Source organism: Streptomyces sp. NPDC025793 (assembly GCF_055558375.1).
Genome location: NZ_JBVHMR010000004.1, coordinates 112,558 through 499,794 on the forward strand (window position 1 = coordinate 112,558; position 387,237 = coordinate 499,794).

Consider the following 387,237-nt stretch of genomic DNA (forward strand, 5'->3'; position numbering starts at 1 on the left):
ATCCGCGGGCGTTGTCGATGCACACCGCGGCCCGGGCGGCCAACTCGCCGGCGAGGAAGGCATCGTCGTCGTCGAAGGGCACCGGGTTGCGGGTGCGGACGAGGTCGAGGGCGCCCAGGACTTCGCCCCGGGCCAGGAGCGGCACGGCCAGATAGGAGTGAACGCCGCCCGCGGCGAGGGCGGAGGCGGCCTCGCCGTGCCGGGCGATGCGCTCCAGATCCTGACGGGTGGTGTGGGGCACCAGCACCGGTCGGCGAGTGCGCACGCAGCGGGTGATCAGGCGGTCGCTGTCGTAGGTGGCGAGTTCCCCCGGCGGGTCGGCCGCGTGGACCGCCTCGGTGGCGTGGGCCGCGCTGACCGCGAGGGCGCGGAAGCGGGCGGGTCCCTCGTGCGGCGCGCTCCGGCAGTCGAGGGCGCTGTCGAGTACGTCCACGGCCGCCACGTCGGCCAGGTCCGGTACGACGACGTCCGCGAGCTCGCGCGCCGTCGTCTCCAGATCGAGGGTGGTACCCACACAGGCGGAGGCTCTGGCGATCAGTGCCAGCCGTTGCCGGGCCTGTGCCGCCTCGGCGGCGGCCCGGTGACGCTCGGTGACGTCGATGACGGAGTAGGCCAGTCCCAGCACCCGCCCGGCGGAGTCCTCCAGCCGGTAGTACGAGACGGACCAGGCATGCTCGTGGTCCGGGTCGCCGGGCGGATGACAGACGATGTCCCGGTCCACGACCGACTCGCCGGTCTCCAGGACACGGCGCAGACGTGCCTCGGGGTCCGTGTCCAGGAAGGTCAGGACCTCGCCGGCCGACCGGCCCAGACGCTCGGCGGCGGACTGGCCGGTGATGCGTTCGAGAGCAGGGTTCACGGCCAGGTACCGCAGGTCCGGGTCCAGAATGGCCAGCCCGACCGGGGACTGGGACACCAGGCGCATGGCCAGGGCGGCATCCCGCTCGACCCGCTCCACGGCGGCCTGGTCCGCGATGAGGCCCAGGGCGTAGACGTCACCGAGGTCGTCCAGCAGCCGCATGTTGCGGAACTCCACCAGGCGGGTGCTGCCGTCCTTGCGCCGGATCGGGAACGCCCCCGCCCAGTCGGTGCCGGACTCCATGATCTCGGCGAACACCTTGATCACCGCGTCCCGGTGCTCCTCGTGGACGGTGAGCCGAGCCGCGTGCTGACCCAGCGCCTCCATCGCGGTGTAACCGAACAGTTCCTCGGCCTTCGGGCTCCAGAAGACCACCTGGCCCTGCGCGTTCAGCACCACCGCGGCGACGCTGAGCAGATCGAGCAGGCCGCTCGGGGGCGCGGCGGGACCCGCCACCGACCGGCCATGGCCTGCTCGGGAGGAGTCCATCGTGCCCATGCCTCATCGTCCTTCCCGCTCGGCGCCTCGGCGCTTGCCGTACCGGCGGGTGTGCTGCCTTCATCCATCGTCGGCCCAGAACCCGCCGACACACACCTGGACCGGCTGCCGCGGCCGGTGGCACCGGCGGCAGCCGGCGTCTCAGGGGCCGTCCGGCCGGGCGACGGCCCGGCGGAGCCGGTCCAGCGAGGGCAGGCCGAGGACACGGCACGACAGACTCGGTTCCTCGCCCGGGCGGGCGAACGGATCGGTGCCGTCACCCAGCAGCGTCGGTGAGCCGTGCATGCCCAGGTGCTCGGCCTCCTCCGGGTCGGTCACCTCGCGCCAGGTGACGGTGACGTCGTCACGCCCCTCCAGGGCGAGGGTCAGGCGCTCGCGCAGCGGCGCGGTGTGCGGGCACGCCGGCACGACCAGGACCGTCAGTTCCATGACCGCAGCGTAGCTCCGCGCGGGAACGCCGCTCACGGGTGCGTATCGGACCGCTCGTCCGCACCGCCGCCGGCACCGGCACCGCAGGTGGTGTTCCCCGACCAGCGGGGCGCTCGCCCACATCGCGCCCGGCACCCAGCACGCCCGCGGTCCGGGCCAGGAGGAGGACGGCGACGCAGACGGTGGTGATCAGGACGAGTGGAGCGTGCAGATTTGCCATGCCTCCAGGCTGCTCCGCGGCACCGCCGATCACCACAACCCACGGGTCGATGGAGAGGCCTCCACCGGTCTGCGTCCACGGGTGGAGAGTCCCTGAGCACTCGGCCAACTCCCCCCGCCGATCACGGCGGTTCGGGCGTGTCCCGGTGACGCCGCTGCTAGCCTGCGCGCAGAGGCCCCGGGCGGCGCCCGAGCGGAACCCGCGTGGGGCAGGGAGGAGCTGACCGCCGTGGTCCAAGCGTTCGCCGTGTACCGGGACGCCCTGCGCGAGGCGTGGGGCGACTGGTGGCTGACCTGGCCCCTGCTCCAGGACGTGGCCGTCGGGGACGTCCTGCACGACGCCCGGGGTTCCGTCCGCACGGCCGGGACGCTGGGCGACCGGCGGATCACGTACGAGGAGACGGCACCCGCGCCCCGGGGCTCGTTCGTGTACGACGCCGGGGGCGGGATCGACCTGCGTTTCAAGGCGTCCGGCGCCACCGACCCGCTGTTCTCGGCCCTCGTCGACGCGGACGCCGGTGTGCTGCTGCGGTTCGCCCGGGAACGGGCGGCGCTGGTGGCGTACCGCGGCATGACCGGCAGCGGGGTCACGGACACCCGTGCCCTGGCCCGCGCGCTCGTGCGCCGCTACTGGGAGGGCCGGTGGGACGCCGAGCTGCTCGCCGTGACCGAGGTGGTCCGGGCCGAGGCCGCCGCCGTGCTGGTGGCCGCCGGTGCGGGAGCGGCCGTCGAGCTGCGTGTGACCACGTCCGCGGGCGTCGGCCCGCTGTCCCTGCTCGACCTCGCCGGCACGGCACGGATCGCGGGCAGCCGGCATCTGGGCTTCCAGTGGATCGGCGCGTCCGTCACGCCGCTCCACCGCGTCGTACGGCTGCGGACCACCTGGCTCGGCGGGGTGCGCGAGGAGTACGGGCCGGTCCAGCCCGGGCGCGGCCTGGACGCGGAGCCCGTACCGCCCCTCCTGCTGGAGCAGGCCGGCGACGACCCCGCCGCCGTCCTCGAATCCCCGCCCCAGCCCCTCCCGGCGGCGGAACCGACGACGGCCCCGGCCCAGGACGCCCCCTGACCTGCCCCGCCCGGCGCGCCGCCGTCCGTGAGCACGCCGTCGCCGGGCTGGAGGCGGAGCTGCGTCAGTGGGAGGCGGTGAGCCGCGCGGGCGGGCCGCTGGAGAAGCACCGCAGTCAACTCGACGCGGTCGGCGTGCTGTTGGGTGCCGCGGTGGCCGACGTGCGCGTCCGGCTCACGGACGGGCGCGCCCGCGAGGTGCCGGGCCGGGTGCTGGACCTGCACCACGTGTGGGACTTCTACCGCACCCGGTTCCTGCTGCGCCACGTGCGCGCGTACCGCCGCTTCCTGGACGTCGCCGACGAGCTGGCCTGGGAGACGTACGGCCCGGTCGTACGGCTCCCCGGCGCCCGGCCCAAGGAGCCGCCGCTCGTCGGCTTCAGCCGGTCGGCCTCGCCGCGGGCCCACCGCAGGGGCGGCGCGTACCACGATCTGCTGCCCCGGGGTGGCCTCCACACGCCCTCGGGCCGGGCGGCCGCGGCCCGGCTGCCGTTCCCGGTGATCGACGTGCCCTGGTCCTTCGGCTCCCATCTGCCCGCCCTGCTGACCGTGGCACACGAGGCCGCCCACCACATCGACGACGACTGCGGCCTCGGCACGGAGATCGGCGAGCGGGTCGCGGGCGCCCCGCTCGCGCCGGAGCGCCGCGCGCACTGGGTGCGCTGGGCGGGCGAGGCGTTCGCCGACGTGTGCGCCGCCGTGCTGTGCGGCCCCGCCTACGCCGCCGTACTCGCCGACCTGCTCGACAGCGGCGACGACGAAAGCGGCGTGGACGAACGGGACTTCGACGGCCCGCACCCGCCCCCGGCAGCGCGCCTACGGCTGGCCGCTGCCGCCGCCCGCCTCGCCGGACACCCGGACGCGCAGGTCGGGGATGTCGAGGACGACAAGGACAACGGGTACGGCCAGGAAGCGGCCGTCGTGGCGCGGGCGTTGACGACGGGCGGCTGGTCCGGGCTGCACGGGCTGTCGCTCGCCGGACTGCTCGTCCCGGAGCGCGCGTCCGCCGGCGCGACCGTGTCCGAGGGGGCCCGGCGGCTGCTGGCCGGGGGCCCGTCCCGGTGCTCCTCGGCGGCCGGGGTGCTGGCCGCGGCCGCCCTGGCCTTCCGCTGCGACCCGACCGCGTACGACCGGCGTGACGTCGGCGAGCGCGCCGTCACCGAGGTGCTGGCACTGCGGGCGTCCGGCACCCGTGCAGGCGCCGGCCCGGAACCACCGGACGAGCAACGGCACAGCAGCGCGCACCGGACGGCGGGCCTTGCCGTGCTCGCCGCACTCGACGCCACGAGCCAGCCGACTCATGGCTGACGAGGCACCGACACCACGGACCACCGGCACCCGTGCAGGCGCCGGACCGGAACCGCCACCGGGGACCGGGACGAGCAACGGCACAGCAGCACACACCGGCCGGCGGACCCCGCCGTGCTCAACGCACTCGACGCCACGAGCGAGCCGACTCATGGCTGACGAGACACCACGGAGCACCGGCACCCGTGCAGGCGCCGGACCGGAACCGCCACCGGGGACCGGGACGAGCAACGGCACAGCGGCGCACACCGGGCGGCGGACCCTGCCGTGCTCGCCGCGCTCGACGCCGTGGAGGAGTCAACTCGTGCTCGATCATGGCAAGTTGGCGGGACATAAGAGGTACGCTGGCGGTGGTGTGCCGACCGGACGGGGGGGGCGGCGGATGGGGATGCGGTGGACACCGGCGGTCCTGCAGCGCGAGCGGCGCGGGAGGGTGCAGTGCCTGCTGTGTCCCTTCCGGTGTGCGCTCAAGGACGGCGAGACGGGGCTGTGCGGGGTGCGCCGCCGCTCCGGTGACCGGCTGGAGACGGCGACGTTCGCGTCGTCCGTACGGCACTGGGACACCGTCGAGCGCAAGCCGCTCTTCCACTACCGCCCGGGCACACCCTGTCTCACCCTGGCGGCGCCCGGCTGCACCTTCGCCTGCGACTACTGCATCAACCACCGCATGTCCCAGTACGGCCGCGAGGACTCCGTCCGCTGGGACGCCGAGCCGGTCGACCCCGAGGACGTGACCGCGGAGGCCGCCGCGCGCGGGGGCTGTGTCGCGATCTCGTACACCGAGCCCTCGCTGGCCATCGAACTCACGGCCGCGCTCGCCGAGTCGGGCCGCCCGCTCGGGGTGGACGTGGTCTGGAAGAGCAACGGCTTCCTCACCCCCGAGGCCGTCGACCTCGCGGCGCGCCATGTCGCCGCCGTCAACGTCGACGTGAAGACCCTCGACGAACGCGACCACCGCGAACTCACCGGCGCCCGGCCCGGACCCGTCCTCGACGCCCTCGCGGGCCTGCGGGAGCGCGGGGTCTGGGTGGAGGTGTCGACCCCGCTGATCCCCGGCCTCACCGCCGGGCCCCGCACGCTGCGCCCGATCGCCCGGGCGCTCGCCGCGCTGGACCCCGCGATCCCCTGGCATCTGGTCCGCGCCACCCCCGCCCACCGCCGCACCGGCCACGCGCCCACCCCGGTGGCCGACCTGGCGGCCGGGGTGCGGATCGGACACGAGGCGGGGCTGCGGCACGTGTACGTGGAGCGGGCCCTCGGCGCGGACGGCCGGGCCACGCGGTGCGCGGGATGCCGTACGACCGTGGTGGCCCGGGACGTCTGGGCGCTGGGCCGGAACGTTCTCGACGACGGCAGGTGCCCGCGGTGCGGCACCGTGGCGGAAGGACGATGGTGAGGCGATGACCGAGTACCGGATGGTCGAGCACATCCCCGACCTGATCCAGCCCGAGGAGTACGAGGAGCATCCCGAGGGGCGACTGGTGCGGATCAGCATCCGTGTCGACGGCGACGGGGTCCAGGTGCTCGGCGACGCCTTCCGGCCCGAGGTGCTGGAGCAGTTGCTGGAGCGGCTGGGCCCCGACGCGATCGAGCAGATGCTCTGCGGCTGAGCGGCGGCACGGGACTCAGTCGTCCGACAGCAGTGCCGTCAGCGCCGCCCGCAGTTCCTCCGGGGCGGGTTCGGGCGCCAGGACCTGGCGGTGCCGGGCCGGCTCGCGCCACGGGACGCCCGGGTAGTGCACGCGCAGTTCGCGCAGTCCGGGCCGGGGCACGGGCCGTAGGTAGGGGTGCGACAGCAGGACCATCCGGGGCGGCCCGGACAGGTCGGCGGTGAGCCGGGCCGCGACCACCTCTGCCTCGCGGAACGCGGTCGGCACATCACCCGCCGACAGCGGTCCGGCGGCCCACACATGGACCAGGTCCTCCGGGCCGAGCAGCAGCCGGGACCGCCAGGGCTCACCGAGCGGAACGAGCGCGCAGGGCCGGCCGAGCCGGAGCACCGTGACGGCCATCAGATGGGCGGCCAGCCGCAGCACGGAGCCGACCTTGCCGTGCGTGGCGGGGGTGTCGTCCAGCACCAGCACCAGCCCGTGCGGATCGCGTGGCAGCCGGCCGCTGCTGGTGCGGTACAGCAGCTCGTCCCGGGCGTGCCGGGCCCGCAACAGGTCGGTGGGCAGGGCGAGTTGGGTGGGCAGCAGCCGGGTGGCGGGGCCGTGCCGGGCCAGTCCGGAGCGGCCGCTGCCGCCGGCGCCGCCCATGGCGAGCCCGGTGTCGCCGTCCAGGAGACGCAGGCCGAGCAGCGCGCGCTGGGCGGGTCCGGGCGGGGTGAGGGAGAGCCGCAGCCGGCGCATCCGGGCGGGCAGTGTGGGATCGACGGCGACCGCCTCGGGGCCCAGGATGCGCAGGAGGGCCACGAGCCGGTCGTCCACCGTGCCCAGGGCGGCGGTCAGTTCGGTCAGCGCCGGTGCGGAGGCGCGGGCGGGGATCGAGGAGCCGGTCAGCGCCCGGCCCAGCGCCTGGGCGAGGTCGGCCGGGGTGACCTCGGGCGGGGCCAGGTACGCCGGGGCGGCGGGCAGGTCCGCCACCAGCAGCAGCGCCAGTCCCGCCAACGCGGGCCCCGGCCAGCCCAGTTCGCGCAGCGCGTGCAGGCCGCGGTGGTCGGCGAGGGCGCGCAGCCGGGGCGGGACGGTGCCGCGCAGCAGGGCCAGGACGTCGCCGAGGAGGTCCAGCGGTACGCCGAAGCCGTGGACGGCCGCCAGCACCCCGAGGCGTACCAGTTCCTCCTGGCCGTTGGGCGCGACCGGCGCGGCGGCGGTGCGCGGGCCGCCGGTGAACAGCTCCCACAGGACCGCGGCGCCCGAGTTGTAGGTGGCCGCGAGCTGGTCGCCGACCGGTGACCAGCGCAGCGTCCACAGATGCCCGCCGACCCCGTCCGGGGGCACGAGCACGCGGATGCGGCGTGGCTCCTCGGTGTCCCAGACCTCGGCCACGGAGTCCTGTTCGGCGGTGGCGAAGGCCAGCAGCCGGGAGTCGGCGCACCAGGACAGCGCGGGCGCCCAGTCCCGGCCGCCGGCCTCGCCGAACGTCCGCAGGCGCTGCCAGGTCCCGGTGTCCCAGAGCACCACCGGGCCGCCGGCGCTGCCCGCGGTCGCGGCGAGCCGGCTGCCGTCCGGGGACCAGGCCACCCGGCACACCAGGGCCCGCGGGTCGGGCCAGTCGAGCACGTGCACCCGTCGGCAGCGGCCGCCCGCGCCGACGCCCCAGACGACGACACGGCCGCGGGTGCCGGCGGCGAGCAGTCGGCCGTCCGGGGACCAGGCGGGCCGGCGCACCCCGTCCTCGACGGGCAGCCGCTGCGGTCCGCCGGCGCCCGGGCCGAGGTCGTGCACCTGCAACGTCCGCGGGTCGGCGCCCGGTTCGGGCACCGCCCAGCGCAGCGGGCGCACCGGGTCGGCGCTGACCGCCTGCCCTGCGGTGCGCTCGGCGAGCACGGTGCCGTCGCGCGGGTCCACGAGGCGGTTGACGCCCTGTTCGTAGTGGGCGGCCAGGACCAGCACCGGGCGGTCGCCGGCCAGGCAGGCGGCGTCGTACCAGCCGTGCGGGTAGCTCGGCACCGGTGCCGAGCCGTGCGGTTCGGTGGCGTCGGCGGCGTAGGCCAGGATGCGGCCGGGGCCGGACTCGCACCAGTGGCCGGCGCCGTCGGGCGACCAGACCAGGGCGGGTGCGACACAGCCGGTACCCGCCTCGGGCAGCCGCAGCGCGCGCAGCACGCCCGGGGGCCGTTCTCCGGTGCGGGTGTGGACCTTGCCGACGGTCACGCCCATCGCGTTGGCCCAGCGGTGCAGCGCGGCCGGGGCTCGGCGCCGGTGCGAGCGCGGTACGGCGCCGGTCGGCTCCCACACCGCGACCGTGTCGGGATCGAGCCGCGCGGCGAACAGTCCGCTGACGGACAGGCTCAGTTCGCCGGGGCCGGTGACCCGGCCGGGCAACTGTCCGAGGAGGTCCAGGCGCGGGCCGAGGACGCGCAGGCCCTCCAGCGCGGAGCCGGCGATCAGCAGGGAGCCGTCGTGGCTGAACGTCAGCGCGTTCATCCGGTACGGCACGAACTCGCGGCCCAGCTCCCGGCCGGAGCCGGGATCCAGCAGCCGCAGTCCCGCGTAGTCCTCGACGGCGATCGTCCGGCCCTCCGGGGAGCAGGCGACCCGGCGCAGGCCCTCGAACAGCCCGCCGAGGGTGCCGGTCATGGTGGCGCCGCGCGGTTCCCACAGCTGCGCGGAGGTCGCGGTGGCCACGCACAGGGTGTCCTGGCGGCCCGGGATCCAGCACACCTCCACCACGGGGTCGACCCCGCGCAGCCGGGTCACCGTGCCGTCGGCGCGGCCGAGCAGCAGCACGTCGCCCGAGCCCAGCCCGGCCGCGAGGTGCCGGGCGTCGGGCGACAGGGCGAGGGCCGTGATCTCGCCCTCGGTGTGCAGCGCGGCGGGGAGTTCCACGGCGTCGCCGGTGTCGGCGTCCAGGAGGACCGCGCGGCCCGCGCCGAGCAGGAACAGGCGGTCACCGTCGGGGCTCCACACGGCCGCGTCGGTGCCGGAGTGCCGGATGGTGCCGGGGGTCGGGCCGGGCCAGGGCAGCCGCCACACGACGCGCCCCTCGTCGTCGTAGCGCACGACGTCCTCGGCGTGCACCACGACGAGTCCGGTGCCATCGGGCGACAGGCACAGGCAGCGGGCGTCCGGCGCGGGCACGGTGAGGATCTGCTGGGCGTTCCAGGCGCCGGCGGCCGGTGTGCTCACCGGCCCTCGCCCAGCTCGGCGGCGGCCCGCTCGTACATCTGCGCGGCGCGCTGGAAGTGGCCCGCCTGTTCGAGGAGTTCGGCGGCCTCGCGGTATTCGCCGCGCAGGGAGTGCTCCATGGCGGCCTGGTTGAGCCGGCGCCGCTCGGCCTCGGGGGTGCGGGGCGCGGCCGGGGCGGCGGGCTCGGGGACGGGTACGGCGGCGGCGACCCGGTCCAGCAACTCCCGTGCGGGGCCGGACAGTCCGGCGGCGAAGGCGGGCGGTTCGGGCACCCACAGGTGCCAGGCCGGCCGTACGTCCTCCAGGCGCAGCCGCCAGGCGCCGTCCCGGCACAGCACGGTGACGACGTCGGGGCCGAGGCCGAGCACCTCGTCGCGCGCGGTGTCGGGCAGCGGCGGGTTGAGGACGCAGCCGCTCTCCAGGTACAGGGCGCCGGGTCCGGCCTGGTAGACGGGGACGCCGAAGGGCAGGGTCTGGCAGAGTCCGGGGGGTTCGGTCACCAGGTGGCGGCCCGGTCCGAAGGCGATCACGGCGGTCTCGTGCAGTGGCCGGGAGCGCAGGAAGCGGCGCAGCAGGGCGAGTTCGGCGTCCGCGATCAGCACGGCGTCGACCCGGTGGGGGGCGCGGGCGCTGATCACCAGGCGGACCGGCACGGCGGGGCCGAGGGGCGGCACGGGCACGGAGGTGCGCGCGGGCTCTCCGGTGGCCAGCACCGGGCGCGCGTCGAGGAGTTCGCCCGGCCGCTCGTCGTCGCTGGGCCGCCACTGCCACGGCATGCCGGACCCGGCGCGCTCCACGACGAGGTGCCGTCCGAGCGGGATGTCCTCCAGCAGCACGGCGTCGTCCAGGGGCAGTCGCAGCCGCAGGTCGATCAGGAGCCGGCAGTCCGGGTCGGCCGCCCGGCAGGCCACCGTCCCGGGCAGTCGGCCGCACGCCTCGACCAGTCCGGCGGGTACGGCGCCGGACGGGGCGCTCAGCCGCAGCAGCAGCCAGCCCGGGTCGCGCCCGCCGTCCCGGCCGATCCGCTCCACGGGCTGGAAGGTGATCGCCACCCCGGTGGCCAGGCAGCGGCGCAGCAGCCAGCGGGCGAGGGCGCCCGGAGCGAGGACCGTGACCTCCCTGAGCCCGGGGGGCGGGGTGTCCTCGGGGCTGTGCGCGGCGAGTTCGGCGAGGCCGAACTTGTCCCATCCGGCGACGGTGGACAGGTGCTCGACGGCTCGTGCGGACCGTCCCGCGGGTCCGTCGTGGCCGTGCGCCGTGTCATGGCCGTGCGCCGTGTCATGGCCGGGCGCCGAGCCGTGCCCCGGCAGCCCGTCGGGCCACAGCAGGCCGTCGGTGTCGGCGTGGCAGGCCAGGCCGCCGTAGGCGGGAGCGAGGGCGAGGGCGGGCTGTTGCCCGGGGTGGAGCAGGGTCCACACGGAGTGGTCGTGGGGCGATCTGCGCAGCGCCCGCGGGCCCAGTTCCACCGTGGCCGCGACATGCCCGAGGGCGGCGCGGGCGGAGGGGAAGCGGACCGCGACCGACCAGTCCGGGGGTTCACCGCGCTCCCCCGGGTCGGCGGAGGGGGGGTCGTCGGGCGGCGCGGGCGGCCCGTCGTGACCGCCGGGGGTCACGGGGACCGCGGTGAAGCGGGGCGGCGGCACCTCCGCGGGCCCGGCGGGCGGTGGCGGCGCGGACGGCTGGGGCGGCGCGGACTGCTGCGCGGGAAAGACGAACGGGAACGGACGCTTCTTGCGCCGCCAAGGAGTGGTCATGGGTCCCCCGATGAGTGGATCTGGTGCTGCCGCCGCGCGCGCTGCCTAAGCCGGGACCGGGTGCGGTACCGGGTGCGGTACCGGGTCCGGCGGTGCGGTTCCGGTGGGTACGCCGGTGGTGTCGCCCAGGTGCTCCGCGGCCCAGTGCTGCCAGCGCTCGGCGCAGCCGCCGACACCGGCCCGGTAGGAGGCGGCGAAGACGAGGGCGCCGAGGTCCGGGCGGTGGATCAGGCCGGCCGCGACGACCGCCCAGCGCTCGACGTCGGCCCGTTCCCGGGCCGGGGTGAGCGTGCCGATGCGCTCCGGCACCTCCGCCAGGGTGTGCAGCAGGGGTCCGCTGTCGCCGTAGGCCCGGGCGGCGGCGAGCTGCCGGCCGAGCCGACGCCGCAGTTGCTCGCCCGGGGTCTGCGCCCGCGCGGTGGCGAACAGCTGCTCGGCGGTGGCGAAGGACCGGGTGAGGGTGACCAGGGTGAATCCGGCGCGCAGCAGGTCGCCGCCCGCCTCGAAGCACGCGGCGGCCTCCTCGTAGCGGTGTGCGGACAGCAGGCACTCGGCGGCCCGGGTCGGCCGGCCGGCGCGCTGCCAGCAGTCGGCGGCGCGCGTCACGTCGCCCGCCTGCTCCCACAGTTCGGCCGCCTTCAGCGGGTGGCCCGCCTCGTCGTGGCAGCGGGCCGCCTGGGCGTAGTCGCCGGTCTGCTCGTAGCAGTGGGCGGCGCGCACCAGCAGGTCGGGCGGTCGCGTCCTCACTGGAGGCGTTCCCGCTCGGGGGGCGCCTCGCCCGGCTCGTCCCGCTCGTGTGGCCGTGGCGGCTCGGGCACGGGCTCCCGGCCGGGTACGACCTCCTCGACACCGGGCCTGCGGTCCAGCACCCGGCCGATGCCGTGGGCGATCTCGTCGTGGGTGGCGTCGTGGTCGCCGACCCGGGTGGCGCGGCCGATGTCGTCCACCCGGAACAGCTCGACCTCGCCGGTCTCGGCGTTGTACCGGAACTCGACCCTGACCCGCATCGCTCAGGCCTCCATCTCGAACTGGATGTTGAGCATCCCGTCCGACTCGTCGACCCGCAGGTCCTGTACGCCGTGTTCGCGGGCGTACGTCACGATGGCGTCGCGGTAGGCCACGGCCAGCACCTCGTGCACGGGGCGCAGGAGGCCGGTGCGGGTGTCGCGCAGCCGGACCGCGGCGTCGCGTTCGAGTTCCTCGCGGCGCCGCCCGGCGTCGGCGGCGGCCCGGCGTTCGGCCTCGGCGCGGGCCTCGGCGTCGATGTCGTCGCGCTGGTCGGCGAGTTGGCGCTGTCCGGCGAGGCGCTGCTGTTCCTCCTCGCGCGCGATCTGCTCGGCGGCCTCGCGGTCGGCACGTTCCTGGGCCTGCATCCGGGCGGTGCGCTCGGCCACCGACCGGCTCAGGCCGCCCCAGCTGTCGTCGTAGTAGCGCGCGCTCTCCTCGGCGACGGCGTTCACCTCCACGGTGCCCCGCAGGGTGCGGGTCACCTCGGCTTCGGCGGTGACGACGTCGGTGAGCCGGGCGCTCATCTCGATCTCGCCGGTGGCGAGGTGGTAGACGACGGTGCCGTGGTCCGTGTCGAGCCGGTAGGCGTCGTCCTGCCAGGTCCAGCGGGTGTCGGCGCCCAGCGCGGACTCGAAGGCCCTGCGGGCCGGGACACCGAGCAGGGTCCCGAACTCCTGGCGCAGGGTGGCCTCCGCGGCCACCTCGGTGCTGGCGCTGGCCGTGCGGCTGATCTCCTCCTGCCACATGCGGGTGAGCCGGCTGGAGGCCCGGACGCGGACGCGTCGGGGATTGCACATGGTGGGGTACCCCCTTGGGTGTTCCCGCCCTCACTCGAACTGGTCGAGCAGGGCGTTCACTTCGGCAATGATACGAGACAGCTCTGCCTCGGTCCCGGTGTTCACCGGCGGATGTTCTCGCAACTCCCGTGCCAGGTCGGCGAGTTTGTGCAGTCCTTCGACGACGCTCCACTCACTGGGCTGCCGTTCGCTTCTGAGCGGCGCGCCGATCTCGCGGGCGTCGAGCAGGATCTCGTGGTCGGAGCGGCGGCGCCGGGCCGGCTCCCCGCCGTGCTTCTCGACGACGGCCTGGACGGCGTCCTCGACGGTGGTGCGGTCGGCCGAGTCGGTCCAGATGTGGGCCAGCGGCCACAGGTCGGCCGGCGCGGCGGTGCGCGACTCGCGCAGCAGCGCGGCCGCGGCGACCAGCTTCAGGCTGCGCACCAGCCGGCGGTCCGAGAGCCGTACGCCCTGGATCAGCAACTGCCGTACCAGTTCCCGGTGTTCGCCGAGGACGGGGTCCAGGTCGACGTCCCGCAGCCGGAGGGTGAGGCGGCCGAGCCGTTCGACGGTGAGCGTGCCCGAGCCGCCGTCGGTACCGGCCGGGACGGGGCCGCCCGTGCGCCGTGCCTCTTCGGCCGTGTGCACGGCCTCGGTGAAGCGGCGGGTCTCGTGGCCCCAGCCCACCTGGAGCAGCCGTTCCAGGTCGGTGCCGCCGACCGGTTCGACCTGGAGGCGGAGCAGGAAGCGGTCGGAGAAGGCGGTCAGGCCCGGGTCGTCCGGTATCTCGTTGGTGGCGCCGAGCAGGCTGATCAGCGGGGCGCTCTGGGCCGCCGCGCCGTTGTGGTAGCGGCGCTCGTTGAGCAGGGTCAGCAGGGTGTTGAGGATGGCGCTGCTGCCCTGGAACACCTCGTCCAGGAAGACGAGTTCGGCCGTCGGCAGCATGCCTTCGGTCCGCACCTGGTAGGTGCCCTCGCGGAACCGCTCGAAGTCCAGCGCGCCGAAGATCTCCGACGGTTCCGTGAACCGGGTGAGCAGATAGCTGAACCGGCGGGCCTCGACGTGCCGGGCGAGGGCGGAGATCAGCTCGCTCTTGGCGGTGCCGGTGGGGCCGAGCAGCAGTGCGTGTTCCCGGCAGACCACGGCGAGTTGCAGCAGTCGTACGGCCCGCTCACGGCCGACGAACTCGTCGCCGAGCCGTCGCCGTACGTACTCCAGGTCCCTGATGGTGTCGACGGTGTCCTGGCCCCAGCTCACCGCGCCTCCTGCCTCGTGTCCCTCGTGTCCGTCACGGTGTCAGCGCCTGCCCGAGCGGCGCTGCTCGCGCCGTTTGCGCTGCAACCGGCCGACGATCTGGCCCAGTTGCTCCGGGGTGGGCGGCACCGGCGGGTCCTGGAAGTGGGCGGCGACGAAGGCGTCCCGGAAGACCGAGTGGATGTCGTCGCCGTTGCGTCCGCGCAGCGCGGACGCGATCAGTTCGTCGACGCCGCCGCCGACGTCGATGCCGAACTTGGCCGCGTGCAGGCTGATCATCTTCAGCCGGGCCTCGTCGTTGGGCAGGTCGATGGCGATGGACTCGAAGCGGCTGGGCCGCAGCAGGGCCTCGTCGATGAGGTTCAGCCGGTTGGTGGTGCCGATCACCAGGGTGGGCACCTCGGGCCGGAAGCCGTCCATCTCGGTGAGGATCTGGGCGACCACGGCGTTGCCGGCCCGGGTGCCGCCGTCGGAGTGTTCCGAGCGGCGCGAGGCGATGGAGTCGAACTCGTCGAAGACCACGACCGAGGGGGCGTTGCGCCGCGCCTCGGCGAAGATCTCCCGGACGTTGCGCTCGCTCTCGCCGACGTAGGTGCCCATGACCTCGGGGCCGGAGACGACGAGGATGGTGGCGTTCATGCGGTTGGCGATCGCCTTGGCGAACAGGGTCTTACCGGTGCCGGGCGGACCGTGGAAGATGAAGCCGCGCGGGATCAGCTTGGTGCGCAGGTGGTCGAACTCCTGCGGCAGCCGGTGGTGGCCCATCACGATGTCGATGGCCCGCTGGATGTGGGCCTTGACCTCGTCGTAGCCGGCGATGTCGTCGAAACCGACGTCCGGCACCTCGAAGTTGCTGGACATCTGGGCCTTGAACGCCCGGATCGTGGCGTACAGGTCGCGGGCGACGGGGGCCGGGTGGTCCCGGTGGACGCTCATCGCGTAGCGCAGGGCCTGGCGGAGCAGCACCGGGTTCATGCCGGCGACGTGTTTGTAGAACTCGACGGGGTCGTAGCGCTCGAAGCGCGCGGACTCGCCGACCGTCACCAGAGCCCGGCCCAGCGGCTGTTCCTCCTGGTCGTCGCGGAACCAGACGGTGCGCGGGACGCCGGTGATGGTGACGCGGGTGCTGAACCGCTCGCCCAGCACCTCGGGCACGGACAGCGAGGGGGCGGCGAAGGCGAGCATCACGCGTTCGGGCGCCCCGTGCAGCAGCTCGGTCACCTCGCGGGCCTCCGGCGAGAGCTGCCCGTCGGAGCCGCCCGCGAGCAGGTCGAGGTGCTGGACGACGAGCACGGTGTCGTCGTTGAGGGCGCGCACCAGCTCGCGCAGCCGGCCCAGCAGACGCTGGCGCGGGTTCTGCTGCACCGGGATGAGCGGCTCCCCGCCCGGCGGCTGGTCCTCGGCCCCGGTGTCGTCGCCGTCCGGGGGCTCCTCCAGGACCTCGGCGCGCAGTCCGGCCCGGGTCGCCATCTCCCGCCACAGGTGCGGCACCACCGGCTTCTCGGCCACGACCAGCACGGACAGCCCGGCCCGCAGCAACGAGGAGACCTGGGCGATGTCCCGGCCGTAGGCGAGGACGGTGGCCTCGTCCTCGTGGAGTTCGACGGGCTGCGGGTGCCGGTGGACGGGCGCCTCGGGCGGAGCCTGCTCGCGCGGCGGCGGGTCCTCGCTCCGGGGGGCCGGCGCCTTGGTGAGGTCCGGCCGGGCCGAGGCGTACGTCGGCGGATAGAGCGGGGTGCCGGGCGAGAGGTCGGCCTGGAGGAGCAGTTCGGCCGAGACGGTCTCCCAGGCCAGCAGGTCCCAACCCCGCGGGAGCGGCAGGAGCAGCATGTACGGCCCGGAGGCCAGCGCCTGTTCGACGGTGACATGGGGCGGCTGCCGGCGCAGGGCGGCCCGGGAAGGCTCGTCCGGCGCGACGACGGAGATACGGCGCACGCTCGTGGTCATGCGGGACTTCCCCCTCTTGCTTCCAGCCGTTCCACCTGCCGGTACAGGCGTACGCCCGCCAGGTACTCCTTGCCGATGCCGGAGCGGGCGCGCAGCAGCTGCCGGTGCGAGCGCTCCAGCCGGGCCAGCGCGGCCCACCAGCGGGCGACGGGGCGGGCCGCGTCCAGGTCGGGCGGCACGGCCAGGCCGATGCGCGCCCGGCGGATCAGTGCCAGGTGGGCCGCGGTGTGGCGCAGCAGGGCCGCCTCGTACACGTCGATCACCAACTCGCGGTCATTCATGCGGAGTTGGTCGAGCAGTCGGCCGCGCCACAGGGCCTGGGCCGGGGAGGCCGGGGCCTCGCAGTAGACGGTGGTGATCAGTCGTCGCCCTTGGGGGTGCGTCAGCAGTCGGTCCTCCAGGAGGAGTTCGGCGTCGCTCTCGCCGACGGGGTCGGGCCGGTCGAGCAGCGCGGTGAGCGGCGAGGCGGCGCGCAGCCGCCCGGCCAGTGTCGGGTCGGCGATGTGCGGCAGGGCGGGTGCGACGACGGCGTGGTGGGCGAGCACGTCCCACAGCGAGCGGGCGGGCGGCACCGCCCGTACCGTCTCGGCCGCGAGACGGGCCCGGTCCCGGCCGCCGACGGCGGCGGCGAGCAGCAGGGCGCCCACGCCGACCGGACGCCGCTCCCCCGACGCCAGTGCGTCCAGCCGGAGCCGGGCCGCCGTCTGCGCGGCCAGCCGGACGACGGCCGCGCCGACGTCCGGCGGCGGCACGGCCAGTTCCTGAGGATCCGTCAGTTCGCCTTCGGGCGGGGCCGGGGCCGCCGCCGTGCCGTCAGTCGTCGTCGACCACAGCAGCACGCGCGAGGCGGTATCGACCGCGGTCATCTTTCACCCACTGTTCGCATTCGCGTACCGAGTCGCCGCGACGGGCGTAGAAGCGCAGCAGACGCTCGTCGCCGGAGAGGTTGATCAGTCCGGCCACCTGCCAGGGCTGCCGGAAGGTGCCGAGGTGCAGGTCGACGTCGATGCTGGAGAGCCCCGAGTCGTTCCCGGAGAACAGATGGGTGTGGTACCAGCCCATCAGCTGGCGGTCCTGTCCGGAGGCGGTGATGCGCTGGTTCATGTCGCGGAAGGAGTCGCCGGTGAAGGTGAAGTGCAGCGCTCCGGCGCCCGAGTGCTCGGCGGGGGTGACCTCGGTGATCTCCACGAGATAGCGGTCGGCCGGTGCCTCGCCGTCGCCGCCGTCCGCCGTCGCCCGGTCGGGGCGCAGGACCCTGAGGACCTTGCCGAGCAGGAAGCCGCCCTCCTCCAGCCGGCGGGAGAGCTTCATCTCGTGCAGATAGCCGTGGAGGTCGGCGGAGAGCAGGACCGTCACCGGGCCGAGTCCGGCCGCGTCGATGCCCAGCGTGTCCGGGTCCAGGCCGGGCATCGGCGGCTCGGCGACCTTGCGCACGGTGAAACTGCGCCTGCTCTCCCGCAGGTTGAGGTCCATGGTGCCCTCGACCTCGGGGGTGGAGCGGCCGAGGGCGACTCCGCTGAGCGAGGGGTGGTCGAGGCAGAAACCCCACACCTCCTCGTCGGGATCGATCTGCTGGACCACGTGCTGGAGGACCGGGCCGAGCAGTTCGCGCACCGGGAACTCGCCGTCGACCACCTTCTCCGAGCCGCGGGTGACGGTCAGTGCCAGTCTGCCGATCTGGCTGCGGAGGTTGTGGATCGTGCGCGGGCCGTCCGCCAGCCGGGGGTCCGGCCGGCGCAGATAGCGGATCTCCAGGACCAGTTGCTCGTCCGGGTCGCCGCCGGCCAGTTCCCTGCGCACCGCCTCGACCAGCAGTGAGGAGAGGGTCATCTTGCCGACCAGTTCGAAGGAGGTGCCCTTGTAGAGCAGCACCATGGCCGCGCCGGCGCGGGCTTCGTCACTCATCCGGGCTCGCTTCCACGCGCTCGACCTGAAGGAATCGGGAGCGGTCGGTCCGCTCGGTCAGACCGGCCCGGGTCAGCCAGGTGGTGCCGCCGATCTCCTTGATGCGTTCCTGGCCCTCCCAGGAGAACGCCCAGGCGGCGGCGTCGGCGTCGAGGTACTCGCCGCGCTGGAGGATGTCCTGCACCAGGCTGTCGTAGTCCCGGGCCATGCGATAGTCGTGCGGCAGGATCTCGTAGTTGCGGTAGCGCACCATGTCGATGAGCATCTGGCACAGGGAGTACATGCTGAGGTCGGGGGTGTAGTCGGTCATCAGCGGGCCGAGGCACACTCCGCCCTTGTGGTCCTTGTCGCGGGCGATGTTCGGGTGGAACACGTCCGACTGCCAGCGCACGCGCGGCGCCTGGATGGGGAACTCGGCGGGCATCCAGACGATCAGCTCGTGCCGGTCGATGCGCTGCGGGTCCGGCGGCCAGGCCTCCAGGTCCTCGGGCGGGGCGAAGCCGGGGACGTGCAGCTCCACCGTGTACTCCAGCGGCAGCCTGTCGTCGTCCATCTCGACGAGCGTGAACTCCGGGTGCTCGGCGGCGAAGTCGACGATGTCGTCGCGGGCCCGGGCGAGGGCCTCCAGCCGCAGCCAGCTGTCGACACCGGCGGTGGACTCGGCGGACATCTGCAACTGTCCGCCGTCCCGGACCCCTTGGTTGTGCAGCGGTTCCTCGGGGTCGAGCCGGTGGGCCTCGCCGTTCTCGTCGCGGTAGTCGACGACGGCGCGCAGCAGATGGCCGTTGGCGTCCTGGGCCACCTCGGGCCGGTACTGCGCCCAGACGGCAGGGACGAGTTCGCCCGGCAGGGTCGTGTTGGGCACGTACGGGATCTCGAACTGCTGGCCGTCGGGGCCCATGACCTCCAGGCGCGTGTACAGGGTGGGCCGGAAGTCGTACTCCCCGTAGAGCACTTCGACGCCGGGGGCGATGCGCGCGGCCCGCTCGCGCAGCTCCTCCAGCCGCTCGGCGGGCATGGCGGCGATACGGAAGGCGGCCTGCCGGTGGCCGGCGTAGAGCTGGACGGCGTCGGCGTCGAGCAGTTCGCGCACGAGTCTGAGCAGTTCGGGGTAGGCCTCGCTGCCCACGAACTCCACCGTGCGGTACAGGGTGTCGGCGTTTCCGCCGCCGCCCTCCTGTTCCTGCTCCTGCGATTCGAGGAAGCCGCGGATCTTGGTCAGGTCCTGGTTGCCGGGCCAGCGTCGCAGCACCGCGTCCACCAGTTGCCGGACGCCGTCGCGCTGGAGGGCGCCCAGCTCCAGGGCGCGCACCACCTGCCGCCAGTAGGCGGCGACCTCCTGGGCCGCGTCCCAGCGGGGCCGGGTCAGCGGCGGGAAGTCCATGTCCTCCAGCAGTTCCTCGGCCTGGCCCTGGGTGCGGTAGATGTCGGCCAGCGTGTCGACCAGGACGCGTTTGATCTCGCCTGGCAGCTTGCCCGTGTCGTAGCTCATCGGGGCGTTCCTTTCCCGCCGGCCCCGGAGAGTTCCAGGTAGCGGATTCCGCGGGTGCGGCCGGCCTTGACGACCGGCAGGATCTCGCGTGGGGCCACGCCGAGATCGGCGAGCCGGGCACACGGGGGCGCGTCGGCGAGCCGGGTGGATTCGCGCGTGGGCGCGGTACCGGGCAGCGGCGCCCAGGTCATCACGGTCTCCTCGGGGGCGAGTCGGCCGGTCAGGTCGGCCGCGGTGGACTGTGCCGTGCACGGGACGGCGCAGACGAGGTCGGCGGGGATACGGCTGTGCAGCGGGCAGCCGGGGTCGCGGCGCGCGGTGACCGGGGTCGCCGTACCGCCGGCGGCGTCGACCCGGACCACGCCGGGCGCGGGGCCGGCGCCGCACAGCTGCCGTACCGCGGTGACCGCCAGCCAGGAGCCGATGAGCGCGGAGACGGGTGCCGAGGCGCCGGCCTCGGGGACGACGGCGTCCGTGCAGGACCAGGGGTCGTCCTGGGCGGCGCGGTCGCGGGCGGTCAGACCGCAGCCGAAGCAGGGGCCGTCCGGCTCGTACAGCCGTATCTCGCCGCCCCAGGCGCTGGTGCCGCCGTCCAGCAGGGCCGCGCCCACCTGGAGGCAGCGGCCCGCGAGTTGGAGCCGGGCCGCGAGGCTGTCCAGGCAGCTGACGACCAGAGAGGCGTCCCGCAGTTCCGCGAGGCCCACCCCGCTGACCAGGGGGGCGGTGCGGGCGTCGACACGGGTCACCGGGGACAGCTCGGCGAGGTACCGGGCCGCGACGGCCGCCTTGGGCGCGCCGATGTCGGCGGCGCGGAACAGCGGGGCGCGGCTGAGGTTCGACTCCGAGACCGTGTCGGGGTCGCACAGCACCAGCCGGCCCACGCCGGCGAGGGCGAGGGCCTGCGCGCACTGGCTGCCGAGCGCGCCCGCTCCGCACAGGACGACGGTGGCCCCGGCGAGCCGTCGCTGGTCCCAGCCGGCGATCAGGGCGTGCCGGTCGAAGCGTCCCATGGCTACTCCCGCCTCAGGGTGCGGAAGTTCATCGGGCACTGTTTGACGGTCAGTTCGCTGCGCCACTGCTCGAAGCAGCCGAGGCCGCGCGCCGGGTCCTGGTGGACGGCCTTGCGGCAGCCGGGTGCCTCGGGCGAGCAGGGGCAGACGACGACGGTCTCGAACAGCCGGAAGGTGTGGGTGCACACGAAGCAGGCGTTGCGCCGGCCGGGGCGGCCGAGCACCGGGTCGCCGGGCATCAGCCGGACGGTGTGCAGGGTGTCCGGGCGGGGGTCGGTGTCGTCGACGCCGTGGAAGAACGCGGCCTGCGCGTCCGGGTCGGGCGGTCCGGACGCCGCCGGGGCCTCGCCGCTGCACGGCAGGTTGCGCAGATGGTGGGTGACGTCGGCCAGTCTGCCGTCCTCGGCGTGGCGCAGGTACACGGTGTCGTCGAGCCGGAAGGTGTGCCCGCACACCCGGCAGGGGGCGCGGCGCGGGGAGCCGGGCCGCCGCCAGGTGCCGAGCCAGCGGGAGTCCAGGGTGGTGGAGGCCGGGCCGTCGGCGCCCGCCACCTGCGGGTTGTCGCCGCGCTGGAGCCCGCGCTCGAAGGCGCTGGCGACGTCGGCCGGGGCGGAGGTCCCGGCGGGCGTCTCGGGAGTCGTCATGCGGCGCGGCTCCTTCGGGAGCACTGGTGCACCTCGTCCGGTGCGTGGCCGGCGAGGGCGAGGGCCGCGCGGGCGGCGTCGCACGCCCGGTCGACGGCGGTGGAGTGGGCGAGCGAGCCGTAGAAGCCCTCGGCGAAGACGAGCGCGGCGGCGTCGTCGAGCGCGCCGCGGGTGCCCACGACGGTGTCGGCGCAGTCGAGCAGGCCGTCCGCGTACGCCCCCGACCAGCAGGAGTTGAGGACCACGCAGACGAGGGGCGCGGACAGGGCGAGCGCGGCGGCCAGGGCGCGCACCGGGACCGGTGCGGAGGTGCCCGAGTCGTCCTCCAGGAGGAGGCGCCCGTCGTCGGTACCGTGCCCGGCGAAGTGCACGAGGTGCGGCCGTGCCGTGCGGAGCCGGGGAAGGAGGTCGGAGATCCGGACGGCCGGGTGGACCGTCACCGTCAGCCGGCCGGCGGAGCGGGCCGCCGCGTCCTGGATGACGCGCTGCTCGGCGCCGAGGCGCAGCCTGGCCTCGTCCAGCGGCGCGGCCATCAGGCACAGCACCCGCAGGCCGGCCGACGCGCCGTGGCCGGCCGGGCCGGCGAGGGCGGTGAGGCCCTCGTGTCCCGGGAAGAGGGCGGCCGCCGCGGTGACGAGGTCGCCCAGGGTGATGGCCGCGAAGCGGCCCTGGTCGACGGTGCGGCACACCGCGCGCCACCAGGAGGCGGCGGGCAGGGGCCCGCCGAAAGGCGGCAGCAGGGCAGGGCTTATTCCCACGTCTTCGAGAAATGCGTGACCGCTGAGCATGTCCGGAAACAATTCGCCCAGTGTTTCGAATGCGCCGGCGTCGCGCAGACGTTTCCATGTCGGACTGGCCATCCGTCGTCCCCCGAGACAACTACCGTTGCTGCACAGGCCCTTGGGGAGAAGAGTACGCGCAGTGGCGCCCGACGGGTGTAGTTTCGGATTCCGCAGCACACTTATCGGGGGCGGGTTTGATCGAGCGTCTGGAAATGATCACCTGTGGTGGCCGCGAAGCCGGAAAGTCGATCTTCGAGATCGACTTTGATCAACAGGGAGAGAGTTCCCGCGGCGGATTCCGGGAGCGGCACGGCGTACTGGTGCACGGCGGCGGCCAACACGTCGTGCAGCGCATCGCGCACACCGACGGGGCACGCCGGGAACTGGAGCGCACCGTGCGCACCGCCGACGTGCTGGTCCGCCGGCTCGGCGTCACCCGCTACCCGCCCGAGCTGGGCCGGGTCATCGGCTACCGGCCGGACGACCGGGCGCCCTTCCTGGTGGCCACCCGGCGCGGCCGCCCCCTCGCCGAACTGGCCGACCTGCCGCTGCCGCCCGACGAGCTGTCGGCCGTCACGGGCGGCGTGCTCACGGTGCTGCGGCACCTGAACGACCTGCGCCTGGTGCACCGCGACATCCGGCCCGCCACCCTGTGGTGGGACGGCACCACCGTGCAGCTCGCCGACTTCGGTCTCACCCTGGACGAGGGCGATCCGCGCGGCGGCCCGGCCGGCACCGACCCGTGGCGCTCCCCGGAACAGGCGGACGGCCGGGGCCGCGCCGACTGCCGCGACGACGTGTACGCCGCCGGCGCCGTCCTCTTCCACCTCACCACCGGCGAGGAGGTCACCACGGCGGCGGAGATGCGGGACCGGGTGCGCTGGCTCGACCCCGGTCTGCGCACCCTGCTGGACGGGGTCTTCACCGACGAGGCCCGCCACCGCGTCACCGGGTACACCCTCCAGCTGCGCCACGACACCCGGACCGGCCACGTCACCGCACAGGGACCGGGCGTGCGCCGCGTGCCCGGGATGGCCGAGCGGGAGCAGGAGGCCCGGCAGCACTTCCGGGACCTGCGCGCCCGGCAGCACGCCTTCCACCAGGCCTCGCGCAGACCGGCGTACGACCCCGGCGGCGCCCCGGGGCCCGCCGGCCGGACCGTCCGGCCCCCGGACCCGGGCCCCCGCCGGTGGCAGACCGTCGTCGTGTACACCGTCCTGGCCGTCGCCCTGATCGCCGTGGTCGCCGCCGTGGTCGCGGTGGCCTGACAGGAGGAGTGACGTGACAGACCACGTGAGGTGCCCCATCTGCCTGAGCACCGTCGACTGGGCGCAGGCCGAGACCGTCACCCTCAACGCCGACGGCCGGCCCGAACCTCTCGTCCGGCTGCCCGACGAGGACGACGTGCGCTGGAACCACCGCCGCCTCGACGCCTACCGGCTGTGCGCCGGAGGCGGCGGCGAACCGCATGTCCTGCCCGGCCGCTACGGCGACTTCGGTGAGCCCCTGGTCATCGGGGTGGTCGGCGAGTCCGCCGCCGGAAAGAGCCATCTGCTCGCCGCCATGCTCGGCATGCTCTCCGACGTCGACCGGATGGCCCGGCTCGGGCTGGTCGTCGGCGGCCTCGACCTGAAACTGCACCAGCGCTATCTGAAGGACGTCGTCCGCCCCTTCCTCGACCAGGGGCTGGGCCTGGCGGGAACCCCCGCGCAGCCGCCGGAGTTCACCGACGCGCTGTGGATCCACAACAGCAACACCGGCCGCAGTTTCGCCGTCGCCTTCTTCGACGTCTCCGGCGAGTGGCTCGCCGACCACGACGCGGAGGTGCCGTTCCTCGGCGCGGTCAGCGCGCTGGTCTTCGTGGTCGATCCGACCCGGATCCGCGGGCTGACCGCGGCCGGCGGCAGCGTCACCGGCGACCCGTCCTTCGGAGTCGTCCTCGACAAGATCGCGCGGCTGCGCGGGGTCGACGGCTCCCAGTTCCTGCCGCTGCCGGCCGCCGTCGTGATCGGCAAGTGCGATCTGCTGCGGCATCACGAGAACCTCGTCGACCGCTGGTTCCAGAACGCCTCGCCCGACGAGGAACTGCACCTCGCCACCGTGGAGGAGGAGAGCGAGGACGCGTACGCCTTCCTCAGCTCCCGGGAGGCCCGCGGCTGGCTCGCGCCCTTCGTCCGCTGCGCCCACTCCACCCTGCACTTCGCCACGGCGACCGGCCACAAGGCCGTCGAGGCGGACGGCGTCCAGCGCTCCCCGCACGGGAGCTTCGCGCCCCGCCGCACGCTCAAACCCATGCTCGCCCTCTTCGCGATGTGCGGGGTGCTCGGCCCCACCGACCTCGGCCAGGGAGCTACCGGATGACGACGGTCGACCAGATCCTCTTCGGCTGGGCCGAACGGGACCACGAAGGCAACGCCGGGGTACGCCCCGTCGCGCACTCCGGGCTGCGCACCATCGACCGCTGGGCCAAACGTCTCCAGTACGTGTGGGCCACCCAGGACGGCCAGGGCGACCAGCCGGAGGCGTCGGCCAGCCTCGTCCACCTGGTGTTCGAGGACGAGGCGGCCGTCCTGCGCAAGCTGCCCTCCCGCAATCCGCACGGCCGGGGCGGCGCCACCCTGACCCATGTCCTCGTCGGCGACCCCCGCGCGATCGACTCGCGGCTCGCGCTCGGGCTGCACGACTGGCCGGGTTGGCAGGACCGCGAACCGGACGGCACCCGCGCCGCGCTGGCCCCGCTCGACCTGGCCGGACTCGAACAGGCCGCGCGGCCGGGGCTGGCCGCGCTGCGCGAGGAGGCCGCCGGGATCCCAGCGGACCAGCTCACCACGCTCGTCGCCCGGGTGCTCGCCGACCCGGCGGAGGACTTCAGCGTCATCGCCCGGCCGCAGCTCGCCCTGCCGATGATGACGGCCCTGCTCGACATCGTCGGACCGGTCGCCGGCCGCCCGTGGACCTTCGCCGGCCGGGAGTCCACCGACAAGGGCAGCCATCAGCCCCGGGTGGTGTTCCTCGCCGCCCGCCCGCCCCAGTCGATGTACATCAACCAGCGCCTGCGCGTCGACGTCACCGAACCGCCGCCCGCGTCGGAGACCGCCCGCTTCGCCGCCCAGCTGGTCGAGCTGTACCGGACGGCCGGGCACCCGGCCCTGGAGCGGATCCGCCCGCGCCGGCCGCTGACCGACGCGGTCGACGTGACCGCCTGGCGGCGGTCGGTACCGATCGTGGACGGCCGGATCGCCGACCCGCGGCCCGGACCGGACGTCTTCCTCGACGACGTCCTGCTGGAGCAGGCCGCCGCGCGCGGCGCCCTCGTGTCCGGACAGGCCGATCTCGCCGGGGAGTTGAGACGGCAGCCGGCGGACTGGCTGGCCGCGGCACTGCGCCGCTGGCGCCGCCTGGAGCAGCGCGCGATACGCCGTCACGAACTGCGGGACCTCCTGGTGAGCGAGGCCGTCGAGGCATGTCTGGACGGCGGGCCCGACGCGCTGGTGTACGCGACGGCCGACGCGGAGCCCCCGGCCCCGACGGTGGCCGCCGCCTTCCTGCGGCACGTGCCGGACGAGGGCCTGGACCTGAGCGGGGCCGCGCACCGCCGGCTGCTGGTCGTGGCCCTGCACCTCGGCCTGCCCGCCGGCACACTGCACCACGGCGGCCTCCTCGCCGCCAGCCCGGCGGACGAACTGCTGGACTTCGTCGCCCGCCACGCCGAGCACTTCCCGGACGCCGCGCACCTGGTGCTGCGCCACCTCGCCGACGCCGGGCACGGCCCTGACACCGCACGGCTGTGGTACGGCCACGGGCTGCTGCTCGGCCCGGTCGACCGGATCGCCGCCGGCGACCGCGCCAAGGAGACCGACTGCTTCCGTCACCTGCTCATCGCCGCCCACGGCCCGCGACTGGACCGCACGGCCGCCCGGGAACTGGTCGAACGCGCGGGCGTCCAGGCACCGCTCGGGCTCTACGCCGCCGCGCTGGAGCTGGCGGCCGACGACGCGGCCCAGCAGCCGATCCGCCACGAGCTGTCGGAACAGTTCCTGCGCGACCACGGCTACGCAGGGCCCGTCACGGGATCGGCCTCCGCTTCCGCGTACGGCACCCGGCCGCGCGGACCGGTGACCAGCGCACCCGCGACGCACACCCCGCCCGCCGCACCGGCCGCGCCCTCCGCGCGCCCGGCCCCCGCCCCGGCGGCCCGGCCCCAGCCGTACGCCACGCACGCACGCACGCACACGCGCACGCACACCGAGTGGGCGCATCCCGTCGCCGCCGACGCGGCCCACCCCACGCAGCGGGTCGACCCGGACCCCGCGCACTGGGACACGCCCGTGCCGCCCCGGCAGCCGGCCAACGGTCCGGGCGATCCGCGCATCGGGACCGGCCCGCAGTCGCCACCGGACGACGGCGGCCGCCGGGGGCTGGACCGCCTGGGGCTCGACGGGGTGACCGTGTTCTTCCTGGGCGCGCTCGTCCTCATCCTGGTCGGCGCGCTCGGCTACGTCCTGCTGAACTCCATGCTCTGACCTCCCCCGCCGGACGACACGAATGACGCCGCATGACATCCACTGAAGAGTCAACGCCGCCGCCCCCCAGGGCGGTTCCCGCGCAGCGCACCGGCACCGATCCGGAACTCGACCGGATCGCCGGACGCATCCGTGCCCTGGCCCAGCGGGGCCGCGCCGACGGGTCCGACACCCGGGTGCTGGACCGCGTCGTCGAGGACCTGGAACGGGGCGGTGCCACGCTCGCCGGCACCGACCTGGTCGCCGCCTATCCGCCCGAGGTGCTGCTCCCGGACGCCACCGCGAGGGGCCGCAGCACGCTGGAGGGCTGGCTCGGCGTCGCCCGTGACGTGCTGGTCTTCGCGCCGATCGCGCTGACCTGGTGGCGGCTGCGCGGCGCCCTCAGCGCCTACCAGGCCAGCCGCAGCGAGGAGCCCTTCCTGCTCGGCTGGGCGCGCGGCTTCCCGCAGGGCAGCCCGGCCGAGGCGACGACGGTGACGCTGGGCACCTCCGCGCTGCATGTCACCCTGCTCATCCTGGTCGTCGTCGCGCTGACGCTGGCGGTGCACGCCCTGCACCAGAACCGGGAGCGGAACCTGTCCCGCGAGCAGGAGCGCCACCAGCTCGCCGCCGAGCTGGCCCTCGCGACGTTCCTGCTGGCCACGCCCGCACGCCCGGCCGGCAAGCCGCTGGACAGCCGCAGCGCGGACCGGCTGGCCGCCCAGCTCAACGCCGGTACGCAGCAACTGGAGACGGCGCTGCGCCGGACCTCCGAGGAGATCCAGGCCGTCCTGGAGACCGGCCCCGGCAGCCGGATCCAGACCGCGCTGGACGGCTGGACGAAGACGGTGGACGAGCTGACCCGGCTGATCCGGGCGCTCACCCCGCCGAGCCAGCTGGCCCAGGACCTGATCCGGATCCGGGAGCAGACCGCCGAGGACGAGGCGAAGCTGCGGGCCGCCATCGAGACGCTCGTCGGCGATCTGCGGCGGGCGCAGGAGGCGACCGGGCAGGAGATCCACCGGCACGACCTCGCCGTCGCCGGGGTGCGTGACCTGGCCCGCAGCCTCGGCGAGACGCTGGTGGTGTTCACCGAGCGGGCGGAGAACCTGGTCGACTCCACCCGGGGGATCTGGCAGCTGGTCGACCGGCTCGACACCCGCTCGGGCCAGCTGCCGCCCGCCGGCCTGGACAACGCCGACCCGCCGCCGTACCGGGGGCGGCCGTGAAGGGGCTGCCGCCACAGGGCGCGGCCGGGCGTACGGTCCTGCTGGCCGGGTGGCTCTTCGCCGACCTGCTTCTGCTGCTGCTCGTGATCGCACTGGGCTCCCTGCCGCGCGAACAGCGGGCGGACGCGCATCCGTCGCCGACGCCGAGCGACTCGGCCGGGTCGCCGAGCAGCCAGCCGGCCGAGCGCGGACTGGTGCTCAAGCCGTGCAGCTTCACCGTGCGGACGGGCAGCGACGCGTCGGTGCGGCAGCAGTTCGGCGCACAGCTGCGCGGGGCGGGGGTGGCGAGCCGTACGGCGGGTTTCGTGCTGTCGTTCGGTACGGCGCCGGACCCGGGGCCGGGCCAGGACGCCGCCAACAAGGTCAACTCGCAGATCACCAAGGGGTTCTCGCACTTCAAGCACGCTCCCAAGCGCGGTTACTGGAAGGGCGGTGCCTCCGGCACGGTCCGGATCGACGTGTTCTTCCTCGCCGCGCCGGACGGCGACACCGCGTTCCCGAAGGGCTGTCACGACGAGGGCGACTGACCCGGCGGTGGGGTCTGGACACCGGGGCGGAACTTCGGGAGGCGGAGGGTGATCTTGGTGCCCGCGCCGACGCCGGTCTCGATGGCGAGGCCGTGGTCGTCACCGTAGACCTGGCGCAGCCGGCGGTCCACGTTGCTCAGGCCGATGCCGGTGGCCGCTCCGGCCGTGCCGCGCAGGATCGCGCGCAGCCGTTCCGGGTCCATGCCGACGCCGTTGTCCTCGACGACGACCCGGGCCTCGGTGCCCTCGTCCTCGGCGGTGAGGGTGATGACGCTGCGCTCCAGGGACTCCTCCAGGCCGTGTTTGAGGGCGTTCTCGACCAGGGGTTGCAGACAGAGGAACGGCAGGGTCACGGGGAGCACCTCGGGGGCGATGCGCAAGGTGACCTTGAGGCGGCGGCCGAAGCGGGCGCGGGCGAGTTCCAGGTACTGCTCGATGGAGCGCAACTCCTCGGCGAGGGTGGTGAAGTCGCCGTCGCGACGGAAGGAGTAGCGGGTGAAGTCGGCGAATTCCTGGAGGAGTTCACGAGCGCGCTCGGGGTCGGTGCGGACGAAGGAGGCGATGCTCGCGAGGGAGTTGTAGATGAAGTGCGGGGAGATCTGGGCGCGCAGGGCACGCATCTCGGCCTCGTGCGCGTCGGCGCGGGCCCGGTCGAGGTCGGCGAGGTCGAGTTCCAGCGAGAGCCGGGCGGCCGCCGCCTCGGCGCCCCGGGCGTGGGCGCCGGCGTCCGTGGCGGCGCACACGACGAGCGCGCCCACCGGCCGGCCGCCGGCTGTCAGCGGCGCCAGGACGCCCCAGCGGACGGGACAGCCGTCGTCGTCGCAGGCGAGCGGGAAGGTACGGCTGTGGGGCGGGCCGGTGAGCTGGGCTGCGAGTTGGTCGCGGTGATGATCGGCGGCGCCGTCCCAGGCGAGGACGGAGGTGCCGTCGGTGAGGGCGAGGGCGGGGACGGCGAGCAGGGGCCGCAGCCGCCGCGCCGCCCTGCGGGCCGTGTCCGGGCCGAGCCCGCCGCGCAGGGGCGCCGCGGCGAGCCCGGCGGAGTGCAGGGCGCGCGCAAGCGCCTCCTCGCTGTCGGCCGCGTGCTCCTGCTGCCGCCGCGCCGCCCCGTGCCCGAGACCGGCCCCGAGCACGAACACGGCCAGCCCGACGAGCACGAGGGCGACGGTACCGAGGACGGTCATGGGCGGGCCCCGGGGTTCGGTGGCGGGTGGGGGCCCGGTGGCCGGCGGATGCCTGACGGCGTCGACGGCCGACCCGGCCTCCGGTGACTCCAAGGACCTTACAGACAGGGCAAGTTGCCCGACAGAACCGGCCCCACACGGCTCCTCGACCGAAGCGGGACCGCGCCCACACCGCCCGCCGGACAAAGCGGGACAGGGCCCACACCGCTCCTCGGCCGGAGCAGGACCAGGCCCACACGGCCCATCGGCCGGAGTGGGGCCGGACGGCCCGCCGGCCGGACCCGGTCGGGGCGGTGCCTGGACCGCCCCGGCCCCAGACAGCACGGCGACCAGGCCCGGCCGAGACAGCCCGGCGCCCACCTCGCCCCGGGCAACCCGGCGCCCACCCCGCACCCGAACGCCACGGCGACCGCGCCCAGGCCCGACAGCCCGGCGCCCACCCCGCACCCGACCACACGGCGACCGGGCCCGGCCCACACGGCGCAGCGACCGCAGCCGCCCGCGCGGTCCGCTGGCCGCACCCGGACCGGGCGGCGCCCCGGGTGGTCCTGGGCGGTGAGGTGAGCGGGGGCGGCGGACCTCCCGGTCAGTTGGGAGGAGGGCCCGGTGGGGGTGGTTCCGGGAGGTGGAGGCGGGTCATGGTGGTGGCGGTGCCGGGCGGGACGCGGTCGCGGGTGGCCAGTGAGGTGAGGATCATCGCCGCGAAGCCGGCCGGGACGGACCACACCGCGGGCCAGGCCAGCAGGGTGTGCGGCCAGCCGGAGTCGGCGCCGCCGGCGATGGTGGCCGTCACCGCGGTCAGCGCCGAGCCGCCGCCCAGGAGGAGTCCGGCGATCGCGCCCGGCGGGGTCAGGCCGCGCCACCAGATGCCGAGGACGAGCAGCGGGCAGAAGGAGGAGGCCGAGACGGCGAAGGCCAGTCCGACCGCGTCGGCCACGGGCAGGTCGCCGACCAGTGCCGACGCGGCCGTGGGCACCGCGATCGCGGGCAGCGTGGCGAGCCGGAAGTGGCGTACGCCGAGGGTCGGCAGGACGTCCTGGGCGAGCACGCCCGCGACGGACATGGTGAGTCCGGAGGCGGTGGACAGGAACGCCGCGCAGGCACCGCCGGCGACGAGCGCGCCGAGCAGGTTCCCGGCGGCCCCGCCGATCAGCCGCTGCGGCAGGACGAGGACGGCGGCGTCGGTGTCGCCGGTCAGCAGCAGGTCGGGGGCGTAGAGGCGGCCGAGCATGCCGTACAGCGGCATGAGCAGGTAGAAGGCGCCGAGCAGGCCCAGCACGCTCACGGTGGTGCGGCGGGCGGCGCGGCCGTCGGGGTTGGTGTAGAAGCGCACGACGACGTGGGGCAGGCCCATGGTGCCGAGGAAGGTGGCGAGGATCAGCCCGTAGGTGGCGTAGAGGCCGTGCTGTTCGCGGGACGAGGACAGCGGCTCGGCCCACCCCGCGGAGGCGCGGTCGGCGGTGCGGTCGGGCAGCGGGACGACGGCGCCGGCCGGGAAGCGGACGGTCGTGTCCGCGCCGAGCCGGTGCCGGCCCTCGTCCAGCCGCAGCGCAGCCCCGTGCACCGTACGGCCGTCGACGGTTCCGGAGGCCGTCACGCCGACCGGTTCGCGCACGGTGACGGTGAGCGGGCGGTCGATACGGACCTCGGTGGAGCGGTGGAAGACGGGCCGCTGGTCCCAGACGGGCGCGGGGGCCCGGTCGGCGCGCCAGGCGAGCAGCAGGAACAGCACGGGCACCAGCAGGGCGGTGAGTTTCAGCCAGTACTGGAAGGCCTGGACGAAGGTGACGCTGCGCATGCCGCCCGCGGCCACGGCAACGGTCACCACGACGGCGACGACCAGCCCGCCGAGCCAGCCGGGGGCGCCGGTGAGCAGCCTCAACGTGAGCCCCGCGCCACGGAGTTGAGGCAGCAGGTAGAGCCAGCCGATGCCGACGACGAGCACCCCGGCGACTCTGCGGACCGCCCGGGACTCCAGCCGGGCCTCGGCGAAGTCGGGCAGCGTGTAGGCGCCGGAGCGGCGCAGCGGGGCGGCGACGAAGGCCAGCAGCACCAGGAAGCCCGCGGTGTACCCGATGGGGAACCACAGCATGTCGACGCCCTGGGCGAGCACGAGCCCGGCGACGCCGAGGAAGGAGGCGGCGGAGAGGTATTCGCCGCTGACCGCGAAGGCGTTGAGGCGGGGGGCGACGGTGCGCGAGGCGACGTAGAAGTCGGAGGTGGTGCGGGAGATGCGCAGGCCGAGCGCGCCGACGAGGACCGTGGCGAGGACCACGGCCGTCACGCCCGCGATGCCGTACGTCTGGTTCATTGTCAGGGGCGTTCCGGACGGACCCGGGCGGCCGGCTCGGTCTCGTTGCGCTCGGCGCGGCGGACGTACCAGGCGCCGATGGCCAGCAGCACGGGGTACGGCGCCACGCCCAGCACGAGCCAGACGGCGAGCGGGACGCGCGGCGCCGTGGTGGCGAGCGGCAGGAGGCGCAGGAGGACGGGGAGCAGGCCGAGCAGGACCGCGAGCAGGGCGCTCACGAGGAGGGCGGCACGCAGCTGACGGTGCATCATCCGATGTGTCACGGCATCGTGTTGGGGCAGGACGGCCGGACGTGCGCCCGACGCGGCCGGCGGGCGCTGCGCCGCGTGGTCCGGGTGCTGCGGGTACCGCGGGTGCTCCGCGGTCCGCGGCCGACCGGTGACCACCTCCCTGCGCGGGACGGACTCCGCACCCATGACGTACTCCCCGAGTCCGCGCTGATCACCTGGTGTGCGGCGAGTGTACGCAGCGCGCGACGCGCTCGACAGCCGCCGGACGTGACCGGACGAGAATCGCCACACGGCCGTCACGTCCGTCACGGTCGTCAGGTCCGGCGGGCCCCCGCCGCGTGACGGGCCAGCAGGTCGCGCAGTTCCCGGGCGTTGCGGCGGCTGACGGCGAGGGTCCGGTCGCCGACGCGGACGGTCACGTTGCCGCCGTCCAGGCGGAGTTCCTCGATGCGGCCGAGGGCGACGAGGCGGCTGCGGTGGATGCGGACGAATCCGCGCTCGCGCCACTGTTCCTCCAGCGTGGACAGCGGGATGCGCACCAGGTGGCTGCCGCGCCGGGTGTGCAGTCGCGCGTAGTCGCCCTGGGCCTCGACGTAGGTGATGTCGGCGATGGGCACGAACCGGGTCACCCCGCCGAGCTCCACGGGGACGTGGTCGCCGGGGCCGGGTGCGGGGCGGGCGGCAGGGGTGGTGGCGGGGCGGGGTCCCTGTCCGGCGCGCACGAGTTCGTCGGCCCGTCGTACGGCCTCGGCGAAGCGCTCCTCGCGCAGGGGCTTGAGCAGGTAGTCGACGGCCTTGAGGTCGAAGGCGCGGACCGCGAAGTCGTCGTGGGCCGTGACGAAGACGATCAGCGGCGGTGCGGCGAAGGCGCCCAGCAGGCGGGCGAGTTCGAGGCCGTCGAGGCCCGGCATGTCGATGTCGAGGAAGACGACGTCGACGGCGTCCCCGTCGGCCGCGCCGAGCCGGCGCAGTGCCTCCGTGGCCGTGGTCGCGGACAGCACACGGCCGACCCGCGGGTCCTGCCCCAGGAGGTACAGCAGTTCCTCCAGCGCGGGTTCCTCGTCGTCCACCGCCAGCACACGCAAGGGGACATCGGTCGGGGTCATCCGCGAGGCTCCTTTCCACGGCGGTCGCGTCGGCACCAACTGGTGGCCACTTCAACCTTATTCCGGCAGGACCAGGCGGGCCGTCTCGCCCGGAACGACGGGGATCACCTCGTCCCACAGGCGCACGCCGATGGGCGAGCGGTCGGAGGAGGGGACGGCGATCTCCAGCAGGCCGCTGCGCAGGCGCACGTGGACGCCCCAGTGGCCGTGGTAGCGGAGCGGGAAGCCGTAGGAGGAGAGTTCGGGGAGCGGGACCGGGTCGAGGCTCAGGACGCCGGCCCGGGTCTCCAGACCGGTCAGTCCGCGCTGGACGAGGTCGAGGGTGCCGGCCATCGCGCCGAGGTGGATGCCCTCGCCGGTGGTGCCGCCCTGGAGGTCGGCGATGTCACCGCGCAGCGCCTCCTGGACGAAGGCCCAGGCGTCGGCGCGCCGGGCGCGGGCCAGGATCCAGCCGTGGACCAGACCGCTGAGCGTGGAGCCGTGGCTGGTGCGGTGCAGGTAGTGGTCGACGGTGGCGGCCCAGGTGTGGTCGTCGAGGTGGTAGCCCAACCGGGAGAAGAGGGAGCGGAGTTCGGGCGCCGAGAAGAGGTAGCCGAGCATGAGGACGTCGGCCTGTTTGGACGCCTTGTACCGGTTGACGGTGTCGCCCTCCGCCTCCAGGATCCGGTCCAGGCGCCGGATGTCGTCGTACCGTTCGCGGTAGGCGGCCCAGTCCAGCTCGGCGAGGTGGCCGTAGCCCTCGAACTGGCTGATCACGCCGTCGTGGTAGGGCACGTGCAGGGTGCGGGAGACCTCGTCCCAGCGGGCGGGCTCGTCCTGCTCCAGGCCGATGCCGTCGGTGAGTTCGCGGCGGCGCGGCTCGGGCAGGGCGTTCAGCAGGTCCAGGGCGCGGGCGAGCACCCAGGCGGCGGTGACGTTGGTGTACGCGTTGTCGTCCAGACCGGGGGTCCGCGCGCCCGGGTAGGCGTCGTGGTACTCGTCGGGTCCGACCACGCCCCGGATGCGGTGCCGGCCGAGGCGGGGGTCGTAGTCGGCCGAGTCCGCCCAGAAGCGGGCGATGTGCAGCAGCATCTCGGCGCCCTCGCCGTGCAGGAAGTCGGTGTCGCCGGTGGCCTCGCAGTACTGCCAGACGTTGTACGCCACCGCCGAGCCGACGTGGTGCTGGAGGTGGGAGTGATCCGGCAGCCAGCGCCCGGAGCGGGGGTTGAGGTGCAGCTCCTGGGTCTCCTCGCGGCCGTCGCTGCCGCTCTGCCAGGGGTAGAGCGCGCCGCGCCGGCCGAGTTCCCGGGCCGCGTGCCGGGCGGCGTCCAGGCGCCGGTGCCGGTAGCGGAGCAGGGCGTGGGAGACCTCGGGAAGGTGGAGGTTGAGGTAGGGCAGGACGAACAGTTCGTCCCAGAAGACGTGGCCGCGGTAGGCCTCGCCGTGCAGTCCGCGCGCGGGGACGCCGACGTCGAGGTCTGCGGTGTGCGGGGAGAGGGTCTGGAGCACATGGAACAGGTGCAGGCGCAGGATGCTGCCCGCCTCCCCGGGGACCTCCAGCGCGCAGCGCCGCCACAGCTGCTCCCAGGCCGCGGCGTGCGTCTCGCGCAGCGCGTCGAAGCCGGGGGCGGCCTCGACCCGCTCGACGGCGGCGTGCCGGGGGTCGCCGATGGCGGGGTCGCGTGAGGTGTGCAGGGCGACGGTCTTGTCGACGGTGACGGTACGGCCCGGCGCGAGGTGCAGGTGCACGCGCTGTACGGCGCGGTGCGCCTCGTTGGCGTGGGTGACCGGCGCGTCGACGGTCAGCCGGTGGGCCAGCCCGATGCCGATGTCGGAGGCGCGGGTACGGCAGTGCAGCCACACCGTGGAGGGTGCGGCGGTGCCGGTGTCGAAGCGGGTGAGGTGTCGGCCGTCCAGCTCGCGGTAGCGGGCCACGCCGGAGTTGGTGACGCCGCCGTCGAGCGCGGCCTCCGCCTCCAGGCCGACGGCGCGGCCCTCGACGGTCAGCTCCGTGCGCAGGGCGGCGAGATGCGGGTCGGCCAGGTGGACCAGGCGCAGCTGGCGCACCTGGAGCGTGCCGCCGCCGGGCAGGCCGTAGCCGGTGCGGCGCTCCAGCAGGCCGGGGTCGAGGTGGAGGACCTGGTGGTGTGCGGTGACGGGCGCGGTGTCCGGGGTGAGCCAGTCCCCGCCCGCGAGGCGGAAGCGCAGCGGCAGCCAGTTGGGCAGGTTGACCATGTCCTCGTTCTCGACCCGCCGCCCGGCGACCTCGGAAATGAGGCGGTTGTAGCAGCCTGCCGCGTAGGTGCCCGGGTAGTGGACGTCGTCGGCGGCGCACTCGGGCAGTGCGCCGCGGGTGGCGAAGTAGCCGTTGCCGAGGGTGCACAGGGACTCCCGCAGCCGCTCCTCCTGCGGCCGGTAGCCGTCGTACTCCCAGGTCGGCCCCGTCACCGCCGCCCCTTGGCCAGGGGACTCCAATCGAACGTGCGAACGATCCAAGGCGCCGTGCCGCCCCGGCCGGGCGGGTGCACGGCGCCCCGGCCCCGGTCCCGTCGCGCCCTGCCGGTGTACGGCTCCATGGGGCGATTGTGCAGCGACGGGACCGGGTGGGGTGTCCTCTGACTAGGCCGGACGGGGGACGGTCAGGGGTAGCCGACCAGGTCCGCCACGTTCGACGACGCGTTCGACGGCCCTCCCCTGTCGTTGATGACATGGCTGATGGTGCCGGTGCCGCCGAGGGAGACCGTCACCATGCTGGTGAAGCGGACGTTCGGGTTGTCCGGCGCCTCGATGGCGTGGTCGGCCGTCACGCTCGGGTCGGCACTGAAGTAGCAGTAGCTGCCGAGGCCGTACGCCTGGTGGCTGGTGACGGAGTCGGCGACCTTGTAGGCGGCGTAGCCCAACGCGTCACCGTTCATCCAGGAGGACTGGTCCGGCGGGTCGTACGGCATCTCGTTCTGGAAGAAGTAGGTCCGCCCGCCGTTGCCGTTCCAGATCACCTGGTCCTTCTGGAAGTGCTCCACGAACAGCCCGTACATGGTCACGTCCGCGCCGTTGACCACCAGCCCGGTGTCGGCGGTGTTGCTGGTCCAGCCGACCCCGCTGCCGTGGTCGGCGCGCCAGAGCCACATGTGGTCGCCGATGACGTCGCTGCTGTTGACGACGAGGCCGGTGGCCGCCTTGCCGACGCCCGCGCCGCCGATGCGGACGTAGACGTCGTGCAGGGAGGTCGGGTCGGCCGCGTGGGAGGCGGCGGAGCCGGCCGGCCCGACCTCGACCAGGGTCTTCGAGCTGGTGGTGCCGGCGTCGAAGAGCAGGCCCGCGAGCTGGACGCCGTCCACGTCGGCCACGGTCATCGCGGTGACGCCGTTGTCCGGCACGAGGGTGGCGAGCCCGAGGCCGAGGACGACGGTGTCGGGGCGGGTCACCTTCAGGGTCTGGTCGAGGTGGTAGACCCCGGGCGTCACCAGCAGGTTCTGCCCGGCCGCGAGGGCCGCGTTCATCTGCGCGGCGGTCGCGCCCGGCTTGACGACGGAGAACCGGCTCAGCGGCAGCGAGGTGCCGGCCGCGCTGCCGCTCGCCCAGCTGGTCCCCGAGGTGTCGGTGCGCGCGGACGGCACGAACACCTGGTAGCTGCCGTCCCCGTCGACGTACAGGAACGGTTTCTCGCGGGTGACCGGGCTCTGCGCGACGCTGGTGTACGGCGGGTTCGGGAAGCTGGTGGACGGCACGCCCTGGCTGCCGCTGAACACCATGTTCCAGTTGGACCCGGTCCAGCTGCCCAGCTGGGAGTTGCGGGTCATCCACTGCTGCTGGGTACCGGAGTCGACCTGCCCGTCGATCCTGCTGTCGGCGAGATAGCCGCCGGACGACCAGCCGCCGTCGTCGAGGGCGAGGTTGCCCCGCAGATGCATCCGCCGGTACGGCGCCGCCTGCGAGACCGCCCAACGGTCCTGCCCGCCCGTGGGGTTGACGGAGAGGTTCTCGGCGCCGCGCCAGAAGTTCTGGGTGGCGTTGCCCTGGAACCAGTCGGCCTCCGCGTGCACCGCGCCGTTGACGGACACCGCGTCCGGGGTCAGCCCGAGGCCCAGCACCTGGGTGTAGAAGCCGACGTTGACGTCCGCGCTGTAGGCGCCGGGCTTGAAGAGGACGGCGTAGCGCTGGGAGCCGAACTGGTTGGTCTCCTGCTGCTTGAAGATCGTGTCCAGCCTGCTCTGGATGGTGGAGGCCGGCATCGACGGGTCGAAGACGACGACGTTCGGGCCGAGGTCGGGGTCGTTCGCGGACGACTGGGTGACGGGGACCACCTGGAAGCGCTGGGCGGCGGTGCCGTTGCACGTGTACTGCTGGAGCTGGGTGCCGTCGGCGAGCGAGGCGCCCGGAACGTCCAGGCACTTGCCGCTGTTCCGGTTCACGAAGTGGAAGGCGCCGCCGCCGTCGTCCACGGGCTGCCACTGCTGGTTGGCGCCGCCGCCGTAGCTCCACAGCTGGACGGGCGCGCTGTCGGCGGTGGAGACGTCGGTGACGTCCACGACCTGGCCGGTGTCGTTGGCGTTGTCGATGCGGACGTATCCGTTGCCGGCGTCGGTGAAGCTCCACCGTTGGGCGGTGGTGCCGTTGCACGCGTACTGCTGTACGACAGTGCCGTTGGCGGTGGCCGCGGCCTTGGCGTCCAGGCACTTGCCGCTCGCCGCGTCGAGGACCGTGGCGAAGCCGGTGGGCAGGGCCGTGGCGGCGTGCGCGGGCGTGGCCGCGAGCAGGGGCGTCGGGGCGGCGGTGAGCACACAGGCGGCCGCGGCGCCGACGAGGGCGACCACCGCGGAGCTGCGGCCACGCGGCGTTCGACCGCGGGAAAGGGGAGGCACGGGGTTCTCCTTCGGGGCCGGGGGTCAGCCGGTGTAGCCGGCGAGGACGCGGGTGTAGTCCCAGTCGGACTGGCTCACTCCGGAGCAGCTGTCGGCGGGGCCGCCGGTGCACGGACGGTCGCGGTTGGCGGACCAGAAGGTGAGCCGGGCGAGGTGGTGCTGCTGGGCGTAGCCGAGGATGGTCCGGAAGTCGTTCACCGTGACGGTCTCGTTGTTGTCGGTGATGCCGTTCATGGACGAGATGCCCATGTCCCGGTAGGCCTGGTCGTCGCCGTAGCCGTACGCCGACTTCAGCGCGCCCTTCAGACCCTCGGCGGCCTGGATGGTGAGGTTGCCCATGTTCTGTCCGGCGCCGCCGAAGTCGAACGGCATGATGGTCCAGGCGTCCACGGTCAGCCCGGACGAGGCGGCCCGGTCGATGAGGCCGGTGTCGGGGCCGGACTGTCCGGTGCCGATGGTGACGTACACCTTCAGGCCGGGGTTGTCCGCCTTCACGGTCTTCAGCGCGTCCACGGTCCGCTGCTGCACGGTCGCGCTGCTGTAGGCGTCGGCCTCGATGTCGATGTCGATCGCCTTCAGGCCGTAGGCGTCGATCACCTTCTGGTAGGCCCCCGCGAGTTCGCCCGCGCTGTTGCAGGAGCTCTCCAGCTTGTTGCCGCTGTAGCCGCCGAAGGACGGGACGATGTCACCCCCGTTCGCGCGCACGGTGGTGACCGTCTGCTGGTCCACCCCGCCGGTCAGCGGGCGGCTGCCGTCCCACTGCGGGTCGCAGTAGCCGTTGCTGAGCACGAAGGCGAGCGTGAACCACTTCACGCCGGTGGCCTGGGTGATGGTGGTGGGGTTCGGCGGGCTGCCCCAGCCGTTGTAGAGGTACGGCGCGACGGCCATCGGCGCGGCCGGGGTGGTGCCGCCGTCCGAACCGGGCGCGGTCCACTTCTGGTTGGCGCCGCCGGTGCAGCTCCAGATCTGCGCGCGGGTGCCGTTGGCGGAGTTGTCGCCGGTGACGTCGAGGCACTTGTTCGCCTGCGGGTTGACGATGTCGTGGGCCGCGGTGACGGTCCACTTCTGGTTGGCTCCGCCGGTGCAGGACCACAGCTGCGCCCGGGCGCCGTCGGCGACCGAGTTGCCGGTCACGTCGAGGCACTTGCCGAGGGCGCGGATCGTGCCGTCGCCGCCGACCGTCCACTGCTGGGCGTTCGTGCCGTTGCAGTCGTAGAGCTGGACGGGGGTGCCGTCGGCGGAGTTGGCCCCGGCGACGTCGAGGCACTTGCCGGCGAGGCCGGTGATGGCGCCGGTGGCGGCCTGGGCGGGGGACGCCGTGAGCAGGCCGGCGGAGAGTGCGACGACACCGACGGCGACCGCGGCGGGGAGTGGTTTGCGCATGCGGGGGCGGCCTTTCGGTGGGGGGACGGAGGCAGGCCAACACCGTTGGTGACACAGGGCGTTGAGTGCGTCCGGAGTCTTTGATTAAGGCGTGAAGTTAAAGGTCCGGACCACTGACGTCAAGAGGGTGGGCAGCGACCCCGTCGCCGCCCACCCCGCCCGCCGCGCCCGCTCAGGCCGGCGCCACCTCGTCGTCCCGCTCGGCGAACTGCGTCCGGTACAGCTCGGCGTACCTGCCGCCGGCCGCCAGCAGCTCCTCGTGCGTGCCGCGTTCCGCGATCCGGCCGGACTCCACGACCAGGATCTGGTCGGCGGCCCGGACCGTGGACAGCCGGTGGGCGATGACCACGGCGGTACGCCCCTGAAGGGCCTCGGTGAGCGCCTCCTGGACGGCCGCCTCGGAGGTGTTGTCCAGGTGGGCGGTGGCCTCGTCCAGGATGACCACGCGCTGGCGGGCCAGCAGCAGCCGGGCGATCGTCATGCGCTGGCGCTCCCCGCCGGACAGCCGGTAGCCGCGCTCGCCGACGACCGTGTCCAGGCCGTCCGGCAGGGACCGTACGACACCGTCCAGGCGGGCCCGGCCGAGGGCGTCCCACAGCTCCGCGTCCCCGGCGCCGGGGCGGGCCAGCAGCAGGTTGGCGCGGACGGTGTCGTGGAAGAGGTGGCCGTCCTGGGTGACCATGCCGAGGGTGGCCCGCAGCGAGGCGGCGGTCAGGTCGCGGACGTCGCTCCCGCCGATGCGCACCGCGCCCGCGTCGACGTCGTACAGGCGCGGCAACAGCTGGGCGATGGTGGACTTCCCGGCGCCGGAGGAGCCGACGAGGGCGACGGTCTCACCGGGTTCGGCGCGGAAGGAGATGCCGTGCAGGACCTCGGCGCCGCCGCGCGTGTCGAGGGTGGCCACCTCCTCCAGCGAGGCCAGGGAGACCTGGTCGGCGGCCGGGTAGGAGAAGCGGACGTCGTCGAACTCGACGGCGACCGGGCCCTCGGGGACCTCGACGGCGTCCGGCTTCTCCTCGATGAGCGGCGTGAGGTCCAGCACCTCGAAGACCCGCTCGAAGCTGACGAGCGCGCTCATCACCTCGACCCGGGCGCCGGCGAGCGCGGTGAGCGGGGCGTAGAGCCGGGTCAGCAGGAGGGAGAGGGAGACGACCGCGCCCGCCTGGAGGGTGCCGTGCAGCGCGAACCAGCCGCCGAGGCCGTAGACGAGGGCGAGCGCGAGGGCGGAGACCAGGGTGAGGGAGGTGATGAACACCGACTGGGCGGTGGCCGTGCGCACCCCGATGTCGCGAACCCGGGCGGCGCGCGCCGCGAACTCCGCGGACTCCTCCTCGGGCCGGCCGAACAGCTTGACCAGGGTGGCGCCGGGCGCGGAGAACCGCTCGGTCATCCGGGTGCCCATGGCCGCGTTCAGCGCCGCCGCCTCCCGCTGCATCCGGGCCATCCGGCTGCCCATGCGGCGGGCGGGGAGCACGAACACCGGCAGCAGCACCAGGGCGAGCAGCGTGATCTGCCAGGACAGGGTCAGCATCACGGCGAGCGTGAGCACCAGCGTGACCAGGTTGCTCACCACGCCGGACAGGGTGTTGGCGAACGCCCGCTGGGCGCCGATCACGTCGTTGTTGAGTCGGCTGACCAGCGCGCCCGTACGAGTCCGTGTGAAGAACGCGACCGGCATGCGCTGCACATGATCGAACACAGCCGTTCTGAGGTCGAGGATGAGTCCCTCCCCGAGCGACGACGACAGCCGCCGCCCGAGGACGCCGAGCCCCGCCTCCGCGAGCGCCACGAGCGCGATCAGCAGGGACAGCCGTACGACCTTCCCGGAGTCGTGCCCCGCCACGATCGCGTCGACGACGCGGCCGGCGAGCACGGGGGTCGCGACGGCGAGCAGGGCGGTCACCACCCCGAACAGGACGAACCGGATGATGCCCGCGCGGTGCGGCCGGGCGAAGGCGGCGATACGGCGCAGGGTGGCGCGGGCGAAGGGACGGCGGTCGTCCTGGGCGTTCATGACGCTGTGCAGCTGCGTCCATGCGGTGGTCTCCATGCTCATGTGCAAGAACGTAGAACCTCAAGCTTCGTTGAGGTCAATGTCCGCCGCATTTCACTCCCGAAGGCCCCGATGACCACAGCCTGTAAACCGCCGTCCTCGAATCCGCCACCCGCCGTTGGGACGGCACGGAAAGCCTCTCCGGGTGTGACCGCGCCCCACTTCCCCGCCCTGCGCACGGGCCGCCTGCCGGCGCTCGCCCGGCGTCTGCCCGTGCGGCAGATCCTGTGTCTGCTGCCGCTCGTGCTCGTGACGGTCGTCGCCGTGCAGAACCGGTCGGTGCTCGTCGAGGGCTTCGGCCGGCTGCGCACGGCCTCGTGGCCCTGGCTGCTGGCGGCGGGCGGCGCCACGTGTCTGACCTGGGTGGCCGCCGCCTTCACCCGGCAGGGCGCCGTCATCCAGCCGCTGCCCCGGTGGCGGCTGCTGGCCACGCAGTTCGCGGCCGGTTCGGCGAACCACCTGCTGCCGACGGGGCTCGGCGCGGGCGCGGTCAACCTGCGGTTCATGACCGTGTGCGGGGTGCCGCTCGCCCGCTCCTCCGCCGCGCTCGCGCTGTATCTGCTCGCCGAGTCGGTCGGCCGGCTGAGCCTGCTGGCCGCGCTGCTGTTCGCCTTCCCCGACGCGCTGCGGATCGGCACCCTGATCCCCGCCGGGGCCGTCGGCCCGCTGCTGGTGATCGCGGGGGCGGTGCTGGTGGTCGCGGCGGCCGCGCTGGCGCTCGTACGACGGCTGCGCACCGCCGCGCTCGGCTTCGTCCGCACCGCCCTGGGCGAGGCCCGCTCCGTGCACACGCGTCCGGCCCGGGCGCTCGCCCTGTGGGGCGGCTCGCTCGCGTTCCCGGCGCTGCAGGCCACCGGTCTGGTGGCGGTCGGGCAGGCGCTGGGGCTGCCGGTGCCGCCCGCGCACATGGCGCTGGCGTACCTGGCCGCGACGGTGGCGGTGGCGCTGGTGCCCACGCCGGGCGGCATCGGCTCCGTCGAGGCCGCGCTGATCGTGGCGCTGGTCGCGGCGGGCGGCCCGGTGGCGGTGGCCACGGCGGTGGTGCTCGCCTACCGGATCATCACGGTGTGGGTGCCGCTGGTGCCCGGCGCGCTGACGCTGGGGGCGCTGGTGCGACTCAAGGTCATCTGAGGCAGAGTGGCCCTCCCAGCCAGACGAGGGAGTTCACCGTGCCGGTCCGTGTGGAGCGCGAGGGGTACGTCACGACGGTCGTCCTGTCCCGGCCCGGGTGCCGCAACGCGGTGGACGGCCCCACGGCCGCCGAACTCACCGCCGCCTTCCGGAAGTTCGAGGCCGACGGCAGCGCCCGGGTGGCGGTGCTGTGGGGCGAGGGCGGCACGTTCTGCGCGGGCGCGGACCTGAAGGCGATCGGTACGCCGCGCGGCAACCGCGTGGCCGAGGACGGCGACGGCCCGATGGGGCCGACCCGGATGCGGCTGTCCAAGCCGGTGATCGCGGCCGTGGCCGGGCACGCGGTGGCGGGCGGCCTCGAACTCGCCCTGTGGTGCGATCTGCGGATCGCCGAGGAGGACGCCGTCTTCGGCGTGTTCTGCCGCCGCTGGGGCGTGCCCCTGATCGACGGCGGGACGGTGCGGCTGCCCCGGCTGGTCGGCGCGAGCCGGGCCATGGACCTGATCCTGACCGGCCGCCCGGTACCGGCTCGCGAGGCGTACGAGATGGGCCTCGCCAACCGCGTGGTGCCGAACGGGTCCGCCCGCGCCGAGGCGGAGGCGCTCGCGGCCGAGATCGCCCGGTTCCCGCAGGCGTGTCTGCGCAGCGACCGCGCGTCCGTCCTCGACCAGCAGGGGCTGACCGAGGAGGCGGCACTGCGCACGGAACTCCGCCATGGAATGGGCGTGTTGGCGCAGAGCACGCAGGGCGCCGCCCGCTTCGCCTCGGGCGCCGGACGGCACGGCTCGTTCGACGGGATCTGAGCGCGCGGCACCGGTCCGGGCCCGCCGGTGTGCCGGCTCGGCGCGGTACGTCCCGGAAGCGGGCCGGGAGGACCGCGAGACACGGCCCGCCCGGCCCGCTCAGCCGCGGCTCACCCGCACCTCGCCGCCTTCGGGATCGACCCGGTCGTGCCAGCCGGCGGTGAGGGTCAGGGGGTGGTGGGGCAACACCGCCCCGGGCCGGCGGCGTTCGCGGTGCAGCAGGCGGCCGTCCTGATGGACGTGCAACACGACGGGCCCGCGCGACGGGGCGTCGTCGCGCAGGACGTAGCGCTCGGGCCGGGCCGCGGGCGTGACGCGGTTCGGGGCGATCCAGCGCAGCGGGGCCTCGACAGTGAGCGGGACACCGGGACCGGGCCAGGCGCTGCCCGCGAGGAGGTCCAGGACGGCGCGCGCCGCCCGGGCGCCCTCCCGGGCGGCGGTGCCGGCGGGTTCGACGGCGTGCAGGACGTTCCCGGCGGCGAACACCCCGGGCCGTGAGGTGTGCAGGGCGCCGTCGACGGCGGGGCCGCGGGTGCCCGGGTCCAGCGCGAGGGCGCCGCGGCGGGCGAGTTCGTGCTCCGGGACGAAGTCAGCGGTGAACACGACCGTGTCGCAGGCCAGCACGGTCGTACGGCCGCCACGGTGACGGACGCGGACCCCCGACAGACTTCCGTGGCCGAGGAGTTCGGTGACCGTGGTGTCCGTCAGCAGCGGGATGCGGTGCCGCAGCCGGGCCGACTGCGCCTGGAACGCGGGGGCGTGGGCGCGGGGCAGCTCCGTGACCAGGGCGACGACCTCGGCACCGGCCGCGCGCACGGTGTCGGCGGCCGCATAGGAGACGCCCTCGGCACCGACGACGACCGCGCGGGTGCCGATGCGCTGCCCGAACAGGTGGACGGACTGCTGGAGTTCACCGGTGGTGTAGACACCGGCGGGACGGGTGCCGGGCACCAGCCGGGCCGCGCGCGGCCGCTCCCGGGCGCCGGTGGCGAGGACGACGGCCCGCGCCTCGACGGTCTCGGGTCCGCCGGGGCCGACGGCGGTGAGCACCGGGCGGGCGGCGGCGCACACCGCACCGGCCACGGACGCCGTGGTCCCCCAGTCCAGGACGGTCACCCCGGTCCGGATCACGGCGCCCGCCCGCGCGGCGGCCTGCGTCAGCAGCCGGGCGTACGCGGGGCCGGTCAGCGGGTGTGCGCGCGTGCCGAAGCCGCCGTGGGCGCAGTGCCGGGGCACTCCCCCGGCCGCCTGCTCACGCTCCAGCACCTCGACCCGGCCGGCACCGGACGCGGCCAGGCTGGCGGCGGTCGCCAGACCCGCGGGTCCCGCGCCGACGACGAGGACGTCGACCCGGCGGACCGGTGGACCCGGCGCGCCTGTCTCAGCGGTCATGGCCGTACCCCCGCTCCTCGCCCCGCGCCGTCTCGAACAACTCCCGTACCGCCGCGCCGCAGTAGAACCCCTGGCAGCGGCCCGCGCGAGCCCGGGTGCGGCGGCACAGGCCCTCCAGGCTGCGCGGTGGGACCGGGCTCGCCAGCGCGTCGCGGATCTCGCCGCGGGAGACACGCTCGCAGTGGCAGACGAGGGTGCCGTACTCGGGGTCGGCGGCGATGAGCTCGGGCCGCTGGTAGGGGCGCGGGAAGGCCTCGCCGAGGTTGGGCATGGTCAGCGGCGCCAGGTCCCGGACCGGGCCCAGGCCGAGCCCGGTGTCCGTCAGCAGGCCGGTGACGTGCGCGGCGATGGCCAGGGACGCGGTCAGGCCGGTGGAGCGGATGCCGCCGACGGTGACGTACCCCTGCTCGGGGTGGGCGGCGATGCGGTAGTCCTCCCGGCCGGTCGCCGCGCGCAGCCCGGCGTAGACGGCGGTGACCTCCTCGTCCAGCAGGGCGGGCAGGATGCGGCGGCCCTGCTCCCTGAGGCCGGCGAGGCCGTCGGCGGTGGAGCCGGTGGCCCGCTTGTCGTCCAGGTCCTCGGCGGTGGGGCCGAGCAGGACGTTGCCGTAGACGGTGGGCGCGACCAGGACGCCCTTGCCGAGCGCGGTCGGGACGGGCAGCAGGATGTGCCGCACGAGGGGCCGGGCGAGCTTGTCGTGGACCAGGAGCTGGCCGCGGCGCGGGGTGACGGTGAAGTCCTCGTGGCCGAGCAGCCGGTCGAGGGTGTCGGCGTGCAGTCCGGCAGCGTTGACCAGGCGGCGGGCGCGGAGGGAGCCCCGGGAGGTGCGGAGACGGTGGCCGTTTCCCCAACTCACCTCCTCCACCGTGGCGTTGAGGTGCAGGTCGACTCCGGCGCGGACCGCCTGGGTGGCGTACGCGAGGGTCGTCGTCCAGGGGCAGATGATGCTCTCGCCGGGGACGTGCAGGGCGCCGAGGGCGCCGGGGCCGAGGTGGGGCTCGCGGGCGTACACCTCGTCGGCGGGCAGCAGGCGCGCCGCGTCGTAGCCGTTGCACGCGGCCTTGTCGGCCAGCCGGGGCAGGGCGGCCCGCTGTTCCTCGTCCCAGGCGACGAGCAGGGCGCCGACGCGTTCGACGGGGATGCCGGTCTCGGCGGCGTAGGCACCCAGCCGCTCGTACCCCTCGCGGACCAGGCGGGCCTCCAGGGTGCCTGGCGCCGCGTCGAAACCGGTGTGCAGGATCGCGGTGTTGGCCTTCGACGTGCCCTGGCCGACGTCGTCCTGGGCCTCCAGCAGGGCGATGCGGAGCTCCGGGTGGCGGGCGAGCTCCCGGGCGATGGCGCAGCCGACGACGCCGGCGCCGACGATCGCCACGTCGTACGGCTTCGCGGGCAGCGGGCCGTGTGCGGTGACGGTGACCGTGCCGGTCATGAGTCGAGCAGGGCCCGGACGGCGGTGCGGAAGCGGGCGCGGCGTTCGGCGGCCCGGTCGGCGCTGATGCGGGGTTCGTACACGGCGGCGGGCTTCCCCTCGGGCAGCGCGTGGCCGACGTCCAGCGTGCGGTCCGCGCCGAGGCGGGCGAGCGTGGCGGCGCCGAGGGCGGTGGCGTCGGGCAGCGCGGACACCTCGACGGGGCGTTGCAGCAGGTCGGCCTGGGTCTGCATGAGGAGCGCGGAGCGGGTCAGGCCGCCGTCGACGCGCAGCAGGTCCAGGCCGGTGCCGAGATCCTCGGCGGCGGCGTCGGCGAGTTCGGCGACCTGGGCGGCGATGCCCTCGCACAGGGCGCGCACGACGTGGCCGGCGGTGGTGTCGAGGCCGAGTCCGGTGAGCGAGCCGCGCAGGTCGCCGCGCCACCAGGGGGCGGCGAGTCCGGCGAGGGCGGGGACGAAGGTGACGCCGCCGCTGTCGGGGACGGCGCCGCCGACGGCGTCGAGGTCGGCGGCGCCGGAGATGACACCGAGGTCGGTGAGCCAGCGGACGGCTGAGGCGGCCGCGAAGACCTGGCCGTCGAGGCAGTAGCTGGTCGTGCCGGCGATCCGCCAGGCGACGCAGGTGACCAGGCCGGAGCCGCCGCGCCGAACCCGCTCGCCGGTGTGCGCGAGCAGGAACGCGCCGGTGCCGTAGGTGCACTTGGCGGCGCCGGGGCGGGTGACGCGCTGGGCGAGCAGGGCGGCCTGCTGGTCGACGGCCAGACCGGTGAGCGGGATCTCGGGGCCGAAGGCCGTGGTCGTGCCGATGTGCTGGGCGTTGTCGCTCACCTGCGGGAGCCGTTCGTCCGCCAGGCCGTAGATCTCCAGCGCGCGCGGCGACCACCGCGCGCTGTCGAGGTCGAGGAGCTGGGTGCGGCCGGCGGTGGCGGCGTCGGTGGCACAGACTCCGGTGAGGCGGTGGACGAGCCAGGCGTCGGAGGTCGTGACGACGCCCTCGCGGGTGAGCCGGCGGCGGATCCAGGCCATCTTGGGGGCGGCGAAGTACGGGTCGAGGGGCAGACCGGTCAGGTGCCTCAACTCATCGGCGTGTTCGGCGAGTTCGGCGCAGATCGAGTCCGCGCGGCGGTCCTGCCAGACCAGGGCGTCGGTGAGCGGGCGGCCGGTGGCCGGGGCCCAGGCGAGGACGGTCTCACCCTGGTTGGCGAGGCCGAGCGCCACGACCGGCTCGGCGGCCTCGGCGAGCGCCTGGCGCCCGGCGGCGAGCACCGAGTCGTACAGCCCGTCGGGGTCGGCCTCGACCAGGCCGCCGGGCAGGTACCGGGGGCGGACCTCGGCGAATCCGGTGCCGAGGACGCCGCGCTCGGGGCAGACCACGAGGGCCTTGGTGCCGGACGTGCCCTGGTCGACGGCGAGCACCGGCCCGGTCATCGCACCTTCTCCCGTCGCGCGTCGAAGATCACACCGCGTCAGCCTGCCGTCGCGCCGCGTCCGGAGTCAAGCAGCGACGGACCGTCGACATGGCCGGACAGTTGGTTGAGTTGACAACAATGGTGGGCCGGTACCTGCCCCTCTATAGTGACCGCCGACCACCGCCCCGCGCCCAACCCCCGCCCCTTGGAGCGCTGTTGCCACGCCACCCCGCCACCTCGCCCGTGCGCCAGTGGCCCCGGACCGACGGCTGATGGCCGGAGAAGGAGCACGTCCCGCCTACGACCCGGCCGGCCCCGACCGCGCGCTGCGTGCCACCCTCCAGGATCTGCGCACCGGCCGCTGGATGGCCATGCGCGCCCTGCTCGCGGACACCGCGGACTGGTGGCACTGGACCCAGCGCACCCAGGTCCTCGCGGCGGCCGCGGCCGGCTCCGACGTGGTGCGCGCGTGGCTCGCCGAGGAACCGGGCAGCGCCCACGCGTCGGTGATGCACGCCCGGGTCGCGGTGGAGCGGGCCCTGCGCGCCCGGCGGGAACGGCATCTGCGGACCCACGAACTGTGGATCGAGGCCTGGGACGCCGCCCAGTGCGCCACCGGGGCCGCGCCGCACGACCCGGTGCCCTGGGTGTGCCTGGTGGCCCTCGCACAGCTGGACCCGGAGCAGCGCTGGGAGGAGCACCGGCAGCCCGCGCCCGGGCCGATGCTGCCGCCGGGCCCCTGGGGGCTGCTGGCCGAGGCCGGCAAGCGCGATCCGCACAACCGCGAGGCCCACCACCGGATGCTCCAGTTCCTCTACGCGCGCGGCGGCACGGGCACGCTCGCGCAGGCCGCCGGCTACGCCCAGTGGGCCGCCGCGCAGGCCCCGGCCGGCTCCGCGCTGCACGTACTGCCGCTGTACGTCCGGGTCGAACGCTACCGGCGCGAGAGCGGCGGCGACGCGGCGCTCGACCTGCACTGGGTCGCGGAGGACGCGGCCCGTGAGGCGCGGCACGCCCTGCGCTCCTGGTTCGAGCACACGCACCGCGGCGAGCGCTCGCTGCTGGACCTCAACCACCTGGCCCACGCGCTGTGGGGCTCGCTCCAGTTCCCGGACGCGGCCCGGGTGTTCGACGCGATCGGCCCGTACTTCACGCCCGCGCCCTGGATGTACCGCGCCCCCGGCCGCGACCGCGCCGTGGAGGTCTTCCTCCGGGCCCGGGACCGCTGCCGGGCGGCCCGCCCCTGAACGCAGCGCCCCCCGTCCGCACCGCTGTCGACCGGAGGTCCCCCGTATGTCCGCCACCCCCGATCCATCGCCGTCGCTCTCGTCGGCCCTTCCCCAGCAGGACGAGGAGCGGCGGCTGCGCGAACTCGGCTACCGACCGGTGCTGGCCCGCCGCATGGGCGGCTTCGGCAACTTCGCGATCAGCTTCTCGGTGATCTCGATCCTGTCGGGCTGCATGACGCTGTACGGCTTCGGCCTGAACACCGGCGGCCCCGCCGTGATGCTGTGGGGCTGGGCGGGCGTCGGTCTGTTCGTCCTCTGCGTCGGTCTCGCGCTCGCCGAGGTCACCAGCGCCTATCCGACCTCGGGCGCGCTGTACTACATGGCCGACCGGCTCGGCGGCCGGCGCTGGGGCTGGTACACGGGCTGGCTGAATCTGCTCGGTCTGCTCGGTGCCATCGCCGGTATCGACTACGGCGCCGCCCTGTTCACCGGGGCGTTCGCGAACCTCCAGTGGGGCTTCACGCCGACGCCCGGCAGGACCATGCTGATCTTCTGCGCCGTCCTGCTGCTGCACGCGGTGCTGAACCTGTTCGGCGTCCGCCTGGTGAGCCTGCTCAACTCCGTCAGCGTCTGGTGGCACCTGGCGGGCGTCGCGGTCATCGTCGGCGCGCTCGCGATCGTCCCCGACCACCACCGGTCGGCGTCCTTCGTGTTCACGAAGTTCGTCGACGAGACGGGCTGGCACAACCCGGTCTATGTGGCGGCGATCGGCCTGCTCCTCGCGCAGTACACCTTCTCCGGCTACGACGCCTCCGCGCACCTGTCCGAGGAGACCTCGCAGGCCTCGGTGGCCGCGGCCAAGGGCATCGTGCGGTCCATCTGGGCGTCCTGGCTCGCCGGCTTCGTCCTGCTCGCCGGGCTGACGTTCGCCATCCAGGACTACGACGCGACGCGCACCACCGCCACCGGTGTGCCGCCCGCGCAGATCCTGCTCGACGGCCTCGGCTCCGACGGCGCGAGCGCCCTGCTGCTGGTCGTGATCATCGCCCAGCTCTTCTGCGGCAACGCCGAGGTCGCGGCGGCCAGCCGGATGGTGTTCGCGTTCAGCCGGGACGGCGCGCTGCCGGGCTCGCACCTGTGGCGCAAGGTGAGCGGCCGCACCCAGACGCCGGTCGCCGCCGTGTGGCTCGCGGTGATCGTCGCCTGTGTGCTCGCCCTGCCCTCGCTGTACTCGGCGACCGCGTACAACGCCGTGACCGCCATCAACGTCATCGGCATCACGCCCGCCTACGCCATCCCGGTGCTGCTGCGGCTGCGCGCGGGCGACCGGTTCCGGCCCGGGCCGTGGCAACTGGGCCGCTGGAGCAGGCCGATCGGCTGGATCGCGGTGGTCTGGGTGGCCGGTGTGACGGTGCTGTTCTGCCTGCCGCAGGCCTCGCCGGTCACCGTCGACACGATGAACTACGCCTCGGTGGCGCTCGTCGCCGTCCTGGTGCTGGCGAGCGTCTGGTGGTACGTCGCCCGCCGTTCGTACGGCACGCCCACCACCGCGGCGTACGGCGACGACCGCGACCAGGCCGAACTCGCGGAGGGCATCGTCTGATCCGCCCGCCCGCGGGGCACCGGTCCTGGTACGAACGGGTGTTCCGGATACGGCAGGATGAGCGGTCGCGCCGGTCACCGCAGTTCGGGGCCGGCGCGCTCGCACATCCCGCACATCGAGCAGGTGATCACGTGACGCGTCCTCCCCACCCCGCAGCCGCCGCGAGACCCGGAGGTGACCGGTGAACCGCGCGCTGACCCTGGACGACCTCGTCCTCGCCGGCATCTCGCTCGCCGCGGGCCTGCTGCTCGCCTTCCTGTCGCGCGCGGTGCTGCGCTGGCTCGCCAAGCACGCCAAGCGGACCAAGTGGAGCGGCGACGACGTCATCGTGGACGCGCTGCGCTCGGTCGTGCCGTGGGCCGCGATCGCGGGCGGCGCGGCGGTCGCGGCGGCCGCGCTGCCCCTGACCCGCACGGTCCAGCACCACACCGACCAGGTCCTCCAGGTATGGCTGATCTTCGTGGTGACCCTGTCCGCGGCCCGGGTGATCGCCGGCCTGGTCCGCACGGTCACCCAGTCCCGCTCGGGCGTGGCGGGCTCGGCGACCATCTTCGTCAACATCACCCGCGTCCTGGTCCTCGCGATCGGCTTCCTGATCGTCCTGCAGACGCTCGGCATCTCCATCGCACCCCTGCTCACCGCCCTGGGCGTGGGCGGTCTGGCGGTGGCCCTCGCCCTCCAGGACACGCTCGCCAACCTCTTCGCGGGCATCCACATCCTGGCCGCCAAGACCGTCCAGCCGGGCGACTACATCCGGCTCAGCAGCGGCGAGGAGGGCTATGTGGTGGACATCAACTGGCGCCAGACGACGGTCCGCCAGCTCTCCAACAACCTGGTGGTCATCCCCAACGGCCAGCTCGCCAAGGCCAACATGACCAACTTCACGCGCCCCGAGCAGCGGCTGACGGTGCTGGTGCAGGTCGGGGTGGCGTACGACTCCGACCTGGAGCACGTGGAGCGGGTGACCTCGCAGGTCGTCGCGGCGACCATGCGCGAGGTCCCCGGAGCGGTCCCGGAGCACGAGCCCGCCGTCCGCTTCCACACCTTCGGCGACTCCCGCATCGGCTTCACGGTGATCCTCGGCGTCGGCGAGTTCAGCGACCAGTACCGCATCAAGCACGAGTTCATCAAGCGCCTGCACCGCCGCTACCACGAGGAGGGCATCCGCATCCCGGCCCCGGCCCGCACGGTGGCGCTCCAGCAGGGAGCGGTGGTGATTCCGCAGCAGCGCAGCGGGGAGGACGTGATCCCGGCAGCCACGGATTAGCGCATACGTTCGACATGACGGAAGCGTCCCGGCCGGCGGCACCGGGAGATCGGAAAACGCCGGCCCGATCGCGGACCCCTGTCGAGCCGACCCCGATCACGAGATATCTTGATGTCGAGCAATGTTGCAGACGTGGAGCGGAGCACCCGGTGACTGACTCGACCATCATCTACACCTACACAGACGAGGCCCCGGCCCTGGCGACGCATTCGTTCCTGCCGGTGATCCAGGCGTACGCCTCGCAGGCCGGTGTGCCGGTCACGACGCGCGACATCTCGCTGGCCGGGCGCATCATCGCCCACTTCCCGGAGTACCTGGCCGAGGACCAGCGCATCCCCGACGCGCTGGCCGAGCTGGGGGAGCTGGCCAAGACCCCCGCGGCCAACATCGTCAAGCTGCCGAACATCTCGGCGTCCATCCCGCAGCTGAAGGCCGCCGTCGCCGAGCTCCAGGGCAAGGGCTACGCGCTGCCGGACTACCCGGACGACCCGAAGACCGACGAGGAGCGCGAGATCCGCGCCCGCTACGACAAGGTCAAGGGCTCCGCCGTCAACCCGGTGCTGCGTGAGGGCAACTCCGACCGCCGCGCCCCGGCCTCGGTGAAGAACTACGCCAAGACCCACCCGCACCGCATGGGCGCCTGGACCGCCGAGTCCAAGACGAACGTGGCGACGATGAGCGAGAACGACTTCGCCTCCACCGAGAAGTCCGCGGTCATCGCCGAGGACGGCACGCTCCGCTTCGAGCTGGTCGGCGCGGACGGCACCGCCACCGAGCTGCGCGAGCCCCTGAAGGTCGTCGCGGGCGAGGTCGTCGACGCCGCCGTGCTGCGCGTCGCCGCGCTCAAGGAGTTCCTCGCCGCGCAGGTCGCCCGCGCCAAGACCGAGGGCGTGCTGTTCTCCGTGCACCTGAAGGCCACGATGATGAAGGTCTCCGACCCGATCATCTTCGGCCATGTCGTCCGCGCCTTCTTCCCGAAGACCTTCGCGCAGTACGGCGAGACGCTGGCCGCCGCCGGCCTGTCCCCGAACGACGGCCTCGGCACCATCCTGGGGGGCCTGGCGAACCTGCCCGAGGGCGACGCGATCAAGGCCGCCTTCGAGGCCGAGCTGGCCGACGGCCCGGCCCTCGCCATGGTCGACTCGGACAAGGGCATCACCAACCTGCACGTGCCGTCCGACGTGATCGTGGACGCCTCGATGCCAGCGATGATCCGCACCTCCGGTCACATGTGGGGTCCCGACGGCCAGGAGGCCGACACCCTCGCCGTCCTGCCGGACCACAGCTACTCGGGCGTCTACCAGGCCGTCATCGAGGACTGCCGCGCCCACGGCGCCCTCGACCCGTCGACCATGGGCTCGGTCCCGAACGTCGGCCTGATGGCGCAGAAGGCCGAGGAGTACGGCTCCCACGACAAGACCTTCGAGATCCCTGCCGACGGCACGGTCCGCCTGCTCGACGCGGCCGGCGACGTCGTCCTGGAGCAGGCCGTCGCCAAGGGCGACATCTTCCGCGCCTGCCAGACCAAGGACGCCCCGATCCGCGACTGGGTCAAGCTGGCCGTCACCCGCGCCCGCGCCACCGGCGACCCGGCGGTGTTCTGGCTGGACGAGACCCGCGGCCACGACCGCGTGATCATCGAGAAGGTCAAGGCGTACCTGCCCGAGCACGACACCGAGGGCCTGGACATCAAGATCCTCTCCCCGGTCGAGGCCGCCAAGCTGTCGCTGGAGCGCATCCGCCGCGGCGAGAACACCATCTCGGTGACCGGCAACGTGCTGCGTGACTACCTGACCGACCTCTTCCCGATCCTGGAGCTGGGCACCAGCGCCAAGATGCTGTCGGTCGTCCCGCTGATGGCGGGCGGCGGCCTGTTCGAGACGGGCGCCGGCGGTTCCGCGCCGAAGCACGTCCAGCAGCTGGTCAAGGAGAACTACCTGCGCTGGGACTCCCTGGGTGAGTTCTTCGCCCTGGTGCCGTCCTTCGAGCAGTACGCCGAGGCCACCGGCAACGCCCGTGCCAAGGTCCTCGCCGACACCCTCGACCGCGCCACGGCGACCTTCCTCAACGAGGACAAGTCCCCGACCCGTCGCGTCGGCGGCATCGACAACCGCGGCAGCCACTTCTACCTGTCCCTGTACTGGGCGCAGGAGCTGGCCCGGCAGACCGACGACGCCGACCTGGCCAAGGCGTTCGCGCCGTTCGCCGAGTCCCTCGCGGCCGACGAGCAGAAGATCGTGGACGAACTGAACGCCGTCCAGGGCAGGCCGGCCGACCTCGGCGGCTACTACCAGGTCGACCAGGCCAAGGCGGACGCGGTCATGCGCCCGTCGGCCACCTGGAACGCGACGCTCGCGTCCCTGAGCTGACCGCTCACGGCGGCCGGTCCGCCGTGCCGCACTCCGCCCCGACCGGTACCTCCCGGCCGGGGCGGAGCCGTTTCCATGACCTGCGACCTCGTCACCCGGCCTCCGGAGTCACGCGTGCCCTCCTTCGAACTGCTCCCCGGCGCCCCCGACTCGCCCGTCCTGCTGCACGTGCCGCACTCGGCGCGGGCGATCCCGGCGGACGTGCGCCGCGACATCGTCCTGGACGAGGCCGCGCTGGAGCGGGAGCTCGACCACATCACGGACGCCCACACCGCCGAACTCGCCGAGCGTGCCGCCGCGTTGGCCGGGCTGACGCCGTGGCGGTTCGTGAACCGGCTGTCCCGGCTGGTCGTGGACCCGGAGCGGTTCCCGGACGAGCGCGAGGAGATGGCGGCCGTCGGCATGGGCGCCGTGTACACCCGGACCACGCACCAGGGCGAGCTGCGACGGCCGGACACCGATCCGCAGCCCCTGCTGGAGCGCTGGTTCCGGCCGTACGCGCGCGCCATGACCGAGGCGGTGGCGGACCGGCTGGCGTCGACCGGGCGGGCCGTGATCATCGACGTGCACTCCTACCCGACCGCACCGCTGCCCTACGAGCTGCACGCCGCGGGCCCGCGTCCCGCGGTGTGCCTGGGCACGGACGCCTTCCACACGCCGCCGCGGCTGGCCGAGGCCGCCCGCGAGGCGTTCGCGGCCTGCGGGGAGACGGGGCTGGACAGCCCGTTCGCCGGGACGTACGTGCCCCTGGAGTTCTACGGCGGGGACAGCCGGGTCGGCGCCCTGATGGTGGAGATCCGCCGGGACACCTACATGACGGAGCCGGGCGGGGCGGCGGGGCCGGGGCTCAAGCGGCTGGCCGAGGCGCTGGCCGCGCTCGTCGACACCGTCTGACACGCGTCTGGCACCCCGCCTGGAGCACTCCCGCAGGACACCGCCCCGCCCCCCGTACCAGGCTGGAGTGCATGACCGAGGAGACCACGCTCACCGGCCAGGCCCCGCCGCCCGTGCGGGACTGGTCCACACCCGACCTGGACGGAACGGACTTCGACCCGTGCCTCGCCGGCCTCATGCGCGAGGGGCCGCTGACCCGGATCCGGCTGCCGTTCGGCGAGGGCTGGGCGTGGCTGGCGACCCGCTACGACGACGTGAAGCTGATCACCAACGACCCGCGGTTCAGCCGCGCCGAGGTGACCCATCGTCAGGTCACCCGCATGGCACCGAACTTCGCGCCCCGTCCCGGCTCGCTCGCCTGGGCCGACCAGCCCGACCACAACCGGCTGCGCAAGCCGGTGGCCGGCGCCTTCACGGTGAGCGCCATGAAGCGGCTGCGGCCCCGCGCCCAGGAGATCCTGGACGACCTGGTGGACGGGGTCGTACGGGACGGTCCGCCCGCCGAGCTGATCGAGCGGGTGCTGGAACCGTTCCCCCTCAGCGTCGTCAGCGAGGTGATGGGTGTGCCCGCCGCCGACCGGGGGCAGGTGCACGCCTGGACCCGGGAGATCATCTCCACCAACGGGGTCGAGGCGGCGGGGCGGGCCAAGGAGGGCCTGTACGGGTGGATCACCCAGACCATCCGGGCCCGGGCCGCGAGTCCGGGCGAGGACGTCTACTCGATGCTCGGCGCGGCCGTGGCGCGCGGGGACGTCCGGGAGGAGGAGGCCGTCGGGCTCGCCGGACCGCTGCAGATCGGCGGCGAGGCCGTCACGAACAACTGCGGCCAGATGCTGTACCTGATGCTGACCCGGCCGGAGCTGATGGAGCGGATGCGGGCGCGTCCCGAGGCGCGCGGCCCGGTGCTGGACGAGTTGTTCCGGTGGATCCCGCACCGCAGCTCGGTCGGGCTGTCCCGGATCGCGCTTCAGGACGTGGAGATCGCCGGCCACCGGATCGCCGCGGGTGAGCCGGTGTACGTCTCCTACCTCGCGGCCAACCGCGACCCGGCCGTCTTCCCCGACCCGGACCGCATCGACCCCGACCGCGAGCCGAACCCGCACGTGGCGTTCGGCAACGGCCCGCACTTCTGCACCGGTACGCTGCTGGCCCGGCTGCAGACCGAACTGCTGGTCGACACGCTGCTGGAGCGGCTGCCCGGACTGCGGCTCGCCGTGCCGCCGGAGCAGGTGCAGTGGCGGCACCGGACGATGATCCGCGGCCCGCGGACGCTGCCCGTCACCTGGTCCGGCTGACCGCGCGGGCCCGGGTTCAGGCCCGCAGCCACTCGGTGACGATCACCTCGGCGCCGGTCCGCAGCCTGAGGGCGAACGGGCCGGCCGGGGGCGTGTCGCTGGTGAAGCGGCCGAGCGTGTCGACCATGACCGGGCGGGCGGTCTGCGGGCCGCCGAGCACCTCGATGCGCGCCGACCCCGCCGGCATCACCTGCCCGATCAGTCCGCCCTCGGTGACCTCGACGTCCACGGTCACCCCGCCGGACCGGAACGTCAGCATCCGCGGCGGATCCGTGACGCCCCTGATGGGCAGCGCGTCCACCAGCGAGTCGAAGGTCAGCTCGGCGATCTTCGCGTCCAGGTCGTGCAACGCGTAGGCGTCCAGCGCCAGTTGGCGCAGGGTGTCCGGGACGGGGTCCAGGACGGCGGCCGCCTGCCGCAGCTCCTCCTCCAGCAGCGCCATCGCGAACCCGCCGTCGCCCGCGTCCTCGTCGGACGACACGCCCTCGTCGCCCGCGCCCGCCGGGGGGAAACCGTCCGCTTCGTCCGCGCCCTCCGGGGGCACGCCGTTGCCGTCATTGCCGCTCATGCCGCACCTCGTGCGTCCATTCGCGCCCGCAGCCGGCGCAGACAGCGCTGGCGCAGAGGCCCGATGCTGCCGACCGCGATACCGAGCGCGGCCGAGATCTCCACATAGCTGGGCGGCGGGGACGAGACCAGCACGCGCAGCAGCTGCCGGCAGCGCTCGCCCATCCCCTCCAGCTCCTGCCACAGGCGGCGCACCCGCTCGGCACGGTCCGCCGCCTCCTCCGAGTCGATCAGCGACTCCTCCGGTGTCCGGTCGTCGCTGGCCCGGTCCAGCACCTGCGGATCGTCCGTCAGGGTCAGCCGCGTCAGGCTCTTGAGCACCTTCAGGCACTCGTGCCGGGCCGTGCTGGCCAGCCAGGAACCGGCCTTGTCCGGCTCGCGGATCCGCCCCAGGTTCTGGGCGAAGCGGAACCAGACGGTCTGGTAGACCTCATGGGCGTCCGCGTCGGAGAGCCGGTGTGCGCGCACCACCGACCACACCAGCGGACTCATCCCCTCCACCAGCGCCTTCCAGGCCGCGGCGTCCCCGTCGACGGCGGACTGGACCAACCCCCCGACCTCTGCACGGTCCACGGCTCCACCCCTCGTGTACGGCACGTCATCGTACGCCGTGGAGTGGAGCGTTCCGGACCTCATACCGGTACCGCCGGGTCGACGACGGCGGCCGGGCGCCAGGTGGGCGGCCTGAGCACCGGGACGCGCGCTCCGCGCACCTCCGCGCTGCCGGTGGCCGCCGCGAGCAGCGCGTCACGGGCGGCGCGCGGATCGCGTTCCCCGTACGCCGCCATGTGCGCGGCGACGAGGCCCGCGACGACCGGGGTGGCGAACGACGTGCCGCTCCACTGCGCGAGCCCGTCGAACATCACCTGGTGCGGCTTGGCACCGGTGCTCTCCCGGCTCTCGCTCAACGCGCCGGTGTGGCGCGGGAACTGGCAGGTGCAGGCGTAGTCGTAGTCGAACCGGCAGGCCTCGTAGGTGGAGTGCTGGTAGACGTACGGCACGGGCGTGTCGAAGCCGGTGAGGGCGCTGGTGAGGCGCTCGCCCGGGGCGAAGACCTGCACCCAGGGCCCGTGGTTGCTGAAGCAGGCCTCGCACTCCCCGTCCGCGCTCAGCGCGCCGACCGACAGGACGCTGTCCCGGTACGCGGGCAGGCCGGCGTAGGCGGCGGGCCAGAACGGCGCGTGGCTGGAGTTGTTCCCGGCGGCGGCCACCAGCAGGGTGCGCTGCTCGCGCAGTTCCGCCATGAAGGCGTCCAGGCCGATGAGGCCGTCGGTGACGCCCTCGGTGGTGGTGCCGGCGGAGAGGCTGATGATGTCGGGCCAGCCGCCGCCGTCGACCGCGTCGAAGAGCCGGGCGCCGAACTCCGACTCCAGGATGGCGCCCGCGTCGCTCAGCGTGTTGCGGACGGTCACCTCGGTGTGGGGCGCGACGGCCGCGAGGATCCCGGCGATGAACGTGCCATGGCCGACGTACTGGCGCAGCACCCCGTCGGCGCCGGTCTCGGCCGGCTGGTCGTCGCCCGTGGTGTGGGCGAGCGGCGGGTAGGCCGCGTGGTCGTGCACGAGGCCGGTGTCGATCACGAGGACGCCCACGCGGCCGTCCTCGCTCCGCGCGCCGTGCCGGTCCTCGGCGACGGCCGGGTTGGCCTGCCGGGTGCGCGCGACGGGCACCGGCTCGTCGCCGGGGCAGGCGTTGACCGCGATGTGCACCACGTGGTTGCGGCTCACCAGCCGCCGGCCGTGGCGGCCCTCGGCCTCGCGCAGGGCGCGCAGGGCGTGCGGCACGGCGTCGTCGCCCTCGGCCGGGTCGCCGATCCGGATACGGGTGACGCCGGTGCGGTTGGTCTGCGGGCCGTCCCGGCGCACGTGGTCGGGGACGAGCCCCGCGGTCACCGTGAAGTGGGCGCGCACGGTGTCCTCGACGAGCCGGGCCTCCTCGCCGTCCCGGGCGAGGACGACTCCCCGCTCGTACAGGAAGTGCCCGGAGTCGTCCGGACCCATCGCCAGGGCGGTGCCGGGCATGGACCGCTGGATGTGGTCGAACTGCTCATGGAAGCGCTGTGGTGCCATGGTGTCTCCTCCCCCGACAAGACGGTGCTCGACAGTGAGAGTCCCGAGCACACCGTCTGATACAGCTGGCCACTACCATGCGAGACGTGACGCCGGGAAGCGAGTCAGTTTCCGAATTGCTGCCCCTGGTCTTCGCCGACCCGGGCGAGGCCCGGGCGCGCGCGGAACAGGTGCTGCGAGCCGGGCCGCCGCCGCTGCACGCCAGCGTCGCCCACCAGGTCCTCGGCATCTGGCAGCGGGACTTCGGCGACCTGCGGATCGCGCTCGGGCATCTGCGCCGCGCCCGGGACCTCGCCGCCCGCGCCGACTCGGCCGACCGGGAGGCCGACGTGCTCGCGACCCTCGGGGTCGCACTGGTGCACGCGGGGCGCACACGGCAGGGGCTCACCTCCTTCGAGCGCGGGGTCGCCCGGGGCAGCGGACACACCCGGGCCCGGGTGCTGTACCGGCGGGCGTACGTGTGGTGGGTACTGGGGCATCACCGCGAGGCGCTGGAGGACGTACGACGGGCGCTGCCGGTGCTGCGGCAGGTCGGCGACGACATCTGGACCGCGCGGGCGCTGACCCTGCGGGCCACCGTGCACCTGGCGCTCGGCGCGGTGGACCGGGCCGTCGCGGACTTCACGGCGGCCGAGCGGCTGTGGGACACCACCGGCCAGGAGCACGACAAGGCCGACGCGGTGGAGAGCCGCGGCCTCGCCGCCTTCCGCTCCGGGGACATCCCGGCCTCGCTGCGGCTGCTCGACGAGGCCGAGGAGCGCTACGCCAAGCTCGGCACGCCGACGTACATGCTGTCCATCCGGCGCTGCGAGGTGCTGATGGCGGCCGGCCTCGCCCCGGAGGCGCTGGCCGAGGCGGACGCGACGATCGCGCTGCTGGACCGGATCGGCGGGCAGTCCACCCGCAAGGCCGAGCTGCTGCTGGCGGCGGCGCGCGCGGCCCGCTCGGCCGGGGACCCGCACACCGCCGTGGCCCGCGCCGCCGTCGCCGTACGGCTGTTCGCGGCCCAGCGGCGGATGTGGTGGGAGACGCATGCCCGGCTGGTGCTGACCGAGGCCCGGGTGGCGGCCGGGCGCAGCTCGGGGCGCCTGGTCGCGGACGCGGCCGCGGTCGCCGAGAAGCTCGCCTCCTTCGGTTCGCCCGCCGCGCCCGAGGCCTCGCTGCTCGCGGGCCGGATCGCGCTCGCGCTGGGCTGGACGGCGGACGCCGAACGGCACCTGGCGGTGGCCGCGCGCAGCCGGCACGCCGGGCCGCCGCCGGCCCGGGTGACGGGCTGGGCCGCCCAGGCTCTGCGCGCCCGTGCCGCCGGGTCCCGGCGCGGGGTGCTGGAGGCCTGCCGGCGCGGCCTGGACGTGCTGGACGACCACCGGATGACGCTCGGCGCCTCAGAGCTGCGTGCCCGCACGACCGCGCAGGGCGCCGAACTGGCGGCGCTCGCCCAGGAGGTGAGCCTCGCGCAGGGCGGCCCGCGGCGGCTGCTGGAGTGGAGCGAGCGCTGGCGGGCCACGGTCCTGTCCACGCCGCCGACCCGGCCGCCGGCCGACCCGGCCCTGCTCAGCGGCCTGACCGCCTACCGGGAGATAGCGGCCCGCGCGGAGGAGGCCCGCATGGAGGGCCGCCCGGTGCCCGCGCTGGAGCGGGAACAGCGGCGTCTGGAGCGGGAGATCCGCTCCCGTACCCACCACATCCGCGGCGCCGCGTCCGACGAGGGGGACCGCTTCGACACGGTCCGGCTGCTGGCGCGGCTCGGCGACGCCCGCCTGGTCGAACTCGCCGTCGTGGACGGCCGGGTGCACATCCTGCTGTGCGGGCAGGGCCGGGTACGGCGGTTCGCCGGCGGGGCGCTGACGGAGGCACTGGCGGAGGCCGAGTACGTCCAGGCGGGGCTGCGCCGTCTCGCCCATCCCGGCGCCGAGGCGCGGCTGCCGATGGTGGAGGCGGGCGGGCGGCGGCTCCAGGAGCTGCTGCTGGGCGGCGCGGCCGAGCACCTCGGCGGCGCTCCCGTGGTGATCGTGCCGCCGGGCGCCCTGCACCGGGTGCCGTGGGCGCTGCTGCCCGCGCTGCGCGAGCGCGTGCTCAGCGTGTCGCCGTCGGCGAGCAGTTGGCTGCGCGCCCGCGAGACCGAGCCGCCGCCGGGCGGCCGGCACGTCCTGGTGCGCGGCCCCGGCCTCGCCACCGGCGGCGCGGAAGTGCCGGAAGTGGCCGACCGGTACGGCACGGCGACGGTGCTGGAGGGCGCCGGTGCCCAGGTCCCCCGGGTCCTGGAACACCTCGACGGCGCGGCGCTCGCGCACCTCGCGGCACACGGCACGTTCCGCGCGGACAGCCCGCTGTTCAGCAGCCTGCGGATGGCCGACGGCCCGCTGATCGTGCACGACTTCGAGCGCCTCGCCCGCAGCCCGTACCGGATCATCCTCTCCAGCTGCGACACCGCCCGCCTCGCCTCGGTCGGCGCCGACGAACTCCTCGGCCTGGTCACCGCGTTGCTCCCGCTGGGCACGGCCGGTGTGGTGGCGAGCAGCGCCCCGGTCAACGACGCGGCGGTGGTCCCGCTGATGCTCGCCCTGCACAAGGGCCTCGACACCGGTCTCTCCCTTGCCGAGGCCCTGCGCGACGCCCGCACGACCCTGCCGAACGACCCGCTCCACCAGGCGACGGGCTGGGCGTTCGCGGCCTTCGGGGCGTCGTGAGGACCGCCGGGGCCTGCGGGCCCTAGGTCCTGTCGTCAAACTCCCGCCGTCCGCCCGAAGGGCGGGCCGCGCGGGGTCCGGTGCGTGCTCTGGGGTCCCTCCCCCGGCCGAAGGCTGGGGGAGTGCCGGGCGTGCATGGCGTCGCGGGGCTGGGAGCACCTCCCGGCCGAAGGCTGGGGGAGGGAGTTTGACGACAGGCTCTAGGCCGAGACGCACTCCGGCAGTTCGACCAGCCACGGCAGCGCGCCGCGGTCGCCCGTGCCGAGGCGGGTGTACGCGCTGTACAGGTGGTTGCCCACCGTCCGCACGGACAGCGTCAGCCGCTCGGCGATCTCGCGGTTGCTCAGCCCGGCCGCGGCGAGGGTGACGATCTGCCGTTGCCGGGCGGTCAGTTCGCCGAGCACGAGCCCGTCCAGCGCGGGCGTCCGCGCCCCCTGGCAGCGGCGTGCGAGCGCGACGGCCCGGGTGCGGGAGAGCCGTGCCGCCCGCGGATCCCGGTGCGCCCGTACGGCCTGCGCGTACGCCTCGGCCGCGAACAGCAGGAACCCGCGCTCCTCCAACGCCTCGGCGGCCCGGTCCAGTCCGCCTCCGTCACCGCGCCGCAGCGCCTCGGCGTGACGCGCGAACACACTTCCTTCGGGCAGCCGCCCCACCGCCCGCCCGGGCTTCCCCGAGCGCACCGCCGCATACACGGCGAACACGCCGTCCGAGTCATGGGCCGCCAACTCACCGTCGGTCAGCCGGAGTTCCGCCTCGCAGGCCGCATCGCCCGGTGTCTCCCGCATCCCCTCGCACGCCCAGGCGGCAGCGTCCCGTACCTCGCCCCGCAGCCGCGCGAACCGCGCCCGTACGGCGGCGTACCCGGCCGGCACCGGCATGCCCTCCGCGACCAGCCACTCCCCCACCGGGGTGGGCACCGGCCGGACGTCCAGCCGCTCGATCCCCCGTGCCAGGGCGCGCCGTTCGGCCTCCAGTGCGGGGCCGAGGTCGCGCGGCGCACGCGTCAGCCGGCGGGCGCGCAGCCGGCCGGTCACGGCCCGCAGGGCCGGGCCGTGCAGGGGGTGGGCCAGCGTGACGGCGGCCGCCCGGTCGTCGACCTGGATGAGGCCGTCCGCCTCCAGTCGCTCCAGGGCGTCGAGGTCGAGGCCGTCCAGCGGCAGGGCGAGCGGCTCGGCGAACGCGAGGCGTTCCAGCGTCTCCCGTTCGCCGGGGCCGGAGCGCTCCAGCAGCGGGGCGAGCCGATCGCGCACGGCCGGGGTGACCGGCAGCGGGCCGCGCCCTCGCTGCTCGCCGGTGCCGGGAAGGGACGTCAGCAGGCCGACGGCCGGCGCGGCGACCAGGTCCCGCAGCAGCCGCAGATCGCCCAGGCACACATCGTGCAGGCGGCGCACGGTGAGCGGTTCCAGTCCGCAGGGGGCGAGGAGCTGCACGACGTCCTCGTACGGCAGCGGCGCAAGGGCCAGCCGGGGCAGCAGTTCGCCGGTCCACAGCCGGGAGACCGCGCCGGGCGTGGGCACCCCGTCCACCGCGGCCACGACGAGCCGGGTACGCCCGTGCACGGCGAGCTGGTGGACCAGGGCGGCCGAGGCCTCGTCCAGCAGATGGGCGTCGTCCACGACGAGGAGCCGTACCCCGGACAGGATCTGGACCGCGCGCTGCGGCGAGACGGCGTCGGGCAGCAGGTGCGCGAAGGCGGCGAAGGGCAGCTCCCGGGCCTCGGGCGTGCCGGTGACCAGGGTGTGGTCGGTGCCCCGGACCGCCTCCGTGATCAGCCGGGTCTTTCCGTGACCGGCCGGTCCGGTCACCACGATGCCCCGCCGGCCGGCCGCCCATGCGCCGCGCACCCGCTCCAGCTCGTCGTCCCGGCCGGTGAACGGCCAGGGCGGCCGAGGGGTCGTCGCGTCCTGTTCGTAAGTCGTCACATCATCAGGAGCGCGCGTACTCAGGTTTGATACAGGGTGACTTGAGTAGACCCCGACTCAGGCGCCCGGCCGCGGCCGACGGGCACTCTGGGCACATGACCCGACGCCTGTGCTCGCTACCGCGGCAGCCGGCCCCGGACTTCGCACCGGGGCTGACAGCCGAGCGGCTGGGCGCGCTGCTCGCCGGGCGGCGGATGTGGGTCAACGGCACGGTCCTGCACTACTGCTTCTACGACCACGGCTCCGACGCCTCCGTGATCCCGGTTCCCGGGACCGGGGAGCTGCGCCGGGTGCCGTGGGCCGGTGGGGAAGCACAACGGGACGCGGTTCGCGACGGTCTGCGCGAGTGGCAGGAGCTCGGCATCGGTGTCACGTTCACCGAGGTCGGCGACCGGCACGAGGCGGAGCTGCGGATCGGGTTCCAGCATGGCGGCGGTTCCTGGTCCGCGGTGGGCCGGGAAGCGCTGTCGGTCGGCCGGGGCGAGCGCACCATGAACCTGGGATGGGATGTGACGGGGCCCCAGGAGCGCGGCACGATCCTGCATGTGATCGGGCACGCGCTCGGCATGGTGCACGAGCACCAGAGCCCGTACGCCGGGCTCCACTGGGACGACGAGGCCGTGTACGCCGAACTGGCGGGCCCGCCGAACTTCTGGAGCCGGGAGACGACGGACACCAACGTCCTGCGCGCGCTCGACGCGGGCGAGGCGACCGGATCCGTGTGGGATCCGCAGTCGGTGATGACGTTTCCGTTCGGGCCTGGGCTGGTGCTGGAGCCGGAGCAGTACCGCGGGGGACTGCACCCCTCCGGTGCTCCGTCCCCGGCCGACAAGGAGTTCGTGCTCCGCTGGTATCCGCCGGCCGGTCCGGCCGGTCCGACCGCGCTGGTGCCGTTCCGTTCGGCGCCGCTCGGGCTCGGACCGGGCGAGCAGGCCGACTTCACCGTCGAGCCGCCGGAGACCCGCGAGTACACCGTGGGCACCTTCGGTGACGCCGACACCGTGCTCGTGGTCTTCGAGGAGCGGGACGGGGAGCCGCGTTTCCTCGCGGGGCACGACGACGGCGGCGGGCCGGACAACGCCGCCGTCCGCGTCCGGCTCGTCAAGGGCCGCCGCTATGCCGTCCGGGTCCGGTCGTACTCGACCTGGGGTTCGGGAGAGACAGCGGTCATGTGCTGGTGACGGCACGGGGACGACGACAGCCACAGTCCGGCGCCGGGGGAGCGGCCGCGGACGTCACCTACGGGGGAGGTGACGTCCGCGGCCGCGCCGTTTCTCCGCCGCACGGCGTGCGTCACCCGGCGTGCGTCATGAGGCGGCCCGTTCGCCCAGGGCCGCGTCCGGGTGGGTGAGGCCCAGGTGGTCGCGCAGGGTCGTGCCCTCGTAGTCGGCGCGGAACACGCCCTGTTCCTGGAGGAGCGGTACGACCTTGTCGGCGAACGGGTCGAGGCCGGTCGGGGTGATGTGCGGGACGAGGATGAAGCCGTCGGAGGCGTCCGCCTGCACGAACTCGTTGATGGTCCGCGCGACGGTGGCCGGGGAGCCCACGAAGGTCTGCCGGTTGCCGGTGTTGATGACCAGGTCGCGGATGGACCACTTGTTGGCCTCGGCGAGCCGGCGCCACTCGCGGGCGACGGCTGTCGGGTCCCGGTACATCCGCACCTGGGTGCGGCCTCGCGAGATGTGCTCCTCCCCCACCAGCGGGTCGACGTCGGGCAGCGGGCCCTCGGGGTCGTACGCCGACAGGTCGCGGTTCCAGACGAACTCCAGGTGCTTGAGGGCGGTCGCGCCGCTGACCTGCAACCGGCATACCTCGTGGGCGAGTTCGGCGGCCTCCTCGTCGGTGTCGCCGAGCACGAAGGTCGCGGCGGGCAGGATGAGCAGGTCGGCGGGGCGGCGGCCGTACTTCGCGAGGCGGGACTTGACGTCCGTGTAGAAGGCCTGGCCCTCCTTCAGCGTGGAGTAGCGGCTGAAGATGGCGGCCGCGGCGGCGGCGGCGAACTCCCGGCCCTCGTCGGAGTCGCCCGCCTGGAAGATCACCGGGCGGCCCTGCGGGGAACGGGGCACGTTGAACCGGCCGTGGATGTCGAAGTGCTGCCCCCGGTGGACGAAGGAGCCGGCCCGGGCGTCCGTGAGGAAGGTGCCGGTGGCCTGGTCGGCGAGGATCTCGTCGCCGTGCCAGGAGTCGAAGAGCTCGTGCGCCGTGGTGAGGAACTCCTTGGCGCGGGAGTAGCGCTCGTCCTGCGGCAGGAAGCCGCCGCGGCGGAAGTTCTCGCCGGTGAAGGCGTCCCACGAGGTGACCACGTTCCAGGCGGCGCGGCCGCCGGAGAGGTGGTCGAGGCTCGCGAACTGGCGGGCCACCTCGTAGGGCTCGTTGAACGTGGAGTTGATCGTGCCGGTCAGCCCGAGCCGGTCGGTGACGGCGGCCAGCGCGGCCAGCACGGTGAAGGTGTCGGGGCGGCCGACGACGTCCAGGTCGTAGATCTCGCCGCCCTGTTCGCGCAGCCTGAGTCCCTCGGCGAGGAACAGGAAGTCGAACTTGGCGCGTTCGGCGGTCCGCGCGAAGTGCGCGAACGAGCTGAACTCGATGTGGCTGCCGGCGGCCGGGTCGCTCCACACGGTGGTGTTGTTGACGCCGGGGAAGTGCGCGGCCAGGTGGATCTGCTTCAGGGGCTTGCTCATGGCGGTGTCGGTCGTCCTCTCCGGCTGCTCAGGCGGACACGGCGGCCGTGGCGGACACGGCGTTCGCGGCATAGCGGTTGGCGGGGCGGGCGAGACCCAGCAGGCCGCGCAGGGTGCCGGCCTCGTAGGCGCTGCGGAACCGGCCCCGGCGCTGGAGCTCGGGCACCAGGTCACGGCTGACGCGGGGCAGGTCGTGCCCGGCGACGGCGGGCCGCAGCCGGAACCCGGTCAGCCCGGCGGAGGCCAACTCCTCCAACAGGTCGGCGAGTTGCTCCGCGGTCCCGGTGAAGATCGGGGCGTCACTCGTGTACGGCGCACCCGCGAGCCCGTCCAGCCGCTCCCGCCGGGCCCGTGCCTCGGCCCGGCTGTCGTCCAGGAGGACGACCAGGTCGCCGAAGACGTGCAGGGCGTCCCCGGCCCGGCCCGCCGCCTCCTGTTCGGCGCGGATCTCGGCGACGATGGCGCGGGCCTCGTCCGCGTCGTGCGCGGTGACGTAGCCGACGTCGGCCTGCCGGGCCACGAGCCGGTACGGCACCGTCCCGTGAGCCAGCGCGGTGACCAGGGGCTGGCCCTGTGGCGGGCGGGGGGTGATCGAGGGGCCCTTGACACTGAAGTACCGGCCCTCGAAGTCGATGTAGTGCAGCTTGTCCCGGTCGACGAAGCGGCCGGTCGCCGCGTCCCGGATCTCGGCGTCGTCCTCCCAGCTGTCCCAGAGCCGGCGCACCACCTCCACGTGGTCGGCGGCCTCGTCGAACAGCTCGGAGACGATCTCCCGCGCGGCCGGGCTGTCGTAGGCCTCGATCCGGCCGACGGTGCGGCGCCCGAAGTGGGCGGCCTCGTTCGGCCAGCCGCTGACCTGCACGCGCAGACCGGCGCGGCCGGTGCTGACGTAGTCGAGGGTGGTGATCGCCTTGGAGATGTGGAACGGCTCGGTGTGCGTGGCCACGACGGTCGGGACCAGACCTATGTGCCGGGTGAGCGGGGCGACCCGGGAGGCGATGAGCACCGCGTCGAGCCGGCCGCGGACCTGGTCGGTGCGGTCGTCGGGATCAAACAGGTGCGAGGACTGCGGGCCGAGGCCGTCCTCGATGGTCACGAAGTCGAGCAGGCCGCGCTCGGCCTCGGCGACCAGGCCGGCCCAGTATCCGGCGGTGAACAGGTCCCGGGGGCGGGCGGCCGGCTCACGCCAGGAGGCCGGGTGCCAGCCGGTGCCGTCCAGCGCGACGGCAAGGTGGAGGGGAGAAGCGGGAGTTGGGGACACGTCGGTGCCTTCCTTGACGTCTGTACGAGGGTGGGGCACGGCGAACACCGGCTCGCGGGGCCGGGCGTCGGCGAGGGCCGGTGCGGCAGCGCAGAACCCGGGCCCGGAAAGGCTCCGGGAGAAGGTCAGTGGCGACAGAGCGCGGCGGACACGCGCTGGAGATCTATGTGCGGCCGGGAGTGGAGACGGACGGACCGGTACGCGTGCGGGGCGCACGGCGGGTGTACGCGTGTCACGGCCGTCACCTCCGTACGTGCTGCCCGGCGATTCCCCTCAACACCCACAACGCGCCGCCGGCTTCGCTTGTTCCCGCTGCTCCCGCTGTTCCCACGCTGCGGACGCGCACGATCCGTGAGCGGCGGCGCAGGGTGAACCCAAGGGACTCGTAGAGCCGGATCGCGGGGGTGTTGTCGGCGGCGGCGTGCAGGAACGGGGTGTCCCCGCGCTCCCGGATGCCCCACGCGACCGCGCGCACCAGCCGGGTGGCGAGCCCCCGGCCGCGGTGTGCGGGGTCGGTGCACACGGCGCTGATCTCGGTCCAGCCGGGCAGCCGCAGCCTCCCCCAGCCTCCGGCCGGGGGACCCCCATCTCGCTTCGTGCGCCCGCCATCGCGATCAGCCGCCCGTCGTGCCGGATGCCGAGGTAGGTGCCCATCTCGACGGTCCGCCGCAGATACGGCCCGGGCCGGGTGCGGGCGACGAGGTCGAGGAGGTCGGGGACGTCGCCGGGCCCGAGCCGTACGGCCTCCGGCGCGGGTTCGGCGCGCAGCGCGGTGTCGACCAACTGCACGCCCTCCCCGGCCCCTTGGAGCAGCCAGCCGTCGGGCACCCGGTCGACGGGTTTGATCCGTACGGTGGCTCCCGGCCCGACCAGGGTGCGCAGGTCGTGCCAGGTACCGCTCTCACCTGCGGGAAGCATCCTCGGCGTCGGCGGCGTGAGCCGCCCAGTCCAGGATCTGGACGGCTGCCCCGGCGGCCTCCAGCCCCTGGCAACGGCCGTGGTGGCGGCGGGAGATGCCGTCGAGGTCGAGATGCCGGCCGAAGGCGGGACGCGCGGCCAGCCGACGGGCCCAGGCCCACAGGACGCGGTGGCCGGCGATGCGGTGCACGGCGGAGGCGTCGAGGTGGCAGCGGTGGACGGTGTCGAGCTGGACCAGGGTCACCCACAGTTCGACGTCGGCGGCAGTGAGCCGGTCGTCGACCAGGTACTCCTCCCCCGCCAGCCGGTTCTCCAGCCGGCCCAGCGCGTCGAGCAGGACGTCGAGGGCGGCGGCGCGCCCGTCCGGGTCGCCGCCCGCCTGTCCGGCCCGCTGCGCGGCCTCCTCGATGTCGTCGCACATCCCCTCGACGGCCTCGATCACGGACTCCTGGCCGCACGGGTACAGCGAGGCGTGCCCTTCGTGCGGGAAGCGGTCGAGGTCGCGCAGGATCTCGCGGGCCCGGGTGCTGACGATGCGGCCGGACCAGTCGTCGCTGAGCACGGGGGCGAGCGCGGGCCCGGTGTAGTGGTGGGCGCTGGCCTCGTACAGCGGGCGCAGCGCGGCGTGGCCGCCGCCGGGACGGTCCGGGACGGCGGGCAGGAGGGTGACGGGACACCTGTCGCCCAGACCGAGGACGTCGTGTCCGACGGCGAGGCGCAGTCCGTCGGGACAGGCGGTGGACAGGTGGAGCCGGTAGCGGTGGGCCACGGCGTAGTGGCCGCTGCGGGCGTCCCGGCCGATCCGCCCCCGGAAGACGGGAGCGGCGCGGTGGACGGACGGGACGGCGGCGAGCGGAGTGCTGGACATGCGTCTCCCCGGGTGGTGGGTGTGCGGTGGGGCGCGCCGACGGACGGCGTCGGCCGGTGGGCGCGCGGGGGCCCTGCTCAGCGGAGCGGGCCGATCGCGCTGCACACACGCAGCAGATCGATGTGGCGGCGGGAGGTGAGCAGGGGGGCGCGGAGCGGCGTACGGCCTGCGCGGCCGGGGACCGTTTCGAGGCGCGCCATCATTCCCTACCAATTCACTAGGATTCCCGTCCTGAAGTGTCGATCCGGCTCCGTGCGACGTCAAGAGGGGGTCCACGAGCCGGTCGGCGCGCGATGCGGCCGAGCGTGTCCGAGGTCTCCTCAGACAGTGCGCCATGTGACATAGTACTGCTGTGGCAAAGCGACTGACCTGCGATGTCGTGGTCGTCGGAGCCGGCATGGTCGGCGCGGCCTGCGCCCTGTACGCCGCGCGGGCCGGCCTCGACGTACGAGTGGTGGACCGGGGGCCGGTGGCCGGCGGCACCACCGGGGCGGGCGAGGGCAACCTCCTCGTCTCGGACAAGGAACCGGGCCCGGAGCTCGAACTCGCCCTGCTGTCGGCCCGGCTGTGGGAGCGCCTGGCGGACGGGCCGGGTGCGGCGGCCGAGTACGAGCCCAAGGGCGGCCTGGTGGTCGCCCGGGCGCCCGCCGCCCTGGCCGCGCTGACGGACTTCGCGGCCGGACAGCGCGCCGCCGGTGTCGTCGCCGAGCCGGTGGGCGCGGCCGAACTGCCCCGCCTGGAGCCCCACTTGGCCCCGGACATGGCGGGCGGGGTGCACTATCCGCAGGACGCCCAGGTCATGCCCGCCCTGGCCGCGGCGCATCTGCTGCGCGCCTCCGGCGCCTCGCTGCACACGGGCTGGACCGTGACCGGGGTGATCCGCAGGGCGGACGGCACGGTCCGCGGCGTCCGCACCGACCGGGGCGAGCTGTCCGCACCGGCGGTGGTGAACGCGGCCGGCACCTGGGGCGGCGACCTCGCGGCACTCGCGGGTGTCCGGCTGCCGGTCCTCCCCCGGCGCGGCTTCGTCCTCGTCACCGAGCCGCTGCCGCGCATGGTCCGGCACAAGGTGTACGCGGCGGACTATGTGGCGGACGTGGCGAGCGACTCGGCCGCCCTGCGCACCTCGCCGGTCGTGGAGGGCACGGCCGCCGGGCCCGTGCTGATCGGCGCGAGCCGGGAGCGGGTCGGCTTCGACCGCTCGCTGTCCCTGCCCGCCGTACGGGCGCTCGCGGCCGGGGCGATCGGCCTGTTCCCGTTCCTGCACCGGGTCCGCGCGCTGCGCACGTACGCCGGCTTCCGGCCGTATCTGCCCGACCACCTCCCGGCGATCGGCCCCGACCCCCGGGCGCCCGGGCTCTTCCACGCCTGCGGGCACGAGGGCGCCGGCATCGGACTCGCCACCGGCACCGGCCGGTTGATCGCCCAGGCGCTCACCGGCGGGACACCGGAGCTGGACCTCACCCCGTTCCGCCCGGAGCGGTTCGACTCGGACGGAGGCGACACGCCGTGAATCCCCTGGAGTTGGCCCGGGCCCGGCCGGGCGAGCCCTTCACCGTCACCCTGGACGGGCGCCCCGTCGCGGCGCTGCCCGGGCAGACCGTCGCGGCGGCACTGTGGGCGGCGGGCGTGACGGCCTGGCGCAGCACGCGCGGTGCGGGCCGGCCGCGCGGGGTGTTCTGCGGGATCGGGGTGTGCTTCGACTGTCTGGTGACCGTCAACGGCCGTGCGAACCAACGCGCTTGCCTGGTCCCGGCGCACCCGGGCGACGTGATCCGCACCCAGGAGGGGACGGGGCGAGGCGATGAGTGAGCGCGTTCGTCTCGCCGTCGTCGGCGCGGGTCCGGCGGGCCTCGCCGGGGCGCTGGCGGCGGCTTCCCGGGGCGTGCACGTCACCCTGGTCGACGCGGCCGCCCAGGCGGGCGGCCAGTTCTACCGGCAGCCCGCCCCCGCCCTGAACGCCCGCCGCCCACAGGCCCTGCACCACCAGTGGCGCACCTGGCGGCGACTCGCGGACGGCCAGGCCCGGCACACCGAGGCCGGGCGCCTCACACACCTGACGGATCATCATGTGTGGTGTGTGCGGCGGGAGTCGGACTCCTTCGCGGTGCACGCCCTGCTCGGACCGGAGCAGGAGGAGGGCGTCACCGTGCGCGCCGACGCCGTCCTGCTCGCGACCGGCGGTTACGAGCGTGTGCTGCCCTTCCCGGGCTGGACACTGCCCGGAGTCGTCACGGCGGGCGGCGCGCAGGCCATGCTCAAGGGCGGCCTGGTGCTGCCGGGCCGTACGGTCGTGGTCGCGGGCACCGGACCTCTGCTGCTGCCGGTGGCCACGGGGCTCGCCGCGGCGGGGGCGCGGGTGGCCGCGCTGGTGGAGTCCGCCGGCCTCGAAGCCCTGCTGCGCCGCGCGCCGGACCTCGCCGCGCAGCCCGGCAAGCTCGCCGAAGGTGCCTGGTACGCGGGGCTGTTGGCGCGGCACCGGGTGCGCGCCCTGGCCCGGCACACGGTGGTGGAGGCGCACGGCACGGACCGGCTGACGGCGGTCACCGTCGCCGCGCTCGACCGCACCGGCCGGATCCGGCCCGGCAGCGCGCGCCGCATCCCCTGCGACACCCTCGCCGTCGGCCACGGCATGCTGCCGCACACCGACCTCGCCGAGACCCTCGGCTGCGCGCTCGCCGGAACGGCCGTGCGAGTGGACGCGGAGCAGCGCACCGACGTGCCCGGGGTGTGGGCCGCCGGCGAGGCCACCGGCATCGGCGGCGCGGCCCTCGCCCTCGCCGAGGGGCACATCGCCGGCCGCTCGGCGGCCGCCCGCATGCGGGGCACCGCCCCCGACCCGCACGCCTGGGCCGCCGCCGACCGGGCCAGGACCCGGCACCGGGCCTTCTTCGCGGCGCTCGACACGGTGTACGCGCCGCCCGCGGGCTGGGCGGAGCGGATCCCGGACGACACGGTGGTGTGCCGGTGCGAGGAGGTCACCGCCGGCGAGGTCCGTGCGGCCGCCCGGACGCTCGGGGCCACCGACCTGCGCTCCGCGAAGCTGCTCACCCGGGCCGGCATGGGCTGGTGCCAGGGCCGGATGTGCGCGCCCGCGGTGGCCGGCCTGACCGGCTGCCCGCTCACGCCGGGGCGCCGCCCGTTCGCACGCCCCGTCCCGCTCGGCGTGCTGGCGGGCCTGCCGGACGACGAGTCACCCGCACCGCAGTGATATGTCACATACTCATGGATAGGGGATCGCTCATGACCCACCCGGAGAACCGCCCCTGGCGCGGCGTCCTCGTCGCCACCGCGCTTCCGCTGCGCGCCGACCTCTCCGTCGACCACGACCGCTATGCCGAGCACTGCTCCTGGCTGGTCGACAGCGGCTGCGACGGCGTCGTGCCCAACGGCTCGCTCGGCGAGTACCAGGTGCTCACCCCCGAGGAGCGGGCCCGGGTGGTGGAGACGGCGGTGGCGGCGATCGGCGGGCGGCGGGTGATGCCGGGCGTCGCGGCGTACGGCTCCGCCGAGGCGCGGCGCTGGGCCGAGCAGGCGGGCGAGGCGGGCTGTGCGTCGGTGATGCTGCTGCCGCCCAACGCCTACCGTGCCGACGAGCGCTCGGTGCTCGCCCACTACGCGGAGGTGGCCCGCTCCGGCCTGCCGGTGGTGGCGTACAACAACCCGATCGACACGAAGGTCGACCTGGTGCCCGAACTCCTCGCCCGGCTGCACGGCGAGGGCCACATCCACGCCGTCAAGGAGTTCTCGGGCGATGTCCGCCGCGCCTACCGCCTCGCGGAACTCGCCCCGGAACTCGACCTGTTGATCGGTGCCGACGACGTCCTGCTGGAGCTGGCGGTGGCCGGTGCCAAGGGGTGGGTGGCGGGCTACCCCAACGCGCTGCCGCGCGCCTCGGCGCAGCTGTACCGCGCGGCCGCGGCCGGCGACCTCACCACCGCGCTCCCCCTGTACCGGCAGCTGCATTCCCTGCTGCGCTGGGACTCGCGGACGGAGTTCGTGCAGGCGATCAAGCTGTCCATGGACGTCGTCGGCCGGTACGGCGGCCCGGTGCGCCCGCCGCGCGTCCCGCTCCTGCCGGAGCAGGCGGCCGCGGTCCGCGCGGCCACCGAGAAGGCCGCCGCCGCGGGCCTCGCGTAGGCACCCACACACGCAGGAGGTAGTCGGACCATGCGCAGCAAGCTCATCCTGCACGCCGTCGACTCGCACACCGAGGGCATGCCGACCCGCGTGATCACCGGCGGGATCGGCACCGTGCCCGGCGCGACGATGAACGAACGGCGGCTGTACTTCCGTGAACACCGTGACGGGATCAAGCAGTTGCTGATGAACGAGCCGCGCGGCCACTCCGCGATGAGCGGCGCGGTCCTCCAGCCGCCGAGCCGTCCCGACTGCGACTGGGGGGTTCTCTACATCGAGGTCTCGGGATATCTGCCGATGTGCGGGCACGGCACGATCGGGGTGGCGACCGTGCTGGTCGAGACCGGCATGGTGGAGGTCGTGGAGCCGGTGACCACCATCCGGCTGGACACCCCGGCGGGGCTGGTGGTGGCCGAGGTGGCGGTCGAGGACGGCGCCGCGCGGCACGTGACCCTGAGGAACGTGCCCTCGTTCGCCGTCGCCCTGGACCGCGAGATCGCCCTGCCGGACGGCCGTACGGTCACCTACGACCTCGCCTACGGCGGCAACTTCTACGCGATCCTCCCCCTCGACGCCTTCGGCATCCCCTTCGACCGCGCCCGCAAGGACGACATCCTCGCGGCCGGTCTCGCGCTGATGGAGGCGATCGACTCCGAGGCGCAGCCGGTGCATCCCGAGGACCCGTCGATCCGCGGCTGCCACCACGTGCACCTCTACGCGCCCGGCGCCACCGCGCGGCTCTCGCGGCACGCGATGGTCATCCACCCGGGCTGGTTCGACCGCTCACCGTGCGGCACGGGTACGTGCGCGCGCATGGCGCAGCTGCACGCGCGCGGCGAACTGCCGTTGCACACCGAGTTCGTGAACGAGTCCTTCATCGGCACCCGGTTCACCGGACGCCTGCTCGGCGAGACGGAGGTAGCCGGAGTCCCGGCCGTGCTGCCGAGCTTCACCGGCCGCGCGTGGATCACCGGCACCGCGCAGTATCTGCTCGACCCCACCGACCCGTTCCCGGAAGGCTTCGTCCTCTAGACTTCGCCGGTGATGCGTGACATGGCACAGGAACAGCACAAGCCCGACCCGGACCTGGGTCTGCCGGCGCTCCCCCGGCTCGGCGGCCGGCGCAGCAGCTACCGCGAGCGGGTCGCCGACGCGCTGCGCGCCGCGCTGATCGCGGGTGAGCTGCGGCCGGGCGAGGTCTACTCCGCGCCCTCGCTCGCCGCCCGCTTCGGTGTCTCGGCGACGCCGGTGCGGGAGGCGATGCTGGACCTCGCGAAGGAGGGCCTGGTCGACACCGTGCCCAACAAGGGCTTCCGGGTCACCGCCGTCTCCGACCGGCAGCTGGACGAGTACACGCACATCCGCGCGCTGATCGAGATCCCCACCGTGGCCGCCCTGGCCCGCACGGCCGACCGGGTCTCCCTGGAGGCGCTGCGGCCGGCGGCCCGGGAGATCGTCACCGCGGCGGCGGCCGGCGATCTGATCGCCTACGTGGAGGCCGACACGCGCTTCCACCTCGGCCTGCTCGCCCTCGCCGGAAACGCCCACCTGGTCGAGGTGGTCGCCGACCTGCGCGGCCGCTCCCGCCTCTACGGTCTGACCGCCCTGGTGCGGGCGGGCCGGCTGCTCGCCTCCGCCCAGGAACACCTCGAACTCCTCGACGCCCTCCTGGAGCGCGACGAACGGTCCGTCCACGAGATCATGACCCGGCACCTGGGACATGTCCGCAGCCTGTGGGCGGCGGGCGAAGACAGCGACTAGGCACTGCCGCATATTTCACGGCCCTGACGCTCTTGATCTGCACTTTTTACGTCATCGACCCGACCGGACACCAGAACGACCGCCAATTTTGCGGTGGGTGGGAGCTTCCCGGACCATACTCCCGTTCCGGCGATCCCGGGACATCTGTTCGATGAGAGGCAGACCACCCACATGGCCACGGCCGTCGACACGACACACGCCGACACCACGGACACCGCGGACACCACGGACCCCTCCGGCACCAGCAAGCACGCCCGGAGCTTCGGCCTCCCGGTCGCCACCGCGCTGGTCATGGGCAACATCATCGGCGGCGGGATCTTCACGCTCCCCGCCTCCATCGCCCCCTACGGCACGGTCAGCCTGATCGCCTTCGGCGTGCTGACCGTCGCCGCCATCGCCCTGGCCCTGGTCTTCGGCCGCCTCGCCGCCCGCGACCCGCGTACCGGCGGGCCGTACGTCTACGCCCGCGAGGCGTTCGGTGACTTCGCGGGTTTCCTGACCGCCTGGTCGTACTGGATCACCGGCTGGGTGTCGAACGCCGCGCTCGCCGTGGCCGCCGTCGGCTATCTGAACGTGGTGCTCCCGGTGGGCGGCAGCCACCGGTCCGCGTGCCTGGCCGCCCTCGTCCTGCTCTGGCTGCCGGCCGTCGCCAACTTCGCCGGCACCCGGTACGTGGGCGCCGTCCAACTCGTCTCCACGGTGCTGAAGTTCGTGCCGCTGCTGCTCGTCGCGGTCGGCGGGCTGTTCTTCCTCGACCCGTCCCGCATGGGGCCGTTCAACTCCAGCGGTCACGGTCCGGTGGGCGCGGTGTCCGCCTCCGCCGCCCTGCTGCTCTTCTCCTACCTGGGCGTGGAGTCCGCCGCCGTCAGCGCGGGCGAGGTCAGGGACGCCCGCCGCAACGTGGGCCGCGCCACCGTCATCGGCACCACGGGCGCCGCCGTGGTGTACCTGCTGGGCACCCTGTCCGTCTTCGGCACGGTCCCGCACGACCGGCTGGTGCACTCCACCGCGCCGTTCTCGGACGCCGTGAACGCGATGTTCGGCGGCGGCTGGGGCGGTACGGCGGTGGCGGTGGCGGCGGTGATCTCGATGACCGGCTGCCTCAACGGCTGGACGCTGCTCAGCGCCCAGACCCCGTACGCCGCCGCCAAGGACGGCCTGTTCCCGGCCGCCTTCGCCTGGCGCCGCCGGGGCGTGCCGACCTTCGGCGTCGCCGTCACGGCCGTCCTCGCCTCGCTGCTCACGGCGTACAACTACCTGTCCGGCTCGACGAGGGTCTTCGACGTCCTGGTCCTGGTCACCACCTTCACGGCGACCGTGCCCTACCTGCTGGCGACGGCCGCGCAGCTCTTCCACCTGATCTCCGGCAAGGGCGAGTCGGTGAACCACGCACGGCTGGTGCGGGACGCGGTGATCACCACGGTCGCCGCCGGCTTCTCCCTGTGGCTGATGGCGGGCGCCGGATACGCGGCGGTCTACCAGGGCACGCTGTTCCTGTTCGCCGGCGTCCTCGGCTACGCGATCCTGGCGGCCCGCCGCCGGCGGAACGCGTCGTAGGACGCGGAGGCCGATCGGGGCAGGCAAAAGGCGCCGTACCGGAGAGATCCGGTACGGCGCCTTCCCGCGTTTCGCAACGTCGGGACGACAGGATTTGAACCTGCGACCCCTTGACCCCCAGTCAAGTGCGCTACCAAGCTGCGCCACGTCCCGTTGCGATCCGCGCGGGGTGTCCCGCGTGATCACGCAGGTCAACCTTACCGCACCCGTGCCGGTGCCCGTGTCACCCCTGTCGCGGCGGGTGCCGACGCGTGGCCGGGGCGGCGGGCCGGGACCAGGAGGGCGGCGCCGGCCGCGGCCAGGCACAGGAGGGCGAGCAGGGTCCAGCCGTGGGTGTAGCCGGAGGCGTAGGGCAGGCCGGAGGGCTGGAGGCGGCCGGTCACCAGGACGCTGGTGAGCGCGGCGCCGATGGAGCCTCCGATGGTGCGGATGTTGGCGTTCATGCCGGTCGCGGCGCCGGTCTGCTCGGGCGGGACGCTGCCGACGATCAGGTGGGCCATGGAGGCGAAGGCGAGGCCGATGCCCAGGCCGAAGAGGCCCGCGACCACGGCTATCTGCCACGGGGCGTCATGCCAGAGGGTGAGGACACCGCAGGCCAGCGCGCCGAGCGCGGCACCCGTGGTGAGAAGCGCCTTGGCGCCGACGCGGGGCTCCAGACGGCCGGAGAGGATGCCGGAGAGGAACATCGCGAGCAGCATCGGCAGCATGAGCAGCCCGGAGGCGGTGACGCTGGCGCCGAAGCCGTATCCGGCCGCGGCCGGGGTCTGGACGAAGCCGGGCAGGAAGGACCAGATCGCGTACATGCCGGCGCCGAAGAGCAGGGCGGCCGCGTTGGTCGTCCACACCGCCGGCAGCCGCATCACGCGCAGGTCGATCAGCGGGCTGCGGGAGCGGGCCTCGGCGGTCAGCCACGCGGCGAACAGCACGACGGCGGCGGCGATCAGGCCGAGCACCCTCGGCGAGCCCCAGCCCCACTGCCCGGCCTGGCTCAGCGGCAGCAGCAGGGCCACCAGCCACGCGGAGAGCAGCGCGGCACCGGCCCAACTCACCGTCCCCCGGGCCCGCTTGGGGGATTCGGGGACGTAGCGCACGGCGATCAGGACGGTGGCGGCGACGATCGCCACGGGGATCCAGAAGAGCCAGCGGTAGTCGAGCGCGGAGACGATCGGGCCGGCGGCCACCATGCCGACCCCGCCGCCGGCGGCGATCACCGCGGAGAGGTTGCTGATGCTGCCGCTGACCTCGGCCGCGGTGAACTCGTCCCGGAGGATGCCGAAGGACAGCGGGAAGAGGGCGCCGCCGACGCCCTGGACGACCCGGGCGACGATGAGCACACCGATGTTCGGCGCGAGCGCGGCCACGAGGCAGCCGGCGAGGACGGTCAGCAGGACGGCGACGAGCGTGCGCTTCTTGCCGACGAGGTCGCCGATGCGGCCGAGGATCGGGGTGAAGACCGAGGCGGACAGCAGATAGGCCGTCATCACCCAGGTCGCGGTCGACTGGGAGGTGTGCAGGGCGTGCTGGACGGTCGGCAGGGCCGGCGCGATCAGCGACTGGAGCATGGAGAACACGCCCGCACCGGTCGCGAGGACCGCGAAGGTGAGGCGGGTGGACGTGCGGGGCATGAAGGAGCCTCTCCGGAAAACCGGGACAGGGAAGTGTGGAGTGCACGAGCGATTGCTAAAGTGGAGGTGCACCTCCACTCTAACGGAGGAAGCCCTCCGTTTCAAGATGCGGAGGTGACCCTCCAGATCGCTGGATCGTCCACGTACCCCAGGAGGCAGCCGTGACGGCCACGCCGTTCCCCGTCGGCGCATTCGTGGCGGCCCGCCGGCCGCACCGCAAGGACGCCGCCCGCAACTACGACGCCCTGCTCGCGGCCGCCCGCGAGGCGTTCGCCGAGCACGGCTCGGACGCCTCCCTGGAGGACATCGCGCGCCGCGCGGGCGTCGGCATCGGCACGCTGTACCGCAACTTCCCCACCCGCCGCGATCTGTTCGAGAGCGTCTACGCCGACGAGGTCGACGCCCTGTGCACGGCGGCCCTGGAGGTCGCGGACCGGGAGCCGTGGGAGGCGTTGACCGCCTGGCTGGACCGGTTCGCCGGGTACATGGTCACCAAGCGCGCGGTGCGCGAGGCCCTCAACGACGAGTCGGAGATCTTCCAGTCCTGCCGCGACTCGATGTACGCCGCCGGGGGCCCGCTGCTGGAGCGCGCGCAGCAGGCGGGCGTGGCCCGGCCGGACATGGACTTCACCGACCTGCTGCGGATGGTCGCCGGGATCACGGCGACGGTGTTCGACGACGACGCCCAGCGCGACCGGGTCCTCGCGATCGCCCTGGACGGCGTGCGCACCGGCCGCTGAGCCCGCCGCGGGCGCCCTACTTGATCACCGCGTTCGCCACCACCACGATCGCTCCGAGCAGCGCGTCCCCCAGCCCCATCAGGATCGCGGTGGGCCAGCGGCGGGCCGACCAGCGGGCGGTGATCAGGCCGAGGGAGAAGAGGATCACGATGTTGAGGAGGAAGGCCGGATACTCCAGCCCCTTCGGGGGCCACCAGCCCCAGCCCGCGCCCGCGAGGATGAAGACCGTCGGCAGGACGGCCGTGACCAGCGGCCACTCGTCCCGCAGGGTGCGCAGGACGTCCCAGCGGCGGGTTGGGGCACGTTCGGCGATGTAGTGGGCGTAGCCGTGGGCCAGGGCGGAGGCCAGGGCGGTCACCAGCAGCCAGACGGCGTCGTAGCGGCGGCCGGCCTGGGTCGTGCGGCCGTACTGGGAGAGCGCGGCGACCATCGAGCTGGCGAGGACGGCGCCGTAGACCCCGCCGAAGAGGACCGCCTCGCGCGTGCCGTGCTGCCGGTGCGGCTGCGGCGCGCCGGGCTCGGCGGCGGCCGCCGTGGAGTCAGCCATGCTCCCCACGGTCCCCCGGGCCCGGCACGGCCGCCAGCGGTGGCGCCCCGACGAAGTGTCCCGTGACCGGCCCCGATGCCCCACACCCTGTCGCCCCCGGCCCGCCCGGCGTGCTGGCTAGGGTCGCCTCATGACGCACAGCTTCGCGCTCCACATCCCGGACGCCGACCTCGAACCCGAGCCCCTCGATCCGGAGCAGATCGTCTCCGGGAACCCGGAGATCACCGGGAAGGTGGTCTGGGAGTCGCCGGACGGCAGGCAGATCCGCGGGATCTGGCAGATCACGCCGGGCGTGGTCACGGACACGGAGGCGGACGAGGTGTTCGTGGTGGTCAGCGGCTCGGCGACGATCGAGGTGGAGGGCGGGGCGACGCTGCGCGTGGGGCCGGGGGACATGGCGGTCCTGCGGGAGGGGGACCGTACGCGGTGGATCGTGCACGAGACGCTGCGCAAGGCGTACGCGATCAGTCTGTGAACTCGGCCGACAGGTCGGCGCGGTCCCCCGAGCCCCCGTGGCCCAGCGCCTCGACTCCCGCCGCCAGCGCCTCCACCACCGCGTCCGGCGGACGGTTCGTGTCGCCGCTCGTGCGGGCCAGCAGGGGCAACTCGACCTGGACTCCGCCGAGTCGGGTCAGGTTGACCGGGTTCCTGGGGTGGACGCCGCGCAGGTCGGACGGGATCGCCGTGAGGTCGGTGACCGCCGGGAAGTGCGGGGCGCGGGCGGCCAGCGCCTCGCCCACCACGCGGGCCGCCGCCCGGTTGCGGCCGCCGAGGAAGACCGTGCGCGCCGCGCGCATGTGACCGTGCAGGGACACCGTGAGGGAGACCCGCGCCAGGAACTCCCGCAGCAGCGCGCAGTGTTCGGCGGCCATGCGCGGCGACGTGATGTGCACCGGTCGCGGGTTTCCCGGCTGGGTGAAGACGAGGCTGGTGGCACCGCAGCGCCGGGCCAGGATCCCGGCGAGTTCGGCGGTGCCGCCCTCGTTGCTGCCGTGCAGCGCCAGCAGCCCGACGCCGTCGCCGGGAACGAGGGTCGCGAGCAGCGCGACCCCCTCGATCGTCACCCGCTCCACGCGTGCGGTTCGCGTCACCGTTCTCCTCGTTCCCCCGGCTGTGCCGGCATGTTGTACGGCGTGACGACCTGGATCGCGGACGGCGGTGGCGGAGCGGCCGGGGGCAGCGCGCCGTGTGCCCGCATGACCAGGTGGCAGGCCTCGCGCAGGTCCTGGCGCAGATCGTGGTGGAGCACGGCGGACAGCCGGTGCTCGCGCAGCAGGCGGATGTTCTCGTGGTCCAGGTCGTGGGCTATGAACACCGCGCACTCCCGGCCGAGGTCGGCGAAGGCGCGCAGCGTGGCGTCGTTGCCGCCGCCGATCGAGTACACGGCGCGGATCTCGGGGTCACGTGCCAGCGCGGCGCGCACGAGGTCGTACTGGGTGGCGTCCAGGCCCTGTCCCTCGGCTGTCTCCACCAGGGTCCGCTCGGGGTACCGGGCCCGCATGAGGCTGCGGAACCCCATCTCCCGCTCCTCCTCGTTGCGGAAGAATCCGCTGCTGAGGCTGGTGAGGACGTTGCCCGGGCGGTCGCCGAGCCACTGGCCCATCAGGTAGGCGGCGGTGGCGCCGGCGGCGCGGTTGTCGCTGCCGACACAGCCGAGCCGGCCGCTCGCGGGCAGGTCGGTGACCAGGGTGACGACGGGGATGCCGGCCGCCGTGAGCCGGCCCACGGCGGCGGTGACCTCGGGGACGTCCGGCGCCTTGAGGATCACACCCTGCGAGCCGCGCCGGGCGATCCGGTCCAGCGTCCTGACCTGCTCGGCGGCCGGGCCGGTCTCGCGGAAGTGGAAGCGGGAGCGCAGCACCGCGGGGTGCAGCGAGGGCAGCTCGGCCTCCAGGGCGGCGCGGACGGCGGTCGAGAACCGCTCGGGCGCCTGCACCACGATGTCGACCATGAACGTACGGCCGACCAGCCGGACCTGGGTGCGCTGCCGGTCGAGGTCGGCGATGGCCCGGTGCACCTCCTGCGCGGTGCTCTCGCGCACCCCTCCCCTCCCGTTCAGCACACGGTCCACGGTGGCCTCGCTGAGGCCCGCCTGACGTGCGATCTCCCGGATCGGGAACGGATGGCCCATGCTCCGGCTCCTTGAGGGGTTTTTGATGGCTGGCTGCTGGTTGTTCGAGGGGTTTGTCATGACAAGAATGACAGGACCGAGCCGCTCGCGCGGCCGAACGCCCAGAGCCCGGCCTGCCGCACGCCCCGATCCCCGAAATGAGGACACTCATGTCCCTCGCCTCCGCACCGGGCCGCGCCTGGCTGTCCGAGCAGGACTGCGACCTCGACACCTTCCGCGCCCTGATCGACCGCACGACCCGCCTCGCCGACCACCCGCACGCCACGTCCGTGCGGGACGGCGTCCCGCTGTACGACGCCGACCGTCTGCGCTCGGCCGGTGACCGGGGCGCACTGCGCGCCGAGTTGGTGCGGGCCCTCGCCGACGGGCCCGGCATCGTCGTCGTGCGGGGCGCGTTCGCGGACGCGGCGGTCGTGGACCGGCTCACCGCCGTCTTCGAGGCGCTCATCGCCGACCAGCGCGCCTCCGGGGCCGCCGCGGGCGACCACTTCGCCCGGCCCGGCGCCAACGACCGGGTGTGGAACGCTCTGGAGAAGGCGGCCCTGTACGACCCGGAGGCGTTCGCCGACTACTACGCCAACGACGTTCTGGCCCTGGTGTCCACCGCCTGGCTGGGCCCCGGCTATCAGGTGACCTCGCAGGTCAACGTGGTCAACCCGGGCGGCGCCGGGCAGACCGTGCACCGCGACTACCACCTCGGCTTCCTGAGCAACGCGACCGTGGCCGCCTATCCCGCGCACGTGCACCGGCTCTCCCCCGTGCTCACCCTCCAGGGCGCGGTCGCCCACTGCGACATGCCGGTGGAGTCGGGTCCGACGCTGTATCTGCCGTACTCCCAGCTGTTCGAGCCGGGCTATCTGGCCTGGCGGCTGCCGGAGTTCCAGGCGTACTTCGCGGAGCACCACGTGCAGCTGCCGCTCGCCAAGGGCGACGCGGTGTTCTTCAACCCCGCGCTGTTCCACGCCGCCGGCGGCAACCGCACGGCCGGCGTACGGCGCACCGCCAATCTGCTCCAGATCTCGTCCGCGTTCGGCCGGGCGATGGAGACGGTGGACCGGGAGGCGGTGGCGAACGCGGTGTTCCCGGTGCTGCTGCGGCGCGCGGCCGAGGGGGCCGGCGAGGCGTGGCTGGAGCATGTGATCGCGGCGAGCGCCGAGGGGTATCCGTTCCCGACCAACCTCGACAGCGACCCGCCGGTGGACGGTCTGGCCCCGCCCTCGCAGGCGGACCTGGTGCGGCGCGCGGTGCGCGAGGGCTGGGAGCCGGAGCGGCTGCGGGCCGGGCTGCGGTCGGGCGCCGAGCGGCGCGAGAGCTGAAAGGGCAGGCAGAGCATGGGACATGACGCACTTCTCGACGGCAAGGTGGTGCTCGTCAACGGCGGCAGCCAGGGCGTGGGGGCCGCCATCGCGCGGGCCGCCGTCCGTGCGGGCGCCGCCGTGGCGGTCACGGGCCGGCGGACCGGGCCGGGCGAGACGCTGGTGAGCGAGCTGGCGGCGGCCGGCGGCACGGCGATGTTCGTCCGGGCCGACCTCGCGGACGCCGGGCAGGCGAAGGCGGCGGTCGCCGCGGTGGTGGACGCGTACGGCCGCGTCGACTGCCTGGTGAACTCGGCGGGCCTCACCTCCCGGGGCACGCTGCTGGACACCACGCCGGAGCTGTTCGACCAGCACATCGCGATCAACCTCAAGGCGCCGTTCTTCGCGATGCAGGCGGCGGTCGCCGACATGGTGGCCCGCAAGGCGCCCGGCACGATCGTCAACATCATCACCTCCTCGGCACACGGCGGTCAGCCGTTCCTCGCGCCGTACGTCGCCGCCAAGGCGGGCCTCGTGGGTCTGACCCGGAACGCGGCGCACGCGCACCGCTTCGACCGGATCCGGATCAACGGCCTGAACATCGGCTGGACGGCGACGGAGGGCGAGGACGCCACCCAGCGCGCCTTCCACGGCGCGGGCGACGACTGGTGCGAACAGGCGGCGGCGAAGCTGCCGATGGGCAAGCTCGGCCAGCCGGACGAAATCGCCGACTTCGTCGTCTTCCTGCTGTCCGACCGCTCGGGCGTGGTCACGGGCTCGGTGATCGACTGGGACCAGAACGTGCTCGGCGGCCTCGACTAGAACTCTCCGCACCCACCCCCGCGATCCCCTAGGAGCAGCACCCCTCATGCGTATCGGAATCCTCGGCCTCGGCCGCATCGGCGCCTTCCACGCCGAGACCCTCTCCCGCCTCGACGTCGTCGAGTCGCTCGTCGTCACCGATCCGTTCGCGGACGCGGCCAAGGCCGCCGCCGAGAAGTTCGGCGCCGAGTTCGCCACGGTCGTCGACTCGCCGGAGGCGCTGCTGGCCGCCGGCGTGGACGCCGTCGTGGTCGCGGCCGCCACCGACGCCCACCCCGCCCTGATCCTGGCCGGCGTCGAGGCCGGCGTCCCGGTCTTCTGCGAGAAGCCCGTCGCGAAGACGATGAACGAGGGCGTGGACGTGCTCAAGGCGGTCCAGGGCCGTGGCGTGCCCATCCAGATCGGCTACAACCGGCGCTTCGACGCGGGCTTCGCCGCCGCCCGGGCCGCCGTGCGGGCGGGCGAGCTGGGCGCGCTGCACACGGTCCGCTGCACGACCCTGGACCCGGCGCCGCCGCCGGCCGCGTACGTCGCCGCGTCGGGCGGGATCTTTCGCGACTGTTCCGTGCACGACTTCGACATCATCCGCTGGGTGACGGGCCGCGAGGTCACCGAGGTGTACGCGGTCGGCGGCAACCGGGGGGCCGACTATATCGAGGAGGCCGGCGACGCCGACACCACCGGCGCCATCCTCACCCTGGACGACGGCACGATCGCGGTCGTCTCCAACTCCCGCCACAACGCCCGGGGTTACGACGTCCGCATGGAGCTGCACGGCTTCGCGGACTCCATCGCCGTGGGCCTGGACGACAAGCTCCCGCTGCGCTCGGTGGAGCCGGGCGTGACCTTCCCGGCCGGCACCCCGCACGACTTCTTCATGGACCGCTTCACCGAGGCCTACCGCGCCGAACTCAGCGCGTTCACTGAGGTCGTGGCCGGCACCCGCCCGTCGCCCTGCACCGTCGAGGACGCCCTGGAGGCCGGCTGGATCGCCGAGGCCTGCACGCTGTCCCTGCGCGAGCACCGCCCGGTAACGATCGCCGAGGTACGGCAGGCGTGAGCCGGTAGGGGGAGCGGCGCCGGGCGCGTGCCCGGCGCCGCTTCGCGTGTGCCGGCGGCAGGCGTGTCAGCCGCAGTAGCGGATCAGCCACTCGTCCGGGTTGTACGTGTCCCGCGCCGGGTCCGGTGCGGTCGCCGGCCTGCTCTCGACCATGTCCTGCGGGCGTATCCGCTCAGGCAGCGAGCCGAAGCGTTCGTGGCGCGAGGCCGCCGCGCCGTCGGCCTCCTGGGGCGCCTTGCGTGCTTCCGTACGGTGTGTCATCGCGTCCTCCCGTCTGCGCGGGCCTCCCCCGTCGTCCCCACAACGCCCGCGTGCCCCCGGTTGGTTCCCGGCCGTCTTGCGGCCGAATCCACCGGGGGCACGGAGGAATGCCCGCGACGTGTCCGGATGCTCAGGCCCCGCAGGAGCGCAGGAACCTGCGGGTGCGCACCGCGATCGGCAGGGGCCGGTCCGGCTCGCACGGGTACATGTCCTGTTCGACGATGGCGAAGAGGTCCACGCCCAGCTGCTGTGCCGCCGCCAGCACGGGGCCCAGCTCCGGTACGCCGGCGGGCGGTTCGCACATCACGCCCTGGGCCACGGCCGGCCCGAAGGGGGTGCCCTTCGCCCGCACGTCGGCCAGGATCTCCGGGTCCACCTGCTTGAGGTGCAGATAGCCGATGCGCTCGCCGTAGGTCTCGATCAGCGTGACGCTGTCCCCGCCGCAGTACGCGTAGTGCCCGGTGTCCAGGCAGAGGTTGACCAGCTCGGTGTCGGTCGAGTCCAGGAACCGTTCGACGTGCTCCTCGGTGTCGATGTGGGTGTCGGCGTGCGGGTGGACCACGATGTCCAGGCCGTACTCCTCCTTGACCTCGTGCCCGAGCCGTTCCATGCCCTTGGTCAGGTGCGCCCACTGCTCGGCGGTCAGCTCCGGCGGCTCCAGGATCTCGGCGGTCTTGTCGTCCCGCCAGAACGAGGGGATGACCACCAGGTGCCGCGCGCCCGTGGCCCGGGTGAGTTCGGCGACCTGGCTGACGTGCGCCCAGGTCGCGTCCCAGACGGAGGGGCCGCGGTGCATGCCGGTGAAGACCGTGCCCGCCGAGACCTTCAGGTCGCGCCGGGCCACCTCGTCGCGCAGGCGTGCCGGGTCGGTGGGGAGGTAGCCGTAGGGGCCGAGTTCGATCCACTCGTAGCCCGCCTCGGCGACCTCGTCCAGGAAGCGGTCCCAGGGGACCTGCTGGGGGTCGTCGGGGAACCAGACGCCCCAGGAGTCGGGAGCCGAGCCGACCCGGATGCGGTCCAGCGGGGTGGGGTGTGCCATGGTCAGGTGTTTCCTTCCGGGGAGGTCGCCACGGGTGCGGTGAGGTCGCTCTCCTCGGGGAGTTCCTCGGTGTCGACGCCGCGTACCTGGGCCAGTTCGTGCTTGAGCGCGGCGAGTTCGGCGCCGCCTGCCATGTGGTTGGTCAGCTCCTCCAGGCTGATCTGCGCGCGCTCGGCGGACAGTTCGAGGGTGCCGAGGCGCAGGACGCTGAAGTGGTCGCCGACCATGTAGGCGTGGTGGGGGTTGTGGGTGATGAAGATGACGCCGAGGCCGCGGTCACGGGCGGCGGCGATGTACTTCAGGACCACACCGGACTGCTTGACGCCGAGCGCTGCGGTCGGCTCGTCGAGGATCAGGACGCGGGCGCCGAAGTAGACGGCGCGGGCGATGGCGACACACTGGCGCTGGCCGCCGGAGAGGGTGCCGATGGGCTGTTCCAGGTCGTCCAGGACGATGCCCATGTTGCGCAGTTCCTCGTCCGCCGTGGCCTTCATCCCGGCGATGTCCAGGCGCCGGACCGGCCAGGGGCCCTTCGTCATCTCCGAGCCCAGGAAGAAGTTGCGCCACACCGGCATCAGCGGCACCGTCGCCAGGTCCTGGTAGACGGTGGCGATGCCCTTGTCGAGGGCCTCGCGCGGGCTGGTGAAGCGTACGGGGGTGCCGTCGACGAGGAACTCGCCCTCGGTGTGCTGGTGCAGACCCGAGATGATCTTGATCAGGGTGGACTTGCCGGCGCCGTTGTCACCGAGCACGCAGGTCACCTTGTTCGCGTGCACGGTGAGGTCCACGCCGTGCAGCGCGCGGATGTTGCCGTAGGACTTGCCCGCACCGCGCAGTTCGACCAGGGCCCCCTCGCCCGCGGACGGGGTGTCGGCGAGCACGGCGCCGTGGGTGGCTGCCTTGTTGTCAGTCATCGCTTCACCTCCGGGTCGCCGCGCGGCTGACCCACAGATTGATCAGGACGGCGCCGAGGAGCATCACGCCGAGGAAGGCCTTGAACCAGTCCGGGTTCCAGCCGGCGTACACGATGCCCTGCTGCACCATGCCGAACATGAACGCGCCGAAGACCGGGCCGATCGCCGACCCCGCGCCGCCGGTCAGCAGACAGCCGCCGATGACGGCCGCGGCGATGTAGAGCAGCTCCTGACCGATTCCCTCACCGGACTGCACCGTGTTGAAGGAGAACAGCTGGTGCATGCCGATGAACCAGGCGCCGAAGCCGACCAGCATGAACAGCGAGATCTTCGTGAACGTCACCGGGACACCGACGGCCCGCGCGCTCTCCTTGTTGCCGCCGACCGCGAAGATCCAGTTGCCGTACTTCGTGCGCAGCAGCACCCAGGTGGCGATGGCCGCGAAGACCACCCACCACACCACGGTGATCTTCACCTGCACCCCGCCGACGTCGAACGACGACGCGAAGACCTTCCTGGCCTGGTCGAAGCCGTCCATGTCGCTGATGTCGTCGGTGGCGACGTTCCCGGTGACGAGCTTGGTCACCGCGAGGTTCACGCCCTGGAGGATCAGGAAGGTGCCCAGGGTGACCAGGAAGCTGGGCAGGCCGGTCTTGACCACCATCCAGCCGTTGAAGAAGCCGATCGCGAGGGAGACGGCCAGGGCGACGATCACGCCCGTCCACACGTTCAACGTCAGCTGGTAGCTGAGCATGCTCGCGGTCAGGGCGGAGGAGATCACGGCGACGCCGGAGGAGAGGTCGAACTCGCCGCCGATCATCAGCAGGGCCACCGGCAGGGCCATGATCCCGATGGTCGAGGACTGGTAGAGGATCGTGGCCATCGAGCTGCCCTGGCGGACCGAGGGCGCGACGACCAGGAAGAAGATCAGTACCGCGGCGGCGCCGAGGAAGACGCCCACCTCCGGCCGGGCCAGCAGGCGCAGCGCCAGGGGGCGCCGGGCGGTGCGGCCGTCGGCCGCCTTGGGACCGGACGCCGGGGGTGTCGTCCCCACGGCCGGCTCGGCGTGCTGGGCCATGCTCATCACCGGGTCCCCTTCGCGGCGAACTCGGCGACCTTTTCGACGTTGGACTTGTCGACGAAGGCCGGACCGGTGAGCACCGGCTGGACGCCGCCGCCGCTGTAGTTGCCGTTGTTCTTGTAGAGCCACAGTGCGTCGACGGCCAGGTAGCCCTGGAGATAGGGCTGCTGGTCGACGGCGAACTCGATGCTGCTGTTCTGGACGGCCTTGACGAGGTCTTTATTCAGGTCGAACGTGGCGACCTTGGCCTTGCTGCCCGCGTCGCCCACCGACTGCACGGCGGTGAGGGCGAAGGGGGCGCCCAGGGTGACGACCGTGTCGACCGAGCTGTCCTGCTTCAGCTTCGCCGTGATGGTCGAGCGCACGGACGGCATGTCGGTGCCGTTCACGTACAGGGTCTCAGTGGTGCCCTTGAACGTCTTCCTCACGCCGTCGCAGCGCTGGGTGAGGCCCACGTTGCCCTGCTCCTGGATGACGCAGACGACGTTCTTGGCGCCGGTCGTGTTCAGCTTGTCGCCGAACGCCTCGCCCGCGACGCTCTCGTCCTGGCCGAAGAACGACAGCATTCCGAGCTGCTTCCAGTCGCTCAGTCCCGAGTTGAGGCCCACCACCGGGACGCCCGCCTGCTCGGCCTTGCCGACGACGGCCTTCATCGCGTCCGGCTTGGCCAGGGTGACCGCGATGCCGTCCACCTTCTGGTCGATCGCGTTCTGCACCAGGTTGGCCTGGTTGCCCGCGTTCGGGTCGGCGGAGTAGACCAGCTTGATGTTGTCCTTGGCGGCGGCCGCCTCGGCGCCCTTGCGGACGGTGTCCCAGAAGGTGTCGCCGGGCGCCTGGTGCGTGACCATGGCGACGGTCATCCGAGGGGTGTTGGCCTTGCCCGCCGAGGCGTTCTGGGCCGCCTCCTCGGCCTTTTTCCCGCCGTGGGCGCTGGCGCACCCGGCGAGGGTGAGGGCCGCCGCCGCGGCCACCGCCACGAAGGGGGCCGATCGGCGAAAGCGGGAGGGAGAAGAGCGGTCCATCTTTCCAGCACCTCACTGTGCGTGCGACGGGGGAAGGACGCTGATGCGTTGGGACGGGATCCAAGTCCCTGGTGAGCCCGCTGTCAATACTTTGTTAAGACATCATTTCACAAGCAGGTCCGAATGTAAGTACAAACAATTGACATCTGAACCTTCGCGGGCCTACACCTGACAGGCATGAGCCCAGTACACCGCACACCGCAGCGAACGGCACCGGGTGACCGGGCGCTCGACAGCCTCACGTTCGCCCTGGACCGCACGAGTCCGGTACCGCTGTACTACCAGTTCGCACAGCAACTGGAGGCCGCCATCGAGCAGGGCGCGCTGGCTCCGGGCAACCTCCTGGGCAACGAGGTCGACCTCTCCGCACGGCTGGGCCTGTCCCGTCCCACCGTCCGCCAGGCGATCCAGTCCCTGGTCGACAAGGGCCTGCTGGTACGCCGCCGAGGCGTCGGCACGCAGGTCGTGCACAGCCAGGTCAAGCGCCCGCTGGAGCTCAGCAGCCTCTACGACGACCTGTCCGCGGCCGGGCAGGGCCCGACCACCCGGGTACTGCGGGGCGAGCGGATCCCGGCGCCCGCCGACGTGGCCGCGGCTCTCGGCATCGCGGAGGGCGCCGAGGTCACCGTACTGGAGCGGCTGCGCTCGACCCATGGCCAGCCGGTGGCGTTCCTGTGCAACTTCCTGCCGCCCGCGCTGCTCGAACTCCCCACGGAGCGGCTGGAGTCGACGGGCCTGTACGAGATGCTGCGGTCCGCCGGGATCGTGCTGCACAGCGCCCGGCAGTCCATCGGCGCGCGCAGCGCCACCGCCGACGAGGCCGGCCTGCTGGACGAGAAGGAGGGCGCGGCCCTGCTCACCATGCGGCGCACCGCCTACGACGACACGGGCCGGGCCGTGGAGTACGGCAGCCACGTCTACCGGGCATCGCGCTACGCCTTCGACTTCCAGCTGCTGGTCAGGCCCTGACTCCTTCAACTCCGCCCGCTCTTCGCCGAAGTTGCAGGTAACGATGACGATTACGTTTCGGGCAAGAGACCCCCGAGTGCGAGCCGACCTATTGACGCATGAGCGGACATGGGGGTGTTATGACGCCCACGATGTTCGGTCGAGTTGGTTTCTGAGCGGTTTCGACAACCTTTCGGTGATCAACTCATCCCCTTGACCGAGCCCTGTATTCCTCAGGAGCCGCCATGCGCCTCTCGCCCTCCGGTGTTTTCGTCCCGGGTCCCAGCCGACGCTCGCTGCTGCGCACGGCAGGCGGTGCCGCCCTGCTCGCCGGTGCCGGCGTCCCCCTGTTGTCCGCCTGCGGGGGCAGCGGCTCCTCCTCCGACCCGAAGACCGTCACGGTCGGCTCCAACGCCTCGGACGCGGTGCCGAAGAAGGCCTTCGAAGGCGTCTACGCGGACTTCAAGAAGCAGTCCGGCCTCACGGTCGCGGTGAACACCAAGGACCACAACACCTTCCAGGAGCAGATCAACTCGTATCTGCAGGGCACCCCGGACGACGTGTTCAACTGGTTCGCCGGCTACCGCATGCAGTTCTTCGCGGCGAAGGGCCTGGCCTCGCCGGTCGACGACGTGTGGCAGAAGATCGGGGACAACTTCCCCGACGCGATGAAGAAGCTCAGCAAGGGCCAGGACGGCAAGTACTACTTCGTGCCGCTGACGACGTACCCCTGGGCGATCTTCTACCGCAGAAGCGTCTTCCAGCAGCACGGCTACAAGATCCCGGCCACCTGGGACGACTTCGTCGCGCTGTGCAAGCAGATGCAGAAGGACGGCCTGGTCCCGATCGCCTTCGGCGACAAGGACGCGTGGCCCGCGATGGGCACCTTCGACCAGATCAACTTCCGGCTCAACGGCTATGACTTCCACGTCCAGTTGATGGCGGGCAAGGCCTCCTGGACCGACGCCAAGGTGAAGGCCGTCTTCGACCACTGGGCCGAGATCCTGCCCTACCACCAGGACGGTTTCATGGGCCGTACCTGGGAGGACGCCGCTCAGACGCTGGTGTCGAAGAAGGCCGGCATGTACCTCCTCGGCTCCTTCGTGGCCCAGCAGTTCACCAACAAGGCCGACCTGGACGACCTGGACTTCTTCCCCTTCCCGGAGATCAACTCCGCGTACGGCCAGGAGACGGTCGAGGCGCCGACCGACGGCTTCATGGTCAGCAAGTCCCCGAAGAACCACGACGGTGTCGTGAAGCTGATGGAGTACCTGGGCAGCCCGGCGGCCGAGGAGACGTACCTCAAGACCGACCCGAGCGTGGTCGCCGCCTCCAACAAGGCCTCCACCTCCGCCTACTCGCCGCTGCAGAAGAAGGCCTTCGAGATGATCGGCGCCGCCAAGAACCTCACCCAGTTCATGGACCGCGACTCCCGGCCCGACTTCACCTCCACGGTGATGCAGCCGGGGCTGCAGAAGTTCCTCCAGAACCCCAAGGGCGTGGACAGCCTGTTGTCGTCCATCGAGCGCCAGAAGAAGACGATCTTCGCGTCCCAGTGAGCGACCCGATGACGACCGACATGACTGACACGACGACGCAGACCCCGGAGGCGGCCGCCGCGCCGCCCCCGGGGCCCACGCCCGGGGCGAAGCGGGCCACGCGGAGCCACCGGCGTCTGCTGACCCGCCGCGACCGGATCACGCTCGGCCTCATGGCGGGCGTGCCGACGATCCTGCACGTGGCCCTCGTCTGGGTCACGGCCCTCGCCTCGATCCTCCTCGCCTTCACCACCTGGGACGGCATCGGGTTCGACTCGATCAAGTGGGTCGGCCTGGAGAACTTCAAGCAACTCTTCAACGACAACCCGCAGTTCTGGCCGGCCCTGCAGCACAACGTCATCTGGTTCGTGGTCCTGATCCTGATCCCGACGCCGTTCGGCCTGTTCCTGGCCGTCCAGCTGGACAAGCGGATCCGCTTCAGCCGGGTCTACCAGACCGCCTTCTTCCTGCCGGTCGTCATCTCGATGGCCTGCATCGGATTCGTCTGGCAGCTCGTCTACAACCCGGACACCGGCCTGATCAACAGCATCATCGGCGCCAACAAGCCCGGCCACTACATCGACTGGATCGGCGACCCGCACCTGAACCTGTGGGCGATCCTCATCGCCGCGTCCTGGCGGCACACCGGCTACATGATGATCCTGTACCTGGCCGGCCTGAAGAGCGTCGACCCGTCGCTGCGCGAGGCCGCCGCACTGGACGGCGCGAACGAGTGGCAGACGTTCAGGAGCGTCATCTTCCCCACCCTGCGCCCGACCAACACGGTCGTCCTCGTCGTCACCATCATCGAGTCGCTGCGCGCCTTCGACCTGGTCTTCGTCTTCAACAAGGGCGCCCAGGGAACGGAGTTGCTGTCGATCCTGGTGACGAACAACATCATCGGCGAGTCCAGCCGGATCGGCTACGGCTCCGCCATCGCCGTCGTCCTGCTGGTCATCTCCCTAGCGGTGATCATCCCGTACCTGATCGCCACCTTCCGGAAGGAGCGGCGCGCATGAGCAGCACCACTCTCCCGCCGACGCGCCGCGCCCCGATCCGCCCGGCCCGGGTGCTGCTGCACGTCTTCCTCGCCGGTACGGCGCTGGCCTGGCTGGCCCCGCTCCTGTGGGCGATCTTCTCGGCCCTGCGGCCGTACAGCGAGACCAGCGCCAAGGGCTACGTCTCCTGGCCCAGCAAGCTGACGTTCGCGAACTTCACGAACGCGTTCCAGCAGTCGGACATGCTGCACTACTTCGGCAACACGCTGATCATCGCGGTGCCGGCCGTGCTGCTGACCCTGTTCCTCTCCTCCTGCGTGGCGTTCTACGTCAGCCGCTTCGACTTCCGCGTCAACCTCGCCCTCCTGCTGGTCTTCACGGCCGGAAACCTCCTCCCCCAGCAGGTCATCATCACCCCGCTGTACCGGCTGTACCTGCTGACCGACCTGCCGGGCATCACGGCGAGCGGCAAGCTGTACGACTCCGCGCTCGGCCTCGTACTCATCCATGTGGCGTTCCAGTCGGGGTTCTGCGCGTTCGTGCTGAGCAACTACATGCGCTCGCTCCCGCACGAGCTGACCGAGGCCGCGCTGGTCGACGGGGCCTCGGTGTGGCGGCTGTACTGGCAGATCACGCTGCCGCTGTGCAAACCGGCGATGGCCGCCCTGGCCACCCTGCTGTCGATCTGGATCTACAACGACTTCTTCTGGGCGCTGGTGCTGATCTCGACCGGTGAGAACATGCCGATCACCTCGGCCCTGAACAACCTCTCCGGCCAGTACTTCACCGACCCCAACCTGGTGGCGGCGGGCTCCCTCCTGACGGCTATCCCCACCCTGATCGTCTACTTCGCCCTCCAGCGCCAGTTCGTCAACGGCCTCACACTCGGCTCCAACAAGGGCTGAACACCTCCTGACCTGCGGCTTTCATCAGCGAATCGGGCAGCGCACCGTACCCGCCCGGGTGGCCTGCGCCCGCGGCGGCCCGGGCGCAGGTGCACAATCAAAGACGACGCAGCGATGGCCGTCGGCCCCGGTGGTGAGGGGGCCCATGGAAGGACGGGGCGTCCGTGATGGCGGGAGAGAGGCAGGGCAGACAACCTCGGCAGCCGCACCTTCCCGACCTGCACGCGCGCCTGCGCTGCGAGCTGGGCCGGACCGACGAGCAGCTGCGTGCCCTGCTGTCCTCCATGGACCGGCTCCAGGGCCTGCTGGACGCGGTGGTGGCCATCAGCCGTGAGGTCGAACTGCCCGCGGTGCTGCAGCGCATCGTGACCACCGCCATGGAGCTGGTCGGCGCCCGGTACGGGGCGCTGGGCGTGCTCGACGCGTCCGGGGACCACCTGGAGCAGTTCGTCACGGCCGGTCTGAGCGAGCGGGAACGCGCGGCGCTGGCAGAGACCGGCCTGCCGCGCGGCCGGGGTGTCCTCGGCCATCTGATCCGCAACCCCGCACCCCTGCGCATCGACGACATCCCGGCCCACCCGTCCTCCACCGGGTTCCCGCCCGGCCATCCGCGCCTGCACAGCCTGCTCGGTGTCGCCATCAGCGTGCGCGGCGAGATCTACGGCGACCTCTACCTGTCCGAGCGGCAGGACGGAAAGCCCTTCGACGTGCACGACGAGAACGTCGTCGTCGCCCTGGCCGGCGCCGCGGGCGTCGCGATCGAGAACGTCCGCCTCTTCGAGCAGATCCGGGTCGGCGCCGAGCAGTTCCAGCGGCTGCTGCTGCCCACCCTGCCCGACCTGCGGCCCTTCACCGCGGCCGCCATCTACCGGCCCGCCGCCGAGCCGAGCCGGCTCGGCGGGGACTGGTACGACGCCGTCCCGCTGCCCGGCCATGTGGTGGCCGTCGTGATCGGTGACGTGGTCGGCCACGATCTGCGGGCCGCGGCCGCGATGGCCTCCACCCGGAACATGATGCGCGCCCTGCTGTTCGACCGGAGCGACCCGCCCGGCGCGGTCCTCGCCCGGCTCGACCGGGCACTGGAGGCCATCACGGACAATCCCGTCACGACCACCACGCTGGCCCGCGTCGAACCGGAGGGAGCGGGCTGGCGACTGCGCTGGAGCACCGCGGGCCACGTCCCGCCCCTGCTGCTCACCCGTGAGCGCCGCGCGACGTACCTGCTCGGCGAGCCCGGACTGCCGCTCGGCGTCGACACCGGACAGCCGCGCCCGGACCACTCCCGGCTGCTGCCCCCGGACGCCACCCTGATCTTCTTCACGGACGGGCTGGTCGAGCATCCCGAGCACCCCATCGACGAGCGGCTGAACGTACTCGCCCAGCTCGCCGTGGAACACTCCGGGCTGTCCCTGCCCGCGTTCGTCCGGGCCCTGGCCGAGCACCACCCCAGCGACGGTCACGACGACATGGCCATCCTCGCCGTCCGCACACCGCCCGGCGACATGGAGCATCCGGGACAACCGGCGGATGATGGACCTCGGGGGTGACATCGACGCGGAGGTCGCCCGATGCCCGACGCGCGGCAGGTGCGGCTCGGCCGCAGTGGTGCGGTGGCCGTTCTGGAGATCTGTGCCATGACCGCGCTCTATTACGGCTCGGCCAGGCTGGGCCTGCTCCAGCAGCTGGTGCGCGGCCAGGTCACCCCGCTGTGGCCGCCGAGCGGAATCGCGCTGGCGGGCCTGCTCCTGCGCGGCTGGAAGCCCTGGCCCGGGATCGCGCTCGGCGCGTTCCTGGTCAACATCTCGCTGGGGCCGTCGCTCCCGGCCGTACTCGCGATCGCGGCGGGCAACACCCTGGCGCCCGTCTGCTCCTGCGCACTGCTGCGCCGCATGGGACTGCGGAACGAGCTGGACCGGCTGCGGGACGCACTCGCCCTGATCTTCCTCGGTGCGTTCACCGGGATGCTGATCAGCGCGACGGTGGGCAGCGGAACCCTGGTCCTCGCGGGCGTCCTGAACGCCGAGGGCTTCTGGCCGACGTGGTCGGTCTGGTGGACCGGCGACGCGATGGGCGTGCTCGTGGTCACACCGGTCCTGCTCGTCCTCAGCTCGGCCCACCGGCCGAAGGAGGTGCTGCCCCTGCGGTGGGCGGAGGGGGTGCTGCTGGCGGCGGCCACCGTCGGCGTCGGTGTCGTCGAGTCCGGGGACACGCCGCTGCTGTTCCTCGGCTTCCCGCTGCTGATCTGGGCGGCCTTCCGCTTCCAGCTGGCCGGGGCCGCACCCTGTGCGCTGGCCGTGTCCACCTTCGCGGTCATCACCGCCGGACGCGGATCAGGCCCGTTCTCCCATCACGACCTGCTCACCAGCATGATCACCCTCCAGGCGTTCAACGGCTCCGCCTCGCTGACCGCGCTGCTGGTCGCGGCGGTCATCAGCGAGCGGAACGAGACCCAGCGCGAGATCGCGCGGGCCTGCGGGCAGCTCGCCGGGATGGTGGCCAGGATCGCCACCGGCGACCATCGCCCGACGCTCCCCGGCGAGGACGGGCCCACGGAAACGAGAAGGTCGTCTCCTCATCCCTGAGAAGACGACCTCCGACCTGCTGCAAAGCTGGTCGGGACGACAGGATTTGAACCTGCGACCCCTTGACCCCCAGTCAAGTGCGCTACCAAGCTGCGCCACGTCCCGATGCGCTCACTCGCGGTGAACCGCGTGATCGCGCGAACAGAACTTTACCCCACGTCCGGGGGTGCGCCGAAGAGCGGCCGCGGGGAGCGGGGGAGAATCGGCGCCATGACGAACGCGGGCGCATCGGATGCCAGGGACCGCGACGCCGACGGGCGGGCGCGCAACGCTCGGCCCCGGGACGGGCTCGGGCGCCCGCTGCCCTACGGCACGCAGGGCGTGCCCCGGCAGCCGGAGGGGGTCGTGCGGGCGCCCGACGAGACGGTCGCCGAGGCGCAGGCCCTGCTGGCGGCGGGCAGGCCCTTCCACGCGCACGAGGTCTTCGAGGACGCCTGGAAGTCGGGTCCCGAGGACGAGCGGGCACTGTGGCGGGGGCTGGCCCAGCTGGCGGTGGGGCTCACCCACGCGGCGCGCGGCAACGCCGTCGGCGGGGCACGCCTGCTGCGGCGGGGCGCGGGGGCGGTGGCGGCGTGGGAGAAGGAGCGCGGCGAGGACCGGCCCTACGGGATGGATCTCGCCGGGCTCGCCCGGTGGGCGCGGGAGCTGGCGCAGCGGGTTGAGCAGGGAGCCGGCCCGGTGGATCCGGTCGCCGAGGCGCCTCGGCTCGGGTGGGGCGAGCCGCGCTGACCGGCAGGGCCGGCCGGCCGTGCTGACCGTGCGTGCGGAGGCGGTGGACGCGTGGTCAACGGCATGCGGCAGACTCGGGGCGTGCGAAAGATTCATGTCATCGGTATCGGCGCGGGCGACCCCGACCAGCTGACCCTGCAGGCCGTCAAGGCGCTGCGGAGCACGGACGTGTTCTTCCTGCTCGACAAGGGCGAGGTGAAGAGCGATCTCACCCAGCTCCGCCGGGACATGCTCGACACGCATCTGCCCGCGGGGTCGTACCGGGTGGTGGAGGCCCGTGACCCCGAGCGGGACCGGACGGCGGGCGGCTCGGCGTACTCGCCGGCGGTGGAGGACTGGCGCAGCGCCCGCGCCGGGATCTACGAGCGGCTGATCGCCGAGGAACTGGACGAGGACGGCACCGGCGCGTTCCTGGTGTGGGGCGATCCGGCGCTGTACGACAGCACGCTCGGGATCCTGGAGGAGGTGCTGGCGCGCGGGGCGGTCGCGTTCGAGTACGTCGTCGTCCCCGGCATCAGCAGTGTCTCCACGCTGGTCGCCCGGCATCGCACGGGGCTGAACCGGGTGGCGCGGCCGGTGCAGATCACCACCGGTCGGCGGCTCGCCGAGGGCTTCCCGGAGGACGTGGACGACGTGGTGGTGATGCTGGACGCGCACCAGACGTTCCGCAGGTACGCCGAGGACGACATCGACATCTACTGGGGCGCGTACCTCGGTACCGCGGACGAGATCCTGGTCTCCGGCCCGATCGCCGAGGCCGCCGAACGCATCGAGCGGGTGCGGGCCGAGGCACGCGAGCGCAAGGGCTGGATCATGGACACGTATCTGCTGCGCAGGAACCCGGGCGAGCAGTAGGGTCGGCCGTCAGGCCGGGCCGAGTCCGAGCCGCTCCCGTACGGCCGCCACGTCGGGCACCGCCGTCACGTCCGGGGGCAGCGCGGGGCGGCGTACCACGACGACGGGCAGCCCGAGGTCCCTCGCGGCGGTCAGTTTCGCGGCCGTGGCCCCGCCGCCGCTGTCCTTGGTCACCAGGACGTCGATGCGGTGGGCGCGCAGCAGGTCCGTCTCGTCGGCGACGGTGAACGGTCCGCGCGCGAGGACCAGTTCGGTGTGCGGGGGCAGCGGCGGCTCGGGCGGGTCGACCGACCGGACGACGAAGTGCAGGCCGGTCAGCCGGGCGAACACCGCGAGACCCAGCCGGCCGGTGCTGAGGAACACCCGGCGGCCGAGGCGGGGCAGGGTCTCAGCCACGGCCGGCAGGGAGGGGACGTCGTACCAGCGGTCCCCCGGCACCGGTCGCCAGCCGGGCCTGCGCAGGACGGTCAGCGGGATCCCGGTGGCGGCCGCCGCGCGGGCCGCGTTGGCCGTGATCGACTCGGCGAAGGGGTGGGTGGCGTCGACCAGCGCGTCCACGTGGTGGGCGCGCAGCCAGTCGGCGAGGCCCTGCGCGCCGCCGAAGCCGCCGGTCCGCACCTCGCCGGGCAGCGCGCCCGGGGTGGCGACCCGGCCGGCCAGGGACGTGGTGACCCGGACGCCGGGGCGGGCGGCGAGGTCGGCGGCGAGGCGACGGGCCTCGGTGGTGCCGCCGAGGATCAGGACGTGCGCGGGCATAGGGGTGAGCGTAGGCGGTCGTACGGGCCCGTGCGGCGCCCGGGTCGCTACGGTCGGGGCCATGGAATCCGTGCGGGCCGTGCTGATCGACATCGACGGTGTCCTCACCGTCTCCTGGAAGCCGCTGCCGGGTGCGGTGGCGGCGCTGCGGGCGGTCCGGGACGCGGGGCTGGGGGTGGTCCTGGTGACCAACACCACCTCCCGGTCCCGGGCGTCCGTCGCCGCGGCGCTCGCCCGGGCGGGGTTCCCGGTGGGCGCCGCGGACGTCCTGACGGCCCCCGCCGCCACCGCCGACCGGCTGGCCGGGGCCCGCGTCGCGCTGCTGAACAGCGGGGACGTCGGGGAGGATCTGGCGGGGATCACCCTCGTCGGGGAACGCGACGACGACGTCCCGGACGTCGTGCTGCTCGGCGGCGCCGGAGCGGAGTTCGGTTACGAGGCGCTCAATCGGGCCTTCGGCCGGATCCGGCGGGGCGCGCGGCTGGTCGCCATGCACCGGAACCTGTACTGGCGCACCGACGAGGGACTCCAGCTGGACACGGGGGCGTTCCTGGCGGGCCTGGAGGCGGCCGCGGGGGTCGAGGCGGAGGTCACCGGGAAACCGTCGCGGGCGTTCTTCGAGGCGGCCCTCGGGCGTCTCGGCGTCGGCGCGGAGCAGGCGTTGATGGTCGGGGACGACGTCGAGTACGACGTCCTCGCGGCGCAACGGCTCGGCATCACCGGGGTGTTGGTGCGTACGGGCAAGTTCCTGTCGCGGAGCCTGGAGCGGGCGAGCGGGCGCCCGGACCACGTCCTGGACTCCTTCGCGGACCTCCCGGCCCTGCTGGGGCTGTCGTCGCCCTCGGCCTAGGTTCTGTCGTCACCTTCCCGCCTGCCGTGCGACGCCTGGCACGCGCTCCCCCGGAGGGGGCACCCCGAGCCGCGTTGTCGTCGGTCGCCGACTTCCCCGCGCTCGGCTTCGCTCGCGCGGGAGGGGCCCCATCGCGTCGACTCCCTCCTCCGCCGTGCAGCCGCACGCACCAGGCGCCGCGCGGCCCGCCCTTCGGGCGGACGAAGGGAATGTGACGACAGGCCCTAGCGCAGGAGCAGCTGGACCCCGCCGACGACCGTCGCCGCGATCACGAGTTGTTCGAAGAGTCGCTGGTTGATCCTGCTCACAGCCCACTTGCCGATGAGCGCACCGGGCACGACGAACACCGCGAGCGCGGCGTCGAGGAGCAGCGAGCGTCCGTCGATCAGGCCGAGGCCGGCGCTGAACGGCACCTTGGACAGGTTCACGATCAGGAAGAAGAACGCCGACGTGCCGAGGAAGCCCAGCTTCCGGAAGCCGGCCGAGAGCAGATACAGCGACATCACCGGGCCCCCCGCGTTGGCGACCATCGTCGTGAACCCGCCGAGCACGCCGTACGAGCGCGCCTTCGCCCGGCCCGCCCGACCGGTCACGGCGTCCGGCTCGTCCTGCTCGTCCGCCCCGCCCGCGCGCTCCGCCCGGCGCCGCCGCCACAGCGTGACACCGGCCATCAGCAGCAGGATCGCGCCGATGGAGGTCCGCACGACCCCGTCGCCGGCCCACACCAGGAACAGCGTGCCGAGCACGACCCCGGCCGCGACGGCGGGGAACAGCCGCCACAGGGTGGGCCAGTGGGCGTGCCGCCGGTAGGTGAGGACGGCGAGGACGTCGCCGGCGATCAGGACGGGCAGCAGCACGCCGGTGGAGGCGCGGGCGGGCAGGACGGCGGCGAAGACGGCGAGGCTCACCGTGTTGGCCCCGCTCACCGCGGTCTTGGAGAAGCCGACGAGGAGGGCCGCGAAGGCGAGCGCGGCGAACTCCCCGCCGGATATGTGCCAGAGCGTCATCGTGTTCATGCGGAGACCGATGCTATGTCCGGACAAGCCTCCGGCGTAAGCACCGTCTCGCCTGGTGACCCCTGCCGCCCGCTATGACTGATCGGCGCACTTTTCCGCGTACGTCGCCCGGAGCTCCCGCTTCAGCACCTTCATGCTGGGGCCCAGCGGCAGCGCGTCCGTGAACTCCACGCGCCGAGGGTACTTGTGCCGCCCCAGGTGCTCCTTGGACCACTCGGTGAGCGCGGCGGCGTCGGGGGCGGTGCCCGGCGCCGGCACGACGACGGCACACACCTCCTCGCCGTGCAGTTCGTCGGGCAGGCCGATGACCGCGACCTGGGCGATCGAGGGGTGGCGGGCCAGGACCTCCTCGACCTCCCTCGGGTACACGTTGTAGCCGCCGCGGATGATGACGTCCTTCTTGCGGTCGACGATGCGCAGGAAGCCCTCGTCGTCCTTGGTGCCGAGGTCGCCGGTGCGGAACCAGCCGTCTACCAGGGCCTCGGCCGTGGCCCGGGGCCGCCCGAGGTAACCGGAGAAGACGTTGTGGCCGCGGATGACGACCTCGCCCAGCTCGCCCGCCGGCAGCAGCTCGACGCGGTCCTCCACCTCGGCACGGGCGATCTCCACGTCGACGCCCCACAGCGGGTGGCCGATGGTGCCGGGCCTGGTGCCGAACAGCGGCTGGTTGACGGTGGCGGTCGGCGAGGTCTCCGACAGCCCGTACCCCTCGTAGATCCGCGTGCCGAACGCCTCTTCGAACCGCTCCAGCACGGCCGCGGGTAGCGAGGCCCCGCCGGAGACGCAGACCCGCAGCTCGGGCAGCCGCTCCGCCCGCGCCGCGGCCGCCGCGAGGGCGACGTACATGGTCGGCACGCCCTGGAAGGTGTTGACGCCCTCCGCGACCATCAGCTCGATGGCGCGGGCCGCGTCGAAGCGGGGCAGCAGGACGAGCGTGGCGCCCGCCCGCCAGGTGGAGTTGAGCGAGACGGTCTGCCCGAAGGCGTGGAACAGCGGCAGGGCGCCGAGGGCGATGTCGTCGGGGCGGATGTCGTTGGCGTCGAAGGCGTTGACCGTCGCGTTCATCACGATGTTGAAGTGGCTGAGGACCGCGCCCTTGGGGACGCCGGTCGTGCCGCTCGTGTAGAAGATCACGGCCGGGTCGTCGGCGGCCCGGCTGACGTACGACACCAGCGGCTCGGCCCGCGCCGCGAGCCTGTCGAACTCCTCGCCCAGGGTGATCACTCGGACCCCGAGGGCCTCGGCGGCGGCCCGCCCGGTCGCCGCCTGGGCCGGGTGCACGAGCAGCAGGCTCGCCCCGCTGTCCCGCAGCACGTGCTCGACCTCGCCGGCCGACAGCAGCAGGTGCACCGGTACGACGACTCCGCCCGCCGCGACGGTCGCGTAGTAGGCGACGGGGAACTCGGCGGTGTTGGGGGCCATCAGCGCGACCCGGTCCCCCGGCCGTACGCCGAGCCCGGTGAGGGCGCCCGCCCGGGCGAGGGAGCGCTGCCACACCTCGCCGAAGGTGAGCCGCAGTTCACCTTCCACGAGGGCGGTCTTGCCGGGACGGCGCCTGGCGTTCTCGGCGAGGATGGCGGCGACGGACAGGGTTGCCATGGAGGGGTGCTCCGTTTCCTTGCTGCGGCTCGTACTACCGAACTCCCTCGTGGGGAGCGTCTGTTGAGGTCAGTCCCGCGCCACCAGCAGGGCGCTGCCCTGTCCCACGCCCACGCACATGGTCGCGAGTCCGCGCTGCGCGCCCGTGCGGCGCATGCGGTGCAGCAGCGTCGTCAGAATGCGGGCGCCGGAGCAGCCGAGGGGGTGGCCGAGGGCGATGGCGCCGCCGGTCGGGTTGACCAGGTCCGGGTCGATGCCGAGCTGGTCGACGCAGGCGAGGGCCTGTGCGGCGAACGCCTCGTTGAACTCGGCCTCCTGGAGGTCCGCGACGTCCCAGCCGGCCCGGTCCAGCGCCTTGCGGGTGGCCGGCACCGGGCCGATGCCCATGACGTCGGGGTGCACGCCCGCGGAGGCGCCCGCGACGTAGCGGCCGAGGGACTCCAGGCCCAGCTCCTCCAGGGCCTCCTCGCTGACCAGCAGCAGTCCGGCCGCGCCGTCGTTCATCGGCGAGGCGTTGCCCGCCGTGACCGTCCCGCCCTGCCGGAAGACCGGCTTCAACCGTGACAGCTTCTCCAGCGACGTGTCCTCGCGGACGCACTCGTCCTGCTCGACCACGACACCGTCCGGCCGCTCCACGGGCAGGAGTTCGGCGTCGAAGTGGCCGTTCTTCCGTGCGACGGCGGCCCGTTGGTGGCTGCGCAGGGCGAACTCGTCCTGCCGGTCGCGGGAGATGCCGTACCGCTCGGCGACCTCCTCGGCGGTCTCGCCCATGGACAGCAGGCCGTGCAGGTCCTTCATCGCCGGGTTCACCAGGCGCCAGCCGAGCCGGGTGTCGTGGGTCTCGATGCGCGGCGGCAGGGCCTCGTCGGGGCGGGGCAGCACGAAGGGGGCCCGGCTCATGGACTCGGAGCCGCCGGCGATCACGATGTCGGCCTCGCCGGCCGCGATGGTGCGGGCGGCCGAGGTGACCGCTTCCAGGCCGGAGGCGCACAGCCGGTTGACGGTGGCGCCGGGCACGGACTCGGGGAGCCCGGCGAGGAGGACGGCCATCCGGGCGACGTCGCGGTTGTCCTCGCCGGCCTGGTTGGCCGCGCCCCAGTAGACGTCGTCGATCCGGGCCGGGTCGAGCGCGGGCACGCCGGCGACCAGTGCGCGGATCACCGTGGCGGCCAGGTCGTCGGGCCGGACACCCGACAGGGCTCCGCGCAGTTTGCCGATGGGGGTGCGGCGGGCGGCCGCGAAGTGGACGGGACGCACGACTTCGACTCCTGACCGACGGGTGTCATTAATTAGCACTGCTAGTTTTGGACTATAGACCTCGGACCGGCCCGCTGGGAAGATCCTCCCGGCCTTCACCGAGTCGCCCGGAGGAGACATGCCCCACGTCCGCGAGCACACCCTCGACGGCACCCGCGGCCCCGTCGCCGTACGCGAGTGGCCGCACCCGGCGCCCCGCTACCTGGCCCTGGTGGTGCACGGGTACGGCGAGCACGCGGGCCGCTACGACGACCTCGCGGCCGTCCTGAACGCGCACGGGGCCGCCGTGTACGGGCCCGATCACGTCGGCCACGGCCGCTCGGCCGGGGAACGCGTGGTGATCGAGGACTTCGAGGACGTCGTCACCGATGTGCACGGCGCGGCGGACCTCGCCCGCCGCGCCCACCCCGGCCTGCCGCTCGTCGTGGTCGGCCACTCCATGGGCGGGCTGATCGCGGCCCGCTTCGCCCAGCGGTACGGCGCCGAGCTGAGCGCGCTGATCCTGTCCGGGCCGGTGATCGGCGCCTGGGAGCTGCCGGGGCGGCTGCTGGCGCTGCCGCAGATCCCGGACGTCCCGGTGAGCCCGGCCGCGCTGTCCCGGGACCCGGCCGCGGGCGCCGCCTACGCCGCCGATCCGCTGGTGTGGCACGGGCCGATGAAGCGGCCGACGCTGGAGGCGTTCGTCCGGACGCTGGAGACCGTCGAGCAGGGCGGCGACGTGGGCGGGCTGCCGCTGCTGTGGCTGCACGGCGACGACGACCGGCTGGTGCCGCTGCCCGGCAGCCGGACCGGCGTGGAGCGGCTGAGCGGCGGGCGGCTGACCCAGAGGGTCTTCGCCGGGGCGCGGCACGAGGTGTTCCACGAGACGGAGCCGGACCGGGCGGCGGCCTTCGCGGAGGTGCGCCGCTTCCTGGACCGCACCCTGCCCGGCTGACACCTCAACGGGCCTTGCCGGACTGCAGGTTGAGGGGGTGCCGGTATCCGTGGGGGGGCGTGCGCTGGATGGCGTGATCGTGCCAGACTGCTGCCCGCACGTCCCGGAGCGACCACCGGGACCGGCCGAGCGGAGGAGCAGCACGTGACGGGGACCGAGCCGGCCGCATCGCGCATCGACACCACCCGGCCGCATCCGGCCCGGGTGTACGACTGGTTCCTCGGCGGCAAGGACAACTACCCGGTCGACGAGGAACTGGGCCGCCGGATCACGGCGATCGACGAGGGCGCCCTGCGCGCCGCGCGCGCCAACCGGGCGTTCATGCAGCGCGCCGCACGCACCGTGGCCGAGGACGGCATCCGCCAGTTCCTGGACATCGGCACCGGCATACCGACCGAGCCGAACCTGCACCAGATCGCGCAGTCGGTGGCCCCGGACAGCCGGGTGGTCTACGTCGACAACGACCCGATCGTCCTCGCCCACGCGAGCGCGCTGCTGCGGGGCACCCCCGAGGGCGTCACGGAGTACGTCCAGGCCGACGCCCGCGATCCCCGTTCCATCCTCGAACAGGCCGCCCGGGTCCTGGACTTCGGCCGTCCCGTCGCCCTGTCCCTGATCGCGCTGCTGCACTTCGTGGCCGACGAGGACGGCGCCCACGAGCTGGTCTCCACGCTGGTGGACGCGCTGGCGCCGGGCAGCCGGCTGGTGCTGTCGATGATGACGGCGGACTTCGAGCGGGAGAACGTCGAGAAGGGCATCGCGGCCTACGCCGCGGGCGGGGTGACCCTGGTGGCCCGCTCCCGCGACGAGGTGGCCGCGTTCTTCCGGGGCCTCGACCTGCTGGAGCCGGGCGTCGTGTCGGTCGCCGACTGGCGCGCGGACAGGGCACCGGACGACCGGGGCCCCATCTCCCTGTACGGCGCGGTCGCCGTCAAGCCCTGACCCGGGCCCCTCGGTTACAGGCCGAGGACCCTGGAGATGGTCCGCAGCACGCCGTTGTCGTCGTTGGACGGTGCCAGGTGGCGGGCCCGGCTCACGACCTCGGGGTGGGCGCCCGCCATGGCGAAGGACCAGTCGGCCGCGTCGAGCATCTCCAGGTCGTTGAGGTAGTCGCCGAAGACCATGGTCTGCGCGGGCGTGATGCCGAGCGCCCGCTGCAGGCCGCGCAGGGCGGTGCCCTTGTTGGCCGTGCGGTTCATGACGTCGACCCAGTGCTCGCCGGAGACGACGACCTGATGGGTGCCGGCGAACTCGGCGAGCGCGGGGGCGGTGGTGTGCTCGGCGGACCCGAAGTCGAGCAGCGCGACCTTGATCACGTCGTCGTCGACGGCCGTGAGGTCCGCCACGACGCGGTGCTCGGCGTAGTACGTGCGCACCTCCGCCAGGAACGCCTCGTCGGTCCGCTCCACGTACGCCGCCCGCTTGCCGCACACCACGGCGCCCACGTCCACACCGTCCTCGGCCAGTCCCCGAACCGTCCGGACGATCCGCGCGGCCACCGACGCGTCGAGGGTGTCGGAGCTGAGCTCCACACCGTCGCGGACCACGTACGTGCCGTTCTCCGCGATGAACACCATGCCCTCGGCGACCTCGGCGAACTGCCGGGCCAGCGTGGCGTACTGGCGGCCGCTGGCGGGGCTGAACAGCACGCCGCGGCGGCGCAGTTCGGCGAGCATCGGCCACAGGCCCTCGGGTATCCGCTTGGCGTTGTCCAGCAGTGTGCCGTCCATGTCGGTGACGATCAGCCGGATGTCGGCGGGACCCGCGGGCAGGCCGGCGGTGTCGGGGAGGGGCGCGGGCGTGGCGGGCATGTCCTGCTTCCGGTCGGGGGGAGTGACGGCGTCCAGTGTTCCTCATGCGATCGTTCCTCGTGCGACGCGGTGTCCCGGAGCCGGTCCCCGGTGACCGGGGACGTCCCGGAGCGTCCCTGAACCGCCCGGACCGGGTGTTTCCCGGGACAGCGCGATCAACGGGCGGCACAATGACGGCGGGCAACCGCGTGCGAGAAGGGCGGCGACGTGACCGAGGGCTCCCCCACGGCCGGACCGGCGAGACTGAACACCTCCGTGGCGCACAACGCCCGGGTGTGGAACTACTGGATCGGCGGCAAGGACAACTACGAGGTCGACCAGCGGGTCGGCGAGCACGTCGCGGGGATGTTCCCGGTGATCCGCGACGTGGCCCGCGCGGACCGGGACTTCCTGGCGCGGGCGGTGAGGTTCCTGGCCGCGGAGCGCGGGATCCGGCAGTTCCTGGACATCGGCACGGGCCTGCCGACCGTGGACAACACCCACGAGATCGCGCAGCGGATCGCGCCCGAGTCCCGGATCGTGTACGTCGACAACGACCCGATCGTGCTGGTGCACGCCCGCTCGCTGCTCACCAGCTCGCCCGAGGGCGCCACGGACTACATCGACGCCGATGTGCGCGACCCGGACACCATCGTGCGGCGCGCCGCCGACACCCTGGACCTGACCCGGCCGGTCGCGCTGATGATGCTGGGCATCCTGAACTTCGTCCTGGACACCGGCGAGGCCCGCGACATCGTGCGGCGGCTGGTGGCGGCCCTGCCGTCCGGCAGCGCCCTGGTCCTCACCCATCCGACCTACGACGGTGACGTGGGCGGCGAGGGCAACCGCGCGGCGATGGAGTTCTGGAACGCCCACGCCACGCCGCCCATCACGGCCCGCAGCCGCGCGGAGATCGCCGCGTTCCTCGACGGCCTGGAGCCGGTCGAGCCGGGCCTCGTGCCCTGTTCGCAGTGGCGCGCCGACCCGGCCGTCGCGGTGCCGGTGCCGCAGTTCGGCGCGGTGGCCGTGAAACGCTGACGCGGGCCCGGGGCCGGCACCCCGCGGGCCGCGCGGAGGCGGACGCGGCCGACGAGGACGCGCCCGGGCCGTGCCCGACGAGGACGTGCCCGCCGAGGACGTAGCCGAGGAGGACGTATGACCACCCTTGCCGATCCCGTGCCCGGCGGGCGTCCCGAGGACCTGCGCCGGGTCGCCGCGCTCACCACCGGCCTGGCCGCGCGGGACGTGCGCGGGATCGTCCTCGCGTACGTCGACACCGCGGGCGTCTGCCGGATCAAGACCGTGCCGACGGCCCGGCTGGCGGCGGCCGTGTCCTGGGGTGTCGGCATGTCCCCGGTGTTCGACACCTTCCTCGCGAACGACTCCGTCGTCACCACCGACGTCCTCGGCTCCCCGGACGGCGATCTGCGGCTCTACCCCGACCTCGACCAACTGGTGGTGCTGGCCGGGCAGCCCGGCTGGGCGTGGGCACCGGTGGACCGGATCACCCAGGAGGGCGCCCGGCATCCCGGCTGCTCCCGGACCTTCCTGCGCCGGATCGTGACCGACGCGGCCGAGCGGCACGGCCTGACGTTCCGGGCGGCGATCGAGGTCGAGTGGTCGCTCGGCCTGGACTCGGCGCCCGCCGGGGAGTTCGTCCCGGCGGTCTCCGGTCCGGCGTACGGCGCGATCCGGCAGGTGGAGCTGAGCGACTACACCGCCGACCTGCTCGCCGCGTTCGAGGCGCAGGACGTCCCGGTCGACCAGCTCCATCCCGAGTACGCCCCCGGCCAGTTCGAGATCTCGGTGGGCGCGCTGGACCCGGTGGCGGCGGCCGACCGCAGCGTACTGGTCCGGCAGACGATCCGCGCGCTCGCCGCACGGCACGGCCTGAGGGTCTCCTTCGCGCCGGCGGTGTCCGCCGAGGGCGTCGGCAACGGCGGCCATCTGCACCTGTCCTGCCGGCGCGACGGGGTGAACCTGCACGCGGGCGGGGAGCGGCGCTACGGCATGACGCCCGAGGCGGAGTCCTTCGCGGCCGGGATCCTGGCCCGGCTGCCCGCGCTGACGGCGGTCACCGCCCCGAGCCCGGCCAGTCGTCTGCGGCTCAGACCCTCCCAGTGGGCGGGGGTGTTCACCGCGTGGGGCCGGGAGACCCGGGAGGCGGCACTGCGGGTGGTCACCGGTATGGCGGGCCGCCACGAGCAGGACGCCAATCTGGAGGTCAAACCGGTGGACCTGGCCGCCAACCCCTATCTGGCACTCGGCTGCGTCATCGCCGCGGGCCTCGACGGTCTGGCCGGGGCGCGCACGCTGCCCGAGGAGATCACCGGCGACCCGGCCCGCTACGGCCCGGACGAGGCGGCGGCGCTCGGCGTCCGCCGGCTGCCGCGGTCCCTGCCGGAGTCCGTCCGGGAGTTCCGCGCCGACACGGTGCTGCGGTCCGCGCTGGGCCCGGTGCTCGCGGACGCGGTGAGCGCCGTCCGGCTCGGCGAGGCCGCGGCGGTCGAGGGCCTGGACGACGCGCAGGTGGCGGCCGCCTACCGCTGGGTGTACTGACGTGGCCGCCGCACCGGGACCGCTCCACGAGGCCCTGGCCGCCCTCGCGCTGGTGGACCACCACTGCCACGGCGCCGTGACGGCCGACCTCGCGCCCGGGGAGTTCGCCGCGCTCCTCACCGAGGGCGCGGCCTGGCCCGGCGTGTCGCCCTTCGACACGCCCGCCGGCGTGGCCGTGCGCCGGCACTGCGCGCCCCTGCTGGACCTCCCCCGGCACGCGCCGCCGGACGACTACACGGCCCGCCGTACGGAGCTGGGCTGGCGGGAGGTCAACCGCCGCTTCCTGACCGCCGCCGGGGCCGCGGCGTTCTTCGTGGACACCGGCTACACCGCCCACCCGCTCACCTCCCCCGCCGAACTGGCCGCGGCCTCCGGCGCCGCCGCCTTCGAGGTCGTACGACTGGAGCAGGTGGCGGAGGCGGTGGCCGCGCGGGGCGTCGCGGCGGACGCGTACGCCGAGGTGTTCCGGGCGGCGGCCGAGGAGGCGGTCCGCGGGCCGGACGTGGTGGCGGTGAAGTCGGTGGCCGCCTACCGCACGGGCTTCGCCCTGGACCCGGCCCGCCCGCCGGCACGGGAGGTGACCCGGGCCGCGGGGGCCTGGCTGGCGGCGGGCGGGCGGCTGAGCGACCCGGTCCTGGTCCGGCACCTGCTGTGGACCGCCGTGGACCTCGGCCTCCCCCTCCAGCTGCACACCGGTTTCGGCGACGCCGACCTGCGGCTGCACCATGCCGACCCGGTCCTGCTGACCGACTGGCTGCGCCTGATCTCCGGCACGATCCCGGTCCTGCTGCTGCACTGCTGGCCGTACCACCGCCAAGCCGCCTATCTGGCAGCGGTGTTCGAGCAGGTGTACCTGGACGTCGGCCTCGCCCTGCACCACACCGGCCCGGCCCGCTGCCGGGCGGTGCTGGCGGAGGCGCTGGAGATCACCCCGTTCCACAAGCTGCTGTACAGCTCCGACGCGTACGGTGTGGCCGAGTTCCACCATCTCGGCGCCCTCTGCTTCCGCCAGGGGCTCGCCGATCTCCTCCAGGAACGCGTCGACGCCGACGAGTTGAGCCTGCCCGACGCCCTGCGCATCGCCGCCTGGACGGGCGCCGACAACGCCCGCCGCCTCTACGGACAGCCCGCACCCGAACCGGCCCGCGACCCCAGCGAGCGCCCCGCCCGGAAAGTATGATCAAGCAATGTCAGACATGACCGAAACCACGCCCGGCTGGCTCACCTCGGACGAGCTGGAAATGGCCCGGGCCCACATGCCGATCCTGTATGTCGAGGCCGTGCCCGTGCGCGTGGACGACAGCGGCGAGGTCACCAGCATCGGACTGCTGCTGCGCATCGGCCCGGACGGGACGGTCAGCCGGACCCTGGTCTCCGGCCGCGTCCTGCACCACGAGCGGGTCCGCGACGCCCTGCTGCGCCACCTGGAGAAGGACCTCGGCCCGGTCGCGCTCCCCCGCATCCCCACCTCGCTCCAGCCCTTCACCGTCGCCGAGTACTTTCCGACGGCGGGCATCACCCCCTACCACGACCCGCGCCAGCACGCGGTCTCGCTCGCCTACATCGTCCCGGTCACCGGCGACTGCCGCCCCCGCCAGGACGCGCTGGACCTGGTCTGGTTCACGCCCCAGGAGGCCGCCTCGGCGGCCGTGCAGGGCGAGATGCCGGGCGGGCACGCGGTGCTGCTGAAGCAGGCGCTCGCCCATGCGGGAGTGGCGGTCTGAGGACGGCGGCAGGACCAGCCGGCCGGGCCGGGCGCCGGCCCGCGCCCGGCGCCCCACCGCCGCAAGGTTTCCGCAAGGCGGCGGCAAGCCCTCCGTCCGAGCGGCCGGGCAGAGCCACGGTGGACAGCCCGTAAGGGACTCGCGAGAGACAACGGGGGTACACCGTGTCGGCAGTGGGTTTGGACACGGAGCCGTCGGCCACGGAACGCCAGTGGCCGACGCTGCTCGGGCGCAGGACGGTCCTGACCGTCGCGCACACCGTCACCTACGCGAAACGACTGGTCGACATTCTGTCGCTGCTGGAGGACGACTTCCGGATCCAGGTGGCGTTCACCGCGCCACCGCACGTCTTCGGCGACGAAGTGCCGCATTTCCTCGGGCGGCTCGGCTGTGCCGTGCTGCCCTGGGAGGAGGCGGTGCGCACACCCTTCGACGTGGCCGTGGCGGCGGGGCCCAGGGGGGTCGAACGGCTCTCCGCGCCCTTGATCACCCTGCCGCACGGCGCGTCCTATCTCAAACGCATGCGGTCGGGCCCCGAGGCAGGGGTGTTCGGGCTGCGCCGGCAGGACGTCGCGCCCGGCGGGAAGCTGCCCGCCGCCGTGGTCCTGCCGCATCACGCCGACCTCGACGAGCTGACGCGGCACTGCCCCGAGGCCCTCCCGTACGCCCACGTCGTCGGGGACCCGGCGTACGACCGGATGTCCGTGAGCCTGCCGCTGCGCGGCGCGTACCGGCGGGCGCTCGGGCTCCGGGACGGGGAGAAACTGGTGGTCGTCGCCTCGACGTGGGGGACCCGCTCGGCGTTCGGCCGGCTCACGGCACTGCTGCCCCGCCTGCTCACCGAGCTGCCGGACGGACGCTACCGCTGTGTCCTGCTGGCGCATCCGAACGTCTGGTCCGGGCACGGGGCCTGGCAGGTCCGCGCCTGGCTGGCGCGCTGTGCGCGGTCCGGGATCGCGCTGGCTCCGCCGGAGGCGGACTGGCGCAGCGTGCTGATCGCCGCGGACTGGATCATCGGCGACCACGGATCGGTCACGCTGTACGGCACGCTCACCTCGGCTCCGCTCCTGCTCGTGGCCTCACCGGCACAGGAGATCAACCCGGCGTCCCCGGCCGCCGCCCTCGCCCTGACGGCACCGGCGCTGTCACCGGTGCATCCGCTGGTCGACCAGCTCGCGTACGCGGCCGCCGAATACCCGCGGGAGGAGTACGCGGCGATCGGCGCGCGGATCACGTCCGAACCTGGCCGGTTCAACCGGAACATGCGCCGGCTGCTGTACCGGACGCTGGGCCTCGGGCAGCCGGCACATGCGCCGCTCACCGTGCCGATCGCCGCGCCACCGCCGCTGCGCACCTGGTCGGGGGACGGCCGGGAGGCCCCGGTATGAACGGCTACGTCGTCGTCAGGCTGCTGACCGGTCCCCTGGCCCCGGACGCCCGCACCTCCCCGCCGTGGGACACCGGGCTGCCCGATCCGGCTCCGGTCCTGCGGCTGCGCATGGGCCCGACCGCGGACGGACGGGACCTGGTCGCCGAGGCCGGTCCGCTGCGGCAGGGCTCCGCCGCGAGCCGTCAGGTACCGGGGACGACGGCCGACGAGCACTTCACCGCGGAAGCCGAACGGGGCGGCGGACGCCGCCGGCTGGACTGTGCCGATGTGCTCTACGGGCGCCTGCCCCGGCCACCCGGCGCGGCGGCGCGGTGGCTGGCCGAGGTGACGGCGCGTCATCCGGCCTGCGGCCTTGCCGCGGTCCCGGTGGCCGGCGGCGGGTGGATGGCCGTCGCCGGGGGCCCGCGGTCGGGTACGCCGACGGTGCCGGCCGGTGCGGTCCCGCCCGACCAGCCGCTGCTGGCCTCCTGTCTGCACGCCTGGCTGGTACTCGGCCACCGGCTCGGCGACCTGGCCTACGTCCGGCCCGCCGGTGCGCCGCTCATGGCCGGGGCGCCGCCCGCTCCAGGCGGCGGGCGTCAGCGGGGCTGGTGACCTCGTACAGGGAGCGGGCCCGCGCGTACCAGGCGCGGGCCTCCTCTCCGTCCTCCCGCGCACGGGCGCCGTCCCCCAGCATCTCCAGGGTGCGCGCCTGCCAGTGGAGGGCGCCCGAGGCGCGGAACGCGTCCAGTGCCTCCCGCATCTGCGCGGCGCCCCGGGCGTGTTCGCCCCGTTGGGCCCGGGCCCGGCCGAGGAAGGCCAGGGCGCGGGCCGCGTCGTGCGGATCGGCCACCGCGACCAGGGTCTCGCGGGCCTGTGTGAAGAGCGTGATCGCCCGGGCGGGATCCTGGTGCCGCAGGGCGATGTCGCCGAGGAGGATGCGGGCGAGGGCCACGCCGCGCGGATAGCCGCAGGCCTGCCATGCGTCCACGGCCCGGTTCAGATGGTCCAGGGCCTCGTCCGGGCGGCCGGCGTCGAGGCGGCAGCCACCGAGACCGAGCAGCGCCTGGCCCTCGTCGCGGACGTCGCCGGCGTCGCGGGCCGCCTGTAAGGACCTCGCGTACCATTCGGCGGCCTCGTCGGTCCGGCCTGCCGCGGCGAGCCCGATCGCACCGGAGTTGAGCATCTGGCGCTCGGCGTCGCGGTGGGCGTCGCGGCGCGCGGCGTCCAGACCGATGCGGTGTGCCTCGATCCACAGGTCGTAGTAGCGCAGCCGGAGGAACAACGGCCACATGGCGTCGACGAGTTGCCAGGCGGTGGTGTGCCAGCCCCTGGCGGCCGCGGTGCGCAGCATGGACATCAGGTGGTTGCGGTGTGCGTCGAGCCAGTCGAGGGCCTCCCGCTCGGCGCCGAAGGGCGCGGGCGTCGAGGACGGGTGGGCGTAGGTCCTGGGCAGGGTGAACTGGGCGGGGGTGATGAGCTGTTCGGCCGCGGTGGCCGTGCGGAGATACCAGTCGGCCACCCGCCGCAGTGTCCGGCTCCGGGTGTCCTCGCTCTCGGTGTCCGCCGCGCGGGACCGGGCGTGGATCCGGACGAGGTCGTGGAAGCGGAAGGTGTCCGGGCCGATGTCCTCCATGAGGTTGGCCTCGGTCAGCTCGTCCAGCCGGCGCCGGGCCCACTGCTCGGACTCGGCGCAGGCGACGGCTGCCGTGGGTACGTCGAAGGTGGGCAGCGGCAGGTCGCCGAGGGTGCGGTAGAGGCGGGCGGCCGACGGTTCCAGTACCGCGTACGACGCGTCCAGGGCCTTGCTCACGGTGGTCTCCCCCTCGATCTCCAGGGCGTCCAGGCGGTCGGCATCCGGTGCGAGGGAGTCGGCCAGGGCCGCGATGGGCTGGCGCGGGCGTGAGGCGAGCCGCGCCGACGCCAGGCACACGGCGAGCGGCAGCCCGGCGCACAGGGACACCACCTCCCGCACCGCGTTCGGTTCACCGGCCACGCGCTCCTCGCCGAGACCGCGCGTGAGCAGTTCCATCCCGGCGGCCGCGCCCAGCGCCTCCAGCCGGAAGAACGCGGCTCCGTCCAGCCGTAGCCCGGTCAGCCGCTGTCTGCTGGTGACGACCACGAGCCCGCCCGGTCCGCCGGGCAGCAGGGGCCGGATCTGTGCGGCGGTGAACGCGTTGTCCAGCATGACGGCGAGCCGCAGGCCGGCCGTGGCGGTCCGCCACAGCGAGGCCTTCTCGGCCGTCCCGACCGGCGGGGACCCGAGGCCCAGGGCCCGCAGGAACTGACCGAGAATCTCCTCGGGATCCGCCGGACCGTCCGTCGCGTGCCCGCGCAGGTCCGCATGCAACTGCCCGTCGGGAAAAGCGCGTTCATGTACGTGCAGCCAGTGCGAGACCAAGGCCGTCTTGCCGATGCCGGCCGGGCCGTTGACGACGATCAGCCTGGGCGAGGCGGCGTTGCCCAGCTCGGAGGTCAACAGGCCGTTCAGTTCGGTGAGTTCGGATCTTCGGTTGGTGAAATGGGCGGGCACGCGGAGAAGTTGGCGAGGGACGGGATGCGACTGCGCCCCGGGCACCCCGGGCAGGTGCACATGGATGCCGCCGTGGACATCGCGGGCCTGCACCGAGGGCCCGTACAACCGGGCGTCCCCCGAGATGGTGTTGTGCACCGTGTTGTCCTGACCGCCGTCTCCGGCCGCTCCCATGCGCGCCTCTCCCCCGCCGGCTGCCGTGTCCGTCGCCCACCACCTACCCCGAGCGCGGCATCGGCCATTCGGCGATGCGGAGGGTCAGGCCCGGCGGGACAGCGATTCGGCCAGGGCGACATTCCGTCTGGCGGCGCCGGCCACTTCCTGTCATGCTCTTCGTCCCACGTGACACCTGGCTCTCTGTCCTGTTCATCGAATCGGCGGATCAGCGGGAGGCGCCGGTGGAGCTCGAGTTACTCGGCCCGGTCGGTCTCCGGGTGGACGGCAGGCGCACGGAGATCGGATCGGACAAGGAGCGGATCCTGCTGGCCTCGCTCGCCCTGGAGGCGGGACGGCCGCTGGCCCTGGACACGCTGATCGACCGGCTCTGGGACGGGGATCCGCCGCCGCACGGGCGGGCGAACGCGCACACGTACGTGTCCCGGATCCGCCGCCGGCTGAGGACCGCCGCGGGAGCACCGGACGGGACGCGGATCGTCAGCCGGGCCCACACGTACACGCTGGAGATCGCCCGGGAGTGCGTCGACTGGCACGTGTTCCAGCGGTTCGTGAGCCAGGCGGGCACGGTGGCCGCCGGGGGCGACGACCGGCGGGCGGTCGCCCTGCTCGACCGTGCGGAGCGCCTGTGGCACGGCGACGGTCTGGCGGGTCTGCCCGGGCCCTGGGCGCAGGGCATGCGCAAGGCCATGGCGGAACGGCGGCTCGCCGCCTCGGTGTCCCGCACGGCCGCGCTGCTGCGGCTGAGCCGCTTCGCCGAGATCACCGGGGAGCTGGCGGCGCTCGTCGAGCGGTATCCGGGCGACGAGACGCTGGCCGGGCAGCTGATGCTGGCCTACTACGGCGCGCACCGCTACGCCGACGCGTTGCGGGTGCACCAGGAGGTACGGCGGTTCCTGCTCGCGCAGTACGGGTCACGCCCCGGCGCCGAACTGACCCGTGTCCACCGCGGGATCCTCGATCGGCTGCCGGCCGCCGACCTGGTCCGCGGCACGTCGGCGTCCGCCGTGCCGGCCACGGCGGTGCCCGTCGCCCCGGCCGGCGCTCCCCGCAATCTCCCGCGGCAGCCGCTGCTGGTCGGCAGGCGGGAACAACTACGGCTGCTCACCGCTGCCGTGGACGCGGCGAGCGGGCAGGGGCCTGTCGTCAGCCTGGAGACGGTCAGCGCGGTCAGCGGTATGGCGGGGGTCGGCAAGACCGCCCTCGCGGTGTACGGTGCGCACCTGCTGGCGCGGCGGTTCCCCGACGGCCAGCTGTATCTGAACCTCCGCGGCCACGACCCGGCGCAGCAGCCGCTCGGCCCCGGGGAGGCCCTGGCCTCCTTGCTCCGGCTGCTGGGCACCCCCACGGAGGCCATTCCGGCCGAGCTGGACGGCCGGACGGCCCTGTGGCGCACCCTGCTGGCCGAGCGCCGTGCTGTGATCGTGCTGGACGACGCGGCCGACGCCGACCAGGTCCTCCCCCTGCTGCCGGGCCAGTCGCCCGCCCTGACGATCATCACCAGCCGGCGCCACCTCACCGGGCTGACGCAGGTCCGGCACATCCCGCTGGACGTGCTGCCCACCGACGACGCGATCGCGCTCTTCCGCGCCTTCGCCGGCGAGGACCGCGCCCGGGACATCCAGGCGGTCACCCGGATCGTCCGCCTGTGCGGCCATCTCCCGCTGGCGATCGAGCTGGTCGCGAGCCGGTTCCGGATGCGCCCCTCGTGGACGCTCGGCACGCTGACCGACCGGCTGCTGCGCGCCGACAGCCGGCTGAGCGAGCTGCGCGACGCCGACCAGGACATGGTCCGTGTGGCCTTCGACCTCACCTATCAGGCGCTGTCCGAGGACCAGCGCGCGGCGTTCCGCCGCCTCAGCCTCCACCCCGGCCCGGACTTCACGGCGGAGGCGGCGGCCGCCGCCCTGGACATGCCGACGGCTCGCACGGAACGCATGCTGGAGTCCCTGCTGGCCTGCCATGTGCTGCGTGAGCCCGTGCCCGAGCGGTACCACTATCACGATCTGCTGCGCGAGTACGGCCTGTCCCGGGCGCTCGCGGACGACAGCGCGCAGGAGCGCGCGGCGGTCGTGCGCCGTCTGACGGAGTTCCACCTCGCGGCCGCGGATCACGCGGACCGGCTGGCCTTTCCACGACGCCGCAGGCCGGCCCCGGCGCGGACCACGCCGTGGCAGCTCGCCCGGCTGGGCGACGCCCGGGCGGCACGTGCGTGGTTGTCCGTCGAACGTCCGAACCTGCTGGCCGTGGAGCACCACTGCCGTACGCACGGCCGGGCCGAGGACGCCGCCCAACTGGCCTACGTCCTCGCGGAGTTCCTGAACGCCGAATGCCACTGGCAGGAGGCACGGGCCGTCCTCGAACCGGCGGCCGCCCACTGGAGCCGGACCGGGAACGAGCCCGCTCTGTGCCGCGCCCTCGATCACCTGAGCACCGCTCACACCTGCACCGGTCACTACCCGCAGGCCGCGCGGATCGGCGAGCGGGCGCGGGACATCGCCCGGCGCAGCGGCGACACGGAGGCGGAGGCGGAGATACTCCGGACGCTGGGCACGCTGAAGTGGCATGTCGGGGACCACCGCTCCGCGCTCTCCCTCCTCCAGCGGTCCTTCGCCATCAAGAAGATCACGGGGGACGCCTGGGACAGCGCCCGGGGGCACAACAACATGGCCGTGACACTGCTGTTCCTCGGCGAACACGAAAGGGCCCTGGAACACTTCGAGAAGGCCGTCAGCGGATTCACCGCGACCGACGACCACACGTCGCTCGGAAAGACCCTCAACAACATGGGCGACCTCTATTTCCGGACCGGCGAACTGAAATCCGCCCGGCGCTCCTTCGAGGAGGCCCTGAGATTTCTCGACTCCTCAGGGAATCGATACGACCGGGCGACGGTGAAGGGCGGTCTGGCCGACGTTCTGGCATCCTGCGGAGAATCCGCCCGCGCGTTGCAGCTCTATGAGGAGGCCCTCGCGGAGTTCCGGGCGCTCAAGGACCCCAAGAGCGAGGCGGACATGTTGATCGGACTCGGGGAAGTCCTGCGCCACGCGGGCGAGAGGGAAAAGGCCGTGCGGTATTTCCGTGCCGCACTGGACAACGCGCACGCCCTGGGCGCGGCCCACCAGGAGGCCAGGGCCACACGCTGCCTCGGTGAGACCTACGGCGACCTGGGCCGGCCCGAGGATGCCGTCGCGCTCCTGCGCACCGCCGTCCGCCTGGCCGACCGGACGCACGACGCGAGCGAGCTGACGGCCGCGGAAAACGCACTCCACCGAACAGAAGGCGAACACCGTTGAGATCCGCATGACAACCGAGCAGCAACTTATGCTCGATTGATTTCGATTTTCGATCACTTCACGACCGTCGGGCAATTTTTCACACTGTCCGAATATCTGCTGTACGCTCCTTCCGATCACCGTTAACGATCTTGTGAAGGAGTCGTCGTTCACGTGCACAGAGAGCGCCTCGGAGCAGGCGGTACCGCACTCCTCGCGATGTTGGTCCTCCTCCTGCTGCCGGCGCCGGACGCCTCGGCCGCCGTACCGTCCTCGGCGGCGAAAGTCAGCCAGGACGGCTGCATCATGATCTGACGCCGAGGAGATCACACCGGGGTGGCTCTCGGGCCACCCCACCCCACGCTCTTAGCAGGTCACACGGTGCGCCTCCAGGGATCACCGGCAGGCGTTCAGGTTGCGTTCAGGTTCGTGAGCGGCTGAGGCAACAGCTGCACCAGAAGCCTCAAAACAATGGCAAAGGGGGCTGGGGAACGAACAGTTGGACATGCGAAGGTGCGAGCCATGAGCACAGAGCACGTCCTCCAGGACCCGCCACGCGGTCACGCACGCGCGCGCATACGCGAGAGCGCGAACAAGGTGCCGGAGGTCACCGTCTACTTCTGGATCATCAAGGTCCTCACCACCGGCATGGGCGAGACCGCCTCCGACTTCCTGGGCCACCTGCTGGGCCCGGTCCCGGCGGTCGCCCTCGGCTTTCTCGCCTTCGCCGGGGCGCTCGTGCTCCAGTTCGCCGTCCGCCGGTACGTGGCCTGGATCTACTGGACGGCGATCGTCATGGTCAGCGTGTTCGGCACGATGGCGGCCGACGTGCTCCACGTGGGGCTCGGGGTCCCGTACACCCTGTCCACCCCGCTCTTCCTCGCCGCCCTCGCGGCCGTGTTCGCGCTCTGGTACGCGAGCGAGCGCACCCTGTCCATCCACTCCATCCGTACGCGCCGCCGGGAGTTCTTCTACTGGGCGGCCGTCCTCGCCACGTTCGCGCTGGGCACCGCCGCGGGCGACCTCACCGCGACCATCGGCCTCGGCTACCTGGGCTCGGCCGTCCTGTTCGCCGTGGCGATCTGCGTGCCGGCCGTCGCCCACCGCGGCGGCCGGCTGGGCGCGGTGACCGCGTTCTGGACGGCGTACGTCATCACCCGCCCGCTCGGCGCCTCGCTCGCCGACTGGATGGCGCTGCCGGGCAAGCGCGGCGGCCTGGACTGGGGTCTCGGCCCGGTGACGCTCTCCTGGACGGTGGCGATCGTCGGCTTCGTGGTCTTCCTCGCGCTGTCGCGGCGGGACACCGCGCCTGCCGCCGCCTGACAGGAGCCCTCCTGGACCAGGGGCCGCCTCCCGGCCCCGGGGAGGATGTCTTCCGGGCATCCCTCATTCCGTGATCGCCCTGCTCTCCGGTCGGTTCGGCCGTCGGCCGGGACAGCACGCGCCCGTGACGGCGGCCTCGCCGACCTCACCGGTTCCGGTCAACTCGGCCGTCGGCGGCCCGACATGGCCCGTGCGCCCTCGACGGCCGTGGTCGCACGTCCGGGCCCCGACGACCGCATCCGCGCGCCCGTCCCTCCTGTTGCCCGTCTCCCCTCCGGGCGGGGACGGATCCCGCCACATCGCGACGCGGGCGGGGCGGGCGCCGCACAGGGCGCCCTAAGCTGGCCGCACACACCGAGCGGGGGGTACACCGATGGACCCGATCACCGCGGCCGCGCTCACCTCGCTGGCCGGAAGCCTCGGCGGTGAGGCCGGACGGAACGCCTGGCAGGGACTGGCCGCACTGGTCCGCCGCCCCGTCCGGCGGACTGCGGACGAGGAGTCCGGCGAGGACCCGGTGACCGGCTCGGGCGAGGCGGAACTGGCCGCCCTGCAGCGCGAACCGGACAACACCGCCCGTGCCCAGGCCCTGGCCACCGCGCTCGGCGTGCGGGCGGCCCTCGACGACGAGTTCCGTGCGCGGCTGGAGCAATGGGGGCGCAGCGTGGAGGCCGACACCGGCGGCGCCGTGCACAACAGCATCGACGGGGGCACGCAGAACGGTCCGGTGCTCCAGGCCCGTGACATCACGAACCTGACGTTCGACCTCCGTCGGGAGTGAGCCGGGAGAAGCAGAAAGGGGCCGTGCCGGACTTCTCCGACACGGCCCCTGACGTGCATGCCATACACGTCGGGACGACAGGATTTGAACCTGCGACCCCTTGACCCCCAGTCAAGTGCGCTACCAAGCTGCGCCACGTCCCGATGCCGTTTGACCTGGGGTTTCCCCGGTCGAAACGCGCAGGGAAACAATACCGCACTCGGCTCGGTCGCCGCGCCCCGCTTTTCGCCGTTGACCTCAAGTTTGGTTGAGGTTGCACGATCGACGGCATGACAATCACAGCGGACCACGGCCGGACCTACGGCTACGACGATCTCCCCGGGCTGATGAGCCTGATGACCGGCGACGAGAAGCACGGACCGGCGGCCACCTCCACGCTCGACGTGCTGTGGGTGCTCTACGACCGGGTGCTGAGGGTGACTCCCCAGCGGCAGGCCGATCCGGCCCGGGACCGGTTCCTGCTGAGCAAGGGGCACGGGCCGATGGCGTACTACGCGGTGCTGGCCGCGCGGGGGTTCGTGCCGGTCGACTGGCTGCCCGGGTTCGGGGCGTACGACTCCCCGCTCGGCCATCACCCGGACCGGGTCCTGGTGCCGGGGGCCGAGATCGCGAGCGGGTCGCTCGGGCACGGGCTGCCCATCGCCGTGGGCAGCGCCCTGGGGCTGCGGGCGCAGGGGCTCGACGACCCGGCGGTCTGGGTGCTGATCGGAGACGCCGAGCTGGACGAGGGCAGCAACCACGAGGCGATCGCCTTCGCGGGGCCCGCAGCTCTGGATCGGCTGCACACGATCGTGGTCGACAACTCCTCCGCCAGCCATGCGCGGCCCGGCGGGATCGCCGCCCGGTTCGAGGCCGCGGGCTGGTCCGCGGTGACCGTCGACGGGCGCGACCACGAGGCCCTGTACGCCGCCTTCACCGCGCCGCATCCCGGGCGGCCGCACGTGGTCGTGGCCCGGGTCGAGCCGAAGACCGCCTGACTCCCCACCGCCTGGCTCCCCTCCTCCCCCGCACTCTCGAAGGGCTCTCTTTCATGGAAACCATGCGTGACCGCTTCGCCCCCGTCGTCTCCCGGATCCTGGACGAGGATCCGCGGGTCGCGGTGGTCCTCGCCGAGATCGGCGAGGACGGCTTCCGGGAGGCCATGGCCCGGCATCCCGACCGGGTGATCAACGTCGGCATCCGGGAGCAGCTGCTGGTCGGGGCGGCGGCCGGGCTGGCGCTGACCGGGCTGCGCCCCGTCGTGCACACCTTCGCGAGCTTCCTCGTGGAGCGGCCGTTCGAGCAGGTCAAGCTGGATCTGGGGCATCAGGAGGCGGGGGCGGTGCTGGTCAGCGCGGCGGCCTCGTTCGACTGGCCGGCGGGCGGCTACACCCACATGTCCCCCGGGGACGTGGCGCTCCTCGACACCCTGGACGGCTGGACCGTCCACGTGCCCGGGCACCCGGACGAGGCGGAGACCCTGCTGCACCACGCGGTCGCCGCGGGCGACGACAAGGTCTACGTGCGGCTCTCCGTCCAGTCCAACCGGCGGGGGCGGGTGATCGACGGACGGCACCTCGTCACGGTCCGCGAGGGCCGCGCCGGGGTGGTCGTCGCGGTCGGGCCGATGCTGGACGCCGTCCTCGCCGCCACGGAGGGGCTGGACGTGACCGTGCTGTACGCGACGACCGTACGGCCCTTCGACGCGGCGGGCCTGCGCCGGGCCACGGAGGCGGCGGGCACCGACGTCGTCCTGGTCGAGCCGTATCTGGCCGGCACCTCGACGGCCGCGGTGGGCGAGGCCCTGTCCGACGTGCCGCACCGGGTGCTGGGCCTGGGTGTGGGACGCCGGGAGCTGCGCCGCTACGGGACGGTCGAGGAGCACGTGGCCGCGCACGGGCTGGACGCGCGGAGCCTGCGGGAGCGGATCGGCGCGTTCGTGGGGGCTGCGGGGCGGGTGCCCGCCGACGCCGCGGTGTGACCCTCGGTGCGGCGGCGACACCGGAGGCCGGCAGGACGTGATCGGCGCCGAGCCGGCCGCCGTCGCCGGTACGCCGAGTCCCGTGTGGGGCCTGGGCGGTGCGGTGTCGTGTCGTGCGGGAATTCTCACTCCGCGGACGGGCGGCCCAACTCGGGGTGGACGTCGAGGAGTCGGGGCGGGGCGGCCTGGCGCCAGGAGTCGGCGAGGATGTCGCGCAGCTCGTCCTCGTCCTCCAGCGCACCGAGTCTGGCTCTCACCCAGGCGAACTGGGCCTCGTGGTCGGCGACCCAGAACTTCTCGGGCTCGGCCAGCACCAGCTCGTCGCGCTCCTCCTTGGGGCAGCGCACGGCGATGGACGTCTCCTCCTCGGGCAGGGTCGCGAACATCTTCCCGGCCACCCGGAAGGTGGGCATGCTCCAGGCGATCTTCTCGGTGGTCTCCGGCAGGGACAGGGCGATACGGCGTACGTCTTCGGCGTCCGGCATGCAACGCACGGTAGCCCCTGCCACTGACAGTCATCCTGCGAGCCGCTGGAAATCGAGCCGCTTGAAATACAGCGTCGTCGGCCGCAGCTCGCCCGCCGGGCTCAGCGCGTAGTCCGGGATGACGCCCGCCCGGGTCCAGCCGGCCGAGCGGTAGAGGTGCTCGGCCGGGCTGTCGGTCTCGGTGTCGAGGTGGAGCAGCGTGATGCCGGTCGCGGCGGTGGCGAGGAGGAGGCGGCCGAGGCCCCGCCCGTGCGCGGAGCGGTGCACCATCAGCTTCACCAGTTCCGCGCGGTGGCGGCTGTTCGGCTTGTCGGGGTGGGCGAGGCTCACGGTCCCGGCGACCCGGCCGGTGTCGGCCGCGGCCGCCCACACCGCGAGCCGGCCCGCCGCCGCAGCAGCCGCCCGCTCACGCCGCCAGGCGGCGGCCTCCGCATGCCCGAACGGGGCGAGGAAGCCGACCGAGGCGCCGTCGGACACGGTGTCGGCCAGCAGCTCGGCCAACTCCCCCGCCCGCTCCCGTACCTGGCTGCCCTCCCAGCGCTCCACCCTCACGGACGCACCACCACCAGCGGGCGGTCGCCGGTGTCCGGGTGGTGGGCGTGTTCCCCGGCGGTCACCGCCGGGGCGGCGGTGGGGCTGATCTCGGCGCGTTCGGCGCGTGACAGGGTCGACCGGCTCACGCCGGGACGCCAACCCGGACAGGAGACGGCCGCGTTGCGAAAGCCTCACGCCCTCCCCCCTTCGCCCGCTCACGCCTCCTGCGCCGCCCGCCCCAGCGCCTCCAGCACCGGGCGGATCAGCGGGTGCCCCTCGGCTCCGCGCCGTACGGCGGCGAAGACGCGGCGGGTCGGGGCCACGCCGTCGACGGGGCGGACGATCACCCGGGTCAGGTCCATGCCGTTCAGCGCCGAGCGCGGTACGAGGGCCACGCCCGCGCCGGCCGAGGCCAGGGCGACGACGGCGCGGAAGTCGTCGGAGGAGTGCTCCAGCCGCGGCTGGAAGCCGGCGCTCTCGCAGGCGAGGACGACCACCTCGTGACAGGGATTGCCGGGGTACGGGCCGATCCAGGGATCCTTGGCCAGGTCGGCCAGGGGGACCTCGGCGGTGTCCGCGAGGCGGTGGCCGACCGGGACGACGGCGTCGAACGGCTCGGCGTAGAGCGGGACATGGGTGAGCCGGGGGTCGTCGGCCGGCGGTGCGCCCCGGTACTCCACCGCGACCGCCACGTCGACCTGCCGGTCCAGCACCATGGGCAGGCTCGCGTCGCCCTCCGCGTCCTGGACACGGATGCGTATGCCGGGCGCCGTGTCCGCGAGCCGGGCCACGGCCGGGGCCACGACCTGGGCGATGCCGGTCGCGAAGGCGGCCACGGTGACCGTGCCCGCCTCACCCGAGCCGTACGCCGCCAGCTCCGCCTCGGCCCGCTCCAGCTGGGCGAGGACCGCGTTGGTGTGGCCGAGCAGGATCTCGCCGGCCGGGGTGAGCCGTACCCCCTTCGCGCTGCGCTCGACCAGCCGGTGGCCGGTCTCCTGCTCCAGGGCCGTGAGCTGCTGGGAGACGGCGGAGGGGGTGAGATAGAGCGCGGCGGCCGCCGCCGTGACCGTGCGGTGGTCGGCCACCGCACGGAGGATGTGGAGCCGCCGTGCCTCGATCATGTCCTCAATTATCGCAAGACGTCCGAGCTGTTCAGGCCTCCAGTTCCGCGCGGGCGGCGACGAACGCGTCCACAGCGCGGTCGACGTCGTCCGTGGAGTGCGCGGCGGACAGCTGGACGCGGATGCGGGCCTGGCCCTGCGGGACGACCGGGTACGAGAAGCCGATCACGTACACGCCGCGCTCCAGCAGCAGCTCGGCCATGCGGCCTGCCCGGGACGCGTCGCCGATCATCACGGGGGCGATGGCGTGGTCACCGGGGAGGATGTCGAAGCCCTCCTCGGTCATCCGGCGCCGGAACAGGGCGGTGTTCTCGGTCAGCCGGACGCGCAGGTCGTCCGCCGACTCCAGCAGGTCGAGGACCTTCAGGGAGGCGGCGGCGATCACCGGGGCGAGGGTGTTGGAGAACAGGTAGGGGCGGGAGCGCTGGCGCAGCAGGGCGACGATCTCGGCGCGGGCGGCGACGTAGCCGCCGGAGGCGCCGCCGAGGGCCTTGCCGAGGGTGCCGGTGACGATGTCGACGCGGTCCATGACGCCGTGCAGCTCGGGGGTGCCGCGGCCGGAGGGGCCGACGAAGCCGACGGCGTGCGAGTCGTCGACCATGACCATCGCGTCGTGGCGGTCGGCGAGGTCGCAGATCTCGCGCAGAGGCGCCACATAGCCGTCCATGGAGAAGACGCCGTCGGTGACGATCAGCTTCCGGCGGGCGCCGCCCTCGGTGGCCTCCTTGAGCTTCGCCTCCAGGTCGGCGAGGTCGCGGTTGGCGTAGCGGAAGCGGCGGGCCTTGGACAGGCGGATGCCGTCGATGATGGAGGCGTGGTTGAGGGCGTCGGAGATGACCGCGTCCTCCTCGCCGAGCAGCGTCTCGAAGACACCGCCGTTGGCGTCGAAGCAGGAGGAGTACAGGATCGTGTCCTCCTGGCCGAGGAAGGAGGACAGGCGCGCCTCCAGCTCCTTGTGCACCTCCTGGGTGCCGCAGATGAAGCGGACCGAGGCCATGCCGTAGCCCCAGCGGTCCAGGGCCTCGTGGGCGGCGGCGATCACCTCGGGGTGGTCGGCGAGGCCGAGGTAGTTGTTGGCACAGAAGTTGAGGACCTCACCGGGGCGGCCGCCGGAGGTGACGCCGACGGTCGCGGACTGCGGGGTGCCGATGACCCGCTCGGGCTTGTGCAGGCCGGCGGCGCGGATCTCGTCGAGGGTGGCGCGCAGGTCGTCGCGGACGGTGTCGAACATGGGGAAGCTCCTGAAAGTGCGTGCGCGGAACGGGGGTTGCTTACGCGGTCCAGTCGAGGATGACCTTGCCGCCCTTGCCGCTCGCGGCGTCGGCGAAGGCCGCCTCGAAGTCGCGGTAGCCGTACCGGCCGGTGATCACGGGCGCGAGGTCCAGGCCGCCCTCCAGCAGCACCGACATCGCGTACCAGGTCTCGAACATCTCGCGGCCGTAGATGCCCTTGATGGTGATCATCGAGGTGACGATCCGGGACCAGTCGACCGGGAACTCCTGCGCGGGCAGGCCGAGCATCGCGATGCGGCCGCCGTGCGTCATGTTGGCGATCATGTCCCGCATGGCCTCGGGGCGGCCGGACATCTCCAGGCCGATGTCGAAGCCCTCGCGCAGGCCGAGCTCGCGCTGGCCGTCGGCGATGGTGGACCGCGCGACGTTCAACGCCAGACTCACCCCTATCTTGCGGGCCAGCTCCAGGCGCTCCTCGCTGACGTCGGTGACCACGACGTTGCGGGCGCCGGCGTGCCGGGCGACGGCGGCGGCCATCAGGCCGATCGGTCCGGCGCCGGTGATCAGGACGTCCTCGCCGACCAGCGGGAAGGACAGCGCGGTGTGCACGGCGTTGCCGAACGGGTCGAAGATCGCGGCGACGTCGAGGTCGACCGGGACGCGGTGCACCCACACGTTGGCCGCGGGCAGGGCGACGTACTCGGCGAACGCGCCGTCGCGGCCGACCCCGAGGCCGACGGTGGCCCGGCAGAGGTGACGGCGTCCGGCCAGGCAGTTGCGGCACTTGCCGCACACCAGATGGCCCTCGCCGCTGACGCGGTCCCCTATGCGGATGTCGGTCACGTCCCGGCCGGTCTCGACGACCTGGCCGACGAACTCGTGCCCGACCGTGAGCGGGGTGCTGATCGCCTGCTGCGCCCAGCCGTCCCAGGCCCGGATGTGCAGGTCGGTGCCGCAGATACCGGTCCGCATGACCTTGATCAGTACGTCACCGGGGCCGATCTCGGGCTCCGGGACGTCCGTCAGCCAGAGTCCCGGCTCCGCCTTCTGCTTGACCAGCGCCTTCACGAATGCGGCTCCTGTGCGTGAGATCCCGGCCCGCGGGCATGCCGAAGGCGCCCGCACCGGGTCAGAGGGGTGGAATCACCCTGCAATCTGCCGTATGCGCGGGCCGCGGGTCCATCGAGCTTTTCTTAACCGCCGCCTCAGCTTTCCTTCACGCCTCCGGAGTTTCCCGCACCCCGGTACGGGCCACAGGGCATGAGGCCGCAGCGCTCAGAGCGGTAACCCGTCCTCGGCGCTGCGTTCGAGGCGTACGACGAGGTCGGCGGCGAGCGCCTTGATGCCCTCCAGGCCCGCCCTGCCCCACACCCGGGGCTCGACGTCGGCCGCGCACACGGTGCCGAGCGCCATGCCGGAGCTGTCGATGAGCGGGGCGCCGAGGTAGGAGCGGATGCCGTAGGCGTCGACGACCGGGTTGCCCGCGAAGCGCGGGTAGTCGCGGACGTCCTCCAGGACCAGGGCCTTGTGGCGGACCACCACATGGGGGCAGAACCCGTGGTCGCGGGGCAGCACCCGGCCGAGCTCGGCGCTGCTGCCGTCCTCGCGGACGACCGGCGCGACGGCGGGGGCGCTCAGGCCGGCGAAGAACTGGTGCTCCTCGCCGATGAAGTTGACCATGGCGTACGGCGCGCCGGTGAGCCGGGCGAGATGGTCCGCGAAGGAGTCCAGCGCCGGGTCGGGGTGGTCCGCCAGGCCGAGCCGGCGCAGCCGGTGCACACGGGCGGGGGCCTCCCTGTCCTCGGGGGTGAGCAGCAGACCCCGGACCGGCCGGGGCGGCTCGTAGCTCATGGCCGGGCTCCGGGCCGTACGTCCGGCCCCGGCCCCGCCGCGGTGCCGGCTCGTGACCGTGCTCCTGGCGGGGCTTCGGCGCTGCGGGTGTACGTCATACGGGAACTCCGTGGGCGAGAGGGCGGGATCACCGGCGGGCGCCATGGCTCGGCGCGGTCGCCGGGGCATGGGCCAGGAGGTGGCGGACGAGGGTGAGCAGGGTCTGCACGCCGGAGCTGGAGATGCGCGCGTCGCAGCGGACGACGGGGATCTCCGGGTCGAGGTCGATGGCGGCGCGGACCTCTTCGGGGTCGTAGCGGTAGCCGCCGTCGAACTCGTTGACGGCGACGATGAAGCCGAGCCCGCGCTCCTCGAAGAAGTCCACGGCCGCGAAGCAGTCCTCCAGGCGCCGGGTGTCGGCGAGGATGACCGCGCCGAGCGCGCCCTCGGACAGCTCGTCCCACATGAACCAGAACCGCTCCTGCCCGGGCGTGCCGAACAGGTACAGCACATGGTCCGGATCGAGGGTGATCCGGCCGAAGTCCATGGCGACCGTGGTCTCCATCTTGTTCTCGATGCCGTCGAGACTGTCCGTTCCGACGCTGACCGTGGTGAGCAGCTCCTCCGTGCTGAGCGGGGCGATCTCGCTGACCGCGCCCACGAAGGTCGTCTTGCCGACCCCGAACCCGCCCGCGACGAGGATCTTCAGCGCGGTCGGGAACGGGTCAGAGCTGTCGTCGTAGTCCATCGAGCACTGCCTCCAGCAGAGACCGGTCAGTGGGTGTGTGGTGGAAGACGGGGGGCTTGGTGGTCAGCGCCCCGCAGTCGACGAGGTCGGAGAGCAGCACCTTGGTGACCACCGCGGGCAGTTTCAGCTGGGCTGCGACCTCGGCGACCGAGACGGGCCCGCGGCACAGGTCCAGGGCCTGGGCGTGCTCGGGACCGAGGTAGCCGAGCGGGGCGACGCCGGTGGCCATCACCTGCGACATCAGGTCCAGGGCGACGCTGGGCTCGGTGCGTCCGTTGCTGACCGTGAACGGGCGCACGAGCCGTCCGGCCGCGTCGTCCAGCCAGGGCCCGTCGCCGGCTGCGGCCACGCTCAAGGCCTCGTCGCCGCGGAGTCGACGGGGTGCTGGCGGGGCGCGGTCACCAGGTAGGGGCGGACGCTCTTGACGAGCATCGCCATCTCGTAACCGAGCACGGCGGCGTCGGCCTCGCGCCCGGCGAGCACGGCGAGACAGGTGCCGGAGCCCGCGGTGGTGACGAACAGCAGGCTCGAATCGAGTTCGACGACGACCTGGCGGACGTCCCCGCCGTCGCCGAACCGGACACCCGCGCTGCGGCCCAGCGAGTACAGGCCGGAGGCCAGGGCGGCCATGTGGTCGGCGCTGTCGATGTCGAGGCCGTGCACGGACTTCACCAGCCCGTCGCAGGACAGGAGCACCGCGCTGGTGGTGTGCGGTACGCGCTGCACGAGGCCGCTCAGCAGCCAGTCGAGGTCGGATGCATGGGCGGTCGGCGCATCGCTCGCCATGGTGGATCGACTCCTTGGGGTACGAAGGTCTGCGGGAGCGCGGACAGTCGAGGGGGGAAGGTCGGGGAAAGGTCGGGTGGAGCGGGGTGGGCGGGGGTGGGTGCGGGCGGTCAGCCGGCCGGGGCGCTCCCGTCGGACCGGCCGACGTCACGGGCACCGTCGATTCCGGGCGCGGGGGCGCGCCCTGGGGATATAGGCGTCGGGCCCAGGAGTTCCGCCCCGTTCATGGGTGGGGGCTCCATGGGTACGGCCGCTGTGTTCTCAAGGTGTTCGAGGTGTTCGAGGTGCTGCTGGGCCTCGGCGAGTCCGATCCCGCGCTGGAAGGCGGCCATCAGCCCCGGGTCGTGGCCCGCGACGGTGTCGGCGTCCCGGCGGGGTGCCGGGCCGCCGCGCAGCTCGGGGACGATGTGTTCCTGGGCGCGGCGGCGCGGCAGTTGGGGCTTGCCCATGGTGCCGCGCACGGCGCCGGTGCGCGGGGTGGGCAGGACACCCGCGTGCGCCTCCACGGCGGACCGGTCCCCGGCGCCGATGCCGGGGACGGCCGCGGCGGGGGTGGGCCGTTCCTGCCGGGCGCCCCGCACAGGCAGCGGCGCGGGCGCCCCGGCGTCCCTCTCCCCGCGCGCGTCCTCGGCGCCGGGGCGGCTCGACTCGGCCCGGGCCCCGTGCTGTTCGGCTCCGCTGTTCCCGGTACCGGTCCGCCTGACCTCACTGAGGGCGTGGGCGGTGCCGGAAGCGTGGGCGGCCGGCGGCCGGTCCACGACACCCTGCGGGGAGGCCGCCGCGGACACCTGAGCCTGCGTCTGAACCTGAACCTGCGGCTGCGGGTGCGGGTGGATTTGCGGCTGGACCCGCGCCGGCGCTTCGGCCGCCGTCGGCTCGCCGGGTGCCGCCGCCGTCGTGCCCAACAGCGCCTGCGGGACGACGAGTACGGCCTGGACACCGCCGTAGATGTTGGTCTGGAGGCGGACGTGGATGCCGTGCCGGCGGGCGAGCTGGGAGACGACGTAGAGCCCGATGCGGCCGTCGGCCAGCAGGCTGGCGACGTTGACCTGGTCGGGGTCGGCGAGCAGGGCGTTCATCCGGTTCTGCTCGCCGACGGGCATGCCGAGTCCGCGGTCCTCGACCTCCACGGCGAGCCCGGAGGTGACGAGGCCCGCGCGGAGCAGCACCTGGGTCTGCGGGGCGGAGAACACCGAGGCGTTCTCGATGAGTTCGGCGAGCAGGTGGATGACGTCGGCGACGGCGTGGCCGCGCAGCTCGCCGTCGATCGGCGGCACCAGTTTGACCCGGGAGTACTGCTCGACCTCGGCGATGGCGGAGCGCAGCACCTCGGTCATGCTCACCGGGTTGCTCCACTGCCGCCGGGAGACGGCGCCGCCGAGCACGGCGAGGTTCTCGGCGTGCCGCCGGATCCGGGTGGCCAGGTGGTCCACGTGGAACAGGCCCTTGAGCAGGTCGGGGTCCTCGATCTCGTTCTCCAGCTCGTCGAGGATCGAGATCTCCCGGTGCACGAGGGACTGAAGCCGACGCGCGAGGTTGACGAACACCTCCAGCTTCTGCTCGCTGCCCGCGTGGCTGGAGAGCTGGGCGGCGCGTACGACGGCGGTGACGGCGCCGTCGTGCGCGCGGGCCAGGTCGGCGGCGAGCAGCTCGAAGTCGTCGGCGTCGGCGGGCAGTCGGCGGCGCGTGGAGCGCTGCGGCGGCGCCTCGCCCTGGCGCAGCGCGTCGACCAGCGCGTGCAGGTCGGCCTCGCCGCGCGCGGCGGTGCGGCGCAGGACGTCGACGCGGTCGGCGACCGAGCGGGCGGCGCGGTCGGCGGCCACGGCGGCGATGAGGATGCCGGCGACGGTCACGGTGACCGCTCCGGCGAGCACGGCCCACAGGACGGGGCCGGTGCGGGCGCCGGTGGAGCGGATGCTGAACAGGACCGCGGCGCTGGCGCTGAGCGCGACCGCGAGCGGCGGCAGCACGGCGAGCCGCATGAGCTGGGGCCGTATGTGCATTTCGGGCAGTGCGGGAGCGGTTCGGGCGCCCGGCCGCCCGTGCCGCCCGCCCTCTCGGCGGTCGGCGCGCGTGGCCGGTGCTCGGAGGTGAGACATCTGCGTCCTCGTACTGGTCCGTCGGGCCTGTCCTCGCGGGATGTGCGAGGCGGGCATGCGTCATCGCAGCATCGGCGGACGGAACCGGGAAATCCGGCCACCCGTCAGCCGACGGACACTCACAGTAATGGCCTGAGCATCATGTGCGGTGGGCAGTTGACAAACTCCCCCGAGGAGCGTCCCGCTCTGGTATGAAGCCTCGTACGACAGACCGATTAACCGGCCGGGCATGGAATCGGCCCGGCCCACGCGTCGATCGCCTGGGGCGGATTGTTACGGAGAGTATCCGCTTTGGCCTTTGCTGGCCCGTCGGGCAAACCTTGCCGGTCGTCGGCCGCGTCCTACGACCGGCCCCGCGCGGGCGGCTCCGCCACCAGTGCCCCGACCGAGCGCCAGGTCCGGCGCTCCGTACCCGCGACACCCCGCCACCAGGCCTCGGCCGGGAGCTTGCCCGCCGGTTCGAAGGGCTCGCCGGGCCGGGGCAGGGCCACCGCCTGGCCGACCTCCTCGGCCGCCTCCTTGGTCCACTCCCCCGGCTCCGCCCACGGGTGCGGGGCGAGGTTGAACGTGCCCCAGTGGATCGGCAGCAGCGCGCCGTGCGGTGCGCCGCCCTGGAGGTCCAGGTGGGCGCGCAGGCCCTCGTCGGGGCGCATGTGGATGTCGGGCCAGAACTCGCTGTACGCCCCGATCTGGATCATCGTGGCGTCGAACGGGCCGTGGGCGGCGCCGATGTCCTCGAAGCCGTCGAAGTAGCCGGTGTCGCCGCTGTGGTAGATCCGGTGCTCCTCGCCGGCGACGACCCAGGAGGCCCAGAGGGTGTGCTGGGTGTTGCGCAGGGCGCGGCCGCAGAAGTGGCGGGCCGGGGTGGCGGTGAGGGTCAGACCGCCGACCCTGGTGGACTCGTGCCAGTCCAGCTCGCGCAGCCGGTCCGGGGAGACGCCCCAGCGTTCGAGGTGGGCGCCGACGCCGAGCGGCACGGCGAACACGGTGTCCGTGCCGGCCAGCGCCTTGATCGTGGGCAGGTCGAGGTGGTCGTAGTGGTCGTGCGAGATCACCACGACGTCGACCGGGCCCAGCGCGGCCAGCGGCAGCGGAACGGGGTGCAGCCGCCGGGGTCCGGCGAACGGGAACGGCGAACAGCGCTCGCCCCAGACCGGGTCGAACAGGACCCGGTGGCCGTCGATCTCCGCCAGCACGCTGGAGTGTCCCGCCCAGGTCAGCCGCAGCCCCGTGGCGGGCGGCTTGGCCAGGTCGGCGAAGGTCGTGGGGTACACCGGGACGGTGCCCTTCGGGGCGCGCAGCGGCCGGGTCTCCTTGTCGAGGAAGACCTTCGCGAGATCCAGCGAGGAGCCGGAGGGGCGGGTGCGCGCGGGGCCGCCGGGGTTCTGGAAGACGCCGTCCTTGAAGTGGGGGGAGCGGCGGATGCGTGCCATGCGCTCACCGCCCGGGTCCGCGCCGAAGGCCTCCGGACGCAGCGCGCGGAGCCCGGAGATCGAGGAACGCAAACCGGTCACGGTACCTCCCGGTGAAGTGGGTGAGGTTCCCCATTATGGTCGGCGCCTCCGACAACCCGGGGCCCCCGGGGCACGAGGCCTGCCTCACAACGCCCCGGCGACCCGGCGTTGGGCCCGTTGACAGGGCCAGGAGCGGCTCCGGATACTGACTGGCCATTCAGTACCGTGCCCGAGGAGACCCCATGACGGCGCCCGTCCCCACGCCCCTGATGTCGCTCGTCTGGACCGACCATGTGACCGGCCGCCGGGGCTTCCTGGTCGTGGACCGGCTGGTGCGGGGCGTGGCCAGCGGCGGGCTGCGGATGCGTCCCGGCTGCACGCTGGAGGAGGTGGCGGGGCTCGCCCGCGGCATGACGATGAAGGAGGCCCTGCACTACGACCCCGAGAGCCGCTACGTCCCCCTCGGCGGCGCCAAGGGCGGCATCGACTGCGATCCCCGGGCCCCGGAGGCGTACGGGCTGCTGGTGCGCTATCTGCGCGCGATGCGGCCGTACATCGAGAGTCTGTGGACCACCGGCGAGGACCTCGGCCTCACCCAGGACCTGGTCGACCGGGCGGCGGCCGAGGCGGGTCTGGTCTCCTGCGTCCAGGCCGTGTACCCGCTGCTGGACGACGAGGCGGCGGCCCGCGCGCGGCTCGCGGACGCCTTCGCCGTCGAGGTGGACGGCATCGGCCTGGACGAACTGGCGGGCGGCTGCGGGGTCGCCGAGTCGGTGCTCACGGCACTGGACCGGGCGTCGGTGCCGTACGCGGGCACGCGCGTGGCCCTCCAGGGGCTCGGCACGATGGGCGGCGCCACCGCGCGCTTCCTCGCGCGCGCGGGGCTGACGGTGGTGGCGGTCGCCGACATCAAGGGCACGCTCGCGAATGCGGCGGGGCTGGACGTCGAGGCCCTGCTGTCCGCGCGGGACGGCCACGGCACGGTCGACCGCCGGGTGCTGCGCCCCGGCGACCGGGAACTGCCCGGCGACGCCTGGCTGTCGGCCGACGCCGAGGTGCTGGTGCCGGCGGCGGTGTCGTACGCCGTCGGCACCGCCGAGGCGGAGCGGATCCGGGCCCGCTGGATCGTGGAGGCCGCCAACATGCCGGTCCTGCCCGCGGCGGAGGAAGTGCTGACCGCGCGCGGGGTGACCGTGCTGCCGGACGTGGTGGTCAACTCCGCGACGAACGCCTGGTGGTGGTGGACCCTGTTCGGCGACATCGGGGCGGACGCCGACGGGGCCTTCGCGCACATCCGGCGCTCCATGCGCGCCCTGACCGGCCTGATGCTCGACCGCGCGGAGGCCGACGGCACGACCCCGCGCGCGGCCGCCCACGCCCTCGTGACCGACCGGCTGCCGGTGATCGCGGAACGCTTCGGGTGGTACCGCTGACGGCCGGCCGCCGGCCGGGACCGCCCGGGGGAACCGGGGCACTTCGGCGCTGCCCATGACAACGGATTAGGGTGACCGCGTGGCGAGAGTGCGGTTGAGCGTGGCCGAGCGGCGGGAGGAACTGCTGCGGGCCGCCATCGGGCAGATCGAGGCGCGGGGCGTGGCGGCGGTCAGGATCGCCGACGTGGCCGCGGCGCTCGGGGTGAGCAACGCGCTGGTGCTGTACCACTTCTCGACGAAGGAGCGGCTGGTCGCCGCGGCGTTCACGTACGCGGCCGAGGACGATTTGGCGCATCTGCGCAAGCTGCTGGGGCGGCGCACGTCCGCGCTGCGCCGGCTGCGCGCGGCGGTGCGCTGGTACGCGCCGACCGGGCAGGCCAAGGGCTGGCGGCTGTGGATCGAGGGCTGGGCCGTGGCGCTGCGCGAGCCCGCGCTGCGGGACGTCACCCGGGACCTGGACCGGCAATGGAAGGCGGCGATCGCCGAGGTGATCGCCGAGGGCGTGGCGGCGGGCGAGTTCACGTGCGCCGACCCGGCCGGTGCCGCCCTGCGGCTGACCGCGCTGCTGGACGGACTGGCGGTGCAGCTGACGTCGTACCCGGGCGCGGTGCCGCGCAGCCGGGCCCAGCAGTGGGTCGACGACGCCCTCGCCCGCGAACTGAACCTGGCCCGGGAGGCGTTGACCGAGCGCTGAGGCGCGTCGTCGCCCGTGCCCCGCCGGTCCGGCGGGGCACGGGCGACAGCCGCGGTGTCAGGCCACCGACGCGATGCGGTGCTTGATGTCGTCCGGGGACAGGGCGCCCTTCGCCGTCACGTGGTCGCCGGAGGACTCGCCGCGCAGCCTGCGGCCGATCCACGGGACGAGGAACTCACGGGCCCAGTGGACGTCGTCGCGGCGGATCTCCAGCGTGCCCCGGGGCGGCAGCGGCGGCCACGCCTGCTCCGGGTCGGCCGGGACCTCCAGGCCGAGAGCCTGACCGGCGCGCAGCGCCACGCGCGTGTGCCCCTCGGGCGAGAGGTGGAGCCGGTCGCTGTCCCACGCCCTGCGGTCCTGCACCGACTTCAGGGACCACAGGTCCAGCACCGGGCAGCGGTACCGGTCGGCGATGGCCCGTACGTGCCCGTTGTACGTGGCGATCCTGCCCCGCAGATGCTTGAGCACCGGGACGCCCCGGGTGTCGAACCCGGTCGTCACCATGACCGTGCCCGCGGCCTCGGTCAGCCGGGCCACGGCCCGCTCGAAGCGCTCGGCCACCTCGTCCGGGTCGGTGCCCGGGCGGATGATGTCGTTGCCGCCCGCGCAGAGCGAGACCAGGTCCGGGGCCAGTTCGACGGCCTTCGGGAGCTGGTCCTCCACGATCTGGTCGAGCAGCTTCCCGCGGACCGCGAGATTGGTGTACTTGAAGTCCCCCTCGGGACGTCGGTCGGCGAGCAGGACCGCGAACCGGTCGGCCCAACCGACGAACGCCCCGTCGGGGCCGGGATCGCCGACGCCCTCGGTGAAGCTGTCCCCCACCGCCACGTACGACCCGATCACTGATCTGTTGTCATTCTTCGAATCGTCTGCCACGTCGGACCATGATTCACCTTCGGATGTGACCTACGCGACCGTAGGCAGGGGTTGACGAACGGTGAGATGAGACACTCCAAAAGAATGCGCGATTCAGGAATACCCCGGCCGCCGGGCGCGTTGACCGTGCGATCTCCACACCCGGCTCAGACGCGTCGCAGCCGCACGACCGTCGCGTCCAGGTCGCCCGTCAGTCCGGTGCGCAGTCCGTGGTGCAGCAGCACGGCCCCGCGGTGCACCTGGCCGGTTTCGCGGCACGCGTACGACGCGGCCGGGTCCAGCCCGCGCAGCCGCAGCGCCGGTACCGGCTCGCCGTAGCTCTGCGCCTGGAGCCAGGCCAGGACCACCGTCTCCTCGCCCCGGACGTACTGGACGGCGCTCAGACCGCCGGCCGGGGGCCGCAGCCGGTACAGCTCGCCGTGCTGGACGACCGGGCGGATCTCCTTGTAGAGGTCCACCCAGCGCCGGGCCTCGGCCAGCTCCTCCTCGCTCCACTCGGTCAGGTCGCCGCCGATGCCGAGCACGCCCGCCATGGCGCTGACGAACCGGAACCGCAGCGAGCTGACGCGCCCGTTGAGCTGGGTGTTGGGGCTGTCGGTGACCCAGGCGGCCATGACCCGGGCCGGGTGGAGCTGGCTGAAGCCGTGCTGGATGGCGAGCCGGTCGAGCGGATCGGTGTTGTCGGAGGTCCACACCTGGTCGGTGCGGCTGAGCACCCCGAGGTCGATCCGGCCGCCGCCGCCCGAGCAGGACTCGAAGGCGACGGAGGGGTGGGCCGCGCGCAGCCGGTCCAGCAGGGCGTACAGACCGCGGACGTGGTCCACCCACAGCCGCTGCGGGTACGGCTCGCCGGGCCAGCCGGCGTCGGTGAAGCAGCGGTTGAAGTCCCACTTCACGTAGTCGACCGGGGCGCTGGACAGCAGCGTGTCCAACTGGTCCCACAGATACGCCCGGACGTCCTCGCGGGCGAGGTTGAGGACGAGCTGGTTGCGCAGTTCCGTCCGCCTGCGTCCCGGCTGGTACTGCACCCAGTCGGGGTGCGCGCGGTACAGGTCGCTGTCCGGGTTGACCATCTCCGGCTCGACCCAGATGCCGAACCGCATGCCGAGGCCGTGCACCTGGTCGGCGAGCGGCTTCAGGCCCTGCGGGAAGCGGTCGGGGTTGGGCGTCCAGTCGCCGAGCCCTGCGCGGTCGCTGGTGCGGGCGCCGAACCAGCCGTCGTCCACGACGAACAGTTCGACGCCGATCGCGGCGGCCCGGCGCGCGAGGGCGAGCTGCTGCTCCTCGGAGATGTCGAAGGTCGTCGCCTCCCAGGAGTTGAACAGCACGGGCCGGTCCCGCTCGGCGTCCGGGACGACGTACGCGCGCTGGTAGGCGTGCCAGGCGCGGCTCGCGCCGCCGAAGCCGCCGTCGCTCCACAGGCCCGCGAAGACGGGGGTGGTGTACGACTCCCCCGGCTGCAGGAGCAGCAGGCCCGAGTCGTCGTGGCCGGCGCCGCCCGTGATCTGCACGCGCGCGTCCGGGAGTTGGGCGACGGCGATCCGCCAGGAGCCGGACCAGCCGAGCGCGCAGCCGTAGACCTCGCCCCGCTCCTCGGTGGCGTCGGTGTCCAGCGCCACCCAGGGCAGGTGCTGGTGGCCGGTGTGGCCGCGGCGGCTGCCGATGACCTTCTCACCGTAGGTGAGCGGGGCGGTGGTGAGCCGGGACTCGGCGGCCCAGCGGCCGTGCAGCTGGGACAGCCGCCAGCCCTCGCGGTCGGGCAGGGTCCAGGTGGCCGCGTCGGCCCGCAGCAGCTCCACGCGCGCGCGTGTGCCGTTCTCCACGCTCACCCAGCGCTCCACGACGTCGCCGCGCATCCGGTGGTGCAGGGTGATGGCGATCCCGTCGTCGTCGAAGCGCAGCCGCAGCTCGTCGTCGCCGCCCTCGCGCGCGGTGTCGTACGACACGAAGCGCCACTCGGTGCCGCGCCGCTCCTCGGTGCGCACGGACAGGGCGGGGCGGACGAAGCGGGGGCCGCCCTCGACGGGGTACTCCTCGCGGCCGTCGAGCGGGGACTCGAAGGGCCAGTAGCCGGGCAGCGGGTCCCGGGCCAGGGCCTCGGCGTCCGCGAGGGCGATGCGGGGCCCCCAGTGGAGATGGAGCAGTTCGTCCGCATCGGTGAGATGCAGCGCATAACCGCTGGTGGGCCCCGTAAGGAGCCAGGTGCGACCGTCTTCTGCGATGTCCAGCACGTACAACCTCACAGGTGCCAACAGATCCGCTCAAGTGCCAACATCATCAAGCCGCCCGGCGCTGGTGACAATGCCTGTGGACGACTCCTTGCCCGAGGAAACCGATGTCGTATGGTCGACAGAGCGCCCGCCGACGAGTCGCGACGGCGGGCCCGACCGGGAGGAGCCCCCGTGACGCAGCAGGTCCCGTCGACCGAGCCGGAGCTGGCCGGCGTGCGCAATTTCCGCGACGTCGGCGGACTGCCGACCGCGGACGGGCGCCGGGTGCGCCACGGCGTGCTGTTCCGCAGCGGGCACCTGGCGCACGCGACCGAGGACGACGCGGCCTTCCTCGCCTCCCTCGGCCTGCACACGATCTTCGACTTCCGCAACGCGGCCGACCAGAAACTGGAGGGCCCCGACGTCGCGCTGCCCGGGGTGCGGAACGTGAACCTGCCGCTGAGCGACCCGGCCGACGGCGCCGAGTTCTGGACGATGGTCCGCGACGGCAACCTCGGCCAGTTGCGCGGGATCCTCGCCGACGGCAAGGGCGCGGCCCGCATGACCGCCTCGTACCGCACGATCGTCAAGGAGCGCACCGCCGAGCACTCCCGGGTGCTGCACGCGCTCGTGCAGGACAGCGTGCCCGCGCTCATGCACTGCGCGGCGGGCAAGGACCGCGCCGGCATCTCCATAGCCGTGACGCTGCTCGCCGTCGGTGTGGAGCGCGACGCGATCGTCGCGGACTACCTGGAGTCCAACGCCAAGCACCGGCGCTACAAGGTCCGCCGCAGCGGCAGCGCCGAGTCCGCGTACACGCCCGAGGTGATGGAGCTGCTCAGCCCGCTCTTCGACGCCCGCGCCGAGTACCTCCAGGCGGCCTTCGACAGCATCGAGGAGACCTGGGGCGGCGTCGACACCTACCTGGAGCAGGGCCTGTCCCTCACCCCCGGCCACCGCGAGCGTCTGCGCGAGCGCCTGCTGGACTGACCGGCGGCCGACTCGGTCAGCCCTTGCCGCCGATCGCGAACAGCAGGTAGAGGAACGCGGCGAGGACATGGCCGACGGCGATGTAGATGATCAGGCGGACCCACAGGGAACGGGGGAACTTCGTCTCGAAGTCGCTCATGGCAGCTCTCCGGTCGACGGCCCCAGGCACAGCGTGGCCGTGGGGCTCTGCAGCAGGGTGTGGACGAACAGCAGCTCGACGCCGTCGCGGTCCTCGGCGGCGAGGCGGTGCGGCGTGAGCGAGTCGAAGTGGGCGCTGTCGCCGGGCGCGAGCAGGTGCACGGTGTCGCCGAGGCGCAGGCGCAGGCGGCCCCTGAGGACGTAGAGCCACTCCTCGCCGGGGTGCACGCGGACGACGTCGCCCTGCGAGCCGTACGGCACGCGCACGCGCAGCGCCTGCATGCCGCGGCCGGGCGCCCCGGCCTGGAAGTACGTCCAGCCGCCCGCCCGGGTCGGCTCCATGTCGCCGGAGCGCACGATCGCGTCCCGGTCGGCGACCGTCTCGCCCAGCAGCTCGGAGACCGTCGTACCGTAGATGCGGGCGAGGGCGAGCAGCATCGGCAGTGACGGCTGGCGCTGCCCGGTCTCCAGCCGGGACAGATGGGCGGCCGAGAGCCCGGCGGCGCGGGCCGCGTCCTCCAGGGTGAGGGCAGCCCGCCGGCGCAGTGCGCGCAGCTGTGGCGCGACCACGGGCAGTGCGTCGCCCGGTTCCACCGGCGGTCCGGCGTCTGAGGCGTTCATGCCTCCATTCAGCCCCAGCTTTGCCCCACGGGCAATTTTATTGCCTCAGAGGCAAACCATGGTGCCCTCGGACCGCTCTCCCTCGCCTTCGGAGCCGTCGCCGCCGCGGGCGACCGGCCCACGCTCACCTTCCTCCTGTTTCCCTGGCCGCTGCTCGCCGGCGCTCTCGCCGTCACCTTCGGCGGTATGGGGATCCACTACGCCGGCCGCGGCCACGGCCGGCCGTGGACCTCGGTGACGGGGACCGCCCTGGACGCGGTCGGGCTCGCCGCCTTCGTCCCCTTCCTCTTCCTCGTGACGCTGTACTGGGCACCACGACGCTCAGCGACCCGCCACCGCCTGCTTGATCAGGGTCTTGCCGAAGTCCCACATCAGGCCGCCGCCGCTGTGCGCGTCGTCCATCACGGCGGTGAAGGCGTCCACGAACCGGTCCACGTCGGCCGCGTCGAAGACCAGCGGCGGGATCAGCTTGATCACCTCAAGGTGGTCACCGGAGACCTGGGTGAGGATCCGGTGCCGCTGGAGCAGCGGGACCACCACCATCTGCGCGAACAGCCCCTTGCGGGCCGCCTGGAGCATGGTCCAGCGGCTGCGCAGCTTCAGCGAGGACGGCCTGCCGAACTCGATGCCGATCATCAGTCCGCGGCCGCGGACGTCGGCGAGCAGCTCGTACTTCTCGATCAGCGCGGTCAGCCGGGACTTCAGCAGCTCGCCGGTGGCACGCACGCCGGCCACGATCTGCTCGTCCTCCATCACCGACAGCACGGCGAGGCCGCACGCCATCGCCTGGGCGTTGGATCCGAAGCTCGCCGAGTGCACGAGCACGCGGTCCATGGACGAGTAGACCTTCTTGAAGATCCAGTCCCGGCCCAGGGTGGCGCTGACCGGGACGTACCCGCCGGACAGGGCCTTGGAGACGCACACCAGGTCGGGCTCCACGCCGTCCTCGTGCTGGTAGGCGTAGAAGTCGCCGGTGCGGCCGAGGCCGGTCTGCACCTCGTCGGCGATCAGCAGCGCCTTGTGCCGGTGCAGCAGGTCCTGGGCGGCGCGCAGATAGCCGGCCGGGGCCTCGTGCACGCCCTTGCCCTGGATCGGCTCGACGATCAGCGCGGCGACGTCGCCCTTCTTCAGCTCCCGTGCCAGGGCGTCGAGATCGCCGAGCGGTACGGCCGTGTCGGGCAGCAGCGGGGCGAAGCCGTCGCGGAAGCCTCCCTCGCCGTTGACCGACAGGGAGCCGGTGGTCAGGCCGTGGAAGGCGTGGTCGCAGTAGAGGACGCGGGGCTTCGCGGTGGCGTACCGGGCGAACTTCAGCGCGGTCTCCACGGCCTCCGTGCCGCTGTTGCCGAAGAACACCCGGTCCAGGTGCGGGCTGTGCCCGAGCAGCCGCTCGGCGAGGAGGCCGGGCAGCGGCTGGCAGTCGAAGCGGGTGAGGTCGGCGAGGTCGAGGTCGAGGACGTCGTGCAGCGCCTTGCGGACGACCGGGTGGTGGCGGCCGAGGCCCATCACCCCGAACCCGGCGAGCATGTCCAGGTAGTCGTTGCCGTCCGCGTCGTAGAAGTGGGCGCCCTCGGCCCGTTCGTAGACCCGGTCGAAGCCGATGGTGTGCAGCATGCGCGGCAGCTGTGGGTTGAGGTACTTCGCGTGCAGCTCGTAGCGTTCGGCGCCGCGCTCGGCGAGCAGGGCACCGAGGTCGAACTCCGTGCTCATTCCTTCTCCTCGGCCTTCTCCCCGGCCGGGCCGGCGGCGTCGGCGACGGCCAGACTCGCGCTGATCCGCCCGGCGATCTCGACGGGCGTGAGACCGATGTCGGCCAGTACCTCGGCGCGCTTGGCGTGCGCGAGGAACTGCTCCGGGATGCCGAAGCGCCGCACCGGCACGTCCACGTCGGCGTCCCCGAGGGCCAGGGCGACCGCCGAACCGACGCCCGCGGAACGGCTGTTGTCCTCCACGACGGCCACCAGCCGGTGCCCGGCGGCCAGGCCCGGCAGGGCGGGGTCGACGGGTTTGACCCACCGGGGGTCCACCACCGTGCAGCTGATCCCGCGTGCTTCCAGCAGGTCGGCGGCCTGGAGGCACACCGGCGCCATCACTCCGACGGCGACGAGCAGCACCTCGGGGTCCTCGGCGCGGTGCAGCACGTCCATGCCGCCGATCCGGTCGAGCGCCGAAAGGTCCGGGCCGACCGACTCCTTCGGGTAGCGGACCAGGGTGGGCGCGTCGTCCACGGCGACGGCCTCGCGCAGCTGGGCGCGCAGCTGTCCGGCGTCGCGCGGGGCGGCGATCCTCAGGCCGGGCACGACCTGGAGGACCGACATGTCCCACATGCCGTTGTGCGAGGCGCCGTCGACGCCGGTGACACCGGCCCGGTCGAGGACGAAGGTGACTCCGCAGCGGTGCAGGGCGACGTCCATCAGGAGCTGGTCGAAGGCGCGGTTGAGGAAGGTGGCGTAGACGGCGAAGACCGGATGCAGCCCGCCGGTGGCGAGGCCGGCCGCCGACACCGCCGCGTGCTGCTCGGCGATGCCCACGTCCCACACGCGGTCGGGAAAGCGCTCGGCGAACTTGGTGAGCCCGACCGGGTGGAGCATGGCCGCGGTGATGGCGACGACGTCGTCCCGCTCCTCGCCGATCCGCACCATCTCGTCGCCGAACACCGAGGTCCACGACGGCCCCCCGGACGGCGAGAGCGGCTCGCAGGTGAGCGGGTCCATCACGCCGACGGTGTGGAAGTGGTCCTCCTCGTGGGCGAGGGCGGGCTCGTAGCCGCGGCCCTTCTCGGTGAGGCAGTGCACCAGGACCGGCCCGTGGAAGCGTTTCGCACGCCGCAGCGCCGACTCGACGGCCAAGATGTCGTGGCCGTCGATCGGGCCGACGTACTTCAGGCCCAGGTCCTCGAACATGCCCTGCGGGGCGAAGGCGTCCTTGAAGCCCTTCTTCGCGCCGTGCAGGGACTCGTAGATCGTGCTCCCGACGACCGGGGTCCGCAGCAGGACGTCCTTGCCCCAGGCCAGCACCTTCTCGTAGCCGTCCGTCGTGCGCAGGGTGGCCAGGTGGTTGGCGAGGCCGCCGATGGTGGGGCCGTAGGAACGCTCGTTGTCGTTGACGACGATGATCAGCGGCCGGTCCTTGGCCGCCGCGATGTTGTTCAGCGCCTCCCAGGCCATGCCGCCGGTCAGCGCGCCGTCGCCGATGACCGCGACCACATGGCCCTTCTCCCCCTGCACCTGGCGGGCCTTGGCCAGGCCGTCGGCCCAGCCGAGCGCGGTGGAGGCGTGGCTGTTCTCGATGACGTCGTGCTCGGACTCCTCGCGCGAGGGATAGCCGGACAGCCCGCCCTTGCCGCGCAGCTTGGAGAAGTCCTGACGGCCTGTCAGAAGCTTGTGCACATAGCTCTGGTGGCCGGTGTCCCACAGGATCCGGTCGACCGGCGACTCGAAGACCCGGTGGAGCGCGACGGACAGTTCCACCACCCCGAGATTGGGCCCGAGGTGACCTCCCGTCCTCGACACCGCCTGCACCAGGAACTCTCGTATTTCCCGGGACAGTTCACCGAGTTCCGTCTCGGACAGCGCCTTCAGGTCGCGCGGTTCCCGGATGCTCTCCAGAATGGTCACGCTGGGCCCCCTCTCGGTCCGTGCCTTGCCTCAATTCGACTGCTCTGCGGGGCTCGTCCGTTCGGCGAGCTTCATGGCCTCCTCGATGAGGGTTTCCACGATCTTCGACTCGGGCACGGTCTTGACGACCTCGCCCTTGACGAAGATCTGGCCCTTGCCGTTGCCTGAGGCAACTCCGAGGTCGGCCTCACGGGCCTCGCCCGGACCGTTGACCACACACCCCATCACCGCGACCCGGAGCGGCACCTCCATGCCGTCCAGCCCCGCCGTGACCTCCTCGGCGAGCTTGTACACATCGACCTGGGCGCGGCCGCAGGACGGGCAGGAGACGATCTCCAGCCGCCGCTCCCGCAGCCCCAGCGACCGGAGGATCTGGATGCCGACCCTGACCTCCTCCACCGGCGGCGCGCTCAGCGACACGCGGATGGTGTCGCCGATGCCCCGGGACAGGAGCGCGCCGAAGGCGACGGCCGACTTGACCGTGCCCTGGAACGCCGGGCCCGCCTCCGTGACGCCCAGGTGCAGCGGGTAGTCGCACTCTTCGGCGAGCTGCCGGTAGGCCTCGATCATCACGACCGGGTCGTTGTGCTTCACCGAGATCTTGATGTCCCGGAAGTCGTGCTCCTCGAAGAGCGAGGCCTCCCACAGCGCGCTCTCGACCAGTGCCTCCGGCGTCGCCCTGCCGTACTTCTGGAGCAGCCGCCGGTCCAGGGAACCGGCGTTGACCCCGATCCGGACCGGCGTGCCGTGGTCCCTGGCGGCCCGCGCGATCTCCTTCACCTGGTCGTCGAACTTCTTGATGTTGCCCGGGTTCACCCGGACCGCGGCGCAGCCGGCCTCGATCGCGGCGAACACGTACTTCGGCTGGAAGTGGATGTCCGCGATCACCGGGATCCGGGACTTGCGCGCGATCGTGGCGAGGGCGTCCGCGTCGTCCTGCGTGGGGCAGGCGACGCGGACGATCTGGCAGCCGGACGCGGTGAGTTCCGCGATCTGCTGGAGGGTGGCGCCGATGTCCGACGTACGGGTCGTCGTCATCGACTGCACCGACACCGGGGCTCCGCCCCCGACCGCCACCGGCCCGACCTGGATCCGCCGCGACGTGCGCCGCGGCGCGAGGGGCCGGGCCGGCACCTCGGGAACGCCCAAGGGAACGGCGGCCATGACGTCAGTCCTGCTTCCCGCTCGTCGTCATCGTCTCGCGCGCGGCCCGCAGTGACTCCTTCAGGGAGCCCATCGTGGCGAGCACGGCGGTCGGCTCGTAGCCGCAGTGGGCCATGCAGTTGGCGCAGCGCGGGTCCTTGCCGCGGCCGTACTTGTCCCAGTCGGTCTTCTCGACCAGTTCGCGGTACGTCGACACGTAGCCGTCGCTCATCAGATAGCAGGGCTTCTGCCAGCCGAAGAGCGAGTAGCTCGGGATCGCCCACGCCGTGCACGGGAAGTCGACCTTGCCCTCCAGGAAGTCCAGGAAGAGCGGGCTCTGGTTGAGGCGCCACTTCTTGCGGTTGCCGCCCGAGAAGGCCTTCTTGAACAGCTCGCGGGTCTGCTGCACGCCGAGGAAGTGCTCCTGGTCGGGCGCCTTCTCGTAGGCGTAGGCGGGCGAGAGCATCATCTCGTCCACCTTCAGGTCGTCGTTGAGGAAGTTGAGCACCTCGACGACGGTCTGCGGGGTGTCGGTGTTGAAGAAGGTCGAGTTGGTGGTCACCCGGAAGCCGCGCCGCTTGGCCTCCTTGATGGCCTCCACCGCCTCGTCGAAGGTGCCCTCCTTCGCCACCGAGGCGTCGTGCCGCTCGCGCAGCCCGTCGATGTGCACGGCCCACGCGAAGTACGGCGAGGGCGTGAACTTGTCCATCTTCTTGCGCATGAGAAGGGCGTTCGTGCACAGGAACACGAACTTCTTCTTCGCCACCAACTGCCGTACGATCTCGTCGATCTGAGGGTGCATCAGCGGTTCGCCGCCGGCGATGGACACCATCGGCGCACCGGACTCCAGCACCGCGCCCACGGCCTGGGCGACGGGCATGCGCTGCTTGAGGACACCCGCCGGATGCTGGATCTTGCCGCAGCCCTCGCACTTGAGGTTGCACGCGAACAGCGGCTCCAGCTCGACCAGCAGGGCGAACTTGTCCCGCTTCCTGAGCTTCTGTTCGAGCAGGTATGTAGCGACCTTGACGGTCTGGCGCAACGGCATGGCCATCTGGCTCACCTCCGGGGGAGCAGCAAAGAACGGTGCCATTCGAAAAATGCGGGAAGTACGGAACGAAGAACGCGGAAGGCCGATATCCCGCCGCGCACGGTGCCGATCCGGACGAGTTCGTGTTCGGGGGCGTCCACGACCACCCGGACGGCCGCCACCGGGCGGTCACCGGTGCGGACGGCGGCGAGGAGCGTGGCCGCCGACTCCATGTCGACCGCGATCGCCCCGGTCGCGAGCAGCTGGGACCGCTCGGGACCGCGCACGACGTGGTCGGAGCCGGTGAGCGGCCCGGTGTGGACCGTGCGCCCGGGCAGCAGGCGCACGAGTTCCTTGACCAGCAGTTCGGTCGCCACGCAGGCGACGGCGCCGCGCGCGTCCCGGGTCTCGTCGGCGACCACCAGGTCACCGGGGTGCATGCCGGGCGCGAGCCCGGCACAGAAGCCGGTGGCCAGCACGGCCGCGTCGGCGAACGCCGGGAGGGCGAGCTGCCGGTGGACGGAGCGCTCCGCCGCCTTCGGGCCCATGCCCGTGCGGACGACGGAGTACGGCCCGCCCGCCCCGCTCCTGTCACCGGTGCGCAGGGCGACGTGCTCGATGCCGAGCGCGCAGGCGATCAGCAGCGGGGCCGGGGCGGGCTGGGTGGTCACCTCAGCTCACCCTGGCCTCGGCGAGAGGTTTCTGCGCCTCGGTGAGCGGCTTCCTGGCGAGCAGCCGGCGCTCGAAGGGGTCGCCGTGCAGGTACCGGCCGAGCGCGGTGAGCGGGAAGACCTGCCGGTACAGGTGGTAGTTGATGGAGAAGTCCCAGGGGAAGCCGGTGCCGGTGAAGTACGGCTCGTCCCAACCGCCGTCCTCGCGCTGGGTGTCGGCCAGCCACCGCACGCCCCGCTCGACGGCCTGGGAGTCGCGCTCCCCCGCCGCGAGCAGCGCCATCAGCGCCCACGCGGTCTGTGAGGCGGTGGAGGCGCCGCGGCCGCTCCACTCCTTGACGTACTTGTAGGAGCGCAGGTCCTCGCCCCAGCCGCCGTCCTCGTTCTGGACGGACTCCAGCCAGGTCACGGCCCGCCGGATCGCCGGGTGCGAGCCGGGCAGTCCGGCCGCGGTCAGCGCGGGGACCACGGAGCCGGTGCCGTAGAGGTAGTTGACGCCCCAGCGGCCGAACCACGAGCCGTTCGCCTCCTGTTCGGCGAGCAGCCAGTCGATGCCGCGCCGGGTGCGCGGGTCGTGGGCGAGGCCCTCGGCCGCGAGCATCTCCACCACGTGCGCGGTGACGTCGGCCGACGGCGGGTCGATGACCTCGCCGAAGTCGCAGAACGGCAGCCGGTTGGGGAACGGGCTGGTGTTGTCGACGTCGAAGGCGCCCCACGCGCCGTTCTTCGACTGCATCCCGAGGTTCCAGCGCACCGCCCGCCCGATGGACCTGTCCACCCGCTCGGGGTCGTGGTGGCGGACCCGGCGCAGCGCGAGCGCGACCTCGGCGGTGTCGTCGATGTCCGGGTAGTTGTCGTTGTGGAACTCGAACGCCCAGCCGCCCGGCGGCAGCCCGGGCCGGCGTACGGCCCAGTCGCCGGGCCGGACGATCTCCTCGCCGAGCATCCAGTCGGCCGCCTTGACCAGTTGCGGATGGTCGACGGGGAGCCCCGCGTCGACCAGCGCGATGGTGGCGAGGCAGGTGTCCCACACCGGGGACTGGCAGGCCTCGATCATCCGGGCGCCGTCCTCGCGCCACACGGCGAAACGGTCCAGCGAGGCGATGCCCTCGCGCAGCACCGGGTGGTCCAGGTCGTAGCCGAGCAGGTGCAGGGCGATGACCGAGTACACGGCGGGGGGCTGGATGCCGCCCCAGCAGCCGTCGTTCTCCTGCCGCTCGATGATCCAGCGGGCCGCGCTGTTCATCGCGGCCCTGCGCAGCCGGCGCACGGCGACCCTGCGGTAGCCGCGGACCACCTTGTCGAGCCGCTGGAAGAGCCCGTCCCAGCTCGCGACCGGGGCGAGCGGCTGAGGGGGGTTGGGGTTCGCCGGGTCGGTGTGCAGTTCGTCCAGCGCGAAGGGCGCCGGGCGCACGGGACGCTTGGCGGAGACGACGGTGAGCGGCACGATGGTCTGCCGCGCCCAGCAGCCGAAGTTGTAGATGTTGAGCGGGAACCAGGTCGGGAAGTACAGCAGCTCCGGCGGGAGTTCGGGCAGGTCGTCCCACTTCCACCAGCCGAACAGGGCGAGCCAGATGCGGGTGAACACCCGGGCGGCGGCGATCCCGCCGCGCTCGCGGATCCAGGCGGAGGCCCGCGCCATGTGGGGCGCGTCGGGCGCGTCGCCGGCCAGCCGGAGGGCGACGTACGCCTCGATGGTGGCGGACAGGTCGCCGGGCCCGCCGTAGAAGGTGGCCCAGGTGCCGTCCTCACGCTGCTCGCCGCGGATGAACAGCGCGGCGGCCTGTGTGGTCCGCTCGTCGCGGATGCCCAGGAACTGACGCAGGAGCAGGTCTTCCGCGTCCATGGTGACGTTGGTCTCCAGGTCGCCCTTCCACCAGCCCTGGGCGTCCTGCCCCGCGAGCAGGAAGTCGGTGGCGCGCCGGGCGGCGCGTGCGGCGGCGTCGTGCACCCCGGCCGCCTCGGGGGTGGTGATGGTGGTGTCGCTGGCCGCGGCCGCAGGGGACGGCGAGGGCGCCCCGGTGCTTCCGTCGGTCGTCGCTGTCATGGCTTCCCCTTCGTGCAGTCGTGCGAGTCGTGCTGCTGTGGGTCCGCCGTCGGCCGGTGTCCTGTGTCGAGGGACACCGGCCGGCGACTACGCGAGCTGTATCGAGCCGATAATGATCATCTCTTTCGTACGACGACGAAGTCGGCGAGTGCCGCGAAGGCGTCCCGGACCCGGCCGGGCATCTCGACGGCGTCCAGGGCTTCGATGGCGATGGTGTGCTGGCGGCGCGCTTCCTCGGCCGTCCAGTCGCGGCCGCCGGCCTCTTCGATCAGGGCGGCACGGGCCGCGAACTCCTCCTCGGAGAAGTTCTCGAAGTCGGTGCTCTTGGCATCGGCGGCGAGCATCTCGCCGAGCTTCTCGGAGGCGGCGCCGCCGGCCGCGAGCGCGGCGACGACCGGCAGGGACTTCTTGCGCTGGCGCAGGTCGCTCCAGGTCTGCTTGCCGGTGGCGTCCGGGTCACCCCAGATGCCGAGCAGGTCGTCGACGGCCTGGAAGGAGAGGCCGAGGTGGTAGCCGTACTTCTCCAGGGCGTCGGCGGTGGCGTCGTCCGCGCCGCCGAGCACCGCGCCGATGGAGCTGGACGCGGCGAGCAGCGCGCCGGTCTTGTTGCCCTCCATCTCCAGGCACTCCTCGACGCTGACGCGGTCGCGGTGCTCGTAGGAGATGTCCTGGGCCTGACCGTCGATCAGGGCGCGGGAGGCGGCGGTCAGCCGGCGGGTGGCACGGCCCGCCTCGACGGTGCCGAGCTCCAGCAGGACCTCGTTGGCGAGGGCGAACAGGGCGTCGCCGACCAGGATGGCCTGGGCGGGACCGTGCACCTTCCAGACGGTGTCACGGTGCCGGCGCTGCTCGTCGCCGTCCATCAGGTCGTCGTGCAGCAGCGAGAAGTTGTGGACGAGTTCGACCGCGACGGCCCCCGGGACGCCCACCTCCGGCCCGGCACCGGTGATCTCGGCGGAGAGCACGGCGAGGGCGGGCCGTACGGCCTTGCCGCCGTCGCCGTCGGCGGGGTTGCCGGCCGCGTCGATCCAGCCGAAGTGGTAGGCGGCGACGGTGTCCATGGGCGGCGCCAGCCGGTCGACGGCCGTCCGCAGGACCGGTGTGGCCAGGGTACGGCCGCGCTCCAGCAGCGCGGTCACGTCCACCGCGGTCCTCCGAGCGGGTGTCGAGGCCGGGGGCACAGTGGGCACAGTCTCTCCTCTTGTTGCGGTACCGGGGGTGCGGGGACCTGCCGCGCGCTCACCGAGCATCAGGCCGCCTCCTCGAACGCGAAGAGACGGCGGGGGCGGGGCCGGCCCAGGGAACTGAGCGCGGCGTCGGCCGCGCTCACTCCACTGCGGACCGCACTCTCCATGGTCGCGGGCCACCCGGTGGCGGTCCACGCTCCGGCCAGGTACAGGCCGGGGGCCTTGGTGCGGGCGCCGGGCCGCAGCCGCCCGACGCCGGGGGTGGGAGCGAACGTCGCCGTGCGCTCCCGGGTCACGAAGAAGTCCTTCACCACCGCGCCACGAGTGCCCGGGATCAGCCGTTCCAACTCGGGCAGATAGCGCTCGCGCAGCGCGGCGACCGGCAGGTCGATCTCGTCCTGCGCGGCCGACTGCGACAGCGCCAGGTACTGCCCCTGGTCGAGCCCGGAGGCGTCCGTGCGGTCGAAGACCCACTGCACGGGGGTGCCGAGCGCGGCGAAGAAGGGGCGGGCGAGCACCGTGCGGTCGTAGACGACATGCACGTTGAGGATCGGCGCGGTGCCGATGCCGAGCAGCCGCCCGGGGTCGTCGAGGGCGCCGGGGGGCAGCAGGTCGTGGGCCTCGCGCTGGGGTACGGCGAGGACGACGGCGTCCGTGTGAAGCGTCTCGCCGGGAACCTGAACGCTCCAGCTCCCGTTCTCGTTGAGGGAGATGGAGGTGACGCGTGTACGGACCTCGGTACGCACGCCCGCGGAGTCGAGCGCCCTGCGGGCCAGCCGGTCGTGCAGTTCGCCCAGCGGGACATGGGCCCAGCCGATGTCGGCCGCGCCCGGGTCGGACAGCAGACCGGTCTTGAACACCATCGCGGCGAGCCCCAGCGAGGCGTCTCCCGCGACCGCGTTGAGGGTGGCGACCCCGACCAGGTCCCACAGGGCCTCGACGGCACGCGCCGACTGGCCGCGGGCGGCCAGCCAGCTGCCGAAGTCCTGCGTGTCCAGGGTCGGATCGGCGAGGTCGAGTCCCTTGAGCGCGAGCGCGGCGCGCCCGACGGCGGCACGCTCGGCGAGCGAGAGATGCGGATACGTGGCGAGGCTGCGTCCCAGATGGAGCGGGACGGGCAGCGCGTCGCGCCGCAGCCTGCCGAGCCGTCGGCCCTCGGGCCTGGCGACGTCGACGACGGGCACGTCCAGGCGGTCCTGCAGCGGTGCCAGCGCCGTGCCCTCGATCCGGTCGAGGAACCAGCGGTAGGCGGTGCAGCAGCGCAGGTACACGTGCTGGCCGTTGTCGACGGTCAGCTCGCCGCGCCGGAAGGAGAAGGCGAGGCCGCCCAGCCTCGGCCTGCCTTCGAGCAGGGTGACGCGGACACCCGCGTCCGCGAGCGCGAGCGCCGCGGTGATGCCCGCGAGTCCGCCGCCGACCACGACGGCACGGCCGGCGTGCGCCGGTGCGGGGCGCGAGCTGTCGCTCATCGTGCGTCGTCCTTCCATACATGCGCCCCGCAGGGGGTGCCGTGACGGGCCGTCCGGCGCTGGTCGAACGGTGCACGGTCAGCCGTCGCAGACTGGGACGCCACGCCGGAGTGCAGGGTTGCCTGCCGCGGCACGTCCCCTGGTTCGGCTGGTTCGGTGAGGTCCATCAGGCGCGCCTCCTGACGGACCGGGGCACGACATGGCGGGTCACGTTCCGGGTGTCGAGACCGGACAGACCGCGCACGGCGACGTAGGCCTTCTCACGTCCGGGCAGCGAGACCCGGCCGCGCAGCACGGCCTCGGGATCGCGCTCGATGCGGTCCAGCAGCCGGCGGTAGATGCCGGCCATGGCGGCGACACAGGCGCCGCTGCGGCGGTCGAGCATGGGGAGCAGCCGGTAGCCCTCGGCGAAAAGGGCGCGGGCCCGCCGCACTTCGAAGTGCACGAGGCCCGCGAAGTCGGAGCCCTCCGGTGGCGTCGGCCCGTCGAACCCGGCCGAGCAGCCGAACTTGGCCAGGTCGTCGGCGGGCAGATAGGTACGGCCGCCCTGGGCGTCCTCGCGGACGTCTCTCAGGATGTTGGTGAGCTGGAGCGCGAGGCCGAGGGTGTCGGCGTACTCGGGGGCGCGTTCGGCGCCGCGCGCGCCCGGTTCGGTGCCGAACACGCCGAGCGAGAGCCGGCCGATGGCACCGGCGACACACCGGCAGTAGACCTTGAGGTCGTCCCAGGTCTCGTACGTCTGACCGCGCACGTCCATCTGGACGCCGTCGATCAGCTCGTCCAGGCCGCCGAGCGGGATCGGGAAGGCGCGCGCGGCATGGGCGAGGGCGACGGCCACCGGGTCGGTGTCGTCCTCGGCGACCTCGCCGGCATGGACCCGGGCGAGCAGCGCCCGGGTGTCCTCCAGGCGGGTCAGCTTGGTCTCGCCGGGCAGGTCGCCGTCGCCGATGTCGTCCACGCGCCGGGAAAACGCGTACAGCGCCGACATGGCGCGGCGCTTGGGCGTGGGCAGCAGCCGGATGCCGTACGCGAAGTTACGGGCCTGCTGCCCGGTGACGGCCTCGCAGTAGCTGTAGGCGGCGAGTACCGGCGCGGACACGTGCGACGGAGACTCCACGGTCCGGATCACCCCTCTCCTCGCAGGATCACGCCCGCCTCACGCAGCAACTGGACCTTGCCGGGTCTGGGCGGGCCGGGAAGTACGTCGTATTCGGCGGCGGCGATCGCCCGGATCGCCGCCCTTCCCCCCGCCACGAACCCCGCGAGCAGCAGCTTCAACCTGCCGTGGACGCTACCCACCAGGGGGGCGCCTTCATTCAGCAGATCGCGGGCGCGTTGTGCTTCGTATGCAACCAGGGCGCGCACCGATGCGCCTGCCGTTTTCGCGCCAAGATCCGCTTCCTGCACGTGGAAGCGCTTCATGTCGACGGCGGGGAGGTAGATCCGGTCGCGGCCGAGGTCCTCGGCGACGTCCTGGAGGTGCTCGACGATCTGGAGGGCGGTGCACACGGCGTCGGAGAGGAGGATCCGCTCGGGCGTCTCGGTACCGGTCACGCCGAGCACGAGGCGGCCGACGGGGTTGGCGGAAAGCTCGCAGTAGGCGAGCAGGTCGTCGTAGGTCTCGTAGCGGGAGACGAGCTGGTCCTGGCGGTTGGCGGCGATCAGGCCCAGGAAGGGGTCGGGGGTCAGGCCGCGGCGGCGGACGGTGGGCTGGAGGCGGCGCAGCAGCGGGTGGGCGGGGGTGCCGTCGAAGACGCGGCGCAGGTCGGCCTCGAAGGCGTCGAGCAGGACCAGGCGGTTCTCGGCCTCGGCGGCCGACACGCCGAGCAGGCGGGCGTCGGCGCCGCCGGGGGCGAGGTCGCCGTCGCCGATGTCGTCCACGAGGCGGGCGAAGCCGTAGACCGCCATGAGGTCGTCGCGCCAGGCGCGGGGCAGGAAGAAGGGGGCCACGGGGAAGTTCTCGCGCGCGGCCTTGTCCAGGGTGGCGCGTTCCAGGTCCGGCGCCGTCTCGGTGGCCGTCATCGCCCGCAGCCCGTGGCGGGGACGGCACATGCTGCGTTGAGCTGGGGAGTTTCCGTAGCCATTGCCGTCACATCTCCCGTTCTACACTGCCGACCCAATACACACTATTTCGGACACGCCGCCCGACGATCCGCGGGGTCGCCCTGGCGCGGGATGTCGCGCGTTATGGCCCCACTTGCCGCTTTCCGGACCGGTACAGCTTACGTTGTACAACGCATCGAGGTCCGTCGGGGTGTCCTGCGCATCACAACAACACACCGATTGGCGTCAAGATTCCTTGCGCAGACCGGAGTTGACGTTTCCTTTGCGACCCGGGGGCCGACCGGACAGATGCCGGCGGACCCCCTGGCCGAAAACAGGCTACTTGCCCGTGAACTTCTCGTACTCCCTCAGCACCTCGTCGGTCGGCCCGTCCATGCGCAGCTCGCCGCGCTCCAGCCACAGGACGCGGTCGCACGTGTCACGGATGGACTTGTTGTTGTGGCTGACCAGAAAGACCGTTCCGGCCTCCTTGCGCAGTTCCCGGATGCGGTCCTCGGAGCGCTTCTGGAACCCCCGGTCACCGGTGGCGAGGGCTTCGTCGATCATGAGGACGTCGTGGTCCTTGGCGGCGGCGATGGAGAACCGCAGCCGGGCGGCCATGCCGGAGGAGTACGTCCGCATCGGGAGGGTGATGAAGTCGCCCTTCTCGTTGATCCCGGAGAAGTCCACGATCTCCTGGTAGCGCGCCTTGATCTGCTCCCGCGACATGCCCATGGCGAGACCGCCCAGGATGACGTTGCGCTCACCGGTGAGGTCGTTCATCAGGGCCGCGTTGACGCCCAGCAGCGACGGCTGGCCGTCGGTGTAGACCTTGCCGCGCTCGGCCGGCAGCAGCCCCGCGACGGCGCGCAGCAGGGTCGACTTGCCGGAGCCGTTGGAGCCGATCAGGCCGATGGCCTCGCCCCGGTGGGCGACGAAGGAGACCCCGCGCACGGCGTGGACCGTGCGCACACCCCGCGCCCCGTCGCCGGAGCCCCGCCGCACGATGCGGCTGAGCGCGGCCGTCGCGCTGCCCCTGCCGGTCCTGGCGCCGTTGACGCGGTAGACGATGTGGAGGTCGTCCGCGATGACCGTGGGCCTGCGCGCGCCCGTGGTCGGGTCGTGCAGCTGCTCAGCCACGGCCGTACCTCTCCTCCGCCCGCCAGAAGAACACGAAGCCTCCGGCGAAGACGACCACGGCCCAGAACAGCGCGATGGCCCACACGTGCGGGGGCAGGTTCGACGCGCCGTAGCCGTCGATGAGGGCGTAGCGCATGAGGTCCATGTAGACCGCGGCCGGGTTGACCTGGAGCAGCCGGACGGCGAGCTCCGAGCGGCCCTCCATCATCTTGCTGATGGAGAACATCACACCGGAGGTGTACATCCAGGTGCGCAGGATGAACGGCATCAGCTGGGCGAGGTCCGGCGTCTTGGCGCCCAGGCGGGCCACGATCAGCGCGAGCCCGGTGTTGAACAGGAACTGGAGCACCAGGACCGGCACGATCAGCAGCCAGGACAGGCTCGGATAGCTGCCGAACCCGATCGCCACGACGAACATCACGATCATCGAGAAGAGCAGCTGCTGGAGCTGCTGGAGCGAGAAGGAGATGGGCAGCGAGGCGCGCGGGAAGTGCAGGGCGCGCACCAGGCCCAGATTGCCGGAGATCGCCCGGACACCCGACATGATCGAGCTCTGCGTGAAGGTGAACACGAACACGCCCGTGACCAGGAACGGGATGTAGACGTCCTGGGACAGGCCGCGGCTCGCGTGCAGGATGACACCGAAGATGAAGTAGTACACGCCCGCGTTGAGCAGCGGGGTCGCCACCTGCCAGAGCTGGCCGAGCTTGGCCTGGCTGTACTGGGCCGTCAGCTTGGCCTGCGAGAAGGCGAGGATGAAGTGGCGCCTGCCCCACAGCTGACGGACGTACTCGGCGAGCGAGGGACGGGCGCCGCTGACGGCGAGCCCGTACGCGGCGGCGAGCTGCGCGGCCGTCGGTCCCTCGTCGGGCGACGGTATCGCGCTCACCGCGACACCGCCGTCTTGGGTTGTGTGACTCACGAGTGGGAATCCGGAATCTCTTGGTAAGAAGCTTGCTCTCTTCAGGTAAGAGCAAGCTTCTCAGATCACCGGAGGCCGGCCCAGCCGGGTCAGCCGCCACACCGTGCGCCAGCGCATGGGGCGGCGCGGACCGCACGGGGTCGTCCAGCCCTCCTTGAATCCGCCGAACCAGGCCTTCAGGGCCGGCCCGGACGGCCGCCGCAGCAGCGTGAGCAGCAGCCAGACGCCGAGGTAGACGGGGACGAGGGGCAGCGGCAGGTTGCGGCGGGCCAGCCAGACGCGGTTGCGGGCGACCATGCGGTGGTAGACCGCGTGCCGCGAGGGAGCCGTCGTCGGGTGGTACAGGACCATGTCCGACCGGTAGTCGATCATCCAGCCGGCGTCCAGGGCCCGCCAGGCCAGGTCGGTCTCCTCGTGCGCGTAGAAGAACGCGTCCGGCAGCGTCCCGGCCTCCGCGAAGACGCGGGTGCGCACGGCGTTGGCGCCGCCGAGGAAGGTGGTGACGCGCGAGGAGCGCATCGGGTCGGAGGCGCGCAGCCGGGGCACGTGGCGGCGCTGGGTCTCGCCGGTCTCGGGGTCGGCGATGCGGAAGCTGATGATGCCGAGCCTCGGGTCGGCCTCGAACGCCTCACGGCACAGCTGGGCGGTGTCGTGCCGGGCGAGCAGGCCGTCGTCGTCGAGGAACAGCAGTATGTCGACGTTCCGGCCGCTCGGCCCGAAAGCCTCTATGCCGACGTTGCGGCCGCCCGGGATGCCCAGGTTCTCGGGCAGCTCGATCGTCCGCACGACCGACGGGAACTCCGTGACGTCCGGGACGGGCGAGCCGTTGCCGACGACGACCACCTCGACCGGGTCGCCGTCCTGCTTGGCGACCGAGTCGATGAGAGCCCGCAGCTCCTCGGGCCGGTTGCCCATCGTGATGATGACGGCGCCGACCTTCACGGCACTCACTTCAGCCTGCTGGAGGCGAGGATGGACACCAGGTGCAGCAGGGTCTGCAGCAGGGCGACGCCGGCCAGCACCGCGACACCCAGCCGGGAGAAGAAGAGGTCGCCGCGCGCCTGGTCGACCACCGCCAGCACCAGGATCAGCAGGGACGCCTCGATGCCGAGGATCAGCCGGTGGAACTTGAACGCGGCGGCGGCCCGGCGGGCCAGCGCCATGCCGGAGGAGCGCATCTCGGCGGCGGCCTCCTGGACCGGCGGCTTGCCGGCCTGGTGGCGGGCGACACCGACGAGGTCCGTCTCGGCCTTGATCAGGATGGCGCCGAGCGCGGCGAGCGTGCCGAGGAAGGCCCACAGCCAGTCGATACGGCCGCCGCCCCACAGGTCGGCGGCGCGCAGGCCGAAGCCGACGAGCACGGCGGCGTCGGTCAGGTAGGCGCCGACCCGGTCCAGGTACACGCCGCTGAGCGAGTACTGCTTCTTCCAGCGCGCGATCTCGCCGTCGACGCAGTCCAGCAGCAGGTACATCTGGACACAGACCACACCGAGCACGGCGCCCCAGATCCCCGGCACCAGGAGTGCCGGGGCCGCGAGCACGCCGAAGACGGTCATCAGGTACGTGAGCTGGTTGGGCGTGACCCTGGTGCCGACCAGGTAGCGGTCGACCCGCAGGGACACCTCACGCATGTAGAGGCGTCCCATCCAATGCTCACCACTGCGCCGGTCCTTCACCCCGGCGGGGTGGACGACCGGACGGAGTTCAGCTACCGATGGCCTTGACATAGTCGGCGTAGATGTCCTTGATCTGGTTCGGCTTGAGTGCGAGGTGTTCGAGGATCGTGTAGCGGCCGGGCCTGGTCTCGGGAGCGAACTCCACGACGCGGACGAACTCGTCCACGGTGAAGCCGAACTCCTCCGGCAGCACCGGAAGCCCGTGCCGGCGCAGCACCGCGGCCGTGTGCGCCGCCTCCTCGTGGGCCCCGCGCAGATACGTCGCGAAGGCCGCGCCGAATCCGCACTGTTCGCCGTGGGCGGCCGCCCGCTTGGGGAACAGCAGGTCGAAGGCGTGGTTGATCTCGTGGCAGGAGCCGGAGGACGGGCGGGAGTCACCGGAGATCGACATCGAGATACCGCTGAGGACGAGCGCCTCGGCGAGCACCTGGAGGAAGTCGTTGTCGCCGATGCCGCCGGGGTGGCGCAGCACCGCCTCGCCGGCCTGGCGGGCCATGGCGGCGGCCAGACCGTCGATCTTCTCGCCGTTGACCCGGTTCGACAGCTCCCAGTCGGCGACCGCGTTGATGTTGGAGATCGCATCCCCGATACCGGCCCGGACGAAGCGGGCCGGGGCCTCGCGGATCACGTCCAGGTCGATGACGACCGCGATCGGGTTCGGCACCCCGTAGGAGCCGCGCCCCGCGTCGTTGTCCAGCGTCGCGACCGGCGAGCACAGACCGTCGTGCGCGAGGTTCGTCGGCACGGCGACCAGGGGCAGGCCGACGCGGGCCGCGGCGAACTTGGCGCAGTCGATGATCTTGCCGCCGCCGAGCCCGACGACAGCGTCGTAGTGGCCGGACTTCATGTCGCCGGCCAGCCGGATCGCGTCGTCCAGGGTGCCGCCGCCCACCTCGAACCAGGCGGCGCCGGGCAGCGAGGGGCCGAGGCGCTCGCGCAGCCGGGCGCCGGAGCCGCCGCTGACGGCGACGGCGAGCCGGCCGGACTGTGCGATGCGCTCGTCGGCGAGAACTCCGGCCAGGTCGTCCAGGGCACCCGGGCGGATGTCCACGACGACCGGCGAGGGGATCAGCCGGGTCAGTAGCGGCACGCGATCTCCCGCCCCTTGGCCAGGTCGTCGTGGTTGTCGATCTCGACCCACGGGACGTCGCCGATCGGCGCCACGTCGATGCGGAAGCCGCGGTCGACCAGCTCCTGGTAGCCGTGCTCGTAGAACTGCTGCGGGTCGGTCTCCCAGACCGTCTTCAGCGCGTCGGCCAGGTCGGGGGCCGCGTCGCCCTCGATCAGGGTGACGCCGATGTACTCGCCGGTGGCCTCGGCGGGATCCATCAGCTTGGTGATCCGCGTCATGCCCTTCTCGGCGTCGACGACGACCTTCATCTCCTCGTCCGCGAGGGACTTCACGGTGTCGAGGGCGAGGATGATCTTCTTGCCGTCGCCGCGCGCGGCGAGCAGGGTCTTCTCGACGGAGACCGGGTGCACGGTGTCGCCGTTGGCGAGGATCACGCCGTCCTTGAGGGCGTCACGGCCGCACCACAGGGAGTAGGCGTTGTTCCACTCCTCGGCCTTGTCGTTGTCGATCAGGGTCAGCGTGAGGCCGTACTTCGCCTCCAGCGCCGCCTTGCGCTCGTACACGGCCTCCTTGCGGTAGCCGACGATGACCGCGACCTCGGTCAGACCGATCTCCGCGAAGTTGCCGAGGGTGAGGTCGAGCACCGTGATCGAGTCCTCCCTACCTGCCGGCCCCACCGGCACCAGCGCCTTGGGCAGGGTGTCGGTGTAGGGGCGCAGACGCCGTCCGGCGCCGGCCGCCAGCACGAGGCCGATCATGCGGGTTCTCCTTCATCGTGTACGGCGGGTGCGCCTCCGAGATGAGACGACACCCAGAAGCGGATGCTCTCGGCGAGCACCACGAGGGCGACGGACACGGCGAGGACCGTGAGCGCGACCGTGAACTGCGAAGCGGTGAGCACCACGGCCAGGACGGCGACGAGCAGCGTCCGCCCCTCGTGCCCCCCGATGACGCGCGTCAGCCAGGCCGGGGGTGCTCCGGCGTTGCCGCGGATGCGGTACACCGTGTCGTAGTGATGGTAGGCGACGGCGGCCACCAGCCCGAAAGCCGCAGGAAGCGCTCCGTTCACCCCCGCCTTGCCCGCGAGGGCCAGGACGGTGCCGTACTCGGCGGCCCGGAAGAAGGGCGGGACCAGCCAGTCGAGGGCGCCCTTGAGGGGGCGGGCCACGGCGAGTGCCGAGGTCAGGACGTAGAGCAGGGCACCGATCACGGGCAGCGGCGAGCCGTTCGCGGTGAGGGCGCAGCAGGTGACGACCGCGGCACCGCCGAGGAAGGCGACGGCCGGCACGGCGAGGCCGGGCAGGCCCCCCTTGGCCGCACGCCGTACGGCCTCACCGAGCGGGCCGGAGTCGGCGAGGTCCGCGAGCGCCCGGGCGGCCCGGTCGGTGCGCCGCGCCCTGCGGGTCAGGGAGCGCAGCACGCGGCCGGCCGTGGTGTACGCCGCCGCGAGGGCGCAGCCGACGAGCAGGACGCAGAAGGTGATCCGGGGGGTGGTGGCCGCGGTGAGGAGGGCGATCATCGCCCAGCGCTCACCTATCGGCAGCACTATCATCCGCCGCAGCCAGACCGTCCAGCCGACGCTGTCGAGCCTGTCGGAGAGGGCGGCGGTGGGGCTGGTGTTGGCGGTGGCGTCGTGGTTGGCCTCGTTGAAGGAGAAGTCGACCACGTGCCGGCAGGTCTGCAGGATCATCGCGCCGAGCGCGAGGGCCCACACGTCATCACCGCCCCGGGCCGCACCGAGGGCGAGACCGGCGTAGTAGGCGTACTCCTTGGCCCGGTCGAAGGTGGCGTCGAGCCAGGCGCCGAGCGTGGAGTACTTCAGGGCGTAGCGGGCGAGCTGGCCGTCGGTGCAGTCGAGCACGAAGGACGCGATCAGCAGCACGCCGGCGGCGACGAACCCCGCGCGCGTGCCCGTCGCCGCGCAGCCGGCCGCGATCAGGGCGGTGAGCAGCGAGGCCGTGGTGACCTGGTTCGGGGTCAGGCCCCGGCGGGCGCACCAGCGGGCGAGGTAGCGCGAGTAGGGGCTGATGAAGAACGTGGTGAAGAAGCCGTCACGGGACTTCACGGCCGACTTCAGGCGTACGGCCTCGTCGTCCACGGCGGCGACGGCCTGCCGCGCCTCGTTGCGCGCCTGCGGGTCGGCGGGGACCGCGGCGACCAGGCTGCCCAGTTCGGGCCGGTACACCTCGCTGCCGTCGGCGTCGAGGGCGGTGACGATGCGGTCGGCGAGGCTGCCGACGGCGAGGGCCGTACCGCCGCCGCCCGCGGAGGTCTCGCGGGCCACGGCCCGGGTCAGCGCCTGCCGGGCGGCCGGTCCGGCGGCGACGGCGCCGGGGACCGCGGCGAGCGGGAAGCGCGGGTCGGTGAGGCCGAGGCGCAGTGCGTGCGGGTGGCCGACGAAGCGGGCGTCGACCAGGGCCACGCGCTCGGCGACCGGAGCCGCGGCGAGCGCGGTCTCGGCCTCCGCGGCGCCCACTGCCACCAGGACGTCGAAACCGAGGGACCGCAGATCGTCCTCCAGTGACGATCCGGGGACCGGCTGACCGGTGACGATGGCGGTCGACAACCGAACTCACTCCCTGGGTGTCGGCGCGCGGGCGCCGGTCGCTTGCATGGTGGGGCGCCTGCCTGCGGCACCCGGGTGTCGGCAGAGGGTATCGGACGGTTCCGGACCTGAGTTCACCGGCCGTTCACAGCCCGGTCCACGGTGACCGCCCCGGCCTTTGCCGCGATCATCATCGGGGAAACGGGGCCGCGCCCACAAACCCGGCGGCGCAGACCCGGGTAAGCCCTGGCAAAGGAGACACCCGGGCGATCGGCCTAGGCTGGGCGACCATGACGTGGCTGATCACCGGCGGAGCCGGATACATCGGAGCGCATGTGGCGCGGGCCATGACGGGCGCCGGGGAGCGTGTCGTGGCGTTGGACGACCTGTCGGCCGCGGTGCCGGCGCGGCTGCCCGCCGACGTCCCGCTCGTCGAGGGCTCGACGCTGGACGGGGACCGGCTGACCCGGGTCCTGCGGGAGTACGACGTCACGGGCGTCGTCCATCTCGCGGCGCGCAAGCAGGTCGCGGAGTCGGTGGCCGAGCCGACCCGCTACTACCGGGAGAACGTGGGCGGCCTCGGCACGCTGCTGGACGCGGTCGCCCGGGCCGGCATCCGGCGGCTGCTGTTCTCCTCCTCGGCGGCCGTGTACGGCAACCCGGACGTGGACCTGATCACCGAGGACACGCCCTGCGCCCCGGTGAACCCCTACGGTGAGACCAAGCTGGCCGGGGAGTGGCTGGTGCGGGCGGCGGGAGCGGCGTACGGCATCTCCACGGTGTGCCTGCGGTACTTCAACGTGGCGGGCGCCGCGGCGCCGGAACTGGCGGACACGGGCGTGTTCAACATCGTCCCGATGGTCTTCGACCGGCTCACCCGCGACGAGGCCCCGCGGATCTTCGGCGACGACTATCCGACGCCGGACGGCACCTGCGTGCGGGACTACATCCACGTGGCCGATCTGGCCGAGGCCCACCTGGCGGCGGCACGCCGGCTCCGCGGGGAGGGCGCGGCGGGCGACCTGACGCTGAACATCGGGCGCGGCGAGGGCGTCTCGGTGCGCGAGCTGATCACGGTCGTCGGCGAGGTCACCGGGGACCGCCGCGCGCCGGTGACCGAAGCGCGCCGCCCGGGCGACGCGCCCCGCGCGGTCGCCTCCGCCGAGCGCGCCGCACGTGAACTGGACTGGCGGGCCCGGCGCGACGTACGGGAGATGGTCGCCTCGGCCTGGCAGGGCTGGCAGCTCCACCACGGCGGCTGACGTACCGCGTTGCCCTGTCCCCCCACCCGTGGGGCCACGCGCTGCTCGCGATGTGCGGCGGGCACGCGGAGCACGAGGCACGCCTGTGCCACTGAACATCAGTACGGGCGTTCGCCCTGGCGGGCGGTTCCGGGCGCGGCCTGCCGGGCACGATGATCTACCGGGTCCCCGTCCCGGTACGGCGCCGCGCGCGGACGTGCGGGGAAGTGCCGGGAGTGCCGGATTCGTACGGCAGACTTGGGGTGCGAAGAACGAGGCGAAGGATGGGTATGCCGATCACACCTGCCACCGCGACGCACAGCTCGTCGACGGGCACCGCAGAGCAGATTTTGCTGGAACTGGTCGACGAGAAGGGTGTGACGATCGGCACGGCGGAGAAGCTCGCCGCCCACCAGCCCCCCGGGCAGCTGCACCGCGCGTTCTCGGTCTTCCTCTTCGACGAGCAGGGCAGGCTGCTGCTCCAGCAGCGGGCGTTCGGCAAGTACCACTCCCCCGGCGTGTGGTCCAACACCTGCTGCGGCCACCCGTACCCCGGTGAGGCGCCCTTCGCGGCGGCGGCCCGGCGCACCTTCGAGGAGCTGGGGGTGTCCCCCTCGCTGCTCGCGGAGGCCGGCACGGTCCGCTACAACCACCCGGACCCTGCCTCGGGCCTGGTGGAGCAGGAGTTCAATCACCTGTTCGTCGGCCTGGTGCAGGCACCGCTCGCGCCGGACGCGGACGAGGTCGCCGAGGCCGCTTTCGTGACGGCGGCCGAGCTGGCGGAGCGGCATGCCCGCGACCCGTTCTCGGCCTGGTTCATGACCGTGCTGGACGCCGCCCGCCCGGCGATCAGGGAGCTGACCGGCCCGTCCGCGGGCTGGTGAACACCCCTGCGGCCCGGTGAGCGGCACGCCGGTTCGGCGCTACGGCAGTGTCGCGGGCTTGAGCGGCAGGGCGGCCCAGATCACCTTGCCGCCGCTCGCGGTGTGCTCCATGTCGACGGCGCCGCCCGCCTCCCGGGCCACCTCGCGGACCAGCAGCAGGCCCCGGCCACCGGTCCGGCCGTGGTCGGCCTCCAGGGCGGTCGGCCGGTAGGGGTGGTTGTCCTCCACGGACACCCGCACCCACTCGGCTCCGACGGCGACCTCCACGGCCAGCATCGGCGACAGCAGCGCCGCGTGCCGGACCGCGTTGGTGACCAGCTCGGACACGATCAGCAGCAGGCCGTACTCCAGCTCGTCGGAGACCGGTACGCCCTGGCGCAGCAGCAGGTCCTGCACAGCGTGCCGGGCCTGCGGGACCGAGGCGTCCACGGCCGGAGCGGTGAACCGCCAGACGCCCTCGTACGGCAGTGGATCGGGCGGGCGCTCGGCGCCCCCCGCTGGGCCCGGGACGTCCCCGCGCCCGTGGTTGTCCATCGTCCGGTCGCCACCCTCGCGCTCGATTGTCACCACACGTCGAGTGTTGGTAACGATCCACTCCGGGCCGGATACCTGAACACAAGTCAGCGGGTATCGAGCGCTTTGTGACCGAGTGCGTATGACCCGGTCATGTGTGGGACTGTTTCCTGCCCCTCCGGGCGCCGCTTCGCGAACTATTCGGGTTGTACGGGTTTGGGTCCGCCCTTCCCCGAGACGAGCCCCACGACACGGCGCCCGCCGTAGCCGGTGGCAACGAGACCGAGGCCGTCGAAGAGCAGGGACAGCGAGAAGAACGTGCCGATCACGTACTGACTGCTGCTCGGCCAGGAGCCGAGGACCAGGATCCCGAGCAGCAGGTCGAAGGCGCCGAGGAGCAGCGTCCAGCCCAGCTGCGGCCCGCGGACGACCAGGCCGCCGGCCAGCCGGAAGATGCCTGCGGTCAGGAACAGCAGGGCGGCGAACATGGTGAGGGCGGCGGCCGTGGCGTGGGGCAGGCGGATGACGACGACGCCGGCCGCGATGTTCAGGGCGGCGACGATGACGCCCAGCCAGAAGTAGCTGGTGCCGCGGGCCTGGACCGCGTGCGCCAGGCCGACGATCCCGCCGGTCAGCAGGAGCCAGCCGAACAGCAGCATCGAGGTCAGGGTGGCGGCGGCGGTATAGACGAGTCCGACGAGTCCGGCGAGGACGAGGATCACACCGAGCGCCGCGAGCAGGCCGAAACCACGGCGCAGGCTCGTCGCGCTGTCCTTCTGCTTCCTGGCTCCGGCCATCACAGCCTCCCTCACACCCCCGCAACACTATTTACCCAGGTCCCTCCTTATTTTTCCCTGTTTTCCCCAGGGGTGGGGTGCGCTGTGACGCGCACCGGCGCATAGCATCCCGCCCATGGAGCCCCAGCTGTCGCACCACGTCGAAGGCGCCGTCGCCACCGTCGTCATCCGTCACCCGGCCAAGCGCAACGCCATGACCGCCGCGATGTGGCGGGCGCTGCCCCCGCTGCTGGACGCCCTCGCGCGGGATCCGGGGGTGCGGGCGCTGGTGCTGACCGGGGAGGGCGGGACCTTCTGCGCGGGCGCGGACATCAGCACGCTGCGGGGCTCGCCGCAGGAGGCGCAGACGCTCGCCGTGGCGGCCGAGGAGGCGCTCGCGGCGTTTCCGAAGCCGGCCGTGGCCGCGGTGCGCGGGCACTGTGTGGGCGGCGGGGCGCAGCTCGCGGCGGCCTGCGATCTGCGGCTGGCGGAGCGGAGCGCGCTGTTCGGGGTGACCCCGGCGCGGCTCGGCATCGTCTACCCAGCCTCCTCGACCCGCAGGCTGGTCTCGCTCGTCGGCCCGGGCACCGCCAAGTACCTGCTGTACACGGCCGAGTTGATCGACGCCGGGCGGGCGCTCGCCACCGGGCTCGTGGACGAGGTGCTGCCGGACGGCGAACTGGACAAGCGGGTGGCGGAGTTGACCGGGATCCTGGTCTCCCGCTCGCAGCTGACGCAGGCCGCCGCGAAGGAGTTCGCCGACGGCCGGACGGACCGGGACGGCCACTGGGCCGGGCAGGCGCGCGGCAACCCCGACAGCGCGGAGGGGGTCGCCGCGTTCCTGGAGCGCCGCCCGCCCCGTTTCACCTGGAGCGCGGCTACGTCAGGCTGAACCGGCCGCCCGTGCGGAGCTCCTCGACGAGGTGCGCGGGCGCCTTGTCCGGGGAACCGGCGTCGTACGGCGGCCGGGGGTCGTACTCCGTCAGCAGCTGGACGGCCTGGGCGTGTTCGTCGCCCGCGATCCGGCCGGTCAGCGTGAGGGCCATGTCGATTCCGGCGGACACCCCGGCGGCGGTGACGTACTTGCCGTCGGTCACCACCCGCTCCCCGGTCGGTTCGGCGCCGAACTCCGCCAGCACCTCCAGGGCGCTCCAGTGGCTGGTCGCGCGGCGGCCGCGCAGCAGTCCCGCGGCGGCGAGCAGCAGCGAGCCCGAGCAGACCGAGGTCGTCCAGGTGCTCGCCGCGTCGGCGGCGCGCAGCCAGTCGAGCAGGGCGGGGTTCTCCAGCTGGGCCCTGGTGCCGGGACCGCCGGAGACCACCAGGAGGTCCGGGTGCGGCACCTCGTCCAGGGCCCGGTCGGCGGTGACGGCGAGGAACCCGGTGTCGGTGCGGACAGGGCCGGGCCGCTCGGCGACGAAGGCGAGCTGTGCGTCCGGCAGCCGGCTGAGGATCTCGTAGTGTCCGACGACGTCCAGGGCGGTGAAGCGGTCGTAGACGACCAGGGCGATCTGCACGGTGATGTCCTTCGGTGGGTGTTCCGGGCGGTCAGCGGGCCGGGGCCGGGTGGAAGCGCCTGCGGTACTCCGCGGGGGGTGTGCCGAGGGCGCGCAGGAAGGCCCGGCGCATGGCCTCGGGGGTGCCGTAGCCGCCGGCGCGGGCGATCTCCTCGATGCCGTCGGTGGTGTCCTCCAGCAGGCGGCGGGCGTGTTCCAGGCGGACGCGGTCGACGTAGCGGCCGGGGGTCATGCCCGTCTCCTCGCGGAACGCGCGCGCGAAGTGGCGCGGCGAGAGCCGGGCCCGCGCGGCGAGCGAGTCGACCGTCAGGTCGCCGGCCGGGTGCTCGGTGATCCACCGCTGGACCTCCCGCAGCGGCGCGCGCTGCGCCGTCTGGGCCGCCAACTGGGCGCTGAACTGCGCCTGGTTGCCGGGCCGGCGCAGGAAGACCACCAGGTGCCGGGCGATGTCGAGGGCGACGTCCCGGTCCAGGTCCTCCTCGACGAGGGCCAGCGCGAGATCGATGCCGGAGGTCACCCCCGCCGAGGTGGCGACCTCTGCGTCCCGGACGTAGATGGGCTCCGGTTCCACGGTGACCGCCGGGTGGTCCCGGGCGAGCTTGTCGCAGTGGGCCCAGTGGGTCGTCGCCCGGCGGCCGTCGAGGAGTCCGGCCGCGGCGAGCAGGATCGCGCCGGTGCACACGGAGACCAGGCGCCGGGCGCGCGGGCCGTGGGCGCGCAGCCAGTCGATCAGCCGCGGGTCGGGCGCGCGGGTGCCCGCGCCGCCGGGGACCACCAGGGTGTGCGGGTCGGACGCCGTGGTGAGCGCCCCGTCGGGGACGAGGGTCAGGCCACTGGACGTACGCACCGGACCGCCGTCGAGGGAGGCGGTGCGGATCCGGTACGACCCCGGCGTGTGGTTCTCGGCGCCGGCGAACACCTCCATCGGGCCGGTGACGTCGAGGCTCTGGACGCCGTCGAAGAGGACGAAGAGGAGCGTGCGCTGCGGCATGACTCCCAGTCTTCGCCGCCCCGGTCATGGCCGCAATGACGAGTTTCCCACCTTTTCTGCCATCGGCGGGGTCCCGTCCGGGATCCGCGGCCCGCCGGTGGACCGCCCTGACCGCCGGTTGTCGGTGCCACCTGCCACAATTGCCGCGCAACCTCAGTGGAGAAGGCGGTACGGGATCGTGACGACACCCGGGTCCAGCGGATCCATCAGCGTGGGATCCATCGAAGGCAGGATCGCCGAGGAGCTCGGCGTACGGGAGCGGCAGGTGAAGGCCGCGGTGGAACTGCTCGACGGCGGTTCGACGGTGCCCTTCATCGCCCGCTACCGCAAGGAAGCGACCGAGATGCTCGACGACGCGCAGCTGCGCACGATCGAGGAGCGGCTGCGCTACCTGCGGGAGCTGGAGGAACGGCGGGCCGCGATCCTGGAGTCGGTGCGCGAGCAGGGCAAGCTCACCGACGAGCTGGAGGCGCGGATCCGCGGCGCCGAGACCAAGGCGCGACTGGAGGACATCTACCTCCCGTACAAGCCCAAGCGGCGCACGAAGGCACAGATCGCGCGTGAGGCGGGGCTGGAGCCGCTGGCCGAGGGCCTGCTGGGCGACCCGTCGGTGGAGCCGCTGGCGGCGGCCGCCGCGTTCGTGGACGCCGACAAGGGCGTCGCCGACCCACAGGCCGCGCTGGAGGGCGCCCGGGCGATCCTCACCGAGCGGTTCTCGGAGGACGCCGACCTGATCGGCGAGCTGCGCGAGCGCATGTGGGTGCGCGGGCGGCTGGCCGCGAAGGTGCGCGACGGCAAGGAGGAGGCGGGCGCCAAGTTCGCCGACTACTTCGACTTCGCCGAGCCGTTCACCGAGCTGCCCTCGCACCGGATCCTCGCGATGCTGCGCGGCGAGAAGGAGGAGGTCCTCGACCTCGTCCTGGAGCCGGAGGAGCCGGGCGAGCAGCCCGGCCCGTCGTCGTACGAGGGCATCGTCGCGCACCGGTTCGCGATCGCCGACCGGGGCCGCCCCGCCGACAAGTGGCTGACGGACACGGTCCGCTGGGCCTGGCGCACCCGCATCCTCGTCCACCTCGGCATCGACCTGCGGCTGCGGCTGCGTACGGCCGCCGAGGACGAGGCGGTGAACGTCTTCGCGGCCAACCTGCGCGACCTGCTGCTGGCCGCCCCGGCCGGCACGCGCGCGACGCTCGGCCTGGACCCCGGTTTCCGTACGGGTGTGAAGGTCGCCGTGGTCGACGCGACCGGCAAGGTGGTCGCCACCGACGTCATCTACCCCCACGTCCCGGCCAACAAGTGGGACGAGGCCCTCGCCAAGCTGGCCCGGCTCGCCCAGGAGCACGCGGTCGACCTGATCGCGATCGGCAACGGCACGGCGTCCCGCGAGACCGACAAGCTCGCCGGTGAACTCATCACCAGGCACCCGGAGTTGGAGCTCACCAAGGTCATGGTGTCCGAGGCCGGGGCGTCCGTGTACTCGGCCTCCGCGTTCGCCTCCCAGGAGCTGCCCGACATGGACGTGTCGCTGCGCGGCGCCGTGTCGATCGCCCGCAGGCTCCAGGACCCGCTCGCCGAGCTGGTCAAGATCGACCCCAAGTCGATCGGCGTCGGCCAGTACCAGCACGACCTGTCCGAGGTGAAGCTGTCCCGCTCGCTGGACGCGGTGGTCGAGGACTGTGTGAACGGCGTCGGGGTGGACGTCAACACCGCGTCCGCACCGCTGCTTTCGCGGGTGTCGGGCATCTCCTCGGGCCTCGCCGAGAACATCGTGGCGCACCGCGACGCCAACGGCCCCTTCACCTCCCGCGCGGAGCTGAAGAACGTGGCGCGGCTCGGCCCGAAGGCGTACGAGCAGTGCGCGGGCTTCCTGCGCATCCGCGGCGGCGCCGACCCGCTGGACGCCTCCAGCGTGCACCCCGAGGCGTACCCGGTGGTGCGCCGCATGGTGAAGACCAGCGGTCAGGAGGTGGCGTCCCTCATCGGCAACACGGGCGCGCTGCGCTCGCTGCGGCCCGCCGACTTCGTGGACGACACCTTCGGTCTGCCGACGGTCACCGACATCCTCAAGGAGCTGGAGAAGCCGGGCCGCGACCCGCGTCCGGCGTTCAAGACGGCCACCTTCAAGGAGGGCGTCGAGAAGATCTCCGACCTGTCCGCCGGGATGATCCTGGAGGGCGTGGTGACGAACGTGGCGGCCTTCGGCGCGTTCGTGGACGTCGGCGTCCACCAGGACGGGCTGGTGCACGTCTCCGCGATGTCGAAGACGTTCGTCAAGGACCCGCGGGACGTCGTCAAGCCCGGGGACATCGTCAAGGTGAAGGTCCTGGACGTGGACATCCCGCGCAAGCGGATCGGGCTGACCCTGCGCCTGGACGACGAGGCGGCCCCGCAGGGCGGTCAGGGCCAGGGCGGCGGACGCCAGCAGCGCGGCGGCGGCCGGCCGCCCCAGCAACGGCAGGGCGGCAGCCAGGCGCAGGGCCAGCGGCAGGGCCGGGGCGGCGGCGACCGGGGCGGGCGGCAGGCGCCGGCCCCGGCGAACAGCGCCATGGCCGACGCGCTGCGCCGCGCGGGTCTGCTCGACCCGAAGAAGCGCTGACCGCGCGGGGCCGGGGCCGTTCGGCTCCGGCCCCCAGGGGCGCGGGGCCGTGTCAGATACGCGACTGCCGCCGCGTGGGCGCGACCGGCCACGACGGCGCCGCGGCCGCACGACGCACGAAACGGCCGGGGCAGCGCGGCGCTACCGTTCGGTCACCTTGCCGTCCGCCACCTCCAGGCGCCTGCTCACCCGGACCGCGTCCAGCATGCGGCGGTCGTGGGTGACCAGCAGGAGCGTGCCGGTGTAGGAGTCGAGGGCCGATTCCAGTTGCTCGATGGCGGGCAGGTCGAGGTGGTTCGTCGGCTCGTCCAGGACCAGCAGGTTGACGCCCCGGCCCTGGAGCAGGGCGAGGGCGGCGCGGGTGCGCTCGCCCGGGGAGAGGGTCGCGGCCGGGCGCAGCACATGGTCGGACTTCAGCCCGAACTTGGCGAGCAGGGTGCGCACCTCGACCGGCTCGGTGTCCGGGACGGCCGCGCAGAAGGCGTCGAGCAGGGTCTCGGGGCCGTGGAACAGCCCGCGGGCCTGGTCGACCTCGCCGACCAGGACGCCGGGACCGAGGGCGGCGTGGCCCGCGTCGAGCGGGACGCGGCCGAGCAGCGCGCCGAGCAGGGTGGACTTGCCGGCACCGTTGGCCCCGGTGATCGCGACCCGGTCCGCCCAGTCGATCTGGAGGGACACCGGCCCGAAGGTGAAGCCGCCGCGCCGGACCTCGGCGTCGCGCAGGGTCGCCACGACCGCGCCGGAGCGCGGGGCGGCGGCGATCTCCATCCGCAGCTCCCACTCCTTGCGCGGCTCCTCGACCACCTCCAGGCGCTCGATCATGCGCTGGGTCTGCCGGGCCTTGGCGGCCTGCTTCTCGCTGGCCTCGCTGCGGAACTTGCGGCCGATCTTGTCGTTGTCGTTGCCCGCCTTGCGCCGGGCGTTCTTCACGCCCTTGTCCATCCAGGACCGCTGCATCTGCGCGCGGTCCTGGAGTGCGCCCTTCTTCCCCTCGTACTCCTCGTAGTCGTCGCGGGCGTGCCGCCGGGCCACCTCGCGCTCCTCCAGGTAGGCCTCGTACCCGCCGCCGTAGAGGTTGATCTGCCGCTGGGCGAGGTCGAGTTCGAGGACCTTGGTGACCGTGCGGGTGAGGAACTCGCGGTCGTGGCTGACGACGACCGTGCCGGCGCGCAGGCCGGTCACGAAGCGTTCGAGGCGGTCCAGACCGTCGAGGTCGAGGTCGTTCGTCGGTTCGTCGAGGAGGAAGACGTCGTAGCGGGACAGCAGCAGCGAGGCGAGGCCGGCGCGGGCCGCCTGGCCGCCGGAGAGGGCGGTCATCGGCTGGTCGAGGCCGACGGCGAGGCCGAGGGAGTCGGCGACCTCCTCCGCGCGTTCGTCCAGGTCCGCGCCGCCCAGGTCCAGCCAGCGCTCCAGGGCCACCGCGTAGGCGTCGTCGGCGCCGGGCGCGCCGTCGACGAGGGCCTGGGTGGCCTCGTCCATGACGCGCTGCGCCTCGGCGACGCCGGTGCGGCGGGCGAGGAACTCCCGGACCGTCTCCCCGGGCCTGCGCTCCGGCTCCTGCGGCAGATGGCCGACGGTCGCGGCCGGCGGGGACAGCCGCAGCTCGCCCTGCTCGGGCGCGACGAGCCCGGCGAGCAGCTTCAGCAGCGTGGACTTGCCCGCGCCGTTGGCACCGACCAGCCCGATCACGTCGCCGGGCGCGACGACGAGGTCGAGCCCGGAGAAGAGGGAGCGGTCGCCGTGCCCGGCGGCGAGGTTCTTGGCGACGAGGGTGGCAGTCATCAGGACGCCGATCCTAATGCGCCCGGCGCCCCGGTCTCAGCCGCGTTTCCCGCCGGTCGCCGGGGAACGGGCCCGTCGGCCCTGCCCGCCGATGACCGGCGCCGCGCGCACGTCCCCCGCCGTCCGGGCGACGACGTACGCCTCGCCCCTGACCGCCCGCGGATCGAGCGGGACCCGGTGCCGGCCGGGCTCCAGGGCGCCGTCGAACACCTCCTCCGTGCGGGTACGGTGCAGTCGGTCGAGGCGGTACGCGGTGATCCGCACCCGGCATGCCGCGCCGACCTCGACGTCCGCGGTGGTGCCGGTCGCGGCCAGCGCGGTCAGCGGGCGGCGCGAGAGCGGGCCGCGGCCGAGGGCGTGCTCGATCTGGGCGACGAGCAGGGGCACGATCGGGGCGAGTCCGTCCACCGCCGCGACCTCGGCCCCGGCCTGTTCGAAGGCCCGCAGCACGGCGGCCCGTTCGGCCGGGCCGACCGCCCGGCCGAAGGCGACCGCGCCGTAGCCGCGCAGTTCCTCGGCGGTGACCTCGCGCGCGTCCTGGGTGATGTCGGCGCCGATGCCGATGGTGCGCAGCGCGGCGGCCAGCCGGGCGAGGACGGCCACCCGGGCGCCGATCAGCAGCACCCTGCGCCGGGGCGCGGCGGAGCCGTCCCGCAGGGCGGTCAGGGCGGCGCGGTACTCGGGCCCGCGGAACCGGAACGGGCCCATGCCGGGATAGCCGTTGCGCTCCAGGTCGGCGTGCTCGTCCGTCTGCCAGGCGAAGTCCCGCCAGACGTAGTCCTCGCCGTCGCGCTCGATGACGGCGGTGACCGCGCCGCAGGCGAGGTCCTCGCACTCGGGACAGCCGTAGAGGACGAACCGGCCGGCCGGGAGCGGCGGTTCGGCCTCCAGCAGCAGCGCGCGCACCTGCGCGGTGAAGATGGCGGGCGGGACGTCCGAGGCGAGCGGGGAGACCGCGTCCAGGTCGGACAGCTGGAAGAGCAGTGGACGGCCGTCCACGACGAAGTCCACGAAGTCGCGGTGGACCTGGTAGCGGCCGTCGGCGAGGACACCGCCCGCGCGGGTCGCCGGTGCCAGGCCGAAGGTCGCGTATGCGGCAGACATGTGGTGAGTATCCCCACACCGGGACGAATCCGATCGCAGCATGACATGGTCGTCCGGGCAGGCTCTATCGTCCAGGCGTGGACAACGAGCCGAATGACGAAGTGATCGTGGTCGGGGACGGGGTCGCCGGGCTGACGACGGCCGTGCTGCTGGCCGAGTCCGGGCGGCGGGTGCGGGTGTGGGCGCGGGAGCCCGCCGAGCACACGACCTCGGCGGTCGCGGGCGGTCTGTGGTGGCCGTACCGCATCGAACCCGAGCGGCTGGTGGGCGCGTGGGCACTGGAGTCCCTCGCCGTGTACGAGGAGCAGGCGCGGCGCCCCGAGGAGACGGGCGTACGCCTGGTCGACGGCGTACACGAGGGGACCCGGCTGGACGACCTGGGCGACTGGGCCGGCCGGGTGCCGGGGCTGCGGGAGGTGCCGGACGGTCTGGCGGCGCGGCTGCCGGTGATCGACATGCCGGTGTATCTGGCCTGGCTGCGGGAGCGGTTGGGGAAGGCGGGCGGGACGGTGGAGCGGCGCGAGGTGAGCGATCTGACGGCCGTTCCCGCCGATGCCGTCGTCAACTGCACGGGGCTGGGCGCCCGTTCGCTGGTACCGGATCCGCAGGTGCGTCCGGTGCGCGGGCAGTTGGTCGTCGTGGCGAACCCGGGGGTGACGACCTGGTTCACCGCCGTCGAGCACTCCGGGGCCGACTCGGCGTACTTCATCCCGCAGCCGTACGGCCTGCTGCTGGGCGGTACGGCGGAGGAGGACGACTGGTCCCTGGAGCCGGACCCGGCCACCGCCGCGGCGATCGTCGCCCGCTGCGCGCGGATCCGCCCTCAGATCGCGGGCGCGCCGGTCCTCGGCCACCGGGTGGGGCTACGACCGGCCCGCGACGCGGTACGGCTGGAACGGCAGCCCCTGCCGGACGGCCGTGTGCTGGTGCACAACTACGGGCACGGCGGGGCCGGGGTGACGGTGGCGTGGGGGTGTGCGCGGGAGGCGGCCGGACTGGCGTTTCCGGCCGCCTGAGCCCATCCGTTCGCGGCGCCCGCGAGGCGCCGACACCGGTCGGGTACACCCGCGCAGGGGCACGCCGCGGCTACTCCGGGATGCGCTGGGCCACCCGGGGTGCGCGGACCCCTTCCAGGGCCCGGGGTGCAGGAACCGTGGCCGTCGAGCCCGACGTGGCCCGGGCGAAGGCCGCCGCGCCGCCCACCAGCGGGAGGCGGGCCGTCGTACCGGACAGCGCGACGGTCAGGCTCGGCCGCGTGGACGGCGGGTCGATGAGGTCCTTGTCCGTGCCCGCGATGATCAGTGCGAGGCGGTGCCCCGCGGGGACGACGTGGTCGGTGGCCGCGAGGTCGAGGGTCATCGTGTAGGCCCTGCCCGGGGTGAGCGGAACTCCCTTGCCGAGCCAGGCGTGGTGGCCGAGGTCGGCCCAGCCGCGGCTGAACACGGTGTAGTCGACCTTGGCCGTCCTGGCCCTGGTCTCCTTGAAGCAGGCGCTGTCCCCGGCCGTGCTCTCGCCCCAACAGGTGCGGTTGGTCAGCGTGGTGATGCCCTCGGCGGCGTCGGCGTAGTCACGGATGGTGTCCGGGCCGAGGTCGACCAGGACGGCGGACAGGTGGGCCGAGGCGGTGGTCGGGGTCGCGGTCACCGTCACCGTGGACGACCCGGACAGGCGCAGGTCGTGGGTGAGCGGTGCGGTGAGGAAGCCGGCCTTCTCGGGGGTGGGGGCGGTGAGACGGGCCGCCCAGTCGGTCTCGCTCAGCTTGGGGTCGTCGGTGAAGGTCTCCGTGCCGGCGGCCGGACGCAGGCCGAGCGTGCCGACGCCGTTCCGCGCGCCGGGGCCGGGGTGCAGGGCGGTGGGGCGGGTGCCCTGCGGGGGCCAGACGCGTGAGGTCACCCATTGGTCGGGGTGGCGCTCGATGTCGGCCATCGGCTCGCGGTCGATGCCGTTGTCGTAGCCGAGGAGTTCATGGTCGAACCAGCGGTGCAGGGTGTCGACCCAGGCGCCGCGCCGGTAGTCGAAGGGATCGACGTGGCCGGTCTGGGAGAGCCAGATCTTGCGCTCGACCCCGTGCTGCGCGAGGGCGTCCCACCACTGGCCGAAGTGCTTGGTGCGGACGTTGAGGTCCTGCATCCCGTGCACGAGGAACACGCTCGCGCGCACCGTGGCCGCGTCCTTGACGTAGTCCCGCTCGGTCCACAGCGGCGTCCAGTCGCCGCTGCGCGGGCTGCCGTCGGTGAGTTTCTTCTGCACGGCCGCGCAGTGGGCCTTCGCCGCGTCGCTCTCGACGTCGCCGGCGAGGTCGGCGGGGCCGCCGTCGTACAGCGGGGCGCCCTGCGCGAAGTAGTAGTCGTACCAGGAGGAGATGCCGCTGATCGGGACGATGGTCTTCAGGCCCCTGACGCCGGTGGCGGCGACGCCGTTGGCGATCGTGGCGTCCCAGCTCTTGCCGATCATGCCCGTTCTGCCGTTGGTCCAGGTGGCCTTGACGGTCTGTGTGCCGGTCCGGCTGGTGTACGCCGTGGCGCGGCCGTTCAGCCAGTCGATCACGGCCTTCGCGGACTGGATGTCGGAGCGCCCGCCGACGTCGACGCAGCCGTCGGAGCGGTTGGTGCCGGCGAGGTCGACGCCGACGAAGGCGTAGCCGCGGGGCACGAAGTAGTTGTCGTAGAACAGCGGCATCTGGACGACGTGGCCCTGCGCGTCGTACGTCTTGAGCTGGCTCTCGTTGCCGCGTCCGCAGCAGGAGAAGTACGGGCTCGCGTCCATGATGACGGGCACCTTGCGGCCCTCGCGGGCGGGTTCGGCGGGTCGGACGATGTCGGCGGCGACCCGGTCGGGCTTCCCGTCGCCGTCCCCGTCGAGGCCCGTGTCCACCCAGACGGACTCGCGGACGGCATGGGTGTACGAGTAGACGGGCCGGCTCTCGTGGGCGGCCCGGCTGTCGGGGCCGGCGGCCTGTGCGGCGGCCGGGGTCAGGAAGGCGGCCGTCAGGATGGCGGCGACCGCTGTCGCGAACGGTCTCCAGATCGTGAAGCGCGTACGTCTCGGCATGCGCGGACGGTACTCCGGTCAACTCCCCGACAGAAGAGGGCACCACGGTGGCCCGGGTGACTCATGACGGCTGAATGGCGATCGTGTGACAGCGGGGACCGTGGACAGGCCAGGGGGCACAGGGAATGAATAGGCTCCGAACAGATCCACCACGCATGTCCCACGAACGCACTTGCACTCCCGACGACTTGGAGCTGACGTGCACCGCAGAATCATCGCGCCGGGCGCACTGGCGGCGGCCTCCCTCCTGCTGGCGATCCCGGCATCGGCCGCGAGCTACACCCCCGGCGCGCCGGGCATCGGCGACCCCTACTACCCGTACTACGGCAACGGCGGCTACGACGTCTCGCACTACGACCTCAGGCTGCAGTACCAGCCGAAGACGGACGAGTTGCAGGGCACGGCGACGATCCTGGCCAAGACCACCCAGGACCTGTCCAGCTTCGACCTGGACTTCCTGCTGGACGTCAGCGAGGTGCGGGTCAACGGTTCCAAGGCCGCCTTCACGCACGCCGAGCAGCACGAACTGGTCGTCACGCCGAAGACGCCGCTGGCCAAGGGCACCCCGATCACCGTCACCGTCCGCTACAGCGGGGTGCCGTCGACGAAGAGCGCGTACGGCTTCACCACCTGGCACCGCACGCCCGACGGTGCCGTGGCCGCCGACGAGCCCGAGGCCGCCTGGTGGTGGTTCCCGAGCAACGACCACCCGAGCGACAAGGCCACCTACGACGTGTCCGTGGCCGTGCCGGACGGCACCCAGGTCATCTCCAACGGCACGCTCCAGTCGACGGCTTCGAAGCTGGGCTGGACCCGCTACAGCTGGCGGCAGAACAAGCCGCAGGCGACGTATCTGGCCACACTCGCCATCGGCAGGTTCGACATCACCACCAGCACCTCCGACGGTGGCGTACCGGTCATCAACGCCTACAGCAAGGACCTCGGCGACAACGACGGGGCCGCGCGGGCCAGCGTGGAGCGCACCGGGGAACTGGTCGACTGGCTGAGCGGCTACTTCGGGCCGTATCCGTTCAGCACGGCCGGCGGTTACGTGCCGAACACCACGACCGGGTACGCGCTGGAGACCCAGAGCCGCGTCTACTACAGCCCGAAGCAGTTCGCCAAGGGTGCCAACGCCTCGGTGGTCGTGCACGAGCTGGCCCACCAGTGGTACGGCGACGACGTGTCGCTCAAGGACTGGAAGGACATCTGGCTCAACGAGGGCTTCGCGACGTACGCGCAGTGGCTGTGGTCCGAGCACGAGGGCGAGGGCACCACGCAGCAGCTCGCCGACTACGTGTACGCCTCGCACCCCGCCGACGACGCCTTCTGGACGGTCGAGCCTGGTGACCCGGGCGCGGACCACCAGTTCGACGACGCCGTCTACGACCGGGGCGCCCTCGCCATCCAGGCCCTGCGCAAGGAGGTCGGTGACGACGCGTTCTTCCGCATCCTGAAGGGCTGGCCGCAGGAGCACGCGTACGGCAACGCCTCGGTGGCCGACTTCCAGCGTTACGCCGAGCAGGTGTCCGGCAAGCCGCTTGCCGCGCTGTTCGGCACCTGGCTCTTCCAGCCGTCGAAGCCGGCCGCGCCCGCGGCGCGCGCCGCGGCGCTGGTGAAGGCGGACGCGACGGCTGTGACGGTGGCACAGCCGAGGTCGTGGCAGAGGATCGAGGCGGCGCACGGCGGCCACGGGAACTGACCCCGGGCCGCGTCAGGGTCTGGGCTAGGCCGCCGCCTTGAGCAACTGGTCCCGGCCCAGCGCCCCCGTGCGGGAGGCCGGGACCGTGCAGGCGTGGGCCCCCGCGAGCGCGCCGTAGCGCGCGCAGGTCTGCGGCGGCTCCCCGGCGAGGCGGCCGTAGAGGAACGCGGCGGCGAAGGCGTCGCCCGCGCCGTTGGAATCGACCACCGGCGCGGGCGGTGTCTCGGCGGGCACGCGGGTGAGCTCGCCGTCGGCCAGCAGGTATGCGCCCTCGGCACCGGCGGTGGCGACGACGGTACGGGCCCGGCCCCGCTCGGCGATGCGCCGCAGCGTCCGCTCGGGGTCGGCCAGGGCGGCGGCCGACAGGAAGACGACGTCGGCCGCGTACGCGAACGGCTCGTGGTACGGATTCTCGCCGTCCCAGTCGTGCAGATCGGTGGAGAGCGGCACGCCCGTCGCGGTCAGCACCGGCAGTGCCTCGGCGCAGGGCTGGGTGATGGTCACGTGGAGGTGCCGGCTCGCGGCGGCGAGCGCGCGCAGCGTCTCCTCCGGGAAGCGGTCGCCGGGGCGCGAACGGCTGGTGTCGTACAGGGACAGGCGGCGGCCGTCCGGGCCGACCAGATTGACCGCGCGCCTGGTCCCGGCGGGCTGCGGGAGCGCGGTGAGCCCGATGCCGTGCTCGCGGTGCAGGGCGCGCACGAGGTCGCCCTCGGGGTCGTCGCCGAGCAGGTCGAGGTGGTGGGTGCGCAGGCCGAGGGCGGCGAGACCCACGGCCACGAAGTCGCCGGTCTGCCCGGCGCGGGTGCGGATCCCGGAGTCGATCATGTAACTGTCGGCGTACGGCAGCGGCAGCTCGGGGACGTGGACGATCGTGTCCACCCCGGCTCCGCCGAGCACCAGCACATCCGTCGTGCCGGTGTGCGTCGTCTCGGTCCGCGTCACGCCGGTCTGTGAGGTCATGCGCCGCCCTCCCCGTGGTCGTACCGGGACCAGGTGCGGCGCCCTTGACCGACGGAACGGTGGCGTCACCCCGGATGAATGTGATCCCGGACATGACGCCACCGTAGGCGATGCCACTGACAGTGGCCCTGAGCTGCTACTTCGTCAGCTGCGAGAGTTCCTTCCCGGCGTTCGCGGACACCCGGCGGCGCACACCGAACCAGCCGGCGACGAGCATGACGGCGATCACCGGGATCAGCAGGATCGTCTTCCGGCCGACGTCGGGGTCGTTCCACATCATGCCGAGGCAGATCAGCAGGAAGGCGATGGTGGCGATCTCGATGACCGGGCTGAACTTCAGCTGGAAGTGCGGCCGGGTCACGAGGCCGGCGCGGGCGCGGCGGACGAAGACCATGTGGCAGATCATGATGATCACCCAGGTGCTGATGATGCCGAGGGAGGCGACGTTCAGCACGATCTCGAAGGCCTGGCTGGGCACGAAGTAGTTCAGGCCGACGCCGAGCACGCAGACCCCGCAGGTCAGCAGGATGCCGCCGTAGGGGACCTGGCTGCGGCTCATCTTGGCGGTGAACTTCGGGGCCGAGCCCGCCATGGCCATCGAGCGCAGGATGCGGCCGGTGGAGTACAGGCCGGAGTTCAGCGAGGACATGGCGGCCGTCAGCACGACGAGGTTCATGACGTCGCCGGCCGCCGGCACACCGATCTTGGACAGAACGGTCACGAACGGGCTCTCGTCGGCGGAGTACACCGAGCCGGGCAGCAGCAGCGCGAGCAGGACGACCGAGCCGACGTAGAACAGACCGACACGCCACATGATCGAGTTCACCGCGCGCGGGACGACCTTCTCCGGCTCGGCGGTCTCACCGGCGGCCACGCCGACCAGCTCCAGCGCGGCGTACGCGAAGATCACGCCCTGCATGACCAGGACGACCGGCATCAGGCCGTGCGGGAAGATGCCGCCGTGGTCGCTGATCACGCTCAGGCCGGGGGTGTGGCCGTCGACCTTGTGCTGGGTGGCGAGCAGGAAAATGCTGATCAGCATGAAGCCGACGATGGTGGCGACCTTGATGATCGCGAACCAGAACTCCATCTCGCCGAAGATCTTCACCGAGATCAGGTTCACGGCCAGGACCACCGCGAGGGCGATCAGCGCCAGCACCCACTGCGGGATCGAGGTGAAGAAGCTCCAGTAGTGCGTGTAGAGCGCGATCGCGGTGATGTCGGCGATGCCGGTGGTCGACCAGTTCAGGAAGTACATCCAGCCGGCGACGTAGGCGCCCTTCTCGCCGAGGAACTCGCGCGCGTACGACACGAAGGAGCCGGAGGACGGCCGGTACAGGACGAGCTCGCCGAGGGCGCGCACGACGAAGAAGGCGAAGACGCCGCAGACCAGGTAGGCCAGCGCCAGTGCCGGGCCGGCGTTGTGCAGTCGGCCACCGGCTCCCAGGAGGAGGCCGGTACCGATGGCACCGCCGATGGCGATCATGTTGATGTGGCGGGCCTTGAGGTCCTTGCTGTAACCGGCGTCGCCCGCGTCCGCGGGCTTCTGGGCCGCCTGGGGGGCGGCGGCCTGTGCCGATTCCACGGCTTCCTTGCTCACGGGTGGTTCCACTTCCTGGTGCGCCCGGGCCTCGTGAGCCCAGGGGTCGTGCAGGTCGAGGCCCGCACCACCCTGTCGAGTTGCGGCACAGACCAAGGCAGCACCTTCCCAGAAAGATCCGCAGGTACGCGGTGGTCCACATCACAGAGCGTTACTTCTCACACGATCCACTCCGAGGACACGCGATGTTCACCATGGGTTTCACACTCCTGGTGAGACAGCGATACTGCTGCGCATGACGACCGACGCGACGACCGACACCGGGGAGCCGACCCTCACCATCGACGAGCTGGCCGCCCGCACGGGTGTCACGGTCCGCACCGTCCGGTTCTACGGCAGCAAGGGGCTGCTCCCGCCGCCGGTGATCGGTCCGCGCCGGGTCGGGCGGTACGGGCCCGGGCACGTGGCGCGGCTGGCCCTCATCGAGGAGTTGCAGCAGCAGGGCATGACGCTGGCGGCGATCGAGCGGTACGTACGGCAGCTGCCCGCCGACCTCACCCCGCACGACCTCGCCATTCACCGCGCGGTGGTCGCGTCCTGGGCGCCGGACGCGGTGGACACGGTGGCCCGGCGGGAGCTGGAGCGGCGGGCCGGGCGGCCGCTGTCCGCCGAGGACGTGGAGCGGCTGGCGGCGATGAACGTCGTCCGCGAGACGGCGGACGGCACCTTCCGGGTCGATGCCGGGCTGCTCCGGCTCGGGGTGCAACTGCTCGACGTACCGCTCTCGCAGGAGGCGATCCTCGCGGCGCGCACGGTGCTGGTCGAGCACTCGCGCGCCGCGGCCCGCGAGCTGTCCCGGCTCTTCCGCGGCGAGGTGGCCGAGCGCGCCACCCGGGACGTGAAGTCCCTGTCGGCACACATGCACCCCCTGGTCGTACAGGCACTGCTGACGACGTTCCAGCGCTCCCTGCGGGAAGAACTGCGCGAATGGCTCAGCGTCTCGGATCCCACCACACCGAAGCCGCCAGGACCGGAGCCGGCCTGATCAGGGGCAGGCTGGTGGGGGCGGGCCTGGTCAGGGGCAGGCCTGATCAAGGGCTGGCTGGTCGGGCAGCCCAGCCCTGGCTGGGGCCGGGTGACCGGGCAGACCTGGCGCGGGCCGAGCCGAACGGGGCGGGCCGGCCCATGTGGTCGGGCCCGGCCGATCGGGGTCAGCGATTCAGGGCCGACATGATGAGGCCCGGATGATCAAGGCAGACATGATGGGGCCTACCTGATCGGGCTCGGCGGGTCAGGCCGGCTGGTCAGGGCCTACCCACTCGGGCCCGTCTGGTCGGGCCCAGCTGATCGAGGCCCGTCAGACGGCCTGCCTGGTCAAGCCCGGCTGATCGGGCCTACCCAGTCGGGCCCGGATGATCAGGTCCAGCCTGACGAGGTCACCTGCTCGGGGCTGGCTGGTCGGGGTCGACATGACAGAGCCCGGTCGATCAGGACCGACCTGAGGGTGCCTTCCTGATCGGGCTCGGCCGGTCAGGCCACCCCGCTTCGCGGCCTACTGGTCGAGCCCAGCTGATCAAGGTCGACCTGACGGGTCCCGGGCGATCACGGCCGGGTGGGCGGAGCCCGGTGGAACAAGACCCAGCCGAGCGGGTCCTGCGCACCTTCGCCCCACGCAGGGGAGCCCGGCCGATCATGATCCGGCCAACCGGAGCCCGGGACACCGGAGCCGGGACACCGGAGCCCGCCTGGTTCCGCACCTGATTGGTCCGGGACCAGACGATCCGAGCCCCCACAATCCGCGCGCCCAAGCGATCCGAGCCCAGACGATCCCGGACCGGACGATCCAGAACCCGGCGGACCGTTTCAGGCTCAGGCCAATCCGTGCTCGGGCCAACCCAAGCTCCGGCCGATCCAGGCCCCGGGGCTCCGGCCGATCCAGACTCGGCGGACCGAGGCCCGGGCGGCAGGAGTCCAGGCGCTCGAAGTCCGGGCCGCCGGAGTCCAGGCCACCGAAGTCCGGGCCACCGGAATCCAGACAGCCGGAGCCCAGGCCACCGGAGACCGGGCAGTCGGAACCCAGGCCGCCGGAGTCCCGGCGGCCGGGTCCCCGCCGCCGGTTGGGGCCTGGGTTCGGGCCGAGGTAGGTGTCAGTCGGTGAAGCGTTGCCCCCTGTCCGCCTTTTCCACGAGCAGTGCGGGCGGGGTGAAGCGGTCGCCGTAGGTCTCGGCGAGTTCCCGCGCGCGGGTGACGAAGCCGGGCAGGCCTCCGTCGTAGCCGTTGATGTACTGGAGCACACCGCCGGTCCAGCCGGGGAAGCCGATGCCGAGGATGGAGCCGATGTTGGCGTCGGCGACCGAGGTCAGGACGCCCTCCTCCAGGAGCCGGACGGTGTCGAGCGCCTCGGCGAAGAGCATCCGCTCCTGCATGTCCCGGAACGGGATCTCGTGCCCGGGCTTCGTGAAGTGCTCGCGCAGGCCGGGCCACAGCCCCGCGCGCCTGCCGTCCTCGGTGTAGTCGTAGAAGCCGGCGCCGCCACTGCGGCCGGGGCGGCCGAACTCGTCGACCATGCGGTCGATGACCGCCTCCGCCGGGTGCGCGGTCCAGGTGCCGCCGGACTCCTCCACGGCCCGCCTCGTCTCGTTACGGATCTTGCGCGGCAGGGTGAGGGTCAGCTCGTCCATCAGCGAGAGCACCTTGGCGGGGTAGCCGGCCTGGGCGGCGGCCTGCTCGACGGAGGCGGGCTCGACGCCCTCACCGACCATGGCGACACCCTCGTTGATGAAGTGGCCGATCACCCGCGAGGTGAAGAAGCCACGCGAGTCGTTGACCACGATCGGTGTCTTGTTGATCTGCCGGACCAGGTCGAAGGCCCGGGCGAGGGCCTCGTCGCCGGTGCGCTCGCCCTTGATGATCTCGACCAGCGGCATCTTGTCGACCGGCGAGAAGAAGTGCAGCCCGATGAAGTCGGCCTGGCGCTCCACGCCCTCGGCGAGGGCGGTGATGGGCAGGGTGGAGGTGTTGGAGCAGAGCAGTGCGTCGGGTGCGACGACGGGCTCGATCTCCTGGAACACCTTGTGCTTGAGCGCGGTGTCCTCGAAGACGGCCTCGATCACCGCGTCGCAGCCCGCGAGATCGGCCGCCTCGCCGGTCGGGGTGATCCGGGCGAGCAGCGCGTCCGCCTTCTCCCGGCTGGTACGGCCCTTGGCGACGGCCTTGGCGCACAGCTTCTCGGAGTAGGCCTTGCCCTTGGCGGCGGCCTCCGCCGAGACGTCCTTCAGGACGACGTCGATGCCCGCGCGGGCACAGGAGTAGGCGATGCCGGCACCCATCATGCCGGCGCCGAGGACGGCGACCTTGCGGACCGTGCGGGACTCGATGCCCTTCGGGCGGTTGGCGCCGGAGTTGACGGCCTGGAGGTCGAAGAAGAACGCCTGGATCATGTTCTTCGCGGTCTGCCCGGTGACCAGCTCGGTGAAGTAGCGGGTCTCGATGGTGATCGCGGTCTCGAAGTCGACCTGGGAGCCCTCGACGGCGGCGGCCATGATGTTGCGCGGGGCCGGGTAGGGCGCGCCGGCCGTCTGCTTGCGCAGGTTGGCCGGGAAGGCGGGCAGGTTGGCGGCGAACTTCGGGTTCGCGGGGGTGCCGCCGGGGATCCGGTAGCCGGGGACGTCCCAGGGCTGGTGCGACTCGGGGTGCGCGTCGATGAAGGCGCGGGCCTTGGCCAGCATCTCCTCCGGGGTGGCGGCCACCTCGTGGACCAGGCCGTTCTCCTGGGCACGGCGCGGGTTGTACTGCGTGCCCTGGAGCAGCACCTTCAGCAGGGCGTCCGTGATGCCCATCAGGCGCACGGTGCGGGTGACGCCGCCGCCCGCGGGCAGCAGGCCGAGGGTGACCTCGGGCAGGCCGATCTTGGAGCCGGGGGCGTCGAGGGCGATGCGGTGGTGGGAGGCGAGCGCGATCTCGTAACCGCCGCCGAGAGCCGCGCCGTTGATGGCGGCGACGACCGGCTTGCCGAGGGTCTCGATGCGGCGCAGCGCGTTCTTGATCTCGGTCGCGCTGTCGAAGACCTGCTGGGCGTCCTCGGGACCGGCCTTGATCATGTCCTTGAGGTCGCCGCCCGCGAAGAAGGTCTTCTTGGCGGAGGTGTAGATGACGCCGCGGATGGAGTCCTTCTCGGCCTCCGCGCGCGCGGCGATCGCCGTGATGGAGGCGCGGAACGCCTGGTTCATGGTGTTCGCGGACTGGTTCGGGTCGTCCAGGACGAGGGTGACGACACCGGTGTCGTCCTGCTCCCAGCGGATGGTGGTGCTCTCGGTCATGACAGTCGTCTCCGTTGAAGTCTCTGAAGTCTCGTGGTTCCGCGGGGAGTTCAGATGCGCTCGACGATGGTGGCGATGCCCATGCCGCCGCCGACGCACAGGGTGGCGAGGCCGTAGCGCTTGTCCTGGCGCTCCAGTTCGTCCACGAGGCTGCCGAGGATCATCGCGCCGGTCGCGCCGAGCGGGTGGCCCAGCGCGATGGCGCCGCCGTTGACGTTGACCTTGTCGAGGGAGAGGCCCATGTCCTTGACGAAGCGCAGCACGACCGCGGCGAACGCCTCGTTGATCTCGACCAGGTCGATGTCGTCGATGGTGAGGCCGGCCTTGGCGAGCGCCTTGCGGGTGGCGGGGGCGGGACCGGTGAGCATGATGGTGGGCTCGGAGCCGGAGACGGCCGCGGAGACGATCCGCGCGCGGGGGGTGAGGCCGTAGCGCTCGCCGACCGCCTGGGAGCCGATGGCGACGAGCGAGGCGCCGTCCACGATGCCGGAGGAGTTGCCCGCGTGGTGGACGTGGTCGATCTTCTCCACCCAGTGGTACTTCTGGAGCGCGACGGCGTCGAAGCCGCCCAGTTCGCCGATGTCCGCGAACGACGGCTTGAGTTTCGCGAGGGAGTCGGCGGTGGTGCCGGGGCGCGGGTGCTCGTCGCGGTCGAGGACGACCAGGCCGCTGCGGTCCTTGACGGGGACCACGGAACGGTCGAAGCGGCCCTCCTTCCAGGCCGTGACCGCGCGCTCCTGGGACAGGGCCGCGTACTCGTCGACGTCGCGGCGCGAGAAGCCCTCGATGGTGGCGATGAGGTCGGCGCCGATGCCCTGGGGCACGAAGTTCACGGCGAGGTTGGTCATCGGGTCGTTGAACCAGGCGCCGCCGTCGGAGGCCATCGGCACCCGGGACATCGACTCCACGCCGCCCGCGAGGACCAGGTCCTCCCAGCCCGAACGGACCTTGGCGGCGGCCAGGTTGACGGCCTCCAGGCCCGAGGCACAGAAGCGGTTCTCCTGCACGCCCGCGACCGTGTCCGGCAGTCCGGCGGCGATCGCGGCGATCCGGGCGATGTCGGACCCCTGGTCGCCGACCGGTCCGACGACGCCGAGGACGATGTCGTCGACGGCGGCCGGGTCGAGTCCGGGGAAGCGGGCGCGGATCTCGTGGATGAGTCCGACGACCAGGTCGATGGGCTTCGTGCCGTGCAGGGCGCCGTTCGCCTTGCCGCGGCCGCGCGGGGTGCGGATCGCGTCGTACACGTACGCTTCGGTGCTCACTGATGTGCCTTTCGGAAAGGATGGGCCGAGCGGGGTCGGTCGCAGCCCGCGACCGGGTCGTCGTTCACGCGTCGTCGTGCGCCGTCGCCGGTATCCCCCATTCCCGCACCACCGTCTCGGTGTCCGCGCCGGGCAGGGCCGGGCCGGTACGGACGGTGGTGGGCGTCGCGGAGAACCGGGGGGCGGGGGCGGGCTGGGTGATGCCGCCGTGGTCGGTGAAGGTGCCGCGGGCGGCGAGGTGCGGGTGGTGCGGGGCCTCCCGCAGGGACAGCACGGGCGCCACGCACGCGTCCGTGTCCTCGAAGAGGGCCGTCCACTCCTCGCGGGTGCGGGACTTGAAGCGGGCGGCGATCCGCTCGCGCAGTTCGCCCCAGCGGGTCCAGTCCTTGCGGGCGTCGGCCAGGTCCGCCAGGCCGAGCAGGCGCAGGAACTCCTCGTAGAACCGGCCCTCCAGGGCGCCGACGGCCATGTGCTTGCCGTCGGCGGTCTCGTAGGTGCCGTAGTAGGGGCAGCCGCCGTCGAGGAGGTTGGCGGCGCGCCGGTCCTGCCAGCCGCCGGCCGCGAGCATGCCGTGGATCATCGCCGACAGGTGGGCCGTGCCGTCGACGATGGCGGCGTCGACGACCTGTCCGGTGCCGGTCGCGCGCGCGTGGTGCAGGGCGGCGAGGACGCCGACCACCAGGTAGAGGGAGCCGCCCGCGTAGTCCCCGAGGAGGTTGGCGGGGACGGCCGGGGGCTCGTCCGGGCGGCCGATCATGCCGAGGGTGCCGGTGAGCGCGATGTAGGCCACGTCGTGGCCCGCGCGGTGGGCGAGCGGGCCCTCCTGGCCCCAGCCGGTCATCCGGCCGTAGACCAGGCGGGGGTTGCGGGCGTGGCACTGCTCGGGGCCGACGCCGAGGCGCTCGGCGACACCGGGGCGGTATCCCTCGACGAGGATGTCGGCCCGCTCCGCGAGGTCCAGCACGCGCGCGGGGCCGTCCGGGGCCTTCAGGTCGACCATGATCGAGCGCTTGTTGCGGTTCGTGACGTCGTACGCGGGGTCGATCGCGAGACCGGGGCCGCCCGGCCGGTCCACCCGGACGACGTCCGCGCCCAGGTCGGCCAGGAGCATGGCGGCGAACGGGCCCGGGCCGATGCCGGCCAGCTCGACCACGCGCACACCGGAGAGCGGGCCCTGCCCCGGCTTCGCTGCCGTCGTCATGCTCCAGCCCCCAAGCGTGTGTGACACAACTGATGTAACACCTGTGATGCTAAGAACGCGTTCCATCCGACACAAGACCTGAACGAGCAAGCGCTTAGCCAAGTGCCCGGCCGGTCGTCGGCGTGCGCACGACTCACGCTAGCCTCAGCCACCGACAGCGGCGCGGACCGCACGACAAGGGGTGTCATGAGCAGGATGAAAAGGACGGATCGTCCCTACGACCTCGTGCTGTTCGGAGCCACCGGCTTCGTCGGCGCCCTCACCGCGGAGTACCTCGCCGCGCACGCGCCGAACGACCTGCGCTGGGCGGTCGCCGGCCGCGACGAGCGGAAGCTGGAGCGGCTGCGCGAACGCCTGCCCGGCGCAGCGGACATCGGCGTACTGCGGGCCGACGTGGCCGAACCGGCCACGCTGCGTGCCCTCGCCGAACACGCGCGCGTGGTGGCCACGACCGTCGGGCCCTACGTGCTGTACGGCCAGGAGCTGGTCGCCGCCTGCGCGGACACCGGTACCGACTATCTGGACCTGACCGGCGAGCCGGAGTTCATCGACCTCATGTACGTCCGGCACGACGCACGCGCGCGTGAGACGGGCGCCCGCCTGGTGCACGCCTGCGGCTTCGACTCCGTACCCCACGACCTGGGCGCGTACTTCACGGTCCGGCAGCTCCCGGAGGGGGTGCCGCTGCGGGTGGACGGGTACGTGAGCGCCGACGCGGCCTTCTCCGGCGGCACCCTGGCCTCGGCGCTGAACCAGATGGCCCGCGGCCGGCAGATGCTGGCCGCCGCGCGGGACCGGGGACGGCACGAGCCGCGGCTGCCGGGGCGCCGGGTCACGGCGCCGGCGAGCGCGCCGCGCTTCGCCGGGGAGGTCGGCGCGTGGGCCCTGCCCCTGCCGACCGTCGACCCGCAGATCGTGCTCCGCTCGGCGCGGGCGCTGGAGCGCTACGGCCCGGACTTCCGCTACCGGCACTACGCGGCGGTACGCCGTCTGCCGGTGGCCCTCGGCGGGATCGCCGCCGTCGGCGCGGTCGCGGCGGCGGCCCAGCTGCCGCCCGCGCGGCGCTGGTTGTCGGACCGGCTGAAGCCGGGCGACGGGCCGAGCGCGGAGAAGCGGGCGAGGAGCCGGTTCTCGGTGCGTTTCGTCGGCGAGGGCGGCGGCCGACGGGTGTGCACGGAGGTCGCGGGCGGCGACCCCGGCTACGACGAGACGGCGAAGATGTTCGCCGAGGCGGCTCTGTGCCTGGCCTTCGACGACCTGCCGCCGACCACCGGGCAGGTCACCACGGCACAGGCGATGGGCGACGCCCTCACCGGGCGGCTGCGTGCCGCCGGGATCACCTTCCGGGTGGCGGCCGCCGGACAGTCACCGGCCGCCGCTTCCGCCGCAGTTTGAGACTTTGCCACGAGGGTGCCCCGCCCCTCCGCTCCCCCGCGTCCAAAAGTCTCACTGGGTCCCTCAATGACACGATGGAAGCCCGGACAGGCGGCAGCCGCAAGGAGGCGAGGAGAGCGTGAAGTTCGTGCTCGAAGTGACCGTGGACGAGGGCGCGTCGGCGCAGGACCGGGCCCGTGAACTGGGACGGATCCTGCGCTACTGGGGCGGCAATCTGCACCACTACGCCCTCGAACCGGGCGACGGCTCGGCCGTGTACGACTCGGCGTATCAGGAGGTCGGCGCCTGGCGCGTCGCCGGCTCCTGAACGTCGCCCGGCACCGCCCCCTGTGCCGCCTCCCGCAGCGCGAGGCGGCACAGGGCGTCCGCCCTGCGCGTGGTCTCGGGCAGCCGGTAGCGCGGGGTCAGGGCCAGCGCGTGGGCCACGGCGTTGTCCAGGCTCACCCGGTGGCCGACCGAGACGAAGACCGGCTTGACACCGACCCGGGTGCGCAGGGCGCGCCCGACCTCCTCGGTCCCCGCGAGCAGCGCAGCGGACGCGCCCCGCGCGGGGGCGGGTTCGTCGTACGTGAAGGTGAACGGGTTCTTGGCGACACCGATGACCGGCAGGCCGGTGAGCACGCCGAGATGGCTGGCGAGGCCGAAGCGGCGCGGATGGGCCAGACCGTAGCCGTCGCACACCACGAGGCCGGGCGGGCACGGCAGCCGGTCCAGGGCGGCCAGCACGGTGGGGATCTCCCGGAAGGCGAGCAGCCCGGGCACGTACGGGAAGGACACCCGGCCCACCGCCGTCGCCTCGGCCACCACCTCCAGAGTGGCCGCGTCCAGTACGACGGCCGCCGCGGCGACGAGGTCGAGGTCGTCGTCGTAGGCGACGTCGACCCCGGTGACGTGGCCCCGCGCGGGCGGCGGTCCGGGCTCGTCCCGCACCACCCGCCCGCGCAACTCGTCCTGTACGGCGCGGGCCTCTTCCTCGGTCGCGGGCCAGCCCGCGGGTACGCCTACGGTCGTCATGGTGAGCAGAACTGTACGGCCCGGGGCCGGCTGTCGGACCCCGGGGGTAGCCTCGTGATCATGTTCGTACTGGAGCTGACCTACACCGCACCGCTCGACGCCGTCGACGCCCTGCTCCCGGACCATGTGGCCTGGCTGGAGGAGCAGTACGCCAAGGGCGTCTTCCTCGCCTCCGGGCGCAAGAACCCCCGGGACGGCGGGGTGATCCTGGCCGTCGCGCAGGACCGCGCCCTGATCGAGGCGGTCATCGCGCGTGACCCGTTCGCCGTCGGCGGCGTGTGCACGTACCGCGTCACCGAGTTCACGGCCACGAAGACCGCCCCCGAGCTGGAGCGGTACCGCGAGACGTCCGGCTGACCCGGCCCCGCGCTCAGCGCTCCAGCCGGGCCGCCCGGCCCTGTTCGCCGGCCGCCCAGCAGCTCAGGTCGGGCGTGCAGGAGACGGTGTCGTACGAGCCGGTGTCGATGGTCCGCCAGGTGCGGCCGCCGTCGGTCGTCAGGTCGGTGCCGGTGGGGCCGACGGCGAGGGCGGCGCTGCGGCTGTACGGCAGCCAGGCGGCGCCGGAGCGGTAGGCCGGCGGAGGCGTGGCGGCCGGGGTCCAGGTGCGGCCCCCGTCGGCGGTGACGGCCGCGGCGTACGGCGAGGGCCGGCCGGGGCGGTAGTCGCCGCCGACGGCGAGGCCGTGGGTGCGGTCGCGGAACGCGAGCGCGAAGACGCCCTTGGCCGGATCGCCGGCCGGTACGGGTGTCTCGGCCGCCGTCCAGGTCAGTCCGCGGTCGGCGGAGTGCAGCACGCGCGCGTGGGCTCCGCCCCCGGTGGCCAGCCAGACGTCCTTGGCACCGGAGGTGACCAGGCACTGCCCGCTCGCGGCGAAGCCGGCCTCGCCGTCCAGGGCGGGCGGCATGCCCTCGGTGGGCAGCACCCGCCAGGAACGGCCGCCGTCGCTCGTGGACAGGATGCGGAATTTCCCGTCCACCGGGTCGCCCAGGGCGAGGCCGTGGCGGCGGTCGAAGAAGGCCAGGCAGTCGTAGAAGGCGTTCGGGTCGGTGTTGCGGAACGACTCGGCCCAGGTCGTGCCGCCGTCGTCGGTGCGGTAGACACGGGAGGCCTCGCCCTCGCCGATGGCCAGCACCACGGCGTGCCGCGCGTCGAACGCCTCCGCGTCCCGGAACTGAAGGTCGCCCGCCCCCGGCGGAGAGACGTTCCGCCAGCTCGATCCGCCGTCCGTGGTGCGCAGCACCGTGCCGCCGGTGCCCGCCAGCCAGGCGGTGTGCCGGTCGACGGCCGCGAGCCCCCGGAAGCGGACCTGCGGGGTCCCGGTGTCCTTCGCCGCCCAGTGCGCTCCCCCGCCGCCCGGCCCAAGACTCCGGGCCTCGGCGGCCGGGACGGTCAGCGCGGCCAGCGCCGCCCCGCACGCCATCCCCGCCGCCACCAGCCGGCCCGCCCGACCCCTGCGTCGCGTGTTCCCCGAACGCCTCATGGCGGGCGAAGCTAGCCCACCGGACCGCCGCCGTCCAGGGGACCAACTGCCTCTCGTCACGAGGCGAACGGCTCAAATCCGGCCAGGCGTGAACGCGGTGACCGAGGTCACTCGTGCTCCGTGTGCACGCATGGGCCGGATCGGACGTCTCTCCCAGTGCCAGGGGTCGCACACCCGGCCGTAGTCCAGCCGTCACGAGGGAGCAAGGCGTTGTCCACCGTCATCGAGCAGCCCGTAGAGGCCCGCCTCGTCGCCGCCGCACCGCGCATGCCGAGCATTCCCGCCACGCTGCGCTACGACCGCCGCGACCCGTTCGCCGTCGTCATGACCTTCCCGGCCCCGGCCACCCTGGAAGGCGTCGAGGTGTGCTGGACCTTCTCCCGCGAGCTGCTGGTCTCCGGGCTGCAGGGCCCCGAGGGCCAGGGGGACGTCCGGGTCCGCCCGTACGGATACGACCGCACGGTGCTGGAGTTCCACGCCCCCGAGGGCACCGCGATCGTGCACGTGCGCTCGGGCGAGATCCGCCGTTTCCTGGCGGCGGCCGACGAGCTGGTGCCGGTCGGTCTCGAACACCTGCAGCTCGACCTGGACCACGACCTGGCCGAACTGATGCGGGACGCCTGCTGACCACCACGCACGCGTGGACGAGGCGTCGGGCCCTCGCACGCCCCGGGGCGGGGCCACCGCTGATTAATTGCGTTGACAGCCGTCCGGGCCCCTCCTAGCGTTTACACCGGTCCTGTTGCCGTCGATTGGAGAAGGACGTTGCTCGTCTGAGGTCCTGAGGCACCGCGTCGCACCGGTGAGGTGTGCGTGGCGTACGACCTCGGCGTCCGAGCCGTCCTTGTGGCACAGGCCCTTTTTTCATGGCCTCCTCGTGCCCCAGACTCTTCGGTTTCCGCCTCGCGGTGTCTCGAGATGCGTCCACCCGACCGCACGCACTTCATCGCGAGGCCTCCATGTCATCTTCCCTCACCTGCACGTCCCTGACCTTCGCCTGGCCCGACGGCACCGCCGTCCTCGACGGCCTCGACGTCGCCTTCGGCCCCGGCCGGACCGGGCTCGTCGGCGTCAACGGATCAGGCAAGTCGACCCTGTTGAAGCTGCTGGCCGGGGAGCTCACCCCGACCGACGGCACCATCAGGGTGGCCGGCGAGGTCGGCCACCTCCCGCAGAACGTCACCCTCGACACCGCGCTCCGCGTCGACCAGGTCCTCGGCATCGCCGACCAGCGAACCGCGCTGCACGCCATCGAGGCGGGCGACGTCGCCGAGGAGCACTTCGAGACGGTCGGCGACGACTGGGACGTCGAGGAACGCGCCCTGGTCACGCTCGGCGAACTCGGACTCGGCCACATCGGCCTGGACCGTACCGTCGGCGAGATCTCCGGGGGCGAGTCGGTGCTGCTGCGGCTGGCCGCGCTGCTGCTGCGCCGCCCTGACGTCCTGCTGCTGGACGAACCCACCAACAACCTCGACCTGTACGCGCGCCGCCGGCTGTACCAGGCCGTCGCCGCGTGGCCCGGCGTCCTGGTCGTGGTCAGCCACGACCGGGAACTGCTCGACCTGGTCGACCAGATCGCGGAGCTGCGCTCCGGTGAGGTCACCTGGTACGGCGGGAACTTCTCGGCCTACGAGGAGGCCCTCGCCGTGGAGCAGGAGGCCGCCGAGCGGATGGTGCGCGTGGCCGAGGCGGATCTGCGCAAGCAGAAACGCGAACTCGTGGAAGCGCACACGAAGCTGGCGAAACGGGTGCGCTATGCCGACAAGATGTACGAGAACAAGCGCGAACCCAGGGCGGTGATGAAGCTCAGGAAGCGCTCGGCCCAGGTCTCGGCGGGCAAGCACCGCATCATGCACGAGGAGCGGCTCACGGAGGCCCGGGAGCGGCTGGACGAGGCGGTGGAGGCGGTACGGGACGACGACGAGATCCGCGTCGACCTGCCGTACACGGCCGTACCGCCGGGCCGGCAGGTGCTCACCCTGGAGAACCTGGAGCCGGCCCACGGAGCGCGCGTCAAGGGGATCCTCGATCTGCGCGGCCCGGAGCGGATCGCGCTCGTCGGCCGCAACGGCGCCGGGAAGACGACGCTGCTGCGGACCGTGGCCGGGGAGCTGGCGCCGGTGGCGGGCGAGGCACGCGTGCACGTGCCGATGCGTTTCCTGCCCCAGCGGCTGGACGTGCTCGACGACGCGCTGACCGTCGCCGAGAACGTGGCCCGGTTCGCGCCGGGCGCGACCAACAACCGGGTCCGGGCGCGGCTCGCCCGCTTCCTGTTCCGGGGCGCGCGGGCCGACCAGCAGGCGGCCACCCTGTCGGGCGGCGAGCGGTTCCGGGCGACGCTGGCGGCGCTGATGCTCGCCGAACCGGCACCCCAGCTGCTGCTGCTCGACGAGCCGACCAACAACCTCGACATGGCGAGCGTGCGGCAGCTGACGTCGGCCCTGGAGTCGTACGAGGGCGCCCTGCTCGTGGCCGGCCACGACATGCCGTTCCTCGCGTCGATCGGCATCACCCGCTGGCTGCTGATGGAGGAGGGAGAATTGAAGGAGATCACCCCCGAGGACATCGGGTACCCCGCCTGACGGCGGGGCCCGGTGCCCGGGTCCGGCGCGGCCCCGACGTCTCAGGAGGGGCACAGCCTGACAACGGGGGTTTTGCCCTGGCGGGAGGGGGCTGCATGATGCTGAAACCGGTGCCGCGATCGGCGCCGGAATCCGCACCACCGATTCGAAAGGCCCCTCGTGCCCAGCAAGAAGGCCCTCGTCCGCCGCCCCAGCCCCCGCCTCGCCGAAGGCCTGGTGACGCATATCGAGCGGGAGAAGGTCGACCTGGGGCTCGCCCTGGAACAGTGGGACGGCTACGTCGAGGCGCTGCGCACGCACGGCTGGGAGACGGTCGAGGTCGACCCGGAGGACGACTGCCCGGACTCGGTGTTCGTCGAGGACACCGTCGTCATGTACAAGAACGTGGCGTTGATCACCCGGCCGGGCGCCGAGTCCCGACGCATCGAGACCGTCGGCGTCGAGGAGGCGGTGGCCCGGCTCGGCTGCTCGGTGAACTGGATATGGGAGCCGGGCACGCTGGACGGCGGTGACGTCCTCAAGGTCGGCGACAGCGTCTACGTCGGCCGCGGCGGGCGCACCAACGCGGCCGGGGTGCAGCAACTGCGGGCCGCCTTCGAACCGCTGGGCGCGCGCGTGGTGGCCGTCCCCGTGAGCCGGGTGCTGCACCTGAAGTCGGCGGTGACCGCGCTGCCCGACGGTACGGTGATCGGCCACATCCCGAAGCTGGACCGCCCCTCGCTGTTCCCGGGGTTCCTGTCGGTGCCGGAGGAGTCCGGCTCACACGTGGTGCTGCTCGGCGGTCACAAGCTGCTCATGGCGGCGAGCGCCCCCAAGACAGCGGAGCTGCTGACCGATCTCGGCCATGAGGTCGTCACGGTGGACATCAGCGAGTTCGAGAAGCTGGAAGGCTGTGTGACCTGCCTCTCGGTACGCATGCGGGAGTTGTACGCCTGACCAGATGAACCTCGGCACTCGAACGGCCCTGGGGCCTGCGCCTCCCAGGGCCGTTTCGCATACCGGTGCGGCCTGTCCGCGACGTGTCGCATACCCGTGCCACGGGTGCTGATCAGCGATCTTTACAGCGAACTTAACCTACGGCTTCGTAACCTACGGCTTCGTAGCCTACGATCTCGTAGGTTTTCCGGCCCCGCTCGCCGGACCGTCCCCCGTACCCGCTCGCGCTCGGCGTCCCCCTGGAGTTCCCGTGACGATCACCTCCCCTCACCTCGGCAGCCCGTCCGCCTGGACCGACGCGCGGCTGCTGTACGCGCTGGAGGAAGTGGTCGAACAGGAACTGAACCGGCATCTGAAGGTCGCCAAGGACTGGATGCCGCACGAGTACGTGCCCTGGAGCGACGGCCGTAACTTCCCGGGCCTGTTCGAGGACGGCGAGGCCTGGGACAAGGAGCAGTCCAAGGTGACCGAGATCGGGCGGACCGCCCTCGTGGTCAACCTGCTCACCGAGGACAACCTGCCGAGCTACCACCACGAGATCGCCACGCTCTTCGGCCGCGACGGTGCCTGGGGCACCTGGGTGCACCGCTGGACGGCCGAGGAGGGCCGGCACGGCATCGTGATGCGCGACTATCTGCTCGCCTCGCGCGCGGTGGACCCGGACAAGCTGGAGCAGTTCCGCATGGCGCACATGAGCGAGGGCTTCGCGTCCGACAACGGGCACTCGATGCTGCACTCGATCGCCTACGTCGCCTTCCAGGAGCTGGCCACCCGGATCTCGCACCGCAACACCGGCCACCAGTCCGGCGACCCGGTCTGCGACCGCATGCTGGCCCGCATCGCGACCGACGAGAACCTGCACATGGTCTTCTACCGCAACCTGCTGAAGTCGGCCTTCGAGCTGGCGCCCGACCTGACCATGCAGGCGGTCCGCGACGTCGTGGTCAACTTCCGCATGCCCGGCCACGGCATCCCCGGCTTCGAGCGGGCCGCCGCGCAGATGGCCATCGGCGAGGTCTACAACATGCGCATCCACCACGACGACGTGCTCCAGCCGGTGCTGCGCTTCCTGAAGGTCATGGAGATCGACGGCCTCGGCCCCGAGGGCCGCCAGGCGCAGGAGGAACTGGGCCTGTTCATGGGCGGCCTGAACGCCGAGGCCACCAAGTTCGACGAGAAGCTGGCCGCGCGCAAGGTCCGGATGGCGGCGCGCGCAGCGGGCTGACGGCCGCCGTACGGGAACGGCCGCCGGACGCAACGGCCGCCGGCGACGAGGCCCGGCGGCCTGCCCGGTCTCAGCCGGAGGTGCGGCGCAGGGCGAGGCGCTCCTTCTCGGAGAGCCCGCCCCAGACGCCGAAGCGCTCGTCGTGGGCCAGGGCGTAGTCCAGACAGGCCGGGCGCAGCTCGCACATGGCGCAGATGCGCTTCGCCTCGCGCACCGAACTGCCGGGCTCGGGGAAGAAGAAGTCCGGCCCGGTCTGGGCGCACAGGGCCTGCGCCTGCCACGTCTCGTCGGCCGGGGTGATCGTGTCGAAGTGCATGGCCAGGATCGTGCCGGGCGGCGAAAAACGTTCGATCAACGCCCGCTCAACGGGGCCGTCAAGGCCTCCGGCCGCCCCGATCATGCGCCCCCGGTCCAGGCACATGCACGGCGGCGCGCGGAGCGTGTCGCAATGCCCTGGGAACGCAACCGGTCACCCAGGGTGACCATGGAGCCTCCCGGGCGCACGGCGGTGCTCCGGCGGCGAGTGTCAGTGGCGGGTGCCAGACTCGGCAGTGCACAGGACGGGACCCTTCCGAGGAGGGCGAAGATGCTCACCACCCGTTTCGCCGACGGCGCTCCGAACTGGACCGATGTCAGCAGCCCCGACATCGACGGCGCCCGCTCCTTCTACGGCGGCCTCTTCGGCTGGGAGTACCGGTCGGCGGGACCTGACTCCGGCGGCTACGGCTTCTTCCAGCTGGCCGGCCGGACCGTGGCGGGCCTCGGGCCGAACGACCCGCGACAGGGCCCGCCCGCCTGGACGGTGTACTTCCGGAGCGGGGACGCCGAGGCCACCGCCGCAGCGGCCGAGCAGGCGCACGGCCGTGTGCTGGCCCCGCCCATGGACGTCATGGGCCAGGGACACCTGGCGATCCTGGCCGACAAGGCGGGCGTGCCGTTCGGGATCTGGCAGCCCGGACGGACCAAGGGCTTCGAGGTGGCGAGCGAGCCGGGGTCGCTGTGCTGGGTCGAGCTGTACACCCCGGACGTCGCGGCGGGCGCCGCCTTCTACCACCGGGTGCTCGGCCTGGAGACCTCCTCGGTGTCACTCGCGGGCGGGACGTACACGTGCCTCAACCCGGCCGGTGCCGACGAGGACGCGATGTTCGGCGGGATCACGGCGCCGGCCGACACCGGCGCGGCGGAGGGCGGGGCGTACTGGCTGCCGTACTTCGAGGTCGAGGACGCGGACGCCACGGCCGGCAGGGCAGAGCAGCTCGGCGGGGCGATACGCACGCCGGCGACGACTCTGGAAGGCGTCGGCCGCATGGCCCGGCTCACCGACCCGTACGGCGCCCGCTTCGCGGTGATCCGGAGCGCATCGCGGCCGAGCTGAGCCCCGGACGACACCGAGGCCGTCCTCCCCCGCCCGCGGCCGTGCCCGCCCGTGCCCCTGCCCGCCCGTGGCTATGCGGAGGCGCGGCGGATCAGGGTCGTCGGGAGGACCACGCCGCCGTCGGGCGACGTGTCCGACCGCTCCGCGGCGCGGTCGCGGCCGCCGGGCAGGCCGTCCAGCAGCAGACGGGCCATCAGGCGGCCCATTTCCTCGATGTCCTGACGGACCGTGGTCAGCGGCGGCTCGGCCTGCTCGGTGACGGGCAGCATGTCGTCGAAGCCGATCACGGCCACGTCCTCGGGCACACGCCGGCCGCTCGCGCGCAGCACCCGCAGGGCGCCGAGCGCGGTGAGGTCGTTGGCGGCGAACACGGCGTCCACGTCCGGGCACCGGTCGAGCAGTTCACGCATCGCGCGTTCCCCGCCGGCCGGGGTGAAGTCGCTCTCCACGACCAGCCGGCCATCGGCCCCGCCCGGTACGCCGGCCATGACCTCCCGGTATCCGTCGAGCCGGTCCACGGCCGAGGTCTGGTCCAGGGCGCCGGTGAGGTGCGCGATGCGCCGGCGGCCGAGGTCCACGAGATGGCGTACGGCGGCGCGGGCTCCGCCCCGGTTGTCGCAGTCGACGTAGACGACGCCCGTGTTCCGCCCTGCCCGGGGGGCGTCGCCCCAGTCGGGCCGCCCGCCGAACACGGTGGGCACACCGGCGTCGTGGATGAGACCGGGCAGCGCGTCGTCGAGGTGCAGCGAGAAGACGAGCGCGCCGTCGACGTGACCGCCGGCGAGATAGCGGGCCACGCGCGCGTGGTCGGCACGGCCTTCGGTGAGCAGCAGCACCAGTTGATTGTCGTGGGCGGTCAGTTCCTTGCTGATGCCGCGCAGTTGGAGGGCGAAGAAGGGGTCGGCGAAGACCCGGGTCTCGGGCTCCGCGATGACGACCGCGACGGCGTCGTGCCGTCGGGTGACGAGACTGCGGGCCGCCCGGTTGGGGACGTAGCCCAGCTCCGCCACGGCCTGCCGGACCCGCTCGGCCAGCGGCTCGCGCACCCCGTCGCCGCCGTTGACCACCCGCGACACGGTGGCCCGGGACACACCGGCCAGCGCGGCCACGGCCTCCAGCGTGGGGCGCGACACTGCCTCGGTCACTTCGGGACTCCTCATCGGCTGCTGCCGGCCAGGATAACCGCGAGACGACACCGCCGCCGGTGCCGTGACGACGCCCCGGCCAGGTCGGATCGGCCGGCACCGGCGCCACGCCCCGACCGCACCGGCGCCCCGGCGACCCGGCCTCGCCCCTTCCGGGCCGAGGGCTCAGTCCAGCAGGTCGATCGTGGATCCCACGCCCCGGCGTTCCGCCTCCCTCCAGGCGAGCCAGGAGAGGGCGAGATCCTGCCAGGGCAGCCCGACCGGGGCGTACACCGTGCGCTGCCCGGCCGAGGTGCGCCCGGGGTGGGCGGCGCGCAGGACGTCGGTGAGGGTGGTGTCGGCGGTGCTCCGGGCGAGCCCGGGGTCGGTCAACACACCCATGGTCGCGGCGAGTTCGCCGTCGTCCACGACGAGCAGCGCGGCGTCGAGCAGATCGGGGGCGAGCTCCCGCTTGCCGGGCTCGTCGGTGCCGAGACTGGTGAAGTGCTGCCCGGGACGGGTGCCCGCGAGGGCGAGCAGCGGTGTCCGGGACCAGGTCGCGAGCAGGACGACGTCGGCCGCCTCGGCCACCGCACCGGCGGAGGCCAGCACCCGGCCGCCGTGCCGGGCGGCGAACGCGGCGGCATGCTCGGCGTCCGTGTCGTGGACGACGAGTCGCCGGGGCCGCCGCCCGCCCGTCAGGCCACGCAGCGTCAACTCGGCCTGGGCGCCCGCTCCGATCACACCGAGGACGTCGTAGCCGGCCGGGGCCAGCAGCGCGGTGCCGAGGGCGGCGGCCAGCCCGGTCCGCCAGGCCGTGACGGTCGCCGAGTCCAGCAGCGCGAGCAACTCCCCGTCCGCGCCGCTGTGCAGGCAGACCACCCCGCGCAGAGCGGGCCGGGCCCCGGGGAACTTGGCGTTCACCTTCACCGTGTACGCGTCGACGCCGGGCAGCAGGCCGGGGACGAGCGCGGTGGCGGTGCCGGGGAACGGCAGGTCGCTGCGGACCCGTCGGCCGGGTACGGCCACGGTGCCGGCCTCGCGGAAGCCGTCGCGCAGGGCCGCGAGACAGGCCTCCGGCTCCAGCACGGTCTGCAGGTCGCTCCGGGTCAGGACACGGGTCATCCCGCCATGATCGCTCGGCCGGGGGCCGTTGTCAGTGGCGTGGTGCATGCTGTGATCAGTGGCGGAACTCCCCTCACGACGTCCCCTCCCGCCGGGCCCGGCTCGGCTGGACCCGTTTCGGTTCGCCCGGCATCTTCGGGTATTCCGGCGGGTACGGCAGGTCGCCCAGGCCGTGGTCGTGTTCGTCGCGGCGGGCCAGTTCCAGGAGGGCGTCCAGGGAGTAGGCATGTTCGTCCATGTCGGCGTGTACGTCACCGAGTTCGGCGAAGCGGGCCGGCATGGTGGCGAGGTCGAAGTCGCGCGGGTGGACCGCGTCGACCTCCGCCCAGCGCAGCGGTGCCGAGACCGGGGCGTTCGGGCGGGGCCGTACCGAGTAGGCGGAGGCGATGGTGCGGTCGCGGGCCGTCTGGTTGTAGTCCAGGAAGATACGGCGGCCCCGTTCCTCCTTCCACCACTTGATCGTCACCTGGTCCGGCATCCGGCGCTCCATCTCCCGGCCGACCGCGATGGCGGCACGGCGCACCTGGGTGAAGGTCCAGCGCGGTTCGATCGGGACGAAGACGTGCAGGCCGCGGCCGCCGGAGGTCTTGGGCCAGCCGCGCAGGCCACCGAACTCCTTCAGGACGGCCCTGAGTTCGTGGGCGGCGCGGACGGCGTCGCCGAAGTCGGTGCCGGGCTGCGGGTCGAGGTCGATGCGCAGTTCGTCGGGGTGGTCGACATGGGTGCGGCGCACCGGCCAGGGGTGGAAGGTGAGCGTGCCGTACTGGGCGGCCCACACCACGGCGGCCTCCTCGGTGGGGCACATCTCGTCGGCGCTGCGGCCGCTGGGGAAGGTGATGTGGGCGGTCGGGATCCAGTCGGGCATGCCCTTGGGCGCCCGCTTCTGGTAGAACCACTCGCCGTCGACGCCGTCCGGGTAGCGCTGGAGGGTGGTGGGCCGGTCGCGCAGGGCGCGCAGGATGCCGGGGCCGACGGAGGCGTAGTACCGCGCGACGTCCAGCTTGGTGAAACCGCGCTCGGGGAAGAACACCTTGCCCGGGCTGGACAGCCGTACGGTCCGGCCGGCCACCTCCAGTTCCACCGCATCACCCATGCGGCCACGGTAGGCGCACCCCGTACACCTCGCATACCGGGATATGAGATAAGGAGGTAGGCGACAGCGGGCGATCGATGTCGTATGCGAGCAGAATCGGACGCATGGATCTGCCGGTGATGCCGCCCGTGAAGCCCATGCTCGCCAAGTCGGTGGCGACGATCCCGCCGGGCATGCACTACGAAGCGAAGTGGGACGGGTTCCGGGCCATCGTGTTCCGTGACGGGTCCGACATCGAGCTGGGCAGCCGTACCGGAAAGCCGTTGACCAGGTACTTTCCCGAGCTGGTGGCGGCGTTGCGGGAGCGGGTGCCGAAGCGGTGCGTGCTCGACGGGGAGATCGTGATCGCGCGGAACGGCCGGCTGGACTTCGACGCGCTGACCGAGCGGATCCACCCGGCGGACTCCCGGGTGCGGATGCTGGCCGAGAGGACCCCGGCCTCCTTCGTCGCCTTCGACCTGCTCGCGCTGGACAGCGAGTCGCTGCTCGACGTGCCGCTGACCGACCGCCGTGCCCTGCTGGACCGGGCGCTCGCGGCGTCGACCCCGCCGGTGCACCTGGCGCCCGCGACGACGGACCTCCGGGTGGCCGAGCGGTGGTTCGAGGAGTACGAGGGCGCCGGTCTGGACGGGGTCGTCGCCAAGCCGCTCACGCTGCGCTATCTCCCGGACGAACGGGCCATGTTCAAGATCAAGCACGAGCGGACGGCCGACGTCGTCGTGGCCGGGTACCGCTTCCACAAGAGCGGGCCGGTGGTCGGCTCGCTGCTGCTCGGGCTGTACGACGAGCACGGCCGGCTCCAGCACGTGGGCGTCTCGGCCGCCTTCGCCATGCGGAAACGGGCCGAACTGATCGAGGAACTGGCGCCGTTGCGCATGGACGACGCGACCGGGCACCCGTGGGCGGCCTGGTCGGACGAGTCCGCGCACGAGACGGCCCGGCTACCGGGGGCACCCAGCCGCTGGTCCGGCAAGAAGGACCTGTCCTGGGTGCCGCTGCGGCCGGAGCGGGTCGCCGAGGTGGCCTACGACCACATGGAGAACGGGCAGCGATTCCGGCACACGGCCCGCTTCCGCCGCTGGCGCCCGGACCGCACCCCGCAGAGCTGCACCTACGCGCAGTTGGAGGAGCCGGTGCGGTACGACCTGGCGCAGATCCTGGGCTGACGCCGGGGCGGACGGCGGGGCGCCTTCCGGGGCGCCGCGCCAGTGTCGTCCGGCACCTACGGGGCACCCTCGCGGTTCCTCGCGGTCCCCCATGGTCCCTCTCGGTCCGCGGCGGAGCCGCACGGCGAACCCGGGCCGGCGCCGCGCCGGGGCGCCACCCCCACCCGGGTCACACCCTGCGCCCGATCGGCCCACCGACCGGGCACGCCCGCACGTGATCGGGTCACTCCCCCGTCAACCTGATGAGCACACGATCGGACCATGTGGACGGGAGGGCAACGGTGGGCCTGAGATGCGGAGCGCGCTCGCGGCGCGCGGTACTGGTGGCGGCCGGGCTGGCCGTCGCCCTGACGTCCTCCCTCACTGCGGGCTGCGCCCACCGCGGCCGGGACGACGACCGCGCACCCCAGCACACATCGGCGGTACCCGCACCACCCGCCGCACTGTCCCGAGGACCGGTGTCCTCGGTCGCGCCGGCCGGCACACCGCTCGCCGTGAAGATCGACAACGCGCCCGAGGCCCGCCCGCAGACCGGGCTGGACGAGGCGGACGTGGTGTACGCGGAGCAGGTGGAGGGCGGACTGAGCCGCCTGATGGCGGTGTACGCGAGCCGACTGCCGAGGGCCGTCGGACCGGTGCGCAGCGCCCGTGAGTCCGATCTCGAACTGCTGCGCCAGTTCGGCCGGCCGACGCTCGCCTTCTCCGGCGCCCAGCACAAGCTGCTGCCGCTGATCGGCCGCGCTCCGCTGCGGGCGCAGTCGCCCGACCGCGCTCCCGGCGCCTACTACCGGGGCCCCGGCAGGCGCGCGCCACACAACCTCTACCTCCGTCCGCACAGGCTGCTGGCGGCCGCTCCGGGCACGGTGGCCCTGGGGACGGGTTTCCGGTACGGCCCGGCTCCCGCGGCCGGCGGCGTCCCCGCCGCCTCGCGCACCGTCCGCTACCCGGCCGCCCGCTTCACCTTCACCTGGTCCGCCGCGCGCGGCCGCTGGCTGGTCGCGATGGACGGCAGGACGACGGTGACGACCGCCGGCACACCGGTGGCGCCGGCCACGGTCGTCGTGCAGTACGTCAGGATCCGCACCTCGCGCTACCACGACAAGCTCGGCAACCACACGCCGTACACGGAGACGGTCGGCTCGGGGGAGGCGGAGGTGCTGCGCGACGGACGGTCCTTCCGCGCCTCCTGGTCGCGGCCGGCCGCGACGGGCGGTACGACGTTCACGGCGGCGGACGGCGGGCCGCTGTCGTTCGCCGCCGGACAGGTGTGGGTGGTGTTCGCCGCCGCGCCGTGAGGTGCTGTCAGCCGCCGTGAGCCGCCGTACACCTCCGTGACCGCCGGTGCAGGCGCGTTCAGCCCTGCGCCGCCACCGGCTCGGCCGGATGGCGGAGGTCCTCCGCCGCGTCCGCCACCCTGCGGAGCAGATCGAAGAACACGATCTGCTCCTCGGGCGACAGGGGCGCGAGGAAGACCTGGTTCATCCGGGCGGTGCGCACGGTGAGCTTGCGGTGGGTGCGCAGCCCGTCGTCGGTGAGGCCGAGCAGGAATCGCCGGCCGTCCTGCGGGTCGCGCACTTTGGTGAGCAGTCTCCGGCGGGTGAGCCGGCTGATGACCTCGGCGATGGTCGAGCGGTCCAGCCCGACCCGCTCCCCCACGGTCCGCTGGTCGAGTCCGGGCTCGGCGACGAGCGCGTTCATGACCGCGAACTGCGGCGAGGTGATCTCCTCGGAGACCATCGTGTTCCACAGCAGATAGTGGGCCTGCTGGAGTCGCCGGGCCAGATGCCCGGGATGGGTGGTGAGATCCACCGCGGCCATGCGCGCTCTCCCTGGTCAATTAGTCGGTGTACTGAACGATATCCGGCGACGAGCCGATCCGTCTTCCGGACGGAGCGCATACATACAGGTGATGCGAGGTCTTGACGGCCTTCTCCTCCGGTGGCAGCGTGAGGAGCACCTCGCTGAAATAGTCAGTACCCTGATTAATTGACGAGATGGGGCTTCACGGATGGACAAGGTGGTCGCCACGGCCGGGGAGGCCGTGGCCGATGTGCCGGACGGCGCGTCCCTCGCGGTCGGCGGATTCGGGCTGAGCGGCGTGCCGAACGTGCTGATCCAGGCGCTCCACGAGCGCGGGGTCGGCGCGCTGAGCGTGGTGTCGAACAACTGCGGGGCGATGGAGACCGGGCTGGCGGTGCTGCTGACCGCGGGCCGGATCGCCCGGGTGACCGGCTCGTACATCGGCGGCAACAAGGAGTTCGCCCGGCAGTACCTGGGCGGCGAACTGGAACTGGAGCTGATCCCGCAGGGCACGCTCGCGGAGCGGCTGCGCGCGGGCGGCGCCGGGATCCCCGCCTTCTACACCCCGGCCGGGGTCGGCACCCAGGTCGCCGAGGGCGGCCTGCCCTGGCGCTACGACGGCGACGGCGGCGTCGCACTGGCCTCCCCGCCGAAGGAGGTGCGGGAGTTCGACGGCACCGCGTACGTGCTGGAGCGTGCCATCCGTACCGACTTCGCGCTGGTGCGGGCCGCGAAGGGCGACCGGCACGGGAACCTCGTGTTCAACAAGTCGTCCCGGAACTTCAACCCCCTTGCCGCCATGGCCGGCAAGGTCACGATCGCCGAGGTCGAGGAACTGGTCGAGCCCGGCGGGATCGACCCGGACGCGGTGCATGTGCCGGGCGTGTTCGTCCAGCGGGTGGTGGCGCTGACCCCCGAGCAGGCGGTGGACAAGAGGATCGAGCGGCGGACGGTGAGCAGCTGATGGCCTGGACACGCGAGGAGATGGCCGCGCGCGCCGCACGGGAGCTGCGCGACGGACAGTACGTCAACCTCGGCATCGGCCTGCCGACGCTGATCCCGAACCATCTGCCGCCGGGGGTCAAGGTGGTGCTGGAGTCGGAGAACGGAATCCTCGGCACCGGGCCGTACCCGACGGACGACCAGGTGGACCCGGATCTGATCAACGCGGGCAAGGAGACGGTGACGGTCTTGCCGGGGGCGTCCTTCTTCGACTCGGCGCTGTCCTTCGCGATGATCCGCGGCGGGCACATCGACGTGGCCGTGCTCGGCGCGATGCAGGTGTCCGCCGGCGGCGACCTGGCCAACTGGGCCGTGCCGGGCAAGCTGGTCACCGGGATCGGCGGCGCGATGGACCTGGTGCACGGTGCCCGGCAGGTGATCGTGGTGATGACGCACACCGCGAAGGACGGCTCGCCGAAGATCCTCAAGGAGTGCACGCTGCCGCTCACGGGGAAGGCGTGTGTGAACCGGGTCATCACGGATCTGGCGGTACTCGACGTCACCGAGCACGGACTCGTCCTCGTGGAGACCGGGCCCGGCATCACCGTGGACGAGGTGGTCGCCCGGACCGACGCTGAACTGACCATCGCGGAGAACCTGCCGTGAACTCGGTCAACACGCCCACCACCGTGTACATCGTCGACGCCGTCCGCACCCCGCAGCGGGCCCCGGCCCGGATCGAGTACGTCGACCTCGGCGACGCCAACCGCGCCGGCGACGAGAATCGCAACGTGGCCCGGATGACCGCCCTGCTCGCGGGTCTGCCGACCTCCGTACCGGGCGTGACCGTCAACCGGCTTCCCCGCCGGACACGCGGAGCTGTACTGCACGACGCTCGGCCGGCGCATGGTCAACCCGAGGACGGACCCCCAGTGGACCGTCCCGCTCGGCGAGAGCGCCGAACCGATCGCCGGCAAGCACACGATCTCGCGCGAGCAGCAGGACGCGTACGCCCTCGCCTCCCACCGCAAGGCGGCCACGGCCCGGGAACAGAGCCTGTTCGACGCCGAGTCGGCGCCCGTCCCGTGCCGCGGGGCACGGGCGACCCGGTCGCCGTCAGCGCCGACGCGTGCATACGCCCCGACACCTCCCTCGCGGCGCCGGCCCGACGAGGAAGGCCTGAAGGCCACCGGCCGCGAACCGCTCGCCCGGATCCCGGCGACCAGGCGTCGGCGCGAGCGACCCGCACTACTTCGACCTCGCCCCGGTGACGGCCGTCGACCGCGCACTCGCCAAGGCGGGAAGAATATTTGACGATCCGTCAACCCTCGAACCGAAAGAGGCCTTCGCCGCCCAGGTGCCCGGCTGTCTCGCCGAGTGGCCCCACAGCACCTCCGGCGCCCCCTACGCCAAGGAAGCATCAGGTATCCCCATGGCTCTCACCCAGCAGGACATAGACCTCGAAATCGCCGCCGAGCGCGCCGCCTACGAGAAGCGTGTCGCCGACGGCGCTCCCGTCGAACACCACCCGCGCCGGGACTACGCCCCGTACCGCTCCTCCGTCCTCCGGCACCCCCGGCAGCCCCTGGTCGCCATCGACACCGGCACGGACCCGGAGCTGGTGGAGCTGCACTCCCCCGCCTTCGGCGAGCGCGACATCACCGGGATCGACAACGACCTCACCCGGCAGCACACCGGGGAGCCGGTCGGGGAGCGGATCACCGTCTCCGGGCGGCTGCTGGACCGTAACGGCCGCCCGGCGCGCGGGCAGCTGATCGAAATCTGGCAGGCCAACTCGGCCGGGCGGTACGCCCATCAGCGCGAACAGCACGACGCGCCGCTCGACCCGAACTTCACCGGCGTCGGCCGCACCCTCACCGACGCCGAGGGCCGCTACCACTTCACCACCGTCCAGCCGGGCCCGTACCCCTGGCGCAACCACGTGAACGCCTGGCGCCCGGCCCACATCCACTTCTCGGTGTTCGGCACGGCGTTCACGCAGCGGCTGGTCACCCAGATGTACTTCCCGAACGACCCGCTCTTCCCCTACGACCCGATCCTCCAGTCGGTGACGGACGACGCGGCCCGCCAGCGGCTGGTCGCCACCTACGACCACGGCCTGTCGGTGCCGGAGTTCTCGCTCGGCTACCACTGGGACATCGTGCTGGACGGCCCGGCCGCCACCTGGACAGAAGAAGGACGCTGACCGCCATGACGAAGATCGACACGACCGGCCCGGAGCAGATGCCGCCCACGCCGTCCCACACGGTCGGCCCCTTCTACGGCTACGCGCTGCCCTTCCGCGGCGGCGAGGACATCGCGCCGCTCGGCCACCCGGACAGCGTCACCGTCCACGGGTACGTCCTCGACGGCGCGGGCGAGCCGCTGCCGGACGCCCTCGTCGAGGTGTGGGGTCCGCGGCCCGACGGCACGATCGCGCGGGTCGACGGCTCCCTGCGGCGCGACCCGGCCACCGGCGCACATCTCGGCCGCAACGGCGTGGAGTTCACCGGCTGGGGCCGGATCCAGACGGACGCCGACGGCCACTGGTACGCCCGTACGCTCCGGCCCGGTGCCCGCGGCGGCAACGCGCCGTACCTCAGCGTGTGCGTCTTCGCGCGCGGCCTCCTCCACCACCTGTTCACCCGGATCTACCTGCCCGGCGACGAGCCCGCCCTCGCCTCCGACCCGCTGCTCACCCGGGTGGGCGACCGGCGCGGCACGCTGGTCGCCGGGGACGAGGGCGCGGGCCTCTACCGTTTCGACATCCGTCTTCAGGGCGAAGGCGAGACGGTCTTCCTGGAGTACCAGTGACAGCTGAACCGGCGGCAGTCGAGCCCCACGACGGCGACACCGGCCTGCTCGGCCCCGGGTGGGCCGGTTCCGCGGCGGCGGACGCCACGAGCGACACCGCGTTCCTGCGCGCCCTCCTCGACGCCGAGGCGGCCCTCACCCGCGCGCAGGCCGCCCTCGGCCTCGCGCCCGCCGCGGCCGCCGACGCGGTGACCGGCGCGGCCGACCCCGCCCGCTTCGACGTCCGCTCCCTCGCCCGGCGCGCCCGGGCCGGCGGCAATCCGGTGATCCCGCTGGTGGCCGACCTGACCGCCACGGTGGGCGAGCCGTACGGCCCGTACGTCCACCGGGGCGCCACCAGCCAGGACATCCTGGACACGGCCGCCATGCTGGTCGCCGCGCGCACCCTGGACCTCGTCCTCGACGACCTCGCCCGCACCGAACGCGCGCTCGCGCGGCTCGCCGCCGCCCACCGGGACACCCCCATGCCGGGGCGCACCCTCACCCAGCACGCCGTGCCCACGACCTTCGGCCTGAAGGCCGCCGGCTGGCGCTCGCTGGTCCTGGACGCCCGCGACCGCATCACACGAGTACGGCAGACACTGCCCGCCCAACTCGGCGGCGCCGCCGGGACGTCGGCGGCCTTCGAGGCGTACGGCGCCCCGGACGCGACCGCGCTGACCGAGGCGTACGCCCGCGAACTGGACCTTGCCGCACCGCTGTTGCCCTGGCACACACTGCGCACGCCCGTCGCCGACCTGGCCGGTGCGACGGCCTTCGCCGTCGGCGCCCTGGGCAAGCTGGCCGAGGACGTGCTGACGCTGTCGCGGACGGAGATCGGCGAGGTCGCCGAGGGCAGCGGCGGCGGTTCGTCCGCCATGCCGCACAAGGCCAACCCCGTGCGCGCCACCCTCCTCGCGGCCGCCGCCCGCCGCGCCCCGCAGCTCGCGGCCACCCTGTACGGCTCGCTCGCCGCCGGGGACGAGCGGCCCGCCGGGGCCTGGCACGCCGAATGGGAGCCGCTGCGCGACCTGCTCCGACTGACCGGCGGCGCGGCCCGGGACGCGGCCGAACTCATCGAGGGCCTGCGTGTGGACACCGCCGCCATGCGCCGGAACCTGGACCTCACCCACGGCCTGATCGTCTCCGAGCGACTGTCCGCCGTACTGGCTCCCCGCCTCGGCCGCGTCCGCGCGAAGGAACTGCTCACCACACTCGCCCGCCGCACCCACACCGAGCACCGGCCACTGACCGAACTCCTCACCGAGGAACCGGAGTTGAAAGACATCGACGTGGCCGACCTGGCCGACCCCACGCACTACACCGGCTTCGCCGGTGTCCTCACCGACCGTGCCCTGGAGCGACGTTGACCGCACATCTCCTCAACCACCGTACGGAGGGCTCCGCTTCCGCCCCCGCGCTGCTGCTCGGGCCGTCGCTGGGCACCTCGTACGCCCTGTGGGACGCCGTCGCTCCCGAACTGTCCCTCACGCACCGGGTGGTGCGCTGGGACCTGCCCGGACACGGGGGCTCGGCGGCGGACCTGATCGGCCCCGGCGCGAGCGTCGGCGACCTCGCGGTGCTGGTGCTGGACCTCGCCGACGCGCTGGGCGTCGACCGGTTCGCGTACGCGGGAGTCTCCCTGGGCGGCGCCGTCGGCCTGCACCTGGCCGTGCACCACCCCGACCGGCTGACCTCGCTCGCCGTCCTGTGCTCCTCCGCCCACTTCGGCGGCGGTGCGGCCTGGTCGGAGCGGGCGGAGCGGGTGCGGCGCGAGGGACTGGAGTGGCTGGTGGAGAGCGCCGACGCACGCTGGTTCACGCCCGGGTTCACCGTGCCGCGGCTGGTGCGGGACCACCGGGAGGCCGACCCGCAGGCGTACGCCGCCTGCTGCGACGCGCTCGCCGCGTTCGATCTGCGCGACCGGCTCGGCGAGATCACCGTACCTACGCTGCTCGTGGCGGGCCGGGAGGATCCCGCGACGCCGCCCGCGCATCTGCGGGAGATCGCCGACGCGGTGCCCGGCGCGGCACTGGTCGAGCTGCCCGAGGCCTCGCACCTCGCTCCCGCGCAGTGCCCGCAGGCCGTGTCGACGGCGCTGCGCACCCAGCTCGACGGACCGCCGGCGAGCGGGATGGCCGTGCGCCGTCAGGTGCTGGGGGACGCGCACGTGGACCGGGCGCAGGGCCGGCAGACCCCGTTCACCGCCCGCTTCCAGGACTTCATCTCCCGCTACGCCTGGGGGGAGATCTGGACCGACCCGACGCTGTCCCGCCGCGAGCGCAGCATGATCACCCTGACCGCGCTGGTCGCGCACGGCCACTACGACGAGCTGGCGATGCACGTCCGGGCGGCGCGGCGGGGCGGGCTGACACCCGAGGAGATCGGCGCGGTGCTGCTCCAGACCGCCGTGTACTGCGGGGTACCGGCCGCCAACTCGGCCTTCGCGACGGCCCAGCGGGTGCTCGACGAACTCGCCGAGGAGGAGGGCGAGTCGGGCTGAGGGTGACCCTGCCGGTCGTAGCTTCGACAGAACCTCTCTCGCGGCGCGGGGGCGTGCCTAGGGTGGCGGCATGTCAACCGTTCTGATCACCGGCGCCACGTCCGGACTCGGCCGCTACGTCGCCTTCGAGCTGGTCCGCTCCGGGCATGCCGTCCTCGCCCACGGCCGCGACCGGGCGCGCACCGAGCAGCTGGTCGCCGAGCTGCGCACCGAGGGTACGGCCGAGGGGTTCGTCGCCGACCTGGCCCGCCTCGCCGAGGTGGCCGAGCTGGGCGCCCGGGTCGCCGAGGCACACCCGGAGCTGGATGTGCTGATCAACAACGCGGGGGTGGGCGGTGGCACGCCCGGTTCCGGCCGCGAGCTGAGCGCCGACGGCCATGAACTGCGGCTCGCCGTGAACTACTTGGCGCCCGTCGTCCTCACCCGCGCCCTCCTGCCGGTCCTGCGCGCCGACCCGCCGGCCCGCATCGTCAACGTCGGCTCGGCCGGCCAAGAACCGCTCGACTTCGCCGACCCGGAACTCACCCGCGGCTACAGCGGGCTCTCCGCCTACTGCCGCAGCAAGTTCGCCCTCGCCGCACACACGTTCACACTGGCCGAGGAGCTGGCGGACAGCGGGGTGTCGGTGAACGTCCTGCACCCCGCGACCTTCATGGACACGGCCATGGTCCGCGAGAGCGCGATCGCCCCGTGGAACACGGTCGCCGACGGCGCCCCCGGCGTCCTGGCGCTGGCCACCGAGGAGTCGGGCAGCGGCGGCTACTTCGACGGCACCCGGCCGGCCCGGGCACACGAGGGGACGTACGACCCGCAGGTGCGCGAGCGGCTGAGGACGGTGACGGAGCAGCTGCTCACCGTGTGAGGGCGACGGTATGCGGTGTGACGTATGCGGTGTGACGTATGCGGTATGCAGTACGTCGCGCACCGCATACCGCATACCGGCGACTGCATACTGCATACTGCCGACCGTCTACCGCAGCCCCCGCCCGGTCTCCAGTACCTCCCTCGCCTGGGCCACCAGGCCCTCCGCCCCGCAGGACCGGGCGAGGTCCAGGCCCCGGTTGAGTTCCGTGAGGGAGCGGGCGGCGATGCCGTACTCGACGCGGGCCGCCGCGTGTTCGTACTGGCAGGGTGAGGCCTCCAGGTAGGTGACGGCCTGGGCGGCGAGCTGCACCGCGCGGTTGCCGGTCGCCAGCGTGGCGGCGCAGCGCAGGGCCTCGCCGATCGCGGTGTCGGTGCCGAACCGTTCGGCCTGTCGGCGGGCGTCGGCCGCCAACTGGGCGGCGCGTGGCGGGTCCTGCACGGCGAGGGCCTTGGCGAGGTCGATCGACCAGGGCGCGAACACCGGGTTGTGGCCGCCGCGCGAGGCGGCCGTCTTCTCCGCGGCCTCCAGTTCGTTGATGCCGTCCTCGGTACGGCCGACGGCGAGCAGCAGCCGACCGCGCACGGAACGGATGTCGGGCAGCACGATCGTGGACGGGTACGGCGGCGCGAAGCCGTACTGGTCGGCGATCGACCAGGCCTCCTGGATCCGGCCGCGGGCCAGCAGGGTGTCGACCAGTCCGCAGGTGGCCGACCAGTACAACGGCAGCCCGCGGCCCACCCGTTCGGCGAGGACCAGTGCCTCGCGCAGGGTGGACTCGGCGTCGCGCAGGCGGCCCTGTCTGCGGTAGGCGAGGCCGAGGAAGGCGTTGGCGAGCGAGAGATGGCCGCCGCGCCAGCCGGCGCTGGTGTAGGCGCGCAGGGCCTCGGCGAACAGGCTCTCGGCGCGGTCGAGCCGGTCGGCGTAGGCGTACGCGCTGCCGAGCATCATCAGCAGCTCGATGCCCCACTCCTGGTCGGTCCAGCCGAGACCGGGCGCGAGTCGGCCGTTGACCAGGGCGCGGTCGCACAACTCGACGATCTCCTCGGCGCTCTCGCCGTGCGTCATGGCGTCGAAGCCGCGCAGGATGAGCAGGGCGCGCTCGGCGTTGTCGCGGCCGGTGCAGGTGCTCGCGAGTTCGGCCAGGCGCCGGGAGCGGGCCGGGGAGACGGTCTCGCCGTGGATGCCCTCCCACATGAACTGCACGGCCGTGAGCCGCATCCGGGCGGGGCCCGGTTCGTGCCGGGCGGCCTCGGCCTCGACCGTGCGGACGGCCTCCTCCAGTTGGTCGTTGTGGAGCTGTGCCTGGGACAGGCGGACCACGGCGTCGACGCGCCGCTCGCCGTCGAGCCCCGGAATGCCGAGCGCGTACTGGAGGTGGTCGATGGTGACGGCGGGTGCGGTCAGCAGGGTGGCGCAGCCCAGTTCGTACAGGACGTGGGCGTGGACGTCGGGGCGCGGCGGTTCCTGGAGGGCCCGTTCGAGACAGCGGCGGGCGGCGTCGGGCGCGCCGACGGCGAGGTGTTCGCGGGCCGCCTCGCGCAGCTGGGCGACGAGTTCCTCGTCGTCGTCCGGGTGCACCTTGAGCAGGTGGCGGGCGGCCTCGGCGGCGCCCCGGCCCAGCTCGGTGATGATCTGGGCGGCGACGCCGTGCATGGCGGTGCACACGGCGGGCGGGATGGAGTTGTAGACGGCGGTGGCGATCAGCGGGTGGACGAACTCCAGCTCGCCCTCCTCGCGTTCGACGCCGGCCGCCGGGTCGGGCGTGGTGAGGATGCGGGCGCTGCAGAGGAGTTCGGCGCAGTGCCGGGCGATGCCGTCGTCCATGGTGGCGAGGCGGGCGACCATGTCGACGGTGATGGAGGTGCCGAGGATGGCGGCGGCCCAGGCGAACCGGGTGGCCTCCAGGCCGAGGCCCTTGAGGCGGTCGACGAGTCCGCCGCCGCGGGCGGAGCGGTTGAGGGCGCGCAGTTCGCCGGCGCGGGACTCGACCGGCTGGACTTCGCTGTCCTGCACCTTGGCGAGGAGTTCGACGGTGTCGTAGGGGTTGCCGGCGGTCACGGCCCACACCTCGCGGCAGAACGCGTCGTCGGCGTACCGGCCGAGGGTGGCGCGGGTGAGTCCGGCGGTGGCGTCCGGGGTGAGGGCGCTGAGGTTGTTGACGGAGCGGCCCGCGGCGGCGGCCACGTCGTCGAGGTGGCGGGCGCTGTCCCCGCTGACCTCGCCGGGCCGGCGGGCGACCACGACGAGCACGGAGACGTCGTCCAGGCGCTCGGCGAACGCGGCGAGCCAGCGCAGGGTCTCCTGGTCGGCCCAGTGGGCGTCGTCGATCAGCAGCACGAGGGGCCATTCGCGGCGGGCGAGCCGGCGGACCGCGGCGACGAGGCCGTCGCACACGTACTGCGGGTCGGCGCTGCCCTCCTGCGGTTCGGCTATGCCGAGGGCGGGACCGGCGATGTCGTACCAGTCGCCGAGGTACTCGCGGGCCTCTTCCGGCAGTAAGGAGAGCAGGGCGGGCTGGAGGAGCTGCCGTACCACGTTGAACGGGACGGACTTCAGGGTCTCCGCGCCGCGCGCGGACCAGACGTCGCAGCCCCGGCGCTCGGCGATCCGGCGGGTCTCGGCGAGCAGCGCGGTCTTGCCGAGTCCCGCCTCGCCGCGGAAGACCAGCAGGCTGCCCGCGGAGGACCGGTCGGCGCACAGGACGTCGAGTGCGTCCGCGACGGTGATGATCTCCGCGTCCCGCTCCCACAGGGAAGCCGAGGCGGCCGTCGGGGGCCGTCCCTCCGTCATCCCGTTACCTCCCCAGGTCGCCCGAATGACGTACAGAGCACGAGCGTAGCCGTCCGGCAGGGCCCGTGGTGGGCGGTCCGGGCAGCTGTTGCCCCGCCGGGTGAAAGTGCGTGCGGGCAGACGACGCGCATCCGGCACGAACCGCCGGTCAGCAGCCGACGGAGCGTCAACCGGGCCGTCCGGATGCCGGTGCCGGCCGTGGTCGGCCGGGGGGCCGTCCGCCCGGCGGGGGCGGAGAAAAGGAGAAACAAGAGGACGGGAGAAATCGGAGGCGAAATATTCCGGTCCGTTCCGTTCGCGCCAGATCCTCTCATCACACTTTCACGGTCGCCTCCTACGGTGGGGTCATGACGCAGGCGACTCCCCCCGGGTGGTACCCCGACCCCGGGCAGACGAACGACGGTCCGCCCACCGAGCGCTGGTGGGACGGCAAGGCCTGGACGGACCGGACCCGCCCCGCCGGGACGGCCGCCGCGTGGGGTCCCCCGACGCTGGCGCCGCCGGACACGGCCGCGCAGCCGGGGTACGCGGGGTATCCGGGATACCCCGCCGAGCCGCCGTCCGGGTCCCGTCGCCGGATGCGCAACGGCATAGCCGTGACGGTGGCGGCCGCGGTGCTCGCGTCCATCGGGGTCGGCGTCTACACCCTGACCAGGAACGACGGCAACGGCAACGATCGTGCCGGCTCGCAGCAGGGCGCCGCGGGCGGACAGGACGGCGGCCGGGGCGGTCCGTTCGGCGGCGGTTCGGGCGGGTCGGGCGGTCCGGGCGGATCCGGCGGCTCGGGAGAGTCGGGGGGCTCGGGGGGCTCCGGCGGTGGCGCGCCGTCGCCGGGGCAGTCCGCCGCACCCAAGGTGCAGGGCGGCGGCACGGTGCCGGACGCGGTCAACGGGATCAGCCTGCCGGTGCCGAAGGGCTGGACCGGGCAGTCGATCAGCGTCGGCGCACAGGTGACCTCGGACACCTCTTACAAGTGCCCGGGCAACTCCACCCAGACCTGCACCGCGGGCGGCGCCTACACCGCTCCGGCGGTGGCGCTGGGCAACAAGGGCGCGACGCCCGAGGCGGTCGCCCAGGCGGACATCGCGGCCAACGCCAAGGAGTCCTACGGCGGTGACTCCTACGGCAGCATCAGCTCGCACCAGGTGCTGGCCTCGCAGGCGGTGACGGTGGCCGGGCAGAAGGGCTACATGGTGCGCTGGAAGGCGGTCACCAGCAAGGGTTCCGACGGCTACGTCGAGTCGGTCGCCTTCCCCTCGCCCAACGCCGCGCAGCAGATCGTGGTGGTCCGCTTCGGTGTGGACGCCGGCCAGCAGCTGTCCGTCATCGACGAGATCCTGAAGGGGATCAAGGTCTCGTCCGGCAGCGGCAGCGGCCAGGACGTCTGAGCCGGGAGCGCGGGAACCCCGGGGACACGGACGCGGATCGGCCGGGTGGGGCGCCCCTCCGCTCAAGAGGAACCCCACCCGGCCGGGGGTGCGCGCCGCCCCCGTCCCCACGGTGCGGCGCGAGCAGGTCGCCGTTCAGTCATCCCGTGAACGGCGGCCTGGGTCTCAGGTCAGCCCGAGCGCGGGCAGCACGGTGGCGTCCACGAAACGGGCGAGATAGTCGGCGTCGGCGTACTGGCCGCTGAGCACGGGCCGCACCCGCAGCACGCCGAACATCATCGCCGGGATGTACTCCAGCGCCGGATGGTCGGCCCGGACCTCGCCCCGGGCCACGCCCCGGGCGAGCATCTCCTGCAGCGCGGCGATCTCCGGGTACACCAGCGCCTCGCGCAGCGCCTGGGCCAGTTCCTTGTCGGCCGTCCACGCGTGCCCCAGCGCCTGGAGCAGGCTGGTGTCCTTGCCGGACCAGTCCCCCGCGGCCCGTGCCGCCTGGCGCAGGTCCTCGGCGAGGGACCCGGTGTCGATGCCGGCGAACCGCACCCGGCGGTTGGCGCGCAGCGCGGCCGCCACGAACTGGGGCTTGGTCTTCCACTGCCGGTAGAGCGTGGACTTGCTGCACCGGGTGCTGGCGGCGACGCCCTCCATGGTGACCGACTCGTACCCGCACGTGCGGATCTGCTCCAGTACGGCGTCGAAGAACTCCCGCTCACGCTCCGGCGTGATCTTGGAGCGGCGCGAGGCGGCGACCGTGTCCGGTCCGTCCGCTGCCTGCGACGTCATGCGGTGCTTCCTCTCGCTCGCGGTCTCACTCGCGTCGAATCCGTGTCTCCAGTGTGGCGCACATCAATCGATACGCCAGTGTACCGGTACTGAAGCGTATCGGTACACTGGCGTATCGGTACGACAACGTATCGATGAGTTCCGGTTCCGTACCGGGGCCCATCCGCACCACCCACGCACCACCGTCAGTGAAGGGGCCGGGGGATGACTGCCCGAACCGAGCCGCCAGAGGCAGAACCGGAGCCGCCGGACGCGACCCCGCGCCCGGCGCTCATACGTGAGCTGCTGCTGGTCGCAGGGCTCTTCCTCGTCTACAAGCTCGGCCGGCAGCTGGCCACGGGCCACACCGCGGGCGCGTTCCGCAACGCCCACCGCGTGTGGGACCTGGAGCGCACGCTGCACCTCCCCCACGAGAACACCGTGCAGTCCGCACTGCTGCACGGCGACTCCCTGGTCCGCCTCGCGAACACCTACTACGCCACCGTCCATTTCCCGGCGACGCTGGCCTTCCTCGTCTGGCTCTACGTCAGGCGGCCCGCCCACTACGTCTGGGCCCGCCGGGTCCTCGCGGTGGTCACCACCGCCGCCCTGGTGCTCCCGTTCACGTTCCCGCTGGCCCCGCCGCGGATGCTGGCCGGCACCGGTCTGATCGACACGGCGAGGATCTACGGCCCGTCCGTGTACGGCCCGCCGTCCAGCGACCATCTGTCCAACCAGTTCGCGGCGATGCCGTCGCTGCACTTCGGCTGGGCGCTGATGGTGGCGGTCGGCCTGATCGTGGCCACCCGGTCGCACTGGCGCTGGCTGTTCCTGCTGCACCCGCTGATCACCCTGGTGGTGATCGTGGGCACGGCCAACCACTACTGGTTCGACGCGATCGTGGCGAGCGCCATGCTCGGCACCGCCCTCGCCGTGATCCATCCCCCGCACCGTACGGCCACCACGGCCGGCCGCGGCGCGGACCGGCTCGCCCCGGAGGCCCCCGCGCTGGTGGGGGCGGGCCGATGAGCGCCGCCGCCCTGGTCGCCGTGGGGCTCTCGCTCGTCTCGGCGGTCGCCTACGCCCTCGCCGCCGTGGCCCAGGAACGGCTCGCCGCCCGCACCGCCGGCGCCGGGCTGCCGCGGCTGCTCGGCACCGGGGCCTGGTGGTCGGCGGTCGGCCTGAACGCGGCCGCCGCGCTGCTGCACGTCGTATCGCTCAAGTACGGCCCGCTCACCATCGTCCAGCCGCTGGGCGCGCTCACCCTGGTCGCGGCCGTGCCGCTCGGGGCGCGGGCGGCCGGGCGGCGGGTCAGCGCGGCGGAGTGGCGCGGTACGGCGCTCACGCTGCTCGGCCTCGCCGTGCTGCTCGTCACCGCCTCCGGCCCGGCGCCCGAGCGGGTGCTGTCACTGACCGAGGCGCTGGCGGTGGCCGGTACGACGGCCACGGCGATCGGCCTGCTCTCGCGGCCCGGCGCCCGCCCGGGCCTGCGGCACGCGACGGCGTCCGGCTTCGCCTCCGGTGTCGCCTCCGCGCTCACCCAGACGGTGACCGTGGCGGCCACCGACCGCACCGCTCCGCTGCTGAGCACCGAGGTGATCGTCGTCGCCGTGCTCGTCGCCGCGTTCGCCGTCGGCGGGCTGCTGCTCTCCCAGACCGCCTACCGCGGCGGTCTCGGCGCCCCGCTGGCCGTGGTCACCCTCGCCAACCCGGTGGCGGCCGCGGTGATCGGTCTCGCCCTGCTCGGCCAGGGCCTCCAGGGCGGCCCCCTCGGGGTCCTGCTGGCCCTCGCCGGAGCGGTCCTCGCCGCCTGGGGCGTGGTCCTGCTCACCCGGGTCGCCCCGGAGCCGCGCGTCGGCGCCGAGCATGCCGCCGACGACCGGCATCCGGTGGCGGCGGTGCTGGCGCTGGAGCCCGGCACGGCGACCGCGGAACCGGCGCTGGTGCCGCGGCAGCCGGACCAGCCTGGACACCTCACCGCGCTCTGAACAGGCGAAACGGCGGCCGGTGCGCGTGTTCTCCGCGCGCACCGGCCGCCGTCGTCGTGGTCGAGACTCTTCTCCCCCGTCGGGGCCGACTCAGTTCCAGCCCCGCGAGTCCTGCTTGAGAGCGGTGTCGACGGTGAGGGCCGTCGCCACCACGAGGCTCAGCAGCGGCTCGGGCAGCTGGTAGTGGATCTGGAGGACGTAGTTGTCCGCGGTCGTGAACAGCGTCTTGGCAAGGCCTTCCCAGGTCTTGGTGATCCGGGCGACCTCGTTGTCCGCGTGGTCGACGATCGCGAAGTTCCAGGCCCGCCAGTTCTCCGCCTTGATCGCGCCGACCTGCCGGCCGTCCGCGTTCATCGCGAAGTTGATCTTCCCGATCGCGTTCTGCTGGACGATCTCGCCGACGACCGAGCCGTCCGGCCGCGACACCACGACCCGGGACTTCAGGAACTTCGCGGGCCGGGTCAGCAGCAGCTGCGGCTGGCCGTAGGCGTCACGGATCTCCAGCTTGTGGGTCATGAACTGGTCGAGGCTGGAGACGAAGCGAAGGATCTTCTTGAGCACGCCCTGACCGACCTCGGTCACCGCGCCGATCTCGCGGCCGTTCTGGTCCATGACCTTGTACTCGTTGGTCACCTCGACCAGCTTGGCCTTCTGGTTCACGACCAGGACCGGCTCGGTGAACACGGTGCCGCCGCCGGGGCCGCCCGCCTGGACCCCGGCCTGCTGCTGCACCTGGCGCTGCACCCTGGCGTCGGCCCCCTGCTGCGGGACCTGACCCGCGGGCGCCTGGGCGGGGTTGGTGTGCTGGGTCCACTGCGTACCGTCCCAGTAGCGGAGCGTCTGGGGCGCTCCGTGCGGATCCGGATACCAGCCGGCAGGAGTGTTCGATTGCGTGGTCACCGGGGCACACTACCCTGATATGACCGGTACCTGACCAGCCCGCACGGAGCGGTGTTCATCGGTCGTTCACTCCGTCGCGAGCGCCGGGTCGCTGACGCCGGGCCGGCCGTTCTCGACGTGGCCGGCGAAGCCGCGCAGGAAGGCCGGGTCGCCCTCGCAGGTGACGGTCACGTCGTACCAGCGCCTGCTCGCCGTGAGGTCGACCGTGTGCCGCACGGTCGCGCCGGGCCGTACGGACACCGTGGCCGGGTGGCCGCCGTAGCCGCTCGTCACCTTCAAGTGCGCCGTGCCGGAGCCCTGGTTGGTGAAGGTGAGCTCCAGGTGGTCGCCCGCGGTCCGGGCGGTCGCCTCCGGCCCGGCGGCCTTGCCCTTGCCCTTGAAGACGCGCAGGAAGCCGTTGGGGCCGTGCACCGTGAGGTCGTGGGAGCCGCCGGAGTAGACCGAGTTCCAGGCGTCGGAGAGGGTCTTGCCGGCCTCGGTGGTGTAGGTCCAGGGGCCGTCGGTGCGGTTGCCGGAGGTCACGAGGAAGGCCGCGCCCGCGTGCGCCCCCGAGGCGAACGTGAGCGTGATCCTGCCGGTCCCGGCGTCCGACGAACCGTCCACCACCGGCGCGTACTTCAGCGGGCGGGTGGGCCGGTGACCGCGCTCCTGCTTCGGCAGCGAGGGGGTGGCCGGGGGCTTCGGCACGTAGTCCGGGTGGCGGTTGTGGTCCGGCGGCTGGTAGCCGGCCGTGGACGGCAGCGCGACCGGCTTGGTGTCCTTGCGGGAGAAGTCGAAGGCGCTGGTCAGGTCGCCGGTGACGACGCGCCGCCAGGGCGAGACGTTCGGCTCGTGCACCCCGAAGCGGCGCTCGATGAAGCGGATGATCGAGGTGTGGTCGAACGTCTCGGAGCAGACGTAACCGCCCTTGCTCCACGGCGAGACGACGAGCATCGGCACGCGCTGGCCGAGCCCGTACGCGCCCGCGACGTGCCCGGCGTCGCCCTTGAACAGGTCGAGCGAGGCGTCCACGGTCGACTTGCCCTGCGCGGCGGAGGCCGGCGGGAAGGGCGGGACGACGTGGTCGAAGAAGCCGTCGTTCTCGTCGTAGGTGATGAACAGCGCGGTCTTGCCCCAGACTTCAGGGTTGGAGGTGAGTGCGTCCAGGACCTGGGAGACGTACCAGGCGCCGTAGTTGGCGGGCCAGTTGGGGTGCTCGGTGAAGGCCTCGGGGGCGACGACCCAGGAGACCTGCGGCAGCTTGCCGCCCTTGACGTCCGCCTTCAGCTGGTCGAAGAAGCCCTCGCCCTTCTTCGCGTCGGTGCCGGTGCGGGCCTTGTCGTAGAGCGGGTCGCCGGGCTTGGCGTCACGGTACTGGTTGAAGTAGAGCAGCGAGTTGTCGCCGTAGTTGCCGCGGTAGGCGTCCTGGATCCAGCCCCAGGAGCCGTTCGCGTCGAGGCCGTCGCCGACGTCCTGGTAGATCTTCCAGGAGACCCCGGCCTTCTCCAGGCGCTCGGGGTACGTCGTCCAGCCGTAGCCCTTCTCGTCGTTGCCGAGGACCGGGCCGCCGCCCTGGCCGTCGTTGCCGACGTAACCCGTCCACATGTAGTAGCGGTTCGGGTCGGTCGAGCCCATGAACGAGCAGTGGTAGGCGTCGCAGAGCGTGAAGGCGTCGGCGAGCGCGTAGTGGAACGGTATGTCCTCGCGCGTCAGGTACGCCATGGTCGTGGTGCCCTTGGCCGGCACCCACTTGTCGTACTTGCCGCCGTTGAAGGCCGCGTGCGTGTCGTTCCAGCCGTGCGGCAGGTCCTGGATGAAGGCGAGGCCCAGGTCGTCGGCGTCGGGGTGGAAGGGCAGGATGTCCTTCGTGCCGTCGGACTGCTTCCAGACCGACGTGCCGTGCTGTGCGACCGAGCGCGGGTCGCCGAAGCCACGGACACCGCGGAGCGAACCGAAGTAGTGGTCGAAGGACCGGTTCTCCTGCATGAGGACGACGATGTGCTCGACGTCCTGCACGGTCCCGGTGCGGTGGTGGGCGGGCAGGGCGGCCGCGCGCTGGATGCTGCTGGACAGCGCGGTGAACGCCGTGGTGGCGCCCGCGAGTTGAAGGAAGCGGCGCCGGTTGACTTCGGCCATGGGTGTTCGGGTCCTCTCGTCCTGACGTACGTGATGCCGTCGCGTGGTCGTCGTGCTGTCGTGCGAATGACGGAATCTGCGCGGAGCGAGTGTTCCAAGAGCAACAAACGTCAGGGAAGGGTCTGATGGCGCCCATGTGAAAGTCAGCGGTCCGAGAGGTGCTCCGCCGGTCATGGCCGGCTGGGGCCATGACCGGCGGACAATGTCGAACTAATCGGACATATCGGTCAGATCGACCGGGCGAGGCGGTCGGCGAGCAGCTTCGCGAAGCGCGCCGGGTCGGCCAGGTCCCCGCCCTCCGCGAGCAGGGCGGTGCCGTACAGCAGCTCGGCCGTCTCGGTCAGCTCCGGGGCGTCGGCGCGCTCCTCGTGCGCCGCCCGCAACCCGCTGACCAGCGGATGCCCAGGGTTCAGCTCCAGGATCCGCTTGACCGGCGGGAGTTCCTGGCCCATCGCCTTGTACATCTTCTCCAGCGCCGGCGAGATGCCGTCGGCGTCGCTGACCAGGCAGGCCGGCGAGCTGGTCAGGCGAGTGGTGAGCCGTACGTCCTTGACGTCGTCCAGCGTCTCGCCCAGCCAGGTCAGCAGGCTTGCGTAGCTGCCGGACTTCTCCTCGGACAGTTCCTCGTCCTCGCCCGCGGGCAGGTCGACGGCGCCGCGCGCCACGGACTGGAACTCCTTGCCGTCGTAGGCGCCCACCGCGTCCACCCAGATCTCGTCCACCGGGTCGGTGAGCAGCAGGACCTCGTACTCCTTGGCCTTGAACGCCTCCAGGTGCGGGGAGTTCTCGACCTGGGCGCGGCTCTCGCCGGTCATGAAGTAGAGCTTGTCCTGGCCGTCCTTCATCCGGGAGACGTAGTCGGCGAGACTCGTGGGCTCGTCGCCGGCGGTGGTGGCGAACGAGGCGATGTCGAGGATGGCCTGATGGTCCTCGCTCGCGTCGAGCAGGCCCTCCTTGACCGCGGGGCCGAACTCCCGCCAGAACGTACGGTACTTGTCGGCGTCGTTCGTCATGAGGTCCTTGACGGTGGACAGGACCTTCTTGGCGAGGCGGCGCCGGATCAGCTGGATGTGCCGGTCCTGCTGGAGGATCTCGCGGGAGATGTTCAGCGACAGGTCGGCCGCGTCCACGACACCCTTGACGAACCGCAGGTGGGACGGCAGGAGTTCACGGGTGTCGTCCATGATGAACACGCGCTTGACGTACAGCTGGATGCCGTGGCGGGCGTCGCGCTGGAACAGGTCGTGCGGGGCGCGTGCGGGGAGGAAGAGCAGCGCCTCGTACTCGAACGTGCCCTCCGCCCGCATCCGGATCGTCTCCAGCGGGTCGGTCCAGTCGTGGCTGATGTGCCGGTAGAACTCCCGGTACTCCTCGTCCGCGACCTCGGAGCGCGGCCGCGCCCACAGGGCCTTCATCGAGTTGAGGGTGTCGTCGCCCATCCGGATCGGGAAGGCGATGAAGTCCGAGTACCGCTTGACGATCTCCCGGATCTTCCACTCGTCGACGTAGTCGTGGAGGGCGTCCTCCTCGTCCGCCGGGCGCAGGTGCACGGTGACCGCCGTGCCCTCCGGGGCGTCCTCGACGGTCTCGATGGTGTAGGTGCCGCCGCCGTCCGACTCCCAGCGCACGCCCTTCTCCTCACCGGCCCTGCGGGTGAGCAGGGTGACCTTGTCGGCCACCATGAAGACGGAGTAGAAGCCGACACCGAACTGGCCGATCAGCTCGGCCGATTCGGCGCCCTTCCCGTTCCCCGTCCCAGCCCCGTTCCCGCTTTCCTTCTCCTTCGCCCTCTCCTTCATCCGGCGCAGCGTCTCGGCCGTACCGGAGCGGGCGATGGTGCCGATGAGTCCGACGACGTCGTCGCGGGTCATGCCGATGCCGTTGTCACGCACGGTCAGCGTGCGAGCGTCCTTGTCGGCCTCGACGGCGATGTGCGGGTCCTCGACCCGCAGGCGGTCGTCGGTGAGGCCGGCCAGGCGGCGCTTGTCCAGGGCGTCGGAGGCGTTGGAGATGAGTTCCCGCAGGAAGATGTCCTTGTTCGAGTAGATCGAATGGACCATCAACTGCAGGAGCTGGCGCGCTTCGGCCTGGAACTCCAGCGTCTCGGTGGTCATTGCGTCGCTTCTCCTCACATGATGTGCGCACGTGCGGGTGCGCCCCGCATCGTGGGACAGGGGTGTCCTGTCAGTCCTCGATCCAGCCGTGCCGCCTGGCGAACAGGGCCAACTGCCGCCGTACGGCGATGATCTGCTGTCCCGTCAGATCGGGGACGGAGGTCAGCAGCAGCTCCGTCACCTCGCGCGTGTACTCGGCCGAGCCGAGCACGTCGCACATCGGCTCCTGCCCCTCCCCGGCCGCCCCGGAACCCTCCGGAGCCCCGGAACCCTCCGGAGCCGCGGAAACGGCGGAAACGGCTGGAGCCGCTGGAGTCCCGGCGGCGCTCTCGGCCGGCTGCGCCGACGGGGCCCCCTGCTCCTGTGCGAACCGGACGGAAGACGCCTTCAGCCCGCGTCCGCCGGTCTCGATCTCGAATTCCACCGCCAGCCCCGAGCGCACGGACGTCTCGGGAATCAGCAAGTCGTTCACATGCAGGAAAACGTCTTCTCCGCCCTGCTCCGGCGCGATGAAGCCGTACCCGCGCATCCCGTCGAAGCGGATCACCCGACCGACAGCCATCCACAACCCCCCACACTCACTCAGCCACACCCAACCCTCGTACTGCCGCCCAGCGTACGCGATGTGACAGGCGGCACGGGCGGTGCGGGCACCGCCACGACGCAGGGTGTTTCCGTCAGACGGAAGGAGCGTTGCGGCCCCGGGAGACGCTCCTCGACGATGCCGTCACCACGACAGACGGGAGCCGACTCGATGCCCCATGTAACCGCCTTCGCAAGGAACCAGTGGTACGTCGCCGCCCACAGCCACGAGGTCGGGCGCGAGCTGCTCGGCCGGACCGTCCTCGGCGAGCCGCTCGTCCTCTACCGCGCCGAGGAGGACGGCGGCCCGGTCGCCCTGCACGACCGCTGCGTCCACCGCCGCTACCCGCTCTCCGAGAGCGGTCTGGACGGCGACCGGATCGTCTGCGGCTACCACGGCTTCACCTACGACCGCACCGGCACCTGTGTGTACGTGCCGGGCCAGAAACGCGTTCCGCGCACCGCCCGCGTCGCCTCCTACCCGGTGGTGGAGCAGGACTTGCTGGTGTGGGTGTGGATCGGCGACCCGGCACTCGCCGACCCCCAAGCCGTGCCGCGGGCCCGGCACCTCGACTCCCCCGGCTGGGTCACCGTCCGGGGCATGGAGCCGATCGACGCGGACTACGGCCTGCTCGTCGACAACCTCCTCGACCTCTCCCACGAGACCTATCTGCACGGCGGCTACATCGGCACCCCGGAGGTCGCCGAGACACCCATCACCACCGAGGTCGACGAGGCCGCGGGCATCGTCCGGGTCAGCCGGCACATGGACGACGCCGAATGCCCGTCGTTCTACGCCCGCTCCACCGGCCTCACGGGCCGCATCACCCGCCGGCAGGACATCGAGTACCACGCCCCCTGCTTGTATCTGCTGCACAGCAGCATCGCGCCGGTCGGCACCGCACCCGGGGCGGACGGCAGCGACCCGCACGGCTTCCGCACCGAGATCACCTACGCCATCACCCCGTCCACGGACGGCGCGGTGTACGACTTCTGGGCGGTCTCCCGGAACTGGGCGACCGACGACCCCGAGGTGAGCGAGTTCCTGCGCGCCAACAACCACACCGTGGTGATGCAGGACGTGGATGCCCTCAACCTCCTTCAGCGGACACTGAGTTCGGAACGTGCCGGCGGCCAGGAGCTGAGCGTCAACATCGACGCCGGCGGTCTTGCCGCCCGCCGCATCCTCGCCCGGCTGGCCGCGGAGGGCGCCACGCCGGTGGAGAAGGTCCGATGATGCGGCAGTGGACGCCGGCGCACCCCGAGGGGCACGCATTCCGGGAGGACGTACGGTGACCGAGTTCGAACTCGTCGTGACGGAGCGGGAGTTCGCGGCCGACGGGATACTGTCGCTGACCCTGCGGCACCCGATCGGGCGGCACCTGCCCGCCTGGGAGCCCGGCGCCCATGTGGACCTGCTGCTCGGCCCGGAGCTGGAACGGCAGTACTCGCTGTGCTCGGACCCGGCGGACCGCTCCGCGTGGCGGATCGCGGTGCTGCGCGAGCCAGGCGGCCGGGGCGGATCCACCCGCGTGCACGACGAGTTGGACACGGGCGGCACGGTCCGGGTGCGCGGGCCGCGCAACCACTTCCGGCTGGAACCCTCCCCCCGCTACCGGTTCGTCGCGGGCGGCATCGGCATCACCCCGATCCTGCCCATGCTCGCCGCGGCCGAGGCGGCGGGCGCCGAGTGGTCGCTGCTGTACGGCGGCCGGACCCGCGCCTCCATGGCCTTCACCGCGGAACTCGCCCGCTACGGCGAGCGGGTGACCCTCGCCCCGCAGGACGAGACGGGCCTGCTCGACCTGGCCCCGGTCCTGTCCGAGGTCCGGGGCCGCGACGACACCCTGGTGTACTGCTGCGGCCCGGGACCGCTCCTGGACGCCGTCGAGGCCCGCTGCCCGGCCGGGCGACTGAGGGTTGAGCGCTTCCGGGCCGCCACGGCCCGACAGGCGGGCGCCGCTGCGGAGTTCGAGGTGGTGCTCGCGCGCAGCGGCCGTGCCCTCACGGTGCCCCCGGAGGTGTCGGTGCTGGACACGGTGCGGGCCGCCGGGGTCGAGGTGCTGTACTCCTGCACCGAGGGGACCTGCGGTACCTGCGAGACGGATGTGCTGGAGGGCACCCCGGATCACCGGGACTCGGTCCTCGGCGAGGAGGAACGGGCGGCCGGTGACACGATGATGATCTGTGTGTCCCGGTGCCGGGGCACCCGCCTGGTACTGGATCTGTGAAACCGTAGACGAACAGCGACGTCATCGAGCTGCGAACTCGGCGGTGCCGTCAAGAATGTCATCGTCCCGGCCGTCGGCGTCAGCAGACTGGCCCCGACCCGGCGCCGCCGGTGACCTGAACGCCGGCGGTGCCGGGTCAGTCCTGGGGCGGGGGTACGACCGTGAGGTGGGCGGCCGTACCGCGTGCGCGGCGCGGGCGGCGCACGGGGGCCGCGGGGCGGCGGGCGTCGCGCAGGACCATCGTCAGGCGCCGGTAGCCGACCTCCCGCAGGGACTGCGGGCTCTCGTCGACGACCCGGCACTCGGTGGGGCCCCGGCGCGGGTCGGGGTGGTGCAGCAGCCGGACGGCGCCGTCGAGCCGGGTGGCGGACTCGCCGACCGCCCGCATCCAGTGCGGCAGGCCCTGCCGGTAGGCGGCCTCCATGATCGGGTCCTGGGCGATGTCCCGGCGGACCGCCTGGAGTTCGTGGTCGTGGCCGTACGTCTCCAGCGCGGTCCTCAGGTGCGCCAGCATCGGCAGGCACCAGCCCGGCTCGTGCTCGCCGAGGACCTCGGCGGCGTCCGGGTGGAAGAGCACGAACCGCAGGAAGTTGTCCCCGGGCATGGCCGTCGGATGCGGGCGCACTCCGCGAAAGAGCGTGGCGTACGCGCCGTTGGCCATGACCACGTCCCAGCGGTGGTCCACGACCAGGGAGGGCAGGGCGAGGGACTCCAGCAGCACCGCGTAGTCCTGGAGGTACGCCTGGGTGTCGCACGCATCGGGGACGGGCCGCGGCGCCGGCCGCTGCCCTCCTGCCTGATGTGCCATCGGGAGGTCACCCCTCTTGCCTCTGCGGCCTGACGCGGCCCCTGCGATCCTGCGACCCCGTCCTGTGGGATGTCAACTATCGTGGCATTTCCTGCCTGTTGACGGCTGAAATTCGCCACAGTTGTGGCGACACCTGGATGTGGGTTCGAGGCACCGGCTACTCTCCGGGAACATCACGGCGACCGCTCACGAGAAGCCGGGAAGGCCGGACGCATCCGGGAAGCACGGACGCATCGGAAACCCTCGAGAGACGTAGGAGTTCTGTCGGTGACGGATGGCTACGAGGATCCGGGCGCCACGGCGACCGCCCAGCTGCCGGCCGTCGTCGCCCGCGTCACCGCGCTCGCCGACCGACTCGGTGTGCCGCACGCCGAGGTCTTCTGCGTCGGACGGCTCTCCGTGGCCTGCGGTGTGCCCGAGCCGGTGGTCAAGGCCCTGCTCAGCGGACGCCCCGCGGGCGAACCGGACGTCCAGGCACGCTTCTTGCAGCGGCTGGGCCTGCTGCGCCGCACCCGGCTGAAGCCGGGCGGCCGCAAGTACACCCAGCAGGAGATCGCCGACGGCGCGGGCATGTCCCGGCAGCAGGCCGGCGCCCTCATCAACGGCGACCGCCGGCCCACCATGGAGCACTGCGACGCGCTCCAGCGCTTCTTCCGGGTGCACGCCGGCTTCCTGACCGCCGAGGATCCCGAGGCGCTGGCGGGTGCGCTGCAACGCACCGAGCAGGAGCTGCTGACGAAGCTCGCGGACCGGGAGCGGGCCGCCGCCTCGGCCGCCGAGGACCCGCTGGAGCGGCTGCTCCAGGACCACGGAGTGCGCGGAATCGCCTGGCGGGCGGCGCAGTTGCCGACGGACCAGCACCGGGACAAGGTCGCGGAGTGGCTGGACATGCTCCTGGAGAGCGTCAAGCGGCCCGAGTCCTGAACCGGGCAGGACTGTCGGCATCGGCAGGGACATGCGCCGGCTGCGCGAGGAGATGAGCCTGCGCCCCGGCCGCCCGGTCCACGTCCGTACGGCCCCTTGCCCGTCCGGTACGGCGAGCGGGCTGTGGCTGGATCAGGCCGCGCTCCGGGCCGTGGTGCAGCGGGGCGCCGTCGCCAAGTGCCGTATCCGCTCGGCCGGTTCGGCCCGGCCGGCTCGGTGCACCGAGGTCCCGCGTCCCGGGGAACGCGCGGTCCGGACTGCGCCGAGCGGGCGATCCGGGGCGCAGCCGGAGGGCGTTGTCAGTGGTGGGCGGCAAGCTGGTGGTGTGCGCCCGCCGCGGGGCGCAGACCGCGACGCCTATCCGGGGAGAGCCGACCGATGCCCACCGCCGTACTGACCGACCGTGAGCGCACCGCCGTACAGGCCTACCTGCGGCTGCTGCATACCGTCCGCGCCGCCTTCGACGGCCCGCCGGACGGCGGCCGGCCCGCCGTGGTGCCGCCCGCCGTGCTGGCCGAGGCCGAGCAGGCCCTGGCCCGGGCCGGCCTCACGGGCAACGAGCAGGAGTTCTTCCGCCTGCTGCGCGACTGGTGCCCGCCCGCATGAGCGCGCGCCGGGCCGGGCGGGCACCACCCCGGCGTCACGGGTGCGATACGACGTCACGCGTGCGGTACGACCACGGAGGTGGCCACGAACCCGTCCCGTACGGCCCACCGCCCGTCGAAGGCCTGGAGCCTGCGGCCGCCGACCCGGGGGCCGGGGACGAGGAGCTCGGCGTGCAGGGTGCCGCGGTCGCCGCCGTCCGGGTCCGGGTGCAGGGTGATGTCGGCCTCGGAGAAGTCCAGCCACAGGCGCGTGAGCGGGAACCACGCCTTGTAGACGGACTCCTTGGCGCTGAACAGGATCCGGTCCCAGTGCACGCCGGGCCGCCGCGCGGCGAGCAGGGCGAGCCGCCCGGACTCGGCGGGCAGGAAGACGGAGTCGCCGACGCCCTCGGGCAGCGGCCCGTGCGGCTCGGCGTCGATACCGACGGAGGCCAGGTCACCGTCGCGGGCGAGCACGGCGGCGCAGTAGCCGTCGCAGTGGGTCATGCTGCCGATCAGGCCGGCCGGCCAGACCGGGGCACCCCGCTCACCGCTGACGACGGGCTGCGCGGGCACACCGAGCTTCTCCATGGCGCGCCGGGCGCACCCGCGTACGGCGGCGAACTCACGGCGGCGCTTGGTCACCGCCCGCTGGACGAGCGCCTCCTCCTCGGGAAAGAGCGGGGCGTCCCACAGCGGGTCGTCACGGTGTGCCTCCACGACCACGACCGACTCCGGGAGCAGCTCCTCGATCACCGGCTTCGACCTCCATCGGCAGGATACGACGCAGCCGGCCCGGGGATTCCGAGCGCTTGCGCCACTCACGGGGATAGCCCACCGAGACCTCCACGAAGCGGACGCCGTCGTGCCAGGTCGTGCGGGGGATGTGCAGATGACCGTAGACCATGGTCGCGATCGGGAACCGGCGGTGCCAGTCGGCGGTCAGCGTGGTGCCGCACCACATGGCGAACTCGGGGTGCCACAGGATCTCGGTGGGGTGCCGGTGCAGCGGGTAGTGGTTGGCCGGGACGACGGGCAGACCGTCGGGGAGCGCGGCGAGCCTGCGCTCCGTCTCGGCGACCCGGGCCCGGCACCAGGCGTCCCGGGTCGGATACGGGTCGGGGTGCAGCAGGTACTCGTCGTTGCAGACGATGCCGGTGCTCTGCGCGTAGGCGAGGCCCTCGGCCTTGGTGTCACAGCCGGCCGGCAGGAACGAGTAGTCGTACCCGAGGAACAGCGGGGCGACGGCGACCGGGCCGCCCGGCCCCTCCCACACCGGGTAGGGGTCCTCGGGGGTGACGACGCCCAGCTCGCGGCACATCGCGACCAGGTGCTCGTAGCGGGCGACGCCGCGCAGAGTGACGGTGTCCTTCGGATGGGTCCACAGGTCGTGGTTGCCCGGCGTCCACAGCACCTTGCGGAAGCGGCTCGCGAGCGTGCCGAGGGCCCAGCGGATGTCGGCCACGGTCTCGGCGACGTCACCGGCGACGATCAGCCAGTCGTCGTCGCTCGTGGGCCGCATGCGCTCGACCAGGGCGCGGTTCTCCGGATAGGTGATGTGCAGGTCGCTGATGGCCAGCAGCTGTCCGGCCCCGGCCGTCGACTCCACCCCGTGCCCCTTTCCGATCATCGTCCGCCTCGACCACAAGAACACATTCCCGGATCCGGGACAAGGGGGTCACGGGCCCGGCGGGGTGGCTCTAGGGGGTTCCGGAATCCGTAACCCCGGCGTTGCACGAGCGGGCGCTTGAAAGCCGTATGATCGCCCCAACACCGTCGTCCCAACTTCCCCTTTTCGCAGGGGCTGTTCGGTGTCCCTTCCTTCCTTCTGCCCGGGCACGGGCCGCTTCGCCCTGCCCGGAGACCCGAAAGGCGGCCTGCATGCTCTCTCGCGTACGCGTCTGGCTCAACCGCACGTACGCGGAGAACGTCTTCTTCATGGAACAGCTGCGGAGAAATCCCAGCGACCGGGCCGTGGAGATCCATGCGACGCACGGGGACCCCGACTCCCCCGTGCTGGCCGCCGCCGACACCGCCGACCTGGAACCGGAGGGTCTGTCCCCGGCCGCCTACGTCGAGTACGCCCTCGACCAGTGCGCCCGGCGCGGCATCGACGTCTTCGTGCCCCGGCTGCACCAGGCGGCGATCGTGGCGCACCGCGCCGACTTCGCGGCGGCCGGCACGGCGCTGCTGGCGCCGACCCCGGAGGCGGTGGCCGTGTTCGAGGACAAGGCGACCGCGTACGAGGCCGTCCGCTCGGTGGGCGTCCCGGTACCGCCGTGGTGGCGGGTCCGTACGGCGGACGAACTCCTCGCCGCTGTCGAGGAGTTGGAGTCGGCCGGGCACAAGGCGTGCTTCAAGCCTGCCGCCGGTGCCGGCGGGGTCGGCTTCCGGGTGATCACCCGCGCCCCGTTCTCGCTGACCCACCTCGCGGGCTTCCCCGGCCCGTACGTGCAGCTGGACCTGGTCCTCGAAGCACTGCGGCGGGCACAGGAGCCGGTGGACTGGCTGGTGATGCCGCGGCTGGAGCAGCCCGAGGTGTCCGTCGACGTCCTCACCGGGCCGGACAACCGGGTGCGGCTCGCGGTGGGCCGCACGAAGAACGGCCGTCGGCGCGGCTTCACCCTGGACGAGCGCTGGCTGGCCCCGGCCCGGCTGATCGCGGAGGGCTTCGGGCTGCACCACCTGTCCAACATCCAGTTCCGCATGTACGGCGACGAGCCGGTGCTGCTGGACGTCAACACGCGGCCGGCCGGGGGCCTGCACCAGCTGTCCCTGTGCGGGGTGAACGCCCCCTGGGCCGCCGTGCGGTTGGCCCTCGGCGAGGACCCGGGCGTGATCGAGCCGCCGTTCCTCGGGCAGGACTACACGGTGGTCTCGGGACCCCGCCCGCTGATGCCCACGGCGTTTCCGCGGCAGAGGCAGGCGTCGGAGGAGGCAGGGGTCGTGTTGCCGGTGGCGCCGTTGCCTGTGCAGGCGGCTTCGGCGGCGGAGGTGCTGCCGCTCTAGGCCGATGCCGGGTGCGGGTTGTTCGTGGTTGATCGCGCGGTCCCCCCGCACCCCTAGGGGTGCGGGGGGATCCGTGTCTCAGCGGCTCACGGCCAGCCGCAGTGTCCGCACCTCGAAGGGGCGCAGCTGCACCGGTACGGCGTTCCCGTCCGTCTCGGCCGTGGTGAGCGGGCGTTCCAGCAGGTCGGTGATCTCGGCCCCGGCCAGCGGGAACCCGGTGCGCAGGACGCCGCTCGCGCGGCCGCCCCGGGACTCGTAGAGGCGGACCACCACGTCGCCGGAGCCGTCGTCGGCGAGCTTGACCGCCTCGACGGTCACGCCCTCGCCCTCGGCGGAGACGACGGGCTCGGGCTCGCCCGCCGAATCGGCCACGCGCAGCGGGAGGTTGAGGGCGTAGCCCTCGGCGACCGCGTCCTCGATGCCAGCGCCGGGCAGCAGCGCGTAGGTGAAGCGGTGGCGGCCCTGGTCGGCCTCGGGGTCGGGGACGCGCGGGGCGCGCACCAGGCTGAGGCCGATGGTGGTGGTCGTACCACCGTCCTCGCGGACCGTGCGGGTGACGTCGTGGCCGTAGGTGGAGTCGTTGACGAGCGCGACGCCGTAGCCGGGCTCGGCGATGTGCACCCAGCGGTGGCCGGAGACCTCGAAGCGGGCCGCCTCCCAGGTGGTGTTGGTGTGGGTGGGCCGCTGGACGTGGCCGAACTGGATCTCGGCGCTGGAGTGCGCGGCGCGCACGTCGACGGGGAAGCCCGCCTTGAGGATCTTCTCCGTCTCGTGCCAGTCGAGGTCCGTCTCGATGTCGATCCGGGCGCTGCCGGCACGGACGGTGATCGTCTGGGTGATGCGGGAGCCCTTGCCGAAGGTGCGGACCACGCGGATCGCGCCGACGAGAGGGGTCTGCTCGACCACGGTGACCGAGTCGGGCTCCAGCAGGTCGGTGTAGCGGTTGCGGTAGTGCTTGTCGATGTCCCAGGCGTCCCAGTAGTTGGGGAGGTCGGTGTGCAGGCGGAGGAGGTTGCCGGGGCCGGCGAGGACTTCACGGTCGGATCGTAGATCGTATACAGAAGACAGTGTTCCGTCTTCTGCCACCTGTACACGGACGATTCCATTCTGCATACACCGCCCGCTCACCGTCACCGGCTGCGGCGGCTCGGCCGGAACCAGGGGCGCGGAGCCGTTCGCGGGCACCCGTACGTACACCGGTGCGCCCTCCGGTGTGCGGACCACCTCGGCGCGGTCGCGGGGGCTCGTGTTGAAGACGCGGGGCGCACCGGTGCCCAGGGCGGCGACGGCCTCGCCGGTGAGCGCCATCAGCTCCTGCGCCACCCGGGCGTATTCGGCCTCGGCCTCGCGGTGCACCCAGGCGATGGAGGAGCCGGGCAGGATGTCGTGGAACTGGTGCAGCAGGACCGTCTTCCACAGCCGGTCCAGTTTCTCGTACGGGTAGGTGTAGTCCGGCGCGTGCAGGGCGGCCGTGGTGGCCCACAACTCGGCCTCGCGCAGCCGGTGTTCGCTGCGGCGGTTGCCCTGCTTGGTGCGAGCCTGGGTGGTGTAGGTGGCGCGGTGCAGTTCCAGGTACAGCTCGCCCACCCAGACCGGTGCGTTCGGATACTCGGCGCGGGCCTTGGCGAAGAAGGCGTCCGGGTGCTCGATCTCGACCTTCGCCGAGCCCTCCAGGTCCTTCAGGCGGCGGGCGCGTTCCATGATCTCGCGGGTGGGGCCGCCGCCGCCGTCACCCCAGCCGAAGGGGGCGAGGGAGCGGGTGGCGCCGCCCTTCTCGGCGTAGTTGCGCACGGCTCGGGACAGTTCCTCGGCGCTGAAGCGGGCGTTGTAGGTGTCGATGGGCGGGAAGTGGGTGAAGATCCGGGTGCCGTCGATGCCCTCCCACCAGAAGGTGTGGTGGGGGAAGCTGTTGGTCTGGTTCCAGGAGATCTTCTGGGTGAGGAACCAGTCGTTGCCGGCGAGGCGGGCCAGCTGCGGGTATGCGGCGGTGTAGCCGAAGGAGTCCGGCAGCCAGACGCCCTTGGTCTCGATCCCGAAGTGCTCCATGAAGAACCGCTTGCCGTGCACGAGTTGGCGGGCGAGGGCCTCGCCGCCGGGCAGGTTGCCGTCGGCCTCCACCCACATGCCGCCGACCGGCGCCCACTGGCCCTTGGCGACGGACTTCTTGATCCGCTCCCACACGTGGGGGTAGTGGTCCCGGACCCATTCGTACTGCTGGGCCTGGGAGCAGGCGAAGACGAACTCCTCGTACTCGTCGGCGAGCGCGGTGACGTTGGAGAAGGTGCGGGACGTCTTGCGCTTGGTCTCGCGGATCGGCCACAGCCAGGCGGAGTCGATGTGCGCGTGGCCGACGCCGGACAGGATGTGCGCGCTGGCGTGGGCGGGCTTGGCGAGCACGGGCTTCAGGGCGTCACGCACGGCGATCGCCGAACCGGCGACGTCGTCCAGGTCGAGCAGGTCAATGGCCCGGTCGAGGGCGTGGGTGATCTCGTGCCGGCGCGGGTCGTGTTCGCCCAGCTCCCGCATCAGTTCGCGCAGCACCTGGAGGTCGAGGTCGAGGTGCCAGACCTCCTCGTCGAGTACGGCGAGGTCGGCGCGGCGGAATGTATACAGTGGACGGTCGCCTGCCGTCCGTACGTCGCCGAGCGGGGTGGGTGCGGTGAACTCGTTCGCGAGGATGTCCGGGTTGGAGGCTGCCTCCACCAGATACTCGACGACTTCCCCGCCGGAGGCCGGGCGGGCGACCGGAACGTACTGGTTGAGCGGGTTGACCGCCTTCAGCGGGGTGCCGTCGGTGAGGTGGACGAGCGCCTCGGCCTGGTTGCCCGGCCAGTCGCCGACGAAGCCGAGGTCGATGACGGACTCGACCCGCCGGCCGGCCCACCCGGCGGGCACCTCGCCGCGCATGCGGAACCAGGTCGTGCCCCAGGGCGGGCCCCAGGGGGTGTTCATGGCGAACGGCGTGTAGGGGGCGGCCGCGGCCTCCTCGAAGGGGACCGGTTCCCCGGGCGCCTGCCAGGCCGCGACCTCCAAGGGGACGCGGGCCGCGTAGATCGCGGGCTTGATGCGCTGGTCGTGGAGGCGGGCGACACGTTCCTCGATGCGGCGGCGTTCGTCGTGCATGGCGGTCTCCAGGAGGGAGAGGCGAGCAAGGGGGATGAAAGCGCTTACTAACTCTGCTCACTTAAGGTACGCCAGGCCAGGATGGGCCTCGGTGTAGCCCTCGACCAGTCTGCGGGCGACGGTGACCGAGTCGACCAGCGGATGCAGCGCGAAGGCCTTCACGGCGGTGTGCCGGGAGCCGGACTCGGCGGCGGCGAGCACCTCCCGCTCGACGGCCTTGACCGAGCAGACCAGTCCGGTGGCGTGGCCGGGCAGCGGGGTGACCGAGACGGGGCGGGCACCGCTCGCGTCGACCATGCAGGGGACCTCGATGACGGCGTCGGCGTCGAGCGCCGAGAGGGTGGCGCCGTTGCGCACGTTCAGGATCAGCGTGGTCCGCTCGTCGCGGGCGATGGCCCGCATCAGGGCGAGGGCGACCTTCTCGTAACCGCCGGACAGGTCGTCGGCCTCGCGCTCCCCCGCACCGGCGCTCTCCCGGTTCTCGGCCATGTACGTGGCCTCGCGCTCGGCCCGGGTGCGGTCCCAGGCCGTGAGCGCGGAGGTGTCCGGGCGCAGGGCGTCGGCGTAGAAGCGGGCCTGCTGGTCGCGCAGGAAGGCACCCCGGGTCCGCTCGGCCTGCTGGTAGGCGTGCACGGCTTCCCGGTTGAAGTAGTAGTAGTGCAGGTACTCGTTGGGGATCGCGCCGAGCGACTGGAGCCAGTCGGTGCCGAACAGCCTGCCCTCCTCGAAGGAGCCGAGCCGCGCGGGGTCGGCGAGCAGGCGCGGGAGTTCGTCGCGGCCGGCGACCCGCAGACCGCGTACCCAGCCGAGGTGGTTGAGGCCGACGTAGTCGACGAAGGCCCGCTTCGGGTCGGCCCCGAGGGCGCGGGCGATGCGGCGGCCGAGGCCGACGGGCGAGTCGCAGATGCCGATGACGCGGTCGCCGAGGTGGCGGGACATGGCCTCGGTGACCAGGCCGGCCGGGTTGGTGAAGTTGATGACCCAGGCGTCGGGGGCGAGCCGGGCCACGCGACGGGCGATGTCGACGGCGACGGGGACGGTGCGCAGGCCGTAGGCGATGCCGCCCGCGCCGACGGTCTCCTGGCCGAGGACGCCCTCGGCGAGCGCGACCCGCTCGTCGTTCGCCCGGCCCTCCAGTCCGCCGACGCGGATGGCGGAGAAGACGAAGTCGGCGCCGGTGAGCGCCTCATCGAGGTCCGTGGTGGCGCTCACCCGGGGCGCGCCGGGGATCCCGGCGGCCTGTTCATCCAGTACACGGGATACTGCATACAGTCGACGGTCGTCCAGGTCATGGAGGACGACCTCGGTGACCCGCCCTTCGGCGTGGTCGGCCAGCAGTGCACCGTATACCAGCGGCACGCGGAATCCGCCGCCGCCCAGAATCGTCAGCTTCACGTCTGCACCCTTCCCCGGTCGTCCGCCACGACCACCTCGACTCCGGCTTCCTGCAAGGCGGACCGGGTGGCCGGGTCCACGGGCGCGTCCGTCACCACCGCGTCCAGGTCCTCGGGACCGCACACCCTGGCCATGCCCGTGCCCGGGAACTTGGCGGCGTCCGCGAGCAGCACGACCTTGTCGCTCGCCGCGATCATGGCCCGCTTGACCGGCACCTCGACCACGGTCGTGTCCATCACCTGCCCGCCGGGCCGGATACCGCTGGTGCCGAGGAAGAGCCAGTCGGCGTGCAGCTGGCGGAGGTTGTCCTCGGTGAGGAAGCCGACCAGGGAGCGGTACTCGCGGCGGACCATGCCGCCGAGCAGCACCAGCGCGATGTCCTCGTCGTCGGCCAGTTCCTCGTAGACGACGAGGTTGCTGGTGATGACGGTCAGGCGGCGGCCGTGCAGCTGCCGGGCGAGCCGGTACGCGGTGGTGCCGATGTCCAGCAGGACCGACTGGCCGTCGGTGATCATCGCCGCCGCGCGGGCCGCGACGGCGTCCTTCTCGGCGACCCGCACCTCGGCGACCTCGGCGAAGGGCTGGTCGCCCTCCTCGACGACCGCGCCGCCGTGGACGCGGGTGAGCAGGCCGTCGTCCTCCAGTCTGACCAGGTCGCGGCGGACGGTGGCCGGGCTGACACCGAGCTGCTCGGACAGCTCGGTGACGGAGGCCGGGCCGCCGGAGCGCAGGGCGCTCAGGATGCGTTGATGTCGTCGTTCTGCCAGCACGCCATGAACAGTACTCGTCATATCCGCTTAGCTCCATGCTCAGTTCTGCTCGACTATTGACCAACTCGGCCGAGGAGCGCACGATTCCGTGCACCGAAGTGAAGCGACCTGAAGAGTTCCGACGATCCGACGCCGACGAGAGGACGTCTTCGTGTCCGTGGACGACGAGCGGCCCGACGTGCTGCTGGCCGGGCTGCTCTTCTACGACATCGTCCTCACCGGGCTGCCGGGGCCGCCGGTGCCCGGCGAGGAGATCTGGACCTCCGGCATGGGCTGCGGCCCCGGCGGCATCGCCAACCTCGCCGTCGCCGCCGCCCGGCTCGGTCTGCGCACCTCGCTGGCCACGGTGTTCGGCGACGACTTCTACGGCGCCTGGTGCCAGGAGGTGCTGGCCGGACAGGAGGGCGTCGACCTCGGGCCGTCCCGCACGGCACCCGGCCGGCCGACCCCGGTCACCGTCGCCCTCGCCCTGCCCGGGGCACCCGGCGCGGACCGCGCCCTGGTCACCCACGGCGAGGAACCGCCGTACTCCCAGGACGAGTTGCTGGGCGACCCGCCCGCCGCGCGCACCGCGCTGGTCCATCTGGAGGCCGAGGCGCCCGCCTGGCTCGGCAAGGCCGCCGCGAACGGCACCCGCGTCTTCGCCGACGTCGGCTGGGACCCGACCCACCGGTGGTCCCGGGACGTGCTCGACCAGCTCGCGCTGTGCCACGCCTTCCTGCCCAACGAGGCGGAGGCGACGGCCTACACCCGCACCGACACGGCCGTCGCCGCGCTCGGGGTGCTCGCGGAGCTGGTGCCGGTCGCCGTGGTGACGTGCGGCGGCCGGGGTGCGATCGCCGTCGACCAGACGACCGGCGAGTACGCGCGGGTCCCGGCCCTCGACATCGATGTCGTGGACGCGACCGGCGCCGGAGACGTCTTCGGCGCGAGCTTCGTGGCCGCCTCGCTCGGCGGCTGGCCGCTGGCCGAGCGGCTGCGGTTCGCCGTCCTCGCCGCCGGTCTGTCGGTCGCCCGGCACGGCGGCGCCCTCGCGGCGCCCGGCTGGTACGGCGTCGACCGCTGGTGGCGGACGCAGCACGACCCCGAACTGCGGCGCGCCTACGGCTTCCTCGCCGGCCGCCTGCCCGCCGACCCGGGCCCACCACCCCGCCCGGCCCCGGTCACGCCGCCGGCGCGCCCCGCACGCGCGGCCCCGCCGCAGCGCCCCGCACCGGCGGCCTCGCTCCTGCCGCACCCCGACGACAGCCCGCCCGCCCCGCGGCGGAGCTGATCCCCCCTCGCGCGTCGACGACATCCGAAAGGCGGTGGGAGCTGTGCGGCTCTCCCGAAGAGGCCTGCTGCGGGCGGGCCTTGGCACGACGGCCGCCACGGCGCTCGGCGGCCTGACGTCGGGCTGTGCCGTGCCGACCGGCTCGACCGGCCGGAACATGGTCCTGTGGTACTGGGACGGCGGCCTCGGCGACACCGTCCTGAAACAGGCCAGGAAACGTTTCGACGGCTCCGTGGCACTACGGGCGGTCAAGATAGGCGGTTACTACCGCTCGAAGCTGATCACCACGATGGCGGGCCGGGCCCACATCCCCGACATCGCGGGCCTCAAGGGCGAGGACATGGCGTCGTATCTGCCCGATGCCGACCAGTTCGTGGATCTGCGCACGCTCGGCGCGGAAAAGCTCCGCAACCGGTATCTGGCCTGGAAGTGGGAGCAGGGCCGCGCGGACGACGGCCGTATGGTCGGATTCCCGATCGACTGCGGCCCGGTCGCGCACTACTACCAGTACGCGGTGTTCCGCCGGGCGGGCCTGCCGTACGAACCAGCCGACGTGTCACGGGAGCTGGACAGCTGGGAGAGGTTCTTCGCCGCCGGGGAACAGCTGCGAAAACGCATACCGGGGACGTGTCTGCTGACCGACATCACCAGTGTCTTCGAGATGTCGGTCAACCAGGGCACGAAGCGGTACGTCGACCGGGACCGGCACTTCATCGGCGACCAGGAGCACGTGCGTACCGCGTGGGACCGGGCCGTCGAGGCCAAGCGGCGGCGGATCGTCTCGGACCTGGTCAGCGGCACCCCGGACCAGCTCTCGGCCGTCCAGGACGGCAAGCTGCCCAGCCAGCTCAACGCCTCCTGGGCCACCAACGACATCAAGACCGGGGTGCCGAGGACCACGGGCCGCTGGCGGGTGGCGGCCTGTCCGGGCGGGCCGTCGAACATCGGCGGCTCGTTCCTCTCCGTCACCAAGGCCTGCCGGGAGCCGGAGGAGGCGTTCCGGATCATCACCTGGGTGCTGGACGCCGCCAACCAGGCGCAGGGCTTCGTGGACGCGGGCCTGTTCCCGTCCACCCCGGCGTCGTACGGACTGAAAACGCTGCGCGAGCCCGATCCGTTCTTCGGCGGCCAGATCACCATGGACGTCTTCGGGCCCGCGGCGCAGAAGATCCCGGTCGCCTACGACAGCCCGTACGACACCGCCCTGTCACAGCCGGTCAAGGACGAGATCAAGAACGTCGGCGTCCTCGGCAAGGACCCCGAGCAGGCCTGGAGGGACGCCATGCGCACCTGCAGGCGCATCGCCGAGCACCTGGGGGTGAGTCACTGATGGCCACGGCCCTGAACGACGAGCCCTCACCCGTGCTCGCGGATCCTCCCGCCGTCCGCGGCAGGCGGGGCCGGCGCGCCTACTGGCACCTCTACGCCGCCATCTCCCCCTTCTATCTGCTGTTCCTCGGCTTCGGCCTGGTCCCCGTCGGCTTCTCCCTCTATCTGTCCTTCCACCGCTGGGACGGCCTCGGCCGGATGGAGTGGGCGGGCCTGTCGCAGTACGCGTACCTGCTGTCGGACACCGACTTCTGGTCCTCGATCGGGAACACCGTCGTCATCTGGGCGCTGGCCACCTTCCCCATGGTCTTCCTGGCGATGGTGACGGCCGTGCTGCTCAACTCGGCGGTGCGTTTCAAGAACGTGTACCGGTTCGCGTACTTCCTGCCGAACGTCACCTCCGTCGTCGCCGTCGCGATCATCTTCGGCTCGGTGTTCTCCACCAACTTCGGCCTGGTCAACGCCCTGTTGCAGGCGGTCGGGCTGGACCAGGTGGCCTGGCTGAACACGCCCTGGGGCATCAAGGTCGCCATCGCCACGCTGATGACCTGGCAGTGGACCGGTTACAACGCGATCATCTTCCTCGCCGGGCTGCAGACCGTCCCGGGCGAGCTGTACGAGGCGGCACGGATCGACGGCGCCGGACCCGTGACGACCTTCTTCCGCGTGACGCTCCCGCTGCTGCGGCCGGTGCTGCTGTTCGTGCTGGTCGTCTCGACCGTGACCGGACTGCAGAGCTTCTCCGAACCCCAGGTGCTCCTCCAGAACACCGCCAACGAGTCGACCTTCTCCGGCGGCCCCGGGCACGCGGGCCGCACGATGGTCCTCTACTTCTTCCAACAGACCTTCGACAACAACGACTTCGGCTACGGCGCCGCCGTGGCCTGGGGCATCTTCCTCGTCGTCGCCCTCTTCTCGATCGTCAACTGGCGCCTGGTGCAGCGCCGCGGCGAAGAATAGGCAGGCCGGTCACCATGGCAACCACCCACGGCACACGACGGCCCCGGACCCGCCCCCTCAGCAGCTCCGGGAGCATCAGGGGTTCCCGCGGCAGAGGCATCGCGCTGCACGCCGTCCTCGTCCTCGGTCTGCTGCTGTCGGCCTTCCCGTTCTACTGGGCCGTGATCATGTCGACGCACACGTCGAGCGAGATCTTCTCCTTCCCGCCGAAGCTCCTGCCGGGCTCACACTTCCCGGAGAACGTCCGTCATCTGTTCGCGGCCGTCGACTTCTTCGGCTCCCTGCTGAACTCACTGCTGGTCGCGGGCTCGGTCACGGTGCTGGTGCTGTTCTTCGACTCGCTGGCCGCGTTCGTCTTCGCCAAGTTCGCCTTCCCCGGCCGGCGGCCGCTGTTCGCGCTGCTCATGCTGATCTTCATGGTGCCGGCGCAGCTGGCCGCCATCCCCCAGTTCGTGATCATGGCGAAGCTCGGCTGGATCGGCTCGATGACCTCACTGATCGTGCCGGCGTCGGCCAACGCCTTCGGCATCTTCTGGATGCGCCAGTACATGCGGGGCGCGATCCCCGACGAGCTGCTGGACGCCTCCCGCATCGACGGCGCGCACTTCCTGCGCCAGTACTGGCACGTGGCCCTGCCCGTGGTCCGGCCCGGGCTGGCCTTCCTCGGCATCTTCACCTTCATGAGCCAGTGGAACGACTACGCCTGGCCCCTGATCGCCCTGACCGACCCCGACAACGTCACCCTCCAGGTCGCCCTCTCCCAGCTGAACGGCACCCACGGCACCACCGACTACGGCATGGTGATGACCGGCGCCCTGATCGCCCTGGTCCCGCCGCTGATCGTGTTCGCGATCGGCGCCCGGCAGATCATCGGGGACCTCGCCAAGGGGGCCATCCGGTGAGCGAACCCGGTCGGGGGCCGGTGAGGGATCCCTTTCCGTAAGCGGTTACCGAGTCCACCCCGGCTCTTCAGAGCGGCTTCATCCCCCGGTCCCGGGGCCACGGAATGGTGCAGCGCGTGAGCGACGGAAGACCGGCCGGGCACACGGACACCAGACCGTACGAGCACCGGCAGCGCGAGGCCGCGGTCCGCATCCGGTGCCACCGGCACGAGGGAATCGTCCTCGCCAACGACCACCACGTCCCCGGTCTCGGCCGGCTGGCGGCGACCTGGGAGCTGCTGCGGGCCGACGGCAGGATCCTGGCCGCCCCGGCCGAACTGCCCGATCTGCGGCCGGGCGAGACGGCGGCGGTACCGCTGCCGTTCGGGCTGCCGCGGGACGGCGGCGCGACCTGGCTGACCCTGCGGGTGGTGACGGCGACGGACGAGCCGGGAGCGCCGCGCGGTACGGAGCTGTGCGCGCCCCGGGTCCTGCTGCCGGCCACGACCACCGCCCCCACCACCACGACCGCTGCCCCCACCACCACCGCCACCGCCACCGCCACCGGGTGTCCCGAACGCGCCGCGTTCGCCGGGCGCACCGAGGCCGCGGGTGCCGTACGACCGTCCCGTCCGGCACCGGCCGTGAACCGCCGCCGCAGCCGCCCCCTGCGCGCCCTGTGACCCCGCCCCTCCCCGCCCTTCTCAGTGATCTCAGCGACCTTTACGGAGCACACGTGTGTACGTCGCATGACCCCGTCCGGGACGAGGCCGCGCAGGCCGGTGCCGGACGACGCAGTTTCCTCAGAGCCACCGCGCTGCTGGGCGCCGCCGCCACGGCCGGGGTCGCGGTGCCGGCCGTCGCCGAGGCGGCCGAGAAGGGCGGCCCGCGGCCCGACCCGGAGAGCCGTCGCTTCACGCTCGCGGTGATGCCCGACACCCAGTACCTGTTCGACGGGCCGAGCATCGACGCGGCGCCCGTCGAGGCGTCGCTGCGCTACCTGTTGCAGCACGGGAAGGACGAGAACATCGTCTTCCTGTCCCACCTCGGCGACCTCACCCAGAACGGCGCCGAGGCCGAATTCACCGCGATCGGCAGGGCGTTCGGGATCCTCGACCGCAGGGGCGTCGGCTACAGCGTGCTGGCCGGCAACCACGACGTGAAGTCCTCGACGGACGACCAGCGCGGCCCGACCCCGTACCTGGACACGTTCGGCCCGCAGCGCCTCCGCAACAAGTCGACGTTCGGCGGCGCCTCTTCGGACGGCTACAACACCTACCACCTCTTCCGGGCGGCCGGTCGCGAGTGGCTGGTGCTGGCACTGGACTGGCGGCTGTCGGCCAAGGGATACTCGTGGGCGAAGGACGTCCTCGCCCGGCACCCGAAGACCCCCGTCGTCCTCACCACGCACGAACTCGTCGTCGGGGACGACCGGTTGTCGGACCACGGGCAGCAGCTGTGGGACCAGCTCATCGCGGACCACGACCAGATCTTCCTCACCCTGAACGGCCACTACTGGCCGGCCGGGCGGGCGGTGCGCAAGAACGCGGCGGGCAACGAGGTGCACCTGCACCTCACGAACTACCAGAACCGCTACTTCGGCGGTGCGGCGATGATCCGTCTGTACCGCTTCGACCTGGACCGGAACGTCATCGACGTCGAAACCGTTTCCCCGTGGATCCTCGGCCGGGCCGCCGAGGGCCTGAACGCGCTGGAGCGGCAGGAGCTGGAGCTGAGCGGCGACGCGGACCGCTTCTCGGTGGACATCGACTTCGCGGCCCGCTTCGCGGGCTTCGACCCGGTGCCGGCCCGCCCCGCGCGGCCCGCGTCGAAGATGCTGATCCCGGGCACGGCCGCCTACTGGCGCTTCGAGTCGGCCGTCTCCGGCACCGTCCGTGACCTGTCCGGCCGGGGCAACGACCTCACCGTGGTCACGGTGGGCGGCGGCACGCTCGGCTGGTCGGCCGACCACCACCCCGACCAGCCGGGCCACGGCAGCCTGGAGTTCCAGGGGTACAAGTCCCCGCTGAGGGGCGCGTATCTGCGCACGGTGGACGGTGCGCCGCTCAACTCGGCCACTTTCGAGAACGGTTACACCATCGAGGCGTTCTACCGCCTCCCGGCCGACTGGGACCCCGCCCACCACGCCTGGTCGGGCATCGTCGGCCGCACCGGCACGGGCGGCGCCGCCGGCAAGACCGGCGACGATCCCGACGAGCCGCTGGCCACCCTCTCGCTGTCGGACGACCGTGAGCCGCAGTGGGCGATGCGGCCGCTCAACCAGGAGGGCATCGCCACCAACTGGGGGCAGGAGACGGCGCTGGAGACCTGGTGGCACCTCGCGGTCGTCAACGACGGCACCCGCACCACCCTCTACGTGGAGGGCTGCCCGGTCGTCCGCAATCCCAAGGCCCCCGCCGTCGGGATCGCCTCCGTCGGACTGCCGTGGCTGCTCGGCGGCTACGAGTACGCCGGAAAGATCGACCAGATCCTGCACGGCCGCCTCGGCGACGTACGGATCGTCTCCCGGGCGCTGCCCGTCGCCGCCTTCATGACCCACTGACCCCGCCCCCCGGGCCGAGGATCACCGGCACCGAGCAGCAGCGACCCACGGCCCGCAGAACCGACCGGAGCCCGCCGGACCACGGCGTCCTCACCCGCGCCCGCTGTCACGGCGGGCTCCCGCGCGTACTGTCGGCGATGACGATCCCGGCGGGGGCGAGCGACGACAGGGCGAGGTGGGTGCGGTGGGCGAACGGTCCGCTCCCGACCGGCTGCTGGCCGTGCTCGCCGCGTTCGACCACGAGCATCCCGCCCTGTCGCTGACGGACATCAGCCGCCGGGCCGGGCTCAGCCTCACCACCGCGCACCGGCTGGCGGGGGCCCTGACCGCGTGGGGCGCGCTGGAGCGCGACGCGTCCGGGGTCTACCACGTGGGGCTGCGCCTGTGGGAGGTGGCCACGCTCGCCCCGCGCGGTCTCGCCCTGCGCCAGCTGGCGCTGCCGTATCTGGAGGACCTGTACGAGGCGACGCACGAGAACGTGCAGCTGGCGGTGCGGGACGGCACGGAGGTCGTCTACGTCGAGTGGCTGCAGGGCCGTTCGGCGGTGGGCGTGCACATCCGCATCGGCGCGCACTGGCCGCTGCACGCCACCGGCGTCGGCCTCGTCCTGCTCGCGCACGCCGACCCGGCCGTCCAGGAGGAGTACTGCGCGGGGCCGCTCGCCTCCTTCACGCCGTACACGCTCACCGACCCGGCAGGTCTGCGGCGCACGCTCGCCGAAGTGCGCCGCTCGGGTGTGGCGGTCAGCGAGCGTCAGGTCACGCAGGACGCGCTGTCCGTGGCGGCGGCCGTCCGCGGTCCGGGCGGGGAGGTGGTCGCGGCGGTGTCGGTGGTGGTGCCCCGGGACGGCGCCCAGGTGCCGGCGCTCGCTCCGGCGGTCCGGCTGGCGGGCCGGGGGATCTCCCGGGCCCTGGGGTGGCGGCCGGTCTGAGCGGGTACGGGTGGCTTCACACCGTGAACTCCCCCGCGAATCAAGGACTTTCCTTGTTTCAAGGCTTGACGGTCGCGGGGGCGGGGAGCACATTGGCGGCACCCTGAGAGCGCTCTCAGCCGACCGGCCGTGGGAGCGCTCTCGCACCTCCCGCACCCCGCACTTCCCCTACCCCGCACCTCCCCCACTCCGTACCCCGGACCCGAGAGGCCCCCGTGAACGCACCCTCCGGCATACCCAGACCCCGCCCGTCGCGGCCCCGCCCCCTGCGCCGCGCGCTCGTCGCCGTCGTCGCGACGCTCGGCCTGTCCGCGGCCCTCGCCACGGCCGCCACCGCACCCGCGAACGCTTCCGCGCCCGCGCCCCCCACGGGCTGGTCCCAGGTCTTCCTGGACGACTTCAACGGCGCGGCCGGCTCCGGCGTGAACACCTCCGACTGGCAGTACGACACCGGGACTTCGTACCCGGGCGGCGCCGCGAACTGGGGCACCGGCGAGGTCGAGTCGATGACGTCGAGCACGAACAACGTGGCGCTGGACGGCAACGGCGACCTGCTCATCACGCCGCGCCGCGACGCCTCCGGCGACTGGACCTCCGGCCGCATCGAGACCACCCGGACCGACTTCCAGCCCCCGGCCGGCGGCAAGCTGCGCGTGGAGGCCCGGATCCAGATGCCGAACGTGACCGGGGACGCGGCGGCCGGCTACTGGCCCGCCTTCTGGATGCTGGGCGCGCCGTACCGCGGCAACTACCAGAACTGGCCCGGCGTCGGCGAGCTGGACATCATGGAGAACGTCAACGGCCTGAACAAGACCTGGGCCACGATGCACTGCGGCACCAGCCCCGGCGGCCCGTGCAACGAGACCACCGGCCTCGGCAACTCCACGGCCTGTCCGAACACCACCTGCCAGTCCGGCTTCCACACCTACACGATGGAGTGGGACCGCTCGGTGAGTCCGGAGGCGATCCGCTTCTACGTCGACGGCGTCAACTACCAGACGGTCACGGCGAACCAGGTGGACGCGACGACCTGGGCCAACGCCACGAACCACGGCTTCTTCGTCATCCTGAACGTGGCGATGGGCGGCGGTTTCCCGTCGGCGTTCGGCGGAGGCCCGACCGGCGCCACCGACCCGGGGCACCCGATGGTCGTGGACTACGTCCAGGTGCTCCAGTCCGGCGGCAGCGGCGGCACCACTCCCCCGCCGGGCAACCGCGACGCCTACAGCCCGATCCAGGCCGAGTCCTACGACGGCCAGTCCGGCGTCGGCACCGAGACGACCACGGACACCGGCGGCGGGCAGGACATCGGCTACCTCGCGAACGGCGACTGGGCGTCGTACAAGGGCGTGAACTTCGGCTCCACGGCGGCCACGCAGTTCTACGCCCGGGTGGCGAGCGGGGCCGCGTCCGGGGTGAGCGGTCTGGTCCAGGTACGGCTGGACAGCCCCACCAGTCCCCCGGTCGGCAGCTTCTCGGTGGCCGGCACCGGCGGCTGGCAGTCCTGGCGGACGGTCCCGGCCAACATCAGCCCGGTGACCGGCACCCACGACGTCTATCTGACCTTCTCCAGCGGCCAGCCGGCGGACTTCGTGAACGTGAACTGGTTCGACTTCGGGCACTGACGCCGCCCGGAGGGCAAGAGGGTGGCTCCACGCTGCGTGGAGCCACCCTCTTGCCGTCTGAGCGCGCCGCTCAGCGCAGCTCGGCCCGGAACCCCACCGGCGTCCGGCCGGTGTGCAGCTGGAAGAACTTGGAGAAGTTCGCCGCGTCGGGGAAGCCGACGGCCGCGCCGACCCGGCCGATCGGCAGGTCGGTGTGCGCGAGAAGGCGTTTGGCCTCCAGGATCACGCGTTTGTCGATGAAGCCCTTCGGGGTCTCGCCGGTGGCGGCGCGCACGGCGCGCACGAGGGTGCGGCGGGAGTACCCGAGGGCGTCGGCGTAGGCGCTGACGCTGTGGTTGGCGGCGAAGCCCTGCTCGACGGCGTCCCGGAACCGGGTGAAGGTGCTGTCCGTCTGTTGCCGGGAGGCCTCGGCGGAACTGGCCGCGAGGTGGGCGAGGCGCAGCAGGAACGCGGTGAGGGTGTGTCTGAGGACGGCGGTGTGCAGGCTGAGCGGGAGGGTGGCGGTGTCCTCGTACTCGCGGCGGAGCTGGTCGAGGGCGGCCTGCAGTGCGGTGAGCCGGGCGGGGTCGGGGTGGAGCAGGGGCGGGAGGTCGTAGCGGTACAGGCCGGTGGCCTCCACGGTGGCGCGGGGCAGGAAGCCGGGCTGCATGGTGAGGACGGTTCCGTGGTACGCGCTCTCGCGGGAGAAGCGGTGGACCTGCCCCGGGCGGATCCACAGCAGGTCGCCCGCCGAGGCCTCGTACTCGGCGAAGTCGATCATGTGCCGTACGGGACCCTCGGTGAAGAGCATGACGACGTGGAAGTCGATGCGGTGGACGCGCTCCAGCGGGGCGTCGGCGTGCCAGGTGCGGCCGGTGCCCATGGGGCCGACCTGCATGCCGACCCGGCCGACGGCCAGCTCGGTCGGGAAGGGGAAGGTCCTGATCCCGCCGCCGTCGCCGTCCCCGGCACCGCCGCCGTCCGTGGCACTGCCGTCAGCTTGTGACGTTCTGTCAGCCATGTCCTGTTCGCGCCGTCCCTGCTCCGTGATCACTGTTGATCGCTGTCCCAGATTCACCACAGACTGACACACCCCGACCTTCCTTCTAAAAAGTCAGACTTTTAAGTTTGAACGCGTCCGGCCAGCCATTCCGCACTGAACGAGGACTTCTTGAAGATGACCACGCAGACTTCCGACAGCTTCGAGTGGACCGACCTCGACCGGCGCGCCGTCGACACGGCCCGTCTGCTGGCGGCCGACGCGGTACAGAAGGTCGGCAACGGGCACCCGGGCACGGCGATGAGCCTGGCGCCTGCCGCGTACACGATCTTTCAGAAGGTGATGCGTCATGATCCTGCCGACCCGGAGTGGGCCGGTCGGGACCGCTTCGTCCTCTCCCCCGGTCACACCTCGCTGACCCTCTACACGCAGCTGTTCCTCGCCGGGTACGAGCTGGAGCTGGACGACCTGAAGGCCTTCCGTACCCAGGGCTCCAAGACGCCCGGCCACCCGGAGTACGGCCACACCGCCGGCGTCGAGACCACCACCGGGCCGCTCGGCCAGGGCGTCGCCAACGCCGTCGGCATGGCCATGGCCGCCCGCTACGAGCGCGGCCTGTTCGACCCCGAGGCCCCCGAGGGCGCCTCCCCCTTCGACCACACCGTCTGGGCGATCGTCTCCGACGGCGACCTGGAGGAGGGCGTCTCCGCCGAGGCCTCCTCGCTCGCCGGCCACCAGAAGCTCGGCAACCTGGTCTTCGTCTACGACGACAACCACATCTCCATCGAGGGCGACACCGCCACCGCCTTCTCCGAGGACGTCCTGAAGCGGTACGAGGCCTACGGCTGGCACACCCAGCGCATCGAGCCGACCGCCGAGGGCGACGTCGACCCCGAGGCCCTGTACCGGGCGCTGCGGGCCGCGCAGGCCGAGACCGCGCGGCCGTCGATCATCGCGATGCGCACGATCATCGCCTGGCCCGCCCCGAACGCCCGGAACACGGAGGCCTCCCACGGCTCCGCGCTCGGCGCGGACGAGATCGCGGCGACCAAGCGGCTCCTCGGCTTCGACCCGGAGCAGACCTTCCAGGTCGAGGACGAGGTCCTCAGGCACGCCCGCCGGGCCCTGGACCGGGGCGCGGAGGCGCACGCCGCCTGGGACAAGCGGATCGCCGAGTGGGCCGGCGCCCAGCCGGAGCGGGCCGCGCTGTTCGAGCGGATCGGCAAGGGCGAGCTGCCCGCGGGCTGGCAGGACGCGCTGCCGGTGTTCGAGGAGGGCAAGTCGGTCGCCACCCGGGCCGCCTCCGGCAAGGTCCTCCAGGCGCTCGGCCCGGTGATCCCCGAGCTGTGGGGCGGCTCCGCCGACCTCGCCGGGTCCAACAACACCACGATCGACAAGACCAGCTCCTTCCTGCCGCAGGGCAACCCGCTGCCCGGGGCCGACCCGTACGGCCGTACCGTCCACTTCGGCATCCGCGAGTTCTCCATGGCCGCGGAGATGAACGGCATCGCCCTGCACGGCAACACCCGCGTCTACGGCGGCACCTTCCTGGTGTTCTCCGACTACATGCGCAACGCCGTGCGGATGTCGGCGCTGATGCAGCTCCCGGTGACGTACGTCTGGACGCACGACTCCATCGGCCTCGGCGAGGACGGCCCGACCCACCAGCCGGTGGAGCACCTGGCCTCGCTGCGTGCCATCCCGGGCCTGAACGTCGTCCGCCCGGCCGACGCCAACGAGACCGCGATCGCCTGGGCCGAGATCCTGAAGAGGCACGCCACCAGCCCCGCCCCGCACGGGCTCGCGCTCACCCGCCAGGGCGTGCCGGTGTACGCGCCGAACGAGGACGCGGCCAAGGGCGGCTATGTGCTGCGCGAGTCGTCGACCGAGGTCCCGGAGGTGATCGTCATCGCGACGGGTTCCGAGGTGCACCTGGCCGTGTCCGCGCGGGAGGCGCTGGAGGCGGAGGGGATCGGCACGCGCGTGGTGTCGATGCCGTCCGTGGAGTGGTTCGAGGAGCAGGAGCAGGCGTACAAGGACTCCGTCCTCCCGCCGGCCGTGAAGGCCCGGGTCGCCGTGGAGGCCGGGATCGCACTGACCTGGTACCGCTACGTCGGCGACGCCGGCCGGATCGTCTCCCTGGAGCACTTCGGCGCCTCGGCCGACGCGAAGACCCTCTTCGCCGAGTTCGGCTTCACCCCCGAGAACGTCGCCGCACAGGCCCGCGCGTCGCTCGCCGCCGCGCGCGCCTGAACCCGACGCGACAAGACAACTCAACCGGAAACCAAGAAAGATGACTGACGTGACCGAAGCAATCGCCACCGCCGCAGCCCTCAAGCGCCTCGCCGACGAGGGGGTCTCCGTCTGGCTGGACGACCTGTCGCGGGGGCGTATCGCCTCGGGCAACCTGGCGGAGCTGATCGAGAACAGGAACGTCGTCGGCGTCACCACCAACCCGTCGATCTTCCAGGCCGCCATCGGTTCCGGCGCGGGCTACGAGGAGCAGCTCACCGATCTCGCCGTGCGCGGGGTGACCGTGGACGAGGCGGTGCGGATGATGACGACCGCCGACGTGCGGGCCGCATCCGACATTCTGCATTCTGTATACACCGCCTCCGAGGGGCGCGACGGCCGCGTCTCCATCGAGGTCGACCCGCGCCTGGCCCACGCGACCGAGGCCACGATCGCCGAGGCCAAGCAGCTCGCCTGGCTGGTGGACCGCCCCAACGTGATGATCAAGATCCCGGCGACGAAGGCGGGCCTGCCGGCGATCACCGAGGTCGTCGGGCTCGGCATCAGCGTCAACGTGACCCTGATCTTCTCGCTGGAGCGCTACCGCGAGGTCATGGCTGCCTACCTGGCCGGCCTGGAGAAGGCCCGCGAGCGCGGCATCGACCTCGCCACGATCCACTCGGTGGCGTCCTTCTTCGTCTCCCGCGTGGACTCCGAGATCGACAAGCGGCTGACCGCCCTCGGCACCGACGAGGCCCTCGCCCTGAAGGGCCGCGCCGCCCTCGCCAACGCCCGGCTCGCCTACGAGGCCTACGAAGAGGTCTTCGGCTCCGAGCGCTGGCTGGCGCTCGCCGGGGAGAAGGCGAACAAGCAGCGTCCGCTGTGGGCGTCCACCGGTGTGAAGGACCCCGCGTACAAGGACACCCTGTACGTGGACGAGCTGGTCGCGCCGGGCACCGTCAACACGATGCCGGAGGCCACGCTGAACGCGGTCGCCGACCACGGCGAGATCACCGGCGACACGGTGACCGGCGGCTACGGCGCGGCCCGTGCCGACCTCGACGCGATCGAGAAGCTCGGCATCTCCTACGACGAGATCGTCCAGCAACTGGAGGACGAGGGCGTCGCCAAGTTCGAGGCTGCCTGGCAGGACCTGCTGGACGCCGTAGCGAAGTCCCTGGAGAGCAAGGGAGTTGACGCCCGATGACCGAGAACGCGCCCGCCGCCGCGGCACCTGCCGCTCCGGCACCCGCGAAGGCGCAGGCACCGGCGAAGTCGCCGGCGGAGGTGACCGTGCCGGCGGGTCCGGCCGCCGACTGGGAGAACCCGCTGCGGGACACCCGTGACCGGCGCCTGCCCCGGATCGCCGGTCCGTCCGGTCTGGTCATCTTCGGGGTGACCGGTGACCTGTCCCGCAAGAAGCTGATGCCGGCCGTGTACGACCTGGCCAACCGCGGTCTGCTGCCGCCGGGCTTCTCGCTGGTGGGCTTCGCCCGCCGGGAGTGGGAGGACCAGGACTTCGCGCAGGTCGTGCACGACTCCGTGCGTGAGCACTCCCGCACCCCGTTCCGCGAGGAGGTCTGGCAGCAGCTCGCCGAGGGCATGCGGTTCATCCCCGGCGACTTCGACGACGACACCGCTTTCAAGCAGCTCAAGGACGCCGTCGAGGAGCTGGACGCCTCCCGCGGCACCGGCGGCAACTTCGCCTTCTACCTCTCGGTGCCGCCGAAGTTCTTCCCGAAGGTCGTGCAGCAGCTGAAGAAGCACGGCCTGGCCTCCCCGTCCGAGGGTTCCTGGCGGCGCGCGGTCATCGAGAAGCCGTTCGGCCACGACCTCGACAGCGCCCGTGAGCTGAACGCGATCGTGCACGACGTGTTCGAGCCGGACCAGGTGTTCCGCATCGACCACTACCTGGGCAAGGAGACCGTCCAGAACATCCTGGCGCTGCGTTTCGCCAACCAGATGTACGAGCCGATCTGGAACCGGTCGTACGTCGACCACGTGCAGATCACCATGGCCGAGGACATCGGCATCGGCGGCCGGGCCGGCTACTACGACGGCATCGGCGCCGCCCGTGACGTCATCCAGAACCACCTGCTCCAGCTGATGGCGCTCACCGCCATGGAGGAGCCCATCGCGTTCGACGCGGAGGCACTGCTCACCGAGAAGCTGAAGGTGCTGAAGTCGGTGCGGCTGCCGGCGGAGCTCGGCGAGCACACCGTGCGCGGGCAGTACGCCGAGGGCTGGCAGGGCGGCGAGAAGGTCGTGGGCTACCTCCAGGAGGAGGGCATCGACCCGAAGTCCAAGACCGACACCTTCGCCGCGATCAAGCTGGGCATCGACAACCGCCGCTGGGCGGGCGTGCCGTTCTACCTGCGCACCGGCAAGCGCCTGGGCCGCCGGGTCACCGAGATCGCGGTGGTCTTCAAGCGGGCCCCGCACTCCCCCTTCGACTCCACGGCGACGGAGGAGCTGGGCCAGAACGCGATCGTCATCCGCGTCCAGCCCGACGAGGGCATGACCGTCCGCTTCGGCTCCAAGGTGCCGGGCACCTCGATGGAGATCCGGGACGTGTCGATGGACTTCGCCTACGGCGAGTCGTTCACCGAGTCGAGCCCGGAGGCGTACGAGCGGCTCATCCTGGACGTGCTGCTCGGCGACGCGAATTTGTTCCCCCGTCACCAGGAAGTGGAAGAGTCCTGGAAGATCCTCGACCCGATCGAGGAGTACTGGGCGGCGCACGGCCGTCCGGCGCAGTACGCGTCGGGCAGCTGGGGACCGACGGAAGCCGACGAGATGCTCGCACGAGACGGACGGAGCTGGCGCAGGCCATGAAGATCGACCTGACCGACACCACGGCAAGCAAGATCAACAAGGCGTTGGTGCAGGGCCGCCGCGCCATCGGCACCCCGGCCGTGGGCATGGTCCTGACGATGGTCATCGTCACGGACGAGGAGAACGCCTACGACTCGATCAAGGCCGCCGAGGAAGCCTCGCACGAGCACCCCTCGCGGACCCTGGTCGTCATCAAGCGGCACGCCCGCACCCTGCGCGACCGCACCCACTCCCGGCTCGACGCCGAGGTCAGGGTCGGCTCCGAGGCCGGTGCCGGCGAGACCGTCGTGCTGCGCACCTACGGCGAGGTGTCCGACCACGCCGACTCGGTCGTCCTGCCGCTGCTGCTGCCGGACGCCCCGGTGGTGGTGTGGTGGCCGGTGGAGGCCCCCGACACCCCGTCCAGGGACCCGCTCGGCGCGCTCGCCCAGCGCCGGATCACCGACCTGTACGCGGCGCTCAAGCCGATGGAGGTCCTTCAGACCCGGGCCCGCAACTACGCGCCCGGCGACACCGACCTCGCCTGGACCCGGCTGACGCTGTGGCGCTCGATGCTGGCCGCCGCCCTGGACCAGGCCCGCACCAAGATCACGTCGGCGGCCGTCGAGGCCGAGGCCGACAACCCCAGCGCCGAACTGCTCTCGCGCTGGCTGGAGGCCCGGCTGAAGGTGCGCGTGGACCGCGTGGTCACCGCCGGCCCGGTCGTCACCGCCGTACGCCTCGGCACCGCGAACGGCGAGATCGTCATCGACCGGCCCGAGGGCCCGCTCGCGACGCTGACCCTGCCGGGCCAGCCGCCGCGCACCCTCGCGCTCAAGGTCCGCTCCACCTCCGAACTCATCGCCGAGGAGCTGCGCCGCCTCGACGCCGACGAGATGTACGCCATCGCCCTGACGGGCGAGGCCGCCGAGGAGAACGCCTGACATGGCAGCGACCCAGCCTTCCGGGTTTCCCCAGCTCACCCGCCGGCCCGAGTGGACGGCGCTCGCCGACCACCGCGCCGAGGGCCGGCCGCACCTGCGCGAGCTGTTCGCGCGGGACCCCGGCCGCGCCGAGCGGTACGTCGTACGGGTCGGGGACCTGTACATCGACTACAGCAAGCACCTGATCACCGACGAGACCCTGGCCCTCCTGACGGAACTCGCCACCGCCACCGGCGTGTCCGGCCTGCGCGACGCCATGTTCCGCGGCGAGAAGATCAACGTCACCGAGGACCGGGCCGTGCTGCACACCGCGCTGCGCGCCCCGCGCGACACGGTGATCGAGGTCGACGGCGAGAACGTGGTGCCGAAGGTGCACGCCGTGCTCGACAAGATGGCCCGTTTCGCCGACCGCGTCCGCTCCGGCGAGTGGACCGGCCACACCGGCAAGCGGATCAGGAACGTCGTCAACATCGGCATCGGCGGCTCCGACCTCGGGCCCGCGATGGCGTACGAGGCCCTGCGCCCGTACACCGCACGGGAGTTGACGTTCCGCTTCGTGTCCAACGTGGACGGCGCCGACCTGCACGAGGCCACCCGTGACCTGGACCCGGCGGAGACCCTGTTCATCGTCGCGTCCAAGACGTTCACGACGATCGAGACGATCACCAACGCGACCTCCGCGCGGTCCTGGCTGCTGAAGGCCTTCGACGGCGACGACAAGGCGGTGGCCCGCCACTTCGTGGCCCTGTCCACGAACGCCGGGAAGGTCACCGAGTTCGGCATCGACCCGGACAACATGTTCGAGTTCTGGGACTGGGTCGGCGGCCGCTACTCGTACGACTCGGCGATCGGCCTGTCCCTGATGATCGCGATCGGCCCTGACCGCTTCCGCGAGATGCTCGACGGCTTCCACCTGGTCGACGAGCACTTCCGCACCGCCCCCGCCGAGGCCAACGCCCCGCTGCTGCTGGGCCTGCTGGGCATCTGGTACGGCGACTTCTTCGACGCCCAGTCGCACGCGGTGCTGCCGTACAGCCACTACCTGTCCAAGTTCACCGCCTACCTCCAGCAGCTGGACATGGAGTCCAACGGCAAGTCGGTGCAGCGCGACGGCAGGCCCGTCGAGTGGCAGACCGGTCCGGTCGTGTGGGGCACGCCCGGCACCAACGGGCAGCACGCCTACTACCAGTTGATCCACCAGGGCACCAAGCTGATCCCGGCGGACTTCATCGGCTTCGCCCGCCCGGCCGGCGAGCTGAGCGGTGAACTCAAGGCGCAGCACGACCTGTTGATGGCCAACTTCTTCGCCCAGACCCAGGCCCTCGCCTTCGGCAAGAGCGCCGAGGAGGTCCGCGCGGAGGGCGTGGCCGAGGAGCAGGTGGCGCACCGCACCTTCCTCGGCGACCACCCCACCACCACGATCCTGGCCGGCGAGCCGAGCCCGTCCGTGCTCGGCCAGCTCATCGCCCTCTACGAGCACAAGGTGTTCGTCCAGGGCGCGATCTGGAACATCGACTCCTTCGACCAGTGGGGCGTCGAACTCGGCAAGGTCCTCGCCAAGCGGGTCGAACCCGCCCTGACCGAGGGCGCGGACGTCCCCGGTCTCGACCCCTCCTCCCGGGCCCTCGTCGCCGCCTACCGCACTCTCAAGAACGCAACGGAGAACTGATCATGCAGCTCGGTCTCATCGGTCTCGGCAAGATGGGCGGCAACATGCGCGAGCGGATCCGCCGCGCCGGCCACACCGTCATCGGCTACGACCGCAACCCCGACGTCTCGGACGTCAAGTCCCTCGAAGAGCTGGTCGAGAAGCTCGACGCGCCCCGCCACATCTGGGTGATGGTCCCGGCCGGCACCGCCACCCAGACCGTCGTCGACGAACTCGGCGACCTGCTGGAGCCCGGCGACACGGTCATCGACGGCGGTAACTCCCGCTGGACCGACGACGAGAAGCACGCCGCCGCCCTCGCCATCAAGGGCATCGGCTTCGTCGACGCCGGTGTCTCCGGCGGCGTGTGGGGCCTGCAGAACGGCTACGCGCTCATGGTCGGCGGCGACAAGGAGCACGTCGAGCGGCTGCACCCGATCTTCGAGGCGCTCAAGCCGGAGGGCCCCTACGGCTACGTCCACGCGGGCCGGGTCGGCGCCGGGCACTTCTCCAAGATGGTCCACAACGGCATCGAGTACGCCATGATGCAGGCGTACGCCGAGGGCTGGGAGCTGCTGGAGAAGGTCCACTCCGTGGAGAACGTGCGCGAGGTGTTCCGCTCCTGGCAGGAGGGCACCGTCATTCGCTCCTGGCTCCTCGATCTCGCGGTCAACGCCCTGGACGAGGACGAGCACCTGGAGAAGCTGCGCGGCTACGCGGAGGACTCGGGCGAGGGCCGCTGGACGGTCGAGGCGGCCATCGACAACGCCGTACCGCTGCCCGCGATCACCGCGTCGCTGTTCGCCCGGTTCGCCTCGCGCCAGGACGACTCCCCGCAGATGAAGATGATCGCCGCGCTGCGCAACCAGTTCGGCGGCCACGCGGTCGAGAAGAAGGACTGAACCACCGTGGGCGACCTTCTGCTGGTCCGCCACGGTGAGACGGAGTGGAGCCTGTCGGGACAGCACACCAGCTGGACCGATCTGCCCCTGACCGAGCACGGCGAGGAACAGGCCAAGTCCCTCGCCCCGCTCCTCACCGGGCGGACGTACGCCCTCGCGCTGGCCAGCCCGCTGGACCGCGCGATACGCACCGCCGAACTGGCGGGCCTGAGCGGACTCGTGGCCGACCCCGACCTGCACGAGTGGGACTACGGCGGCTACGAGGGCATCACCACGGTCGACATCCACGGCACCCGCCCCGACTGGGACCTGTGGACCGACGGTGTGCCGCCGGGCCCCGAGGGCCACCCGGGCGAGTCGCCGGCCCAGATCGGCGCCCGCGCCGACCGGGTGCTGGCCCGGGTCGACACGGCGCTCGCCGAGGGCGCCGGGGACGTGGTCCTCGTCGCCCACGCCCACTTCCTGCGGGTGCTCACCGCCCGCCGGCTGGGGCTCGCGCCCGCCGAGGGCCGGCTGTTCCAGCTGGCCACCGGCACGGTCAGCCGGCTCTCCACCGAGCACGGCCGGCCCGTGATCGCCGAGTGGAACAGGCGGGCGTGAGCGCCGTCAGCCCTACGCCCGTCGGCCCGGTTCACCCCCTGCGGTGGGCCGGGCCGCAGTCGTACAGCTGGTGCGCGCGGTCGCGCGAGCCGTCGTACGCGGCCGCCGGGACGAGCGCGCAGTGGTCGCTCGTCCAGCGCACCAGCCCGCCGACGAGCGTGTGCTCCCCGCGCCGGTGCGCGGCCCGCACGTCGGTCCGCTTCAGGACGACGTAGCGCAGCCGGCCGGAGTCGAGCAGCCGGTGGAAGCGGGCGGACGAGGGGTAGGGGACCCGCCCGGTGAAGCCGCCCATGGGCATGACGTCCGCGTTCGCCGAGATGACGTACGGCGCGGCGGACCACCAGCCGGGGACGGCGGCCAGGTACTCGGCGCCGTGCCGGTGGGCGGTGAGATAGCCGAGCAAGTGCTGCTGGGCGGGGTTCAGTTGGGCGAGCGGGTTGCCCGAGCGGTGGCTGGTGGGCCCGACCCGGGCCAGCGAGCCGGGCTGGTTGTAGCGCAGCGACAGCGCCGACGCCGACCAGGCGGCGGGCACGAGCAGGGCCGCGGCCAGACCCACGGCCAGACCGGCCCTGGCCGCGCGCGGGCGGCGCCGGAGCGCGGTCAGGGCCAGGGCGAGCACGGCGAGGGCGCCGGCGGCCGGCGCCGACCAGGGCAGGAACCGCGGGGACCACAGGGTCAGCGTCACGCACCAGGCGGCGTTCGCGGCGAGCGCCGCCGGCAGCACCCAGCCCCGCGGGCCGCCCCCGAGCCCGGCCCGCCAGGCCCGTACGACACCGGCGCCGGCGAACGCGGCGAGCGCGACCGCGACCACGCCCATGTAGTAGGTGTGCCCGGTCACGCTGCCGAAGCTGAAGACGAAGAAGAACGTCGCCAGCCACACGCCCCACAGCACCTGGCCCGCGAGCGCCCGGTCCGTGCGGGCCGGGCGCCGCCGCCACAGCGCCACGGCGCCGCCGACGAGCCCGAGCGCGGCCAGCGGGTAGAGCCACCCGGTCTGCGTGGCGAGCCCGGGGCTGAACATCTTCCAGACGCTGTCGCCCATGCCGGGGCCCGAACCGGCCGCCCGCAGGCTCTCGTTGGGCGCGACGCTGCCGGTGCCCGCCGCGTCGACACCGACCGTGTGGAAGCGGGTGAGGAAGTTGTAGCCGACGACCAGGCCGAACGCCGAGTTGTCGGTGGTGCCGTCGAGATACGGGCGGGCGGAGCCCGGGGTGAGGGTGGCCGCGACCATCCACGACACCGAGACCGCGAACATGACCGCGGCGGCGAGCGCGAGGTCCCGCAGCCGGCGGCGCAGGCTCGGCGGGGCGGCGACCAGGTAGGTGGCGGCGAGCGCGGGCAGCACCGCCCAGGCCTCCAGCATCTTGCACTGGAAGGCGACGCCCACCCAGAAGCCGGCGAGCAGCAGCGGGACCAGCCGGCCCCGCTCGGTCGCCCGCTGCACGGCCTCGGCGGCCAGCAGGAGCAGCAGGACGAACGGGGCGTCCTCGGTGACGGACCGGCCGAGGCCGACGGTCACCGGGGTGAGGGCCAGGAAGGCGGCCGCCAGCAGCCCGGCCGACACGCCCGCCCAGCGCCGGACCACCACATGGAGCAGGACCACCGAGGCCACGATCTCCAGGGCCTGCGGCAGCACCAGCGCCCACGGGTGGAAGCCGAACACCAGCGCCGACAGGGCCTGCGGCCACAGGAAGCCGGGCAGCTTGTCGATGGTGAGGGTGTTGCGCGGGTCGAAGGAGCCGAAGAAGAACGCGACCGGGTTGTCCGTCATGCTGCGCACGGCGGCGGCGTAGAAGCCGTGGAACGAACTGTGGTCGAGGCCCCACAGGCACAGCAGTGCGGCGAGCGCGGCTATGGCCACCAGCACCGGGCGTTCGTACCGCTGGGTGTGCGGGCGGGGCGCGGCCGCGGGCGGCGGCCCGCCGTCCCGGACGACCGACTCGGTAGGGGTGCTCAGCATGAACGGCCTTTCAGGCTCCCGGAAAGCGTGGTGATCCGGGCGCAGCGCGCATACCGGATCTTGCGGAGTATCCGCCTCCGGAGATGTACGGACCCTGAACCGGAGCTGAACCCGGCGGAGGTCTCACCGCCCTCTCACCCCTGCGGGGGATCCGGTAAGAGGCCGGTCAGTTCATCGCAAGAGCCGTCCCGTGTGCTGGGCCGCGAGCCGCACCGGCGCGTTGGCGGCACCGTACCCCTGGTGGCCGGGATCGCGCTGGACGAGTTCGAAGAAGACCCGGCCGACCGTCTCGGTGTAGCAGTGCCTGAAGGCGCCGCCCGCGTCGCGGTCGTAGAGGATGCCGAGCTCGCGGTATGTCGCCAACTCCTCCTCGGCGAGGGCGAATCGGGCGGCGAGGTCGTCGTAGTAGTTGTCCGGGACCGGTAGCAGCCGGCCACCGGCCGCGCGCAGGGCGCGGGCCGCGGCCACCACGTCGTCGGTGGCCAGCGCGATGTGCGCGGCGTGCACCGTCTCGTCGGCGGGCGCCGCGCCGACGGTGAGCGCGATACGGACACTGCCGTCGGCGTTCGCGACGGCCCTGCTGCGGCGCAGCCCGTAGGGGTCGGCGAGGTCGATGCTCTCCCGGGCGTCCAGCCCGAGGACGCCGCGGTGGAAGAGCGTCGCCGCGTCGTACCGGTGCCAGGGCTGGGTGAGGGCGAGGTGGTCGATGCGGGTGGCGCCGGCGGGCTCGGGAACGTCCGGCAGGTCGGCGAAGTCGCCTCGCCGGTCGGGGAGTCGGGAGGCGTCCGAAGCCCCGGTGCCGAGGAGGAACAGCTCCGTCCCGTCGGGCGCGGCGACCGCGTCCAGCGGGGCGTCCTCGGGGGCGCGGCGACGGGGCAGGACGGGGGCGTGCAGGGCCTCGGCACGGCGGGCGGCACCGGCGGGGTCGGAAACGCCCGGCGGGTCGGCGAAGTCGCGTCGCCAGTCGGGGAGTCGGCAGGCGTCCGAAGCCCCGGTGGCGAGGAGGAACAGCTCCGTCCCGTCGGGCGCGGCGACCGCGTCCAGCGAGGCGTCCTCGGGGGCGCGGCGACGGGGCAGGACGGGGGCGTGCAGGGCCTCGGCACGGCGGGCGGCACCGGCGGGGTCGGGGGACGTGAGCCCGATCGCGGCGAGCCGGGTGCCGTCGCGGCGGTCGCGGGCGCCGGTGTTGACGAGGATCCGGGCCGTACCGCGCTCCCACAGGTCGACGGGTTTGCCGCGGTGCCGGGCGGTGCGGGCGAAGCCGAGGGCGGCCAGCAGGGCGGTGACCGGTTCGGCGTCCGCGGTGAGGAGTTCGGCGAAGGCGATCCCCGTGGGGACGACCGGCGGCGGCAACTCGGCGGCGCCGACCGCTTCCTGGAGCAGCAGCAGGGACCGGTGGGCGTCCACGGCGGTGGCACCGGCATCGGCCTGCCGGTGGACGTCGTTGAACACCTCCAGCGACAACGGCCCCCGGTAGCCGGCGTCGAGGACGTGCCGCAGCAGCCCGGCGACGTCGAATCCGCCCTGGCCGGGGAAGCAGCGGTGATGGCGGCTCCACTGGAGGACGTCCATCGCCGGCAGCGGTGCGTCGGCGAGCTGGAGGAAGAAGATCCGGTCGCCGGGTATGCCCGCGATGCCCCGTGGGTCCGAGCCGCGGGAGAGGATGTGGAAGCTGTCCAGGCAGGTGCCGAGCGCCGGGTGCCCGGCCGCCTCGACGATGCGCCACGCGTGGTCGTACGTGTTCACATGGCGCCCCCAGGCCAGCGCCTCGTACGCCACCCGGATCCCGAACTCCTGGGCCAGCTCGGCGAGTCGGGCCAGCTGCCCGGCGGCGAGGGCGTCGTCGTCCACGGCGAGGGGGGAGACGCTGGAGCACACGAGCACGGTGTCGGCACCGAGCCGCCGCATCAACTCGAACTTGTGCCGGGCGCGGCGCAGATTGGCGTCGAAGACCTCTTCCGGAACGGCCTCGATGTCCCGCATCGGCTGGTACAGGTCGATCCGCAGCCCGAGATCGGCGCACCGGGCGCGGATCTCCTCGGGCGGGAGCGGGCTGGCGAGCAGGTCGTTCTCGAAGATCTCCACTCCGTCGAACCCGGCCCGCGCGGCGGCGGTGAGCTTCTCGGTGAGGGAGCCGCTGAGGGAGACGGTGGCGATGGAGGTGCGCAGCGCCCCGTAAGGGGCGCGGGCCGTGCCGACACGCGGCTCCGCCGCGTGGGCGCGGTCAACCGCGACGAAGCCTGCCCCGGTCATCCGGCCAGACTCCCCGAACGCTCAACCCCCACCAACTGCGCGAAGTCACTCAGCATCCGCCCGCTGTCCGGCTCCACCCCCGTGAACAGCCGAAACGCGTCCGCGGCCTGGAACACGGCCATCCCGCCCCCGGACAGCACGGCACAGCCACGCTCCCGCGCGACCCGCACCAACTCGGTCTCCAGCGGCCGGTACACCACCTCGGCCACCCACAGCCCGGGCCGCAGCAGCTCGGCGGACAGCGGCAGTCCGGGGTGCGCGGCCATACCCGTAGGGGTCGCGTGGACGAGTCCCCCCGCGCCGTCGGCCTCCGCCAGCAGCGCCGGCAGCCGATCGGGCGCCGCCGCCTGCGCGCGGCCGGGGCCGAAGTACCGTACGAGCGACTCGGCGAGCCCGGCCGCGCGGTCGGGCAGTGCGTCGACGACCGTCACCCGCCCCGCGCCGAGGGCCAGCACGGCGTGCGCCACCGCCGCGCCCGCGCCGCCCGCGCCGAGCTGGACGACCCGCTCCAGCGGGGCGCCGGGCAGGCCGCGCGCGAAGGACGCGGCGAAGCCGGTGACGTCGGTGTTGTGACCGACGGCCCGGCCGCCGTCGCCGAAGACGACGGTGTTGACCGCGCCGAGCGCCTCGGCGCGAGGTTCGAGCGCGTCCAGGTGGTCGAGGACGAGCTGCTTGCAGGGGTGGGTGACGTTGAGCCCGTCGAAGCCGAGGTCGCGGGCGGCCCGGACCAGGCCGCCGACCGCCTCCGGGGCCGTGCCGAGGACGTCGAGGTCGAGGAGCCGGTACAGGTAGCGCAGGCCCTGCCGGTCCGCCTCCCGCTGGTGCAGGGCGGGGCTGAGCGAGGGGCCTATGCCGGCCCCGACCAGCCCGACGAGATACGAGTCCTTGGCCACGTGGACCTCCCGAGGCGTCGCTAATGTACGAACCAGTACGTTAGCTATATCAGCGGCGGGAGTCCCGGGGAAGCCCCCGGCGGCATCCTGGGCCCTGCTTCTACAATCACCGGCACCACCGACGAGTGCTCCGCCCAGGTGTCCCCGGCCCCGAAGGAACCCGATGACCAGCGTCGAAGAACCCCTGCATCCCGGCGGGAAGGTGCGCGACGCCGCCCGCACCCGGGCCGAGATCCTCGACGTGGCCACGCAGGAGTTCGCGCGGGCCGGTTACGACGGCGCCCGGGTCGACGAGATAGCAGCCCGCACCCGCACCACCAAGCGGATGATCTACTACTACTTCGGCGGCAAGGAACAGCTGTTCACGGCGGTGCTGGAGCGGGCCTACGGCGTGATCCGGGAGGCCGAGCAGCGCCTGGACGTCGACCACCTGGACCCGGTCGCGGCGATCAGGCGCCTCGCCGAGCTGACCCTCGACCACCACGAGCGGCACCCGGACTTCATCCGCCTGGTCAGCATCGAGAACATCCACGGCGCCGAGCACATCGCGGCCTCCGAGAAACTCGGCCGGATCGGCTCCCCGGCGGTGGACGTGATCCGCCGGATCCTCACCGCCGGACAGGAGTCCGGGCTGTTCACGGCCGACGTGGACGCGATCGACCTGCACGCGATGATCAGCTCGTTCTGCTTCTTCCGGGTCGCCAACCGGCATACGTTCGGCGCCCTGTTCGGCCGCGACCTGACGGACCCCGGCCGGCGCGAGCACTACCGGACCATGCTCGGCGACATGGTGATCGCGTACCTGACGGCGGAACGGGCGGACGACTGACCTCCGCACACGTCCGCGCGGCCTCCGCGCGACGTCACCGCGACGTCACCGCGACGTCGGCACGCAAAGGCCCTTGCACGGTCTCTTGACACAGGGGAAACAGCGGCGCAACATCCCACCCACCACGACTAACTATCCAGTGGGTTAATTAGCCGCCGCGATCCGGCCCCGCCCGCTCCCCCTCGCCGCTCACTCCCCTCTTCCGCAGGGTGACGTTCCCCCGAAGGAGCACCGCCGTGTCCGAGTCCGTCCCCGCGCCCGCCCCCGACGCCCCTGCCGGCCAGCCCTGGAAGGCGGCGACGGCCGCCTGGATCGGCAGCGCGCTGGAGTACTACGACTTCTTCGTCTACGGAAGCGCCGCCGCCCTGATCTTCCCGAAGGTGTTCTTCGACGCCACCGATCCGGCCACGGCGACCCTGCTCTCGCTCGCCACCTTCGGCGTCGCCTATGCCGCCCGGCCGCTCGGCGCGCTGGTCCTCGGGCACGTCGGCGACCGGCTCGGCCGCAAGAAGATCATGGTGTTCACGCTGGTCCTGATGGGTCTGTCGACGTTCCTCATCGGCTGTCTGCCCACCCGCGCCCAGGCCGGCTCCCTCGCTCCCGTGCTGCTCGTGCTCTGCCGTGTCCTCCAGGGCATATCGGCGGCCGGCGAGCAGGCGAGTGCCAGTTCCATGAGCCTGGAGCACGCGCCGGTGCACCGGCGCGGGTTCTTCACCAGCTTCACGCTCAGCGGCACCCAGGGCGGCCAGCTCATCGCCACCCTCGTCTTCATCCCGGTGGCCCGGCTCCCCGAGGACCAGTTGCTCTCCTGGGGCTGGCGGGTGCCGTTCTGGCTGAGCGTGGCGGTCGCCGTCGCCGGCTACGTCATCCGGCGCCGGCTGCGCGAGACGCCCGCCTTCACCCGGCAGGCCGCCACCGAGGGCGTGGTGAAGCTGCCGCTCGCGGTGCTGCTGCGCGAGCACTGGGCGGACGTGCTGCGCGTGATCGCGGGCGCGCTCATCGCCTCCGTCAGCACGATCTTCACGGTGTGGGCGCTGGCCTACGCCACCAGCGACGCGGTCGGCATGTCCCGTACCTCGATGCTGTGGGTGGGCGCCCTCGCCAACCTGGTCGCGCTCGGCGCGATCCCGCTGTGGGCGACCCTGTCGGACCGGATCGGACGCCGGCCGGTGTTCCTGATCGGCGCGGCCGGCAGCGCGGTGGCGACGGCCGGCTACCTGTGGGCGATCTCCACCGGCTCCTACCCGCTGACCCTGGCCCTCGGCATCGTCTCCTTCGGCGTGCTCTACAGTGCGGCGAACGGCGTGTGGCCCGCCTTCTACGGCGAGATGTTCGCGACCCGGGTCCGGTTGTCCGGCGTGGCGATCGGCACCCAGATCGGCTTCGCGGTGGCCGGGTTCGCGGTCACCTTCGCCGCCGAGATCGCCGGGCCGGACGGCGCCGACTGGGGGGCGGTGGCGCTGTTCACGGCCGCGCTGTGCGTACCGCCGGTCGTCGCCGCGCTCTGCGCCCGTGAGACGCACACCGTCCCGACGGAACTGCTCGGCGAGCGGGACGGCGGGCGGCGGACGGCGCAGGCGGAGCGGATCACGGCCTGAGCGGACCAGGCGTGAACGGACCAGGCGTGAGCGGGGCGAGCTCGGACCGGGGGCTCCTAGGGACGCGGGTGACGTGGCTCGTACAGGGCGATCTCGCCGCCGCCCGGCAGGCGGACCGCGGTCACCCGGCCCCACCGGGCCTCCTCCACCGGGCGGCTGAACTCCGCTCCCCGCTCGGCGAGTTGACGCCGGGTCTCGTCCAGGTCGTCGCACGTCAGCATCAACTCGTGCGCGGGTGTGCCGTCGGTGGGGTGGCAGGCCACCTCGGTGGGCGGCGCCTTGAAGATGAGCCATCCGCTGCCCGCGTCGACGTAGTTCCAGCAGAGGGTCCCCCGCAGAAAGGCCCGGTCGGCCTCCGGGTCCCGGCTGTAGAGCACCACATGTGCACCGTTGATCACGCGGGGGAGGCTAGTGCGGCGGAGGGGCCCGGACAAGCACCGGGCCCGGCGGGGGCCGGGCATGTCCGGCCCCCGCCCTCGGGACCATCGGCCCCTGTCGCGCGTGACCGCGCCGGGACACCCTGGAGGGCGGGAGAGAACGCCGTCGGCACCTGAGGATCACGAGCGGTGGTGGGCACCATGGCCACTCCGGGCAGGGACGGACCGGCCCCGACGACATGGTGTGCCGATCCCCGCGGGGAGCCGTTCCTGCGCACCCGCTTCGCCGTACCGAGCCGGCCCACGACGTTCCTGCGGCGCGACCGGCTGACCGCCCACCTCGACGAAGCCCGGCTGACCCCCTTGACCGTGGTCGACGGAGCCGCCGGAGCGGGCAAGACACTGCTGGCCGCCGACTGGGCCTGCGCACAGGACGCACCCGTCGCCTGGCTCACCGCGCGGGTGGCGGACAAGGGGTGCGGCACGTTCTGGGCGTACCTCCTCCAGTCCCTGCGGCTGGCCGGCGTGGGGCCGGACTCCGGTGTCGACTCCGGAATCGGCCTGCCCACCGAACCCGGCCACGTGCACGACGCGCTGCTCACACGGCTCGCCGACGCACTGAACGCCCGCAGGACACCGGTGATCGTGGTCATCGACGAGTTCGACCGGGCGGCCGACCCCGAGATAGCGGACCAGCTGGAACTCGTCCTCCAGCAGGCGGGGCGCGGCCTGCGCCTGGTGCTCGTCACCCGCGCCGAACCGCTGCTCCCGCTGCACCGCTACCGGGCGGCCGGCACCGTCACGGAGATCAGGAACGCCGAACTGGCCTTCACCCCCGGCGAAGCGGCGGATCTCCTGGCGCTGCACGGGCTGCGCCTGCCGGCCGACGGCGTGGATGCGCTGGTGGAGCGTACCCGGGGCTGGGCGGCCGGACTGCGGCTGTGCGCCCTGGCCGCACGGACGGAGCCCGATCCGGGAGCGTATCTGAAGGAGTTCGAGGCCGACCGCAGCACGATCGCCGACTTCCTGCTGGCCGAGGTCCTCAAGCGGCAGACAGCACAGACGCAGGATCTGCTGCTGCGGATCAGCATCCTCGAACGCTGCTGTCCCGAACTCGCCGACGCCCTCACCGGGCGCACCGACGCCGCGCGCATCCTGACCGGCCTGCACCGCGAGAACGCGTTCGTCGAGTACCTCGGGCACGCCTGGTTCCGTCTCCATCCGCTGTTCGGGGAGATCCTCCGGGCCCACCTCCGGGTGCGCTGCCCGGGCCTGGAGACCGAACTCCACCGCCGGGCGGCGCGCTGGCTGCGGCGCTCGGGCTCCCTCGGCGAGACACTCGGCCACGCGGCCGCGGCCCGCGACTGGGAGACCGCCGCCGGTGCCCTCGTCGGCGATCTCGCCATCGGGGAGATCTTCACCGGCCTGCACGTCGACGACCTGTCCGAGCTGTTCTCCCGCATGGGCCCGCGGCCCGCCGGTCCCGCCACCGACCTCGTCCGCGCGGCCCTGGAACTGTCCCGTGGCGAGGTCGAGCACGGCCTCGCCCCGCTGCGCCGGGCGGCACAGGCCCTGGCATCGCGCGACGGGGACACAGCGGCCGACGACAGCGACCCGTCCGGCGACGACGGCGACGCGGTGGCCGGCCTGGCCGCGGCCCGGCTGAGCTGCGCCTTCCTGGAGACCGTGGCCGCGCGCCAGGCCGGTGCGCCGGGACGGGCGGAAGCGGCGGCACAGGCCGCCGAGGAGCTGCGGGGCGACGTCCCCGGCGGGCTCCTGGAAGCGCACCCCGAGCTGTTCGCGCTCCTGCGCACCCACCTCGGTTCGGCACGGCTGTGGGCCGGCCGGGTCCGGGACGCGCGAGCGGCCCTGACCGCGGTGGCCGACTCCTGCCGGACGGCGGCGACGGCACCGGCGCGCCAGGAGTGCCTGGGCCACCTGGCACTGATCGACTATCTGAAGGGCCGGCCGGGCAGTGCCGAGCGCACGGCACTGGCCACGCTCACCGCGGCGGACCGCCGCGACCCGCCCCCCGCTCCCCGGCCGGGGCCGGGGCCGGCCATGCTGGTCCTGGCAGCGGTGGCCGTCGACCGCGACGAACTGGACCGGGCCCAGGCACTCCTGGACACCGCGGCGCGGGCACACCGCCTGCCCGCGGACCCGGTGATGTCGGCGGCAGAGTCCATCGTCGCCGGGCGGCTGTTCCTGGCCCGCGGCGACCCGCAGGCCGCACTGGAGGCGGCGGACCGGGCCGTCGCCGCCGATGTGCCGTCTCCCTGGGCCGAGGCGCACGCGGCGTCCGTGGCCGCCGCCGCCCACCTCGCCGAGGGCCGGCCGGAGCTGGCCGCCAAGCTGCTCGCGGACGAGCCCGGTGGCGAACCGGTGTGCCTCGTGGGAGCCGCGCAGGCGGAGCTGGCCGCGGGCAGACCCGAGGCCGCGGCCGAACTGCTCCACCGGGTGCGGCCACAGGACCGGGCCGGCCCCGCCGTCACGGTACGAGCCGCACTGGTCGGGGCCCAGCTGGCGGGCGCGGCCGGGGACGTGGACCGCCGGCGGGAACTCGTCGCCCAGGCGCTGCGGGAGGCCCGGCGCGAGCGGCTGCGCCGCCCCTTCGCCGACGCCGGACCGTGGCTGCGCCCGCTGCTGGGCACCGTGCCCCTGCGCCCCCTGGCCGAGGGCTGGCTCCTCCCCCGCCCGCCGGCCCCCGGCGGCCCCCGGCGGGCCGGGGAGCGGCCGCCGCTGCCGGTGGTGGAAGAGCTGAGCGGACGCGAACGAGACGTGCTGCGCCGGCTGGCGCAGCTGATGTCGACGCAGGAGATCGCCGCCGATCTGTACGTGTCGGTCAACACGGTCAAGACCCACCTCAAGAGCGCCTACCGCAAGCTGGGCGTGAACCGGCGTCACGACGCCGTGCGCCGGGCGCGTGACCTGGACCTCCTGTGACGGGAACGCTCCGGGGCGGACGCGGCGGTGCTGTCACCTCCCACAGGTCACCGCCCGCGGGTCACCTCTCTCGGGTGAAGCAGCGCGGTGGGCGCCCGGCGGAGGATCGAACCGACAGGAACGGGCACGCCGTGGGAAACGTGGGGAAGACAGCTCATGCGCTACGAGATTCGCGTCGACGGACGGATGACCGAGACGCTGGTCAAGGCGTTCCCCGAGTTGGACCACGTCCTGATGGCCGGTCAGACCATCCTCTTCGGAGCGGTCGTCGACGAGGCACATCTGTACGGCCTGCTGGCCCGCTGCCAGTCCCTGGGGCTGAGGGTGCTGGAGCTGCGCCAGACGCCGTCGTGATCCCACCGCCGCGGCCCCGGTACGGGTCACCCGCCAGGGGTGAGGTGGCCGCGCACCCGCCCCGCGCACGCTGGAAAGCGTACGGAACGACGACCGGGTGCAGTCCCGGAACGGAGGAGGAGCCATGAGCGCGCAGACCTACCTCGCGTATGACTATCCGGCGCTGAGTGTGTTCTGGTCCATGCTGGTGTTCTTCCTGTGGATCATGTGGTTCGTCCTGCTGTTCCGGATCATCGTCGACATCTTCCGGGACGACGACCTCGGCGGCTGGGCCAAGGCCGGCTGGCTCGTGTTCGTCATCGTCCTGCCCTTCCTCGGCGTCTTCGTCTACCTGATCGCCCGCGGCAGGAACATGGGCCGCCGCGAGGCCGAACAGGTCCGTGCGCAGCAGCAGGCCGTCGACACCTACATCCGCGAGACCGCCCACGCGGGCACACCCCCGACCAGCGCCGACGAACTCGAGAAGCTGTCCGGGCTGCGCTCGCGCGGCGACATCACCGACGACGAGTTCCGGCGGGCGAAGGAACTGGTCCTCACCGGTGGCGGGCCGGCCCACCCCACACCATGACGTTCCCGCCGCACCGGAGCACCGAGCACGTCGCACAGCACCGGACGGGCGCGTCCGAGCTGTTCGACTGACGTCAGCGGCTCGCCCTGGTCAGGGCGCCGGGGCCACCGCCGCGTCGAGCAGCGGACCCAGTTCCCGTACGGCCGTGGTCAGCGGGCGTACGTCCTGGTCGGCGCGGGCCAGCAGGATCGCGCCCTCCAGGGTGCTGATCATCAGCGTGGCGAGGGATGCGGCGCGGGCCGCGGGGACGCCCATGCCGGCCAGGGCCTCGGCGAGCGGGGTCCGCCAGGTCGTGAAGGCGGCGGCCGCGGCCTCACGGGCCGATCCGCCGGCGGCGGCGCACTCGGCGGTGGCCGCGGCGACCGGGCAGCCCGCGGCGAAGCCCTCGGCCGCGTACTCGTCGCTCCACTGCGCGACCATCGCCGCGAACAGGGCGCTCGGGCTCGGCTCGTCCAGGCTCGCGACGAAGCGTCCGATCCGCCGGCCCGCGTACCGTCCGGCCCAGCCGATCGCCTCGTTGACCAGCTGTTCCTTGCCGCCCGGGAAGTAGTGCTGCAGGGACCCGCGCGGTGCCCCGGCATGGACGGCGACCTCACGCATACCGGTCGCGGTCACGCCGTGCCGCCGGATGAGCTGGGCCGCGCTGATGACCATCCGCTCCCGCGGCCCCGGCCGTTCCTCACTCATCGCCGACCTCCGTTCCGTGACACCCCCACCGCCTACCGCCTACCGCCTACCGCCTATGGTCGCCCCCGCTCACCCCTTCTCCCGGGATCCCGTACGCCCGCTCCACCCGCAGCCGTACGACCAGGCGCCGGTCGCGGACCATCGCCGCCCGGTAGTCGTCCCAGTCGGGGTGTTCGCCGAGGACGTCGCGGTAGAGGCGGACCAGCTCCTCGACCGTGTCGTCGTGCGGATCCCGGGCGACCGGGGTCAGTTCGGCGGTGCCCTCGGCGACGGTGTACGCCCAGCGGTCGGCGCTGGTGACGTGGTACGAGGCGCGGGGGTCGCGGCGCAGGTTGCGGGTCTTGGCGCGGTCGTCGGTGACGGAGATCCGGATGAGCCGCTCCTCGGGGTAGTAGGCGTGGCTGACGTTGGACAGCTGGGGCCGGCCGTCCTGTTTGAGGGTGACCAGGGTGCCGCCGTGATCTGCGGAGAGCAGGGCGAGCAGGGCGTCCTGCGTGGTGTCGTGAGTCATATCACGGTCAACTCGGCGGTGCGGGCCCCACATTCCCATAGCCGGGCCTGCGGCACTCACCCTGCGGGAGATCGCACGGCGCGCCGGTGTCTCGCACGGGGCGCCGCGCCGCCGCTTCCCCAGACGTCGCGAGCCCGGCGGACGGCGGGGCCCTGTGGGCGAACCCGCACGGGATCGCCCAGCTGTGGCGCCGGCGCGGTCTTCAACTCGCCCTGGACGGAGAGGACGTCGAACTGTTGCTCGATTCGGCGCTGCTCGCGCTCGGGACCCTCGTGCTGACCCAGGCCGCGTCCGCGGCGGTGTCCGGCCGGGTTGCAGTGGCGAACGCGATGTGAGGCGAGCGCGCCCGCAGACCGCGCTGAACGCCGGCCCCGCCGTGGGCGTGGCCGCGGAGAGCGCGCTGCTGGGCGCCGGGACCGGGCCGGCGCTGCTCGTCCTCGCGGCCGGCGCCGCGCTCGGTGTGCTGCCGGCCTGCGCGCTGTCCGGGGTGGCGCGCGGCGTCGTGTCGGTCACACCCACCGTCGAAGATCACCTCCGGCACACCGTTTCTACGCGACGATGAGCACCGGACGCGGACCCGGCCGGGCGGCCGGGAGACGTTGCGTACGGCGGCGAGCGGAGGAGAGCGATGGCGGGGTTGGGGCAGGAAGTCGAGCCGGACGAGGCGGGGTTGGACGCCGCGGCGCTGGACCGCTTGGACCGGTGCTTCGCCGACCACGTGGACGCGGGTCGGCTGCCCGGCTTTCTGCTGGCCCTGGCCCGCGGCGGGCGCATCGCGCACCTCACGACGTACGGGCGGCGCGATGTGGCGCGCGAACTGCCGGTGGAATCCGACACGTTGTGGCGGATCTACTCGATGACCAAGCCGGTCACCGCCGTGGCCGTGCTGCTGCTGGCGGAGGAGGGCCGGCTGGGCCTGGACGATCCGCTGGAGCGGCATCTGCCCGCGTTCGCCAACCCCCGGGTGTACGAGGGCGGTTCAGGAGACGGCCTCACCACCCGGCCGGCCGCCGGACCGATCCGGATCCGTCATCTGCTCACCCACACCGCCGGGTTGACCTTCGGCTTCTACCACCGGCATCCGGTCGACGCCCTGTACCGCGACTCGGGGCTGGCGTACTCGGCGCCGCCGGGTGCCGATCTGACCGAGACGGTCGAGGTGTACGCACGGATGCCGTTGCAGTTCGAACCGGGCACGCAGTGGAACTACTCGGTCGCCTCGAACGTGCTGGGCCGGGTGATCGAGGTGGTGTCCGGGCGGCCGCTGGACGCGTTCCTCGCCGAGCGGATCCTGGGCCCGCTCGGCATGGCCGACACCGGGTTCCACCTCGCCCCCGGGCAGGAGCCCCGGCTGGCCGAGCTGTACCGGGAGACGGACGAGGGCGGGATCGCGCCGGTGCCGGGGCTGCCGGTGCACGGCCGGCCGCGGTTCCTGTCCGGCAGCGGCGGCCTGGTCTCCTCGGCGTACGACTTCCACCGGTTCATGGAGATGCTGCGCCGCGGCGGCGAACTCGACGGCGTCCGGCTGCTGTCGGCGGACGGCGTCGCGCTGATGACCGGCAACCGGCTGCCCGGCGGCGCCGTCCTGCGCGCCTTCGGCGCCCCGGTCCACCAGGAGCCCGGCAACGACGGCCTGGGCTTCGGCTTCAACGTCTCCGTGGTGGTCGACCCGTCGCGCACCCTGGCCCCGTCCAGCCTCGGTGCGTACGGCTGGACGGGCGCGGCCACGACCGCGTTCTGGGTGGACCCGGCCCACGAGCTGACGGTGCAGTTCATGACCCAGGTGCGCCCAAGGACGCTGAAGGTGTTCCCGCAGCTGCGGCGGCTGGTGAGCGAGGCGCTCGCCGGCTGACCGCCGGGCCGTCAGGATCCGTGGGCGACGGCGTCCAGGTGCGGGAGGATGTGGTCCAGCCGCTCCCGTTTGGTGCGCAGATAGGTGATGTTGCTCTCGCACGGCTCGATGAGCAGCGGTACCCGCTCGGCGACCTGGATGCCGTGCCGGACGAGGGCCTCGCGCTTGCGCGGGTTGTTGGACATCAGCCGGACCGAACGCACCCCGAGGTCGCGCAGGATCTCGGCGGCGACGCCGTAGTCGCGGGCGTCGACGGGCAGGCCGAGCGCGAGGTTCGCCTCCACGGTGTCCAGGCCCTCGGCCTGGAGCGCCATCGCGCGCAGTTTGGCGAGCAGGCCGATGCCGCGGCCCTCGTGCCCCCTCAAGTACACGACGACACCGCTGCCTTCGGCGACGACGGCGCGCAGCGCGGAGGCCAGCTGGTCGCCGCACTCGCAGTGCCGGGAGCCGAACGCGTCCCCGGTCAGGCATTCGGAGTGCAGCCGGGTCAGCACGTTCTCGGTGCCGATCTCGCCGTACACCAGGGCGACTTGTTCCTCGCCGCGGTCGTGGTCCAGGTAGCCGATCGCCTGGAATTTGCCGTACACGGTGGGCAGCGGCGCATTCACGACGCGTTCCGTGTCCGTCCGCCCTGCGGACTTCGAGCCCAGTACGCCGATGTCGACGCCGGTGTTTTCTGTCATGATCTGATTCCTCAAGCGAGACGAAAGGCCGTGAAACAATGAGTGGTTCGGGCGTGCGGGCGGCGGCACACGGAGCGACGCGCGGAATGAGCGGGACGCGCGGGACGTACGGCGTGCTGCCGGCGGACACCACGCGGGACGTACGGACGCGGGGGGCGGGCGTTCCCGCACAGGTCGCCGTCCTTCCCGTCGGCAGTTTCGAGCAGCACGGGCCCTTCCTTCCGCTGGCGACCGACACGCTGGTCGCCTGTGCCGTGGCGCGGGAGATCGCCGCCGTCCACCCGGTGCATCTCCTTCCTCCGGTGACGGTCTCCTGCTCGCACGAGCACGCCGGCTGGCCGGGGACCGTCAGCATCTCCTCGGTGACCCTCCACGCGGTGGTCCGGGACATCGCGGAGTCGCTGCGCCGCGGCGGGGTCGACACGCTCGTCGTGGTCAACGGGCACGGTGGCAACTACGTCCTCGGCAACGTCGTGCAGGAGGCGTCCGCGCGCGGTGAGCGGATGGCGCTGTTCCCGGCCGCCGAGGACTGGGAGGAGGCCCGGGAGCGGGCGGGGGTGGAGACCTCGCTGCTCTCCGACATGCACGCAGGGGAAATCGAGACCTCGATTCTTCTGCACGCTCATCCCGAATTCGTCCGCCCTGGTCACGAGTCCGCCGATTTCATCGCCGACGACCGTCGTCATCTGCTCACCGTGGGAATGTCCGCCTATACCGAATCGGGCGTCATCGGCCGTCCTTCCCTGGGGTCGGCGGAAAAGGGGAAGGAACTGCTGGCGAGCCTCGCGGATTCCTTCTCGGCGGTGTTCGCGTTGCTCACCGCGTCCGAGGGCGCCGCGGACGCGGGGGCCGTACGGGGGTAGCCGCGCAGCCCGCCGTACCAGCGGGCGGCGAGGACGACGGCGCCGGGCAGGCTCGCCACGAAGCTGAGCACGCCGTAGACCACGGCGACGGCGACCCCGCTGTCCGCGCCGAGCCCCGCGGCCCCGAACGCCCAGGCGGTGACGCCCTCGCGGGGGCCGAATCCGCCGATGTTCAGCGGCAGTCCCATGGCGACGAGGGCCAGGACCGCGAGCGGGACCAGGGCGGCCACGGAGGCGGCGGAGCCGGCGACCCGGGCCGCGACGACGAACATCGCCAGATGTCCGGCCAGGACGACGGCCGAGGACAGTGCGACCCCGGGCCCGGCCTGCCGGGACAGCAGCCCCTGCCGTGCCTCGCCGAGGCTCGTGCGCAGCGCGGTCCGGCGCCGGCCGGGGGCGCGGTTCATGCGCACGGCGAGGACGACGGCGAGGGTGCCGGCGACGGCCAGGGCGGCGAGCGGCGCGAAGGCGCGGACCTCGTCGCGGACCGGCGAGGGCAGGATCAGCAGGGCCGCCGCGCCGAACACGGCCAGCGCGATCTGCCCCGCGACCCGCTCCAGCACCACCGCCTTCACGCCGCGCCGCAGGTCACCGGCGCTCCGCCCGTGCCGTACCGCGCGGTGCACGTCGCCCAGGATCCCGCCGGGCAGGGCCGCGTTCAGGAACAGCGCACGGTAGTAGTCGGCGACGGCGGGCCCGAAGGGCAGCCGGATCCGCAGGCCCCGGGCCACCAACTGCCAGCGCCAGGCGCTCAGCACGGTGGTGACCACGCCGATGCCGAGGGCGGCGAGGACGGTCCCGGTGTCGATCCGGCGCAGCCCGTCGAGCAGCGCGCCGGTGCCCAGCCGCCACAGCAGCGCGCCGAGGATGACGACACCGGCGACGGTCCCGAGGTGCGTGCGCAGGGCACGGCCGTCGAGGCGCCGCGGGCCGACGGCGGGCGTGGCGGAGCAGGCGGGGGCCGGGGCGGGGGCCTCGTTCTCCGCCGGTCCGGCACCCGCGGGGTACGCGGTCGCCCGCGCGGTCATGAGGTGCCGTCCGTCGGGCCGGGCAGGGCCAGCAGGTCGCTGTGGTGGACGATCACCCGCAGCTCGCCGGCGGCGCAGGCGGCGCGCCGGTCGCGCAGGTAGCGTGCCGCGCGCTCGGCCAGGTCGGGGCGCTGCTCCACGGCCGCGCCCACCCAGCCGCGCAGCCACTGCTCGGTCAGCGCGGCCTGCTCGGGGCCGAGGTGCCACGGGCTCGGGCGGACGCGGACGTTCGCGCCGCGCGCGGCGAACGCCTCACGGGCCACGGTGACCGCGTCCGGGCCGAGCAGGTCCGTGCGCCGCTGGTGGGCGTTGAACGCCTCGGCGATCTCGGCGTCCAGCGGGTCGTGCGGGGTGAGTTCGACGCGTCCGGCGACGGACAGCGTGAGCAGCGCGGGACATCCGGCGCCGGCGCACGCGTCGACGAGGGCGAGGATCTCCTCGCGGGTGAGGACGTCGAGCAGCGCGGAGGCGGTGACCAGCGAGGCGCCGCTCAGCACGTCCGGGGTCAGCCGGGCCACGTCCCCGCGCCGGGTCTCGACGGTGACGCGGCTGCCGTCGGCGGCGGAGCGCGGGCAGGCCACGGCGGCAAAGTGCAGCAGATAGGGGTCGCGGTCGTGCAGGACCCAGTGCTGGGCGCCGTCGAGGCGGGGCGCGAGCCAGCGGCCCATCGAGCCGGTGCCGCAGCCGAGGTCGTGCACGGCCAGGGCGCCGGGGCGGCCCGGCAGGTTCGCCAGGCGGATCCGCAGCGGGTCCAGCAGGTCCTGTGCACGGGCGGTCGCGTCGGCGCTCTCCCTCAGCTGCAGCCACTCGGGCGCGTACCGGGGCGGTTCGCCGGGCTCGTCGTCCCGCAGCCGTACCGTGGCCCGCTCGCCCGGACGGCCGGCGGGCCCGGCGCCGGGGACGACCGACAGCACCGAGTCGGCCGCGGCGGCCGCGGGCCCCAGGTCGGCGGACCCGTCACCGGCCTCCGTCGTACCGGGCGCCGTCGCAGCCGGCGCCGTCGTACCGGGCTCGCCGGGCGCGTCGGCCGGAGTGGGGCCACGGCCGTCGCCCTGGCCCGCACCGGCCGCACCGCCGTCGGTCTCCCCGCGCGGCACGGACTCCACCTCGCTCTCGCACTTCTGCGGCAACTCCGTTTCCCGGGGCCCCGGTTGGGCCGGGAGCGCGGCGGCCGCGTTCGTCATGGTGTCGCGTGCCGTCATGCCGCCCTCCCCGGGGTCTCGGGGAGGCGGCCGAGGACCGCGGCCAGGCTGCGGGCGGTGGCGGCCCAGCCGTCGAGCGCGGCACGCCGGGCGCGGGCCGCGGCCTTGAGCCGGCGGCGTACGTCGGGCTCGCCGAACCAGCCGCGCAGTTCGGCGGCGAGCGCGCCGGGATCCTCCGGCGGGACGAGGATGCCGGGCACCCCGCCGTCGGGAGCCCGGCCGACCGCCTCCGGCACCCCGCCGACGTCGGTGGCGAGCACGGGGATGCCGCGGGCCAGCGCCTCGGTCACCGCCATGCCGTAGGTCTCCGCGTACGACGTCAGGACCATCAGGTCGGCGGCGGCGTACGCGGCGTCGAGCCCGGCGCCGGTGCGCGGGCCGGTCAGGTGCAGCCGGTCGGTGAGGCCGTGCCGGGCGATCAGCTCCCGCAACTGTGCGACGTACGCGGGGTCGTGGACGAGTCCGCCGACGCACTCGCAGGTCCACGGCAGGTCGCGCACCGCCGCGAGGGCCTCCACAAGCCGGTGCTGGCCCTTGCGCGGGGTCACCGCGGCGACGCACAGCAGCCGGGAGACGCCGTCGGTGCCGGGCGCGAGGGGCGCGATGTCGGCGCCGGGCGGGGCGACATGGACCCGGTCGGGGTCGAGGCCGTGGTGGGAGACGAGCCGGCGCACCGCCCAGTCGCTGGTCGCGACGACGGCGGGTACGGCGCGCAGCACGGCCCGTTCGCGGGCGTCGAGGTCGGCGGCGGCCCGGGGGTCGAGGCCGGTCTCGTCGCCGAGCGGCAGATGCACCAGCACCGCGAGGCGCAGGCGTTCGGCCTCCGGGGTGACGATCTCGGGCACGCCGCAGGCGACGAGTCCGTCGAGCAGGACGATCGCGTCGTCCGGCAGGTCCCGCAGGGTGCGGGCGAGTGCCTCGCGGGCGATGCGGTCGGGGCGGGGCCAGCTGCCGGCGGCGATGTGCCGGGTGACCTGCCAGCCGAAGCCGGGCAGGTCGAGGCAGAGCCGGCGGTCGTAGGCGTTGCCGCCGCTGGGCGCGGCCGGGTCGTCGACGCCGGCCGGCATCACGAAGTGCACGGTGCGCAGGGACATGGGGATGATTCCGGCGTGCTGCTCGGCTGCGGTGGGCTGTGCGGGCACGTAGGAGAGCCGCGCCCGCTCCACGGTCGCGTCGGTCACAGGGCACGCTCGTAACTCGCCCAGGCGATGTGCGACTCGTGGAGGGTGACCGATATGGCGGCGAGCCCCTTGGCCCCTTCGCCGAGGTTGCCCTTGTGGACGCGTTCGGCGAGCCGGTCGGCGATGACCTTGGCGAGGTACTCGGTGGAGGTGTTGACGCCCGCGAAGTCGGGTTCGTCGTCGAGGTTGCGGTAGTTCAGCTCGGCGGTGATCAGGCGCAGTTCCTGGGTGGCGAGGCCGATGTCGACCACGATGTTGTCCTGGTCCAGCTGTTCGCGGCGGAAGGTGGCGTCCACGAGGAACGTGGCGCCGTGCAGTTTCTGCGCGGGCCCGAACACCTCGCCGCGGAAGCTGTGGGCGATCATGATGTGATCGCGGACGGTGATGCTGAACAACGGACGACCCTCCAGGTGCGGCGCGTCTGATCCCCCGGACCGTGCCTGCCCGGGGATGACATCTAGTACGGCTCTTCGCTTCCCCGTGTTCAGCCCCCTCTCACTCTTTTCTCAGGTCAGACCCGCCTCGGCGTACCGGATGCGGTGGCACAGGGCCGGGATGTCACCGGCGGCGAGCCGCGGCATGACGTCGGGGAGTTGCTCGAACTCGCTCTCCCCGGTGATGAGCGCGTCCAGGGCCGGGTCGGCCAGCAGGTCGAGGGCGAGTGCCATCCGGTCGGCGTAACCGCGGCCGGGGCGGGCGGCCGGGGAGACGGTGCCGACCTGGCTGCTGCGCACGGTGAGCCGGCGGGAGTGGAAGGCCTCGCCGAGCGGCAGGCTCACGCGCCGGTCGCCGTACCAGCTCAGCTCCACGACGGTGCCGTCCGCGGCGAGGAGTTGCAGGGCGCGGGTGAGGCCGGCCTCGCTGGCGCTGGCGTGGACGACGAGGTCGCAGTCGCCGAGGGCGGCGTCGGGGGTCGCGAAGTCGACGCCGAGGGCCTCGGCGGTCTTCGCGCGGGCCGGGTCGGCGTCGACGAGCTGGAGGCGGATGCCGGGGAAGCGGGCGAGCAGGGCGGCCACCGAGCAGCCGACCATGCCGCCGCCGACCACGGCGATCCGGTCCCCGATCAGCGGCGAGGCGTCCCACAGGGCGTTGACGGCGGTCTCGACGGTCCCGGCGAGCACGGCGCGCGCGGCGGGCACGGACTCGGGTACGACGGTGACGGCGTTCACCGGGACGACGTAACGGCTTTGGTGCGGGTACAGGCAGAAGACGGTACGTCCGATCAGGTCAGCCGGGCCCTGTTCCACCGTGCCGACGCTGAGATAGCCGTACTTCACCGGGCCCGGGAAGTCGCCCTCCTGGAACGGCGCCCGCATCACGGCGTGTTGGCCGGGCGGCACCTGGCCGCGGAAGACGAGCGTCTCGGTGCCGCGGCTGACCCCCGAGTACAGCGCGCGCACGAGGACCTCGCCCTCGGCGGGCTCCGCGAGGGTGACGTCGCGCAGTTCTCCGTGGCCGGGCGAGCTCAGCCAGAACGCGCGGGCCGAGCGGTTCATAGGCATCCTCCTGAACAGTGGGCAAGTTGTTCACGTACCGAGAAGTGCACAGGCCGCGCACAGTACGCGGCGTTGATCGACTCTGTCACTCGGCCGGAGGGTGTGCGGTGGCCCTGAACAACACGTATGACGCGAGGCTCCAGCAGGAGACCGCTGTGGGAGCGGGCGTACAGATCCTGCTGCTGGCCCTGCTCGGCACGGCGATAGGCATGGGGCCGGCCGGCTGGCTGACGGGGCTGGCGTTCGCGTTCGCCACCTGGGCCGTGCTGGCCCGTGCCCTGCACCGCTCCCGGCTGCGCTCCTTCGGTCCGGCGAACCGGGTCACGCTCGGCCGGGCGACCCTGGTGGGCGGGGTGACCGCCCTGGTCGCGGACTCCTTCGAGAGCTCGCCGCCGGTGACCGTGCTGGTCGGCCTGACCGCCGTCGCCCTGATCCTGGACGGCGTCGACGGCAAGGTGGCCCGCCGCACGGGGACGTCGACGGCGCTCGGGGCCCGCTTCGACATGGAGGTCGACGCGTTCCTGATCCTCGTGCTGAGCGTCTATGTCTCGATGCAGCTGGGCCCGTGGGTGCTGCTGATCGGCGGCATGCGGTACGCGTTCGTCGCGGCCGCCCGCCTCGCCCCCTGGCTGAACGCCCCGCTGCCGCCCTCCTTCGCCCGCAAGACGGTGGCCGCGGTGCAGGGCATCGCGCTCCTGGCGGCGGGCGCCGAGCTGCTGCCGCGGCCGGCGAACCTCGCGATCGTCCTGCTGGCGCTGGGCTCCCTGGTGTGGTCGTTCGGGCGCGACGTGCACTGGCTGTGGCGTACGTCGCGTACGCCGCTGCGGGTGCCGGCCGAGGCGCCGGTGCTGGAGCTGGCCGGGCGCTGAGCGGCGGCGGACAGGAGGAAGGGCCCGGGCCGGGAATGCCGGTCCGGGCCCTTCGCATCGCACTGACGCCCGCTGTTACGCCCGCGGCGTGCGGCTCCGCACGAGCGCGAAGGCCGCGGCGGCGAGGCCGAGGACGCCGACGACCAGCCCGGCGATGCCGAGCCCGCGGGCCGTGGCGTCGGCGGAGTCCGCGGCCCGGGTGGTGGCGGCGGCGCACTTGGCGGGGGTGGCCGCACCGGTGTCACCGGCCGTCAGTCCGAGCACGGGCGCCGGGTTCTCCGGGGCGTCGCCGCCGGTGGGCTCCTCGATCCAGCGGACGACCTTGCCGTCGGAGTACGTCTGGAGTGTCTTGAAGGCCAACTGCCCGGTGTCGGAGGGGAGTTGTCCGAAGGCGACGTCGAAGTCCTCGTACTGTCCGGCGGCGATCCTCCCGCCGGTGAAGGTGATCTCGGAGGCGGCCTCGGTGACGGTGCCGTCGTCGGTCTTGACGGGCGTCTTCAGCCTGGTCGTGGTGACCTTGGCGGTCCAGCCGTCCTGCGGGTGGACGAGGACGCCGAGGACGGGGTGGTCGGTGGGCAGGAAGACCTGGACCTTCGTGGTGAAGGCGCCGTCCTCCTCGTTGGGGACGCGGAAGGTGAGGACGCCGTCGGTGGCGCCCTTGGCGTAGCTCTCGGGGTGGACGGTGACGTGCGCGAAGGCGGCACCGGCGGCGAGGAGCACGGTGGCGGCGGCACCGGCGACGACGGTCGCGGCGCGGCGCAGGGCCGGACGTGTGGCGGACATGGCGGGTCGGTCTCCGTACGGGTGACGTGGGTGAAGGAGTCGGATCGGGTACGGGACCGGGGCCGGGGGTCCGCGCCGGCTGACCGCGTGCCGCAGCGGGGCACGGCGGGGCGGCCCGGGATCGGCCGGGAGACACGGGGTGTGCCGGGCCGGGGCGGGCAGCGTGGCCTCGCGCCACCGGACGGCGAGGCCGGGGACGAGGCGGGCGGTGCGGCGCAGCAGCGACCACAGGGCGGCCTCGCCCCGCCGCAGCCACCAGGAGGCGGCGAGCGCGGCGAGGAGATGGGCGGCGGTGGCGTGGGCGGTCGTGTGCGCGGACGCCATTGCCGCGGCCGTGGCGGGGCCGTGCACGAGGGGCATCGCGGGGCCGTGCAGAAACGGCGTCGCGTGCACGTGCGTGAACGGCGTCGCGTGGCTCTGCGGCACCGCCGCACCGTGGCCCGGCGCGGCCGTCATGCCCGCCGCGGACGCGGGCCCGCCGCCGTGGTGGGCGGCGTCGAAGCCGGTGTGCAGGGCGGCCTGGGTGGCCAGCATGGCGGCGCCGATGCCGGTGAGCGACCGTTCGCGGGCGCCGAGGATCCAGCCGAGCGCGAACACTGCGGCGAATCCGGCCACGTCGGCCCACAGCGGCGGCGTCGTCCCCATGGCGAGCCCGTGCCCGGCGACGGCGAGCAGCACGCACACCGCGGCGAACACCGCGGCACGCAGACCTCTCACCGCCGGGGACGCGCTCATGGTGAGGGAGTCTCCCACGGTCGGGTGATACGTGGGGCGGGGGCGTCGTGTTCAGCCGCGGGGCAGGGCGAGCCGCCGCAGGAGCCGGGTGCGGGGCGGTGGGCACGGACGTCAACGGGTCACCGGCTCCCCCTTGCCGGCCGGGCGTTCGGCGCGCGCCGGGCGTCGTAGGGCGGCCGCCGAGGTGACGGCGAGCGCGCCGAGGACGGCGAGTACGGCGGCGGGGGCGAGGACCGTCCAGGGGGCGCGTTCGGCGTAGGGCTGGTTCTCGGCGAGGAGGTGGCCCCACTCGGGGGACGGCGGCTGGGCGCCGAGGCCGAGGAAGCCGAGCGAGGCGAGGGCGAGGGCGGTGCCGGGCAGGCGGAGCAGGGCGTGCCGGGCGACGGGCGGGACGACGGCGGGCAGGAGTTCGTGGCGCAGCAGGTACCAGCGGCCGGCGCCGAGGGCGCGGGTGGCGGTGAGGTGCAGGGCGGCGCGTTCCTGTCGCAGGAGCGCGCTGGTGTGGGCGGCGAGGGGTGCCCAGGCGACGGCGGCGACGGCGAGCGCGGGGGTGGCCGGGCCGCCGCCCGCGACGGCGGTGACGAGGAGCGCGGCGAGGACGGGCGGTACGGCGTTGACGGTGTCGGCGAGCGGCCCGGACAGCCGGGGCAGCAGTCCGAGCAGCAGCCCGGCCAGCAGGGTGCCGGCGCTGAGGACGAGGGCGAGGAGCAGGGTGTCGAGGGCGCCGTGGGCGATGCGGGCGAGCAGGTCGCGGCCGAGGGCGTCGGTGCCGAACGGGTGCGCGGCGCCGGGGGGTTGGAGGCGGGCGGCGGTGTCGAGGGCGAGCGGGTCGCGGGGCAGACCGGCGGCGAGGACGGCCAGCAGCACGGCGGCGAGCAGGAGCGGCGTCGCAGCCCGCGCGGGCGCGGCGGCCGGGTGCGGTGCGGGTACGGCGCCGTCCTTGAGGGCGGGGCCGGCGAGCAGGCGTACGCCGAGCCGGGTGGTGCCCGCGGCCAGGGCGGCGAGGAGCACCAGGCAGAGGGTGCCGGTCTGGAGGACGGGCAGGTCCTGGGCGAGGGCGGCCTGGAGGGTGGTGCGGCCGAGGCCGGGGATGTCGAAGATCTGCTCGACGGCGACGGCGCCGCCGGTCATGCCGACGACGAACAGGGCGGTGTTGGGCAGCAGTCCGGGCAGGACGCGCCGGACCGCCTGCCGGGCGATCGAGCGGGCGGGCAGTCCGCGCGCCCGGGCGGCCCGCACCCAGGGCTCGACGAAGGCGCCGGGCAGCTGGTCGTCGAGGAGCCGGCCGAGGACGGCGCCCGCGGGCAGGCCGAGGGCGAGGGCGGGCAGGACGGTGTGGCGCGGGCCGTACCAGCCGAGGGCGGGCAGCCAGCCGAGCTGGACGCCGACGACGGTGGCGAGCACGGAGGCGGTGAGGAACTCCGGGAGCGTGGCGAGCATCGCGGAGCCGGCGCCGCCGGGCCGGTCGCGGCCGCCCCGGCACAGGGTGCGGGCGCAGACCGCGGCCGCGGTGCACAGGGCGACGGCCAGGGCGACGGCCATCAGCAGCAGGGAGACGCCGAGCGCCTGGAGCACGGCGGGTCCGACGTCGGCGCCGGAGATCCAGGACTGTCCGGCGTCCCCGCGCGCCAGCCCGCCGAGCCAGCGCCCGAGCAGGGTCGACGGCCCGTCGTCCAGGCGCAGTTGACGTCGGATGGCGGCGAGCACCTCGGGGTCGGGATCCCGGTCCTGGGCGCGGGCCTTGAGGACGGTGAGCGCGGGATCGGTGCGGGCCAGCCAGGGCAGCAGCCCGATCCCGCCCACCAGGGCACCGGCGAGCGAGGCCCGCCACAGCATGCTGCGCATGTCGCTCAGCGCCGGGTGCCGGTGCCGACGAGGGTGCGCTCGTAGGGGTCGAGGAGCACCCCCTTCACCGCGCCTGAGACGCCGGTGACGACGCGCTGGTGGACCAGCGGTACGACGGTGTCGGTGGCGAGGATCGCCGCCTCGGCGCGCAGCGCGGCGGTCCGCCGTCCGGCGGGGTCGGCGGTGCGCTCGGCGGCGGCCACGGCCCGGTCGACGGCGCGGTCGCACAGCAGGGCCAGGTTGTAGCCGCCGTCGCAGGTGTAGTCGCTCGCCAGGACGGCGACGGGGTCTCCCGTGTCGACGAGGCTGTTGCGGGCGAGCACGAACGCGTCGAACTTCCCGTCGAGGGCGTCGCCCTCCAGCCGCCCGTACTCGCGCACGACGAGCTTCACCCGGAAGCCCGCCTTCTCCAGCTGCTGCTTCAACACCTGGGCGACTTCGGGGAGTTCGGGCCGGTTGTCGTACGTGGCGAGGGTGAGTTCGGTCCCGTGGGGCCGCTTCGCCGCGGCCCGGCCCGCGGGTTTGAGGTGCTTGCCCTCGGCCCAGGTGACGGCGGGCCCGTAGATCCCGGCCCCGCGGTCGGCGTGCCCCTCGTACACGCCGCGCGCGAGAACGGAGGTGTCGACGGCGGCACGGGCGGCGGCCCGCAGCCCGGCGTCGCGCAGCGGCCCGGAGCGGGAGTTGAGCAGCAGGCTGGTGGTACGTGTGGTGGCGGTCTCGCGCCGGGCCCCCTCCGCCAGGGTGGCGGTCTGGGCGACGGGCACGGCCTCGGCCAGGTCGGCGTCGCCGCTGCGCAGGGCGTTGGTGCGGGCGGTGCCGTCGGCGACGAAGCGGACGTCGATGCCGCCGGCCCGGGCGCGCCCGCCCCAGTAGTCGTCGTACCGGTCGAGGGTGGCGGAGGCGGTCCCGTTCACCTTCTTCAGGACGAACGGCCCGGTGCCGCTGCCCACCGGGTCGACGGCGCCCTTGCGGGCGTACGCCGTGGCGGACAGGACGGCGAGGCCGGGGCTGGACAGTCGCAGGGGCAGGACCGGGTCGGGCCGCTCGGTGGTGACGCGCAGCCTGCGGGCGTCCACCGCACGGGCGGTCAGCTCCACGCCGGACAGGGCGGCCGGGGCGGGCCGGGCCGCGGCGGCGCGGGCGAGGGAGGCGGCGACAGCCCGGGCGGTCACGTCGGTGCCGTCGTGGAAGGTGGCCTCGCGCAGGGTGAACAGCCAGCCGCGGTCGCCGTCCTGCCGCCAGGAGGTGGCGAGGGCGGGCGCGGCGGCGCCGTTGCCGTCGAGCGCGGTCAGCCCCTCGGTGACGCCGAGCCGGGTGAGGATGGTGCCGTCGGCGCCGTACGGGGAGAGCCGCTCGGCGGGCGGAAAGGCGAGCGCGACGCGCAGCCGGGCGGCGCCGCCGCCGCGATGGTCGCCCGCACCGGAGGCGAAGCAGCCTGCCAGCAAGGGGGTGAGCAGAAGGGCGGCGAGCAGCCGGGGACGCGGGAGAGACATGATCCTCGGTTCGTTTCGGACGATCGGGCGCGAGCCTCAGACTACATGACAATCATTTTCATCACTGACGGCACCTTCACCCCGCCCCACGGGCAGCTCGAAGTGCACGAGGCTCTGCGGACGTCCGGGGTCCGCCCGCTCGTCGTGGACGACCTTGCCGAGCGACCGCCAGAACGCCTCGGCGCCGGGCACGGCCGGATCGGTGTGCAGGTACACGGCCCGGTACCCCCCGTCCGCCCCGGCGAACTCCACGAGCCGCTCGGCCAGTTCCCGCGCGATCCCCCGCCTGCGGTGCGCGGGCCGCACGTACACCCGGCGCAACTGCGCGGTCGACCCCGACGGATACCGCTCGGCGAGCCACCGCGGATTCGGCGGCCACACGGGCCCCCGTGCATCGAGCGCCCCGGTCCCGACGACCTCCCCCACCCCGTCGACCGCGACGAACAGCGCGTGCTGCACAGGCACCAGATAGGCCCCGGCGGGATCGACGATGTCGGCGTGCCAACGGGGCACGTATCCGGTCCCGAAGTCCCGGTAGACGGTGTCGAGCATGACGGACCGGGCACCGTCGAGGTCGGAGGGGGTTGCGGGCCTGATGCTATAGGGATGCACTTGCACATCATATGCATTAAGTGCGAGGGTCCCACCCGGCCTGCCGTTGGCCCGCCGGGCAGGCGCCGCCGAGGGCGAGGTTGAGGATGACGTACTGGTCGTGGTCGTAGACCCACTGGCCGCGCGCGGACTCCAGCACGTTGCGACTCGTCTCCTGGAAGGCAGGCCGGAATCCGTCGCCGACCGGCGGCTTCATCCGCACGCTCACCCGGCCGTAGGTGACGTCGGCGTGGGTGTGGGTGTCGATGCGGCCCGGGGTGAAGTCGTAGGTGCCGACACCGGCCGGGGTGCAGCCTTGCCGGGCCCATCTCCGTTCCGGTGCGTACGACGCGCCACTTGGAGTGGTCGAGGGCGGCGCCGTAGAAGTCGTCGGAGAAGGTCGTGCGGTGGGTGCCCGGCTGGCCCGCGGGGAGCGCGGGGTAGGCGGCGGAGGCGCTGCCGCCCGTTCCCCAGACCTGGAACTCGTCGACGGATTCATCAGCGCACGGCCGGCCCGTACGTCGGTGCGCGACGGGGTGCATGGAGCCGGTGGCCGCGGACTCCCGCGTCCGGGCCCACCGGCCGTAGGGGGCGGGTCAGGCGGCCCGGCGGGTCTGGCCCCGGTGGACGCGGACGATGTCCGCGTACCGGCGGCCGCTGCCCTTGATGGTGCGCACCTGGGTGCGGTAGTCGACGTGGACCAGGCCGAAGCGCTTGGCGTAGCCGTACGCCCACTCGAAGTTGTCCAGCAGGGACCAGGCGAAGTAGCCGGCGAGCGGGGCGCCCTTGCGGGCGGCGGCGGCGCAGGCGGCGAGGTGCTGCTCCAGATAGGCCTGGCGCTCGGGGTCGTCGACGCTGCCGTCCGGGCGGACCAGGTCCTCGAAGGCCGAGCCGTTCTCGGTGACGTAGATCTTCCGGGCGCCGTAGTCCTCGGTGAGCCGGAGCAGCAGCGTCTCGATGCCGCTCGCGTCGATCTCCCAGTCCATCCCGGTACGCGGGACTCCCTCGCGTCGCACGGCGCGGACGTACGGCGCCGGACCGTCGGGGGCGTCGGCGACGTGGGCCGGGAAGTAGTAGTTCAGGCCGAGCCAGTCCAGTGGGGTGGCGATGGTCGCCAAGTCGCCTGTGTGGACGGGGAGTTCGACGCCGTAGGTGTCGACCATGTCGGCGGGGAAGCCGCGGCCGTGCACCGGGTCGAGCCACCAGCGGTTGACGTGGCCGTCCTGGCGGCGGGCCGCCGCCACGTCCTCGGGGCGGTCGGTGGCCGGGTGGACGGTGGAGAGGTTGTTGACGATGCCGATCTCGGCGCCGGGCGCGGCGGCCCGCACCGCCTGGGCGGCGAGGCCGTGGCCGAGGAGCAGGTGGTACGAGGCCCGTACGGCGGCGGTCAGATCGGTCCAGCCGGGGGCCATCTTGCCCTCCAGGTGGCCGATCCAGGCGGAGCACGAGGGCTCGTTGAGGGTCGCCCAGAGCTGCACGCGGTCGCCGAGGCGGCCGGCGACCGCCCCGGCGTACTCGGCGAACGCGAAGGCCGTGTCCCGCTCGGGCCACCCGCCGCGGTCCTGGAGCGTCTGCGGCAGGTCCCAGTGGTAGAGCGTGACGGACGGTGTGATGCCCGCCTCCAGCAGCGCGTCCACCAACTCGTCGTAGAAGGCGAGGCCCTTGGGGTTGACCGGGCCCGTGCCTGCGGGCCGGACGCGGGGCCAGGCGACGGACAACCGGTAGGCGTCGGCGCCGAGTTGCCGCATCAGGGCGATGTCCTCGCGCCAGCGGTGGTAGTGGTCGCAGGCGACGTCGCCGGTGTCGCCGTTCGCGGTCTTCCCCGGGGTGCGGGAGAAGGTGTCCCAGATCGAGGGCGCCCGGCCGTCCTCGGCGACGGCCCCCTCGATCTGGTACGCCGCGGTCGCCGTGCCCCACAGGAAGTCGGGCGGGAAGGCGGCGAGGTCGATGCGTTCGGACACGGAAGTCCCTTCGGAGTACGCGGGATCGGTCACTTGACGGCGCCCGCCGTCAGACCGGCGACGAGATAGCGCTGGAGCAGCAGGAATCCGGCCACCACGGGCACGCTGACGACCAGCGACGCGGCCATGATCTGGTTCCAGTAGACGTCGTAGAGGGTGGAGTAGCCCTGGAGGCCGACGGCGAGGGTGCGGGTGGTGTCGTTGGTCATCACGGACGCGAAGAGCACCTCGCCCCACGCGGTCATGAAGGCGTAGACAGCGACCGCGACGATGCCGGGGATCGCGGCGGGCACGACGATCCGCAGCAGCGCGCCGAACGGGCCGCAGCCGTCGACCAGTGCCGCCTCGTCCAGATCGCGCGGCACGGAGTCGAGGTAGCCGATCAGCATCCAGATGGAGAAGGGGAGGGAGAAGGTGAGGTAGGTGAGGATCAGGCCGCCGCGGGAGCCGAACAGGGCGATGCCGGTGGCGTTGCCGATGTTGACGTAGAGCAGGAACAGCGGGAGCAGGAAGAGGATGCCCGGGAGCATCTGCGTCGACAGCACGGTCACCGTGAAGACGCGTTTGCCGCGGAAGTCGTAGCGGCTGACGGCGTAGGCGGCGAACACCGCGATGACCACTGAGCAGGCGGTCGCCGCGCCCGCCACGATCAGCGAGTTCACGAAGTAGCGGGCGAGCGGGACGGTCGACCAGATGTCGATGTACGGCCGGATCGTCAGCCCGCTGGGCAGCCAGCGGAACTTCCCGGTGACGTCCGCGAGCGGTTTGAGCGAGCTGGAGACCATCACGTACACCGGGATCAGCACGAAGCCGGTGAGCAGGGTGAGGAAGATCCGCCGGGTCCACAGGAACGAACGCGGGGGTGCCATGGGCGAGTTGGCGCTAGCCACGGGCGGGCCTCCGTCGGCGCGAGGTGAGCAGCAGGTACCCGCCCGTCACGGCGAGCAGGAAGAGCAGCAGCAGGACGGACATCGCCGAGCCGGTGCCGAAGTTCCAGGTGACGAAGGACGCCTGGTAGATGTGGACCGAGATGAGGTCGGCGGCGGCCGGGGCGGACTTGCCGAACAGGACGTACGGCGTGTTGAAGTCGTTGAACGTCCACAGGAACAGCACCAGGACGAGCACCTGGTTGACCGGGCGCAGCGAGGGAAGCGTGATGCGGCGGATCTGCTGCCACACTCCGGCGCCGTCCAGTGCGGCGGCCTCGTACAGCTCCCGCGGGATGTTCTGGAGCCCGGCGGTCACGATGAGGAAGGCGAACGGCCAGCCCTTCCACACCGACACGGTCAGCAGGGCGTAGAAGCTGTTGTCGCCGATGAGCCAGAAGGAGCGCCGGTCGGTGAGGTGGAGCTGGTCGTGCAGGACGTGGTTCACCAGGCCGTTGTCGTGCTGCAACATGAACACCCAGGTGATGACGGCCGCGTAGACGGGCAGCGCGTACGGCACCAGGAACAGGGTGCGCAGCAGGCCGCGGCCGCGGAAGGCGTCCTGCATGAAGACGGCGGCGGCGGTGCCGGTCAGCCAGCACAGGGCGACCGAGAGCAGGGTGAAGCCGACGGTGACGAGGAAGGAGTGCAGCAGGGCCTTGCCGACGGGGGCGTCGAAGTCCACCGACACCGTGTAGTTGCCGAGCCCGGACCAGGGGGCGGTGCCCCAGTCGCGGATGTAGAACTGGGTGAGTTCCTTGAAGCTCATCACGATGCCGACGGCCATCGGCACGAGATGGACGAGCAGTTCGAGCACGAGCGCGGGCAGGAGGAGCAGGTAGGGCAGAGCGGCGCGGCGGATCCGCCCGGTGCGGCGGCGGGGTTCACGCGCCGCCGCGCCCGGGGGTCCCTCGCGCACCGGCTCCTTGAAGGCGGTGGTCGTCGTCATCGGCGTCGTCATCGGCCCGCTCACGCCGCCGGCATCTGCTGCTGGGCCTTCTCCAACTCGGCCTTGACCGAGCCGGTGGTCACCGCGCGGCCGGCGGCGGCGTCGGCGAAGAGGTCCTTGACGGCGGTACCGACGGTCGTCTCGAACTGCGACTCGGAGGGGACCTGCGGCATGGCGGCCGCGGACGCGGAGAGGGTGCTCTTCAGCACCGCGTCGGCGGGCGTGCCGAACGCGGCGTCCGCCTGCGCGGACGTGACCGGCGGGATGGAGCTGTAGGCCTTGTTGAGGATCTTCTGCTCCGCGTCGGAGGTCATGAACTTCACGAACTGCGTGGCGCCGTCGAGGTTGTGGGTGTTCTTGAAGACGGCCAGGTTGATGCCCATGAACGCCGAGTCGACCTGGGTGCCGCTGCCGGGCGTGCCGGAGATCACGGGCACCGGCGCGATGCCGTAGGAGTCCGCGCTCATGCCCTGGGACGTGAGGTTGGCGGCGGCGGACTGCCACAGCAGCATCGCCTGCCTGCCCTTGGCGAAATCGCTGACGGACTGGTTCTGCGCGTATTCGGCGTCGCCGGTCGGGATGACCTTGTCCGTGGCCATCAGGTCGACGTAGCTCTTGACCGCGTCGACCACCTTGGGAGCGGTGAAGTCGGGTTTGCCGTCGGGGGTGAAGAAGTCGGCGCCGCGCTGCCGGGCGAAGACGAAGACGTGGTGGATGTTCTCCGAGGGGTTCGAGCCCTCGGCCCCGAGCGCGGACGTGCCCTTCGCGTCGATCTTCTTGCTGTCGGCGACCAACTCGTCCCAGGTGGCGGGCGGTTGGGAGATTCCGGCGTCGGCGAAGATCTTCTTGTTGTAGTAGAGGGCGTACGCCATCGAGTACAGCGGGACCGCGGCCGGGTCCTTGCCCCGGACGCCGGTCGAGTCGAGCGCGGCGCCGGCGAACCGGTCCTTGCCGCCGATCTTCGCGAAGTTCTTGGCGTCCCACGGCAGCAGCGCGCCGGTCGCCTGCAGTGAGGCGCTCCAGGTGTTGCCGATGTTCAGCACGTCCGGGCCCTGGCCGGAGGTGGTGGCGGTGAGGATCCGGTTGAGCAGGTCGGACCAGGACACGACCTCCAGCCTGACCTTGATGCCGGTCTGCTTCTGGAACTTGTCGAGCTCGGGCTTCAGCACCTGCTGGTCGACGGCGATGCTGGCGCCCTGGTTGGAGGCCCAGTACGTCAGTGTCTTCGGGGAGTCGTTCGACCCGCCCCCGGTCGCGGAACCGCCGCCGCAGGCCGTGGCCGCGAGGGCGAGAGACAGGGCGACGGCGCCGGTGGCCGCGGCTCGGATTCTGCGCATGGCTCCTGGTGTCCCTTTCCGGGGGTCGAACCCCGAGGCCGCCGCCGGGAGCCGACGTCACACGACGTCACGCGACGTCGCCTTCGACTCCCGAAAGCTCCTCATGGCTTAATTTAGGACGTGAGTTAAACCTCGGAAACGGCAGCCGTCAAGGGGTTGGGCACAGGTGAGGACAGTCGTGATGAAGTCGTGTGCTGGGAGACGGTGTTGGGGGGTGGAGGTGGTCCGAGTGGTGGGCGGGACGGTGGGGTCGGGGTGCGGGTGGGGCTCGGGGACCGGGTACCCGGGCCCCGAGCTCTCCAGAGCCCGGGGACCAGGAGCCCGGGTACCCGGAGTCCGGGCAGGCCGGGGGACTCGGAGACCGGCAGCCGGGGACCCCGGAGTCCCCGGAGCCCGGAGGGCCGCAGCGCCGGGCTCCGGGGACCGCTAGCGGGTGGGGGTGGGGGTTGGTTGGGGGCGGGGGGCCGGGGCGTAGCCGGTGGGGCGGGTGGTGAAGGTGCCCCGTCCCTGGGTGCGGCTGCGCAACCGGGTGGCGTAGCCGAAGAGTTCGGCCAGCGGGACGGTCGCCGTCAGGACGGCCGCGCCGCGCCGCCTCTCGGAGCCGCCGACCCGGCCGCGCCGGGCGGACAGGTCCCCGAGGACCGTGCCGACCGCGTCCTCGGGCACGGTGACCGTGACCTCGGCGACCGGTTCCAGCACGGCCGTCGCGCAGGCACGCAGGGCCGCGCGGAGCCCGAGCCGGCCGGCGGTGCGGAAAGCCGTGTCGGAGGAGTCCTTCACATGGGTGGAGCCGTCGGTGAGCGTGACCCGCAGCCCGGTCACCGGATGCCCGTGGAGCGGCCCCTCGGCGAGGGCGTCCCGGCACCCGGCCTCCACCGCCCGCACGTACTCCTGCGGTACGGCCCCGCCGGTGACGGTGCAGCGGAACTCGAAGCCGGTGGCGCCGACTTCGGGTCCGAGCGGTGCCACGTCGAGCACGACGTGCGCGAACTGCCCCGCACCGCCGTCCTGTTTGACGTGCCGGTACCCGAACCCCGTCACACCCGCGACGACCGTCTCGCGACAGGCGACCCTCGGCCGCCCCACCGTGACCTCCGGTCCGCCGTCGCGCCGCACCTTCTCCACCGCGACCTCCAGGTGGAGTTCGCCCATCCCGGACAGCACGGTCTGCCCGGTCTCGGCATCGGTGCGCACCACCAGCGACGGGTCCTCCTCGACCAGCCGGGCCAGCGCCGCCGCCAGCCGGCCGGTGTCCGCGGCCCGCCGGGCCTCGACCGCGACGGACACCACGGGCTCGGCCGCGGCCGGCGACTCCAGCAGCAACGGGGCACCGGGGTCGCACAGGGTGGATCCGGCCCGCGCCGACTTCACGCCGACGAGCGCCACGATGTCCCCGGCGACCGCCCGGTCGAGCGGGACATGCCGGTCCGCCATGACCCGCAGGATGCGCGCCGCCCGCTCGGTGCGCCCGCTGCCCTGCTCGCGCACGATGTCTCCCTTCTCCAGGGTGCCCGAGTAGACGCGGACGTGGGCCAGTCGTCCGGTGGTACCGGCGTTCACCTTGAACACCAGCCCACTGAACGGGGCTTGGGGATCGGCCGCCCGCTCCTGCTCGCCGCCCGCGTGCACGCCGCGTACGGCGGGGACGTCCAGCGGCGAGGGCAGATAGGCGACGACCGCGTCCAGCAGTGGTTCGATGCCGCGGTTGCGGTAGGCCGAGCCGGCGAGGACGACCACGCCGTCCCCGGTGCGGGTGAGATCGCGCAGGGCGGCGGTGAGGGTGGCGGCGCAGAGCGTGTCCTGCGCGCAGAACTCCTCCAGCGCGCCCGGATGCAACCCGGCCACCGCCTCCTCCAGCACTCGCCGTCGTCGTACGGCCTCCTCCCGCAACTCCTCGGGCACGGCGCCCTCCACCGCCGTACCGGTTGCGTCGTCCCACGTCAGCGCACGCATCCGCACCAGGTCGACGACACCGGTGAACGCGTCCTCGGCGCCGATCGGCAGCTGCACGACCAGCGGCGCCGGGTGCAGTCGCTCCCGGATCGAGGCGACCGCCCGGTCGAGGTCGGCGCCCGCGCGGTCCAGCTTGTTGACGAACGCGAGGCGCGGGACGGCGTGCCGGTCGGCCTGCCGCCACACCGACTCGCTCTGCGGCTCGACCCCGGCGACGGCGTCGAACACGGCGACCGCCCCGTCGAGGACCCGCAGCGAGCGCTCGACCTCGTCGGCGAAGTCGACGTGGCCGGGGGTGTCGATGAGGTTGATGCGACAGCCGTCCCAGGCACAGCTGACGGCGGCGGCGAAGATGGTGATGCCGCGGTCGCGTTCCTGCGGGTCGAAGTCGGTGACGGTGGTGCCGTCGTGCACCTCGCCCCGCTTGTGGGTGGTGCCCGTCGCGTAGAGGATCCGCTCGGTGACGGTGGTCTTGCCCGCGTCCACGTGGGCGAGGATGCCGAGGTTGCGGACGGCGGTGAGAGTGGTGGCGGAACTGGTGATGTGCGTGCGCACGGCCCGGGGCCTTTCTGGGGTTCGGAGCCTCTCCGGTCTGCGGAGAAAAGGGCGGCGCGATGTACCCGTACGCCCTGGAGAGCACGCAGGCGTCCCGGCCCGGCGGCACGTGGCCGGTTCGGGCAGGGGAGGTCAGCGGGACGTCACGGGGGTCCGGTGCCGGCCGCGCAGCGGGCACCGGCCGGACGAGGACACGAGGATCACCTCGTACCGGCAACGGGGAGCGACGACAGCGCTGTGTGCACGCACGGCCGGCTCCCCTCTGTCCTGTGTCTGATCCGTTCTGTGTCTGACGTGTCCCGACGGTACGGGGCGGGAGGGGGCCGGGGCACGTGATTTTCCGGGTTCTGGCGAAGGTGGCCGACCGCGGCGCAGGGCGTGGCGCAGGCGGCTCAGGGCGCGGCGCTACTCGCCGAGCAGCAGCCGTTCCAGCGCCGCCCGCGCCCGCGCGTCGGACTGTGCTCGGGCCGAGACCGCGACCGCGAGTTCCCGCACCCACTCGTCGAGCGCCACCGGCCGCCGCGAGAGCACCACGCCGCGGACCTCCTTGCACACCTCTCCCCGGGGATGCGCGCCCGCGAGGTCCAGCACGAGACGCTGCTCGCCGAGGAGGACCTCGACCCGCTCGACACGGCCCTCACGCCCCGCGAGCCGGTCGGCCAGGCCGCGTCTGCGCTCGACGGCGACGGAGCCCGGCGGCAGCGCCTCGGCGAGGGTCCCGGTGAGCACCCGTGCGTACACCTCCAGGTCGGCGGCGTCCCTGCGCAGCGCGGCCACGGGCAGAGCGCGACGCGGGAAGTTGGTGTCCATGAGCGGGGAATGGGCGGGAACCGGGCTGGCCCCCGGCGGGGGCACGGCGGCCCGAGTCTATGCCCGGCCGCCGGGTGAGGGCTCGGGGGGATCGCGGGTGACGCGGAGGCGGGTGCGGGAGACACCGGAACGCGTGGCTCCCTGCGCCACCGGGCCGTATCGCCCCCTCGCCACCGGGCCGTATCGCCCCCCTCGCCACCGGGCCGTGTCGCGCCCGCGCCACCGGGCCGTGTCGCCCCCGCGCCACCGGGCCGTATCGCGCCCGCCGTGCGCGCACGGCGCGGCCGGCCGGCCGAAACCGCAGGACCCGTTGCGGCACGGGAACACCATCGGGACAATGAGCAGCCCGTTGGCGGGAACCGGCGCAATCACACGGGGCGTCTACCAGTGGTCCGTGGGACCACGGCATGACTGGATGGCTCATCGGGCTCTACTCGGCCCGAGAGAGGCAAGGGGGCAGTTGTGACATGGATCAAAGGTGTTTCCAGGTGTGTACGTCGCCCACGGTCGCTGTGAGACGGTGCCGCGATCGTGCCGCTCTCTTCCGGAGCTGACGAGACGCGGTCCGGCCCGGTGGTGCCCTGCCCGGTGTGCCTTCACCCGGGAGGGGAGGAACGACGCTGCCGGGTCTGCGGATTCCCGCTCCTCGGGGATCCGGTCCTGGGTGCCGCGACCGAGGAGGACCACCGGTGCGCGGCGGACGAGCTGGCCGCCGCCGCGCACACCTGGGATCTCGACGCCGCCCGGCGCACGCTGAGCGACACCGCCGGGCGCTCGGAGCTGGCCGGGCTGCTTCGCCCGCCGCCCACCGGGCTTTCGCACCCGGCCGCCGTCCCGCACCCCTCGGGCCTTCCGTCCCCCGCCGCCGTCCCGCATCCCTCCGGCCTTCCGCACCCCGCCGACGGACCCGGCCCGCGGCCTGCCTCCGCTCCCCCGGTGACCGCCGGACCGCCCGCCCTGGCCGATCTGCTGCGCGGGCTGACCACCGGGGAGGTGCCCGAGGCGCTGTTCGTCGAGTTCGGCACCCAACAGGCCTCGGTGGTACGGGTGTTCGCCGACGCCGCAGGTCTGCCCCACACGGCTGCGCATGCCGAGACGCCCTGGACCGAACTGGTCCAGGAGCTCGGCACCGCGGACGCCCTGCGTCGCTTCCGGCTCGCCGGTGGGGTGGGCACCGTGGAACCGGTGGACCGTCTGGGCTTCGACCGGGCCGTGCGCGGCTGGCTGCGCGCTGTCGTGCCCCCTGCGGACGAGCCGACCGGCACCCGTACCACCGCGGTGGTGCTGCTGCGCGGCGGCACCGGCTGGACCCTCCTCGACCGGGCCGCCGCCGTGCTGTACGAGGTGTGCGCGGTGCGTGCCGAGGGCACCCCGGCCGCCGCGCCCGGTCCGGGCACGGCGGCCGCCACCACGGCCCGGGTCCGTGACGTGCTGCGCGGTGCGCCCCTGCGCGAGCCGCACACGCTCCTCCTGGCGCGGGCGGGACACGGCGCGGGCGACCACGTTCCGGTGGAACTCGCCCACCACGTCCTGTTCGAGGCCGGTCTGCGGCTGGCGCCCGGCGAGACCCGGACGACCTCGGTCACCGTGCACGGCGGTCCCCCGGTCATGCCCCCGCCGTCCGAGGCGGGGACCGCGGCGGGCGCTGTCGCCGCGCCGTCCGCGACCCTGCCCGTCGTCCTGCCGCTGCTCGCCGGCCGCTACCGCCCGCAGGACCGGCACCCCCCGCTGGTCCGGCTGCCCCGCGTCGAACTGCCCGCGCTCGGCTCCGCGCACCTCACCTTCGTCCTGCACGGACCGGGCGAGATCGAGGTGCGCACCGGCGGCCACGTCCTGGCCGAGACGGCGCACGGACCGGAGTCCGACCTGCACGACCTGGTCCACCGCATGCCGCGGCGCCTGCGGCGGCCCCGGCCCCTGGAACTCCTGTGCGCGGTGGAGATGTCCGGCACCGCCGGCAGCGAGGTCGCCGAGCGCGTCGGCTTCACGGACGACCTGATCCGTGCCGCGCAGCGCCATGCCGGCGCGGGCGGGGGCCTGCGGGTCGCCGTGATCGGCTACTACGACCACGCGCCCCGCAACGCCCACCAGCCCGCCCGGGGGCTCATCCAGGCCGTGCCGCCGGGACCGCCCGGCCGGGCACTGCGCCAACTGCGGGAGCTGCCCGTGGAGATACGGCCCCGGGACACCCTCACCTCCTCGCTGGAGGACGCGCTCAAGGCCGCCGCGCGCATGACCGCCGGACCGCGCACCGACTCCGTCGACCGGGTCCTGCTGGTGGTCGGGGGCCGGCCGCCCGCGCTGCCCGCCCAGGACGGCCTCGTCCCCGGCTGCCCGCGCGCCGTGGACTGGCGGGAGCAACTGGGGACCCTGCGGCACCGGGGGGTGCGGGTCGGCATCCGGGCCGCCCCGTTCACCGCGCCCGCCGCCGGGGTGCCCAGCGGGCACCGGCTGGGCCACTACCTCAAGCGGACCTGGCAGGACCTGACGGGCACCGAGGGCCTCGTCCTGCGGCCCGGCACCGACTCGGCGGAGCGGGCCGCGCTCGCCCTGACCGCCGGGCAGCCCCACGGCACCGACGGCAGCCCGCTCGCGTTCGCCGCACCGCCTCTCCCCCCGCGCCCACCAGACCCACCGAGGAGCTGACGCACTCCATGACGACGCCTCATCGACCCGACCCGGGCTCCTGGGACAACGAGGACGAGGCCCGCTCCCCGGACCCGGGGCAGCCCCCGAACGGGCACCGCGGGGGCAACCGCGCGTGGCAGTCGCTCGCCCTCGACGGCGCGCCCCGCAGCGCCGAACCGCCTCCCCCGCTGCCGCCCCTGCCCGCGGCCGAGCCGCGCCTGCCCAGCGCCGACACCCCCACCGCGGCCGACACCCACACCGTGGCCGACCTGGGCGCGCCGCCGCTGGCCATTCCGTCGCTCCGGGGTGCTCCTCCCGTGGGCGTCAGGATCGGCGTGTGGGGAGCCTCCGGGTCCGGGAAGACGACGTTCCTCGGCGCCGTGCCGATCGCCGCGATGCAGCACCAGCGACGCGGCCAGGTGAACTGGGTGGTCGCCGGGATGGACCCCTCCTCCGCGGAGTTCCTTCAGGACAGCGTGGATCAGCTGGTGTCGGAGCAGGTGTTCCCGCAGGCGACCCGGGCCCAGCGGGACCTCAGGTGGTCGTTCGCCGGTGAGACGCGGCCCGCCCGGGGGCTGCGTACCCGCCGGCGGATCACCTTCGCGCTGGAGGTGCTCGACCTGCCCGGAGAGGCCTTCAACCCGCGCTCGAACCAGGTCAGCGAGGACCTGCACGAACAGGCCGTGACCCATCTGACGAGCTGCGGCGGTCTCGTCTACCTCTTCGACCCGCTGCTGGACGCCAACCAGCAGACCGCGAGCATCAACTACTTCTACGGAATGGCCAGTCAGATGGCCGCCCGGGTGCGCGACGAGGGCCGGCTCCTCGGCAACGGCCGGCTGCCGCACCATGTCGCGGTGTGCATCACCAAGTTCGACCACCCGGACGTCTTCGAGCCGGCGCTGCGGGCCGGCTGGGTCACCCAGGAGCACGTCGGCGCCGTCCCGCGCGTCCCGGACCATCAGGCGCGCGGCTTCTTCGACTGGATCTGCGAAAGCTTCCGCGGCGGCAGCGCCCGCCTGGTCCGTGACGCCCTCGGCAACTTCTTCCACCCCGACCGGATGTCCTTCCACGCCAGCTCCGCGATCGGCTTCCGGCTCAACCCGAACAACCAGTTCGACTACCGCAATTACGTCAACGTGGAGCCGGACGGCGAGCGGATCTGCAGTTCTCCGCCGACGCCGATCAACGTCATCGAGCCGCTGATGACGCTGGAGGAGGGTCTGCGGGGCACGGCCGGACGCCCGCCGCGCACCGGCAGGCCCCGGTGGGGGCGCAGGTGAGCGGGCCACCGGCCGGGTCCCCGGTGCGCGCCGCCTGGTCCCTGCAGGGCAAGGCACCGGGTCAGGTGGCCTACGACGTACAGGCGGGCAGCGTGGAACCCCGCATCGCGCAGAGGTACTTCTGGGCCGCGTCCACGGAGACGCCACGCGCCGAGCGCGCCCACGCCCCCGACGCACTGCCCTGGGTGGTGTTCCTCGGCGGCACGGAGGCCGGCCGGCCCGTGACCGGCCTGGTGGAGACCGTCTGGAAGGGCGGGCGGGACGCGACCGGCCGGATCAGCTACTCGGCCCGGCTGCTGCTCCTCGACTGGCAGCCGACCGGCGAGGCGGGGCTCACCTGGACCTCGCTGTACGACGCCGCCCTCGACACCGCGTGGCCGGCCGTGGACACGGACGCCGCACACCCGCCCCACCTCGTCCTCGCCGCACGGCCCGCCGGGGTCGCGCAACTGGCCCGGTACATCGAGGAGGACATCGGCTTCGAGTGGGCCGCCCGGTCCGCGGCGCTGCTCCTGGAGGGGCGGCACGTGGCCATCACGCTGTCGCCGGAGCACGCCGGTCTGAGCGCCGTCACACGGGTCGCCGTGCTCGACGGGATCTGCGCCCTGCTGCCGTACGGCAGCAGGGCCTGGCTGTCCGCCGCGACCTGGGCCGGTCACGGCGCCGACCACGAGCTGCGGCTGACCTTCGCGCTGCGTCCCCGGGGCAGCCAGTGCCACGCCGTGCTCGCCGGGCCGCCGCCGCAGGGGCCGGGCTCGGCCCAGGGCCGTGCCTATCTGGCCGAACTGCTGCGGCTGCGGCAGAAGGTGGGCATCGAGGCGCTGCTCACCCATCTGCTCTCCCATCGCACCCCGCTCACCCCGCAGGACGCCGAACAGGCACTGCGGCACCTGCGGGACCTCGACCTGCGGGCCGTGGTGGTGGCGGACATCGAACGGGGCGCTGGCCGGCTGGGCGACGTGGCCAGGCTGCTGAGCCTGCACCCGCTGGAGAGCCTCGACGAGCAGGAGGCCGCCACGGTGGCCCGTCATCTGGCGCGCTGCACCCTGCCCGGCGCTCTGCCCGAGGCGGAGCGCGCGCAGGCCCGGGCCATGCTCCTGGAGCACTGGTCCGCGCGGACCGGCGCGGCCCTCGCCGGCGAACTCACCTCATGGCCCGTCGAGCGGCAGACCGTCCAGCGGGTGCGGGCCGTCCTCGATCTGGCGGCGGCGTCCCGTGACCGGCAGGCCCACGCCGCCGTCCTGGCCGGCTACCTCGACGCGGGCACCGCCGCCGAGGCGCCGGACGGCCTGCTCGCGCGCGGCACGCTGCTGCACGCCGTGCAGCGGGGGCTGGACGAGAGCACGGTGGCGGCCGTGCACACCGTCCTGCTGCGCCGCCCCGAGCTGACCCTGGCCTGGCTCGACGTCAACGCCGAACGACGGACGCTGGACGACCGGCTGGTCCATGACCTGCTGCGGCGGCCCGGTGAGGCGGACCGGCAGAGCGCCCCGGACTGGCTGCGCGGCGCCGCGCTGATCCACCGCGAGCCGTCGGCCGGGCCGGACGGGCAGGGCATCGAGGCGTTCGCCGGAATCTCCCCGACGGCCTGGCGCACCGGCCTGCGCCTGGCCGCTCACGCCGGCAATCCGGACGTGCTCTCCTGGCTCCACCCGGAGCTGTACGAGGTCGCGGCGGGACTGGCCGGCACCGACGAGGACCGGGGGTTCCTGCTCCGGCGGGTCGACGTCCTCGTACCGAAACAGCGCGGCGTCGCGGGCAGGCACGCCGCCTGGGCCGATCTGATCCAGCTTCCCCTGCTGGGGTGGAGCGTGCAGCGCGCCCGCCTCTTCACGGACGACGGCGAGGCGGGCGCCGAGTACGCCGGTGTCCTCAGGCAGCAGCTGCCGCACCTGGGGCTGTGGGGCCGGGGGGAGGGCCGGCTGGCCGAGGGGCTGGTCGGGGAACGGCTCGACCAGGTGCCGTATCCGCTTCTGTGGGAACTGACGCATCCTCAGGAGCCGGGCGCGGCAGGCCTGGTGGGCCTGGAGGGGCCGCTGCTCGACAGGATCGCCGAGCTGCTGAGACACGCCGGGGACTGGATCACCGGCGACATGCCCGCACCGTGGGAGCAGCGGCTGCGCGACCGCCCCGACCTCCAGTGGCTGGCCCACACCGCCGACATCCGCCGGCTCGTCGCCGCCCGCACGGCCGCTCCCGAGCACCTGGGCGACGCCATCGTGCGGGCGAGCCCGCACTCCCGGTACGCCGAACACGCCCAGCAGACCGTCGAGTTCCCCTCGGCCGTGCTCGACGCGATCAGGCCCTGGCTGCACGAGCACGCGGGACGCGGCGACTTCGTGCACCGGCTGGCCGGACACCTCAACCGGACCGCCCCGCACCAGGCGCTCGGCGACCTGCTCTACTACTCCGTCTCCCAGCTGCGGTTCGGCGAACCGGTCCGGCAGCGGGCACTGGACTGCCACCGGGAGCTGAAGGACAGCGTCGAGCACGCGATCAAGCTCCTGCGGCAGAAGCCGTCGCGCCAGCAGCCGACGGCTCCTCCCCCGTTCCCCGGCCAGGGCGGGTCCGGCGGCGCCCACCGGCCGTCGTACCCGCCGGGGACACAGCATCCCGCCGGGGGCCGCCGGTCCTACCCCGACCCGGCCCACCCGGCGTCCGGCACCTCCGGCGAGTCCGAGCGCGGCGTGTTCTCCCGGCTGCTCGGGCGGCGCGGCCGAGGCGAGGACCGCGTATGAGCCTTCCGCACGCCCTCGCCCTCGACATCGGCACCCGCTACGCGCGTCTCGCCGTCGCCGGGCCCGGTGCCGGGCCCGCCCGCCCGGTCCACCTGCCCGCAGACGTACCGGGCGAGGGGCTGCCGCTGTCCGCCGCCACGCGCGGCCGACCCGTCGCCGCGCTGCGCGAGGCGTACGGCGCCTACCTCGCCCGGTACGGCCCGCCCGTCCGGGCCGTGGTCGTCCTGCCGCGGCGCACCGCCCGCGCGCTGGCCGGTCCCGCGACGGCCGCTCTCGCCGCGGACGGCTGTCCGCGGCCCCGGGCGATGGACGCCGCCCACGCCCTGCTCGCCCTGGTCCGGCAGACCCCGGGCGGACCGGCGGGCACCGGGGAGTACCTCGTGTGCGATGCCGGGGCCCGCGCCGCGGACGCCGCCCGCTGCACACGGGCCGGCTCCGCGGTGCTGCTGCGCGCCACCGCCGAAGCGACCGGGCCGGCCGGCCTGCTGGGCGCGGATTTCGACACGGCGCTGCTCGCCGCCGCCGGTCTGCGCGACACCGACGAAGCCCACCGCGACCTGGCCGCGGCGCGCCTGGCCGACCCCGGCGGCCGCCGGCTGGGGCTCGCCGTGGCCCGGGCCGTGCGCAGGCCCGACCCCTTCGACGACACCCCGGTCCACCTCCTGTCCGGCCGGGAGGTCACCGCGGGGCAGGTACGGACGTCCCTGCCGCCGCTCATCGACGCGGTACGGCGGGCCCTGGCCGAGGTCGCCGCACCGGCCGGCGCGGCCGAGCCGCCCCCGCTGCTGCTCGCCGGGGGGCTGGCCCGGCTCGAACCGCTCGCCCGGCAGCTGGCCGACAGCCACCGGCTGCTGCCCCTGCCCGCGGACGTGGACGCCGGGTACGCGGCGGCGCTCGGCGGCGCCCTGGTCGCGGCCGGGCTCGCCGACCCCGGGGACCGCTACCCGTACGCCGTCCGCATCAGCACCCACCGCCGGGTGGCCGGACGGCTGTGCACCGAAGCACTCGAACTGGCCGCCCCCGGGGCCCTGGAGCCGGGCGGCGACACCGTGTTCGCCGTCCGGGACGGCCGGCCGGCCGAGGTGCTCCCCGACGCGGCGGCCGGGCGCCCGGTGCGGGTCGAGGCCGTCGGCCCCGACGGCCGGCCGGTCCCGCTGCCGGACGTCACCCTGCCTTCCGGCGCACCGGCCGGGCTCTGCCGCGTCGGCGTCCGGGTCGACGCGGACGGGGCGGCGGCCCTGGTGCTGCGCGCGGTCGCGGAGGGTCCGGATACCGAGACCCGCGTTCCGCTCGGCCCCCTGCCCGCCCCGCCCGACACCTGATCCGGCCCCACCGCCCCCGACCGCGTCGCGCCCGAGGAGCTCGCCTTCGATGAACAAGCCGCCGCCCAGCCCGAGTCCGGGACACGCCCGGGGCCGTGCCGTCCACCGCGCCGCCGTCGCTCTCGCCGCGCTGGTGCTCACGGCCCTGGCCGTCGCGCCGTCCGGGGCGGCCCCCGCGGCCGCCGGCACGGCCCCGGCCGCACCGGGTCCCAGCCGCGCCGAGATCTACTCCGCGCTCGGCCTGGAGCAGGTCTCCGCGGACTACGTCGTACTCGTCGACGTCTCCGGCTCGATGATGGACAAGGGCCGGTACTCGTCGGTCCGTTCGGCGCTGCTGCCGTTCCTGAAGGGCCTGTCGCCGCAGGACTACGTCGCCCTGTTCACGTTCGGGAACACGGCCGAGACCGTCTATCTGGGGCACCCGTCCGACCCGAAGGGCGTCATCGGCAGGCTGCCCGCGCAGGCCGGGCCCTCCGGTGTGCACACCGACATCGGCGCCGCCCTGGACCGCGGCCTGGCCGAGCTGGAGCGGCCCGACGCCGCCGACGTCGGCTCCGTGGTGATGTTCACCGACGGCCGGCACGATCCGCCGCAGGGCTCCCGGTACCCCAAGGCCTCCGGGCCGGCGTGGGACGCGCTGCGAAGCCGGGCCGAGAAACTGGCCGGCCGGCACGAACTGGCCGCCTACTCCCTGCCGTTGGCCACCGACGAGTCCGGCACCGCGCAGCTGTCCCGCGTCGTGCCGGACACCACCGAGCTGCGGCCGGACTCGGTGCAGAACCTCGCCGGTTATCTCGGGCGGGCCGCCGAGCAGGCCCGGGCGCGCAAGGCCGAGCGGCTGATCGCCCAGGACGCGGGCAGGGGCGTCACCGCCACCCTGTCGCCCGCCCGGACGCTGGAGCTGGGCCGGGGCGGGGCGGCGGCCACGCTGACGCTGACGGCCACGAGCAAGCGGGTGCCGCTGACCGTGACCGGCCTCGGCGCGAGCGTGAACGGCCAGCCGCTCACCGTCACCGGCCTGCCGGACCGGGTGGCCCTGGAGCCGGGCGCGGCACGGCGGTTCGCCGTCCAGGTGCGGGGCAGGCCCGACGCCGGGCTGCTGCCGGTGCGGCGGACCTGGCGGGCCGAGGTCGGCGTCACCGTGCACGGCAGGGTCACGACGCCCTGGGCGGCCACCCTCGACGACGTGAGGTTCGACGTACCGGCGGCGGTGGACGGACCGGCCACGGGCCTGCGGCTGCGCGCCGAGGTCGGCTCGCCGCTGGCCCTGCCCCTGCTGACCGGCGTCCCCCTCGCGGTCCTCCTCGCCGCGCTGCTGCTGTGGCTGCGGCGCAACCGGGCGGCCCTCGGCGGCCTCCTGGTGCTGTCCCCGGCGCTCGGCGGCGGCCCGCAGGACCACATCGTTCTGCGGGGGCGGCAGTTGACGCTCGCACCGGCCCGGATCGGTGGCCGCGGCCGCGTGTACGGCCGCAGGTTCCGGGCGGCCGACGGCACGCGCAGGATCGCGCTGCAACTGCGCTACAGCCCGGACGGCACCGCGGCCCGCAGCGCGGACGCCGTGTGCCGGCCCGGCGACTCGGTGGTGATCAACGGCATCAGTTTCGCCTACCTGCCCGACAGCGGCGGGCCGCCGGCGCCGCCGGCCGCTTCCGGCGCCGGCGCGCAACCGGGCCCGCTGCCGATCCCGCGGCCCGGGTCGCTGCCGCCCGACGGGGACGGGCCCTGGCGCGCCGCCCCGCCCCGGCCGCCGACGCCGCCCGGGCGGCCCGCGCCCTCGGAACGGGACCTGCCGTGAGCGGCCCGGACCTCAACGTCGCCGCCACCCGGGTCGGCACCCATGCCCTGGGCCCGGGGCGGCGGTCGGTGGTGTGGGTGCAGGGCTGCCCGTTCCGTTGCGCGGGCTGTCTGGCACCGGAGTGGATCCCGGACCGCCCCGCCCGCCGCGCGGACCCCGCCGAGCTGGCCCGCGAGTTGCTCGCCGACCCCGGCGTGCGCGGTCTGACGCTGTCCGGCGGCGAGCCGATGGCCCAGGCCGCCGGGCTCGCCGCGCTGGTCCGCGCGGCCCGCGCACGGCGCGACCTCTCGGTGATCTGCTTCACCGGCCACCGCCTGGAACGGCTGCGCGCCCGGCCACCGGCACCGGAGGTCGCCGAACTCCTCGGTCTCGTCGACGTGTTGATCGACGGCCGGTACGTCGCCGGGCTGGACGACGGCAAGGGGCTGCGCGGAAGCAGCAACCAGCGCGTCCACCACCTCACACCGAGGCTCTCCGACTGCGGCTACGACTTCACGGACGGGCCCCGCACCGCCGAGATCGCCCTGGACGGGCCCGCCGCCCTGCTGGTCGGGGTCCCGCCCGCCGGGCTGCTCGCGGCCTTCGACTCCGCCGTGGACGAGGCCCGTTCACGGCTGTGCCTTCCCCAGACACCCGACGTGAGGCCCCGGCACCCCCGGGCGCGGCTCGCGGCCGACCGACCAGGCGAGGACGACTGACATGAGCGGCAAGAAGCGCATCCTGGTGGACGAGACACAGTGGTACCAGGCCCAACGGGCGGCCCAGAACCTCAAGCAGGTCCGGCGTGACATGCCCCGGCTCCTCGACGAGGTCCGCCGGCAGACGGAGGCCGACCAGGCCCGCACCCGCGCCGAGCTGAACGAGCGCGCCCGCCGGACGGAGGAGGCCCTGTCCGGGCTCGCGGCCCACACACAGCGGCTGGAGCGGGACACCGGACGCAGGCTGCGCGAGCAGTCCGAGCGCCTGCAGCAGGAGCTGCGCGGCACCGCGGACCGGCTCGAACGCGACACCCGTACCCGGCTCGCCCAGCAGCGCGCGGCCCTGGAACGCGAACTCGCCGCCGAACGCGACCAGCGCCGCCGCGACATCGCAGGCCTGACCGGACGCGTCGACGAGCTCACCGGCCATCGCGACCGCGCCGCGGCCGCCGCCCGGGACTGGCTCGCCGACGCCACCACGATGGCCGGTCTCATCGACAGCACCCTGCCGCACGAGCGACACGCACCCGGCCGGCTCGACCGGCTGCGCCTGGACCTCGCCACGGCACGGCGCAACAGCGACGCCGGCCAGTACGAGGCCGCGCTCTCCCTCGCCCAGGGCGCCTACCTCGACCTCAGCGAGCTGCGCCTCGACATCGAGCACCGTGAGCTGGAGCGACGGCTCGCCCAGGACGCCGCCGTCGAGGCCCTGGTCCTGGTTCAGACGCTGATCACGCAGAACGAGGTCAGGCCGGTCATGGGCCCCGACGGGGAGCCGCTGCACGGGGTCGAACTGGACGTGGACCACTGGTCGGAGGGCGAGCTCGCACAGCTGCGCGAGCAGACCGCCGAGCCGCTGGCCCGGGCCCGGGACGACGCCACGACCACCGCCGAGCAGCGCGAACTGGCTGCGGCGGCAGCCGAGTTGGAGGACCGGCTCGGTGAGATCGTGGACCGGGCCGGCATGCGGCAGCTCGCCTCACAGCTACGCGTGAACCTCGCCGACTCGGTGGCCGGGACACTCTCCCGGATCGGCGCCTACGAGCTGACGGACGGCGAGTACCAGGACGAGGACCAGCGCCGCTCGTACCACGCCGTGCTGGAGCACGCGAACGGCAACAGGATCGTGGTGCAGATCCTGCCCCCGCCGGAGGGCGAGACCGGGCAGGTCCTGCGCGTCCTGTCCTACGACCACGACACGGCCTCGGAACGGGAGCTCCGGGACCGGGCCGAGGCGGTACGGCACGCGCTCCAGGAGGCGGGGCACCCGACCGGGGCACTGGAGAGCGAGCCCGGCGTCCCGGATCCGGCGGCCGCCGACCTGGACCGGTTCCGGCGGCCCGCCGCCCGGCCGCGCACGCTCCCGGCCGACGGCGCCGTATGACGGGCCGGCTCGGCTCCCGCTTCGCCGGCCTGCGCCTCGGCGTCGGCGAGCCGTTCACCGTGGTGTACGGGCCCGGCGTCGACGACACCTTCATCGGCGCCGACTACCGGGAGCGGAACCTGGACGCGGCACTGTGGCATGTGCTGCGCGCCGAGTCCTGCGCGTATGTGGCCTACAGCTCCCAGCGCCGGCCGCTGTACTTCCTGGACCCGCAGTCCGAGGCCCGGTCCAGGCCGGCCGGCCGCGCCGCGGCCGACGGGCCGTCACGGGCGTCGGCCTCGCCGGCCGGGGCGACGGAAGCCTCGGACGCGTCGGAGGCGACAGGATCCGCGGGGCCGGCCCTCATGCGCCATGCCCGGCTGCGCGGACCGCTCGGCCGGGTGGTCGTCCGCCCGCCCGGACCGCCGCGGGACGCCGCGCCCGCCGCGGAGTCGACCGCCCCGTCCGCCGAAGGCGGGCCGCCGCGCGCCCTGTCCGACCCGTTCACCGTCATGACCCTGTCCGGGTACCTGGCGAATCCCCCGCGCCGCACGGCCGTGGTGTTCACCGAGGCGGAGAGCACCCTGCGGCACACCGACGCCACCCGCCCGCTGGACACCTTCTTCAGCGACTGGGCCCGGCACGGCGACTACGACCACCCGGTCGTGCTGGTCTTCGCGCGCCCGACGTTCGACGCCTGTGTGGAGTACGTCGAGTCGCTGCACGGCTACCCCGCACTGGCCGCCCGGTTGCGCCGGCAGGCCGCGCCCGCCGTCCGCGTCGGCTTCCCGGACGAGGCCGAACTGCACCGCCTCGTCCAGCGGTTACGGCTGCGCCACGGACTGCGCATCGGCGACTGGCGCGAACTGGACACCGTGGTACGGGCGATGGCGGCCCAGCCGCTCACCGTGAAGAACTGGCGCAGCCGTCTGCTGTCCCTCGGCGAGACCCCGCTCAGCGGCCCGGAGCTTGCCGGGCGCGGCTGGCTGCCCCGGTCCGCCGGACACCGGCCGGGGGCACCGGCCGGCCCGGACACCCGCACGGCCGAGGAGCAACTGGCCGACCTGCCGGGCCTGGAGCCGGTGAAGGCCCACCTGCGGCGGCTGCGCAGCCGGATCGCCGCCGAACGACGGCTGGAGGACCTGGGGCGCGGCACGGGCGCCGAACCGGCCTCCCCGCACCTGCTGTTCGCCGGTCCGCCCGGTACCGGGAAGACGACCGTGGCCCGGCTCGTCGGCGAGATGTACCGCGAACTGGGCGTGCTGCGCCGCGGCCATGTGGTGGAGGTCCGGCTCGACGACCTGGTCGCCGGTTACGTCGGGCAGAGCACCCCCCTCGCCAACGCCGCCGTGAACGACGCCCTGGACGGGGTGCTGTTCGTCGACGAGGTGCACGGCGTGGGCGAGGAGGGCCCCGGATTCCTGATGGACGTCATCCGGACCCTGCTCGCCCGCATGGAGAACGAACGGGACCGGCTCGTCGTGATCGCGGCCGGATACCCCGAGAAGATCGATGAGTTCCTCGCCGCCGACCTCGGCCTCGCCCGCCGCTTCCGCGAACGGATCGCCTTTCCCGACTACCCGCCGGACGTGCTGCACACCATCCTGCTGCGGTACCTGGCGGCCCGCGGCCTGCGCCGGGACGACGCGTCGGCCGCCCGGCTGCTGGAGGTCGTCACCGCACTGCACGCCACCCGCCGCCCCGACTTCGGCAACGCCGGCACCATGCGCGACCTCGGCGAGCAGATCTTCACCGAGTGGGCCGTCCGGGTCGGCGAGGACACCGAGCAGCCGTTCACCATGGACGACCTTCCGGAGGAGTACCGCGCCCTGCTGCCCGGGCCCCCGCCCGACGACGGGGCCCTCCTGTCCGACCTGGACGGCATGGTCGGCCTCGCCTCGGTGCGCGAGGCGATCACCGACCTCGCCGACCGCATCCGGCTGCGCCAGGCCCGGGGCAGGCGTCTGCCCGCGCCCCCGCACCTGCTGTTCACGGGGCCGCCCGGTACCGGGAAGACCTCCGTGGCACGGGCCGTCGGCGGGATGCTCCGCGACCTCGGACTGCTGCGCAGGGGCCATCTGGTCGAGGCCACACGCGCCGACCTGGTCGCCGAGTACGTCGGCCAGACCGCGCCCCGGGTCCGCGAGGCCGTGCACGAGGCGCTCGACGGGGTGCTCTTCATCGACGAGGCGTACAGCCTCACGTCCGGCTCCGGCATCCAGGGCGCCGACTTCGGCAGGGAGGCCGTCGACACCCTGGTCAGGGAGATGGAGCACTGGAACGACCGGCTGGTGGTGATCGCCGCGGGCTATCCTCGCGAGATGGACGAGTTCCTGCGCGGCAACAGCGGCCTGGCCTCCCGCTTCACCCTGCGCGTGGAATTCCCGGCGTACGGCACCGAGGAACTCGTCGAGGTGCTGCGCCGCAGCGCCGGGGCCGAGGGCTACGTCCTCACGCCGGAGGTCGCCGAGCGGGCCGGACGCTGGCTCGACGCCCGGCGGCGCATCGACCCGGGCGGCTTCGGCAACGCGCGCGAGATCCGCGGCCTCCTCGCCACCATGGAGGCCCGCCTCGCCCGCCGCCTGCGCACCGCCCCGACCGCCACCGACCACTCCGCCTTCACCGCCGACGACGTACCCGCCCCCGGCCGCTGATCACCCCCTTGCCCTTCCGTTCCCCCTCCGCCTCCCCTACTCCAGCGCGTCCCGCAGCACCCGGTCGATCGCGGCGAGGCGGCGCTCCACGTCACCGGCGTCGAGGAACGCGCGCCCCAGGGCCGTACCGTTCTTGGTGAGCCGGTCGCCACCTGCCTGTGCCTCATCGTCGTCGCCCCATGCGGACAGTGCCTGCGCCAGCTCCCGGTCCGCCTGGGCGTGGCGCCGCAACTGCGGTACGCGCTCGCCGAGTTCGGCGCGGACCGCGTCGAGGCGTCGGCGCAGTTCGTCCAGCTCGGCGGTGACCCGGGCCAGCTCCCGCTCCTCCTCGGCGAGCCGCTCGCCCGTCTCCTCGGCTTGGCGCAGCGCCTCGCGGGTCCGTGGCGCCAGCGCGTCCAGCCGGTCCTCGCCGAGCCGGACCAACGCGCCGCAGTCCGCGGCCAGGGTCTGTTCGACAGAGGTGTCCCGGGAGCGCAGCAGCGTCAGCCGTTCGTCCACCACCTGTTGCTGTCCGCTCAGCGCGTCCAGCGCGTCCACCAGGCGTTCGAGGCGGCGCAGCTCCGCGATCCGCTCCCGCAACTCCGCGTGCTCCTCGAGGCGCCGGCGCAGTTCCTCCTCGGTGGTGGCGAGCCGCTCCAGGGCCGCACGGTCGTCGCGCAGCCGGCCGTGGAGCGCGGTGAGCTCGGCGAGCCGCTCGTCCAGCTGCTCCGCCGGCCGCCGGCCGGGCCGGGCGGCCGCCACGAGGCGGGGCGCCTGCTCGGCCAGCGCCGGGAACTCCTCCAGCGCGTCGAACAGGCCGAACAGCCCCTCCAGCGTGGCGACGCCGTCCCCGTCGCGCGCCTGTGCGAGCTCCTGCGCGGCCCACCGGAGCGAGGCACCGAGCGCCGACAGGGCCGCCGCGGCTCCGGTACCGTCCGCGAGCGCCCCGCGCAGGTCCCGGCGGGCCCGCTCGCCCGGGGTCATGTCGTCCGCAGCCGCCATCCGCACCCCCGGTTCCCCGTCACACCATCGACCGGGGCAGCGTAGCGCCGAAGCCCCCGAATTCGCCTGTGAGGCAACCCCGTTCGGATCTAGACTGCGCACGCAGCGGCCGGGCCTCGTCCGGGCGACGAGAGCGACGAGGGTGGGGGAACCCGTGACTGAGCTTGTGCGCTTCCAGGGGCCGGAAGGCTCCGAACTCGTCGTCGAAGTCGCCGACGACACTCCTGGTCTGGAGCTGATCTCGCGGCGCGAGGACGGCATCGTCGAGGCCACGCGACGGATCCGGGAGTCGCTGGAGTCCACGCTGCCCACCCTGCGGTCGGTGGTGGACACCGCGCGTGCCCTCGCCCCGCAGGAGATGGAGATCGACTTCGGTATGAAGTTCACCGCGGAGGCCGGTGTCGTCGTCGCCAGGACCGCCGCGGAGGGGCACTTCGCCGTACGGCTGCGCTGGACGCGGCCCGACGGTGCGCCCGAGCGGCCGGCCGGCTCCGGGAACTGACGAGCCGTGGCACTCGGCCGGGAACAGCCGCCCTGGCTCGTCAGCATCCGGCACTCGGCCGCCGACGGACCGGCACACGGCGTCGGCGTGCTGTGCGGACCGCGCCACATCCTCACCTGCGCCCATGTGATCGGCCCGGCCGGGGACAGGCCCGGCACCGCGGTGTACGTCCGCTTCCAGCACGTGCGGCACGCCGAGGCGCTGGAGGCGACCGTGCTGCCGGACGGCTGGCACCCGGTCACCGAGGCCCGCACGGGGGACGTGGCCGTCCTCGAACTCTCGGGCGACCCACCGCCCGGCGCCCGCCCCGCACCGCTGTGCACCACGGCGGCCGGCATCTGGCACCACCGCTTCCGCGCCTACGGCTACCCGAAAAAGCACGCGCGCGGCGGTGTCCCCGTGCGCGGCGAGATCGTGGACCACGCGGGCGACGAGTGGCTGCTGCTCGAACCGCGTGCGGGCTGGGCGCCGGAACCCGGCTTCTCGGGCGCACCGGTGTGGGACGAGGACGGCGACGGAGTGATCGGCATCCTCAACGCCCGGGAGCGCGGCGGCGATTCCGGCACCCGCGGCGCCGGCCCGAGCGGCACCGCGTACGCGATCAAGACCGAGGCGCTGCTGCGCTACTGGCCTCCCCTGGCCGCCCAGGTCCGGGAGCAGGCCGCCGACGAGCTGCGGGCCCGCCTGGAGTCACGGCTCGCGCTGCCGCTCACGCGCGCCGGGGAGCTGCCGTCCGTCGCCGAGGTGGACCCGTACCACGTCGGCGTGAGCCCCTCCACCTACAGCGGGCTGCCGGCCGAGGACGGCCCCGCCGACATGTACGTCGCGCGCCCCGGGCCGGACGCGCTGCTGGAGGAGGCGCTGGACGGCGCGCTCGCGGCCGCGCCGGACGGCGCGCGGCTGCTGCTGCTCGTCGGCCCGTCGAAGTCCGGCAAGTCCCGGACCCTGTTCGAGCTGCTGCGCCGCCGGATGCCGCGGGCCCGGCTCCTGGTACCCGCCGCCGACCGGACCGCGCCCGGGGACCTGTCCCGGCTGCGGCTGCCCGCCGGCCCCGACCGGGTGGTCCTCTGGCTGGACGAGCTGGACCACTATCTGCGGCCCGGCGGACTCGACGTCCAGGTCCTGGAGCGGTTCGCACGGCAGGACCCGCCGGTCACCGTGGTCGCCTCCATGACGTCGATACAGCGGCAGGCGCTCTTCGACCGGGCGGACGACCAGGGCCGCCTCGCGCGCAGCGTGCTGCGCCGGGCCCGCCAGGTGGAGCTGGCGCAGCGGCTCTCCGACGAGGAACTCGCGGAGGCCGCCCGCCACTACCCGGGCGAGGACTTCACCGCGCGGGGCATCGGGCAGGTCCTGGTGGCCGCGCCCGAGCTGGAGCGGCGGCTGACGGACGGCTTCGACAGCTGCCCGGCGGGCTGGGCGGTGACCCGGGCGGCGGCGGACCGGTGGCGGATGGGCTTGCGCGGGGCGGTGCCGGAGGCCGTCCTGTTCCGGCTGTTCCGCGGGTACCTGAACGACGCGCACCCGTCACTGGACGCGGACGAGAGGGCGTTCCGGACCGGGCTCGCCTGGGCGCGCGAACCCGTCGCCGGGCAGATCGCCCTGCTCCACCCGGACCGGCCCGTGGCCCCCGCGGACACCGGGGACGCCGCGCCGGACGACGGGCCCGCACAGCGGATGTACACCGTCTTCCCCTATGTACCCGACTATCTGGACGCCAGGAGCGACGACCCCGGCGCGCGGGTGCCGGGCTTCGCCTGGCGGCTCGCCGTGAGCGGGGGCGCTTCCGACGGCACCGGCGGCACCGGGGCCCCGGACCAGCCGGGCGGGCTGAGCGGCGAGCTGCTCACGATCGCCCTCACCGCCGGTGTGCGTGACGAGACGGAGGTGGCCGCGGCCGCGCTGCGCCGGGTCCGGCAGATCGGCGGGGACTCGGACGACGCCGCCTGGGCGGCCCTGCTGCTCGGACAGCTCGAACTCTTCCGGGGCGATTTCGCGCAGGGGGCGGAGTGTCTGGAGGCGGCCCTCGACTCCGGCGTCCCGGACGTGGTGCCGCTGGCCCAGGTCGAACTGGGCGGGATGCTGGCGGCCAGTGACCGGGTGCGGGCCGGCGAGCTGCTCCAGGCGGCGATGGGCTGCCACAACCGTCAACTGGCCCTGCTCGCCGAGGTGTTCTTCAGCGGTCTGCTGATCCTTCAGGGGGAGCACGACCGGGCCCTGTCGCTCCTGGAGGACGTGCTGGCCGCGGGGGACGACGAGGTGGCCGGCCTGGCGCAGGCCCGGCTCGGCGGGCTGCTCGCCGACGAGGGCGTTCCCGCCTCCCTGGACGGTGCCGGGAAACAGGGCCCGGCAGGCGGCGGGACCGAACTGCTGCGGGCCCGCGCGGCCCGCACCGGCGACCTGCCCGGTCCGGACCGGGGCCCCTGGACACTCCCCCGCACCGTGGACGCCGCCGTGACCGCGCCGATCGCGGAGCTGGCCCGGACGAACATGAGCTGGGTCCTGGTCAACCAGGGCAAGCTGGCGCGGGCCGAGGAGCTCCTGCGGGAGGTGATGGCCGGCGCTCACCCGCTGGCCGCGCCCCTGGCCTGCGCCAACCTCGGGGACCTGCTCGTGGCGTGCAACCGGTGGGGCGAGGCGCGTCCGTTGCTCGAAAGCGTGCTGGACGCCCCGGCCCCGCTGGCCTGGCCGCTGGCCCGGCTCGCGCTCGGGTGGCTCCTGGTGAGCGGGGACGAGGAGCAGGAGCGGGGCGCCGAACTGCTGCGCGAGGTGGTGCGGTCGGGCCACCCGGCCCTGGCGCCCCGCGCCGCCCACACCCTGGGCGCCTGGCACATCGCGGGCGGGCGGGCGGAGCGCGCCGAGTACCGGCTGGGCCAGGCCGTCGCCTCCGGCCACCCGGACTGGGCGCCGACCGCCGAACTCTCCCTGGCCGGACTGGCCGTACGGCAGGGCGACCCGGACCGGGCGGAACGGCTGCTCGCCTCGGTCGCCGCCGGGCCCTGGCCGAACGCCCCGCTCGCCCTGGACCATCTGGGCGACCTGCTGGCCGGCCAGGAGCGGTACGAGGAGGCGGAGGCCGCCTACCGACGGGCCATCGACTCCGGCCACCAGCACTGGTCCCAGCTCGCCCGGATCGACCTTGCGGTCATGCTGGCGGTGACGACCGACCCGGACGACCCGCGGAACGTGGCCGCTTTCACCGCGCTGCTCGCCGAGGCCGTCGCCTCCGGACACCCCGGACACGGCCCGCGCGCCGCGGAGTTGCTCGGCGAGCTGCTCACCGTGCTGGAGCGGTACGACGAGGCCGAGGCCGCCTACCGGCAGGCCATCGGCTTCGGCCATGAGCAGTGGTCCCACCTCGCCCGGATCCGCCTCGCGCTCATGCTGTCGGACCGCGCCGACCCGGACGACCCGCAGGGGTTCGCGCCGGTGGCGGACCTGCTCATCGAGGCCATGCAGGCGTCCCTTCCCGTGCTCGCCACCTGGGCCCAGTCGCTGCTCGGCCAGGTCCGGATCGTCTCGGGCGACCGGTCGCAGGGACTGCGGCTGCTGAGCGACGCCGTGGCCGCGGACGTGCCCCGGGCGTCCGACGCGGCCCGGCTCTTCCTCGCCCTGTCCCATCTCGGCGACGGCGGGGATCCGGCCGAGGCACAGGCCGCGGAACTCCTGGAGGACGTCCTGCGCGGGGAACCCTCGGACGTCACCGAGGTGGCGCGGGCGACCCTGGGCACCCTGCGTCTTCGCCAGGGCGATCACGCGGCGGCCCGGCGGCTCCTGTCCGACCCGGCCGCGTCCGACGACCCGGAGGCGGTGGCCGAGAGCTACCTCGACCGGGGTGAGTACCTCCTCGACGCCGGGGAGGTCGAGATGGCCGCCGAGCTGCTCGAAGCCGCCGTGGAGTCGGGTGCCCCGGACAGCGCGCCCCGGGCCTGTCTGCTGCTCGGCGTGACGCGGCTGGCCGAGCGCAGACTGGACGAGGCCCGGGACCGTCTCACCCGGGCGGTGGCCTCGGGCGACCCCGCCGTGGAACCGCAGGCCCGGCGGTATCTGGGCAGTACGCTCGCCCAGCTCGGCCGGCCCGAGGAGGCCGAGGAGACCCTGCTCCCGCTGGCCGCCGCGGCGGACAGCCCCGAGCGCCCGCAGGCCCTGCTGCTGCTCGCCCGGCTCGCCGTCGTCACCGGGCGGCAGGACGAGGCGGCCGACCGCTTCGAGCAGGTGCTGTCCGCCGGCGACCCGGAGGCGGAGGCCGAGGCGCGCACCGCGTACGCCCCGCTGCTGCGGGACACGGGCCGCTGGGACCGGCTCGCGGAGATCCTGTCGGCGCCCGCGGACATCCGCCCCGCCCCGGAGAGCGAGCCCGCACGGGACGCCCTGCCCGGCGGGACCGGCGCCCCCGCACCGCAGCCGTCCGCCTCCCGCCCCGGCGAACCCGTCCTGACCGCACCGGTGTTGGTCCTCCTCGGCGATGTCGCCTCCGGCGAGGAGCAGTGGCGAGAGGCCCGCTATTGGTACCGCCGCGCCCTGGACGCCCCCGACAGCGACCGCGCCCACGACCGCGCGCGTGCGGCCCTCGGGACCCGGCCGGGCCGGTTCCCGGGCTCGCACCCGGGAACCGGCCCGCCGTCGTGAGCGCCCGTGTCCCTGGTCCGCCTACTGGCCGAAGGCGTAGGCGAACAGGTGGTCGGTGCCCGTCGAGCCCGTCACCGGCAGCGTGATCGACGCGACCTTCCTGGACGGGTCCAGCGGGACCTTCGTGGCGAAGACGTACGTCCCGACGTTGTCCCGGCCGCCGCCGCCGGTGTTCCGGTAGGCCGTCGTCACGGCGGTCGTGTCGCTCGCGAGCGGCTTGGTGGACCCGCCGTTGAGCGTCCAGTCCGAGAACCCGACCGTCGCCTTCGCGGTGGTGCCGTCGGTGTAGGTGACGGTCAACGTGCCCGAGACCCCGCTGCCGTCGGTCGGCGCGTTGGTCGCGGTGCCGAGCAGGCCCAGTGACGCGCCCGATGTGCCGGCCGGCATGAGGATGCGCTGGCCGGCCATCTCCAGGTTGTCGAGCTGACCGGAGGTCACGGTGGGCCAGGTGTAGGAGATGCCGTCGACCGTGAGAGGGGCGCCGCTGGTGACGCCGGCCGCCGACAGCGCGTTCTGCGAGAACGCCCAACCGCCGTCGTCGAAACCGCCCGAGAAGTGGGTGCCGTCGGGGTAGACGCCCTCGTTGGTGTCGTACGGCCACAGAGCACCGGCCTTGGCCACGGCCACCCGGAGGGTCGCCCCGCTCAGTGCCGCGCCGGTGCCGTGGTCGGTCAGCGCGAAGGCGACCGGGAACGTCCCCTCGCTCGCGCCCGCGGCCACGTGGACCTTCGCCTCGGCGCTGCCCGAGGCGGGCACCGTCAGCGAGCCGGACGCCGTGTCCAGCGTGACGCCGGAGGGCGCCGTCGCCTTCCAGTCGACCGTGACGGCCGCGGCGCCGAGGTTGGTGAGGTCGAGCGTGCCGTCACCGGACATGCCCGGCTGGAGCACCAGGCCGTCGCTGGAGGGACCGGTCGCGGCCAGCACCCGGCCGCCGCCCGTGGTGTCCGACGGCGGTGCCGCCGACGGGTCGGACGCCCAGGAGGTGTCGGGCTGGGTGCCGAGCGTGAAGTCGAGCGTGCCCGCGCCCTTGAACTGCTGGTACGTCAGCCAGGAGGACTTCCACTCCTTGCCCCTGACATCGAGCGCGTGCACGTACGGCGCCTGGGGCGCGGCCTGCGGCGCGTTGATCCGCACCGTCTTCCCGCCCGCGAAGGTCACCTGCGCCACCGGGAACACCGGGCTGCCGAGCGCCAGGGTGTCCGTGCCCGGGGTCTCCGGGTACATGCCGAGCTCGGACCACACGTACCAGGAGCTCATCGCGCCGAGGTCGTCGTTGCCGAACGAGCCGACCGGAGCGTTGAAGTACAGCTTCTGCTGGGCCTCGCGGACGGCTGCCTGGGTCTTCCACGGCTGCCCCGTGTAGTCGTACTCCCAGGGGATCTCCACGCTGGGCTCGTTGCTCAGGTCGGCGTTGGTGTTGCCGGGGGCGGTGATGTTGTCGAGGAGGCCGTCCAGGTACGACGAGTACGCCTGGTCGCCGCCGCGTGCCTGGACGAGCTGGCGCAGGTTGAACGGGACCATCGGCGTGTACTGGGCGGACGTCCCCTCCACGAAGCCGTTGGAGGTGCCGGGGGTGAAACCGCCCGCGAACCGGCCGTCCTTGTTCTTCGCCTGCATGTAGCCGGTCTGCGGGTTGAAGACGTTCATCCAGTCCTGGGCGCGGGTGGCGAACTTCTCGTAGACGGCCCTCTTGCCCAGCGACTTCGCGAAGGCGGCGAGGGCGTAGTCGGCGGAGTCGTACTCCAGCTGGGTGGAGACCGGGCCGTAGAAGTTGCAGCAGCCGAAGTCGTTCTCGTCCAGCGGGAGATAGCCCTTCGCGTCCCGCACCGACTCGCCGGGGCGGTCGTTGTTGGGGACGGTGGCCTCGTGCTGGAGGGCCGCGAGCGCCTTGTCCGTGTCGAAGCCCGTCGCGCCGAAGGCGTGCGCGTCGGCGATGATTCCGGCGGCCGGGTCCCCGACCATCACGTAGCTCTCGCCGTTGTTCGAGGCCCACTTGGGCAGCAGACCCGTCTGGTCATAGCCGCTCAGCATCGAGGTGACGACGTCACCGGCGACCTTGGGCTCGACCATCGCCATCAGCTGGGTCTGGGAGCGGTAGGTGTCCCAGCCGGAGTAGTTGGCGTACTGCGCCTGCTGCCCCGTGGCCAGCTTGTGGACCTGGTCGTCCATCCCCATGTACTGGCCGTTGTCGTCGGAGAGGACGTTCGGGTGCAGCAGCGCGTGGTAGAGCGCCGTGTAGAACTGCACCCGCTGGTCCGCGGAGCCGCCACCGATCCGCACCTTGCCCAGTACGGCGTTCCAGGCGTCGTGGTTGGCCTGCTCGACGGCGTGGAGGTTCCACTGCTTGATCTCGGTGGCGAGGTTGTCCGCCGCGCCCGCGTCACTCGTGTACGAGACGCCGACCTTCGCGCTCACCGACGGGTCGGCGGAGGTGTCGAAGGTCAGGTACATGCCGTTCGCCCCCGTCGTGGGGGGCTGGGCGGCCTTGCCCGCGCCGGCCGAGCGGGGTGCGGCGCCGCCGCTCGCGGCCGGGGAGGGCGCGGTGGAGGCCTTGTCGCCGCTCCCGTGGACCGTCGGGGCCGGCTTCGCGGGGACGGTGAAGTGCTTCTCCTTCAGCGGGGCCGACCGGGGAGCCTTCAGGTTCTGCCGTGCCCGGCCCGCCGTCAGCGACGTCGCGCCGGGGTTGACCGTGCCGCCGACCCAGGTGCCGCTCGCGGTGAACGGCCGGTCGAACATGACGTCGAAGTGCAGCGTGTACCGGTTGTTCGCGCCGCAGAAGTGACCGCTGTCGATCGCGCCCCTGATCTCCTTGTCGTTGACCACCTGGACGCGGGTTCCGTCCACCTGCGTGGCGCCGCCGCTGAGCTTGAAGAGCAGGTTCGCCTGCGCACCCGCGGGGAAGGTGAAGGTGCCCAGGCCGGCGCGGGTGGTGTCGGTCAGCTCGGTCCTGACCCCGCTCGCGTCGGTGACCTTGTAGGAGCCGATGCCTGCCTGCTCGTCGTGGTGGCTGAAGCCGACGGAGGCGTTGCCGAGGTCGCCCGGCAGCGCGCCGGTCACCGGCAGGACGGGCAGGTCGCCCGCGACGGGGCAGCCGGGTCCCGAGACATGGGTGAGGCTGAAGCCGGAGATCTTGTTGTCGTTGTACTCGTAGCCGCCGCCGTCGGCGCGGTCGGGCGTCGTGTCCGGCCCCCACTGCACCATGCCGGCCGGCATGTCGGGGCCGGGAAAGGTGTCCACCGCACCGGAGGTGCCGATGAGGGGGTTGACGAGGGACGCGGGGTCCTTCACGAGGGCCGGTGTCGCGCTCGCGGCATACGCGCTCCCGGTCGCCGGAAGGGGGAGGGCGGCCAGGCCCAGGACCGCGACCACGGCCAGGCGTTGGCGGAATCTCTTTCGGTCACGTGGCGCGGCTGAACGTCGGGGTCTCACCATCGGTTGCCTCCGCAGCGGTTCGTGCTTCGCACATCAGGTGCAGGCGCGCCGAAGAAGGCCGGAGCGCCGACGACAGGCAGCGGTTCCGGCCGCGCCCCGCACGGCCTGACAACGTTGCCATGCACGAGTGTTGAGTGAAACGCGTGTGCTTGCGGCGTGTCAACGAGGTCAACAAGACTTTCTGCGCGCGAAGTTCACCGCCGGGCGCGTCCGGTCGCGCTGTCGCGCGCCGGCCACGGCGAGCCGCCATGACGGCGCGTCCCACCGGCCGACGCGGGTGCCCGCTAACACGAACCACCTCACGGCGTTCGCAGCGACACACTGTCGGCGTGGGGTGAGCAGCCGTCAGAGATCATTCGGAAGGCCTAATCGTCATTCAATATGCCTTCTTTTTCGGTCACTTCACTTCCTGACCGAGCGACAGAAAGGGCCGCATATAACCCGATCGGCCTCCATCGCGAATTTCCCGAAATGCCCGATGTGACAGCCGTGAGTACGTTTGATCGCAGTCGGCTGACGAGCCGACGTCTCCGAGATATCCAGACAGGAGAAGCGACATGAAGCTCGCTCGTTCCACCATGGTGACCGCCGCTGCCGGAGCCGCCGCGGCACTCGCCGTCACCGGCATCACCTACGCCTCGGCGGCCTCCGCCCCGGCGCCCCAGGCGGCCCCGGCGGCCGTCGCCCCCGCCGCGGAGGCGCCCTTCGGCGGCGACTCCGGGCAGGGCAAGAACAACAGCAACAACAACAACAGCAACAACAACAACGAAGGCAAGGGCAACGAGGGCAAGGGCAACGAAGGCCGCCGCGAGGAGGGCCGGGGCCACGAGGAGCGCCACGAGGAGGGCCGCATCCTCGTCAACGAGCGGTCCTACTCCGCCCGCCCCGGCGACTGCATCACCGTGATCAGCGGCCTGGGCGCCAAGACCCTCAACGTCCGCAACGACAGCCACAAGCGCGTGGAGGTCTTCCGCGGGGCCGTCTGCGACAACGGCGCCCCCATCGCCACCGTCGGCGCGTTCAGCACCAGCTTCGGCGTCGACGACCTCCACGTCAAGGACGGCGTCCACGTCAAGGACGGCATCGTCGCCAGCTTCCGCGTGGACTGCGACCACGAAGGCGGCCGGGGCGAAGGCGGCCGCGGTGAAGGCGGCTGGGGCGACGGCGGCTGGGACGACTGACCGGACGGCGGCAGCACAGGATGAGGCCCCGGCCCGCCGCAATCGGGCCGGGGACCCCGATCCCCACCATTGTCCGACAACCCGCACACTCTCCCCGCACCACCGGGCCCGGACACCAGGCTCACGCCCTGGTGCCCGGGCCCGCGCCCGCCCGCCAACAGCCCGACTAACCTGGGCATTTACACCCCGGGCGCCTCGCGCCGGCACATCCGGGCGCGTTCTCGCCACCCGATTCGCTCCCGGCGTTTCCCCCGCCCCGAACGAGTCAGAAGAGGCGAGGACGTCGGCGATCCCGGAGTTGGTCATGCCCCGGGCCATCAGCGTGAGGACCTCCGTCTCACGGCGGGTGAGTCCGTGCGGGAGTTCCCGGTCGGCGGCGTCCGGCCGCGGAGGCGGGACGACCCTCACCCGCGCCCTCGGCCTCGCCGTACGAGCGGTGACGGCCGGACACCGAGCGCCGCGGCCGAGTGGCGTCCCGCGGCCCCCGTCGCGTACGTGCGGCCGATCCCCTCACCCGTCCCGCTCGGCGAGTTCGATCTCGGCCCAGATGGTCTTCCCGCCCTCATGGTGCCGGGTACCCCAGCGCTGGGCGAGCTGGGCGACGAGCAGCAGACCGCGGCCGCCCTCGTCGTAGGTGCGGGCCCGGCGCAGATGCGGGGCGGTGCCACTGCCGTCGGAGACCTCGCAGATCAGCGCCGTCCCGCGGATCAGCCGCAGTTGGACGGGCGGCTGGCCGTAGCGGATGGCGTTCGTGACGAGTTCGCTCACCACCAGCTCGGCGGTGAACGCCGCGTCGCGCAGGCGCCAGGCGTCCAGCCGGGCCAGCACCTGTGCACGGGCGTCGGCCACCACCGCCGGATCGGAGGGCAGGTCCCAGGTGACGACCCGGTCGGCGGCGAGCGCCCGGGTCCGCGCGACGAGCAGGGCGACGTCGTCCTCGGGCCGCGCGGGCAGCAGCGTCCGGATCAGCTCGTCGCACACCCTCTCCAGCGGCCGGGCGGCGGACCGGCCGAGGCCCCGGCGCAGGAGCTCCAGACCCCGGCCCAGGTCGTGCCCGCCGCCCTGGACCAGGCCGTCCGTGTACAGCGCGAGCAGGCTGCCCGGGGGCACGTCCCACTCGACGGTCTCGAAGGGCAGACCCCCCACCCCGAGCGGAGGGCCGGGCGGCAGGTCGACGAAGCCCGCCGTACCGTCCGGGGTGACGGCGACGGGCGGCGGATGGCCGGCGGTGGCGGCGGTGCAGCGGCTGGAGACCGGGTCGTGGACCACGTACAGGCAGGTGGCGATGAGACCGGTGGGGACGTCGAGGTCGACCTCGTCGTACGCGGTGCACTCCTCGGTCGCCAGGTGGGTGACCAGGTCGTCGAGGTGGGTGAGCAGTTCGTCGGGAGGAAGGTCGACGTCGGCCAGGGTGTGCACCGCGGTCCGCAGCCGTCCCATGGTGGCCGACGCCCGCAGCCCGTGGCCCACCACGTCGCCGACGACCAGCGCGACCCGGGCGCCCGAGAGCGGGATCACGTCGAACCAGTCGCCGCCCAGCCCCGCCCGGGTGCGGGCCGGAAGGTAGCGATGAGCCGCCTCGACCGCCTCCTGGGCCGAGAACCGGCTCGGCAGGAGGCTGCGCTGCAGGGCCAGCGCGGTGCCGCGTTCGAGGGTGTACCGGCGGGCGTTGTCGATGGACACGGCGGCGCGGGCGGCGATCTCCTCGGCCAGGAGCAGGTCGTCGTGCGAGAAGGGCTCCTCGCGCCGGTGCCGCACGAGAACCGCCACACCGAGGGTGATGCCGCGGGCGCGCAGCGGCACGACCATGATCGAGTGGATCCCGAACCCGCGGACCACTTCGGCCCGGTCGGGATCGGCCCGCCCCCACTCCCTGATCGCCGCGTCCTCGCTGCGGTGCAGGGAGGGCGTGCCCGTGGCCAGGCAGCGCACGGGTGGTGCGGACTCGGGGTAGTCGTCCACGGCTCCCGGTGCCCGCACCGCCTCGGGCACCCCGGGCAGCACGGACTGCTGCGCCATGCGCCGCAGCGGGACCGTGCCCGTCCCGGTCGGCCTCGGCTCGACTCCGCGGCACAGCGAGTCGAGCAGGTCGACGGTGACGAAGTCGGCGAGCCGGCCCACCGTCACGTCGGCCATCTCCTGGGCCGTGCGCATCACGTCCAGGGTGCTGCCCACCTGTGCGCTGACGTCGTTCAGCAGCGCGAGCCGCTCCCGGGCCAGATGCTGTTCGGTGACGTCGAGGGCGGAGACCTCCAGGTGCCGCACCTGCCCCGCCGGTGCGGTGAGCGGGGACACGGTGACGGACCAGACCTTCTCGGGTCCGTCCGGCCGGGCTCTGCCCCGGGCGTGGAACTGCTCCGCCCGTCGCGAGCACCCGGCCCATGCCTTCCTCGACCCGGTGGCAGAGGTGGGGCGGCAGGATGTCGGTGACGCGCCGGCCGCGCATCCGCTCCTCGCTCAGTCCGAGTTCCCGTACGGCACCGGCGCTCGCCCGTACGGCCCGCAGCGCGTGGTCGTACAGCATCACGGGCAGATGGCACTGGGTGAACGCCTCGTCGGCCGTCACCAGGTCCGGCGGTGAGTGCTCCGGTGACGTCACCACGAGGAGCCGCTGGGCGCGGCCCGTACGGTCGACCGACGGATAGGCCCGCACCCGCGCGGGCACCGGCCGGCCGTCCCGGTGCCGGAGCAGGGCCGTCGTGCCGGCCGGGCTCAGGTCCGGGAGGCCGTCGCTGCCCGCGTCCGGGGCGATCAGACGGGTGACCGGGCTGCCGACGGCCTCCTCGCGGGGGTAGCCGAGCAGGCGCTCGGCGCCCGTGCTCCATCCCGTCACGATTCCCCGGTCGTCGACGACCGCCGTGGCCGGGTCCGCCGGACCGGGCGGTGCGGCACGGCTCCCGCCGAGGGGGGTGGCATCGCCCATGCCGGTCACCGCCCGTTCCGCCCGCTCGGACACCGTGGCCCCGGGCACCGTCGCGGAGGCCGAGGAGGCCGACACGACGGGACGCCCGGGGCGGCCGGTCCCGCCGCGTCGGCCTCCTGCCTCACCTCTACCGTTTCCATCGTTCTCCACTCGCCCGCGGGCGTCTCGCCGAGGACCTCCGAGGATCAAGGAGCCTCGCCCGTCGCCCCAGCACGGGGGCGGGGCCCGGCTGCCGGCGGGCACCATTCGAAGAGCAGGATGGTCACGTCGTCCCGCAGTTGGCCGCGCTGGTAGTCGAGGACGGCGTGGATGAGCAGCCGCAGCGCCTCGGCCGGGTGCTGGCCGGCGGCGTTGGAGCGGATGACGAAGTCGGTGAACCGGTCGAGGCCGAACTCCGCACCGTCCGCGCCGCGCGCCTCCACGACACCGTCGGTGTAGAGAAGGACGCAGTCGCCCGGTGCCAGTGTGGTCTCGTGGACCTGCCGTGCTGCCGGGGCGAGCGGGCCGGCCAGACCGATCGGCGGCTGCGGCGGACTGTCCAGCGCCCCGGCGAGCACCCGCTCGGCACGGATCAGCAGCGGCGGAGGGTGCCCGCAGTTGACCCAGTGCAGCACCCCGGTCTCGGCGTCGAGCCGGCACAGCACGCCGGTGCAGAAGTGGTCGGGCAGCCAGCGGGCGAGCGCCTGGTCGACGGAGCCGACGACATCGGCCAGGTCACCACCGCCCCGGCGGGCGTTGCGCGCCGCCGCCATGGCGACCGACGTGCTCAGACCGGCGGTCAGATCGTGCCCCATGGAGTCGAGGATCATGGTGTGCAGCACGTTCTTGACCACCGAGTGGTCGAAGGCGTCACCGGCGATGTCGTACGCAGGCTCCAGGACCGCGGTCGAGACACATCTGCGGCTGCCCACGGTGTGCGGGGGCAGGAAGGCCCGCAGCATCCCGGCGGGCAACCCCATCGGCACGGTGCGGGTGCGGGCGGCGAGCCAGTCGCCGTAGGCGCGCTTGGAGGTGACCAGCATCGCGAAACAGATGGGACAGCATCCGGCATCGGCGCATCCGGACCCGGTCGAGCGAGGCGGCCCGCACCGCCAGTACGCCCAGCCGCTCCGCGCCGTCGACCAGAGGCATCCAGACGATCACGCGGCCGTCGCCGCCCACGACCCGGGGGGAGACCGAACGGTAGGCCCAGCCGGCCGGCGAGCGGTCCACCGGCAACGGCTGCAAGGCCTCGTCCAAGGGGACGAGCAGCCGTTGTTGCAGGTCGACGAGGTAGATCAGCGCGGTGTCCAGGCCGAGGGCCGAGGCGCACCGGTTCGCCAAGGCCGACAGTTCGAAGGGCAGGGCCGACTGCGCCTCGATGACCAGCCGCTCCAGCAGATCCTCGTCGACGGCGGTGCCGGCACCGGAGGACGCGTGCGGCGGATCCGACAGGGTCATCACCCCTTCCGCGCCCAGTCTCACACCGCTGCCGTCCTCGCACAGGTCAGGCAGCACGACCACGGCGGGCAGGAGCGGCGGCCAGGGCGGTCAGCCGGTGTCCGCGCAGCCGAGCGACTGGCCGCCGAGCCGCATGATCACCATGTGTCCGGCATGTCCGGGAACCGGTCCCCGCACCGCAGCTCGAACCAGACGCTCTTGCCGGTGGCCGTCCGCCTGCTGCCCCAGGCGTCCGCGAGCAGGTCGATCAGTTCCGTGCCGCGGCCGCCCTCGGCGTCCGCGGCGGCGACGCCGCGCACGGGGCCGCCGGACTCGGTGTCCTCGACCTCGCACAGCAGCCGGCCCTCGCGCAGCCGGAGATTGAGCCTGAGCGGGCCCCGCGTATGGCGCAGGGCATTGGTGACCAGCTCGCTGACCAGCAGTTCCGCGGTGTCGGCGAGGTCGGTCACGGCCCAGTCACTCAGCTGCGCGGTCACCAGCCGCCGGGCTCGGCCCGCCGAGGTGAGTTCCCGGTGCAAGGGCCAGGAGGCGTCCCAGGGGGTGGGGCGGCCGCGGGGCGCGTCCAGCGGACGCAGCGGTGCCAGCGTGCGCGACCACATGGCCCACTGCCTGGCGAACCACGACGGTGCGGCACCGCGAGACGACCCGCTCTCCTGGTGACGGGCGAGGGGACGGCCGACGGGACGGCCGATGGCGTCGGTGGCCATGGCGATCAATCCTTCTGGGGCTGACGGTGAGCGGCCCACCGGGTGCGCGCCGGGCTCGGGCCGGACGCGTGTACGTAGCAACCGCTACATACAAATATAGACGTAATGACTGCTACAGTAAAGAGCGCTCCAAAATTCTCAAAAGTAAGTAATCGGTCATCGGAAGCGTCCGTCACGCATCCAGGAGCCCCCATGCCTCGCCCACCCGACCCGGCCAAACGGCGCGCACTTCTCGACCGTGTCCGCGCGTACGTACTGCGCAACGGCGTCACCGATCTCTCCCTGCGCCCGCTGGCCCAGGCCCTGGGCACCAGCGACCGCATGCTCCTGTACTACTTCGGCACCAAGGAACGCATGATCGCCGAAGCGCTCGCGCTCTACGAACGCCGCCCCCTCCTCCGCGTCCGCACCACGCTCGACACGACCGGCTCCCCCACGGACCCCGCGGGCCTGCGCCGTCTCCTGGAGGAACTGTGGCGGCAGTTCGGCGAACCCGACGTACGCGCCACGCTCCCCCTCTTCCTGGAGGTCATGAGCACCAGCGTGCTCCACCCGGACCGCTACGGACCCGTCATGCGAGACATCGTCACCGAGTGGACGGACCTGCTCACGTCGATCCTGCACGGCCTGGGCATGGACCAGGACCGGGCCCGGACCCAGGCCACCCTCCTCACCGACGCCTGCCTCGGCCTCCTGATCGCCCCCCTGGCGAACGGCCACTGGGCACAGGCCGACACCGCCTTCCACACCCTCCTCGACACCCTCGAACCCGGCTGGCACACCTGACCTGAGAGGGCATCAGAGAGCTTTCATCTCCGTTCAGTTGGGGCGAACTCTTACCTGACACACACCCATCACATGTCAATGTCTCTCTAAAATCTCGGCATGGGCATCCTCATACCTCGGCTCGCCCCGTCACTGGTGTGCGTGCTGACCTTCGCCGTGATCTTCTTCTCTCTGTCCAAGATCCTTCTCCCCCGGATCGACAACGTGCTCGCCGAACGCCGGGACGCCATCGACGGTCGGCGGGAACAGGCCGAGCGGGCGGCGATCGAGGCCGGTGAGGTGCTCGCCACGTACCGCGAGGAACTGGCGGACGCCCGACACGAGGCGGCTCGCCTGCGTCAGGAAGCGCTGGAACAGGGCGCTCAACTGGTCGCCGAGATGCGCGCCGAGGCACTGCGGGAACGCGAGGCGATGATCACCGAAGCGCGGGCCCGGCTCGCGGCCGACCGGGAGACCGCGAAGACAGAGCTGCACGGTGTCGTCGTGTCGTTGGCCACGGAGCTGGCCGGCCGGGTGGTCGGCGAGTCCCTCGACGGGGTCGTCGGTGAAAGCGACGTCGTGGACCGCTTCTTCTCGGACGTCGACGACCGCAGCGCGGCACGTCTGCCGTAGTCCCGCCGACTGCGTGGTCACCAGCCGTGACCGCCGCTGGTGTGGAACAGGGCCAGGCCGGCCGTGACCACGATGAGGAGCTGCGAGAGGCGGACGGGGCAGAACAGCGCCGCCAGCGCGCAGGCAAGAGCCGCGTACCACGGCATGGACCATGGTGCCGCGATGATCCAGGCGAAGGAGAGCACGAAGGGGACGGTGACGACGACCGGGGCCTCCGCCGGTACGTGCCGGTGGAGTACGAGGGCCAGCCCGAGCATCAGCACGGGCCACAGAACGCTGACGCTCGCCGCGGCCGCGGCCGGCCCGACGACAGCGGTCGCACCGTGTTGGAACACGCCCCACAACGACGGCATCGACACCATGTGCGAGGCTTTGGAGAGCGGGTCCAGGGCATGCAGGCCGTACATGCCGTAGAGCACCGCCACCACCAGCGTGGCCGCTCCCACCACGCCGGCCGCCCGCAGCCAGGCGCCGCGTCGGAGCAGCAGCCAGATCACCCCGGCACCGAGCAGCGCGGCACTGACCTTGACGCCGCAGGCCAGGCCGACGAGGCCGCCGATGGTCAGGTCCCGGCGCCTGCCGCCGATGCTGCGCGCCATGTGGACCACGCAGACCGCCAGGACGGCGACGAGGGTGTCCAGGTGCCCGCCCCCGACCAGCACCCCGATCAGCAACGGATTGGCGCTCCACAGGAGCGCGGCCCGGACCGGATCGTCGGCCGTCCGCATCAGCAGGAGGCCGACGCCGAGGAAGACGGCCGCGTTCGCGAGCATCAGCACCCATATGGTCAGCCACGGCTGGTTACCGCCCACGCACGCGGCAGCGGCTTGCCACCACGTTGCGACCGGCCCGTACACCGACGGGGAGTTCCGCCAGGCGTCGCCGACCAAATGCGCGTAGGCCCCGCCCAGTTGGGCGGGGGTCGTCACGTACGGATCACCACCGAGAGCGGCGATACGACCGTAGGCGGCGTAACTCGCCGCGTCGGAGGAGCCGACCGGGGTGAGGTTCGCGAAGAGGAGCACGGCCAGCGCGCCCACGCGGAACAGAGTTCGGGGATCGGGACTCCACCCTCGGCCGTGCGCGTGGAGCAGACCGAGCGTTCCTCCGCACGACAGCACGACGGCGGCGGCCATGGCCGCCTCGGAGACGGTGCCGGGCATGGCGGGCAGCCGGAGCCAGGTGATCGGCGCCCTCAGCGTGTTCGGGTTGGGCGCGCTCGCACCGACCAGCGCGAACAGGAGGACGCCTGCCCCCGCCGCCCACAACGCGGCGCGCGGCCGCGGCCGGCCGTCTCCCGTCCGAGCCGTGTACCCGGCTGTCCTCCTGCCCTGGGCCAGAGGTCGCAGAGTCCAGTCGTTGTTGTTGATCGTCAAGGTCGGCCTCTGGGTCGCACTCGGGTCATGGCTCTTTCACACACGGGCGATCGGGAACTGCGCCTCCCCCCACGGCAGCACATGTCTCGGCAGCTCAGTGACCGGTCCTCTCCGTCAGCTCGCGGCGGGGAGGTGCGACGGCGATCCGGCAGACCGGACGTGCCGCCGTCACCCATGGCCCCACCGCACCCACCGATACGGGCACCACGGCAGCTTTCCACACGGCCGGCCGCATCAGCTCGCACCCGCAGAGGTCTGTCGGCACGGCTGCACCCGTGGACGGGTGGGCTCTCGGCAGGCACTGCCGGACGGCGACGCAGGGCTCGGCGACGACACGCGCTCCGCTCCGGGAATTCGGACTGATATTCACCGGATTACCCCGGATCGCGCATATCGCCCAGGTCATCACACGCGTCGGAGCTGTTCGATCGTGAGGTGTCCGGCTCCCGGGACGGTGACGTCCCCGGTGCACACAGACCGCGTCGGTGAAGTAGATCAGCCATGGTGCGACTGTAACCACACGGGCGAAGCCCCCACCGACCTGGCCTCGAAACCCGGCGATCGCGAGCAGCGGCGCGACGAGGGCCCCGAGACGGTCGCCCGCACGCGCGGCGGGGACGAACGCCTCTCCGGCCGGGGTGAGGGGCCGCTTGCGGTCGGGCAGGGCTCCGTCCCACGCGGAGGCGACGGGCTTCGGTCGTCCCCGCATCGTATGCGGCCCCCGCGGCCGGCGAAGGGGCCCGGCTCAGCGGCCGGCGGCCGTCGCCTGACGCGCGGCTGACGTCGGCTCCTCGTGGCCGTCCGTGCCGAGCGCGGCCAGGATGTCCTCGACGCTCTGCCTGGCATCGCCGAAGAGCATGCCGCTGTTCTCGCGGAAGAAGAGCGGATTCTGTACGCCCGCGTATCCGGAGGCCATGGAGCGCTTGAACACCACGACCTGCTCCGCCTCCCAGACCCGCAGCACCGGCATGCCCGCGATGGGGCTCGCCGGGTCCTCGGTCGCGGCCGGGTTGACGGTGTCGTTCGCGCCGATGACCAGCACGACCGAGGTACCGGCGAAGTCGTCGTTGATCTCGTCCATCTCCAGGACGATGTCGTAGGGGACCTTCGCCTCGGCCAGCAGGACGTTCATGTGTCCGGGCAGGCGCCCGGCGACGGGGTGGACGCCGAACCGGACCTCGACGCCCCGTGCGCGCAGCCGGCGCGTCAACTCCGCCACGGGGTGCTGGGCCTGGGCGACGGCCATGCCGTAACCGGGGGTGATGATCACCGAGCGGGCCCGGGCCAGCATCCCGGCCACCTCCGCCGCCCGCACCTCCCGGTGCTCGCCCTGCTCCTGCGCACGGCCCGACGGCGCCTCGATGCCGAATCCGCCCGCGATGACGGAGAGGAAGGATCGGTTCATCGCCCGGCACATGATGTAGGACAGATAGGCACCGGAGGAGCCCACCAGCGCGCCCGTCACGATGAGCAGGTTGTTGTCGAGCAGGAAGCCGGCCGCGGCCGCCGCCCAGCCCGAGTAGCTGTTCAGCATGGAGACGACGACGGGCATGTCACCGCCGCCGATCGCGGCGACCAGGTGCCAGCCGAGCGCCAGCGCCAGCACGGTCACCGTGATCATCAGCGCCAGGTTCGGGCGAAGCGTGAACCAGGCGGTCAGTGCGACGAAGGCGCCGAGCGCGCCGAGGTTCAGCGCGTTCCTCCCCGGCAGCGTCAGCGGACGGGACGTGATGCGCGCCGAGAGCTTCAGGAACGCGACGATCGAGCCGGTGAAGGTGACCGCGCCGATGAAGACGCCGATGAACACCTCGGCGTGGTGGATGCCCAGCAGGTCGGCACCGATCCGGGTCTGCGCCCTGCCCTGCGCTTCCACCTCCAGGTAGCTGTTCCAGCCCACCAGCACCGCGGCGAGGCCGACGAAACTGTGCAGCACCGCGATCAGTTCGGGCATCTGCGTCATCTCGACACGCCGGGCCCGCCACAGGCCGACCGCGCCGCCGAGCGCCATCGCCACCACGATCAGGGTCACCGCGCCGGCGGTGATGCTCCGCGCCGCGAGCACGACCGTGGCGACCAGCGCGAGGACCATGCCGGCGATGCCGTAGACGACCCCGGCGCGGGAGGTGCGGTGCTGGGACAGGCCCGCCAGGCTCAGGACGAACAGCAGCGCGGCGACCAGGTCGGCGGCGTGGGACGCCGTCAGTGAAGTCATCTCGGCTCAGCCTTTCGAGAACATCGACAGCATGCGGCGGGTGACGGAGAAACCTCCGAAGATGTTCACGCTCGTCAGCAGGATCGCCACGAAGGCGAGCGCGGTGACGATCCGGTTCTCGTGCCCGATCTGCAGCAGGGCGCCGATCACGACGATCCCGGAGATCGCGTTGGTCACCGACATCAGCGGCGTGTGCAGCGCGTGGTGCACCTTGCCGATGACGTAGTAGCCGATCACGACCGCCAGGGCGAACACCGTGAAGTTTCCGGCCAGTTGGGCGGGGGCGAAGGCCACCAGCAGGAACAGGGCGAGCATGCCCAGCCCGATCAGGCCGTAGCGCCGACCGGGCGTCAGCCTCGGTCCCCTCGCCTCGGGTTCGCGCTCGGCGGGCACGGTCTGCGGCGACCCGGCCGGCGCGGCGGGTGCGGCCGAGACCGCCACGGGCGGCGGCGGCCAGGTGACGTCGCCGCCCCGCACCACGGTCACGGCCCGTTGTACGGCGTCGTCGAAGTCGATCGTCAGCCGCCCGTCCCCGCCGGGGGTGAGCAGCTTCAGGAGGTTCGCCAGGTTGGTGCCGAAGAGCTGCGAGGCCTGGGCGGGCAGCCGGGAGGCGAGGTCGGTGTAGCCGATGACGGTGACACCGTTGTCGGTGACGACCGCACGCCCGGGCACGGTGCCCTCGACGTTGCCGCCCTGGGCGGCGGCCATGTCGACGATGACGCTGCCCGGCTTCATGACCGCCACGTCCGCCGCCGTCAGCAGGACCGGCGCCGGCCGGCCCGGGATCAGCGCGGTGGTGATCACGATGTCCACGTCCCCGGCCTGCTCGTGGTAGAGCTCGGCGGCGGCGCGATCATAGTCGGCGGAGGTCGCCCTGGCGTAGCCGTCGGTGCTCGCCTCCTGGACCACGTTCACCGGGAGGTACTCGCCGCCCAGCGACTTCACCTGCTCCGCGACCTCGGGCCGCGGGTCGGTGGCCCGCACGATCGCGCCGAGGCTGGAGGCGGCGCCGATCGCCGCGAGACCGGCCACGCCCGCACCGGCGACCAGCACCTTCGCCGGCGGCACCTTGCCCGCCGCGGTGACCTGGCCGGTGAAGAACCGGCCGAAGACGTGGGCGGCCTCGATCACCGCCCGGTACCCGGCGATGTTCGCCATCGACGACAGTACGTCCATCGACTGGGCGCGTGAGATGCGCGGCACCGCGTCGAGCGCCAGCGCGGTCACCCCGGCATCCGCCAGTGCCCGCAGCAGTTCGGGCTGCTGTGCCGGGGCCAGCAGGGCGATCACGGTGGCGCCGCCGCGCAGCCGGGTGATCTCCGTGTCGGAGGGAGCGTTCACCTTCAGGACGACATCCGCGTCCCAGGCCTGGCCGACAGCGGCGCCGGCGTCGAGGTAGGCCTGGTCGCCGAAGCCGCTGGCCGCGCCGGCCCCGGACTCCACCACCACCTCGTAGCCCAGGCCCAGCAGGTGACGTACCGTCGACGGCGTCGCCGCGACCCGTGTCTCCCCGGACAGGGACTCGACCACGACGCCGACGCGCTGGGGCGGGTGTTGAGCAGATTCTTGTGCAGACATGTCTCGTGTTCTCTCCCGGTAGGAGGGTCTGACGGGTATCCGCGGTCAAACGGGCGTCCACAGGACTCGTTCCGTGGACGCGGGCCGCAGGAAACCTACCCCCCGAACCGGGGCGGGCCGACGGACACGGCCCTGGTGTATTTCACTCGGCGGTGCCACCACCACGGCGCCGCACACGTACCACGGTCTCCCAGGACAGGGCGGCGACGGACATCAGGGACAGCAGCAGGTAGAACACGAAGAGCTTGCGCAGGTCGTCGAGGACGTACCAGACCGACGCGGTGGCGCAGAACCAGAAGGCGACCAGTGAACCGGCGCCGCCCTCCTTGCGGCGTGCCGCGCTCGTCAGGCAGCAGGCGGCGGTCAGTGCCAGCAGTGCGGCGATGCCGACGTACGAGTGGGCCCACCCGTCATTGGCGCGCCGCAGTTCCGAGTTGACCGCCACGGCCTCCGCCACGGGACCCCAGCCCACGACGCACGACAGACGTGCCGACCAGGGCAGGGCCACCAGCCCCAGCAGGCCGGCCGCGGAGGCGACCCAGCCGAAGTGGGCCGTTTCCACCACGTGGCCGCGTGCGCACAGCAGCGACAGCAGACACCCCGACAGGGCCAGGACACTGTCGGCCGTGAGGCGCGGCACGAACCCGCGGCCGGGCGCGGCGGGAGTGCCGGGGCGCGTCGCCGGAGGGAGGGGTGAGGGGGCCTGGGCCGTCGGCATGGCGGACCTGGCCAGGGCCTCGGCGAGAGCGGCGCCCATCTGCCGTGCGTCAGCGAATCGTTCCTTCGGATCCTTGCGCAGGGCACGCCGGATCACCTCCTCCACCGCCGGCGGGACCTGCGGGCGGAGCCGGGAGACCGGCTCGGGTTCGGCGAACAGGTGCTGGTGCATGACGGCGAACGGCGATTCCCCGCGGAACGGCGGCTGGCCGGTCAGCAGTTCGTGCAGCAGGCACCCCATCGCGTACAGGTCGGCCCGGTGGTCGATCTCCGCCCCGTTGATCTGCTCGGGCGAGAGGTAGGCGGGGGTGCCTATGGCGGCGCCGCTGCCGGTGATGCGGGTGGCCGTCTCGGTGAAGGCTTTGGCGATGCCGAAGTCGAGGACCTTCACGGCGCCGGGGCCGGTGCGCATGATGTTCGAGGGCTTGATGTCCCTGTGCACGATGCCGTGTTCGTGACTGTGCTGCAGCGCGTCCAGTACGGCACATGCCGTCTCGATCGCCTCGGCGACGTGCAGCGGGCCGTCGCGCAGGACCTCGGCGAGGGTCGTGCCCGGTACGTATTCCATCACCAGATAGGGCCGCGGGCCGTCGGCGTCGGGCTCCTCCCCGACATCGTGGATGGTGGCCACTGCGGGGTGGTTCAGCGCGGCCGCCGCGTGCGCCTCGCGCCGGAAGCGGGCTCGTGACTGCGGATCGTGGGCCAGCGCCGAGGAGAGCAGCTTGACCGCGACAGTGCGGCGCAGCTGCCGGTCCACCCCCCGATGAACCGTTCCCATGCCGCCCTGCCCGAGCCTCTCGACCAGCTCGTACCGGTCACTGAGGACTGATTCCCGCCCCACGCACGCCTCCCCGCTCGTCACAAACCCGAGGAAGCTTACGGCCCTGGCGACGCATCCCACGTGCCGGCGAGGCACGTGGGATGCCCACCACGCCTTGGACGAAGCGAGGTCAGACGTCCTCGACATCGGTGAAGAGGAGCCGCACACCGCCGGTCGCCAGCTCGAAGGCCTTGGCGACGAACGCCGATGCCTCTCCGGTCGTCACGGCCCTGCTGGCCGCGGCGTAGTCGGTGAAGTACATGTCGAGTACGCGATAGGCCGGAGTCGCGCTGCCGTCCTCCTTCGGCCAGACCTTCGCGCTCTCGATCCGCTGGACTCCGGGGATCTTCTTCGCCAGCGCGATCTGCTCGTGGTGACCGGCCTCGAACTCCTCGGGGGATTTCGGGTTCTCGTAGATTGCGGTGATCTTCGTCGGCACTATTCCTGCTCCTTGTCCGTTGCTGTTACTGGGTCTTCCATTTCGCATTCTCGGGGATCGATTTGTCGGGCACGTGGACCTGGATGATGGACGGGCTGTCCGAGTTCTTCAGGGCACCCGTCACGGCAGCCGTCAGCTCTCCGTACGTGCCGACTTCCCATCCTCGGCACCCGAACACCTCCGACAGCCGGCTGTAGTTCCACCGGTGCAGGACACACGGCTTGTAGAACGGCTTGTCGGCATGGAAGACCGACGCATCGCCGAGCCACTGCTCCACGGCGTAGACGCCGTTGTCGATGACGAAGACGATCGGGTTGAGCCTGAAGCGGGTCTGCGTCGAGAGGCATTGGGCGGTCATCTGGAATCCGCCGTCACCCGAGAAGACCACGACTCTCTGGTCGGGCGCCTTCGCCAAGCAGATACCCGTCGCAGCCGCCGCGCCGTAACCGATCGACGAGTAGGACGACTGAGCGATGAACCCGCCCGGCCGTGGCACGTCGAGCAGCAGGCTCCCGAAGTAGTTCATGCTCGCGTCGGCGGCGACGATGGTCTTCCGGTCGATGTACTGCTGGATGAAGTTGTAGAACCCCTGGTACGTGATCACGTCGGACGAGCCCGTGGTCGGCGCGCCACGAGCGGGCTTCTCCGGAAGTTTCCGCGTTTTGGGCGCGACCTTTTGTGCCAGGATGCCGTCCATCAGGTGCTCCAGCGCGACCTGTCCGCCGAAGAAGGTCCCGAGCTTGACCGCGTCGAACGACGCGAACGCGGTCTTGTCGTAGTCCGGCTCCCAGCCGAGCGAGTTGATGTCCGTCAGCCACACGCCGAGGGCCAGCACGAAGTCGGACGTGGCGGCCAGATCCGTGACGGCCGTCGATGACGCCTGACCGTCGAGCACGCCGACGAACAGGGGATCGTCCTCGGAAAGGACGGCCTTGCTGAGGAGTTCCGTGACGAAGGGGACGTTCAGCTGCTGGATCAGACTCATGGCCTTGTCCTGAAGGCCGAGCCGGTCGATCTCCACACCGACCCAGACGAGCGGGTTCTCGGCGCTTTCGAGCCTGGCGCAGATCTGCGCCACCGACTGTTCCAGGCTGGTCTCGTCCGACAGGATCCTGGCCGGCTTCAGAACTCCCCTCGGCGGCTCGCACGTCAAGTCGACCATGTCCTGGAGAAGCTCGATGTAGATCGGGCGCCGTTCGCTGATGCACCGGGTCAGCGCGTAATCTATCAACGTCGGCGCAAGGTCCGGGCTCTCGATGCGTACGGCCGCGACCGTGATGTGCTCGAACGACTGAAGGTCCGTTTCACGTCCGCTGATGAAGTGATGCGCGCTGAAGCCGGTCTGCTCGAAGACGATGGTCTTCTTGATGCTCGGTGTGCCGTTGATCAGCACGAGCGGAACCTTCTCGACATAAGCGCCGGCGACGGCGTTCACGGCGCACAGTGCGCCCGCGGAGTAAGTGACACAGAGCGCCCCGACACCCTTCAGTCGCGCGTATCCGTCCGCCGCGTAACCGGCGTTCACCTCGTTGACTTCCTCGATGATCTCGATGCCGCTCGGCGCCACGTAGCGGTTCAGCCATTCGATCGAGTAGTCGCCCGCGATGGAAAAGAGGTGCCCCAGCCCCAGTTGGCGGAGCCGGTCCACCAGGTACTGCCCTACGGTGCAGGTCTCGTTCATGGTCCGAATGCCTCCGGGGTCAGTAGTCGCTCGCGCCGCCGAACAGCCGGGGCAGGTAGATGTCGAATATCCCCGGGCACTTGCGTTCGGGATACCGCTGGAGCATGAAACCCTTGAAGGCGTCGCCCGTCAGCCCGTTGCCGATCGCCTGCCGGGCGGCCGAGAGGTACTCGATGTTGCGAGCGACCTCGTTCTTGTCGGCCGGCAGGCCGTGGCCCGGCATGAACAGGTCGTAGTCGGACAGCAGCATGTTCTGGAGCACCTGGATCCAGTGGTCCATGTGCTGTGTCAGGTACAGATGGGTGCCGCTGTAGATCAGGTCCTGGGTGAAATAGACTCCCAGATCAGGAAGCCTGATGGTCAGGTGGAAGTCGATTTCTGTCTCTGTCACCCGGTCGAAGAGGTACCTGACCCCGTCGATCGTCTCGGTGCCGGGGCCGACGGCCTGCTTGGGCACGACGATCCGGTCCGGGACGAGGTCGCCGAGTTTCCAGTGGTCGCTCCTCGATGCTTCCCCGTGCTCCTGGATGAAGCTCATGGTCTCGGGCAGCGCGTGGATCGGGACGTCGCCGAACGCCGCCCCGACACCGAACCAGTGGTCGGGGTGCCGGTGGGAAACGTACAGCCGCTCGATCGGCTTGCCGAGGCTGTCCGCGTAGTCCCTGAACGCCCTTGCGTAGGGAACGAGGAACTGCCCGTCGACGAGCACCAGTTGGTTCCTGGTCTCGATGATGTGCGTGGCGTTCGCGATATTGCTGTACGCGAAGGAGGCGACGAAGGTGTGAATACGGACATCGCCCGACTGCTTCACGACCATGATGATGGGATCCGACACCTGGGCTAGCATGCGGCACCTTTCCCGGGCACGTGAGTGGAAGGAGTGATGACCTGCTCCCGCAGTTCCTCCAGTGCGGCCCTCGCGACGTCGTAGGCGCTGTCGACGCCGGGCACCGGGTCGTCCTCGCCGGGCCGCCAGAACCGCCGGCGTGCCATGCGCATGGAGCTGACGAACGGCTCGATCGCGTTGAACACCTCGACGAGGTACGGCCCGCGATACACCGGCTCGATCTCGTTCCGGACGACGTCCCACGGGATCCAGCTGTCCTTCACCGCACCCCGGTCGGGCGCGGAGATGTGGACGTAGTGGAGCCGGTCCCGCCGGACGGCTCGCGCGACGTTGTCCCGCAAGACCGACGGGCCCTGACTCTCCATCACGACCTGTGCGGTGTCGATCGTCACGCCGGCCCCCGAGTGCTCGAAGCCGTCGAGGAAGTCCAGTGCCTCGGAGACCATGTTGGGTGGAGGCGTCTCCCAGCTCTTGACGGGCTCGATGGCGAGCTTCACCTCGCGCGCCGCGGCGTACTCCGCCAGGTCCTCGAAGACGGAACGCGCCGCGCGATAGCGCGACTTCATCCAGTCCTGGAGGGCGTCGCTCCACAGCGGCTCGTCGGCGTCCGTGACCGGGAAGACGCCGTACGGGTAGAGGAACGGCCCCGACATGATCGAGTCCCCGCCCAGGACGCGCGTGATGTCGACGCGTGACGTGAGGTAGGACAGGGCCCGCCTGCGCTGCTCCTCGTAGGGCGACGTCGGGTCGAAGGTCCGCGTGGTCCCGACATTGGTCGTGAACTTCACGTCCTTCAGCCCCGCCTGGTCGAACGCCTTCTTGAGGGCGACGTAGCTGTCGGTTTCGAGCTTGTGGTCGACGGTCGCGGGCTGCGGGGCGATGTGCAGGTCGAAGCCGTCGTAGCCCATGTCGGTGAGGGCCTTCAGATGATTGATCAGGACCGCGGTGTACCGCGCGTCCTGCGGTCTCAGGTCGGCCGTGAACATGAAGAAGCTGAAGAACACGTCCCGTTCGAATGTCTCGTTCATTCCCGGGTCCTCCGTTCGCTACCAGCCCAGGACGTCGGCGAGATAGGCGCGGGCCTTCTTGGCGTATTCGAGCGGGTTGGCCTTGTTCGGGTCCTGCTCGGCCTCCACGACCAGCCACCCCTGGTAGTCGGCGTCGGCCAGCACCTCCAGGATCGGCCGGAAGTCGATCGCGCCGTCCCCGGGCACCGTGAAGACGCCGAGCTCGACGCCCTCCTGGAACGACAGGCCTTCTTCCCGCACCCGGCTCACGACCTCGGGCCGGATGCTCTTCAGGTGGACGTGGCCGATGCGGTCGGCGTGCGCCCGGGCCAGGTCCAGTGGATCGTCGCCCGCGAAGGCGATGTGGGCGGTGTCGAGCAGGAGGTGGACCAGTGCCGGATCGGTCGAGGCCATCAGCCGGTCGACGTCGGCCCGGGTCATGACACCGGTACCCATGTGGTGGTGATAGCTGAGCTTCATCCCGGCCGAGCCGGCGATCTTGCCGAGCTCGTCCAGGCCCGACGTCAGGGCGTCCCACTGGGCGTCGGTGAAGACGGGGCGGTTGGCGAACACGTCGACGGGGAGCAGGTGCGACGACGCTCCGAACTCGGCCACGACCAGCTCGGTCCCGCCCAGCGCCTTGATGTGGGCCAGCGTCTCCTCGAAGGCGGCGATGGTCTTGTGCCGCATCTTGCCGATCGTGAAGTACGTGCTCGTCCAGGGCTCGGACACCCGCAGGCCGCGCAGATCGAGGGCGGCCTTGAGCGCGGCGGCGTCCGAGGGGTACTTGTGCCCGATGCTGCAGCCCTGGAAGCCGGCGAGCGCCATCTCGCTCACGGCCTGGCCGAAGGAGATGCCGGCGTCGATGGCGGGGAAGTCGTCGTTCCACCACAGGGTGCAGCAGACGCCGAGCTTCACCTTGTCCGGGCCGAGGCGGTCCGCCAAGTCGGTCATTTCGTCGCCCCATTCAGGTAGCGGTCCTCGATGCGGGGTGGCTGGGCCCAGGAGCCGTAGCCGGGCCCCTTGGCGCCGGGAGGATTGGCGCCGATGGCCCGCCACAGCAGCCCCTCCTGGTAGGAGGCGGCGGTGACCGTGGAGGCCTCGCCCGCGGCGTGGGCCCCGTACCGGTCGGTCCACTCGGGGGGCAGCGCGTACCACATCCCGGCGTACCAGAGCTTGATCACGCCTCGGGCCACCGGTCCGAGGCATTCGTCGCTGAAGATCCGGTGGCGCAGGGCCCGGTCGAGCAGGATCCGGTCGAGCAGCACCCGGTCGGGGCTGCCGGCGTCACCGGCCGCGTCGGCCCGGGCCGCCCGGTGGGCGTCCAGGAGGGCGGTGACGATCTCGTCGCCGCAGGCGGCCCGCACCTTGGCCAGGTACTGCCGGGCCAGACCGGTGCCGAGCAGTTCGGTCTCCCCGAAGGCGGTGAGGTCGACCGACAGGCGCAGGAACTCCTCGAACGGCGGGGCGGTCACCGTGCCACCGCCCGCTCCGTCTCAGCGGCGGACCGAGAGGCCCCCGGATCGGACCCGACCGCGGCCGGGATCTCGAAGGTCGGGGCGGCGTGCAGGCCGTCGCTGCCCGGCAGGGGGTTGCGAACCAGCTGGGTGAACCCGTCGCGCAGGCGGAACATGTCGCAGACGGCGTCCTGCAGAAGGCCCGGCTGTCCGTTGAACGCCCTGGTGAGCAGGGCGAGGAAGGCCCCGTACGCGGCGTTGAAGTCCCGGGCGGCACGGGCGAGTTCCGATCCCGCCGGGAAGTCGGCCAGCCGGGGGCTGGCCTTCACCGGGTACACGTGGTCCCAGCTGACACTGAGCGGCGGCCCGGACGGTGCGTCGGGGTCGTCGCCCACCTGGTAGTAGCGGCCGAGCTGCAGCTGCCGGAACCGGTAGTAGTGGGCCAGCTCCCCGTCCGCGTCGTGGATGCCCGAGTCGAGGCCCTCGCCCTGCGCGGCGATGAAGCGCAGCGCCCGGCAGGCCGAGTCGAGGTCGGAGACGACGATCACCGACCCGCCGCCGGAGTAGAAGTACTCGGGCCCCACCTGCAGGGCCGGGTCGCCGGAGAAGAGCCCCGGGTCGCCGGCCGCCACCTTTTCGAGGCCTTCGATGATCTCCGCGTAGAACTCGCCGATGCTGTAGAAGCGCATCCCCTCGGCCGTCGGGCTGAAGGCCAGCACCTGACTCCCGCTGTCCGGTGTGCGCAGCAGCCGTGCGTCGGCGCTGGGGGCCCGGCCCGGCCGCTCGATCTTGCAGAACGTCTCCACCGCCTCGGGGGACAGGGACCGCAGGTCGACGGTGAAGTCGCTCTCCCCGTCGGGCAGGTAGGCCGGGTAGGACGGCACGAAGCCGGGGCGGGTCAGGTCGGGCCTGCCGCCGATGGCGTTCAGGACGTTGGCGACGAGGGTCAGGTGCAGCATCTCCTCCACCGCGACCACCCGGATGATGTGGGCGGCGTCGGAGTTGGTGGTGGAGTGTATGGAGTAGTACGCGGTCAGGTACGGGGGGATGGTCGCGTGCTCCAGCGCCATCGCCACGTGCAGATAGCTGATCAGGTCGTCACGGTCGTCGATGGTCGACGCGGTCACCGGGCCACCTCCACGGCGATCGGTGCGGTCTCGGCGTCGAGCCGGGCCAGCATGGCCCGGACGCTGCGCAGGCACAGGGCGGCGATGGTGAGCGTCACGTTCGACGTGCCCACGGTGGGCATGCTTCCCCCGCCGACCAGGTAGAGGTTCTCGTGGTCCCAGCTCCGCTGGTCCGCGTCCACGACCGAGGTCGACGGGTCGCTGCCCATCGTGTGGGTGCCGGCGAGGTGGTTGCCGCCTCGGATCTCGTATCCCTCGCCTGCGTGCACGGCGTAGCCCCAGAAGTTCGGGTCGTACACGGTGTGGTCCTCGGCTCCGAGGCGGGCGAAGATCCGCCTGGACAGCTGCCGGGCGTACGCCACGCCCCGCATCGTGTAGTCGGGGATGTCGTAGGTGAGGATGGGCCGCATGTTCCCCAGGTGGTCGGTGTAGGCCGGGTCCACGGTGATCCGGTTGCTCGGGTTGGCGGGGACCTCGACCATGAACGCCAGCTGCAGTTGGCGGGAGACCCGGTCCACCAGGCCCTGGCGTAGGGACTCGCCGTAGCGGCCGCCGGCGTCCACCAGGTCGGCCAGGTCGGTCATCGGCGCGCCCCGGGCCCAGCCCCAGCCGTCGTTGTGGATGTCGACGCTGAAGGCCGCCTGGCGGCGGCGGAAGCGGCCCCCGCGCAGGTCGGTGATGCCGCCCGTGCAGTTCGTGCCCCGGAAGGTGCCGGCCACCTCCGGCAGCAGGGCCCACGCCAGCAGGTAGGCGTGGTCCATGAAGTTGCGCCCCATCAGGCCGCTGGAGCTGCGCAGTCCGGAGGCCAGCATCAGCCGGGGGTTCTCCACCGCGTTGGCGGCCAGGACGAACAGCCGGCCCCGGGCTCGCACGGTGGTGAAGCCGGGGCTGTCGGGCCGGTCGTAGCGGCGGTACTCGATCTCGGTCACCCGGCCGGTCCGCTCGTCGACGTGCACCTTGTAGGCCACCGCCTGGGCCACCAGGTCGACCCGGCCGCTCTGCAGGGCCACCGCGAGGGTCTTGCCGGCGTGGTACTTGGCCTGCACCGGGCAGATGGGCACGCAGTTGTTGTTGCCCTGGCACCGCCCGCCGACCTCGACCTGGTACGTGCTCACCGCCCCTCGCGGCCGGTAGCCCTTCCCGCCGTCGTACGCCGGGTTCGGTATCCCGTTGCGTCCCTGCGGGAACGGCCGCACCCGCAGCTCGCGCCGCTCCCCGTCGAGCTCGACCGGCATCCCGTCGAGGTCCTTGGCGACCATCCGGTCCAGGTACGACAGGGGCAGCCCCTTCATCGGGAACACGTAGTCCTCGTCGAAGGTGATCCCGAGGTAGGCCTGGTCCGCCACGTCGGCGCAGACGCCGATCTCGCGTTCGGCCTCGGTGTAGTACGGGGCGAGGTCCTCGTAGGTGAGCGGCCAGTCGGCCCCCTCGCCGTAGAGCGTGCGCATCCGGAAGTCCTCGGGGAGCATCCGCAGTGTCTTGGCCTCCCAGTGCATGGTGGTGCCGCCGAGGACCCGGGTGTAGGTGGTGTCGGAGGCGAAGGGCCCGCTCTGGACGAGGTAGGCAGAGGCGTCGGGCGCGCCCGGGGGGATGCGGCGTGCGTCGCTGCCGCGGGGCATCGGGGCGGCTGCGACGACCGGGTAGGGGGACTGGTTGTCCTTGCCGGTGGCCGAGTAGAAGCGGTCGAGGTAGCTCTCGTAGCCCCTCAGGGTGAGGTCCTCGGCGGGGCCGGCTTCGAGTATCAGGACCCTCTTGCCGACGGCGCTCAGCCGCGAGGCGATGAGGGCGCCGGCGATCCCGCCGCCGACGATGACGGCGTCGTAGAGGACCTCGGCCGCCGCCGCGGGGTCGGTGCGCTGCGCCGCCCCCTCGGGGAACTTCGCGTACATGGGGCAGTCACTCCTCCGCTGCCGGGCGCGGCCGGGACCGGTGTGGGGTTGGGGTTGCGCGTCGGTCGGCCATGGGTCACACGGCCTCGGCCCGGGCCCGCATGGCGGACAGGTAGGCGGCATAGCTCCACGTCAGGTTGTGCACACTGCGCTCGAAGCCGGTGGTGCCGTCGAACTGCTCGGAGAGCTCCAGGTTGTCACTGTGGTAGACGACGGCACGCACCATGGCGTCGCCGGTGGCCGCCAGGGCGGCGGCTGCCGCCGCCGGGGCCGTCGACGCGTCGATGCCGGACTGGGCGAAGAAGGGTGCGGACAGGTCGTCCAGGGGGACCTTGCCGCTGGACTTGATCGCGGCGGCCAGCTTGTAGTGCAGCTCCGCGACGTTGCACGTGGACAGGGCCCAGGGGTGGCCGCCGAGCACGGGGTGCGCGGTGTCGCCGTCGTAGACGTCGCCCGGGTAGCGGCCGAACAGCGGCCCGATGCCGAACGCTTCCTTGTCGGCCTTGTTGATCGGGTAGAAGGCGATGCCGCCCTCCTCCCACTGAGAGCGCAGTCGGGCCGCTGTGGCCAGCAGTTTGGTGTCGGTGACGGGAACGGCGCCGTAGACGGCCGACTGGACGATGTCGATGTTCGGGTCGTAACCGCTGACGACCGGGTTCTGCGGCGACGGCTGGGCCCCGTCACCGGGGTCGGCCAGCATGCTCACGTACATGCTCCCGTCCCAGTGGCTTGCGAGCGCCTGGCGCAGCCACTTGATGGCGGGCCGCAGCCCGGTCGGCTTGTCGATGCCGACGACCGTCGAGGCCTGGATCTCCTCGAAGCAGCGCAGCTGGGCGGAGCGGGCGAAGAAGCTGTAACCGCTGTGCTCCTCCCACAGGTTCGTGGTGGGGGCCTGGTAGACGCCGAGGAGGTAGGCCACGTTCGCGTTCACCAGGTCGACCGCCCGTTTCTGGGTGCCGACGTCGAGTTGGTCGTAGGCGGCCAGGACGGTGATCGTCTGCAGGGCCGGACCGTCGTTCTGCTCGGTCCACGGGCGGGCGTCGCCGGCGATGTTGAAGCAGGCGTGCCCCTTGGTCAGCGGCGGCTGGGCGTTGGAGTGGCACAGGTCGGCGAACTGCACATAGTCGTTGAGCGTCTGCACCGTCCCGCCCGGGCGGGCGGGCATGTCGGCCCTGGCCACCTCCATGGCCGTGATGGCCCCGTCACGCACCCAGTTGAAGACGTAGTCCTCGTCGATGCCGGGGGTGTCGGCCGGGAAGGAGGGCGCTGCGATGATGCAACCCGGCTTCGAGTTCCGGGAGATGTCGCCCGGCGACTGCGGATCGCTGAAGGCGAAGCCGTCGCTGGAGATGCTCCGGAACATGAAGGTGTACATGACCGGCACGAGCGACGGCAGATCGATGGCTTCCGGAGCCATGGAGATCTGGGCGTTCGCCCGCACACGGGACGTGTCGGCCGACCGGTTCGTGCGGGCGGGCGTGCCGGTGGGTGTGCTGGTGGGCTCGGGCATGGCGGAACTCCCCCGTCGTCTTTCGTGCGGAACTATCGGATCCGGTCGGCGCCCTGGTCGCGTGGATCGAGAGGCCGGGAACCGACCGCGTCCATGGGGTGCCTCCACGGGATGCGTGGGCTTGCGTGGCGGGCACGCCGGATGGATGGCGCAAGAGGGTGTGGATGGTGCACGGGCACGTCGCCGGTGTCGGCCCGCGTGTTGGTGTCGCCGCTGGTCATGCCTGACGCGGGGACCACGGCCGCGTCACCGGCGGTGCGCGGGAACGCTCGCGATCGCCCAGTGGGCCGCGGGTGCGTTCCGGACGGCGCGGCCGGCCCGGGGCACGGCCTGCCGCCCCTCGCCGGCACCCTGGCCGCCGCACGGGTACGGCAGGCTCCGCGCGAGCCGCACGCGCGGACGGGCCGGGAGGATGGGCGGGCGGTCCCGGACCCGTGTGTTCGCCCCGGGGACGCGGTGAGGAGAGTGGCGCGCGACAACACCGTCAGGCCTGCGACGACACTCGGAATCAGGCGCCCGAGTCGACACCATTCCCATAATCGCGTCAATAGGGAATACATCCCTCTGTCCCCCCGTTTTCTCAAAGAGCGCGCGATGCAGGGACGTTCATTTGAATAAGCCTGAGACGTGACCGTGCCACGCGGTGGGTACGCTGCTTCGCAGCACCCTCAACTTTGCGTGCCACACGCTACAGCCGGCCGGGTAGGGCCGCAAGGGGAAATTCGACTGTTGCGCACGAGGCTGGGGTAATCCCGTGCAGCCTACTGTTGCATAACTGTGCGTCGGTTCCTGGTGGGGTTTATGGAGTTCCCTTTGGACAAGGGCGAATTCCTGTGCGGTAATTCAGTGCGTTCCGGTCGCCGCCTGGAGCGAGGAGTCCTGCGAGACGGGCACGACAGCGCCCCCTTCTCCGTCCTGCCGGTGCGGAGGAGAATCCGCGGGAGGACTGCGGCGCCGCCTTCCTCGGCCGGCGCGCGAGAACGGGGGCGAGATGGAGACGGAGCAGTGGTACCGCGAGGCCGCCCAGGCCGGAGACCCGGAAGCGATGGTCGAGTTGGGCATCCTGCTCAGGGACCGCCGTGACGTTGCCGAGGCGGAGGTGTGGTTCCGCAGGGCCGCCGAAGCGGGACATGCCCCCGGGATGGGCCATGTCGGCTGGTTGCTTCTTCAACGGGGAGAGCCGGAGCAGGCAGAGCGCTGCTACCGGGAAGCCGCCATGGCCGGCAGCCCCGAGTGGATGGTTCGGCTCGGCGCGCTGCTCCACGAACGCGGGAACCTCGCCGACGCGGAGGAGTGGTACCGGCGCGCCGCCGATGCCGGTCACGTCCCGGCGTGGGGGGCCATGGGAACCGCGTTGGAGGAACGCGGCGACGTCACGGGTGCGCAGTGGTGGTACCGGGAGGGGGCGGAGCGCGGGGACGCCCTGGCGGTACTCAGGGGCGGGGCCCTGTTCGAGCGGCGGACGGACCTCGCCGGGGCGCAGGCGTGGTACCGCCGGGCGGCGGAGGCGGCGGTGAGCCCCTTGGCGCAGGCCCACGCCCTCAGCGCGCTCGCCCGGCTCGCGGCAGGGCGCGGAGAGCCGGCCGATGAGGAGCGGCGGTTGCGGGAGGCCGCACGGGTCATCACCGAGGCGCCGTACGACCCGGGCTTTCCCGAGCTGTTGTCCCATGTGCTGACGGGATTGGGGCTGCTGCACGAGGACCGCGGGGACGTGGCCGACGCGGAGGAGTTCTACCGGGTGGCCGCCGAAGCCACCGAGCGTGTCGAGCCCATGTTCCACCTGGGGTCGCTGCTCGAACGCCGAGGCGATCTGGCGGCAGCGGAGCAGTGGTACCGCAAGGGCTCCGAGGGTGGGCATCTGCGGTCGATGCTCATGCTGGGAATGCTGTTGGACGAGCACGGGCGCAAGGCCGAAGCCGAGCAGTGGTACCGGCGGTCCGCCGAGGAGCCTGCTGCGATGGAGCTGTTGGGCCGACTGCTGGAGCAGCGCGGCGACACCGCCGAGGCCGAGGTGTGGTACCGGAAGGCGGCAGCCGCCGGGCTCTCGGGTTCGATGACGAGGATGGCCCACCTGCTGCAGGAGCGCGGGGAGACTGCCGAGGCGGAGCGTTGGTTGCGCGGCGCGGCCGAGGGCGGGGACGTCCTGGCCATGGTCTCACTGGCGTTCAGGCTGGCCCGGCACGGCGAGCAGGCCGAGGCCGAGCGGTGGTTCCAGGCGGCGGCCGGGGCAGGAGATCCCTCGGCCATGTTCCTCGCGGGAGAGATGGCCTCGCGACGCGGCGACGAGGCCGAGGCGAATCGGTGGTGGCGCAGGGGTGCCGAGGCCGGCGACGGCCGGTCGATGGAACTCCTGGGGCTGGGTCTCGCCATGGCCGGGGACGTGGCCGAAGGCGAGCGGTGGTGCCGGAAGGCCGTCGAGGCCGGCGTCCCCGAGGCGCTGGAGCATCTGGGGGCAGTGCTGCGAGCGCTGAGCAACGGCTGAGCAGCGCTGGGGAGTTGGCTCTTCCGCGGCAGGTCTCCCCCGAGCCGGGCGGCTGTTCCAGCGGCTGCCGACGCCGGGCCGGCCCGGACCAGGCCGAAGGGTGCGCCGCTGCGGCGGCGGCCGGGGGGCGAAGGGGCGCGCGCGGGCGCGGGTCGCGGGATCAGCGGCCGGTGTGGGTGTACGCGGCCCACAGGCTGGGGGTGTTGGGGTAACGGTCGCGCAGGCGTGTGGTGGCCCGGTGCAGGGCGTGGGCGCTGCGGTGGGTCCGGGCCGGGGTGGTGCCACCGCTGGTGAGGTGGGTGTAGAAGGCGGTGGCGACTTCGGCGGCGGTCCGGTCGTCGACGGGCCACAGGGTGCCGATGACCTGCTGGTAGCCGGCGAGGTGGAAGGCGCCGGTGATGTGCAGGGACTCGTCGACGAGGCGGGGGTCGGTGACGCTGGTGTCGCAGGCGGAGAGGTAGGCCAGGTCGGCGGTCAGGTCCAGGGTGGTGATGTCGGCGAGGGTCAGCGGGGTGGTGGCGTGGTCGGGGAGGACCAGGCGGCTTCGGGACGGGTCGTTCCAGTCGGCGTGACCGTGGCAGGAGAAGTGGGCGACCCGATGGCCGGGCAGCGCGCGCAGGACCGTCGCGCGCGACGCGGGGTCGAGCAGGTGGGCGTCCGGGATGAGACGGGTGAGGGCCCTCGTCTCGGACCGGACCCCGGGTAGGGGGACGGTGCCGGGGGTGTCGGCGGCGGGGACGATCAGGGTGCTGGGGGTTGCCGGGCCGGCGTGGCGGGTGCGGGCGTGGGCGAGGGCGCGCACGGTGGTGGCGTAGGAGGAGACGACGCGGTCGAACACGGTGCGCCGGCCGCCGGACCGGTCAGGGGCGTCGGTGTGGTGGCCGGCGGCGTGCAGGGGGAAGGCGGACAGCACCCCGACAGGGCACCACCACAGACGGTGCCGGGGCGCACCGGGGCGGGGGGCGGCGGTGTGGCCGAGTCGGGTGAGGACGGGTTCGGTGACGGTGTCCCACAGCCAGGCCAGGACCGCGAGAATCTCCCGCTGGGCTGCGGCGCGTTCCCGGGGGGCGAGTCGGGGGTCGGTGGTGGCCTGAACGGCGGCCTGCAGCCGGTCCGCGTGGGCGACGGCGATCTCGTGGGTCAGGCCGTTCAGCGGCACGGCCTGGACGGGCCTGTCGGGGGTGTCGGACAGGACGAGCGCGTCGCAGCGGCCGGGGCTGGTGGTGACGAAGACGATGGGGCCGTCGTGCGCGTCCCGGGCGAGCCGGTCGATGGGGGGCGCCTGGAGGAAGTCCTCGAACTCCGGCAGGCCGCGGATCCGCCCGAGCAGGCTCTGCCACGCCGCGTGCGTCGCGCGCCGGTCCTCGGCCAGGCGCCGGTCCGCCGCGAGGGTCGCCTCGGTCGCGGTGCTCTCCTGCGCCAGTACGGAGCGGGGGCGGTTCAGGGCGTCGAGTCGGGCGCGCAGCCGGTCGAGTTCGTCGGCGAGGTGGGGCGCGCGCTCGCGCAGGCGGGCCGTGTCGCGGCTGCGGATGCCGAGGGTTTCGGCGGCGAGGATGCCGCGGGTGCGTTCCAGCAGCTCAACGGCGCGCACGGGCCGGCCCGCGCCCAGCGCGGCGGCCGCGGCCTCCCCGGCCAGACCTGGCAGGCGGCTGAGCTGGTGCTCGCGGTCCGCGCGGGCCAGACTGCCCGGAGCGAGGGCGCCCACCAGATCGATGGCGTCCTCCACGGCCTTCAGCGCGGCCTGGGCAGCACCGGTGCCCGAGGTCAGGAGCGCGAAGGACCGGTACGCGCGGATCCGGGACATCGTCTCACCGGTCGGGGTGTCCGCGGCCTCGCGGTAGCAGGCACACGCCTGTGCCACGAGGCCGGTCTCCGCGGTGCGCTCGGCCAGGAGCCGCAGGGCGTTGCCGAGGGGATTCAGGTAGACGGCGCGGTCGGGATGGTTGTCGGGAGTGGCGGCCACCGCCGCACGGCCCGCCCGCACCGCCTCCTCAAGCGCCCCCACGTCGTCGGTGTGCCCGAACTGCCTCTGCAGGGCGATCCCGAGGTTGCTCAGGTACATGGCGCGGTCGGGGTGAACGTCGGGCGCGGCCTCCACCGCCCGACGGCTCACCCGTACCGCGTCCTTGAGCATCCCCGTCTCGCCGGTGTGCTCGAACTGCCTCTGCAAGGCGTTCCTGAGGCTGTTCAGGGTCGCGGGGAGGTGGGGGTGGTCGTCGGGCGTGGCGGCCACCGCCTGACGGCTCACCCGCACCGCCTCCTCAAGCACCCCCTCTTCGCCGGTGCGCTCGAACAGGACCCGCAGGGCGTTCGCGAGATTGCTCAGGGCTGCGGCCCGGTCGGGGCGGTCGTCGGGGGTGAGGGTGACGACGCGACGGCCGATCTGCACGGCTTCCCGCAACGCGGCGATCTCGCCGGTGCGCTCGAAGCGGACCCGCAGGGCGAGCCCGAAGTTGTTCAGGTACATCGCGAGGTTGGGGTGGTCGTCGGGGGTGGCGTCGATCGCCCGACGGCCCACCCGTACCGCTTCCTCCAGCACCTCCGCCTCGCCGGTGCGCTCGAACCGGGCCTGCAGGGTGAAGCCGAGATTGCTCAGGTACATCGCGAGGTTGGGGTGGTCGTCGGGGGTCAGGGTGACCGCTCGACGGCCTGTCCGCACCGCTTCCTCCAGCGCACACGCGTCATCGGTGCGCTCGAACCGCCTCAGCAAGGCGGCCCCGAGGTTGTTCAGGTACATGGCACGGTCGGGGTGGTCGTCGGGCGCGGCAGCCACCGCCTGACGGCGCACCCGTACCGCCTCCTCAAGCACCCCCACGTCGTCGGTGCGCTCGTACAGGGACCGCAGGCAGGCCCCGAGGGGATTCAGATGGACGGCGCGGTCGGAGGCGTCGTCGGGGGTGAGGTCCACCGCCTCACGGCCCGCACGCACCGCCGCCCTGAGCAGATCGACCCGGCCGGTGCGCTCGAACAGGGCCTGCAGATCGATCCCGAGATCGGTCAGACGGGCGGCGCGGCCAGGGTCGTCGTCGGGGGTGGCGGCCACCGCCCGACGACCCACCTCGACCGCCTCCTCCAGCACACTCACCTCACCGCCCGCTCGTTCGAACAGCATGTGCAGTGCGTGTTCGAGGTCGCTCAGGTGCTCAGCGCGGTCGGGGTGGTCGTCGGGGGCGAGGGTCACCGCCCGACGGCCCACCTCGACGGCCTCCGCCAACAGGCCCACCTCGCCGGTGCGTTCGAACAGGACGCGCAGGTCGATGCCGAGGTCGCCCAGCCGCCCTGCGCGGTCGGGATCGTCGTCGCGGGTGAGGGCCACCGCCCGACGGCCCACGTCGACCGCCTCCGCCAACAGGCCCACCTCGCCGGTGCGTTCGTACAGAAGGCCCAGAGCTGTGTGGAGGTTTCTCAGGCACATGGGGCGGTAGGGGCCCTCGTCCGGGGTGAGGGCCACCGCCCGACGGCCCGTCTCGACCGCCTCCTCCAGCAGGCCCACCTCGCCCACGCGCCCGAACTGGAGCCGCAGGTGGCTCCCGAGGTTGTTCAGGTACAAGGCGCGGTCGGGATTTTCGTCGGAGGTGGCGGCCACCGCCTGACGGCTCACCCGCACCGCCTCCGCCAACAGGCCGGCGTCGCCGCCGCGTTCGACCAGGCTCCGCAGGGAGGACCCGAGGCTGTTCAGGACCGCGGCGCGGGCGGGATGCTCCTCGGGAAGCATGGTGATCAGCGTGCGCATCACGGAGACGGCCTGTTCCAGCAACTCCCGCCGCTGCGTGCGCTCGTAGGCGCGCAGCAGGTCGACGGCACGGACGTGCAGGGCGGCTGCGGCGCTGTCATCGGCGTCCGGCACCGGGCTCTCGGCGACGAGCCGCTGCAACGTCCCGTGCAGAGCTTCGGGGGTGGACCGGGGGTGTGTCCGGTGGACCAGGGCCAGCAGGCGAACGGCGGCGGCGAGATCGTCCCGGTCGAGGCCTTGGGGAAGGACGAGGTGACGCACCCAGTGGTACCAGCCCAGGGCGTGGGCGACGGCGAGGTCGCAGGCGGGGTCGGCGGCGCCGGCGAGGGCGTGCGCGGCGTTCATGGCCTGCGCCCCGAGCAGGTGCGCGGGGTCGCCGACGGCGCGGTCGAGGTGGTGGTGGAGGGCGGCGAGAGCCGCCTCGCGGTCCGGCATGACAGACATCCCCCCCGAGGACGGCTCATCCTGGACGCCGATCAACACACCGGCCCGGACGGTGTGTTGACGACGTGGCACGAGCGGTGTGCGTTTGGTCGATGCTACCCACCGCACCGGCTGACGCGGCCTATGCTCGTGCTGCTTCGGGAGGAGCGGCTTCACCGGCCGGCGCGGGGCCTGTGCCGGGGCTCGTGCCGCCCGTCCGGAGCGAGCGGAGGGGGGCAGGCATGGACGAAGCGGTGGGCGACCGGGTGGGGATGCTGTGCGATCAGCTCAGCCGCTGGCCGGAGTTGGCGACGACGATCCGCGACGGCGGAGCCCAGGCACAGCTCGCCGAGTTGCTGACGCTGCTCGCCGACCGGGGCGCCCCCGACGATCGTCGCGTGTCCGCGCTGATCGACGCGATCGAGGACGCATGCGCCCGGCAGGGCCTGCCCGGACTCACCCGCCGCCTGCCATCCCTGCCGCCGGGACTGGGAACGGCGCCACGCACACCGCAAGACGGTGAACCTGCGGGATGGACATGCCCGCTGGACAGGTGCAGCCGCGTCGTCCTTCCGGAGGAGACCCCGTCTGCGCCGATCTGCGCCGCCCACGGCGAGGACGCGCGCATGCGGCCCTACCGCCCCCGCCCGCGATGACGGGCGCCTTCCTGGCCGGCATCGGCACCAGACTCGCCGACCGGTGGGTCAACGCCCTGCTCCTGCCCGGCCTGCTGTGGATCGGGCTGCTCGCCGCGGGCGTGCACCTGGGCCAGGCGCACGCCTTCGCCACGGACCACTTGAGCGCGTGGCTCCAACAACTCGCCGCCCGCCCCGCCGCCCACGCCCCGGGCACCGTCGCGCTCGCCGCCTGCGCGATCCTGCTGGCCGGCGCCGGCGCCGGACTGCTCGCCGGTGCCCTCGGCGGCCTCGTCGAGCGCCTGTGGGCGCTGCCCGGCGACCGGCCCGCCGCCGCCTGGCTGCTCGCCCGGCGCCGACAGCGATGGGACACGGCGCAGCGGCGGCTGAGGACCGCGATCCTGCAAGCCGCCCGGGACACCGGCGGCCGGGACGACGCGGCCCGCGCCGCCCGGGTACGCGCCTGTCAGCGCCGCCGCGCCCGCCTCGGCCCCGCCCGCCCGGAGCGCCCCACCCGGACCGGAGACCGCTTCGCGCGCACCACCACCCGCATCGCCCGGTTCAACGGCCTGGACGACCTCGCCCTGGCCTGGCCCCGCCTGTGGACCGTTCTCCCGGACCAGTTGCGCACCGACATCGCCACCGCCCGCGACACCTACGCCGCCACCGCCCGCCTCGCCGCCTGGGGCCTGCTCCATCTCGCCCTCACCGCCGTCTGGTGGCCCGCCGGGCTGATCGGCACCGCCGTCCTCGCCACCGCCACGGTGCGCGCCCACGCCGCCGCGGACGTCCTGGCCGACCTGATCGAAACCGCCTGCGACCTCCACCTCGGCGACCTCGCCGAGCGCCTCCGCCTCCCCGCCACGTCGGACACCACGCCGATCGGCCACGCCATCACCGCCCGCCTGCGCACCCCCGCCTCACCACCGGCACGCACCGAGACACCGACGCCTCGGCCGGAACCGTGAATCACCGCTTCCGGCCCAGCTCGCGCGCGCCGCGCAGGCCCAGCGCAGCGACCCGGAACTGATCGCCCTGAGGCACCGCGTGACGTCGGAACCCGGCAGGTCAGCGGCCCTGTTGCGGCGGCTCTTCTACTCCTGGCTGCGCTTGCCGGAGCCCTCCCGCCCCGCCGCGACTCGACCGATACCCGTTCCATCGGTCTCACCGGTCCACGAACGTCGCCTTCCCCACCTGCCCGCCATGCTGGTCACCACGACGGCGTACGACGGCGGCCCGGCGCCGGGCGTCCGCGTGCAACGTTTCCCCGCCGCGCTCCAGCGCTCGGCACTGCGGCTGACCTTCACGAGCAGTTCGAGGGCGTGCTCGTCGTGCAGTGGCGCGACCTCGACCGGTTCGAAGTCCAGCAACGACGCAAGTCCGGCCGGCACCTGCTGACCGGTCATCAGAACGACGGTGTGGGGCGAGTCCGGGAGCAGCGGGCGGACTTGGGCGAGTCTGGTGACGTTCTCCAGCAGAACGACGATCCGCCGGCGGCGAAGCTGCCCGCGCACCTCTGACGCCTTCTGCTCCAACCCGGCGGGGCGCTCCTCGCGAGGGACACCCAGCTGCTCCAGCCGGCGCTCCAGAATCGCGGCCAGATCGGCGGGCCGGCCCCGTTCGTCCGGTGCCAGACCGGCCTGGAGAACCTCTTCCGGTGGCGTGTCGCGGTGGGACTGGAGCCAGTGGCGGGCCGTGGTGCGCTTGTCCACTCCCGGCAGGCCTCAAAGGAACAGCGCCGTCATGTGGTGCGCCGTGCTGCACCGCGCCCAGTAGGCGTTCATCGCCTGGAGTGTGGCGGTGTTGTTGACGTAGTGGAGGATGTCGGCGAACGCCACCGGGGCGGGGCTGCGCTCCACCACCTCTCCGACGACCGCCCGCATCCGGTCGGCGGCCTCGGGGTGCTCGGCGAGCAGGCTCTGGAAGCGCTGCGTCCAGGCCTCTTCAGCGATGGCCACCGCGTCCTCGTCACCGGTGCGGCGCGCGTCGAGCAACTCCTGCCGCAGACGCTCGAGTTCCTCTTCGGCGGCCGCTTGTCCGCCGGAGCCGCCTCGGCCGAGGAGCGTGGCGAACTTCTTCTTCCCCCAGCCCCACAGATCCTGCACCGCCGGTGTCGTGAGGCTGCTGGCGCCCATGGCCGCCAGAGCCATCAACTCGGCTTCCACCGTTCTCCCCCATGCTCCGGCCGCTCGTCGTGTGCCGACGGGAACAACCGTAGAGATCATCCAAGCGATCTGGCACGTGAAATGGGAGGGAACGAGCCAAGCCGTCGCAGTGGGTCATATCCAGTCTTTACGTTTGAAGACCCAGTAGAGCAGCACGGATGCCCCGACCATGACACCGGTGGACGTGAGGAAGCCGACGTGGGTGTTGACTCCGGGATACGGAACGTTCTGTCCGTAGAAGCCGGTGACCGCGGTGGGCACGGCCACTATCGACGCCCAGCTGGTGACCTTCTTCATGATCAGGTTCATGCGATTGCCCTGAACGGTCAGATTGGTCTCCATGATGGACGTGATCATGTCCCGCAGTGACTCGGTCCACTCGGTGGCCCTGAGGACGTGGTCGTACACGTCCTGGTAATAGGGAAGCAAAGGCTCGGCGACGATGTGCAGGTCACGCCGGAGAAGGCTGTTGACGACCTCCCTCATCGGCAGCACCACGCGGCGCAGCTTGGTGAGGTTCTTGCGCAGTGCGTAGGAATCCCGCTGGACGGAGTCCATCTGCTCGCGTCCCTCGTCGAAAAGCAGGTCCTCCACCGCTTCGATACGGTCGTCGAGGTCCTGCACGGCGGCGAAATGTCCGTCGACGATGTGGTCGAGGAGTCCGTGCAGCAGGAATCCCACTCCGTACTTGGCGAGATCGCCGTTGTTGTCCCAGCGTTCGACGACCTTCTCGATGTCGAACCGGTGGTCGGGGCGGATGGTGATCAACGCTGTGGGCGTGATGAATACCGACAGCTCACTTGCGGTCAGCCGCCCTCCGGTCTCATCCGCGCTGATGGCGTAGGCGCTGAGGAAGGCATGGGTGCGGTAGCGGTCCAGCTTCGGCCGCTGATGCTCGTGTCGCGCGTCCTCCACCGCCAGCTCGTGCAGACCGAACTCCTCGCTGATCATCGCGAAGTCGGCGGAGCACGGATCGCACAGGTCGAGCCAGACCGCCACGTCCGGATCGTTCACGTATTCCGATATGTCAGCGGTCGGAAAGTCCTCCAGGATCAGGGAGCCGTTGCGGTAGAGGCGTGTACGAGTCATGGCGACGCACCATAAACCGCCTCGGTAAGAAGCCCCGTGAGTGTGGCGGATCTCGCAGTCGAGGGCGAGCATCTTGCCGGACCCTCCTGCTGCACGCCCCTGCCGCGGGCGGCATGCTCCTGGACCGGCCCGGCCACGGCCGGCCCGTCACCGGGTGGTGCCTGCTCGGGCGACCGCCCGGCGCCTGGCGACCGCGCGGTGTGCGGGCCGTGCCGGCGCCGGGCAGTGAGCGGTCAGGTCAGGTCGAGTTCCAGTACGGTGACCGAGAGCGCGGGCACGGTACTGGTGAAGGACGCTGCCGCGCCCGTGACGGTGCTCGTCCTGGGCACCAATGTGTCCGGTTCCGTCAGCGTGTTGGTGGCGGTGCGCGAGGTGCCGGTCAGGACCGTCGCGGTGGCACGCCTCTTGACCCCTCTGGCCAGCCCCTTGAGTTCGACCGGCACGCTCACCCTCTGCGGCCCGCAGTTGACGACCGCGAGGTGGAGGCGGTTCCCGGAGCGGGTGGCCACGGTGGCGAGGCCGGGCAGCGCACGTGCGGTGGCGGGCAGCACCGTGGTGCCGAGCCTGCTCGTCAGCATGTGCTGTGCCCAGTAGCTGGGCGACACGTAGCTGGTGAGGTTGTCGTAGGCGATCAGGTTGGTGGCCCAGACGTTGTTCCTGACGTGTGAGAAGAGCGGCGCGTAGCACTCCATGAGGACCTGGTCCGAGTTGCGGATCAGTCCCGCCAGCCAGGCCGCGTCGCCGAGCGCCGCGTTGAGGTCGGGTGTGGGGCGGCCCTCCTGCGCGGCCCACTCCCCGACGAACACCTTGGTGGAAGAGCGGTCCCGGTTGTCGTACTTGTGGGTGGCGGCCTGGGCGGCGGACGGCGCGAGGTAGTAGTGCTCGTCGATGAGGTCCGGCGTGCGGCTCGTCACGGGCGTCGTGGCGATCAGCTTCAGATGCGGGTACTTCGCCTTGATCGCGTCGTGGAAGGCCGCGAACCGCTCGTCGTACGACCCCGAGGAGTCGAACCAGTCCTCGTTTCCGATCTCCACGAACTCCAGCGGGAACGGCTCCGGATGTCCGTCGGCGGCTCGTCGCGCGCCCCAGGTGCTGGTGACGGGTCCGGTGACGTACTCGATCTCGTCGAGTGCGTCCTGGACGAACGGCCCCAGCGCGTCACCGGTGACGTGTTCGCCCTTGAGCGAGTAGCCGGCGTAGACGGCGAGGACCGGCTGGGCGTGCATGTCCTCGACCCATTCCAGGTATTCGAGGAGTCCGAGGCCGTCCGTGGACCAGTAGCCCCAGGCGTCGTCCATGTGGCCCGGGCGCTCCCAGACCGGGCCGATGGTGTTCTTCCAGTTGAACCGTGTCGCAATGGTGTTGCCCTCGACGAAGTTTCCGCCCGGGAAGCGCAGGAACTTCGGCTTCAGCGCGACCAGTTTGTCCATCAGGTCGATACGCAGGCCGTTGGGCCGGTCGTTGTAGGTGGGCGGGAAGAGGGACACGTGCTGGAGCCACAGGGTCTCGCCCGCGGCGGCGGGGTCGGCCGTGGTGACGGTCAGCCTCGCGTCCCCGGTCACGGGGGTGCGCGAACCGGTCCGCAGGGTCAGCTCGAACGGGCGGCCGGGAAAGGCGGTGCCGACGCGGGGCACATGGGCGGACGCGTACACCGTCTTGCCGTCCGCCGACTCGATGGCCACCCTGAGCGGGCCGACACGTCGTGACGCCTTGGCGAACAGCCGGGCGGTGTAGACGGTTTCGGGCCGCACCGGTATGCCCCAGAAGCCGTCGTTGGCGACACCGGCCCGGCTTCCCGCCCCCGTGCTGCTCGGCAGCTCGACCTTGAGGGAACGGTCGAGCGCGGCGTTGAGCGGGGTGTCGGTGTCGAGTGCGAGGGTCGCCTCGCCGACGGCGGACCAGTGGACGGGCGTGGTGTCGCTGGCCATCATCGAGCGGTTCTGCACCAGTTCGGCGTAGATGCCGCCCTCGCCGGAGTGGTTGATGTCCTCGAACATCAAACCCGGCAGGACGGGGGACACGGCGTGCGCGGGGTTGCCGACGTCCACGCTCAGCAACGGCGTCGTGGTCTCCACCGGCACCCCGGCCAGCGCCGCGACCTGCTCGGGGGTGAGGGCGGTCGGGAACATCCACACGTCGTCGATCAGCCCGTGCCACTGGTCGACGTGCCCACCGCCGTAGAGGGCGCGGCCGACGGCGGTGTCGCCGCTGCCGGCCCAGCCCGTGCTGTAGGCGGTCTCCCCCTCCAGCACGCCGTTGACGTAGAGGCGGATGACGCCGGCGGTCGGGTCGCTGACGCCGGCCAGGTGGGTCCAGGTGCCGGTGGTGGGCGCCGAGGCGGCGGCGGCCACCGCGGCGTTCTGGGTGGCGTCCGCGCCCAGCCGGGCGAAGGCGAAGGTGCCGGTGTCGTCGCGCAGCCCCAGGTAGAAGGAGCTGACGACCTTGCCGTCGATGCTGACGGCGGTCTGGTAGCCGCCGAGTTGGGCGAGGTTGACCCATGCGCCCACCGTGAACGCCCGGGAGGTGTCGAGGGCCGGCCCGGACGCCGTGGCGTTGCCGCCTGCCGTGAGGCTCAGGCTGTGCGCGCCGGCCTTGCCGGTGCCCCAGCCCGCCGCGCCCTGGAGCGTCGCGGTGCGACCGGTGCCGGAGGAGTCGGCGGCAGTGGTGCCGGAACCCTCGTCGAAGGTCCAGTGGGCGGCCGCGGCGGGGAGGTCCGCGGCGGTGGCGCTCGCGGTCGTGCCGGTCAGTTCGGCGGCCCTGGCGGGAGCTGCGGCGAACGTCCCCGCGAGGGAGGCGGCGCCCAGGACGGTGAGGACGGTTCGGCGGGGCACTCCGGCTTCTGAAGGCATGCGGCTCATTCCTTCGTTCGATATTCCGTACGGTGGTCGACACTTCGAGCAGAGGGATCTTAGGGCGCCGACGAGCCCCGTCAACACCCCTTGTACGGCAATGCTTTTCGGCCCCCGCGGACCCCACGGCCCTCACAAGACAACGGTGTTCGAGGTCTTGCGCCGCCCTCGCCGACCCGCAACACTCCTCACACCAACAGATTCGCACATAATTCAAACCTCTGAAGCCACGAGTTCTGGTGCAAGTGGTTGGTATTCGGGGGGCGATCAGCTTGCTGGAGGACCAGATGAAGGCTCATGGCCCGGGTCGCCGGGCAGTCAGACGTCACCTGACGGTCGCCGCGACCATCGCCCTGGTGTGCGCAGCGGGCGTCGGAGCGCAGCCCGCGGCGGGCGCCGTCCCGGCGTCCACCGCCGCGCCGGCCGCGGCCTCGCCCGCGGGACACTCGGTGACGTACGACGGCTACTCGTTCATGATCGACGGGAAGTGGACGTACCTGTGGTCGGGAGAGTTCCACTACTTCCGGCTGCCCAGCCAGGCCCTCTGGCTCGACACCCTGCAGAAGATGAAGGCGGCGGGCTTCAACGCCGTGTCGCTCTACTTCGACTGGGGCTACCACTCCGCGGCACCCGGCGTCTACGACTTCACCGGCGTCCGCGACGTGGACAAGCTCCTCGACATGGCCAACGACCTGGGCATCTATGTCATCGCCCGGCCGGGCCCGTACATCAACGCCGAGGTCGACGGGGGCGGCTTCCCCGGCTGGCTCTCCACCACGGCCGGCAACACCCGCACCTCCGACCCTGAATACCTGAAGTACAGCGACGAGTGGCAGACGCAGATCGACCGCGTCATCAAACGCCACCAGCTCACCGACGGCACCGGGTCGGTCATCGAGTACCAGGTGGAGAACGAGTACTACCACGGCTCGGCGGCCGGCCGTACCTACATGAAGCACCTGGAGGACAAGGCGAAGGCCGACGGCATCACCGTGCCGCTGGTCGGCAACAACAACGGCACCTTCGACTCCGGTGACGCCGCCCTGGACGTGGACGGCGCCGACTCCTATCCGCAGGGCTTCAACTGCTCCGATCCCGCCAAGTGGAACGGTGTCCCCGACATCAGCTACGACCATGTGGCCGGAAAGCCGCTGGCAACCGCCGAGTTCCAGGGCGGCGCCTTCGACCCGTGGGGCGGCCCCGGCTACGACAAGTGCGCCCAGCTCGTCGACGACCGGTTCGCCGACGTGTTCTACAAGCAGAACATCGCGGTCGGCGCGACCTCGCAGAGCTTCTACATGACCTACGGCGGCACCAACTGGGGCTGGCTGGGCATGCCGGAGAACTACACCTCCTACGACTACGGCGCCGCCATCCGCGAGACCCGCCAACTCGACCCCAAGTACGACCAGGACAAGCTGATCGGCTACTTCACCCATGCCGTCACGCCCCTGACCAAGACCGACGCGCTGCCCGCCACACCCACCGACAACCCGAAGATCGTCGACACCGCGCGCGCCAACCCCGACACCGGCACGCAGTTCCATGTCCTGCGGCACGCCGACTCCACCGCCACCAGCAGCGACAGCGCCCATGTGACGATCGACCTCGGCGCCCGCCCCGGATACACCTACGACGACCCGGACCCGGCCCTCACGTACACCGGCGGCTGGTCGCACGTCGGCGCGGAGCAGAACTACACCGGCGGCGACTACCAGCACACCGAGTCGTTCTCGAACACCGCCGGCGACACCGTGTCCGTGCCCTTCACCGGCACCGGCGTGAAGTGGATCAGCAACCTCGACACGAACCACGGCATCGCCGACGTCTACCTCGACGGCACCAAGGTCAAGACGGTCGACACCTACGGCGCGTCCAAGCAGAACCAGTACGTCGCGTACCGGGCGAGCGGCCTCGCCAAGGGACCGCACACCCTGAAGATCGTGGTGACCGGCGCCAAGGACGCCGCCGCCTCCGGCAGTTTCGTGACGGTCGACGCCGTCGACGTGACCACCGGCTCCGCCGCGACGGCGCCCGTCTACACCGTCCCGCAGCAGCCCGGCACCGCCCTCACCCTGGACGGCCGCGAGTCCTCGGTCATCGTCGCGGACTACGACCTGGGCGGCAACCACCTCCAGTACTCCACCTCGCAGATCATGACCGACGCCACGATCGCCGGACGGGATGTCGCGGTGCTCTACGGCGACCACGGCTCGGACGGCGAGACGGTCCTGCACTACGCGTCCCAGCCGACGGTGACCTCCACAGGCGGCACCGTCACGTCCACCTGGGACCCGGCCACCGGCGACCTGCGCCTGAACTACCGGCACACCGGCCTGACCCGGGTCACCGTCACCGCAGGCTCCCACCCGCTGCTCCTGCTGCTCGCCGACACCGCGACCGCCAAGACCTTCTGGCGGCAGGACACCGCGGCCGGACCGGTGCTGGTCCGCGGCACCCACCTGCTGCGCGGAGCCGAATCCAGCGGTAGGTCCCTGCGTCTGACCGGCGACACCGGCACGGACGGTTCGATCGAGGTGTTCGCCGACGCCGACTCCCTGACCTGGAACGGCACATCGGTGCGCACAACGGCCTCGGCGGACGGCAGCCTCACCGGCACCGTACCCACCGCCGCCCCCGTCACCCTGCCGGCCCTGACCGGCTGGAAGCACATGCAGGAGTCCCCCGAGGCACAGCGCGGCTTCGACGACTCCACCTGGCAGGTGGCCGACAGGACCACCACCCACAGCACCACACAACCAGGCAGCCTCCCCGTGCTGTTCGCCGACGACTACGGCTTCCACACCGGCAGCACCTGGTACCGCGGCAGGTTCACCGGCACCGGCAAGGAGACCGGCATCACCCTGGCCACGCAGAGCGGCGGCCGGGCCGCAGCCTCCTCGGTCTGGCTCAACGGCACCTTCCTCGGCAGCTCCACCACCGATGGCCAGAAGACCTACGGCTTCCCGGCCGGAGCGGTCAGGACCGGCGGCGACAACGTGATATCCGTGCTGACGGTCAACATGGGGCACGAGGAGGACTACAACGAGTCCAACGGCAACAAGGCCGCCCGCGGCCTGACCGGCGCCCTCCTCGACGGTAACCCGCTGAACACGGTCACCTGGCGGCTGCAGGGCGTCCGTGGCGGCGAAACCCCCGTCGACACCGTACGCGGCCCACTGGCCACCGGCGGCCTGTACGGTGAACGGGCCGGCTGGATGCTGCCCGGCTACCCCACCGGCGACTGGACCCCGGCCAGCCTCCCCGCCACCGACACCACCCCGGGCGTCTCCTGGTACACCACCGACGCCGCGCTCGACCTGCCCAGGGGACAGGACACCTCACTCGGCCTGACCATCACCGACGACCCGTCGCGCAAGTACCGCGCCGAGATCTACGTCAACGGCTGGGACATGGGCAACTACGTCAACTACCTCGGCCCGCAGCACAGCTTCCCCGTGCCCGACGGCATCCTGAACCCCAACGGGAGCAACCGGATCGCCATCGCCGTATGGAACCTGGACGGCTCCACCGGCGGCCTCGGCAAGGTCGCGCTGACCGACTACGGAACCTACGCGTCCTCGCTGAGGGTCCCGCAGAACGACAGCCCGCGCTACGACCGCACGCGGTACGCCATGCCTGCCGCGCCGGGCGCGCGCCTCACCCTGAACGCGCCCGGGTCGGCCGGCGCCGCACAGCACTTCACCGCCACCGCGACCTTCCGAGTGCCCGCAGGCGCACCCACGGCCTCCGGCGTGACGGCACGATTCGCCGCGCCCGACGGCTGGACGGTCTCCCCCAAGCCCACGCCCACCGCGGCTCGACGGATCCCGCCCGGCGCCTCGGTGACCTTCAGCTGGGACGTCACCACCCCCACCGGCATGGCGAAGACCAACGCGCTGAAAGCCACCGCCACGTTCGTCCAGCGCCACCGGCCCGCCACCGCCGCCGACGAACGGATCGTCGCCACCGTCCCACCCCCGCCGCCCGCCGGGACCGACCAGGTCAGCGACCTGCCGTTCCTGTCGGCCAGCAACGGCTGGGGCCCGGTCGAACGTGACCAGAGCGTCGGCGGCACCGCGGCGAACGACGGCACACCGCTCACACTCGGCGGCACCGTCTACGCCAAGGGCCTGGGCACCAACTCGCCCAGCGACGTCATGGTCCGCCTCGCCGGGCAGTGCAGCAGGTTCACCGCGACCGTGGGCGTCGACAACGGTGACCCCGGCACCGTCACCTTCTCCGTCCTCCTCGACGGCAAGGTGCTCACCACCACCCCTGTCCTCAACGGCAAGTCGGCGCCCCTCACCCTCGACGTCCCCGTCACCGGCGGGCAGGTCCTCGACCTGTCCGTCGGGGACGGCGGCGACGGCAACGGCAACGACCACGGCGACTGGGCGAACCCGGTGCTGACCTGCGCATGACCTCGGGACGAGTGGTGCGCCGGGCGCCGGACAACCGGCGCACCACCGAGCCGCGGCCCTCTGCCACCGCCACACCCGACTGTCGGCCCGCGGCGCGGACGGCCCACCCGTGCCGGCCGTTGTCGGTGCGACCACCGGCCCGGACGACTTCATCACCGAGCTTCTCCGCGGGGCCGGCCGGTCAGCCTCGGCGCATGACCAGCGGCTCATGGCGTCGGAGGAGCACCAGCACCACGACGATGCCGACCAGCCCCAAGCCTTCCAGCACTCCCGAATCCAGCCACCATTGGTGGGCGGTGTGGACCCACAACGGATCAACGGAGTGAGGGTGTTTCTCGTCCGTGGGTGGACCGATCCGGCTCAGATCGATGGTGGCCGCCTGTGCGGCGACCGCCCAGCGGGACGGGGCGAGCCAGGAGAGCTGATTCAGGCCCATCTGGTTGAACAGCGGGAAGACCGCGCCGCTGAACATCACCTGGACGACTGTGGCGAGCACCAGCAGGGGCATGGTCTTCTCGGCGGTGCGCACGAGGGCGGAGATGATCAGGCCGAGCATCATCGAGGTGGTGGAGAGCAGTACCACCGCCAGCACCAGCTCGATCTCGGACGGTGTGGTCACCAGTCCCACCGTCGGCAGTCGACGGCCGGCCAGTCCGATCGCGACCACCATCAGTCCCTGTACCGCGGTGATCAGCCCCAAGACCATCACCTTTGCCAGGACATAGGCGGACCGGGACAGCCCTATGGCACGCTCCCGCTGGTAGACCACGCGCTCCTGGACCAACTCGCGCACCGAGTTCGCGGTACCGGTCAGACATGCGCCGACCGCCAGCACCAGCAGGACGGGCTGGGCGTCGACGTTGTAGTTCGGAACACAGGACACCGCCTTCACGCAGGTCTGTGTGGCGGCCATGAAGCCGTACTGAGCCGGCACTGTCACGCTGAGCACCCCCATGATCAGGGGCAGGGCGAGCAGCAGACCCGCATGGCCCCGGTCCGCTGCGATGACCGAGAAGTTGCGGCGCATCAGCGTGGTGAACTGGGAGCGCCAGCTCGGCGGACGAACCGATGGGGTACCGGAGGACTCCCGTGGCCCGCTCCCCGCCTTCGGTCGTTTCCGCGGCTTCTTCAGATTCTTCTGTTGCTCCGGATCCCCCGCATCAGGGTTCTCGCTCTGCGCTCCGTCGTCCGGTGCGTCGGTACTCCGGGCCGCCAACTCCTCCATCACCGCGGTGTAGGTGTGGTGGTGGATCGATTCGCGGTAGCGGGCCGCCCAGTCCCGATCGGGATGAAGGTCGAAGGCCTGGAAGACATCCGCCCAGTCGTCGTAGCCGAAGAAGTCCAACGCGTAGTGCGACGGGCCGAAATACGCGGTACGGCCGCCCGGTGCGAGGACCAACAGGCGATCGCACAGATGGAGGTTGGCGACGCTGTGCGTGACCACTGCGACGCGGCGGCCACCGTCGGCGAGACCGCGCAACATGTGCATGACCTGCCGGTCCAGCCCCGGGTCGAGGCCGGAAGTCGGTTCGTCGAGCAGCAGCAGAGCGGGTTTGGTGAGCAGTTCCATAGCGACCGAGACACGTTTGCGCTGCCCGCCGGAGAGCGCGGTGATCCGAGTGTCCATGCGGTCCGAGAGCCCCAGTTCCTCAAGTACCTCCTTCACGCGCTCTTTCCGGGCCGCTGCATCGGTGTCGCGCGGGAAACGCAGCTTGGCTCCGTAGCTCAGTGCTTTGCGCACGGTGAGCTGCGGGTGGAGGACATCGTCCTGCGGGACAAGAGCCACGCGCTGGCGGAGTTCCGCGAAGTGCGTGTAGAGGTTGAGGCCGTCGTAGAGCACCTCGCCCTCGTCGGCGGGCTGGTAGCCCGTCAGTGCCCGCAGGAGGGTGGACTTACCGCAGCCGGAGGGCCCCACGATGCCCACCAGGGACTTCTCAGGAAGGTCGAGGCTGACCTGACTGAGCAGGGTCTTCGCCTCACCACGCTGACGCACCCGGACTGTCAGGTCCCGGGCGGTGAAAGAACTTGTGCCTCCGTCGGGGCAGACCAGCCGACCGTCAGTCAGATGAAGTCTGGAATGGCCGATCACCACGGTGTCACTCGGGCCGAGCACGTGCCGGGCAACCTGATGACCGTTGACATACGTGCCGTTGGAACTGTCGAGATCCGCGATTTCAGGCTCGCCCTCGCCCGTCTGCCGCAGCACCGCATGGTACTTGGAGACCATGGGGTCCGGTACGACGAGGTCATTGTCGGGTGCGCGGCCTATTCTGAGGACCCGCTCGGCGTTCGACGACGTCTTATCTGTCATTCCCTGAGCGCCAGTCCTGTTCAGCAGCATAGAGAGGCATACATGGCGCGCGTCAGTCGAACCGCGCCACCGGGACGCGGGACCGCCCCCGGCGCCTGTGGCCGACAGAGTAACCCTTCAACTCACAGGCCAAGTTCATAAAATACTTACTTACGTTTCACAATCCAGCGATCTTTCGCTGAAACGGACAGGTGGCCTGCTGGGTCCTGCCGTCGCACGCGGGTCGGACGGCAGCGGTTACCAGGGCACGGAGGCGGGCCTGCCCACCCGGGGGGATCCGTACCGTGCCGGGGACCACACGGCCGGAGGGGTCGCCGTCGCCTTCCTCGGACTCCAAGGCACGTGGACGCCGCACCGTGCGCCTCCAGCAACTCACGTCATTCTCACCGACTGCCAACCCAAGATCCGGACCGGTCCCGGGCCAGGGCACCGTGCGCAGCCCTGCCGGCCGCTCCGCTCAAGTAGCCGACCACTCGGACGCGGAGTTTCGGCGCGCCCGCACACCGCGTCTCCGGACGACCGTTGCGACCGCGCTTGTCGGACGCGGCGAAGCCGTGTCGGACGAGCTGTGGTGCCGTCCGATCCCGACGCGCAGCGGAACCGTGAGCGGGTGATCCATGACCTTTCATTCGTGCGGCAACCCCGGTCGCCTGGATGGATGGTCATGGAGGTTTCCGTGCCGCAGCCGTCCACCGACGTCGGCGAGGACCGTCGACAGGTCGTGAGTGCCGGCGCCGCTTCGCCGATGAAATGGCGTACGGGCGGACAGGGACCGGTCTCCTCGGCTGCCGCGGGCGGCGTGCTCGAAGCGTCCCGCTCCCTGTTCACTCACTACCGTCGGCTCGGGCAGAGCGTAGAACCCGGATCTCTGCTGCCGGGTCTGATCCCGCAGTCGCACACGAAGTCGCGCCAGGCGAGCCTCCGTACCAGCGCCTCGGCGCCCGTTGTGCGGCGGCCTTGTCGAACAGGTACTTCATCTGCGCCTGCGCGGACTTGGGGGCGGAGCGGGTGACGGCCCCGTTGCAGCGGGACACCTTCGCAAAGCGGCAAGGCCCCCCGGGGCGGCCACCGGACTTCCTTCTGCTCGGCGTCGACAACTCCCGTGCGGGCGACGGGCGTACAACAAGAGGGCAGGGCCCGTCGGAACCGTAGCGGTCACGCAGCATCGGCGGGCTCGCCGGCCCTACGGACAAGAGCGATGCCGATACCGGCATTCTCACCGGCATCCTGGCTGCCATCGGAGCGCCTGAACCACGCCGGTCAGCCGCGGGCGAATGCGAGGAGGTCGGCATTGAACCGTTCGGCGAACTCGGGGACCATCGACAGACCGTGCGGTGCACCCTGGTAGACCTTGAGGGTCACGTCCTTGACGAGCTGTGACGATTTCTGCGCGGAGGCCACGATGGGCACGATCTGGTCGTCGTCGCCGTGAATGATCAACGTCGGAATGTCGAACGTCTTCAGGTCTTCGGTGAGGTCGGTCTCCGAGAACGCCTTGACGCAGTCGTAGGCGGCCTTGATGCCGACCGTCATGCTCCAGAGCCAGAACTCGTCGCGGGTTCCCCGGGAGACGGTCGTCGCTTCGCGGTTGGCGCCGTAGAAGGGCGCACTGAGGTCCTTGTAGAACTGGGAACGGTCCGTCAGTACGCCTTTCCTGATCTCGTCGAAGACCTCGATCGGCAGTCCCTGCGGATTCGCGTCCGTCTTGAGCATCAACGGGGGGATCGCACCCAGCAGGACCGCCTTGGCGACACGGCCCGTGCCGTGCCGGCCGATGTAGCGCGTGACCTCTCCGCCACCGGTCGAGTGACCGACCAGGATCATGTTGCGGAGGTCGAGGGCCTCGATGACGGAGGCGAGATCCTCGGCGTACGTGTCGAGGTCGTTCCCCTTCCAGGGCTGGCCCGAGCGTCCGCCTCCGCGCCGGTCGTGGGCCACGGCCCGGAAGCCGTTGTCCGCCATCAGCATCAGCTGCGGATCCCACGCGTCCGCGATCAGCGGCCAGCCGTGGGAGAAGACCACCGGCTGACCCGATCCCCAGTCCTTGAAATAGATCTGCGTGCCGTCCTCGGCAGTGGCGAAGGCCATGATCGCCCTCCAACACTTGTCCGGAATCTTCGCTTCATGAGAATTCGGCGCACGGGCCGCGATTGGAATGTCACGCCACGGCCGGCAGCGGACGCAAGAGGTGGCGGAGGGGCCGGCAGCGGAAGCGGCCGATGAGCACGTCGTATCAGCCACGCTACTCGCAAAGCCCCACTCCAGCGCGCCGGGCAGACCGCGGCGACCGGACAGGGAACAACGGGTGCACGACAACGGTGTCAGCAAGCTCCGTACCCGGTCGGACCCGCTCCCTGCTCCGGTCGCCCTGAAGGAGCAGCGGGCCCTGAACGGCCCGTGGGGGCAGCGGCCGGTCGCAGGGACTGTCCCGGGCGGCGGACAGCCCGCCCCGGCCTCCCCGTCCGGTCCGGGCCCGTCGCGTGCTGCCTCTGTTGTCGGTGGCGGCCGGAACGCTGGACGGACTGCTCTGGCTGCTGTCCCGGACGACACCACCATCGCCGCGGCGACGTCGCCGCGGGCCCGGACATCGACGACTGGTTCTTCGCATTCAGCCCGGTCGTTCACTCGTCAGCCGGACTCACCCGGACGAGAGCCTGTCAGCCTCGTCCATGATCCCGATTCTCCGCAAACTCGGGAGCCGGCGGTCTTCCACCGCCCGCCTCAAGGGTTGCGCGAAGGGTGGCCAGGGTCGAGGCGATGCGGGCCAGGTCGTCCGGGGGAACCGCCGCCGTCAGCGAGATGAGCTCGCTTTCGACAAGGGGGCGGGAAGCGGACAACTGCTTCTCACCCGCGGATGTGAGGCGGAGGACGGACGAGCGGCGGTCCTGGGGGTGGGCGACCCGCAGGCACCAGCCCGCGGCCACCAGCCGGTCGACCGCCTTGCTGACGGCCCCCACGGTGATCGCCAGTTCGCCGACGATATCGAGCACGCGGCACCCCGGCACGCGGTCGATGATCTCCAAAAGCTCGAACTGTCCCAGCCCCAGCCCTTGTTCGGCGCGCAACCGGGCGCTCACCGCGTTGTAGAGCCGGGTCTCGACGCGGACCAGATCGGAGAAGATCGGGGTGATGTAGCTCATATTCGCTCCAGTAGATTCCCGGGAAGCATCTTCCCTGTAATCCGGTTGAGGTCAGGCAGGTGGATTCCCAGGAATCCATCCTCGCACCCCGACCCATGGAGGCCCCGCATGTCCCGACAGCAGCGCGACGCCCTGGACGCCATACTCCGCTCCGCCCCTCGCAGCGAGACGCGGCCCACTCCCGAGGAGCAGCGCAGCGGTTTCGCCGCGGCTGTCACCCGCCCCGCGCCGGAGGGTGTGATCACCCGCAGGACCGTCCTGGGCGGGCGGCCGGCCCTGGAGCTGGAGCCGGCCGAAGCCTCCGGCCGCGGCCGACTGCTCTACCTGCACGGCGGCGGCTACGTCATCGGCTCACCGGACACCCACGCAGGGCTGGTCGGTGAACTGGCCCGCCGCGCCGGCCTGCGCGCGACGTCGGTGGATTACCGGCTGGCGCCCGAGCACCCTTTCCCCGCGGCTGTCGACGACGGGCTCGCGGCCTACCGGGAACTGCTGGCGTCGGGCACCGACCCGCAGGACCTCGTCATGGCCGGTGACTCCGCCGGTGGCGGATTGAGCATCGCCACGCTGCTCGCCGCCCGGGAGGCCGGGCTGCCGCAACCAGCCGCCGTGGTCGTCCTCTCCCCCTGGGCCGACCTCACCCTCGCTGGAGGAAGCATCCGTTCCAAGGAGAGCGCCGACCCCATTTTCACGGAGGCCGACGTGCGCGCCTACGCCGATCTCTACGTCGGCGCAGGCGACAGGGCGCATCCCCTGGCCAGTCCGGTGTTCGCCGACCTCACCGGACTGCCCCCACTCCTCGTGCAGGTCGGGGCGAACGAGGTGCTCCTCGACGACGCGGTCCGGCTGGCCGGCCGCGCGGGCGCCGACGGAGTCGAGGTCACGCTCGAAGTCGGCCCCGGCCTCCCCCACGTCTTCCAGCACCACTACGGCCGCCTCGACGAGGCGGACGCCGCACTCGACCGCGCCGCCCGCTTCCTCACCGCCCACCTGAGCGCCGGGCACCCGGACGCCGACCATCTCGAACCGGTCCGCTGACACCGACCCCGGCGGCCTCCACGGGTTCAGTCTCAGTGAGTTCAACGTCTCTGCGAGCGCATCGGCGTGCTGGGCGGACGCCGATCGCCTGCGACCGGCTGACCGGGGTCCGGGAGAACGGCAACGACCTGTGGTTCGCGCAGAAGCACAAGAGCTTCGGCGGCAACATCCAGTTCCTGGCCGCGCCGGACGGCACCGGGTCCCGCGCATCTTGCCGAGTGTGGGGCGACGGGCTCCTGAAGTTGGGGCACGTGACGGGCTACTGCCAGGAGGCCCGGCTCCAGTCGGCTGCGGTGGTCTCTCCAGGAGCGGCTGAGGGCAGGGAGTTTGCGGCTCTCCGGCTCGCCCCGGTGCCAGCGGTCCGCGCACATCCGCCCGTCCACTCCGCACAGCCGGGCACTCCCGGCGCCGATGCACCGGTCCTGCTGCGGAGCCCGGCCGGTGACACGCTCACCGAGGGTCCTGTCCCCGGCGTCGAGGGGGCGCCCCCCGGCCCGCTGACACCGCCGCGGTGCGTGGGGCGGCCGCCGTCACGCGGCGACGTCGGCGGCCAGGAACGGCTGGATCAGTGCGAGCAGGGCCTCAGGGCGGTCCAGCGGGATGATGTGACCGCAGTCCTCGATGACATGGCCGGTCAGGTCGTCGGCGATCGGGCGCAACTGCTGTTCGAGCGCGGCACCGACAGGGTGTGCCCCGATGGCCATGGTGGGCATCGTGAGCCGGGCCGTCATGGTGGCATCCCTGATCTGCCGGGCGCTGCCCGGCAGGGCGCGGTAGTAGGAGAAGGCGCGGCGCAAGGCGTCCTCGCCGGTGTAGGCGGCGAGGAACGCCTCACGGAGCGCGCCGGGTACGCCGCGACCGAGCGTGCCGTTGTCGAGGAACCAGCCGATGTACCGGTCCTCGTGGCCGGTCAGCACGGATTCCGCGAGACCGGGCTCGGAATGGAATCCGAACCACCATCGGGCTCCGTCCACCGCGGTCTGCCCGCTGCTCGGCAGGCCGCCGAGCAGCGCCTCCATCAGCACCAGGCGCCGGACGAGGCCGGGACGCCGCAGGGCGAGCAGGAAGGCGGGAGGGGCTCCCGCGTCGATGCCGGCCACCGCGGCGTCCGTCACGCCGAGCGCCTTCAGCAGGCATTCGGCGTCCCGCGCGAGCGTCGCGGCGTCGTAGCCCTGTGCCGTGGGCTCCGTGCCGGACGCAGCCTTGTCGGTGCGCAGCCACCGCATGTCCGGCGCGATCACCCGGTGGTGCCGGGCCAGCGGGCCGATGACCGCCCGCCACACTTCCCAGGTGTGCGGGAAACCGTGCAGCAGCAGGAGGGCGGGGCCTTCGCCGGCGAGGGCCACCTTACGGGTCATACCGCCCGCCGTGACGGTCCGTATCTCCACGTCCGGATCGAGGTCTGGACCGGTGGTACGGCGGGCGGCCGAGGGCATGTGAGGCGTCACATCTGCTCCGATGACAGTAACTATTGGTTACAACATGAAAGTAGGTGACTAAGCTCGACGTACCAAGACGGCACATTCCCGAAAGATGGTGAGCTCCGGGTGACCACCCCAGCCACGGGCCCCGCCGCCGCGCGCGGGGACCTCTTCGATCCGGACTGCCCGACGCGTCGGCTGCTCGACAGGGTCGGTACGAAGTGGACGTCCATGGCGATCAAGGTGCTGTCCGAGGCCGCTCCGCAGGAGGTGCGGTTCGCCGAGTTGCAGCGCAGGATGCCCGGCGTGTCGCAGAAGATGCTGTCGGCCACCCTGCGGAGCCTCACCCGCGACGGCCTGGTCTCCCGCCGTGTCGAGCCCACCGTCCCGCCGCGCGTGCACTACCGGATCACCCCACTGGGGCTGTCTCTGGAGGTGCCGCTCGCCGCGCTCCGCTCCTGGGCCGAGGAGCACATGGCCGAGATCGACACCAACCGACGTACCGAGCCGGACGGAACCGGCGAGGGCTGAACCGGTTCCGTCTCCCGAAAGGTTCCGCGGTCCGGCGGCACCCTCCGGTCCGAAGCCCGGGCGCTTCGCCGCCTGCGCTTCGGCATCGGGTCGCGGTCCCAGGAAGGACGCCCGGCATGACCGACGATCAGAAGTCGAAGCACGCGTGGCGGTGCGGCGATCGCAGTTGCGCCGCGCAGGATCGCCTCGCGCGGCGGGTCGAGGCAGAAGCGGAAGAACTGCGCGGAATCCCTGCCGGGTGGTACCCGACGATGCCGCATGGCGCTGACGTGCGCCATGCGTCCGCAGTGGGGGGGCGCATGGCGGGCCGGGCCGTCTGTGTCGACCCGCCCGCATGGGCGTCAGGCCGTGTGCTGGTAGGCCGGATAGGTGAGGTAGCCGGTGTCGCCGCCCTGGTAGTACGTGGCCTCGTCGACGGGGGCGATCGGCAGGCCGGTGCGGAGGCGTTCGACGAGGTCGGGGTTGGCGAGGAAGCCGCGGCCGAAGCTGATCAGGTCCGCGCCGAGGCCCAGCCAGTGGTCGGCTTCCGCGCGGCCGGCCTGCTTGGGGCCCATCGGGAGGACCGGATTGACGATGAAAGTGCCGGGCCAGGCGCGGCGCAGGCCGATGAGCACCTCCTCGTCCGTGGTCACCTCCAGGTGGACGTAGGCGAGTTGGAGCCGGGCCAGTTCCGTCAGCAGCGCGGTGTTGAGCGCGAGCGCGTCGGTCTCCTCGACACCCCAGAAGCCGCCCCCCGGGGAGAGGCGGATGCCCGTCCTGGCCGCGCCGATCGCGTCCACCGTCGCGGCCACGGCCTCAACGGCGAACCGGATCCGGCCCGCGACCGTGCCGCCGTAGCGGTCCGTGCGCCGGTTGGCGTTGGAGGAGAGGAACTGGGAGATCAAGTAGCCGTTGGCGCCATGGAGTTCGACGCCGTCGAAGCCCGCGTCGATCGCGCGGCGGGCCGCCTCGGCATACGCGTGGGCGTGCTCGGGCACCTCGGCGGTGTCCAGTGCGCGGGGTGTGGGTGCGGGCTGCGGGCCGGTCGGGGTGAAGACGTCGCCCCCTGCGGCGATCGCCGAGGGGCCGACGGGCCGGTGGCCGGTCGTGTCGGGGTGTGAGACCCGGCCGCCGTGCATGAGCTGGGCGAAGATCCGTCCGCCGTTGATGTGTACGGCGTCGGTCACGGCACGCCACGAGACGGCCTGCTCCTCGGTGTGCAGTCCGGGCGTGCCCGGGTTGGACTGCCCGATGAGGCTGGGCTGCACGCCCTCGGACACGATCAGTCCGGCCGTCGCGCGTTGCGCGTAGTACGCCGCCATGGACGGCGTGGCGAGGCCGCCGGACGCGGCCCTGCCGCGGGTCATCGGGGCCATCACCATCCGGTTGGGCAGGGTCAGGTCGCCGAGTCGGTAGCTGCTGAACAACGTCGTCACGTCGGGCTCCTCCGTCCGTATCGCGTGCCCGGATGCCGGGCACAGCGCTACGCTAAAACCTGACATGGATGTCAGAGGCAAGCGCTGTGGCGTGGTTCACCACGGGAGGCAGTCATACGGATCGGCGAGCTCGCGGCGCGTACCGACGTCAGCGTCCGGTCGCTGCGCTACTACGAGGAGCAGGGGCTGCTGACCAGCAGCCGTAGCGCCAGTGGCCAGCGGCATTACACGGAGGCCGAGGTGGAGCGGGTGCGATTCATCCAGCGCCTGTACGCGGCGGGCCTGTCCAGTCGTACGATTTCCGAGCTGCTGCCCTGCGTCGACACGCCCAGCGAGGGCAACTACGACGCCGCTCTTGAGCGGATGGCGCAGGAGCGCGACCGGCTCTCCGAGCACATCGACGAACTCGTGCGGACCCGGACCGCGTTGGACGTCCTGATGGCCACGGCCCGGGCCCATCGGGAGAGCCACGCGCTCGCTCAGGGTGTCCGCCGTGCGTCAGGTGACGGGGCGAGCGCCCCACGCGTTCTGGAGAGCTGACCGCACGCCTTCCCCGAGAACCAGGTGCGTCATGCCGCCTGGAAGGGTGGGCAGCTCAGCCCAGTGAGTCACGGTCTCATCACTGGCAAGGCCGTAAGGCAAACGGACAACCCCGTCGGAATCGACGAAGCAGTCCCTGTGCTCCGCCCCGTCCTCACTCCCGTGCACGGTCGTGAAGACCATCGGCCTCACCAGCCAGAATTCCTCACCCAACGCCGTATCGGCCTCGGACGCAGCGGCAATGTCAGCTGGATACCGGCCCGTGATCGCCGCTGCCACCGGTGTACCGTCCCGAGGCAGCCTCTCGCGTGCGTCGACCCACGTCACCACGGTGTTCGGATTCGTCATCTCCACCCTCACTCGCGCACTCGGCACATCGTCTTCCGCCCCCGAACCGGCGCCCGGCAAGGGCACTTCCCCGACCCCGGCGTCCGGCAAGACCGACCGGCGCGCGCGAGGGTTGCCCGCGCCGGAACGAGCACGGCCGACGGCGTCAGGAGCGTTCCGGCCCGTTCGTCTCCTCGGTGGCTGCGGCCCGGGCGCGACCGCGGCTGAGCAAGGTGCCGGTGCCTCCGGCGATCACCAGGCCGATGGCGATGACCCTGGCCGCCTGGTAGTAGCCGGACGCCGACTCCTCCGGAGTGCCGGGCAGCCGGAAGAAGGCCCACGCCGCGGCGAGACCCCCGAAGACGATCAGGGCGACAGCCCCCCACCTACCGAGGCCCGCCCACCAGGGCCCCGGGTCGTAACCCCGCCCGTCGGTCCGCTCAACGTCCTTGTCGGCCACGTCTGTTCTCCTGGGCGTGTGGTGGCGGTCGCGCGGGAAGACGCGGGCCGGGGGCGGAAGGTTCACCGGGCCGAACGTTCCCTGCTGAAGCCGGCATCCGGCCGGCCGGAGAAATCTTCCGTCGCCCGACCCCGGCGTTCCAGGAGTCGGGTCATCCGGTGCTGCAACCGTCTTTCCGGGAGCTGCGTCTCCTCGACTGCGAGGACTCGGCGTGCCGGACGGAACGGGAAGAACGGTCGATGTCGAACGGAACTACGGGCGCGGTGCTGTGTGCCGCGGCAGCCGTGTTGCTCATCGCCGTCGCATGGCGGGAGGCGGCTGTGGTGCGGCGGCTGCGGCGGGACGGCATTCGCACGCGAGGCATCGTGGTCGACAACACGCAGGTCGCCGAGGACGACGGGCACATCTGGGTGCCGGTCATCGCCTTCCACGACCAGCAGGGACACCGCATGGAGTTCTCACCCCGGATGCGGGGGACCGGGATGGGCCTGGCGACCGGGCGTGAGGTTCCGGTGGTGTATGAAGGTCGGCACCCCCAGACGGCACGGGTGCACATGTGGCGGCACATGATGGGGACGGCGGTGTCCCTGCTGCTGGGCGGGATGGTCTTCCTCGGGGCCGGCGTACTGATCGTCCTGACGAAGTGACCGCTTCATCCGGCAGCGGCCCATGGCCGTGCTGCGTGCGGCCCCGGCGTCTTCTGGCCACTCCCTTCCTCTCTCTGGAGCTTGTCGACCATGCGTAACCGGATCTTTCCCCGTCGCTCCGCTGTGGCTTGCGCGGTGTCGGTCGCCGTCGCCTCGTTCCTCGCCACTGCCTGTTCGCGCGGCGAGGATACGGAGCAGGCGCTTTCCTCGTCCGCGACCGCGCCGACCGGGGCCGGCGCGGCGTCGGGGAACGCGGTCGGGGGATCGTCCAAGGTGACGCTTCCGCCTGTGCGCGCGGGCTTCGACTACCAGCTCGGCGGTCCCTACACCCCGCCGGCCGGGGTGTCCGTCGTCGTCCGTGACCACACGGCGCCGCCCGCACCGGGGCTCTACAACATCTGCTACGTCAACGCCTTCCAGGCCCAGCCGGGCGCGGAGAAGGAGTGGGATGCCGATCTGCTGCTCCGGGACGGGGCGGGCAAGGTCGTCATGGACAAGGACTGGGGGGAGGCCATGCTGGACGTTCACACCGACGCCAAGCGCAAGCGGATCGCGCGGAAGGTGAACGCCTGGATCGACGGATGCGCGGCCAAGGGGTACAAGGCCATCGATCCGGACAACTACGACAGCTACACACGCGTACCCCACGGGCTGCTCACCGCGAACGACGCGAAGGCGTTCCTGTCCCTGCTCGCCGCCCACGCGCACGCGCAGGGCCTGGCCATCGGTCAGAAGAACACGGCGGCGCTGGCTCCGTACCGCAAGCAGGTCGGCGTCGACTTCGCCGTGGTGGAGGAGTGCGGCCAGTACGACGAATGCGGGGACTACGCCGCCGCGTTCGGCCACCACATGATGGTGATCGAGTACACCGAGCAGGGCATGAAGAAGGCGTGCCGGGGCTGGGGCGACAAGATCAGCATCGTCCGGCGGGACCTGAACCTCGTGCCCGCCGGCGACAAGGACTACCACCGGGAAACCTGCGGCACGTCCTGATGCACCGGCATTCGACGCCCGGCTCGGTCCGTTCCTGCCGACCGCACTTCGGCAAGCGCCTGCGGGCCGCCGAGTTCGCCCCGACCGGGAACCATGACGGCGCACTGCTGCCGGAGCGGCCTGCGCGCAGGTCCGGCGTGAAAACACCCCAGCGACGCTGCTGCGCGGGCACCGGGAGCTGGTCGCCGGCCAGTGGACCCACCCCCACAAGAGCCCCGGTCGGCCGCCGATTTCGGAGGAGACGCGGGGGCTGATCCTGCGTCTCGCGCGGGAGAATCCGCTGTGGGGACACCGCAGAGTGCGAGCAGAGCGGGCCCGGTCGGGGATCACTGTCCGCGCCGCCACCGCCCGGTCAGTACCGCGGCAGGGCTGCTTTCCCCGCCGAGATCGCCGAAGGCAGACGCCTTCGTGCAACGCCGACCACGACAACCGGCACCGCCCCCGCCAATCCCTCCGCCAACAATCTCCCCAAGCCTCGGAAACCGGCCAGACGGCACCTGCCATGCCGCAACGAGCCGCAAGCGGACCCGACAGAGCTGGAAGGCCTGTGTCCCGCCGCCGTCGGCGAACCGCGCGCAGATACGGAAAAGCCCGTATGGCCCAGCCCGGCAGGCTTCTCCGGCAGGTTCTGGTCGGCGCCGACCAGGACAGACTTGGGCCGGTTCACCGCCTGGGGCCCGCGCCCGCCCACTCGGCACGGCCCAGGCCGCGTTCCGAGGGCCGGTTCCATCGAGTGGACCAGGCTCGTGTTCTGTCCGCAAAGAGCGCAACCACCCTCCGGGGTGACGCAGTTACCCAAGGCATGGAGAACACGGACAGTACACATGTCACCCGCCGGGCCCTGCTGTCAGTCGGCGGATTGATGCTTCTCAGCGGCTGCACAGCCCCTGGCGCTACGCCTGAACACGAAGGGAGGCCGGCACCTGACACCGTGAAGCCCACTCATCCGGGCGACTCTCACGCCAGCGAGCCGGCCTACGTCGAGCTGCCGGGCAGGCCGGAGTTCTACGTTCACCGGGGCCCGCGAGCGATCGCGCTGACCATCGACGACGGTCCGAACCCCGAATGGACTCCGCAGGTGCTGGACCTCCTGCGCCGCTACGCCGTAACCGCCACGTTCTGCCAGGTCGGTGCCCGCGTCAGCGCGTATCCCAACCTGGTGCGGGCGGTAGCCGCCGAAGGCCACCTGATCGCCAACCACACCTGGACCCACGCCGACCTGGCCCGGGCATCCGCAGCGACCGTCCGCTCCCAGCTCGAACGCACCAGCGACACGATCGAGAAGGTCACCGGCCATCGTCCCACGATCTTCCGCGCCCCCTACGGAGTCTGGTCGGAGCCAACCCTGGCCACCTGCGGCGCGATGGGCATGCGCCTCCTGGACTGGTCCGTCGACCCCCACGACTGGTCACGACCGGGCACCTCGCTCATCGTCGAGCGGATCATGGCTCACGCCCGTCCCGGATCGATCATCCTGGAGCACGACGGCGGAGGCGACCGCTCCCAGACAGTGGCCGCCCTGCGCCTGGTGCTTCCCCGCCTGCTCGATGCCGGTTATCAGTTCGTCACCCCCTGACGGGAGGTGCCGACGGCGGCCGAGCAGCGGCCTTCCACGGGTAGCGCTTGCCGGGCGCCGTACCTCCACTTCGACCGAGCCCCGCTGCGGTCCTGTTTCCAGGCACCGCGGGCCCCCGCGATTCATCCGGATGTGGCAGCCCGTCAGGGTCGCATCGGGGCCTGGTGGCCGTCGTCACCCGTTCGGCGCACAGCGGTCGCTGTCGCACGGGGGGTCGGGTTCGCTGGCCGAGGGCCCTGTGTCGCGACCCGGGGCCTTCCAGCATCGTCGAGCGAAGGAGACACGGCCGTGCCCAGAGGCAGGATTCACGAGTGAGCCCTGGATCAGGGTCAGGGTCAGGGGAAGATCCGGAACGATGCAGGTGGTCCCGTGCTGGACTTCACCATCGGCGACCTCCTGAATCCCGCCGATGGCCGGGATCTGCACAAGGGGGAAACCGATACCCGGTCTCCGTGAGCGCGCCAGGCTCGGCGAGAGCCGCCAAAAAAGACGAATCGCGGGGCAACGGCGCTCGGGCGTTCTCCCTCTGACAGGTTGAGGTCGGTGAACTGATACGGCGGCTGCGGACCGGGGACGGTCTCGGGTACTCCGTTCTTCGCCGGTGCCACGGCCGAGACCTCGAAGGGCTCGAAGGGGGAGACAGACGATGGGCTTTCTCGACCGACGTGCTGTACGTACGGCCGTCGTCACGGCAGCAGGCGTAGCAGCACTTGGGCTGAGCACGGTGACGGCTTCCGCGAAGATCAGTTACGACTTCAAGGTAAGCCCGCACACCGTGAAGGCCGGCGCGCGCGTCCACGTGAAGGGGGACGCCTCGAACGACTCGGAAGACCTTCAGAAGTTCTGTGTGCAGCAGCGACAGGGCAAAGGGCCCTGGCGTACGGTGCAGTGCGCTCACGGAGGCATCGGCCTTGGTGGCGCAGTCGATACCTGGGTACAGGCGAAGCACCGAGGCACGCTGCAGTTCCGCGGCGCACTCTACGAGGCGGGCTTGACCTCGCACAGGCTGCACCTGCAAACGGTCACGCCCACCGAGACAGTCCGCGTTCGCTGACCGCCGACCCGCGCGGTCTCGAAGCCCGCGACGCGTCTGCTCGGCCCTGCCGTTTCGATGGCAGACGGGATGGGAGTACGAGCGCGGACGGATCGAACTCATGGCGATGTAGTGGGACAGATGCCGGAACAGCCTCGCCGACGACATGGCCGAAGCCGACGGGGCCACGGCTGCCCCCGGACCCGAAGCCGGCCCCGACGACGTCACATGGATCGAGCCACCGGTTTACCCCAAAGTGCGGCACATTGGTTCGCGTTCAGAGGCCTTCAGATGGCGCTTGATGCCGCTCCCGGCCCCCGCGCCCACCGATGCGAAGCCCTGCACCGCCTTCCGTCCGACCCGGCCCTGTCCCTGCCCGCCTTCGGCCGCCCGCGCGCTCGGAGACGCCCACGCCTCATCCTGTGCGGTGCCTGCGCCCTCCCCTGGCCAGACCTCCGACCGGCACGCCCGCCACCGCGGCATGGGATCCTGAGCCGCGCCCAGCTCTCACCCACCTCGGCGTACTGATCGAGGAGAAGACGGTAGTGAGCGACCTCCTGACCGACCTGACGGCTTGACGGCAAGCGCGACGCAATGATCAAGACTCGGTGATTCGGCTGTGCACATGGACGGCGTGGCCGTAAAAGCCCTCGGGTTGCTGAGCCAGGAGGGGAAGCACCCGGCGAGTCACCGCCGCGACCGGTTCGGAACGGGTGACCGCGTCGTGTGCTTCCTTGTCGATCCACAGCTGTGTCAGCCAGACCGTATCCGGCTCGTCGAAGGCTGTGTTGATGCTGTAAGCAAGCAGGCCGCCGTCCTCGCCGCCGGCGCGGAATCCGTCAAGGAGCAGGGTGATCAGCTCGTCACGCCGCCCAGGCAGTGCGGTCATCCGCCCGTGGACACTGAACATGTTCTCACTGGACACGCGCGTTCCCCCTTCGCCGGACGTCCGCTTGCGAGACTACCCGTCCGCAGGCTCCGCAGCCTCCGTCGACGAGGCTCGCCTCGGCACGGACGACGCATGATGTCGGGCGGCAATTTCCCTGCGTCCTCGATGGCCGACCGCGCATGATGCCGTCGCTGGGAACGGCCCGGAACAGACAGCCAGCGGGGTCGGCCGAGGCGGACACCACATCGTCGGCACAAGCGGGGGCGGATAGCGCCGTGCCCCTGCCGGGCAGCCCTTTGGCGCCGAACAGCTTCTCCTTCGGGCGGCGGCTCAGAACAGGCAGGGTGGCACCCCCTCTGCCATAATTGCCACATTGCGCAACTGTACAACCATTGGGTAGAGCCAGTCGTCCCTTCTGTATGACGCGGACGGACGGGGGCGCCCGGATGACCACCACAGGGGACGGCAGGACAGCACGGGGCCGCGGGCGCAGCCCGTGGCGGATCATGCTGCTCATCGCGCTGGTCGTCGTGATGCTCGGCGCGGTGGGCCTTGGCTGGATCTACCTGAAGCTGAACAGCGCCATCCGCACCTTCGACGCGGGCGGCCTGTCCGGGCACCGCCCCGCGGCAGGCCCGTCCCGCAGCGAGAACGTCCTGGTCATCGGGTCCGACGCGCGCAATGACGGCAACAGCTCACTGGGCGGCGGCGATACGAACGACATCGGCCGTTCCGACACCGCGGTCCTGCTGCACGTCTACGCCGACCACAAGCACGCCCTCGCCGTGTCGATCCCCCGCGACACCCTGGTGACCATCCCGCCCTGCAGACTGCCGGGCGGCTCCTGGACGAAGTCGCAGACCGACGCCATGTTCAACTCGGCGTTCTCCGTCGGGCAGACGGACAAGGGCAATCCGGCCTGCACCCAGAACACCGTGGAACAGCTCACCGGCCTGCGCGTCGACCACACCGTGGTCGTGGACTTCAAGGGCTTCGCGGCACTGACCGGTGTGGTCGGCGGGGTGCAGGTCTGCCTGCCGCAGGACGTCTACGAGAAAGACCTCGACCCCAACCGCGCCACCCGGGGCAACCTGCTCTTCAAGAAGGGCGAGCAGACCGTTTCCGGACAACAGGCCCTGGACTACGTCCGTATACGGCACGGTCTCGGTGACGGCTCCGACATAGGGCGGATCAAACGGCAGCAAGCCTTCCTCGCCGGCCTGATCAAGAAGGTCAGGAGCGACGGGATCACACCCGTCAACCTGCTGCCGCTGGCCGACGCCGCCACGAAGTCGCTCACGGTCGACCCCGGCCTGGGCACGGCGAACAAACTGATGTCCTTCGCCATGTCGCTGAAGGACATCGGCCTGCACGACACCAAGTTCGTCACCCTCCCCTGGCGGTACGCCGGCGAACGCGTCGCCGTCGTCGAGCCGGACGCCTCCAACTTGTGGGCAGCACTCAAGGCGGATCGCACCATCGACGGCACGGACGCCAGCGGGAAGAAGCAGCCTCAGGGCGGCGCGGCCGCATCGCCCAGCCCCACCCGGAGCGTCTCTGGCGCCGGTATCGACGTCGCCGTATACAACGGCACCGCCCTGAGCAGCCTCACCTCCAGGGCCGTCTCGGCACTCACGGAGCACGGCTTCACCGTCACCGGCACCGCCAGGGCGAGCAGCCAGGACGACACCACCACCGTCATCGAGTACGGCGCCGCCCTGAAGCCACAAGCCGAGACGGTGGCCCGGCTCTTCCCCGGCGCCCAACTCCATTTCATCGGCGGACCGGGCATCAACGTGGTCCTGGGCGCCTCTTACGCCACGGGTGGTTCCTCCGCCGCGGAAACCCCGACCGCCGTGCCCGGCTCCGTGACGGACGACGCCCGCTCGGCGGACGACGACCCGTGCTCCGATCTCACGTACGGATCAGGTGGCTGACGAGGCGCCGCGCGGTCAGCGATGGCGAGACAGGCCGCCACTGACGCGGCCACGCCGCCCACGAGCAGCGGGCCGCGCAGGCCGTTCGACGGCGAGCGCGAGCGCGGTGACCGGATGGAGTCGGACCAACTCGTCGAGGCAGAGGGACCCGTGGGCGGAGACGTCCCGGTCGTGCTGCCTCCACACGTGCACGATGCGGGCCGCGTCGGGAATCGGCGTCTCGGCGCGGCGCCTCAGGCCGGGTAGTCCCAGGCGCTTGTCCTGCGCGACTGTCCCTGCAGTGGCAGCGATTCCCCGGTACGCCGGGCGAGCTGACCGACCATCAGCCGGACGACGAGGACGACGTCGGGGTCATCGATACGGTAGATCTGCCGCCGACCCTCGCGGCGGGAGCGGACCAGGCCCGCGAGCTTCAGCTTCGACAGGTTCTGGCTCATCGCGGGCAGCGTCCCGCCCACCCGTTCCGCGAGCCGGCTCACATCGCTCTCGCCCTGGGACAGCGCCCACATGATGTGCAGCCGCGGCGTCGAAGCCAACATCCCGAAGGCGGTGACTGCCTCCGCGAGCGCCTCGGCGGACAGATCCTCGAAGCCATCGACGATCTGCGCCACAGTCCTCTCCCGTCCGTGCATCAAAGACGCTTCACACGCGCCCGCCCAGTGTAGGCGTCATGGACTCAAGGACGCCTTGCAATACCGCGCCGCGGCTGAGGTCATCCCCAGCGCCTCGCTGCACCCGTTGATTGCTGTATTGCGCGGCCTCTCCACGAACCGCCCCAGAGCGGCGGGCAGCGGGGAGAACGTCCTCGGCATCGGCTCCGACGGTCGCGTCCACGGCAACAACGCGCCGGGCGGCGGAAGCAAGGACGACGTCGGGCGCTCCGACACCGCACTCCTCCCGCACGTCTACGCCGACCACGGCATGCCCTCGCGGTCCCGATCCCGCGTGATGCGCTGGTCGTGACCCCGCCCGTGTGCGTGCCACAGGACGTCGACTCCGGCCTGGGAACGACTGACGCGCCGATCTCTTTCGCCATGCCGCTGAAGGCCATCGACCCGCACAACACCAAGTCCTTCACCGTGCACTGGCGTTACGACCACGCGCGTGCCGCACTTGCCCGGCCGGACGCCGACGAGTTGTGGGCGACACTGAAGGCCGACCGCCCCGGCGGCACCGGGAGGACCATTCATGCCGCGCCCGAACATCGGGCAGCCACCGACCCGCCGGACGCCGGCCCGCTACGGCTTCACCGTCGTCGGCACGGGCAGCGACGCCCGCCGGGATCAGGTCGTCACCGGGCCAGGCATCACCGTGGTCCTGGGGCAGAGGTACGGCTCCTCCGCCCTGCCCGTCGCACCCAGGCGCACGCCAGTCACCTCTGACCCCCGCTCCGCCGACGGCTCCCCCTCCTCCGGCCTCTCGTACGAATGAGCAATGGCATCGAAGCGCGTGCCGTCGGTCGGGACGACGCGGCGTGGCGGATCACCCACGCAGCGATGCCGCCGCCTGTGAATCGAGGCCGGCTGGTGAGCGACAGCCCGAACGTTTGCTAGATTGCGCAATCACGCAACTGAAGTGCCGCCCCGCTTCGCCCGACGGACCGGCCGCAGACAACCGGCCGCACGCCCGAGGGACTGCTGGGCGCAACCATTGCCGGGAGTGGGACATGAGTGACCTGCGGGACGGCTCCGCCGGCCGAGCCACGCGCCGCCCAGGTGCCCCGTCGGCGCACGGACCGGCCTGCCGACGAACGCCCGCCAGGTGGCCGGGCGGCGGCACGGGCGGCGTCCCGGTCCTCCGGCCGCGGGAACTCGCGGCGCCGGGTCCGGCCGACGCGCAGGGGCAGGCGGGCGCTGCGGATCGCCGGGACGTGCCTGGCCTTCCTGGTCCTGGTGACCGCCGGCGCCGGGTGGTGGTTCTACGAGCACCTCAACGGCAACATCAACAGCGTCTCACTCGACGGGAAGGGCGGCAGCGAGAAGGCGGACGCCTTCGGCCGTACCCCGATCAACCTGCTGGTGATCGGCTCGGACGGGCGCACCAGCGCGGCCGACTGCAGGCTGGGCGGCGGCTGCTCCCGGACCGGGGTGCAGTCCGGCAACGGCAACGCCGACGTGGAGATGGTGGTGCACATAGCCGCCGACCGCTCCAACGCCACGGTGATGAGCGTCCCCCGCGACACCATGACCAACGTCCCGGCCTGCACCGATCCCACGTCGAAGCAGTCCACGTCCGGCTACTACGGACAGATCAACAGTGCTCTCTCGTACGGCCCGGCCTGCCAGGTGGCCACCATCCACCAGCTCACCGGCATCCCGATCGACCACTTCGTCAAGCTCGACTTCTCCGGCGTGGTCAGCATGTCCGACGCGGTCGGCGGCGTGGACGTGTGCGTCAGCGACGACGTCTACGACACCTACTCGCACCTGAAGCTGTCCAAGGGCACCCACACCCTCAAAGGCGTCGGGGCCCTGGAGTTCGTCCGCTCCCGGCACGGCTTCGGCGACGGCAGCGACCTCGGCCGTACGGTCTCGCAGCACCTCTTCCTCGGCGCGATGATCCGCAAGTTCAAGAGCGCCGGCACGCTCACGGACCCCGCCAAGGTCTACGGCCTCGCCGACGCGGCCACCAAGGCGCTCACCGTCGACGACGGGCTGGGCAGCATCAGCAAGCTGGTGGGCCTCGCCTCCGACCTGGACAAGGTCCCCTCCCACCGGATCACCTTCACCACCATGCAGACCGCCGCCGATCCCCACAACAGGGACCGTGTCGTGCCGGGCACCGGAGCCAGGTCGCTGTTCGCGAGCATCGCCAACGACCAGTCGCTGACCGCCGGTTCGGGCAAGAAGTCCGCAGCACCCTCCGCCACCGCCCGGTCCGTCGATCCCTCCCGGATCGCCGTGACCATCGAGAACGGCACCACTGTCGGCGGCCGGGCCTCCGAGCTGGCCACCGCCCTGACGGACAAGGGCTTCAGCCAGGGCACCACCACAGCCAACGCCCCCACCACCGCGTCCGTCACCACGCTCACCTACGGCACCGGGCAGAAGCCCGAGGCCCAGGCGGCGGCCAATGCCCTCGGCCTGCCTTCCTCGCACCTCGAGCAGGGCGGTGACACTGGCCTGACCCTGGTCATCGGCAGTGACTGGCCCAGCGGCACCAGCTACCCCGCCGGCCACGGCAGCACCGGCGCCTCCTCCCCTGCCCCCGCCGACACCCACGCCGCGGTCTCCGACGCCCACGCCCAGACGGCCGACCAGCCCAAGGGCTGCGCTCAGGTCAGCCCCTACAGGACCGTCTCCCTCAACGGCGTCAGCATGACCCCCGCCCAGGCGTACGCCGCCGCCCGCGACCAACCCGACTCCGACTCCTGAACCGTTCGTCGCGGCCGGTGCTCGTTTCGCCACCCTCAGCGAAAACCTCATCGGTTGCGCAATGATGGAAGCGTCGACAGAGGCGAAGGGGAGGGGCCCGGCCATGCGGGAGACAACCGCCGCGGAAGGCGTGCTCGACGAACTGGCGCAAGGGTGTCCGCTGCCGCCCGAGGACGAGGTGCGTGACACCTATCAGCCTGTCGAGGTGTACGACGGGGAGGGATGGCCGTGGCCGGGATCCACCACCGGATGGTGGACAGGCCCCGACGGCGTCACCGCCTGCCGGCTGCGGCTGTCGGGCGTGGCGGCTGCGCGATGGGTCCTGTTCGACCCGGACCGGATCGTCGCCCGGGTCCAGAGCGGCACGTAGACCGCCTGTCGGACGGCGGACCGGATCAGCGAGCCGGGCCGCCGCCTCAGTGCGTATCCAGCCAGTGGAGGTGCTCTACGGCGGAGTCCTGCCGTCGCGCAGAGAACCCTTCGCTGCCAGGGGGCCGCGCTCGATGAACGCCGGTCCGGTCGGCCCGAGGGCGACCGGATACAGTGCGCGAGACGGCAGCCCGGTCAGGGAGGGGAAGCATGACCGCCACCAGTAACACCCGGCCCGCCGAGGGTGAAGCGCAGGCGCCGCGGCGGAGCCGACTGCACCGCCTGATGCGCTACATCCCCCTGATCGCCCCCGTCCTGCTGTGGGCCGTGCCCTGCTGGGTGCTCCTGCACGCCGGCCAGCACTGGCCGCTGCCCGTCACGTTGGTCGGCACCGGCCTGTTCGCTCTCGGCCTCGTCGGTATGCCGCTCGCGATGATGCGCGGCCACGGCCGGCGTCAGCAGGACCGGGCGGCGATCGTCGGTGACACCCTGCTGGGCACGAGCTGGGTTCTGTTCACCTGGTCCGTTCTGCTCGGCGTCCTCTTGCGGCTCGCCCTGACCGTGGCCGGCGTCGGCGGGAGCCAGGACCGGGCCCGCATCGTCACGTGGGCCGTCCTCGGTGTCACCGCCGTACTGCTCGCCTGGGGGTACGCCGAGGCCCGCCGCGTGCCACGCGTGCGCCGACTCGACGTGCAACTCCCGCGGCTGGGTGCCGGGTTGGACGGCGTCCGCGTCGTCCTGATCACCGACACCCACTACGGCCCGCTCGATCGCGCTCGCTGGTCGGCACGGGTGTGCGAGGCGGTGAACACGCTGGAGGCCGACCTGGTCTGCCACACCGGCGACATCGCGGACGGCACGGCCGAACGCCGCCGCGCCCAGGCCGCCCCACTCGGCACGGTGCAGGCCACCCGGGCCCGGGTCTACGTCACCGGCAACCACGAGTACTACAGCGAGGCCCAGGGCTGGGTCGACCTGATGGACGAGCTGGGCTGGGAGCCGCTGCGCAACCGCCATCTGCTGCTCGAACGCGGAGGCGACACCCTCGTGGTCGCCGGTGTGGACGACGTCACGGCCGAGTCCTCCGGCCTGGCAGGCCACCGCGCCCACCTCGCCGGAGCCCTGGACGGCGCCGACCCCGACCTGCCCGTCCTGCTCCTGGCACACCAGCCCAAGTTCGTCGACCGGGCGGCAGCAGCCGGCATCGACCTCCAGCTCTCCGGCCACACCCACGGCGGCCAGATCTGGCCCTTCCACCACCTGGTCCGCATCGACCAGCCCGCCCTCGCCGGCCTCAGCCACCACGGCCCCCGCACCCTCCTCTACACCAGCCGCGGCACCGGCTTCTGGGGACCGCCCTTCCGCGTCTTCGCCCCCAGCGAGATCACCCTGCTCGTACTCCGCTCCCCGCACCTGCCCACCTCGCCGTAGCACGCGGCGGGCCACGCCGACGGTCTGCGTGCACGGACACCGCACCCGGACAGCGAGTTGACGGCAGGAAGCCGCTGGGTGTGCGCCGCCGATCCCCGGACGCAACCATGCTCGGCCAACTCCGTCGGCAGTTGTCGTCGACGGCAAGGGCGTCACCGGGTCACGGTGCGTGCCGCAGGCATCGGGGCGGTGACCGTCACGTGGGGGCCCGAGAATGCGCCCCCCTTCACGCTGCGGCTGAGCGGGGCGGCGTGTCCGGTGCAGTGAACCCGTACGCCGACGACGGCCGGTGCGCCCCGGAAACGGGGTGCGCACCGGCCGTCGTCGGCGTACGGGGCGTACGGGGCGTGATCAGTCCTTACGGGCCTTGAGGCGCCGTATGTCGAAGGACCGGATGCCGCGTCCGTGGGTGGCGGCGTACAGCTTGCCGTCGGGGCCGAGGCGCAGCTGCATGACGGCCGTGGTGGGCAGGTCGTGTCCCAGGACCTGCCACTGGGTGGCGCCGGCGGGGCGGTAGAAGGTGGCGAGGTCGGTGCCGAGGGCGAGGCCGCCGTTCGGGAGGAGCTTGACCGTGTCGGCGGGGACGTCGGGCAGGTTGGCCGAGATGTCCGTCCAGTTCGCGCCGCCGTCCTTGGTCTCGAAGACGTGGCCGACGCCGGCGCCGGGGCCCTCGGTGAAGCGGCGGGAGAAGCCGTTGATGGCCACGTAGACGTGCTGGGCGTTGGCCGGGTCGATCTCGAAGCCGGAGACGTAGCGGTTCGGGATGGTGCCGTCGACCGGGAGGTTCAGCTGGTGCCATCCGGTGCCGTCGGCGTTGCCGACGGCGATGCCGCGGGTGAAGCCCTGGTTGTTGCAGGGTCCGCACCAGCCGACGTACACCGTGCCGCCGGAGGACGCGACGGCGGTGGCCACATGGCCCTCACCGAGGTCGTAGGCGTTCGCCCACTCCTTGCCGGAGCGGATCGCGTAGCCCTTGGTGTTCACCCACACGTGCCGGCCACCCGCGATCCAGGTGTTGGAGTCCTTGGCGTCGGCCGTGATCGGGGCGATGAAGCGGGCGCCGCTGCCGCCCTGGTCCTTGTCGGGCGGGGCGATCTCGTACTCGGTGGCCTTCGTCGGGTCCGTCGACCAGGAACCGTCGTTCACGCCGCAGTCCTGCGTGACCCACATGTCGAGGTAGACGTACTCCTGGGCGATGTTGCAGCCGTTGGCGGGGTCGGTGATGGTGTCGCCGCCGTCGCCGCCGAAGTTGGAGCCCATGACCTTGTCACGGCCGCGCAGGATCGACTGGCCGTTGTCCTGCAGACCGCCGGTCACCGAGACGCCGCCGTTGGTCAGGTCCTTGCCGACGCCCACGGAGTAGTACTGCAGGGTGTCGATGGTGCCGTCGCTCAGGGACTGCCAGTCCTTGGCGTGACCGCCGGAGTCGACCGCGCCGTTCAGCGGGCGGCGGTAGATGCCGCCGTCGTTGCCGACGTACGCCCAGGTCTTGCCCCGGTAGCTGCCGATCGCGACGGCGTGCTGGTCGGAGTGGACGGTGGGTGAGCAGTCGCCGGTCTGCTTGGCCGGGTCGTTGCTCCAGCAGGGGAAGGGGAAGTTCCAGTACGGGCCCGGGGTCGTCCAGCTCTGGCCGGCGTTCTTGGTCTCGAAGACCTCTTCCAGGCCGAGGTAGAGGTGGTCGGCGTTGGCCGGGTCGACCTGGAGGAACTGGTTGTACCAGGACTGGATGCCGGGCATGTAGCCGGCGGTCTGCAGCGCCGACCCGGACGCCTTCAGCTTGGTGTAGTCCGCGATCTGCGTCCACGGTCCGAACGGCGAGCCGTTCTTCGAGACGTACACGCCCTTGAGCCCGCTGTCCGGGTTGGCGGCCATCTGCGCCGGGGACTGGTCGATGGCGTACAGGCGCGAGCCGTCGGCAGCGGCGGCGAAGGTCATGTTGCCGACGTCGGCGCTGCTGGTGGGCAGGTCGCCGAGTCCGCTGACCGGCTTCCAGCTGCCGTCGCCCTGCTCGGCGTACAGGCCGTTGTAGGTGTCGCCGCCGCGCCAGCCGACCGCGAGGAGGACCTTGTTCGGATCCTTGGGGTCCACGGCGATGTCGTTGGCGATGTTCTTGTACGGCGCGCTCGGATCGTCCGCCTTCGAACCGCCCGGCAGATAGTCGGGGTTGGGAGCGAACTCCTGCTTCCAGGGCCCGGACAGGGTGGTCGTCGAGTGCGACCACACGCCGGTGCTGGTCGCCGCCCACACCTTGGTGCCGGCGAAGCGCAGGGCGTGGATGACGGTGGACTCCAGTTCGGCGCCGCCGACGCGGTCACCGGGCTGGAACTGCCCGTGCCGTGGGTCCTTCAGGACGTACACGCCCGTGCCGACGAAGGACGTCGCCCCGGTGTTGGACTCGCCCGTGGCGTACCAGAGCCGCTTCTGGCCGTCGAGGGAAAGGGTGCCGGTCGACAGGGACGGGAGCCTGTCGGAGATCGGCTTCCAGTGGCCGCCGCCGGTCGTGGAGCGGAAGACACCGCCGTTGGCGCCGCCCGCGTACACATACCCCTGGTCGTCGGCGGCGATCCCGGTGATCCGGCCGGTCACCTCGCCCGCGCCGCCACTGGAGTTGGAGTTGACGTCGCGGTAGCGGGGGTCGTCGGAGTTGTACGCCTTCTTGGTGACGTGGTCCCAGCTGCCGCTCGTGTGCTTCATGGACTGGAGCTGCTGCCAGGCCGCTCCGTAGGCGCCGGGCGCGACCACGCCGGGCGCAGTGCGTGCCTCGGTGAACTGGGCAGTCGCCTCGGCGGAGTTCTCCGCCTCGTCGGCGCCCCCGTCATCGCCCTCGGAGGCGGCCGGCGCGGACAACCCATGGCCCGCGTGCACCGCCTTGATGTGCTGGCGGCCCATGGCGGCCTGGTGGCGCGCCTGCCAGGGCCGCGGTCTGGCGGCGTTCGACGCCGCGAACGACTGGGTGCTCACCAGTCCGAACGCGGCCGCTACGACGGTGCAGGTGATGAACCGTCGCTGGTACTTCGGGGGCAACATGCCCGCTCCTCCCTGCACCGGGCATATGGGGGTGTCCCGGCACAGAGGGGATCTTGGCGTGACCACAACAGTCACACCAAGGGCTCACAGGAAAAATGGTGGGCTGTTTACCTTGCGGCGCGTCAGCACATCAACGGACGATCCTGTGCGGCCTGGCTGTGTGCCGAACCGCCGCGTGCGGTACAGCCGTAGCCGCCACGGAGGGGCCGTAGGACCCACCCGTCAGGAACAGGCCGCTGTATGCGTCCGTGGAGTCCTGCGGCGCGTTGGCATTGGTCTCGACGAACAGCGGCCGTACGGCGACGGGACCGGCAGTGGCGAGGCCCTCGTAGTCGCCGAGGAAGTGGCCCCCTGCATAAGGGGCCCGGAGCCAGTCGAAGACCCGCGAGATGCGGCGCTCGGTGGCGTGGTTCTGCGCGCCGCGCGGGAAGGTGAGCAGCCAGGCTGCGGCGGGGAGGGTGGTGGTGTTCCCGGCGGTGAGGTAGCGCAGGTCGTAGTAGGTGATCGCGACCGAGCCACGCGCGTCCACGCTGACGGAGGGCGTGAAGGCGGGTGCGGAGGCGACGGAGTTGACCCGCTTCGGAGTCGACCAGGTCCGGCCGCCGTCAGCGGAGTGGACCAGTTCCACGGAGTTGTGGGCACCCCCGCTGAAGTCCGAGCCCTCGTAGGCGACGTAGAGCTCGCCGGTGTGCGGGTCGATGGCGACGTTCGGCAGGTCGCCGCCCGCCCGCAGGGACTTGGTCGCGTCGGTGGGGGCGTTGGGATCGACTTCGGGTACGGACGTGTCCTTGGCGACCGTGACCGGCTTGCTCCACGTGCGGCCCTGATCGGTCGATTTCACGACGGCGAAGTGGAGGTCGGTGGGCGTGAAGGTGCCGGTCGCGTAGTCGATGTCGTACGTCTGCCAGTCGAGGACGTCGTAGAGGGTGTCGGTGCGCGGGTCGACGACGATGACGTTGCCGATGGTCTGCGAGTGGGGCACGACCGAGGTGTCCACGAAGGGGCGGGCCGTGGACCAGTGCCGGCCGCCGTCGCGGGTGACGGAGATGTAGGAGGGCCCGTCGTAGACCTTGGCGGAGTCGTCCTCGTCGATGCGGTCCCAGACCTGGTAGGCGACGCCCGGGTGGACGGGGTCGGCGGTCACGGCGTTCTTGTCGTCGGTGAACTGGGCCTGTGTGTCGTCGATCAGGGGGGTGGTGTGGGTCCAGGTACGCCCGCCGTCGTACGACGTCGAGGCGGCCACGCCGTTGCGCGCGTCGGTGGCGTCGAACACCAGGCCGCTGGCGTAGACCGTGCCGTCGGGGCCGGTGCTCACCCAGCCGTCGGACGCGCGCTGGTAGTTGAGCCCGCCCGGCGCGCAGTGCGAGAACGGCAGCGGGGTCTCGGTGAAGTGCCGACCGTCATGGGTGTACGTGGCGGTCAGACCCCGGGCTCCGCCATTGGACCAGCGGTCCTGCTGGAAGATCCCGACCGCGTCACGCGGATCGCGGGGGCTTGTGGTGACGTACGGTTCGGCCTCCGCCGACGGGTAGTTGGTACCGGTCCCGTCGCCGCTGATGTCGCAGGCGGCGTAAGGATCACCGGGCGAGACCAGGCCAACCGGCTGGCCGTCGCCCGCGGCAGCCGAGTTGCCCACGGTGGCGACGAGCAGGAACGCGGCAGCAGTGGCCACGAGAGACGCTCTTGTACGTGTGCGCATGGCGATTCCCCCAACTCTCCGAAGAACGGACCGTCTTGGGCTGTGCTGGCGCGGACACGGTCCCGGTGTCACCGGGACACGAGTCGCCTGGAGCCTAGTCCCGGGCCGTGGGAGCGGAGTTGAGGAAGGGGTCAAGGGCACGTCAATTATCGGATGCCTCCGTCGATCAGCGGCGCAGGCCCTCCGGGACCGGCCGGGCGCCGGGGGTGGCGCCGCCAGTGCGCGTGCCGTCACGGTCACCGGCGAGGCGGCAGGCAGCGCGGCGACGCGGCGGCTTTCCGGGCGTGCACCGTGCAGGACGCGGACCTGTGCGGTGACCCGGCGGCGCAGGTACGCCAGTGCGGTAGCGGGGCCTGGGCCAGTGCCGGCGAGGGCGGCGCGGGCAAGAGAGCGGGCCGCGAGCGGCCGGCCGGCCACCGCCTGGGCGGCTCCTGTCAAGGCTGCTGTGCTGCCGGGTCTGCGGCCGCACATGGAGTCCCACTGGACTCACCGCCGTCCTGGCCACCGGTGCCGCCACGGCCACACGAGCGCCACCCGGCCCGACCCGGTCGCACTCCCAACGCCCACCTGCGCGAAGACCAGGTACTGCCGCACCTGCCGGCCCTGCATCTCCGCCTCACCGGCCGCCTGGATCCTCCGGGGTCGGCACCCGCGAGCCGTGACCCGGCGCCGCAACGACGAACACCCGCCCCGGCCAGGAGCCGGAAGCGGGTGCCGATGTCCCCTGCTCTGAATGGGTGTGCCGGTGCGGTTAGAGCAGGGCTCCGACGAGACCGAGAACTGCCTCAAGCAGGCTGCTGAGGATCATCTGCATACTCCTTCTGTAGGGCGGTGCCGCCACGACCGATTCTCAATATAAAGTGCAAACCGGGCAATCTTTGATGGTCCGACGGGGTGTCGGCCGGGCCGGGAACCGGCTCCATCCCGCGTGACGCCGAGTGTGCGGCATGGGCCCTGCCGCGAGCCGCGCAAGGTTCGGCTCCAGCCCAGCCGAGCGGGCCTTCCTCCCACTCAAGTCCTGGCGCATCTTCCGCCGCCCGCCGCAGCCCCGACCGCCTGACGTCAATGACCAAGGCCGTCCTCGCCCTGGAGCAGCACGGCGGAAGAAGCCCGATGGGCCTCTCCGGAGCGGCCACTGATTTCTCTTCAGTTCCTTGTCCGCCCCGCTCGATCCGGGCACTCTCCCGCTGCAGCCGCGCCGACCCGTCACCTGCGCGGGGCGGCGCGGCTCCCGCCGGGGCCCGCCCGGGGCAGCCTGCGGACAGACGTCGTCTCGCCGGTCCCGACATCCTTCCCGTCCCCACGAGCGGTTTGCCGGCGTTGCGTCACGGTCCGCACCGCTGCCCCGCAGGCTCGGGCCGAGCCGAGCGTGGACACCCCGACCTGCCGCCCGCCACCTACCACCAACCAGAACCGTGTCACATGCTCCACGGCCGGCCGGCACAACGGACACAGCCCGAGGTCGACTGCTTCGGCATCCTCCCGGAGGTCGAACGGAGGCCGTGGCGGGCCACCGCACGGGGCTGGCACCTGCACTCCGCGTCACCGTCCCGACCGGCCGAGGACTACCGACCCACCCACAGAACAACGCTGCGCACGCGGCGCGCGTTGACCAGCCCCACGGGGTGACGCGGGGCGTGCGGCGGTCGTCAGCCGTACGCCGGGGCCGGCCGGCGCCCGCGTCACCCCGACCCCTCGAACTTAGGTTAGCCTTACCTCATGAGCGCACTCCTGCTGGCCCAGGACACGGCCGGATACACCCTGCCCACAACCTGGCGGGCCGTGACCAAGACCGGCTACTTCATCGGCCTGACCGGCTCCATCGGCGGTCTCGTCGCCTACGCCGCCACCGTCCGCCCCGCGTTCAGGAGTTCATCGGACGCGAGCGCCGACGTCGCTGTGCTGCGCCACCGCTCGGCGATCTGCCTCGCCTGGTCGGGCGTGGTGCTGCTGGTGACCGGCTACCTCCAGCTCGCCGCGCGCGTCGCGCGGGCGGGCACGGGCATGCCGTTCGGCGACGCCCTCGCCCCGGAACACATATGGCAGTTCCTGCGGGCACCCGCCGACAAGGGCGCCTGGATCGCACAAGGCACCATATTCCTGGTGCAGAACCTCGTCCTCCTCGTCACCGCCGCCAGCCTCACAGCGCTGTTCGCACGCGGCGCGCGGCGCCATCTGGAGCCGATCGCCCGCACCGCTCTGCCTCTCGCGCTGGCGGTGACGCTGATCACCGCCGTCCCGGCCATTGCCCCGCGGACCACGGACGCGCTCCTGGACCTGGTCTTCACCCAGATCCACATCATCAGTGGCACGGTGTGGCTGGGCGGCCTGGTCCTGCTGAGCGTCCTCGCCGGTGCCCGCCGCCGCCTGGGCCCGGACGCGGGTGTGCTCTGGGCCGACATGTGGCGCCGCTTCAGCCTCGTCGCGATGATCTGCGTCGCCGCCGTCGTCGTCTCGGGTCTGTGGATGAGCTGGGAACACGTCGGTGGAATCAGCCAGTTGTGGAGTACCGGCTACGGCCTCGCCCTGCTGGTGAAGATCGTCCTCGTCCTGGGACTGGTCCTCGCGGGCGCCGTCAACCAGTTCTGGCTGATGCCACGCATGGTCCAGGCCGGCCGCACAGGCGAGAGCGCCTCGCTCTTCCATCTGACGCTGCGACACTTCCCCAAGGTCGTCTGGAGTGAGGTCGCCCTGGGCCTGGCCGTCCTCGTGGTGGTCCCCTTCCTCACCGGCTCCGCCCGTACCGAAGCCGGCAGCCCGCAGGCCGAGTCGTCGGCCGGCGTCTTCGCCGCCGGCGCGACACTCGCCCTCGCCCTCGCCGCATCCCTGTACGCCACGGCCAAGGCATCCGAGGCGCTCTCCCGCCGACCGGTCACCACCACCGCCGATCCCGTCTGACCAGCCACGTCGCCGGGCCCACCGCCTTGCCACCGCGCTGCACGCCGCCCTGTACGGAGACCTCCAGCCCTCGGACCGCGCCGAGCCCCCATCATCACCGCTCCACCACGACGGGACCTACAGCGCCGGCCGTGGTCTCGCCGGGCATGTCGTCCAAGCCGGTGAACAGCGGATCAACCTCATCTGGCAGGAATCCGTCAGCGGCGCCGGCCCCCGGGCGATCCGGGGGCCGGTTCATGCCGTTGAGCGGGGCTGTTCGGCCCGAGCCCGAGGCCGGGGGGTCAGCCGATCTGTGCGCCGTACGCCGCAAGAGCGGCGGGGACGGGCTGGAAGAAGGTCTGGCCGCCGTTGGTGCAGTCGCCGCTGCCGCCGGAGGTGAGGCCGAGGGCGCTGTCGCCGTCGAAGAGGGCGCCGCCGCTGTCGCCGGGCTCGGCGCAGACGTCGGTCTGGATCAGTCCGCTGACTGTGCCTTCCTGGTAGTTGATGCTGGCGTTCAGCGCGGTGACGGTGCCACCGTGGACCTGGGTGGTGCTGCCGCTGCGCTGCACCTTCTCGCCGACGACGGCGTCCGCGGCCTTGGTGATCTTCTGGGTGCTGCCGTTGTAGAGGTCGACCTCGCTGGGGTGGTCGGTGCTGCCCGTGTACTTGGCGATCGCGTAGTCGTTGCCCGGGAACGTGGACTGGTCGGTGGTCGCGATCGTCTGGCCGCCCTGCTGGTCGGACCAGCTCTTGACGTCGTTGCCGCAGTGGCCGGCGGTCAGGAAGTACGGCTGGCCGTC

Annotated in this window: 316 protein-coding genes, 3 tRNA genes and 9 pseudogenes (1 of these 328 only partly in view); 148 read left to right on the top strand and 180 right to left on the bottom strand. The window is 72.8% G+C overall.

Going from position 1 to position 387,237, the window contains the following annotated elements:
• Positions 1 to 1,357 carry the 5' portion of a SpoIIE family protein phosphatase gene (locus tag ACZ4MF_RS10725; RefSeq protein ID WP_467491674.1) on the bottom strand. The gene continues 713 nt to the left of window position 1, outside the view, so the window shows 1,357 of its 2,070 coding nt (coding positions 1-1,357); its start codon is at positions 1,355 to 1,357; its stop codon lies beyond the left edge, outside the window.
• A 141-nt stretch (positions 1,358 to 1,498) separates the two neighbouring features.
• Positions 1,499 to 1,786: a hypothetical protein gene (locus ACZ4MF_RS10730; protein ID WP_467491675.1), complete on the bottom strand. Its 288-nt coding sequence runs from the start codon at positions 1,784 to 1,786 to the stop codon at positions 1,499 to 1,501.
• A 448-nt stretch (positions 1,787 to 2,234) separates the two neighbouring features.
• On the opposite strand from ACZ4MF_RS10730, the gene ACZ4MF_RS10735 reads away from it, so the two are divergent.
• The 4 genes from ACZ4MF_RS10735 to ACZ4MF_RS10750 all read left to right on the top strand — a co-directional run bounded on the left by ACZ4MF_RS10735 (position 2,235) and on the right by ACZ4MF_RS10750 (position 5,988).
• Positions 2,235 to 3,071: a hypothetical protein gene (locus ACZ4MF_RS10735; protein WP_467491676.1), complete on the top strand. Its 837-nt coding sequence runs from the start codon at positions 2,235 to 2,237 to the stop codon at positions 3,069 to 3,071.
• A 77-nt stretch (positions 3,072 to 3,148) separates the two neighbouring features.
• Entirely contained in the window at positions 3,149 to 4,378 is a 1,230-nt protein-coding gene (locus ACZ4MF_RS10740) for a hypothetical protein (protein ID WP_467491677.1), read from the top strand.
• A 388-nt stretch (positions 4,379 to 4,766) separates the two neighbouring features.
• Positions 4,767 to 5,774, top strand: coding sequence for a radical SAM protein (locus tag ACZ4MF_RS10745; RefSeq protein WP_467491678.1), 1,008 nt, complete (start codon positions 4,767 to 4,769; stop codon positions 5,772 to 5,774).
• Positions 5,775 to 5,778: 4 nt separating this feature from the next.
• Positions 5,779 to 5,988: a radical SAM-modified peptide, FtsH ternary system-associated gene (locus tag ACZ4MF_RS10750; protein ID WP_071384068.1), complete on the top strand. Its 210-nt coding sequence runs from the start codon at positions 5,779 to 5,781 to the stop codon at positions 5,986 to 5,988.
• A gap of 15 nt (positions 5,989 to 6,003) precedes the next feature.
• Here the strand turns inward: ACZ4MF_RS10750 and ACZ4MF_RS10755 are convergent, their stop codons facing one another.
• From ACZ4MF_RS10755 to ACZ4MF_RS10815, 13 genes are read right to left on the bottom strand one after another with little or no spacing between them, the layout of a single operon-like run.
• Positions 6,004 to 9,171: a WD40 repeat domain-containing protein gene (locus ACZ4MF_RS10755; RefSeq protein ID WP_467491679.1), complete on the bottom strand. Its 3,168-nt coding sequence runs from the start codon at positions 9,169 to 9,171 to the stop codon at positions 6,004 to 6,006.
• Positions 9,168 to 10,925, bottom strand: a complete 1,758-nt coding sequence (locus ACZ4MF_RS10760) for a hypothetical protein (protein WP_467491680.1) — start codon at positions 10,923 to 10,925, stop codon at positions 9,168 to 9,170. Before ACZ4MF_RS10760 ends, ACZ4MF_RS10755 begins: the two co-directional genes overlap by 4 nt.
• A 45-nt stretch (positions 10,926 to 10,970) precedes the next feature.
• On the bottom strand, positions 10,971 to 11,672 hold the full coding sequence (locus tag ACZ4MF_RS10765; RefSeq protein ID WP_467491681.1) for a hypothetical protein: 702 nt from the start codon (positions 11,670 to 11,672) through the stop codon (positions 10,971 to 10,973).
• A complete protein-coding gene (locus ACZ4MF_RS10770; protein WP_467491682.1) occupies positions 11,669 to 11,932 on the bottom strand; it encodes a hypothetical protein in 264 nt (87 codons plus the stop codon). The genes ACZ4MF_RS10765 and ACZ4MF_RS10770 overlap by 4 nt, the downstream gene beginning before the upstream one ends.
• Positions 11,933 to 11,935: 3 nt before the next feature.
• Complete coding sequence (locus ACZ4MF_RS10775; RefSeq protein ID WP_467491683.1) at positions 11,936 to 12,730, bottom strand: hypothetical protein; 795 nt, start codon at positions 12,728 to 12,730, stop codon at positions 11,936 to 11,938.
• A gap of 30 nt (positions 12,731 to 12,760) precedes the next feature.
• Positions 12,761 to 13,966, bottom strand: coding sequence for an AAA family ATPase (locus ACZ4MF_RS10780; RefSeq protein WP_467491684.1), 1,206 nt, complete (start codon positions 13,964 to 13,966; stop codon positions 12,761 to 12,763).
• Positions 13,967 to 14,005: 39 nt separating this feature from the next.
• Positions 14,006 to 15,910, bottom strand: a complete 1,905-nt coding sequence (locus tag ACZ4MF_RS10785) for an ATP-binding protein (protein ID WP_467491685.1) — start codon at positions 15,908 to 15,910, stop codon at positions 14,006 to 14,008.
• Positions 15,907 to 16,776 carry a hypothetical protein gene (locus tag ACZ4MF_RS10790; RefSeq protein WP_467491686.1) on the bottom strand — a complete coding sequence of 290 codons (870 nt, stop codon included), beginning with the start codon at positions 16,774 to 16,776 and terminating at the stop codon, positions 15,907 to 15,909. Before ACZ4MF_RS10790 ends, ACZ4MF_RS10785 begins: the two co-directional genes overlap by 4 nt.
• The gene (locus ACZ4MF_RS10795) at positions 16,724 to 17,815 is read right to left on the bottom strand and encodes a JAB N-terminal domain-containing protein (RefSeq protein WP_467491687.1); all 1,092 of its coding nucleotides are present in this window, start codon (positions 17,813 to 17,815) and stop codon (positions 16,724 to 16,726) included. Before ACZ4MF_RS10795 ends, ACZ4MF_RS10790 begins: the two co-directional genes overlap by 53 nt.
• On the bottom strand, positions 17,808 to 19,307 hold the full coding sequence (locus tag ACZ4MF_RS10800) for an effector-associated domain EAD1-containing protein (RefSeq protein WP_467491688.1): 1,500 nt from the start codon (positions 19,305 to 19,307) through the stop codon (positions 17,808 to 17,810). The genes ACZ4MF_RS10795 and ACZ4MF_RS10800 overlap by 8 nt, the downstream gene beginning before the upstream one ends.
• Entirely contained in the window at positions 19,304 to 20,317 is a 1,014-nt protein-coding gene (locus ACZ4MF_RS10805; protein ID WP_467491689.1) for a HesA/MoeB/ThiF family protein, read from the bottom strand. The genes ACZ4MF_RS10800 and ACZ4MF_RS10805 overlap by 4 nt, the downstream gene beginning before the upstream one ends.
• Before the next feature lie 2 nt (positions 20,318 to 20,319).
• A complete protein-coding gene (locus ACZ4MF_RS10810) occupies positions 20,320 to 20,961 on the bottom strand; it encodes a hypothetical protein (RefSeq protein WP_356034622.1) in 642 nt (213 codons plus the stop codon).
• Positions 20,958 to 21,821, bottom strand: coding sequence for a CHAT domain-containing protein (locus ACZ4MF_RS10815; protein ID WP_467491690.1), 864 nt, complete (start codon positions 21,819 to 21,821; stop codon positions 20,958 to 20,960). The genes ACZ4MF_RS10810 and ACZ4MF_RS10815 overlap by 4 nt, the downstream gene beginning before the upstream one ends.
• Before the next feature lie 134 nt (positions 21,822 to 21,955).
• Between ACZ4MF_RS10815 and ACZ4MF_RS10820 the strand changes: the two genes are divergently transcribed.
• The 5 genes from ACZ4MF_RS10820 to ACZ4MF_RS10840 are packed head-to-tail and all read left to right on the top strand — an operon-like array spanning position 21,956 to position 28,001.
• Positions 21,956 to 23,011, top strand: a complete 1,056-nt coding sequence (locus ACZ4MF_RS10820) for a protein kinase domain-containing protein (protein WP_467491691.1) — start codon at positions 21,956 to 21,958, stop codon at positions 23,009 to 23,011.
• Positions 23,012 to 23,024: 13 nt separating this feature from the next.
• A complete protein-coding gene (locus tag ACZ4MF_RS10825; protein ID WP_467491692.1) occupies positions 23,025 to 24,104 on the top strand; it encodes a hypothetical protein in 1,080 nt (359 codons plus the stop codon).
• Positions 24,101 to 26,266, top strand: a complete 2,166-nt coding sequence (locus ACZ4MF_RS10830; RefSeq protein ID WP_467491693.1) for a hypothetical protein — start codon at positions 24,101 to 24,103, stop codon at positions 26,264 to 26,266. Before ACZ4MF_RS10825 ends, ACZ4MF_RS10830 begins: the two co-directional genes overlap by 4 nt.
• A 32-nt stretch (positions 26,267 to 26,298) precedes the next feature.
• Positions 26,299 to 27,474, top strand: coding sequence for a hypothetical protein (locus tag ACZ4MF_RS10835; RefSeq protein WP_467491694.1), 1,176 nt, complete (start codon positions 26,299 to 26,301; stop codon positions 27,472 to 27,474).
• The gene (locus ACZ4MF_RS10840) at positions 27,471 to 28,001 is read left to right on the top strand and encodes a hypothetical protein (protein WP_467491695.1); all 531 of its coding nucleotides are present in this window, start codon (positions 27,471 to 27,473) and stop codon (positions 27,999 to 28,001) included. The genes ACZ4MF_RS10835 and ACZ4MF_RS10840 overlap by 4 nt, the downstream gene beginning before the upstream one ends.
• On the opposite strand, the gene ACZ4MF_RS10845 is transcribed toward ACZ4MF_RS10840, so the two are convergent.
• The 8 genes from ACZ4MF_RS10845 to ACZ4MF_RS10880 all read right to left on the bottom strand — a co-directional run bounded on the left by ACZ4MF_RS10845 (position 27,983) and on the right by ACZ4MF_RS10880 (position 41,103).
• Complete coding sequence (locus ACZ4MF_RS10845) at positions 27,983 to 29,182, bottom strand: sensor histidine kinase (RefSeq protein WP_467491696.1); 1,200 nt, start codon at positions 29,180 to 29,182, stop codon at positions 27,983 to 27,985. The genes ACZ4MF_RS10840 and ACZ4MF_RS10845 overlap by 19 nt on opposite strands.
• Positions 29,183 to 29,768: 586 nt before the next feature.
• On the bottom strand, positions 29,769 to 31,493 hold the full coding sequence (locus tag ACZ4MF_RS10850; RefSeq protein WP_467491697.1) for a sodium/solute symporter: 1,725 nt from the start codon (positions 31,491 to 31,493) through the stop codon (positions 29,769 to 29,771).
• A 2-nt stretch (positions 31,494 to 31,495) separates the two neighbouring features.
• Positions 31,496 to 31,909, bottom strand: a complete 414-nt coding sequence (locus ACZ4MF_RS10855) for a hypothetical protein (protein WP_467491698.1) — start codon at positions 31,907 to 31,909, stop codon at positions 31,496 to 31,498.
• Between the two features lie 128 nt (positions 31,910 to 32,037).
• Complete coding sequence (locus tag ACZ4MF_RS10860; RefSeq protein WP_467491699.1) at positions 32,038 to 32,829, bottom strand: LytR/AlgR family response regulator transcription factor; 792 nt, start codon at positions 32,827 to 32,829, stop codon at positions 32,038 to 32,040.
• Positions 32,830 to 32,886: 57 nt separating this feature from the next.
• Positions 32,887 to 35,256, bottom strand: coding sequence for a glycoside hydrolase family 65 protein (locus ACZ4MF_RS10865; protein WP_467491700.1), 2,370 nt, complete (start codon positions 35,254 to 35,256; stop codon positions 32,887 to 32,889).
• A gap of 191 nt (positions 35,257 to 35,447) precedes the next feature.
• On the bottom strand, positions 35,448 to 37,622 hold the full coding sequence (locus tag ACZ4MF_RS10870) for an RICIN domain-containing protein (RefSeq protein WP_467491956.1): 2,175 nt from the start codon (positions 37,620 to 37,622) through the stop codon (positions 35,448 to 35,450).
• Between the two features lie 72 nt (positions 37,623 to 37,694).
• A complete protein-coding gene (locus ACZ4MF_RS10875) occupies positions 37,695 to 39,053 on the bottom strand; it encodes a lectin (protein ID WP_467491701.1) in 1,359 nt (452 codons plus the stop codon).
• Positions 39,054 to 39,225: 172 nt separating this feature from the next.
• Positions 39,226 to 41,103, bottom strand: a complete 1,878-nt coding sequence (locus ACZ4MF_RS10880) for an ABC transporter ATP-binding protein (RefSeq protein ID WP_467491957.1) — start codon at positions 41,101 to 41,103, stop codon at positions 39,226 to 39,228.
• 216 nt (positions 41,104 to 41,319) lie between these two features.
• Here ACZ4MF_RS10880 and ACZ4MF_RS10885 point away from each other — a divergent pair, with 216 nt between their 5' ends.
• Positions 41,320 to 42,237, top strand: a complete 918-nt coding sequence (locus tag ACZ4MF_RS10885; protein WP_467491958.1) for a lysylphosphatidylglycerol synthase transmembrane domain-containing protein — start codon at positions 41,320 to 41,322, stop codon at positions 42,235 to 42,237.
• A gap of 38 nt (positions 42,238 to 42,275) precedes the next feature.
• Entirely contained in the window at positions 42,276 to 43,040 is a 765-nt protein-coding gene (locus ACZ4MF_RS10890; RefSeq protein WP_467491702.1) for a crotonase/enoyl-CoA hydratase family protein, read from the top strand.
• A gap of 99 nt (positions 43,041 to 43,139) precedes the next feature.
• Here ACZ4MF_RS10890 and ACZ4MF_RS10895 read toward each other — a convergent pair whose 3' ends face one another.
• The 3 genes from ACZ4MF_RS10895 to ACZ4MF_RS10905 are packed head-to-tail and all read right to left on the bottom strand — an operon-like array spanning position 43,140 to position 47,288.
• A complete protein-coding gene (locus tag ACZ4MF_RS10895) occupies positions 43,140 to 44,432 on the bottom strand; it encodes an NAD(P)/FAD-dependent oxidoreductase (protein WP_467491703.1) in 1,293 nt (430 codons plus the stop codon).
• Positions 44,422 to 45,861 (bottom strand): FAD-dependent oxidoreductase, encoded by a 1,440-nt coding sequence (locus tag ACZ4MF_RS10900; RefSeq protein WP_467491704.1) that lies wholly within the window; start codon positions 45,859 to 45,861, stop codon positions 44,422 to 44,424. The genes ACZ4MF_RS10895 and ACZ4MF_RS10900 overlap by 11 nt, the downstream gene beginning before the upstream one ends.
• The gene (locus tag ACZ4MF_RS10905) at positions 45,858 to 47,288 is read right to left on the bottom strand and encodes an FGGY family carbohydrate kinase (RefSeq protein WP_467491705.1); all 1,431 of its coding nucleotides are present in this window, start codon (positions 47,286 to 47,288) and stop codon (positions 45,858 to 45,860) included. The genes ACZ4MF_RS10900 and ACZ4MF_RS10905 overlap by 4 nt, the downstream gene beginning before the upstream one ends.
• 253 nt (positions 47,289 to 47,541) lie before the next feature.
• Here ACZ4MF_RS10905 and ACZ4MF_RS10910 point away from each other — a divergent pair, with 253 nt between their 5' ends.
• From ACZ4MF_RS10910 to ACZ4MF_RS10935, 6 genes are all read left to right on the top strand, one after another.
• Entirely contained in the window at positions 47,542 to 48,516 is a 975-nt protein-coding gene (locus ACZ4MF_RS10910) for a hypothetical protein (protein WP_467491706.1), read from the top strand.
• A gap of 46 nt (positions 48,517 to 48,562) precedes the next feature.
• A complete protein-coding gene (locus ACZ4MF_RS10915) occupies positions 48,563 to 50,101 on the top strand; it encodes an amino acid permease (RefSeq protein WP_467491707.1) in 1,539 nt (512 codons plus the stop codon).
• Positions 50,102 to 50,282: 181 nt separating this feature from the next.
• Entirely contained in the window at positions 50,283 to 51,368 is a 1,086-nt protein-coding gene (locus ACZ4MF_RS10920; protein WP_467491708.1) for a mechanosensitive ion channel family protein, read from the top strand.
• Positions 51,369 to 51,517: 149 nt separating this feature from the next.
• Positions 51,518 to 53,737: an NADP-dependent isocitrate dehydrogenase gene (locus tag ACZ4MF_RS10925; RefSeq protein WP_467491709.1), complete on the top strand. Its 2,220-nt coding sequence runs from the start codon at positions 51,518 to 51,520 to the stop codon at positions 53,735 to 53,737.
• A 75-nt stretch (positions 53,738 to 53,812) separates the two neighbouring features.
• A complete protein-coding gene (locus ACZ4MF_RS10930) occupies positions 53,813 to 54,631 on the top strand; it encodes an N-formylglutamate amidohydrolase (protein WP_467491710.1) in 819 nt (272 codons plus the stop codon).
• A 71-nt stretch (positions 54,632 to 54,702) separates the two neighbouring features.
• The gene (locus tag ACZ4MF_RS10935; protein ID WP_467491711.1) at positions 54,703 to 55,926 is read left to right on the top strand and encodes a cytochrome P450; all 1,224 of its coding nucleotides are present in this window, start codon (positions 54,703 to 54,705) and stop codon (positions 55,924 to 55,926) included.
• A gap of 16 nt (positions 55,927 to 55,942) precedes the next feature.
• Here the strand turns inward: ACZ4MF_RS10935 and ACZ4MF_RS10940 are convergent, their stop codons facing one another.
• The 3 genes from ACZ4MF_RS10940 to ACZ4MF_RS10950 all read right to left on the bottom strand — a co-directional run bounded on the left by ACZ4MF_RS10940 (position 55,943) and on the right by ACZ4MF_RS10950 (position 58,562).
• Entirely contained in the window at positions 55,943 to 56,368 is a 426-nt protein-coding gene (locus ACZ4MF_RS10940; protein WP_467491959.1) for a hypothetical protein, read from the bottom strand.
• A 122-nt stretch (positions 56,369 to 56,490) separates the two neighbouring features.
• The gene (locus tag ACZ4MF_RS10945; RefSeq protein ID WP_467491712.1) at positions 56,491 to 57,129 is read right to left on the bottom strand and encodes an RNA polymerase sigma factor; all 639 of its coding nucleotides are present in this window, start codon (positions 57,127 to 57,129) and stop codon (positions 56,491 to 56,493) included.
• The gene (locus tag ACZ4MF_RS10950; RefSeq protein WP_467491713.1) at positions 57,126 to 58,562 is read right to left on the bottom strand and encodes a S8 family peptidase; all 1,437 of its coding nucleotides are present in this window, start codon (positions 58,560 to 58,562) and stop codon (positions 57,126 to 57,128) included. The genes ACZ4MF_RS10945 and ACZ4MF_RS10950 overlap by 4 nt, the downstream gene beginning before the upstream one ends.
• 86 nt (positions 58,563 to 58,648) lie before the next feature.
• Between ACZ4MF_RS10950 and ACZ4MF_RS10955 the strand changes: the two genes are divergently transcribed.
• Complete coding sequence (locus ACZ4MF_RS10955; RefSeq protein ID WP_467491714.1) at positions 58,649 to 61,252, top strand: CHAT domain-containing protein; 2,604 nt, start codon at positions 58,649 to 58,651, stop codon at positions 61,250 to 61,252.
• Between the two features lie 200 nt (positions 61,253 to 61,452).
• Here ACZ4MF_RS10955 and ACZ4MF_RS10960 read toward each other — a convergent pair whose 3' ends face one another.
• On the bottom strand, positions 61,453 to 63,174 hold the full coding sequence (locus ACZ4MF_RS10960) for a LuxR family transcriptional regulator AbsR2 (RefSeq protein ID WP_467491715.1): 1,722 nt from the start codon (positions 63,172 to 63,174) through the stop codon (positions 61,453 to 61,455).
• A gap of 95 nt (positions 63,175 to 63,269) precedes the next feature.
• Between ACZ4MF_RS10960 and absR1 the strand changes: the two genes are divergently transcribed.
• Positions 63,270 to 64,355 (top strand): beta-glucuronidase AbsR1, encoded by a 1,086-nt coding sequence (absR1, locus tag ACZ4MF_RS10965; protein WP_467491716.1) that lies wholly within the window; start codon positions 63,270 to 63,272, stop codon positions 64,353 to 64,355.
• A 126-nt stretch (positions 64,356 to 64,481) separates the two neighbouring features.
• Here the strand turns inward: absR1 and ACZ4MF_RS10970 are convergent, their stop codons facing one another.
• The 6 genes and pseudogenes from ACZ4MF_RS10970 to ACZ4MF_RS10995 all read right to left on the bottom strand — a co-directional run bounded on the left by ACZ4MF_RS10970 (position 64,482) and on the right by ACZ4MF_RS10995 (position 69,105).
• Positions 64,482 to 65,855, bottom strand: coding sequence for an NtaA/DmoA family FMN-dependent monooxygenase (locus ACZ4MF_RS10970; RefSeq protein ID WP_467491717.1), 1,374 nt, complete (start codon positions 65,853 to 65,855; stop codon positions 64,482 to 64,484).
• Between the two features lie 28 nt (positions 65,856 to 65,883).
• The gene (locus ACZ4MF_RS10975) at positions 65,884 to 67,116 is read right to left on the bottom strand and encodes an LLM class flavin-dependent oxidoreductase (RefSeq protein ID WP_467491718.1); all 1,233 of its coding nucleotides are present in this window, start codon (positions 67,114 to 67,116) and stop codon (positions 65,884 to 65,886) included.
• 125 nt (positions 67,117 to 67,241) lie between these two features.
• Positions 67,242 to 67,400 (bottom strand): putative leader peptide, encoded by a 159-nt coding sequence (locus tag ACZ4MF_RS10980; RefSeq protein WP_467491719.1) that lies wholly within the window; start codon positions 67,398 to 67,400, stop codon positions 67,242 to 67,244.
• A pseudogene (locus tag ACZ4MF_RS10985) lies at positions 67,358 to 68,007 on the bottom strand (GNAT family N-acetyltransferase); the annotation flags it as partial. The pseudogene ACZ4MF_RS10985 and the gene ACZ4MF_RS10980, both read right to left, overlap by 43 nt.
• Before the next feature lie 10 nt (positions 68,008 to 68,017).
• On the bottom strand, positions 68,018 to 68,902 hold the full coding sequence (locus tag ACZ4MF_RS10990; protein WP_467491720.1) for a glutathione S-transferase C-terminal domain-containing protein: 885 nt from the start codon (positions 68,900 to 68,902) through the stop codon (positions 68,018 to 68,020).
• A 77-nt stretch (positions 68,903 to 68,979) separates the two neighbouring features.
• Complete coding sequence (locus ACZ4MF_RS10995) at positions 68,980 to 69,105, bottom strand: putative leader peptide (RefSeq protein ID WP_467491721.1); 126 nt, start codon at positions 69,103 to 69,105, stop codon at positions 68,980 to 68,982.
• A 149-nt stretch (positions 69,106 to 69,254) separates the two neighbouring features.
• Between ACZ4MF_RS10995 and ACZ4MF_RS11000 the strand changes: the two genes are divergently transcribed.
• The 7 genes from ACZ4MF_RS11000 (at position 69,255) to ACZ4MF_RS11030 (ending at position 76,360) form a co-directional block, all read left to right on the top strand.
• On the top strand, positions 69,255 to 70,415 hold the full coding sequence (locus ACZ4MF_RS11000) for an NAD(P)/FAD-dependent oxidoreductase (protein WP_467491722.1): 1,161 nt from the start codon (positions 69,255 to 69,257) through the stop codon (positions 70,413 to 70,415).
• The gene (locus ACZ4MF_RS11005; RefSeq protein WP_362821803.1) at positions 70,412 to 70,714 is read left to right on the top strand and encodes a (2Fe-2S)-binding protein; all 303 of its coding nucleotides are present in this window, start codon (positions 70,412 to 70,414) and stop codon (positions 70,712 to 70,714) included. Before ACZ4MF_RS11000 ends, ACZ4MF_RS11005 begins: the two co-directional genes overlap by 4 nt.
• Positions 70,707 to 72,113 (top strand): FAD-dependent oxidoreductase, encoded by a 1,407-nt coding sequence (locus tag ACZ4MF_RS11010; protein WP_467491723.1) that lies wholly within the window; start codon positions 70,707 to 70,709, stop codon positions 72,111 to 72,113. Before ACZ4MF_RS11005 ends, ACZ4MF_RS11010 begins: the two co-directional genes overlap by 8 nt.
• Positions 72,114 to 72,145: 32 nt before the next feature.
• Positions 72,146 to 73,042, top strand: coding sequence for a dihydrodipicolinate synthase family protein (locus ACZ4MF_RS11015; RefSeq protein WP_467491724.1), 897 nt, complete (start codon positions 72,146 to 72,148; stop codon positions 73,040 to 73,042).
• 30 nt (positions 73,043 to 73,072) lie between these two features.
• Positions 73,073 to 74,074, top strand: a complete 1,002-nt coding sequence (locus tag ACZ4MF_RS11020; protein ID WP_467491725.1) for a proline racemase family protein — start codon at positions 73,073 to 73,075, stop codon at positions 74,072 to 74,074.
• A 12-nt stretch (positions 74,075 to 74,086) separates the two neighbouring features.
• On the top strand, positions 74,087 to 74,803 hold the full coding sequence (locus ACZ4MF_RS11025; protein WP_467491726.1) for a GntR family transcriptional regulator: 717 nt from the start codon (positions 74,087 to 74,089) through the stop codon (positions 74,801 to 74,803).
• A gap of 171 nt (positions 74,804 to 74,974) precedes the next feature.
• Positions 74,975 to 76,360, top strand: coding sequence for an amino acid permease (locus ACZ4MF_RS11030; protein WP_467491727.1), 1,386 nt, complete (start codon positions 74,975 to 74,977; stop codon positions 76,358 to 76,360).
• 79 nt (positions 76,361 to 76,439) lie between these two features.
• Here ACZ4MF_RS11030 and ACZ4MF_RS11035 read toward each other — a convergent pair.
• Both ACZ4MF_RS11035 and ACZ4MF_RS11040 read right to left on the bottom strand, forming a co-directional pair.
• Positions 76,440 to 76,513: transfer RNA gene (locus ACZ4MF_RS11035), tRNA-Pro, on the bottom strand.
• Between the two features lie 44 nt (positions 76,514 to 76,557).
• Complete coding sequence (locus ACZ4MF_RS11040) at positions 76,558 to 77,985, bottom strand: MFS transporter (protein WP_467491728.1); 1,428 nt, start codon at positions 77,983 to 77,985, stop codon at positions 76,558 to 76,560.
• A gap of 161 nt (positions 77,986 to 78,146) precedes the next feature.
• Here ACZ4MF_RS11040 and ACZ4MF_RS11045 point away from each other — a divergent pair, with 161 nt between their 5' ends.
• Positions 78,147 to 78,725 (top strand): TetR/AcrR family transcriptional regulator, encoded by a 579-nt coding sequence (locus tag ACZ4MF_RS11045; protein ID WP_356028507.1) that lies wholly within the window; start codon positions 78,147 to 78,149, stop codon positions 78,723 to 78,725.
• Between the two features lie 16 nt (positions 78,726 to 78,741).
• On the opposite strand, the gene ACZ4MF_RS11050 is transcribed toward ACZ4MF_RS11045, so the two are convergent.
• Positions 78,742 to 79,272, bottom strand: coding sequence for a hypothetical protein (locus tag ACZ4MF_RS11050; RefSeq protein ID WP_467491729.1), 531 nt, complete (start codon positions 79,270 to 79,272; stop codon positions 78,742 to 78,744).
• Between the two features lie 130 nt (positions 79,273 to 79,402).
• On the opposite strand from ACZ4MF_RS11050, the gene ACZ4MF_RS11055 reads away from it, so the two are divergent.
• Positions 79,403 to 79,747, top strand: a complete 345-nt coding sequence (locus ACZ4MF_RS11055; protein WP_467491730.1) for a cupin domain-containing protein — start codon at positions 79,403 to 79,405, stop codon at positions 79,745 to 79,747.
• On the opposite strand, the gene ACZ4MF_RS11060 is transcribed toward ACZ4MF_RS11055, so the two are convergent.
• Both ACZ4MF_RS11060 and ACZ4MF_RS11065 read right to left on the bottom strand, forming a co-directional pair.
• The gene (locus tag ACZ4MF_RS11060) at positions 79,737 to 80,363 is read right to left on the bottom strand and encodes a poly-gamma-glutamate hydrolase family protein (RefSeq protein ID WP_467491731.1); all 627 of its coding nucleotides are present in this window, start codon (positions 80,361 to 80,363) and stop codon (positions 79,737 to 79,739) included. The two genes, ACZ4MF_RS11055 and ACZ4MF_RS11060, sit on opposite strands and share 11 nt — an antisense overlap.
• Positions 80,360 to 81,403: a LacI family DNA-binding transcriptional regulator gene (locus ACZ4MF_RS11065; RefSeq protein WP_467491732.1), complete on the bottom strand. Its 1,044-nt coding sequence runs from the start codon at positions 81,401 to 81,403 to the stop codon at positions 80,360 to 80,362. Before ACZ4MF_RS11065 ends, ACZ4MF_RS11060 begins: the two co-directional genes overlap by 4 nt.
• Before the next feature lie 149 nt (positions 81,404 to 81,552).
• On the opposite strand from ACZ4MF_RS11065, the gene ACZ4MF_RS11070 reads away from it, so the two are divergent.
• The 3 genes from ACZ4MF_RS11070 to ACZ4MF_RS11080 are packed head-to-tail and all read left to right on the top strand — an operon-like array spanning position 81,553 to position 84,580.
• Entirely contained in the window at positions 81,553 to 82,719 is a 1,167-nt protein-coding gene (locus ACZ4MF_RS11070; protein ID WP_467491733.1) for a phytanoyl-CoA dioxygenase family protein, read from the top strand.
• A gap of 15 nt (positions 82,720 to 82,734) precedes the next feature.
• Positions 82,735 to 83,520: an SDR family oxidoreductase gene (locus ACZ4MF_RS11075; RefSeq protein WP_467491734.1), complete on the top strand. Its 786-nt coding sequence runs from the start codon at positions 82,735 to 82,737 to the stop codon at positions 83,518 to 83,520.
• Positions 83,521 to 83,566: 46 nt separating this feature from the next.
• A complete protein-coding gene (locus tag ACZ4MF_RS11080) occupies positions 83,567 to 84,580 on the top strand; it encodes a Gfo/Idh/MocA family protein (RefSeq protein WP_467491735.1) in 1,014 nt (337 codons plus the stop codon).
• Positions 84,581 to 84,646: 66 nt separating this feature from the next.
• On the opposite strand, the gene ACZ4MF_RS11085 is transcribed toward ACZ4MF_RS11080, so the two are convergent.
• The 5 genes from ACZ4MF_RS11085 to ACZ4MF_RS11105 form a co-directional block, all read right to left on the bottom strand.
• Entirely contained in the window at positions 84,647 to 84,841 is a 195-nt protein-coding gene (locus ACZ4MF_RS11085) for a hypothetical protein (protein WP_356028487.1), read from the bottom strand.
• 130 nt (positions 84,842 to 84,971) lie between these two features.
• Positions 84,972 to 85,880 carry a sugar phosphate isomerase/epimerase family protein gene (locus tag ACZ4MF_RS11090; RefSeq protein ID WP_467491736.1) on the bottom strand — a complete coding sequence of 303 codons (909 nt, stop codon included), beginning with the start codon at positions 85,878 to 85,880 and terminating at the stop codon, positions 84,972 to 84,974.
• Between the two features lie 2 nt (positions 85,881 to 85,882).
• Positions 85,883 to 86,794, bottom strand: a complete 912-nt coding sequence (locus ACZ4MF_RS11095; RefSeq protein ID WP_467491737.1) for an ATP-binding cassette domain-containing protein — start codon at positions 86,792 to 86,794, stop codon at positions 85,883 to 85,885.
• A gap of 4 nt (positions 86,795 to 86,798) precedes the next feature.
• Positions 86,799 to 87,878: an ABC transporter permease gene (locus ACZ4MF_RS11100; protein WP_467491738.1), complete on the bottom strand. Its 1,080-nt coding sequence runs from the start codon at positions 87,876 to 87,878 to the stop codon at positions 86,799 to 86,801.
• The gene (locus ACZ4MF_RS11105; protein WP_467491739.1) at positions 87,878 to 88,897 is read right to left on the bottom strand and encodes a substrate-binding domain-containing protein; all 1,020 of its coding nucleotides are present in this window, start codon (positions 88,895 to 88,897) and stop codon (positions 87,878 to 87,880) included. Before ACZ4MF_RS11105 ends, ACZ4MF_RS11100 begins: the two co-directional genes overlap by 1 nt.
• Positions 88,898 to 89,074: 177 nt before the next feature.
• On the opposite strand from ACZ4MF_RS11105, the gene ACZ4MF_RS11110 reads away from it, so the two are divergent.
• The 6 genes from ACZ4MF_RS11110 to ACZ4MF_RS11135 all read left to right on the top strand — a co-directional run bounded on the left by ACZ4MF_RS11110 (position 89,075) and on the right by ACZ4MF_RS11135 (position 95,868).
• Positions 89,075 to 89,866 carry a GntR family transcriptional regulator gene (locus tag ACZ4MF_RS11110; protein WP_467491740.1) on the top strand — a complete coding sequence of 264 codons (792 nt, stop codon included), beginning with the start codon at positions 89,075 to 89,077 and terminating at the stop codon, positions 89,864 to 89,866.
• 224 nt (positions 89,867 to 90,090) lie between these two features.
• Entirely contained in the window at positions 90,091 to 91,404 is a 1,314-nt protein-coding gene (locus tag ACZ4MF_RS11115) for an ABC transporter substrate-binding protein (RefSeq protein WP_467491741.1), read from the top strand.
• Between the two features lie 20 nt (positions 91,405 to 91,424).
• Complete coding sequence (locus tag ACZ4MF_RS11120) at positions 91,425 to 92,402, top strand: carbohydrate ABC transporter permease (RefSeq protein WP_467491742.1); 978 nt, start codon at positions 91,425 to 91,427, stop codon at positions 92,400 to 92,402.
• The gene (locus ACZ4MF_RS11125; RefSeq protein ID WP_467491743.1) at positions 92,399 to 93,286 is read left to right on the top strand and encodes a carbohydrate ABC transporter permease; all 888 of its coding nucleotides are present in this window, start codon (positions 92,399 to 92,401) and stop codon (positions 93,284 to 93,286) included. Before ACZ4MF_RS11120 ends, ACZ4MF_RS11125 begins: the two co-directional genes overlap by 4 nt.
• A gap of 167 nt (positions 93,287 to 93,453) precedes the next feature.
• On the top strand, positions 93,454 to 94,833 hold the full coding sequence (locus ACZ4MF_RS11130; RefSeq protein WP_467491744.1) for a PP2C family protein-serine/threonine phosphatase: 1,380 nt from the start codon (positions 93,454 to 93,456) through the stop codon (positions 94,831 to 94,833).
• Positions 94,834 to 94,854: 21 nt separating this feature from the next.
• A complete protein-coding gene (locus tag ACZ4MF_RS11135) occupies positions 94,855 to 95,868 on the top strand; it encodes an MASE1 domain-containing protein (RefSeq protein ID WP_467491745.1) in 1,014 nt (337 codons plus the stop codon).
• A gap of 28 nt (positions 95,869 to 95,896) precedes the next feature.
• On the opposite strand, the gene ACZ4MF_RS11140 is transcribed toward ACZ4MF_RS11135, so the two are convergent.
• Positions 95,897 to 95,973, bottom strand: a tRNA-Pro gene (locus tag ACZ4MF_RS11140).
• A gap of 105 nt (positions 95,974 to 96,078) precedes the next feature.
• Between ACZ4MF_RS11140 and ACZ4MF_RS11145 the strand changes: the two genes are divergently transcribed.
• Positions 96,079 to 96,597: a DUF309 domain-containing protein gene (locus tag ACZ4MF_RS11145; protein WP_467491746.1), complete on the top strand. Its 519-nt coding sequence runs from the start codon at positions 96,079 to 96,081 to the stop codon at positions 96,595 to 96,597.
• A gap of 81 nt (positions 96,598 to 96,678) precedes the next feature.
• Positions 96,679 to 97,452 carry a precorrin-6A synthase (deacetylating) gene (cobF, locus tag ACZ4MF_RS11150; protein WP_467491747.1) on the top strand — a complete coding sequence of 258 codons (774 nt, stop codon included), beginning with the start codon at positions 96,679 to 96,681 and terminating at the stop codon, positions 97,450 to 97,452.
• Positions 97,453 to 97,461: 9 nt separating this feature from the next.
• On the opposite strand, the gene ACZ4MF_RS11155 is transcribed toward cobF, so the two are convergent.
• The gene (locus ACZ4MF_RS11155; protein ID WP_467491748.1) at positions 97,462 to 98,208 is read right to left on the bottom strand and encodes a cobalt-precorrin-6A reductase; all 747 of its coding nucleotides are present in this window, start codon (positions 98,206 to 98,208) and stop codon (positions 97,462 to 97,464) included.
• A 61-nt stretch (positions 98,209 to 98,269) separates the two neighbouring features.
• Between ACZ4MF_RS11155 and ACZ4MF_RS11160 the strand changes: the two genes are divergently transcribed.
• On the top strand, positions 98,270 to 99,058 hold the full coding sequence (locus tag ACZ4MF_RS11160) for an HAD-IIA family hydrolase (protein WP_467491749.1): 789 nt from the start codon (positions 98,270 to 98,272) through the stop codon (positions 99,056 to 99,058).
• A gap of 224 nt (positions 99,059 to 99,282) precedes the next feature.
• On the opposite strand, the gene ACZ4MF_RS11165 is transcribed toward ACZ4MF_RS11160, so the two are convergent.
• The 3 genes from ACZ4MF_RS11165 to ACZ4MF_RS11175 all read right to left on the bottom strand — a co-directional run bounded on the left by ACZ4MF_RS11165 (position 99,283) and on the right by ACZ4MF_RS11175 (position 102,930).
• Positions 99,283 to 100,074, bottom strand: a complete 792-nt coding sequence (locus tag ACZ4MF_RS11165) for a sulfite exporter TauE/SafE family protein (RefSeq protein ID WP_467491750.1) — start codon at positions 100,072 to 100,074, stop codon at positions 99,283 to 99,285.
• A gap of 72 nt (positions 100,075 to 100,146) precedes the next feature.
• Positions 100,147 to 101,673: a long-chain-fatty-acid--CoA ligase gene (locus ACZ4MF_RS11170; protein WP_467491751.1), complete on the bottom strand. Its 1,527-nt coding sequence runs from the start codon at positions 101,671 to 101,673 to the stop codon at positions 100,147 to 100,149.
• Between the two features lie 69 nt (positions 101,674 to 101,742).
• The gene (locus ACZ4MF_RS11175; RefSeq protein WP_467491752.1) at positions 101,743 to 102,930 is read right to left on the bottom strand and encodes a thiolase family protein; all 1,188 of its coding nucleotides are present in this window, start codon (positions 102,928 to 102,930) and stop codon (positions 101,743 to 101,745) included.
• A gap of 118 nt (positions 102,931 to 103,048) precedes the next feature.
• Here ACZ4MF_RS11175 and ACZ4MF_RS11180 point away from each other — a divergent pair, with 118 nt between their 5' ends.
• On the top strand, positions 103,049 to 103,864 hold the full coding sequence (locus ACZ4MF_RS11180) for an alpha/beta hydrolase (RefSeq protein WP_467491753.1): 816 nt from the start codon (positions 103,049 to 103,051) through the stop codon (positions 103,862 to 103,864).
• A gap of 144 nt (positions 103,865 to 104,008) precedes the next feature.
• On the top strand, positions 104,009 to 104,806 hold the full coding sequence (locus ACZ4MF_RS11185; RefSeq protein WP_467491754.1) for an SAM-dependent methyltransferase: 798 nt from the start codon (positions 104,009 to 104,011) through the stop codon (positions 104,804 to 104,806).
• 14 nt (positions 104,807 to 104,820) lie between these two features.
• Here the strand turns inward: ACZ4MF_RS11185 and ACZ4MF_RS11190 are convergent, their stop codons facing one another.
• A complete protein-coding gene (locus tag ACZ4MF_RS11190; protein WP_467491755.1) occupies positions 104,821 to 105,675 on the bottom strand; it encodes a Cof-type HAD-IIB family hydrolase in 855 nt (284 codons plus the stop codon).
• A gap of 207 nt (positions 105,676 to 105,882) precedes the next feature.
• On the opposite strand from ACZ4MF_RS11190, the gene ACZ4MF_RS11195 reads away from it, so the two are divergent.
• The 6 genes from ACZ4MF_RS11195 to ACZ4MF_RS11220 all read left to right on the top strand — a co-directional run bounded on the left by ACZ4MF_RS11195 (position 105,883) and on the right by ACZ4MF_RS11220 (position 111,921).
• A complete protein-coding gene (locus ACZ4MF_RS11195) occupies positions 105,883 to 106,692 on the top strand; it encodes an SAM-dependent methyltransferase (RefSeq protein WP_467491756.1) in 810 nt (269 codons plus the stop codon).
• A 117-nt stretch (positions 106,693 to 106,809) separates the two neighbouring features.
• Complete coding sequence (locus tag ACZ4MF_RS11200; protein ID WP_467491757.1) at positions 106,810 to 108,213, top strand: type I glutamate--ammonia ligase; 1,404 nt, start codon at positions 106,810 to 106,812, stop codon at positions 108,211 to 108,213.
• A 1-nt stretch (position 108,214) separates the two neighbouring features.
• Positions 108,215 to 109,393 carry an amidohydrolase family protein gene (locus ACZ4MF_RS11205; RefSeq protein WP_467491758.1) on the top strand — a complete coding sequence of 393 codons (1,179 nt, stop codon included), beginning with the start codon at positions 108,215 to 108,217 and terminating at the stop codon, positions 109,391 to 109,393.
• A 16-nt stretch (positions 109,394 to 109,409) separates the two neighbouring features.
• Positions 109,410 to 109,937, top strand: coding sequence for an NUDIX hydrolase family protein (locus tag ACZ4MF_RS11210; protein WP_376291630.1), 528 nt, complete (start codon positions 109,410 to 109,412; stop codon positions 109,935 to 109,937).
• 164 nt (positions 109,938 to 110,101) lie between these two features.
• Complete coding sequence (locus tag ACZ4MF_RS11215; RefSeq protein ID WP_467491759.1) at positions 110,102 to 111,325, top strand: hypothetical protein; 1,224 nt, start codon at positions 110,102 to 110,104, stop codon at positions 111,323 to 111,325.
• A complete protein-coding gene (locus ACZ4MF_RS11220; RefSeq protein WP_467491760.1) occupies positions 111,322 to 111,921 on the top strand; it encodes a hypothetical protein in 600 nt (199 codons plus the stop codon). Before ACZ4MF_RS11215 ends, ACZ4MF_RS11220 begins: the two co-directional genes overlap by 4 nt.
• Here the strand turns inward: ACZ4MF_RS11220 and ACZ4MF_RS11225 are convergent.
• Complete coding sequence (locus ACZ4MF_RS11225) at positions 111,869 to 114,013, bottom strand: tetratricopeptide repeat protein (RefSeq protein WP_467491761.1); 2,145 nt, start codon at positions 114,011 to 114,013, stop codon at positions 111,869 to 111,871. The genes ACZ4MF_RS11220 and ACZ4MF_RS11225 overlap by 53 nt on opposite strands.
• Before the next feature lie 224 nt (positions 114,014 to 114,237).
• Here ACZ4MF_RS11225 and ACZ4MF_RS11230 point away from each other — a divergent pair, with 224 nt between their 5' ends.
• From ACZ4MF_RS11230 to ACZ4MF_RS11245, 4 genes are all read left to right on the top strand, one after another.
• Positions 114,238 to 117,309, top strand: a complete 3,072-nt coding sequence (locus tag ACZ4MF_RS11230) for an AfsR/SARP family transcriptional regulator (protein ID WP_467491762.1) — start codon at positions 114,238 to 114,240, stop codon at positions 117,307 to 117,309.
• 153 nt (positions 117,310 to 117,462) lie between these two features.
• Positions 117,463 to 117,603: a hypothetical protein gene (locus tag ACZ4MF_RS11235; protein ID WP_467491763.1), complete on the top strand. Its 141-nt coding sequence runs from the start codon at positions 117,463 to 117,465 to the stop codon at positions 117,601 to 117,603.
• Positions 117,604 to 117,810: 207 nt separating this feature from the next.
• On the top strand, positions 117,811 to 118,611 hold the full coding sequence (locus ACZ4MF_RS11240) for a COG4705 family protein (protein ID WP_467491764.1): 801 nt from the start codon (positions 117,811 to 117,813) through the stop codon (positions 118,609 to 118,611).
• 373 nt (positions 118,612 to 118,984) lie between these two features.
• Complete coding sequence (locus ACZ4MF_RS11245) at positions 118,985 to 119,392, top strand: hypothetical protein (protein ID WP_467491765.1); 408 nt, start codon at positions 118,985 to 118,987, stop codon at positions 119,390 to 119,392.
• Between the two features lie 69 nt (positions 119,393 to 119,461).
• Here ACZ4MF_RS11245 and ACZ4MF_RS11250 read toward each other — a convergent pair.
• A tRNA-Pro gene (locus ACZ4MF_RS11250) sits at positions 119,462 to 119,535 on the bottom strand.
• A 126-nt stretch (positions 119,536 to 119,661) separates the two neighbouring features.
• Here ACZ4MF_RS11250 and ACZ4MF_RS11255 point away from each other — a divergent pair.
• On the top strand, positions 119,662 to 120,369 hold the full coding sequence (locus ACZ4MF_RS11255) for a transketolase (RefSeq protein ID WP_467491766.1): 708 nt from the start codon (positions 119,662 to 119,664) through the stop codon (positions 120,367 to 120,369).
• Positions 120,370 to 120,422: 53 nt separating this feature from the next.
• On the top strand, positions 120,423 to 121,352 hold the full coding sequence (locus ACZ4MF_RS11260; protein ID WP_467491767.1) for a transketolase family protein: 930 nt from the start codon (positions 120,423 to 120,425) through the stop codon (positions 121,350 to 121,352).
• Positions 121,353 to 121,477: 125 nt separating this feature from the next.
• Here ACZ4MF_RS11260 and ACZ4MF_RS11265 read toward each other — a convergent pair whose 3' ends face one another.
• The 12 genes from ACZ4MF_RS11265 to ACZ4MF_RS11320 form a co-directional block, all read right to left on the bottom strand.
• Positions 121,478 to 121,837, bottom strand: a complete 360-nt coding sequence (locus tag ACZ4MF_RS11265; RefSeq protein ID WP_467491768.1) for an MmcQ/YjbR family DNA-binding protein — start codon at positions 121,835 to 121,837, stop codon at positions 121,478 to 121,480.
• Positions 121,838 to 121,867: 30 nt separating this feature from the next.
• Positions 121,868 to 122,389 carry a GNAT family N-acetyltransferase gene (locus tag ACZ4MF_RS11270; RefSeq protein ID WP_467491769.1) on the bottom strand — a complete coding sequence of 174 codons (522 nt, stop codon included), beginning with the start codon at positions 122,387 to 122,389 and terminating at the stop codon, positions 121,868 to 121,870.
• Positions 122,386 to 122,517, bottom strand: a complete 132-nt coding sequence (locus tag ACZ4MF_RS11275) for a hypothetical protein (RefSeq protein WP_467491770.1) — start codon at positions 122,515 to 122,517, stop codon at positions 122,386 to 122,388. The genes ACZ4MF_RS11270 and ACZ4MF_RS11275 overlap by 4 nt, the downstream gene beginning before the upstream one ends.
• Positions 122,518 to 122,586: 69 nt before the next feature.
• Complete coding sequence (locus ACZ4MF_RS11280; protein ID WP_356028411.1) at positions 122,587 to 123,492, bottom strand: LysR family transcriptional regulator; 906 nt, start codon at positions 123,490 to 123,492, stop codon at positions 122,587 to 122,589.
• 31 nt (positions 123,493 to 123,523) lie between these two features.
• On the bottom strand, positions 123,524 to 124,723 hold the full coding sequence (locus tag ACZ4MF_RS11285; RefSeq protein WP_467491771.1) for a glycine C-acetyltransferase: 1,200 nt from the start codon (positions 124,721 to 124,723) through the stop codon (positions 123,524 to 123,526).
• 40 nt (positions 124,724 to 124,763) lie between these two features.
• Positions 124,764 to 125,792 carry an L-threonine 3-dehydrogenase gene (tdh, locus tag ACZ4MF_RS11290; protein ID WP_467491772.1) on the bottom strand — a complete coding sequence of 343 codons (1,029 nt, stop codon included), beginning with the start codon at positions 125,790 to 125,792 and terminating at the stop codon, positions 124,764 to 124,766.
• A 207-nt stretch (positions 125,793 to 125,999) separates the two neighbouring features.
• Complete coding sequence (locus ACZ4MF_RS11295) at positions 126,000 to 126,575, bottom strand: GAF domain-containing protein (RefSeq protein ID WP_467491773.1); 576 nt, start codon at positions 126,573 to 126,575, stop codon at positions 126,000 to 126,002.
• A 127-nt stretch (positions 126,576 to 126,702) separates the two neighbouring features.
• Positions 126,703 to 127,302, bottom strand: a complete 600-nt coding sequence (locus tag ACZ4MF_RS11300) for a GTP-binding protein (protein WP_467491774.1) — start codon at positions 127,300 to 127,302, stop codon at positions 126,703 to 126,705.
• Complete coding sequence (locus ACZ4MF_RS11305; protein ID WP_071376732.1) at positions 127,280 to 127,651, bottom strand: DUF742 domain-containing protein; 372 nt, start codon at positions 127,649 to 127,651, stop codon at positions 127,280 to 127,282. Before ACZ4MF_RS11305 ends, ACZ4MF_RS11300 begins: the two co-directional genes overlap by 23 nt.
• 2 nt (positions 127,652 to 127,653) lie before the next feature.
• Positions 127,654 to 128,088 carry a roadblock/LC7 domain-containing protein gene (locus ACZ4MF_RS11310; protein ID WP_071382987.1) on the bottom strand — a complete coding sequence of 145 codons (435 nt, stop codon included), beginning with the start codon at positions 128,086 to 128,088 and terminating at the stop codon, positions 127,654 to 127,656.
• Positions 128,089 to 128,198: 110 nt separating this feature from the next.
• A complete protein-coding gene (locus ACZ4MF_RS11315) occupies positions 128,199 to 130,187 on the bottom strand; it encodes a sensor histidine kinase (protein ID WP_467491775.1) in 1,989 nt (662 codons plus the stop codon).
• A gap of 341 nt (positions 130,188 to 130,528) precedes the next feature.
• Entirely contained in the window at positions 130,529 to 131,701 is a 1,173-nt protein-coding gene (locus tag ACZ4MF_RS11320; RefSeq protein ID WP_467491776.1) for an MBL fold metallo-hydrolase, read from the bottom strand.
• Positions 131,702 to 131,883: 182 nt separating this feature from the next.
• Here ACZ4MF_RS11320 and ACZ4MF_RS11325 point away from each other — a divergent pair, with 182 nt between their 5' ends.
• Positions 131,884 to 133,074: a Glu/Leu/Phe/Val dehydrogenase dimerization domain-containing protein gene (locus tag ACZ4MF_RS11325; RefSeq protein ID WP_467491777.1), complete on the top strand. Its 1,191-nt coding sequence runs from the start codon at positions 131,884 to 131,886 to the stop codon at positions 133,072 to 133,074.
• A gap of 79 nt (positions 133,075 to 133,153) precedes the next feature.
• On the top strand, positions 133,154 to 133,768 hold the full coding sequence (locus tag ACZ4MF_RS11330; protein ID WP_467491778.1) for a TetR/AcrR family transcriptional regulator: 615 nt from the start codon (positions 133,154 to 133,156) through the stop codon (positions 133,766 to 133,768).
• A 57-nt stretch (positions 133,769 to 133,825) separates the two neighbouring features.
• Here the strand turns inward: ACZ4MF_RS11330 and ACZ4MF_RS11335 are convergent, their stop codons facing one another.
• Together ACZ4MF_RS11335 and ACZ4MF_RS11340 are read right to left on the bottom strand one after the other, a co-directional pair.
• Entirely contained in the window at positions 133,826 to 134,611 is a 786-nt protein-coding gene (locus tag ACZ4MF_RS11335) for an SGNH/GDSL hydrolase family protein (protein WP_356028556.1), read from the bottom strand.
• Positions 134,612 to 134,790: 179 nt separating this feature from the next.
• On the bottom strand, positions 134,791 to 136,875 hold the full coding sequence (locus tag ACZ4MF_RS11340; RefSeq protein ID WP_467491779.1) for an alpha-galactosidase: 2,085 nt from the start codon (positions 136,873 to 136,875) through the stop codon (positions 134,791 to 134,793).
• A gap of 171 nt (positions 136,876 to 137,046) precedes the next feature.
• Here ACZ4MF_RS11340 and ACZ4MF_RS11345 point away from each other — a divergent pair, with 171 nt between their 5' ends.
• A complete protein-coding gene (locus ACZ4MF_RS11345) occupies positions 137,047 to 137,844 on the top strand; it encodes a tyrosine-protein phosphatase (protein WP_467491780.1) in 798 nt (265 codons plus the stop codon).
• Between the two features lie 16 nt (positions 137,845 to 137,860).
• Here ACZ4MF_RS11345 and ACZ4MF_RS11350 read toward each other — a convergent pair whose 3' ends face one another.
• The 20 genes from ACZ4MF_RS11350 to ACZ4MF_RS11445 all read right to left on the bottom strand — a co-directional run bounded on the left by ACZ4MF_RS11350 (position 137,861) and on the right by ACZ4MF_RS11445 (position 159,183).
• Complete coding sequence (locus ACZ4MF_RS11350; protein ID WP_467491781.1) at positions 137,861 to 137,983, bottom strand: DUF6126 family protein; 123 nt, start codon at positions 137,981 to 137,983, stop codon at positions 137,861 to 137,863.
• On the bottom strand, positions 137,980 to 138,603 hold the full coding sequence (locus tag ACZ4MF_RS11355; RefSeq protein ID WP_467491782.1) for a helix-turn-helix domain-containing protein: 624 nt from the start codon (positions 138,601 to 138,603) through the stop codon (positions 137,980 to 137,982). Before ACZ4MF_RS11355 ends, ACZ4MF_RS11350 begins: the two co-directional genes overlap by 4 nt.
• Before the next feature lie 321 nt (positions 138,604 to 138,924).
• Entirely contained in the window at positions 138,925 to 140,310 is a 1,386-nt protein-coding gene (locus ACZ4MF_RS11360) for an aspartate aminotransferase family protein (protein WP_467491783.1), read from the bottom strand.
• A complete protein-coding gene (dxs, locus tag ACZ4MF_RS11365; protein WP_467491784.1) occupies positions 140,307 to 142,217 on the bottom strand; it encodes a 1-deoxy-D-xylulose-5-phosphate synthase in 1,911 nt (636 codons plus the stop codon). Before dxs ends, ACZ4MF_RS11360 begins: the two co-directional genes overlap by 4 nt.
• Before the next feature lie 30 nt (positions 142,218 to 142,247).
• Positions 142,248 to 143,381 (bottom strand): flavodoxin-dependent (E)-4-hydroxy-3-methylbut-2-enyl-diphosphate synthase, encoded by a 1,134-nt coding sequence (gene ispG, locus ACZ4MF_RS11370; protein ID WP_467491785.1) that lies wholly within the window; start codon positions 143,379 to 143,381, stop codon positions 142,248 to 142,250.
• 4 nt (positions 143,382 to 143,385) lie between these two features.
• Positions 143,386 to 144,414: an adenosyl-hopene transferase HpnH gene (gene hpnH, locus ACZ4MF_RS11375; protein WP_467491786.1), complete on the bottom strand. Its 1,029-nt coding sequence runs from the start codon at positions 144,412 to 144,414 to the stop codon at positions 143,386 to 143,388.
• Positions 144,415 to 144,419: 5 nt separating this feature from the next.
• Positions 144,420 to 145,061 carry a phosphorylase family protein gene (locus ACZ4MF_RS11380; protein ID WP_356028372.1) on the bottom strand — a complete coding sequence of 214 codons (642 nt, stop codon included), beginning with the start codon at positions 145,059 to 145,061 and terminating at the stop codon, positions 144,420 to 144,422.
• A gap of 1 nt (position 145,062) precedes the next feature.
• The gene (gene shc, locus ACZ4MF_RS11385) at positions 145,063 to 147,108 is read right to left on the bottom strand and encodes a squalene--hopene cyclase (RefSeq protein ID WP_467491787.1); all 2,046 of its coding nucleotides are present in this window, start codon (positions 147,106 to 147,108) and stop codon (positions 145,063 to 145,065) included.
• Positions 147,109 to 147,224: 116 nt separating this feature from the next.
• Entirely contained in the window at positions 147,225 to 148,289 is a 1,065-nt protein-coding gene (locus ACZ4MF_RS11390) for a polyprenyl synthetase family protein (RefSeq protein WP_467491960.1), read from the bottom strand.
• 68 nt (positions 148,290 to 148,357) lie between these two features.
• Entirely contained in the window at positions 148,358 to 149,797 is a 1,440-nt protein-coding gene (hpnE, locus tag ACZ4MF_RS11395; RefSeq protein ID WP_467491961.1) for a hydroxysqualene dehydroxylase HpnE, read from the bottom strand.
• Positions 149,761 to 149,931: a DUF6380 family protein gene (locus tag ACZ4MF_RS11400; protein WP_467491788.1), complete on the bottom strand. Its 171-nt coding sequence runs from the start codon at positions 149,929 to 149,931 to the stop codon at positions 149,761 to 149,763. Before ACZ4MF_RS11400 ends, hpnE begins: the two co-directional genes overlap by 37 nt.
• Positions 149,931 to 150,893, bottom strand: a complete 963-nt coding sequence (gene hpnD, locus ACZ4MF_RS11405; RefSeq protein WP_467491789.1) for a presqualene diphosphate synthase HpnD — start codon at positions 150,891 to 150,893, stop codon at positions 149,931 to 149,933. The genes ACZ4MF_RS11400 and hpnD overlap by 1 nt, the downstream gene beginning before the upstream one ends.
• Positions 150,890 to 151,786, bottom strand: a complete 897-nt coding sequence (hpnC, locus tag ACZ4MF_RS11410; protein ID WP_467491790.1) for a squalene synthase HpnC — start codon at positions 151,784 to 151,786, stop codon at positions 150,890 to 150,892. Before hpnC ends, hpnD begins: the two co-directional genes overlap by 4 nt.
• Before the next feature lie 360 nt (positions 151,787 to 152,146).
• Positions 152,147 to 152,947, bottom strand: coding sequence for an ABC transporter ATP-binding protein (locus tag ACZ4MF_RS11415; RefSeq protein ID WP_467491791.1), 801 nt, complete (start codon positions 152,945 to 152,947; stop codon positions 152,147 to 152,149).
• Entirely contained in the window at positions 152,940 to 153,869 is a 930-nt protein-coding gene (locus ACZ4MF_RS11420) for an ABC transporter permease (protein ID WP_467491792.1), read from the bottom strand. The genes ACZ4MF_RS11415 and ACZ4MF_RS11420 overlap by 8 nt, the downstream gene beginning before the upstream one ends.
• A gap of 60 nt (positions 153,870 to 153,929) precedes the next feature.
• Positions 153,930 to 154,784, bottom strand: coding sequence for a glycosyltransferase family 2 protein (locus tag ACZ4MF_RS11425; protein WP_467491962.1), 855 nt, complete (start codon positions 154,782 to 154,784; stop codon positions 153,930 to 153,932).
• Between the two features lie 32 nt (positions 154,785 to 154,816).
• Positions 154,817 to 155,596 (bottom strand): CDP-alcohol phosphatidyltransferase family protein, encoded by a 780-nt coding sequence (locus tag ACZ4MF_RS11430; RefSeq protein WP_467491793.1) that lies wholly within the window; start codon positions 155,594 to 155,596, stop codon positions 154,817 to 154,819.
• A complete protein-coding gene (locus tag ACZ4MF_RS11435; protein WP_356028343.1) occupies positions 155,574 to 156,635 on the bottom strand; it encodes an iron-containing alcohol dehydrogenase family protein in 1,062 nt (353 codons plus the stop codon). Before ACZ4MF_RS11435 ends, ACZ4MF_RS11430 begins: the two co-directional genes overlap by 23 nt.
• Positions 156,623 to 157,375 carry a phosphocholine cytidylyltransferase family protein gene (locus tag ACZ4MF_RS11440; protein ID WP_467491794.1) on the bottom strand — a complete coding sequence of 251 codons (753 nt, stop codon included), beginning with the start codon at positions 157,373 to 157,375 and terminating at the stop codon, positions 156,623 to 156,625. The genes ACZ4MF_RS11435 and ACZ4MF_RS11440 overlap by 13 nt, the downstream gene beginning before the upstream one ends.
• A complete protein-coding gene (locus ACZ4MF_RS11445; RefSeq protein WP_467491795.1) occupies positions 157,372 to 159,183 on the bottom strand; it encodes a DUF5941 domain-containing protein in 1,812 nt (603 codons plus the stop codon). Before ACZ4MF_RS11445 ends, ACZ4MF_RS11440 begins: the two co-directional genes overlap by 4 nt.
• 269 nt (positions 159,184 to 159,452) lie before the next feature.
• On the opposite strand from ACZ4MF_RS11445, the gene galE reads away from it, so the two are divergent.
• Complete coding sequence (galE, locus tag ACZ4MF_RS11450; protein WP_467491796.1) at positions 159,453 to 160,424, top strand: UDP-glucose 4-epimerase GalE; 972 nt, start codon at positions 159,453 to 159,455, stop codon at positions 160,422 to 160,424.
• Between the two features lie 269 nt (positions 160,425 to 160,693).
• Complete coding sequence (gene idi / locus ACZ4MF_RS11455; protein ID WP_467491797.1) at positions 160,694 to 161,287, top strand: isopentenyl-diphosphate Delta-isomerase; 594 nt, start codon at positions 160,694 to 160,696, stop codon at positions 161,285 to 161,287.
• Positions 161,288 to 161,326: 39 nt separating this feature from the next.
• On the opposite strand, the gene ACZ4MF_RS11460 is transcribed toward idi, so the two are convergent.
• Together ACZ4MF_RS11460 and ACZ4MF_RS11465 are read right to left on the bottom strand one after the other, a co-directional pair.
• The gene (locus ACZ4MF_RS11460; protein WP_467491963.1) at positions 161,327 to 161,821 is read right to left on the bottom strand and encodes an ATP-binding protein; all 495 of its coding nucleotides are present in this window, start codon (positions 161,819 to 161,821) and stop codon (positions 161,327 to 161,329) included.
• 176 nt (positions 161,822 to 161,997) lie between these two features.
• Positions 161,998 to 162,597, bottom strand: a complete 600-nt coding sequence (locus ACZ4MF_RS11465; protein WP_467491798.1) for an HdeD family acid-resistance protein — start codon at positions 162,595 to 162,597, stop codon at positions 161,998 to 162,000.
• A 115-nt stretch (positions 162,598 to 162,712) separates the two neighbouring features.
• Here ACZ4MF_RS11465 and ACZ4MF_RS11470 point away from each other — a divergent pair, with 115 nt between their 5' ends.
• Positions 162,713 to 163,468, top strand: a complete 756-nt coding sequence (locus ACZ4MF_RS11470) for an enoyl-CoA hydratase/isomerase family protein (RefSeq protein WP_467491799.1) — start codon at positions 162,713 to 162,715, stop codon at positions 163,466 to 163,468.
• Here the strand turns inward: ACZ4MF_RS11470 and ACZ4MF_RS11475 are convergent.
• Positions 163,455 to 164,090 carry a DJ-1/PfpI family protein gene (locus tag ACZ4MF_RS11475; RefSeq protein WP_467491800.1) on the bottom strand — a complete coding sequence of 212 codons (636 nt, stop codon included), beginning with the start codon at positions 164,088 to 164,090 and terminating at the stop codon, positions 163,455 to 163,457. The two genes, ACZ4MF_RS11470 and ACZ4MF_RS11475, sit on opposite strands and share 14 nt — an antisense overlap.
• 31 nt (positions 164,091 to 164,121) lie before the next feature.
• Positions 164,122 to 165,081 (bottom strand): GlxA family transcriptional regulator, encoded by a 960-nt coding sequence (locus ACZ4MF_RS11480; protein WP_467491801.1) that lies wholly within the window; start codon positions 165,079 to 165,081, stop codon positions 164,122 to 164,124.
• A 178-nt stretch (positions 165,082 to 165,259) separates the two neighbouring features.
• Between ACZ4MF_RS11480 and ACZ4MF_RS11485 the strand changes: the two genes are divergently transcribed.
• Positions 165,260 to 167,677, top strand: coding sequence for a Tex family protein (locus ACZ4MF_RS11485; RefSeq protein ID WP_467491802.1), 2,418 nt, complete (start codon positions 165,260 to 165,262; stop codon positions 167,675 to 167,677).
• A gap of 141 nt (positions 167,678 to 167,818) precedes the next feature.
• Here ACZ4MF_RS11485 and ACZ4MF_RS11490 read toward each other — a convergent pair whose 3' ends face one another.
• Positions 167,819 to 169,459 carry an ABC-F family ATP-binding cassette domain-containing protein gene (locus ACZ4MF_RS11490; RefSeq protein WP_467491803.1) on the bottom strand — a complete coding sequence of 547 codons (1,641 nt, stop codon included), beginning with the start codon at positions 169,457 to 169,459 and terminating at the stop codon, positions 167,819 to 167,821.
• A gap of 36 nt (positions 169,460 to 169,495) precedes the next feature.
• Positions 169,496 to 170,563, bottom strand: a complete 1,068-nt coding sequence (locus ACZ4MF_RS11495) for an oxidoreductase (protein ID WP_467491804.1) — start codon at positions 170,561 to 170,563, stop codon at positions 169,496 to 169,498.
• Between the two features lie 101 nt (positions 170,564 to 170,664).
• On the opposite strand from ACZ4MF_RS11495, the gene ACZ4MF_RS11500 reads away from it, so the two are divergent.
• Entirely contained in the window at positions 170,665 to 171,579 is a 915-nt protein-coding gene (locus ACZ4MF_RS11500; protein ID WP_467491964.1) for an FAD-dependent oxidoreductase, read from the top strand.
• 70 nt (positions 171,580 to 171,649) lie between these two features.
• On the opposite strand, the gene ACZ4MF_RS11505 is transcribed toward ACZ4MF_RS11500, so the two are convergent.
• Entirely contained in the window at positions 171,650 to 173,614 is a 1,965-nt protein-coding gene (locus ACZ4MF_RS11505) for a Xaa-Pro dipeptidyl-peptidase (RefSeq protein WP_467491805.1), read from the bottom strand.
• 199 nt (positions 173,615 to 173,813) lie between these two features.
• On the opposite strand from ACZ4MF_RS11505, the gene ACZ4MF_RS11510 reads away from it, so the two are divergent.
• Positions 173,814 to 175,316 (top strand): M1 family metallopeptidase, encoded by a 1,503-nt coding sequence (locus tag ACZ4MF_RS11510; RefSeq protein ID WP_467491806.1) that lies wholly within the window; start codon positions 173,814 to 173,816, stop codon positions 175,314 to 175,316.
• A gap of 24 nt (positions 175,317 to 175,340) precedes the next feature.
• On the opposite strand, the gene ACZ4MF_RS11515 is transcribed toward ACZ4MF_RS11510, so the two are convergent.
• Both ACZ4MF_RS11515 and ACZ4MF_RS11520 read right to left on the bottom strand, forming a co-directional pair.
• Positions 175,341 to 176,276, bottom strand: coding sequence for an adenosine kinase (locus ACZ4MF_RS11515; RefSeq protein ID WP_467491807.1), 936 nt, complete (start codon positions 176,274 to 176,276; stop codon positions 175,341 to 175,343).
• Between the two features lie 136 nt (positions 176,277 to 176,412).
• Positions 176,413 to 177,876, bottom strand: coding sequence for an amino acid permease (locus ACZ4MF_RS11520; protein ID WP_467491808.1), 1,464 nt, complete (start codon positions 177,874 to 177,876; stop codon positions 176,413 to 176,415).
• A 235-nt stretch (positions 177,877 to 178,111) separates the two neighbouring features.
• Between ACZ4MF_RS11520 and ACZ4MF_RS11525 the strand changes: the two genes are divergently transcribed.
• Positions 178,112 to 178,861 (top strand): MerR family transcriptional regulator, encoded by a 750-nt coding sequence (locus tag ACZ4MF_RS11525; protein WP_467491809.1) that lies wholly within the window; start codon positions 178,112 to 178,114, stop codon positions 178,859 to 178,861.
• A gap of 1,102 nt (positions 178,862 to 179,963) precedes the next feature.
• Here ACZ4MF_RS11525 and ACZ4MF_RS11530 read toward each other — a convergent pair.
• The 3 genes from ACZ4MF_RS11530 to ACZ4MF_RS11540 form a co-directional block, all read right to left on the bottom strand.
• Positions 179,964 to 182,135 carry a 3-hydroxyacyl-CoA dehydrogenase NAD-binding domain-containing protein gene (locus tag ACZ4MF_RS11530; RefSeq protein WP_467491810.1) on the bottom strand — a complete coding sequence of 724 codons (2,172 nt, stop codon included), beginning with the start codon at positions 182,133 to 182,135 and terminating at the stop codon, positions 179,964 to 179,966.
• A gap of 50 nt (positions 182,136 to 182,185) precedes the next feature.
• Entirely contained in the window at positions 182,186 to 183,400 is a 1,215-nt protein-coding gene (locus ACZ4MF_RS11535; RefSeq protein ID WP_467491811.1) for an acetyl-CoA C-acetyltransferase, read from the bottom strand.
• Positions 183,401 to 183,464: 64 nt separating this feature from the next.
• Positions 183,465 to 184,601, bottom strand: a complete 1,137-nt coding sequence (locus ACZ4MF_RS11540; protein ID WP_467491812.1) for a CaiB/BaiF CoA transferase family protein — start codon at positions 184,599 to 184,601, stop codon at positions 183,465 to 183,467.
• Positions 184,602 to 184,787: 186 nt separating this feature from the next.
• On the opposite strand from ACZ4MF_RS11540, the gene ACZ4MF_RS11545 reads away from it, so the two are divergent.
• Together ACZ4MF_RS11545 and ACZ4MF_RS11550 are read left to right on the top strand one after the other, a co-directional pair.
• Complete coding sequence (locus ACZ4MF_RS11545; protein ID WP_467491813.1) at positions 184,788 to 185,996, top strand: saccharopine dehydrogenase family protein; 1,209 nt, start codon at positions 184,788 to 184,790, stop codon at positions 185,994 to 185,996.
• A 118-nt stretch (positions 185,997 to 186,114) separates the two neighbouring features.
• Complete coding sequence (locus tag ACZ4MF_RS11550; RefSeq protein ID WP_356028288.1) at positions 186,115 to 186,303, top strand: hypothetical protein; 189 nt, start codon at positions 186,115 to 186,117, stop codon at positions 186,301 to 186,303.
• Here the strand turns inward: ACZ4MF_RS11550 and ACZ4MF_RS11555 are convergent.
• Complete coding sequence (locus tag ACZ4MF_RS11555) at positions 186,267 to 187,010, bottom strand: endonuclease V (protein WP_467491814.1); 744 nt, start codon at positions 187,008 to 187,010, stop codon at positions 186,267 to 186,269. The genes ACZ4MF_RS11550 and ACZ4MF_RS11555 overlap by 37 nt on opposite strands.
• Before the next feature lie 60 nt (positions 187,011 to 187,070).
• Here ACZ4MF_RS11555 and ACZ4MF_RS11560 point away from each other — a divergent pair, with 60 nt between their 5' ends.
• Entirely contained in the window at positions 187,071 to 187,367 is a 297-nt protein-coding gene (locus ACZ4MF_RS11560; RefSeq protein WP_467491815.1) for a YciI family protein, read from the top strand.
• A 13-nt stretch (positions 187,368 to 187,380) separates the two neighbouring features.
• On the opposite strand, the gene ACZ4MF_RS11565 is transcribed toward ACZ4MF_RS11560, so the two are convergent.
• Positions 187,381 to 188,490 carry a WD40/YVTN/BNR-like repeat-containing protein gene (locus tag ACZ4MF_RS11565; protein WP_467491816.1) on the bottom strand — a complete coding sequence of 370 codons (1,110 nt, stop codon included), beginning with the start codon at positions 188,488 to 188,490 and terminating at the stop codon, positions 187,381 to 187,383.
• A gap of 210 nt (positions 188,491 to 188,700) precedes the next feature.
• On the opposite strand from ACZ4MF_RS11565, the gene ssgD reads away from it, so the two are divergent.
• The 4 genes from ssgD (at position 188,701) to ACZ4MF_RS11585 (ending at position 193,236) form a co-directional block, all read left to right on the top strand.
• Positions 188,701 to 189,117, top strand: a complete 417-nt coding sequence (gene ssgD, locus ACZ4MF_RS11570) for a spore wall synthesis regulator SsgD (RefSeq protein ID WP_467491817.1) — start codon at positions 188,701 to 188,703, stop codon at positions 189,115 to 189,117.
• Between the two features lie 332 nt (positions 189,118 to 189,449).
• Positions 189,450 to 191,075, top strand: a complete 1,626-nt coding sequence (locus ACZ4MF_RS11575; RefSeq protein WP_467491818.1) for an ABC-F family ATP-binding cassette domain-containing protein — start codon at positions 189,450 to 189,452, stop codon at positions 191,073 to 191,075.
• 159 nt (positions 191,076 to 191,234) lie between these two features.
• Complete coding sequence (ddaH, locus tag ACZ4MF_RS11580) at positions 191,235 to 192,011, top strand: dimethylargininase (protein WP_467491819.1); 777 nt, start codon at positions 191,235 to 191,237, stop codon at positions 192,009 to 192,011.
• 250 nt (positions 192,012 to 192,261) lie between these two features.
• The gene (locus tag ACZ4MF_RS11585) at positions 192,262 to 193,236 is read left to right on the top strand and encodes an acyl-ACP desaturase (RefSeq protein ID WP_467491820.1); all 975 of its coding nucleotides are present in this window, start codon (positions 192,262 to 192,264) and stop codon (positions 193,234 to 193,236) included.
• A 70-nt stretch (positions 193,237 to 193,306) separates the two neighbouring features.
• Here the strand turns inward: ACZ4MF_RS11585 and ACZ4MF_RS11590 are convergent, their stop codons facing one another.
• A complete protein-coding gene (locus ACZ4MF_RS11590; protein ID WP_356028270.1) occupies positions 193,307 to 193,552 on the bottom strand; it encodes a WhiB family transcriptional regulator in 246 nt (81 codons plus the stop codon).
• 270 nt (positions 193,553 to 193,822) lie between these two features.
• On the opposite strand from ACZ4MF_RS11590, the gene ACZ4MF_RS11595 reads away from it, so the two are divergent.
• Entirely contained in the window at positions 193,823 to 194,611 is a 789-nt protein-coding gene (locus tag ACZ4MF_RS11595) for a VOC family protein (protein ID WP_467491821.1), read from the top strand.
• Between the two features lie 71 nt (positions 194,612 to 194,682).
• Here the strand turns inward: ACZ4MF_RS11595 and ACZ4MF_RS11600 are convergent, their stop codons facing one another.
• The 3 genes from ACZ4MF_RS11600 to ligD form a co-directional block, all read right to left on the bottom strand.
• Positions 194,683 to 195,756, bottom strand: a complete 1,074-nt coding sequence (locus ACZ4MF_RS11600; protein WP_467491822.1) for a LacI family DNA-binding transcriptional regulator — start codon at positions 195,754 to 195,756, stop codon at positions 194,683 to 194,685.
• Positions 195,757 to 195,921: 165 nt separating this feature from the next.
• On the bottom strand, positions 195,922 to 196,860 hold the full coding sequence (locus ACZ4MF_RS11605) for an ornithine cyclodeaminase family protein (RefSeq protein ID WP_467491823.1): 939 nt from the start codon (positions 196,858 to 196,860) through the stop codon (positions 195,922 to 195,924).
• A gap of 73 nt (positions 196,861 to 196,933) precedes the next feature.
• Entirely contained in the window at positions 196,934 to 197,953 is a 1,020-nt protein-coding gene (gene ligD / locus ACZ4MF_RS11610; protein WP_467491824.1) for a non-homologous end-joining DNA ligase, read from the bottom strand.
• Positions 197,954 to 198,057: 104 nt separating this feature from the next.
• On the opposite strand from ligD, the gene ACZ4MF_RS11615 reads away from it, so the two are divergent.
• Together ACZ4MF_RS11615 and ACZ4MF_RS11620 are read left to right on the top strand one after the other, a co-directional pair.
• Positions 198,058 to 199,119: an ATP-dependent DNA ligase gene (locus ACZ4MF_RS11615; RefSeq protein WP_467491825.1), complete on the top strand. Its 1,062-nt coding sequence runs from the start codon at positions 198,058 to 198,060 to the stop codon at positions 199,117 to 199,119.
• 242 nt (positions 199,120 to 199,361) lie between these two features.
• Positions 199,362 to 200,414, top strand: coding sequence for a DUF3048 domain-containing protein (locus tag ACZ4MF_RS11620; RefSeq protein WP_467491826.1), 1,053 nt, complete (start codon positions 199,362 to 199,364; stop codon positions 200,412 to 200,414).
• Positions 200,415 to 200,472: 58 nt separating this feature from the next.
• Here the strand turns inward: ACZ4MF_RS11620 and ACZ4MF_RS11625 are convergent, their stop codons facing one another.
• The gene (locus tag ACZ4MF_RS11625) at positions 200,473 to 200,937 is read right to left on the bottom strand and encodes a MarR family winged helix-turn-helix transcriptional regulator (RefSeq protein WP_467491827.1); all 465 of its coding nucleotides are present in this window, start codon (positions 200,935 to 200,937) and stop codon (positions 200,473 to 200,475) included.
• A gap of 190 nt (positions 200,938 to 201,127) precedes the next feature.
• On the opposite strand from ACZ4MF_RS11625, the gene ACZ4MF_RS11630 reads away from it, so the two are divergent.
• The 8 genes and pseudogenes from ACZ4MF_RS11630 to ACZ4MF_RS11665 all read left to right on the top strand — a co-directional run bounded on the left by ACZ4MF_RS11630 (position 201,128) and on the right by ACZ4MF_RS11665 (position 208,019).
• Positions 201,128 to 201,883 carry a CoA transferase subunit A gene (locus ACZ4MF_RS11630; protein ID WP_467491828.1) on the top strand — a complete coding sequence of 252 codons (756 nt, stop codon included), beginning with the start codon at positions 201,128 to 201,130 and terminating at the stop codon, positions 201,881 to 201,883.
• Complete coding sequence (locus ACZ4MF_RS11635; protein WP_467491829.1) at positions 201,883 to 202,527, top strand: CoA transferase subunit B; 645 nt, start codon at positions 201,883 to 201,885, stop codon at positions 202,525 to 202,527. Before ACZ4MF_RS11630 ends, ACZ4MF_RS11635 begins: the two co-directional genes overlap by 1 nt.
• Positions 202,524 to 203,245 (top strand): annotated as a pseudogene (locus tag ACZ4MF_RS11640) (thiolase family protein); the annotation flags it as partial. The gene ACZ4MF_RS11635 and the pseudogene ACZ4MF_RS11640, both read left to right, overlap by 4 nt.
• Before the next feature lie 48 nt (positions 203,246 to 203,293).
• Positions 203,294 to 204,067 (top strand): protocatechuate 3,4-dioxygenase subunit beta, encoded by a 774-nt coding sequence (gene pcaH, locus ACZ4MF_RS11645; protein ID WP_467491965.1) that lies wholly within the window; start codon positions 203,294 to 203,296, stop codon positions 204,065 to 204,067.
• Between the two features lie 5 nt (positions 204,068 to 204,072).
• Positions 204,073 to 204,675 (top strand): protocatechuate 3,4-dioxygenase subunit alpha, encoded by a 603-nt coding sequence (pcaG, locus tag ACZ4MF_RS11650; protein WP_467491830.1) that lies wholly within the window; start codon positions 204,073 to 204,075, stop codon positions 204,673 to 204,675.
• The gene (gene pcaB, locus ACZ4MF_RS11655; protein WP_467491831.1) at positions 204,672 to 206,024 is read left to right on the top strand and encodes a 3-carboxy-cis,cis-muconate cycloisomerase; all 1,353 of its coding nucleotides are present in this window, start codon (positions 204,672 to 204,674) and stop codon (positions 206,022 to 206,024) included. The genes pcaG and pcaB overlap by 4 nt, the downstream gene beginning before the upstream one ends.
• A complete protein-coding gene (pcaDC, locus tag ACZ4MF_RS11660) occupies positions 206,021 to 207,157 on the top strand; it encodes a bifunctional 3-oxoadipate enol-lactonase/4-carboxymuconolactone decarboxylase PcaDC (protein ID WP_467491832.1) in 1,137 nt (378 codons plus the stop codon). Before pcaB ends, pcaDC begins: the two co-directional genes overlap by 4 nt.
• 70 nt (positions 207,158 to 207,227) lie before the next feature.
• The gene (locus ACZ4MF_RS11665; RefSeq protein WP_467491833.1) at positions 207,228 to 208,019 is read left to right on the top strand and encodes an SDR family NAD(P)-dependent oxidoreductase; all 792 of its coding nucleotides are present in this window, start codon (positions 207,228 to 207,230) and stop codon (positions 208,017 to 208,019) included.
• A 108-nt stretch (positions 208,020 to 208,127) separates the two neighbouring features.
• Here the strand turns inward: ACZ4MF_RS11665 and ACZ4MF_RS11670 are convergent, their stop codons facing one another.
• On the bottom strand, positions 208,128 to 210,812 hold the full coding sequence (locus tag ACZ4MF_RS11670; protein ID WP_467491834.1) for an ATP-binding protein: 2,685 nt from the start codon (positions 210,810 to 210,812) through the stop codon (positions 208,128 to 208,130).
• Between the two features lie 347 nt (positions 210,813 to 211,159).
• Between ACZ4MF_RS11670 and ACZ4MF_RS11675 the strand changes: the two genes are divergently transcribed.
• On the top strand, positions 211,160 to 212,200 hold the full coding sequence (locus ACZ4MF_RS11675; protein ID WP_467491835.1) for a DUF2510 domain-containing protein: 1,041 nt from the start codon (positions 211,160 to 211,162) through the stop codon (positions 212,198 to 212,200).
• Between the two features lie 165 nt (positions 212,201 to 212,365).
• Here ACZ4MF_RS11675 and ACZ4MF_RS11680 read toward each other — a convergent pair whose 3' ends face one another.
• Complete coding sequence (locus ACZ4MF_RS11680; RefSeq protein ID WP_467491836.1) at positions 212,366 to 212,980, bottom strand: TetR/AcrR family transcriptional regulator; 615 nt, start codon at positions 212,978 to 212,980, stop codon at positions 212,366 to 212,368.
• A 204-nt stretch (positions 212,981 to 213,184) separates the two neighbouring features.
• Here ACZ4MF_RS11680 and ACZ4MF_RS11685 point away from each other — a divergent pair, with 204 nt between their 5' ends.
• Together ACZ4MF_RS11685 and ACZ4MF_RS11690 are read left to right on the top strand one after the other, a co-directional pair.
• Positions 213,185 to 213,988 carry a phosphatase PAP2 family protein gene (locus tag ACZ4MF_RS11685; protein ID WP_467491837.1) on the top strand — a complete coding sequence of 268 codons (804 nt, stop codon included), beginning with the start codon at positions 213,185 to 213,187 and terminating at the stop codon, positions 213,986 to 213,988.
• The gene (locus ACZ4MF_RS11690) at positions 213,985 to 214,947 is read left to right on the top strand and encodes a hypothetical protein (protein ID WP_467491838.1); all 963 of its coding nucleotides are present in this window, start codon (positions 213,985 to 213,987) and stop codon (positions 214,945 to 214,947) included. Before ACZ4MF_RS11685 ends, ACZ4MF_RS11690 begins: the two co-directional genes overlap by 4 nt.
• Positions 214,948 to 215,037: 90 nt before the next feature.
• Here the strand turns inward: ACZ4MF_RS11690 and ACZ4MF_RS11695 are convergent, their stop codons facing one another.
• The 4 genes from ACZ4MF_RS11695 to ACZ4MF_RS11710 all read right to left on the bottom strand — a co-directional run bounded on the left by ACZ4MF_RS11695 (position 215,038) and on the right by ACZ4MF_RS11710 (position 220,638).
• Positions 215,038 to 215,847: an LURP-one-related family protein gene (locus ACZ4MF_RS11695; RefSeq protein WP_467491839.1), complete on the bottom strand. Its 810-nt coding sequence runs from the start codon at positions 215,845 to 215,847 to the stop codon at positions 215,038 to 215,040.
• A gap of 66 nt (positions 215,848 to 215,913) precedes the next feature.
• Entirely contained in the window at positions 215,914 to 217,962 is a 2,049-nt protein-coding gene (locus ACZ4MF_RS11700) for a phosphocholine-specific phospholipase C (RefSeq protein ID WP_467491840.1), read from the bottom strand.
• 227 nt (positions 217,963 to 218,189) lie between these two features.
• Positions 218,190 to 220,076 (bottom strand): molecular chaperone HtpG, encoded by a 1,887-nt coding sequence (htpG, locus tag ACZ4MF_RS11705; protein ID WP_467491841.1) that lies wholly within the window; start codon positions 220,074 to 220,076, stop codon positions 218,190 to 218,192.
• A gap of 70 nt (positions 220,077 to 220,146) precedes the next feature.
• Complete coding sequence (locus tag ACZ4MF_RS11710; RefSeq protein WP_467491842.1) at positions 220,147 to 220,638, bottom strand: cold-shock protein; 492 nt, start codon at positions 220,636 to 220,638, stop codon at positions 220,147 to 220,149.
• Between the two features lie 192 nt (positions 220,639 to 220,830).
• Between ACZ4MF_RS11710 and ACZ4MF_RS11715 the strand changes: the two genes are divergently transcribed.
• Both ACZ4MF_RS11715 and ACZ4MF_RS11720 read left to right on the top strand, forming a co-directional pair.
• Positions 220,831 to 221,895 (top strand): aromatic ring-hydroxylating dioxygenase subunit alpha, encoded by a 1,065-nt coding sequence (locus ACZ4MF_RS11715; RefSeq protein ID WP_467491843.1) that lies wholly within the window; start codon positions 220,831 to 220,833, stop codon positions 221,893 to 221,895.
• Between the two features lie 55 nt (positions 221,896 to 221,950).
• Entirely contained in the window at positions 221,951 to 222,889 is a 939-nt protein-coding gene (locus ACZ4MF_RS11720) for a PDR/VanB family oxidoreductase (RefSeq protein ID WP_467491844.1), read from the top strand.
• Between the two features lie 136 nt (positions 222,890 to 223,025).
• Here ACZ4MF_RS11720 and ACZ4MF_RS11725 read toward each other — a convergent pair whose 3' ends face one another.
• Complete coding sequence (locus ACZ4MF_RS11725; RefSeq protein WP_467491845.1) at positions 223,026 to 223,697, bottom strand: MmyB family transcriptional regulator; 672 nt, start codon at positions 223,695 to 223,697, stop codon at positions 223,026 to 223,028.
• A 267-nt stretch (positions 223,698 to 223,964) separates the two neighbouring features.
• Between ACZ4MF_RS11725 and ACZ4MF_RS11730 the strand changes: the two genes are divergently transcribed.
• The 3 genes and pseudogenes from ACZ4MF_RS11730 to ACZ4MF_RS11740 all read left to right on the top strand — a co-directional run bounded on the left by ACZ4MF_RS11730 (position 223,965) and on the right by ACZ4MF_RS11740 (position 225,227).
• Entirely contained in the window at positions 223,965 to 224,621 is a 657-nt protein-coding gene (locus ACZ4MF_RS11730; RefSeq protein ID WP_467491846.1) for a helix-turn-helix domain-containing protein, read from the top strand.
• Between the two features lie 31 nt (positions 224,622 to 224,652).
• Positions 224,653 to 224,778, top strand: a pseudogene (locus ACZ4MF_RS11735) (toxin-antitoxin system, toxin component); the annotation flags it as partial.
• Between the two features lie 221 nt (positions 224,779 to 224,999).
• Positions 225,000 to 225,227 (top strand): hypothetical protein, encoded by a 228-nt coding sequence (locus ACZ4MF_RS11740; protein WP_362823538.1) that lies wholly within the window; start codon positions 225,000 to 225,002, stop codon positions 225,225 to 225,227.
• Positions 225,228 to 225,280: 53 nt separating this feature from the next.
• Here the strand turns inward: ACZ4MF_RS11740 and ACZ4MF_RS11745 are convergent, their stop codons facing one another.
• Together ACZ4MF_RS11745 and ACZ4MF_RS11750 are read right to left on the bottom strand one after the other, a co-directional pair.
• On the bottom strand, positions 225,281 to 225,961 hold the full coding sequence (locus ACZ4MF_RS11745; RefSeq protein WP_467491847.1) for a 4'-phosphopantetheinyl transferase family protein: 681 nt from the start codon (positions 225,959 to 225,961) through the stop codon (positions 225,281 to 225,283).
• Positions 225,909 to 226,814, bottom strand: coding sequence for a metallophosphoesterase family protein (locus tag ACZ4MF_RS11750; protein WP_467491966.1), 906 nt, complete (start codon positions 226,812 to 226,814; stop codon positions 225,909 to 225,911). Before ACZ4MF_RS11750 ends, ACZ4MF_RS11745 begins: the two co-directional genes overlap by 53 nt.
• 272 nt (positions 226,815 to 227,086) lie before the next feature.
• Here ACZ4MF_RS11750 and ACZ4MF_RS11755 point away from each other — a divergent pair, with 272 nt between their 5' ends.
• Complete coding sequence (locus tag ACZ4MF_RS11755) at positions 227,087 to 228,214, top strand: ATP-grasp domain-containing protein (protein WP_467491848.1); 1,128 nt, start codon at positions 227,087 to 227,089, stop codon at positions 228,212 to 228,214.
• Positions 228,215 to 228,292: 78 nt separating this feature from the next.
• Here ACZ4MF_RS11755 and ACZ4MF_RS11760 read toward each other — a convergent pair whose 3' ends face one another.
• The 3 genes from ACZ4MF_RS11760 to ACZ4MF_RS11770 are packed head-to-tail and all read right to left on the bottom strand — an operon-like array spanning position 228,293 to position 233,502.
• On the bottom strand, positions 228,293 to 231,337 hold the full coding sequence (locus ACZ4MF_RS11760; RefSeq protein ID WP_467491849.1) for an alpha-mannosidase: 3,045 nt from the start codon (positions 231,335 to 231,337) through the stop codon (positions 228,293 to 228,295).
• Positions 231,338 to 231,394: 57 nt separating this feature from the next.
• Positions 231,395 to 232,732, bottom strand: a complete 1,338-nt coding sequence (locus ACZ4MF_RS11765) for a 6-phospho-beta-glucosidase (protein WP_467491850.1) — start codon at positions 232,730 to 232,732, stop codon at positions 231,395 to 231,397.
• Positions 232,729 to 233,502, bottom strand: a complete 774-nt coding sequence (locus tag ACZ4MF_RS11770; RefSeq protein WP_467491851.1) for a DeoR/GlpR family DNA-binding transcription regulator — start codon at positions 233,500 to 233,502, stop codon at positions 232,729 to 232,731. The genes ACZ4MF_RS11765 and ACZ4MF_RS11770 overlap by 4 nt, the downstream gene beginning before the upstream one ends.
• Before the next feature lie 157 nt (positions 233,503 to 233,659).
• Here ACZ4MF_RS11770 and ACZ4MF_RS11775 point away from each other — a divergent pair, with 157 nt between their 5' ends.
• The 8 genes from ACZ4MF_RS11775 to ACZ4MF_RS11810 all read left to right on the top strand — a co-directional run bounded on the left by ACZ4MF_RS11775 (position 233,660) and on the right by ACZ4MF_RS11810 (position 243,064).
• Positions 233,660 to 234,775 carry a PfkB family carbohydrate kinase gene (locus tag ACZ4MF_RS11775; RefSeq protein WP_467491967.1) on the top strand — a complete coding sequence of 372 codons (1,116 nt, stop codon included), beginning with the start codon at positions 233,660 to 233,662 and terminating at the stop codon, positions 234,773 to 234,775.
• Between the two features lie 43 nt (positions 234,776 to 234,818).
• Positions 234,819 to 236,105 (top strand): ABC transporter substrate-binding protein, encoded by a 1,287-nt coding sequence (locus tag ACZ4MF_RS11780; protein WP_467491968.1) that lies wholly within the window; start codon positions 234,819 to 234,821, stop codon positions 236,103 to 236,105.
• A complete protein-coding gene (locus tag ACZ4MF_RS11785; RefSeq protein WP_467491852.1) occupies positions 236,105 to 237,064 on the top strand; it encodes a carbohydrate ABC transporter permease in 960 nt (319 codons plus the stop codon). The genes ACZ4MF_RS11780 and ACZ4MF_RS11785 overlap by 1 nt, the downstream gene beginning before the upstream one ends.
• Positions 237,065 to 237,078: 14 nt before the next feature.
• Positions 237,079 to 237,966: a carbohydrate ABC transporter permease gene (locus ACZ4MF_RS11790; protein ID WP_467491853.1), complete on the top strand. Its 888-nt coding sequence runs from the start codon at positions 237,079 to 237,081 to the stop codon at positions 237,964 to 237,966.
• 116 nt (positions 237,967 to 238,082) lie between these two features.
• The gene (locus ACZ4MF_RS11795; RefSeq protein WP_467491854.1) at positions 238,083 to 238,628 is read left to right on the top strand and encodes a DUF4981 domain-containing protein; all 546 of its coding nucleotides are present in this window, start codon (positions 238,083 to 238,085) and stop codon (positions 238,626 to 238,628) included.
• Between the two features lie 53 nt (positions 238,629 to 238,681).
• Positions 238,682 to 240,508, top strand: a complete 1,827-nt coding sequence (locus ACZ4MF_RS11800; RefSeq protein ID WP_467491855.1) for a LamG-like jellyroll fold domain-containing protein — start codon at positions 238,682 to 238,684, stop codon at positions 240,506 to 240,508.
• Between the two features lie 184 nt (positions 240,509 to 240,692).
• Positions 240,693 to 241,439, top strand: a complete 747-nt coding sequence (locus tag ACZ4MF_RS11805) for an IclR family transcriptional regulator (RefSeq protein WP_467491856.1) — start codon at positions 240,693 to 240,695, stop codon at positions 241,437 to 241,439.
• Between the two features lie 215 nt (positions 241,440 to 241,654).
• On the top strand, positions 241,655 to 243,064 hold the full coding sequence (locus ACZ4MF_RS11810) for a glycoside hydrolase family 16 protein (protein WP_467491857.1): 1,410 nt from the start codon (positions 241,655 to 241,657) through the stop codon (positions 243,062 to 243,064).
• A 70-nt stretch (positions 243,065 to 243,134) separates the two neighbouring features.
• Here ACZ4MF_RS11810 and ACZ4MF_RS11815 read toward each other — a convergent pair whose 3' ends face one another.
• A complete protein-coding gene (locus tag ACZ4MF_RS11815; protein WP_467491858.1) occupies positions 243,135 to 244,064 on the bottom strand; it encodes a helix-turn-helix domain-containing protein in 930 nt (309 codons plus the stop codon).
• Positions 244,065 to 244,220: 156 nt separating this feature from the next.
• On the opposite strand from ACZ4MF_RS11815, the gene tkt reads away from it, so the two are divergent.
• From tkt to ACZ4MF_RS11850, 7 genes are read left to right on the top strand one after another with little or no spacing between them, the layout of a single operon-like run.
• Positions 244,221 to 246,296, top strand: coding sequence for a transketolase (tkt, locus tag ACZ4MF_RS11820; protein ID WP_467491859.1), 2,076 nt, complete (start codon positions 244,221 to 244,223; stop codon positions 246,294 to 246,296).
• Between the two features lie 40 nt (positions 246,297 to 246,336).
• Positions 246,337 to 247,482 carry a transaldolase gene (tal, locus tag ACZ4MF_RS11825; RefSeq protein WP_467491860.1) on the top strand — a complete coding sequence of 382 codons (1,146 nt, stop codon included), beginning with the start codon at positions 246,337 to 246,339 and terminating at the stop codon, positions 247,480 to 247,482.
• The gene (gene zwf, locus ACZ4MF_RS11830) at positions 247,479 to 249,110 is read left to right on the top strand and encodes a glucose-6-phosphate dehydrogenase (protein ID WP_467491861.1); all 1,632 of its coding nucleotides are present in this window, start codon (positions 247,479 to 247,481) and stop codon (positions 249,108 to 249,110) included. The genes tal and zwf overlap by 4 nt, the downstream gene beginning before the upstream one ends.
• Positions 249,107 to 250,033, top strand: coding sequence for a glucose-6-phosphate dehydrogenase assembly protein OpcA (gene opcA, locus ACZ4MF_RS11835; RefSeq protein WP_467491862.1), 927 nt, complete (start codon positions 249,107 to 249,109; stop codon positions 250,031 to 250,033). Before zwf ends, opcA begins: the two co-directional genes overlap by 4 nt.
• A gap of 1 nt (position 250,034) precedes the next feature.
• The gene (gene pgi / locus ACZ4MF_RS11840) at positions 250,035 to 251,702 is read left to right on the top strand and encodes a glucose-6-phosphate isomerase (RefSeq protein WP_467491863.1); all 1,668 of its coding nucleotides are present in this window, start codon (positions 250,035 to 250,037) and stop codon (positions 251,700 to 251,702) included.
• 2 nt (positions 251,703 to 251,704) lie between these two features.
• Positions 251,705 to 252,583 (top strand): phosphogluconate dehydrogenase (NAD(+)-dependent, decarboxylating), encoded by an 879-nt coding sequence (gene gnd / locus ACZ4MF_RS11845; RefSeq protein WP_467491864.1) that lies wholly within the window; start codon positions 251,705 to 251,707, stop codon positions 252,581 to 252,583.
• A gap of 6 nt (positions 252,584 to 252,589) precedes the next feature.
• Positions 252,590 to 253,183, top strand: a complete 594-nt coding sequence (locus tag ACZ4MF_RS11850; RefSeq protein ID WP_467491865.1) for a histidine phosphatase family protein — start codon at positions 252,590 to 252,592, stop codon at positions 253,181 to 253,183.
• Between the two features lie 31 nt (positions 253,184 to 253,214).
• Here the strand turns inward: ACZ4MF_RS11850 and ACZ4MF_RS11855 are convergent, their stop codons facing one another.
• The 3 genes from ACZ4MF_RS11855 to ACZ4MF_RS11865 form a co-directional block, all read right to left on the bottom strand.
• Positions 253,215 to 255,143, bottom strand: a complete 1,929-nt coding sequence (locus tag ACZ4MF_RS11855; protein ID WP_467491866.1) for an ArnT family glycosyltransferase — start codon at positions 255,141 to 255,143, stop codon at positions 253,215 to 253,217.
• A 171-nt stretch (positions 255,144 to 255,314) separates the two neighbouring features.
• Positions 255,315 to 257,312: a TIM barrel protein gene (locus tag ACZ4MF_RS11860; protein ID WP_467491969.1), complete on the bottom strand. Its 1,998-nt coding sequence runs from the start codon at positions 257,310 to 257,312 to the stop codon at positions 255,315 to 255,317.
• An 80-nt stretch (positions 257,313 to 257,392) separates the two neighbouring features.
• A complete protein-coding gene (locus ACZ4MF_RS11865; protein WP_467491867.1) occupies positions 257,393 to 258,289 on the bottom strand; it encodes a shikimate dehydrogenase in 897 nt (298 codons plus the stop codon).
• A 163-nt stretch (positions 258,290 to 258,452) separates the two neighbouring features.
• Here ACZ4MF_RS11865 and ACZ4MF_RS11870 point away from each other — a divergent pair, with 163 nt between their 5' ends.
• Together ACZ4MF_RS11870 and ACZ4MF_RS11875 are read left to right on the top strand one after the other, a co-directional pair.
• Positions 258,453 to 259,118: a TetR family transcriptional regulator gene (locus ACZ4MF_RS11870; RefSeq protein ID WP_467491868.1), complete on the top strand. Its 666-nt coding sequence runs from the start codon at positions 258,453 to 258,455 to the stop codon at positions 259,116 to 259,118.
• 236 nt (positions 259,119 to 259,354) lie between these two features.
• Positions 259,355 to 260,716 carry an MFS transporter gene (locus ACZ4MF_RS11875; RefSeq protein WP_467491869.1) on the top strand — a complete coding sequence of 454 codons (1,362 nt, stop codon included), beginning with the start codon at positions 259,355 to 259,357 and terminating at the stop codon, positions 260,714 to 260,716.
• Positions 260,717 to 260,772: 56 nt separating this feature from the next.
• On the opposite strand, the gene ACZ4MF_RS11880 is transcribed toward ACZ4MF_RS11875, so the two are convergent.
• A complete protein-coding gene (locus tag ACZ4MF_RS11880) occupies positions 260,773 to 261,114 on the bottom strand; it encodes a VOC family protein (protein ID WP_467491870.1) in 342 nt (113 codons plus the stop codon).
• Between the two features lie 180 nt (positions 261,115 to 261,294).
• Between ACZ4MF_RS11880 and ACZ4MF_RS11885 the strand changes: the two genes are divergently transcribed.
• The 3 genes from ACZ4MF_RS11885 to ACZ4MF_RS11895 all read left to right on the top strand — a co-directional run bounded on the left by ACZ4MF_RS11885 (position 261,295) and on the right by ACZ4MF_RS11895 (position 264,958).
• Positions 261,295 to 264,036 carry a winged helix-turn-helix domain-containing protein gene (locus tag ACZ4MF_RS11885; RefSeq protein ID WP_467491970.1) on the top strand — a complete coding sequence of 914 codons (2,742 nt, stop codon included), beginning with the start codon at positions 261,295 to 261,297 and terminating at the stop codon, positions 264,034 to 264,036.
• A 156-nt stretch (positions 264,037 to 264,192) separates the two neighbouring features.
• Positions 264,193 to 264,390 carry a hypothetical protein gene (locus ACZ4MF_RS11890; RefSeq protein WP_356025534.1) on the top strand — a complete coding sequence of 66 codons (198 nt, stop codon included), beginning with the start codon at positions 264,193 to 264,195 and terminating at the stop codon, positions 264,388 to 264,390.
• Between the two features lie 124 nt (positions 264,391 to 264,514).
• Positions 264,515 to 264,958 carry an SHOCT domain-containing protein gene (locus ACZ4MF_RS11895; RefSeq protein ID WP_467491871.1) on the top strand — a complete coding sequence of 148 codons (444 nt, stop codon included), beginning with the start codon at positions 264,515 to 264,517 and terminating at the stop codon, positions 264,956 to 264,958.
• Between the two features lie 90 nt (positions 264,959 to 265,048).
• Here the strand turns inward: ACZ4MF_RS11895 and ACZ4MF_RS11900 are convergent, their stop codons facing one another.
• Positions 265,049 to 265,645, bottom strand: a complete 597-nt coding sequence (locus ACZ4MF_RS11900) for a TetR/AcrR family transcriptional regulator (RefSeq protein ID WP_467491872.1) — start codon at positions 265,643 to 265,645, stop codon at positions 265,049 to 265,051.
• Positions 265,646 to 265,691: 46 nt separating this feature from the next.
• Positions 265,692 to 266,156: a PPOX class F420-dependent oxidoreductase gene (locus tag ACZ4MF_RS11905; RefSeq protein ID WP_467491873.1), complete on the bottom strand. Its 465-nt coding sequence runs from the start codon at positions 266,154 to 266,156 to the stop codon at positions 265,692 to 265,694.
• Between ACZ4MF_RS11905 and ACZ4MF_RS11910 the strand changes: the two are divergent.
• From ACZ4MF_RS11910 to ACZ4MF_RS11925, 4 genes and pseudogenes are all read left to right on the top strand, one after another.
• Positions 266,155 to 266,277 (top strand): annotated as a pseudogene (locus ACZ4MF_RS11910) (TetR family transcriptional regulator); the annotation flags it as partial. The gene ACZ4MF_RS11905 and the pseudogene ACZ4MF_RS11910 overlap by 2 nt on opposite strands.
• On the top strand, positions 266,243 to 266,491 hold the full coding sequence (locus ACZ4MF_RS11915) for a hypothetical protein (protein ID WP_467491874.1): 249 nt from the start codon (positions 266,243 to 266,245) through the stop codon (positions 266,489 to 266,491). The pseudogene ACZ4MF_RS11910 and the gene ACZ4MF_RS11915, both read left to right, overlap by 35 nt.
• Entirely contained in the window at positions 266,488 to 266,718 is a 231-nt protein-coding gene (locus tag ACZ4MF_RS11920; RefSeq protein ID WP_467491875.1) for a hypothetical protein, read from the top strand. The genes ACZ4MF_RS11915 and ACZ4MF_RS11920 overlap by 4 nt, the downstream gene beginning before the upstream one ends.
• Before the next feature lie 66 nt (positions 266,719 to 266,784).
• Positions 266,785 to 268,008, top strand: a complete 1,224-nt coding sequence (locus ACZ4MF_RS11925) for a serine hydrolase domain-containing protein (protein ID WP_467491876.1) — start codon at positions 266,785 to 266,787, stop codon at positions 268,006 to 268,008.
• 11 nt (positions 268,009 to 268,019) lie between these two features.
• Here ACZ4MF_RS11925 and ribA read toward each other — a convergent pair whose 3' ends face one another.
• Positions 268,020 to 268,691, bottom strand: a complete 672-nt coding sequence (gene ribA / locus ACZ4MF_RS11930) for a GTP cyclohydrolase II (protein ID WP_356025550.1) — start codon at positions 268,689 to 268,691, stop codon at positions 268,020 to 268,022.
• Between the two features lie 86 nt (positions 268,692 to 268,777).
• Here ribA and ACZ4MF_RS11935 point away from each other — a divergent pair, with 86 nt between their 5' ends.
• Positions 268,778 to 269,554: a creatininase family protein gene (locus ACZ4MF_RS11935; protein WP_467491877.1), complete on the top strand. Its 777-nt coding sequence runs from the start codon at positions 268,778 to 268,780 to the stop codon at positions 269,552 to 269,554.
• A 101-nt stretch (positions 269,555 to 269,655) separates the two neighbouring features.
• On the opposite strand, the pseudogene ACZ4MF_RS11940 reads toward ACZ4MF_RS11935, so the two are convergent.
• The 5 genes and pseudogenes from ACZ4MF_RS11940 to ACZ4MF_RS11960 form a co-directional block, all read right to left on the bottom strand.
• Positions 269,656 to 270,582, bottom strand: a pseudogene (locus ACZ4MF_RS11940) (lysylphosphatidylglycerol synthase transmembrane domain-containing protein); the annotation flags it as partial.
• Complete coding sequence (locus ACZ4MF_RS11945; protein ID WP_467491971.1) at positions 270,579 to 271,526, bottom strand: class I SAM-dependent methyltransferase; 948 nt, start codon at positions 271,524 to 271,526, stop codon at positions 270,579 to 270,581. The pseudogene ACZ4MF_RS11940 and the gene ACZ4MF_RS11945, both read right to left, overlap by 4 nt.
• 254 nt (positions 271,527 to 271,780) lie before the next feature.
• Positions 271,781 to 272,965, bottom strand: coding sequence for a glycosyltransferase family 4 protein (locus ACZ4MF_RS11950; protein WP_467491878.1), 1,185 nt, complete (start codon positions 272,963 to 272,965; stop codon positions 271,781 to 271,783).
• Complete coding sequence (locus ACZ4MF_RS11955; RefSeq protein ID WP_356025558.1) at positions 272,962 to 273,360, bottom strand: 6-pyruvoyl trahydropterin synthase family protein; 399 nt, start codon at positions 273,358 to 273,360, stop codon at positions 272,962 to 272,964. Before ACZ4MF_RS11955 ends, ACZ4MF_RS11950 begins: the two co-directional genes overlap by 4 nt.
• A gap of 111 nt (positions 273,361 to 273,471) precedes the next feature.
• A complete protein-coding gene (locus ACZ4MF_RS11960; protein ID WP_467491879.1) occupies positions 273,472 to 274,461 on the bottom strand; it encodes a zinc-dependent alcohol dehydrogenase in 990 nt (329 codons plus the stop codon).
• Positions 274,462 to 274,568: 107 nt separating this feature from the next.
• On the opposite strand from ACZ4MF_RS11960, the gene ACZ4MF_RS11965 reads away from it, so the two are divergent.
• The gene (locus ACZ4MF_RS11965; protein ID WP_467491880.1) at positions 274,569 to 275,330 is read left to right on the top strand and encodes a CDP-alcohol phosphatidyltransferase family protein; all 762 of its coding nucleotides are present in this window, start codon (positions 274,569 to 274,571) and stop codon (positions 275,328 to 275,330) included.
• Positions 275,331 to 275,405: 75 nt separating this feature from the next.
• Here ACZ4MF_RS11965 and ACZ4MF_RS11970 read toward each other — a convergent pair whose 3' ends face one another.
• The 11 genes and pseudogenes from ACZ4MF_RS11970 to ACZ4MF_RS12020 form a co-directional block, all read right to left on the bottom strand.
• Positions 275,406 to 276,113: a YcnI family copper-binding membrane protein gene (locus ACZ4MF_RS11970; protein ID WP_467491972.1), complete on the bottom strand. Its 708-nt coding sequence runs from the start codon at positions 276,111 to 276,113 to the stop codon at positions 275,406 to 275,408.
• A gap of 846 nt (positions 276,114 to 276,959) precedes the next feature.
• On the bottom strand, positions 276,960 to 278,693 hold the full coding sequence (locus ACZ4MF_RS11975; protein ID WP_467491881.1) for an ABC transporter permease subunit: 1,734 nt from the start codon (positions 278,691 to 278,693) through the stop codon (positions 276,960 to 276,962).
• Between the two features lie 5 nt (positions 278,694 to 278,698).
• On the bottom strand, positions 278,699 to 280,186 hold the full coding sequence (locus tag ACZ4MF_RS11980) for an ABC transporter substrate-binding protein (RefSeq protein ID WP_467491882.1): 1,488 nt from the start codon (positions 280,184 to 280,186) through the stop codon (positions 278,699 to 278,701).
• Positions 280,187 to 280,222: 36 nt separating this feature from the next.
• Positions 280,223 to 280,798 carry a GNAT family N-acetyltransferase gene (locus tag ACZ4MF_RS11985; RefSeq protein WP_467491883.1) on the bottom strand — a complete coding sequence of 192 codons (576 nt, stop codon included), beginning with the start codon at positions 280,796 to 280,798 and terminating at the stop codon, positions 280,223 to 280,225.
• 49 nt (positions 280,799 to 280,847) lie between these two features.
• Positions 280,848 to 281,271: pseudogene (locus tag ACZ4MF_RS11990) on the bottom strand (discoidin domain-containing protein); the annotation flags it as partial.
• 102 nt (positions 281,272 to 281,373) lie between these two features.
• Positions 281,374 to 282,738 (bottom strand): GH1 family beta-glucosidase, encoded by a 1,365-nt coding sequence (locus ACZ4MF_RS11995; protein ID WP_467491884.1) that lies wholly within the window; start codon positions 282,736 to 282,738, stop codon positions 281,374 to 281,376.
• 29 nt (positions 282,739 to 282,767) lie between these two features.
• A complete protein-coding gene (locus tag ACZ4MF_RS12000; RefSeq protein WP_467491973.1) occupies positions 282,768 to 283,607 on the bottom strand; it encodes a carbohydrate ABC transporter permease in 840 nt (279 codons plus the stop codon).
• A gap of 13 nt (positions 283,608 to 283,620) precedes the next feature.
• Positions 283,621 to 284,613, bottom strand: coding sequence for a carbohydrate ABC transporter permease (locus tag ACZ4MF_RS12005; protein ID WP_467491885.1), 993 nt, complete (start codon positions 284,611 to 284,613; stop codon positions 283,621 to 283,623).
• Positions 284,614 to 284,633: 20 nt separating this feature from the next.
• Entirely contained in the window at positions 284,634 to 285,950 is a 1,317-nt protein-coding gene (locus ACZ4MF_RS12010) for an extracellular solute-binding protein (protein WP_467491886.1), read from the bottom strand.
• Positions 285,951 to 286,376: 426 nt separating this feature from the next.
• Positions 286,377 to 288,458, bottom strand: a complete 2,082-nt coding sequence (gene fusA, locus ACZ4MF_RS12015) for an elongation factor G (protein ID WP_467491887.1) — start codon at positions 288,456 to 288,458, stop codon at positions 286,377 to 286,379.
• Between the two features lie 405 nt (positions 288,459 to 288,863).
• Positions 288,864 to 289,268: a hypothetical protein gene (locus ACZ4MF_RS12020; protein WP_467491888.1), complete on the bottom strand. Its 405-nt coding sequence runs from the start codon at positions 289,266 to 289,268 to the stop codon at positions 288,864 to 288,866.
• A 588-nt stretch (positions 289,269 to 289,856) separates the two neighbouring features.
• Between ACZ4MF_RS12020 and ACZ4MF_RS12025 the strand changes: the two genes are divergently transcribed.
• Genes ACZ4MF_RS12025 through ACZ4MF_RS12060 form a run of 8 tightly spaced genes read left to right on the top strand, consistent with a single transcriptional unit; the run spans position 289,857 to position 303,749 of the window.
• The gene (locus ACZ4MF_RS12025; protein WP_467491889.1) at positions 289,857 to 291,914 is read left to right on the top strand and encodes a hypothetical protein; all 2,058 of its coding nucleotides are present in this window, start codon (positions 289,857 to 289,859) and stop codon (positions 291,912 to 291,914) included.
• Between the two features lie 8 nt (positions 291,915 to 291,922).
• Complete coding sequence (locus ACZ4MF_RS12030; protein ID WP_467491890.1) at positions 291,923 to 293,179, top strand: hypothetical protein; 1,257 nt, start codon at positions 291,923 to 291,925, stop codon at positions 293,177 to 293,179.
• A complete protein-coding gene (locus tag ACZ4MF_RS12035; RefSeq protein ID WP_467491891.1) occupies positions 293,176 to 295,917 on the top strand; it encodes a hypothetical protein in 2,742 nt (913 codons plus the stop codon). The genes ACZ4MF_RS12030 and ACZ4MF_RS12035 overlap by 4 nt, the downstream gene beginning before the upstream one ends.
• Positions 295,914 to 297,239, top strand: a complete 1,326-nt coding sequence (locus ACZ4MF_RS12040) for a hypothetical protein (protein ID WP_467491892.1) — start codon at positions 295,914 to 295,916, stop codon at positions 297,237 to 297,239. The genes ACZ4MF_RS12035 and ACZ4MF_RS12040 overlap by 4 nt, the downstream gene beginning before the upstream one ends.
• Before the next feature lie 49 nt (positions 297,240 to 297,288).
• Positions 297,289 to 299,034, top strand: a complete 1,746-nt coding sequence (locus tag ACZ4MF_RS12045; protein ID WP_467491893.1) for a vWA domain-containing protein — start codon at positions 297,289 to 297,291, stop codon at positions 299,032 to 299,034.
• A complete protein-coding gene (locus ACZ4MF_RS12050; protein ID WP_467491894.1) occupies positions 299,031 to 299,732 on the top strand; it encodes a 4Fe-4S single cluster domain-containing protein in 702 nt (233 codons plus the stop codon). Before ACZ4MF_RS12045 ends, ACZ4MF_RS12050 begins: the two co-directional genes overlap by 4 nt.
• A gap of 1 nt (position 299,733) precedes the next feature.
• A complete protein-coding gene (locus ACZ4MF_RS12055; RefSeq protein WP_467491895.1) occupies positions 299,734 to 301,116 on the top strand; it encodes a hypothetical protein in 1,383 nt (460 codons plus the stop codon).
• Complete coding sequence (locus tag ACZ4MF_RS12060) at positions 301,113 to 303,749, top strand: AAA family ATPase (protein WP_467491896.1); 2,637 nt, start codon at positions 301,113 to 301,115, stop codon at positions 303,747 to 303,749. The genes ACZ4MF_RS12055 and ACZ4MF_RS12060 overlap by 4 nt, the downstream gene beginning before the upstream one ends.
• A 36-nt stretch (positions 303,750 to 303,785) precedes the next feature.
• On the opposite strand, the gene ACZ4MF_RS12065 is transcribed toward ACZ4MF_RS12060, so the two are convergent.
• A complete protein-coding gene (locus ACZ4MF_RS12065) occupies positions 303,786 to 304,730 on the bottom strand; it encodes a hypothetical protein (RefSeq protein ID WP_467491897.1) in 945 nt (314 codons plus the stop codon).
• A 154-nt stretch (positions 304,731 to 304,884) separates the two neighbouring features.
• Here ACZ4MF_RS12065 and ACZ4MF_RS12070 point away from each other — a divergent pair, with 154 nt between their 5' ends.
• Both ACZ4MF_RS12070 and ACZ4MF_RS12075 read left to right on the top strand, forming a co-directional pair.
• Positions 304,885 to 305,232 (top strand): CU044_2847 family protein, encoded by a 348-nt coding sequence (locus ACZ4MF_RS12070; RefSeq protein WP_356025610.1) that lies wholly within the window; start codon positions 304,885 to 304,887, stop codon positions 305,230 to 305,232.
• A gap of 6 nt (positions 305,233 to 305,238) precedes the next feature.
• Complete coding sequence (locus ACZ4MF_RS12075; RefSeq protein WP_467491898.1) at positions 305,239 to 309,861, top strand: tetratricopeptide repeat protein; 4,623 nt, start codon at positions 305,239 to 305,241, stop codon at positions 309,859 to 309,861.
• Between the two features lie 21 nt (positions 309,862 to 309,882).
• Here ACZ4MF_RS12075 and ACZ4MF_RS12080 read toward each other — a convergent pair whose 3' ends face one another.
• Complete coding sequence (locus ACZ4MF_RS12080; protein WP_467491899.1) at positions 309,883 to 313,230, bottom strand: GH92 family glycosyl hydrolase; 3,348 nt, start codon at positions 313,228 to 313,230, stop codon at positions 309,883 to 309,885.
• A gap of 620 nt (positions 313,231 to 313,850) precedes the next feature.
• Between ACZ4MF_RS12080 and ACZ4MF_RS12085 the strand changes: the two genes are divergently transcribed.
• Positions 313,851 to 314,474 carry a hypothetical protein gene (locus ACZ4MF_RS12085; RefSeq protein ID WP_467491900.1) on the top strand — a complete coding sequence of 208 codons (624 nt, stop codon included), beginning with the start codon at positions 313,851 to 313,853 and terminating at the stop codon, positions 314,472 to 314,474.
• Positions 314,475 to 314,759: 285 nt separating this feature from the next.
• On the opposite strand, the pseudogene ACZ4MF_RS12090 reads toward ACZ4MF_RS12085, so the two are convergent.
• The 5 genes and pseudogenes from ACZ4MF_RS12090 to ACZ4MF_RS12110 form a co-directional block, all read right to left on the bottom strand.
• Positions 314,760 to 314,882, bottom strand: a pseudogene (locus ACZ4MF_RS12090) (LuxR C-terminal-related transcriptional regulator); the annotation flags it as partial.
• Positions 314,883 to 314,984: 102 nt separating this feature from the next.
• Entirely contained in the window at positions 314,985 to 316,769 is a 1,785-nt protein-coding gene (locus tag ACZ4MF_RS12095; RefSeq protein ID WP_467491901.1) for an ATP-binding SpoIIE family protein phosphatase, read from the bottom strand.
• A gap of 91 nt (positions 316,770 to 316,860) precedes the next feature.
• Positions 316,861 to 317,643: pseudogene (locus ACZ4MF_RS12100) on the bottom strand (PAS domain-containing protein); the annotation flags it as partial.
• Positions 317,583 to 318,837, bottom strand: a pseudogene (locus tag ACZ4MF_RS12105) (PP2C family protein-serine/threonine phosphatase). The pseudogenes ACZ4MF_RS12105 and ACZ4MF_RS12100, both read right to left, overlap by 61 nt.
• Before the next feature lie 137 nt (positions 318,838 to 318,974).
• The gene (locus tag ACZ4MF_RS12110; RefSeq protein WP_467491902.1) at positions 318,975 to 319,544 is read right to left on the bottom strand and encodes an ATP-binding protein; all 570 of its coding nucleotides are present in this window, start codon (positions 319,542 to 319,544) and stop codon (positions 318,975 to 318,977) included.
• 192 nt (positions 319,545 to 319,736) lie between these two features.
• On the opposite strand from ACZ4MF_RS12110, the gene ACZ4MF_RS12115 reads away from it, so the two are divergent.
• Complete coding sequence (locus tag ACZ4MF_RS12115) at positions 319,737 to 320,330, top strand: TetR/AcrR family transcriptional regulator (RefSeq protein WP_467491903.1); 594 nt, start codon at positions 319,737 to 319,739, stop codon at positions 320,328 to 320,330.
• 99 nt (positions 320,331 to 320,429) lie between these two features.
• Entirely contained in the window at positions 320,430 to 320,942 is a 513-nt protein-coding gene (atpF, locus tag ACZ4MF_RS12120) for a F0F1 ATP synthase subunit B (RefSeq protein WP_467491904.1), read from the top strand.
• Positions 320,943 to 320,959: 17 nt separating this feature from the next.
• Here atpF and ACZ4MF_RS12125 read toward each other — a convergent pair whose 3' ends face one another.
• The 13 genes from ACZ4MF_RS12125 to ACZ4MF_RS12185 form a co-directional block, all read right to left on the bottom strand.
• Positions 320,960 to 322,318 carry an MptA/MptB family glycosyltransferase gene (locus tag ACZ4MF_RS12125; protein ID WP_467491905.1) on the bottom strand — a complete coding sequence of 453 codons (1,359 nt, stop codon included), beginning with the start codon at positions 322,316 to 322,318 and terminating at the stop codon, positions 320,960 to 320,962.
• Between the two features lie 745 nt (positions 322,319 to 323,063).
• Positions 323,064 to 324,530: a Re/Si-specific NAD(P)(+) transhydrogenase subunit beta gene (pntB, locus tag ACZ4MF_RS12130; RefSeq protein WP_467491906.1), complete on the bottom strand. Its 1,467-nt coding sequence runs from the start codon at positions 324,528 to 324,530 to the stop codon at positions 323,064 to 323,066.
• 6 nt (positions 324,531 to 324,536) lie between these two features.
• On the bottom strand, positions 324,537 to 326,108 hold the full coding sequence (locus ACZ4MF_RS12135; RefSeq protein WP_467491907.1) for a Re/Si-specific NAD(P)(+) transhydrogenase subunit alpha: 1,572 nt from the start codon (positions 326,106 to 326,108) through the stop codon (positions 324,537 to 324,539).
• A 142-nt stretch (positions 326,109 to 326,250) separates the two neighbouring features.
• Positions 326,251 to 327,666, bottom strand: a complete 1,416-nt coding sequence (locus tag ACZ4MF_RS12140) for a protein kinase domain-containing protein (RefSeq protein WP_467491908.1) — start codon at positions 327,664 to 327,666, stop codon at positions 326,251 to 326,253.
• A gap of 109 nt (positions 327,667 to 327,775) precedes the next feature.
• On the bottom strand, positions 327,776 to 328,084 hold the full coding sequence (locus ACZ4MF_RS12145; protein WP_356025641.1) for an EthD family reductase: 309 nt from the start codon (positions 328,082 to 328,084) through the stop codon (positions 327,776 to 327,778).
• A gap of 25 nt (positions 328,085 to 328,109) precedes the next feature.
• A complete protein-coding gene (locus ACZ4MF_RS12150) occupies positions 328,110 to 329,765 on the bottom strand; it encodes an alpha-keto acid decarboxylase family protein (protein WP_467491909.1) in 1,656 nt (551 codons plus the stop codon).
• 19 nt (positions 329,766 to 329,784) lie between these two features.
• Positions 329,785 to 330,600, bottom strand: coding sequence for an MBL fold metallo-hydrolase (locus tag ACZ4MF_RS12155; protein ID WP_467491910.1), 816 nt, complete (start codon positions 330,598 to 330,600; stop codon positions 329,785 to 329,787).
• Positions 330,601 to 330,605: 5 nt separating this feature from the next.
• Complete coding sequence (locus tag ACZ4MF_RS12160; RefSeq protein WP_467491911.1) at positions 330,606 to 331,640, bottom strand: sugar phosphate isomerase/epimerase family protein; 1,035 nt, start codon at positions 331,638 to 331,640, stop codon at positions 330,606 to 330,608.
• A gap of 18 nt (positions 331,641 to 331,658) precedes the next feature.
• Positions 331,659 to 332,573: a myo-inosose-2 dehydratase gene (gene iolE / locus ACZ4MF_RS12165; protein ID WP_467491912.1), complete on the bottom strand. Its 915-nt coding sequence runs from the start codon at positions 332,571 to 332,573 to the stop codon at positions 331,659 to 331,661.
• Positions 332,570 to 333,094: a hypothetical protein gene (locus ACZ4MF_RS12170; protein ID WP_467491913.1), complete on the bottom strand. Its 525-nt coding sequence runs from the start codon at positions 333,092 to 333,094 to the stop codon at positions 332,570 to 332,572. Before ACZ4MF_RS12170 ends, iolE begins: the two co-directional genes overlap by 4 nt.
• Positions 333,091 to 334,203, bottom strand: coding sequence for a ferritin-like domain-containing protein (locus ACZ4MF_RS12175; protein ID WP_467491914.1), 1,113 nt, complete (start codon positions 334,201 to 334,203; stop codon positions 333,091 to 333,093). The genes ACZ4MF_RS12170 and ACZ4MF_RS12175 overlap by 4 nt, the downstream gene beginning before the upstream one ends.
• Positions 334,200 to 336,092 carry a GMC family oxidoreductase gene (locus tag ACZ4MF_RS12180; RefSeq protein ID WP_467491915.1) on the bottom strand — a complete coding sequence of 631 codons (1,893 nt, stop codon included), beginning with the start codon at positions 336,090 to 336,092 and terminating at the stop codon, positions 334,200 to 334,202. Before ACZ4MF_RS12180 ends, ACZ4MF_RS12175 begins: the two co-directional genes overlap by 4 nt.
• 76 nt (positions 336,093 to 336,168) lie before the next feature.
• On the bottom strand, positions 336,169 to 337,602 hold the full coding sequence (locus tag ACZ4MF_RS12185; RefSeq protein ID WP_467491916.1) for a glycoside hydrolase family 15 protein: 1,434 nt from the start codon (positions 337,600 to 337,602) through the stop codon (positions 336,169 to 336,171).
• 991 nt (positions 337,603 to 338,593) lie between these two features.
• Here ACZ4MF_RS12185 and ACZ4MF_RS12190 point away from each other — a divergent pair.
• On the top strand, positions 338,594 to 340,084 hold the full coding sequence (locus ACZ4MF_RS12190; RefSeq protein WP_467491917.1) for a tetratricopeptide repeat protein: 1,491 nt from the start codon (positions 338,594 to 338,596) through the stop codon (positions 340,082 to 340,084).
• 160 nt (positions 340,085 to 340,244) lie between these two features.
• On the opposite strand, the gene ACZ4MF_RS12195 is transcribed toward ACZ4MF_RS12190, so the two are convergent.
• Positions 340,245 to 344,252: a CHAT domain-containing protein gene (locus ACZ4MF_RS12195; RefSeq protein ID WP_467491918.1), complete on the bottom strand. Its 4,008-nt coding sequence runs from the start codon at positions 344,250 to 344,252 to the stop codon at positions 340,245 to 340,247.
• Between the two features lie 230 nt (positions 344,253 to 344,482).
• On the opposite strand from ACZ4MF_RS12195, the gene ACZ4MF_RS12200 reads away from it, so the two are divergent.
• On the top strand, positions 344,483 to 344,896 hold the full coding sequence (locus ACZ4MF_RS12200; RefSeq protein WP_467491919.1) for a hypothetical protein: 414 nt from the start codon (positions 344,483 to 344,485) through the stop codon (positions 344,894 to 344,896).
• Positions 344,893 to 345,843 (top strand): hypothetical protein, encoded by a 951-nt coding sequence (locus ACZ4MF_RS12205; RefSeq protein ID WP_467491920.1) that lies wholly within the window; start codon positions 344,893 to 344,895, stop codon positions 345,841 to 345,843. Before ACZ4MF_RS12200 ends, ACZ4MF_RS12205 begins: the two co-directional genes overlap by 4 nt.
• A gap of 126 nt (positions 345,844 to 345,969) precedes the next feature.
• Here ACZ4MF_RS12205 and ACZ4MF_RS12210 read toward each other — a convergent pair whose 3' ends face one another.
• The 4 genes from ACZ4MF_RS12210 to ACZ4MF_RS12225 all read right to left on the bottom strand — a co-directional run bounded on the left by ACZ4MF_RS12210 (position 345,970) and on the right by ACZ4MF_RS12225 (position 350,978).
• A complete protein-coding gene (locus ACZ4MF_RS12210) occupies positions 345,970 to 346,587 on the bottom strand; it encodes a hypothetical protein (protein WP_467491921.1) in 618 nt (205 codons plus the stop codon).
• 12 nt (positions 346,588 to 346,599) lie between these two features.
• On the bottom strand, positions 346,600 to 347,040 hold the full coding sequence (locus ACZ4MF_RS12215) for a hypothetical protein (protein ID WP_467491922.1): 441 nt from the start codon (positions 347,038 to 347,040) through the stop codon (positions 346,600 to 346,602).
• A 114-nt stretch (positions 347,041 to 347,154) separates the two neighbouring features.
• On the bottom strand, positions 347,155 to 348,129 hold the full coding sequence (locus ACZ4MF_RS12220) for a magnesium transporter CorA family protein (RefSeq protein ID WP_467491923.1): 975 nt from the start codon (positions 348,127 to 348,129) through the stop codon (positions 347,155 to 347,157).
• A gap of 233 nt (positions 348,130 to 348,362) precedes the next feature.
• Entirely contained in the window at positions 348,363 to 350,978 is a 2,616-nt protein-coding gene (locus tag ACZ4MF_RS12225) for a LamG-like jellyroll fold domain-containing protein (protein WP_467491924.1), read from the bottom strand.
• Positions 350,979 to 351,265: 287 nt separating this feature from the next.
• Here ACZ4MF_RS12225 and ACZ4MF_RS12230 point away from each other — a divergent pair, with 287 nt between their 5' ends.
• Positions 351,266 to 355,402 carry a beta-galactosidase gene (locus ACZ4MF_RS12230; protein ID WP_467491925.1) on the top strand — a complete coding sequence of 1,379 codons (4,137 nt, stop codon included), beginning with the start codon at positions 351,266 to 351,268 and terminating at the stop codon, positions 355,400 to 355,402.
• A gap of 181 nt (positions 355,403 to 355,583) precedes the next feature.
• Here the strand turns inward: ACZ4MF_RS12230 and ACZ4MF_RS12235 are convergent, their stop codons facing one another.
• The 3 genes from ACZ4MF_RS12235 to ACZ4MF_RS12245 form a co-directional block, all read right to left on the bottom strand.
• Entirely contained in the window at positions 355,584 to 357,743 is a 2,160-nt protein-coding gene (locus ACZ4MF_RS12235; protein WP_467491926.1) for an ATP-binding cassette domain-containing protein, read from the bottom strand.
• Between the two features lie 1,230 nt (positions 357,744 to 358,973).
• Positions 358,974 to 359,801 carry an alpha/beta fold hydrolase gene (locus ACZ4MF_RS12240; RefSeq protein WP_467491927.1) on the bottom strand — a complete coding sequence of 276 codons (828 nt, stop codon included), beginning with the start codon at positions 359,799 to 359,801 and terminating at the stop codon, positions 358,974 to 358,976.
• A 569-nt stretch (positions 359,802 to 360,370) separates the two neighbouring features.
• Positions 360,371 to 360,853: a MarR family winged helix-turn-helix transcriptional regulator gene (locus ACZ4MF_RS12245; protein WP_467491928.1), complete on the bottom strand. Its 483-nt coding sequence runs from the start codon at positions 360,851 to 360,853 to the stop codon at positions 360,371 to 360,373.
• A gap of 108 nt (positions 360,854 to 360,961) precedes the next feature.
• Between ACZ4MF_RS12245 and ACZ4MF_RS12250 the strand changes: the two genes are divergently transcribed.
• Positions 360,962 to 361,891, top strand: coding sequence for an alpha/beta hydrolase (locus ACZ4MF_RS12250; RefSeq protein WP_467491929.1), 930 nt, complete (start codon positions 360,962 to 360,964; stop codon positions 361,889 to 361,891).
• Between the two features lie 530 nt (positions 361,892 to 362,421).
• Here ACZ4MF_RS12250 and ACZ4MF_RS12255 read toward each other — a convergent pair.
• On the bottom strand, positions 362,422 to 363,327 hold the full coding sequence (locus ACZ4MF_RS12255; protein WP_467491930.1) for an alpha/beta fold hydrolase: 906 nt from the start codon (positions 363,325 to 363,327) through the stop codon (positions 362,422 to 362,424).
• 111 nt (positions 363,328 to 363,438) lie between these two features.
• On the opposite strand from ACZ4MF_RS12255, the gene ACZ4MF_RS12260 reads away from it, so the two are divergent.
• Positions 363,439 to 363,843, top strand: a complete 405-nt coding sequence (locus ACZ4MF_RS12260; RefSeq protein ID WP_467491931.1) for a winged helix-turn-helix transcriptional regulator — start codon at positions 363,439 to 363,441, stop codon at positions 363,841 to 363,843.
• A 341-nt stretch (positions 363,844 to 364,184) separates the two neighbouring features.
• Here ACZ4MF_RS12260 and ACZ4MF_RS12265 read toward each other — a convergent pair whose 3' ends face one another.
• Positions 364,185 to 365,258, bottom strand: coding sequence for an alkene reductase (locus ACZ4MF_RS12265; RefSeq protein ID WP_467491932.1), 1,074 nt, complete (start codon positions 365,256 to 365,258; stop codon positions 364,185 to 364,187).
• A gap of 114 nt (positions 365,259 to 365,372) precedes the next feature.
• Here ACZ4MF_RS12265 and ACZ4MF_RS12270 point away from each other — a divergent pair, with 114 nt between their 5' ends.
• Entirely contained in the window at positions 365,373 to 365,798 is a 426-nt protein-coding gene (locus ACZ4MF_RS12270; protein ID WP_467491974.1) for a MerR family transcriptional regulator, read from the top strand.
• Here the strand turns inward: ACZ4MF_RS12270 and ACZ4MF_RS12275 are convergent.
• Both ACZ4MF_RS12275 and ACZ4MF_RS12280 read right to left on the bottom strand, forming a co-directional pair.
• Complete coding sequence (locus ACZ4MF_RS12275; RefSeq protein WP_467491933.1) at positions 365,757 to 366,146, bottom strand: AQJ64_40280 family protein; 390 nt, start codon at positions 366,144 to 366,146, stop codon at positions 365,757 to 365,759. The genes ACZ4MF_RS12270 and ACZ4MF_RS12275 overlap by 42 nt on opposite strands.
• A 145-nt stretch (positions 366,147 to 366,291) precedes the next feature.
• Positions 366,292 to 366,651, bottom strand: coding sequence for a hypothetical protein (locus ACZ4MF_RS12280; RefSeq protein WP_467491934.1), 360 nt, complete (start codon positions 366,649 to 366,651; stop codon positions 366,292 to 366,294).
• A 173-nt stretch (positions 366,652 to 366,824) separates the two neighbouring features.
• Here ACZ4MF_RS12280 and ACZ4MF_RS12285 point away from each other — a divergent pair, with 173 nt between their 5' ends.
• The 4 genes from ACZ4MF_RS12285 to ACZ4MF_RS12300 all read left to right on the top strand — a co-directional run bounded on the left by ACZ4MF_RS12285 (position 366,825) and on the right by ACZ4MF_RS12300 (position 370,855).
• Positions 366,825 to 367,232 (top strand): DUF3592 domain-containing protein, encoded by a 408-nt coding sequence (locus tag ACZ4MF_RS12285; protein ID WP_467491935.1) that lies wholly within the window; start codon positions 366,825 to 366,827, stop codon positions 367,230 to 367,232.
• A 90-nt stretch (positions 367,233 to 367,322) separates the two neighbouring features.
• Positions 367,323 to 368,225 (top strand): endo alpha-1,4 polygalactosaminidase, encoded by a 903-nt coding sequence (locus tag ACZ4MF_RS12290; protein ID WP_467491936.1) that lies wholly within the window; start codon positions 367,323 to 367,325, stop codon positions 368,223 to 368,225.
• Positions 368,226 to 369,156: 931 nt separating this feature from the next.
• On the top strand, positions 369,157 to 369,801 hold the full coding sequence (locus ACZ4MF_RS12295) for a polysaccharide deacetylase family protein (protein WP_467491937.1): 645 nt from the start codon (positions 369,157 to 369,159) through the stop codon (positions 369,799 to 369,801).
• 646 nt (positions 369,802 to 370,447) lie between these two features.
• The gene (locus tag ACZ4MF_RS12300) at positions 370,448 to 370,855 is read left to right on the top strand and encodes a hypothetical protein (protein WP_467491938.1); all 408 of its coding nucleotides are present in this window, start codon (positions 370,448 to 370,450) and stop codon (positions 370,853 to 370,855) included.
• Positions 370,856 to 371,432: 577 nt separating this feature from the next.
• Here the strand turns inward: ACZ4MF_RS12300 and ACZ4MF_RS12305 are convergent.
• The gene (locus ACZ4MF_RS12305; RefSeq protein ID WP_467491939.1) at positions 371,433 to 371,759 is read right to left on the bottom strand and encodes a putative quinol monooxygenase; all 327 of its coding nucleotides are present in this window, start codon (positions 371,757 to 371,759) and stop codon (positions 371,433 to 371,435) included.
• 383 nt (positions 371,760 to 372,142) lie between these two features.
• On the opposite strand from ACZ4MF_RS12305, the gene ACZ4MF_RS12310 reads away from it, so the two are divergent.
• Positions 372,143 to 373,660, top strand: coding sequence for an LCP family protein (locus tag ACZ4MF_RS12310; RefSeq protein WP_467491940.1), 1,518 nt, complete (start codon positions 372,143 to 372,145; stop codon positions 373,658 to 373,660).
• Between the two features lie 233 nt (positions 373,661 to 373,893).
• Here ACZ4MF_RS12310 and ACZ4MF_RS12315 read toward each other — a convergent pair whose 3' ends face one another.
• Positions 373,894 to 374,292, bottom strand: coding sequence for an ArsR/SmtB family transcription factor (locus tag ACZ4MF_RS12315; protein ID WP_467491941.1), 399 nt, complete (start codon positions 374,290 to 374,292; stop codon positions 373,894 to 373,896).
• 55 nt (positions 374,293 to 374,347) lie between these two features.
• Here ACZ4MF_RS12315 and ACZ4MF_RS12320 point away from each other — a divergent pair, with 55 nt between their 5' ends.
• The 5 genes from ACZ4MF_RS12320 to ACZ4MF_RS12340 all read left to right on the top strand — a co-directional run bounded on the left by ACZ4MF_RS12320 (position 374,348) and on the right by ACZ4MF_RS12340 (position 378,834).
• A complete protein-coding gene (locus tag ACZ4MF_RS12320) occupies positions 374,348 to 374,623 on the top strand; it encodes a hypothetical protein (protein WP_467491942.1) in 276 nt (91 codons plus the stop codon).
• Between the two features lie 225 nt (positions 374,624 to 374,848).
• Complete coding sequence (locus ACZ4MF_RS12325; protein ID WP_467491943.1) at positions 374,849 to 375,091, top strand: hypothetical protein; 243 nt, start codon at positions 374,849 to 374,851, stop codon at positions 375,089 to 375,091.
• A gap of 461 nt (positions 375,092 to 375,552) precedes the next feature.
• Positions 375,553 to 377,034, top strand: coding sequence for an LCP family protein (locus tag ACZ4MF_RS12330; protein ID WP_467491944.1), 1,482 nt, complete (start codon positions 375,553 to 375,555; stop codon positions 377,032 to 377,034).
• Between the two features lie 103 nt (positions 377,035 to 377,137).
• The gene (locus ACZ4MF_RS12335) at positions 377,138 to 377,404 is read left to right on the top strand and encodes a hypothetical protein (protein WP_467491945.1); all 267 of its coding nucleotides are present in this window, start codon (positions 377,138 to 377,140) and stop codon (positions 377,402 to 377,404) included.
• Between the two features lie 209 nt (positions 377,405 to 377,613).
• Entirely contained in the window at positions 377,614 to 378,834 is a 1,221-nt protein-coding gene (locus ACZ4MF_RS12340) for a metallophosphoesterase (protein ID WP_467491946.1), read from the top strand.
• A gap of 351 nt (positions 378,835 to 379,185) precedes the next feature.
• Here the strand turns inward: ACZ4MF_RS12340 and ACZ4MF_RS12345 are convergent, their stop codons facing one another.
• Together ACZ4MF_RS12345 and ACZ4MF_RS12350 are read right to left on the bottom strand one after the other, a co-directional pair.
• Complete coding sequence (locus tag ACZ4MF_RS12345; protein WP_467491947.1) at positions 379,186 to 381,861, bottom strand: WD40/YVTN/BNR-like repeat-containing protein; 2,676 nt, start codon at positions 381,859 to 381,861, stop codon at positions 379,186 to 379,188.
• A 130-nt stretch (positions 381,862 to 381,991) separates the two neighbouring features.
• Complete coding sequence (locus ACZ4MF_RS12350) at positions 381,992 to 383,533, bottom strand: sialidase family protein (RefSeq protein ID WP_467491948.1); 1,542 nt, start codon at positions 383,531 to 383,533, stop codon at positions 381,992 to 381,994.
• Positions 383,534 to 385,279: 1,746 nt separating this feature from the next.
• Between ACZ4MF_RS12350 and ACZ4MF_RS12355 the strand changes: the two genes are divergently transcribed.
• Positions 385,280 to 386,458 (top strand): copper resistance D family protein, encoded by a 1,179-nt coding sequence (locus ACZ4MF_RS12355; protein ID WP_467491949.1) that lies wholly within the window; start codon positions 385,280 to 385,282, stop codon positions 386,456 to 386,458.
• A gap of 281 nt (positions 386,459 to 386,739) precedes the next feature.
• Here ACZ4MF_RS12355 and ACZ4MF_RS12360 read toward each other — a convergent pair.
• Positions 386,740 to 387,237, bottom strand: a 498-nt coding sequence (locus tag ACZ4MF_RS12360; protein WP_467491950.1) for a S1 family peptidase, incomplete at its 5' end; no start/stop codon positions are given.

Coding starts and splice junctions, on each gene's coding strand:
- ACZ4MF_RS11240 (WP_467491764.1), top strand. CDS start 117,811: ATGAGCACAGAGCACGTCCTCCAGGACCCGCCACGCGGTCACGCACGC.
- ACZ4MF_RS12300 (WP_467491938.1), top strand. CDS start 370,448: ATGGGCTTTCTCGACCGACGTGCTGTACGTACGGCCGTCGTCACGGCA.
- ACZ4MF_RS11030 (WP_467491727.1), top strand. CDS start 74,975: ATGGCCACGGCCGTCGACACGACACACGCCGACACCACGGACACCGCG.
- ACZ4MF_RS10930 (WP_467491710.1), top strand. CDS start 53,813: ATGACCTGCGACCTCGTCACCCGGCCTCCGGAGTCACGCGTGCCCTCC.
- ACZ4MF_RS10770 (WP_467491682.1), bottom strand. CDS start 11,932: ATGCGGGTCAGGGTCGAGTTCCGGTACAACGCCGAGACCGGCGAGGTC.
- ACZ4MF_RS12325 (WP_467491943.1), top strand. CDS start 374,849: ATGCCGCGCCCGAACATCGGGCAGCCACCGACCCGCCGGACGCCGGCC.
- ACZ4MF_RS11710 (WP_467491842.1), bottom strand. CDS start 220,638: ATGGCTGTCGGTCGGGTGATCCGCTTCGACGGGATGCGCGGGTACGGC.
- ACZ4MF_RS11815 (WP_467491858.1), bottom strand. CDS start 244,064: ATGGCTGACAGAACGTCACAAGCTGACGGCAGTGCCACGGACGGCGGC.
- iolE (WP_467491912.1), bottom strand. CDS start 332,573: ATGACCGACTTGGCGGACCGCCTCGGCCCGGACAAGGTGAAGCTCGGC.
- ACZ4MF_RS10805 (WP_467491689.1), bottom strand. CDS start 20,317: ATGGGACGCTTCGACCGGCACGCCCTGATCGCCGGCTGGGACCAGCGA.
- ACZ4MF_RS11905 (WP_467491873.1), bottom strand. CDS start 266,156: ATGACTCACGACACCACGCAGGACGCCCTGCTCGCCCTGCTCTCCGCA.
- ACZ4MF_RS12205 (WP_467491920.1), top strand. CDS start 344,893: ATGACGGGCGCCTTCCTGGCCGGCATCGGCACCAGACTCGCCGACCGG.
- pgi (WP_467491863.1), top strand. CDS start 250,035: ATGGCAGCGACCCAGCCTTCCGGGTTTCCCCAGCTCACCCGCCGGCCC.
- ACZ4MF_RS11680 (WP_467491836.1), bottom strand. CDS start 212,980: ATGACGTCGCAGGCAGCGGACGGACCGGACACGGTCGCCGCCTCGCGC.
- ACZ4MF_RS11065 (WP_467491732.1), bottom strand. CDS start 81,403: ATGGGCCATCCGTTCCCGATCCGGGAGATCGCACGTCAGGCGGGCCTC.
- ACZ4MF_RS11665 (WP_467491833.1), top strand. CDS start 207,228: ATGTCAACCGTTCTGATCACCGGCGCCACGTCCGGACTCGGCCGCTAC.
- ACZ4MF_RS11255 (WP_467491766.1), top strand. CDS start 119,662: ATGACAATCACAGCGGACCACGGCCGGACCTACGGCTACGACGATCTC.
- ACZ4MF_RS10750 (WP_071384068.1), top strand. CDS start 5,779: ATGACCGAGTACCGGATGGTCGAGCACATCCCCGACCTGATCCAGCCC.
- ACZ4MF_RS10880 (WP_467491957.1), bottom strand. CDS start 41,103: ATGGAGACCACCGCATGGACGCAGCTGCACAGCGTCATGAACGCCCAG.
- ACZ4MF_RS11465 (WP_467491798.1), bottom strand. CDS start 162,597: ATGGCCGGAGCCAGGAAGCAGAAGGACAGCGCGACGAGCCTGCGCCGT.
- ACZ4MF_RS10760 (WP_467491680.1), bottom strand. CDS start 10,925: ATGACCACTCCTTGGCGGCGCAAGAAGCGTCCGTTCCCGTTCGTCTTT.
- ACZ4MF_RS11430 (WP_467491793.1), bottom strand. CDS start 155,596: ATGTCAAGGCCATCGGTAGCTGAACTCCGTCCGGTCGTCCACCCCGCC.
- ACZ4MF_RS10785 (WP_467491685.1), bottom strand. CDS start 15,910: ATGACCACGAGCGTGCGCCGTATCTCCGTCGTCGCGCCGGACGAGCCT.
- ACZ4MF_RS12110 (WP_467491902.1), bottom strand. CDS start 319,544: ATGGCCACCGACGCCATCGGCCGTCCCGTCGGCCGTCCCCTCGCCCGT.
- ACZ4MF_RS11265 (WP_467491768.1), bottom strand. CDS start 121,837: ATGCCGGACGCCGAAGACGTACGCCGTATCGCCCTGTCCCTGCCGGAG.
- pcaG (WP_467491830.1), top strand. CDS start 204,073: ATGACGAAGATCGACACGACCGGCCCGGAGCAGATGCCGCCCACGCCG.
- ACZ4MF_RS11105 (WP_467491739.1), bottom strand. CDS start 88,897: ATGGACCGCTCTTCTCCCTCCCGCTTTCGCCGATCGGCCCCCTTCGTG.
- ACZ4MF_RS12040 (WP_467491892.1), top strand. CDS start 295,914: ATGAGCCTTCCGCACGCCCTCGCCCTCGACATCGGCACCCGCTACGCG.
- ACZ4MF_RS11110 (WP_467491740.1), top strand. CDS start 89,075: ATGAGCCCAGTACACCGCACACCGCAGCGAACGGCACCGGGTGACCGG.
- ACZ4MF_RS11630 (WP_467491828.1), top strand. CDS start 201,128: ATGGACAAGGTGGTCGCCACGGCCGGGGAGGCCGTGGCCGATGTGCCG.
- ACZ4MF_RS11565 (WP_467491816.1), bottom strand. CDS start 188,490: ATGAGGCGTTCGGGGAACACGCGACGCAGGGGTCGGGCGGGCCGGCTG.
- ACZ4MF_RS11245 (WP_467491765.1), top strand. CDS start 118,985: ATGGACCCGATCACCGCGGCCGCGCTCACCTCGCTGGCCGGAAGCCTC.
- ACZ4MF_RS11225 (WP_467491761.1), bottom strand. CDS start 114,013: ATGGGAGCGGCCGGAGACGGCGGTCAGGACAACACGGTGCACAACACC.
- ACZ4MF_RS10730 (WP_467491675.1), bottom strand. CDS start 1,786: ATGGAACTGACGGTCCTGGTCGTGCCGGCGTGCCCGCACACCGCGCCG.
- ACZ4MF_RS12030 (WP_467491890.1), top strand. CDS start 291,923: ATGACGACGCCTCATCGACCCGACCCGGGCTCCTGGGACAACGAGGAC.
- ACZ4MF_RS11440 (WP_467491794.1), bottom strand. CDS start 157,375: ATGATCGGCCTCGTGCTGGCGGCCGGCGCCGGACGGCGTCTGCGCCCC.
- pcaH (WP_467491965.1), top strand. CDS start 203,294: ATGGCTCTCACCCAGCAGGACATAGACCTCGAAATCGCCGCCGAGCGC.
- tkt (WP_467491859.1), top strand. CDS start 244,221: ATGACCACGCAGACTTCCGACAGCTTCGAGTGGACCGACCTCGACCGG.
- ACZ4MF_RS11280 (WP_356028411.1), bottom strand. CDS start 123,492: ATGATCGAGGCACGGCGGCTCCACATCCTCCGTGCGGTGGCCGACCAC.
- ACZ4MF_RS11755 (WP_467491848.1), top strand. CDS start 227,087: ATGCTCTCTCGCGTACGCGTCTGGCTCAACCGCACGTACGCGGAGAAC.
- ACZ4MF_RS12245 (WP_467491928.1), bottom strand. CDS start 360,853: ATGAGCTACATCACCCCGATCTTCTCCGATCTGGTCCGCGTCGAGACC.
- ACZ4MF_RS12275 (WP_467491933.1), bottom strand. CDS start 366,146: ATGACGAATCCGAACACCGTGGTGACGTGGGTCGACGCACGCGAGAGG.
- ACZ4MF_RS12195 (WP_467491918.1), bottom strand. CDS start 344,252: ATGCCGGACCGCGAGGCGGCTCTCGCCGCCCTCCACCACCACCTCGAC.
- ACZ4MF_RS12065 (WP_467491897.1), bottom strand. CDS start 304,730: ATGGCGGCTGCGGACGACATGACCCCGGGCGAGCGGGCCCGCCGGGAC.
- ACZ4MF_RS11460 (WP_467491963.1), bottom strand. CDS start 161,821: ATGGACAACCACGGGCGCGGGGACGTCCCGGGCCCAGCGGGGGGCGCC.
- ACZ4MF_RS10875 (WP_467491701.1), bottom strand. CDS start 39,053: ATGCGCAAACCACTCCCCGCCGCGGTCGCCGTCGGTGTCGTCGCACTC.
- ACZ4MF_RS11055 (WP_467491730.1), top strand. CDS start 79,403: ATGACGCACAGCTTCGCGCTCCACATCCCGGACGCCGACCTCGAACCC.
- tal (WP_467491860.1), top strand. CDS start 246,337: ATGACTGACGTGACCGAAGCAATCGCCACCGCCGCAGCCCTCAAGCGC.
- ACZ4MF_RS10830 (WP_467491693.1), top strand. CDS start 24,101: ATGACGACGGTCGACCAGATCCTCTTCGGCTGGGCCGAACGGGACCAC.
- ispG (WP_467491785.1), bottom strand. CDS start 143,381: ATGGCCGCCGTTCCCTTGGGCGTTCCCGAGGTGCCGGCCCGGCCCCTC.
- ACZ4MF_RS10910 (WP_467491706.1), top strand. CDS start 47,542: ATGGCCGGAGAAGGAGCACGTCCCGCCTACGACCCGGCCGGCCCCGAC.
- ACZ4MF_RS10995 (WP_467491721.1), bottom strand. CDS start 69,105: ATGATGGCGCGCCTCGAAACGGTCCCCGGCCGCGCAGGCCGTACGCCG.
- ACZ4MF_RS12135 (WP_467491907.1), bottom strand. CDS start 326,108: ATGTCTGCACAAGAATCTGCTCAACACCCGCCCCAGCGCGTCGGCGTC.
- ACZ4MF_RS11540 (WP_467491812.1), bottom strand. CDS start 184,601: ATGACGACGGCAGCGAAGCCGGGGCAGGGCCCGCTCTCCGGTGTGCGC.
- ACZ4MF_RS11130 (WP_467491744.1), top strand. CDS start 93,454: ATGGCGGGAGAGAGGCAGGGCAGACAACCTCGGCAGCCGCACCTTCCC.
- ACZ4MF_RS10855 (WP_467491698.1), bottom strand. CDS start 31,909: ATGGGTGCGGAGTCCGTCCCGCGCAGGGAGGTGGTCACCGGTCGGCCG.
- ACZ4MF_RS11495 (WP_467491804.1), bottom strand. CDS start 170,563: ATGTCTGCCGCATACGCGACCTTCGGCCTGGCACCGGCGACCCGCGCG.
- ACZ4MF_RS11120 (WP_467491742.1), top strand. CDS start 91,425: ATGACTGACACGACGACGCAGACCCCGGAGGCGGCCGCCGCGCCGCCC.
- ACZ4MF_RS10845 (WP_467491696.1), bottom strand. CDS start 29,182: ATGACCGTCCTCGGTACCGTCGCCCTCGTGCTCGTCGGGCTGGCCGTG.
- ACZ4MF_RS11855 (WP_467491866.1), bottom strand. CDS start 255,143: ATGCTGAGCACCCCTACCGAGTCGGTCGTCCGGGACGGCGGGCCGCCG.
- ACZ4MF_RS11885 (WP_467491970.1), top strand. CDS start 261,295: ATGGCCACTCCGGGCAGGGACGGACCGGCCCCGACGACATGGTGTGCC.
- galE (WP_467491796.1), top strand. CDS start 159,453: ATGACGTGGCTGATCACCGGCGGAGCCGGATACATCGGAGCGCATGTG.
- ACZ4MF_RS11200 (WP_467491757.1), top strand. CDS start 106,810: ATGACCACCCTTGCCGATCCCGTGCCCGGCGGGCGTCCCGAGGACCTG.
- ACZ4MF_RS10815 (WP_467491690.1), bottom strand. CDS start 21,821: ATGGCCAGTCCGACATGGAAACGTCTGCGCGACGCCGGCGCATTCGAA.
- htpG (WP_467491841.1), bottom strand. CDS start 220,076: ATGACCACCGAGACGCTGGAGTTCCAGGCCGAAGCGCGCCAGCTCCTG.
- ACZ4MF_RS10775 (WP_467491683.1), bottom strand. CDS start 12,730: ATGTGCAATCCCCGACGCGTCCGCGTCCGGGCCTCCAGCCGGCTCACC.
- ACZ4MF_RS12340 (WP_467491946.1), top strand. CDS start 377,614: ATGACCGCCACCAGTAACACCCGGCCCGCCGAGGGTGAAGCGCAGGCG.
- ACZ4MF_RS11690 (WP_467491838.1), top strand. CDS start 213,985: ATGAGCGCCGCCGCCCTGGTCGCCGTGGGGCTCTCGCTCGTCTCGGCG.
- ACZ4MF_RS11700 (WP_467491840.1), bottom strand. CDS start 217,962: ATGGCCGAAGTCAACCGGCGCCGCTTCCTTCAACTCGCGGGCGCCACC.
- ACZ4MF_RS11490 (WP_467491803.1), bottom strand. CDS start 169,459: ATGACTGCCACCCTCGTCGCCAAGAACCTCGCCGCCGGGCACGGCGAC.
- ACZ4MF_RS11605 (WP_467491823.1), bottom strand. CDS start 196,860: ATGACCCGTGTCCTGACCCGGAGCGACCTGCAGACCGTGCTGGAGCCG.
- ACZ4MF_RS12255 (WP_467491930.1), bottom strand. CDS start 363,327: ATGCCCTCGGCCGCCCGCCGTACCACCGGTCCAGACCTCGATCCGGAC.
- ACZ4MF_RS11425 (WP_467491962.1), bottom strand. CDS start 154,784: ATGGGCAACCGGCCCGAGGAGCTGCGGGCTCTCATCGACTCGGTCGCC.
- ACZ4MF_RS10745 (WP_467491678.1), top strand. CDS start 4,767: ATGCGGTGGACACCGGCGGTCCTGCAGCGCGAGCGGCGCGGGAGGGTG.
- ACZ4MF_RS11615 (WP_467491825.1), top strand. CDS start 198,058: ATGGATCTGCCGGTGATGCCGCCCGTGAAGCCCATGCTCGCCAAGTCG.
- ACZ4MF_RS12150 (WP_467491909.1), bottom strand. CDS start 329,765: ATGAACGAGACCTGCACCGTAGGGCAGTACCTGGTGGACCGGCTCCGC.
- ACZ4MF_RS11595 (WP_467491821.1), top strand. CDS start 193,823: ATGCTCACCACCCGTTTCGCCGACGGCGCTCCGAACTGGACCGATGTC.
- ACZ4MF_RS11480 (WP_467491801.1), bottom strand. CDS start 165,081: ATGCCGCAGCGCACGCTCCTCTTCGTCCTCTTCGACGGCGTCCAGAGC.
- ACZ4MF_RS11125 (WP_467491743.1), top strand. CDS start 92,399: ATGAGCAGCACCACTCTCCCGCCGACGCGCCGCGCCCCGATCCGCCCG.
- ACZ4MF_RS11505 (WP_467491805.1), bottom strand. CDS start 173,614: ATGCCGAGACGTACGCGCTTCACGATCTGGAGACCGTTCGCGACAGCG.
- ACZ4MF_RS11975 (WP_467491881.1), bottom strand. CDS start 278,693: ATGCGCAGCATGCTGTGGCGGGCCTCGCTCGCCGGTGCCCTGGTGGGC.
- ACZ4MF_RS10990 (WP_467491720.1), bottom strand. CDS start 68,902: ATGTCCAGCACTCCGCTCGCCGCCGTCCCGTCCGTCCACCGCGCCGCT.
- ACZ4MF_RS11890 (WP_356025534.1), top strand. CDS start 264,193: ATGCGCTACGAGATTCGCGTCGACGGACGGATGACCGAGACGCTGGTC.
- ACZ4MF_RS12235 (WP_467491926.1), bottom strand. CDS start 357,743: ATGCTGCTGAACAGGACTGGCGCTCAGGGAATGACAGATAAGACGTCG.
- ACZ4MF_RS11210 (WP_376291630.1), top strand. CDS start 109,410: ATGACCGAAACCACGCCCGGCTGGCTCACCTCGGACGAGCTGGAAATG.
- ACZ4MF_RS12285 (WP_467491935.1), top strand. CDS start 366,825: ATGTCGAACGGAACTACGGGCGCGGTGCTGTGTGCCGCGGCAGCCGTG.
- ACZ4MF_RS12085 (WP_467491900.1), top strand. CDS start 313,851: ATGAAGCTCGCTCGTTCCACCATGGTGACCGCCGCTGCCGGAGCCGCC.
- ACZ4MF_RS10940 (WP_467491959.1), bottom strand. CDS start 56,368: ATGGCGCTGCTGGAGGAGGAGCTGCGGCAGGCGGCCGCCGTCCTGGAC.
- ACZ4MF_RS12200 (WP_467491919.1), top strand. CDS start 344,483: ATGGACGAAGCGGTGGGCGACCGGGTGGGGATGCTGTGCGATCAGCTC.
- ACZ4MF_RS11080 (WP_467491735.1), top strand. CDS start 83,567: ATGCGTATCGGAATCCTCGGCCTCGGCCGCATCGGCGCCTTCCACGCC.
- ACZ4MF_RS11515 (WP_467491807.1), bottom strand. CDS start 176,276: ATGACCTCACAGACCGGCGTGACGCGGACCGAGACGACGCACACCGGC.
- ACZ4MF_RS11525 (WP_467491809.1), top strand. CDS start 178,112: ATGACGACCGACGCGACGACCGACACCGGGGAGCCGACCCTCACCATC.
- ACZ4MF_RS12225 (WP_467491924.1), bottom strand. CDS start 350,978: ATGCCTTCAGAAGCCGGAGTGCCCCGCCGAACCGTCCTCACCGTCCTG.
- ACZ4MF_RS12020 (WP_467491888.1), bottom strand. CDS start 289,268: ATGGACACCAACTTCCCGCGTCGCGCTCTGCCCGTGGCCGCGCTGCGC.
- ACZ4MF_RS11980 (WP_467491882.1), bottom strand. CDS start 280,186: ATGTCTCTCCCGCGTCCCCGGCTGCTCGCCGCCCTTCTGCTCACCCCC.
- ACZ4MF_RS10860 (WP_467491699.1), bottom strand. CDS start 32,829: ATGACCCCGACCGATGTCCCCTTGCGTGTGCTGGCGGTGGACGACGAG.
- pntB (WP_467491906.1), bottom strand. CDS start 324,530: ATGACTTCACTGACGGCGTCCCACGCCGCCGACCTGGTCGCCGCGCTG.
- ACZ4MF_RS11300 (WP_467491774.1), bottom strand. CDS start 127,302: ATGGACTACGACGACAGCTCTGACCCGTTCCCGACCGCGCTGAAGATC.
- zwf (WP_467491861.1), top strand. CDS start 247,479: ATGACCGAGAACGCGCCCGCCGCCGCGGCACCTGCCGCTCCGGCACCC.
- ACZ4MF_RS11170 (WP_467491751.1), bottom strand. CDS start 101,673: ATGGCAACCCTGTCCGTCGCCGCCATCCTCGCCGAGAACGCCAGGCGC.
- ACZ4MF_RS11760 (WP_467491849.1), bottom strand. CDS start 231,337: ATGCACGACGAACGCCGCCGCATCGAGGAACGTGTCGCCCGCCTCCAC.
- ACZ4MF_RS11115 (WP_467491741.1), top strand. CDS start 90,091: ATGCGCCTCTCGCCCTCCGGTGTTTTCGTCCCGGGTCCCAGCCGACGC.
- gnd (WP_467491864.1), top strand. CDS start 251,705: ATGCAGCTCGGTCTCATCGGTCTCGGCAAGATGGGCGGCAACATGCGC.
- opcA (WP_467491862.1), top strand. CDS start 249,107: ATGAAGATCGACCTGACCGACACCACGGCAAGCAAGATCAACAAGGCG.
- ACZ4MF_RS11355 (WP_467491782.1), bottom strand. CDS start 138,603: ATGAACGCCTCAGACGCCGGACCGCCGGTGGAACCGGGCGACGCACTG.
- hpnC (WP_467491790.1), bottom strand. CDS start 151,786: ATGACGGCCACCGAGACGGCGCCGGACCTGGAACGCGCCACCCTGGAC.
- ACZ4MF_RS11050 (WP_467491729.1), bottom strand. CDS start 79,272: ATGGCTGACTCCACGGCGGCCGCCGCCGAGCCCGGCGCGCCGCAGCCG.
- ACZ4MF_RS11325 (WP_467491777.1), top strand. CDS start 131,884: ATGACGGCGCCCGTCCCCACGCCCCTGATGTCGCTCGTCTGGACCGAC.
- ACZ4MF_RS10795 (WP_467491687.1), bottom strand. CDS start 17,815: ATGAGTGACGAAGCCCGCGCCGGCGCGGCCATGGTGCTGCTCTACAAG.
- ACZ4MF_RS12005 (WP_467491885.1), bottom strand. CDS start 284,613: ATGACGACGACCACCGCCTTCAAGGAGCCGGTGCGCGAGGGACCCCCG.
- hpnH (WP_467491786.1), bottom strand. CDS start 144,414: ATGGCCATGCCGTTGCGCCAGACCGTCAAGGTCGCTACATACCTGCTC.
- ACZ4MF_RS12355 (WP_467491949.1), top strand. CDS start 385,280: ATGAGCGCACTCCTGCTGGCCCAGGACACGGCCGGATACACCCTGCCC.
- ACZ4MF_RS11935 (WP_467491877.1), top strand. CDS start 268,778: ATGAGCGGGACGCGCGGGACGTACGGCGTGCTGCCGGCGGACACCACG.
- ACZ4MF_RS11715 (WP_467491843.1), top strand. CDS start 220,831: ATGCCCCATGTAACCGCCTTCGCAAGGAACCAGTGGTACGTCGCCGCC.
- ACZ4MF_RS11075 (WP_467491734.1), top strand. CDS start 82,735: ATGGGACATGACGCACTTCTCGACGGCAAGGTGGTGCTCGTCAACGGC.
- ACZ4MF_RS12335 (WP_467491945.1), top strand. CDS start 377,138: ATGCGGGAGACAACCGCCGCGGAAGGCGTGCTCGACGAACTGGCGCAA.
- ACZ4MF_RS11740 (WP_362823538.1), top strand. CDS start 225,000: ATGCCCACCGCCGTACTGACCGACCGTGAGCGCACCGCCGTACAGGCC.
- ACZ4MF_RS12060 (WP_467491896.1), top strand. CDS start 301,113: ATGACGGGCCGGCTCGGCTCCCGCTTCGCCGGCCTGCGCCTCGGCGTC.
- ACZ4MF_RS11070 (WP_467491733.1), top strand. CDS start 81,553: ATGTCCCTCGCCTCCGCACCGGGCCGCGCCTGGCTGTCCGAGCAGGAC.
- ACZ4MF_RS11315 (WP_467491775.1), bottom strand. CDS start 130,187: ATGTCTCACCTCCGAGCACCGGCCACGCGCGCCGACCGCCGAGAGGGC.
- absR1 (WP_467491716.1), top strand. CDS start 63,270: ATGACCCGACGCCTGTGCTCGCTACCGCGGCAGCCGGCCCCGGACTTC.
- shc (WP_467491787.1), bottom strand. CDS start 147,108: ATGACAGCGACGACCGACGGAAGCACCGGGGCGCCCTCGCCGTCCCCT.
- ACZ4MF_RS12045 (WP_467491893.1), top strand. CDS start 297,289: ATGAACAAGCCGCCGCCCAGCCCGAGTCCGGGACACGCCCGGGGCCGT.
- ACZ4MF_RS11100 (WP_467491738.1), bottom strand. CDS start 87,878: ATGAGCATGGCCCAGCACGCCGAGCCGGCCGTGGGGACGACACCCCCG.
- ACZ4MF_RS12180 (WP_467491915.1), bottom strand. CDS start 336,092: ATGTACGCGAAGTTCCCCGAGGGGGCGGCGCAGCGCACCGACCCCGCG.
- ACZ4MF_RS11040 (WP_467491728.1), bottom strand. CDS start 77,985: ATGCCCCGCACGTCCACCCGCCTCACCTTCGCGGTCCTCGCGACCGGT.
- ACZ4MF_RS12230 (WP_467491925.1), top strand. CDS start 351,266: ATGAAGGCTCATGGCCCGGGTCGCCGGGCAGTCAGACGTCACCTGACG.
- ACZ4MF_RS11870 (WP_467491868.1), top strand. CDS start 258,453: ATGACCAGCGTCGAAGAACCCCTGCATCCCGGCGGGAAGGTGCGCGAC.
- ACZ4MF_RS11095 (WP_467491737.1), bottom strand. CDS start 86,794: ATGACTGACAACAAGGCAGCCACCCACGGCGCCGTGCTCGCCGACACC.
- ACZ4MF_RS11295 (WP_467491773.1), bottom strand. CDS start 126,575: ATGAGCTACGAGCCGCCCCGGCCGGTCCGGGGTCTGCTGCTCACCCCC.
- ACZ4MF_RS11545 (WP_467491813.1), top strand. CDS start 184,788: ATGAGCAGGATGAAAAGGACGGATCGTCCCTACGACCTCGTGCTGTTC.
- ACZ4MF_RS11145 (WP_467491746.1), top strand. CDS start 96,079: ATGACGAACGCGGGCGCATCGGATGCCAGGGACCGCGACGCCGACGGG.
- ACZ4MF_RS11360 (WP_467491783.1), bottom strand. CDS start 140,310: ATGAGCACGGAGTTCGACCTCGGTGCCCTGCTCGCCGAGCGCGGCGCC.
- ACZ4MF_RS11620 (WP_467491826.1), top strand. CDS start 199,362: ATGAGCACACGATCGGACCATGTGGACGGGAGGGCAACGGTGGGCCTG.
- ACZ4MF_RS11675 (WP_467491835.1), top strand. CDS start 211,160: ATGACGCAGGCGACTCCCCCCGGGTGGTACCCCGACCCCGGGCAGACG.
- ACZ4MF_RS11560 (WP_467491815.1), top strand. CDS start 187,071: ATGTTCGTACTGGAGCTGACCTACACCGCACCGCTCGACGCCGTCGAC.
- ACZ4MF_RS11960 (WP_467491879.1), bottom strand. CDS start 274,461: ATGAACCGCTCGGCCCGCGCGTTCTGGCTGAGCTCGCCCGGCCACGGA.
- ACZ4MF_RS11970 (WP_467491972.1), bottom strand. CDS start 276,113: ATGTCCGCCACACGTCCGGCCCTGCGCCGCGCCGCGACCGTCGTCGCC.
- ACZ4MF_RS12240 (WP_467491927.1), bottom strand. CDS start 359,801: ATGGCCTTCGCCACTGCCGAGGACGGCACGCAGATCTATTTCAAGGAC.
- ACZ4MF_RS11895 (WP_467491871.1), top strand. CDS start 264,515: ATGAGCGCGCAGACCTACCTCGCGTATGACTATCCGGCGCTGAGTGTG.
- ACZ4MF_RS12115 (WP_467491903.1), top strand. CDS start 319,737: ATGCCTCGCCCACCCGACCCGGCCAAACGGCGCGCACTTCTCGACCGT.
- ACZ4MF_RS11165 (WP_467491750.1), bottom strand. CDS start 100,074: ATGAACACGATGACGCTCTGGCACATATCCGGCGGGGAGTTCGCCGCG.
- ACZ4MF_RS11015 (WP_467491724.1), top strand. CDS start 72,146: ATGACCCACCCGGAGAACCGCCCCTGGCGCGGCGTCCTCGTCGCCACC.
- ACZ4MF_RS12190 (WP_467491917.1), top strand. CDS start 338,594: ATGGAGACGGAGCAGTGGTACCGCGAGGCCGCCCAGGCCGGAGACCCG.
- ACZ4MF_RS11900 (WP_467491872.1), bottom strand. CDS start 265,645: ATGAGTGAGGAACGGCCGGGGCCGCGGGAGCGGATGGTCATCAGCGCG.
- ACZ4MF_RS11590 (WP_356028270.1), bottom strand. CDS start 193,552: ATGCACTTCGACACGATCACCCCGGCCGACGAGACGTGGCAGGCGCAG.
- ACZ4MF_RS11310 (WP_071382987.1), bottom strand. CDS start 128,088: ATGGCGAGCGATGCGCCGACCGCCCATGCATCCGACCTCGACTGGCTG.
- ACZ4MF_RS12185 (WP_467491916.1), bottom strand. CDS start 337,602: ATGCCCGAGCCCACCAGCACACCCACCGGCACGCCCGCCCGCACGAAC.
- ACZ4MF_RS11635 (WP_467491829.1), top strand. CDS start 201,883: ATGGCCTGGACACGCGAGGAGATGGCCGCGCGCGCCGCACGGGAGCTG.
- ACZ4MF_RS11555 (WP_467491814.1), bottom strand. CDS start 187,010: ATGACGACCGTAGGCGTACCCGCGGGCTGGCCCGCGACCGAGGAAGAG.
- ACZ4MF_RS10935 (WP_467491711.1), top strand. CDS start 54,703: ATGACCGAGGAGACCACGCTCACCGGCCAGGCCCCGCCGCCCGTGCGG.
- ACZ4MF_RS10950 (WP_467491713.1), bottom strand. CDS start 58,562: ATGGCACCACAGCGCTTCCATGAGCAGTTCGACCACATCCAGCGGTCC.
- ACZ4MF_RS10905 (WP_467491705.1), bottom strand. CDS start 47,288: ATGACCGGGCCGGTGCTCGCCGTCGACCAGGGCACGTCCGGCACCAAG.
- ACZ4MF_RS10895 (WP_467491703.1), bottom strand. CDS start 44,432: ATGACCGCTGAGACAGGCGCGCCGGGTCCACCGGTCCGCCGGGTCGAC.
- ACZ4MF_RS10820 (WP_467491691.1), top strand. CDS start 21,956: ATGATCACCTGTGGTGGCCGCGAAGCCGGAAAGTCGATCTTCGAGATC.
- ACZ4MF_RS11025 (WP_467491726.1), top strand. CDS start 74,087: ATGCGTGACATGGCACAGGAACAGCACAAGCCCGACCCGGACCTGGGT.
- ACZ4MF_RS10810 (WP_356034622.1), bottom strand. CDS start 20,961: ATGACGACTCCCGAGACGCCCGCCGGGACCTCCGCCCCGGCCGACGTC.
- ACZ4MF_RS11180 (WP_467491753.1), top strand. CDS start 103,049: ATGCCCCACGTCCGCGAGCACACCCTCGACGGCACCCGCGGCCCCGTC.
- ACZ4MF_RS11135 (WP_467491745.1), top strand. CDS start 94,855: ATGCCCGACGCGCGGCAGGTGCGGCTCGGCCGCAGTGGTGCGGTGGCC.
- ACZ4MF_RS11090 (WP_467491736.1), bottom strand. CDS start 85,880: ATGGCACACCCCACCCCGCTGGACCGCATCCGGGTCGGCTCGGCTCCC.
- ACZ4MF_RS11220 (WP_467491760.1), top strand. CDS start 111,322: ATGAACGGCTACGTCGTCGTCAGGCTGCTGACCGGTCCCCTGGCCCCG.
- ACZ4MF_RS11400 (WP_467491788.1), bottom strand. CDS start 149,931: ATGGACCTCACCGAACCAGCCGAACCAGGGGACGTGCCGCGGCAGGCA.
- idi (WP_467491797.1), top strand. CDS start 160,694: ATGCCGATCACACCTGCCACCGCGACGCACAGCTCGTCGACGGGCACC.
- ACZ4MF_RS12055 (WP_467491895.1), top strand. CDS start 299,734: ATGAGCGGCAAGAAGCGCATCCTGGTGGACGAGACACAGTGGTACCAG.
- ACZ4MF_RS12000 (WP_467491973.1), bottom strand. CDS start 283,607: ATGGCACCCCCGCGTTCGTTCCTGTGGACCCGGCGGATCTTCCTCACC.
- atpF (WP_467491904.1), top strand. CDS start 320,430: ATGGGCATCCTCATACCTCGGCTCGCCCCGTCACTGGTGTGCGTGCTG.
- ACZ4MF_RS11575 (WP_467491818.1), top strand. CDS start 189,450: ATGTCATCTTCCCTCACCTGCACGTCCCTGACCTTCGCCTGGCCCGAC.
- ACZ4MF_RS12250 (WP_467491929.1), top strand. CDS start 360,962: ATGTCCCGACAGCAGCGCGACGCCCTGGACGCCATACTCCGCTCCGCC.
- ACZ4MF_RS12345 (WP_467491947.1), bottom strand. CDS start 381,861: ATGTTGCCCCCGAAGTACCAGCGACGGTTCATCACCTGCACCGTCGTA.
- ACZ4MF_RS11155 (WP_467491748.1), bottom strand. CDS start 98,208: ATGCCCGCGCACGTCCTGATCCTCGGCGGCACCACCGAGGCCCGTCGC.
- ACZ4MF_RS11470 (WP_467491799.1), top strand. CDS start 162,713: ATGGAGCCCCAGCTGTCGCACCACGTCGAAGGCGCCGTCGCCACCGTC.
- ACZ4MF_RS10850 (WP_467491697.1), bottom strand. CDS start 31,493: ATGAACCAGACGTACGGCATCGCGGGCGTGACGGCCGTGGTCCTCGCC.
- ACZ4MF_RS11160 (WP_467491749.1), top strand. CDS start 98,270: ATGGAATCCGTGCGGGCCGTGCTGATCGACATCGACGGTGTCCTCACC.
- ACZ4MF_RS10945 (WP_467491712.1), bottom strand. CDS start 57,129: ATGAGGTCCGGAACGCTCCACTCCACGGCGTACGATGACGTGCCGTAC.
- ACZ4MF_RS12160 (WP_467491911.1), bottom strand. CDS start 331,640: ATGAACGAGACATTCGAACGGGACGTGTTCTTCAGCTTCTTCATGTTC.
- ACZ4MF_RS12290 (WP_467491936.1), top strand. CDS start 367,323: ATGCGTAACCGGATCTTTCCCCGTCGCTCCGCTGTGGCTTGCGCGGTG.
- ACZ4MF_RS10800 (WP_467491688.1), bottom strand. CDS start 19,307: ATGAGCTACGACACGGGCAAGCTGCCAGGCGAGATCAAACGCGTCCTG.
- ribA (WP_356025550.1), bottom strand. CDS start 268,691: ATGACAGAAAACACCGGCGTCGACATCGGCGTACTGGGCTCGAAGTCC.
- ACZ4MF_RS11020 (WP_467491725.1), top strand. CDS start 73,073: ATGCGCAGCAAGCTCATCCTGCACGCCGTCGACTCGCACACCGAGGGC.
- ACZ4MF_RS11190 (WP_467491755.1), bottom strand. CDS start 105,675: ATGCCCGCCACGCCCGCGCCCCTCCCCGACACCGCCGGCCTGCCCGCG.
- ACZ4MF_RS11010 (WP_467491723.1), top strand. CDS start 70,707: ATGAGTGAGCGCGTTCGTCTCGCCGTCGTCGGCGCGGGTCCGGCGGGC.
- ACZ4MF_RS10900 (WP_467491704.1), bottom strand. CDS start 45,861: ATGACCGGCACGGTCACCGTCACCGCACACGGCCCGCTGCCCGCGAAG.
- ACZ4MF_RS11785 (WP_467491852.1), top strand. CDS start 236,105: ATGGCCACGGCCCTGAACGACGAGCCCTCACCCGTGCTCGCGGATCCT.
- ACZ4MF_RS11285 (WP_467491771.1), bottom strand. CDS start 124,723: ATGTTCGACACCGTCCGCGACGACCTGCGCGCCACCCTCGACGAGATC.
- ACZ4MF_RS11725 (WP_467491845.1), bottom strand. CDS start 223,697: ATGGCACATCAGGCAGGAGGGCAGCGGCCGGCGCCGCGGCCCGTCCCC.
- ACZ4MF_RS12010 (WP_467491886.1), bottom strand. CDS start 285,950: ATGCGCAGAATCCGAGCCGCGGCCACCGGCGCCGTCGCCCTGTCTCTC.
- ACZ4MF_RS12310 (WP_467491940.1), top strand. CDS start 372,143: ATGACGCGGACGGACGGGGGCGCCCGGATGACCACCACAGGGGACGGC.
- ACZ4MF_RS10970 (WP_467491717.1), bottom strand. CDS start 65,855: ATGAGCAAGCCCCTGAAGCAGATCCACCTGGCCGCGCACTTCCCCGGC.
- ACZ4MF_RS11530 (WP_467491810.1), bottom strand. CDS start 182,135: ATGACCGAGAGCACCACCATCCGCTGGGAGCAGGACGACACCGGTGTC.
- ACZ4MF_RS11350 (WP_467491781.1), bottom strand. CDS start 137,983: ATGAGCGACTTCGAGACGAAGTTCCCCCGTTCCCTGTGGGTCCGCCTG.
- ACZ4MF_RS11925 (WP_467491876.1), top strand. CDS start 266,785: ATGGCGGGGTTGGGGCAGGAAGTCGAGCCGGACGAGGCGGGGTTGGAC.
- ACZ4MF_RS12315 (WP_467491941.1), bottom strand. CDS start 374,292: ATGCACGGACGGGAGAGGACTGTGGCGCAGATCGTCGATGGCTTCGAG.
- ACZ4MF_RS10915 (WP_467491707.1), top strand. CDS start 48,563: ATGTCCGCCACCCCCGATCCATCGCCGTCGCTCTCGTCGGCCCTTCCC.
- ACZ4MF_RS11625 (WP_467491827.1), bottom strand. CDS start 200,937: ATGGCCGCGGTGGATCTCACCACCCATCCCGGGCATCTGGCCCGGCGA.
- ACZ4MF_RS11260 (WP_467491767.1), top strand. CDS start 120,423: ATGGAAACCATGCGTGACCGCTTCGCCCCCGTCGTCTCCCGGATCCTG.
- ACZ4MF_RS11790 (WP_467491853.1), top strand. CDS start 237,079: ATGGCAACCACCCACGGCACACGACGGCCCCGGACCCGCCCCCTCAGC.
- ACZ4MF_RS10835 (WP_467491694.1), top strand. CDS start 26,299: ATGACATCCACTGAAGAGTCAACGCCGCCGCCCCCCAGGGCGGTTCCC.
- ACZ4MF_RS11685 (WP_467491837.1), top strand. CDS start 213,185: ATGACTGCCCGAACCGAGCCGCCAGAGGCAGAACCGGAGCCGCCGGAC.
- ACZ4MF_RS10790 (WP_467491686.1), bottom strand. CDS start 16,776: ATGACCGCGGTCGATACCGCCTCGCGCGTGCTGCTGTGGTCGACGACG.
- ACZ4MF_RS11670 (WP_467491834.1), bottom strand. CDS start 210,812: ATGACGGAGGGACGGCCCCCGACGGCCGCCTCGGCTTCCCTGTGGGAG.
- ligD (WP_467491824.1), bottom strand. CDS start 197,953: ATGGGTGATGCGGTGGAACTGGAGGTGGCCGGCCGGACCGTACGGCTG.
- ACZ4MF_RS12220 (WP_467491923.1), bottom strand. CDS start 348,129: ATGACTCGTACACGCCTCTACCGCAACGGCTCCCTGATCCTGGAGGAC.
- ACZ4MF_RS11085 (WP_356028487.1), bottom strand. CDS start 84,841: ATGACACACCGTACGGAAGCACGCAAGGCGCCCCAGGAGGCCGACGGC.